Origin of the sequence: Pseudomonas sp. B21-059 (assembly GCF_026016285.1) — a bacterium.
GTDB classification, from domain to species: Bacteria; Pseudomonadota; Gammaproteobacteria; order Pseudomonadales; family Pseudomonadaceae; genus Aquipseudomonas; species Aquipseudomonas danubii.
Genome location: NZ_CP087201.1, coordinates 1949282 through 2410654 on the forward strand (window position 1 = coordinate 1949282; position 461373 = coordinate 2410654).

Here is a 461373-nt window from a genome sequence, read left to right on the forward strand (position 1 = left end):
CACGGTGATGAAGATCGGCGCGCCCTGCCAACTGCGGCCCAGGTAGTTGTTGGGCCCCATGATGATGCCCTTGCCACCGTGCACGTCCATGGCGTGGCTGATGCACTCGCGTCCGCGCTCAGTGAGGTGGTACTTGAGAATGGCCGACAGCACCGAGGGTTTCTCTCCCAGGTCCACGGCGTTGGCGGTCAGCATGCGCGCGCTGTCCATCAGCCAGGCATTGCCACCGAGGCGGGCCAGGGCCTCCTGAATCCCCTCGAAGGCGCTGAGGGGCACATTGAACTGCTCCCGTACCTGGGCGTACTGGCCCGTCACCAGGCTGGTGAACTTGGCGGCGCCGGTGCCCACCGCCGGTAGGGAGATCGAGCGTCCCACCGACAGGCAGTTCATCAGCATCATCCAGCCTTTGCCGAGCATTTCCCGGCCGCCGATCAGGTAGTCCAGGGGAATGAACACGTCCTTGCCGGAATTGGGGCCGTTCATGAAGGCCGCGCCCAGGGGCAGATGGCGGCGGCCGATCTCGACCCCCGGGGTATCGGTGGGGATCAGCGCCAGGCTGATGCCCAGGTCTTCCTCGTCCCCCAGCAGGTGATCCGGGTCGTGGGCCTTGAAGGCCAGCCCCAGCAGGGTGGCCACCGGGCCCAGGGTGATGTAGCGCTTTTCCCAGTTCAGGCGCAGGCCGAGGGTTTCCTCGCCTTGCCATTGGCCCTTGCAGATGATGCCGGTGTCGGGCATGGCTCCTGCGTCGGAGCCTGCCAATGGGCCGGTGAGGGCGAAGCAGGGGATGTCGTCACCACGAGCCAGGCGCGGCAGGTAGTGGTTGCGTTGTTCTTCGGTGCCGTAATGCAGCAGCAGTTCCGCCGGGCCCAGAGAGTTGGGGACCATGACCGTGGAGGCCAGGTCGCCGCTGCGGGTCGCCAGCTTCATCGCTACCTGAGAGTGGGCGTAGGCGGAAAAACCCTTGCCGCCGTACTCCTTGGGAATGATCAGGGCAAAGAAGCCATGTTCCTTGATATGGGTCCAGGCCGCGGGCGGCAGGTCCATGTGCTGGCCAATCTGCCAGTCACTGACCATGGCGCAGAGTTCCTCGGTGGGACCGTCGATAAAGGCTTGTTCTTCATCGGTCAACTGGGCCTTGGGGTAGGCCAGCAAGGTGTTCCAGTCCGGACGGCCGCTGAACAGCTCGCCGTCCCACCACACGGTGCCGGCGTCGATGGCGTCGCGCTCGGTCTGCGACATCGGCGGCAGGACTTTCTGGAACCAGGCGAACAGCGGTGCGCTGAAGTACTTGCGTCGCAGGTCCGGCAGCAGCAAAGGCGCGGCGACGGCCGCCAGCACTACCCAGAAAACCAGCAACAACCAGCCGGGTGCTCGGCTGAAGGCGCCCATGGCCAGCAGGAAAACGGCCACTGCGCCCAGGGCGGGCAGAGGGGCAGTGCGGCGGTGCGCCAGGTAGGCCACTCCAACCAGCAGAACCAGTATCCACAACAACAGCATATTCAATCCTCCATGAAACCAGGGGCCAAATCACCATCAGAGCTTAGTCGGCCTCCGACAAAGCGGGTGATCGGTGCGGTGCGAGTACAGCGGTCGACTTTGCCGTCGAGCCAAGGCTGGCAAACCCGGTCCGATTGGATCGAGCCGACCCTGACCTTTGGCCGAAACGTCGTTATCGCTGGGACGCACGCCTCGATAGACTCCAGGCTTCGCTCGGAGGTTTTGCCCATGCACGAGTACCTGCGTCCCAGCCGCTTCATCGATAGTGACCACCCTGCAGTGGTGGAGTTCGCCGAATCTCATCGCGGTGCCAGTGGTGATCCGCGACAGCAGGCGGTGAGCCTGTACTACGCCGTGCGTGAGGCCGTGCGCTACAACTTCTATTCCTTCAGCCGCGACCCCGAGACCTTGCGAGGCAGCCATGCCCTGGCCAGCGGCGAAAGCTATTGCGTGCCCAAGGCCACTTTGCTCGCCGGCTGCGCCCGGCATTGCGGGATTCCGGCGCGTATCGGTCTGGCGGATGTGCGCAATCATCTGTCGACGCCCCGTCTGCTGGAGTTGCTGCGCAGCGATGTGTTCGCCATGCACGGCTACACCGAGTTGTACCTGCACGGACGCTGGGTCAAGGCGACGCCGGCGTTCAATCAGAGTCTGTGCGAGTTGTTCGACGTGGCGCCGCTGGATTTTGACGGTGTGCAGGACAGTGTTTTCCACCCCTTCAACCGCCAGGGCGACCAATCCATGGAGTACCTGGTGGACCATGGGCGCTTCGCCGATGTGCCGCAGAGCCTGTTCTTTAGCCACCTGGAAAAGTGCTACCCCCATCTGTTCAATGAGCAGAACCCTGTGTCGCTGGGGGACATGCACGACGATTTGAGTCGCGGCTGATCAGGCGTAGACTGCCCCGGCATTCATTACTGAGGGATGGTCATGCTGAAGATCTGGGGTCGCAAGAACTCGTCGAATGTCAGGAAGGCGTTGTGGTGCGCTGAAGAATTGGCGCTGGCCTATGAGTCCCTGGATGCCGGCGGTGCCTTCGGCCTAGTGGACACCCCGGAATATCGGGCGCTGAACCCCAATGGGCGCATCCCAATGATTGAAGACGATGGCTTCGTGCTCTGGGAGTCCAACAGCATCGTGCGTTACCTGGCGGCCCGGCATGCCGCCAATAGCCACTGGTATCCGGCCGATGTGCAGGCCCGGGCCAGTGCCGAGAAGTGGATGGACTGGACCACCTCGACCTTCGCCGAACCGTTCCGGCAGTTGTTCTGGGGCGTGTTGCGTACCCCCGAGGCGCAGCAGGACTGGCAACAGATCAATGCCGCCAAGGCCACTTGCGCCGAGTTGCTGACCCGGGTCGATCAGGCGTTGGCTGGGCAGCCCTATCTGTCGGGAGAAGAAATCGGCGTGGGCGATATCCCGCTGGGCAGCTTCATCTATGCCTGGTTCGAGATGCCCATCGAGCGGCCTTCGATGCCCCATCTTGAGGCCTGGTACCAGCGCTTGAAGCAGCGTCCGGCCTATCGTCAGGCGGTGATGACCGCGTTGACTTAATACCCACTATCGATACGCGTGACTGTACTTGCGTGGCCTCGACCCGCAACATGGCGAGCGCCTGGCGTCGTTGCAATCCAGCCAGGCTGCCCTCACTTATACAATTCCCTCTTCTTGGTGCATGAATCCGATATGAGTTCCGCTCTGTCCATCCGGCAGCTAACCAAAACCTACGGCAACGGTTTCCAGGCCCTGAGTGGTATCGATCTGGATGTCGCCGAAGGTGACTTTTTCGCCCTGCTTGGTCCTAACGGGGCCGGTAAATCCACCACCATCGGCATTCTTTCGACCCTGGTGAACAAGACCAGCGGCACCGTGAATGTCTTCGGTCACGACCTGGATCGTGAGCCTGCGGCGCTCAAGCGCTGCATCGGCGTGGTGCCGCAGGAGTTCAACTTCAACCAGTTCGAGAAGACCTTCGACATCGTCGTCACTCAGGCCGGCTATTACGGCATTCCGGCGAAGATCGCCAAGGAGCGGGCCGAGCAGTACCTGACCCAGCTCGGCCTCTGGGACAAGCGCGATGTGCCTTCGCGTTCCCTGTCCGGCGGCATGAAGCGCCGCCTGATGATCGCTCGTGCGCTGGTGCATGAGCCGCGCCTGCTGATCCTCGACGAACCCACTGCCGGGGTCGATATCGAGCTGCGCCGTTCGATGTGGAGCTTCCTCACCGAGCTCAATCAGAAAGGCATCACCATCATCCTCACCACCCATTACCTGGAAGAGGCTGAGCAGCTGTGCCGCAACATCGGCATCATCGACCACGGCACCATCGTCGAGAACACCAGCATGCGGCAGTTGCTGGGCCAGTTGCATGTGGAAACCTTCCTTCTCGATCTCAAGCACGATCTCAGTGTGGCGCCGCAACTGGCGGGCTACCCGACCCGGCTGGTGGACAGCCACACCCTGGAAGTCCAGGTGGACAAGGCTGTGGGGATTACGGCGCTGTTCGGTCAACTGGCCCTGCAGAACATCGAGGTCTTGAGCCTGCGTAACAAAACCAACCGACTTGAGGAGTTGTTCGTGTCCTTGGTGGAGAAGAATCTGTCGAAGGTGGCGGTATGAGTTCCGAGTTGAAACCCAATCTGGTGGCGCTCAACACCATTGTCTATCGCGAGGTCCGACGCTTTACCCGGATCTGGCCACAGACCCTGCTGCCGCCGGCCATTACCATGGTTCTGTACTTCGTCATCTTCGGTAATCTGATCGGTCGGCAGATCGGCGACATGGGTGGTTTCACCTACATGGAGTACATCGTGCCGGGGCTGATCATGATGTCGGTGATCACCAACTCCTACGGCAACGTGGTGTCGAGCTTCTTCGGCAGCAAGTTCCAGCGCTCCATCGAGGAATTGATGGTGTCGCCGGTATCGCCCCACACCATTCTTATCGGCTACACCCTGGGTGGGGTCCTGCGGGGCTTGATGGTGGGAATCATCGTGACCCTGTTGTCGTTGTTCTTCACCAAGCTGCAGGTGCATCACTTGGGTGTGACAGTGCTGGTGGTGGTGCTGACGGCAACCATCTTCTCGCTGCTGGGCTTTATCAACGCGGTGTTTGCGCGCAACTTCGACGATATCTCGATTATCCCGACCTTCGTGCTGACGCCCCTGACCTACCTGGGCGGAGTGTTCTACTCGATCAATCTGCTGCCGCCGTTCTGGCAGACCGTGTCCCTGGCCAACCCGGTGCTGCACATGGTCAACGCCTTCCGTTTCGGCATTCTCGGGGTTTCGGACATCAAGATCAGTGTGGCCATCACCTTCATGCTGGTGGCCACCGTGGTGCTTTATATCGGTTGTGCCCGACTGCTGGTCAGCGGCCGCGGCATGCGTCAGTAAACGCCGTGATGGTGTACTGAAAACGGCCTCCTTTGGGAGGCCGTTTTCGTTTGTCATCGCCGCTGTTGCTTGCGTCTGTGCCATTGGCGGCCGACCCACCAGCGCCAGTAGAGCATGGTCAGGCAATAGGCCAGGGCTCCCAGCACCAATCCGGCCACCACCGAGCCGAGAAGGAAGGGTTGCCACAGGGTACTGAGCTGGCTGCTGATCCATTCCCAGGTCAGTTCGTCGGGCAAGGTGCGCGTCGGCACATTCATCAGCCAGGCGCCCAGTTGATAGGTGCAGAAGAACACCGGCGGCATGGTAATGGGGTTGGTCAGCCAGACCAGGCTGACGCTGATGGGCATGTTGCTCCGCAGCCAGATGGCCAGTACCGCGGCCAGCAGCATCTGCATCGGGATCGGGATAAAGGCGGCGAACAGGCCTACAGCCATGGCTCGGGCTACCGAGTGCCGATTGAGGTGCCAGAGGTTGGCGTCATGCAACAGGGTGCCAAGAAAGCGTAAGGACTTGTGTTCCCGGATGCTGACCGGATCTGGCATGTAACGTTTGAATAAGTGCCGGGGCATAAGGCTTCTCGGTCAGTTCAGGCGAGGATTATGACTGGATTCTAGCCAGCGCAAATTCAGACATTGTGACAAATGATAAAGCCGCGCCTGCGATCCTCGGCTAAGCCAAGACTAGGAACTGCCAAGGATGGGCTGATGGATGGTTACAGGGATGCTGGCACTGGCCGCAGGACTGCTGGCGCTGGGTTTCATGCCGGTGCTGCCGCCCGGCTGGTTGTTGCTGCTGATGGCGATAGGGGGGCTGATGTTGCTGCCTTTTCGTACACATCCGGTGGCATTTTTTTTGTTCGGTTTGGCCTGGGCCTGTGCATCCGGGCAATGGGCGCTGGATGATCGCCTGCCTCAGTCCCTGGATGGGCAAACCCGCTGGCTGGAAGGGCGGGTGGTCGGCTTGCCGGAACCGGGGGCGGGCGTGGTGCGCTTTGAGCTCAAGGATGCCCAGTCCCGACGAGAGCGCCTGCCGCAGCGAATTCGCCTGGCCTGGCACGGTGGGCCACTCGTCAATAGCGGCGAACGCTGGCGCCTGGCGGTCAAGCTGCGGCGTCCTGCCGGTCTGCTCAATCTTCACGGTTTCGATTACGAAGCCTGGCTGCTGGCCCGGCGCATTGGGGCCACCGGCACAGTCAAGGATGGGCAACTGCTGGCGCCGGCACGCCAAGCCTGGCGTGACGGTCTGCGCCAGCGTTTACTCGCGGTCGAGGCCCACGGCCGCGCCGCAGGCCTGGCGGCATTGGTGATGGGCGACGGTTCGGGGCTGACGCGGGAAGATTGGCAACTGTTGCAGGACACTGGCACGGTGCACCTGATGGTGATATCCGGACAGCACATCAGTCTGCTGGCCGCAGTGATCTACCTTGCAGTGGCAGCGCTGGCTCGTTACGGGCTTTGGCCCGCGCGTTGGCCCTGGCTGCCCTGGGCCTGCGCCCTGGCCTTTGTCGGGGCGCTGGGCTACGGCCTGCTGGCAGGGTTCGATGTGCCGGTGCAGAGGGCCTGCGTGATGGTTGCGCTGGTGCTGCTCTGGCGCTGGCGCTTTCGTCACCTGCGGGCTTGGTGGCCCTTGTTGCTGGCGTTGAATGCAGTGCTGTTGTTCGAGCCCCTGGCCAGCTTGCAGCCAGGGTTCTGGCTGTCCTATGCCGCGGTGGCGGTGCTCATCTTCACCTTTGCCGGGCGCCTGGGTTCCTGGCGTTGGTGGCAGAGTTGGACGCGCGCCCAGTGGTTGATGGGTATTGGCCTGTTGCCACCCTTGCTGGCCCTTGGCTTGCCCATCAGTCTCAGTGGTCCGCTGGCCAATCTGCTGGCGGTGCCCTGGATCAGTCTGCTGGTCCTGCCCCCGGCCTTGCTGGGCTGTCTGTTGTTGCCTGTGCCTTATGTGGGTGAAGGGCTGTTATGGCTGGCGGGTGGCCTGCTGGATGGGCTGTTCCGCTTACTGGGGGCGATGGCCGGATTATGGCCAGCCTGGGTGGCGCCGTTGATCCCCCTTTGGGTTTGGGGCCTGAGCAGCCTGGGCGCGCTGTTGTTGCTGTTGCCCAAGGGCGTGCCACTGCGGGTGCTGGGTTGGCCGTTGTTGCTGTTGGCCGTCTGGCCTCCCCAGGACCCTGTACCCGAGGGCGAGGTGGAGATCTGGCAGCTGGATGTGGGGCAGGGTTTGTCGTTCATCCTGCGTACCCGTGATCACGCGATGTTGTATGACGCCGGTGCGCGAGTCGCGGATTTCGACCTGGGGGAGCGAGTGGTGCTGCCGACGCTGCATAAACTTGGCATTCGACGGTTGGACTTGATGCTGCTCAGCCACGCCGATAACGATCATGCCGGAGGCGCCCTGGCAGTCCAGCGCGGGATACCGGTGAGCCAGGTGCGCAGCGGCGAGCCCGAGGCTTTGCCGGCTGCCCTGCAGTCGGCCCCCTGTGATAGCGGGCTGAGCTGGCACTGGAATGGCGCCCGCTTCACGCTGTGGCAGTGGACGGGGGCGGCAGACGGCAACCAGGCTTCCTGTGTGCTGCTGGTCGAGGCCGGCGGCGAACGCCTGCTGCTCACCGGCGATATTGATGTCCATGCTGAGCGGGCCTTGCTCGACAGTCCGCTGGCGGTTCGCATTCACTGGTTGCAGGCGCCCCATCATGGCAGCCGTACCTCATCGTCCATGGCCTTGCTCCGGCGGCTGGCGCCGAAGGCGGTGCTGATTTCCCGGGGGCGGGGCAATGCCTTTGGCCATCCTCATCCCCTGGTGGTGGCGCGCTACCGGCAATTGGGCATGGTGATTCATGACAGTGCCGAGCAAGGCGCACTGAAGCTGCGGCTGGGGACTTTCAGCCAGCCTGAAAGCCTGCGCCAACAGCGGCGCTTCTGGCGCGACTGGCCAGCAATGCCTTAAATAACCATGGGTTATTAAAGCCCCTGAGCATGCGACATCACGGTCTTCGGTGCGTCCAGCCCCTATGTTAGAGTGGCGCACTTTTTCGAGGGGACTGTCACTGTGTGGGAATTGGTCAAATCCGGCGGCTGGATGATGTTGCCGATCATTCTGAGTTCCATCGCGGCTGTGGGCATCATCGCCGAGCGTTTGTGGACCCTGCGGGCCAGCCGAGTCACCCCGCCCCATTTGCTGGGCCAGGTCTGGCGCTGGATCAAGGACAAGCAACTCAATAAGGAGAAACTCAAGGAATTGCGTGCCGATTCGCCCCTGGGAGAGATCCTGGCAGCGGGCCTGGCCAACTCCAAGCATGGTCGCGAGATCATGAAGGAATGCATCGAGGAAGCCGCCGCCCGGGTCATTCACGAACTGGAGCGCTACCTCAACGCCCTCGGCACCATCGCCGCCATGGCGCCCTTGCTGGGCCTGCTGGGTACGGTGCTGGGCATGATCGATATCTTCAGTTCGTTCATGGGATCGGGCATGACCAGCAACGCTGCAGTGCTTGCCGGTGGTATTTCCAAGGCACTGATCACTACTGCCGCCGGTTTGATGGTGGGCATTCCTTCGGTGTTCTTCCACCGTTTCCTGCAACGCCGGGTCGATGAGCTGGTGGTGGGCATGGAACAGGAAGCGATCAAGCTGGTGGAAGTGATCCAGGGCGACCGCGATGTCGACCTGGCTGAGGGCAAAGCGTGAAATTCCGTCGCAAACCCCGGGAAACCGTGGACATCAACCTTGCTTCGTTGATTGACGTGGTGTTCATCCTGCTGCTGTTTTTCGTTGTCACCACCACCTTTACCCGGGAGACCCAACTGCGGGTCGATCTGCCGGAGGCGGTCAGCGGCTCGCCCGCCGAAGACCAGCAGGTCAAGCAGCTGGATATCGCCATCAGCGCTGATGGCGTGTTCTCGGTCAACAATCAGGTGCTGCCGAAGAATGACCTGGCGACCCTGATGGACGCCTTGCAGAAGGAGTCGGCGGGAGACACCAACCTGCCGCTGTCCATCAGTGCCGACGGCAAGACACAACATCAAGCGGTGATCACTGCCATGGACGCGGCCGGCAAGCTCGGTTTCAGCCATTTGCGCATGACCACCGTCGAGGCGGCGCCGGCACCCTGATGGCACTTTCTGATCGTCTGCTCGCCGCCTGGTACAACGGCCATCCTGCGCTGAAACTGCTGCAGCCCCTGGAATGGCTGTACCGCCGCGTGGTGGTGGGCAAGCGCCAGCGTTTCCTGGCGGGTGAGGGGGCTATCTATCAACCGCCGGTGCCCTTGATCGTGGTGGGCAACATCACCGTCGGAGGCACTGGCAAGACGCCGTTGATCCTGTGGTTGGTGGAGCACTGCCAGCGCCTTGGCCTGCGGGTCGGGGTGGTCAGCCGTGGCTATGGCGCCAAGCCGCCGCAATTGCCCTGGCGAGTGACGGCCGACGACAGCGCCACCGTGGCTGGTGATGAACCGCTGCTGATCGTTCAGCGCTGTGGCGTGCCGCTGATGATCGACCCGGATCGTAGCCGCGCGGTGCAGGCCTTGCTGGCTGCCGAACCGCTGGATCTGATTCTTTCCGACGATGGCCTGCAGCATTACCGTCTGGCCCGTGATCTGGAGTTGGTGCTGATCGACGCGGCCCGCGGCCTGGGCAATCGTCGCTGTTTGCCGGCCGGCCCGCTGCGTGAGCCGGTGGAGCGTCTGCACAGTGTCGATGCCCTGCTCTACAACGGCGCTGCCGATGATCGCACCGACGGTTTTGCCTTCCATCTCAAGCCTTCGGCGCTGGTCAATCTGCAGAGCGGCGAGCGTCGCCCGGTGGAACACTTCGCGCCAGGGCAGGCGGTGCACGCGGTGGCCGGTATCGGCAACCCCCAGCGTTTCTTCAATACCCTTGAAACGCTACACTGGCGGCCTGTCCCCCATGCATTTGCCGATCACGCCCAATACAGTGCGCAGGCCTTGGCCTTCACCCCGTCATTGCCGCTGGTCATGACCGAAAAAGATGCGGTCAAGTGCCGTGACTTCGCGGCAGCCGACTGGTGGTACCTGGCGGTGGACGCCGTGCCGTCCGCGGCCTTCGTCGCCTGGTTCGATACCCAGCTGATGCGCCTGCTGCCTGATCGTCTGTTGCCTTAATCGCTTTTATCCAGGGAAACCTCATGGACACCAAACTGCTCGACATCCTGGCCTGCCCGATCTGCAAAGGCCCTCTCAAACTCAGCGCCGACAAGACCGAGCTGATCAGCAAGGGCGCCGGCCTGGCCTACCCGATTCGCGACGGCATCCCGGTGATGCTGGAAAGCGAGGCCCGTACCCTGACCACCGAAGAGCGTCTGGACAAATGAGCAGCGCTTTCACCGTGGTCATCCCGGCGCGTTTCGCCTCCACCCGTCTGCCAGGCAAACCCCTGCAACTGATCGCCGGCAAGCCGATGATCCAGTGGGTCTGGGAGCAGGCCTGCAAGAGCAGCGCCGAGCGAGTGGTGGTGGCCACCGATGATCAGCGTATCGTCGAGGCCTGCCAGGGCTTTGGCGCGCAAGCGCTGCTGACTCGGGAAGACCACAATTCGGGTACCGATCGTTTGGCGGAAGTCGCGGGCAAGCTCGGCCTGGCGGCGGATGCCATTGTGGTCAACGTCCAGGGTGATGAGCCGCTGATTCCGCCTTCGGTGATCGATCAGGTGGCGGCCAACCTGGCGGCTCATACCGAAGCGCGCATGGCTACCCTGGCCGAGCCGATCGAGGACGCACAGACTCTGTTCAATCCGAACGTGGTCAAGGTGGTTACTGACCTCAACGGCCTGGCCCTGACCTTCAGTCGCGCCACCTTGCCCTGGGCCCGGGATGCCTTTGCCAAGAGTCATGATCAGTTGCCGGAAGGCGTGCCTTATCGCCGGCACATCGGTATCTACGCCTACCGTGCAGGTTTTCTCCATGACTTCGTCAGTTGGGGGCCGTGCTGGCTGGAAAACACCGAGTCCCTGGAGCAGTTGCGTGCTCTGTGGCACGGCGTGCGCATCCACGTTGCCGATGCCCTGGAAGCACCTCCCACTGGCGTCGATACCGCCGAAGACCTTGAGCGCGTTCGGCGCCTGTTGGAGGCGTGATGCGGGTTCTGTTCGTCTGCCTGGGCAACATCTGCCGCTCGCCCACCGCCGAAGGCGTGCTGCGCCATAAGTTGAATGAAGCCGGCATGGGTCATCAGGTTCAGGTCGCGTCCGCCGGCACCAGCGACTGGCACGTTGGCAAGGCGCCGGACAAGCGCAGCCAGCAGGCGGCCTTGCGGCGTGGCTACGACCTTTCTGCGCAACGGGCGCAGCAGGTTGGCAGTGCCGATTTCGCCGTGTATGACCTGATTTTCGCCATGGATCAGAGCAACCTGCGCAACCTCAAGGCCTTGCAGCCGGCTTTGGGCAAGGCCGAGCTGGATCTGTTCCTGCGCCGCTACGAGGCGCCGCTGGATGAAGTGCCGGACCCGTATTACGACGGTGAGCAGGGCTTCGAGCAGGTGCTGGACCTGATCGAGGATGCCTGTGATCGGTTGGTGATCGAACTGAAGGGGCGGTTATGAGCCTGGACATTCAATCCGATGTGTCCCTCAAGCCGTTCAACAGTTTCGGGGTCGAGGTCAAGGCGCAGCGGTTCGCCCAGGCCCACAGCGATGACGACGTACGCGAGGCCCTGGCCTATTGCGCCGATCAGCAGTTGCCACTGCTGGTGATCGGCGGCGGCAGCAACCTGCTGCTGACGACGGATATCCAGGCACTGGTGTTGCGCATGGCCACCCGTGGGATTCGCTTGCTTAGCGATGATGGGCAGCGGGTGGTGGTGGAAGCCGAGGCTGGCGAAACCTGGCATCCCTTCGTGCAATGGACCCTGGACCAGGGCTTGTCCGGGCTGGAGAACCTCAGCCTGATTCCCGGCACCGTCGGCGCCGCGCCGATGCAGAACATCGGTGCCTATGGTGTCGAGATCAAGGACGTGTTCGTCGGTCTCACCGCCCTTGATCGGCAGACCGGCGAACTGCGGGACTTCGATCTGGATCAGTGCCAGTTCGCCTACCGCGACAGCCTGTTCAAGCATCAGGCCGGCCGCTGGCTGATTCTGCGGGTGCGTTTTGCCTTGAACCGTGTCGATCATTTGCATCTTGAATACGGTCCGGTGCGTCAGCGCTTGAGTGAGCAGGGCATCGAACAGCCGACCGCCAGGGATGTCAGCCGGGCGATTTGCAGTATCCGCAGCGAGAAACTTCCGGACCCGGCGGTGCTTGGCAATGCCGGCAGCTTTTTCAAGAACCCGGTGGTATCGGCGGTGCTGGCGGCGCAGATCAAGCAGTCGCATCCGGGGCTGGTGGGTTATCCCCAGGCCGACGGGCAGGTCAAGCTGGCGGCCGGCTGGCTGATCGAGCAGGCGGGCTGGAAAGGCTTTCGCGATGCCGATGCCGGCGTGCATCGCCTGCAATCCCTGGTGCTGGTGAATTACGGTACGGCCACAGGCTTGCAGCTGTTGGAGTTGGCCCGACGAATCCAGCGCGATATCGCCGAGCGCTTCGGTGTCGAGCTGGAGATGGAGCCGAATCTGTATTGAGGCAGCTCTTGAACTAAGCTCAGCGCTTGAGTCCAAAGCCTTGCACGGTTTACACCCTGCAAGGCTTTTTTATGCATGACGACTTAACTTAGCTTGCTAACAATGTGAGTATTTGTCGTCGCCAAAGGCCCGGTGAAGCCCCGTCTTCACAAGAGAGCCCGATTAGCCTGAGCCGATCTGCGCGCACCGCAGCCGCGCTGCTGCGTGGCAGATGGCTCGACCCCATCACCTCATAGAATGCGGGCGTGCCCATGATTACCCTGAAGCTCAACGGTCAAGATCATCCACTGGACGTCACCGAGGACATGCCACTGTTGTGGGCCATCCGCGATGTGGCGGGTTACAGCGGCACCAAATTCGGCTGCGGCATGGGCCTGTGCGGCGCCTGCACCGTTCATATCGACGGTGATCCGGCGCGCAGTTGCATCACCCCGGCCGGCTCGGTGCTGGGCAAGAACATCAGCACCATCGATAACCTGCACAACGATCCGGTCGGGCAGGTGGTGCAGCAGGCCTGGCTGGATACAGCGGTGGCCCAGTGCGGTTATTGCCAGGGCGGACAGATCATGTCCGCCACTGCATTGCTCAAGACCCATCCCAATCCCAGCGACGAGCAGATCGAGGAGGCGATGCTCGGCAATATCTGTCGCTGCGGTACCTACAACCGGATCAAGACCGCGATTCGCCAGGCAGCCAACCATCTGCAGGAGGCCAAGGCATGAACCACCTACCCAGTGATTTTGCCCTGAGCAACCTCAGCCGCCGGAGTTTTCTCAAGGGCGTGGGTGCAACCGGAGCCCTGGTGCTGGCGGCCAGTTGGGGCTGGCAGCAGGCGTTTGCCGAAGACCAGAAGTTCGGTGCCGATGGCATGCCCCATGGCTGGGTCGACGATCCCAAGGTCTATGTGAGCATCGCCAGTGACGGCAGCGTGACGGTGATCTGCAACCGTTCGGAGATGGGCCAGGGGGTGCGGACCAGCCTGAGCATGGTGGTGGCTGATGAGCTGGAGGCCGATTGGGCTCAGGTCAAGGTCAAGCAGGCGCCCGGGGACGAGGCGCGCTTTGGCAACCAGGACACCGACGGTTCGCGCAGCATGCGCCATTGGTACGAGCCCATGCGTCGTTGCGGCGCCGCTGCGCGAACCATGCTGGAACAGGCCGCCGCCGAGCAATGGCAAGTACCGCTGAGCGAGTGCCGGGCGCAGTTGCACAAAGTGGTTCACCAACCCAGCGGGCGCGAACTGGGCTATGGCGCTCTGGCCGCAGCGGCGGGGGCTCTGGCGGTGCCGGCCCGGGACAGCCTGCGGCTGAAGCAGGCGTCGGAGTTTCGCTATATCGGTAAAGAGGCGACCCGGGCCATTGACGGCGAGGACATCGTCAATGGTCGTGCGGTGTACGGCGCCGATGTGCACTTTGAAGGCATGCTGTTTGCGGCGGTGGCGCGGCCCCGAGTCTATGGCGGCAAGGTCAAGTCCGTGGATGACAGTGCAGCGCTGAAGGTGCCTGGGGTGATCAAGGTCATGCCCATCGATGGCCGTCCGTTGCCTTCCGAGTTCCAGCCCCTGGGCGGTGTGGCGGTGGTGGCGAGCAACACCTGGGCGGCGATCAAGGGCCGCGATGCCTTGAAGATCGATTGGGACGATGGAGTCAATGCCGGGTACAACTCCATCGAATATCGCAAGGAGTTGGAGGCGGCGGCGCAAAAGCCGGGCAAGGTGGTGCGCAGCACCGGCAACCTGGATGAAGCCCTGAGTGGTGCGCAGAGCAGCCTGGAAGCCACCTATTACCTGCCGCACCTGGCCCAGGCACCCATGGAGCCGATGGTGGCCGTGGCGCGCTTCGTGGATGGCCGTTGCGAGGCCTGGGCGCCGAGTCAGGCGCCTCAGGTGACCCGTGAGCGGATTGCCGAGCGCCTGGGCATCGGCTTTGACCAGGTCACGGTCAACGTCACCCTGCTGGGCGGCGGCTTCGGACGCAAATCCAAGCCGGACTTCATTCTTGAAGCGGCCATCCTGGCCAAGGCATTTCCCGGTAAGGCGGTGCGGGTGCAGTGGACCCGGGAGGATGATATCCACCACTCCTACTTCCATACGGTGTCGGCGGAGTACCTCAAGGCCGGGTTAAGCGAGGACGGCATGCCCGCCGCCTGGCTGCATCGCACCGTGGCGCCGAGCATTACCGCGTTGTTTGCCCCGGGGATGAACCATGAAGGCGCCTTCGAGCTGGGCATGGGCTTCACCAACATGGCCTATGCGATTCCCAATGTGCGCCTGGAAAACCCCGAAGCGGCGGCCCATACCCGGGTGGGTTGGTATCGCTCGGTCTCGAACATTCCCCACGGTTTTGCCATTCAGAGTTTTGTCGACGAACTGGCCCACAAGGCGGGCCAGGACCCACTGAAGTACCAGCTCAAGCTGTTGGGGCCGGACCGTCAGATCGATCCGCGAACCCTGAGCGAAGAATGGAATTACGGCGAGTCCCCTGAGCGTTACCCGATCGATACCGGGCGCATGCGCGCGGTGCTGGAAACCGCGGCCAAGGCCGCCGGGTGGGGGCGCTCGCTGCCCAAGGGGCGTGGCCTGGGGTTGGCGGTGCACTACAGCTTCGTGACCTATGTGGCAGCGGTGATCGAAGTGGAGGTCAAGGAGGATGGCACGCTGATTGTGCACAAGGCTGATATCGCCGTGGATTGCGGTCCGCAGATCAACCCCGAGCGCATTCGTTCGCAGTTCGAGGGGGCTTGTGTCATGGGCCTGGGCAATGCGGTGCTGGGGGAGATCAGCTTCAAGGATGGCAAGGTGCAGCAGGACAACTTCCATATGTATGAGGTGGCACGCATGTCCCTGGCGCCGAAAGAGGTGCAGGTGCATTTGCTGACTCCGCCGGGCGAGGTGCCGCTGGGAGGTGTTGGTGAACCGGGTGTACCGCCCATTGCGCCGGCCCTGTGCAACGCCATCTTCGCCGCCACCGGCAAGCGCATCCGCAATCTGCCCGTGCGCTACCAGCTGCAGGGTTGGCAGCAGGCGGGTGCCTGATGGACAGCGTCGACCTGAATGTCCTGCGCAGTGTTCTGGAGTGGCGTCGCGCCGGGCGCACGGTGGTGCTCTATAGCGTGGTGCAGACCTGGGGCAGTGCGCCCCGGTTGCCGGGTGCCATGTTGGCCTTGCGCGACGATGGGGTGGTGATTGGCTCGGTATCCGGTGGTTGTATCGAGGACGACTTGATCACGCGCCTGGCGGATGGGCGCTTGTCCCTGTCCGGGCCGCCGGTGCAGTTGCTGACCTATGGTGTGACCCTGGAGGAGGCGGCACGTTTCGGCCTGCCTTGTGGCGGCACCTTGCGCCTGACCGAGGAGCGGGTTGGCGATCCTTCCTGGGTCGCCGAGTTGCTGGAGCGCTGCGAGGCGCACCAGATCGTGGCTCGGGAATTGAACCTGAGCAGCGGCCAGGTGCTGCTCAAGGCGGCGAGCAAGACGGATGAGCTGGCGTTCGACGGGCTCACTCTGCGGGCGATCTATGGGCCGCGCTGGCGTCTGTTGCTGATCGGCGCCGGGCAGCTTTCCCGTTATGTGGCGCAAATGGCCCGTCTGCTGGACTTCGAGGTGCTGGTCTGTGATCCGCGCCAGGAGTTCGTGCAAGGGTGGGAGGATCAGGATGGGCGCTTTGTCGCCGGCATGCCCGACGATGCGGTGCTGAGTATTAAGCCCGATGAGCGCACGGCGGTGGTGGCGCTGACTCACGATCCGCGTCTGGATGACATGGCCCTGCTGACGGCGCTCGATTCCCCGGCGTTTTATGTCGGAGCCCTGGGGTCTCGGGTCAACAGCCAGAAACGTCGGGACAATCTGGCGCTCTTGGGATTGTCAGCGCCGGCCATCGAGCGTTTGCATGGCCCGGTGGGGTTGCACATCGGCAGTCATACGCCGGCGGAGATTGCCCTGTCGCTGATGGCGGAGATCGTGGCGATCAAGAATGGCATTGAGCCCTTGCAGAAGAAGCCGTTGGCCCGAGTGGCCGAGGCGACCACATGATTGCCCCGCCTTGCGCCGTCATCCTGGCGGCGGGGCAGGGCAGTCGTTATCGAGAGGTGGCAGGGAGCGATCAGGATAAGTTGCTGGCACCTTGCAGAGGTCGCGATGGTGTATTGCGACCGGTGCTGGAACAGGTGCTGGTCAACCTGTCGGTGGAAATGCCTAGGCGGGTACTGGTCACGACGCCGGGTCGGCCGCAGGTGGCGGAACTGGCGCAGGCTTATGGCTGCCAGGTGCTGTTGCTGGATTCCCTTGGCATGGGCCAGAGTCTGGCGGCGGCAGTGGCTGCTAGTGCCGATGCCGGTGGTTGGGTGATTTTGCTGGGGGATATGCCCTTTATCTTGCCTGGCACCATAACGCGGGTAATCGAGGCGTTGACCGAGGAGGGCATCAGCGTGCCTCGGCTGGGTGACGATCTGGGGCATCCGGTGGGGTTTGGTCGGGCTTATGGCGCTGCATTGCAAGGCTTGTCCGGTGATCGCGGTGCCAAGTGCCTGTTTACCTCGGGCAAGGTGGTCGAGGTGGCAGTGACCGACCCGGGAGTGGTATGGGATGTGGATCGACCCGAGGCGCTGGTCTATCGGGAACGCTGAATGGCAGGCATGAAAAAGCCCCGCTCGGTTAACCGGGCGGGGCTTTTTCATTGCCGATGGAGTCAGACGAGAGGTTTAGGCTCGTGCTGTTTCTCCTCGGTGTGGGCTACGTGCTCAACGGCGTGTTCGACGTTGTGCGGAGCCTCTTCCACGGCTGGGGCAGCTTGCTCGACCGCAGGTTCGGCGACAGGCGCAGGTGCTGCTTCGGCTGCTTCGACAGGCGCTGGAGCGGCCTCGACGACCACTGGCGCTTCTACCGGAGCGGGTTCGGCAGCGACCACGGCTTCAACCGGGGCAGCTGCGGCAGCCAGTTCGGCTTCCTTCTGCAGACGCTCGGCTTCACGCTTGCGACGACGCACTTCACGCGGATCGTTTGGTGCGCGACCGTTGCTGGTCAGGGCGCTGGCAGGAGCGGCCTCGATCACTGGAGCGGGTGCTTCGGCAACCACAGGGGCCGCAACCGGAGCAGGCTCTTCGGCCTGGGCTGGTTGCTGGGCAACCACTGGCTGTTCGACAGCTACAGGCTCAGTTGCAGGCACTGGAGTTTCCTGAGCCGGCTCGATGGCCTTTTCTTCAGTCACTGGCGCTGGGGCTACAGGTTCTGCCACAGGCTGCTGGGCAACCACTGGCTGTGCTTCCACAACCACGGCCGGTTCGGCAGCAACTTCAACCTGGGCGGGTTCTGCAACAACCGGAGCCGCTTCGGCTACTGGAGCAACTTCAACCGCTGGAGCTGCTGGAGCTTCCACTGCAGTGTTGGCTTCAACAACAGGCGCTTGCGGAGCCTTTTCTTCAACCGCGGCCGTAGCACGTTCGGCTTGCTGATGTGCTTCGGCTTCAGCGTTGGCGCTGATGGCGGTGCTGGCAACGGCAGCGGTAACCGCGAGGCCGGCAGCCAGGTCGGCGCTGCTCGGCTCTTCGCCGTTCTCTTCCGAGCCTTCGATCACATTGCCGTTGGCATCGCGCTGACGTTCACGACGATTGCTGCGACGACGCTGGCCGCGGGAGCGACGACGTGGACGTTCGCCTTCGGCGTTGTCCTGGCCCTCTTCCTGCAGTTGCTCTTCGTTAGGCAGCACTTCTTCTTCGCTGGCGGCAGCGGCTTGAGCCTGCTCGGCGCGTGGTTGGCGCTCTTCACGTGGTTGACGCGGCTGGCGCTCTTCACGTGGCTGGCGAGCTGGACGCTCTTCAGTCACAGCGGCTGCGGTAGCGGCGGCTGCAGCCGGAGCGGCATCCAGCGGTTCACGCAGTTCGCGAACACGCTCTTCACGTTCGCCACGTGGCTTGCGGTCCTCGCGAGGGGCGCGTGGTTGACGTTCTTCACGAGGTGCGCGTGGAGCGCGTTCTTCGCGGGCTACGCCTTGTACTTCTTCACGGGCTTCACGAACTTCCCGTGGCTGACGCTCTTCCCGTGGTGCGCGTTCTTCACGCGGAGCACGCTCTTCGCGCGGCTTGCGTTCTTCATCGCGGCGACCGTTACGGTTGCGGCTCTGTTGGCGGCCATTGCGACGTTGTTCTTCGTTGCTGCGCGCAGGACGTTCGGTCACTGGCTTCTCGACCACAACTGGAGCCGCTGGCTCTTCCTTGGTGGCGAACAGGCTGACCAGGGACTTCACCAGGCCTTTGAACAGGCTCGGCTCGGCAACAACCGGAGCTGGAGCGGCAACCGGGGCAGGGGCTTCGGTTGGCACTGGAGCGTTGGCGCGGGCCGGAGCGGTCTTCACCGCGGCTTCCTGGCGAACCAGGGTACGGGTGGCGGCGGTTGGCTGAACTTCTTCGGCTTCGGCAGCGGCAGCGGCGATTTCGTAGCTGGACTGGTTGGTGTTGGCTTCCGGGCTGTCATCGCGCAGGCGCTGAACTTCGAAGTGCGGCGTTTCGAGGTGATCGTTCGGCAGGATGACGATGCGGGCACGGGTACGCAGTTCGATCTTGGTGATCGAGTTGCGTTTTTCGTTGAGCAGGAAAGCCGCGACCGGAATCGGCACTTGGGCGCGAACTTCGGCGGTGCGGTCTTTCAGGGCTTCTTCTTCGATCAGGCGCAGGATCGCCAGGGACAGCGACTCAACGTCACGGATGATGCCGGTGCCGTTGCAGCGTGGGCAGACGATGCCGCTGCTTTCACCCAGGGATGGGCGCAGGCGCTGACGGGACATTTCCAGCAGGCCGAAGCGCGAGATGCGACCGATCTGCACGCGGGCGCGGTCGGCTTCCAGGCATTCGCGGACTTTCTCTTCCACTGCGCGCTGGTTCTTGGCCGGGGTCATGTCGATGAAGTCGATGACGATCAGGCCGCCGATGTCACGCAGGCGCAACTGGCGAGCGATTTCTTCCGCTGCTTCCAGGTTGGTCTGCAGGGCGGTTTCTTCGATGTCGCTGCCTTTGGTGGCGCGGGCCGAGTTGATGTCGATGGACACCAGGGCTTCGGTTGGGTCGATGACGATGGAGCCGCCGGAAGGCAGTTCAACCACACGCTGGAAGGCGGTCTCGATCTGGCTTTCGATCTGGAAACGGTTGAACAGCGGAACGCTGTCTTCGTACAGCTTGATCTTGCTGGCGTACTGCGGCATCACCTGGCGGATGAAGGTCAGGGCTTCGTCCTGGGCTTCAACGCTGTCGATCAGCACTTCGCCGATGTCCTGGCGCAGGTAGTCGCGAATCGCGCGGATGATCACGTTGCTTTCCTGGTAGATCAGGAATGGCGCGGAGCGATCCAGAGATGCTTCTTTGATGGCGGTCCAGAGTTGCAGCAGGTAGTCGAGGTCCCACTGCATCTCTTCGCTGCTGCGGCCCAGGCCGGCAGTGCGCACGATCAGGCCCATGTCGGCAGGAGCTACCAGGCCGTTCAACGCTTCACGCAGTTCGTTGCGTTCTTCGCCTTCGATGCGACGGGAGATGCCACCGGCACGTGGGTTGTTCGGCATCAGTACCAGGTAACGGCCCGCCAGGCTGATGAAGGTGGTCAGGGCGGCGCCCTTGTTGCCACGCTCTTCTTTTTCGACCTGGACGATGACTTCCTGGCCTTCGCTCAGGACGTCCTTGATGTTGACGCGGCCTTCAGGGGCTTTCTTGAAGTATTCGCGGGAGATTTCTTTGAGGGGCAGGAAGCCGTGGCGCTCAGAGCCGAAATCGACAAAGGCAGCCTCAAGGCTTGGTTCGATACGAGTGATGCGGCCTTTATAGATGTTGGCCTTTTTCTGCTCGCGTGCACCGGACTCGATGTCCAGATCGTAGAGGCGCTGGCCGTCTACCAGGGCAACACGCAACTCTTCGGGTTGAGTTGCGTTAATCAGCATTCTTTTCATGTAGTACCGTCGGTTTCCGGGCTGCCGGAAACGGCGTTCGGCACACACGACTTCTCACGGTCGGTGTCAGGTGCGTCAGGAGTGGTTGACCACTCGAGTGTCTAGCGAGGTTCGTCCGAATAACTAAGAACGAAGTCGCGACTCACGCGTCCTGCTTGCTGTGGTGACTAAGGCACCGCTTAAGCAAAAGTCTGTCAGGAGGAGGAATCAACCGGCGACTGTGGACGAGATGAAGCGTCTTGAATAAAGCCTAATGCTACACAGTCCGACGGTTGTGCATCTCCACCCTACACGTATCCCTGATAATTCGGGTGCTGCCGCGCGCAGAATCCGCAGCGGGTTGGCATTTACCGTGAACTCCGAAAGGGGAGGTCACGCATCATGGCTAAAGGCGTTGTTTCCGTAACCTTCGCTCGGGGTTGTCTGTCGCCGACTGCACTTTGTGAACTGGCCGTTAATCGCTGCGTAAAAGGCGAGTGATAACTCTGCTTTCTACGGGTTTCAGGCCTCATGTCACCTGCGCTTGTTACAACGTCAAACTCTTCCGGTATGTAGCGAGAGCTGCGTAGGACGGCCTTGCGTCCTTATGAATTGCGTTGGTCAGGGCCGGCTAGTTGCCGCTGTTCCGCTGTCCAGCCGCTTTTGGCGGCGTTCGCGACTATAGCAGCAATCATTAAGTGCTTCAAATCCATAAAAAATTGTTATCATTCGCGCCATGACGACTACTGCCCCCTCGACTCCAGGCGTTCAATTGCTTGAGGTCTCGCCGGAATATGCCGGCCAACGAATTGATAACTTCCTTCTTGCTCGGCTCAAAGGCGTGCCCAAGACCTTGATTTATCGCATTTTGCGCAAAGGCGAAGTGCGAGTGAACAAGGGGCGGATCAAGCCCGAATACAAGCTGCAGGCGGGTGATGTGGTGCGCGTGCCGCCGGTGCGCGTGCCTGAGCGCGACGAGCCGGTGCCGCTGGCGCAAGGTTTGCTGCAGCGTCTTGAGGCGTCGATCGTCTTCGAAGACAAGGCCCTGATTGTTATCAACAAGCCCGCAGGCATTGCTGTGCATGGCGGAAGCGGCCTGAATTTCGGGGTAATCGAAGCCTTTCGTCAGTTGCGCCCGGATGCCAAGGAACTGGAGCTGGTGCATCGCCTTGATCGCGATACTTCTGGCCTGTTGATGATCGCGAAGAAGCGCAGCATGTTGCGCCACCTGCATGCCGCTTTGCGCGGTGATGGTGTGGATAAGCGCTATATGGCGCTGGTTCGTGGTCACTGGGCTACTGCGCTGAAGCAGGTGCGGGCGCCGTTGCTCAAGAGCAATCTGCGCTCAGGCGAGCGCATGGTGGAAGTGAACGAGGAGGGCAAGGAGGCCTTGACGGTGTTCAAGGTGCTGCGCCGCTTCGGTGAGTTCGCCACTATGGTCGAGGCCAAGCCGGTCACCGGGCGTACGCATCAGATTCGTGTGCACACCCTGCACGCCGGGCACTGCATCGCCGGCGACAGCAAGTACGGCGACGATGATTTCACTCGTGAGATTCGCGAGTTGGGCGGTAAGCGCCTGTTTCTCCATGCCTATATGTTGACGGTGCCGCTGCCGGATGGTGGTGAGCTGAAGTTGCAGGCCCCAGTGGACGACATGTGGGCCAAAACCGTGGAGCGCTTGAGTGCACCCTGATTACCAACTGCTGATCTTCGATTGGGACGGCACTCTGGCTGACTCCATTGGTCGGATTGTTGAGTCGATGCACGTATCTGCCGATCGATCCGGTTTTCCTCGGCGTGATGATTTTGCCGTCAAGGGCATCATCGGGCTTGGGTTGCCGGAGGCGATTCGTACCTTGTATCCGGAAATCGACGACGGCCAGTTGGTCGCCTTTCGTCAGCATTACGCGGAACACTACATCGCGCTTGAGGCTGAGCCTTCACCGTTGTTTGCTGGAGTGGTGTCGTCTCTTGAGGCCTTTCGGGCTGAGGGTTATCGGTTGGCGGTCGCTACGGGCAAGGCGCGTCGGGGCTTGGATCGGGTGCTGAAGTCTCATGGCTGGGAAGAGTATTTCGATATCACCCGGGCCGCCGATGAGACTGCCAGCAAGCCCCATCCCTTGATGCTGGAGGAGATTCTTGCTCATTGCGGTGTTGGGCCTCGGCAGGCATTGATGGTCGGGGATTCGTCCTTCGATCTGTTGATGGCGCGTAATGCTGGCATGGATTCGGTGGCGGTTAGCTACGGTGCTCAGTCCATTGAGGCCTTGCAGGCGTTTGAGCCGCGCCTGTCCATCGATCGTTTTCCTGAGTTGCACACCTGGCTCAGTCAGGGTGTCGATTAAGTTTTCGTTGGGGTAGCAAGCATGTCTGATGAATGGAAGGCGCCAAGCAAGGCCGGCGCTGAAGGTGGTGACGATAAAAGCTGGCAGTTGTTGGAAAAGACCCTCCTGGCCAGTGTTCAGGAGCAGCGTCGTTCGCGGCGTTGGGGGATTTTCTTCAAGCTGCTGACCTTTGTGTACCTGTTTGTCGCGCTGGCGTTGTTTACTCCGTTGATGACCATGGAGAAGAGCGCCGCTCGTGGTGGTAGCTACACCGCAGTGATCGATGTCACGGGGGTGATTGCCGACAAGGAGTCTGCAAGTGCAGACAATATCGTCGGTAGCTTGCGCACGGCCTTTGATGATCCCAAGGTCAAGGGCATTGTTTTGCGTATCAACAGTCCTGGCGGCAGTCCGGTGCAGTCTGGCTATGTTTATGACGAGATTCGCCGTTTACGGGCTCTGCACAAGGACACCAAGGTTTATGCGGTGATTTCTGATCTCGGTGCTTCTGGCGCTTATTACATTGCCAGTGCTGCTGATCAGATCTATGCCGACAAGGCGAGTCTGGTGGGCTCCATTGGGGTTACGGCTGCCGGTTACGGTTTTGTCGGTGCCATGGAGAAGCTGGGGGTCGAGCGCCGTACCTACACCTCTGGCGAGCACAAGTCGTTCCTTGATCCGTTTCAGCCGCAAAAGCCTGAAGAGACCCAGTTCTGGCAAGGTGTGCTGGATACAACTCATCGTCAGTTCATCGCCAGCGTCAAGCAGGGGCGTGGCGAGCGTCTCAAGGACAAGGAGCATCCTGAGCTGTTCTCCGGGTTGGTCTGGTCTGGTGAGCAGGCACTGCAGTTGGGCTTGATTGACGGCCTGGGCAGCACCAGTTCGGTGGCGCGGGATGTGATCGGCGAGAAGGAAGTGGTGGATTTTACTGTTCAGGAATCGCCTTTCGATCGTTTCTCGAAGAAGCTGGGCGCCAGCGTGGCTGAGCAGATCGCCATGTGGATGGGTTTTCAGGGGCCAACCTTGCGTTGACTTCGAGTGTGAGTAAAAAGCCGGCCGCAGTGCCGGCTTTTTAGTGTCTGCTCAGGGCACTTCCACGCCTTCGGCCAGTAGCATGTCCACCAAGCGGATCAGTGGCAGTCCTATGAGGCTGGTGGCATCGCTGCCGGCGGTGCTCTGGAACAGGCTGACACCCAGGCCTTCGGCCTTGAAGCTGCCGGCGCAGTCGAAGGGCTGCTCTGCGTGCAGGTAGCGTTCGATGCGGGCGCTGTCGAGGTGGCGCATGTTGACCGTAAAGGGGATGCAGTCCACCTGGCATTGGCCGCTCTTGCTGTTGAGTAGGGCTAGGCCGGTGAGGAAGGTCACGCTCGCGCCGCTGGCGTCCAGCAACTGCTGGCGGGCCTTGTCGAAGGTGTGAGGCTTGCCGATGATGCGCTCTCCCAGTACCGCCACCTGATCCGAGCCGATGATCAGGTGTGCCGGGTGGGTGGTTGCCAGGGCGCGGGCTTTTTCCTCGGCCAGGCGCTTCACCAGCTCTATGGCGTGCTCGCCGGGGCGGTGGCTTTCGTCAATGTCAGGAGAGCTGCAAGTGAAGGGGAGTTGCAGGCGAGAGAGCAATTCTCGGCGGTACGCCGAGCTCGAAGCTAGTAATAAAGGCAGCATGTGCATCTCCTGGGGTGGGGCGGGAATTCTAGCGGGGCTCGCAAGTGACGGACAGGGCTGAATTTCCTTTGACATGGCCGGGGGCATCCCTATAATGCTGCGCCTATGTTGAATGACCCGATTCCACCTCACGTTGACCCGCGCAAATTGGCTGACCGTGGCACCACCCTTCAAGGTGAACTGCTGCTGGCCGATTTGGAGAGACTCTGCGACCCGCTTTCCGACAATGTCGGTACGGTGCAGGCTAAATTCGTTTTCGAGCGTGACGAGCGTAAAGCTGTAGTTATCCACAGCTCCATCGACGTCGAAGTCAAAATGGTTTGCCAGCGTTGTCTTGAGCTGGTCACCCTGCCGATCCACAGCGAGTGCAGTTATGCCGTGGTGAAGGAGGGTGCGAATACCCAGTCGTTGCCGAAAGGTTATGACGTGCTGGAACTGGGCGAAGATCCTTTGGATCTGCAGGCGTTGGTCGAGGAAGAGCTTTTGCTTGCCTTGCCCATCGTGCCTGCTCATCATCCGGAAGAATGCCAGCAGCCGGCGGGGCTCGATGAGCCCGAACCGAGCGAGGACGAGGTAACGCGGTCCAACCCGTTCAGTGTATTGGCGCAGTTAAAGCGTGACCCAAACGTTTAGGAGTTAATCAATTATGGCTGTTCAGCAGAACAAAAAATCCCGCTCTGCCCGTGACATGCGTCGCTCCCACGATGCTCTCGAGGCTAGCACCCTGTCCGTAGAAAAGACCACCGGTGAAGTTCACCTGCGTCACCACGTATCGCCAGAAGGCGTATACCGTGGTCGTAAAGTGATCGACAAGGGCGCTGACGAGTAATCCTTGTCCGCTCAAGTCATCGCGATTGACGCAATGGGCGGGGACTTCGGTCCCCGCAGCATTGTTCAGGCCAGTATTGCTTGCCTGTCTGCTACCCCCTCGCTGCATCTGACCCTGGTCGGTCAACCCTCCCTACTTGAAGAGCTGCTCTCCGGTCATTCGGCCGTGGATCGCGCGCGCCTGACGATTACTCCTGCAAGCGAAGTGATTGCCATGGACGAGAAGCCTGCCCAGGCATTGCGTGGCAAGCCTGATTCGTCGATGCGGGTGGCGCTCGAGTTGTTGCGGGATGAAAAGGTCCAGGCTTGTGTCAGTGCAGGTAATACCGGGGCGCTGATGGCTCTGTCGCGTTACGTACTCAAGACCCTGCCCGGCATCGATCGTCCGGCGATGGTGGCTGCCATTCCCACTCAGCGCGGCTATTGCCAGTTGCTGGACCTGGGGGCCAACGTCGATTGCAGTGCCGAGCACCTGTTGCAGTTCGCAATCATGGGGTCGGTTGCGGCACAAAGCCTGGGCATCGTGCGGCCAAGAGTGGCCTTGCTGAATATCGGTACCGAAGACATCAAGGGTAATCAGCAGGTCAAGCTGGCGGCGAGTCTGCTTCAGCAGGCGCGAGGGCTGAACTACGTAGGCTTCGTTGAAGGTGACGGGTTGTATCGCGGCGAGGCGGATGTGGTGGTGTGCGACGGTTTTGTCGGCAACATCCTGCTCAAGTCCAGCGAGGGGCTGGCCACCATGATTGCTGCTCGTATCGAGGCATTGTTCAGGCGCAATCTGCTATCCCGGGCCGTAGGTGTGCTGGCCTTGCCGCTGATGCGGCGATTACAGGCAGACCTGGCGCCGGCTCGGCACAATGGTGCGAGCTTTCTCGGGTTGCAGGGAATAGTGGTGAAAAGCCACGGTTCTGCGGGCGTTCAGGGGTTCCAGAGTGCGATTCAGCGTGCATTGATCGAAATCCAGGAAGACCTGCCGCGACGCCTGCATGGGCGCCTTGAAGATCTGTTGCTTTAGGCGTTTATCCTGTGGAGTGCTTAAATGTGACCGCTCAGTTCAATTGGCCATCCAACTGTCAGTTTCTTGCGTCCACCGCGGTGTGACGTCAATTCTCCGACGACAAGATCATTAGGGGCTTGTTACATGTCTGCATCCCTCGCATTCGTCTTTCCAGGACAGGGCTCGCAGTCCCTCGGCATGTTGGCCGAGTTGGGCGCGCAGTACCCACTGATCCTCGATACCTTCAAGGAAGCCTCCGATGCTCTGGGCTACGACCTCTGGGCGCTGACCCAGCAAGGTCCCGAAGAGCTGCTCAATCAAACCGACAAGACTCAACCGGCCATCCTCACCGCCTCCATCGCCCTGTGGCGTGTCTGGTTGGCTGAGGGTGGTGCGCGTCCGGCCTTCGTCGCGGGTCACAGTCTGGGTGAATACAGCGCCCTGGTGGCCGCTGGCAGTCTGACTCTGGCCGAAGCGGTCAAGCTGGTCGAGCGTCGTGGTCAGCTGATGCAGGAAGCCGTGCCGGCAGGTCAAGGCGGCATGGCGGCAATTCTTGGTCTGGACGACGCCGATGTCGTGGCGGCCTGTGCAGAAGCGGCGCAAGGTGAAGTGGTCAGTGCGGTGAACTACAACTCCCCGGGCCAGGTGGTGATCGCTGGTGCCAAGGCGGCGGTGGACCGTGCTATCGAGGGTTGCAAGGCGCGCGGAGCCAAGCGTGCCATGCCATTGCCGGTCAGCGTGCCGTCCCATTGCGAGCTGATGCGCCCTGCGGCTGAGCGTTTCGCTGAATCGATTGCTGCGATCAACTGGCAGGCACCGCAGATTCCGCTGGTACAGAATGTCAGCGCCGCCGTGGCGGCTGACCTCGATACTCTCAAGCGCGACTTGCTGGAACAGCTGTACAAGCCTGTGCGCTGGGTCGAGTCGGTGCAGACCCTGGCGAACCAGGGCGCCACCCAGCTGGTGGAATGCGGTCCGGGCAAGGTCCTGGCCGGTCTCAACAAGCGCTGCGCCGAAGGCGTGTCGACCTCTAACCTGAATACCCCAGATGCTTTCGCTGCCGCTCGTGCAGCGTTGGCCTGAACTAGGAGAAGCTTGCATGAGTCTGCAAGGTAAAGTTGCACTGGTGACCGGCGCCAGCCGTGGGATCGGCCAGGCCATCGCGCTTGAGCTGGGGCGTATGGGCGCCACCGTGGTGGGTACTGCCACTTCCGCTTCGGGGGCCGAGCGCATCGCGGCTACCCTCAAGGAAAACGGCATTCAAGGCACCGGCCTTGAGCTCAATGTCACCAGCGACGAGTCCGTGGCTGCGGTTCTGGCCAGCATCACCGAGCAGTTCGGTGCGCCGGCGATCCTGGTGAACAACGCCGGTATCACTCGCGACAACCTGATGATGCGCATGAAAGATGACGAGTGGTACGACGTGGTCGATACCAACTTGAACAGTCTGTATCGCCTGTCCAAGGGTGTTTTGCGTGGCATGACCAAGGCTCGTTGGGGTCGAATTATCAGTATTGGCTCGGTTGTGGGTGCCATGGGCAACGCAGGCCAAGTAAACTACGCCGCCGCCAAAGCCGGTCTGGAAGGTTTCAGCCGTGCCCTGGCGCGTGAAGTGGGTTCGCGGTCGATCACTGTGAACTCGGTTGCTCCAGGTTTTATCGATACCGATATGACCCGCGAGTTGCCGGAAGCACAGCGTGAAGCCCTGCTGACGCAAATTCCGCTGGGTCGTCTGGGTCAGGCTCAAGAGATCGCGCAAGTGGTCGCTTTTCTGGCATCCGACGGTGCGGCATACGTTACTGGGGCTACAATCCCGGTCAACGGCGGGATGTATATGTGAGTCAAATGTGACGGATTGCTTCAAAAAAATGTCATACGAGCTGTCTAAAATCCGTTATAAAGCTGCAATCAATTTATAGGCAGATGGCCAAAGGGTTTGAGGGATGAAGCTTTCAGTTGAAAAGCTGAAAAGCCTTTCTATACACTTACCCACTGGCCAGCTGCCTGAATTTGTCCATTAGGAGTGAAAACAAGGTATGAGCACCATCGAAGAGCGCGTCAAGAAAATCGTTGCTGAGCAACTGGGCGTTAAAGAAGAAGAAGTTGTGAACACCGCTTCCTTCGTTGAAGACCTGGGTGCCGACTCCCTTGACACCGTTGAGCTGGTGATGGCTCTGGAAGAGGAATTCGAGACCGAAATCCCTGACGAAGAAGCTGAAAAGATCACTACCGTTCAAGCAGCTATCGACTACGTTACTAGCCACCAGGCTTAATCGTTTGTAGTCGTCTTTTGCTGTCATGGAAAAACCGCACTGCCGTTACGGCGTGCGGTTTTTTCTTTAGGCCTGATACAAAGTGTCGTCATTAGAAAAAGGAGAGTGCTGTGTCGCGTAGACGCGTCGTAGTCACCGGTATGGGTATGTTGTCGCCACTGGGTACGGATGTACCGAGTAGCTGGCAGGGCATTCTGGCTGGCCAAAGTGGCATTGGTCTGATCGAACACACCGACCTTTCTGCCTATTCCACCCGTTTTGGCGGCTCGGTAAAGGGCTTCAATGTCGAGGAATACCTGTCGGCCAAAGAGGCCCGCAAACTCGACCTGTTCATTCAATACGGTCTGGCGGCCGGGTTTCAGGCGGTGCGTAACGCCGGCCTGGAAGTCACCGATGCCAACCGTGAGCGCATCGGCGTGGCCATGGGGTCGGGTATTGGCGGTTTGACCAATATCGAAGAAACCAGCCGTATCCTGCACGATTCCGGCCCACGGCGGATTTCTCCGTTCTTCGTGCCCGGTTCGATCATCAATATGATTTCCGGCTTCCTGTCCATCCATCTGGGTGCCCAGGGGCCGAACTATGCCATTTCTACTGCCTGTACCACTGGTACCCACTGCATCGGCATGGCCGCGCGCAACATTGCCTACGGCGAAGCCGACGTGATGATTGCCGGTGGCGCCGAAATGGCCGCCTGTGGCCTGGGTATGGGGGGCTTCGGTGCGTCCCGTGCGCTGTCGACTCGCAATGACGAGCCGACCCGTGCCAGCCGTCCGTGGGACAAGGGGCGTGATGGCTTCGTGCTGGCCGACGGTGCGGGTGCCCTGGTTCTTGAGGAACTGGAGCACGCCAAGGCTCGTGGCGCCACCATCTACGCTGAGCTGATCGGCTTCGGCATGAGCGGTGATGCCTATCACATGACGTCGCCACCCGCCGATGGCGCCGGTGCCGCTCGCTGCATCGCCAACGCCTTGCGTGACGCCAAGCTCAATGTCGATCAAGTGCAGTACATCAACGCCCATGGTACTTCGACTCCGGCCGGTGACCTGGCGGAAGCCGAAGCGATCAAGAGCGTGTTCGGCGACCATGCCTACAAGCTCGCGGTCAGTTCCACCAAGTCCATGACTGGTCACCTGCTGGGTGCCGCCGGGGCGATCGAGGCGATCTTCAGCGTACTGGCAATCAACAGTCAGGCCGCGCCGCCCACCATCAACCTGGATGAACCGGATGAGGGTTGCGACCTCGATTTCGTGCCGCACACTGCGCGCAGCATGGACATCGATGTGGTGCTGTCCAACTCCTTCGGCTTTGGTGGCACCAACGGCTCCCTGGTGTTCCGCCGGTTCTCCGAGTGATGCAAAGCTGGGTCGACGGTCGGCCAGCTGACGCGCTGTCGCTCAGGGACCGCGGCCTGGCCTATGGCGATGGTCTGTTCGAGACCATCGCTGTCCGATCCGGGCAACCGCAACTGCTGGAGCGGCACTTGCAGCGTCTGGCCGAAGGCTGCCGACGTCTGGCGCTGAGCGCGGATCAGGCGCTGATTCGCGACGAAGTGCTGGCCTATGCGGCGGCCCTGGGGGAGGGCGTGCTCAAGCTGATCCTGACCCGGGGCGACAGCCTGCGAGGATATGCCGCCGATCCTGCAGGCGCTGCGCGGCGGATTCTCCAGGGCGGGGCCTTGCCGGCTTATCCGGCGGCTCATGCCGATCAGGGGGTTGTGCTGTTCCCTTGCGTCACGCGTTTATCCGAGCAGCCGCTACTGGCTGGCCTCAAGCATCTCAATCGCCTTGAACAGGTTCTGGCTCGCGCTGAATGGCGCGACCCCGAGCACGCCGAAGGCTTGATGCTCGATGGTGCCGGACGGGTGATCGAAGGTGTATTCAGCAATCTGTTTCTGGTCAGTCAGGGGCGTCTCCTGACGGCTGATCTGAGTCGCTGCGGTGTGGCTGGAGTGATGCGCGCTGAAATTTTGTTTCAGGCCGAGTCACAAGGCATTCCCTTTGAAGTGGCGGATATCAGCCTTGATCAACTGCAACAGGCGGACGAGGTCTTCGTCTGCAACAGTGTCTACGGCATTTGGCCAGTGCTTGGCTGCGCCGGGATGAGCTGGTCGGCGGGTGCGCTCACCCGTAAACTGCAGGGCATTACCCGCGCACTACTGGATGCTTGATTCGTGAGACGTAAATTTCTGCTCCTGCTGGAAACCGGACTGGTCCTGGCAGGTCTGCTGCTGGGCGCGAGTGCCTGGAAACTGCACTCGGCCCTGGAACAACCGCTGAACCTGAGTCAGGAGCAACTGCTCGATGTTCCCGCCGGTTCTACGCCCACCGGAACCTTCAATCGTCTGCAGGCTGATGGCGTGATCCGGGACGCGTTCTGGCTGCGCCTTTACTGGCGCTTCAACTTGCCGGGGCAGCCTTTGCACAGCGGCGAGTACCGCATGACACCGGGCATGACTGCCGAAGGCCTGATCGGTCTCTGGCAGCGAGGCGAGGTGGTGCAGTACAGCCTGACCCTGGTGGAGGGCTGGACCTTCCGTCAGGTGCGCAGTGCCCTGGCCAAGAGCGACAAATTGCAACAGACCCTGACCGGTCTCAGCGACAGCCAGGTGATGGAGAAGCTCGGACACGGCGGTGTGTTCCCCGAGGGGCGCTTCTTCCCCGATACCTATCGTTTTGTGCGCGGTATGACCGATGCCGAACTTCTGGAAAAAGCCTACGACCGCCTGGACGATGTACTGGCCAAGGAGTGGAGCAGGCGGGCTGATGATGCGCCTTACAGTGATCCCTATCAGGCGCTGATCATGGCGTCGCTGGTGGAAAAGGAAACCGGCGTGCCCCATGAGCGTGGACAGATCGCGGGGGTCTTTGTACGGCGCATGCAGATCGGCATGCTGCTGCAGACTGATCCTACCGTGATCTATGGTCTGGGCGAGCGCTACACCGGCAAGCTGACCCGGGCGCATCTCAAGGAAGCCACGCCCTATAACACCTATGTGATTGCCGGGTTGCCACCCACGCCGATTGCCATGGTCGGGCGCGAGGCGATTCATGCCGCTCTCAATCCGGTGCCGGGCAAGAGCCTGTATTTTGTTGCCCGGGGTGACGGCAGCCATGTGTTCTCCGATGATCTGGATGCCCATAACAGCGCCGTGCGCGAGTTCCAGCTCAAGCGTCGCGCCGACTATCGTTCCAGCCCGGCGCCAGTAACTGCTCCGGCCGCTCCCGAAGCCGAGAGTTCGGCGCCGGCAGTTGCGCCTCAGGCGGCGCCGGACAGCTCGCCGCCAGCGTCACCCGCGCCGGCTGTGGCTCCGGTGGAGCCCGAACCCGCGCCGAAACGCCCGCAATGACTTTGATTAAGGACTGCCTGTGACTGGCTTGTTTATTACCCTGGAAGGCCCGGAAGGTGCCGGCAAAAGCACCAACCGCGAGTACCTCGCCGAGCGTTTGCGCGCTGCAGGCATCGAAGTGTTGTTGACCCGCGAGCCTGGTGGCACGCCCCTGGCTGAACGGATTCGCGAAGTGTTGCTGACTCCGGGGGAGGAAGTCATGAGCGCCGATACCGAGCTGCTGTTGGTGTTCGCGGCCCGCGCCCAGCACCTGGCCTCGGTGATTCGCCCGGCACTGGCCCGGGGCGCGGTAGTGTTGTGCGACCGCTTCACCGACTCGACCTACGCCTATCAGGGGGCTGGTCGTGGCCTGAGCCTTGCGCGCATCGCTGCCCTTGAGGATTTCGTCCAGGGCCAGCTGCGCCCGGACCTGACCCTGGTGTTTGACCTGCCAGTGGACGTTGGCCTGGCCCGGGCCAGTGCCCGTGGCCGGCTGGATCGCTTCGAGCAGGAAGGCCAGGCGTTTTTCCAGAAGGTCCGTGAGGCTTACCTTAAGCGTGCTGAAGCTGCTCCGCAGCGTTATTTCCTGGTGGATGCGGCGCAGCCACTGGCGCAGGTCCAGCAGTCCCTGGATGCCTTGCTGCCACAATTGCTGGAGCGCGCCCGTGGCTGAGGTCTTTCCCTGGCAGGACGGCCTCTGGCAACAGTTGGCGGGGCGCGCGCAGCATGCTCACGCCTACCTGCTGCACGGCCCGGCGGGAATTGGCAAGCGGGCCCTGGCTGAGCGCCTGATGGCGCGCCTGTTGTGCCAGCGCCCCGACGGGCTGGATGCCTGCGGTCAGTGCAAGTCTTGTCTGTTGTTGCAGGCGGGTAGTCATCCAGACAATTACGTGCTGGAACCCGAAGAAGCGGACAAGGCGATCAAGGTCGACCAGGTTCGCGAGCTGGTGAGTTTCGTGGTCCAGACTGCGCAGCTGGGCGGACGCAAGGTGGTGCTGATCGAGCCTGTGGAGTCGATGAACATCAACGCCTCCAACGCCCTGTTGAAAAGCCTTGAGGAGCCTTCAGGCGACACCGTGCTGTTGCTGGTGAGCCATCAGCCCAGCCGGCTGTTGCCCACCATCAAGAGCCGTTGTGTGCAGCAGGCGTGCCCATTGCCCAGCGCGGCAATGAGTCAGCAGTGGCTGTCCCAGGCCTTGCCTGAATGCACCGAGGAGGAGCGGTTGGAGCTGCTGACCCTCGCGGCGGGATCGCCGCTGGCTGCCGTCGGCTTGCAGGCCCAAGGGGTGCGTGAGCAGCGGGCGTTGGTGGTGGAGGGGGTGAAGAAGTTGCTCAAGCAGCAACAGTCGCCAACCCAGTTGGCCGAGGCCTGGAATGCCATCCCCTTGTTGCTGCTGTTCGATTGGTTCTGTGACTGGTCGAACCTGATCCTGCGCTACCAACTGACCCAGGACGAAGACGGACTGGGGTTGCAGGACATGCGCAAGGTGCTGCAGTACCTGGCGCAAAAGTCCGGCCAGGACAAGGTGCTGGCGATCCAGGACTGGATCCTGGCCCAGCGGCAAAAGGTTCTGAGCAAGGCCAACCTCAATCGCGTGTTGCTGCTGGAAGCGCTGTTGGTGCAATGGTCGGCGTTGCCTACCCAGCGCTGACAGGCAGCGCCTAGAATCAAGCCTGTATCCGGCCGGACTGTGCAGTCCGGCCCTTTCATTTATCGGATGTAGTTGCAGTCTCTTATGCTCGTAGATTCCCATTGCCACCTTGATCGTCTCGACCTTGCCGCCCACGACGGCTCACTGGATGCCGCGCTCGATGCCGCCCGTCAGCGCGGTGTCGGGCATTTTCTGTGCATTGGCGTCAGTGCCGACAACGCGGCGGACGTCAAAGCGCTGGCCGAGCGTTATGACGACGTCGATTGTTCGGTGGGGGTGCATCCGCTGGATGTGCAGCCGGGGGCGGCTCCGGCGCTGGACTGGTTGCTGGATGAATTGAACCACCCGCGGGTGGTGGCCATCGGCGAGACCGGCCTGGACTATCACTACGAGCCGGAAGCGGCCGAGTTGCAGCAGGAGTCCTTCCGTTTGCACCTGCAGGCCGCGCAGCAGACTGGCAAGCCGGTGGTCGTGCATACCCGCGGTGCCCGGGCCGATACGCTGGCGCTGTTGCGTGAAGCTGCATTGCCCAATGCCGGCGTGTTGCATTGCTTCACCGAGGACTGGGACATGGCCAAGGCTGCTCTGGACCTGGGGTTCTATATTTCTCTGTCGGGCATTGTCACCTTCCGCAATGCCGACGCTTTGCGCGATGTAGCGCGGCAGGTGCCTGCCGATCGCTTGTTGGTGGAAACCGATTCACCTTATCTGGCGCCTATCCCCTATCGCGGCAAGCCCAACCTGCCGCAGTACGTACGTGAAGTGGCGGAGTTCCTGGCGATGTTGCGGGGCGAAGCCTATGACGCCTTTGCCGAACAGACCACAGCCAACTTCAAACGTCTGTTTCCCCTGGCGCGAGTCAAGGGCGAGGCCTGAGTCGCCGGTGTGTGGAAGAGCAAATTTCAGGCAAAAAAAACCCGGGTTCTGGGGGGTGAATCCGGGTTAAGACCATTAGGAGTAAAACTAAGGCACGCGGTCCTTCGGTACCTTGATCGGCGTTTCACTTGGGGGAGATGTCCCGCCGACAGTTCAAGTATTGATCACTATTGCATTCAGTCCAGTTGCTCCTGCTCGTTTTTTAAACAAATTTGGAATACGAGCGCTTCGGTTGAGTTCTCATTTGCGGTGTTTTGGGGCTGATTTCGTTGAAAATCCCAAAAAAACAGTCTGTTTTCGCAAAATTTGCACGAATTCGACGATTTTCCCCCTTCGGTAAACACACAAGCTGTTGCAGTTTAGTTTCCCGAGAAGCCTGATCCCCATCAATGGTATCGATACATTCAGACCTTTCACCTGTCCTGGATGGAGCTTTCGAGGCTCATCGGTAATATTTCCTGATGCTGATAAAGGCAACACTCCTGCGAAGCAGTGAAGCAATTGCGACTCATTGCGGTATTTTCGTCGAGTGTGGGGCTGAGGCCGGTATCGAGACCCGATTACAGAAAAATCGAGACTTTACGGTCTGATACGAGGCTTTACAGCTGTCGATGTTTTCTATTTGAACCGCTTGCCGGGCCCGTATTCACTGGATTTTCCGGACGTTTGCGACTCATCTGTGTCTTTTCGTCTCGAGGGCTTTTACGTCAGAAACAGTGGCAACGACGGATGATCCGTGCATTTTGGCGCAAGTTAGGCATAATACGCGGCTTCGATTTTGACCCCGAACAGACCTTTTCTTATGCAAAAAGAACCTCGTAAGGTCCGTGAGTTTCGTCGCCGTGAGCAAGAAATTCTCGATACCGCGCTCAAGCTGTTCCTCGAACAAGGTGAAGACAGCGTCACCGTCGAGATGATTGCTGATGCCGTGGGTATCGGCAAAGGGACCATCTACAAGCATTTCAAGTCCAAGGCGGAGATCTACCTGCGCCTGATGCTCGACTATGAGCGGGATCTGAACGAGTTGCTGCACTCTGCCGATGTCGACAAGGACAAGGAGGCTCTGTCTCGGGCCTACTTCGAGTTCCGCATGCGCGATCCGCAGCGCTACCGGTTGTTCGACCGCCTGGAAGAGAAGGTGGTCAAGGGCAATCAGGTGCCGGAGATGGTCGAGGAGCTGCACAAGATCCGTGCTTCCAACTTCGAGCGCCTGACCCTGCTGATCAAGGGCCGCATCAGCGAAGGCAAGCTGGAAGACGTGCCGCCTTACTTCCACTACTGCGCTTCCTGGGCGCTGGTGCACGGTGCCGTGGCGCTCTATCACTCGCCATTCTGGAGCAATGTGCTCGAGGATCAGGAAGGTTTCTTCCAGTTCCTGATGGACATCGGCGTGCGCATGGGCAACAAGCGCAAGCGCGACCCCGACACTTCCAACAGCTGAGGCATTCGCCCGTTGTATTGCGCCATCGGGTAACTGTATGGCGCGGTGTCCGAGGAATATACTCAGGCATGGGACTTGCTAAAACCTGATTTTTGAGTCAGGTTTTGCCGGTTCTCCCTTCTTAGGCCGGAGTCATCCATGATCGTTGATCGTCAAGGCAGGCGCTTTCGCAACTTGCGGATCAGCCTGACGTCTGCCTGCAACTACGCCTGTACCTACTGCGTGCCCAACGGCAAGCGGCTGGTGGCTGCCCAGGATGAGTTGTCGGCCCAGGCGATGGCCCGGGGCGTGGCGTATCTGATCGAAGCGGCTGGCATCGAGCGTTTGCGCATCACCGGCGGTGAGCCCCTGGTCAGCCCCAAGCTGGAAGCTTTCATGGAGGCGGTGGGGCGCATGGATCTGGAAGACATCAGTCTGACCACCAACGGTCAGTTGCTGGCGCGCAAGCTGCCATTGTTGCTGGAAGCAGGGATCCGTCGAATCAACGTTTCTCTCGACACTCTGGATGCCAAGGCCTTTCGCAGCATCGCCCGCGGCGGGGATCTGGCCACTGTGCTCGATGGCATGCAGCAAGCCCGTGCCGCGGGGTTGAAGATCAAGGTCAACATGGTGCCGTTGCGCGGACAGAACCTGGACCAGGTCATGCCGTTGCTCGATTACTGTCTGCAGCAGGGCTATGAATTGCGTTTCATCGAGTTGATGCGCATGGGCCACCTGGCCAGCGACGGCAATGCTTTCCTGCAGCAGTTTGTCAGCCTGCAGCAGTTGCTGGACCTGATCGGCCAGCGCTACGACTACCTGCAGGCCGACGCGCCACTGGATGCCACGGCCGTACGCTACGAGATTCCCGGGCTTGGCCATTTCGGAGTGATTGCCAACGAGAGTGTACCGTTCTGCCGGACTTGCTCGCGCCTGCGACTGTCTTCCACTGGCTGGTTGCACGGCTGCCTGTCTTCGAGCAATCGTCACTATGTTGGCGATCTGCTGGACAAGCCGCGCCATCAAGCTTTGCCGGCCCTGCAGCGCCTGTTGGTCAAGGCCTTGGGAGACAAGCAGGATGTGGCCTTCTCCGGCGGAGCCACGGTGATGAAGATCATCGGTGGCTGATGCTGATTTTCCGTGAGTTTCCTTCAATCGCGTAGCTGGCGCGGAAGCTGCATCCCGTGGCCATTCGCCGGTTTTCCGTCACCGGATTTTGGAGGGTAGGATGCGTAGCCTGGTTTTGCTGCTGGCCTTTTTGGCACTTGGCGGCTGCATGAATGTCAGTGATATGGGCGAAGGGGTGCGTTATCACCTGAGTGACGCCGGGGTGCTCGACCACAGTGATACCCGCCGTACCAGCTCATTCCGCATTCAGCCGGATTCGTTCATTTTCATCGCCCAGGGGCCTTTCGCTCCTCCAGGCAGCGCGTACCCGCGGCCCAACGTGGTGGCGGAGGAAGCCTTCAACGGCTTTATCGAATATTTCCCCATGGTGCGTCGCGCCCGAGCAGCCGAAGGCCTCAACGAAGCCATGGCCGAAGCCCGGGAGCTAGGCGCGCACTATCTGCTTTACGCCCGTTTTGCCAAGGCGGATGACCGCATCGGCAACTCCGATGAGTGGCTGGATCAGGAAGCCGTGGACCGCCTGGGGGTCGATACCAGTACCATCCAGATCATGCTGATCGAAACCAGTACCCAGTATCTGATCGATTCGGCACGTATTCGCAGTCGTGGCGGTTTACTGACGTTCCACGACAACAAGCCCCAGGATCTGCTCGGCCCGCCCTTGCAGCAATACGCGCGCGGTTTGCTGGGCTTGAGTGACTGATTGATTGAGGAGAGCGGTATGAGTGGTCCAGGCAAGGCCAACGACCTGTTGGCGCAGATTCCCAAGGCTGAGAAGGGCCTGCCGCCGGTCCACTTGTGGAATCCCGATTTCTGCGGCGATATCGACATGCGCATCGCTCGTGACGGTACCTGGTATTACCTGGGCACACCCATCGGCCGCAAGCCCATGGTCAAGCTGTTCTCCACGATCATCCGCCGCGATGGCGACCAGTACTTTCTCATCACTCCGGTTGAGAAAGTGGGGATCAAGGTTGATGACGCACCTTTCGTTGCCGTGACCCTGGAGGTCGAAGGGCAGGGCGAAAACCAGGTGTTGCGCTTCACCACCCATGTCGATGAACAGGTGGTTGCCGGCGCTGAACATCCCCTGCGCGTGGTGATCGATCCTCAGACCCAGGAGCCTGCGCCCTATATCCTGGTTCGACACAATCTTGAGGCGCTGATCCATCGCAACGTCTTCTACCAACTGGTGGAACTGGCGCAGACCCGCACCCTTGAAGGCCAGAACTGGCTGGGAGTGTGGAGCGGCGGAACGTTTTTCCCCATAGGTCTTGAGCCTTAGACGGACGTTTCCAGCCGGTGTAAGAAGATATTTCTTGCTCTTGATCCGATCTTTCATGTATCAACCGGACATGATCAAACATGTCCGATTCGATAAGAAAACAAGAGTGGTCGACGAGCTGATCCGGCGCATTGAAAGCGGTCTCATGGAAGACGGCTTCCAGCTTCCGGGGGAGCATCAGTTGGCCGAGGAGTTCGGTGTCAGTCGCGGCACCTTGCGTGAGGCCCTGGCCGAGCTCAAGCGTCGCAACTACATCGCCACACAGAGCGGCGTCGGCTCCATTGTCACCTTCGATGGCGTGGCCCTGGACCAGCATCACGGTTGGGCCCAGGCGCTGGCCGACAGTGGAGCGCTGGTCAATACCGAGGTGTTGCGCCTGGAGGCGATCTGCCGTCCCGAGCTCAAGCACCGCCTGGGCACTGACCAATTCATTGCCCTGGACCGCCGTCGCCGCAGCACCGAGGGACGGGTGCTGTCTCTTGAGCGCTCCCTGATCCCTGCATCCGGCGAACTTGAAGGCCTGCCCCGGGTTGGCCTGATCGATGATTCCCTGACCATTACCCTGGCCGCCTACGGCTATATCGGCGAGCGTGGCGATCAGTGGATCGGCGCCGAACCCTTGAATGCCGAAGACGCCGAGCTGCTGGGCCGTGCTCCCGGAGAAGTGTTCCTCAAGGCCCTGCGCACTACCTATGACCGCCAGGGACGCTTCATGGAGCAGGTGGAGAGTCTGTTGGACCCGCAGCATTTTCGCCTGCACCTGCAATTTGGAGAGTCAGGGTGAGCCAGCTCCGGCGGGCGCTTGGCGCTTTTTATGGATTGGCCTTGGGCGACGCCCTGGGCATGCCGACCCAGTCCCTGAGTCGTGAACAGATCCAGCAGCGCTTCGGCGCTATCGCTACCCTGGAAGATGCCGGCCCGGATCAGCCGATCGCGGCGAACATGCCTGCCGGCTCCATTACCGACGACACCGAACAGGCGATCCTGGTGGGCCGCCTGCTGGTCCAGGGCCAAGGCCGTATCGCTCCGACCGCGCTGGCCAGCAGCCTGATTGAATGGGAGGCCGCGATGCAGGCCAAAGGCTCCCAGGACCTGCTCGGGCCTTCCACCAAACACGCGATTGAACTGATACTCGCCGGTCACTCGGTGGAAGAGGCCGGCCGCTACGGCACCACCAATGGCGCCGCGATGCGTATCACGCCAGTGGGCATCGCCAGCGATGTTGCCCACTCCGATCGTTTTATCCAGGCGGTGGTCCAGGCCTGCCAGGTCACCCACAACACCAGCCTGGGCATTGCCAGTGCGGCAGCGGTGGCGGCAGTCGTGTCCGCAGGTGTCAATGGCGCTTGCCTGGCGGACGCTTTGCCCCTTGGGAGGCAGGTTGCCTGGCAGGCACAGGCGCAAGGTTACTGGGTCGCCGGTGCCAGTATTGCCGCGCGCCTGGAGTGGGCTGCCACTCTGAGCGTGGATGGCGACAAGCAGGGGTTTGCCCGGATGCTCTATGAGCTGGTGGGGACCTCGGTGGCGTCCCAAGAGTCGGTGGTAACGAGCTTTGCCCTGGCCGGGCAAGTGGCGCTTGGTCATCTGGAAGCCTTCGAGGCCTTGTGCATGGCTGCCAGCCTGGGGGGCGATACCGACACTATCGCCGCGATTCTCGGGGCCATGCTCGGAGCCTGCCTTGGGCTCGAGGCGTGGCCCAGGGATTTGATCGACCGGGTGCAGCAGGTCAATGAACTGGATTTGCAGCCCCTGGTACAAGAGCTGCTGGCTCTGCGCTGAGCCATTTTGCTCTGAGAACACCTATGGCTATGGAAAGCTAAAAAACACGGCCAGGAATGCCGGGATGTTCAGCGACTTCCGAAATTGCCAATAACCACAACGATGGCAACAGGAGCCTTATTCATGAGTTCATCGACCGCCGGGTCAGGTGTCGGACAACTGGAAACCCGTGGCATCGAGCCGGTCCCGGAAGCGGAGTGCAACGGTCATCCTTTGCAGCTGTTCTGGGTCTGGTTTGCGGCCAATATCAGCATCCTCGGGTTGCCCCTGGGGGCGACCCTGGTGGCGTTTCGCGGCCTGTCGATCTGGCAGGTGCTGCTGGTGGCGGTCCTGGGCTCGGTGGGATCGTTCGCCGTGGTCGGGCTGATATCAGTGGCTGGCCGTCGTGGCCGGGCGCCGAGCCTGACCCTGTCTCGGGCCATTTTCGGTGTGCGCGGCAATATCGGCCCGACCCTGGTGTCCATGCTGTCGCGAGTCGGTTGGGAAACGGTTAATACCACCACCGCAGCCTTTGTTCTCCTGTCCTTGAGTTCGATCCTGTTCCACACCCCGGCCTCGGCCAAGGACGCGCCACTGTTGACCCTGCTGTTCATCGCTATCTTTGTGCTCATGACGCTGAGTGTGTCCGGTCTGGGCCACGCCACGTTGCTGGTGATCCAGAAGTGGGCCACCTACGGATTCGGCGCGCTGAACGTCCTGGTGGGCGGCTTTCTCTGTGCCACCATCGACTGGACCGCAGTGTTCAATGCCTCCCCCGCGCCCATGAGCGCGATGATCATCGGCGTCGGCACCATGGCCGCAGGCACCGGGATCGGCTGGGCCAGCTCTGGGGCGGACATGTCCCGTTATCAGCAACGTTCGGTCACCGCCGGACGCCTGGTGGCCTCGGCGGCCTTCGGTGCCGGTATTCCGCTGGTGCTGCTGATCACCCTGGGAGGCTTGCTGTCGGTCGGTAACGATCATCTGGCCTCAGCGGTGGACCCGATCATTGCGATCCGCGACATGCTGCCAACCTGGATGGCCGTGCCTTATCTGATCGCTGCCTTCGGCGGTCTGCTGTTGTCCAACAACCTGTCGGTGTATTCAGCCGGTCTCACCGCGCTGACCCTGGGCCTCAAGGTCAAGCGGGTCTACGCAGTACTGGTGGACATCGTGGCGATCTTCATGGGGTCGATCTACTTCATGTTGATCGCTGACAGTTTCTACGGCCCCTTCATCAGCTTCATTTCCCTGCTGGCGGTGCCGATCACGGCCTGGGTGGGAATCTTCGTGGTGGACTTGATCCATCGCCACTACTACAGCGCCGATGATTTATTGAATGTGGGCCCGAGCAGCGCCTACTGGTATCAGGGCGGCATCGAATGGCGGGCCTTTGGTGCCTGGGTGCTGGCCATCGTCCTTGGCTTCTGTTTCACCAGCATTGGCACCACGGTCGAGGACGTCTGGTTCACGGGACCATTGGCCGATTCCTGGCTGGGGCATAACGGCCTGGGCTGGATCATCACCTTCCTGGTGGCCGGCGGCGTCTATGGCGTGCTGGGCGGCGCCCGTGACCGGCGTCGGGCTTTTGTCGAGAATGCCAATGCCTAGATTGCTCCACAGTGGCCAGGTGATCGTCGATCTGGTGATGGCCGTTGATCGCCTGCCGGAGTCTGGCGGCGATGTGCTGGCGCAATCGGCCAGTTTCGAGGCGGGTGGCGGTTTCAATGTCATGGCGGCGGCCGCGCGCAATGGCCTGCCGGTGGTCTATCTCGGTCGTCACGGCCAGGGGCGCTTTGGTGATCTGGCACGGCAGGCGATGCAGGCCGAAAGCATTCAGATGAGCCTGGAACCCAGTCTTGGGTCCGACACGGGTCTATGCGTGGCCTTGACCGAAGCCTCTGCCGAACGCACTTTCATTTCCCATATAGGTGCCGAGGGCGAACTGACGGTCGAAGACTTGGCGCAGGTCGAGGTGAGAGCGGGGGATTACCTCTACGTCAGTGGCTACAGCCTGCTGCAGGCGAGCAAGGCCAAGGCCCTGGTCGACTGGGTGCTGGCGTTGCCAGCCTCGGTGCCCCTGATGTTCGATCCGGGGCCGCTGGTGGGCTCGTTGGATTCTCCCTTGATGGCGGCTTTGTTGCCACGTATCGACATCTGGAGCAGTAACCGGGTCGAGGCCCTGCGCTTGAGTGCCAGCTCGGAAATGGTCGAAGCCTTGCAGCGGCTGGGCTCAAGGTTGTCGTCCAAGGCCATGCTGGTACTGCGTGACGGTCCCCGAGGTTGCTGGATCAATCAAGAGGGGCGTGCTGTGCTGGTGCCGGGATTCAAGGTCGAGGCAGTGGACAGCAATGGTGCCGGCGATGCCCATGCCGGTGTCTTTGTCGCCGCGCTTGCTGCGGGTCATGAGCCGCAGGCAGCGGCCCGTCGGGCCAATGCGGCGGCGGCCATCGCGGTGACCCGCCGTGGCCCGGCCACCGCACCGTGCAGCGCGGAAGTGGACGCAATGTTGCGGGCCTGATGGACTGTCACCAGCCTTGCGCAGCACCAGCTGGATTGAGCCGGCGCCGGGTGTTACTGGCTGCTGCCCTCTGAGCCTGAGCCGCCGGTGGTGGTTTTCGATCCGCTACCGGTCTTGCCATTGTCCGGAGTCGTGGCATCCAGGGTGCCGGCGCCGCCCTGGCGGCCGTTGTCGTTGCCCTGGATTCTAGGGTCGGTGCCGGTGGCCGGCGGCAGCGAGCCTTCGTCCATGGCCGGCGGGTTGATGTTGATCTTCGGTGTGCTCTGGGGGGCAGGGGATTGCGGGCCTTCTACCGGATTGGTGGGGCCTGTGGTGCCCGCCAGGGCGGCGCTGGACAACAGTCCGGCCAGGGCCAGGGCTGAGAGTTGGACCTTGATCATGGTGTCGCCTCCATTGTTAGAGTCGTTACCTGATATTGGTCTGCCCTGGCGTGGGGTTGGTGCCGGATGATCGACGAACGGCGCTACGGGTTGTGGGCGATACGCAGTTGGAACGCTCGGCGCCAGCCCAGGCGGCCGAGGCTGATCAGCCAGTTCAGCAGAGCAATTGCCAGTACGGTGAACAGCAGCGCCTGCATGCCGGCCTCGACGATGATCCGCCCGGCCAGCCAGGGAAAGCCGTATACCCCGACAAAATAGGACAGGCTGAACAACAGCAGTGCCTGCGAGGTGCTGCCGGCAGGTGCTTCGTTGGCGGCCAGGCCGTTGATCACTGAATACGTCAGGCCATAGCCAATCCCCAGTATTACTGCGGCCAGCAGGTAGCTGGCGCTGCTGTCGACGACAAACAGAAACAGCAGGATCGACACCACCATCAGCCCCGATAGCAGGCAGGATGCGCGATAGGGGTCACGCTTGACCACGATGCCGGCGATCAGCATCCGGCTGGCGATGGCGGCGCTCATGAACCCGAGGAAGAACAGCGAGTAGTCCACGCCTCGGGATACACCGTAGCTGGTCTGGAAGCTCGACAGCCCGCCGAACACACAGCCACCCAGGCCCACCATCAGGATTGGCCACAGGGCCCTGGAAGACAGTACGCGTGCCGCTCCGCTCCAGGTGATTCGGGCTGCCGAAGTGCCCAAGTGATTGGGTTCGCGACTCAAGCGGGCGCCCAGTCGCCAAAAGATCAGCACCCCCACCAGGCTGGCCGCCGCTGCAATGAAAAAAGCGCTGGTCACGGGATAGCCCAGGGCGCTGGCCAGGCGACCCAGCAGCGGCCCGGAACCTATGCCGGTCATCATGCTGCCCGACAGCAGGGCGAAGTAACGGGCCCGTTGCGTGGGCTCCACCAGCATCGCCACGATGATTGGCCCCAGGGTGTAGAACACTCCCCAGCCCAGGCCCAGGGTCAGGCCGAAGAGCAGCAGGGCGTGGCCGAACCCGGGGGTCAGGGCAAAGCCCAGGCTGGCTAGGGCCAGCAGGCAGCCGAACAGCGCCACCGAACGTGCGGCGCCAAGCCAGTCCGATAGGTGCCCGGAACCGATCACCGCGACGAAGGTGCTGAGCATCGCTGCCGAAATCACGCTGCCGGCGTCGTGCTCATTGCCGCCGCGGCTGCTGATCAGCAAGGACAGGAGAAAGGTCGATCCGTAAGACAGTGACAACAGATAGCTGCCCAGACAGAACAACCCGAACAATGGCCCCGGCCCCCTGGATTCCTGCATAGCCCGCACGGACATGAAAACTCCTCTCTTATGCTTGTAGTCGTGGAGGGCTTTCTAGCATGGCCTTCTGCGCTGTTTGTTCTGATCCTGCAGGCCTCAGGGTTAGTCGACAGCGGAGTAAGCCGCGAGCCGCGGAATCAGCTTTGCGCGTAAATGGCCGTGCATGTATTTCGGCTGTCGTTCTAATATGGCCACCTGATTCCGCCTAGAGAACCGTCGATGACCGTCGTAATCCGTCCTGCACTGCCCAGCGATGCCCCACAGATTCTTGCTTTCATCACTGAGCTCGCCGACTACGAGCGGGCTCGTCACGAAGTGATTGCCGGCGTCGCCGATATCGAGCGCAGCTTGTTCAGTGAGGGGGCTACGGCCCACGGCCTGATCTGTCTGCGTGACGGCGTGCCAATTGGCTTTGCGGTGTTTTTCTTCAGTTATTCCACCTGGCTGGGCAGCAACTGTCTGTACCTGGAGGATCTCTACATCACCCCGGAACAACGCGGTGGCGGGGCGGGCAAGCAACTGTTGCGGCATCTGGCACAGATCGCCTGTGACAACGATTGCGGACGCTTCGAATGGAGTGTGCTGGAGTGGAATGAACCGGCGATCCAGTTCTACAAGTCCCTGGGCGCCCAGCCTCAGGAGGAGTGGGTCAAGTACCGCATGGACGGCGAAGTGCTGCGGGCGTTCGCCCGGGGCTGACGACAGCCCCCATGGGCTGGCGCCAGCTGGCCCATGCCGGAGCCGGCTTGTCGGCGAAGGCGTATTGCGTGGAGCGCCTCCTGGTGACAAGCCGGGCCGTCATGGCATCGAGATTCAGAGCTTCAAGGTCGCCATGTCGATCACGAAGCGATACTTCACATCCCCTTTGATCATGCGCTCATAGGCCTGGTTGATCTGGCGAATATCCAGCATCTCGATGTCGCAGGTGATGCCGTGCTCGGCGCAGAAATCCAGCACCTCCTGGGTCTCGGCAATGCCGCCGATCAGCGATCCGGCCAGTACGCGACGGCTCATCACCAGCTTGCCGGCGTGCAGTGCCGGGTCCACCGGCTCGATCAGGCCCACCAGGATGTGCACGCCGTCAAAGCGCAGGGTGTCGAGGTAGGGATTGAGGTCGTGGGGCACTGGGATGGTGTCCAGGAGGAAGTCGAAATGCCCGGCTACCGACTGCATCTGTGCCGCATCGGTGGATACGATCACATGGTCCGCGCCTTGGCGGCGGGCTTCTTCGGCCTTGCTTGCCGAGCGGGTGAACAGGGTCACTTCGGCCCCCAGGGCCTTGGCGAACTTGATGCCCATGTGGCCCAGGCCGCCCATGCCGAGAATCCCCACCTTGTCGCCAGCCTTGACGCCATAGTGCTTGAGGGGCGAGTAGGTGGTGATGCCGGCACAGAGAATCGGTGCTGCGCTGGCCAGGTCGAGTTTCTCCGGGATGCGCACGACAAAGTGCTCGCTGACCACGATGCTGTCGGAGTAGCCGCCCATGGTGTTGCTGCCATCGACCCGATCCGGGGTGGCGTAGGTCATGGTCGGACCTTCCAGGCAGTACTGTTCCAGGTTCGCAGCACAGGCTTCGCAATGGCGGCAGGAGTCCACCATGCAGCCGACGCCCACCAAGTCGCCGACCTTGTGCTTGCTGACGTTGGCGCCGACGGCGGTGACCTTGCCGACGATCTCGTGGCCCGGCATCAGCGGGTACACGGCGATGCCCCATTCGTTGCGGGCCTGGTGGATGTCAGAGTGGCAGACGCCACAGTAGAGGATCTCGATGGCGACGTCGTCCGCGCGTGGGCTGCGGCGCTGGAAGCTCATGGGGGCGAGGGGAGTGGTGGCCGATTGGGCGGCATAACCGATGGCGGTGTACATGAAGAACCTCGCAAAAGCGCTGACAAGTGAGGCGGTGCATTCTCGGCGTCGAGCCTGAGGGCGGCCATGGCGATTCCTCGGCATGTCATGCCTATTCCTCCGGTATTGGCGGTTTTTGCGCGGCATTGGCCAGCAGACCTGCGATGATGTTTTCATCCCTTTTTTCGTGAAGTTTTCTGCATGCTGCTGACCCGTCACCTTGACGCCAATGCCACCCTGGTTTCGCTGATCCAGCCCCTTGCCAGCCGAGATGGTTTTGTTGCCACCGCCTTGCCTGGGGTCCAGGTGCTGCGGGCCAGCTGTGATGTGGCGCGAGGTCCACAGATCTATGAACCGAGCCTGATGATCATTGTCCAGGGCAGCAAACTGGCCTACCTGGGCACGCGGACCCTGGAATACGGCGCCGGGCACTACCTGATCCAGGCCTTGTCGGTGCCCTTCGAGTGCGAAACCTTCGCCTTGCCCGATGCACCGCTGCTGGGGATTTCCATTGCCATCGACCGGGCAGTCCTGAGCGAGCTGGTGCTGGCCATGGGGATCGCCGAAGGCCGGGCGGCTTCGGCGCAAACCCTGGAATCGATGACCTCGGCGGTGCTCGACGACGTCATGCGTGGTTGCGTGGAGCGCCTGCTGCGTTGCCTGCACGATCCTCTGGAGTGCAAGGTAATGGGGGCGTCCAGGGTGCGCGAGCTGCTCTTTGCTGCCTTGCGCGGGCCTCAGGCCGATGCGCTGCGGGCGCTGGTGGAGCAGCAGGGGCAGTTCGCGCGGGTCGCGGCTTCGCTCAATCATCTGCACGAGCATTACACCGAGCCGTTGAACGTCGAGACCCTGGCCCGCTGCGCCAACATGAGCACTTCGACCTTCCACGAGCATTTCAAGCGCAGCACCCTGCTGTCGCCAGTGCAGTACCTCAAGCGCCTGCGGTTGCTCAAGGCCCAGCAGTTGCTGGTGGGAGAAGGGCTGGGTGTGGCCCAGGTAGCGCATCGGGTGGGTTACCAGAGCACCTCGCAATTCAGTCGCGAGTACAAGCGCTACTTTGAGCGTAATCCCGGGGATGAGCGGGCCGTTGCTCTGTAGGTGCTGTTCGTAGGCGCTGGCTTGCCAGCGACGACGCCTTTGGGCCGCTACAAGGCTTGAGGGGCTCTTCGCCGACAAGTCGGTTTCTACCGGAGACTGTGCCAGCAAATCCCGGGCATGAAAAAGGCCCCCATATAGGGGGCCTCTTGTGTACCGCGGCGACTTACATGTTCGGGTAAGTCGGGCCGCCGGCACCTTCCGGAGTGACCCAGGTGATGTTCTGGGCCGGGTCCTTGATATCGCAGGTCTTGCAGTGCACGCAGTTCTGGGCGTTGATCTGGAAGCGCTTCTCGCCGTCTTCCTGGGTGATCACTTCATACACGCCGGCCGGGCAGTAACGCTGAGCAGGCTCGTCGTACAGCGGCAGGTTGCGGCCCAGAGGGATGCTCGGGTCGGTCAGCTTGAGGTGGCAAGGCTGCTCTTCTTCATGGTTGGTACCGGAGATGAACACCGAGCTCAGTTTGTCGAAGCTGATTTTTCCGTCGGGTTTGGGGTAGTCGATCTTCGCGCAGTCCTTGGCCAGCTTCAGGCTGGCGTAGTCCGGCTTGGTGTCGTGCAGGGTGAAGGGCAGCTTGCCACCGAAGATGTTCTGATCCATCCAGTTGAAGCCGGCGCCGATGATCGGACCGAACTTGTGCATGGCCGGGCCGAAGTTGCGGCTAGCGAACAGCTCTTCATACAGCCAGCTGGATTTGAAGGAGTCGACGTAGCTCTTCAACTCGTCAGCCCCTTCGGAGCCGGCGAACAGCGAGTCGGCCACGGCATCGGCGGCGAGCATGCCGGACTTCATGGCGGTGTGGCTGCCCTTGATCTTGGCTACGTTCATGGTGCCCAGGTCGCAGCCGATCAGCGCGCCGCCCTTGAAGACCATCTTCGGCAGCGAATTGATACCGCCCTTGGCCAGTGCACGGGCGCCGTAGCTGATGCGTTTGCCGCCTTCCAGGTACTGCTTGAGCACCGGGTGATGCTTGAGGCGCTGGAATTCGTCGAACGGCGACAGGTAGGTGTTGGCATAGGACAGGTCGACGATCAGGCCCACCACGACCTGGTTGTTTTCCAGGTGATAGAGGAAGGAGCCGCCGGTGTTCTCGTTGCTCATGATGTCCAGCGGCCAGCCGGCGGTGTGGACCACCAGGCCCGGTTGGTGCTTGGCCGGATCGATTTCCCAGATTTCCTTGAGGCCGATGCCGTAGTGCTGGGCGTCGGCGTCGGTGTCCAGGTTGAAGCGCTTGATCAGTTGCTTGCCGATATGGCCGCGGCAGCCTTCGGCGAACAGGGTGTACTTGCCGCGCAGTTCCATGCCTGGGGTGTAGAGGCCATCTTTCGGCTGTCCTTCACGGTCGACACCCAGGTCACCGGTGATGATCCCGCGGACCACGCCGTTTTCGTCGATCAGGGCTTCCTGGGCGGCGAAGCCCGGGTAGATTTCCACGCCCAGGTTCTCGGCCTGCTGGGCCAGCCAGCGGCACAGGTTGCCCAGGGAAATGATGTAGTTGCCTTCGTTGTGCATGGTCTTGGGCACAAAGAAGTCTGGAACCTTGGTGGAAGTGTCGCCGCTACGCAGGACATAAATGTCGTCGCGGGTGACCGGGGTGTTGAGCGGGGCGCCCAGTTCCTTCCAGTCCGGGAACAGTTCATTCAGGGCCCGAGGCTCGAACACTGCACCGGAAAGGATGTGAGCACCGACTTCGGAGCCTTTTTCAACCACGCAGACGCTGATTTCCTTACCGGCTTCAGCGGCCTTCTGCTTAAGGCGGCAAGCGGCGGACAAGCCTGCGGGGCCGGCACCGACGATGACCACGTCGAATTCCATGTATTCGCGTTCCACTAGGCTATCTCCTACTCAAGGCTCAACGGTTTTTTCTAATTGGAGGTTTGGCGTTGCATCCGCGCTTTCTCCCATTACAAATGGGGGGAGAAGGGGAGGATGGCCGACCTTTCTCTCTGGGCGGCGCATTATATCTACACCACTCTTAGCGTCCAATACAAACGTTTGTTTGAATTTGCCGCAGCCCAGATAAATCAAAGAAGCGCGGCTTATAAACGGCTATTTTGCCGTATTGACCGGAAAAGGCGTTCCGGTCAAGATACGGTCGGTTTTGCGCTCGCCGTAGGCTGACTGTTGGTTTCAAGAGCACCTCTAAAGACAGGGCAAAGGCAATAAAGGTGACGCACCGCGCAGCTTGAAAGTGCGCAGTTTACACGCCGCGATAATGAATGACTCGTCGGTCACCACTGACGAACGGTCATCACCCCGTGAGCAAGGTCAACCTGATATGCGCCAGCGTTTTTGGAGGTGCCCTTGTGCCGATGAGCATCAACCGCCAGGTTCTCGCCTAGGCGACTTTCTTTTCACCGGAGAGTAACGAGGAATCCATGAAGGTTCTTGTAGCTGTCAAACGAGTGGTCGACTATAACGTCAAGGTTCGCGTCAAAGCGGACAACTCCGGCGTCGACCTCGCCAACGTCAAGATGTCGATGAACCCTTTCTGCGAAATCGCAGTGGAAGAAGCCGTACGCCTGAAAGAGAAAGGTGTAGCGACTGAAATCGTCGTCGTCTCCATCGGTCCTGCTACTGCTCAAGAGCAACTGCGTACCGCCCTGGCACTGGGTGCCGATCGCGCAATCCTCGTCGAGTCCGCTGAAGAGTTGAACTCCCTGGCTGTGGCCAAGCTGCTCAAGGCTGTGGTCGACAAGGAGCAGCCACAATTGGTGATCCTGGGCAAACAGGCCATCGATAGCGACAACAACCAGACCGGCCAGATGCTGGCGGCCCTGAGCGGTTACGCTCAAGGCACCTTCGCCTCCAAGGTCGAAGTGTCCGGCGACAAGGTCAACGTCACTCGCGAAATCGACGGCGGCCTGCAGACCGTTGCGCTGAACCTGCCAGCCATCGTCACCACCGACCTGCGTCTGAACGAGCCGCGCTATGCGTCTCTGCCAAACATCATGAAAGCCAAGAAGAAGCCGCTTGAAACGCTGACTCCTGATGCTTTGGGCGTTTCCACCGCCTCCACCAACAAGACCCTGAAAGTCGAAGCGCCGGCTGCACGCAGCGCAGGTATCAAGGTCAAGTCGGTGGCTGAACTGGTCGAGAAACTGAAAAACGAAGCGAAGGTAATCTGATCATGACTATCTTGGTAATCGCCGAACACGATAACAAGGCGCTGGCTCCGGCCACCCTGAACACCGTTGCCGCCGCCGCCAAAATCGGTGGTGACGTCCATGTACTGGTCGCCGGCCAGGGCGTTGGCGCTGTGGCTGAAGCCGCTGTAAAAATCGCTGGCGTGGCCAAAGTGCTGGTGGCAGACAATGCCGCCTACGCTCACCAACTGCCGGAAAACGTTGCGCCGCTGGTGGCCGAGCTGGGTGCTGGCTACAGCCACATCCTGGCTGCCGCTACCTCCAACGGTAAGAACATCCTGCCGCGGGTTGCCGCTCAGCTGGACGTTGACCAGATCTCCGAGATCATCTCGGTAGAAAGCGCTGACACCTTCAAGCGTCCGATCTATGCCGGTAACGCCATCGCTACCGTGCAGTCCTCGGCTGCCGTGAAAGTTATCACCGTGCGCGCTACCGGCTTCGACGCCGTTGCTGCTGAAGGTGGTTCGGCTGCGGTTGAAGCCGTTGGCGCCGCTCACGATGCCGGCAAGTCGAGCTTCGTTGGCGAAGAGCTGGCCAAGTCCGATCGTCCTGAACTGACCGCTGCCAAGATCGTCGTTTCCGGCGGCCGTGGCATGCAGAACGGTGACAACTTCAAGCACCTGTACGCCCTGGCCGACAAGCTTGGCGCAGCGGTCGGCGCCTCCCGCGCAGCCGTGGACGCAGGCTTCGTGCCCAACGACATGCAGGTCGGCCAGACCGGCAAGATCGTCGCGCCACAGCTGTACATCGCCGTCGGTATCTCCGGCGCGATCCAGCACCTGGCAGGCATGAAGGATTCCAAGGTGATCGTTGCGATCAACAAGGACGAAGAAGCTCCGATCTTCCAGGTGGCCGACTACGGTCTGGTGGCGGACTTGTTCGAAGCCGTACCTGAGTTGGAGAAGCTGGTCTAATCCGGCGGCTTCACTTATAAAGAGCCCGGCCCTTTGGCCGGGCTTTTTTTTGTCTGTTTTTTGTTGGGGAGAATTTCGCCATGGATCTGCGCCGCATGAGTGGCTGGTCAGCGCTGTTGGGCTTGGCGTTGTTGCCATCGCTGTCGATGGCTGCGGGTAAGTGCGAACGCCTGGTGGTCACCGGCAGCCCGGACGCACCGCCCTACCTGTGGCGCGATCCGCAGAACCCCAAGCACCTGATAGGGGCCAGCGCCGATCTGTTACAGCAAGTGGCGGGAGAGTTGGGACTCAAGATCGAGTTGCTGTACGCCGGCAAACGTTCCGAGGCCCTGGATGAAGTGCGCAGTGGGCGCATGGATCTGCTAGCCGACGCGCCCCTGACCTTGAACGAGCTGGAGTCCCTGGACTACATCCATCCGGCCCTGGTGCAGAACGACTATCTGGTGTGGACCCGCAAGGACTCCACTCTGAGTTATGCCCAGCCGTTGGATCTTGCCGGTCATCCCGGCGCGGTATCGGAAAAGGCCAGGCTGACCCAGCCCTTTCAGGCTATGGCCAAGGAGCATCTGCAACTCAAGCGTTTGCCGAATCTGACCCAAGTCTTCCAGACCTTGCTCCTGGGGGAAGTGGACTATGTTCTGGCGCCGCGTTACGCGGGCATGGCCATGGCCCAGTCCTTGGGGATGGCGGCGGATCTGGTGTCCTTTCCCCAGCCTGTCGACAAACCGGGGCTGTTCCTGGCCTTGTCCCACAACTCCGCCTGCAATGATCCATGGTTGCGCGGACAGTTGGCAAAAAAGATGACAGAATTGCCCGCGTCCGGTCTGACGGAGGCCTTGCTGCAGCGCAATCTGGAGCGCTGGAAGGCCCAGTTGCAGCAACCCGTCAGCAGCCCAAAACCGTAGGAATCACGTGTGACTATTCGACCTCTTTTCGCTGCCCTGGCCCTGTTGGCCTTGGCGGGTTGTGCAACCGATCCGGCGCCCAACGAGCAGATGCGCCTTACTGCCCAGGCCCTGGAACAAGCCAAGGCCGTGGGGGCTTCGGCCGAGGACATGCCTGAGTTGAAACTGGCCGAAGACAAGTTCGCCCGTGCCCAGGGCAATATGCAGGATGAGTCGTACAAGAAGGCGCGGATGCGCGCCGAGCAGGCCGAGCTGGATGCGCGTCTGGCAGAAGCCAAGGTCCTGACTCAGAAAAGCCAGGAGCAGGTGAATGTGCTCAATACCCGCATTACGCGCCTGCGCAAGCAGTTGGGAGACGCCCAATGAGCCTCTCTATCCGTATCTTCGGCGGCGCTGTGCTGTTGGCCTGCGCCGGTCTCTATGGCTGCGCCGGCCAGCACAGTGAGGAAGCCTTGCAGCAAGCCAGCAACGACTTCCAGAAGGTCAAGGAAGACTCCAATGTGCTGCGTATCGCGCCCAAGGACGTGATACGTGCGGGTGAGTCCCTGGCTCGCGCCGATCGTCTGTCGACCTACTGGGGCAGCGGCGGCGACGTGGAGCACTATGCCTACCTGAGCCGTCGTTACAGCGAAATCGCCCGTGAGCACACCGAACAGGCGCTGAATCAGGAGCGTGCGGCCAAGCTCGAGCTGGAGCGTCAACGTCTGCAACTGGCCCTGCGTGAGGCCAAGTTGCTGAGCGTGCAGCAGCAGGGCAAATGGCTCGAAGAGCAGATCATCAGCCTGGCCACCACCCAGACCGATCGTGGTCTGGTGATGACGCTGGGAGACGTGCTGTTCGACACCGGTGAAGCTGAGTTGAAGAGTTCGGCGAACCGCACGGTGCTCAAGGTGGTGCAGTTCCTCCAGCTGAACCCTAAGCGCGTGGTACGCATCGAGGGCTACACCGATAACACCGGGGAGCGTCAGAGCAACCTGCAGCTGTCTCGCGATCGTGCCCAGGCGGTGGCCGATGTGCTGGTGGACCTGGGAATCGACGAAAAGCGTGTCCATGTCCAGGGCTATGGTGACGAGTACCCAGTGGAAGCCAACGCCTCCGAGCGGGGCCGGGCGCAGAACCGTCGGGTGGAAATCGTCTTCTCCGACGACAAGGGCCAGCTCGGCGCTGCTCGCTGAAACACTGATCCCTTTGCCCCTGAAAAGCCCGACGCCTCGCAAGCGTTGGGTTTTTTTATGTCTGAGGGTGTCGCAAAAACCCGACAGTTCTACTTTTCACTGCCCTGTGTCCTCGACTATTGTAGAAACTGTCCCAGTACACTTCTAAACTGTGCCGGTATTGTTTCACACAAGAATAAAACGCCGTGAAATCGAGTGCTGCGCCATGACCAATCTCTTGCTCTATCAACGTATCGCTCAGCAACTGGCTGAGGATATTCGCCGTGGTGTCTACCAGCCGGGGGAGCGCGTACCGTCGGTGCGCAAGATGAGCTCGCAGCTCAATGTCAGCCACGCTACGGTGCTCCAGGCCTACGCCAATCTGGAAGATCAGGGACTGATCCGCGCGCGTCCCCAATCGGGTTACTACGTGCACCAGACCCCGGCTCTGACAGCGCCGACCCCGGATATTGCCCGGGTCGAACGTCCAGGACTGGTCACGCGCAGCAGCATTATTCAGCAGGTGCTGGTGGAGTCCCGTCGCGAGGGCGTGTTTCCCCTGGGTGCGGCAGTGCCCAGCGTTGACTATTTGCCGGTGCGTGCGCTGCACCAGCAATTGGCCAAGGTCACGCGTTTTCACAGTCCGCGGGCGTTCAGCTATATGTTCAGCCCGGGATTCGAGCCCTTGCGGCGTCAGGTGGCGATTCGCATGCGCGATGCCGGGGTCGTGGTCGACCCTTCGGAAGTGGTGATTACCCACGGATGCGTCGATGCCTTGCAGATGTCCCTACGGGTCCTGACCCGGCCGGGTGATCTGATCGCCGCGGAATCGCCGACCTATTACGGGCTGCTGCAACTGGCGGACCTGCTGGGGCTCAAGGTCATCGAGATTCCCAGCGACCCCTCTACGGGCATGAGCCTTGAGGCCCTGCAGCTGGCGGCCAACCAATGGTCGATCAAGGCCCTGGTACTGACTACGCGCCTGAGCAACCCCCTGGGTGGAACCATGCCGGAGGAGCGGCAGAAGCAACTGCTGCGCCTGGCTTCGGACTTCGATATCCAGGTGGTCGAGGACGATATCTACGGCGAGTTGATGTTCGAAGTGGGGCGCACCAAGGCCCTCAAGGCCTATGACCGCCTGGACCGGGTGATCTACTGCTCAAGCTTCTCCAAGACCCTATCGCCGGGAGTGCGTATCGGCTGGATGATTGCTGGCAAGTATCAGCAGGAGATCCAGCGCCTGCAGACCTTCAGTACCCATTCCGCATGCAGCGTGACGCAGATGGGGGTTGCGGCTTATCTGGAGAACGGTGGTTATGACCGTCATCTGCGCTACATCCGCCAGGAATACCGCAAGAACCTCAGCGCCTTTCAACTGGCGGTGCAGCAGCATTTTCCTGAAGGTACGCAGATTACCCGGCCCAACGGCGGGTTCATTCTCTGGGTCAGCCTGCCGGGACGGGTCAACACCCAGGAACTGCACGTGCGGGCTTTGCAGCAGGGCATCAGCATCGCTCCGGGGTTGATCTTCAGTAACACCGAACAGTTCAACCACTGCGTGCGCCTGAATTGCGGGACACCTTGGAACCGCGAGGCCGAGCGAGCCTTGATGACCCTGGGCATGCTCGCCAGTCAGTTATGCCAAGAAGCGGCCGGCGGATTCTAGACAGTGCGGTCCCATGCTTGTCATGGGGCTTGCAACAAGCGAGCATAGGGCACCTTTTGTCGATCTACCTGCCTTTATGAAAGCCTTTTTTCCTGCCATCTGGTTGAGTGCCTGCCTCTTGGGAGTCGTTGCGGCGCCTGTCCAGGCGGCCTCGACCCCGGATAAACCGGCTGCCAGCGTTACTCATTCAAGCAAGGCCTCCAGCACCAAGCAGGCTCCAGCGAGCAAGACCAAACCGTCCGCCAATGCCAGCAAAGCCCAGCCCAAGAAAAAGGCCAAGCCTGCGCCCAAGAAGGCCAAGTCCAAGTGGGCCTATCAAGATATCAACACACCTCTGGCCAGTCCCAAGCTCGACTTGAGCCTGCCACCGGAAATGGTCAAGCACTTGCAGCCTGTGGGAGCACTGCCGCTGCCCAAGCGCGAGCCTCTGCTGCCGCAGATGTTTGGCGAGAAGCCCAAGGACAGCAGTCCGTTCCAACTCAACGGTCGATTGCTCAGCAACGAAATGCAGTTGCAGTTACGCAACGAGGAGCGTCGGGATATCGAGGGCGCTGCCCTGGATTTCGAGTTCAAGCAGTAAATTCATCAACCTCTCTGTGACCGAGTTGACCGGCACTTTGTCGGAGACTGATCAGTCACGCACGGTTGTGCGTCAAATCCGTTCTTTGAGTAATTTTAAACGGCTGTTTTAGCGGTTACTCTTGTCCGGCCTCATTCAACACTATGCTTGTCGCGAGGAGCTTTTCGTCATGAACTGCCGTGAAGGTTGTGGCGCTTGCTGCATTGCCCCTTCTATCAGTACGCCGATTCCCGGAATGCCCAATGGCAAGCCGGCGGGAGAACGTTGCCTGCACCTTTCTGTCGAACACCTGTGCGGTCTTTTCGGCAGGCCGGAGCGGCCAGCGGTTTGTGGGGCATTTCAGGCGGATCCTGAGGTGTGTGGCGAAAGCCGAGAAGACGCCATCCGTTTGCTCGGTTGGTGGGAGCAAGTGACGGCTGCTTAGTTTTAATGAACGGAACTTCAACAATAAGGAATAAGACAATGGGTTCGCTGCATCGAATTGCTGTGCTCTGTGGTTTAACCGTGCTGCTGTCGGCAACGGCCCACGCCGAAGACTGGCAAACGGCCAAGGATGAAGACGGCATCAAGATTTCCTTGAGTGAAGTGGCCGGTTCCAAATACAAGGCCTATCGCGGCGTCACCACCATGAAGACCTCCATCGCCAAGCTTCGCGCGCTGCAGGAAGACGTGGCCGGTGCCTGCTCCTGGATTCATGAGTGCAAGAGCCAGAAGCTGCTCAAGCATGAGGGCGATCAAAGCTGGACCTACACTCAGTTCAATACCCCCTGGCCAGTGACTGCCCGTGACTCGGTGCTGCACATTACCTCCAGCGAGGCCGCCGATGGCAGCCTGATCCGTAAGCTGGAAGGCGTGCCCACCTACATTCCCGAAGAGAAAGGCTTCGTGCGTGTGTCCCAGGTTGAGGGTTACTGGAAGTTTGTGCCCAAAGGGGCCGATCAGGTGGAAGTGACCTACCAGGTGCATACCGAGCCGGGTGGCAGCGTGCCGTCCTGGCTGGCCAACAAGTTCGTGGTGGACGCGCCCTTCAACACTTTGAAGGCGCTCAAGGCCCGTGCCGAAAAGCCGTAATCGGCTGATTGTCCACGGGATTCATCAAGGCCGCCTCCGGGCGGTCTTTTTATTGGTTTGTCCCCGCCAGCACTGTGGAACGTTTGCCTCGCACTCAAGGTCGAGATGCTGTAGGTCCACTCATGGGGCTATCAAGGAGGCGTTGATGCAAAAGTGGCAAGTCACTTTCGTGGATGATCATGGCGTCCAGTCCGTCGAGCAGTTCGATTGCGAGCAGCAACCGACGTTGGAACGCGCCGCACAATTGGTCCGGGCCAGGTTGCTGCCAGTGAGTGCCGAACTGGATCTCAATGATCTGGATGGGCGCACCGATTCCCCCACCCTCAAGAGCTTGAAAGAGCAGAACAGCATTCAGATTCTCAGCATTACGCCGATGTAATGAGAGCAGAGAGGGCTCCGACAGCAATTTCTGGCGTCGTCCAGGTGTTGGCGCTAATCTGCAAACGAGATCAGCGAATTCTTCGCTAAGCTCTGATCTTGTCAGCTCCATGCTTGTTTCCTGACGACCCGCCCCGGGTCGTGATGTCGGTCACTTTTGGCCGGCGGGTCGGGAAGCACGGAAAGTCTATCCATCGGTTTGAGGAGGACGTTTCATGAGCACAGCCTTTCAAGAAGACCTCAGCAGCAGTGTGTTGCGCCGCATGAAAGAAGGCGGTTTTGACTTTTCACGATTCCATCCCATCGAGTTCTACGCCATTTTCCCGGATGAGGAGCGGGCACGCAGGGCGGCAGGACAGTTTCGCGGTGAATCCTTGAATGCCCAGGTCAGCGTGCGTGACGACGGCGCCTGGTATCTGGAGTTGAGCAAGGTGATGTACGCCACCCATGGCGGCATCGGGGATTTTGAACAGGACTTCGAGGCAGTGGTCGAACCCCTGGGCGGCATCATTGAAGGCTGGGGGGTGAAACAGGAGATCCGTGGGCGTCTGGTATAGCTAAGGTTGTGTGCATCGAGACTGACAATTGGCTGGCCTGCGGGTCGGCCAATTGTGTTTTCAGGGGCCGCAAAGGCAAAAAAAAGCCACCCGATAGGGTGGCTAAAAGGGAAGACCGGTCAGGAGAGGGAACCGGTCGGGAGAGCCCGGACCCGGTTGTCATCGGCGTCATCAAGGTTGCAGCAGCAACTTCATCAGGCTTGGTGAAGTGTTTGCTCGATGGGGCGATTATCCCCGTGTGTCCCCCAGCGGTGAAATCAACTCTGACTATGCTGGTGATAGCCAAAACCTGCGCCTGGCCATTACGTAAAAGGGAGCGGCAGCGGCTTCGCGCAGCGAGGGTAGGCACGCCAGGTTGCTGCTTGTCCTCGCCGATCGCGAAACCCGTGTGGTGTCCGGTGGTCTTACTCGTGTGGTCCTGCGTGAAGGCTCCCTGGTGGTGAACTCCTCCCAGGTTGGCGGCACCAAGGACACCTGGGTAGTGGAGGATTAAGGACGCCTGCCATGTTGAGTCGAACCGCTTCAGACCTGTACTGGATGTCCCGTTATCTGGAGCGCGCGGAAAACCTCGCGCGGATGCTCGACGTCAGCTATTCGCTGTCGCTGATGCCCCAGGATGGGCACGGTGACGGTCTGCATGAACTGGCCATGCCGCTGTTGATCACCGGCACCCTTGAGGACTACCGGGCTCGCCATGAGACTCTGCATGCCGAGCGGCTGTTGCAGTTCTTTGCCCTGGATGCCGCCAATCCGGCCAGCATTTATAGTTGCCTGGGTTCGGCCCGGGCCTGTGCCCACGCGGTACGCGGGCGGATCACCGCCGATATGTGGGAAAACGTCAACGCCACCTGGTTGGATATTCAACAGATTGCCCGCCAAGGTCTCAGTACCTACGGCATGAACCGCTTTTGCGAATGGATCAAGGAGCGCTCCCACCTGTTTCGCGGAGCCTCCTACGGCACCATCATGCGCAACGATGCCTTCCGGTTTATCCGCCTGGGCACCTTTATCGAACGGGCCGACAACACCCTGCGCCTGCTGGATGCCCGCTACGAGATGACTGGCGACCAGGTTGATGCGGTCGGTGACGGTACCGCCCGTGCGTATTACCAATGGAGCGCCTTGCTTCGCGCCCTGTCGTCCTTCGAGGCCTATACCGAGATCTACCGCGAAGCTCCCGGAGCCCGGCATGTCGCCCAGTTGCTGCTGTTGCATGCCGACGTGCCGCGCTCGTTGCGCGCCTGCACCGAAGAGATCGACCAGATCCTCGCCAGCCTGCCAGGGGACAACGGGCTTCCGGCCCAGCGTCTGGCGGCGCAGATGAATGCGCGTCTGCGCTGCATCGGCATTGATGAAATTCTCGACGAGGGCCTGCATGCCTGGCTGACCGACTTCATTCCCCTGGTGCGCCAGTTGGGCGATGCCATTCACCGTGCCTACCTGGAGGCTGCGTGAGACTCTCCATCAGCCACGCAACCGCCTATCGCTACCAGCACCAGCACCCGGTACGAACCAGCATCCACTACTTGAGCCTGACGCCCCACGACAGTGAGCGCCAGCAGGTGCTCGCCTGATCGAGGCTGATGAAGCGTTGCGTGAATTTGCCAGTCAGCAATGCGCAAGGCGCTGTGATCGCACCGCTCTGGTCGACCTGATGCAGGGCTTCACCAGCTCATGGCCTACACATTGAGGGCAACGGATGTGGCTACCAGCGCGGCCGAGGCTTTCGCCGGGGCGGTGCCGGCGAACAGATGCATACCAGGATTGTGCAAGCAGCAGTCACTTCTGCAAGCGCCGGCTCGTCGGCGAAAGGGACTCAAGGAATCTGCTTGCGCCCCGCCATATGCCGGAGGTACTCCAGCAACAATTCCAGCTCCCCATCCGGCAGGACACTGTTGCTGAACCCAGGCATTTTCGCCTGAGGCCAGCGCCTCAGGCTTTGCGGATCGCGGATATAGCGCTTGAGAAAATCACTGCCGAAATACTCGGTGGGGTTATAGGGAATGTTCAGGTCCGGTCCGAACTGAGAGTCGCCAGCGCCATTGAGTCGGTGGCAGGCCAGGCAGTTCTTCTGGAACAGGGCGAACCCCTGGTTGACTGGATCATCGACCGCCAGCTTCGGGTCCGGGCCCAGGGCCGGGAAACGCTCCGCCACCGGCGCCAGGCGCTGAATGCGCGCAACCTGGAACGGCCATTGCTCTGGGCTGATATGCCCGGCCGCAGGGTTGCTCCACACCAGGTAGAAAGGCCCGGCGCTGGGCTTGTCCGCTGCCAGTGACGGCCAGGGTTTGTCAGGGTCCTCAATGGCCAGCCAGGCCTGGGCGCCCTTGCGATTGAGCAGGGGCGCGGCATTCAACTCTGCGGCAAAGCCGTCCAGAGCCACGGCCTGCAGATGGTCCTCGGCCTTGAGGCCCTTGAGCAGGGCCGCCATGGGCACGGCTCGGTACTGCATCTCGCGCTTGTAGGACACATCGTCCTTGATGCGGATGTCCCGGGCTTCGGGGTGCTTGAGCAGTTCTTCGGTTTGCCAGGTGCTGCTGTCTGAGCCCAGGTCGATCAGCAGTTGCGCAGCGTATAGCGGACTGCTCGACAACAGAGCAGCGCAAAGGATGAGAGCTTTCAATTGATGTCCATCGGATCGTCGTCAGTGGGTTCGTCGCCGGGGAGTACATCCTCAGGTTGCGACACATGGTCGAACAGGGCAGCCCGGAGTTTTTCATGGTTACCGCCGTTGACGATACCGAAATGGCCGCGTTTGACCAGGGTCTCTTCGGCTTCCAGGGCATGCTGGCTAGCGTCGCTGTAGCTCACCACCGTGGCGTTGGGGGCCAGCACCACGTTGCGCAACTGTTGGGCCAGGCCCTCGGCACTGATGCCGATAACGTCCTCCAGTTCCTCGGGAAGACTGGCACGCAAAACTGTCCCCCGGTAGGAACCGGGGGGCGATTTTCTATCTCGTTGGTCGAGCAGCCACAGATCAGCCGATCACTTTGGTGAGGTTCGGCAAGATCAGCAGCAGTGTGGTTGCAAAGAGAATGAGCCCCGCCTGGCGTACTTTCGAATGTTTGAACATGGCTGAATGCCTTTTGTTGTTATTCCTGAGCATCTATGCACGCCGGTCGCTGTTTTTTTACGATGAGCCGGCTATGTGTCCTTTTTCTGATCTGTCCCGGCGCAGAATCCGTCTGGGACTTCCTACAGTTTCTACCTTAGGGGCCTTGAATCCTCTGGCTTAGATCCAATTCGTATGAAGTTATAGCTGCACTTCCTTAAAAAGCTATAAATCCGCCCGAATACCGGGTGGCCGCCCTTTGGCTAGACAGCTCGCGACACTTCATCGGTGGATCGCTTAGCTGCCTACCGTTCGTCTGAGCGTCACCGTCAAGGCGGCTGAGCGCATCGGTCATTGAATCCGTCGCTGCCGCGCCTAATGTGGGAGCTCGAAATTTCCCCCCCTGGATAGCGGTTCGAGGACGTCATGACCCAAGCTTTGATATTCGATGCGTTACGCACGCCCCGTGGCAAAGGCAAGGCTGATGGCGCCTTGCACAGTGTGAAACCGGTGAATCTGGTTGCCGGCCTGTTGCGGGCCCTGCAACAACGTTGCGAGCTGGACACCAGCCAGGTGGACGACGTGGTCCTGGGCTGCGTGACCCCCATCGGCGATCAAGGGGCCGATATCGCCAAGACCGCCGTCCAGGCAGCGGACTGGGATGTGAGCGTGGCGGGGGTGCAGATCAATCGCTTCTGCGCCTCGGGGCTGGAGGCGGTCAACCTGGGCGCGATGAAGGTGCTCTCGGGCTTTGAGGAACTGGTGGTGGTCGGTGGCGTCGAGTCCATGTCGCGGGTCCCCATGGGCAGTGATGGCGGCGCCTGGGTACTGGACCCTGAGACCAACATGCACAGTCATTTCACGCCCCAGGGGATAGGTGCCGACCTGATTGCGACCCTGGAAGGTTTCTCCCGCGAGGACGTCGACCGCTTTGCCCTGCAATCCCAGCAGAAGGCTGCCCGTGCGCGCTCCAGCGGTGCCTTCGGCAAGTCCCTGGTGCCGGTTCAGGACCAGAACGGCATCGTGCTGCTGGACCACGACGAATTCATTCGTGCCGATTCGACCCTGGAAGGCCTGGGCAACCTCAAGCCGAGTTTCGAGATGATGGGGCAGATGGGCTTCGACGCCACTGCGCTGCGGGTCTACAGCCATGTGGAACGCATCAACCATGTGCACACCCCGGGCAACAGCTCAGGAATCGTCGACGGTGCGGCGCTGATGCTCATCGGCTCGCAAGCCAAGGGCCGGGAGCTGGGACTCAAGCCCCGGGCGCGGATCGTTGCCACTGCGGTGACCAGCACCGATCCCACCATCATGCTTACCGGCCCGGCGCCGGCCACTCGCAAGGCCCTGGCCAAGGCCGGGCTGCGAGTCGAGGACATCGACCTGTTCGAGGTCAACGAAGCCTTTGCCTCGGTGGTGCTCAAGTTCATCAAGGACATGGCCATCGATCCGGCCAAGGTCAACGTCAACGGCGGCTCCATCGCCATGGGCCATCCACTGGGCGCCACCGGTTGCGCAATTCTCGGCACCTTGCTCGACGAGCTGGAAGTCCGGCGCCAGCGCTATGGCCTGGCCACCCTGTGTGTCGGCGGCGGTATGGGTATCGCCACCATCATCGAACGCCTCTGAGCCCCGACTTCAAGGAATTTCCTTCATGACCGATGCCATCCGTTACGAAAAGGGCCAGGACCAGATCGTCGTCCTGACCATCGATATGCCGGGCCAGAGCGCCAACACCATGAACGCGGTGTACCGCGATGCCATGGCCGCTGCAGTGGCCCGGCTGCAGGCCGAACAGGATTCCATTGCCGGGGTGATCATTACCTCGGCGAAAAAGACCTTCTTTGCCGGTGGTGACCTCAATGAGCTGATCAAGGTCGGCAAGCCGCAGGCCAAGGCTTTTTACGACATGGTGCTGACCCTCAAGGGCCAGTTGCGTGCCCTGGAGACCCTGGGCAAGCCCGTGGTAGCCGCGATCAACGGTGCCGCTCTGGGCGGTGGCTGGGAGATCTGTCTGGCCTGCCATCGCCGAATTGCACTGGACGACAAGTCGGTACAGATCGGTTTGCCGGAAGTGACTCTGGGCCTGCTGCCTGGTGGCGGTGGCGTGGTGCGCATGGTGCGCATGCTGGGCCTGGAGAAGGCCTTGCCTTATCTGCTGGAGGGCAAGAAAGTGCGTCCGCAGCAGGCGCTGCAGGCCGGCCTGATCGACGAACTGGCGACAGACCGCGACGACCTGCTGGCCAAGGCTCGGGCCTGGATTCAGGCCAACCCGGCAGCCAGGCAGCCTTGGGATGTGCGTGGCCATCTGATTCCCGGAGGCACGCCGGCGAACCCGAAAGTGGCGCAAATGCTGGCCATTGCCCCGTCGATCCTGCGGAACAAGACCCAGGGTTGTTTCCCGGCACCGGAGAAGATCCTCTGCGCCGCCGTTGAAGGCGCCCAGGTGGACTTCGACACCGCGCAACTGATCGAGACCCGCTACTTCACCGAGCTGACCACCGGCCAGGTGGCGAAGAACATGATCGGCACCTTCTGGTTCCAGCTCAACGAGATCAATGCCGGCGGTTCACGTCCTCAAGGCATAGCGCCGCAGACCACGAAAAAACTCGGGGTGCTCGGTGCCGGGATGATGGGTGCGGGGATTGCCTACGTCAGTGCCGTCGCAGGCATCGAGGTGGTGCTCAAGGATATAAGCCGCGAAGCGGCGGAGAAGGGCAAGGCCCACGCGGCAGCGCTGCTGGAGAAAAAAGTCGCGCGCGGACACATGAGCAACGAGCAGCGTGAGGCAATCTTGGCGCGGATTCTCACCACGGCTGAAGAGACCGACCTGGCCGGCTGCGACCTGATCATCGAAGCCGTGTTCGAGGATCGAGAACTCAAGGCCAAGGTGTCCAGGGCTGCCCAGCAGGTGGTCGGCGCGGACGCCGTGATTGCCTCCAACACCTCCACCTTGCCCATTACCGGGCTGGCCACCGCAGTACCCAATCCGGACAAGTTCATCGGTCTGCATTTCTTCAGCCCGGTGGAGAAAATGCCTCTGGTGGAAATCATCAAAGGGGCGAAGACCAGCGACGAAACCCTGGCTCGAGGTTTCGACTTTGTCCTGCAGATCAAGAAGACTCCGATTGTGGTCAATGACAGCCGCGGTTTCTTCACCTCCCGGGTGTTCGGTACGTTTACCAACGAAGGCATCGCCATGCTGGGCGAAGGCATCGCGGCACCGATGATCGAAGCCGAGGCGCGCAAGGCCGGGATGCCCGTCGGACCGCTGGCAATCTCCGATGAGGTTTCCCTGAGCCTGATGAGCCATATTCGCCAGCAGACCACCAAGGACTTGCAGGCCGAAGGCCGGCCTGCCATCGAGCATCCGGCATTTGCCGTGATCGATTTGTTGCTCAACGAATACAAGCGAGCGGGCAAGGCTGCCGGAGGCGGCTTCTACGACTACCCGGCCGGCGGCCAGAAGCACCTGTGGCCACAATTGCACACGCGCTTCTACAAGGCCGACGGGCAGATCTCGCCCCAGGATGTGCGCGACCGCCTGCTGTTTATCCAGGCCATCGAAACCGTGCGCTGTGTGGAGGAGGGCGTGTTGCAGTCCACCGCTGACGCCAATATCGGCTCGATCTTTGGTATCGGTTTTGCGGCCTGGAGCGGTGGCGCCCTGCAGTTCATCAACCAGTACGGGGTGCAGGATTTCGTCGCTCGCGCGCAGTATCTGGCGGAGCAGTATGGCGAGCGTTTCACCCCGCCGACGCTGCTCCTGGAAAAGGCCCGCCAGGGCCAGTTGTTCTGACACAAGCGGGCAGTAAATGAGCCGCCCCGGGGCTTGCCTTGCCGTGGTATTTCAAGGCAGGCTCTGGGGTGTTCATTATTGCCATCGCCTTGTCAGGAATTTTTTATGTCGCTACGCATCTGCATTCTTGAAACCGATATCCTGCGTCCCGAACTGGTCGATCAATATCAGGGTTACGGGCAGATGTTCCAGCGTCTGTTTTCCCAGCAGCCCATCGCCGCCCAGTTCAGTGTCTACAACGTGGTCCAGGGCGAGTATCCCGGCGATGAGCTGGAGTTCGATGCCTATCTGGTGACGGGCAGCAAGGCCGATTCCTTCGGTACCGATCCCTGGATCGAAACCCTCAGGACCTACCTTTTGGGTCGCTACGAGCGCGGCGACAAGCTGTTGGGCATCTGCTTTGGTCATCAGTTGCTGGCGTTGCTCCTGGGGGGCAAGAGCGAGCGGGCGAGTCAGGGCTGGGGCGTGGGAACCCACAGCTACAAGTTGGCGGCCAAGGCGCCGTGGATGAGCCCGGTGGTGGAGGAACTGACCCTGTTGATCAGCCATCAGGACCAGGTCACCGCGTTGCCGGAAAATGCCACGGTGATTGCCTCCAGTGATTTCTGCCCCTTCGCGGCCTACCACATCAACGACCAGGTGCTGTGCTTCCAGGGGCATCCCGAGTTCATCCACGATTACTCCCGGGCCCTGCTGGATCTGCGCCAGGAGTTTCTCGGCGAGCAGATCTACCAGAAAGGCGTGGCCAGCCTTGAGCACGATCATCACGGCACCACCGTTGCGGAGTGGATGATGCGCTTCGTCGCTCACAAGCCTGAAGCGGCCTGAGTGCGCCTGTGGCCCTGCCGCAAGGGTAGGGCCATCGTCCCTCAGAGCCAGCCTGAGCGCTTGAAACTGGCCCAGAGACCGACACAGCCCACACTGATGAAGCCCAACACCCCGAAGTAGCCGTAGTGCCAGCTCAGTTCCGGCATGTTCTGGAAGTTCATCCCGTAGATCCCTGCTACCGCTGTTGGAAACGCCAGGATCGCTGCCCAGGCGGCGAACTTGCGTTGCACGATGCTTTGCCGAGAAGCCTCCAGCAGCACGCCGATCTCGATGGTCTGGCTGGCGATGTCGCGCAGGGTCGACAGGTCTTCCATCTGCCGAGTGACATGAATCTGCACATCACGGAAGTACGGGCGCATGTTCTTGTCGATGAATGGAAAGCTGAGCTTCTGCAACTCCTCGCTGATCTCCACCATGGGCGCCACATAACGGCGCAGGCGCAGCACGTCGCGGCGCAGGCCGTGGAGGTTCTGGATATCCCGCTCGTTCAGTGAGTTGCTCAGCACATTGCGTTCCAGCTCGTCGATTTCCCCGTGGATAGCCTCGCTGACCGGCTGGTAGTTCTCGGTGACGAAGTCCAGCAAGGCATAGAGGACGAAGTCTTCGCCGTGCTCGAGCAACAGTGGGCGCGCCTCACAGCGCTGGCGGACATAGCCGTAGGAAGCCGATTGGCCGTTGCGGGCGGTGATGATGTAACCGTTGCCGGCAAAGATGTGGGTTTCGATGAACTCCAGCTTGCCTTCGGTCCGCACGGGGGAGTAGGTGACGATGAACAGTGCGTCGCCGAAGGTTTCCAGCTTGGGCCGACTGTGTTTCTCCAGAGCGTCCTCAATGGCCAGTTCGTGCAGGTTGAACTGGCGCTGCAGATTGGCCAGCTCGTGGGCATTGGGTTCTTCCAGACCGATCCAGACGAAGTGGCCGGGTTTCGCGGCCCAGGCAGCCCCTTCGTCGAGGCTGATATCAGCGACTTTCTTCCCGCCGCTATAAACGGCGGCAGCAACAACTCTACCCATGGTTGCGGTTCACTTCTTCTTATCAATGGTGGCGATGACAGATCAGCAGCAGCTTAGCCTGCAATGCAGCATCAGAGTCACTGGTGCAGCTTGAGTTCGGCGACAAATAAAAGCCCGCACGAGGCGGGCTTGGTGGCGTCACAGATGGGCCGGCAGCTTCAGGCCGCTTGCAGTTGGCGATCCATGTTGGCAATGCACTCGCGCATCTGCTCGCGGCACTGGGCAATCAGCAAGGGCATGTCGTCCATGGTCAGCCCGGCCGTGGGAATAGCCGGCAGCGAACGGATAAGGATCTTGCCACCGTTCCAGCGGTTCAGGTGCATGTGCTTGATGTAGCTGCTGACGCACACCGGCACGATCGGCACGCCGGCGGCGATGGCCATCTGGAAGGCGCCTTTCTTGAAGGGCAGCAGTTCTTCGCCGAAGTTGCGCGTGCCCTCCGGGAAGACCCAGATCGAGGTGTTCTTGTGCTGCAGGGTGTGGGTGGTGGTGAGCATCGAGCGTCGGGCCTTAAGCGGGTTGCCGCGATCGATCAGAACATTGCCCGCCAACCAGAACAGTTGGCCGAACAAAGGCACCCATTTCAGGCTCTTCTTGCCGATGCACACGGTGCGCCGTGGTACCACGTTGCCGAACACGAACAGGTCGTAGTTGGACTGGTGGTTAGCGATGATCACGCAGCTCTCGGGTTTGTCCATCAGTGGCCCGACTTCGGCTTTGACCCGCAGGCGCAGAATGCACATGGCCGGCCAGGCGTAGAGGCGGGCGCACAGGCGGCTGTTGTCGGGGTTGAACGGGCGGCACAGCCCCAGCAGCAGGCCCAGGCTGCCGGCCAGGATAAAGTGCAGGCCCATCAACGACATACGAAACAGATACAGCATCTAAACGGCTCACCGGGGACAAAAGGTGGCGCAGTGTACGGATGTGCACTGTTTTCGGCAATTACCGTTCTCAGCCGGGAGATGGGCGATGTTTAAGGGCATGTTTCCGGCTGCGATGGCCGGCAGCGGTCTAGAGCGGTTGGTGCTGGGTGTTCAGCCGAATGCAAAAAGCCCGACACGCAGGTCGGGCTGGATCGGGGACGGCAGGTGTTTTAGCCCAGGTGTTCCTGGTCCTGGATGATGGCGTTGTCCAAAGTCTCCAGCAGCGCCTTGCGCACTTTCAGCTTGGTGTTCTTGTGGGCCAGCATGTTGATTTTCTTCAGTTGACGCGCGGCAGCCAGGGCGGCGCCTTGCAGTTCCTCGGCGCTCACCACCTTGTCGAGGAAGCCGGCATCCACAGCACTCTGGGGATCGAACATCTCGCCATTGATCACCGAGCGATGAAAGGCCGAGCGCCGCAGACGGTCACGGGCCAGCTCGATCCCCGCGTGGTGCATGGTCATGCCGATCTGTACTTCATTGAGGCCGATGCTGAACGGCCCGTCGACGCCGATACGGTAGTCCGCCGACAGCAGCAGGAACGCGCCCTTGGCCACAGCATGGCCGGGGCAGGCGACGATCACCGGGAAGGGGTGGGACAGCAGGCGGCGAGCCAGGGTCGAACCCAGGGTCACCAGCGCCACGGCTTCTTTAGGGCCGGCAGTCATCACATTGAGGTCGTAGCCACCGGAAAGAATCCCTGGCTGACCGGTAATGATCACCACTGCGCGATCGGCCGTTGCTTGATCCAGCGCGGCATTGAAAGCGGCAATCACGTCCGGGGAGATGGCATTGACCTTGCCATTGCTCAAGGTCAGGGTCGCGATACCGTCTTCGAGATGGTAGGAAATCAACTCACTCATGACGCAATTCCTTGTATTGAAGTGCAGCAGAAGTTACCCACCACGATAGATCTGGTAAAGCGCCGTGACTGACTGGTGAGTCAGGCTTGGGACCTGACATCGGCCTGTATGGCGCTGCGGGTAACGGGTGGTTTCTTCTATATAGCTGTAGGCAAGGCTGGAGAATGGCCGGTTTGCCTTGTCGTCGATGGAGGGCGAATCCCCTTCAAGCAGGGATCGGCCTTAAGCGCATGAAAATTCTGAAAAAAAAGTTTGCCATCTGAAAAGCTATCGACTACATTAGCGCGCCTCGACAGACTGAATCGGTTTGAAGAGATACGGTGAAGTGTCCGAGTGGCTTAAGGAGCACGCCTGGAAAGTGTGTATACAGGAAACTGTATCGAGAGTTCGAATCTCTCCTTCACCGCCACATTCTACAAACACAAACCCCTGATTTTCCTAGAGAAAGTCGGGGGTTTGTGGTTTTTGGCGTCTGAAAAATGATCCCATGGGACCAATATGGGACTGGTGCTCCATTTTGGTGTGCGAAGAGGTGCCTCGTGAACATTTAGAGAACGCAGTTCTCAGATGGCCATCAAATGGAAGACGCAATCCGCCGCAGCGTAGAGCGGCAATTCCCCGAACTCACCGGTGGTTACCACCTGCCACGCTTCGGCCGTGTGGTCGCGGTACCGGATGCGCCGGCGGCGCCCGGGTTGTGCGACGACTTCCGGCCGCGCTATGGCGTGGACGTCCAGGTGGTGCTGCCCGATGGTGAACCCGACCCGGATCTGCCGATCCTGGCCGGCCTGCCGCTGCCGGCGCCCATGGGCGGCCAAGAGGCCGGCATGTTTGGCTTCCCCGAGGAAAACACCACAGTGGTGGTGTGCTTCGCCTACGGACTGCCGCACAAGCCGTTTATCCAGCAGATCCTGCCGCATGGCCTGAGCCTGCCCCGGGTGCCGAAAGGTGATCAGGTGTGGCAGCACAGCGAGGCCTGCCAGCAGCGGGTCGATGCCGACGGCAACTGGCTGCGCCAGACTGATAGAAAGATCCAGGACAAGGCAATCGAGCGCGAGGTGGAAGCCCTGGACAACGCCGAGCGCTTCCAGAATCACACCAGGACGGTGGACGACCATTCGACCGAGTCAGTGGGAGGGGTTAAGAAGATCGAGGCCATGGGCGCGCTCAAGCTGCTTTCCGGCGGGTCCGCCAGCCTGGCGGCCGTGGATGACCTGCACCAGGCCACTGGCCGCGACTTGAACCTGGTGGTGGGGCAGAAGCTCAACGCCACGGTGGGCGGCGACCTGCAGGAGCAGATCCAGGGACTGCGCAAGAGCGTGAGCGGGATCGGTCAGCGCCTGCAGGCGCCCAAGACCTGGTTAGGGTCGGAGGAGGTCAACGTACTGCAGGTGTTGTGTGACTTGCTCGACTTAGTGCAGCAGATGAACAGCCAGATTGCTGTTCATAATCATGGGGCGACGCCAATACCGTCTAATTCTAGTTTTTTGCATTAGCCGCTGCTAAATCGGAAGTGCTAAGTTTAGATGTGCAGAGTTTAACTCTTTGATATCTAGATGCCTAATGTAACTACCCTATGGCCTAATTTTTGTTTTTATACAGTCTATTTCTTCTCCAAGCTCCAAAATTATGAGTGAGAGTTTTTTTCTCATGTCGATAGTTAGCAATCTTATAGCGTCAGCATACTCGCCCATCCCTGTTTTTTTCGCTTCCCAATAAATATATTTCTCAAAAAAATCATCTAGGGGGGTGGAGATTCCTGTTGAAAAATCAACCTGATTTTTTACATATATCTCCATCAGTGCATCAAGTTTTTGTAGGCCTGCTTTTCGTGCGAGCTCTACGTTTTTATTGTTTTCCTCAATCATGGCGACCAGTCCTTTGATGCGCATGTACATTTCGACAATTCGGCTAGAAACGGCTGGTGATATTTCAGCTAGGCACTGGGGCATTGAGTTAAAGATAGTGAAGGTGTCTTTTCCAATTGGCCAGGTGACCAAGTATGGTTCGCCATCTTCTCCTTCTAATAGTTCGGATGCATATTCGAGGTTGTATATATTCCACGCAGTTTGTAACTCAACTTGAATAAGAGATAGTGAGTTTGCCGTAGCACTCAAGTTTTCAGATTTAGTGGACTCTCTACTTAAGTTGTGAGCGCGAACTGTTGCGTTTAGTGTGAACCAACCACCAGCCAGCGCTCCGATTAACGCAGTTGCTGCTGGGTTTTCGATAATTGATTTTATAGTGGTAGCTATGTCCAACATTGCACTCCTTGCTGTTTTAGTTTAATGGAGCTTTGGGGTTTCAATATTTATTTGTAGGCCTCTAAGTCGAGTGGTTATATCTAGTATGGTGTCAAAAAATAATTCTGTATGATTTCCTCTGACAAATAAAAACATATCTGGCACTAATGCTGGAGGGAAATCAATGGTGGACTCTAGCATTAAAGTAAAGTTCTCACAGGCAGCCAATGTTTGATGCGCGACAAAAGCGAGAGCTGGAACTAAAGGGGCTACGTCGTTTTCTTCAAGCTCATGATCATGCCAGATATTGATTTCGTTAAAAGGCCTGCTCTTTCTAGAAATGGATAATTTGCCATCCCCTACGAATATCGAGCTTATTTGCGAGCCGTGGTGGATAATGTTGTCTCGAAATGATCGTAGGGAAAGAAAAAAATCTAAATGACTTTCGTAAAACTCTGCCCAAGCCAAAGGTAAGTTGTATTTTTCCATCATGATTTTTGCATTCGATGGCTTGGTCTCATGCAGCATCAGCTTCGATAGCTTTGACGGAAGTTTTCGGCTGTTCTTTTCTCCATTAATTAGTATATTTTCCCACGTTGTTTTGTGGATCTCATAAAGCAGATCAAAAATGCTCCTGCAGACAGAAAATAGATACTCGACCTCAGTTACGACTATGCGAGACAAACCACTTTTTGAGGTTGAACTCATCTCTCGAAAAATTTCTAATTTTGCAAATGTGGCTGATAGGTTATAGAAATCATCCTGAAGACCATTTAATGGCTTCATCATTTGTGGAAAACTGGCGCGTTGCGCCATAAAGTTAAGGAAGTGTGAGGAGAAGTCTCCAGGAGCGGCCTGTTCTTTAGCAAAATAAAATGCCTCAGAGGGCCATGCTTTAACTTCGACTAACTTTTCTCCTGCTGCCAGCCATACACGCCATTCGCCGTTGTCATAGAAAGTCAGGCAGGTAAAAATGCGACCATCTATATTTTTAGTATCTAAGTATGGGATCTTCTCAAATTCACTCAAGCTTAAAGTCGTCACTTTTAAGTTCCTTTAAAATGTGGTCGCGAACTTGATTTGTTGGCAATCTGTTCTTTACAAGTTGATCTAGTCGATCCCATGAGATCAGCCGATCTTCGAGGAGTCGTCAAGATCAATATTAGACTCTTCAGCTCATGCCTCCCAAGCTTACCTAACAGGAAGGGCGTCAAGGTAATTCTTGAGATGCTGAGTTCATTGGGAAGGCTCATGGGGCAAAACGTGGTGGTAGGCGTCAAAGAGGATTGCAGAAGAAAAATTGTCGAAAAAAGCACTTATCCCCCTCCCGCCGACGGGCTCTGCTTCCCTTTTTTGTGCAAAGCCAGGTGGTGGTGCAAATCCTGCCCCCGCTCAGGCCCGCTGCGGGGTTTGTCGGGTGTTTGGTGATTGCACGGTGTGCAAGGTTTTGTGAAGGCGTGCAGCGGCCTTGCACAGTGGTCTGCGGTGCTGGCGAATTAGGCGGGGAGGGGAGATGCCCAGTTTACAAGGACGTTAGTTGCGAAAAGCCGCGGAAGGTTGGGTTTTCGTTTTTGGTGTCGTTCGCTCCAGGGGGGCATAAGTCACCGGCCAGCTTGTTATCAAATCAGCTGTGAGGCCCAGCCGGCGGGGCTATCTGATGTTCTGCCACATTGCACAGCATCGCCATGAGCGTGCTGCTTTTCAGGGCCTATATAGAAGACGTGAAAAAGCACCTGGACTGATGATTCAGGACTGTTTTTCAGATGCGGGCTGGGAAAAAGGTAATTTTGGTAATCGATGGGTCAAAACGGGCTGGAGCCCTTATATAACGTGGCTTTCAGGCATTACCTTGGAGGGTGATTTTAGGTAATAAGAAAGGTAATATTTTGTTAAAGCCCTTATTTTGCTGGGGTTTGGGGCTGTTAGGTATTACTCAGACTGAAGGTGATTTTCTAACCAATTACTGACCTTTTTATTACCTCTTGAAGGGGTCAATAAGTAACTGATTTTATTGTGTTTTCTTGGTTCTCTGACAGCGCGTTACCAAAATTACCTTTTTCCCAGGGCTCAACATAAATCGGGGGAAATGGCATTTGGGGCGCCTCGCAGCATCCTGGCTTACAAAGCCATGGGACTGGCGGACCTCGATTTTTACGAAAGCAATCAGGCGGCAGCCCTTGTAATCCGGGTGCTTGCATGATGGAAGTGGATTTGCGGGTAGTTTCGAATCTCTGCTTCAACGCCACATTCTACAAACACAAACCCCTGATTTTCCTAGAGAAAGTCGGGGGTTTGTGGTTTTTGGCGTCTAAAAAATGGCCCCCTGGGCCCAGCATGGGCCGGTGGGTGTTTTTCAGTGGCGTTGGGTGGATAACAACTGGTTAAGCGTTACCCCCTTTGCGCAGTGAATGAGCTGTATATATTTAGGCGAAATGGCCGAGGTCGAATTCGCCGAGCGATGTCCGCAGCAGCATACACATGGAAAGGTATTTTGTTGCTCTAGTCCCATTTTGAAGAGGCAACAAGGGTTGCCTCTAAACCAGAAGCAATTGTCTGCTGGCGAGGGCTATTGCCGGGTAAAAAGTATGAAGGCGTCTGTATCTTCGAAGTCGTGTGTGGCTGGGCTGACAGGCTCTGGTGCGTGCTGACCGCGTAAGTCGCGCACCAGGCCTGTCAGAATAGTTACCACTGACCGCTTATGAGACAGCCGACGATTTCCCAGCCGCTGTATTCCCACCAGGAATATCGATCATCGGAGCAACTACTGGCCAGGCTGGCCATCTGGATTTCGCCAGTTGTCTGATGGGGTCCGAAAGGAGTTTCAACAGAGGCTGTCATCTGATTGACGGTCTGGGGAGCCTTGATGGGGGCCTGATGCACGGAGGCGTTCGCGACAGTTGCAGTGAAAGCGAGCGTCGCGGAAACGGCCAGAACAGTTATGGATTTTTTCATGTTCGAATCCTTTCAGTTAGCTGATATGCGGCTTATGCATAGCCTGACCTGCCTTTATCAGTAATCCGAACAGATCGGGCACGCGCGTAATGTGACGCCATGAAAGCCTACCACCGCGCGACCTCCCGCTCAGTCGCTCAACAGCACTATTGACAAGCTGCTAATGGTCTGGGTTTTTTCATGGAAAGAGCTGCCCAAGGGTTCGAATTTGATGAGCCTGGTGTTAATGCTTTCCCTGAAAATGTCTCCATTCCTAGACATGTACAGCACCACTTCATAAGGCAATTGGATGCCAAGCCCCCGCTAATTTCTGAATGGACGTGCTGCCATATCAAGCGGTCGTCGGGTTCATGGGCCCGGAAATGTGCTCTGGATCATTTTTTCCTCTGATGCCTTGCCACTCGTCGGCACTTGTCTGGTTTGGACGGCAGGTCGACAAATGACTGGCTAGTCTGAAGTGCCGTGACGGTCAGTATTTTCCAGGCAATCAGGAGCTTGCCGGTACTGATCGGTTGTTGGAGGGAGCTGGAATATGAGGAGTCTTGCCTATATCGAAGACAACGGGGATGAGTTCCCAATCAACAACTTGGTGCGTTGCGGTCAGGCCGCATTTGAAGTCGAAGAACAATCCCGAGTCAGTAGCAGAAAGAAAACTGCGCCGCTGCCGGTAGCCAGTAGCACGATGTTCTTTCCCAAGGCAATGCCAAAGAGAAAGTAATCTTAAGTTTTGAGTGCCCCGTTAGATGCGGGGCTTTTTATTGTCCGTAAATCGTTAAGTTCGAATGTCTATCAGGATTGATAGTTGTAATTGGAAGAAATGAGTAGTTTGAGAAAAGGCCTGATGTTGCCAATAGTCCTGCTGGCAATAGAAATCCCTGTTTGCGCCGAGCGATGCATCTGTAATGGGGCTTTATCGTGCTGCCAAACGTGAAGGCTGGTCACGAAGTAGGCGGGTTCATTTTCGGTGGTTGGTTAGTGGCATAACGTTCTTGCCGTTGTTTGCGTATTATTTTTTTTCGATTTTTTTGGTAGTCGTATTAATAGTTTATCGCCAGTGAGAGGGGGTAATTGAAGAGGCATCCTTTGTGCTTTTAGGAATTTTCTTATCTCAATTGGCTATAACTGGCGATATGTTCCTTATCCCGATTCAAACGGGGCTGCGCATCCAGCGATGATGCCTTTATATGAAAAGCGATAAGGAAATAAACGTGAAAGCTATTTTCAAACTCCTCGCACTGTCCACTCTCGTAGCCGCAGCCACTGGTTGCACCAGCTACAACATCAGCCAGCCATCGTCGCCCATCGATAGCCAGGTCAAGGCTGACCTGAAAGCAGATGTAGCAGTGGGCGAGGCAATCTCGGGCCAGTCGTCGGTGAATATCCTCTTTGGTTTCCTGCAGTTTGGTGGCGATAACCAGTTTGCTGATGGCGTGACCTACGGCGGTGCTACCGGCGGCGGTCTGGGTGGTCTGGGTCTGGATCCAGTGAGTGCGGTCAAGTCGGCTGCTGCCTTCAAGGCAGTCAAGTCTTCCGGTGCCGACCTGATCGTGGCTCCACGCTATGAAGTCAGCGAAGAAAACTACTTCGTCTTCAAGAAAGTCTCGGTCACTGTCAAAGGCAACAAGGGCAGCATTCGCAGCATTCGCTGAGATCACTGTTGCCAGTGAGCGATCAGGCCGTTATCGAAGCAGTGGCGGGGTAGCCAACCAAGGGGCTGGCCTGTATTGATCGGCTTCGAGCATCTTCAGAAGGTGAACTGAAGATGTTGGCAGGATGGGAAATTGTGTGATCCGCGTCTGTTGCTCCCAGTCGCGGGTACTTTTCACAGAATCTTCACATCTGCCTGCGTACGCTCAAACCATCCGTTAAAAGCAGTACCCCTAGCCCGTTCCCCAGCGGGCTTTTTTTTGCGCGACGATAAAACTCTTTTAGAATCCGCGGTCCAACCCACCTGAGAGCAACCGGGTGTTGCCGTTACGCTCCGCAGCGGGTGGCGCGCGCTGGGCTTTTGTGTCAGTTCGACAGTCTTTTTTTGAGGTTCAAGTCATGCGTTCAACTTTACCTGCCCTGGTTGTAGGACTTCTGCTGGCTCAAGGTGCGATGGCTGGCGATGGCACTGCCGCCATTGGTGGTGGTCTCGGCGGTGCGCTGGGCAACGTGGTCGGGCAACAGCTCGGCGGCAGCACCGGGGCGGCTATTGGTGCGGGTGTGGCCGGGGCGGCCGGTAGTGCGGCGGGTGCGCGCAAGGGCAGCCGGACCAAGGCTGCGATTGGCGGTGGCCTGGGCTCGGCCGGTGGCTCGCTGATCGGCAATCGCCTGGGCGGCAGCACTGGGTCCACCGTGGGTGCCGGCATTGGTGGTGCGGCGGGCGGTGCCCTGGGGAGCAGCATGGGGCACAAGAAGCGTCATTGATTTAGGCTCTCGTTCAAAATAGCCCGGCCCCGCGCCGGGTTTTTTGTGCGCGTTGCCCAGGGCTTCGCCATACTTGATGCAGCCCGTCCCGCTGTTTAAGGAGAGGATCATGCCCCGTGAAATGCCCGCTAATGTCGAGCCAGGCCCAGCGTCACCGTTGGTGATCAACGACCCGGGGAATGAAGATCCCGGCTCCTTGATGGATGATGCGCTGGTGCCACTGCAGGAAGGGCCTGAAGAAGGAGAGGGCGAGCTCGATCCTGGCGACTGAAACTATCCCGCCTCTCGCACTCTGTACCTTGCCCCTCGGTTGCTCCTGACCCAGCCCCGCCGCTATGCTGCTGAATCCTTTAATTGACGCGTTGCCGAACATAACGGGCCGTACCTGAGCCGCTCCCTGGAATGTACTTTTGCTAACGGATCAGATGCGATGAATGCACAGTTGAATGATTTGGGGCCGATCAAGGCGATCATTTTCGATATGGACGGTCTGCTCCTGGATACCGAAGGTATCTACACCGAGATCACGCAGTTGATCGCCGAGCGTTATGGCCGCACCTACGATTGGACCATCAAGCAAAACATCATCGGACGTGGTGCCGCCGATCTGGCGCGTTACGTGGTCGAGGCCCTGGACCTGCCCATCAGCGCCGAAGAGTTCCTGGTCATGCGCGAGCCCTTGATGCGTGAGCGCTTTCCTCGAGCCGAGGCCATGCCGGGGGCTCAGCAACTGGTACGCCATTTGAAGCAGCACCAAGTGCCTATCGCAGTGGGCACCAGCTCGTCGCAGATGTCCTTCGGCGAGAAAATCACCCGCCATGGCGATTGGTTTGCGCTGTTCGACACCATTGTCACCGCCGATGACCCGGAAGTGACGGCGGCCAAGCCGGCGCCGGATATCTTCCTCACCGCGGCCCGGCGCCTGGGGGTAGCCCCAGGGGAGTGCCTGGTGTTCGAGGACTCGCCCTTCGGCGTGACGGCTGCCAAGGCCGCAGGGATGCGGGTGCTTGCGGTGCCCGATCCGGCCATGGCGGATAGCAAGTTCGCCCACGCTGACGGGATTCTGCGCTCGCTCAAGGGGTTTCAGCCCGCCGCCTGTGGTTTGCCGCATCTGGTGTGGGCCTGAGGTCGCAAGGAAACGGGTAGGGAGAAAGGAGGGCGTTGCCAGCCGGTTCGCCCCCTGCGGCAGCCGTTGGCGGATGCCGCGCAAGCAACCGGGCCACCTGCTACAGGTGGCCCGGTTTTTTTGCGTTGACGGATCAGGCGCTGAAACCGCCGTCGATGCTCAAGCTGGCGCCAGTGATGTAGGCCGCTTCGGGCCCGGCGAGATAGGCCACGAAGCCAGCGATTTCTTCGGCGCGGCCATAGCGACGCACGGCCATGAGATCCAGCAGGCTTTCGGCAAAGGCGCCGTCGGCCGGGTTCATGTCGGTGTCCACTGGGCCGGGCTGTACGTTGTTGATGGTGATGCCCCGTGGTCCCAGGTCCCGCGCCAGGCCTTTGGTCAGGCCTACCAGCGCGGCCTTGCTCATGGCGTAGGGACCGCCACCGGCGAAGGGCATGCGCTCGGCATTGGTGCTGCCGATATTGATGATGCGTCCGCCTTCGCCCATGTGCCGCGCAGCCTCCTGGGTGGCGATGAACACACTGCGTACGTTGATGGCCAGGGTCTGGTCAAAGTCTTCCAGCTTGAATTCGTCCAGCGGGGCCATTGCCAGGACCCCGGCATTGTTGACCAGGATGTCGAGGCGGCCGAAGGCCTGGGCGGTACGTTGCACGGCCTCTCGAATGGCGTCGGCGTCGGCGCTGTCGGCCTGAATGGCCAGGGCCTTGCCGCCCTTGGCGATGATGCTGTCCTGCAGGGCCTTGGCCTTGCTCGCGGAGCTGACATAGGTGAAGGCGACGCTGGCGCCTTCGGCGGCCAGGCGCTCGACGATGGCGGCGCCGATACCGCGGGAACCGCCTTGGATTAAGGCCACTTTGCCGCTGAGGTTGTGCTTGCTCATGTGTTTCTCCAGAGATTCAAGGTCGGGTTGCCTTGTGCTTGGCGTCGAGTATCGACTGCTGATTGGCCGCTGTGTAGCGGGTAATTCCTATACTCTGTGTAAACCAAAAGTATTGAATGGTCAGTGATGGAAGCTTTCGGCAGTATCGAATGTTTTGTCCGCAGCGCTGAAGTCGGCAGCTTTGCCGAGGCGGCGCGACGCCTGGGATTGACCCCGGCCGCGGTGGGAAAAAGCGTAGCCAAGCTGGAGGCGCGGGTGGGTGTGCGTCTATTCCAGCGCAGTACCCGGCGTTTGACCCTGACCGAGGCCGGACGCTTGTTCCTGGCAGAAGTCAGCGACAGCCTGCAGACCATCCAGAATGCCGTGAGCAGCCTGTCCACCGTCCAGGGGCGCCCGGCAGGCACGCTCAAGGTCAGCATGGGAACGGTATTTGGCTGTTTTTACATCGTGCCGATGCTCGCAAGCTTCCTGCAGCGTTACCCGGACATCCAGCCGGACTGGCATTTCGACAATCGCCAGGTGGACCTGATCGGCCAGGGCTTCGATGCCGCCATCGGTGGCGGTTTCGAACTGCCGCAAGGAGTGGTCGCCCGGCGCCTGGCACCGGCCCATCGGGTGCTGGTGGCCAGCCCGGCCTATCTCGCGGGGCGAGCGCCGATCCGTGATCCGGAGGACCTGCAGCATTGCCGGGGGATCCTGATCCGTTCTCCGCAGACCGGCCGCATCCGTCCCTGGCAACTGACTGGCCGCGCAGGCGGTGTGCGCCCGCTGGAGCTCAAGGCCAGCATGACCATGAGCGATTCCGAAGCCGCCTGCGTGGCGGCCGCCCAGGACCTGGGGTTGGCCCTGGTGAGCATGCCGTTTGCCGTCAACTACCTGCGTTCCGGCGCGCTGCAACGGGTCTTGCCGGATTGGTACGTCGACGACGGCTACACCTCGATCTACTACGCCGAGCACAAGATGCTCCCGGGCAAGACCCGGGCGTTCGTCGACTTCGTCATCGAGCAATTCGCCGAACAGGGCCTGGCGCAAACCTTCAGCGCCCTGTAGGCGCCGGCTTGCCGGCGAACCCGGCAGTTGCCTGACTCAGCGCCCTGAACGCAGCGGCCAGCCAAGCACCTTTTTTGGCCGTGGCGTCGCGTAGGTGCGCACCTTCGAGGTGGACAGCCCCAGGCGTACCAGCGATTCGGCAATGGTCACCGCCGCTGTGACCCCATCCACCACCGGCACCCCGGTGCGCTGGCGGATCTGTTCATCCAGCCCGGCCATGCCGCCACAGCCCAGGCAGATCACTTCAGCCTTGTCCTGGGTCACCGCCAGCTCGGCCTGGCGCACGATGGACTCCACCGCTCGCAGCGGGTCTTCCTCCAGTTCCAGCACCGCCAGGCCGCTGGCTCGTACCGAGGCGCAGCGCTCATAGAGGCCGGACAGCTTGAGCCGGTCCTCGATCAGCGGCACGGTGCGATCCAGGGTGGTCACCACCGAGTAGGCGTGGCCGAGGAACATCGCCGTGCTGGCGGCGGCGTCGGTGATGTCCACCACCGGCACATTCAGCAGCTCCTGCAGCCCCTCGCGGCCGTGCTCGCCGTAACCGGCCTGGATCACCGCGTCATAGGGCTGGTCGTAGGCCAGTACTCGATCCATGACGGCGATGGCCGCCAGGTAGCTTTCGAAGTTGCCTTCCACCGATTCGGCGCCGAAATAGGGAGTCAGGCCGACGATTTCCGTACCCGGCGCTGCCACGCTTTGTGCCTGGCGGGCGATGGCCTGGGTGATGCTGTCGGTGGTGTTGACGTTGACCACGAGAATGCGCATGGGGGCTCCTTGCAGGTTGGGCAGTTCAAGGCCCGGCGCACCGGGCCGTTCAGTTTCAATGACTGACGTTTTCCACGGCGATGGATTCGCCGCTGACGTCCGCGTAACCGGGCTGGCGCTTGGCGATGATCAGGTACAGCAGGCCGGCGATGCCGGCGCCGATCAGCCAGGAAAAGGGCGAGACGCTGGCAAAGCCCGGCACCAGGGCCAGTACGATGGCAATCAGCGCCGCGGGCACGAAGGCCGCCACCGCTCGCAGATTGACCCCGCGGCTGTAGAAGTACGCGCCCTGCGGGTCTTCGCTGTACAGCTGTGGCACGTGGATCTGGGCTTTGCGCAGGATCCAGTAGTCCACCATGATCACCCCGTACAACGGGCCTAGCAGGGCACCGAGGCCGGAGAGGAAGTACACGATCACCAGCGGGCTGTTGTACAGGTTCCACGGCAGGATCAGCACCGCCAGCGCCGCACTGATCAGCCCGGCGCGGCGGAAGGTCAGGTACTTGGGGGCCAGGTTGCTGAGGACGAAGGCCGGTGCGACGAAGTTGGCCATGATGTTCACCGCCACGGTGACGATCAGGAAGGCCAGGCAACCCAGGACCAGGAACAGGGTGTTGGGGATCGAGGCGATGATCTGGGTCGGACTTTCGATGACTTGGCCGTTGATCTGGAACTGTGCTCCGCACAGCAGCACGGTGATGGTGGCGAACACCAGGATGTTCACCGGCAGGCCCCAGAAGTTGCCGACCTTGATGGTCTTGCGGCACGGCGAGGAGCGGGCGAAGTCGCAGAAATTGAGGATCAGCGTGCCGTAGATCGCCAGCCACAAGGCGCCGCCGGCGAAGATCTGCCGCCACATTTCTGCGCCGGTCAAAGGTTCGCGGATCGACCAGGCAATCTGCCCGTCGGCCTGGGTGTACATCCACCCGGCGAGGCAGGCCACGGTCAGCAGAATGATCGGCCCGGCGAAGGCTTCGTAGCGGCGGATCATCTCCATGCCGTAGGCGAGGATCACCAACTGCACCAGCCAGATCAGCACGAAACAGGCCCAGCCCAGGCTCGAGAGGCCGAGGATCGAGTTGTGGTCGTAGTCGGCGAACCCCGGATGAATGGCCGTGAGCAACACACGAAATACCACCGAGGCCAGGTAGGTCTGGATGCCGAACCAGGCGATGGCGATCACCGCGCGGATCAGTGCCGGTATCTGTGCGCCATGGATGCCGAAGCTGATGCGGCTGATCACCGGGAACGGCACCCCGGTCTTCTGTCCCATGTAGCCGGACAGGTTCATGAAGAAGTACACCAGCGCCGCGCCTATTCCCAGCGACAGGAGGATCTGCCAGCCACCCAGGCCCAGGGCGTAGAGGCCGATGGCAAAGGAGTAGTTGGCGATGTTGTGCACATCGTTGGTCCACAGGGCAAAGATGCTGTAGCCACCCCAGCGCCGGCCTTCGACCTTGGTTGGCGCCAGGTCGCGGTTGTGCAGGCGCGGGCTGAGGATGACGCTGTCCGGGTCGGTTGTGGCGATGGGCTGTTGCAGGTGGTGCGAGTGCGGCGAGGAGGGCAGATCCAGTGCGATGTTGTTGGAAGGGCTGGTGTGCATTCCGGCGGCTCCTGATTCCGGCCCCGGATGACTGTGCTTGAGCGCAAGGCTCGACAATCTTCGTCGCAGGGGCGGAATCACTGGGTTCTGGGCATCTGCAGCTTGAGTCGTGGATCAGGCGTGCGGACGGTTAGTGTATGTATGTTTTGCTGTTTTTGTATACAAAACATAGGTCGACTAAAGCCACTTCTGTGCCAGTTTTGAAACTATGAAATCGGCTGCTGATTTCGTTTTGTTATGGATTGCTTCTAACTGTATGAAACAGATGGATTAAAAATTGACCGTTTGAACAGGTATTTATTTTTCGGCGGATGCGATTGGCTGTCGTATGAATGCTGACGGCAGAAAGGCCTGTCACTTTTTGGGGCGGAGGGTGCTGAAAGTGCACACATAAATGGCACCCTTGGTGACATTTATGTGTACAGGTTTTGCGGGTGCGTCGGTTGGCGTTCCGTTTGCCGGCGAACGCGTCCTCAGGGCGAGGGGCTTTCGCCGGCAAGCCGGTTCCAGGGGAGAAGGGGGAGGGTCAGGCTTTGCTGATGAGGTTGCCGGCGTGCAGGCCGCATTCCTTCTGGGTGGCTTCTTCCCACCACCAGCGGCCTTCGCGCTCGTGCTGGTTGGGCAGTACCGGGCGGGTGCAGGGCTCGCAGCCGATGCTGATGAAGCCGCGCTCATGCAGGCTGTTGTACGGCAGTTCCAGCATGCGGATGTAGCCCCAGATCTCTTCGCTGCTCATCTGCGCCAGCGGGTTGAACTTGTACAGGGGACGTTCCGGGGTGGAGAAGGCGCTGTCGATCTCCAGCACCGCCACCTGGCTGCGGGTGCCCGGGCTCTGGTCGCGGCGCTGGCCGGTGGCCCAGGCGCTGACGGTGGACAGTTTGCGTCGCAGCGGTTCGATCTTGCGGATGCCGCAGCATTCGCCGTGGCCGTCCTTGTAGAAGCTGAACAGGCCCTTTTCCTTGACGAAGGGTTCGAGCTTGCTGTGGTCCGGCGAGATCAGTTCGATGTCGATCTTGTAGTGTTCACGCACCTGATCGATGAAACGGTAGGTTTCCGGGTGCAGGCGCCCGGTGTCCAGGCTGAACACCTTGACGTTCTTGTTGAGCTTCCAGGCCATGTCCACCAGCACCACATCCTCGGCGCCGCTGAAGGAGATCCACAGGTCGTCACCGAACTGGGCGAAGGCCAGCTTGAGAATGTCCTGGGCGGATTTGTTGGCATAGGTCGCGGCGAGTTCAGCGACGTCGAACGATGGGGTCATCAGGGCGGTTTCCTACAGGTCGGTGGCGCTGTGCGCTCTATAGGGGGGCGATCTTAACAAAATCCACGCGGCCCTGGCGCGCTCCTCTGCGTTGCGCCTGCGCAGGCGAATCGCTAGAGTTCGGCAGTCCTTTTGCTCGCTCAACTTCAATAATCAGAACCAATGGGAGTGTCTTGTGGAAATTGCCTGTCTCGATCTGGAAGGTGTCTTGGTCCCGGAAATCTGGATCGCCTTTGCCGAAAAAACCGGGATTGAATCCCTCAAGGCAACCACCCGGGATATTCCCGACTACGACGTATTGATGAAGCAGCGCCTGCGGATTCTCGACGAGCACGGCCTGAAGCTGTCCGACATCCAGGAAGTGATCGCCACCCTCAAGCCCCTGGACGGCGCGGTGGAGTTCGTCAACTGGCTGCGCGAACGCTTCCAGGTGGTGATCCTCTCCGACACCTTCTATGAGTTTTCCCAGCCCCTGATGCGCCAACTGGGTTTCCCGACCTTGCTGTGTCACCGCCTGATCACCGATGACGGCGGTCGGGTCACCGGTTACCAGCTGCGCCAGAAGGATCCCAAGCGTCAATCGGTGCTGGCCTTCAAGAGCCTGTACTACCGGGTCATCGCTGCCGGGGATTCCTACAACGACACGACCATGCTCGGCGAGGCCGATGCCGGCATCCTGTTCCATGCCCCGGACAACGTGATCCGCGAGTTCCCGCAGTTCCCCGCGGTGCACAGTTTTGCCGAGCTGAAGCAGGAATTCATCAAGGCTTCCAACCGCACCTTGAGCCTGTAAGCAGCACCTGTAGTCACTGCCGCAGGCTGCGATCGACTCCGAAGCAGGCGTCGCTCTTGAGGTCTTGAAGCCCCTGCGGGGCTTGTCGCAGCCTGCGGCAGCGGCTACAGGGGTTCAGAGCTCCTGCAGCGTTTCCAGCAGCACCCGCACCTTGGTGATGGATTCCTGGTACTCCGCCTGCCAGTCCGAATCTGCGACGATTCCGCCACCGCCCCAGCAACAGATCTGCCCGTCCTTGGCCAACAGGCTGCGGATGGCGATCGAGCTGTCCATTTCCCCGCGCACGTCCAGGTACAGCAGCGAGCCGCAGTACAGCGCCCGTCGCGTGGGCTCCAGTTCGTCGATGATCTGCATCGAGCGGATCTTCGGCGCGCCGGTGATCGAGCCGCCGGGGAAGCTGCCGGCGATCAGGTCCAGGGCGTCCTTGTCGTGCGCCAGCTCGCCGGTCACGCTGCTCACCAGATGGTGCACGTTGGGGTAGCTTTCCAGGCTGAACAGCTCCGGCACGCGCACCGAGCCGGTGCGGCAAGTGCGCCCCAGGTCGTTGCGCAGCAGGTCGACGATCATCAGGTTTTCCGCGCGGTCCTTTGGGCTGGCCAGCAGCTCGGCGGCGTTGGCGGCGTCTTCTGCGGCGTCCCGGCCCCGGGGACGAGTGCCCTTGATCGGCCGGGTTTCCACCCGGCCCTGGCTGACATGAACGAAGCGCTCCGGCGACAGGCTGAGCACCGCGCCACCGTCCGGCAGGCGCTGAAAACCGGAGAAGGGCGTCGGACAGGCCGCGCGCAACGCGCAGTAGGCGACCCAGGGATCGCCCTGGTACTGGCCGCGAAAGCGCTGGGCGAAGTTCACCTGATAGCAGTCGCCGGCCTGGATGTAGTGCTGGATGCGCTGGAAGGCCTGGCGGTAATCCTCGGCGCTCAGATCAGGCTGCATGGCGCTGGTCAGCTTGAATGCCGACTGCGACGCGGGCAGTGGCTGGTTGAACAGCTGGATCAGGCGCTGGCGTTCGGCGGTGTCCAGGCTGGGGTGGAACAGCAGTTGGCTGGTGCCCGTCTGGTGGTCATTGATCAGCGCCCAGCCATACAGGCCAAAGCGCGCGTCCGGTAGGTGCAGGTCATCCTGGGCCAGGTTCGGCAGGCGTTCCAGGTGGCGGCCGAAGTCGTAGCTGAGGTAGCCGATCAGGCCGCCGGCGAAGGGCAGTTCATAGGGCGCCGGGACCTCGGCCGGGCCCAGTTGCTGCAGGTTGTGCCGCAGACGCTGGAGGAAGTCGCCGCCACGTTCGTCGGCGGCCACCGTCAGCTCGGCCAGCGGCCAGGCACTGAGCAGGTCATAGCGACCGCGCTCGGCAGCGGGCCGGCCGCTGTCCAGCAGCACGGCACCGGGGGCGTGTTCGATTGCCGCGAAATACTCGGCGGGGTTGGCGCGATAAGGAAGCGGGTGTACGGAACAGGTCAACATGCGGGGCAAATCAGCCATCGGAGCGCGGTTGGCGATTGTATGCCTGTGCAGGAATTGCTCCTAGAGGGTATGTCGGCGATTGCCTGATTCAGGGCGCATTCACCGACCTGTAGCCGCTGCCGCAGGCTGCGAAAATTGCCTTCGCACCCCGCGGCAGCCGTTATCAGCCTTCCACCGGCGGAATGTGGCCGAACAGCTCCTGGGCGAAGCGCACCCGCTCTTCGACGGCTTCCTCGATGCCCCGGGCCTTGAGTTGCTCAAGGTGGGCTTCAATAGCGTGGGTACGCTGGGTCAGGCCGCAGTCGTTGGCGATCTGGATATTCAGCCCGGGCCGGGCGTTGAGCTCGAGAATCAGCGGGCCCTTGTCCTGGTCCAGCACCATGTCCACGCCGATGTAGCCCAGGCCACAGAGCTCGTAGCAGCCGGCTGCCAGTTTCATGAAACCGTCCCAGTAGGGCAGTTGCACGCCGTCCACGGCGTTGGTGGTATCCGGGTGCTTGGTGATGATGTTGTTCAGCCAGGTGCCGCGCAGAGTCAGGCCGGTAGCCAGATCGACACCGACGCCAATGGCGCCCTGGTGCAGGTTGGCCTTGCCTCCGGACTGGCGGGTTGGCAGGCGCAGCATGGCCATCACCGGGTAGCCCATGAGCACGATGATGCGGATGTCCGGCACGCCTTCGTAGCTGATGCTCTTGAAGATCTGGTCCGGGGTCACCCGGTACTCGATCAGTGCCCGGTCGCGGTGGCCGCCCAGGGAATACAGGCCGGTGAGGATGCTGGAGATCTGATGCTCGATCTCCTCATGGCTGATGATCTTCCCGGACACCGTGCGATAGCGGCCTTCGAAGCGGTCGGCGATCACCAGGATGCCGTCACCACCGGCGCCTTGCGCCGGCTTGATCACGAAGTCGTTGCGCCCACCGATGATCTCGTCGAGCTTGTCGATTTCCTTCTCGGTGGAGATCACCCCGTACAGTTCCGGCACATGGATGCCGGCCTTGATCGCCCGCTCCTTGGTGATGATCTTGTCATCGACGATGGGGTACAGGCTGCGCTTGTTGTACTTGAGCACGTAGTCGGCATTACGCCGGTTGATGCCCATGATTCCCCGCGCTTCCAGGGCTTTCCAGGTTTTCCACAGGCCGAACATCAGGAGTCAGCCTTGACGAAGGCTTTGAAACGCACGAGCTCCGTCAGGCGGTAGCCGCGGTAGCGACCCATCGCCAGCATGAAGCCCACCAGGATCAGCAGCATCGCCGGGAAGGTGAAGACGAAGTACGTCAGCTCCGGCACGCTCATGATCAGGTGCGCCAGGGACGCGGCAAACAGGGTGCCAATGGCGACTTTCATCGCGTGGCCGCCGCCACGTTCTTCCCAGGTGATGGACAGGCGTTCGATGGTCATGGTCAGGATCACCATCGGGAACAGTGCCACCGACAGCCCGCGCTCCAGGCCCAGCTTGTGGCTGAACAGGCTGATGGCGGCGATCAGCACCACGACGAAGGTCAGCACCACCGACAGCCGCGGCAGCATCTGCAACTTCAAGTGTTCCAGGTACGAGCGCAAGGACAGGCCCAGCGCGGTAATCACCGTGAACAGCACGATACCGAAGCCCAACTGGGTCTCGCGGAATGCCAGGGCGATCAGCACCGGGGTGAAGGTGCCCAGGGTCTGCAGGCCGATCAGGTTGCGCAACACCAGGATCACCAGCACGCCGATGGGGATCATCACCATGATCATGAAGGTCTGCTGGGTCTGCAGCGGCAGGCCGTACAGCGAGTATTCGAGGAAGTTGGCGTCGGTGTTCTCGTCGGTCAGCTTGGCCAGGCGAATGGCGTTCATTTCGCTGTTGTTGAGGCTGAAGGTGACGTTGGCCTTCTTGCCGCCATCGACGGTGATCAGGTTGTCATCGCCGGTCCACCACAGCAGGCGGTCGCTGGGCATGCCCTGTTCGCCGGTTTCCGGGTTGAAGTACAGCCAGTCGGTGCCGTTGAAGCTGCGCAGCCAGAGTTCCGGGGTCTGCGGCTGATCGGCCACCAGGCGGATGGTGTGGACCTTCTCCATCGGCACGTGGGCGATGGACAGCAGCAGCTCGACGATCCTGGCCTTGTTGGCGCTGGAGGGGTCGCCGGCCAGCAGCAGCTTGGCGTTGTCGTCATTGGCGTTGTTGACGCGCTTGATGGCTTCGCTGATGAAGGTCTCGACGTCCGCCGAGTGCTGGCGGATTGGCGCCAGCAGGGCTTCGGCGGCGATCTTTTCCGCGCCTTCCACGGCCATGCTGTCGCGGAAGGTCGGGCCCTTGACCTTGGATTTCTCGGCGCTGTAGCGCTTGGTCAGCACCAGGCGGTAGTACAGGGTCTGGTTGCCCTTGGCCCGGCGTGCCGACCAGGTGACCTTGCGGTTGCCGTCGACGCGGTTGACCGCCACCCCGTAGTTGTTGGAAATGAAGCTCTCGTTGAGGCTCACGTAGTCGCGGCTCAGGGGCGGCACGAACATCTGGATCTTGATCGGGTCCTTGCCGTTGGCGACGAACTCGACCTTGGCGTCGATGTTCCACAGATCGTCGGTGGCGTCTTCGGTCACCGGAATGCCGAGCACGAAGATCTGATAGGCCGTGATCGAAATGCCCAGCACCACCAGGATGGCGATCAGGACTTTCAGATGAAGGGTAAGAGAGCGCATTGGAATTACTCTGCGGTATGAGCGTCGGTGGCGCAGGCGGGTTTGCCAGCAGCGTATTTAAGACTGGGGTCGACCAGCGCGTCGAAGCGTTTCAGCGCTTCGGAGCCAATCAGCAGCGGGTATTGGAAAGTGCTGCGGTCGGTCAGGTTCACTTCGATGCTGCGCAAGGCACTGCCCATGCAGACATCCAGAGCGATCACCGGACGCGCGGTGTAGTTCTTGTCCTCATCGGGATCATAGTCGCCGGCGCGGCGCTTGATCTTGCTGACCCGGGCCAGGGGCCGTTCGATGGGGTGGGAATGGGCGGTGTCGATGGCCAGATAGAAACGCACCCAGGACTCGCCATTGCGCTTGAAGCGCTTGATGTCGCGGGCACTTAAGGACGCAGTCTTGGCGCCGGTGTCGAGCTTGGCAGCAACTTCCAGGTCGATACCTGATAGATGCGCGTACTCGTTCAAACCGTAGACCGTCTTGCCGGCGGCGGCACTGAGACCGGGCAGGGCAGGCAGACAGAGGAGTAGGGGAAGGGCCTTGAGTCTCATAGATCCTGATGGGCTTGGGTTCTTCAGTTCAAGGCGACCGGCATTGCTGCGCAAGCTCCCTCGTATGCGTGTCATAAAAAGATGACAGGCCAATGCGGGCAGCATTCTAGCATGCTGGTTTTATGGCGCCAGCGTCGGGGGCGGGCCTTTTGTCTCGTTTGGGTGCAAAGGGTTATTAGACGATTGTCGACAATCTCAATTTTTCCTTTGACTGTTTAGGGGGTATTGGCTAGTTTTTGCCTCATTGATTTTAAAGGTGTCGACAATATGTTGGATCAACTGGAACATCCGCTGCCGACACAGGACGATTCTGAGACCCTGTCCGAAAACGTCTTCCGGCGCATCCAGGCCGCCATCGTCAAGGGCGAGATCGCCCCGGGCAGCAAGATCTCCGAGCCTGAGCTGGCCCGAACCTACGGCATCAGTCGCGGCCCGCTGCGCGAAGCCATCCACCGCCTGGAAGGCCAGCGCCTGTTGGTGCGGGTGCCTCATGTCGGGGCCCGGGTGGTATCCCTGAGCCACGCCGAGCTGATCGAACTCTACGAAATTCGCGAATCCCTGGAGGGCATGGCCTGTCGCCTGGCGGCGGAGCGCATGACCAGCGAGGAAATCGACGAATTGCGCCGGGTGCTCGATACCCATGAGCGCGATGCGGCGTTCCAGGCCGGGGTCGGTTACTACCAGCAGGAAGGGGATTTCGACTTCCACTACCGGATCATCCAGGGCGCGGGCAACCGTACCCTCACGCAAATGCTCTGTGGCGAGCTGTATCAATTGGTGCGCATGTATCGCATCCAGTTCTCCGCGACCCCCAACCGCCCGCACCAGGCCTTTGCCGAACACCACCGGATTCTCGACGCCATTGCCGATCGCGACGGCGAACTGGCCGAGCTACTGATGCGCCGCCACATCGGCGCCTCGAAACGCAACATCGCGCGTCACTACCAGGACAGCGCCCATCAGACAGCCACTCCACGAGGTGAGTCATGAGTTCCAACAAGAGCACTCCAGGCCAGCGTTTCCGCGATGCGGTCGCCAGCGAACAGCCATTGCAAGTGGTGGGCACGATCAACGCCAACCACGCCCTGCTGGCCAAGCGCGCCGGCTTCAAGGCGATCTACCTGTCTGGCGGCGGGGTCGCCGCCGGTTCCCTCGGGGTGCCTGACCTGGGCATCACCGGCCTCGACGACGTCCTTACCGACGTGCGCCGCATCACCGACGTCTGCGACCTGCCGCTGCTGGTGGACGTGGATACCGGTTTCGGTTCCTCGGCCTTCAACGTGGCCCGCACCGTCAAGTCGATGATCAAGTTCGGCGCGGCGGCGATCCACATCGAGGACCAGGTCGGCGCCAAGCGCTGCGGTCACCGCCCTAATAAAGAGATCGTGTCCCAGCAGGAAATGGTCGACCGCATCAAGGCCGCGGTGGATGCCCGCACCGACGACAGTTTCGTGATCATGGCGCGTACCGACGCCCTGGCGGTGGAAGGCCTGGAGTCGGCCCTGGAACGTGCCGCGGCGTGCATCGAGGCCGGTGCCGACATGGTGTTCCCGGAAGCCATCACCGAGCTTGAGATGTACAAGATCTTCGCCGACCGGGTGAAAGCGCCGATCCTGGCCAACATCACCGAATTCGGCGCGACTCCGCTGTACACCACCGAACAGTTGAAATCCGTGGATGTTTCCCTGGTGCTGTACCCGCTGTCGGCGTTCCGTGCCATGAACAAGGCGGCGGAAAACGTCTACACCGCGATCCGTCGCGATGGCACCCAGCAGAACGTGATCGACACCATGCAGACCCGCATGGAGCTCTACGAGCGCATCGACTACCACAGCTTCGAGCAGAAGCTCGACGCACTGTTCGCGCAGAAGAAAGGTTGATTCGCGAACCACGAACAAACCGTTGATGAAGTTGCCAAGTCCCTAACAAATTCAAGATTGGAGAGAGCAATGGCCGAAGCAAAAGTATTGAGTGGCGCAGGTCTGCGCGGACAGGTGGCCGGGCAAACCGCGCTGTCCACCGTGGGCCAGGCCGGTGCCGGGTTGACCTATCGCGGCTATGACGTGCGCGAACTGGCGGCCGATGCGCAGTTCGAGGAAGTGGCCTACCTGCTGTTGTACGGCGATCTGCCGACCCAGGAGCAACTGGCCGCTTACAGCGCCAAGCTGAGCAAGCTGCGGGACCTGCCTCAGGCGCTCAAGGAAGTGCTGGAGCGGATTCCGGCCCAGGCCCATCCGATGGACGTGATGCGTACGGGCTGCTCGTTCCTCGGCAATATCGAGCCGGAGGCGGACTTCTCCCAGCAGCATGACGTCACCGACCGTCTGCTGGCGGCTTTCCCGGCGATCATGTGCTACTGGTACCGCTTCAGCCACGAAGGCGTGCGCATCAGCTGTGTCAGCGACGAGCAGACCATCGGCGGCCACTTCCTGCACTTGTTGCACGGCAAGAAGCCCAGCGAGTTGCACGTCAAGGTGATGAACGTCTCGCTGATCCTTTACGCCGAGCACGAATTCAACGCTTCCACCTTCACCGCCCGGGTCTGTGCCTCGACCCTGTCGGACCTGTACTCGTGCATTACTGCAGCCATCGGTTCGCTGCGCGGCCCGCTGCACGGTGGTGCCAACGAGGCAGCCATGGAGCTGATCGAGCGCTTCCAGAGCCCCGAGGAGGCGACTGCCGAGTTGCTGCGGATGCTGGAGCGCAAGGACAAGATCATGGGCTTCGGTCACGCGATCTACAAAGACAACGACCCGCGCAACGAGGTGATCAAGGGCTGGTCGAAGAAGCTCGCCGACGAAGTGGGCGACAAGGTGCTGTTCCCGGTATCCGAAGCCATCGACAAGACCATGTGGGAGCAGAAGAAACTCTTCCCCAACGCCGACTTCTACCACGCCTCGGCGTACCACTTCATGGGCATCCCCACCAAGCTGTTCACGCCAATCTTCGTGTGTTCGCGCCTGACCGGCTGGGCTGCTCATGTGTTCGAACAGCGTGGCAACAACCGCATCATCCGTCCAAGCGCCGAGTACATCGGCGTTGAACAGCGCAAGTTCGTGCCAATCGAACGCCGCTGACCGGGAGGGTGTCGGCACTGTGGCTTGAATGAACCACAAACCTGTAGGAGCGAACTTGCTCGCCATAGCGATGGATCAGCCGACAGCCATGTCGGATCTGCTTCAGTCATCGCGAGCCAGGTCGCTCCGACAAGGGATAGATGTCCATTCAACACGGTGCCAGGCGCTCCCTTTGAAACTACCGTGATCGAGTCCCCTGACCATGAACACTGAATTTCGCAAGACGCTGCCCGGCAGCCAGCTGGACTACTTCGACGCCCGTGCGGCGGTCGATGCGCTTCAGCCAGGCGCTTACGACAGCCTGCCCTATACCTCCCGCGTGCTGGCGGAGAACCTGGTGCGTCGCTGTGATCCGGCGACCCTCGAGGCGTCCCTGGGCCAGTTGATCGAACGTCGTGACGACCTGGACTTTCCCTGGTTCCCAGCCCGCGTGGTGTGCCATGACATCCTTGGCCAGACTGCGTTGGTGGACCTGGCCGGCCTGCGCGACGCCATCGCCGACCAGGGCGGTGATCCGGCGCTGGTCAACCCGGTAGTGCCGACCCAGTTGATCGTCGACCACTCCCTGGCCGTGGAGTGCGGCGGCTTCGATCCGGACGCCTTCGACAAGAACCGGGCGATTGAAGACCGGCGCAACGAAGACCGTTTCCACTTCATCAACTGGACCAAAAAAGCCTTCAAGAACGTCGACGTGATCCCGCCGGGCAACGGCATCATGCACCAGATCAACCTGGAGAAAATGTCCCCGGTGATCCAGGTGCGCGACGGGGTGGCCTTCCCGGATACCTGCGTCGGCACCGACAGCCACACCCCGCACGTGGATGCCCTGGGTGTGATCGCCATCGGTGTGGGCGGCCTGGAAGCCGAGAACGTCATGCTCGGTCGCGCTTCGTGGATGCGCTTGCCGGAAATCATCGGTGTTGAGCTCACTGGCAAGTTGCAGCCCGGGATCACCGCCACCGACATGGTGCTGGCGCTGACCGAGTTCCTGCGCAAACAGAAAGTGGTGGGAGCCTGGCTGGAGTTCTTCGGCGCAGGCGCCGCGGCCCTGACCCTGGGCGACCGCGCCACCATCTCCAACATGGCCCCGGAATACGGTGCCACCGCGGCGATGTTCTACATCGACCAGCAGACCATCGATTACCTCAAGCTCACCGGTCGTGAAGACGAACAAGTGCGTCTGGTAGAGAGCTACGCCAAGCACACTGGCCTGTGGGCCGACAGCCTGAAGAGCGCGCGTTACGAGCGCGGCCTGCAGTTCGACCTGTCGTCGGTGGTGCGCAACATGGCCGGGCCGAGCAACCCCCACGCGCGGGTCGCCACCAGCGACCTGGCGGCCAAGGGCATCGCCGGGCATTGGTCCGAAGTGCCGGGGCAGATGCCCGACGGCGCGGTGATCATCGCCGCCATCACCAGTTGCACCAACACCAGCAACCCGCGCAACGTGATTGCTGCCGGCCTGCTGGCGCGCAATGCCAACAAGCTGGGGCTGACCCGCAAGCCGTGGGTCAAATCGTCCCTGGCTCCGGGTTCGAAAACCGTGGCCATGTACCTGGAAGAGGCCGGCCTGGGCCATGAGCTGGAGCAACTGGGCTTTGGCGTGGTGGCTTTTGCCTGCACCACTTGCAACGGCATGTCCGGCGCCCTGGACCCGGTGATCCAGAAAGAGATCATCGATCGCGACCTGTACGCCACCGCCGTGCTCTCGGGCAACCGCAACTTCGACGGGCGTATCCACCCCTATGCCAAGCAGGCGTTCCTGGCTTCGCCGCCGCTGGTGGTGGCCTACGCGATTGCCGGCACCATCCGCTTCGATATCGAGAAGGACGTGCTGGGCCTGGACGCCAACGGCCGGGAAATCCGCCTCAAGGACATCTGGCCGAGCGACGAAGAAATCGACGCCGTGGTCAAGGCCGCGGTGAAGCCGGAGCAGTTCCGCAAGGTCTACATTCCGATGTTCGCCATCCACGAGGACACCGGTCCGAAAGTCGAGCCGCTGTACGACTGGCGTCCGCAGAGCACTTACATCCGCCGTCCGCCTTACTGGGAAGGGGCCCTGGCCGGGGAGCGTAGCCTCAAGGGCATGCGCCCGCTGGCGGTGCTGCCGGATAACATCACCACCGACCACCTGTCGCCGTCCAACGCCATCATGCTCGACAGTGCGGCCGGTGAGTACCTGGCGAAAATGGGCCTGCCGGAAGAGGACTTCAACTCCTACGCGACCCACCGTGGCGACCACCTGACCGCTCAGCGCGCGACCTTTGCCAACCCGAAACTGTTCAACGAAATGGTCGAGGAAAACGGCAAGGTCAAGCAGGGTTCCCTGGCGCGCATCGAGCCGGAAGGCAAAGTGACGCGGATGTGGGAAGCCATCGAAACCTACATGCAGCGCAAGCAGCCGCTGATCATCATTGCCGGCGCCGACTATGGCCAGGGCTCGTCCCGCGACTGGGCGGCCAAGGGCGTGCGCCTGGCGGGTGTGGAGGCGATCGTCGCCGAAGGCTTCGAGCGCATCCACCGCACCAACCTGGTGGGCATGGGCGTGCTGCCCCTGGAGTTCCTGGCGGGCACCGACCGCAAGACCCTGGGCATCGACGGCACCGAAACCTACGACGTGATCGGCGAACGCACACCACGAGCGCAGTTGACCCTGGTGATCAACCGCCGCAACGGCGAGCGGTTGGAGGTGCCGGTAACCTGCCGCCTCGACACCGCCGAAGAGGTGTCGATCTACGAGGCGGGCGGGGTGCTGCAACGCTTCGCCCAGGACTTCCTGGAATCGGCAGTCGCCAGCTAAATGACGTACCGGGGGCGGGCCGCAAGGCGCCGCCCCCGGTCTTTATCAGGACCAGAAATCCATGGCATTTGTAGCGCAAATCAAGATTCCGGCCACCTACATGCGTGGCGGCACCAGCAAGGGTGTGTTCTTCAACCTCAAGGACCTGCCCGAGGCCGCGCAGTTGCCGGGCGCGGCCCGCGATGCCCTGCTGCTGCGGGTGATCGGCAGCCCCGATCCCTATGACAAGCAGATCGACGGCATGGGCGGTGCCACCTCCAGCACCAGCAAGACGGTGATTCTGTCCAAGAGCATCAAGGCCGATCACGACGTCGATTACCTGTTCGGCCAGGTGGCCATCGACAAGGCCTTCGTCGACTGGAGCGGCAACTGCGGCAACCTCTCGGCGGCGGTGGGCTCCTTCGCCATCAGCAGCGGCCTGGTGGACCCGGCGCGCATTCCGCAGAACGGCGTGGCGGTGGTGCGTATCTGGCAGGCCAATATCGGCAAGAGCATCATCGCCCACGTGCCGATCACCAACGGCGAGGTTCAGGAAACCGGTGATTTCGAGCTCGACGGCGTGACCTTCCCGGCGGCCGAAGTGCAGTTGGAATTCCTCGATCCGGCGGCCGAGGAAGAGGGCGCCGGTGGTTCGATGTTCCCCACCGGCAACCTGGTGGACGACTTGGAAGTCCCCGGTGTCGGCACCTTCAAGGCGACTTTGATCAATGCCGGGATTCCGACGATCTTCGTCAACGCGGCGGACATCGGTTATCGCGGCACCGAGCTGCAGGGCGACATCAATGGCGACCCCAAGGCCCTGGCGATGTTCGAGACCATCCGCGCCCACGGCGCCCTGCGCATGGGCCTGATTCAGCACCTGGACCAAGCCGCCCAGCGTCAGCACACGCCGAAAGTGGCCTTTGTGGCGCCGCCGGCGGATTACCAGGCTTCCAGCGGCAAGGCGATCAAGGCCGGTGACGTCGACCTGCTGGTGCGGGCCATGTCCATGGGCAAGCTGCATCACGCGATGATGGGCACCGCCGCGGTGGCCATCGGCACCGCCGCAGCGATTCCCGGGACCCTGGTCAATCTGGCGGCCGGTGGCGGCGCGCGCAGCGCGGTACGTTTTGGTCACCCTTCGGGCACCTTGCGCGTCGGCGCCGAAGCCACTCAAAGCGGCGGTGACTGGACGGTGGTCAAGGCCATCATGAGCCGCAGCGCCCGAGTACTGATGGAAGGCTGGGTGCGAGTGCCTGGCGACAGTTTCTAAGCAGAGCCACGCTGGCGTGGCGGTGGGGCTTGCTCCCTCGCCACCACCGCCAGTCGTGATGTTGTTATTGAATCGCTGAGCAGGCGCAGACCTGCGATGCCGTTATTGACCTGTACCTGAGGAATCACCGCTACCCACAACCTTGCAACAGGAGTGAAGCACTCATGAGCGCCAACGTTGACCTGAACAACCGTCCCGATTACGACCCGGTTTTGCAGGACATTGCCGACTATGTCCTGAACTACGTCATCGACTCCCGGGAAGCCCTCGATACCGCCCGCAATTGCCTGATGGATACCTTGGGCTGCGGCTTGCTGGCCCTGCGTTTCCCTGAATGCACCAAGCACCTGGGACCGATCGTCGAAGGCACGGTGGTGCCCTTCGGTGCCCGGGTTCCCGGCACCAGCTATCGCCTGGACCCGGTGAAGGCGGCCTGGGACATCGGCTGCATCGTGCGTTGGCTGGATTACAACGACACCTGGCTCGCGGCCGAATGGGGGCATCCCTCGGACAACCTCGGCGGCATTCTCGCGGTGGCCGACCATCTCTCGCAAAAGCGTGTGGCCAATGGTGAAGCGCCGTTGACCATGGGCGATGTGTTGCGATCGATGGTCATGGCCCATGAGATCCAGGGAGTGATGGCCCTGGAAAACTCCTTCAACCGGGTCGGTCTCGATCATGTGCTGTTGGTAAAGGTCGCCTCCACAGCGGTCTGCGCCAAGCTGATGGGTGCCAACCGCGAGCAGTTGCTGGCGGCGCTGTCCCATGCCTTTGTCGACGGCCAGGCGCTGCGGACCTATCGTCATGCCCCCAATGCCGGTTCGCGCAAATCCTGGGCGGCGGGCGATGCTTCAAGCCGTGGGGTGCGTCTGGCGGACATCGCCCTGCGTGGCGAGATGGGGATTCCCGGTGTCCTGACGGCGCCGCAATGGGGCTTCTATGACGTGCTGTTCAGTCACACCAACAAGGACCTGGCGTTGAAGCCCGAGGCGCAGCGCTGTTTCAGCCTGCCGCAGAAGTACACCAGTTACGTGATGGAAAACGTCCTGTTCAAGATCAGCTTCCCAGCGGAGTTCCACGCGCAGACCGCCTGTGAAGCGGCGGTGACTTTGCATCCCCTGGTGCGCAATCGCTTGCCCGAGATCGACCGGATCGTCATCACCACCCATGAATCGGCGATCCGCATCATTTCCAAGGTCGGCCCCTTGGCCAATGCCGCCGATCGTGATCATTGCCTGCAATACATGACCGCTGTGCCCCTGGCGTTCGGCACCTTGGTGGCCGAGCACTATGAAGATGATTTCCACGCAGCGCATCCGATCATCGATCAGTTGCGGGGCAAGATGGAGATCGTCGAAGACCCGCGTTACACCCGTGAATACCTGGAGGCCGACAAGCGCTCCATCGCCAATGCCGTGCAGGTGTTCTTCAAGGACGGCTCCAGTACCGAGCAGGTGGCGGTGGAATATCCCATCGGTCACCGTCGTCGCCGCGCCGAAGGCATTCCATTGCTGGAGGACAAGTTCAAGGCCAATCTGGCCACGCGCTTCACCGCCCAGCGTTCGACGCAGATTTTCCAACTGTGCAAGGACCCGGCGCGCCTGGAGGCGACACCGGTGCATAGGTTCGTCGATTTGCTGGTGATCTGAGGCAACCTTCTCCCTTTGTAGGGACGAGTTTGCTCGCGATGAATGTCAGTGATGACACCGGTTCGCCGGGCGAACCCGGCGTTCCGATGGGGTTGGTGAGCAAACTCGCCGCTACTGAGTTCCTTTAGTCTTGGGCAGGTGTTCTGGACAGCCATTTATCCAATGGCAATTTGGTGATGGCAAAGCCGCCGAGCAGGGTGGCGGAGTACAGCAGCAAGTCCCGGGACAGGCTCTGTCCTTCGTACCAGGCGCCGATGATCACCGCGAACACCGGGAAAATAATGAACACGAAGGACAGGATCACCGGGTTCAGTCGTTTGAGCAGGAAGAAGTAGACAATGAACCCGCCCACCGAAGCAGCCAGCCCCAGATACAGCAAGGCGCCCCAGGAACGCGGGCTGATGGCGGCAAAGTCCGGTTGCTCAATCCCCAGCCCCGCCAGGCACAGCAGCAAACCGGCGATGCCGATTGGCAAGGTGTTGTAGGTGATGACACTGATGGCGCTGCCGTGTTTCTTGGTGACCACGTAGCACAGTGCATGCAGCAGCGCCGCGCCGAGAATCGCCAGTACCCCCGACAGTTCGTTGTGATCGCTGAGCAGGCCCTGGCCGCGGATGATCTGGAACAGGCTGGCGAAGCCGACAGCGATGCCCAGCAGTTGTGCCAGATGAATCTTCTCGCGCAACAGCAAGGCGGAAAAAATCAGGATGAACACCGGCATGCAGCTGAACAGCAGCGCGGTCAGGCCCGAGGAGACGTGGACCTCGCCGTAGTTGAGCAAGGTGTAGGGCAGGCTGAAGTAGCACAAGGTGACGAACAGCAAGAAACCCCGGCTGCCTTTGGGAAACATCAGTGGTTCGCGGCGCAGCCAGGCAAAGCAGGCGAACAGCGGGAAGGCGATCAGAAAGCGCAGCCCGGCGGCGGTCAGCGGCGGCACGCTCTCCACGGCAATCTTGATGCCCAGCCAGGTGGTGCCCCAGCTCAGGCAGACAATCAGGAACAGGGTGCAGGTCACCAGCGTGGCGAGCCACTGGCGCGATGACACAGGCGTGGTAGGTGCTGCCGTGAGGGTGTTCACACTGACATTCCTTTCGTGATTGGCAATTGACCCCTATATTTGGCGAGTCATTTCCGGTGATTGAACCTGTAAAGCACGTTATTGGGGTAAATGATGGCTGTCAAAGTAAGTATTGACATGGTGTCAATGTTGCGTTCCGCGTTGCAGGAGGGCTCGGGGCCCAAGTACAAGCGGCTGGCAGAGGCCCTGGACCAGGGCATTGAGCAAAGCCTGCTGGCGCCCGGTAGCAAACTGTCTCCCCACCGGCTGCTGGCCGATCAACTGGGCGTGACCATCGGCACCATCAGCCGTGCCTATGCCGAGCTGGAGCGCCTGGGGCAGGTGGTGGCGCGGGTCGGTGATGGCACTTATGTGCGCCAGGACGGTTTGCAGCGTCAGCGTGATTCGGGGTTCCGCACTGTCGGAGACGAGTCGCCCGCGCTGTTCGACATGAGTCGCAATACCCATATCCCCGGTTCGGAGAGTCGTTACATCGCCCAGAGCCTGCGGGCGCTGGCGGAAGATCCCCAGGGGTTGCTGGAGGTGGCTCGCTACAGCCCGGAAGCCGGGCTGGCGCGCTATCGCGAGGCCGGCGCCCGCTGGCTGAGCCAAGAGGGATTGCAGGTTGATCCCCAGCAGGTCATTTGCGTCAACGGGGCGCAGCACGGCTTGCATGTCGCCTTGCTGGCGCTGCTCAAGGCCGGGGATACCCTGGCTACCGAACACCTGACCTATCCGGGTCTGATCAGCACTGCGCGGATGCTGGGGATCAAGTTGCTGGGGTTGCCCATGGATGAGCAGGGGCTGTTGCCCGAGGCGCTGGAGGAGGCGTGCCGGCATCACCGGCTGGCGGCCTTGTATTGCACGCCGACCTTGCAGAATCCCAGCACGGCGGTGCAGTCCCCGACGCGGCGGGAGGCCATTGCCGAGGTCTGTCGGCGACACAATCTGTTGATTCTTGAAGACGAAACCCATGCCGTGCTGATGGATCGGCGCCCGGCGCCGTTGGCGCATTTTGCCCCGGAGCGCACGGTGCTGATCAGCAGCCTGAGCAAGGCTGTGGCGGCTGGGTTGCGGGTCGGCTTCGTGCATGGGCCGCAGCCTCTGGTGGGACGATTGGCCGCAGCGCTGCGGGCAACCTGCTGGATGGCCACGCCGTTAGCCCTGGAGCTGGCTGCCGGGTGGATCGACGACGGCATTGCCGAACGCCTGCGTCAGCAGCAAATGGCCGAGATCACTCGTCGCAAGGGGCTGGTGGCGGGTTTGCTGCAAGGGTTGGAGTGGCGCAGTCCGCAGGCATGCCCGCATTTCTGGATTCAGGTTCCCGAGCCCTGGCGGGCCTCGGAGATCGAAGCGCATCTGAAGCAGCAGCACTATCTGGTGGCCACGGCCGAGGCCTTTGCCGTAGGCCAGGCAGGGGTGCCGCAGTTCATTCGTGCCAGTGTCTGCAATACCACTGCCGATGATCGGAAACTGACTGAGGGTTTTGCTGCGCTGGCTGCGGCGTTAAGCCAGGAGCCTGGATTGCCGGGGTGGTGAGACGCTGAAGGCGGTGTGGATGTGGCAAGGGCGCGTGCTTGCCACATCGGATCGGCTGAAGTGGCGTCGATGCTTACTTGAAGCGCCGTTCCACGCCTTTTTCCACGAGGATCTTGGCCGAGATCTCTTCCACCGAGAAATGCGTGGAGTTGATGTGGGGAATGTTTTCGCGGCGGAACAGGTTTTCCACCTCACGCACTTCGAACTCGCACTGGGCGTAGCTGGAATAGCGACTGTTGGGCTTACGCTCGTTGCGGATCGCGGTGAGGCGGTCCGGGTCGATGGTCAGGCCGAACAGCTTGTGCTTGTGGGCGCGCAGGGCGTTGGGCAGTTGCAGGCGCTCCATGTCTTCTTCGGTCAGCGGGTAGTTGGCCGCACGGATGCCGAATTGCATGGCCATGTACAGGCAGGTCGGGGTCTTGCCACAGCGCGACACGCCCACCAGGATCAGGTCGGCCTTGTCGTAATAGTGAGTGCGGGCACCGTCGTCGTTGTCCAGGGCGAAGTTCACCGCCTCGATCCGCTCCATGTAGTTGGAGTTGTGGCCAATGGAATGGGACTTGCCGACGGAGTAGGAAGAGTGCTCGCTGAGCTCCTGTTCCAGGGGGGCGAGGAAGGTCGAGAAGATGTCGATCATGAAACCATTGGAGGTGGCGAGGATCTCACGAATGTCCTGATTGACGATGGTGTCGAAGATAATCGGCCGATAGCCGTCTTTTTCGGCGGCTATATTGATTTGTTGTACCATGGCCCGCGCTTTTTCCATGCTGTCGATATACGGCCGCGTGAATTTGCTGAAGGTAACGTTTTCGAACTGCGCCAACAGGCTCTGGCCGAGGGTTTCCGCTGTGATGCCGGTACCGTCGGAGATAAAGAAAGCAGATCGTTTCATTTGCGGCTTGGGCCTTAAGCTAGTGACGATTCTTGGATATGATAGGCGCGATTTGTCGGCCGGGAATGGCCCGCATTCTCACTTATTTTCCAGGTCCAGGCCATATAGCGGGCAAACGCTCCAAAGAGCAGCCGGCTTCTGAGCTTTTCCAACACAGTTAGTGGAGAGATCACCTTGGTAGAGTACGTAGTTTCCCTCGATAAGCTCGGCAAACACGATGTTGAGCATGTGGGGGGCAAGAACGCATCCCTGGGCGAGATGATCAGCAACCTCGCAGGTGCGGGCGTATCGGTCCCTGGTGGCTTCGCCACGACAGCTCAGGCTTATCGTGATTTTCTTGAGTTGAGCGGTCTGAACGACCAGATCCATGCCGCCCTCGATGCGCTGGATGTCGATGACGTCAACGCCCTGGCCAAGACCGGTGCGCAGATCCGTCAATGGATCATGGAAGCCGAGTTTCCCGAGCGCCTGAACACCGAAATCCGCACCGCTTTCGCCGCTTTGTCGGCGGGCAACCCGGACATCGCCGTAGCCGTACGTTCCTCGGCTACCGCTGAAGACTTGCCGGACGCCTCCTTCGCCGGCCAGCAGGAAACCTTCCTCAACATCCGTGGCGTGGATAACGTGATTCGCGCGGCCAAGGAAGTGTTTGCTTCTCTGTTCAACGATCGCGCCATTTCTTACCGCGTGCACCAGGGTTTCGACCACAAGCTGGTGGCCTTGTCTGCGGGTGTGCAGCGCATGGTCCGTTCGGAAACCGGCACTGCCGGCGTGATGTTCACCCTCGACACCGAGTCAGGCTTCCGTGACGTGGTATTCATCACCGGCGCCTACGGCCTGGGTGAAACCGTGGTTCAGGGTGCGGTCAATCCGGACGAGTTCTACGTCCACAAGAACACCCTCGAAGCCGGTCGCCCGGCCATTCTGCGCCGCAACCTGGGCAGCAAGGCGATCAAGATGATTTACGGCGATGAAGCCAAGGCCGGGCGTTCGGTGAAGACCGTCGACGTGGACGCGGCCGATCGCGCGCGTTTCTGCCTGACCGATGCGGAAGTCAGCGAGCTGGCCAAGCAGGCGATGATCATCGAGAAGCACTACCAGTGTCCGATGGACATCGAATGGGCCAAGGACGGCGACGACGGCAAGCTGTACATCGTCCAGGCCCGTCCGGAAACCGTGAAGAGCCGCACCCAGGCCAATGTCATGGAGCGCTACCTGCTCAAGGAAACCGGCACCGTGCTGGTGGAAGGCCGTGCCATTGGCCAGCGCATCGGCGCCGGCAAGGTGCGGATCATCAAGGACGTTTCCGAGATGGACAAGGTCCAGCCAGGTGACGTGCTGGTCTCCGACATGACCGACCCGGACTGGGAACCGGTGATGAAGCGCGCCAGCGCCATTGTCACCAACCGTGGCGGCCGTACCTGCCACGCGGCAATCATCGCTCGCGAGCTGGGTATTCCTGCGGTGGTCGGTTGCGGCAACGCCACCGAGCTGCTGAAAGATGGCCAGGGCGTGACCGTTTCCTGCGCCGAGGGCGACACCGGTTTCATCTTTGAAGGCGAACTGGGCTTCGACATCAAGAAGAACTCGGTGGATGCCATGCCGGAGCTGCCGTTCAAGATCATGATGAACGTCGGTAACCCGGATCGCGCCTTCGACTTCGCCCAACTGCCCAATGCCGGCGTGGGCCTGGCTCGCCTGGAATTCATCATCAACCGCATGATCGGCGTGCACCCCAAGGCGCTGTTGAATTACGCCGGGCTGCCGCAGGAGATCAAGGACAGCGTCGACAAGCGCATCGCCGGTTACCACGATCCGGTGGACTTCTATGTCGACAAGCTGGTCGAGGGCATCAGCACCCTGGCGGCAGCGTTCACGCCGAAGAAGGTCATCGTGCGTCTGTCGGACTTCAAGTCCAACGAGTACGCGAACCTGATCGGCGGCAAGCTCTACGAGCCGGAAGAAGAAAACCCGATGCTGGGCTTCCGCGGTGCTTCGCGTTACATCAGCGAATCCTTCCGTGACTGCTTCGAGCTCGAGTGTCGCGCGCTGAAACGCGTGCGCAACGAGATGGGCCTGACCAACGTCGAAATCATGGTGCCGTTCGTGCGTACCTTGGGCGAAGCCAGCCAAGTGGTTGATCTGCTGGCTGAAAACGGCCTCAAGCGTGGCGAAAACGGCCTGCGCGTGATCATGATGTGCGAACTGCCGTCCAACGCCATCCTGGCTGACGAGTTCCTCGAGTACTTCGATGGCTTCTCCATCGGTTCCAACGACCTGACCCAGCTGACCCTGGGCCTGGACCGCGACTCCGGGATCATCGCCCACCTGTTCGACGAGCGTAATCCTGCGGTCAAGAAACTGCTGGCCAATGCCATTGCCGCCTGTAACAAGGCTGGCAAGTACATCGGCATTTGCGGCCAGGGGCCTTCGGACCATCCGGATCTGGCCAAGTGGCTGATGGAGCAGGGCATTGAAAGCGTTTCGTTGAACCCGGACTCGGTGCTGGAAACCTGGTTCTTCCTGGCTGAAGGCCAGGGCGCGGCGTAATCGGTGAACGAAGAGTCGGTCGCTCGTGAGGCTGGCCGGCTCTTGAAGATTCAAGCAGGGCGTGCTTCTTCTGGATGCCGCCCTTTTTTGTGCAAGAAGAATATGCAAAGCAGCAGCAATCTATTTCCCGTCGCCTTGATCAGTGCCGAGCGTCGAGGCGACCTCAGCGAAGATGTCTATCGCTTGAAACCCGGCAACAGTCCGGACAGCTCCGTAGAGCTGGCGGTGACCCGCCTGGGGCTGGCCGATGAGCCCGAGGCCCGGGGTGTGCCTGTGGTCTTGCTTCACGGCAGTTTTTCCAACCGGCGTTTCTGGTACTCGCCCAAGGGCATTGGCCTCGGGGCCTATCTGGCCCGAGCGGGCTTTGATGTGTGGATTCCCGAGATGCGCGGTCACGGTCTGTCGCGACGCAATGCCGATTACCGCAAGAATCGGGTGGCTGACTACGCGCGTTACGATCTGCCGGCGATTGCTGCCTTCGTTCGTGAGCAAAGTGCGCAAATACCGCATTGGATTGGCCATTCCCTGGGGGGTACCACCCTGGCGGCGGCTTTGGGTGGGCAGTATCTGGGGGATGCGGGGGTGGCTTCGGCGGCGTTTTTCGGCACCCAGGTCAGTCGCACCTACTGGCCGCTGAAAATTCCTATGGTGGAGTGGGGCGGGCGCCTGGTCATCAAGCGTTTTGCCCAACTCTCCGGTTCCCGGCTCAAGCGCGGTCCGGAAGACGAGCCCATTGGCCTGGCTTTGGAAAGCATGCGCTGGCATGGCCTGTTCGGTCGTTTTGGCGATGCTGATAAGGATTGGTGGGCAGGGCTAGCGGAGGTTTCAGTGCCGGTGCTGGCGGTCAGCGCAACTGGGGATCATCAGGACCCGACCTGGGCCTGTCGCAAGTTGTTCGATCAGTTGGCCAGCGAGCAGAAACAATTTGTCTGCCTGGGGCGTGAGCTAGGGTTCAGTAGCAATTTCGGTCATGTCGAGATGTTGGTGAGCAAGCCGGCGCAGACTGAGGTCTGGCCGTTAGTGGAGCGCTGGCTCAAGGATCAGCACACGCCGTTGCTGGTTTCAGCGCCCGAGCAGGTGGCTGCGGTCTGATGCGAGGGCTCTGAGAAGGGCATTTCGCTCGATAACGCTTGCGGCTAAGATATGACGCATTGTGCTGTTTTGGTCACATTCAGTTATTGGGTCGACTTTCCGTTCCAGTGAGGCGGCTGCAAAATACGCGACAGGCCGATCAGCTTCTCAGGCACTGTGGGTTAAACATCTGCCGCTTGAGCTCGTATTTCCAAGGCAGCCCCTGGAATTTGCCGATACCTTCGATCGTGTTCTTTCTGCTACAGGAGTTTCTCGATGAACCATTACCTCACTCCCGACCTGTGCGACGCCTACCCGGACCTGGTACAGGTGGTTGAGCCCATGTTCAGCAACTTTGGTGGTCGCGATTCCTTTGGTGGGGAAATCGTCACCATCAAGTGCTTCGAAGACAATTCGCTGGTCAAGGAGCAAGTCGAACTCAAGGGGCACGGCAAGGTACTGGTGGTTGATGGCGGTGGTTCCCTGCGTCGCGCGCTGCTGGGCGACCTGCTGGCCGAGAAGGCGGCGAAAAATGGCTGGGAAGGTCTGGTGATCTACGGTTGCATCCGCGATGTGGATGTCATCGCGCAGACTGACCTCGGTGTCCAGGCCCTGGCCAGCCACCCGATGAAGACCGACAAGCGTGGCATTGGTGATCTCAATGTGGCAGTGACCTTTGCCGGTGTGACTTTCCGTCCGGGCCAGTATGTCTACGCCGATAACAACGGCGTGATCGTGTCGCCGAGCCCGCTGAAAATGCCTGAATAAGTAGTTGGCCTGACAAGGGATGAGGATGTTCGAGGAAGAAAACGCGCAATGGGGGCTGGTGCATGCCCTGGTGCTGGATGGTGAAGGTGGTGCGCGTTCGATAGCCCGGACTGAGCTTGACGATCTGCAGCTACAGGCCCATGAAAGCCTGTGGCTGCATTGGGATCGCAGTCATCCGCAAACCCAGACCTGGTTGCGCCGCTCCAGCGGCTTGAGCGAATTCAGCTGTGATCTGCTGCTGGAGGAAAATACCCGGCCGCGCTTGCTGGCCTTGCCGGAGTCGGAACTGCTGCTGTTTCTGCGGGGCATCAATCTCAATCCGGGAGCCGAGCCTGAAGACATGGTCTCGGTGCGCATCTTTGCGTCCGCGCAGCGGGTGATTTCTCTGCGTTTGCGGCCTTTGCGGGCCACCGATGAGCTGTTGGTGCAACTGGCCGAGGGCAAGGGGCCGAAAACCGCCGCCGAGCTCCTCCTCTATATGGCCGAATACCTGACCCATAAAGTGCAGGATCTGGTCAGCGATCTCTCTGAAGTGGTCGATGCTGAGGAAGAAAAGCTAGATGCCGACGAACGGTATACCCCGGAGCATGGGAGTATTTTGCAGATCCGTCGCCGGGCTGCCGGACTGAAGCGTTTCCTGGCACCGCAGCGGGATATTTTCTCCCAACTGAGTCGGATAAAACTGCCCTGGTTCGCCGTCGATGATGGTGATTATTGGAATGAACTGCACAACAGCCTTACCCGTTACCTGGAAGAGCTGGAATTGACTCGAGAGCGCGTGGGGCTTGTGCTGGAGGCCGAAGACCGGCGCTTGAGCGTACGCATGAATCGAACCATGTATCGCTTCGGGATCATCACCGGGATCTTCCTGCCCATGAGTTTTCTCACCGGTCTTCTGGGGATCAACGTCGGCGGCATTCCGTTCTCCGCCAGCCCTTACGGATTCATCATTGCCTGCCTGCTGCTGGTGTCGGTGGCCCTGGGACAATGGTGGTTGTTTCGCCGTTTGCGCTGGGTGTGATGATGCGTCATGTGACCCGAATAAATCTGATCGCGTCTTTTCCAGACATCACCCGAGGTGCGTATGCACGATCCGTTTGAACAGTCTTTGCGTGACATGCTCAAAGCTTCGCCATCGAGCCGCGATGACGATGCCTGCCTGGGCCGCGTACTGAAAACCGCCAACCGCCAGGTTGGTGCGGGGGATCTGTTCAGCCTGCTGGGCCGCTGGCTGCCGGCGCTGATGATCGCCTTGAATAACGGATCGGCCCATATCGCGCCGGTTTCCCGTCGTAAATCTTCTGCTCGCACTGCTGATAAGGCTGATTGAATATGGAACTTGATCTCTGGACGCAGAGCCTCGTCACGGCGATGACTGCCTTGTGGACCAAGGTAGCGAACTTCATTCCGAACCTGTTCGGCGCGCTGGTGGTGCTGTTGCTGGGCTTCGTGGTGGCCAAGCTGCTGGATACCCTGTTGTCGAAATTGCTGGCCAAGCTGGGCCTGGATCGCCTGATGGGCGGTACCGGCTTGACCAAATTGCTGTCCCGCGCGGGCTTGCAAGTACCGATCTCGACCTTGATCGGCAAGATCGTCTATTGGTTCGTTCTGCTTATTTTTCTGGTTTCTGCTGCTGAATCCCTTGGCCTTGAGCGAGTTTCGGCTACGCTCGACATGCTTGCGCTGTATTTGCCGAAGGTTTTCGGTGCTGCGCTGGTGCTGTTGGTGGGGGTTCTGCTGGCACAATTGGCCAATGGTCTGGTGCGCGGAGCGGCGGAAGGTGTAGGCCTCGATTACGCCAGTGGCCTGGGACGGATTGCCCAGGGGCTGGTGATCATCATCAGTATTTCCGTTGCGATCAGTCAGTTGGAGGTCAAAACCGACCTGCTCAACCATGTGATCGTGATCGTATTGATTACCGTTGGTCTGGCCGTTGCGCTGGCGATGGGTTTGGGAAGCCGGGAAATTGCCGGACAGATTCTTGCGGGAATCTATGTGCGTGAGTTGTACCAGGTTGGGCAACAAGTACGTGTTGGTGAGGTCGAAGGCCAGATCGAAGAGATCGGCACGGTTAAAACTACATTGCTGACCGAGGAGGGTGAGCTAGTCTCTCTGTCCAATCGGATCCTGCTGGAGCAGCATGTAAGTAGCCGCTAACCCGGCAAACCCTGCTAATGTATGCCGCCGCAAAATGCCCTCATCGGGCTGCGGCGGACATTGACCTGACTGTCGGCACGACTCGTTTTGAATAAAACCCAATCGCTATCCACGCGCTATGACCCCCGTGAGCTCTCTGATGAGGAGTTGGTTGCGCGCTCACATACGGAGCTGTTTCACGTAACACGCGCCTATGAAGAGTTGATGCGACGCTATCAGCGGACCCTATTTAATGTTTGTGCGCGTTATCTAGGGAACGATCGTGATGCGGATGATGTCTGTCAGGAGGTGATGTTGAAGGTGCTGTATGGCCTTAAGAACTTTGAGGGCAAATCGAAGTTCAAGACATGGCTATATAGCATCACGTACAACGAATGCATCACGCAGTATCGCAAGGAGCGGCGCAAGCGTCGGTTGATGGACGCTTTAAGTCTTGACCCCCTCGAGGAGGCCTCTGAAGAGAAGGCGCCGAAACCTGAGGAGAAGGGCGGACTTGACCGATGGCTAGTGCATGTGAACCCGATTGATCGAGAAATTCTGGTGCTACGATTTGTCGCAGAACTGGAGTTTCAGGAGATCGCGGACATCATGCACATGGGGTTGAGTGCTACAAAAATGCGTTACAAACGTGCTCTTGATAAATTGCGTGAGAAATTTGCAGGCATTGCTGAAACTTAGTTCGGCGCAAATATCTCTTACGTCTAGGTGAGTTCTGATAGACTTACCGCCGAGTTGTCCCCCGGTATGTGGGACTGCTTTACAATCACCAGATGGGGATTTAACGGATGAAACTGAAAAACACCTTGGGCATTGCCATTGGTTCTATTGTTGCCGTGACTTCGTTCGGCGTTCTGGCGCAAGGCCAAGGCGCGGTCGAGGGTGAACTGTTTTACAAAAAACAGTACAACGACAGCGTTAATCACGTTGAAGACGGCTTCAACCCAGGCGCATCGATCGGTTACTTCCTGACCGACGATCTGTCGTTGAACGCCACCTACGACAAGACCAACCACACCCGTTCTAACGACGGTACTGGTAACCAGAAAATCAAAGGCGACAACTTCGGCCTGAACGCTCAGTACCACTTTGGTACCGTGGGTGACGCTCTGCGTCCATACGTTTCCGGCGGTGTTGCTCACAAGAGCATGACCAACGTGATCGCTGACGGTCACAGCGGCCGCGACCAGTCGACTTTCCTGACTGCAGGCGCTGGTGTTAAGTACTACTTCACCGACAACCTGTTCGCCCGTGCCGGCGTTGAAGCTGACTACAAGCTGGACAACGGCAAGTGGGACTACGCTCCTACTATCGGTCTGGGTGTGAACTTCGGTGGCAGCGGCGGCAAAGTTGCTCCAGCTCCAGTTGCTCCAGCTCCAGCTCCTGAGCCAGCTCCAGAAGCTCCAGTTGCTGAAGTTGTTCGTGTTGAGCTGGACGTTAAGTTCGACTTCGACAAGTCGGTCGTTAAGCCTAACAGCTACGCTGACATCAAGAACCTGGCTGATTTCATGAATCAGTACCCACAGACCACCACCGTTGTTGAAGGTCACACTGACTCCGTCGGTCCTGACGCTTACAACCAGAAGCTGTCTGAGCGTCGTGCAAACGCCGTTAAACAAGTTCTGGTCAACCAGTACGGCGTTGGCGCTAACCGCGTTCAATCCGTTGGTTACGGTGAGTCCCGCCCAGTTGCCGACAACGCAACTGAAGCTGGTCGCGCAGTTAACCGTCGCGTAGAAGCATCGGTTGAAGCTCAAGCTAAGTAATTAGCCTTGTAGCTTGGAAAAACCCGGCCTAGGCCGGGTTTTTCTTTGTCTGCGATTTACCTGGCCCAGAGGCGCGACTCAGGCTTGGCACGCAGAGGCTTGGACAGCGGACTCAGTGGCCGCTACTGCACCGATCACCAGGATCGCCGGGCTCTTCAACTCGAAGCGCAGGGCATCGCGCTCCATCCCCGCCAGATCGCTGCGGCATTCCCGCTGTTCAGGCAGCGAGGCATTTTCAATCATCGCCACCGGCGTATCGGCTGCCAGACCGCCGTCACGCAAGTGCCCGGCAATCTCCGCCAGCTTCGCCACCCCCATGTAGATCACCAGGGTCGTACCGCTTTGAGCCAGAGCCTGCCAGTTCAGGCTGCTGTCATCTTGAGTGTGGGCGGTCACCAGGGTCACGCCCCGAGCCACGCCTCGCAGGGTCAGGGGAATATCACAACGGGTTGCACCCGCCAGCCCGGCGGTGATGCCATTGACCAGCTCCACCTCGATCCCACGCTCCTTCAGCCACTGAGCTTCCTCGCCACCTCGCCCGAAAATGCATGGATCGCCACCCTTGAGGCGCACCACGCAGCGCCCTTGCCGGGCATAGCGCAGCATCAGGCGATGAATGAAGGCCTGGGGCGTGGAGCGACAGCCACCGCGCTTGCCCACCGGGATGACCCGCGCTGTGGGGCAATGGTCCAGCACCGCGCTGTTCACCAGATCATCGATCAACACCACATCGGCTTCGCCAAGGGCGCGTACGGCCTTGAGGGTCAACAGCTCGGGGTCTCCAGGCCCTGCACCTACCAGCCAGACTTTTGCGCTCATACGTTTTCCTCACACAGGGATGGCGGCGACAGGTTGCACCGGAGCCGCCAGCAGGCGCTTGATCTCCGGCACGCAGGAGCCACATTGGCTACCGCAACCCAGTTGTTGTTTCAGTTGGTCGAGATTCAGGCCTTCAGCGATACCGGCACAGACCGCCCGGTAGCTGACGTTCTTGCAGTTACACAGGGTCCGCTCCCGGTCCCCGCCCAGGCCGCTGGCCCCCGGCGGACTGCTCATCGGCGCCAGCAACCAGCGTCGTAGCTGCTCATCGGCGCGTCCCTCGAGCCACAGTTCGTGCAGCCAGTGCTGGGCCAGGGTTTCGCCGGCCAGGCGAATTGCGGTGATCCGCCCTTGTTCGATGCGCACCCGCTTGCCGATGGCCCGACGCGGATCGTCATAAGCCAGTACCGGCCCAGTTTCGAGCCCCAAGTGCTGATCGATGAGCTTGAGCAATGCCGGCTGCGGCGCCTCCTGGTGAGCGGCTCGAATCACCAGGGCCGGACGTTCGCGACCGGTCAGGCTCAGGCTGACATAGGCAAAGGCTTCGCACAGGGGGCGCAGAGCACTGAAGTGCGCCTGCACGTCGCCTTCGATCAGGGCAAACAATTGCCAAGGCAGTTGCACCGGCTCCAGGCGCACGCCGCTGTGTTTGAGTTCCGGTTGTTTGGACAGAGGGTCGAAGGCCGGCTGAGTGACGACATTGACCCCGCCCTTGAGGAAGCGATCCCCCCAGTGCATCGGCATAAAGGCCTGGCCGGGACGCACGCTGTCATCGCTGCTGACGGCGACGATCACACTGCCACGGCGACTTTTCAGGTTGACCAGATCTCCCTCCCTCAGCCGCTGGCGCCGCAGTTCGTCCGGATGCAGGCTCAGCAGTGCTTCGCTGACATGGCCGAACAGCTGCGCCGCGGTGCCGGTGCGGCTCATGCCGTGCCATTGGTCCCGCAGCCGACCGGTGATCAGGGTCAGGGGAAAGCGGGCATCGCGCTGTTCCTTGGCGGGCAGGTAAGGGGCGCAGACAAAGTGCGCACGGCCAGTGGCGGTGGGAAAACGCCCATCCTCATACAAGCGCGGTGTGCCCTGTGTCGCGCCGCTGGGGAAGGGCCACTGCTGTGGGCCGAGACGATCGATCAACTGGTGACTGAGGCCGGACAGGTCCAGATCGCGGTCCTGGGTCAGGCCTTTGTACTCATCGAACAGCTGGGCTGGGGAATCGAAGTCAAACAGGCTCGGCTGCCCGGGCCGCAGGCGTCGCTCCAGACGTTGGGCGAAATCCACGGTAATGGCCCAATCAGGCCGTGCCTCACCGGGTGCGATTACCGCCTGACGCACATGAGAAACCCGCCGTTCCGAGTTGGTCACCGTGCCTTCCTTCTCGCCCCAACTGGCGGCAGGTAGCAGCAGGTCGGCAAAGGCCGCGGTTTCCGTGGTGGCGAAGGCTTCTTGCAGGACCACGAACGGGCAGTGCTGCAGGGCCGCACGCACCGCGTTCTGGTCCGGCAGCGACTGCGCCGGGTTGGTACAGGCGATCCACAAGGCCTTGATGCGACCGCTTTGCAGCTGTTCAAACAATTCGATAGCGGTCAGTCCGGGGCTGGCTGGCAACTGCTCCACCCCCCAATAAGCGGCGACCTCCGCGCGATGTTGGGGATCGGCAGCTTCCCGGTGCCCGGGGAGCAGGTTGCTCAGACTGCCGGTTTCGCGCCCGCCCATGGCATTGGGCTGACCGGTGAGGGAGAAGGGCCCCGCACCCTTTCGGCCGATTTGCCCGGTGGCCAGGTGCAGATTGATCAGCGCACTGTTTTTTGCGCTGCCGGCGCTGGACTGATTCAAGCCCATGCACCACAACGACAGGAAACTGGGCGCCGTCCCTATCCATTGGGCGCACAGCTGCAGTTGCTCAAGACTGATACCGCAGAGTTGCGCCACCATCGCCGGGGTGTAGTCGCGGACCAGGAGCTTCAGCTCGGCCAGGCCCTCGGTGTGTTCGCGGATGAAGTCCCGATCGACCCAGTCCTCCCACAGCAACAGGTGGAGAATCCCGTGGAACAGTGCGACATCGGTGCCCGGCAGAATCGCCAGATGCAGGTCGGCCAGATCGCAGGTGTCGGTACGACGCGGGTCGATGACGATGAATTTCATGTCCGGACGCTGGCTTTTCGCGTGTTCCAGGCGCCGAAACAGCACGGGATGGGCGTAGGCCATGTTACTGCCGACGATCACCACGCAATCGCTGTGCTCCAGGTCCTCATAACTGCAAGGCGGCGCATCGGCCCCCAGGCTGCGTTTGTAGCCCACCACCGCCGACGACATGCACAGCCGTGAGTTGCTGTCGATATTGTTGGTGCCCACCAGGGCCCGGGCCAGCTTGTTGAAGGCGTAGTAGTCCTCGGTCAGCAGTTGCCCGGAGACATAGAACGCCACGCTGTCCGGGCCATGCTCGGCGATGGTCTGGGCGAACACCCCGGCGGCATGCTCCAGGGCGCTGTCCCAGTCGCAGCGGCTACGAGCCAGGTCCTTGCCCAGGCGCAGTTCCGGGTACAGGGCGCGAGCGTTGCGGTCGCCGGTCAAATGCAGGCTGGCGCCCTTGCTGCACAGCTTGCCGAAGTTGGCCGGGTGCGCCGGATCGCCGCTGACCCCGAGGATCTGCCGGCCGTCATGCTCGATCAGCACACCGCAGCCAACCCCGCAGTAGCAACAGGTCGAGGCCGTGCTCTGCGGCTTCATCAGCCGGCATCCCGCAGGGCCAACTGCACCCGGCCACTTGCCACCCGCGCCGGATGGTGATGGGCGCAGCCGGTGTCCGGGGCCTGGGCTTCGCCGGATTCCAGGTCGATCTGCCAGTTGTGCAGCGGGCAGGCCACGCGCTTGCCGTAGATCAATCCCTGGGACAGGGGGCCGCCCTTGTGCGGACAACGATCGTCGAGGGCGAAGACCTGATCGTCGCTGGTACGAAAAATCGCGATATCGCCCTTGGGGCCCTTGATGATGCGCGAGCCCAGGGCATTGATCTCTTCCAGGGCGCAGATATCCAGCCAGTTCATGCCGGCACCTCCAGTTGTTTCACGGGGATCGACTCGTACTCTTTTTTCAGCTGCGGCTCAGCCAGGCGCTGCTGCCACGGGTCTTGCTCGAAGGACAGGGAGAACTGCAGGCGCTCGTTCAGCGCCTTGCGCCGCTGCGGGTCTTCCAGCACGGCCTTTTTTACGTGCTCCAGGCCGACCCGTTGCAGGTAGTGCACCGTGCGTTCGAGGTAGAAGGCCTCTTCGCGGTACAGCTGGAGGAAGGCGCCGTTGTATTCGCGGACTTCTTCGGCGGTCTTGAGCTTGACGAAAAACTCCGCCACCTCGGTCTTGATCCCGCCGTTGCCGCCGATGTACATCTCCCAGCCCGAATCGACGCCGATGATGCCCACGTCCTTGATCCCGGCTTCCGAGCAGTTGCGCGGGCAACCGGAGACCGCCAGCTTGACCTTGTGCGGTGACCACATGTTGAACAGGTCGTGTTCCAGCTCGATTCCCAGCTGGGTGGAGTTCTGCGTGCCGAAGCGGCAGAACTCGCTGCCGACGCAGGTCTTCACCGTGCGGATGGATTTGCCGTAGGCGTGGCCGGAGGGCATGTCCAGGTCTTTCCAGACTCCGGGCAAGTCTTCCTTGCGGATGCCCAGCAGGTCGATGCGCTGGCCGCCGGTGACCTTGACCATGGGCACCTGGTACTTGTCGGCGACATCGGCGATACGTCGCAGCTCGGACGGATTGGTCACGCCGCCCCACATCCGCGGCACCACCGAGTAGGTCCCATCCTTCTGGATGTTGGCGTGGGCCCGTTCGTTGATCAGCCGCGATTGCGGATCGTCCCGGGCCTCCCCTGGCCAGGTGGAGATCAGGTAGTAGTTCAGCGCCGGGCGGCACGTGGCACAACCATTGGGGGTACGCCAGTTGAGGTAGCTCATGGTGCCGGCGATGGTCAGCAGATGCTGGTCGCGAATGGCCTGGCGGATCTGCCCGTGGTTCAGGTCGCTGCAGGCGCAGATGGCTTTTTCGCTTTTGGGCTTGACGTCCGCCGCGCCGCCCACGGTGTTGATCAGGATCTGCTCCACCAGGCCGGCGCAGGAACCGCAGGAGCTGGCGGCCTTGGTGTGCTTCTTGACCTCGTCGACGCTGAACAGCCCCTGTTCCTGGATGGCCTTGACGATGGTGCCCTTGCACACGCCGTTGCAGCCGCAGACTTCGGCGCTGTCGGCCATGCTCATGGCCTTGTCCTGGCCCTGGTGGCCGACATCCCCGAGGGCCTGCTCGCCGAACATCAGGTGATCGCGGATTTCGCCAATGCCGTGCTGTTCGCGGATCTGCCGGAAGTACCAGCCGCCGTCCGCCGTATCGCCGTACAGGCAGGCGCCCACCAGTATGTCGTCTTTGATCACCAGCTTCTTGTAGACCCCGCCAATGGGGTCAGAGAGGGTGATGGTCTCGGTGCCGTCGCCGCCCATGAAATCCCCGGCGGAAAACAGATCGATACCCGTGACCTTCAACTTGGTCGAGGTCACTGAGCCTTGGTAGCGGGCAAAGCCCAGTTGAGCCAGGTGGTTGGCGCAGACCTTGGCCTGTTCGAACAACGGCGCCACCAGGCCGTAGGCGATGCCACGGTGGCTGGCGCACTCACCGATGGCATAGATGCGCGGGTCGAAGGTTTGCAGGGTGTCGTTGACCAGAATCCCACGGTTGCAGGGCAGGCCGGCCCGTTCCGCCAGCTCGGTGTTGGGGCGGATGCCGGCGGCCATCACCACCAGATCGGCGGGGATGATCTCGCCATTCTTGAACTGCACCGAGCCGACCCGGCCATTGCCGGCATCGATCAGGGCCTGGGTCTGTTCACACAGGCGAAACTTCAGGCCACGGCTTTCCAGGGCGCCTTGCAGCAACTGGCCGCTGGTCTGGTCCAGTTGCCGTTCCAGCAGCCATTCGCCGATATGCACCACGGTCACGTCCATGCCCCGCAGCTTGAGGCCGTTGGCGGCTTCCAGGCCCAGCAGGCCGCCGCCGATCACCACCGCATGGGTGTGAGTCTTGGCCGTGTCGATCATCGCCTGGGTGTCGGCAATGTCGCGATAGCCGATCACCCCCTGCAGGTCCTTGCCGGGAATCGGCAGGATAAAGGGTGTGGAGCCGGTGGCGATCAGCAGGCGGTCGTACTCGGCTTCGCTGCCGTCCTCGGCGATCACTCGACGCTTGATCCGGTCGATTTCCACCACCTTGCGATTGAGCAGCAGCTTGATGTTGTGGTTCAGGTACCAGTCCAGGTCGTTGAGGACGATGTCCTCGAACGTCTGTTCTCCGGCCAGCACCGGCGAGAGCAGGATGCGGTTGTAGTTGGTGTGGGGTTCGGCACCGAACACGGTGATGTCGTACAGCTCGTCGCTCAGTTTGAGCAACTCTTCCAGGGTGCGGACCCCGGCCATGCCGTTGCCGATCATTACCAGTTTGAGTCTTTTCATGGGCTTCTCCGGAGCTCAGGCAGGTTCAGTGCGGCCTGGCTCGAAAAACTGCGCGCAAACAAAAAAGGCGTCCCGTCAGTGGCCTGACGAGGACGCCTTTGTCCGATCCCGTTCTCTCGGGAAGCCTGCCTTCGTCGTTGAAGGCCGGGCTTTATGTCTGTTGTCCGCTCTCATGCAGCGCTTGTGCCAAGTTGCCGAGGGCGCGGTTTTATGGGGCCTGGGTCAGGTTTCCGGGGATGTCGGGTGTGGCCGTTGCACCTGATTGAGGCGCTGCGCCCTGTTTCGGCGCTTGGGGGCTGTGGGGGGGGGGCGATGGGCGGTCTGGGGGGCGTCAAGCAAGGTCCTGCGGACCTTATCGCAGCCTCGACTATGGCTCGGCAGCGGCTACAGGCCCAAGGCAGCCGAGGGTTGTGTAGCCGCTGCCGCAGGCTGCGAACGGCCCGTAGGGACGCGGGGCGCTAACGATGCAGCAGTGCCAGCAGCAATATCAGGTTGAGCAGCAGGGCGAGCAGGGCGAGGCCGCGCCAGACCTTCAGCGGCTCCCGTTCCAGCAAGGGGCGTGGCCGCAGGCTCAGGCTGCGGCGTTCACCCTGTTCCAGCACCAACAGCCATTCTTCGGCGGTTTCATAGCGCTGGGCCGGGTCGGCACAGACCCCGCGTTCCAGGCTTTGCTCCAGCCATTGCGGCAGATCCGGGCGGTAGCGGCTGGGGGGAACAGCAGCGGTGAAGCGCGGGCGCTGGAAGGCTTCGATCTCGCCATGGGGGTAGTGCCCGGTCAGCAGGTAATACAGGCTGACACCCACCGCATAGAGATCCTGTTGCGGGCTGGGAGGTTCGCCGGCGAAGGCTTCCGGGGCGATATAGCTCGGGGTGCCGGGCAGCTGGTGCGCCAGGTCCGCCGACAAGCCCGGGCAGTAGGCCAGGCCGAAATCCAGAATCCGCAGTTCGCCGTCGTCCCCCAGCAACAGGTTGTCCGGCTTGATGTCGCGGTGCAGGATCTGCCGGCGGTGCAGCAGGCCAACGGCCCGCAGCAGGCGCTCGGCCAGGGACTGCCACTGGTCCAGGGGCAGGGGGCCGTTGTGGCGAAACAGCTGTTGCAGGGTGCGACCGGGGTATTCGCGCATCAGGTAATACAGATGCTGGCGCGCAGTGCCACCGTGCACCTGGGGAAAATACCGCCCGGCAACGCGGCGCAGCAGCCATTCCTCGGACAGCAGCCCCTGGCAGGCCGCCAGGTCGTTGTGCAGGGCCGCCGGCAGGGTTTTCAGCAGCCAGGCCTGGTGCTGTTCGTCACGCACGCGGTACAGCAGCGATTGCTGGCTCTGGCTGACCAGGCTCTCCAACTGCCAGCCTTCGAAGCGTTGCCCGGGTTTCAGCAACGGCGGCAGGGGCCATTGCCGCAGGTGCAGCAGCGCATCGCCGAGGCTGCTTTCGCCAAGCGCGTCGACCCGCACCAGCAGCGCGCTGGCGTTGTCCTGGCTGCCGGCCAGGTGCGCGGCGTTGACCAGGGTCTGTGTCGCGCTGTCCAGGTCGGGCTGGTCCCGCAGAATGGCGGCGATGGCGCTGTCGCCCAGGGTGGCCCAGACCCCGTCGCTGAGCATCAGGAAGCTTTCCCCCAGGCGCAGTTCGCCATCGAGGAAGTCCAGCACCAGATGCTGGTCCAGGCCCAGGGCGCGCTTGAGCACATGCTGCATGCCCGGCTGGTCCCAGACGTGGTCCTCGCTGATGCGTTGCAACTGCTGTTGGTGCCAACGGTAGACCCGGCAGTCGCCGACATGGGCCAGGGTAAAGCGCCGGCCCCGCAGTACCAGGGCGCTGAGAGTGGTGAGCAGGGGCTGGCCGCCGCCGTTGGCCTGGAGCCAGCGGTTCTGGGCGGTCAGCAGGCGTTCCAGGGCCTCGGCCACGGCCCAGGTTTCCGGGGTGGCGTAGTAATCCAGGGCCAGGGCCTGCAGGCTCGAACGCGCCGCCAGGCCGCCGTCGGCACACTGACTGACGCCGTCGGCGATGGCGAACAGCAGGCCCTTGCTCGCCGCCAGATCCGGCGCCGGGGTGACCCGGCGCAAGGCGTCCTGATTTTCCGTCCGCGGTCCGGTGGCGCTGGCCTCGGCATGGCTCAGTTGCAGGCCCATGGCGCGCTCAGACCCGTGCCGCAGTCACGGCGGCGGAGCCCCAGGTGGTTCTCCAGCGGCGCTTGACCCCGTGCAGGCCGAACCAGGCCAGGACCCCGAGACAGGCGAACAGCCACAGTGCCAGTTGATAGCTGCCGGTGCTCTGCTTGATCGCGCCCATGCCTGCCGCCAGGGCAAAACCGCCGATGCCTCCGGCCATGCCGATCAGCCCGGTCATGACCCCGATTTCCCGGCGAAAACGTTGCGGTACTAGCTGGAACACCGCGCCATTGCCGGCGCCGAGGCCCAGCATGGTGCAGACGAACAGGGCCAGGGCAGCGTAGGAACTGGGCAGGTTGAAACCCACGGCGGCGATGCAGACCACCGCCACGCTGTACATCGCCAGCAAAGTGCGGATACCGCCGAAACGGTCCGCCAGGGCGCCGCCCAGAGGGCGCATCAGGCTGCCGCCGAAGACACAGGCGGCGGTGTAGTAGCCAGCAGTCACCGGGCTCAGGCCGTACTGGTCATTGAAATAGCCGGGCAGGGCGCTGGCCAGGCCGATGAAACCGCCAAAGGTCACGCTGTAGAAGAACATGAACCACCAGCTGTCGCGGTCCCCCAGGGCCTTGAAGTAGTCGCCCATGGATTTGGCCCGCGGCCGCTCGGGGGCGTTCTTCGCCAGCCAGGCGAACAGCACCAGTGTCAGGAGCAGCGGGATCAGGGCGAAGCCGAAGACATTGCTCCAGCCGAAAGCCGCTGCCAGCACCGGAGCGAGCAGTGCGGCGAACACCGTGCCGGAGTTGCCGGCACCGGCGATGCCCATGGCCTTGCCCTGGTGTTGCGGCGGATACCATTGGGAGGCCAGGGGCAGGGCCACAGCGAAAGAGGCGCCGGCCATGCCGAGGAATACCCCCAGTAGCAAGGCTTGCTCATAGCTATGGATGCCTAGTTTCCAGGCGCCGAACAGAGCGCCGATGACAATCACCTGGCCGATCAGGCCGGCGGTCTTGGGCGACAGGCGATCGGCCAGCAGACCCATGATGAAGCGCAGCACTGCGCCGGCGAGGATCGGTGTGGCCACCATCAGCCCGCGTTGCTGGGGGCTCAGGTGCAGGTCGGCAGCAATCTGTACCGCCAGGGGGCCCAGCAGGTACCAGACCATGAAGCTCAGGTCGAAATACAGAAAGGCTGCGAACAGGGTCGGGGTGTGGCCGGATTTCCAGAAGCTTGAATTCATCGCGCACCTCAGCTGATAAGAGTCGTTGGAGTCGTCATGAGCTTGCAGGTGGAGCGCCGCCACGGCCGCGCCACCGACCCCGGTCAGTGGGGCCAAAACGAAAAAACGTCGGCATCCGGCTCGTTGTGGCAAGCAGGGTGCGCGACGTCTTTGTCGTAGGTGGGGCAACCGCCGTTGGTTACCGTTGTGGATTTGATAGCAAGAGCCGCGCCAACCGGCGGCCGATGCTGGCTCGCATGGGCAGGCTCGCTGTAGGAGCTGGCTTGCCAGCGAAGGCGCCCTCAACACTGGCACAAGGTTCAGAGGCCTGTTCGCCGGCAAGCCGGATCCTACGGGGTGCAGGTCAGCCGAGTAGTTCCTGCATGGCGATGATCTGTTCTGCGACCTGGATCAGCTTCTGCTGTTTGCCCATGGCCTGACGGCGCATCAGGGTGTAGGCCTGTTCTTCGTCGCAGTCTTTCATCTTCATCAACAGGCCCTTGGCCAGCTCGATGCGCTTGCGCTCGGCCAGTTGCTGGTCGCGGGCCTGGAGTTGCGCGCGCAGGGCCTGGTCGCTTTCGAAGCGCGCCATGGCCACGTCGAGGATCGGTTGCAGGCGCTGGACCTGGATGCCCTCGACGATGTAGGCGCTGACCCCGGACTTGATCGCCTGGCGCATCACCCCCGGATCGTGTTCATCGGTGAACATCACGATGGGCCGCGGTTGATCGCGGCTGACCAGCACCACTTGCTCCATCACATCACGGCTGGGTGACTCGGTATCGATCAGGATCACGTCCGGGCGCACCGTTTCGACGCGGCCCGGCAGGTCGATGGTCAGGCCGGATTCGTCAATCACCTCGAAACCGGCTTCGCTGAGTGCGGCCTTGAGCCTTCCGACTTTTTTTGCGGTGTCGTTGATCAGCAGGATACGCAGCATGTTCGCGGGCTCCGGTCAGCGCTGGGCAACAAGGGGAGGGGTGTCGTTCATCGCATGCAGGCGGAAGCTGCGGGCATAGGCGGCAGGCTCAGAGCCGTCCCACACCTTGCCATCGATCAACTGGCTGCTGCGCATGTCCTGGCCCCAGGCGGTGATGCCCAGCGCGCTGGCGGCGTCGCGATACAGTTCAAGCTGCTGCACGTGGCGAGCGACGCCCAGGTAGTCCGGGTCTTCCCGCAGCAGGCCCCAGCGCCGGAACTGGGTCATGAACCACATGCCGTCGGACAGATAAGGCAGGTTGACGGCGCCATGGTGGTGAAAGCGCAGCGCGTGGGGGTCCTGCCAGCGATTGCCCAGGCCGTCGGCGTAAGCCCCCAGCAGCCGTGGCTCGATGCAGTCCAGTGGTGCATTCAGGTAATCGGCAGCGCTCAGCAACTGGGCGGTGCTGCGGCGGTTTTCCGGGCTTTGTTCGATAAAGCGGCTGGCCTCGAGGATCGCCATGACCAGGACCCGGGCGGTGTTGGGGTATTGCTCGACGAAGGCGCGGGTGCAGCCGAGGACTTTTTCCGGGTGATCCGGCCAGATTGCCTGGCTGGTGGCCAGGGTGAAGCCCTGATCCTGCTGCACTGCACTGGCGCTCCAGGGTTCGCCGACGCAGAACCCGTCGATGCGCCCGGCCTGCAGGTGAGCCACCATCTGCGGCGGCGGCACCACTACGCTGTCGACATCCTGCAGCGGGTGGATGCCCTGGCTGGCCAGCCAGTAGTACAACCACATGGCGTGAGTACCGGTGGGGAAGGTCTGGGCGAAGGTCAGTCGCGCCCGGCTTTGGTGCACATGGCGGTCCAATGCTTCAGGGCTGGTCACTTTGAGGGCTTGCAGTTCCCGCGACAGGTTGATGCTCTGGCCATTCTGGTTCAGGCCCATGAGCACCGCCATGTCGCAGGGATGGGTCCCGCCGATGCCCAGGTGCACGGCGTAGATCAGGCCGTACAGGCTATGGGCGGCGTCCAGTTCGCCACTCACCAGCTTGTCCCGCAGCCCGGCCCAGGAACTCTGGCGCTTGAGGTTCAGGGTCAGGCCGTAGGGCTGGGCAAAGCCCTGGGTGGCGGCGACCACCACCGAGGCGCAGTCGGTCAGGGCCATGAAGCCCAGGTTGATGGCGGACTTTTCCGGGGCATCGCTGCCGTTGACCCAGGCCAGTGCGCAGTTGGGGTGTTCAGTCATGGCTTGGCACCTTGCATAAAAAAGCGTCGTACCCACTGGCCAGGCAAAGCCTGTGTGGGTGACGACGCCGTTGTCCTTGAACCTGGGCCGCCATTGGCCCAGGTCTGATGAGCAAGTGGGTGCAAGGCATATGCCATTGTCGGGGATTTCATTCTGCGCCTCGCCTGCAAGCCCTGGGCGCGGCTATAATCGGCGCCTTATTTCGCCGCCAACCGAGTTCATCCCGCCCATGTATACCCTGGCCCGCCAGCTGTTGTTCAAACTCTCCCCGGAAACCTCCCACGATCTGTCCCTGGACCTGATCGGTGCGGGCGGGCGTTTGGGCCTTAACGGTCTGTTGTGCAAGGCGCCGGCGCAGTTGCCGGTGCAGGTCATGGGCCTGGAGTTTCCGAACCCGGTGGGCCTGGCTGCCGGTCTGGACAAGAACGGCGCCGCCATCGATGGCTTCGCTCAACTGGGCTTCGGCTTTGTCGAGATCGGCACCGTCACCCCGCGTCCGCAGCCGGGCAACCCCAAGCCGCGCATCTTCCGGCTGCCTCAGGCCGAAGCCATCATCAACCGCATGGGCTTCAACAACCTGGGGGTCGACAACCTGCTGGCGCGTGTGGCCGCCTCCCAATACAAGGGCGTGCTGGGGATCAATATCGGCAAGAACTTCGACACCCCGGTGGAGCGGGCGGTGGACGACTACCTGATCTGCCTGGACAAGGTCTATGCCCATGCCAGTTATGTCACGGTCAATGTCAGCTCGCCCAATACCCCGGGCTTGCGCAGCCTGCAGTTTGGCGAGTCCCTCAAGCAGCTGCTGTCGGCTCTGAGCCAGCGTCAGCAGGAGCTGGCGAGCATTCATGGCAAACGCGTGCCCCTGGCGATCAAGATCGCGCCGGACATGAGCGATGAGGAAACCGTTGAAGTGGCTCGGGCCTTGCTGGAAACCGGCATGGACGCGGTGATCGCCACCAACACCACCTTGAGTCGCGAAGGCGTCGAAGGCATGGAACACGGCGATGAGGCAGGCGGCCTGTCCGGCGCGCCGGTGCGCGACAAGAGCACCCATACAGTCAAGGTCCTGGCCGCCGAACTGGCCGGTCGCTTGCCGATCATTGCCGTGGGCGGCATCACGGAAGGCAAGCACGCGGCTGAGAAGATCGCCGCGGGCGCCAGCCTGGTGCAGGTGTATTCGGGCTTCATTTATAAGGGGCCGGCGTTGATTCGCGAGTCAGTGGATGCCATCGCGGCCATGGGCCGATAAGAACGGGCGCCAGCGCGGGCATAAAAAAGGGCTCCTCTAAGGAGCCCCTGGGCCGAAGCCCGCCGCCCGGATGGGGCGTGCGTGGTTAAGTCGTCATCTATTCAAGTTGTAGGTGTCGGAATGTGCCCTGATCAGCCGACAGCGCGAAGTTCGTTGAGTCTGTGGATGCCCGCAGTGCCAGTCATACCGTCCCAGTTGTCGCCGCGTCCTTCTCGCCAGCCGTTAATCCAGGCTTGGCGTACCGACGGTAGAGTAAATGGGCAAAGCTCACGGGACTTGCCATTAACGCCATACTGATATCCGCGTAAAAATGCTCTTTCCAACGGATCACGCTTTAGTCTTCTCATAGGGTGTTTCCCTCACTTGTTGACTGTCTTATGTCCCGTCGACCTTCTTCTGAGGTCGGGCAGATTGTCTCTGCCGTTGGTGCTCGCTGCCGGCGTGGCGAGCCTTGATGTTGACGCCATTGCGGCGCCAACCTGTGTTGAGTTCTAACCAATAGGTCACAGCAAGTGAATGATCGTTTTGTCATAAGGACGTAACGATAATGCTGTCCAGGCCATAAGCCGGGACGGGTTTTTTAGCTTGTTTGCCAGGCAAAGCCCGCTGTGATCAGCCTCTCACTAGATGATGAGGTTAATGCTTTAGTGAGAATGTCGAACGGTTGCACTCAACTACTATTCGACGAAGGGTCGACTTATGTCATTTTGTTGCCCTGACTTTTTTATCTGTCCCGGCCTCTAAGCTTTTTTGCCCTGCAAGAAAGCCTGTCTGCCGGGGTGGGACGGCACAGTTTCGTGCCACACGAGCGCTCTTGAAGAAAAGCGCTTGATTGAAAACCGAACGGGCGATGCGTTGTCCGTTCACTTATTGCTAAAGGCCCTGGTACTCCCATGTCGGATCGTTACGAACTCTTCCTCACCTGTCCCAAAGGCCTTGAAGGCCTGCTGATCGAGGAAGCCGTCGGGCTTGGCCTTGAGCAAGCGCGTGAGCACACTTCTGCCGTGCGCGGCATGGCCGATATGGAGACGGCCTATCGGTTGTGTCTGTGGTCGCGCCTGGCCAACCGGGTGCTGCTGGTCCTCAAGCGCTTTCCAATGAAGGACGCCGAAGACCTCTACCACGGCGTGCTCGACGTCGACTGGCAGGACCACATGCTGGCCGATGGCACCCTGGCGGTGGAGTTCAGCGGTCACGGTTCGGGCATCGACAACACCCACTTTGGTGCCCTGAAGGTCAAGGACGCCATTGTCGACAAACTGCGTACACCTACCGGCGAGCGTCCTTCGGTGGACAAGCTCAATCCGGACCTGCGCATCCACCTGCGCCTGGATCGCGGCGAAGCCATCCTGTCCCTGGACCTGTCCGGCCACAGCCTGCACCAGCGCGGCTATCGCCTGCAGCAAGGCGCCGCGCCGCTCAAGGAAAACCTGGCGGCCGCGATCCTGATCCGTTCCGGCTGGCCGCGCATCGCCGCTGAAGGCGGGGCCCTGGCCGACCCAATGTGCGGTGTCGGCACCTTCCTGGTGGAAGCGGCGATGATTGCCGCGGACATCGCTCCCAACCTCAAGCGTGAGCAGTGGGGCTTTACCGCCTGGCTCGGCCATGTGCCGGCGCTGTGGCGCAAACTGCATGATGAAGCCCTGGCTCGGGCCCAGGCCGGACTGGCCAAGCCACCGCTGTGGATTCGCGGCTACGAGGCCGATCCACGATTGATCCAGCCGGGTCGCAACAACGTCGAGCGCGCGGGCTTGAGCGACTGGATCAAGATCTACCAGGGCGAAGTGGGGACTTTTGAACCGCGTCCGGACCAGAACCAGAAGGGCCTGGTGATCTGCAACCCGCCCTACGGCGAGCGCCTGGGTGACGAAGCCAGCCTGCTGTACCTCTATCAGAACCTCGGCGAGCGCCTGCGTCAGGCCTGCTTGAACTGGGAAGCGGCGGTGTTCACCGGCGCCCCGGACCTGGGCAAGCGCATGGGCATTCGCAGCCACAAGCAGTACTCGTTCTGGAACGGCGCCTTGCCGTGCAAGCTGCTGCTGATCAAGGTGCTGCCGGACCAGTTCGTCACCGGTGAGCGACGCACCGCCGAGCAGCGCCAGGTGGAACGCGAGCAGGCTCAGGCCGCTGCAGACGAGCCGCCAGTGCGCCAGTACAACAAGAATGGCAACCCGATCAAGCCGGCTCCTGCGCCGGCGCCGGTGGTCGAGCAGGCCCGTCTGAGCGAGGGCGGGCAGATGTTTGCCAACCGCCTGCAAAAGAACCTCAAGCTGCTGGGCAAATGGGCCAAGCGCGAAGGTGTCGAGTGCTATCGGGTCTATGACGCGGACATGCCGGAATACTCCCTGGCCATCGACCTGTACCAAGATTGGGTGCACGTCCAGGAATACGCGGCGCCCAAGTCGGTGGACCCGGAGAAGGCCCAGGCGCGTCTGTTCGATGCCCTGGCAGCGATTCCCCAGGCACTGAACGTGGATAAGAGCCGGGTGGTGATCAAGCGTCGCGAGCGCCAGAGCGGCACCAAGCAATACGAGCGCCAGAGCGCCCAGGGCCAGTTCACCGAAGTTCGCGAAGGCGGGGTCAAGCTGCTGGTGAACCTGACCGACTACCTGGACACCGGGCTGTTCCTCGATCATCGGCCGATGCGCATGCGCATCCAGAAAGAGGCGGCTGGCAAGCGTTTCCTCAACCTGTTCTGCTACACCGCCACCGCCAGTGTGCACGCGGCCAAGGGTGGAGCCCGCAGTACGACCAGCGTCGATTTGTCGAAAACCTACCTGGACTGGGCGCGACGCAACTTCTCCCTCAACGGTTTCTCCGACAAGAACCGTCTGGAGCAGGGTGATGTGATGGCCTGGCTGGACAGCTGCCGTGACGAGTTCGACCTGATCTTCATCGACCCGCCGACCTTCTCCAACTCCAAGCGCATGGAAGGGGTGTTCGACGTGCAGCGTGACCAGGTGCAGTTGCTGGACCTGGCCATGGCCCGTCTGGCGCCGGGTGGCGTGCTGTACTTCTCCAACAACTTCCGCAAGTTCCAGTTGGACGAGAACCTCGCCGCGCGCTATCAGGTCGAGGAGATCACGGCGAAAACCATCGACCCGGATTTTGCCCGTAACAGCAAAATTCACCGTGCTTGGAAAATCAGCGCCCGCTGATGGCCGGATAAGTCCCCAACGCCCGTTTTTTCGGGCTTTGGGGGCTGTTTAGCGCTGGTCAAATTAGTGGCTAATAGCTATAACTCACACCAAGTCCGGATGACACCCAAACTCGCTGGCGTGATGAGTTCTACTTATGCCGTTGCATGTGGTACGCCCGAAGATCCTGGGTTTCATTAGTGAAGAAGTCTCTGCCTGGCTAGTAGCTGTGCTGGTGTTGCTTGCGGGCGGCATTCTCACCGGGCTGCTGGCCTGGTCCACTTACAACTCGAACAAACAGCAACTGCGCCAGCGCTTCCAATTGCTCGCCAGTGAACGCTACAGCCGTATCGAAGAGCGCTTTCAAGACCAGGAGCAACGCCTGGACGGTCTGCGGCGTTTCTTTGTCAATTCCGACCTGGTGACCCGCCAGGACTTCGATGGTTACGCCAAGCCTCTGCTACGCCACACTCAGGCCTATGCCTGGGCGCCTCTGGTGAGTCGTGCCCAGCGTCCGGCGTTCGAACAGGCGGTGCGGGATCAGGGGGTGGCGGGGTTCACCATCCTGCAATTGAACGCCAGCGGCCAGATGGAGCCCGCTGGTGAGCAAGAAGACTTTGCGCCGATTCTGTACAGCCAGACTCAAAGCCCCCTGGGGTCGCCCCTGGGGCACGACTTGCTGGCCCAGCCTCAGCGCCGGGCTACTCTGGAGCGGGCCAGGGAGCTCAACGGCCTGGCGGTTTCGCCGCCTTTGCACCTGGTTGCCGTGGACCCGGCCTATGCCCGGGGCGTGCTGCTGGCGGCGCCGGTCAGGCGGCCCCAGGACAGCCCCTTGCCCGAGGCCAGGCCTTACGGTTATGTGCTGGCGGTGATCAGCCTGCGGCAACTGGTGGCGGACGGCTTGCCGGTGCCGGCCAGCGACAATTTGTCGGTGCGCATTCTCGATCTGTCCACCGAGGGCCAGCACGAGGTGCTCTATGAATCGAACAACCCGCCGATCGCCAGTCACCTGACGGCCAGCCGTTTGCTGCGCCTGGCGGACCGGGATTATCAGGTTGATATCCGCCCCAGCGCGGCGTTCCTGCACGCCAACCAATCTTCCCTGAGCAGCCTGGTGATTCTCGGTGGCTTGCTCAGTCTGCTGCTCAGCGCCTTGCTCTATGTGCTGGTGAGTCAGCGGCAACGGGCCTTGGCCCTGGTGGAGCAACGCACGGCGGAGCTGCGCAGTCGCGAGCAGGAATTGCGCGGCACTCACAGTCAGTTGCGCTGCGTGCTCAATGCCGCGACCCAGGTGGCGATCATCGCCACGGACCTGCGTGGTGTCATCAGTACCTTCAATGCCGGGGCCGAGCAGATGCTCGGCTACAGCAGCAGTGAAGCGGTAGGCCACCTGACCCTGGAAAGCCTGCACCTGCCCCGGGAGCTGGAAAGCTGGGCTCAGAGCCTTACCCAGCGCTATGGCAAGGCCATTCCAGTGTCCCGGGCCATGCTGGTGGAAGAAGGCCTGGCCGGTGGCCATGAGGCGCGGGAGTGGACGCTGGTCAGGCGTGACGGCAGCCACCTGCAAGTGAACATGCTGGCAACCCCGGTGCTGGATGATCAGGGGCTGTGGATCGGCCACCTGGCCATCTGCATCGACATCACCGAGCGCAAGCGGGTGCACGAGGCCCTGGCGGCCCGGGACCGCCTGTTGAAAAGGCTCAGTGCCCATGTTCCCGGAGGGATCTACCAGTTCAAGCTGGATGCCGAGGGACACGCGAGCTTCACCTATGCCAGCGATGGCATTCGCGAAATCTACGAGATCGAGCCGCAGGTGTTGCAGGAGGATGCCGAGGCAGTGTTCGAGCGTATCCATCCTGAGGATGTGCAGCGGGTACGCAAGTCGATCCAGGTTTCCGCCAAGCAGCTCAGTCCGTGGCGCGAGGAGTATCGGGTCTGCCTGCCGCAACGGGGGCTGCGCTGGATGCGTGGCGCGGCGACCCCGGAAAGCCTGCAGGGCGGCGGCGTGCTCTGGCACGGCTATATATCGGATATTTCCGACCTCAAGCGGGTCGAGGAAGAGTTGCGTGCGTTGTCAGTGACCGACTCCCTGACCGGCATTCACAACCGGCGCTATTTCCAGGAGCAGTTGCAGAGCGAAATGCAGCGTCTTGAACGTGTTGGAGGCGAGATGGCGGTGATCATGCTGGATATCGATCATTTCAAGCGGATCAACGACCAGTACGGACACGGGGTAGGGGATCAGGTATTGCGGGGGCTCTGTGTCCGCATTGGTGGGCGTCTGCGGCGTACCGATGTGTTCTGCCGTCTCGGCGGCGAGGAGTTCATGGTGCTGTGTCCGGGCACCAACGCCCAGCAGGCGCTGATCCTGGCTCAGGAACTGTGGCAGGGGCTGCGCAGTTCGCCGATCGAGCCGGTGGGCAGTGTCACCGCCAGTTTCGGCATTGCCAGCTGGCGCGAAGGCGAGGGGGCGGACGGTTTGTTGTTGCGGGCCGACTCCGGGGTCTATGCCGCCAAGCAGGCCGGACGCGATCGAGTCCAGCCAGAGCTGCCCTAATCGCTGACAGCGGCGGAGCGGGTCCGCCACTGTCGCAACAGCGAGTTAGAGAACGGATGCGCTGGTGGCCAGTTTTGGCTGCCGATACAGATCCAGCAGCACCTGATCCAGTACCGAAGAGGCGCCGAAGGGTCGTGGATCGTTGAGGATCGCCACCACCGCCCAGGTGTTGCCGTTGTCATCGCGGCTATAGCCGGCGATGGCGCGCACGGTGTTCAGAGTGCCGGTCTTGATGTGGGCCTCACCGGACATGGCGGTACGTTTCAGGCGCTTGCGCATGGTGCCGTCCATGCCGGCAATCGGCATGGAACTGATGAACTCGGCGGCGTAGGGGCTCTTCCAGGCAGCTTGCAGCAGACCGGCCAGTTCCCGGGCGCTGACCCGTTCGGCACGGGACAGGCCGGAGCCGTTTTCCATTACCAGATGCGGCGCGGTGATGCCTTTTTTCGCCAGCCACTGGCGCACCACACGCTGGGCCGCCTTGGCGTCATCGCCGTCGGCTTCATTGCGGTACTTGGCGCCCAGGCTCAGGAACAGCTGCTGGGCCATGGTGTTGTTACTGTATTTGTTGATGTCGCGGATGACCTCCGCGAGGTCCGGAGAGAAGGCACGGGCCAGAACCTTGGCATCCTTGGGAACTACCGCGAGGCGGTCCTTGCCCTGGATGCTGCCGCCCAGTTCGCTCCAGATCGCCCGCACCGCACCGGCGGTGTAGGTGGCGTGGTCCAGCAGCGACAGATAGGTCTGGGAACTGCAGCCATCACCCAACTGGCCGCCAACGGTGACGATCACGCTGCCATCGGCCTGGGGCACGGGGTTGTAGCGAACGTCGCCGGTGCACTGCTTGGTGTTGACTGCCTTGACCTGATTGTCGATGCGGATCTTGGCAATCGGCGGCTCTACCGAAACCAGTACCCGGCCGGAATCATTGCGGGCGACGAAGCGCAGGGCCTTGAGGTTGACCATCAGCGCGTCGGGCTTGACCAGGAACGGCTTGTTCTCGTCGTTGCCGTCGTCATTGAACTCAGGCAACTGCGGTTGCACGAAGTAGTTGCGGTCCAGTACCAGGTCGCCGGTGACTTGCTGCACGCCATTGGCCCGCAGGTCACGCATCAGCAGCCAGAGCTTCTCCATGTTCAGCTTGGGATCGCCGCCGCCCTTGAGATAGAGATTGCCGTTGAGAATGCCACCGCTGAGGGTGCCATCGGTGTAGAACTCGGTCTTCCACTGGTGGGTCGGGCCAAGCATTTCCAGGGCCGCGTAGGTGGTGACCAGCTTCATGGTGGAGGCCGGGTTGACCGAGACATCGGCGTTGAAAACCGTCGGCGTGCCAGGGCCGTTCAGGGGAATCATCACCAGCGACAGGGCGTTGTTCGGGAGCTTGCTGGCTTTGAGGGCTTGTTGAACCTTGGGGGTCAGGGTGGTGTTGACCGGAGCCGCAGAGACAGGAAATGCCAGGGGAAGAAAAACACTGGCAAGCAACAGAGGACGCAACGATTTGATCATATGAAGTGGAACCCTGCAGTCGAGGGGAAAAAAGGCGAGGGCATGCAGATAAAATCCCTCAGTGATCATGAAAGTGTCGGCATTATGCCCCAAGGTATAGCGGCTTGTGCCGTGCCACGGGCCGCCGTGGCGGTATTTTTTTTACCAATGGCGGTCCTGCATCCTCATAGAGTCAGGCAATCGCCCGCCTAAACTGGTAAAGTGCCGCCCGTTATTACTTATGAGGATTGTTCCATGGCCACTAACCGTTCCCGCCGTCTGCGCAAAAAACTCTGCGTAGATGAATTTCAGGAGCTGGGTTTTGAGCTGAACCTGGATTTCAAAGAAGATCTGGCTGAAGAAGCTATTGACGCTTTCCTCGACGCGTTCCTCAAAGAAGCGATGGAAGCCAACGGTCTGGGCTATGTTGGCGGCGATGACTTCGGTCTGGTTTGCCTGAGCAAGCGCGGTTCCGTCAGCGAAGCACAGCGTGCAGCTGTTGAAGCTTGGCTCAAAGGCCGTACCGAGCTGACCAGCGTTGAAGTCAGCCCGCTGCTGGACGTCTGGTACCCGGACAACGCGATCAACCCAGTCGCGTGATGTCATGTGTGAGCGGCCCGTCCGGGCCGCTCATGCGTTGCTGCCCTCCCTGGGCGGCCTTTCGAATTTCCCCCTTGTGTTCCTTGTCTCTGTGCGGGCTTGCCCGGGAGATGCTCGTGGGCGCCGTTCGCCGGCAAGTCGGCTCCTACAGTGGGTGCTGCCTTGGGTAGGAACAGGTATGCCGGCGAAGTTCTTCAGGCATTGCGCCCATTCAGAATCATCAAGGTCACGACCCCAGCGACAATTCCCCAGAACGCCGAGCCAATGGAAAACAGCGTCAGCCCCGAGGCCGTCACCATAAAGGTGATCAGCGCCGCTTCTCGCTCCTTCACTTCACTCATGGCGATGCTCAAGCCGTTGATGATCGAGCCGAACAGCGCCAGGGCGGCGATGGACAGCACCAGTTCCTTGGGCAAGGCCGCGAACAGCGCAGCCAGGGTGGCGCCGAAGACCCCGGCGATGCCATAGAAAACCCCGCACCACACTGCGGCGGTGTAACGCTTGCTGCGATCTTCGTGGGCGTGGGGGCCGGTGCAGATCGCAGCGCTGATGGCCGCCAGGTTGATGCCGTGGGAACCAAATGGCGCCAGCAGCAACGAAGCCAGTCCGGTGGCGGTGATCAGTGGCGAGGCCGGGACGTTGTAGCCGTCGGCGCGCAGCACCGCGATCCCGGGCATGTTCTGCGAGGTCATGGCGACCACAAACAGTGGAATACCGATGCTGATGGTGGCCGCCAGGGAAAAGTGCGGCGTGGTCCAGACCGGCGTCGCCACTTCCAGGTGGAAGCCACTGAAGTCCAGCAAGCCCATCAGCCCGGACAGTGCAGTGCCGATCAGCAGGGTCGCGAGAACGGCATAACGCGGCGACAGGCGCTTGACCACCAGGTAGGTGAAGAACATCCCCAGTACCAGACCGGTACGGTGTTGGGCCGCCACAAAGATTTCACTGCCGATCTTGAACAGGATTCCCGCCAGCAAGGCGGCTGCCAGGGATGCCGGGATCTTTTTCACCAGGCGCTCGAAGCTGCCGGTGAGTCCGCAAATGGTCACCAGGACCGCGCAAGTGATGTAGGCGCCAATGGCTTCGCCATAGGTCACCCCCGACAGGCTGGTGATCAGCAGGGCAGCGCCGGGTGTGGACCAGGCGATGGTGATGGGGGTGCGATAGCGCAGAGACAGGCCGATGCTGCACACCGCCATGCCAATGGAGATGGCCCAGATCCAGGAGGAGATCTGACCGCTGGTCAGGCCGGCGGCTTGCCCAGCCTGGAACATCAGCACCAGGGAACTGGTGTAGCCGGTCATCATGGCGATGAAGCCGGCAACGATGGCGGAGGGCGAAGTGTCCGCGAGGGGGCGTAATTGCGCGGGGGTGGCATCGGACATTACTGCTGTTCCTTGTTCTTGAAAGACGCAAAACCCATACCCGGCGAACGCTGCTTGCAGCCTGCGAAAGCAACGAGCCGGTAATAGGGTTCAAGGTTCAAGCCTAAACTTAAAAGCAACTTTGCATTGCAATACAGCCGTGACTACAAATAGCCGTACAGTCGTTGAATAAGTGGTGGGGCCGGTAACACTTTTTGCTAATGATCCCCAGCGGTTGTGTACAATGTGCCCCTGTTTTAACGCGATACTTGCCAGCGACCCACCGTGGCGTATTAAAGTCACGCCGAAATCGCCGCAGTCCTCCCGACCCGAGTGCCCATGAACGAACAGTTGCAACCTCTCAAGAAACAACCGCGAGCAGGCAAAGCCGGTCGCAGCGGAACCCAGGACGATATTGTCTACGCGCACATCTTTGAGGCCATCCTCGAGCAGCGCCTGGCGCCCGGCACCAAGTTGAGTGAAGAGGCGCTTGGGGAAATATTCGGAGTCAGTCGGACCATCATCCGTCGTGCATTGTCGCGGCTGGCCCATGAAGGCGTAGTCCTGTTGCGGCCCAATCGGGGGGCGGTGGTTGCCAGTCCGAGCGTCGAGGAAGCCCGTCAGGTCTTTCTCGCCCGGCGTCTGGTGGAGCGAGCCATTACCGAGCTGGCGGTCCAGCATGCCACCGCCGAACAGCTGCTGGAGTTGCGGCAGATGGTCAACGAGGAGCGCGACAGCTTTTCCCGAGGCGATCGTGGTGCCGGTATCCGCCTGTCCGGGGAGTTTCACCTGAAGCTGGCGGAAGCAGCGAAGAATGCACCGCTGATCAGCTTCCAGCGCAGCCTGGTGTCCCAGACGTCGCTGATCATTGCCCAGTATGAAAGCGGCAACCGCTCCCACTGCTCCTACGATGAGCACACCCAACTGATCGACGCCATCGAGGCCCGGGACGGCGAGCTGGCGGTGAACCTGATGATGCATCACATGGATCACATCGACAGCAAGCTCAATCTCGACGAGGAAAGCGCCTCGGACGACCTGCATGCGGTGTTCTCGCACCTGCTGCAGACCAAGAAGCCGGGGCGGCCGACGGCCAAGCTGTAAGCCTCGATCAGACTGAAAATCCCTCGCTGCGTAGCCCTATGCAGCGGGGGATTTTTGTTTGGCGGCGGGTCTGCCTGCTGATCAGGAAGATTGTTTTAAATTTCAATCAAGATTGTATACAGTGCCTGCTTCGAGGCTCACGGCCGGCAATCCGTGCGCCTCTGGTCCTGCGAAAGGAGCCCGCGGCATGATCGGCAGAACGCTACGCATTCATTCTTCCGCCATCCATTACTTCGATATGGTTCGTCGCTGTCATTCGATCCGCGAGGCTGCTCGGCGCTTGAATGTCGCGTCTTCGGCGGTGAACCGGCAGATCCTGAAGATCGAGGATGAAATCGGCGCGCCCTTGTTCGAACGCCTGCCGGGCGGCCTGCGCCTGACCCTGGCGGGAGAGGTCATGAGCCGTCATGTCAATCTGGTGCTGCAGGACCTGGAGCGGGTGCGCCTGGAGTTCGATGCTCTGCGTGGCCTCAAGAGCGGGCATGTGGAGATTGCCGCGGTGGAAGGCGCGACGGTGGATCTGCTGCCCTCGGTGCTCAAGCGCATGCGCGATCTGTATCCACAGGTGACCATCGGCGTCACGGTGCAGGGCTCGCAATCCATTCCCCAGGCCTTGATCAACAGTCGTGCGGACCTGGGCCTGGCGTTCGCCTTGCCCAGGGCGCCGGAGATCCGCCCCTTGAGCGTCGGTCATTTTCGCCTGGGGGCGCTGGTCAGTCCCGATCATCCCTTGGCCGAGCGGGGCAGCGTCAATTTCGCCACTTGCGCCGAGCACGGGCTGATCCTGGCCAAGAGCGAGCTGTCGATCCATCACTTGCTGGCGCCGTTGCACAAGCGCCTGGGGCTGTTGGACAAGCCGCCCTTGCAGAGCAACTCCATGGAGCTGGCGCGACAGATGGCCCGGCACAACATGGGGGTGGCCTTCCAGACCCGGGTCGGGGTCGAGGGCGACCTGAGCAAGGGGGAGCTGGTGCATATCCCGCTGAGCGATCAGGGGGGGATCTACAGCGACCTGGGGCTCTATGCCCGCAGCGGTCGTGATCTGCCCAGCGCGGTGGAGGCGCTGGCGCATCTGCTTGGCGAGGAGATCGCCATTCGCGAGCGGGCCGAGCGCGCTTTCGGCCAGCTAACGCTCTGAGTCCATGGCTGTGGGCGGCTGTTGCCGTTTTGGCAGCGCGCTGATCGATATTCTGTGCTTTGGGGCCTGTGGCGCTTGTGCCGATACTGCGTGCGGACGGCAGCCAGCGAAGCTGCCTTACGCCACACCGCCACAGGACATAATAAAAATGAAAAAGGCATTACAAGGCGCAACCCTGCTGATGACACTGATCGGAGCAGGGGAAGCAGCCGCCCTGGAGTGGATGAACAACAGCGTCGGCTTTCGGTACGGCAAGGAGTTCACCAACCCGAACAATCCGCACTACATCAGTAAGCGCATCTACAGTTTCACCCACGCCAGTGGCTACCAGTACGGCAGCAACTACCTGCACCTGGATCTGCTGCGCTCTCCGACAGCGACGATCCGCGCAAGGGCACCCACAAGGGCAGCAGCGAAGTCTATGGCGTCTATCGTCACCAGCTCTTCGCGTCCCGGGTGTTCGATACGCCCTTGGGCACCGGCCTCGTCAAGGACTACGCGCTGACCCTGGGCTTCGATGCCAGTCGCAACAACAACCTGGGCTCGGCCAAGAAACGCGCCCTGGTTTTCGGTCCGACCCTGAAATTCAACACCGTCGGGGTGCTGGACCTGAGCTTGCTGTACTACAAGGAAAACAACCATTCCGGCATCCCCGGAGCCAAGGACCCGGATCACACCTTCGACGATACTTACATGCTCAACCTGGCCTGGATGCGTCCGTTCGAAGTTGGCAGTCACGCCGCCAAGTTCCAGGGCTTCGTCAACTACACCGGGGAAAAGGGCCACGACTACAACTATCGTGACACCGCAGCGGAAACCCTGGTGCGGACGTCGCTGATGGTGGCCGTGTTGCCCGGCAAGAACGTCAAGCCCAACCTGTACCTGGGGGTTGGCTACGAGTACTGGCACAACAAGTTCGGGGTGGACGGTGGACGGGGTACGCGGACCACGGCGCCGACCTTGAACATGGAAGTGACGTTCTAGTCTGCACCTGATCGCCTGGGACTCAGGCATGAAAAATCCCCCGTTCGATGTTTCGCGAGCGGGGGATTTTTCGTTTGCGGGCTTAGCGCTGGTGGACTGGCTGGCCGGCGGCGTAGGTCTGCAGCACGGTGCGATCGTCCCCCAGGGTCATCAGTACAAACAGGGTTTCAGCGATGCTGTTGGCCTGCTTCAGGCGATAGCTGAGCAAGGGAGTGGCGTGGTAGTCGAGGACCACGAAGTCGGCGTCGGTGCCAGGGTGCAGAGTGCCGATCCGATCTTCCAGGCGCAGGGCGCGGGCGCCGCCCAGGGTTGCCAGGTACAGGGACTTGAACGGGCTCAGGCGTGCGCCCTGTAGCTGCATGACTTTGTAGGCTTCGTTCAGGGTCTGCAGCAGCGAGAAACTGGTGCCGCCACCGACGTCGGTGCCCAGGCCGACATTGAGTTTGTGTTTTTCCGCCATGGGCAGGTTGAACAGACCACTGCCGAGGAAGAAGTTCGAGGTTGGGCAGAAGGCCACGGCCGAACCGGTTTCCGCCAGGCGCGCACATTCGTCATCGCACAGGTGCACGCCGTGGGCGAACACCGAGCGTTCCCCCAGCAGTTGGTAGTGGTCATAAACGTCCAGGTAACCCTTGCGCTCCGGGAACAGTTCCTTGACCCATTCGATCTCCTGCAGGTTTTCACTGATGTGAGTCTGCATGTAGAGATCGGGGTACTCGGTCAGCAGTTTGCCGGCCAGGGTCAGTTGTTCCGGGGTGCTGGTTGGCGCGAAACGCGGGGTCACCGCGTAGTGCAGGCGGCCCTTGCCGTGCCAGCGCTCAATCAGCGCCTTGCTTTCCAGGTAGCCGGACTCTGCGGTGTCGGTCAGGTAGTCCGGAGCGTTGCGGTCCATCATCACCTTGCCGGCGATCATCCGCAGATCGAGTTTCTCGGCGGCGGCGAAGAAGGCATTGACCGACTGTGGGTGCACGCTGCCGAACACCAGCGCGGTGGTGGTGCCGTTGCGCAGCAACTCCTTGATGAAGATGTCCGCCACTTCATCGGCGTGGGCCTGATCGGCGAACTGGCGTTCACAGGGGAAGGTGTAGGTGTTCAGCCAGTCCAGCAACTGTTCGCCGTAGGCACCGACCATGCCGGTCTGGGGCAGGTGGATGTGGGTGTCGATGAAGCCCGGGGTGATCAGGGCGTCGGGGTAGTGATTGATCTCTACATCGGCGGGCAGGCCGGCAAGCAGTTCACTGGCGTGGCCGAGGGCGCTGATCCGGCCGTCCTCGACCACCAGCAGGCCGTCTTCGAAATACTCGTAGGAGGCTTCGATTCCGACTTCGGCCGGGTCGGCGATGCTGTGCAGGATGGCGGCACGGTAGGCTTTGCGAGTCAAAGGCATGGTCGTTCTCAGTGTGTGGCGTGTCAGTTCGAAGTCTGGCTGCGGCGCGAGGCCGGCAGCAGCTTGGCAATGGGTTCGGCGCTGGCGCTGGACTGGCCGAAATGGGCGTTGTAGGTAGCGATGATCTCACCGGCAATGGAGATGGCGATTTCCACGGGCAACTTGCCTTTGACTTCAGCGAGCCCCATCGGGCAACGCATGCGCTGCAAGGTGGTTGCGTCGAAACCGCGATCGCGCAAGCGGTGCTCGAACTTCACCCGCTTGGTCTTCGAGCCGATCAGGCCGAAATAGGCAAAGTCGTTGCGCTTGAGCAGGGCGGCGGTCAACTCCAGGTCCAGCTGGTGATTATGGGTCATGACGATGCAATAGCTGCCAGGCGGCAGGTTATCGATTTCCTCCACCGGTTCTTCGCTGACGATCTTGCTCACGCCCTGGGGAATCTGTTCGGGGAATTCCTGTTTCCGGGAATCGATCCAGCGTACCCGGCACGGCAGACTGGCCAGGAGTGGCACCAGGGCGCGGCCGACGTGCCCGGCACCGAACACGGCGATTTGCGCTTGCACCTGGCCCATGGGTTCGAACAGCAGCACGGTGGTGCCGCCGCAGCACTGGCCGAGGCTGGCACCGAGGCTGAAGCGCTCCAGGTGGGTGGCCTGCTGGCCGCTGGCGAGCAGGTTCCGGGCAATTTGCATGGCCTTGTATTCCAGGTGCCCGCCGCCGATGGTGTCGAAGGCCTGGGTGGCGCTGACGACCATTTTCGAACCGGCATTACGCGGCGTTGAGCCAAGCTCCTCGATGATGGTCACCAACACGCAGGGTTCACCCTGGTTCTGCAGGTCGGCGAGGGCGCTGATCCAGTTGTTCATGTTTACCTCGACATCTTGGTGGTCTGTTCGGGCTGCTTCGCCGGCAAGCCAGCTCCTACGGGCGCGGTGCAGGAGCGGGCTTGCCCGTGAAGGCCGTTACAGCGGCGCCAGCTCGACTTGCTGATCCGCGGCCCTGGTCACCTGCAAGCGACGCATCTGCTCGCAGCCCCACAACACTCGCTCCGGTGTTGCCGGGGCATCGATCTGCGGTTGATGGCGGTAGTCGCCCAGGCTCGCTACTGCGTCCTTGATGGCGCACCAGGCAGCGATGCCAAGCATGAACGGCGGCTCGCCCACGGCCTTGGAGTGGAACACCGTGTCTTCCGGGTTCTTGCGGTTCTCCACCAGCTTGACCCGCAGGTCCAGGGGCATGTCGGCCACCGCCGGGATCTTGTAGCTGGCGGGACCATTGGTCATCAGTTTGCCCTTGGCGTTCCACACCAGTTCCTCGGTGGTCAGCCAGCCCATGCCCTGGATGTAACCGCCTTCCACCTGGCCGATGTCGATGGCCGGGTTCAGCGAGGCACCGACGTCGTGCAGGATGTCGGTACGCAGCATCTTGTACTCGCCGGTCAGGGTATCGACTATCACCTCGGCGCAGGCTGCGCCAAAGGCGAAGTAGTAGAACGGCCGACCCCGAGCCTGGCTGCGGTCGTAGTAGATCTTCGGGGTCTTGTAGAAACCGGTGCTGGACAGCGACACCTGGGCGAAATACGCCTGCTGGATCAGTTCCTCGAAGGTCAGGATATGGTCGCGGACACGCACGTGGCCGTTGTGGAATTCCACATCCTCTTCGCTGACCTGGTACTTGCGCGCGGCAAACTCCACCAGGCGCGACTTGATGGTCTGCGCCGCGTTCTGCGCGGCCTTGCCGTTGAGGTCGGCGCCACTGGATGCCGCGGTCGGTGAGGTGTTGGGTACTTTGTCGGTGTTGGTGGCAGTGATCTGTACCCGCTCGATGTCCACCTGGAACACCTCGGCCACTACCTGGGCCACCTTGACGTTCAGGCCCTGGCCCATTTCGGTGCCGCCGTGGTTCAGGTGGATGCTGCCGTCGGTGTAGATGTGGATCAGCGCGCCGGCCTGGTTGAGGAAGCTGGCGGTGAAGGAGATGCCGAACTTCACCGGGGTCAGTGCCAGGCCCTTTTTCAGGATCGGGCTGTTGGCGTTGTACAGCCGGATGGCTTCGCGACGCTCGGCATACTGGCTGCTGGCTTCCAGTTCGGCCGTCATCTCTTCGAGCATGTTGTGCTCGACGGTCTGGTAGTAATGGGTGACGTTGCGTTCGGTCTTGCCGTAGTAGTTGGCCTTGCGCACCGCCAGCGGGTCCAGGTGCAGGTGGCGGGCGATGGCGTCCATCACCTCTTCAATAGCGACCATGCCTTGCGGGCCGCCGAAACCGCGGTAGGCGGTGTTGGAGGCGGTGTTGGTCTTGCAGCGGTGGCCGTTGATGGTGGCGTCGCCCAGGTAGTAGGCGTTGTCGGAGTGGAACATCGCCCGGTCGACGATGGACGCCGAGAGGTCCGGTGAGCAGCCGCAGTTGCCCGCCAGTTCCAGCTGGATGCCGTGCAGGCGGCCGTTGCTGTCGAAGCCCACGTCGTATTCGATGTAGAACGGGTGACGCTTGCCGGTCATGAGCATGTCTTCGACCCGGGGCAGGCGCATCTTGGTGGGCTGGCCGGTGAGGCGGGCAATCACCGCGCACAGGCAGGCAGGGCTGGCGGCCTGGGTTTCCTTGCCGCCGAAGCCGCCGCCCATGCGCCGCATGTCGACCACTATCTTGTTCATCGACACGTCGAGCACTTCCGCCACCAGTTTCTGCACTTCGGTGGGGTTCTGGGTCGAGCAGTAGACGATCATGCCGCCGTCCTCGGTGGGCATCACCGAGGAAATCTGGGTTTCCAGGTAGAAATGCTCCTGGCCGCCGATATGCAGCGTGCCCTGGATGCGGTGTTCGGCGCTGGCCAGGGCGCCGGCGGAATCGCCGCGCTGGTGAGTGTGGCTGTCCAGCACGAAGTGGCGCTTGCGCAGGGCTTCCACCACGTCCAGCACCGGCTCCAGGTCCTCGTACTCGATGATCGCGGCCATGGCCGCCTTGCGCGCGGTTTCCAGATCCTTGGCGGCCACCGCCAGCACCGGCTGGCCGACGAACTGCACGGTATCGATGGCCAGCAGCGGGTCGCCGGGCAGCAGCGGGCCGATGTCCTTCAAGCCGGGAATGTCTTCATGAGTAATGGCGATGCGCACGCCTTCGAAGGCGTAGCAGGGGCCGGTGTCAATGCTGATGACTTTGGCGTGGGCTCGGTCCGACAGTCGCGCGTAGACGTGCAACTGGTTGGGGAATTCCAGGCGGTCGTCGATGTACAGCGCCTCGCCGGACACGTGTTTGTCGGCGCTGTCGTGCTTGACGCTGCGGCCAACGCCCGTGGTCAGGTCCTGCTGAAACAGGGCCGTCAGTTCGGCTTGAGTCTTCTCGACTTTGTGATGATTAGACATAAGCGGTCACCCGGGTCTCGATGTGCGGTGTTTGCAGTTCGATGAAGTACTTGCGCAGCAGGTTCTGCGCACTCAGCAGGCGGTATTCCTTGCTCGCACGGAAATCCGAAAGCGGGGTGAAATCCTCCGCCAGGGCCGCGCAGGCACGCTCCACCGTGGACAGGTTCCAGGGCGCGCCGATCAGTGCGGTTTCACAGCTCTTGGCTCGTTTCGGGATTGCCGCCATACCGCCGAAGGCAATGCGCGCATCGCTGACCACGCCGTTTTCAATCTGCAGGTTGAAGGCCGCGCAGACCGCAGAGATATCGTCGTCCAGGCGCTTGGAGACCTTGTACGCACGGAACAGCCGTTCGGCGCTGGCCCGGGGCACGATGATCTTCTCGATGAACTCGCTGTCCTGGCGGGCCGTGACCCGGTAATCGATGAAATAGTCTTCCAGGGCCAGGGTGCGGCGTACTTCGCCCTTGCACAGTACGATCTGCGCACCCAGGGCGATCAGCAGGGGCGGTGAGTCGCCGATGGGCGAGGCGTTGCCGATATTGCCCCCCAGGGTGCCCTGGTTGCGGATCTGCAACGAGGCGAAGCGCTGCAGCAATTCGCCGAAGTCCGGGTACTCGGCGCGCAGTGCGTCGTAGCAGTCGGTGAGGGCCGTGGCCGCGCCGATCTCCAGGCGATCGTCGAAGCGTTCGACGCGCTTCATCTCGGCAATGTTACCGACGTAGATCATCACGGGCAGGGTGCGGTGGAACTGGGTGACTTCCAGGGCCAGGTCGGTGCCACCGGCCAGCAGCCGTGCCTGGGGGTAGGCGTCGTAGAGGTCGGCCAGGTCGGCCACGGTCAGCGGCACCAGGCAGCGCTTGTCGCCGCTGTTGAGTTCACCGGTGTCCTTGGGGGCGATGGCCTTGAGGCGACTGATGGTCTCGGTCTGGCGGGCGTCGAACTGATCGCTCTGCTGGCCGCAGCAGGCCTGCTCGGCAGCAGCGAGGATCGGCCGGTAGCCGGTGCAACGGCACAGGTTGCCGGCCAGGGCCTCATGGGCCTTGTGGGCGTCGGGTTCACTGCTGTTCTTTTGCAGGGCGAACAGCGACATGACGAATCCTGGGGTGCAAAAGCCGCATTGTGAACCGTGGCACTCGACCATGGCCTGCTGCACGCTGTGCAGTTGGCCCTGATGCTTGAGGCCTTCGACGCTGATCAGCTGTTTGCCGTGCAAGGAGGAGACGAAGGTCAGGCACGAGTTGAGGCTGCGATAGCGAATGGATTCGCCGCCCTGGGCATCCACCTGCAACTCGCCCACCACCACGGTGCAGGCGCCGCAGTCGCCGCTGGCGCAGCCTTCCTTGGTGCCGGGTTTGCCCAGGTGCTCGCGCAGATAGTTGAGCACGGTCAGGTTTGGGTCCAGGGCGTGCTCGCTACGGAGTTCCTGGTTGAGTAAAAACTGGATCACGGAAGGCCTCGCAGACTCTTTATTGTTGTTAAGCGAACTGAGCCGAATTTAGTCATGTCTGACTTTTCGGTCAATGATTTTCTGACCTTTGGGTCAGGAAATTTCTGTGCTCAACATTTCAAGTATGAACGGCATTTGAGAAACCCTTGAATCAACATCAATCTGCTTGTTTCATGCCAAATTCCCCTGTCGGAGCACTCCGCGATGGGGTAGCAATTGCGCTACACTGCGCCGCTTGTGCCGATTAAAGATTTTGAAGGAAAACCATGACGTTCAAGGCGCCGGACAGCCTCGCCGAGCAGATTGCTCACCACCTCGCCGAACGTATCATTCGCGGGGATCTCAAGCCTGGAGAGCGCATTCAGGAACAGAAGGTCACCTTGGCCCTCAATGTCAGTCGTGGTTCGGTCCGCGAGGCCTTGCTGATTCTTGAGCGCCGCCATCTGATTGCCATCCTGCCGCGCCGTGGTGCCCACGTGACCGAGCTCACCGAGCACAAGGTCCGCAGTCTTTGCACCCTGATGAGCGAGTTGTACATCCTGCTGGGCAACTGCGTGGCCAGCGGCTGGGTGCAGCAGAGCGACATGACGCCGTTCCTGCAGATCCAGCAGCGTCTGGAGGGTGCCTACGAGCGCCAGGACATCCGCGCCTTCGTCGAGGACAGCTTCAGCGTGATGCGCGCGGCCTATCCTTTTGCCAACAACCCTTACCTGCAGGAAACCGTCGAGAATCTGCAGCCGGCCATGAGCCGTGCCTATTACCTGGCACTGGAGCAGCGCAAGGCGTCGATGAGCGAGTACCTGGAGTTGTTCGAGCAGTTGCTGGCCGCGGTGCTGGCCCGTGATCTGGAGCAGATCCGCCAGGTGTTGACGGCCTACGCCCAGCGCAGCAGCGATCTGGTGGTGTCTGCGTTGGCGGATGCTTAAGCGTGCGACTCAAGTGCATCAAGCTGGCGGGGTTCAAGTCCTTCGTCGATCCGACCACGGTGAACTTCCCCAGTAACATGGCGGCGGTGGTGGGGCCCAATGGCTGCGGCAAGTCGAATATCATCGACGCCGTGCGCTGGGTGATGGGCGAAAGCTCGGCGAAAAACCTGCGTGGCGAGTCGATGACCGATGTCATCTTCAATGGCTCCACCAGTCGCAAGCCAGTGAGCCAGGCCAGTATCGAACTGGTGTTCGACAACTCCGACGGCACCCTGGTGGGCGAATACGCGGCCTACGCCGAGATCTCCATTCGCCGCAAGGTCACACGCGACAGCCAGAACAGCTATTTCCTCAACGGCGCCAAGTGCCGCCGACGCGATATCACCGACATCTTCCTTGGCACCGGCCTGGGGCCACGCAGCTACTCGATCATCGAGCAGGGCATGATCTCCAAGCTGATCGAGGCCAAGCCCGAGGACCTGCGCAACTTCATTGAAGAAGCCGCGGGCATTTCCAAGTACAAGGAGCGCCGGCGCGAGACGGAAAACCGCATCCGCCGCACCCATGAGAACCTCGCCCGCCTGACCGACCTGCGCGAAGAGCTGGAGCGTCAGCTGGAACGCCTGCATCGCCAGGCCCAGGCCGCCGAGAAGTACCAGGAATACAAGGCCGAGGAGCGCCAGCTCAAGGCGCAACTGTCGGCTCTGCGCTGGCAGGCATTGAATGAGCAAGTCGGCCAGCGCGAGTCGGTGATCGGTAGCCAGGAAGTCAGCTTCGAGGCCCTGGTGGCTGAGCAGCGCAATGCCGATGCTGCTATCGAACGCTTGCGTGACGGGCACCATGAATTGTCCGAGCGCTTCAATCTGGTGCAGGGGCGCTTCTATTCGGTGGGCGGCGACATTGCCCGGGTCGAGCAGAGCATCCAGCATGGCCAGCAGCGCCTGCGGCAATTGCAGGATGATCTCAAGGAAGCCGAACGTGCGCGCCTGGAAACCGAGTCGCACCTGGGGCACGACCGCACCTTGCTGGCAACCCTCGGGGAAGAGCTGGCCATGCTCGAACCCGAGCAGGAGGTCACTGCAGCCGCCGCCGAGGAAGCCGCCGCGACCCTGGAAGAAGCCGAAACCACCATGCACGGCTGGCAGGAGCAGTGGGACGCCTTCAACCTGAGTTCTGCCGAGCCGCGGCGCCAGGCGGAAGTGCAGCAGTCGCGCATCCAGCAGCTCGAAAGCAGCATGGAGCGGCTGGCCGAGCGTCAGCGACGCCTGGGGGAGGAGCGCGAATTGCTCTCGGCCGACCCGGAAGACGCGGCGATCCTCGAACTCAACGAACAATTGGCCGCCAGCGAAGCAACTCTGGAAGACCTGCAAGCCAGTGAGGAATCCCAGGTCGAGCGCCTGGAGCAACTGCGCCAGCAATTGCAGCAGGCGACCCAGGCCCAGCAGCAGGCCCAGGGTGAATTGCAGCGGCTCAATGGCCGCTTGGCGTCTCTGGAGGCCCTGCAGCAAGCCGCGTTGGACCCGGGCACCGGTACTGCACAGTGGCTGCGTGAACAGCAGTTGGCCGAGCGTCCGCGCCTGGCCGATGGCATGCACGTGGAAGCGGGCTGGGAGCTGGCGGTGGAAACCGTGCTCGGCGCCGATCTGCAAGCGGTGCTGGTGGATGATTTCACCGGTATCGATCTGGCCGGTTTCCAGCAAGGCGACCTGCGTCTGCTGAGCCTGCAAGGCGATGCGCTGCGCATGCCCGGCAGCTTGCTGGACAAGGTGGAATCCACGGTCGATCTGTCGCCCTGGCTGGGGCAGGTCAAACCGGTGGAAAACCTCGAACAGGCCCTGGCCTTGCGTGGGCAACTGGCAGCCGGGCAGAGCCTGATCAGTCGCGACGGCTACTGGGTCGGCCGGCATTTCCTGCGGGTGCGGCGGGCCAGCGAAGCGGAAAGCGGCGTGCTGGCGCGAGGCCAGGAAATCCAGCAACTGACCCTGGAGCGCGATGAGCGCGAAGCCAGTGTCGAAGCCCTGGAGAGTCAATTGCTCAACCTGCGGGCCCAGCAACGTCAGCAGGAGAACGGTCGCGAACACTTGCGTCGCCTGTTGCAGGACGAGGCTCGCCAGCAGGGAGAGTTGAAAGCCAAGCTGTCCGCCGGCAAGGCCAAGGCCGAGCAGTTGAATCTGCGTCGTACCCGCCTCGATGAGGAGCTGGTAGAGGTCGGCGAGCAGCGTGAGCTGGAGCATGAACAAGTGGGCGAGGCGCGTCTGCAATTGCAGGAGGCCCTCGACAGCATGGCCCTGGACACCGAGCAGCGTGAGCTGCTGTTGGCCCAGCGCGACAGCTTGCGCGAGCGCCTTGATCGCGTGCGCCAGGAAGCACGCCAGCACAAGGATCACGCTCATCAATTGGCGGTGCGCATGGGCTCTCTCAAGGCCCAGCACGATTCCACGCGTCAGGCCCTGGAGCGTCTGGAGCTGCAGTCCGAGCGCCTGACCGAGAAGCGCGAACAGCTCAGCCTCAACCTGGAGGAGGGCGAGGCACCGCTGGAAGAACTGCGCCTCAAGCTCGAAGAGCTGCTGGAAAAGCGCATGACCGTGGATGTCGAGCTCAAGACCGCGCAGATCGCCCTGGAAGATGCCGATCGCGAACTGCGCGATGCCGAGAAGCGCCGTAACCAGGCCGAGCAGCAATCCCAACTGATCCGCGGCCAGCTCGAACAGCAACGCATGGAATGGCAAGCCCTGACCGTGCGCCGCAAGACCTTGCAGGAGCAGTTGCTGGCCGATGGCTACGACCTGGACGGCGTGCTGGCGACCCTGACCGGGGAGGCCAGCGAGCAGGCCGCCGAAGAAGAGCTGGAGCGCATTGCGGCAAGAATTCAACGCTTGGGCGCAATCAACCTTGCGGCCATCGACGAGTATCAGCAGCAGTCCGAACGCAAGCGCTATCTGGATGCCCAGGACGCCGATCTGGTGGAGGCCCTGGAAACCCTGGAAAACGTGATTCGCAAGATCGACAAGGAAACCCGCAATCGATTCAAAGATACCTTTGATCAGATCAACGGCGGTTTGCAGGCACTCTTTCCAAAAGTTTTCGGTGGCGGCAGCGCTTATTTGGAACTGACGGGCGAAGATCTACTCGATACAGGGGTAACGATCATGGCGCGTCCTCCCGGGAAGAAGAACAGCACCATTCATTTGCTCTCGGGGGGCGAAAAGGCATTGACTGCCTTGGCCCTGGTATTCGCCATCTTCAAGTTGAATCCGGCGCCATTCTGCATGCTCGATGAAGTTGACGCGCCGCTGGATGACGCTAACGTTGGACGCTATGCAAGATTGGTTAAAGAGATGTCGCAGACTGTGCAGTTCATCTATATCACCCACAACAAGATCGCCATGGAAATGGCCGATCAGTTGATGGGGGTGACGATGCACGAACCCGGTTGTTCGCGCCTGGTAGCCGTGGATGTCGAGGAGGCGATGGCGATGGTGGACGCTTGAGTCCGGGCGACTAAGGCGACTATTGGACGGCAAGTCGGGGGATTTTTCCCATTACCAAGCTGGCCAATCGACATATTGGCCGTAACCGTTGCGACAGACGGTGTAAAGTTGCCTTTGGTCGTGCTAGTTTAATGTCAATTTTTCCTATGCGTGGGCAAAACGCCATTCAGAACATAGAGTTGGCGCCACGTTTTAAAGCGGTTTGCAGATTGTAAACCCCTTATTTTTCAGCATTTTTTATAGAGGCACGGGATTACATGGAAATCGGTCTGCGCGAGTGGCTGATCGTCATCGGCATTATTGTTATCGCCGGTATTCTTTTTGATGGCTGGCGGCGTATGCGCGGCGGCAAGGGGAAGTTGAAGTTCCGTCTTGATCGAAGTCTTTCCAATCTGCCGGACGATGAAGGCAGTGCCGAACTCCTGGGTCCGCCTCGGGTGCTGGATACTCATAAAGAACCGCAACTGGACGAGCACGATCTGCCGTCGGTGAGCATGCCTGCCCGCGAGCCTCGGGATAGTTCTTCGTCCAAGCGCGGCAAGCGTGGGGGCGAGCCTCATCAGGGTGACCTCAATCTGGACCTGGATCTGGATAGCGGCCCAAGCTTCAGTAGCCGCGACGATGACTTCCCGGCGGATGAAGGCAAGGCTGCCGGTCACAGCGACAAGGAACAGCCGCAGGCCGAAGAAGTGCTGGTGATCAGTGTGATCTGCCGCGACAGCGCTGGTTTCAAAGGCCCGGCACTGTTGCAGAACATCCTTGAAAGTGGCCTGCGTTTTGGCGAGATGGATATCTTCCACCGCCACGAAAGCATGGCGGGCAATGGCGAAGTGCTTTTCTCCATGGCCAATGCGGTCAAGCCCGGCGTGTTCGATCTGGATGATATCGATCACTTCAGCACTCCGGCAGTGAGCTTCTTCCTCGGCTTGCCTGGCCCGCGTCACCCGAAGCAAGCCTTCGACGTGATGGTGGCGGCGGCGCGCAAGCTGTCCCAGGAGCTCAATGGCGAACTCAAGGACGACCAGCGCAGCGTGCTGACTGCCCAGACCATCGAGCACTACCGCCAGCGTATCGTCGAATTCGAGCGCCGCGCTCTGACCCAGAAGCGCTAAGCTTCCACAGTCAGCTCCTCTCGCAGGAGCTGACTGTGCAGGAACTGGCTTGCCAGCGAAGCCCATGCCCCCATCTTCAGATCGAGCAGCCTAGGCTGCTCTTTTGCTTTATGAGAGAACCCCCATGACCGCCGCTGAAACCCGCATTCTTGAGCTGCGCGCCGAGCTGGACCAACACAACTACCGTTACCACGTACTGGACGAACCGAGCATTCCGGACGTCGAGTACGACCGCCTGTACCACGAACTCAAGGCCCTGGAGGCCGAGCACCCGGAGCTGGTCACCAGTGACTCTCCAACCCAGCGTGTGGGCAGCGCGGCGCTCTCGGCCTTCACCCAGGTGCGCCATGAAATCCCCATGCTCAGCCTGGGTAACGCCTTTGAAGAAGTCGACATGCGCGAGTTTGATCGCCGGGTCAACGAGGGCCTGGACCTGCCGGCGGGCGATCTGTTCGGTGGTGGCGCGGCGGTGGAGTACAGCTGCGAGCCCAAGCTCGACGGCCTGGCGGTCAGTCTGCTGTATCAGGACGGCGTGCTGGTCCGGGGCGCCACCCGTGGCGACGGCACCACCGGCGAAGACATCAGTGTCAACGTGCGTACCGTGCGCAACATTCCGCTCAAGCTGCAAGGCAGCGGCTGGCCGGCGACCCTGGAAGTGCGCGGCGAAGTCTTCATGTCCAAGGCCGGTTTCGAGCGCCTGAACGCGGCGCAACTGGAGTCGGGCGGCAAGACCTTCGCCAACCCGCGCAATGCGGCGGCGGGTAGCCTGCGCCAGCTGGACTCGAAGATCACTGCCAGCCGGCCGCTGGAGTTCTGCTGCTACGGCCTGGGCCAAGTCAGCGCCGACATTGCCGACACGCATATCGGCAACCTGGAGCAACTCAAGCAGTGGGGCATGCCCATCAGTCGTGAGCTGCGCCTGGCCAAAGGGGTTGATGAATGCCTGGACTATTACCGTGAGATCGGCGAGCGGCGCAATGCGCTGCCCTATGAGATCGACGGTGTGGTGTTCAAGGTCAACAGCATCGCCTCTCAGCGTGAACTGGGCTTCCGTGCCCGGGAGCCGCGTTGGGCCATTGCCCATAAATTCCCGGCCATGGAAGAACTCACCGAGTTGCTGGATGTGGAATTCCAGGTCGGCCGCACTGGCGCCGTGACGCCAGTGGCGCGCCTGAAGCCCGTCAAGGTGGCGGGAGTCACTGTGTCCAACGCTACCTTGCACAATATGGATGAGGTGGCGCGCCTGGGGCTGATGATCGGCGACACGGTGATCATCCGCCGCGCCGGTGACGTGATCCCGCAAGTGGTGCAGGTGGTCGTTGAGCGTCGACCTGAAAACGCCCGGCCGGTACAGATTCCGCAAAGCTGCCCAGTCTGTGGCTCTCATGTCGAACGCACGCAACTGGTCAAGCGCAGCAAGGGCCGGGAAACCGTCAGCGAAGGCGCGGTGTATCGTTGCGTCGGTCGCCTGGCCTGCGGTGCCCAGCTCAAGCAGGCGATCATCCACTTCGTTTCCCGTCGAGCCATGGACATCGAAGGCCTGGGGGACAAGACCATCGAGCAACTGGTGGACGAAAAGCTCATTGCTTCGCCTGCGGATCTCTATCAGCTCAAGTACGAACAGATCATCGATCTGGAAGGTTTTGCCGAGGTTTCCAGCAACAAGCTGCTCAAGGCCATCGAGGACAGCAAGCGTCCGGCCCTGGCTCGCTTCATCTATGCCTTGGGCATTCCTGATGTGGGTGAGGAAACCGCCAAGGTCCTGGCCCGTTCCCTGGGAACCCTGGAGCGGGTCCAGCAAGCTTTGCCCCAGGTGCTGACCTACCTGCCGGATGTGGGGCTGGAAGTGGCCCACGAGATTCACAGCTTCTTCGAAGACAGTCATAACCGGAGCGTGATTGGTGCCTTGCTGGCCGAGGATCAATGCGGCCTGGTGTTGCAGGATCAGGGCGAGCTGGGGGCAGAGTTTGCCGCCAGCACCACGTTGGGCGGCATGCTCGACAAGCTCAATATCCCCTCGGTGGGGCCGGGTGCGGCGCAGAAACTGGCAGACAAGTTCGGTTCCCTGCAGGGCGTGATTGCGGCTGACTGGCTGGATATGCGCCAGGCCCTGCCGGAGAAGCAGGCCAAGTCGGTGCGGGAGTTCTTCGACAACCCGGCCAATGCCCGGTTGGCCCAGGCCATCGAAGAGCAGCTCAAGGCCTTTGGCATGCATTGGCAGAGCGAAAAGAAGGTGGTCGAAGGCCTGCCGTTGGCTGGCAAGACCTGGGTGCTCACCGGCTCCCTGGAGTTGATGAGTCGCGATGTGGCCAAGGAAAAGCTGGAAAGCCTGGGGGCCAAGGTGGCGGGGTCCGTTTCGGCGAAAACCCACTGCGTCGTCGCCGGCCCCGGAGCCGGTTCCAAACTGGCCAAGGCCAATGAGCTGGGGCTCAAGGTCCTGGATGAAGCGGCCTTTGTCGCCTTTCTCGTCGACCACGGCATCCCCATCCCCGCGTGATCCTTGGGAGCCGGCTGGGCAGCGATGGTTTCGCCAGCAAGCCGGCTCCTGACAGGCCGAGGGAACGATGAGGCCGCCAGGATGATCTAGTCTTGGCAAGCCCCAGGGAGGATGCGTCATGTACCGTTTCTTCGAGCAGCTCAGTTCCCGGATCGCCGCGCCCTTCGTCGGTGACCGCTCACGCAACAGCAAACTCTGGTCATGCCGCTGTGGGCAGTCGCTGTTCTTTCGCAACAGCCAGTGCCTGGCGTGCTCTGCCTTGCTCGGTTATGCGCCGCAATCAGGCTGTCTGTCGTCCCTGCAGCCAGGGCCCGCCGCCGGGACCTGGGTGTTGGATGCCGAGCCTGATGCGGGGGCGTTCAAGCGCTGCGCCAACCTCGACACGCCCGCCGCTTGTAACTGGCTGTTGCCGGCCCACCTGACCGGCAATCTGTGCGTAGCCTGCAGCCTCAACCGCACCATCCCCGACTTGTCCGTCCCGGAGAATCCGGAGCGCTGGCGCAAAGTGGAAATCGCCAAGCGCCGCCTGGTCGCCCAACTGATCGCCCTCGGGCTGCAAGTGATCCCCAAGAGCGACGACGAAGCGCGGGGCCTGGCTTTCGACTTCCTTGGTGTTGATCTTGAGGGAAGGACGCCCATTACCGGACATGCCAATGGCCTGGTCACCCTGGATATCAAGGAAGCCGATGATGCCCATCGCGAGCGGGTGCGGGCGCAGATGCATGAACCTTACCGCACCCTGCTTGGGCACTTTCGCCATGAAGTGGGGCACTACTACTGGGATCGGCTGATTGCCAACAGCCCCTGGCTGGAGTCGTTTCGCAGCTTGTTCGGCGACGAGCGCTACAGCTACGCCGAGGCTCTGGAGCAGCACTATCAGCAGGGTGCGCCAAACGGCTGGCAGCAAAGCCACGTCAGCGCCTACGCCACCATGCACCCCTGGGAGGACTGGGCGGAAACCTGGGCTCACTACCTGCACATGATGGACGCGGTGGACACCGCCCTGGGCTTTGGCATGAGTGCCCGCGACGTCGATCTCGACTACCAGCCGTTTCCCCTGAGCAGCCTGTACGACCCGCAGCATCCTGGCGGACCGGCGTTCCTGGCCTTCATCAACGCTTGGATCGAATTGGCTGGCATGCTCAACGAACTGTCCCGCAGCATGGGCCAGCCGGATTTCTACCCCTTCATCCTGCCGCCGGCGGTGATTGCCAAGCTGCATTTCATTCATTTGGTGATCCAGCAAGAAGGCGGCCGTGCCGACGAAGTGCTGTCCCTGGACTGACTCCACCGTCCTTCAGGCGATGGGGGAAGACTTTCACCCAGGGGTGTATCCAAGTGCTTGAAGCTCATCGGATTTTTTAATCTGCAACGAGCGGTTGTAAGTTCAACTCAGATAGGTACAATGGCGCGGCTCGCCGTCAGGCGAACGTCGTTATGGTGACCCCATCGGTCCCCCCGCAACGATTACCCGTGAACCTGGTCAGAGCCGGAAGGCAGCAGCCACAGCGGGAACATTGTGTGCCGGGGTGTGGCTGGTGGGGTTGCCTCCAATCTTCAAATGATTCTCTTCTAGCTGTTTTTCACCCTTTGCCATGCGCTGGTGCAAGGCGTGATATATCCATATCGCTTCGATCCTACCTAACGTTGTACCGCCACTCGGCCTAAAGCTTCCGAATCGTGGTGCTGGATCTTATGCGTCCGTCGTTTTCTCAAGCATATCTTTTGCTCCTTGCCAGCTTGTGGCGAGCCTCAGGGGCTTATCCATCGGCAAGAGTTTTTGCTGTCAGTTCAAAAGCGCTGCGCTGCACGTCGGGCTTGAGCGGTCTACGCTGTTTCTCCGAAAGGGAAAGGACCTATAGCAGGTCTTCTGCTTTATCCAACGTAGCTTGAACAAGGAAGTCGATAAGATGGCGCGCCTCACGGATAAGGAATTCAATGCGGCTTTGCCCGTGATGCAAAAACTGTTGTGGGCTGACCAGCAGGACAGGGAGCGCTTGCAGGGGCATGGACTTAACTTGATTCCTGTGAACTTCTACTCGAACACGCCATCGATTTCCGAGACATTCAACTCCTATGAATACCGCGAAGCAGAGCCGCCGTATTTGCACTGTGGAATATTTGATCGGGACAAGCTGCGGGCAGAGCTTGTCGAGTTGATTCGATATGGGGTCGACTTCACTCCGGCGCAAACCGGGGATAAGGAAAACAGTCGTTCGTACTTCTGGAAAAACGGCCAGTTCACAGGCAGTGACGCCATGGCCTACTACGCCTACATACGGCGCATCCGTCCGAGGAACATTGTCGAGATCGGCAGTGGTTTTTCTTCGCTGATTGCCTTGGAGGCATTGTCCAGGAACGCGGTCGGGCGGTTGCATTGCATCGAGCCCTTCCCGCGGCCGTTCATTGCTGCGCTGGGGGCCGAGGGTGCACTTGAGTTGCAGGTAAGGCCGGCTCAGGAACTGACGGTCGAGTGCCTGAACGCCATTCTGCAAGATGGCGATATCCTTTTTATCGACTCCACGCATACGGTGAAGACCGGTAGCGACTGCCTGCACATTTACTTGCGCCTGCTGCCGAAAATAACCAAGAAGATCTTTGTCCATGTGCATGATGTCTTTCTTCCCTTTGCGCTGCCGCAGAGTTGGGTGATTGATCATCAGATCTATTGGACCGAGCAGTATCTTCTGCTTGCGTTGTTGATTGATAACCCGCGAACCCGGCTGTTGTATGGCAATGCCTATCACAAGCACTTCAATGACGACCTGTTGAGCGAATTCATGTACGGCCGATCCGTTAGTGGTGGCGCCAGTTTCTGGTTTGAGTTTGATGGGCGCAGGGAAGGCGCGTAGCGCCATCTACGGCCTCTTCAAAGACTGCTTCTGCGACCTGGAGGATTCCAAGGGGTGCCTATCGAAGTTAAGCTCTCGCGTTTTTTTGCTACCAGGGACGGAGTGCCAATGGCGCTGACCAGTAAAATCTGTGCGTATGACAATCACTGGCCTGCGGCCTTCGCTGCCGAGCAAGCGCGTATCGCCCAGGGCTTGGGCGTCGAGCTAGTGGATATTCAGCATGTGGGCAGCACGGCTGTTCCAGGGCTGGCGGCCAAGCCGGAAATCGATCTTTTGGCCGTGGTCGTGGAGCACCGGGATGAGGCTGCGCGCAATGCCTTCATGGCGACCCTGGGCTATGTCCGGGGCAGTGATCTGTCCCCGGGGCATCACTTTTACCGCCGCGATGTCGAGGGTGTGCGCACCCACAAAGTGCATGTCTGCATCTGTGGTCATGAGCAGATCGGGCGCATGCTGCGTTTTCGTGATCTGTTGCGTCAGGACAGCGGCATCCGTCAGCAATATCAGGATCTTAAGCTTCGGCTTGAAGCCGGCAATCGCGAGGGCATTGGCGAGTATCTCGCGCAAAAGGCGCCCTTCATCGATGCGGTGATGGATGGCCTGTCGCAGTGATGCGCGCTGGCTAGATAGCTGCCCGCAGTTCTCGGGGCGAAAGCCCGTAATGCTTGCGAAAGCGCACCGCAAAACGTGATGCCGAGGCGTAGCCGCTGGCTGCGGCGATTTCACCGATGGGGCGTGGCGTGGTTTGCAGCCACTGCAGGGCCAGGCCCAGCCTGACGTTCTCGAGGATGTTGCTGAAGCTGTCGTTCTCGTTCGCCAGCTGGCGACGCAATGTGGAAGCCCCAAGGTTCAGGCGCTCGGCGACGCAGGCTACTGTCCAGTCCCGCGCCGGGTTGCTCATGAGGATCTGTTGCACCCGTTCGCACAGTGGGTCGTGACGATCCAGCAGCAATGGGCCGGCCCAGCCGCCAAGGGCCAGGGCCAGCAGCACCGCTTCGCCGTAGTGGCTGCGCAGGGCGTCCGGTGCATCGCTGGCAATGCACTCCAGCAGGTTGTCCCAGGCCAGGGCGGTGTGCCGCTCCAGGGGGACGCAGAGCTCCGCGCCGCTGCGCCCGGGACGGGTAATGATCTGCTGGCGGTAGCGCAGGCTGAACGCCCGCAAGGCCGGGGCAGGAAAGGTCACGACATCGGCGATGTAGTGACCCTGCGCGCCCGGATAGTTGCTGATGCCCACTTCGCGTCCCGCCGGCAGCAGGATCAGGTGCTGGCCGCCCACGCGCATCTGGCGGTCGTCCCACTCCATGCGTTTCTCGCCCTGGCGCACCCGGCACAGAGCACTGACGAAAATCGGTACCCGTTGCAGGGCATGGGCTTGCCGGGCGCGGATGACGCAGGTGTCGATACGGCTTTCATGATGCTGCAGGCCAGCAGGGGCATTCATCGTTACTAGCGTCCGTAAGTAGCGGTCAGTGTGGTCTTGGCCAAGGCGTTGGCGTTGAGCATGTAGCCCACCAATGCACCGCTGGCCTGGGCATCGAGGGGCAGTTTATCCACCTTCAATGCCCAGACGGTGAACTGATAGCGATGCGGTTTATCGCCCACTGGCGGGCAGGCGCCGCCAAAGCCGGGTTGGCCGTAATCGGTACGCCCCTGAATGGCGCCGGGCGGCAGTTGCTCGCCGTTGGCGCTACCGGCACCTCTGGGCAATTGCTGGGTGGAAGTCGGGAGGTTGACCAGGGTCCAGTGCCACCAGCCGCTGCCGGTGGGGGCGTCCGGATCATAAACAGTGATGGCAAAGCTTTTGGTGCCCGGTGGGGCATTTTTCCAGGACAGTTCGGGAGAGGTGTTGCCGCCTTCGCAGCCAAAGCCCTGGAACACTTCACGAGGGCTCAAGGGGTGGCCGTCGCTGATGTCGTGGCTGCTGATGCTGAACTCGGCGGCTTGGGCGCCAAGGCTCAGACCCAAGGAAAGCACGCTGAGTAAAAGTCGGTTTTTCATGAGGGGCTCGTCTGGGTGTTGGTGATGAAAGACGAGTCTATTGGCAGGCTGAGTCCGTTGTTGTGCCGGGGCGCTCGTGCATTGTGCCGAAACGCTCGCCGGCTTGCCGGGAAAGGGCGTCATGCTCCCAGCTGTTCCCGCAACAACTGGGCAAACGCATCCCGTGCACTGTGGCGCTTCACGTCCTGGTGCCAGACAAAGCGGTTGTCCACCGGCAGCAGGTCGCTGAAACGCTGCACGTTCAGGGTCGCCGATTGTGAATAGCGTTCCAGCACACCTTCCGGTATCAGCGAGACGCCGGCACCGACACTGACGCAGCCGATAATGGTGCCCCAGCTGGCATACCCGGTAATGGGCAGGTTCAGGCCGTGCCTGGCCAGCCAGGTTTCCAGGGCGCGGCGATAGGGGCAGCCCGGTGGCCACATGAACAGATTCTGCCCCTGCAAATCGCTGGCGCTGCGGATGGGGGCGGTGCCTGCACTGGAAATCAGCACCAGTGGCTCGTGGTAGAGCACGGTTTGCTGAAGCTTGGGCGGCAAGGTATCGATGGCCACCAGGGCGCCGTCGATACGCTGGTGTTGCAGTTCTTCAAAGAGTTGCGACCAGGTGCCGGTTACCAGTTCCACGTTCACTTTGGGGTAGCGTCGGTGGTATTGCGCCAGCAGCGGTGGCAGGCGGCCGCCAGCGCAGGACTCGATCGAGCCCAGGCGCAGCAATCCGCTGGGCTCCGCCTGGCTGTCCACGGCGCGTTTGGCTTCGTCGACCAGAGCCAGGATTCGCTCGCTGTAGCCGAGGAATATTTCCCCGGCCGGGCTGATCTTCAGCCCGCGCCCGACCCGGGTAAACAGCGGGGTACCGAGTTCGCTCTCCAGCTGCTTGAGGCGGTTGGTGATATTAGAGGGCACGCAATGCAATTGCTCGGCCGCGCGGGCAATGCTGCCGGAGCGGGCCACGGCTTTCACCATCTTCAGTTGGGTCAGTTCCATTGCTCATTTCCAGTGAGGGGTAGCCTCAGTATCGGTTAGTTGTGGTGAGTTATGGGGGGCGAGAGACTGCGTTTCTTCTTATTGTCTGGATGCCTGTGCCGTGAAGCGCTTACCTGGGTTCAAGCTATTGCTGGCTACCGCTGCGGTCATTCTGTGCTGGGCCTATTCACCGGTGGGTATCCATATTGGCCTTGAGGGCTACAGTCCGGGGCATCTGGCGCTGCTGCGCTTCCTGATCGCTTCGCTGTTCATGGCGGCAATGGCAGTGGCGTTGAAAATATCCCTGCCGCGCTGGCGTGATCTGCCTTGGCTGCTGGTGCTGGGGTTCTTTGCCATCACCCTGCATCACGTCAGCCTCAATTATGGTCAGCAGGGCTTGAGTGCCGGCGCGTCGAGCGTGCTGGCGCAGTCGGCACCGATCTTCAGCACGCTGATCGCCTTTTTCTGGCTCAAGGAGCCGGTCAGTGGTTGGCGCTGGGGCTGCGTGGGGCTGGGTTTGCTTGGAGCGGTGCTGGTGGTGGCGGCCGACAAGGGGCTGGGCTCGGTCGAACCGCGCGGATTGCTGGTGTTGTTGGCGGCTTTTTCCTGGGGGTTGTACTTCGTTTTGCAACGGCGCTTTTCCGGGCACTACGGCGTGTTGACCACGGTGTGCTACATGGTTTGGGGCGGTACGTTGCTGTTGTCGGTGTACGCACCCGGGTTGCCCGAGGCGGTGGCACAGGCGTCGTGGCGGGTGAATCTGGCGGTGCTGTTGCTGGGGTTGTTTCCCAGTGCTTTGGCCTATCTGGCCTGGGCTTACGTATTGGAGCGGGTGGAGGTCAGTCGGGCGTCGATCGCCATGTATCTGATTCCACCGACGGCGATGCTGCTGGCTGCGATGGTCCTGGGAGAGCGGGTGCAATCTTCTGTGGTGCTGGGGGCGGCCGTGGTGCTGGGCAGTGTGATGGCCATGCAACTGGAAGGGCGTTGGCGGCTGCGGGCCTTGCCGGCGAAGGAGCGAGATGTGCAGGTAAAACAGGGTGGTTGATAAGCTGCAACGCCCCCTCATCATGCGGGGGCGTTGCACCTTGCAGTCAGCCTTTTTTCTTGAACAGCCGGCCGGCGAACGCGGCAAGTGCGAGCACGCCGATGACAATGAACTTCTTGCCGGCCAGGAGCAGTACCCCCAGCTTGGCGAACAAGCCAGCCTTGCTGGCCAGGCCTCCGGCCACCAGGGCGGCCAGGCCATAGGAGGCCAGTTTGTCGGTGCTGGGATTGTAGTCGGCGTAGCGGTTGCCATCGGTGAAGTTGGTGAAGGCCAGGACCTTGGGAATTTCGCGCTTGATAGTTGCCAGGTCGTCCATGGAGGCGACCGCGTTGAGTTCCAGCACGCCTTCGCGCCCCAGTACGCGGATGCTGTAGTTCAGGGTGTGGCTCTCGGCGCCTTCAGCCTTGAGTTCGCGGGCCCAGTACATTTTGTGGGATTGCGCGTCATAGCTTGGCTGTTCGGCCCAGCCCAGCAAGTGGATGGCGCCGTAGCCCTGTTCCTTGCGTTGCTTATTGTCTTCCTCGTCCGCTTCCTGCATTTGCTTGAGCAGGTCCTGATAATCGATTTTCGCCGCGTCGTCATCGGAAATGTGGCCGTCATTCTTGTAGCTGATGATCACGCCCCAGCCTTCGGCGGACAGCGGGCTGACTGCGCTGGGCACGATCATACCCAGGGTGGTGAAGCCGGGTGGGTTGCCCCAGCCCTCGGTCAGCAGCTTCTCGGTGTCCTTGGGGTTGAGGTAGTAGAACTCCTGGCTCAGGTCGAGGCTGGCGATATCACCGGGCAGCTTGACGTTGCCGTGGTGTGGGGAGAGCGAGGCGAGAAACTGTTCGGCGGTCTGGGGTTCGGCGTCCTTGCTCTCGTTCGGCGCGGCGGCAAAGGCAAGGAGGGGCGTGGCGCAGAGGACGGCCATCGCCATGAGGAGGCGCAGGTACTTCATCGTATTCCCTTACAAATTGTGACAAGTCGGCGGGGAGGATAGCGATGAGTGTTGGAGGGCTCAATGAGGTGTTTCTAGTAATCTCTCAGCGCTGGCGGGGAAGGCGCTGGTATAGCGCCTCTGTTGGGGCATGGATTCAGTCGACAGTGAGATAGAGCACGCGCAAGCGATGTCCGTCCGGATCAAGGGCGAGCAGGGTGTAGCCGAAGTCCATCTGGGTGGGGGGCTGGGCGATGGTCATGTCCAGCGCTTGCCAGTGGCGATGCAGTTCGTCCACGGCTTCTCGACTGTCCACGGCCCAGCCCAGTTCGCCGCCACCACCGGTTGATTGGGCGCTCGGTTCAACCGTGTGCCGGGACCAGAGGCCGAGCTTGATCCCCGAGTCGAGGATGAACAGGGCGAAGGATGGGGATGATTCCACCGGCTGTTTGTCCAGCAGGCGGCTGTAGAACTCTGCACTGAGGGGCGGGCTGTCCACATAAAGCAGGAAGTAGGTGTTACTGATCATGACGACTCCAGGGGCCTTTGGGCTGTGCTGTGGGCACAAGCTTATGGGCTGGGTCTGTCAGTTCCTGTCAGGAGTCGTGGATTAAAAAAGAGGCCAACTTATCAGGGGTGATAAGCGTGCCTCTTCTCGTTGATTTGTTGCGGGGCTCAAGGCTTGGACAAGGCCTGGTCTACCGCTGCTATCAGCTTTCCCAGATCCTTCGGGGTGGCTTTGTGAATGACACCGAACAAATAAGCCCGCTGTTCCTCTTCGTCGCCCAGATCGGCGAAGAAGGCTTTCAGCTTCACTCCCAGTACTTCGGCTAGCAGAAATAGAGCTTCAACGCTGGGGGTGTAGGTGCCGGTTTCGAAGCGGCTGATGGTTTTTGGGTCAAAACCGGTTTTTTCACCTAGTTCAGCCTGAGTAAGCCCCGCTACCTTTCGATAACGCTTGATGGCTGCACCCAAACTTGAAATTTGCATCGCTCAATTCCCATTTAGAATCAAGAACTTAACGATAAATATTGGCATTAGACAACACCATGATTCATCACCTTGCTTTGCAAAATGTGATGCATTTCGTAGAATCGGCGCTTCGGACAGGTATTTGGTGATCTAGTTTCAGAGGGCAGGTTTATGAAACAAGAAATCATTGCATTTCCCTTGTTCACCTAAACCGAGGACTTGGCAGAGGCTCGACCGTCTCGTAAATCCCGCCAACGCACCGTCCGCCGTCCCCCACCTGACGCCTTATCTGATCCTAGTTGATCTTCGTCGAATCGACGGTCAACTGCCGCGCAAACCGCTGTACGGCTGCAATCAGGGCGATCCTTTCGATTGAGTCGTACCGCCAGGAAAGTACATTTCGAATCAACCTGTTGCCGGCTTCCCGGTGCTGTTGATCGCAGGCTGTCTATGGAGTTCTAAAGTGCGTCTCAATTTGCCGGTCACCTCTGTTGAGCAGACCTTTCCCGACCAGCAGCGGCTCATATCCGCCACCGATACCAACAGCCACATCACCTACTGCAATGCCGAATTCGCCGCGATGAGTGGTTTCAGCCAGGCCGAGCTGATTGGCAGCACCCATAACCTGGTGCGTCACCCGGATATGCCGGCGGCGGTGTTCGAGTCGATGTGGGGGTATCTCAAGGCAGGGCAGAGCTGGATGGGCGTGGTGAAGAACCGCTGCAAAAACGGCAATTTCTACTGGGTCAGCGCCTATGTCACGCCCATCCTCGAAGAGGGTCGACTGGTGGGGTATGAGTCGGTGCGGGTCAAGCCGACCCGGGAGCAAGTGAACCGCGCTGAAATCCTCTATGCGCGACTGCGTGCTGACAAGGCACCGGTCTCGGCCTGGCGGCACCTGGAGGCAGCAGCCAGGCCATTGCTGTTGCCGGTAGCGGTAGCGGTGGGTTGCCTGGCGGCATTCACCTGGTTGCCGACGCTGCTGGCCCAGGTGCTGACGGTCACGGGGTTCGTGGGGGTCGGGCTGATGGCCCAGCGCCGTTTGGGGCAGCAGCTCAAGCAGATTGTCCGTAGCACTCCAAACACCTTTGCCGATCCGATCTGTGCCCTGGCTTACAGCGACGCGCTGGGGCCGGCGGCGCAGTTGCAACTGATCCTGGCCAGTGAAGAGGCGCGGCTGAAAACCGCCTTGACCCGACTCAGCGACCTGGCTCGACAGATGGCTACGGCGGCGGCCGACTCCAGTCAGTTGTCCAGCCGCACTGAGTCGGCGCTGCTGGAGCAGCGAGCGGAGACCGACATGACGGCCGCTGCCATGACCCAGATGGCCGCTTCGATCACCGAGGTTGCCGAACACGTACAGCACACCGCCAGTGAGGCTCACACTGCCAACCTGCTGGCCCAGCAAGGCAGCCAGGTGGCGGGCACTTCCCGTGACGCCATCCAGTTGCTGGCCCGCACTGTTACCCAGATCAATCAGGCGGTGGGTGACCTGGCCGGGCAGACCCAGGACATCATGGTGGCGGCGAGCATGATCCAGGCGATTGCCGACCAGACCAACCTGCTGGCCTTGAACGCAGCCATCGAAGCCGCTCGGGCCGGAGAGCAGGGGCGCGGGTTTGCCGTGGTGGCCGATGAGGTGCGCGCTCTGGCCGGTAAGACTCGTGAGTCCACCCAGCAGATCCAGGGCATCATCCAGAGCCTGCGGGCCGGTGCCGATGAGGCGGTGCAGATCGCCAGCCTGGGCATCGAGGAAGCCGAGCAAGGGGTGCAGCAGGTCTTGCAGGCGCAGCAAGCCTTGCAGGGCATAGGCGCCGCGGTGGAGCGTATCACTGACATGAGTCAGCAGATGGCTGCGGCGTCCCAGGAGCAGTCCCATGTAGCGGAATCGGTTTCCGAACAGATCAACAGTGTCGCCGCCACGGTGCAGCGCACTGCCGAGAATGCCAGCGCCGGAGTCGTTCGCGGCGCGGAGCTGGAAAACATCTCTTCCGGGCTGCGTGCCTTGGTCGAGCGGTTCAACCGCTAGCGACAGTGAGTTCGACTCATGGATGAGAAATACCGCAGGGCCGTCGATGCCGCCGCCATTTTCTCCGAGACAGACCTCGGCGGTTGCATCACCTATGTCAACGACCTGTTCTGCCAGATCTCGGGCTACAGCCGTGAAGAGCTGATCGGAGCCAACCACCGGATGCTCAGTTCGGGGCTGCATCCACCGGAGTTCTTTACCGAGCTGTGGCAGACCATCATCCAGGGGCGGGTGTGGAAAGGCGAGATCTGCAACCGTGCCAAGGACGGCAGCCTGTACTGGGTCGACAGCACCATGGTGCCCCTGGTGGATCAGCGCTCCGGCAAGGTGATGCGCTATGTATCGATCCGCTTCGATGTCAGCGAGAAGCGCCAGTTGCTGCATTCGCTGCAATGGCGGGTTGGGCATGACGTGCTCACTGGTCTGCCCAATCGGGCCTTCCTTTCCGATCTGTTGCACCAGGCGCTGGACTTTTCCCGCCAGGAGAATATTCCCCTGGCGGTATGCATGCTCGATCTGGACGGTTTCAAGGCGGTCAATGATGGCTACGGTCACGCCTGTGGTGACCTGCTGCTGGTGGAAGTGGCTGCGCGCCTGCGTTCGATCATCAGGGGTGAAGATGTGGTGGCACGCCTGGCCGGAGACGAGTTCGTGCTGATCCTGCGTTACGTCAGGGACATGCTGGAGCTACGGGCGGCACTGCAGCGGGTGTTGGCGACCATTTCCCAGCCGTATTCGATCCAGGGCAAGGACATCAATGTGTTTGCCAGCATTGGGGTGACCCTGTTTCCCACCGATAACCATGATGCCGATACCTTGCTGCGCCACGCCGACCAGGCGATGTACGTGGCCAAGCAAAGCGGACGCAATCGCTTCCACCTGTTCGATGTCCTGCGTGATCGCGAAGTGATGGTCACCTACCAGACGGTGGAGCACGTGCGCCAGGCGCTGAACAGCGGCGAGCTGCAGCTGTATTTCCAGCCCAAGGTCAACATGCGCAGCGGCGCGGTGGTGGGGTTTGAAGCCATGTTGCGCTGGCAGCACCCGCAGCGCGGGATGCTGGGTTCCCAGGATTTCCTGCCTCAGGTGGAAGAGACCGACCTCATCGTCGATATCGGCGAGTGGGTCATCGATCAGGTGATGAGTCAGCTGCAACGCTGGCAGGCGGCAGGCCATGTCTGGCCGGTGAGCCTGAACGTCGCGGCCCGGCATTTCCAGCGCACGGATTTTGTCGAGCGGCTCAAGGGGATGCTCGATCGCTACCCGGATGTGTCACCCGTCTTGCTGGATTTGGAGATCGTCGAGTCGGTGGCCATCGACAATATCCAGCGAGTCAGCGATTGCCTCGATGCCTGCCAGGGCTTTGGTGTGCAGTTTTCCCTGGGGGACTTCGGTACTGGGCATTCGTCCCTGAGCTACCTCAAACGTCTGCGTACCCAGACCATCAAGATCGATCGATTGTTTGTCCGCGACATGCTTCACGACCAGGATGACCAGGCCCTGATTCAGGCTCTGGTCGGACTGGCCCGGGCGTTTGGCCGCCAAGTTGTGGCCGAGGGCCTGGAAAGCCTGGCCCATGGTGAGCGATTGATGGCCCTCGGATGTGAGGTGGCCCAGGGTGAGTTCATTGCTGCGCCCATGCCCGCTGACGCCGTGCTGGAGTGGGTAAGCAACTTCGAGCCGCCGCTGCCGTGGCGGTGCGGCACGCTTCAGGGCGACACGGTGTCGGAGGCCTGAGCGCCGGTCTGCGGGTCGACGTAGCGCTGGACGATGGCATCGATCTCGCCGGACATCTTCATCTTCAGCAGGGTCCGCAGAATTCGCTGGGCCGGCACTGCCGGGTCATTGCGCACGTAGCAGCCCACGGCTTGCTCCTGCAGCAGCGCGACGCGGTGCAAGGGTTTGCCGGAGGACTGGGTCTTGTTGAACCAGTCCAGGGTCCACTGGCTGGCGATAGCGTACTGGTAGCGTCCTACCTGGAGCTTTTGCAGGACTTGCTCCTCGTTGCGGGCATCGTCACGAATCAGCTGGGCGCTCTCGAACAGGGGTTGCAGCGAGGTGTAGGTGTAGCTCAGTACGGTGCCGATGTGCTGAGTGGGCAACTGTTGCGGGTTGATCGGCTCATGATGGTAGCGGTTACTGACCAGCAGGTTGCGTTGCACGAACAGCGGTACGCTCCACAGGTAATCCCCGGACAGGTTCGGCAGCCAGGCTTGTGCGGCGAAGCAGCGCACGTCGACTTCGCCCTGGGCCATGGCGTTCTGCACCCGGGCGCGGGCCAGGACGTGGAACTCGGCACGGGTGCCCATATGCCGGGCGAGGCTGTTCATGGTGTCGTAAAGGATGCCGGCGGTGGGTTGCTCGCCATCGACCTCGATGGTCGGCATGGCCCAGCTGTCGGCGATGACAAAGCGTAAAGGCGCTTCGGCGGCTTCCAGGCTGGTGCTCAAGAGTAGCAGGGCGCCCCAGGTCAAATGCATACGGTCTCCCACGGTTCTAACGACCGAGCAATCCTTTGCGAAATGCAGCTTAGACAGATTAGACGAGCGCGCCGGATGCAATTTCGCCCTTGCTCCGCTAGCATTACCGGCTTCCGCTTTCCAGTTGCGACGGTTTTCGATGAGTTATCAGGTTCTTGCACGTAAATGGCGTCCGCGCTCGTTCCGCGAAATGGTCGGCCAGACCCATGTGCTCAAGGCTCTGATCAATGCCTTGGACAGCCAGCGGCTGCACCACGCTTATCTGTTTACTGGCACCCGCGGGGTGGGCAAGACCACCATCGCGCGGATCATTGCCAAATGTCTGAATTGTGAAACAGGCATCACTTCCACGCCGTGCGGCACCTGTTCGGTGTGCTGCGAGATCGACGAAGGACGCTTCGTCGACCTGATCGAGATCGACGCCGCGAGCCGGACCAAGGTCGAGGACACTCGTGAACTGCTGGATAACGTGCAATACGCGCCGAGCCGCGGGCGCTTCAAGGTCTACCTGATCGACGAAGTGCACATGCTTTCCAGTCACTCGTTCAACGCCTTGCTCAAGACCCTTGAAGAGCCGCCACCCTACGTCAAGTTCATCCTCGCAACCACCGACCCGCAGAAGCTGCCGGCGACCATTTTGTCCCGTTGCCTGCAGTTCTCCCTGAAGAACATGACCCCCGAACGGGTGGTCGAGCACCTGAGCCATGTGCTGGGTGTAGAGAACGTGCCGTTCGAAGACGACGCATTGTGGCTGCTGGGCCGCGCCGCCGACGGCTCGATGCGTGACGCCATGAGCCTGACCGATCAGGCCATCGCCTTCGGTGAAGGCAAGGTCATGGCCTCCGACGTGCGAGCGATGCTCGGCACCCTCGATCACGGCCAGGTCTATGACGTTCTCCATGCCCTGATCAATGGTGACGCCAAGGCGTTGCTGGAGGCTGTGCGCCATCTGGCGGAGCAGGGCCCGGACTGGAACGGCGTGCTCTCGGAAATTCTCAACGTGCTGCACCGGGTCGCGATTGCCCAGGCGTTGCCCGAAGGGGTCGACAACGGTCATGGCGATCGTGACCGGGTACTGGCTCTGGCCCAGGCGCTGCCGGCCGAAGACGTACAGTTTTATTACCAGATGGGCCTGATCGGCCGTCGTGATCTACCGTTGGCGCCGGACCCGCGAGGGGGCTTCGAAATGGTCTTGCTGCGGATGCTGGCCTTCCGCCCGGCGGACACCGCGGATGCACCGAGACAGCCGCTAAAGCCAGTGGGGATCAGCCAGGCCACAGTTGATTCCGCCCAAGCCGTGGCGGTACCAGCACCTGCTGTGCCTGTGGCTCCCGTTACTCCTATTGCTAGCGCGCCGGTCGCACCGGCTGCCGCTCCGGCTCCGATTCCAGCTCCGCCGGTCGCGCCTGTACCTGTCGCGCCGCCGGTTGCCGAAGCGCTTGCCGTCGAAGCGGTTGACGTCGAGCCTGGGCCGGAGGCCGCCGAGGAGGTGGTCGACCTGCCTTGGAACGATCCGGTAGCGCCGCAGATCGAGCAGCAACCAGCTGTTGAACCGGTGCTGGACGTGGTGGCCGAACAGCCCGAGCTGACGCCAATGCCAACTCCAACGCCCGACAGCGTGGTGCCGGATGCGCCGGAGTGGGTCAGTGCGCCGGTGCCCGAGCCGAGCGTGGCCGAGGTCGACGCTGCCACCCCGGGCATTGATCTGGACGACGAGCCGCCCCTGGACGAGGACTACATCGAGCCGGACATGGATTCGGCCTACAGCTACCTGGACGAGCTGGCCAGCGAGCACGCCGCCGATCCGGCCCCGGAGCCCGAGCCGGAACCTGCTGCCAAGCCGGCCACTGGCCTGGCTCTGGAGTGGCTGCAACTGTTCCCGAAACTGCCGATCTCCGGCATGACCGGCAGCATCGCCGCCAACTGCACCCTGATGGCCGTAGAGGGTGACAACTGGCTGTTGCACCTGGATCCGGCCCACAGCGCACTGTTCAACGCCACTCAACAGCGCCGGCTCAATGACGCGCTGAACCAGTACCACGGACGTACCCTGACCCTGACCATCGAGCTGATCAAGCCCGAGCAGGAAACCCCGGCCCAGGCCGCTTCGAGGCGTCGGGCCGACCGTCAGCGCGAGGCGGAGGACTCGATCCACGGCGATCCGTTCATCCAGCAGATGGTCCAGGAGTTCGGCGCCGTGGTGCGCCAGGATACTATTGAACCTGTCGAGGCCCTGGCCGCTCAGGGTTGATCACTTAAAGGGCGCCGGACCCTGGGTCGGGCGCTGTTTCAATCCCCGTACTTTGAGGTAATTCCCATGATGAAAGGTGGCATGGCCGGCCTGATGAAGCAGGCACAGCAAATGCAAGAAAAAATGGCCAAGATGCAGGAAGAACTGGCCAACGCTGAAGTCACCGGCAAGGCTGGCGGCGACATGGTCACTGTGGTCATGACCGGTCGTCACGACATCAAGCGTGTGAGCATCGACCCGAGCCTGCTGGAAGGCGTCAGCGAAGATGACCGTGAAGTGCTGGAAGACCTGTTCGCCGCTGCGGTCAATGATGCCGTGCGCAAGATCGAGTCCAACAGCCAGGAAAAAATGTCCGGCATGACTGCCGGCATGCAACTGCCTCCAGGCATGAAACTGCCGTTCTGAGTCGCCCAGGCGCTTCGGATGGACGCAAAAAGCCAGGCCTTGAGCCTGGCTTTTTTTATCCTGTCGATAAGCACTGCGCTGTTCGTGGGAGCTGGATTGCGGGCGAAGGCCGCCGCCGATCCGTCTGTAGAAACATCGAACGCCACGGCCCTCGTGGGGTCTGCACCCTATACAGTCCTTTCCAACCCTCGATACAGGAGTGTCTGTGATGTCGCAAACATTGACCCTCAACCAGCGTGTGGTGCTGGTCTCTCGTCCCCAGGGTGCACCGGTCCCTGAGAACTTCCGTCTGGAGCGGGTCGCCTTGCCGGAGCTGGCGGACGGCCAAGTCCTGCTGCAGACCCTCTACCTGTCCCTGGACCCCTACATGCGCGGCCGCATGAGTGACGCGCCGTCCTACGCCGCACCGGTGGAAATCAATGAAGTCATGACCGGTGGCGCGGTGAGTCGGGTCGAGCGTTCGCTGAATCCAAAGTTCCAGGAAGGCGATCTGGTCGTGGGGGCCACTGGCTGGCAGAGCCACTGCATCAGTGATGGTCGTAACCTGATTCCGGTGCCTTCCGGCCTGCCCAGCCCCTCCATGGCCTTGGGCGTGCTGGGCATGCCCGGGATGACTGCCTACATGGGGCTGATGGACATCGGTCAGCCCAAGGCCGGGGAAACCCTAGTGGTGGCTGCGGCGTCCGGCGCTGTGGGCTCGGTGGTAGGGCAGGTGGCCAAACTCAAGGGGCTGCGGGTGGTGGGTGTGGCCGGTGGCGCGGACAAGTGCCGCTACGTGGTCGAGGAACTGGGTTTCGACGCCTGCATCGATCACAAGGGCGCCGATTTTGCCGCTGAGCTGGCCCAGGCCTGCTTCAAGGGCGTGGACATCTATTTCGAGAACGTCGGTGGCAAGGTGTTCGATGCCGTGCTGCCCTTGCTCAATCCTAAGGCGCGCATTCCCCTGTGCGGGTTGATCGCTCAGTACAATGCTCAGGAACTGCCGCCAGGCCCGGACCGTCTGCCGCTGTTGCAGCGCGCCTTGTTGACCAAGCGGGTGCGGATCCAGGGCTTTATCGTCTTCGACGACTATGGTGACCGGCATCCAGAATTCATCAAGGCCATGGCGCCCTGGGTGCGCGAAGGCAAGGTCAAGTTCAAGGAAGATGTGGTCGAAGGCCTGGAGCAGGCGCCTGAAGCCTTCATCGGCCTGCTGGAGGGGCGCAACTTCGGCAAGCTGGTGGTCAAGGTTGCCGCGCACGCGAGTATTTGACGCTACCCTGAGGCGCGGGTATAAACCGCGTCTCGTCGTTTTGTCGGACCTTTGCCCATGAGCTTCAGCCCCCTGATTCGCCAACTGATCGATGCCCTGCGCACCTTGCCGGGCGTGGGTCAGAAAACCGCCCAGCGCATGGCCTTGCAGCTGCTTGAACGTGATCGCAGTGGTGGTTTGCGCCTGGCCCAGGCCTTGAGCCAGGCCATGGAAGGGGTGGGGCATTGCCGTCAATGCCGGACTCTGACTGAAGACGAGCTGTGCCCGCAGTGTGCCGACCCGCGTCGCGACGACAGCTTGCTCTGCGTGGTGGAAGGACCGATGGATGTGTACGCGGTGGAACAGACCGGCTATCGCGGTCGATATTTCGTGCTCAAGGGGCACTTGTCACCGCTGGACGGTCTAGGGCCCGAAGCGATCGGTATTCCGCAGTTGCTGGCACGGATCGAGGAGCAAGGCAGCTTCAGCGAAGTGATCCTGGCCACCAACCCGACCGTGGAAGGCGAGGCTACTGCGCACTACATCGCCCAGCTGCTGACCAACAAAGGCCTGATCACTTCGCGTATCGCCCACGGCGTGCCTCTGGGTGGCGAGCTGGAGCTGGTGGACGGCGGCACCCTGGCCCATTCCTTCGCCGGTCGCAAGCCCATAGCGCTTTAATGCGGTAGGAGCCGGCTTGCCGGCGAAAGACCCGCCACACATTTTCTTGAAAACCAAGCAAGCGCTTGGTAAGTTCCCTCGACCCTTCAGAGGAGCTTGCCGATGTCTGCCTGCCAGGAATACTTCGACCCCAGCCACCAGTTGGTCCGTGACAGCGTGCGACGTTTCGTCGAACGGGAAATTCTCCCCGAGATCGATCAGTGGGAGGAGGCTGAAAGCTTCCCCCGCGAGCTGTATCTCAAGGCCGGTGCGGCAGGGATTCTGGGGATCGGCTATCCCGAAGCCCTGGGGGGCAGTCACGAAGGTGACCTGTTCGCCAAGATCGCCGCCAGTGAAGAGCTGATGCGCAGCGGTTCCGGCGGGCTGGTGGCAGGGCTGGGCTCCCTGGATATCGGCCTGCCGCCCATCGTCAAATGGGCTCGATCCGAAGTGCGGGACCGAGTGGCGCCCCAAGTGCTGTGCGGCGAGAAAATCTGCGCTCTGGCGGTGACAGAGCCCAGTGGTGGCTCTGACGTGGCCAACCTGCAAACCCGCGCCGTGCGTGACGGCGATCATTATCGGGTCAGCGGCAGCAAGACCTTTATCACCAGCGGCGTACGCGCCGACTTCTACACCGTTGCGGTGCGTACCGGTGAGCCCGGTTACGGCGGCATCAGCTTGCTGCTGATCGAAAAGGGCACGCCGGGCTTCACCGTGGGGCGACAGCTGAAAAAGATGGGCTGGTGGGCCTCGGACACTGCCGAGCTGTTCTTTGACGATTGCCGGATACCGGTGGGCAATCTGATCGGTGCCGAGAACATGGGTTTTGCCTGCATCATGGGCAATTTCCAGAGCGAACGCCTGGCCCTGGCGCTGATGGCCAACATGACGGCGCAGATGGCCCTGGAGGAAAGCCTGAAGTGGGCTCGCGAGCGCGAGGCGTTCGGCAAGCCCATCGGCAAGTTCCAGGTGCTCAAGCATCGTCTGGCGGAGATGGCTACGGCTCTGGAAGTCTCGCGGGAGTTCACCTATCGCCAGGCGGCGAAGATGGCCGCGGGCAAGAGTGTGATCAAGGAGATTTCCATGGCCAAGAACGTTGCCACCGATACCGCCGACCGTATTACCCATGATGCGGTGCAGATACTCGGTGGCATGGGCTACATGCGCGAGAGCCTGGTGGAGCGCCTGTATCGCGACAACCGTATTCTCTCGATCGGCGGCGGCACTCGCGAGGTGATGAACGAAATCATCAGCAAGCAGATGGGCCTGTAGAAACCTGCTTGCTGGTGAATACGCGGGTAGACCCTAGCGCTCAGTCAGCGAGAACTGCGTCAGGCAGAAGGTTGGGATGCCCATGTCTTCCAGTTTCTGCGAGCCGCCCAGCTCCGGCAGGTCGATGATGGCGGCGGCCTCGTAGATCTTCGCCCCCATGCGCCGTACCAGATTGGCTGCGGCGATCAGGGTACCGCCGGTGGCGATCAGGTCATCGAACATCAGTACCGAATCGCCTTCGCACAGACTGTCGGCGTGGACTTCGAGAAAGGCTTCGCCGTATTCGGTCTGATAGCCCTCGGCGAGCACGTCCGCAGGCAGCTTGCCCTGTTTGCGAAACAGGATCAGCGGCTTATTCAGTTGGTAGGCGATGATCGAGCCGATCAGGAAGCCCCGGGCATCCATGGCACCGATGTGGCTGAAGTCTTCTTCGACATAACGCTGGGCGAAACTGTCGGCCACCAGGCGCAAGGCCCGGGGAGACTGGAACAGAGGGGTAATGTCGCGGAAGATCACGCCCGGTTTCGGGAAGTCGATGACAGGGCGGATCAGGGATTTGATGTCGAAGGAATCGAAGGCCATCTTCAGGTGTCCTGGCGGGCAAATAGGCCGCGCCAGTATACCCGCGACCGAGCGGCTTGGCTCAGTCGCAAGTGCTGCGGTTCAGCCGTCTACCGAGCCGCCGGCCAGGGCGCAGAGCTGGATCGGATCGAGGATGTGCACTTCCTTGCCTTCGGCGGCAATCAGTTCGTTCTGCTGGAAACGGGTGAACACCCGGGATACGGTTTCCACCGCCAGGCCCAGGTAGTTGCCAATTTCGTTGCGCGACATGCTCAAGCGGAACTGGTTGGCCGAGAAGCCCCGTGCGCGGAAACGTGCGGAGAGGTTGACCAGGAAGGTAGCGATGCGCTCGTCTGCGGTCTTTTTCGACAGCAGCAGCATCATCTGCTGATCGTCACGGATTTCACGGCTCATGACTCGCATTAACTGGCGGCGCAGTTGCGGCAGTTGCAGAGCCAGTTCGTCAAGGCGTTCGAAGGGAATCTCGCACACCGAGGTGGTTTCCAGGGCTTGTGCCGAAACCGGATGGCTTTCGGTATCCATGCCGGACAGCCCCACCAGCTCGCTGGGGAGGTGGAAGCCGGTGATCTGTTCTTCGCCACCGTCACTGAGGCTGAAGGTTTTCAGGGCACCTGAACGCACGGCATACACCGAGTCGAAGCCGTCACCCTGACGGAACAGGAATTCGCCTTTTTTCAATGGGCGGCCACGTTTGACGATTTCGTCCAGCGCGTCCATGTCTTCCAAATTCAAGGAAAGTGGCAGGCACAGAGGGGCCAGGCTGCAATCCTTGCAATGGGCCTGGTTATGAGCGCGCAGTTTAACTGGCTCGGACATTCTAGAATCCTTGTGGGAAAACACACATAAGCCGTAAGGGTAACTCACGGGAGGAGGTTCCGGCCAGTCCGTGCCGTATTGATTGTTAGTCGTAAAGCATTCCTTTTATGAGTCGATAACCAGTTAACAAAGTTAACTTGGAGAGCTGCAACTATGTCCTCTGTTGGCGGTATTACTAATGGCAGCAACAACTTGCAGCTACTTTCCGAGACCTCGAAAGGCCGTGATGACGATGAACTAAGGAACTCTCCATTAGTTGCTGAATCGGTGATCGGAGAGGGCGTCAAAGTGTCGCTGTCGGGTGTTGGATTGCAGAAATCCTCCAGTGCTGCGGGCGATGACCGTGACATCGAGGAAAGCGGACTGCCCGAAAATATTCAACAGCTCCTCAAAATGATCAGAAAATTGCAACAACAGATTGCCGAAAAGCTTGCCCGGCTTCAGGCAGTCATGGCCGACAAACACCTGAGCCCTGAAGAGGCCAAGGCGAAGGTTGGCAGCTTGCAGTCTGCCCTGGCGAGCCTGAATAGCGGTTTGCTGACTGCCAATGCCTCCCTGGCCAAGGCGATGAAAGAGGCAGGTCTGAGCCCCGAGCAGGTGATGAAGGCCGCTTCCCTGATCATGAAGTCCTAGATCACCCGGGAAAAACGCTGGCGATTCTGTTGGCCCAGGTATGCATCGAAGATCATGCACACCGAGCGCACCAACAGGCGTCCTGCTGGAAGTACGGTAATCGCCTCGGCGCTGAGTTGAATCAGGCCATCGTCGGCCATCTCCTGCAGATCCGGCCATAGTTCGTTGAAGTAGCCACGAAAGTCGATATTGAATGCCTTTTCTATATCTTCGAACTTAAGACTAAAGTTGCAGATCAGTTGTTGAATAACTTCACGGCGCAGACGGTCGTCGGTGTTGCATACCAAGCCACGACTAGTGGCCAGTTGTGCACCCGCCAAAGCATTTTGATACTGGGTCAAGTCACTGCTGTTCTGGCAGTAGAGATCCCCGATCTGACTGATGGCCGATACTCCCAGCCCAATCAAGTCGCAATGACCATGTGTGGTGTAACCCTGGAAGTTGCGTTGCAGGGTCGACTCCTCCTGGGCGATTGCCAGCTCGTCATCGGGCAAGGCGAAATGGTCCATGCCGATGTAGCGATAACCAGCTGCGGTCAATTGCTCGATGGTGCGTTGCAGCATTTCCAGTTTCTCTGCCGGAGCCGGCAGCTCATTGCCATTGATCCGCCGTTGCGGCATGAAGCGCTCGGGCAGATGGGCATAGTTGAAGACTGAGAGGCGATCCGGTTGCAGGCTGATCACTTCTTCCACGGTGCGGGCGAAGTGCTCTGGTGTCTGCTTGGGCAGGCCGTAGATCAGGTCGATGTTGATGGAGCGAAATTGCAGGGTGCGGGCCGCTTCGATCACGGCCCGTGTTTCCTCCAGGCTCTGCAGGCGATTGACCGCCCGTTGTACCGCCGGGTCCAGATCCTGCAGGCCAATGCTGACCCGATTGAAGCCCAGCTCCCGGAGCAGGCCCATGGTGGACCAGTCGGCTTCCCGGGGGTCGATCTCGATACCGTAGTCCCCGGAGTCATCGTCCAGCAGGTTGAAGTGCTTGCGCAGCAGCGCCATCAGTTGGCGCAGCTCATCATGATTGAGAAAGGTCGGGGTTCCGCCGCCGAAGTGCAACTGCTCGACCCGCTGGTTGGGCGCCAGGTGGCAGGCGATCAGTTGCATCTCCTGTTCCAGGCGTTGCAGGTAGGGCAGGGCGCGGCTGCGATCCTTGGTGATGACCTTGTTGCAGGCGCAGTAGTAGCAGATGTTGGCGCAGAACGGGATGTGCACGTACAGCGACAACGGACGCTGGGCCTTGCGGCTGTCGCGCAGGGCGTGCAGCAGATCGAAGGCGCCGACCTGGCTGTTGAATTGCACCGCGGTCGGGTATGAGGTGTAGCGTGGTCCCGCCAGGTCATAGCGGCGGATCAGATCTGTGTCCCAACGAATGGCGTCGAGCATGCGGGAATTCCCCCGGATAGGCTGGCAGTGTTCGCGAGTCTAGGGGGTTAGGGCTGCGGCCATCTTGATTTGTATCAAGGGTGTTCGGGAGCCGCTGAGGTAGCGCCGACGGGGCGTGCAAGCCCTGTAGCCGGGCACTTTCCTGGGATCAGTGGCCCATCAGCCAGTGTTGGTGAGGACCAGGCAGGGTCCAGATGCCGAACAGCATGACCAGCAGCCCTCCGGCCATGCGCACGCTGCGACGGCGCAGCAGGGCGGTAACCCGTTCTGCCGCGAGGCCCGTGGCCAATAGCACAGGCCAGGTGCCGAGGCCGAATGCCAGCATCAGCAGAGCGCTGTCCAGAGCGTTGCCCTGGCTCGCCGACCACAGCAGGGTGCTGTACACCAAGCCGCAAGGCAGCCAGCCCCAGAGCGCACCCAGGAGCAGTGCACGAGGCAGGCTGGAAACTGGCAGCAGGCGGTTGGCGACAGGCTGGATATGCCGCCACAGGCCCCGTCCAAGGCCTTCGATGCGGGTCAGGCCGCTCCACCAGCCGGCCAGGTACAGGCCCATGGCGATCAACAGCAAGCCAGCCAGTACCCGCATGAACAGCGCCACCGGGCTGCTGGCCACGGCCCAGCCAGCCAGGCCCAGCAGCAGGCCGGCCAGGGCATAACTGAGGATGCGCCCCAGGTTATAGGCCAGTAGCAGGCGGAAACGCCGGCTGCGTTGCTCCTGGGGAATGGCCAGGGTCAGAGCGCCCATCAGGCCGCCACACATGCCCAGGCAATGCCCTCCACCCAGCAAGCCAAGGATCACCGCCGAAACCAATAGGGGAGCCAGCTCAAGCATGAGGTGGTTCCGCTTTCTTGACCGGCTCGGCGTCGTTGCCTGGCTGGCCCTTGGCTTCGTCCACCGCTGCGGTGTGGCTAGGGTCTTGATCGTCGAACAGGATGCTGTGGGCCGGGCCGTCGAGGTCGTCGTACTGACCGCTGTCGACGGCCCAGAAGAAGATATAGATGGCGATGGCCACGATCAGCAGGGCGGCCGGAATCATCACATATAGAGCTGGCATCTGGACTCCAGGCCCGGCGGCTCAGGCCGGCAACAGGCGGGTTTCGGGGGCGCCGGCGCTGTCGGCTGACCGCGGCATGCGGGTCAGGCGCAGGGCATTGAGCACCACGGTCAGGGAACTGATGGACATGCCGATTGCAGCCCAGACCGGAGTGATCCAGCCCAGGGCAGCGAACGGCAGCATCAGGCCATTGTACAGCCCGGCCCAAAGCAGGTTCTCGATGATTACCCGGCGGGTCCGGCGGGCCAGGCTGAAGGCCTGCACCAGTGCGTCCAGGCGGTTGGACAGGAGCACTGCATCGGCGCTGGTCTTGGCCAGGTCGGTGGCCGAACCCATGGCCACGCTGATGTCGGCGGCGGCCAGCACCGGCACATCGTTGACCCCGTCGCCGAGCATCAGCACTTTGCGGCCCTGTTGATGCAGCTGTTGCAGTACCTGCAGCTTGTCATCCGGGCGCAGGCCACCACGGGCCTCGTCGATCTGCAGTTCGGCTGCGACGCTGGCCACCATCGGTGAGCTGTCCCCGGACAGTAGCAGGGTATGCCAGCCGCGAGCCTTGCAGGCGGCCAGGAGGGCTGGGGCGTCGCTGCGCAGCCGGTCATCGAGCACCAGCCAGGCGAGGGCGCCCTGGCTGTCACCCAACAACAGCCACTGGCCGGCTTCATCGGGCATCGCGGGCACCGGGCAACCGCTGAGTTCGCAGACGAATGCCGGCTGGCCGATGCGCAAGCGCTGTGTGCCCACCAGGCCTTCCAGGCCCAGCCCCGGGCTGCTGGTGACCTCTTCGGCCGCCACTGGAGCACGGCCAAAAGCCCGGGCAATAGGGTGCTCGGAGCGGTTCTCCAGGGCGGCCGCTAGGCTCAGGCAGTCATCGCTGGACAGCGGCCCCAAGGGGCGAATGGCGCGCAGTGCCAGGCGTCCTTCGGTGAGGGTGCCGGTCTTGTCGAAAATCACCGTGTCGATCTGGTTCAGGCCTTCGAGCACATGACCGCGGGTCAACAGCAGACCGAGCTTGTGCAGAGTGCCGGTGGCGGCGGTCAGGGCCGTTGGGGTGGCCAGGGACAGCGCGCAAGGGCAGGTGGCAACCAGCATGGCCAGGACGATCCAGAAGGCGCGCGAGGCATCCAGTTGCCACCACAGCAGGCCGATGGCCGCTGCAGCGATCAATGAAAACAGCAGGAACCACTGGGCCGCGCGGTCGGCGACCTCCGCGAGCCGCGGTTTCTCTGCCTGAGCCCGATCCAGCAGGCGGACGATGGCGGACAGCCGGGTGTCCTGGCCCAGGGCCTGAACCTCCACCGTCAGCGCGCCTTCGACGTTCAGGGTGCCGGCAGTGACGCTATCTCCCAGGCTGCGTGGTTGCGGGAGGTACTCGCCGGTGAGCAGGGATTCGTCGATGCTCGACTGGCCGTCGAGGATCTTGCCATCGGCCGGCAGCACCGCGCCGGGATGCACCAGTACCCGGTCGCCCAGGCGCAGTTCGGTGAGCAGGATGCGTTCACTCTGGCCGTCCTGGCCCAGGCGCAGGCAGGAGGCAGGCAACAGGTTGACCAACTGCGCTGTGGCCGCCGCGGTGCGTTCCCGGGCCCGACGTTCCAGGTAGCGGCCGGCGAGAAGGAACAGCGCGAACATGCCCACAGCGTCGAAGTACAGTTCGCCGACACCGCTGATGGCGGTCCAGATTCCCGCCAGGTAGGCCCCGCCAATGGCCAGGGACACCGAGACATCCATGGTCAGGTGACGGGTGCGCAAGTCGCGCATGGCGCCCTTGAAGAAAGGTGCGCAGCTGTAGAACACGATGGGAGTGGTGAGGAACAGTGCGACCCAGCGCAGGATGGTGTGCAACTCCGGGCTCAGGTCGATATTGAATTCCGGCCAGGTGGCCATGGTCGCCATCATGGCCTGGAACCACAGCAGTCCGGCGACCCCCAGCTGGCGCAGGGCCAGGCGGTTTTCGCTGGCCAGTTGCTCGGAGGCGCGGTCCGGCTGGTAGGGGTGGGCGGCGTAGCCGATGTGCCGCAGTTCGCTGAGAACCTGGCTCAGTGGCAGTTGGCTATCGGCCCAGCGCACATGCAGGCGGTGGTTGGAAAGGTTGAGGCGGGCCTCGACCACTGCTGGCAGGCTGCGCAGGTGTTTTTCGATCAGCCAGCCACAGGCGGCGCAACTGATGCCTTCCATGAGCAGTGTGGTTTCCGCCAGCTCGCCTTCGTGGCGGACAAAGGGCTGTTGCACGTCGGCACGATCGTACAGTGCCAATTCGTCCAGCAACTGCACAGGCAAGGCTTCGGGGTTGGCCGAGGCTTCACTGCGGTGGCTGTAGTAATGCTCCAGGCCGCCAGCAACAATGGCTTCGGCCACCGCCTGGCAGCCCGGGCAGCAGAACTCCCGAGGCTCGCCGAGCACGACGGCGGTGAACCGGCTGCCAGTGGGAACCGGCAGGGCGCAGTGGTAGCAGGGCAGTGGCGTGGTCATCGGCGGTCTTTGTGGTCGGGAAAAAACTCATCGCCGGCCAGTCGCCTGCAACCCGGGTGACGGGGAGGGCGGCGGGCCGGCGATGGACGACAGGTGTTGTTCAGTTCAGGTCTTCCGCCCCTTGCAGCGGCTCATCGCCCAGCAGCAGGTCCTTGTCGTGGCTGACTTGTTCCTCTTCGAACATGCGCCAGGTCTTGTCGCCTTCGACTCCCAGTAGCTCGACGAAGCGCCGGCCTTCGACCTGATCGCTCAGCTGGCCAATGTAGCGACCTTGTTCGGTTTCGCTGCGGGTGAGGGCGATCTTGCGGTCTTTCTCGGGCTGGGTCGGCGAGATCAGGTTCAGCTCCAGGGTCTTGGGCTGGCTGTTACCGCTCAGGCGCAGTTCCACTTCGCCGGTCAGTTCGTCGAGGTGCACGTTGGCGCGCATCTTCAGGGTCTGGGCCAGCAGTTCACGGTCCAGGGAGCGGTTGATGCCCTTGCCGGCCTCGTAGTAGTTGTCGTTGACCAGGTTGTCCGGGTTGTTCACGGCAATGGTCACCATGGACAGGGTCAGGGTCACCGAGCAGGCGAGGATGCCAATGATGATCCAGGGCCAGAGGTGTTTGTACCAGGGGCTGGTGGTGGTAGCTGCGGGCATGATCACTTCTCTTGGCTCTTAACGAATTTGTGGGCCGATGAACCGGCTCTTGGCTTCAACGTGGACGCTGTCATCGTCGGCATCCTTGAGGATGAACTTCACCTCGTTGGTGGTCGATGGCAGTTGCTCTGGAGCGATGGACAGTTCCACTGGCATGCTGACGATATCGCCGGCCTCCACGTGGATCTCACGCTTGCCTTGCAGTTTCAGGTCCGGCAGGCCAGCGGCATCGAGCACGTAGGTGTGGTCGCGCTGGTCTTTGTTCATGATCTTCAGGCTATAAACGTTTTCGATCCGGCCTTCTGAGTTTTCGCGGTACAGCACCCGGTCCTTGCTGACATCGAAGCCCACCAGCGAACGCATGAAGAACGCGGTGACCAGCAGGCTGATCATGGCCAGCAACACCAGGGCGTAACCGACCAGGCGCGGACGCAGTTTATGGGTTTTCTGTCCGGATAGGTTGTGTTCGGTGGTGTAGCTGATGAGTCCGCGTGGGTACTCCATCTTGTCCATGATGCTGTCGCAGGCGTCGATACAGGCGGCGCAGCCAATGCATTCGATCTGCAGGCCATCACGGATATCGATGCCGGTGGGGCAGACCTGGACGCACATGGTGCAATCGATGCAGTCGCCCAGACCCTGGGCCTTGTAGTCGGCGCCTTTCTTGCGTGGGCCACGGCTTTCGCCACGGCGCGGATCGTAGGACACGATCAGGGTGTCCTTGTCGAACATCACGCTCTGGAAGCGCGCATAGGGGCACATGTAGATGCACACTTGCTCGCGCAGCCAACCGGCGTTGCCGTAGGTGGCCAGGGTGAAGAAACCGACCCAGAAGTACGACCAGCCATCGGCCTGGCCCGTGAAGAACTCGATGACCAGTTCGCGGATGGGCGAGAAGTAGCCGACGAAGGTCATGCCGGTGACGAAGCCAATCAACAGCCAGAGGCTGTGCTTGCTGAGTTTGCGCAGGAACTTGTTGGCGCTCATGGGCGCCTTGTCCAGCTTGATGCGCTGATTGCGGTCGCCTTCGGTGACTTTCTCGCACCACATGAAAATCCAGGTCCAGACGCTCTGCGGGCAGGTGTAGCCGCACCAGACGCGTCCGGCATAGACGGTGATGAAGAACAGGCCGAAAGCGGCAATGATCAACAGGCCCGAGAGCAGGATGAAGTCCTGGGGCCAGAACGTGGCGCCAAAGATAAAGAATTTACGTTCCGGCAGGTTCCACCAGACAGCCTGGTGACCACCCCAGTTGAGCCACACGGTGCCGAAGTACAGCAGGAATAATCCGGCGCCGCCCAGCATGCGCAGATTGCGGAACAGGCCAGTGAAGGCGCGGGTGTAGATTTTTTCCCTGGAGGCGTAGAGGTCGACGCTGTTGGTCGCGTTTTTGGCAGGCGGGGTAACGTCTTGTACGGGAATCTGGTTGCTCATCATTGCATCCCACGGCAGTGGAAAAATGCCTCGGCCAGTACATGCCGGCCGGGGTCAAAAGGGGTGTTGCAGTGGCGCAATGATACGCCTGTAGCTCTAGCGCAAGGGTGCGACCTTTGGTCGCGTTGGGGGAAATCAACTGATGGTGTAATGACTTGAATCAATTGACTTATGAATTATGGACCTATTTGCAGGCGGCGCCGTTCAATTCTTCCAAGGAGTGATCAGGCGGACTCCGCAGGCCTCAAAGTCCTCCTTGTTCTAGAAATGTTGCTACTGGGTTGCCGGGAAGGGTGATCCACCGTCGAGCACCAGCTGATGCAAGGCGCAAACAAAACGGCCCCGTCAATTTTCATTGGCGGGGCCGTTGAGTGTTGCTTTCAGGCGTCGGTCTTACTCGGCGTCGGCCTGCTTGTTACCGTGGGACAGGCTGTAGACATAGGCCGCCAGCAGGTGAACCTTGTCATTGCCTTGCAGTTGTTCCTGAGCAGGCATCACGCCCTGACGGCCATGACGAATGGTCTGCTGCAGTTGGGCGAAGCTCGAGCCGTAGATGAAGGCTGCCGGGTGAGTCAGGTTCGGGGCGCCCATGGCTGGTGTGCCTTTGCCTTCCGGACCGTGGCAGACCGCGCAGTTGGCGGCGAACAGCTTCTGACCATTGACCGGGTCGGCCTTGATGCCTTCCGGCAACTTGCGGCCGTCGAGGTTGGTCAGGACATAAGCGGCAACGTCACTGACGCCCTGTTCCTTGATCACGTCCACCCAGGCTGGCATCACCGCGTGGCGACCGCCCATGATGGAGGCCTTGATGGTTTCCGGCTCGCCGCCCCAACGCCAGTCGGCGTCAGTCAGGTTAGGGAAGCCATAGGCGCCCTTGGCGTCGGAGCCGTGGCAGACCGAGCAGTTGGACGCGAACAAGCGACCGCCCATTTTCAGGGCTTGCGGGTCCTTGGCCACTTCTTCGATAGGCATGGCGGCGTACTTGGCGAAGATCGGACCGAACTTGGCATCCGACTTGGCCATTTCCTTTTCCCACTCATGCACACCGGTCCAGCCGGGCTGGCCGTTGGCAAACGGGGTCTGCTTCTCGTTATCGAGGTAGTTGTAGCCCGGCAGGACGCCTTTCCAGTTGCCCAGGCCCGGGTACAGCACCAGGTAACCCAGGGCGAAGACGATGGTGCCGACAAACAGCATGAACCACCACTGTGGCAGCGGGTTGTCGTACTCCTCGATCCCGTCGAAGGAGTGGCCGACCGTCTCGTCGGTCTGCTCAGTGCGCTGGCCCTTGCGGGTCGACAGCAGCAGCCAGGTCAGGGCGAAGATGGTACCCAGACTGAGGACTGTGACGTACAGACTCCAGAACGTAGTCATTCTTTGTTACTCCTAGAAGCTTGCTCGACGTGCTTGATGGCGTCGGGATCATCCGCGAACGGCAGCAAGGTCGCGTCTTCAAACTCGGACTTGCGCTTGGGGCTGAACACCCAGAGCGCCAAGCCGATGAAGGCCACCATCACAACAAGGGTGCCCAGGCCACGAATCATCCCGATATCCATCTAGATCACCGTTTGCTTTTGATGATGGTGCCCAGGCCTTGCAGATAGGCCACCAGCGCGTCCATTTCGGTTTTGCCCTTCACAGCATCCTGGGCGCCGGCGATGTCTTCGTCGGTGTAAGGGACGCCGAGTGTGCGCAAGACTTCCATTTTCTTCGCGGTGTCTTTGCCGTCGAGCTTGTTTTCTACGAGGAACGGATAAGCCGGCATCTTCGACTCGGGGACCACGTTGCGCGGGTTGTACAAGTGCGCACGCTGCCAGTCATCGGAGTAGCGGCCGCCGACACGGGCCAGGTCCGGGCCGGTACGCTTGGAACCCCACAGGAATGGGTGGTCCCAGACGCTTTCACCGGCCACCGAGTAGTGGCCATAGCGTTCGGTTTCAGCGCGGAACGGACGGATCATCTGCGAGTGGCAGCCGACACAGCCGTTGGCGATGTACACGTCGCGGCCTTCCAGTTCCAACGCTGTGCGCGGCTTCATGCCCTCCACCGGCTTGTTGGTAACGTCCTGGAAGAACAGCGGGACGATCTGGGTCAGGCCGCCGATGCTGACGGCGATGACCATGAAGAAGGCCAGCAGGCCAATGTTCTTCTCGACTACTTCGTGCTTCATCAGTGAGCTCCAACTACAGCGATCTGAGCGGCGGCTTCAGCTTCAGCCGGGTTCGAGGCGCGAACGGTGCGGAACACGTTGTACGCCATGATCAGCATGCCGGCGGCGAAGAACGCACCGCCCAGAGCGCGGACGATAAAGCCCGGGTGACTGGCTTGCAGCGCTTCGACGAAGGAGTAGGTGAGGGTGCCGTCATCGTTGATTGCACGCCACATCAGGCCCTGGGTAATGCCGTTGACCCACATCGAGGCGATGTAGAGCACGGTACCGATGGTGGCCAGCCAGAAGTGGGTGTTGATCAGGCCGGTGCTGTGCATCTGCTGACGACCGAAGACTTTCGGGATCAGGTGGTACAGGGCGCCGATGGAGATCATTGCTACCCAGCCCAGAGCGCCGGCGTGTACGTGGCCGATGGTCCAGTCGGTGTAGTGCGAGAGCGAGTTGACGGTCTTGATCGCCATCATCGGACCTTCGAAGGTCGACATGCCGTAGAACGCCAGGGACACCACCAAGAAGCGCAGGATCGGGTCGGTGCGCAGCTTATGCCAGGCACCCGACAGGGTCATCATGCCGTTGATCATGCCGCCCCAGCTGGGTGCCAGCAGGATGATCGACATGGCCATGCCCAGGGACTGGGCCCAATCCGGCAGTGCGGTGTAGTGCAGGTGGTGCGGACCGGCCCAGATGTACAGGGTGATCAGCGCCCAGAAGTGCACGATGGACAGGCGATAGGAGTAGATCGGACGCTCGGCCTGCTTGGGTACGAAGTAGTACATCATCCCCAGGAAGCCGGTGGTCAGGAAGAAGCCCACGGCGTTGTGGCCGTACCACCACTGGATCATGGCGTCAGTCGCACCGGCATAGGCCGAATAGGACTTGAAGAAGCTGACCGGCAGGGAGGCGTGGTTGACGATGTGCAGCATCGCGGTCACCACGATGAAGGCACCGTAGAACCAGTTACCGACGTAGATGTGCTTGGTCTTGCGCTTGGTGATGGTGCCAAAGAACACCAGGCCATAGGTGACCCAGACGATCGCCAGCAGGATAGCCAGGGGCCATTCCAGTTCGGCGTATTCCTTGGTGGTGGTGTAACCCAGTGGCAGGGTCACGATCGCGCCGACGATCACCGCTTGCCAACCCCAGAAGGTGAAGGCCGCAAGGCTGTCGGAAATCAGTCGCGTCTGGCAGGTTCGCTGCACGACATAGTAAGAGGTGGCAAACAATGCACATCCACCGAAGGCGAAGATCACCAGGTTGGTGTGCAGCGGGCGCAGGCGTCCAAAGGTCGTCCATGGCAGATCGAAGTTCAACTCCGGCCAGACCAGTTGCGAGGCGATGAAGACACCGAGCCCCATGCCAAGGATCCCCCAGACCACCGTCATGATGGCGAACTGGCGGACTACCTTATAGTTATAAGCAGTCGGACTGATTGCTGTGCTCATTCTAAGGTTCCACGGTTTGGGTGTTTTATTAGGGATAAAAATCGGCCGCAAGTATGGAGAAAGCAGGGGGTCATTGCAACGCGCCATGACCTGGGTCAATGCGTTCCATGCCTGATTCTGCGGCCTTTCCCTATGCCGAGTAGGGACAAAAATTGCCCTCGGACAAAATGTCGCAGTGGACAAAAAACTTGGGGTGTCAGGTCAGTTGTAACCGGGTGTGTGGAAGTCCGCGGATCAGCTGACAGGTGGTAAGCCAGTCGACAGCCGGTATAAACCAGCCTTTGCGGCCTGTCATCGAGCGAAAGCTTCGAACGTCAAGGATACCGATGGCCTGTGACCGGTCATTGCCAGTCCACTTCGGGGCAAGCTTAGACCTGATTCGGATCAGTGCAAAGGCGGTGGGGGAGAGGGGTGCGACACTTGGTCGCAAAGAGGCAGGAGGGAAAGCTTCAAGCGGCAAGCTGCAAGTGAAATCTCGCAGCTTGCCGTTGATCTTTTACTGGTCGCTTTCAGCTTGTGGCTTGTTGCTGTTGTGGTTGGAGAGGCTGTACACGTAGGCGGCCAGCAGTTGCACCTTGTCGTTGCCGAGCAGTTCGCTCTGCGCCGGCATGTGGCCCTGGCGACCGTGGCGGATGGTCTGCTGCAGTTGCGCCAGGCTGGTGCCGTAGATGAAACCGGCAGGCTGGGTCAGGTCGGGCGCGCCCATGATCTGAGTGCCCTTGCCGTCGGCGCCGTGACAGGCCACGCAGGTGGTGCTGAACGCTTGCTGCCCGGCCACCAGGTCGGCGTCGCTGTCCGCTGGCAGGGGCAGGCCGGCCAGTTCGTGACGGACATAAGCCGCTACGTTCTTCACGCCTGCTTCCTTGAGCACTTCACCCCAGGCCGGCATGGCCGCCATGCGGCCGCCCATGATGGTGGCCTTGATGGTGTCGGCGCTGCCGCCCCACCGCCAGTTGTCGTCCGCCAGGTTGGGGAAGCCGAAGGCACCCTTGGCGTCAGAGCCGTGGCACACCGAGCAGTTGGACGCGAACAGGCGTCCGCCCATCTTCAGTGCTTGTGGGTCCTTGGCCACTTCTTCCACGGGCATGGCTGCGAATTTGGCGAAGATCGGCCCAAATTTCACATCCGCCTTGGCCATTTCCTTTTCCCATTCCTTGGTCTGGGTCCAGCCGTCTTCATAGCCCGGCAGAATGCCTTTCCAGTTGCCCAGGCCCGGGTAGAGGATCAGGTAGCCCACGGAAAACACCAGGGTCCCGGCGAACAGCAGGAACCACCATTGCGGCAGGGGGTTGTCGTACTCCTCGATGCCATCGAAAGCGTGGCCCATGGTCTGGTCCACGCTGCCCTTGGTTTCACCCTTGCGGGTGCCGACCAGCAGCCAGGTCAGGCCGATCAGGCTGCCGATGGTCAGTACGCAGATCCACGTACTCCAGAAGGTGGTCATGGCCGAATGCTCCTTGTTACAGGCTCTTGAGGTTGAGCGTCATCAGTTGTATTACCGGCCGGTGCCGCACCCGGCATCGGGTCGTCGGCGAAGGGCAGCAGGCGTGCCTGGGCAAACTCGGGATTGCGTTTTGAGTTGAACACCCAGATCGATAGACCGACGAAGGCGATCATCACCACCAGGGTCCCGAGCCCGCGGATCATGCCGCTATCGAGTTCAAAACCCATGGCTCACCTCTTGCTCTTGATCGCAGTGCCAAGCACTTGCAGGTAGGACACCAGGGCGTCCATCTCGGTCTTGCCCTTGAGCGAGGCGGTGGCCCCGGCGATGTCGTCGTCGGTGTAGGGCACGCCGAGGGTGCGCATGACCTTGAGCTTGGTTTCGGTGTGGCTGCTGTCCACCGCTGCTGTCACCAGCCACGGGTAGGCCGGCATCTTCGACTCGGGCACAACGTTGCGCGGGTTGTACAAGTGCGCACGGTGCCAGTCATCGGAGTAGCGGCCGCCGACACGGGCCAGGTCCGGACCGGTACGCTTGGAGCCCCACAGGAACGGGTGGTCCCAGACGCTTTCACCAGCCACCGAGTAGTGACCGTAACGTTCGGTTTCAGCGCGGAACGGACGGATCATCTGCGAGTGGCACTGTACGCAGCCTTCGCGGATGTAGATGTCACGGCCTTCCAGTTGCAGAGCGGTGTAGGGCTTCATGCCTTCCACCGGCTTGTTGGTGACGTCCTGGAAGAACAGCGGGACGATCTGGGTCAGACCGCCGATGCTCACCGCGAAGACCATCAGCAGCATCAGCAGGCCGACGTTTTTTTCAATCGTTTCGTGTTTCATGGCGGACTCCTCAGGCCATCTGCGCAGCGGCGTTGACTTCGGCTGGCACGGCGGCACGCACGGTGCGCCAGGTGTTGTAAGCCATCAGGAACATGCCGCTGAGGAAGATCGCACCACCGACCAGTCGCACGATGAAACCTGGGTGGCTGGCCACCAGGGTTTCGACGAAGGAGTAGGTGAGGGTGCCGTCTTCGTTGACTGCACGCCACATCAGGCCCTGGGCGATACCGTTGACCCACATCGAGGCGATGTAGAGCACGGTACCGATGGTGGCCAGCCAGAAGTGGGTGTTGATCAGGCCGACGCTGTACATCTGCTCGCGACCGAAGACTTTCGGGATCAGGTGGTACAGCGCGCCGATGGAGATCATCGCTACCCAGCCCAGAGCGCCGGCGTGAACGTGGCCGATGGTCCAGTCGGTGTAGTGGGACAGGGCGTTGACGGTCTTGATCGCCATCATCGGACCTTCGAAGGTCGACATGCCGTAGAACGCCAGGGACACCACCAAGAAGCGCAGGATCGGGTCGCTACGCAACTTATGCCAGGCACCCGAGAGGGTCATCATCCCGTTGATCATGCCGCCCCAGCTTGGCGCCAGCAGTACCAGGGACATCACCATCCCCAGGGACTGAGCCCAGTCCGGCAGTGCGGTGTAGTGCAGGTGGTGCGGACCGGCCCAGATGTACAGGGTGATCAGTGCCCAGAAGTGCACGATGGACAAGCGATAGGAATACACCGGACGCTCGGCCTGCTTGGGTACGAAGTAGTACATCATCCCCAGGAAGCCCGCGGTCAGGAAGAAGCCCACAGCGTTGTGGCCGTACCACCACTGCACCATCGCATCGGTCGCACCGGCATATACCGAGTAGGACTTGGTGAAGCTGACCGGCAGTTCCAGGTTGTTGACGATGTGCAGGATGGCCACGGTGATGATGAAGGAGCCGAAGAACCAGTTACCCACATAGATGTGTTTGGTCTTGCGCTGCATCACGGTGCCGAAGAACACAATGGCGTAGGCCACCCAGACAATGGTGATCAGGATATCGATCGGCCATTCCAGTTCGGCGTATTCCTTGGAGCTGGTGTAGCCCAGTGGCAGGCTGATAGCTGCCAAGAGGATGACCAGCTGCCAGCCCCAGAAGCAGAACGCGGCGATTTTCGGCGCGAACAACTGAGTCTGACAGGTGCGTTGCACCGAGTAGAACGAGCTGGCAAACAGTGCGCAGCCGCCAAAGGCGAAGATCACCGCGTTGGTGTGCAACGGACGTAGACGGCCGAAGCTGGTCCACGGTAGGTCGAAGTTGAGTTCAGGCCAGACCAACTGGGCAGCGAGAAAAACCCCGAGCCCCATGCCGACGATGCCCCACACCACCGTCATAATGGCGAATTGGCGGACCACCTTGTAGTTGTAGGCGGTACTGATAGAAGTGTTCATGGTTCCCCATCCACGGTTCAGCTGAAGTGAAAGCGACTGCGCACGGCAAGGCGCGCTCACTTCGTCTGGAGTTATAGGCAGACTAAAAGCGAGGCAAGCATGAGCAATGAGCACAAGGCCAGTATTGACGGGGATCAATGGGCGCAGTGCGTGCGGAAACGGGGCTGGTTATGGGAGGTCGCCGCTGTTGCCAGCCCGTTGCAGGCTCCGACCCTGATCCTGGCCCATGGTGCCGGCGCGCCGATGGACAGCGGCTTCATGAACGACATCGCTGTACGCCTTGCCGGGCATGGGGTGAACGTCTTGCGCTTCGAGTTTCCCTACATGGCCCAGCGGCGCCTGGATGGCGGCAAGCGCCCGTCCAACCCGGCACCCAAACTCCTGGAGTGCTGGCGCGAGGTGCATGCCTTGGTGCGACCTTATGTCACTGGGGTTCTGGCGGTGGGCGGCAAGTCCATGGGCGGACGCATGGCCAGTTTGCTGGCCGATGAATTGGCTGCCGATGCCCTGGTGTGCCTGGGCTATCCCTTCTATGCCGTTGGCAAGCCGGAAAAACCGCGAGTGGCGCACCTGGCCGAACTGGCGACGCCGAGCCTGATCGTGCAGGGCGAGCGTGACGCCCTGGGCAATCGCCAGGCGGTCGAAGCCTACTCGCTGGCGCCGAGTATCGAGCTGTATTGGCTGACGGCCGCTGATCACGATCTCAAGCCCCTGAAGGCCTCCGGTTGCACCCATGAGCAGCACCTGGAGTCAGCGGCGGCCAAGGTCGCTGCGTTCCTGCAAACACTGGCCTGATCCTGTATCAAGCTTGCTCGCGAAGCGCTCACCCGGCCCTCGAATGGGTATCGCGGCGTAGATCTGTCGCGAGCAAGCTCGCTCCTGCGGCTGTTGGGCGAGTTCGCAGGCATAAAAAAACCGCAAGCCGGTGCTTGCGGTTTTTTTGTCGCCGGCCCGGGGGCTTAGCGGTTGAAACGCTCCACCAGCGAGTACTGGGTGTGGGCGGTGCGGGTCAGGGCTTCGCTGAGTTCGGCCGAGTGCTGGGCCTGCTCCGAAGTCTGGTCCGCCAGTTGCGCGATGGTGCTGATGTTGCGGCTAATCTCTTCGGCCACCGAGCTTTGCTCTTCGGTGGCGGCAGCGATCTGGGTGGTCATGTCGGTGATGTTGGCCACCGCTTCACTGATGCCCACCAGCGCCTGGTCGGCTTCCAGCACCCGCGCCACGCCTTCTTCGGCCTGACGGTGACCGGCGTCCATGGTTTGCACGGCGGTGGCGGCGGTTTGTTGCAGCTTGGCGATCAGGGTGTGGATCTGCCCGGTGGACTCGCTGGTGCGTTGCGCCAGCTGGCGCACTTCATCGGCGACCACGGCAAAGCCGCGGCCCATTTCCCCGGCGCGTGCCGCTTCGATGGCCGCGTTCAAGGCCAGCAGGTTGGTCTGGTCGGCGATGCCCTTGATCACATCCACCACGCCGCCGATCTCGTCGCTGTCCTTGGCCAGTTGGGTCACGGTCAGGCCGGTTTCGCCCACCACCACTGACAGGCGCTGGATGGCTTCGCGGGTTTCCCCGGCGATGTCCCGGCCACGGCCGGTAAGGCGATTGGCTTCCTGGGTGGCGTCGGCGGTGCGTTGTACGTGGCTGGCCACTTCCTGGGTAGTGGCGGCCATCTGGTTGACCGCGGTGGCCACCTGCTCGGTCTCGACCCGCTGACGCTCCAGGCCGCTGGAGCTGTTGTGGGCCAGGGTGTCGGACTGGCGAGCCTGCTCGTTGAGGTGCTCGGCCGTGTCCTGCAGGCGGGTCAGGCAGGTCTTCAGGCGTGCTTCCTGGCTCAGGATCGACATTTCCAGGCGTGCCTGGGCGCCGCGGCTGTCGGTGTACATCTGGGCGATCAGCGGGTCGGAGGTGGTCTGCTCGGCCAGGCGCAACAGGCGCTTGAGGCCGCGTTGCTGCCAGCTCAGGCCCAGCAGGCCCAGCGGCACCGAGAGCGCGGCAGCCAGGGCGAAGCCCCAATGGGAGTTGAGCCAGGCGCCGATCATGAAGCTCAGTTGGCTGACCAGAATGAAGGGCAGCCAGTCCTGCAGCACCGGTAGCCACTTGTCACGCTTGGGAATGGCCGACTTGCCGGAGTTGATACGCTGGTAAAGCGCTTCGGCGCGGCGCACTTGTTCGGCGGTGGGCTTGACCCGTACCGATTCGTAACCCACCACCTGGTTGCCTTCGAACACCGGAGTCACATAGGCGTTGACCCAGTAGTGGTCGCCGGTCTTGCAGCGGTTCTTGACGATGCCCATCCATGGCAAGCCTTGTTTCAAGGTGCCCCACATGTGCGCGAACACTGCCGCTGGGACATCAGGGTGACGGACCAGGTTGTGCGGCGCGCGGACCAGTTCTTCACGGGAGAACCCACTGATCTCGACAAAGGCATCGTTGCAGTAGGTGATCACGCCTTTGGCGTCGGTGGTGGAAATCAACCGTTGTTGAGCCGGGAAGGTACGTTCGCGCTGAGTGACAGGCTGGTTATTACGCATGGTTTTTCAATCCGCAAGGCTTTGATGGGTTGTCGGCCGCTTCAGCCGATTATTGAAATTATTTTTCAATAATCGGCGCTGGGTCTCATTAGGCAGAAGCTGTCGCTTGCAAAATGCGCCACCGCGGTTCCGATGGCTTTGGCGAGGCGTTAATCATTGACCTTCTTCCTTGATAGTCAATTGTCCTGAAGTACTGGTTTTGGCAACTTTTCGCTGGGCTATCCGGCGAGCATCGGATAGCTGAACAGGCCGAAATGCAGCAGATTGAGACCGAAGTGCGTAGCAATTGCCGCACCCAGGCCCCCAAAGCGATAGGCCAGACCGTAGCCGACCCCGGCGATGGTTGCCAGTAGGGTCCATTGCCAGCCAGCACCCAGGTGTACCAGGCCAAATAACAGGGCCGCACACAGCAGTGCCAGGTTCTCACCATAGGGAAGGGCCTTGAATTTCCGGCTCAGGCCGCCCTGGATGTAACCCCGGAACAGCGCTTCCTCCACCAGGGTGACCAGCAGCAGATTGTTCAGCACCCACAACCAGGCCTGATCCGGCCATTTCGGCGCCCAACTGATGATTCCCAGCAGCAATGCTCCGCCCAATGCGGCGATTGCGCACAACGTCAGGGCCAGAACCGTTGCGTAGAGCGACAGACGCAGCGAGCGCCGACCGACGATCCAGGGGCAGACCAAGAGCAGCCAGAAGCCGATCAGCGGTTTGTCCTGATTCAGGTACATGGAGAAGGGCACGGCGTCGTCGGTAAAGCGCTGCGGGTCGATGGCCCGGCCGTTGTAGAAGCCTGGCAGCCAGTGCATGGCCAGAGCCAGGGCGAGCACCACGAACAGGCCGTGGCCCAGGTATTGGCCGATGCGGCTGTGTTGCTGGCGTACGGCAAATCCGGCGCAGAGCAGCAGGAAGATCGAGAGGGCGGCTAGCAGCCCCAGTTGCCCGTAGCTCAGAGCCAGTGCGTAGCCGATAGAAAGGAGTGCCAGATACATCCATGGCAAAGTGGTCATGTGGAATCCTTGTTGCAAAAGAAAGAGGTATTGCAGAAACGTTGTTCAGCGGCGGATCTGTAGTCGCCATTGCGACCGGTGAGTCAGCTTTGGCGGGCGGCAAGTATAACCAGCTGAGTTTTGTTCGACAGGCCGACGAAAAACACCGCCCTGAGGCGGTGTTTTATTTCGTGGTGGATCAGGATGCAATCAGTTGGCGCAACACGTAGTGCAGGATTCCTCCGGACTTGAAGTACTCGACTTCGTTCAGCGTATCGATGCGGCACAGCACCTCGATTTTCTCCTGGCTGCCATCCTCACGGGTGATCACCAGGGGCAGGTTCATCCGCGGGGTCAGTTCCACGTCGCTCAGGCCGAGGATGTCCAGGGTCTCCTTGCCGGTGAGTTTCAGGCTCTTGCGGTTCTGGTCGAGCTTGAACTGCAAGGGCAAGACCCCCATGCCCACCAGATTGGAGCGGTGGATGCGCTCGAAGCTTTCGGCGATCACCGCCTTGACCCCCAGCAGGTTGGTGCCCTTGGCGGCCCAGTCACGGCTGGAACCGGTGCCGTATTCCTGACCGGCGATGACCACCAGCGGTGTGCCCGAGGCCTGATATTTCATGGCCGCGTCGTAGATCGGCATTTTCTCGCCACTGGGGATGTAGAGCGTATTACCGCCTTCTTCGCCGCCGAGCATTTCGTTGCGGATGCGGATGTTGGCGAAGGTGCCGCGCATCATCACTTGGTGATTGCCCCGACGCGAGCCGTAGGAGTTGAAGTCCCGGGGCTCCACGCCCTTGTCCCGCAGGTAGCGCCCGGCCGGGCTGTCGGCCTTGATATTGCCGGCGGGAGAGATGTGGTCGGTGGTCACCGAGTCCCCCAGCAGCGCCAGCACACGCGCACCGCTGACGTCCTTGATTTCCGGCAGGGGGCCGGCAATGTCGTCGAAGAAGGGAGGGTGCTGGATATAGGTGGAGTCGTCCTGCCAGACATAAGTGGCCGCCTGTGGCACTTCAATGGCTTGCCATTGGGCGTCACCGGCAAACACCTCGGCGTATTCCTTGTGGAACATCCGTGTGTTGACCTGGGCCACGGCCTCGGCGATTTCCTGGCTGCTGGGCCAGATGTCCCGCAGGTACACCGGCTGGCCATCCTTACCTTGACCCAGCGGTTCGCTGCTGATGTCGATACGTACCGTGCCGGCCAGGGCATAGGCCACCACCAGGGGCGGGGAAGCCAGCCAGTTGGTTTTGACCAGGGGATGCACCCGGCCTTCGAAGTTGCGGTTGCCCGACAGCACCGAAGCCACGGTGAGGTCGGCTTGCTGGATGGCTTTCTCGATCGGTTCCTGTAGCGGACCTGAGTTGCCGATGCAGGTGGTGCAGCCATAGCCCACCAGATCGAAGCCCAGTTGGTCCAGGTAAGGCGTAAGTCCGGCGGCTTTATAGTAGTCAGTCACCACCTTGGAGCCTGGAGCCAGCGAACTCTTGACCCAGGGTTTGCGCTGCAGGCCCTTTTCCACGGCTTTCTTGGCCACCAGGCCTGCCGCCATCATCACGCTAGGGTTGGAGGTATTGGTGCAGGAGGTGATGGCGGCAATCACCACCGCGCCGTTTTTCAGGCGATAGGTCTGGCCTGCGTCCTGGTAGTCGGCTTCGCCCACCAGGTCGGCATTGCCCACGGCGACACCGCCGCCGCCCTCGCTTTCCAGGCGACCTTCTTCCTTGCTGGTGGGTTTGAACTGCAGGTCGAGGAAGTCAGTGAAGGCTTGGGCCACATTGGGCAGCGCGACCCGGTCTTGTGGCCGTTTGGGTCCGGCGAGACTGGCCTCCACGGTGCCCATGTCCAAGGCCAGGCTGTCGGTAAATACCGGCTCCTTGCCCGGCAGGCGCCACAGGCCCTGGGCCTTGCTATAGGCCTCCACCAGTTTCACCAACTCGGCAGGGCGCCCGGACAGGCGCAGGTAATCCAGGGTGATGTCGTCCACCGGGAAGAAGCCGCAGGTGGCGCCATATTCCGGGGCCATGTTGGCAATGGTGGCGCGGTCCGCCAGGGGCAGGTCGGCCAGGCCATCGCCATAGAACTCGACGAACTTGCCCACTACGCCCTTCTTGCGCAGCATCTGGGTCACCGTCAGCACCAGATCGGTGGCGGTGATGCCTTCCTTGAGTTTGCCGGTGAGTTTGAAGCCGATGACTTCCGGAATCAGCATCGACACCGGCTGGCCCAGCATTGCCGCTTCTGCCTCGATCCCGCCCACGCCCCAGCCCAGCACGCCGAGGCCGTTGATCATGGTGGTGTGGGAGTCGGTGCCCACCAGGGTGTCGGGGAAGGCGTAGGTGCGGCCATCCTCGTCCTTGGTCCAGACCGTGCGCCCCAGGTATTCCAGGTTGACCTGGTGACAGATGCCTGTGCCCGGCGGCACCACGCTGAAGTTGTCGAAGGCGCTCTGGCCCCAGCGCAGGAAGGCATAGCGTTCGCCGTTGCGCTGCATTTCGATGTCGACGTTTTGCTCGAAGGCGCTACTGCTGGCGAACTTGTCCACCATCACCGAGTGGTCGATCACCAGATCCACCGGGGACAGCGGGTTGATCCGTTGTGGATCGCCACCGGCCTTGGCCATGGCAGCGCGCATGGCGGCCAGGTCGACCACGGCGGGCACACCGGTAAAGTCCTGCATCAGGACGCGAGCGGGTCGGTATTGGATCTCCCGGTCGGAGCGACGCTCCTTGAGCCAGGCGGCGAGGGCCTTGAGGTCGGCGCCGGTGACGGTCTTGTCGTCTTCCCAGCGCAGCAGGTTTTCCAGCAGGACTTTCAGCGACATGGGCAGGGCGTCGATATCGCCCAGGCTCTTGGCGGCGTCCGGCAGGCTGAAATAGTGATAAGTCTTGTCGTCGACTTTTAGGGTTTTAAGGGTTTTCAGGCTATCGAGGGATGGCATTGAATGACTCCTTGTGGCCCGCACGGCTACGGGCCTGTGATACGGACAGAGGGTTAACCTAGCTCTGTTTGGGGCTTATAGCTAATCACTGGACTCCTGGGTTCAGTCCAAGGTTCCGAACTCGGTTATGATGCGCCGGTTTTCGTGACAGGCTTTGCTACAGGGCAGGTTTGCGCATCGATTCGTCGCCATTTGCCCAGGAGATTCAATGAACACCCTGTTTATCCATTGCCGGCCCGGTTTCGAGGGCGAAGTCTGCTCCGAGATCGCCGACCACGCGGCTCGGCTGAATGTCGCCGGCTACGCCAAGGCCAAGCCCAGCACTGCCTGCGCCGAGTTCATCTGCACCGAGGACGACGGCGCCCAGCGCCTGATGCAGGGGCTGCGCTTTGCCGAACTGATCTTCCCCCGGCAGTGGGCCCGCGGCGGCTTCATCGAGTTGCCGGAAACCGACCGCATTAGCGTGATCCTGGCCTACCTGGCCGGCTTTCCCCAGTGCGGCAGCCTGTGGCTGGAGGTGGTGGATACCAATGACGGCAAGGAACTGTCGAACTTCTGCAAAAAGTTCGAAGGTCCGCTGCGCAAGGCCCTGAGCGCTGCCGGCAAGCTGGTGGAGGATGCCGCCAAGCCGCGCTTGCTGTTGACCTTCAAGAGTGGGCGTGAAGTCTTTGTCGGCCTGGCGGATGCCGGCAACTCGGCCATGTGGCCGATGGGCATTCCACGCTTGAAGTTCCCCCGGGAAGCGCCAAGCCGTTCGACCCTGAAACTGGAAGAGGCCTGGCACCACTTCATCCCCCGGGATCAGTGGGATGAGCGCCTGCATAGCGACATGACCGGGGTCGACCTGGGTGCGGCGCCAGGAGGCTGGACCTGGCAGTTGGTCAATCGCGGCATGCTGGTGACCGCCGTCGATAACGGCCCTATGGCTGAAAGCCTGATGGACACTGGCCTGGTGCAACACCTGATGGCGGACGGTTTTACCTTCAAGCCGCGACAGCCGGTGGACTGGATGGTCTGCGACATCGTCGAGAAGCCGGCGCGCAACGCCGCACTTCTGGAAACTTGGATCGGCGAGGGCCATTGCCGCGAGGCCGTGGTCAACCTGAAGCTGCCGATGAAGCAGCGTTACGCCGAAGTGAAGCGTTTGCTGGAGCGGATTGAAGAGGGCTTCAAGGCGCGGGGAGTTCGGGTGGCGATCGGCTGCAAGCAGCTGTATCACGACCGCGAGGAAGTGACCTGCCACCTGCGTCGCCTGGATGTGAAAAAGCCCAAGTCGGCGTAGTACCCGCAACACCGCCCGCTTCCAGGTAAGAGCCGGCTTGCCGGCGAAAAAGGCCCCGCAGCTGTGCAAGGCGTGAGGATGCCTTCGCTGGCAAGCCAGCTCCTACGGCAGGTCCGGGGCCGTGGAACGACGGCAACAGATGACCCTATGGCACCATTGCGCGACAATGGCCGCCTGTTTCAGGAGTGAACCATGAGTCAAATCATCGATACGCCGGTTGACGGCACCCTCGACGCCACCGGCCTTAATTGCCCCGAGCCGGTGATGATGCTGCACCAGCACATTCGCGATCTGCCCGCAGGCGGGCTGCTGAAAGTGATCGCCACCGACCCTTCCACCCGCCGCGACATTCCCAAGTTCTGCGTGTTCCTCGACCACGAACTGGTGGCGCAGCAGGAAGAGGCCGGCACCTACCTCTACTGGATTCGCAAGAAGCTCGATTAACCCGCCGAACGGCCGATGCGGATCTGCTTGCGCGCACTGCGTGTCAGGCGGATCAACAGCATCAGCGCGGCGCAGGTCAAGCCGGCAATCAACCCCTCCCACAGACCGCTCGGGCCCCGTGCCGCTCCGAACCAATCGGTCAGGCCCAGGGCGTAGCCCACCGGCAAACCAATCCCCCAGTAAGCGAACAGGGTCAGGATCATGGTCACCCGAGTGTCCTGATAGCCGCGCAGTGCGCCGGCGGCGGTGACCTGAATGCCATCGGAAAACTGGAACAATGCCGAGTACACGATGAGCATCGAGGCTACCTGGATCACCATCGGGTCGTTGGTGTAGATCGAGGCGATGGGTTCACGCAGCAGGTACATCAGGCTTGCCGACAGGCAGGCGTAGGCCAGTGCTGCGCCCATGCCGACTCCGGCGCTGAAGCGTGCGTCGCGCGGTTGCTGACGGCCCAGAGACTGGCCGACCCGCACCGTTACGGCCATGGCCAGGGAGTAGGGGATCATGAACATCAGGGCGCTGACGTTGAGGGCAATCTGGTGTCCGGCCACTACCGTGGCACCCAGGCTGCCGATCAACAGGGCGATGACCGCGAAGATGCTCGACTCGGCGAACACCGCGATGCCGATGGGCAGGCCGACACTCACCAGGCGCTTGATCACCGCCCATTGTGGCCAGTCGAACCGGCTGAACAGCTGGATCTTGCGATAGGCCGGTGCCCAGTGAACCCAGCCGGCCATGCCCAGCATCATGGCCCACATCACGATCGCCGTGGCCCAGCCACAGCCGACGCCGCCCATGGCCGGCACACCGAAGTGGCCATAAATGAAGATGTAGTTGATGGGGATGTTGAGGGCCAGGCCACAAAGCCCGATGACCATGCTCGGCACTGTGCGGCCCAGCCCGTCGCTCAAGCAGCGCAGCACGTAGTACAGCGCTACAGCCGGCAGGCCGCTGGCGATGCCGTGCAGATAACCCATGCAGGGCTTGATCAGTTCCGGATCAACCTTCATCAGGTGCAGTATCGGTTCGGCGCTGATCAATATCAGTGTGGCCGAGAGGCCCGTCACTACCGCCAGCCACAAGGCCTGGCGCACCACCGGACTGATCTCGTGCAGCTTGCCGGCACCAAAGCGCTGGGCCACTTTGGGTGTGGTGGCCAGCAGGGTGCCGGTCATCAGCAGGAACACTGGAATCCAGATTGAGTTGCCCAGGGCTACGGCCGCGAGATCCCGCGGACTGACCCGACCGGCCATGACGGCATCGACAAAGCCCATGGCGGTGGTGGCCACCTGGGCAATCATGATGGGCAGGGCCAGTCGCAGCAGGTCGCGCAGTTCGCGGCCAACCCGGGCAGGGCGGCTGGTGGCTGGGGTGATGGGAGTGTCGGTTACGGAATTCACGGGGCGTAGCGTCCATAGGCGTGTTGCGCGGGACGCGACAGTCTACGCGTTGACACTCTGGTCAGGAAAAAATCCAGTGTTGTGGATTTGTAATGGCCGGCCGCGGGGAAATGAGTGCTCGACCTCAAGCCGCGCTGGCTCGGCCTGTCATCTGCGCCTACACTGCGGCTCCGCACGAGGAGCCTGCCATGTTGATTGTTGCCGACGAAAATATTCCCCTGATCGAAGAGTTCTTTGCCGGCTTCGGCGAGATCCGGCGTTTCCCCGGGCGTGCCATTGATCGGGCGACCGTGGAGCAGGCGGATGTGTTGCTGGTGCGCTCGGTGACTCAAGTCGACCGCCAATTGCTGGAAGGCAGTCCGGTGCGGTTTGTCGGCACCTGCACCATCGGCACCGATCATCTGGACCTGGATTACTTCCAGCAGGCGGGTATCAGTTGGTCCAGTGCGCCGGGCTGCAATGCCCGTGGCGTGGTGGATTATGTACTGGGCAGCCTGTTGACCCTGGCCGAGATCGAAGGGGCGGACCTGGCTCAACGCTGTTACGGCGTGGTGGGGGCTGGTGAAGTCGGCGGACGCTTGATCAAGGTCTTGCGCGGTCTGGGTTGGCAAGTCCTGGTCTGTGATCCGCAGCGACAGGCGGCGGAAGGCGGCGACTACGTCAGCCTGGAGCAATTGATCGAACGTTGCGACGTCATCAGCCTGCATACGCCACTGGCTCGGCATGGCGAGCATTCCACCTGGCACCTGCTGGATCGCCAGCGCTTGAACCAGCTCAAGCAAGGTACCTGGCTGATCAATGCAGCCCGTGGCCCGGTGGTGGATAACCAGGCACTGCGTGAAGTGTTGCTGCAGCGTGAGGATTTGCAGGCGGTGCTGGATGTCTGGGAAGAGGAGCCGACAGTGGATCGCGAGCTGGCGGACCTGTGCGTGCTGGCCACGCCCCATATCGCCGGCTACAGCCTGGATGGCAAACAGCGTGGCACGGCGCAGATCTACCAGGCCTACTGCCGCTTCCTCGGTCAGGCCGAACAGGTCAGCCTGGCCACCTTGCTGCCGGCGCCGTGGGTGCCGCAAGTCAGCCTGAATGCCAATGCCGATCCGGCCTGGGCCCTGGCGATGATCTGCCGGGCGGTGTATGACCCGCGCCGTGATGATGCGGATTTTCGCCGTAGCCTGGCGGATGATGTCGCCCAGCAACGCAGCGCCTTCGACGGCCTGCGCAAGCATTATCCGGAGCGTCGCGAGATCGACGGGCTGCAGGTGCGGATTCAGGGTGATTCGCCAGCCCTGAGCCAGATCGTTCGGGCCCTGGGCGCCAGCGAAGTCTGAAGTCGTTCAGACAGTAAAGCGCGCCCATAAAAAACCCGGCCGCCAGGCCGGGTCAAGAGGACATGAGGCTGAGTGTCAATCTTGCCGAGCAGGCTTGACCAGTCGCTTTTCCAGTTCGCGGCAGGCGTTCTGGATCATTTCTTCAGTAATAGGTACTTCGCGACCCTGGGCGTCGATGATGGCACACCCCAGAGACTGGTTCGGCTGGGTACGGATTACTTGAATCTTGTCATTGCTGCTGTGTTGCAAGGACATGGCCTGTCTCCTCATCAGGTTGTGTGCTTACTCTAGAATGGCCGGGTGACCAAGCTGTTACAGACCGCCGCAAGGGCTGGCCCGGCGACTTCACTCCAACAGAAATGCCCGGGGAGTGCCAGCCACGGATTAGACCGATAATCTCTAGGCGCTAGTGTCAGCGGTCATAATCAACCTGACTCATTGTGATTTAGCAAAGTTCCTGCGAATTCCTCTCGTTGCCGCCGCTGCAACGGGTCAGTCGCCGGCGCGTCAATGGATGAACTGCATGCTCTCTTCTCGTCACCGCCGGGCGTTGCATCTGGCCAGCCGTTTTATCGCTCCCTACCGTTGGCAGGCGCTCGGCGCCCTGTTGGCATTGATTGTTACTGCGGGCATCACCTTGTCTATGGGGCAGGGGATTCGCCTGTTGGTGGACCAGGGTTTCATGACCCAGTCCCCGCATTTGCTGAACCAGTCCATTGGCCTGTTCCTGCTGCTGGTCCTGGCCCTGGCGGTAGGCACGTTCGTGCGTTTCTATCTGGTGTCCTGGATCGGCGAGCGCTGCGTGGCGGACATCCGGCGTCAGGTGTTCAATCACCTGATCTACCTGCATCCCGGCTTCTACGAGAACAATCGCAGCTCGGAGATCCAGTCGCGACTCACGGCGGACACCACCTTGCTGCAGTCGGTGATCGGTTCTTCGCTGTCGTTGTTCCTGCGGAATGCGCTGATGGTGTTGGGAGGGATCGTCCTGCTGTTCGTCACCAACCCCAAGCTCACCAGCATCGTGGTGGTGGCCTTGCCGCTGGTGCTGGTGCCGATCCTGATTTTCGGCCGCCGGGTGCGCAGCCTGTCGCGCTTGAGTCAGGACCGGATCGCCGATGTCGGCAGCTATGTGTCCGAGACGCTGGGGCAGATCAAGACGGTCCAGGCCTACAACCACCAGGCCCAGGACGAGCAGCGCTTTGCCGTGACGGTGGAGCAGGCCTTCGATACCGCGCGCAAGCGTATTGTCCAGCGCGCCTGGCTGATCACCCTGGTGATCGTCCTGGTCTTGGGCGCGGTGGGGGTGATGCTCTGGGTAGGAGGCATGGATGTGATCGCCGGGCGTATTTCCGGCGGTGAGCTGGCGGCTTTCGTGTTCTACAGCCTGATTGTCGGTAGCGCCTTTGGCACCTTGAGTGAGGTCATTGGCGAACTGCAGCGCGCTGCCGGAGCTGCGGAGCGGATCGCCGAACTGCTGCGGGCGGAGAACATTATCCAGGCGCCCAGTAGTGGTCTGGTGAGCTTGCCGGCACGTGTGCAGGGCAATCTGGAGTTGGACGGCCTGAGCTTTTCCTATCCGTCAAGGCCGGACCGCTACGCCGTCGATGGCCTGAGTCTGAAGGTTCAGGCCGGAGAAACCCTGGCGTTGGTCGGGCCGTCGGGGGCAGGCAAATCCACCCTCTACGATCTGCTGCTGCGTTTCTACGACCCGCAGCAGGGGCGGATATTGCTGGATGGCGTGCCCCTGACCCAGCTCGATCCGCTGGATCTGCGGCGCTGTTTTGCCCTGGTGTCGCAAAGCCCGGCGCTGTTCTACGGCAGCATCGAAGAGAACATCCGCTATGGCAATCCTGATGCCACCCAGGCCCAGGTCCAGGAGGCGGCGAAGATCGCCTATGCCCACGAGTTCATCGAGCAGATGCCAGAGGGGTATCAGACTCATCTGGGGGATGGCGGGCTGGGACTTTCTGGCGGACAGCGGCAACGCCTGGCAATTGCTCGCGCGTTGTTGGTGGATGCGCCGATCCTGTTACTGGACGAGGCCACCAGTGCCCTGGATGCGCAGAGTGAGCATCTGATTCAGCAAGCCTTGCCCAGCCTGATGAAGAACCGCACCACCTTGGTGATCGCCCATCGCCTGGCCACGGTGAAGAATGCCGACCGCATCGCGGTCATGGATCAGGGCAGGCTGGTGGCGGTGGGTACTCATCAGCAACTGATCGCCAACAGTCCGCTCTATGCGCGTCTGGCGGCGCTGCAGTTCAGCGAAGGCCCTCAGGCGCCTGTGTAGGGGCCGGCTTGCCGGCGAAAGCGGCCATCCGGCTGGCGCCGAGTCCGAAGGCCTCTTTGCCGGCATGCCAGCTCCCGCAATGGGTGGCCGCCCAATAAAAAGCCCGCATCGCTGCGGGCTTGTAGAAGGCTGGCTTCACTGGTCGTCGAAGTAGCGCTCATGCCAGTCCACCAGCGGCTGCGGTGAGTTGAGCTTCTGGCCATAGATCACCGAATAGGACAGCACGTTCTGCACATACTGGCGGGTTTCGTCGAAGGGAATGCTTTCCACCCACACGTCGAAACTCAGGTGGTCGGCGCCCTTGAGCCATTGCCGCACCCGTCCAGGACCCGCGTTATAGGCAGCAGATGCCAATACCCGGTTGCCGTTGAACTGGCTGTGGACCTGGCTCAGGTACGCCGCACCCAATTGGATGTTCTTGTCCGGGTCCAGCACTTGCTGGGGAGAGGCCAGGGGAATGCTGAACTTGCGCGCGGTTTCCTTGGCGGTACCAGGCATCAGTTGCATCAGGCCGCTGGCGCCCACGTGGGAACGGGCATCGTCCATGAAGGCGCTTTCCTGGCGGGTGATGGCGAACACCCAGCTGGAATGCAGGCCGCGGACCTTGGCTTCGCGCACCAGGGTGTCGCGGTGAGCCATGGGGAAGCGGATGTCCAGGTCATCCCAGTACTGGGCCTGGCTGATGGTGCGAATGGCCGGGAAGTACCATTTCAGGTCGTAGGCCAGCCTGGCCTGGGCCACCATTTCGTCACGGTTGAAGTGCCGGCTGACGTGGTACCACTCACGGCGACCATCGACGATCTGGCCCCGGGCATGGAATTCCAGGGCGCGACGCACGCCCGGAGTGTTGCGCACTTTGTTGATGACTGCCTGGCTCAGCATCAGCGGTTGGTTGTTCAACTGATAGGGGGCCTTGGCGTGATCCGCGGCGAGGAATCCGTAGAAATCACGCTCCCGGGCCAGGCCTTTGAACAGCGCCAGGGCCTGGGGGTTCTTCGGCTGGGCCAGCTCCAGGCTGCGCGCCTGCCAGTAGCGCCAGCGGTTGGTGCTGGCCAGGTCCTGAGGCAGCTTGCGGGTCAACTGGTAGGCATCTTCCCAGCGCGCCAGACGCAGTAGCAGGCGCAGGCGCCATTCGGAGACGGTGTTGTCCCGCAGCTCTGGGTCGTACTTGGTCATGACGTCCAGGGCGCGGCTGTCGAAGCGCCGGGCCAGGGTCAGGCCGATTTCGCGGGCAATGGCCACTTTTTCGTCACGTGAGAAGTGCATGCTGCTGGCATAGCCGTCCAGCAGGGCCATGGCCTTGTCCGGGTCCTGGCGAGCCAGTCGGCGCAAGCCGAGGCCGACCACGTCGGACATCGCCTCATCGGCGGGCTGGAAGCGCGAAGGCTGGCTCAGCAGCTCCGGCTTTTGCGCCACGTCCACCAGCAGACGACCCTGGGGCGCGAGGGTGGTCATGCTCTTTACCAGGCTGTTGGCCAAGGGGTAGTTGCGGGCTTCGGCCGCCAGCTTGGCCCGCTGCCAGCGCTTCTGTTCGGTCAGTTGGCCTTCAGCGGCCCATTGGGCGAACAGTGCGTCGCAAGCGGCGGGCTGGGATTTGCCGGTCAGCCAGAGTTTTTCGGTGGCGGCGTAGCCTTCGGCTTTGAGGTTGTGCCCCAGTTGGTACTGGCCATTGAGGCAGTCCAGCTCGGTGAAGTTGAGTTTCGGGTCGTAATACCGGGTGAAGGTGGCCCAGTCGCCGCGTTCCGCCAGCCAGCGCAACCAGCGCAGTTTCATCCAGTTAGCCTGGGGCAGATCGCCATGTTCGGCGAGGAATTTCTCGATCTCGGCGTTGCTGGCGCTCTTCAGGCGGGCTGTGAGTTCGTCATAGGCCAGGTACGGTTCCAGCGGGTAGTCGCGCAGGGCATCGGCATAACGGAAATAAGGGCCTGAATCGCCCTTGGCCAGAGCGCGTTTGGCCTCGTCGTAATACCGGCGTTGCTGGGTCAGGTCCGCCGCCTGGGCGGATTGGACGGCAGTGGCGGAAAGAAGCAGACAGGATAAAAGGCTGAAAAGGCGACTGCGCATGAGACATCCGGGCAGAGAAATCATGACAAGTGCCGACAAGGCCAACACTGATTGTTCACTAGCTTAGCCTTTTGCCAGCAACCGGTGAAAGCTTTGCCGAGCCCTTGGCATCAGTTGGCAACAAAAGTGCCTTCGGGGTTGCCGGTGGCGAAATAGCGGGCCTTCTGAGGGCGCAAGTCAGGTAGAATGCGCGCCCGGTTTTTGGAGAAGAACATGACCCTGCTCAAATTCAGCGATGTGTCCCTTGCTTTCGGCGCCATGCCGTTGTTGGACAAGGTGTCCTGGCAGATCGCCCGTGGTGAGCGGGTGTGCATCATCGGCCGTAACGGTACTGGCAAATCCAGCATGATGAAGCTGGTCAAGGGCGATCAGAAGCCCGACGACGGCTCCGTATGGCGCGCACCCGGTCTGAAGATCGGCGAATTGCCTCAGGAACTGCCTGTGGCCGACGAGCGGACCGTGTTCGACGTGGTTGCCCAGGGCCTGGACGGTGTCGGCGAGCTGCTGGCCCAGTACCACCACCTGAGCCAGAACATCGTCACCGACGCCGATCTGGAAAAACTGATGCACGTCCAGCACGACCTCGAAGCCCGTGACGGCTGGCGCCTGCAGCAACTGGTGGACAGCACCCTGAGCCGCCTGCAACTGCCAGCCGACAAGACCCTCGCCGAGTTGTCCGGTGGCTGGCGGCGTCGCGTGCTGTTGGCGCAGGCCCTGGTATCCGAGCCGGATCTGCTGCTCCTCGACGAGCCGACCAACCACCTGGATATCGGCGCCATTGCCTGGCTGGAAGAGGCGCTGAAGGATTTCCAGGGCGCGGTCCTCTTTATTACCCACGACCGTTCCTTCCTGCAGAACCTGGCCACCCGCATCCTCGAACTGGATCGTGGCGGCCTGATCGATTGGAACGGCGACTACGCCAGTTTCCTGGTGCACAAGGAAGCCATGCTGGCGGCGGAAGAAACCGCCAATGCGCTGTTCGACAAGCGCCTGGCCCAGGAAGAAGTGTGGATTCGCCAGGGCATCAAGGCCCGGCGTACCCGTAACGAAGGCCGCGTGCGTGCGCTCAAGGCGCTGCGCGTGGAGCGCAGTGAGCGTCGCGAGCGTACCGGCAAGGCCAACATTCAGCTGGAAACCGCCGACAAGTCTGGCAAGCAGGTAATGGTGCTGGAGAATGTCAGCTTCGCTCACCCGGACGGCCCGTTCCTGGTCAAGGACTTTTCCATGGTCCTGCAGCGTGGCGACCGCATTGGCCTTCTGGGCGCCAACGGCACCGGCAAGACCACCTTGCTCAAGCTGATGCTCGGCGGTCTGGTGCCGAGCAGCGGCAAGGTGGAAGAGGGCACGCGGATCGACGTGGCCTACTTCGACCAGTTGCGCCACCAGTTGGACCTGGAAAAGACCGTGATCGACAACGTTGCCGAAGGTCGCGACTTCATCGAGATCGATGGCCAGAGCCGTCACGTGCTGAGCTACCTCGGTGATTTCCTGTTCAGTCCGCAACGTGCCCGTACGCCAGTCAAGGCCCTGTCTGGCGGTGAGCGTGCCCGTCTGTTGCTGGCCAAGTTGTTCAGCAAACCGGCCAACCTGCTGGTGCTCGACGAGCCGACCAACGACCTCGATGTGGAAACCCTCGAGCTGCTGGAAGAAGTGTTGCTGACCTTCCAGGGCACCGTGCTGATGGTCAGCCACGACCGGGCCTTCCTCGACAACGTGGTGACCAGCACCCTGGTCTTTGAAGGCGAAGGCAAGGTTCGCGAGTACGTTGGCGGTTATCAGGACTGGTTGCGCCAGGGTGGCTCGCCGCGGCTGCTGGGGGTTACCGAGAACAAGTCCGGCAAGGCCGAACTGAATTCCGCCGTGGTTGCGCCGGTACAAGCCGCAGCGCCAGCCCCCGTGCAAGAGGCTCCGGCGAAGAAGAAGCTCAGCTACAAATTGCAGCGTGAGCTTGAGGCGCTGCCGGGGCAGATCGATGCGATGGAACAACAGATTGCCGGGGTCGAGGCGGAGATGGCCGATGCCGGTTTCTATCAGCGCCCGGCGGCTGAAACCGCTGCGGTCATTGCCCGGCTGGAGCAGTTGAATGCCGAGCTGGAGCAGATGGTCGAGCGCTGGGCCGAGCTGGATGCCTGAGTGACCGGTGTTTGATAAAAAAGCCCGACTTTAGCGTCGGGCTTTTTTTCGGAGCAGTGACCGGTCTGGTAACTGTCGGGTGAGGGCTTAGCGTTTGGCCAGGTGCACAGCCAGTACGTCACACGGTGCGCCGTGCAGGACGTCATTGGCGGTGGAGCCCAGCAGCAGGGCCAGGCCGTGACGGCCGTGGCTGCCCACCACGATCAGATCGCATTCCTGTTCCTTGGCCAGGTGATGTATTTCCTGGCGCGGTTGTCCATAGGTCAGGTGACTGTATTCCTTGGTCAGCTCCGGGTACTTGTGGATCAGCCGGTCCAGGCGTTCCCTGGCCTGATCGAACTGTTGCTGCTGCAGCTGCGAAAGATCCATGGGCACGTCACCGCCGAAGGCCATGGCCATGGGTTCGACGATGTGCACCAGGGACAGCTTGGCTCCATTGCTCACCGACAGCTCGCGAGCGCGGTGGATAACAGGATCGCACTCTTCGGTTAAATCTACGGCGACCAGAATATGGTGGTAGGACATGAGGCGCTCCTCCTGAGGATTGCAATAGCTTCAAGTATGGCTGGTTTCAAGCGGGTTGGTTCCACCCAGGCCCCGCTCATCTAAAAATCGAGAGTACTGATATGACGGTCTGGATAGTGGTGTCAATCCTTGCGGTGGTTCTGAGCCCGTTGGCGTGGCTGCGGCCCTCGCGCCGCCAGAGCGGCTTGATCGCCCTGCGCCTGGAGGCGCGGCGCATGGGGTTGGCCATGCAACTGGCGCCCCAGGAATGGCCGCACTGGTTGGGGCAGGAGCCGCCCAATCCTTGCCCGCAATACCACCGGCCGAGGCGCAGCGCACAATCGGCTTGCTGGAGTTACTGGCAGATAGCCCCTGGTAGCTGGGTCAACCAGTGGCGTGAACCCTGTGTCGATGAGGCGCTGCTCCAGCATCTGCAGACCTTGCCGCCAGGGGTCTTCAAGGTTGAAGCGGACAAGCAACTGATCGCCCTGTACTGGAGCGAGCGCGGCGAGGCCAGTGTCTTGCAGGATATCGCCTCGGTGCTCAAGGCCTTGGCCTGAAGTCATGGGGGAGGGCGCCCGCGGCAATCGTGGGCGTTTGGCAATAAAAAGCCCGACTCAGCATCGGGCGGGATGGCCAGGCAGGCCGGTAATCTCGTTTGAGCCACCCTGGGGTGGCTTCTTGCTGTCTGGGCTGTGCCCCTATTTGATAAAACTTTCTGGCCTTTTCTTCAGATATATCTCCAGCTTAGTCGCTATCGTTCCCTGTGGGCTGACGATTTAGGGCGATTTTTCTAAATATTGATCCTATGAATGGCGATGAATGCAGGGGTGTGTTGATCATCTGGGGAGCAGTGAAGTGACCGCAAAGTCGCGTTTCAAACAGCGTTTTGTACGATTGACAATTGCCGGATTTTCCCTGAATGTGGCGTACCCAAATCAAACGGGCGTATGAAATGAGCGTTTGTATCTCAGGCGGCTCTATACAGAATCCCGACTATCGCGTTGGCGGGTGTGCCTGGCGGATTGGCGTTAGCATCGACGGTGACGTTAGTGCCAAGCCAGAAGTCAGCGTCCGACGTGTACTGTTCAGCTTCCATATCGTGGAGATCAGTTGATGATTTACGAAGGTAAAGCCATCACGGTTAAGGCTCTTGAAAGTGGCATCGTCGAATTGAATTTCGACCTCAAGGGTGAGTCCGTCAACAAGTTCAACCGTCTAACCCTGAATGAATTGCGTCAGGCTGTTGACACCATCAAGGCAGATGCTTCGATCAAGGGCGTGATCGTCAGCAGTGGCAAGGACGTATTCATCGTCGGCGCCGACATCACCGAGTTTGTCGATAACTTCAAGCTGCCGGATGCCGAGCTGGTGGCAGGTAACCTCGAAGCCAACAAGATCTTCAGCGATTTCGAAGACCTCAACGTGCCGACCGTTGCCGCGATCAATGGCATCGCCCTGGGCGGCGGCCTGGAAATGTGCCTGGCGGCGGACTACCGCGTCATGGCGGCCAGCGCCAAGATCGGCCTGCCGGAAGTCAAGCTGGGCATCTACCCGGGCTTCGGCGGTACCGTGCGTCTGCCGCGCATCATCGGTGCCGACAACGCCATCGAGTGGATTGCCGCCGGCAAGGAAAACCGTGCTGAAGACGCGCTGAAAGTCGGTGCCGTCGATGCTGTGGTTGCTCCCGATAAACTCAAGGACGCCGCTCTGGCCCTGGTTAAGCGCGCTATTTCCGGCGAGTTCGACTACAAGGCCAAGCGTCAGCCGAAGCTGGAAAAACTCAAGCTCAACGCCATCGAGCAGATGATGGCTTTCGAAACCGCCAAAGGTTTCGTCGCCGGTCAGGCAGGCCCGAACTATCCGGCGCCTGTTGAAGCGATCAAGACCATCCAGAAGGCCGCTAACTTCGGCCGCGACAAGGCTCTGGAAGTGGAAGCCGCCGGCTTCGTCAAACTGGCCAAGACCTCTGCCGCACAAAGCCTGATCGGTCTGTTCCTGAATGATCAGGAACTGAAGAAAAAAGCCAAGGCCTACGATGAGATCGCCAAGGACGTGAAGCAGGCCGCAGTACTCGGCGCCGGCATCATGGGCGGTGGCATTGCCTACCAGTCGGCCTCTAAAGGCACGCCGATCCTGATGAAGGACATCAACGAACACGGTATCGAGCAGGGTTTGGCGGAAGCTGCGAAACTGCTGGTCGGTCGCGTTGATAAAGGCCGCATGACTGCCGCGAAAATGGCTGAAGTGCTCAACGGCATTCGTCCAACCCTGTCTTACGGGGACTTCGGTCACGTCGACCTGGTGGTCGAGGCGGTGGTCGAGAACCCTAAGGTCAAGCAAGCGGTATTGGCTGAAGTCGAAGGTCAGGTCAAAGAGGACACCATTCTGGCGTCCAACACTTCGACCATCTCCATCAGCCTGTTGGCCAAGGCCCTCAAGCGTCCGGAAAACTTCGTCGGCATGCACTTCTTCAACCCGGTGCACATGATGCCTCTGGTGGAAGTGATCCGTGGCGAGAAGTCCAGCGAGCTGGCCGTTGCCACCACCGTTGCCTACGCCAAGAAAATGGGCAAGAACCCGATCGTGGTCAACGACTGCCCGGGCTTTTTGGTCAACCGCGTTCTGTTCCCGTACTTCGGCGGTTTCGCCAAGCTGGTTAGCGCTGGTGTGGACTTCGTGCGCATCGACAAGATCATGGAAAAATTCGGCTGGCCAATGGGCCCGGCGTACCTGATGGACGTGGTCGGCATCGACACCGGTCACCACGGTCGTGACGTGATGGCTGAAGGCTTCCCGGATCGCATGAAGGACGATCGTCGTTCGGCCGTGGACGTACTCTACGAAGCCAAGCGCCTGGGCCAGAAGAACGGCAAGGGTTTCTACGCCTACGAAACCGACAAGAAGGGCAAGCAGAAGAAGGTCGCCGATCCGTCGGTGCTGGAAGTGCTCAAGCCAATCGTCTACGAGCAGCGTGAAGTCACTGACGAAGACATCATTAACTGGATGATGATCCCGCTGTGCCTGGAAACCGTTCGTTGCCTGGAAGACGGCATCGTCGAAACTGCTGCCGAAGCTGACATGGGCCTGGTCTACGGTATTGGTTTCCCTCCATTCCGTGGTGGTGCGCTGCGCTACATCGATTCCATCGGTGTTGCCCAGTTCGTTGCCCTGGCCGACCAGTACGCCGATCTGGGCGCGCTGTACCACCCGACCGCGAAGCTGCGTGAAATGGCCAAGAACGGCCAGAGCTTCTTCGGTTAAGCGCCCCACACTAGAGCGAGAGTGAACATATGAGCTTGAATCCTAGAGACGTCGTGATTGTCGACTTCGGTCGTACTCCGATGGGCCGCTCCAAGGGCGGCATGCACCGCAACACCCGCGCCGAAGACATGTCGGCGCACCTGATCAGCAAACTGCTGGAACGCAACACCAAGGTCGACCCGGCGGAAGTCGAGGACGTGATCTGGGGCTGCGTCAACCAGACCCTGGAACAGGGCTGGAACATCGCGCGCATGGCGTCGCTGATGACCCAGATCCCCCACACCTCGGCCGGCCAGACCGTCAGCCGCCTGTGCGGCTCCTCCATGAGTGCACTGCATACCGCTGCGCAAGCGATCATGACCGGTAACGGTGACGTGTTTGTGGTGGGCGGCGTCGAGCACATGGGGCACGTGAGCATGATGCACGGTGTCGATCCGAACCCGCACATGTCCCTGTACGCGGCGAAAGCCTCGGGCATGATGGGCCTGACCGCCGAGATGCTGGGCAAGATGCACGGCATCACCCGTGAGCAGCAGGACGCCTTTGGCGTGCGTTCCCACCAACTCGCCCACAAGGCGACCGTGGAAGGCAAGTTCAAGAACGAAATCATCCCGATGCAGGGCTATGACGAGAGCGGTTTCCTGAAACTGTTCGACTACGACGAAACCATTCGTCCCGAAACCACCCTGGAAAGCCTGGCGGCCTTGAAGCCGGCGTTCAACCCCAAGGGTGGCACCGTGACTGCCGGTACTTCGTCGCAGATCACCGACGGCGCTTCGTGCATGATCGTGATGTCGGCCCAGCGTGCCCAGGATCTGGGCATCCAGCCGCTGGCAGTGATCCGTTCCATGGCGGTGGCGGGTGTGGACCCGGCGATCATGGGCTATGGTCCAGTACCGGCCACGCAGAAAGCCTTGAAGCGCGCAGGCCTGGGCATCAACGACATCGACTTCTTCGAGCTCAACGAAGCTTTCGCTGCACAGGCCTTGCCAGTGCTGAAAGATCTGAAAGTGCTCGACAAGATGAATGAGAAGGTTAACCTGCACGGCGGCGCGATCGCCTTGGGTCACCCGTTCGGTTGCTCCGGTGCGCGTATCTCCGGGACCCTGCTCAACGTCATGAAGCAAAATGGCGGCACCTTTGGTGTGTCCACCATGTGCATCGGCCTTGGCCAGGGCATCTCGACCGTCTTCGAACGCGTTTAAGCGTTGGGTTGATGGAAGCCGGGGCCCTGTGCCCCGGTTTTTGTTTTTCTGAAGATTTATTTGTTTTTATTTTGAAAAAAATTGCACGAGGGCCAGAGCATGCAGTTACAACCCGGGCTCTATCAGCATTACAAGGGGCCGCAGTACCGCGTTTTCAGCGTGGCGCGGCACTCGGAAACGGAAGAAGAAGTAGTGTTTTACCAAGCCCTGTATGGGGATTACGGTTTTTGGGTGCGACCTTTGAGCATGTTCCTGGAGTCGGTCGAAGTTGACGGCGAGCAGGTCCCACGCTTTGCTTTGGTGCAGGCCGAACCCAGTCTTTTTTCACCGACGTAAGTGCAGGTCGCGCAGTACCCTGCGCTTGACCTCACCTTGTTGCCACTATATATAGCGGGGCCGCGTCAGGCGCCAACCGCCTTTCACTTCTCGAATTCAGGAATTTTCTGATCCATGGGCAAATCGCTGGTCATTGTGGAATCCCCGGCTAAGGCCAAGACCATCAACAAGTACTTGGGCAACCAATACGTGGTGAAGTCGAGTATCGGCCATATCCGAGACCTGCCCACCAGCGGTTCGGCGAGTGCCGCCAAAGAGCCAGCCGCCAAGCGTGGCAAGGCCGCTGCGGGCGAAGCCCCGGCCTTGTCGCCGAAGGAAAAAGCGCGCAAGCAGCTGGTTTCACGCATGGGCGTCGACCCCGAGCACGGCTGGAAGGCCAAGTACGAAATCCTTCCCGGCAAGGAAAAGGTCATTGAAGAGCTGCGCCGCCTTGCCAAGGATGCCGACACCATCTATCTCGCAACGGACTTGGACCGCGAAGGGGAAGCCATCGCCTGGCACCTGCGGGAAGCCATCGGCGGTGACGACAGCCGCTACAAGCGCGTGGTGTTCAACGAAATCACCAAGAAGGCGATCCAGGAAGCCTTCTCCCAGCCCGGCGAGCTGGATATTCATCGGGTCAACGCTCAGCAGGCCCGTCGCTTTCTTGATCGCGTGGTGGGCTACATGGTCTCGCCGCTGCTGTGGGCGAAGATTGCCCGTGGCCTGTCCGCCGGCCGCGTGCAGTCGGTTGCCGTGAAGCTGGTGGTGGAGCGCGAGCGCGAGATTCGTGCCTTCATCCCTGAAGAATACTGGGAAGTACACGCTGATCTGGGCACCGCCAAGGGTTCGAATGTGCGTTTTGAAGTGGCCCGTGAAAACGGCGAGGCCTTCAAGCCGCTCAATGAAACACAGGCCATGGCTGCCCTGGAGAAGCTCAAGGCTTCGGCCTACAGCGTCGCCAAGCGCGAAGACAAACCCACCAGCAGCAAGCCGTCGGCGCCATTTATTACCTCCACCCTGCAGCAGGCTGCGAGCAACCGCCTGGGCTTCGGGGTGAAGAAGACCATGATGATGGCCCAGCGTCTGTATGAAGCTGGCTACATCACCTATATGCGTACCGACTCCACCAACCTCTCGGCTGATGCCGTGGCGATGGCGCGGACCTATATCGAAGACGAGTTCGGCAACAAGTACCTGCCGGCCTCGCCCAACGTCTACAGCAGCAAGGAAGGGGCCCAAGAGGCGCACGAAGCGATTCGTCCGTCCGACGTGAACACCCATCCAAGCAAACTGTCGGGCATGGAACGTGACGCTGAGCGGCTCTACGAGCTGATCTGGCGCCAGTTCGTTGCTTGCCAGATGCTGCCGGCGCAATACCTGTCCACTACCGTCAGCGTGGCCGCTGGCGACTTCGAGCTGCGCGCCAAGGGCCGTATCCTCAAGTTCGACGGCTACACCCGGGTCATGCCGCAGATCAGCAAGCCAGGTGATGACGATGTGCTGCCGGACATGGCGCAGGGCGAAGTGCTGAAGTTGATCAAGCTCGACCCAAGCCAGCACTTCACCAAGCCGCCGGCGCGCTATTCCGAAGCCAGCCTGGTGAAGGAAATGGAAAAACGCGGCATCGGTCGTCCTTCGACCTATGCGGCGATCATTTCGACCATTCAGGATCGCGGCTACGTAACCCTGCACAACCGTCGGTTCTATTCGGAAAAGATGGGTGACATCGTCACTGAGCGTCTCTCCGAAAGCTTCTCCAACCTCATGGACTACGGCTTCACCGCCGGCATGGAAGAGAACCTCGATGACGTGGCCCAGGGCGAGCGCGACTGGAAGAACGTCCTTGACGAGTTCTACGGCGACTTCAAGAAGAAACTCGAAGTGGCCGAGGGCGCTGACACCGGCATGCGCGCCAACCAGCCGGTGATGACCGATATTCCGTGCCAGACCTGCGGTCGGCCGATGCAGATTCGTACCGCTTCCACCGGCGTGTTCCTGGGTTGCTCGGGCTATAGCCTGCCTCCGAAGGAGCGATGCAAGGCCACCGTCAACCTGGTGCCGGGCGATGAGATCGCTGCGGACGACGAGGGCGAGTCTGAATCCCTGGTACTGCGCGGCAAGCACCGTTGCCCGATCTGCAGCACGGCGATGGACGCTTACCTGCTGGATGAAAAGCGCAAGCTGCACATCTGCGGTAACAATCCGGATTGCGCCGGTTACGAGATCGAAGAGGGCAGCTACCGGATCAAGGGTTATGAAGGCCCGAGCCTGGAATGCGACAAGTGCGGGAGCGAGATGCAGCTCAAGACAGGTCGTTTCGGCAAGTTCTTCGGTTGCACCAATCCGACCTGCAAGAACACTCGCAAGCTGCTGAAAAGCGGCGACGCGGCGCCGCCGAAGATGGACCCGGTGAAGATGCCTGAGCTCAAATGCGAGAAGGTCAACGACACTTACATCCTGCGCGATGGTGCTTCGGGTCTGTTCCTGGCCGCCAGTCAGTTCCCGAAAAACCGTGAAACCCGCGCTCCGCTGGTGCTGGAGCTGATCCCGCACAAGGACGAAATTGATCCGAAGTACCACTTCCTTTGCGAAGCGCCGAAAAAGGACCCGGACGGTCGTCCGGCGGTGGTGCGCTATAGCCGCAAGACCAAGGAGCAGTACGTGCAGACCGAGGTTGATGGCAAGCCGACCGGCTGGCGTGCGTTCTACGACGGTGGTACCTGGAAGGTCGAAGACAAGCGCTAAGCACTGTTTGTGTCGAGGGGCTTGCTCCTCGATGTAGCGTTGTACAGGGCCGCATGATTCCGTTGGGAGTCATGCGGCCTTTCTTTTGCCTTGCGGTGCGCGGGAGTGATCCTTGAAACTGTGCCGTCCGCATCCGGTTCTCTTCTTGTAGTGGAGGCTGCCTACATGGCCCACGAGCTCTATACCCGTACCAATCAGAAAATCTACTTTGCCGGCCTGGCCCTCGAGTCCCTGGCCCGGGCCGAAGAGGGGCGGGCGATGAATGCCCAGGCACAGGTTCAGGCCGGGCGCGAATCGGTGCTGTTCCACCTGTACGGTGCCTTGCTGGGGCTATGCCACGAAATTGCAGGGTTCTACCGGCTGCCGCAGGCCAATGCTGCGCGGGTCGAGCAGATCCTTAGCCGTGAAGTGCTGGATAGCATTGCGATTCCCGAGCTGGCGGAGCTGGTGGAATTGGCGCAGAGCCCGCAGACCTGGTTGGCGCAACTGCTGTGCGCTTACAGCGAACTGTTTCAACCACCGCGAGCGCCGCACAAGCCCAAGGGTGATGTGACCCAGCCGCTGATCGTGGCGGTCAATCTGGATGAGGAAGAGTCGGAGCAGGAACTGAGCCGGGAAGAGCTGGAAAGTTGGCGGCAGAATCTCAAGGCCCTGGCCATTCGTTTTCGAGATGGCTTGAACGAGTGTTGAGCCTGAGCGTCGCTTGATACGCGATGCGTTTAATTGATCAAGGAAGATTTATGTTGTTCTTCTTGCGTGACCAAGCGCTAGTTCGCCTGCTGAGCGATTGCCAGATGCGAGTCATCAACGCTCAGTCCAAGGCGGATCTGCTGGAGGTGCTCGACCGGCTGGAGATATTCCCCGGTGGCCTGGAATTCGATCATATGCAGTCAATAACGCTCCTGGTGCTGGCGTTTGCCGCGCTCGCGGCTGGGTTGTTGATGGATGGCATGGGCGGGATGTTCTGGGTGTTTGTGGCTCTTTGTTTCTTCAGCTACCGGGTCAGCAAGGGCGTCTCTGGGGCGTTGACGGATCTGGCGGCGAGCATTACCCGCAAGTGCATGATGTTGGGCAACGACTTGAGCGAATTCGACAGCAGTGCCGACTGGCGTCTGAAGAGACTGGACAACGAGTTCACTGATTACCAGCGGGGCAGCGAGATTGAGCAGCGCCGTATCCTGGACTCGCTCCAGGGGGGGTATCGAGGAGAGCGGCATTCGCTGGCATTCGAGTATCACCATCTACGATATGTGATCTCCAGTCGCGAGCGTGAGGCCAGCGGAGGCTTCAGGACGGTTTACACGAACTACCACCGCTACAGTCTGGTGGTGGATTTCCCTTGGGTGAGAGAGATTGCGGTTCGATCCAGCCCCTTGGAAATACCGCTGTCTGGACAGCCCTTCAAGACCGACCGCGACGATTTCAATCAGACCTTTGTGCTGCGCGGCATTGACCCCGCCTGTTGCGAGCGCTTCGCCACGCCTGCGACGCTGGATCTGTTGATGGAGCTTTCGCGCCAGCTCCATGGGGTCAATCTGGAGTTCTCCAGCCAGGGACGGCTCTGCCTGAGCTTCAACAATGAAGACATCATGGCTTATGCCGATCCGGGGTTGCTGAGTGATCTGGCGGTCTTTCGTGAGCGGATCGAGGCTGGCATCGAGTTGCCGAAGTTGTATCCGTTGTTGGCGCAGATAGAGCGGTTGGCCCAGCAGCACGACGGTCATGTTGTTACTGCTGTCGTTCCACAGACTTCTGAATCCGGCGAATTGAGCAAGGAAGAATGATGCAGTTTCTCAAGCATGATGCCGAGCTGGTCCGCTTGTTGGCCAGCTGCGACGCGGAAGTCGCACGCGCCAGGTCAAACGAGGATTTGCTGAAGGTTATCGACAAGCTCCGCACCTTCAAAGGTGGGTTGAAATTCGATCATGCCCAGCCCCTGGTGCTGTTGATGCTGGCTATTGCTGCGGCCGTGCCTGCCATGGCTGGTGTGATCCCGATGGTGTTTGTCGCGGCGTGCCTGGGTTTTGCCAGTCTGTACATCTGGATGAGCCGTAAGGCGGCCTTTGACGAGCTACCGAAGAAGATAGCCCGTAAATGTTCGTTCCTCAGTAATGGTCTGTGGGACCCGGGTGGATCAGCTGATGAGCGTTTCAGGCAATTGAGCGGTGAGTTTGATGACTATGACCGTGGCAATGACAGTCGTCGTATCGAGGCTTCGGCCAAGGGGGTCTATCAGGGAGCTCGGCACGAGCTGTCTTTTGTCTTTCACCACCTGCGTTATGTGAACTCTCATATCAAGAAAAAAACCGATGGCGAGTCCGAGCGGGTGTATGAGAGCTTCGATCGCTTCAGCCTGGTGGTGGAGTTCCCCTGGGTGAGGGGCGTGGCAGTGCGCAGCAATCTCCCGGATAAAAAAATTACCAAGCGCAAGGTCTTCGAGACTACCTTCGATGACTTCAACAGGACTTTCATGTTTTGTGGCGAGAGTGAGCTGGCTTGCGCAAGGTTCGCAACGCCCACCACCCTGGTTTTCTTGCTGGGTCTTTGTCGGCGGCTGAAGAATGTGAATCTGGAGTTTTCCAGTCAGGGGCGCTTGTGTCTGAGCTTCGATGATGCCGAAGTCATGGCCTATCAGGACCCGGGAACCCTTGAGGACCTTCCGGGCTTCTACGCAAAGATCAAGCAGGGGCTTAAATTGCCGAACCTTTTTCCGGTTCTGGCTCTCGTGCATGAGTTGGCGGAGTTGCAGGACAACAATTTCGAGCTTCCGCTGACAGTCACCGATGATATGGAGCAGTAGGGTATGGAATTGTTGTTAGTGATTGCGATTGTCTTGGGTGTCCTTGCCTACGTGCACTACAACAAGATCGTCAGCGCTTATAACCGCGTGCAACGGGCCTGGTCGGATGTGCTCACCTACCAGAGGCAGAAGATCAAGGTGCTGGATGTGCTTGAGCCGCAAGTGGCCGGTTTTCAGGATTACGAAAGCCAGTTGCTGGAGAAAATAGTCGGACTCCGTAGCGCCATCACCAGCTTGCCATCTGTGGCGGATGGCGAGGCGTTGAAGTCGGTGGATCGCGGGACCAAGGCGTTGCTGGGAGGGTTGAACCTGGCGTTTGAAGCCTATCCCGAGCTCAAGTCTGCGGAGCTGATGAACAACCTGATGCGTGAGGTAGCCGAGCAGGAGGGCAATGTCAGCGGCGCCATTACCCTGTTCAATCTGAATGTGGAGCATTTCAATAACAGCATTCAGTTGTTTCCCGGCTCGCTGGTTAATCGGTTGACCCTGAAAAAGTCACTGGTCACGCCGTTTTCCGACAGCCAGGCGTCGGCGGGTTTTGAATACAAGCCGAATTTCTGAGGGGCTCTGCTGCGCCTCTGTGGCGGGTTCGGCTTAGGGGACATCGGGTGGAGAAGGGAAGGTGGCGCGTCGAGCAGTAGCTGCTGCCATGCAAGATCCTGAGCGAGGTGGGGGTTATGACTGATATAATCCCCGCCTTTCGTGGAGACCAGACTTTTATGCCAACGTCCTTTCTAGAAATTGTCGAATTGCCAGACGGTCGTATTGAGCTGCGCAGAGCTGAGGACGAGGGTTCTCTGGTTACTTTGGATTTTTCCGAGGATGCCAAAGTCTTTTTGCAAGGTCAGCATGTGGAAGTTGCCAAGGCCATGTTGAGCGTCGGCGTGCAGATGGCCGGACGCTTGGTTGAAGGTGAAATCGACAAGGAAGACGGTCCGCGGGTTCTCCACTAAACCCGTTTATCGGTTTTTTTCCGGTTATTCGTCATATTTGTTTCGGCTTCTCAATCCTGGAGAAGCCTCGCGTCATTCAAGCGCATTTACTGTGACTTCCCGGTATTTATCCCAGGCGAATATTCAGGCTTTGCGCATCACCCGTGCGTGCGGCACTGATCAATTGTTGTCGAGCACTGCCGCTTAGCGGGTTCAGCCAACTGACCACGGTATGGCTGCGGCCCAGTCTTAAGGCTTCACAAGCGAGCTGCTGCGGGCTTTGATTACCCCGTGGATGCAGCAGCAGGATGCGCTCGCGATTCAGTCCAGCCTCCCGCAACCAGCTTTGGGTCAGGCTGGATGGAGGGGCGATCAGGGTCAGCCAGCGGGCGTCCTGATCCTGACTCAGCTCCCTGAGGATGGGGGCCAGAAGGTTCAGGCAGTTCCCGGTGGCGCCGCGCAGCGACAGTTCACTGAAGGCTTCTGGATCGTTGTTCCAGGGCGATTCGACCGCTTCCTTGAGTACGGGCGCCAGTGGCTGGGCCAGGAACGCTTCGAACAGTGGTAGTTGTGCTTGCTGTGGTGTCTGGGGGAACTGCATGGAGCCTCCTTTAGCGGCGAATGACGCCGACACTCAAGCCTTCGATCACCAGTTCCTGATCTTTCAGGTTGACTTCGATAGGGGCAAATTCCGGATTCTCGGCGATCAGCCAGACCTTGCTGCCTTCGCGCTTGAAGCGCTTGACCGTGACTTCATCGCCGATGCGCGCGACTACAATCTGGCCATTACGAGCTTCGCGGGTGGTATGCACCGCGAGCAGGTCGCCGTCGAAGATGCCGATGTCCTTCATGCTCATGCCTTGGACCCGAAGCAAGTAGTCGGCGCGAGGATTAAAGAAGGTCGGGTTAATGTTGCAGGACTCTTCGATGTGCTGTTGGGCGAGAATGGGGGCGCCGGCGGCGACACGACCAATGATGGGTAGCGAGTCGTCGGTTTTGGCTTCAAAACCGGGGATGCGAATGCCGCGAGAGGCTCCCGGAGTCATCTCGATAGCGCCTTTGCGGGCCAGAGCCTTGAGGTGTTCTTCGGCGGCATTGGGTGACTTGAAGCCCAGCTCCTGGGCAATTTCGGCACGGGTGGGGGGATACCCGTTGTCTTCGAGGCAGCGTTTGATAAAAGCCAGAATCTCAGCTTGGCGTGGCGTCAGTTTTAGCATGTCGATCGCTCTGTCTTTTTATACAGTGACTGGGATTATATACAGTGAGTGTGACTTGGCAATCCTCCTTTTTCTGGGGGCTACCGGGCGGTCATCATCCTGATGCTGGAATCCGTTGCCGAAGGCTGGCTACAGAGGTCGGTAGGTATGATTAAATAGCGCGCCTGCCGGCCTCTGCAGAGGCCGGCAGGCTTGACATTGCAGAGCCTGAAACGTATGTTTCAAACAAGTGTTTGTCAGGCGGAGTAGCCATGGCCCAGTCGGAAACCGTTGAACGCATTCTCGATGCTGCCGAGCAGTTGTTCGCGGAAAAAGGTTTTGCCGAAACCTCGTTGCGGCTGATCACCAGCAAGGCCGGGGTCAACCTGGCGGCAGTCAACTATCATTTCGGTTCCAAGAAGGCGTTGATCCAGGCAGTGTTCTCGCGCTTCCTTGGACCTTTCTGCATCAGTCTTGATCGCGAGCTGGAGCGGCGGCAGTCAAAACCGGACAGCAAGCCGAGTCTTGAGGAACTGTTGGAAATCCTCGTCGAACAGGCGCTGGTGGTGCAGCCTCGTAGCGGTAACGACCTGTCGATCTTCATGCGTCTGCTGGGACTGGCCTTTAGTCAGAGCCAGGGCCATTTGCGGCGTTATCTGGAAGACATGTACGGCAAGGTATTCCGCCGTTATATGTTGCTGGTTAACGAAGCGGCGCCGCGTATTCCTCCCATCGAGTTGTTCTGGCGTGTGCACTTCATGCTGGGTGCTGCGGCCTTCAGCATGTCCGGGATCAAGGCGCTGCGTGCCATTGCCGAGACCGATTTCGGGGTCAATACCTCCATCGAGCAGGTGATGCGGCTGATGGTGCCGTTCCTCGCCGCCGGCATGCGTGCCGAAACCGGGGTCACGGACGAAGCCATGGCTAGCGCTCAGCTCAAGCCGCGTAGCAAGTCGGCCCCGGCAGTCGCCAAGGCTTGACCTCACGGGTGGGCGCGACAGCTTACATCCGCTAAGCTAGCCGCCCATGCCGATTCCCGTTCTTACCCCTGTGCTTTCCTCTCGTCGATGTCGATCGGCTCGGCTGTGTCCCTCGTGGATACGGCCTTGTCTGCGTCGCCAGGAAGCCATCGCTGATGGCGCGCGTATTTGTGATTAAGGAAATTTTATGACCGTTGGCCTGCAAGGCTCCTTGATGGTGGACGTCGCCGGTACTTGGCTGACGGCTGAAGATCGCCAACTCCTGCGCCAGCCGCAAGTGGGTGGATTGATCATCTTTGCTCGCAATATCGAGCATCCGCGCCAGGTGCGTGAGCTCAGTGCCGCGATCCGCGCCATCCGTCCTGATCTGCTATTGGCGGTGGATCAGGAAGGTGGCCGGGTACAGCGGCTACGCCAGGGCTTTGTTCGTCTGCCGGCCATGCGCGCCCTCGCGGATAACCCGAATGCCGAATACCTGGCTGAACAGTGTGGCTGGATGATGGCCACCGAAGTGCTGGCTGTGGGCCTGGATCTGAGTTTTGCTCCGGTCCTGGATCTTGATCACCAGCGCAGTGCGGTGGTGGGTAGCCGGGCTTTCGAGGGGAATCCGGAACGCGCGGCGCTGTTGGCCGGGGCCTTTATCCGCGGCATGAACAGCGCCGGGATGGCGGCCACGGGCAAGCATTTCCCCGGGCATGGCTGGGCCGAGGCCGATTCCCATGTCGCGATTCCCAACGACGAGCGCTGCCTGGATGAGATTCGTGCCAAGGACCTGCTGCCATTTGCGCGCCTGAGCAAGCAACTGGCGGCAGTGATGCCGGCTCATGTGATCTACCCGCAAGTCGACCCCCAGCCGGCCGGTTTCTCTCGGCGCTGGTTGCAGGACATCCTGCGTGGCGAACTGCAATTTGACGGGGTGATCTTCAGTGATGACTTGTCCATGGCCGGCGCTCACGTGGTGGGGGATGCCGCGAGCCGGATCGAAGCCGCTCTTGGTGCCGGTTGTGACATGGGCCTGGTATGCAATGACCGTGCTGCGGCCGAGCTGGCATTGAGCGCGGCGCAGCGCCTTAAAGTTCAGCCGTCGCCGCGCATTGCACGGATGCGTGGTCAGGCGTTTGCCAATGTCGAGTACAAGCAGGACTCTCGCTGGCTCAAGGCCCTGGAGGCGTTGAGGGCCGCCCAGCTGATTGACTGAGGAGGCCTGAGAATGGGCGCCAGGAGCAATTCCCGGGTGCCCATATAGGGTCAGCGGCCGGCTTTGTTGTCTGGCAACGGTGCGAACAGGGCTTCGATGTCTTCACTCTGCAGCTTCCAGTCGCCGGCCTTGCGCCCGTCCAGTACGCCTGCCGCCAGGTCCGACTTCTCTTGTTGCAGGAGCTGGATCTTCTCCTCCACGGTGCCCCGGGCAATCAGCTTGTAGACGAACACCGGCTTTTCCTGGCCGATGCGGTAGGCGCGATCGGTAGCCTGGCTCTCGGTCGCCGGGTTCCACCACGGATCGTAGTGGATCACGGTGTCGGCCTCGGTCAGATTCAGGCCCACGCCGCCAGCTTTGAGGCTGATCAAAAAAATCTGCAGCTTGCCGCTCTGGAAATCCCGCACCGGCGTGCGCCGGTCCCGGGTCTGGCCGGTGAGCAGGGCGTAGGCGATTTTGCGTCGTTTGAGCTCGGCTTCGATCAGGCTCAGCATCGAGGTGAACTGCGAAAACAGCAGAATGCGCCGGCCTTCTTCGAACAACTCCTCAAGCATCTCCATCAGGCTGTCGAGTTTGCCCGACGAGCTGCCCCGCGCCGGGGGCGAGTCGTTGACCAGACGCAGGTCGCAGCACACCTGGCGCAGCTTGAGCAGGGCTTCGAGGATGATGATCTGGCTGCGCGCCACGCCTTTGCGAGTGATCTCGTCGCGGACTTTCTTGTCCATGGCCAGGCGCATGGTTTCGTAGACGTCCCGTTGCGCCTCGTTGAGTTCGACCCAATGGATGATCTCGGTCTTGGGTGGCAGCTCAGTGGCCACTTGCTCCTTGGTGCGGCGTAGCAGGAAGGGTTTGATCCGGCCGTTGAGGTGCTGCAGGCGCACTTCGCTGGCGTGCTTTTCGATCGGCACCCGGTAGTCGCGGTTGAAGCTCCTGGCATCGCCAAGCCAGCCCGGCAACAGGAAGTGGAACAGCGACCAGAGTTCTCCAAGATGGTTTTCCAGGGGCGTGCCAGACAGGCACAGGCGCTGCCGGGCGTTGAGTTCGCGTGCGGCTTGGGCGGCCTTGCTCGACGGGTTCTTGATGTACTGCGCCTCGTCGAGGATCAGTACGTGCAAGGGCTGCGCGGCCAGCAGTTCAACATCCTTGGGCAGCAGTGCATAGGTGGTCAGCAGCAGGTCGTAGTCGGCCAGTTGCGCAAAGTGTTTCTTGCGTCCCGCGCCATACAGCGCCAGAACCTTGAGTTGCGGGGTGAAGTGCGCCGCTTCGTCCAGCCAGTTGGGAATCAGGCTGGTGGGCATGACCACCATGCAAGGGCGGTCCAGGCGGCCGGCGTTTTTCTCGCTGAGGATGTGCGCCAGGGTCTGCAGGGTTTTGCCCAGGCCCATGTCATCGGCGAGGATGCCGCCCACTTCCAGCTGGCGCAGAGACTGCATCCAGCTCAAGCCTTCCTGCTGATAGGGGCGCAGGGTGGCATTCAACCCTTCTGGCACCGGCGCCGAGTAGTCCTTGATGTCGCGCAGGCGCTGGGCAAAGGTGCGGATATGCTCGCCACCTTCCCAGAGCAGTGGCAGGTCCTGCAGTGGGTTCAGGCGTGTGGCATCGGCACTGCTCAGGCGCAGGGCGGTTTCCCCGGGCTCCTGCAGATAGAACTCCCCCAGGGTTGCCAGCACCGGTTTCAGGCGGCCGTAGGGCAGTGCCACTTGCAGCGGGCCGTGCAAGGAATTGGGTCGGTTGGGAATGTTCACCAGGATCAACTCATCGTCACGGCGCCTGACCAGGCGTTCCGGGTTGAGGAGTTCGGTGTGGGAGCGCATCAGGTTAAGTAGGATCGGCAGCAGGCTCAGGCGCTCGCCATTGACGATGATCCCCAGTTCCAGGTCGAACCAGTCGCGCCCTGGCGCTTCGTCGACGCTGGCGTACCAGTCGTCCACGGCTGTCAGGTCGAAGCCGAAGCCTTCGTCGATCTGCAGCTCCCAGCCCTGGTTGCGCAGCTTGGGCAGCTCATTGAGGGTGAAGGTCAGCCAGGCGCTGTCGTTGACCATCTCGAACAGCTCGCCGGCGCTTTCCGGTAATGCCTTGCTCTGCCGGGTGGCGATCTTGAAACCCAGGTTTCGCAGTTGCTCGCGCCAGCCTTGCTCACGCTCGGGGTGGCGCTTTATACGCAGGGTCTGATGTTCCTGGCGGATGATCACATCGGCATTCTTCTGGCCGCTGACGTGTTCGCCCATGTAGTTGAATGACAGTGCGGCGCGGTGCTGGATATAGCGCTGCATCTTGCCGTTGCGTGGTTCGAAAGCGCTGAATTCGATGCTTGCCAGCCACAGGCGCGGCACGGGTTGCACATCCTCCAGCAAGTGCTGTGGCAGCGCGGCGGGGCGGCGGCTGTCGAGTACCGCGGAGAGCTTTTCCAGCAGCTCGGCATCCTTGGCTGCGGCGGGATAGGCCAGGGTTTCTTCCACTTGCAACAGCACGGCGGCGATGTGTTTGCAGTTGCTGCGGACCGGGCAGGTGCAATGGGCGTCGATCAGCAGCAGGTTGCCCTTGCTCGATTCTCGCAGGCTGATGTGCTGCCGATAGACATTGCCTCCGGAGCCTTCGCAACTGGCAGTGATAGCGCTGTCTGCGGCAGTCACGATGCGTACACGTCTTTCCAGGGCGTAACGCCGGCCACGCTCCAAGGTTTGTTCCTTGAAGCGATTGACCCAGGACGGGGCCAGGGGTTTGGTCAGGGGCGGGGTCATAGGGACTTCGATCAGTCCGGTATTTCAGTTGGAGCAGGGCGCGGCGCCGGTGCGGTGAGCGAGGTGATCTTGATCAGCAGCGCCAGGTGGCCGTTGTCCAGGTAGTTGAGCTGACCGTTTTTGGTGTGGCTTTGCTGCTTCAGGCGTTCGCTGCGGGTGACCAGGCCATTGCTGTCGATCTGGTTGATCCAGAAGTCTGCGTCCACATCGGTGAAGCGCCCGAGCTTGAGGTTCAGGGTGCCTTCGATGGGGAACTGGCCGAACAGTTCCGGCCCGTCGCTGAGGGCCACCTTGACCGGGGTTTCCCCCAGGGTCTGCTGCCAGGCCTTGTGCAGCAGCACGCTGTAGTTGCCACTGGCATTGAGCTTCTCGACGATCCCGCCCAGGGCGGGCGTGCGCTGGCTGTCCGGGCTCAGGCGTTGAGCGCCGGCGGCCCAGTCTTCCGGAGCGGCGCGGCTTATGATCTGCGGCTCGGCGTTCTGCCGGACAAGGATCATTTCCACCTGGTACAGATCGTCGGCAAACGCCATGGGCGCGACCAGGGTCAGGAGCAGGGTCAGGGAGCGGAACAGGCGCATGGGGCGTCCTTCAAGCAGTTTTCGGGGTGAGGCGTTCAAACAGTGCCTCCAATGTATTAAAGCGCTCTTCCGGGCGCTCCATAGGCACCATGAACTTGAACAGGGTTGCGCCTTCGAATTTGTAGCGTTTGGGCTGGCTCTGAATCAGTTTGATCAGTGCCAATGGGTCCACCGGCGTATCCGCGGCAAACTCGATGCGCCCGCCTTGCGGGCCGCCGTCGACCTTCTTGATTCCCAGGGTTTCGGCCTGGAGTTTCAGCAGTGTCAGGCGGATCAGGTTCTTGGTCGGCTCGGGCAGCAGGCCGAAGCGGTCGATCATCTCCACTTGCAGGTCCTTCAAGCCGTCCTCGTCGGTTGCCGAGGCGATGCGCTTGTAGAGGATCAGGCGGGCGTGCACATCCGGCAGGTAGTCCTCGGGAATCAACGCCGGCAGGCGCAGGTTGATTTCCGGGCCGCCGCCCAGGGGCTGGTCGAGGTTCGGCTGTTCGCCCTTGCGGATTGCCTTCACCGCGCGCTCGAGCATCTCCATATAAAGAGTGAAGCCCACAGCCTGGATCTGCCCGCTCTGGCCGTCGCCCAGCAGCTCGCCGGCGCCGCGAATTTCCAGGTCGTTGGTGGCCAGCACGAAACCGGCCCCCAGGTCCTGGGTATTGGCGATGGCTTCCAGGCGCTTTTCAGCGTCCGGGGTGATCTGCTGACGCGGGGGTGTCAGCAGGTAGGCATAGGCCTGGTGGTGGCTGCGCCCGACCCGACCGCGCAACTGGTGCAACTGGGCCAGGCCGAACTTGTCGGCGCGCTCGATGATGATGGTGTTGGCGCTCGGCACGTCGATCCCGGTCTCGATGATGGTCGAGGCGATCAGCACGTTGAAGCGCTTGTGGTAGAAGTCGCTCATCACCTGTTCGAGTTCGCGTTCGCGCATCTGCCCATGGCCGATGCCGATCCGTGCTTCGGGCACCAGTTCGGCCAGGTCGGCGGCGCATTTCTCGATGGTTTTCACGTCGTTGTGCAGGTAGTACACCTGGCCGCCACGCAGCAGTTCACGCAGCAGGGCCTCTTTGACCGTGCTCTTGTTCTGCTCCATGACAAAGGTGCGCACCGACAGGCGTCGCGCCGGCGGCGTGGCGATGATCGACAAGTCGCGCATGCCCGAGACGGCCATGTTCAGGGTTCGCGGGATCGGCGTGGCGGTCAGGGTGAGGATGTCGACTTCACTGCGCAGGGCTTTGAGCTGTTCCTTCTGGCGCACTCCGAAGCGGTGTTCTTCGTCGATGATCACCAGCCCCAAGTTCTTGATCTTCACATCGTCCTGCAGCAGCTTGTGGGTGCCGATGACGATGTCGATCTTGCCTTCGGCCAGGTCCGCCACCGCGGCGTTCACTTCCTTGGCCGACTTGAAGCGGCTCATCACCTCCACGGTCACTGGCCAGTCGGCGAAGCGGTCGCGGAAGCTGTTGTAGTGCTGTTGGGCGAGCAGGGTGGTGGGCACCAGGATGGCCACTTGCTTGCCGCCGTGGACCGCAATGAAAGCGGCGCGCATGGCCACTTCGGTCTTGCCGAAGCCGACGTCGCCACAGACCAGGCGGTCCATCGGTTTGCCCGAGAGCATGTCCTCGCGCACCGCTTCGATGGTGCTCTGCTGGTCCGGGGTTTCCTCGAAGGGGAAGCCGGCGCTGAAGGTGGCGTAGTCGGCCTTCGGATCGGCGAAGGCATAGCCTTCCCGGGCGGCGCGCCGGGCATAGATGTCCAGCAGCTCGGCGGCCACATCGCGCACTTGCTCGGCGGCCTTGCGCTTGGCTTTCTGCCAGGCTTCCGAGCCCAGGCGGTGCAACGGCGCCAGGGCGTCGTCGCTGCCGGTGTAGCGGGCGATCAGGTGCAGGTTGGCCACTGGCACATAGAGCTTGGCGCCCTCTGCGTATTCCAGGGTCAGGAACTCGGCGGCCTGGTTGTCGATCTCCAGGGTCGCCAGACCCAGGTAGCGGCCGACACCGTGGTCGATGTGCACCACCGGCGCGCCTTCGCGCAGCTCGGTGAGGTTCTTGATCACTGCATCGTTATTGGCGTCGGCGCGTTTTTCCCGGCGCCGACGCTGCATCACCCGCTGACCAAACAGCGGGCTTTCCGCCACCAGGGCCAGGGCCGGGTCGTCCAATACCAGTCCCTCGTCCAGAGGGGCAATGGTGATTGCCAGGCGCTCCTTGCTGGCGACGAAATCCGGCCAGCTGTCGACGGTCTTCGGCCGCAGCTTGAGGCGTTCCAGCAGCTCCAGCAGCACTTCCCGGCGGCCGGCGGATTCGGCGGTGAACAACACCCGGCCGGGGAACTCGTCGAGGAAGCCCGAGAGCGCCGCCAGCGGCTGGTTGGCCTTGGCCTCGATGGCCAGGTTGGGCAATTCGTGGGCCGGGAAACGCTCGCGGCCGACGCCGGTTTCGATGTCCTGCTGGCTGGCCACCACCCGTGGCCAGTTTTTCAGGCGGGCGAAGCAGTCTTCCACCGGCAGGAACAGTTCCGCCGGAGGCAGGAGCGGGCGCGATGGATCGACGCGGCGCTCTTCATAGCGGTTGCGTACATCGTTCCAGAAGTTTTCCGCGGCCTGTTCGATGCCCGGCAGGGAGAACACTTGGGTGTCCTGGGGCAGGTAGTCGAACAGGGTCGAAGTCTCTTCGAAGAACAGCGGCAGGTAGTACTCGATACCGGCCGGGGTAATCCCGCTGCTCAGGTCCTGGAAGATCGGGCAGCGGCGGAAGTCCACGTCGAAGCGTTCGCGAAAGCGCGCCTTGAAGCGGGTCACCGCTTCTTTCTGCAGAGGGAATTCCTTGGCCGGCAGCAGGCGCACCGAGTCGACCTTGTCGATGGAGCGCTGGTTCTCCGGGTCGAAGGTGCGCAGGGTCTCGATTTCGTCGTCGAACAGGTCGATGCGGTAAGGCAACTTGCTGCCCATGGGGAACAGGTCGATCAAGGCGCCGCGCACGGTGAATTCGCCGTGCTCATAGACTGTATCGACGTAGCGATAGCCGCTGGCCTCCAGGCGCGTGCGCATCTGTTCCACATCGAGCTTCTGGCCAACGTCCAGTACCAGGCTGCTGCCCAGCAGGAACTGGGTCGGCGCCAGGCGGTGCAGGGCGGTGGTGATCGGCACTACCAGTACGCCGTGCTCCAGCTCCGGCAGCCGGTAGAGGCTGGCGATGCGCTGGGAAATGATGTCCTGGTGCGGCGAGAACAGGTCGTAGGGCAGGGTTTCCCAGTCGGGGAAATGCAGCACCGGCAGATCCGGGGCGAAGAAGCCCAGCTCCTGTTCCAGCCGGTCAGCGCTTTGGCTGTCGGCGGTCAGCAGGAGGGTAAAGCGCTTGGCGGCGCTGGCGGCTTCGGCGATGGCCAGGCTCAGGGCGGCACCGGGCAGGTTGCCCCAATGCTGTTTACCGGCGGCGGCAGGGAGTAGCGGTAGACGCAGGACGGGCACGGACGGTCAAGCTCCAAGCGTTGCGACGAAAGTCGGTAATTGTAACGGCCCCGGGTGGCCACTGTCAGTGGCTGATGCGTCTATTACGCCGGTCAGGGCAAATGTAGTGGCTATGACAACAAAATGTGCTTTTTTGGTGGAAATGTAGTGCCGAATTTGCTCGGTGTTACGGAGGGTTACATACAGGTTGCTTGGCTGTCCAAAAAATTGACGCGGCTGGAAGCCGCGGTTTTACTGGCCTCCAGCATAGTGGTGTTTTTTTGCAAGGGCTTTTTGTTACGTTCCGCACGACAGGCGCGCATTGCTACGAGAGGGACTCGGCGTCATAATGTAGCCCCTTTTTTCTGCCCCTACATGTGGAAGGTTCCCGTGACTCAGAAGCCCGACCAGTGTCTTGGTGAATGGATCGACCGTGAAGCACTCGCAGAAGCGATGATTCCGCTTATCGGTCAGCTCTACCGCAATAACAATGTGGTGAGCTCGATCTATGGCCGCAGCCTGATCAACCAGTCTGTCATCGCGATTCTCAAAGCTCATCGCTTTGCTCGCCATCGCTCCTCCGACGACAGCGAACTCTCCGTCCACGAAACATTCCCTCTGCTTAAAGCAATGAGCGAGCTCAAGCTCGGCGCAGCTTCGGTAGACCTGGGCAAGTTGGCGTTCAAATTCCGTAACGAAGGCAATGGCCGCAGCGCCGAGCAGTTCGTTCGCGAAGAAATGGCTGACGTGGTTGGCCAGCAAAACGCTTCGGCCCGCAAAGGCACTGACGTTGTCCTGTACGGCTTCGGTCGTATCGGCCGTCTGCTGGCGCGCATCCTGATCGAGAAAACCGGTGGTGGCGACGGCCTGCGTCTGCGCGCCATCGTGGTGCGCAAAGGCGCCGAAAACGACCTGACCAAGCGCGCCAGCCTGCTGCGTCGCGATTCGGTGCACGGTTCGTTCAACGGCACCATCACCATCGACGAAGAAAACAACACCATCACCGCCAACGGCAACCTGATCCAGGTGATCTACGCGAAGAACCCGACCGAGGTGGACTACACCCAGTACGGGATCAAGAACGCGCTGCTGGTGGACAACACCGGTGTATGGCGTGATGCCGACGGCCTGGGCCAGCACCTGACCTGCCCGGGTATCGACCGCGTGGTCCTGACCGCGCCTGGCAAAGGCAAGCTGAAGAACATCGTTCACGGTATCAACCACAACGAAATCACTGCTGACGACAAGATCGTGTCCGCCGCTTCCTGCACCACCAACGCCATCGTGCCGGTGCTCAAGGCTGTGAATGACAAGTTCGGCATCATCAACGGTCACGTTGAAACCGTTCACTCGTACACCAACGACCAGAATTTGATCGACAACTTCCACAAGGGCGATCGCCGTGGCCGTAGTGCCGCGCTGAACATGGTGATCACCGAGACGGGTGCTGCTACCGCTGCTGCCAAGGCCTTGCCTGAGCTGGCCGGCAAGCTGACCGGTAACGCGATCCGCGTTCCAACGCCAAACGTGTCGATGGCCATTCTCAACCTGAACCTTGAGAAAGCCGCCACCCGTGAAGAGATGAACGAGTACCTGCGCTACATGGCGCTGCACTCCGATCTGCATAAGCAAATCGACTTCGTCAATTCGCAGGAAGTGGTGTCCACCGACTTCGTGGGGTCGCGTCACGCCGGTGTTGTCGACGCTGAAGCGACCATCGTTCAGGACAACCGCGTTGTTCTGTACGTCTGGTATGACAACGAGTTCGGTTACAGCTGCCAGGTTGTGCGCGTAATGGAAGACATGGCCGGGGTCAACCCGCCAGCATTCCCACGCTAAGCGACTGCTGAAATGAAAACGCCCCGACTTGTCGGGGCGTTTTTGTTTGTGGCTTTCGCCTACGAGGCCGGCGTCATTTGTAGGTGCCAACTTGTCCGCGCTGTTGGCTGTCAGGCGCTGCCAGCCGCCTGCGCTGCACGCAGTTCGTGGCGGTTGCCACGGAACAGCACCAGTGTCGCAATCAGCCCCAGCACCGCCGCGCCGCTGAGCCAGATGCCCGGTGCGGCCTGGTTGCCCAGAACGTGGATCAGGTAGGTGCAGGCCGCCGGGGTAAAGCCGCCGAAGGTTGCGGTTGCCAGGCTGTAGGCCAGCGAGAAGCCGGTGGTGCGCACTTCCACCGGCATGATTTCAGTCAGGGCCACCACCATCGCGCCGTTGTACGAGCCATAGAGGAAGGACAGCCACAGCTCGACGATCAGCAGGTGGCTGAAGCTGGGGTTGGCTACCAGCCAGGACAGCGCCGGGTAAGCGGTGAAGATGGCCAGGATGGTGGCGCCCAGCAGCAGCGGTTTACGACCGATGCGGTCCGACAGCGAGCCCATGACCGGCAGCCAGAAGAAGTTCGACAGGCCGATGCACACAGTCACCAGCAGGGCGTCGAAGTCCGACAAGTGCAGCTCGGCCTTGCCAAAGGTCGGGGTGTAGGCGGTGATCAGGTAGAAGGACACGGTGGTCATCACCACCAAGGCCATGCCGGCAATGACGACTCCGAAGTTCTGACTGATGGAGCGGATGACTTCCTGCAGGGTGGGGCGATGTTTGCGGGCCTGGAACTCGGGTGTTTCCTCGAGAGAGCGGCGGATCATGAAGATGGCCGGAACAATCATGCAGCCCACCAGGAACGGCACGCGCCAGCCCCAGTCACCCATTTGTTGGGGGCTCAGCCAGTGGTTCAGACCCACCCCCAGTAAGCCGGCAAACACCACGGCCGCCTGTTGGCTTGCCGATTGCCAGCTGACGAAGAAGCCCTTGCGGCCCGGTGTCGAGATCTCGGCCAGGTACACCGACACGCCACCCAGTTCCACGCCAGCGGAGAAGCCCTGCAGCAAGCGACCCAGCAGCACCAGCAGCGGAGCGGCGACGCCGAGAGTGGCGTAGCCCGGCACGCAGGCAATCAGCACAGTGCCCGCGGCCATCAGCACCAGGGTAATGATCAGGCCCTGGCGGCGGCCGTGACGGTCGATGTAGGCGCCGAGGAAGATCGCTCCCAGTGGACGCATCAGGAAGCCGGCGCCGAAAGTGGCCAGGGACAGCATCAATGAAGCGAAGGCGCTGTCGGCCGGAAAGAAGGTCTTGGCGATTGCCGTGGCGTAGAAGCCATAGACCATGAAGTCGAACATCTCGAGAAAGTTGCCGCTGACAACGCGAAAGATCGCCTTGCCTTTGCCCGTGGTCGGGGACATTTTTTCACTCACTTTGGCTGTTTTGTTAGCAATCCCTGGTCAGTACTCGTCCTCACTGCAAAGGTGGGGCGCGAGGCGGCACGCTGAACAGTTTTGTAACAATATGTGTGCTGGTGGCGTCAGGCAACAAAAACTCTTGGGTGCTGCGCGATGGCTCTGGGTCAAGCTTCTGGTGCCGGCCAGGCTGGCAGGCCTGGCGCGCATGCCGCATCCGTCTGTCGCATAATGGCCATTCGCGTTGTCAGCTCGCCCTCTGGGGCAATTGATCTGGAGGGGAATCTTGTCGGGAAGGCGATGGTGGTGGAACGCATTGTGGGGCGCGATGGCGCTGTTGGCGGGCTGTGGTGGCGATCGCCTGCACAGCGTCTCCGGGCCGACCATGGGCAGCACTTACTCCGTTCAGTACGTGCAGCGCACCGGCGTGCCGGATGAGTCGCGGGTCAAGGCCGAGGTCGAGCAAATCCTGGCTGAGGTTGATCGGCAGATGTCCACCTACCGCAGTGACTCGGATATCGAGCGTTTCAACGCCTTGCCCGGCAACAGCTGCCAACCGATGCCTGAATCGGTGCTGCACTTGGTGCGAGTTGGCGAGCAGCTGTCCCGGGACAGTGGCGGCGCCTTTGATCTGACGGTGGAGCCGCTGCTCGACCTCTGGGGCTTTGGGCCTCAGGGGCGAGAGGAAAAAATTCCCAGCGCGTCAGCCCTGGCCGAGGTTCGGCAGCGGGTCGGACATGGGCACTTGCATATCGAAGGCCAGGAGCTGTGCAAGGATGCGCCGGTGGAAGTGGACTTCAACAGCCTTGCCGCCGGTTACGCAGTGGATCGCATTGCCGCGCGGCTTGCGCAGTTGGGGATCGACAGTTTTCTCGCTGAAGTCACTGGCGAGCTCAAGGCCGTGGGCCGCAAACCGGACGGCGCGCCCTGGCGTATCGCCCTGGAGGAACCGCGGGACGACCAGCAGGTGGCCCAGCGGGTGATCGCACTGGACGGCTATGGTGTATCCACGTCTGGCGACTACCGTAATTACTTCGAGCAGGACGGCCAGCGCTATTCCCATACCTTCGATGCCAGGCTTGGCAAGCCCATCACTCACAGGCTGGCGTCGGTGACCGTGATTCATCCTTCGGCACTCATGGCCGATGGCCTCTCTACGCTGTTACTGATTCTTGGTCCCGAAGCAGGCTGGGACTACGCACAAAAACACCGTATCGGCGCATTTTTTGTGATGCGTGCCGATAAAGGCTTCGTCACACGTAGCAACCCGGCGTTCGATGCGCTGTTGGCCGGACCAAAACAATAACCAGGCACGCTGTTGCGAATGCTGTAGTGCAGGCAAAAGTAGCCTACGACGCGACCAAGGGTTAATGTGCGCGGCGTTGACGCTTCTATAGACTGTGCCCGGGTTCGTAACCGAGCCAAATTGATCCTTCATGTCGCTGGCCGCGACATGATTTAGCCGGAGATGCCAGAAGGGCATCTCGGCCTGTTCTGAGGAGTACGCATGGCTGTCTACAACTACGACGTAGTGGTGCTGGGCTCGGGCCCCGCTGGAGAAGGTGCGGCAATGAACGCCGCGAAAGCAGGACGCAAAGTGGCGATGGTCGATAGCCGTCGCCAGGTCGGCGGCAACTGCACCCACCTGGGTACCATTCCGTCCAAGGCCCTGCGTCACTCGGTCCGGCAGATCATGCAGTTCAACACCAATCCGATGTTCCGGGCCATTGGCGAGCCGCGCTGGTTTTCCTTTCCGGACGTGCTCAAGAGCGCCGAGAAGGTGATTTCCAAGCAGGTGGCCTCGCGCACCGGCTACTACGCCCGCAATCGGGTCGATGTGTTCTTCGGCACTGGCAGCTTCGCCGACGAGCAGACCGTGGAAGTGGTTTGCGCCAATGGCGTGGTGGAAAAACTGGTAGCCAAGCACATCATCATCGCCACCGGTTCGCGTCCTTATCGCCCGGCGGACATCGATTTCGGCCATCCGCGTATCTACGATAGCGACACCATCCTCAGCCTCGGCCACACCCCACGCAAACTCATCGTTTACGGCGCCGGGGTCATCGGCTGCGAATACGCCTCGATCTTCAGTGGTCTTGGGGTGTTGGTGGAACTGGTGGATAACCGCGGCCAGTTGCTCAGCTTCCTGGACTCGGAGATTTCCCAGGCCTTGAGCTACCACTTCAGCAACAACAACATCACTGTGCGCCACAACGAGGAATACGACCGCGTTGAAGGTGTGGACAACGGGGTGATCCTGCACCTGAAATCCGGCAAAAAGATCAAGGCCGACGCCTTGCTCTGGTGCAACGGCCGTACCGGCAACACCGACAAGCTGGGCATGGAGAATATCGGGGTCAAGGTCAATAGTCGTGGCCAGATCGAAGTCGACGAGAACTACCGCACCTGCGTGCCGAACATCTACGGCGCCGGTGACGTGATCGGCTGGCCGAGTCTGGCCAGTGCCGCCCACGACCAGGGTCGTTCCGCCGCCGGCAGCATTGTCGACAACGGCAGCTGGCGCTTCGTCAACGATGTACCGACCGGGATCTACACCATTCCGGAGATCAGCTCGATCGGCAAGAACGAGCAGGAGCTGACCCAGGCCAAGGTGCCTTACGAAGTGGGCAAGGCGTTCTTCAAGGGCATGGCCCGTGCGCAGATCGCCGGCGAGCCGCAAGGCATGCTGAAGATCCTGTTCCATCGGGAAACCCTGGAGGTCCTCGGCGTGCATTGCTTCGGTTACCAGGCTTCGGAAATCGTCCACATTGGTCAGGCGATCATGAGCCAGCCGGGTGAGCACAACACCCTGAAGTACTTCGTCAACACCACCTTCAACTACCCGACCATGGCCGAAGCCTATCGGGTAGCGGCGTACGACGGCCTCAACCGGCTTTTTTGAGCGGCTCCGGCCGGTGGCCTGAGCCGGCCGGGGAGACCGATTTCAGTAATTCTCGAGGGTGGCGCTGGCCAAACCGGGAAAGTCTGTAATCAGGCTATCTACGCCGAAGTCGGCGAGCCTGCGCATCAGCGCGGGCTCGTTGACCGTCCACACTGACACATGCAAGCCCTGACGCTGCGCCCTTTGCAGTCGCTCCGGGGTGCACAGGGTCCAGTTCAGCGCAAGAATCTCGCAGCCATAGCTCTGGGCGACCTTCAATGGGTCGAGCCAGGCGTATTCGGCTACCAGTCCGCGAGACAGGTCCGGGGTCAGTTCGACCGCCGCTTTCAGCACTTCCCGCGAGCTTGAGGTCACGGTGACCTTGTCCAGCAGGCCGAAGCGTTGGGCCATTTCCCGAATCGCCAGCACCGTCGTAGCGGCGCGGGTGCGTGAGGCGCTCTTGACTTCCAGCTGCCAGTGCTCGAAATCGCATTTCTCGAACAGCTCTTCCAGGCGCGGAATAGGGCAGGGGCTGACCCAGCCCGGGCCGCCTTTGCGCGCGTCGTAGGTCACCAGTTCGGCGGCGGAATGCTCCACCACCTTGCCGCGCCGGTCAGTGGTGCGCTTGAGGGTCGGGTCGTGAATCACCATCAGCTCGCCGTCCATGGACAGGTGCAGGTCGAGCTCGCAGCGGCGCACGCCGTGCTTGAGACATTCCTGAAAGCTGGTCAGGGTGTTTTCCGGTGCTTCGCCTTTAGCGCCGCGATGGCCATAGATCAGGGTCACAATTGCTCCTTCACGGATGTTGTTCCTTAAGAGGGGGTCAGGCTTGCGGCTCAACCAGCGGCGGGGTCTGTCTGGTCCCGGGCCATGCGGCGTTGCTGAGCCTGTTTTTGCAGGATGTAGCGCGCCAGCAGTTGGCGCTGGGCATCGGTCAATGCTTCGAATTCGGTGCCGATCTCGAAGGTGCCGAAGCTCTGTGGCTCACAGTGGATGACCCGGGCTCGCAGCAGCAGGCCCAGGGCTTGCGGCATCAACAGCAGTTTCACCGCCAGGTGGCTGCCGCTGGGATAGCTCAGGTGGTGGTTGAACTCGATGCCGCCTTCGGAAAGGGTGACCCGCTGCGGCTCGCCGAACTTGCCGAACACGGTCTGCGCCACCACCTGGCTGAGCAGGTCGATGCGCTTGTTCATGGCCTTGAGGTAGCTGGCCAGGGTGCGATCGCGCTCGCTGACCTGGCGCAGCAGGTGCTGGGATTCGAATTCGCTGAGGTGCAGCTCGCTGAGCAAATTGAACAGCGGAGACTCATCCTGCAACACTTCCTTGCTCGCCGCGTCGTGGGCGGACAAGGGGCTAATTTCCAGTGCGATCGTGTCCTCGATACGGTAGTATTCGCGGCGATCTTCTTCATCTAATGTCGACATGGCGAACCCATGGTAGAGGCAGTGGTCTGAGTGTAAAGCTGCTTACCAGGCCCCGCCACAAGGACGTCTTCTTTTCCTCTGCACAAGCCCCGACATGTTCAGACCTCTGTTTGCTTTTATCGGCACGCGTTACACCCGTGCAAAGCGTCGCAATCATTTTGTGTCATTCATTTCCCTGACCTCGATGATCGGACTCGCCCTTGGCGTGATCGTGATGATCGTGGTGCTGTCGGTGATGAATGGCTTCGATCATGAAATGCGCACCCGCGTGCTGGGCATGGTGCCCCACGCCACCATCGAGTCCGGTGAACCCATCAGCGACTGGCAAAGCCTGGCCGACAAGGTCAAGCAGAACCCGAAAGTGCTGGCGGTGGCGCCATTCACCCAGATGCAGGGCCTGCTGACCAACAATGGCCAGGTGCAGAAGGTGCTGCTCAATGCCATAGATCCTGGAAAAGAGCGGCAGGTGTCGATCATCGACCACTTCATGCAGCAGGGGCAGCTGGATGCTCTGGCTCCCGGCAGCTTCGGCATCGTCATCGGCGACAAGGCGGCCGCCAAGCTGGGTGTTGGCCTGGGAGACAAGCTGACCTTCGTTGCCCCGGAAGTCACGGTGACCCCCGCTGGCATGTTCCCGCGGATGAAGCGTTTTACCGTGGTGGGCATCTTTCACGTTGGCGCCGGTGAGATCGACGGCTACCTGGGCTTGACCAACCTTGAAGACCTGGGCCGCTTGCACCGCTGGAAGCCGGATCAGGTCCAGGGCCTGCGGCTGAAGTTCGACGACCTGTTCCAGGCCCCGCGCACCGCTTGGGAAATCGCCCAGCAGTTGGGCGAGAACCATTTCTACGCCCGTGACTGGACCCGTACTCATGGCAACCTGTACCAGGCCATTCGCATGGAAAAAGCCATGATCGGCCTGCTCTTGCTGCTGATCGTCGCGGTGGCTGCGTTCAACATCATCTCGACCCTGGTGATGGTGGTGAACGACAAAAAGGGCGACATCGCTATTCTGCGCACCCTGGGCGCTACGCCGGGCACCATCATGGCGATCTTCATGGTCCAGGGCACGGTGATCGGTGTGGTCGGCACCCTGATCGGTGCGGCGCTGGGGATGCTCGCAGCCTTGAATGTCAGTGCTGCGATCTCCGCCCTCGAAGGCCTGATCGGCCATAAATTCCTGAATGCCGACGTGTACTTCATCGACTACCTGCCGTCGCAACTGATGGCCGAGGACGTGTTGATGGTCTGCGGCGCGGCATTGGTCCTGAGTTTCCTCGCCACCCTGTATCCAGCCTGGCGTGCGGCGCGCACCCAGCCTGCGGAGGCGCTACGTTATGAGTGAGTTGGGCATGAGTGAAAAAGCAATCCTGAGCTGCCGTGACCTGGGCAAGTCCTACGAGGAAGGTCCGGAATCGGTGGTGGTCCTGTCCGGCCTGCAACTGGAACTGCATCCGGGGGAGCGAGTGGCCATCGTCGGTACGTCGGGCTCCGGCAAGAGTACCTTGCTCAACTTGCTGGGCGGCCTGGATACGCCCTCCAAGGGCAGCGTCTGGCTGGCCGGCGAAGAACTCTCGGCGCTGGGTGAGAAGGCTCGCGGTCAATTGCGTAATCGCGCCCTGGGCTTCGTCTACCAGTTCCACCACCTGCTGCCAGAGTTCACCGCGCTGGAGAACGTCTGCATGCCGCTGCTGATCGGCCGTACACCGATTCCTGAAGCCCGTCAGCGTGCTACTGCGCTGCTGGAGCGGGTTGGCCTGGGTCATCGCCTGGAGCACAAACCGGCCGAACTGTCCGGCGGTGAGCGTCAGCGGGTAGCCATCGCCCGGGCCCTGGTGAACCAGCCGGGGCTGGTGATGCTCGACGAGCCCACTGGCAACCTCGACTCGCACACGGCCCAGGGCATTCAGGACCTGATGCTGGAACTCAGCACTTCGATGCGTACCGCCTTCCTGGTGGTGACACACGACATGAACCTGGCTCGGCAGATGGATCGCGTACTGCACCTGCAAGAAGGTCACCTGGTCGCCATCTGATGCGGCCGCACGCGGTGTCGGCGGCTGGCCCGTCGACACCGGGTCATTAATTTTTCCAGGGTGCCTTGCCCATGTTCAGACCCTTATCGATCTTTATCGGCACGCGCTACACCCGCGCCAAGCGGCGCAATCGTTTTGTCTCGTTCATTTCCATGACCTCGATGATCGGCCTCGCCCTGGGCGTTTTGGCGATGATCGTGGTGCTGTCGGTGATGAACGGCTTCCAGCGGGAAATGAGCTCGCGCATCCTCGGTATGGTGCCCCACGCCACCATCGTCGGGGTCAAGCCCATTGATGACTGGCAACCAGTGGCCGCAGCGGCCCTGAAGAACCCGGAAGTCACTGCTGCAGTGCCCTTCACCGAGATGGAAGGCATGCTCTCCTACAAGGGGGCGATGCAACCGATCCAGATCAGCGGTATCGACCCGGCCCAGGAGGGCAAGGTGTCCATCGTCGCCCAGCATATTGTCCAGGGCAGCCTGCAGGACCTGAAACCCGGCGAGTTCGGTGTGGTGGTCGGCGAGATCACCGCTCGGCGTTTCCGCTTGAATGTCGGCGACAAGCTGACCCTGATCGTGCCTGAAGTGAGTACGGCCCCAGGGGGTATCACCCCGCGTATGCAGCGCCTGAATGTGGTGGGGGTGTTCAAGGTGGGCGCCGAGCTGGATGGCTCCATGGGCCTGATCCATATGGCCGACGCCGCAGAGATGCAGCGCTGGCAGCCCAATCAGGTGCAGAGCGTGCGCCTGGCGGTCAAGGATCTGTATGCCGCGCCACAGGTGGCGGTGGATATCGCCAAGGGGCTGGGTGCGGACTTCCGCGCCGATGACTGGACCCACACCCAGGGCAGCCTGTTCAGCGCAATGAAGATGGAAAAGACCATGATCGGCCTTTTGCTGCTGATGATCGTCGCGGTGGCGGCGTTCAACATCATCGCCACCCTGATCATGGTGGTGAACGACAAGGGCGCGGACATCGCAATCCTGCGCACCATCGGCGCCACGCCGCGGCAGATCATGGCGATCTTCATGGTCCAGGGCACGGTGATCGGGATTGTCGGCACCCTGATCGGTGGGGTGCTAGGGGTCATTGCGGCGTTGAACGTGAGCGAGCTGGTGGGCTGGCTGGAGCGGATCAGCGGCCAGCAGATTTTCAGTTCGGATGTGTACTTTGTCAGCAACCTGCCTTCCGAACTGCAGGGCGGGGATGTGGCGCTGATTTGTAGCGCTGGGTTCATCCTCAGCTTCCTGGCCACTGTGTATCCGGCCTGGCGCGCGTCCAAGGTCGAGCCGGCTCACGCTTTGCGGTATTCCTGAGATCCGCTCTCGCCGGCAAGCCGGCTCCTGCCTGATTGGTGAAGGAGCCGGCTTGCCGGTGAACAGGCTCTCAACGCTTGCTCGGCAACTCGATCACGAAGCGTGTCCAGCCCGCTTCCGATTCGCAACGTATCTGTCCGCCATGGGCGCGAATGATCGACTGCGTGATCGCCAGTCCCAATCCCGCGTGTTCACTGCTGCCCTCGCGTCGCGCCGGATCTACCCGGTAGAAACGGTCGAATAACCGCGGCAGTACCTCCCTGGCGATACCCTCTCCGCTGTTTTCGATGCTCAGGTTCAAGACCTGTAAGCTGTCGCTGATCCGTACCTGGACCGATCCTCCAGGAGGTGTGAAGCGCAGGGCATTGTCCAGCAGGTTGGACAGCGCCCGACGCAGCATGCTGCGATCGCCGATAAAGCCGGCATGACCTTCACGGCTCAGGCTGACGTTCGCGTCTTCCGCCAGGGGGCCATAGAACTCCAACAGCATGTCGGTTTCCTCGGCCAGCTCCAGTGCTTCGCATTTCGGGGTCAGCAGCCCATGGTCGGCCTTGGCCAGGTACAGCATGTCGTTGACCAGTTGCGCCATCCATTGCAGTTCCTCGAGGTTGCTGTGCAGGGCTTCGCGGTAGTCCTCGATCGCTCTCGGGCGGGTCAGGGTGACTTGGGTGTGGGTCAGCAGGTTCGACAGGGGCGTGCGCAACTCGTGGGCAATATCAGCGGAAAAGGCCGAAAGGCGTTGGAAGGATTCCTCAAGGCGGCCGAGCATGGCGTTGAAGCTGCTGGCCAGGTCGGCCAGTTCGACGGGCATCTGTTCCTGGGGCAGGCGCTGGGTCAGGGAACTGGCGGAGACTCCTGCGGCCACTGCGCTCATGCGTCGCAAAGGTCGCAGGCCGCTGCGGGCGGCCCAGGCACCAAGCAGGGCAGTGGCCAGGGCCGAGAGCCCTACTGTGAACCAGATCAGGTGCTGCATGCGCTGCAGAAAGTGCTGGTGATGGGTGATATTCAGCAGCAGGGCCAGCTGTGGCGAGTCGGGTTGACCTGGCTTGAGCGGCGCGGAGTAGATCCGGTAGGCAGCACTGTTCAGATTCAGGTTGTGCAGGCCGGCTTCGCTGGGCAAGGAGGCGGGCAGGGCGGGGGCACTGTCGAACCAGAGTTGGCCGTCACTGCCGATAATCCGCAGGGCCAGGTCCGGTTGATGGCTCAGCTCGTCCTGCAGCCGTGCCTGATACCGGGCAAAATCTCGGGCCTCGGTCACATCCTGCAAGACGCTGCGCAGGGCGATCAGCTTGCCGTCCAGCAGTTGCTGGTCCAGTTCGATGAAGTGGGCTTCGCTGGCGCGACTGAACAGCACCCCTGCAAATAGCGAGACCACGGCGGTGCAGGCGGCGAACAGCAGCGCCAGGCGTGCGCTGAGTGACAGGCGGCGCATCAGGCCGGACGCTCTTCGAGCACATACCCCATGCCGCGTACGGTATGGATCAGCTTGTTCGGGTATTCGTCATCGATTTTCAGGCGCAGGCGGCGGATTGCCACTTCGATGACGTTGGTGTCGCTGTCGAAGTTCATGTCCCAGACCTGGGAGGCGATCAGCGATTTGGGCAGGACTTCTCCCTGGCGTCGCAGGAGCATTTCCAGCAAGGCGAACTCCTTGGCGGTCAGATCAATGCGCTGGCCGCTGCGTTCTACCCGGCGGCGGATCAGGTCCAGGCGCAGGTCAGCCAGTTGCAGGCTGGTTTCCTGGGTCATCACGCTACCCCGGCGCAGCAGGCTGCGAACCCGGGCCAGCAGTTCGGAGAAGGCAAAGGGCTTGACCAGATAGTCGTCGGCTCCCAGTTCCAGGCCGTGGACTCGGTCCTCTACGGCGTCTCTGGCGGTGAGGAACAACACAGGGATGTCCAGGCCGGCGCTGCGTACGGCCTGGAGGATCTGCCAACCGTCGCGCCCCGGGAGCATCACGTCGAGAATCAACAGGGCGTAGTCACCGGTCAGCGCCAGGTGCTGGCCGGTATTGCCATCCGCTACCAGCTCGGCATTGAAGCCGGCTTCGCTCAAGCCTTGGCGCAGGTACTGGCCGGTTTTCGGCTGGTCTTCGACGATCAACAGTTTCATGGTGGTACTCGTGGCTTGTGTAACCCGGGCTTTATACCTTGCCGGGGGGCAGGGCAGATCAAGCTGACAAAGTTGTAATCTAGCCGTCAGCTGGCTGGCAGCGCTGGGCCGTTAGAGTTTGCCACATGCTCAATCCTGATCTTGTTGGAGCCTGACGATGAATCTGCAAAACCTGTTGTTGCGATGCCGCTCGGCCCTGGGAGGCTGTCTGATGCTGTTGAGCGTACCGCTCTGGGCTTCACCGGCGGCCTCTTATGACTTCGGCCAGCCGGCCGCGGCCGCCAAGGCCACTCGGGTGGTCGAGGTGGTGATGGGCGATATGTCTTTCAATCCCAAGGTCCTGGAGATCAAGGCCGGCGAGACTGTGCGTTTTGTGTTGATCAACAAGGGGCAACTGCTCCACGAATTCAACCTGGGTAACGCGGCGATGCATGCCGAGCACCAGCAGGAAATGCTCAAGATGCAGCAAAGCGGGATGCTTACGCCCACCGCAATGAAAACCATGGATCACGCAGCCATGGGCCACGGCTCAATGGCGGGCATGGATCACGGCATGCAGCATGACGATCCCAACAGTGTGCTGGTGGAGCCTGGCAAGCAGGCCGACCTGACCTGGACCTTCAGCAAAAGCGGCAGCCTGGAGTTCGCCTGCAATGTTCCCGGGCACTACCAGGCCGGCATGGTCGGCAAGCTGACAGTCAGCCCGTAAGCGTTCGGGGCTCAAAGGCGGGAGCAAAGGCTGGTAGAATCCGCTGATTCTTCAGTCAGGTTTCCGCCATGCATCCCGCAGCCGAACATTCGCCGCTGGGCAAGTCCAGTGAATACGTTTCCACTTACACGCCATCCCTGCTGTTCCCGATTCCCCGGGCAGCAAAATGGGCCGAGCTGGGCTTGAGTGCCGATACCCTGCCGTATAAGGGAGTGGATTTCTGGAACTGCTTCGAATTGTCCTGGCTGCTGCCTTCAGGCAAGCCGGTGGTGGCCATTGGTGAATTCAGCATTCCTGCAGATTCGCCGAACATCATCGAGTCCAAGTCTTTCAAGCTGTACCTCAACTCGTTGAACCAGACCCCCTTCGCTGATCGAGCGACGCTTGAGGCGACTTTGCGTCAGGATCTCTCGGCCGCCGCAGGCAAGCCCGTAGGGGTGCGTATTCGCAGCCTTGGTGAGGTCGAGGCGCAAGGTGTGGTGGCATTGCCAGGTATCTGCATCGACGAGCTGGATATCAGTGTCGACAGCTATGAGCATCCGCGACCTGAGCTGCTGCGTTGCGATGATTCGCAAGTGGTGGAGGAAAGTGTGCACAGCCACTTGCTCAAATCCAATTGCCCTGTGACCAGCCAGCCGGACTGGGGCAGTGTCGTGGTGGAGTACCGTGGCGCGGCGCTGGATCACGCCAGCCTGCTGGCCTATCTGGTGAGTTTCCGTCAGCACTCGGACTTCCATGAGCAATGCGTGGAGCGGATTTTCCTTGATCTGCAGCGGTTGCTCAAACCCGAGAAACTCACCGTCTACGCTCGCTATGTGCGTCGCGGCGGGCTGGATATCAATCCGTACCGCAGTACCGAAACGGTTGAGTTCGCCAATCAGCGATTGGTTCGCCAGTAAGCAGAAGCCCCGCAAATGATGCGGGGCTTTGTTTTTATGGGACGGTGTTATCGGGCGCTATCAGATACCGATGTTGCCCAGGGTCTGGACGATATTGCGCAGGGTTCCGGCGATGGCCGGATGTTCCAGTTCGAAGCGTTCCACTGCCAGGTTGACGCCGTCGGCGAGGCTGGCGTCGTGGGTGCTGGTCTCCAGCTTGAGTTGCAGTTCGATCTGCTGCATCAGTTCCTGCAGATTGGCGCGCTCGGCTTCCGAAAGCGGTGGGTTCTGCTCCAATTGCTCGCGCAGGGTATCGAGTTGTTCTTGCAGTTCGCGGGCAGGCATGGCGTTCTCCCTTTATTGATAGGCACAGGGATGGACCGCGCGTTTGAGGCAAAGGTCCATGCCCACGGCTTAGAGTAATCCACTCCCGGGCACTGTGCATGATCCTGATCAACAGGCTTATGTCAGGGTTTTTCACCTTTGAGCCGGCGCAGTTCGATGTCCGCCAGGCAGGTGTTCAGGTCCCCCAGGTGGTCGATGACCGAGTGCACCCCCAGACCGAAGAGTTGCAGGGTGGCCTTGCCGCGCTTGAGTTCGCGCTCCTGCTGGCTCAGGGCCTGCCATTCACTTGGTGTCAGGCCGCACAGGGACCCACAGGAGGCCAGGCCTATGGTCCAGAGTCCGGCGTTGAGCCCTGACTGCAGAAGTTGCGGTTCACCGCTGACCAGTACACAACCCTCGAGGCGGGACACCTTGAGGGTCATCAGCGCCTGCCAGCAGGCGTCGGGAGCGGGCCAGGGAGCGGGGGCGGCGGGGGTGGGTTTGATCCAGTCGGGCAGGGCGGCGGCCAGGTGGCTGCTGCTGGCGCAGGGTAGTTGCTCGAGCCAGGCGCAGGGAATGCCCAGTTGTTGCAGATGACGCAAGGTGTCCAAAGCTCCTGGAGTGGTCCGGACCTGTTCCGGGCCAGGGCGCGTGGTGGTTTGCAGGCGCGTGCGCGCACCGAAGTCCACCAGGCAGCCACTGAGGCCGAAGAGCACCGCGGTCAATGGCGCTGCTGTCTGGGCTAAGGCATCGGCGTGGGGCATATCAACGTCCTTGAAATTCTTCTCGAGGCTAGCCGGGGAAGATGACATGCAGGTGACAGTGAGGTGAATGCGAACAGGATTGAGTGACTGATGCCTCCAGGCTGCTTGCAGTGATGCTGCCTAAACAGGCCTATCCGCTTTATACTCCTCGACCTAACCTCAGGGCATAGCCCCACGAGAGAACAATCCAAGGAGTTTCCTGCTATGCGCTGGAGCCGTTATCTAGTTCCGCTATGTATGAGTGCCGGTGTGACGCTGGCTCCCCTGGTCGCCCAGGCGGCCGAAGAGGACCCGTGGGAAAGCATCAACCGTCCCATCTTCACGTTCAACGATACCCTTGATACCTATGCCCTGAAGCCGCTGGCCCAAGGCTACCAGGCGGTGACGCCGCAGTTTCTGGAAGACGGTATCCACAACATGTTCCGCAACCTCGGTGACGTCGGCAACCTGGCCAACGACATCCTCCAGGCCAAGCCTCGTGCCGCCGGTGTGGATACTGCGCGCCTGCTGATGAACACCACGTTGGGGCTGGCGGGCTTCTTCGACGTCGGTACCCAGATGGGCCTGCAGCGCAATGACGAAGACTTTGGCCAGACCCTCGGCTATTGGGGCGTGGGCAGCGGTCCTTACGTGATGCTGCCGTTGCTGGGCCCTAGCACCCTGCGTGATGCGCCGGCCAAGTATGTAGACAGCTACACCTTGCCTTATCGCTACATGAACGACATCCCTGCGCGCAACATCACCATGGGCGTGAACGTGGTTGATACTCGTGCCAGCCTGCTGGCTGCGGACAAGCTGATTCGTGGTGATCGCTACACCTTTGTGCGCAATGCCTATCTGCAGAATCGTGAATTCAAGGTCAAGGATGGTCAGGTCGAAGACGACTTCTGATCGGGCGACTGTCTTGCAGAAACTGAAAAGGCGGCCATCAGGCCGCCTTTTTCATGGGAGTAAGTTTTACTTCATCTTAAGGATTGTAAGCCCAAGTTTCTGGCCTCCACCCTCCTGTGAGTTGACCCAGACCACTTCGGTCTCCGCTTCCAGGCCTCTGAGGGCTGCATGCTCCGAGTCGATACGCACACTCAGTAGGTCGCCGACCTGAAATGAACGGGGCGCCTGGACCTGCATGCCGCTGCTGGAAAGGTCAATGCAGACCGCTTCTATGACCTGTCCCTGGTGGATCAGCGTGACCTCGGCATCCACCCGCATACGGATGTAATCGCGCTTTTCACTGTAGTCACGCTGGTTTTGATTCATGGGTTCCATCCTGCGATTGAGTTGCGGTTTTAGCGGTTTTTATAACTCCCGGTGATTTGCGGTGTAAAGACGTCAGGCGACCATCGGCATGAGCTTGAAACGCCCCGCGGATGGGAGTACCGTCTGCGCCTTAGAAGGGCACCTCTGATGAGCGGGCGTGCAGGGCTGAAGGTCCTGGCTCCACTTCAGAGTGGCTAGAAAGCGAATCCAGTAGCGTGCGCCAGGCCTTGGGCCAAGCCACCTACGCCAACCTAATTCTGGCGCCGTTTGCCCACATGCAAAAAACCAGTGCCACGCTGCTGATAATCGATGACGACGAAGTAGTACGCGCGAGTCTCGCGGCCTATTTGGAAGACAGTGGCTTCAGCGTACTGCAGGCTGCTAACGGCCAGCAGGGTCTTCAGGTATTCCAGCGCGACAACCCCGATCTGGTGATCTGCGATCTGCGCATGCCGCAGATGGGCGGTCTCGAACTTATCCGTCAAGTGACCGAGTTGTCGCCGCAAACCCCGGTGATAGTGGTTTCGGGGGCGGGCGTGATGAACGACGCGGTTGAAGCGCTGCGCCTGGGTGCGGCGGACTACCTGATCAAGCCTCTGGAAGATCTGGCCGTGCTCGAGCACTCGGTGCGTCGAGCCCTGGATCGGGCGCGCTTGTTGCTGGAAAACCAGCGTTATCGAGAAAAGCTCGAAGCCGCCAACCGCGAACTCGAGGCCAGCCTCAATCTGCTTCAGGAAGATCAGAACGCCGGTCGCCAGGTGCAGATGAACATGCTGCCCACCAGCCCCTGGTCGATCGATGAGTTTAATTTCGCGCACCAGATCATCCCTTCGCTCTACCTGTCGGGGGATTTCGTCGACTACTTCCGCGTCGACGAGCGTCGGGTTGCCTTCTACCTGGCTGACGTTTCCGGCCATGGTGCGTCATCAGCCTTCGTCACCGTGCTGTTGAAGTTCATGACCACGCGCCTGCTGTTCGAATCCAAGCGCAACGGTACCTTGCCGGAATTCAAGCCTTCGGAAGTACTGGGCCATATCAACCGTGGCCTGATCAGTTGTAAGCTGGGCAAACACGTCACGATGGTCGGTGGAGTTATCGACGAGGAGACTGGTTTGTTGACCTATAGCATTGGCGGGCACTTGCCGTTGCCGGTGTTGTACACACCAGACAGTGTGCGTTATCTGGAAGGGCGTGGTTTGCCGGTAGGCCTGTTCAACGAGGCTACCTATGAAGACCACATTCTGGAACTGCCCCCGGTGTTCAGCTTGACGCTGATGTCCGATGGCATTCTGGACCTTTTGCCCGAACCTACACTCAAAGAAAAAGAAGCGGCCTTGCCTGAACGGGTGAGAGCTGCGGGCGGCAGCCTGGATGGCCTGCGGCAAGTTTTTGGATTGGCCACGCTAGGGGAGATGCCGGATGATATCGCCCTGTTAGTGTTGAGCAGGAACCTTTAATGAGTACCGGTAGAATCCAGTTCGCCGAGCAGGACGGCACTTTTGTCCTGAAGTTCATCGGTGAAGTGCGCCTGACCCTGTGTTCGGCGTTGGATGCGACTATTGAGCGGATTTTCACTGCGCTGAATTTCTCGGCGATCGTGATCGACCTCACTGAAACCCGCAGCATCGACAGCACTACTCTGGGCCTGCTGGCCAAGTTGTCGATCCTATCGCGGCAGAAGGTAGGTCTATTGCCCACCGTCGTCACCACCCACGAAGACATTACCCGGCTGTTGCAGTCCATGGGCTTCGATCAGGTGTTCAACATCGTCGATCGTCCGATTCCTTGCCCGGAATGCCTAGCCGACTTGCCTTCCCAGGACCAGTCGGAAGAAGTGGTGCGGATTAAGGTCCTGGAGGCTCACAAGATTCTGATGGGGCTCAACGACTCCAACCGCGAAGCCTTCCATGATCTGGTGAACGCTCTGGAGCGTCACTGATTCGCTGAAACGCACGGCATAAAAAAGGGCGAACCTGTGAGGGTTCGCCCTTTTTGCGTTGGTACTGAGCAATCAGAGCTTGGCAGCCAGCAGGGCTTCGAGTTTTTCCTGGTCACGGGCAAACTGACGAATGCCTTCGGCCAGTTTCTCAGTGGCCATGGCGTCTTCATTGGAGGCCCAGCGGAACTGCGATTCGTTCAGGCTCTGACGGGCTTCGCCGGTCTTGCCCGGGCTCAGCTTGCGCTCTAGCTGGCCAGTGTCGGCTGCCAGTTTCTCGATCAGGTCTGGGCTGATGGTAAGGCGGTCACAGCCGGCCAGTTGCTCGATCTGGTTCAGGTTGCGGAAGCTGGCACCCATGACCACGGTCTTGTAGTCGTTGGCCTTGTAGTAGTTGTAGATGCGTGTGACCGACTGTACGCCCGGATCATCGGCGCCGGTGTAGTCGCTGCCGTTGGCTTTTTTGTACCAATCGTAGATCCGACCCACAAATGGCGAGATCAGGAAGACTCCGGCCTCGGCGCAGGCCACGGCCTGAGCGAAGGAAAACAGCAGGGTCAGGTTGGTCTGGATGCCTTCACGCTCCAGCTTCTCGGCGGCACGAATGCCTTCCCAGGTGGAAGCGATTTTGATCAGCACTCGATCGCGTCCTACGCCAGCCTTTTCATAAAGTTCGACCAGGCGATGGGCGCGTTTGAGCATCGCGTCAGTGTCGAACGACAGCCGGGCGTCCACTTCAGTGGAAATACGACCGGGAATGACCTTGAGAATCTCTTGGCCGACAGCTACGCCAAAGCGATCGCTGGCCAGACCGACATCACCCTTGCAGTCGCTGACGCAAGCGTTCAACAGGTCGGCATAGCCAGGAATGGCGGCAGCCTTGAGCAGCAGCGAAGGGTTGGTGGTGGCATCCACCGGCTTGACCCGGGCGATAGCATCGAAGTCGCCGGTATCGGCTACCACGGTAGTGATTTTCTTCAGTTGTTCCAGCTTGGAAGTCATGAGCGTGCTCTGTCCTATGGGTCTGATGACATTACCCGAGCGCTGTCAGGCGCTCAAGGGCGCGGAAGGCTTACAACGGCCCCAAGGGCGGCGGCCTGAAAACAGGTGTTTGAATGCTGGGGCGTGATTCAGGTAATTGAGATACCAAAAGCCAGATCAGGTTCAACCCGGCTGATGGTTAACGCCCTTCAAGCAGTTGCCCGGCCTGATCCAGCAGGCCCAGTGGGTCCTTGGTCTTGTGAATATCCACCGACAACAACTGGCGAAACTTGCGAGCCCCAGGGAAGCCCGTCCCCAGTCCCAGCACATGGCGAGTGATGTGGTGCATCGCGCCGCCGCAAGCCAGATGCTCGGCAATATAAGGTCGCAGCTGCGCCAGGGCCTCGGCCCGGGAAATGACCGGTGCGGTGCTGCCGAACAGCTGTTGGTCCACCTCGGCCAGCAGATAGGGATTGTGATAGGCCTCACGACCCAACATCACCCCATCAAAGGTCTGCAGATGTTCATGGCAGGCCTCCAGGGTCTTGATTCCACCGTTAAGGATGACTTCCAGCTGCGGGAAATCCGCCTTCAACCGTGCCGCCACGTCATAGCGCAGCGGTGGAACATCCCGGTTCTCCTTGGGCGATAGCCCTTCGAGAATCGCGATCCGTGCATGCACGGTAAAACTGGTGCAGCCGGCATCCTGGACCTGGCCGACGAAATCACACAGTTCGGCATAACTGTCACGACCGTTGATCCCGATGCGATGCTTGACCGTCACCGGAATCGACACCGCATCGCGCATGGCCTTCACGCAATCGGCCACCAGCGCCGGATGCCCCATCAGGCAGGCGCCGATCATATTGTTCTGCACCCGATCGCTGGGGCAACCGACATTCAGGTTGACCTCGTCATAACCGTGCTCCTGGGCCATGCGCGCACAGGCCGCGAGGTCCGCTGGAGTACTGCCGCCCAGTTGCAGCGCCAGAGGATGTTCGGACTGGTGATAGCGCAGGAAGCGTTCATGATCACCGTTGAGAAGCGCACCGGTGGTAACCATCTCGGTGTAGAGCAGGGTGTGTTTGGACAGTAGACGCAGGAAGAATCGGCAGTGACGGTCAGTCCAATCCATCATCGGCGCCACTGAGAAACGACGGGAAAAGCTTTGCTGTAGGGAGGCTTCGTTGTTCAAGGACATGAGGTTCTGCTTTGAGACGTTACGGCGGCAAATGAAGCAAGCTTCTTCGCATCGTGAACAAAAGATCTGATAGCGCGGAGTTTATCAGGAAAGCGCAGGGGCAATTTGTTTGTCCCCGGGATGGACGGGGGACGATTGGTGAGTCATCGAGTTACGCCGATTATCTGCCTCAAGCGCACCGCAGAGTAGTACCCCACCATTGCGCCGAACCTCAGCCATACCCCCGCGCAAATGCACCAGGAAAGAACCTTCGGATAATCATCACGAAAGAACTTGCCATAGAAGCGGATCATGCCTCGATGTTTATGCCATTCGACGAACAACGGGCGTGAGCGGCTGCAGGCGCCCCAGGCGTGAAAGATTTTTGCTTGGGGCACGAAGCAGACTTTCCAGCCCTCATGGCGAAAACGCATGCACAGGTCCAGGTCTTCGCAGTGTAGGAAATAGCCTTCGTCCCAGCCGCCGACGCTGTCCAGGGCTTCGCGTTTGACCAGCATGCAGGCGCCGGAAATGGCTTCGACGTTGGTTGGTCGAGTCGGCAGGGGCTCGCGGTGCAGGAGAAAGTCGGAAAACAAGCGGGGTGACAGCCAGGCCAGACCCGAGAGGTTGAGGGCGCGAACCACCGCTCGGCGTGGGGTCGGAAAGACTCGGCGACCACCGGGCTGCTCGCTGCCGTCGAAATTGCACAGCAAGCCACCTGCCATGCCCAGGTCTTTGGAGTGGCACAAGGCGCCGATCAGTCCTTGGAGCGCCCCGGGTTGCAGCACGGTGTCGGGGTTCAGGAACAGGATATGGGGCTGCGTGCACTGTGTGGCGCCAAGGTTGCAGGCAGCGGCAAAGCCTGTGTTGCTCGGGTTGCGCAGGATACTCAGGCGTTTGTCGGCACCGTAGCGGGTCAGCACCCGTTGCAGGCTGTCGTCGTGGGAGGCGTTGTCCACCAATACCAGTCTGCCGACACCCTGTGCCAGCACTGAGGCGACGCACTCTTCCAACAAAAGGCCAGCGTTGTAGTTGACCACCACCACGTCACAGGATTGCGGCATGGGCCACCTCGAAACGTTTCGTCCAAGAGTTGGCCTCGCGGAACTGCAGGGTATTCGCCAGCGGCTCGCTGAACGCCAGGGCTTGGCGCATCACTTGGGGAATGTCCGCGGCGGTATCGCTGAGAAAAACTCCCGGTGTGTGACGGCGAACACTCATTTCGCCAAAGTCGGTGCTGACCACCGGCAGGCCCAGGGCCCGGTATTCGTAGAACTTGATCGGATCGACAAAACGGGTGATGTCGTTTCTCTTGAACGGAATCAGCCCGACGTCGAATTCGCTCATCGCCGCCAGTGCGGCTGGGTGCGACAGTGCCGGTAAGCAGCGGATGTTGGCGGCTAGGGCCGGAGGCGAGGTGCCGTGTTGCGGGCCTATCAAGCGCACCTCGGCTTCCGGGAAGGCATGGGCCAGGGCGAGGATGAAGTCCCAGTCGAACCACTTGGCGAGGGTGCCGATGTAGCCGAATACGGGGCGCGTGGCATGTGCTGTGGATCGGCACAGTGGCAGGGAGGGCAACCGTTCGCTGGCACAGCCATTGAGTAGCAGGCGTGCATTGACCTGCTGCTGCAACCAATAGTGCTGCAGGTTCGAGCAGGAGGTCAGGGCGGTGGTCACGGCTCTGGCCGTTTCGCGCTGGCGTTGCTGCATGGCGCGCCGGGACCAGCCGCTATAGAAAGCCGGCACGTTGTCCATCACGTCATAGAAACTGCCGACGAAGAGCGGCTCGCGCAGCAATTGCAGGGCCAGTCGCGAGGGCTTGCCGATGCCTAGCTGGGTCGGTCCCTGAGCGAAGTGCCTGACCTGCTGCATCAGGCGCCCCCAGAACAGTCGATTCAACCACCCCGAACCGGGCAAGGGCTCTATCGGCAGGGCTCGGGGACGGATCAGGGTCAACCAGTCGGGCACCGGTTCGCTGTGAGGGGCTGGGGAGTGCTGCAGCAGGTCGCGGGGCACCGGGAGGCGAGTGGGGTAGGGTTCGATCCACAGCACCGGAGCCCGGGTGCTGGCGTGGAACTGTCGAACCAGTTCCTGGGGCCGTTGGGCGAAACTGTGCCAACTGACAGGCGACAGATAGACCAGTTTCATGGCTCCTCCCTGGAGGTGTGCGGGACCCATGGGCGGTTCCATTTGGCTTCGTAGAAAGCCTTGTTGCGGTTGAACAGTTGCTGGCGCTGGCTTCCGGGCATCAGTTCGAAGGAGGCGGACAGGTGGTGATGAATGAACACGTCTTCGGCGAAGGCACAGGACAAGCCGGCTTGCTCGACACGGCGGCAGTAATCGTCGTCCTCGAAAAAGCCCAGCCCGAAGGCTTCGTCCAGGGGGCCTATGCGCTGATAGGTTGACCTGGACATCATCACCGCGAAGAAACCGAGGGTGGCGCAAGGCACACTCAGGCCGGCGTGGCGCCAGGTGTATTGGCGGGCACGGACGGCCATTTCCCGTGAGTCCTGATAGCGGATGTCGATCTTCGCTTCATTGCCGATGTTGTTGGTCACCGGTCCGATCAGACCGAGCCCCGGGTCGCGCTGCAGGTGGCGGCGTAGGGTTTGTGCCCAGCCGCTGGTGACCTGGGTGTCATTGTTGAGCAGTGCCAGGAACTCGCCCTTGGCCAGGGCCAGGCCCTGATTGTTGGCGGCGGCAAAACCCCGATTGCTGTTGTTGAGAATCAGCGAGTGTCCGCTGCTCGCTGACCAGCGCTGGAGGAACTCGACGCTGCCATCGGTGGAGGCGTTGTCCACGACGATGATTTCCAGTGGCTCGCTCAGGGAATCGGCAGCCAGGCTCGCCAGGCAGTCCCGAGTGAAGGCCAGGTTGTTGTAGGTCACCACTATCACGCTCACCAGCGGTTGAGAGGCAACATTCTCTGTCAGGTTAAGCAGGGCCTGTACCCGGTGTTGCCAGGTTTGCTGCGCGGCGAAGGCCTGGCGTTGGCGAGAAGCAGCGCTGCATCCAGGTTCCTGCAACGCCCGGGCGATGGCATTGATAAAAGCGGGCGTGTCCTCGGCGATGGCGACCTGTTGCTTGAATTCGTGCAATTCAGGGAGATCCACCGCCACCACCGGTTTACCGGCGCTCAGGTACTCGTAGACCTTGACCGGGTTGGTGGCCAGGGTTAGCGGTTCGATGCGGAACGGCAGGATGCAGACGTCGAAAGCCTGCAGGTAGGCGGACAGCTGCGCATAAGGAATCTCGCCCGTGAGCTTGATATTGGTGTGGCCCCTCAGCCGTGCGCCGATACGCGCGGTATCAGCGCCGATCAGCAGTACGGTGCAGTGGGCAAATGCTTCGGCTATGGCAGATACCAGGTCCACGTCGAACCAATGGGCTAATGCACCGTAGTAGCCGATCACGGGACGTTTTTGCGGATCTTGATAGCGGCGTTCCGTGGGTGTTGAGAAGTAGTCGAAGTCGGCGGCGTTGCGCAGAATCGCTCGCTGCTGTGCAGCTGTCCTTGGCCTTTGCGGGTGCCATTGTTGTTCAAGCCATGCCGAGGCAAACAGCACCACATCGGCTTCGCGGATCAGGCGGCACTCCAGTTGTTGCAACTGCGCGGCGTTGTTGCCAAATCCCTGATGGTGATCCATGCAGTCATAGACCACACGACTGTTGGGCAGCACTCCCGCCACGGGAGCCCAGAACGGGTGCTGGATCAGCGATACCACCTGGGGCGAATTCGCCCAACTCAGGAGTTCACCGATGCTGCGCCGTAACTGCCAGATCAAGGTTTCATCCGGTACTGCGTGGTAAATGATCGGCGCAGTGTGGGCAAAGAGCCGGACTTCGAACAGGCGCCCCGTTTCATCAAGAGGGCGCAGTGTAAAACCGTCGCGAGGGTCATCCTCCAGAGCGGCCGAGATGTAGAACACGCGGCGTCCGTCAAGGCTCAACTGCTCGGCCAGCTGTTGCGGGCGCTGGTGTCGAAAATCCCAGTCGATGACGCCCCAGAATACGTAGTCGGGCGCATTCTCCAGCGGCTCCTGCAAGTTGCAAAGTGGAGGTTGAAACAGACTGTCGGCTATTACGTCGCGGTGCAGGGCTCGTCGTACTGATGTCATTTGGCGATAAATTCGACCCAATAGGACGCGCAGAAGATTCGGCAGTGGCAGTCTCCGATAGGTGTTGCGCAGTTGCCTGAGTAGTGCTTTGGGGTCAGGCCGTGGCATTCCCGGTTTCCCTTAGGGCGATGACGCTTCCAGTCATGTTTGCGTACGGCTTAGTCATGAGGCCCTTCATAGTCATGCAGTGGAGTCTGGTCTGCGGCCGGCCACATCGAACTCAGAGAGCCGGTACGGTAGAAGGTCACGGTCATGCTGCGGCGCGAGGTCCGGCAGTTGTCCACTACCTGTGATACGGCGTGCCATGAATGCTCGGCACGCACCAGGACGGCAGAGTTACCGACCAGAGGCGGGATCACTGCTACCACATCTGTTGGATCCGCAGAGCGGAGGATGTTCAGGCAGCCACCCTCGTTGATGTTCCAGGATTTGTTGAAATACAGGATATGGGTCACCAGCTTGTCGCTGAGGTCGGGATGAGGGCCCAGGCAGGCCTGCGGCCCGTAGTGGAATACATTGATTTCCATGGGGGCTGTGCGCAGGTCCAGGTCGGTCAGTGTCGACATCGCCAGGCGATAGGCCGCAGAGCTCAGTTCTGTCGCGAGTGCCAGCCATACGGGGCTCAGGCCTTCGGGGTGGACGATGCGCCCAGTCCCCATTTCCACCAATTGCCGCGCCTGGTACTCATAGTCTTTTTCTCCGCCATATCCATACACTCGCTTGAAGGCGTCATGGGGGTAGGTCGCTGCCAACGCCGCGGCGTCTTGCGCTGTGTACAGGCCATCGATCTGGCCCCAGCGGAAAGGTTGGTTGTGCAGTGGCTGTTTGGTGAGCCTCGTCAGATCTAGCATCCTGTTCATCTTCCCAGTAGATGGTTGAAACGGCGTCGAAGGGAACGCAGTGGCGCAGTGATGCGAAAGGAGCTGGAGCGATACACCCGGTCGAGTTCGCCGCAGGCGTGTCCCATGAGTTCCTGTTGCTGCCGCTGTTGTTGTTTCAATTGCTCCATTTGCTTATGCAGTGCCTCCAGCTCAGCCTGTTTTTCCAGGCATTCCTCACGCCAGTCCAGGCGGGTTTCTTCCAGTAGTCCAGGTAGTGCTTGCCAGAGTCGGTCGATTGACTGGCGGGTGGGGCGGCGGCCCTGGCTGATGAGTTCGGCCACTCGATCCCAATGGCGCTGCAATTGCTCTCGGGCATCGATCAGGCGGGGGCAGGGCGTACGCCGCACCAGGCGCTCCAGGAACCACTGGGGATCTATCTCTCGAACAGCGTACAAGGGGTGGATTCCCCCGTAGTCCCGTAGGGCTGTGTACTTGCCCAGGTCCAGGTCGGCCGAACTGAAGATGGGCACACCGAAGGCCAGCGCTGTAATCGCCAGGTGGTAACTGTGGCCGATCACGCCTTGGGCGTGGCCGAGGATCTCGGCCAGCAGCAGCGGTGCTGGCCAGGTAGGCAGGCGTACGGCCCTTGGCAGGTCGTCGCCAAGAACCGATTCGTGATCTCCCAGTACCGGGCCGATGGGCAACAACAGCAACTGCCACTGGGCAAACAGTGGGTTGTGGGTTTTCCACAGTTGTAGGAACCCCTCCAGGCCGGCAATCGCATGCACCACCAGGTAGGGCCCGTTCAGTCCGGCCTGTTCACAGAGTTGGCGGTATTCCACAGAGGGCTGCTGCAGGTCGATCAGGTTGGGCAGGCCGAATGCGGTGTCCGGCAGCACCTCGACTCGGGCCCGATCGCTCAGCGCCGACAGGGTGTCTTGAGACAAGGTGTCCCGTACTTGCACGTGGGGGCTCAGCTCCAGGGCCAGTTTGACCAGAGGGACTGCCCAGGTCGGTACGTTGTTGCAGTGCATGCCCGGGGCATTCCAGATCAGCGGTACGTCATGCTGCAGGGCAATCAGTGCGGGGGACAGCCAATAACCCGTGGGATGGTGGATCTGCGGGTCTGGCGGGTAGTACCCCGGGGCCACCACTTTGTCGAAGCGGATGATGAAACCGCCTCCAATCAGTACCCCGTCCAGGGTCTCGATCAGCCGGGGCAGTTCGCTGACCGAGGTGACGTTGTACGGCCACTGTGGCGTCGTGCGGGTGTTATAAGAGAAGGCATGCAGGTGCACAGTGCCCAGGCGCGCCTGCAACTCGGCGGCGGCGATCAGGGGAAACAGCAGATCGCCGTAGTTGGCCACGTCAAAGGTACCGAAGATCGCTACCTGCCACTCCTTGTCCTTCATGAGTGTTCCTCGGTCGCCCTGGTTGTTTGTCCTTCACGGGTGGCGGGCTTGATGTGCAAATCGACGATTCCCAGGAAGTGCTTGTTGCCCGGCAGAATGTCGAAGGCCAGCAGGGCGACCTGCTTTTCAATCAGTTGTGAGGTTTCTTCGGTCTCGCCATCCATCAGCTTGAGGGTGATGTGGTAGCGCCCGGCAGCCAGGTTGGCCGCGAACTGCAGGCGGATCGAAGCGCGGCGCCAGCCATTCTCGGATGCGCCGCTTTGCAGGGACGCATTGACTCCGCTGATCACCAGCAGCCTGGCCTCCTGGATGGTCAGGCTGATGTTGGGGCGGGTGACGGCGTCGCTGACGAGCGTGTCGATGGCGATCTCGATGCTGTCGCCATGGACAAAGCTCGAGTACAGCGCTCCGGTGTTGCTGAAGACCGCCGAAGTGATGCGTCCTTCATCGGTGCCAAAAGCCATGCCGTGTTCCGGGTTGAGCGCTGTCTTGACCGTGACCTGGATGGCTCCGGCGCTGGCCCAGCGTCGCTGTTCGTCGCGCATGTCCAGCAGGTAGAGCTCGGCCATCGCTTCCGGCGCGCCGCTGGCGCGGATTTCGCCGTTACGCAGATACAGGGCGCGGTTGCAGAAGCGCTTGATCAGGCTCATGTCGTGAGACACGAACAGCAGGGTCATGCCTTGTCGTGTCAGGCGATCGAGTCGCTCCAGGCACTTGAACTGAAAGGAAGCGTCGCCCACGGCCAGGGCTTCATCGACAATCAGGATGTCCGGCTCCACGCATACCGAGACGGCAAAGGCCAGGCGTACCAGCATGCCGCTGGAATAGGTCCTGGTGGGCTGGTCGATGAACTCACCGATATTGGCGAACGCGGCGATTTCGTCGAAGCGCGCTTCGATTTCCGCGCGCTTGAGCCCCAGCACCGCACCGTTGAGGTAGACGTTCTCGCGGCCGGTGAACTGCGGATTGAATCCCGAACCCAGCTCCAGCAAGGCAGCGATCCGGCCGTGGCGGGTCAGGCTGCCGCAAGAGGCACCCGTGGTGCCGCAAATCAGTTGCAGCAAGGTCGATTTGCCGCTGCCGTTGCGTCCGATGATGCCCAGGGCTTCGCCTTTGCGAATCTCCAGGGAGACCTCTTTCAATGCCCAGAACTCGCGATAGCGCGGTTTACCGCGAGGCAGCAGCAATTGCAGCAAGCGATCCCGAGGCTGGTCGTAGATCTGATAGCACTTGCCCAGGCCCTGGGTCTTGATCACAGGATCAGAGCACATCGGCAAACCCCTGGCGGGTCTTCTCGAACCACACATGCCCGAGAAAAGCCACAGCGCTGGCACCCACCAGTTGGCCCAGCCATAGGCTGATATCGGGGACGACGCCCCAGATCAGCACGTCGCGGGATGACTCGATGACCAGGGTCAGGGGGTTCAGATAGAGCCAGTGCTGATAGGCAGTCGGCAGTGCGCTCACGGGATAGAACACTGCGGACAGCAGCATCAGGGCCGACATTAGCACTCCAATGACCTGGTCGATGTCCCGCAGGTAGACCCCCAGGGACGCCAGGAACCATGACAGCCCAAGCGTGAACAGCACCAGCGGCAGCAGTACCAGGGGAAACAGCAAGGTGGTGAACGGTGGCAGGCCGAAGACCAGTAGATGAAAGATCAGCCAGACGATGAAACTCACCAGGGTATGGAACAGCACGGCCCCGAGTATCACGCCGGGCAGGAGGTCCAGGGGGAACACGACTTTCTTCACGTAGTTGGCGTTGCTCGGGATCAGGCCCGGAGCACGGCTGATGCATTCTGAAAACAGGTTGAAGACCATCATGCCGGTGAATACCAGCAAGGCGAATTGGCTTTTCGAGTCGCTGCCGGTGTCCCAGCGCACCTTGAACACCACGCTGAAAACGAAGGTGTATACCAGCAGCATGAGCAGGGGGTTGAGGAAGGACCAGAGCAGACCGGCGATCGATCCGCGATAGCGGCCTGTGATTTCACGCTCGATTAGCGCCAATAGCAGTTCCCGATGGCGCCAGCGTATGAACGTGAAACGGTTAAGCGTGTTACCCCCAATCAACATCCACTCCTTGGTGATCAACTTCCAACACCGCCATACGCACGACCTGAAAGTACAGAGGAGCGGGACGGTGGTTTGCATCGAAGATTCTTATGAGTTGTGTATAGACCAAAAATGCATGGACCGACGGCGTTTTTGTGAGCTTTTTGATGATTCGTGCCGATCAGTGCAGGTCTGTTGATAAAAGGTGGCGAGGCGGTGGGAGTTTCGCCTGGGGAACTGTGGAAGGTTGCAGACCGGCGGAAACTGTCAGTCGCTCCACCGGTCTTTTTCGAGTACTAGGGGCGGCGCGCTGCCAGTTGCTCTGCCAGGCCGTGTGCCTGGCGCGCGGTCGCTTGCCGGGAGGCCTGGTCGATGTCTGGCCCGAGAATGGTTTTCTCCACCACCAGCGAGTGCTGGTCGGCAATGCCGATGAAGTTCAGCCAGGCCTCGATGTAGGGTTTCTGGAAATCGAACGCTTGGGCCGGAGTGTTCGACTGGGCTGAAAAATCCAGCCCGCGGGCGTAGCTCACCACCGCTGTCTTTTCGCGCAACAGGCCCTGCAGCCCGTGCTCGGGGTCGAAGCTGAAGAGGATTCCCTGGTGCGATACCAGGTCAATGAAATGCTTGAGCTTGTAGGGAATGCTGAAATTCCACAGCGGCACGGAGAGCACCAACAGGTCGGCCTGATGCAGGGGCGCGGCGAGTTCCTGGAGTCGGTCCCAGGCGCTTTGTTCGCCAGCGTTCAACGGCTGGCCACCGAGTCGGGCGTACTTAGCGTCCATTGCAGTCTGATCGAGCTCCGGCAGTTCCAGGCTCCAAAGGTCCAGGGTGCTGACTTGAGTGTCGGGAACCTGTTGTTGATAGCGCTGGATAAAACTGCGGGCGATTTCCAGGGAGGCGGAGCGACGTAAGCGAGGCGAGCATTGGATGTGCAGGAGCCGGGTCATGAACGAATCTCTTGGTGGACAGGGATGACCGCTATTGCAACATAGCTTATTTGTAAATATAAATTGTCGATCTAAGGCTTATTAATGGCGATATGAAATATGTTCGATGCCTTGCTGCTCCGTACCTTTGTCGCTGTTGTCGATGAACAGGGGTTCAGTCGTGCAGCACAAAAACTGCACTTGACCCAGTCGGCGGTCAGCGGCCATCTGCGGCGCCTGGAACAGCAGGTCGGCAAGCCGTTGCTGCAACGCACCACCCGCTCACAGCAACTGACAGCCGATGGCGAGCGGCTGATGGCCTACGCCCGAGCCATTCTGGCGTTGAATCGCGACGCCTGGACCGAGTTGACCCGGGTGCCGTTCCATGGGCGTGTGGGGATTGGATTGGCGGAGGATTTTGCCGAGCCCCGTCTGTTGCGCGCGCTACTGGATTTTGCCGGGCAGTTCCCGGGTATCCAGCTCGATGTGCAGGTGAGCATCCCCGGCACCCTCCTGGATCTTCTGGCTCAGGGCAGTTTGCAGCTGGTGGTGGGGTCCTTGTGCGAAACAGCAGCGCCAGGCCAGTTGCTCTGGTCCGAACCTCTGGTCTGGGCCGGGCTGCCACAATCAGTGGCACCCTTGCCCGAGCCTTTGCCCCTGGCGCTGTTTCCTGAGCCTTGTCCTTATCGGGCGGTGGCCCTGGGGCTGTTGGCCAAAGCCGGCATTGCTCAGCGTACGGCCATGCTCTGCAGCAGCAATGGGGCCTTGCGTGCCGCAGTGCTGTCGGGCTTCGCCGTGGCGCCCATGGCGGTCAGTCAGTTGGGAGCAGGGCTGTGTGCACTGGGGGCGGAATACGGTTTGCCGGAGTTGCCTCAGGCCCAGTTCCGGCTGTTTACTGCGTCCGACGCGGACCCGGCCGTTGTGGCGACACTGACTCAGGTCATCGTCGAATATTGTTCCAGCCGACGATCCGCGCTTTAGGCATCGTCCTCTGCGGCCGATAACCCCTGCAAGGGGCTAGATCGGATGCGGTTGCGAGCGGCCCCTGGCCTGTGTTTGAACGCCATGGAGCCGATGTTTTACAGGATGCTGGTCAGTGAACCGGTCTCGAAAACAACCAGGGATCTGCCGCGTAGTTCAGGCTTTTCCCGTCAGGACGCCCCTTTTGCCTGTCCCCATTTACGACGCTCAACACGCCCCGGGTGGCACCTTGAAACGCTTGCCGCTGCTCAAGGCCGCGGTGGCCTTTATCGCCACGGTGTTCCTGTGCCTGTGCGGTTTGCTTTACCTCCAGCTAGAGCAGTCCTGGCGCCATGACCTGGCGCAGGCAGAGGTCAACTCCACCAACCTGACTCGGGCCATTGCCCAGCAGGCGGAGGACACCTTCATGGAGGCCGACCTGGTGCTGATGAGCCTTTCCGAGTGGATCCAGGCCATCGGCGAGGGCCCCGTGCAGCGGCTGCGCCTGCAACAGATCTTTGCTCGACGGGTACAGGCCCTGGTGCAACTCAGCGGAGTGTTTCTCTATGACAAGCAAGGCCAGTGGGTGGTCAGTTCCTTTAACGATTCGCCTCATGGCAAGGACGTGGCAGATCGTGATTACTTCAGGTTCCACCAGCAGAACGCTTCGCTGCAGGCCCATATCAGTCCGGCGATTCGCAGTCGCGCCAACGGCGAGTGGATCATTCCCATTTCGCGGCGGATCAATGACCAGAACGGGAACTTCCAGGGCGTGCTGATGGCCGGCATCAAGCTGGCTTACTTCGATCAATTCTTCAAAAGCTTCAATATCGATGAGCAGGGCGTGATGTTTCTCGCCCTGTCCGATGGCACCCTGATCGCGCGGCGGCCATTCGAGGAGCGGCAAGTGGGGGCCTCCCTGTCCCGTGGCGAGATTTTCAGCAAGTACCTGCCTGAGGCCACCTCCGGCAACGCCATGATCACCTCGATCGTGGATGGGGTGACGCGTTTGTATGGCTATCGCCAGTTGCAGGCGTATCCCCTGGTGGTGGCGGCGGCCAACTCCAAGGACTCGATTCTCAAGGGCTGGTACGCCTCGGCCTATCAATCCACGGCCATCGTCGCCCTGGTGCTGCTGGGAGTGGGACTGTTCGGCTGGGTGTTTGTGAGCCAGGTGCGCAACAACGAGCGGATCGAAACCGATCTGCGCAAGGCCCAGGAGGCGTTGGAGGTGATTGCCACCCATGACAGCCTGACCGGTTTGGGCAATCGGCGGCTGTTCGAGCGCTCCCTGGAGATCGAGTTCGGTCGCGGGGCGCGGCAGAGCACGCCGCTGAGCCTGATCATTGCCGACATCGATTACTTCAAGCGTTACAACGATACCTACGGCCATGTGGCCGGCGATCATTGTCTGGCAGAGGTGGCCCAGGCCCTGAAAGGGTGTTGTCATCGCAAGACCGACCTGGCCGTGCGTTATGGCGGGGAAGAGTTCGCGGTGCTGCTACCCGATACCGATATCCACGGTGCCCTGGCCATGGCCGAGCAGATTCGCCAGAGCGTCATGGAGCGCAACATCAGCCATTCCGGTTCTCCAGTGGGACGCGTGACCATCAGTCTGGGCTGTTACTCCTTCGTTCCTACGGGGCGCGACAGCATCGAAGTCTTCATTGAACGGGCGGATGCAGCGCTGTATCAGGCCAAGGCCACGGGGCGCAATCGGGTGATGGCCCTGGCGGTGGAGAGCGCTGAGGATCTGCTGCAGCGCTCCGACCGTTGAGTCATTGTCAGGCTTTGTAGAAGATCTGATTGGCGTAGGTATTGCCACCAAGCTCATAGGTGGTGGTGCCTGCGGCGTCATATCCCTGGGCCCGGTAGAAGGCCCGTGCCGAATGATTTTTGAGCCACAGGCAGGACGCTCGCTGCGCCTGGGCGAGGCCGCTAGGGCGGTGGCTACTACAGAATCACCGTCAGCTCTTGGCAAGAGCCAATCCCGGGCCAATGCGATAAAAAATATCAGCCGAATCGATTGTTGGAATGCCCCGTTTCTGGCTTATACCTATCGTTGCCCTGGCAGGGACCGGTGCTGGACAAGCGGATCGGCACAAGAATCTCCGGAGCCCTGCGCGACACTCATTTCAAGGATTTGTGCATGAGCCAGCCGCACCTGATGAACATTGACCTCTATTTGCGCCGACTGGGTTACCACAGCGCGCCGCCGCCGACCCTGGAAACCCTGCGAGAACTGCAATGGCGACATGTCTGCGAGTTTGCCTTCGAAAGCCTTTCTACCTTGTTGCGCCTGCCGGTGCCCATCGACCTGGGCACGGTGGAACGCAAGATTCTGCAAGAGGGGCGCGGTGGCTATTGCTATGAACTCAATCAGACGTTCCTGGTGCTGTTGCAGCATCTGGGCTATGAGGCGCGTGGCATTACCGGGCGGGTGGTCATGGGAGGGCCGGAGGATGCGCTCACCGCTCGCAGTCACAGGTTGACGCTGTTGCACCTGGACGGGCAGCGCTACATCGCCGATGTCGGCTTCGGCGGCATGGTGCCCACTGCGCCCTTGCTGCTCGATACCGAAGCAGAGCAGGCAACACCCCACGAGCCCTATCGCATTACCGAGCGAGACGGTAGCTACACCCTGCGCGCCAAGGTCATGGATGAGTGGCGGGCCCTGTACGTCTTTGATCTGCAGATACAGGGCGATGTGGACTACGAAATGGGCAACTGGTACGTCTCGACTCACCGTGACTCGCCTTTCCTCGGTCAGTTGAAGGTGGCGCTGATAGGGCCGGGGGTGCGCCGAACCCTGAACAACGGCAGCTACGCTTTGCATCGCGTGGGGCAGCCCAGCGAGCGGCGGCAGATCACTAATGCGGGGGAGCTGATGCAGTTGTTGCAGGACGAGTTTGCCTTGCGTCTGCCGGAGCATCCCGAGTTGTCGAGAGTGCTCGAGCGCTTGCTGGAGGCCTGATCACCACCTGTCGCACCGGGAGCGGGAGCCGAATACGGAAGCACTTCCCGATTAAATTCCCAAGCTGGCGCTCCATAGAATCCACCGGCAAACCGGCAATTTTCTATGGAGAGAATCATGCAGAAAATACATCGATCCACGGTGTCCGGCAGTACCGCAACACCGCTGAGGCGTTTCAGGCAGGGGCTGTTCGCTGCGCTGCTGGCAGTGGTCAGCCTGTGTTCCACCAGCAGCTTCGCGGTCCCCAACCCCGACGGCAACTACAACCTGAGCATGGACGCCCGGGCCGGGTCGCCCTATCCACCGTCCGACAACTACAGTGCCGATCTCAAGACGTCCGGAGTCGGGCCGGCGTTCACGGTGCCGGTGAGTCGACACCACATCATTGCCTACAACCAATTGCGGGATTTCTACATGTCCGTGGTGCAGCGTGGGCACTTGAAGGAGCTGAAGGGTTTCTGGGACGGCTTTGGCGCACGTTTCCTCAGCTATGGCCAGGACAATCGAGTCAACGTCACTGCGCCGGTGGCGGCGGATTATGACCAGGCCAAGACGTTGCTCGAGGAGATCGGTCGGGGCGTGGTGCGGGCCAATGCGGGCGTGCCGCCAAGGCCCCTGGGTTGGGACACCTTTCATGGCTTCTACACCTGGATGCCCTGGAACCTGTTTCTCGGTCCGAACGGTCGCAATGATGATCCGGGTGAGCAATTCGAAACCAATGCCCAGTACATCATCAATAACAAGGACACCTGGAACACCATCATCAATGTGCGCGACAACATGCTCAGCTATCAGCGTGACGGCAACGTGAAGACCCTGGCCAACATCAACTCGCAGCTGTTGCGTTTGTCGGCGCGGACCCGGGTCTATCCGCTGGTCAGCGATCAGTGGATTCGTGTCGCCCCCAATGTGTACAAGATCCGCGTACCGGCCAACTGATTGGTCTTTTTGTGTGCAGCAAGGGCCGATCCAGCCAATGGATCGGCCTTTTTTTGCGTTGTGTTTCAGCGGGTGGGGTTGGGGCCGAGGATGTCGGCTTGCTGCACAGGTCCTGCCGGCCCGATGTGGGGCGGTGGCTCTGGGGCGGCCATTCAGGCTGGAAAAGGGTGATCCGTACGACCTGAGAGGGGCTTTTTATCGGTGAATCAGCAGGGGGAAGTGCCCGAAGATTGACCGATAAACTGTATACAATCATATGGACAGTTGTCTTTGTTGTTGCATACAGTGTGCGCATAACAAAAACAGGGAACCCCACACCATGAATACGCCCCAGGTTTCACAGCAACGTCCCGAAGATGAAAATTTGGGTATTGCCGCGAATATGGCTTATGGCCTGCAACACGTTCTGACCATGTATGGCGGTATCGTTGCGGTGCCACTGATCGTCGGCCAGGCGGCCGGTCTGTCGCCAGCGGAGATCGGCCTGCTGATCGCCGCTTCGTTGTTTGCAGGGGGGCTGGCAACCTTGCTGCAAACGCTCGGCGTGCCGTTTTTTCGGCTGCAAGCTGCCGTTGGTTCAAGGGGTGTCCTTTGCGGGCGTATCGACCATGGTGGCGATTGTCACCAGCAGCGGCGAGGGCGGCTTCCAGTCAATTCTGGGGGCGGTGATTGCAGCTTCGCTGATCGGCCTGCTGATTACGCCGGTGTTCTCTCGCATTACCAAGTTCTTTCCCCCGCTGGTCACCGGCATTGTCATCACCACCATCGGCTTGACGCTGATGCCTGTGGCGGCGCGCTGGGCCATGGGCGGTAACAGCCGGGCGGCGGATTTTGGCAGCATGTCGAACATCGGTCTGGCGGCCCTCACCCTGGTGCTGGTGCTGCTACTGAGCAAGATCGGCAGCGCGGCGATTTCCCGGCTGTCGATTCTCCTTGCCATGGTCATCGGTACGGTGATCGCGGTGTTCCTGGGCATGGCGGATTTTTCCGGTGTCACTCAGGGGCCGATGTTTGGCCTGCCCACGCCGTTCCACTTCGGGATGCCGACTTTCCATGTCGCAGCGATCCTGTCGATGTGCATCGTGGTCATGGTGACCCTGGTGGAAACCTCGGCGGACATCCTCGCGGTGGGTGAAATCATCCACACCAAGGTCGACTCCAAGCGCCTGGGGGATGGGCTGCGTGCCGATATGCTGTCGAGCATGATCGCGCCGATCTTCGGTTCCTTCACTCAGAGTGCTTTTGCCCAGAACGTCGGGCTGGTGGCAGTCACCGGGATCAAGAGCCGTTTTGTAGTGGCTACCGGCGGCGTGTTTCTGGTAGTCCTTGGCTTGCTGCCCTTCATGGGGCGGGTGATTGCGGCGGTGCCCACCTCGGTGCTGGGCGGTGCCGGTATCGTGCTGTTTGGCACCGTGGCGGCCAGTGGCATTCGTACCCTGTCCAAGGTCGACTACCGCAACAACATGAACCTGATCATCGTCGCGACCTCCATCGGCTTCGGCATGATCCCGATCGCTGCGCCGAGCTTCTACGATCACTTCCCCAGCTGGTTCGCGACGATCTTCCACTCGGGCATCAGCTCGTCGGCGATCATGGCGATCCTGCTGAACCTGGCGTTCAACCATTTCACCGCAGGCAACTCGGACCAGCAGTCGGTGTTCGTCGCTGGCACCGAGCGCAGCCTCCGTTTCCAGGACATTGCCGTACTGCGTGAGGGGGACTACTTCAGCGGTGGCAAGCTGCACGATGCCGAAGGCAATGAAGTGCCGCTGGTAGCTGAGGTTTCGGGGCAGTCGTCGAATCCGCTTGGGGACGGCTCGGCACCGAGCCATGCTCGAGGCAGTGCGCAAACCACGCACTGAGTGCAATCACTGCGACATAAAAAAACGGCGCCCTGAAGGCGCCGTTTTTTATGGGTGAGTCATTATTCGAGGTTGTCCAAGGGCTCCAGGGCTTGCAGGGCCTCGGGGTTGTCCTTGTACTGCCCGCGCAAGGTTGCGAGCTGGCGATCATGGCCAATACAGACGTCGTTAACGGCTTTCTCCAATTCGGCCCGACGCTCCTCGTCATACGCCTCCTCGCCGGCAAAGTGCTGGCAATCTTCGTGACGCTGGATAAAGGCCGTGACCTCGGCCGGCAGCTGTGGGCCGCCGTAGTGACCGCCCAGTTGCAGGCGTTTTTCCTCGACCCAGCCACTGTAGTCCTCACCGTTTTTGGCGATGTACATGACTTGGGCCCAGCCGCTGTCGCTGGAGGCGTACACGGTCAGGCCGTCGCCCGGAATCACATAGAGCTTCTGGTTCACGCAGGCGGCATTCGGCCCACTGTGAAAGTGCAACCGTCCTTGGCCTATGACCTTGGCTTCCAGGGGCGGCCGGTACTCGCCGGCTTCCAGGGAAGCGTTGTCGCTCAGGGTGGCGCAATCCACCGTGGAGGCGGCCAGGGCCTGTAGCGGTAACAGAGACAGCAGCCCCCACAGGGACAGGAGGCGCAGAGGTCGGTTCATTGCACAGTTTTCATCAGGGGATTCGGATGGCGCGATGGTAATGACAACGAGGCGGCCTGTGAATGTTTCCAGGCCGCCTCTTTGTGAAGCGTGAGTTACTCCGTGACCTTGCTGAACTGCCCCTGGCGCACCAGGGACAGAGCCATTACCACCACCACGGCGGCGGCCGCCGACAGGGTCAGGGGCAAGCCATAGCTGCCGCCGCTCATGGCGGCGCCACTGAGCAGTGGTCCCAGCAGGCTGCCGATGCCCCAGAGCAGACCGGCGCTGGCATTGGCGGTCACCAGATCCGCTCCGCTGAAGGATTGCCCGATCAGCACGATCGCCAGGGTGTAGATGCCGCCCGCCGCCGCACCGAGGATGACCAGGCTCGGCCAGAGCAGACCGGGGGATTGCATCAACAGTGGCAGGCACAGACCGATCAGCAGAGCGATGATGCCGCAGCCGAGGTAGATCCCCGGGCGCCCCAGCTTGTCCGAGAGCCAGCCCAGGGGGAACTGGAACGCCGTATCTCCCAGGAGAATGATGGTCACCATCAGTGCCGCCAGTTTGATGCTGTAGCCATGAGTGGCCGCGTACACCGGAAACAGCGACAGCACGACGCTGTCGAAGAAGGCGAAGAACAATATGCCCACACACAACGCCGGGGCGATGCGGATAAAGCCCAGCACCGAGAAGGTCCGGCTTTCCTCGTGAGGACTTGGGGAGTCTTCCTGGGGCAGAGTCAGCCAGACCACGGCGATCGCCACGGCATAACCGAGGCTGACAATGGTGAGTACGAGCGGCCCCTCGGTGCCCAGCAGTGATACCAGGCCAGGGCCCAGCAGTTGGAAAAAGGTGAAGCAGGTGGTGTAGACCGCCACCAAGCGGCCACGGCTGGCGTCTTCGGCCATTTCATTGACCCAGGTTTCCCCGAGAATGATGATCAGCCCGGCCCCAAGCCCCATGGCGACCCGGGCCAATCCCAGGCTGAAGAGGCTGGCGTCCGGCAGTTCCAGGGCTGCCACGCTCAGGGCGCAGAGGCTGAAACACAGCAGATAGATCTGGCGCCGGGTCAGACGCTGGCACAAGGCATTGACCAGGAATGCCGAAAGCATCATGCCCGCCGCAGGCAAGGCTGACATGATGCCAATCTGATTGTTCGACGCGCCGGCCTGGTACAGGCGCAGGGCAAGGATCGGCACTGTGGAGCCGATGCTCAGGCCGACAATGGAAATGCCCAGGATCAAGGCAGCTAACAAGGCTTTGTTCATGATCAAGACTCGCGCCTGAAGCGTCAGGCGCTGAAAAATGGAGATGTTGCGGACGCCGCGTGACAGCATCCGCCGAGATACGGGCGAGAGCCGGGCCTGTGCCCTCGGCGTAGGGGCCGGCTGCTGGCGAAGCGGTCATTGAATGGTGCGTTGCACTTCGAGACGTCTTCGCTGGCGAGCCAGCCTCTGCATCGGCGCCAAAGGTGGCGGGGCGGTGCCAGGCTCAATCGCGGTTAGCGACTGCCTTGGTGCGGGGAGAAGGTGAAGGCGAACAGGACGCTGCGGCGGCGACGGTTGATCGCGCAATCATGCTGGGCAACGGCCAGGGTTGCCGAAGGGCTCATCGAGGGGGAGAGGCACGGGGACTGTGCTGGCAGGAACATCGTTGTCTGACTGGCCGGAAAAATAAGCGCACAGCCTACGTCAGGCCATTGCGGCAAGGCAACCAGACCTTTGCCTGAGCCATTCGGCTCGCAAAGCACTTTATCCGCATGTCTGGCTGACATGCGGATCATGAAACTGATAGTGGTTTTTTTCTGCTGATTTGCCAAAAGAGCAGGGCGCTCTTGCTGTGTTTGAGGCAAATCAGTGTAGGAATATGGCTCCACGACCTGGACTCGAACCAGGGACCCAGTGATTAACAGTCACTTGCTCTACCAACTGAGCTATCGCGGAATGCGCCGTATCTTACTGATTCAGAAAGGGAAGTCAACAAGCTGTGAATGTTTTTTTCAGTGCAGCGAGGTTCGGAATGATCTGCTGACATTACTTCAAGGGTTTTATCGGCTAGCGGGCCTGTACGTGATCCGATAGGGGCTACCATGGCTCCCCGGAAGTGGTTTCACGCGCTGCCGGCCTCAAGCCGCAAAGGTACGTTTTTATGATGCGCTTCGATTTATCCCAGGTTCCCACTCATTTTTTTGCATCGCGATGCGAGGTGCTGTCATGAGCATCGAGCAGATCAACCTGCCCAAGGGAGTCGGGCCTCAGGCCGACAAGTTGTGGGATGCCATTACCCAGGCAGCGGCAGCGGCGGATCTGAACCGCGCGGCGGGCAAGGCCGAAGGTTTTGTCCTGGGGCTGGAGAGTGCCAAGGCCATCAAGAGCCAGGTCGCTGAGGCGTTGTACGTGGCCTTTGATGATGCCGCCAGTCAGCGAATGCGTGAACTGGCGGGTTGAGTCGGTTCAGCCGCCGAAGGTCAGGGTGCCCAGCATCAGCTTGGCCATCAGCGATGTGGCTGCCAGTTGCACCAGCCACAGGGCCAGACCACCGAGGAACACGCCGAGGGCTATTTGCAGTACCAGGCTCTTTTCGCGTTTCTGCGAGCGGGGCAAGTAGTGCTCCAGTTCGTCGCGGTCGGCCCGCAGGTCATCGTTTTTCATCTGGATTCTCGATCGGCAAGGGAGGCGTGGCCTCAGTCTAGAGGATGCAGGGGCTGGACTGGGTATTAGCTGAGCGCGCACAAAAAAGGGGAAGCACCCTGGCTTCCCCTTTTTGCGCGACGGCCGTGAATCAGATCACATGGAGGATGGCCTTGGTCACCACGTCGATGTTGTTCTGGTTCAGTGCGGCCACGCAGATGCGGCCGGTGTCCAGGGCGTAGATGCCGAATTCGTTGCGCAGGCGGGTCACTTGCTCAACGGTCAGGCCGGAGTAGGAGAACATGCCGCACTGGCGGCCGACAAAACTGAAGTCGTGCTCAGGGGCGCCTTTGGCCAGTAAGTCGACCATCTGGGTGCGCATGCCGCGAATGCGCAGGCGCATTTCCGCCAGTTCCTGCTCCCACTGGGCGCGCAGTTCCGGGTTGTTCAGCACCGCGGCAACGATGGTTGCGCCATGGGTTGGCGGGTTGGAGTAGTTGGTGCGGATCACGCGCTTGACCTGGGACAGCACGCGAGCGCTTTCTTCCTTCGAGCTGCTGACGATGGACAGAGCGCCAACGCGCTCGCCGTACAGCGAGAACGACTTGGAGAACGAGCTGGACACGAAGAAGGTCAGGCCCGACTCGGCGAACAGGCGCACTGCGGCAGCGTCTTCGTCGATGCCGTCGCCAAAGCCCTGGTAGGCCATGTCGAGGAATGGCACGAGGTTTTTCGCCTTGACCACTTCCAGGACGTTTTGCCAGTCCTGCGGAGTCAGGTCGACACCGGTCGGGTTGTGGCAGCAGGCATGCAGCACCACGATCGATTGGGCCGGCAGGGCGTTGAGGTCTTCCAGCAGGCCGGCACGGTTTACGTCGTGGGTGGCGGCGTCGTAGTAGCGGTAGTTCCGCACCGGAAAACCAGCGGTTTCGAACAGTGCGCGGTGGTTTTCCCAGCTTGGATCACTGATGGCAACCACAGCGTTGGGCAGCAGTTGCTTGAGGAAGTCGGCGCCGATCTTCAGTGCACCAGTACCGCCAACGGCCTGGGTGGTGACCACGCGGCCAGCGGCCAGCAGGGGCGAGTCGTTGCCGAACAGCAGTTTCTGTACCGCTTGGTCATAGGCGGCAATGCCGTCGATCGGCAGGTAACCACGGGAAGCGTGTTGAGCGGCGCGAATTGTCTCGGCTTCGACAACGGCGCGCAGGAGTGGAATGCGTCCCTCCTCGTTGCAGTACACGCCCACCCCAAGGTTGACCTTGTTGGTTCGGGTGTCGGCGTTGAATGCTTCGTTGAGGCCCAGGATTGGATCGCGTGGTGCCATTTCGACAGCGGAGAACAGGCTCATTTTTACGGCGGCTCTGAATGGAGTGTGGAGGGACGTGTCGCGCTCCAGCCGAATGCACTAGAGCGGTGCACAAACGGGGAGCTAGTATAGAGGCCATCATCGCGGTGGGCGACAGTCGATTGACCTTTTGCAGCAAGTTTTTCGCTTTATTTTTCGACCGTTAGTCTTATTGCAACATCCTGGGTGTTAGCGGGTGTCAGGCCTTTCCCTTGAAAGCCGTAGTATTTGGCTCCACATCTAGCACATTCCCGTTTTTTCCCCGGCGACATGGGTCGTACGCGGTCTTTCTCGTTCCTGTACGGTATGGCCGCGCACGAATGATCCCAGAGGTAGGTTATGTCCGAATTCCAGCTAGTCACCCGCTTCCAGCCCGCCGGCGACCAGCCGGAAGCCATCCGCCTGCTGGTCGAAGGCATCGAGGCTGGGCTGGCGCACCAGACCCTGCTCGGTGTGACCGGTTCGGGCAAGACTTTCAGCATTGCCAACGTGATCGCCCAGGTGCAGCGCCCAACCCTGGTGCTGGCGCCGAACAAGACCCTGGCGGCCCAGTTGTATGGCGAATTCAAGGCCTTCTTCCCGAACAACGCGGTGGAGTACTTCGTTTCCTATTACGACTACTACCAGCCCGAAGCCTATGTGCCTTCCTCGGATACCTTTATCGAGAAGGATGCCTCGATCAACGACCATATCGAGCAGATGCGCCTGTCGGCGACCAAGGCGCTGCTGGAGCGCAAGGACGCGATCATCGTGACCACGGTGTCCTGCATCTATGGTCTGGGCAGCCCGGAAACCTACCTGAAAATGGTTCTGCACGTGGACCGCGGCGACAAGCTCGACCAGCGTGCCTTGCTGCGGCGCCTGGCGGACCTGCAATACACCCGCAACGATATGGACTTCGCTCGCGCCACCTTCCGTGTGCGTGGCGACGTGATCGACATTTATCCGGCGGAATCCGACCTGGAAGCGATCCGCATCGAGCTGTTCGACGACGAAGTGGAAAGCATCAGCGCTTTCGACCCGTTGACCGGCGAAGTGATCCGCAAGCTGCCGCGTTTCACCTTCTACCCCAAGAGCCACTACGTGACCCCACGGGAAACCCTGCTGGACGCTATCGAGGGGATCAAGGTGGAACTGCAGGAACGCCTGGAATACCTGCGCTCCAACAACAAACTGGTGGAAGCCCAACGTCTGGAACAACGCACCCGTTTCGATCTGGAGATGATCCTCGAGCTGGGCTATTGCAACGGCATCGAGAACTACTCGCGCTACCTCTCCGGCCGTCCCGCTGGCGCCGCGCCACCCACCTTGTACGACTACCTGCCGGCGGATGCGCTGTTGGTGATCGACGAATCCCACGTCAGCGTGCCTCAGGTGGGCGCCATGTATAAGGGCGACCGTTCGCGCAAGGAGACTCTGGTGGAATATGGTTTTCGCCTGCCATCGGCGCTGGACAACCGGCCGATGCGTTTTGACGAGTGGGAAGGCGTCAGCCCGCAGACCATCTTCGTCTCTGCTACCCCGGGCAACTATGAGGCTGAGCACGCCGGGCGCATTGTGGAGCAGGTGGTGCGTCCCACCGGCCTGGTTGATCCCCAGGTGGAAGTACGCCCGGCCCTGACCCAGGTGGATGACCTGTTGTCGGAAATCACCAAGCGCGTGGCGGTGGAAGAACGAGTGCTGGTCACCACCCTGACCAAGCGCATGGCCGAGGACTTGACCGACTACCTGGCCGACCACGGCGTGCGCGTGCGTTATCTGCACTCGGACATCGACACCGTGGAGCGTGTGGAAATCATTCGCGACCTGCGCCTGGGCACCTTTGATGTGCTGGTGGGGATCAACCTGCTGCGTGAAGGCCTGGACATGCCGGAAGTGTCGCTGGTGGCGATTCTCGATGCCGACAAGGAAGGCTTCCTGCGTTCCGAGCGTTCGCTGATCCAGACCATCGGTCGTGCCGCGCGTAACCTCAATGGCCGGGCGATTCTCTATGCCGACCGCATCACCGGCTCCATGGAGCGGGCGATTGGCGAGACCGAACGGCGGCGTGACAAGCAGATTGCCTTCAACCTGGCCAACGGCATCACCCCCAAAGGGGTGTTCAAGGATGTCGCCGACATCATGGAAGGCGCCACCGTGCCGGGCTCGCGCAGCAAGAAGCGCAAGGGCATGGCCAAGGCCGCCGAAGAAAGTGCCCGCTACGAAAACGAACTGCGTTCGCCCAGCGAAATCACCAAGCGCATTCGCCAGCTCGAAGAAAAAATGTACCAACTGGCCCGGGACCTGGAGTTCGAGGCGGCGGCGCAGATGCGCGACGAAATCACCAAGCTGCGCGAGCGCTTGCTGACCGTCTAACGGCGTTCGATCCCTCTTCGCTGGCTGGCCGGCGAAGAGGGGCTCAAGTCCTGTGCGGTGCTCGAGGGGGGGGGGCTTCGCTGGCAAGCCAACTGCTGCAGGCATTTCGTGGGTCAGTGGGCTTCTCCTCCTTGGGCGATGCCGACAACCTGGAAGACGTCGTTGTGGGTCATGATCAGCGGCTGCCTCAGGGCGCGGATGATCTGGATCTGATTGCGCTGCGGCCCGGCGAGGTCCGGGTTGAGCACTCCGGAAGAGAGGCTCGCGAGCCCGAACAGGTCAAATCCCAGGGCGCACAGCCGCAATCAAAAAGTGTAAGAAAATTTATTAGCGGGTGAACCTGGCATATAGCCCGTGGGTGGTAAATGCCAGGCGCTGATACTTGACCATTCATGGGCTCTGCGGCGGCCTGTAGTCGCAACCTTGGCTTAAATGCCCTCCTTACTGGAGCCGGGCCGGGGTCGCCTGTTACCATTCGCCCCCCTGTTTTATTCCTCGTTTTTCTATCTTTTCGAGATATGCCATGACCACCGTCCGCACGCGCATCGCGCCATCGCCTACCGGGGACCCCCACGTAGGTACCGCTTACATCGCTTTGTTCAACTATTGCTTTGCCAAGCAGCATGGCGGTGAGTTCATCCTGCGTATCGAAGACACCGATCAGTTGCGTTCGACCCGCGAGTCCGAGCAGCAGATTTTCGATGCCTTGCGCTGGTTGGGCATCAACTGGAGCGAAGGGCCGGATGTGGGCGGTCCCCATGGTCCTTATCGCCAGAGCGAGCGCGGCGATATCTATCAGAAATATGCTCAGCAATTGGTGGACCTGGGACACGCGTTCCCATGCTTCTGCACGGCCGAAGAGCTGGACCAGATGCGCGCCGAGCAGATGGCTCGTGGCGAGACGCCGCGTTATGACGGCCGCGCCTTGCTGCTGTCCAAGGAAGAAGTGGCCCGGCGTCTGGCGGCCGGTGAGCCCCATGTGATTCGTATGAAGGTGCCGACCGAAGGCGTCTGTGTGGTGCCTGATCTGCTGCGTGGCGATGTCGAAATTCCGTGGGATCGCATGGACATGCAGGTCCTGATGAAGACCGATGGCCTGCCGACCTACTTCCTGGCCAACGTGGTCGATGACCACCTGATGGGCATCACCCATGTGCTGCGCGGTGAAGAGTGGCTGCCTTCGGCACCGAAGCTGATTCTGCTCTACGAGTACTTCGGTTGGGAGCAGCCTCAGCTTTGCTACATGCCGCTGCTGCGCAATCCGGACAAGAGCAAGCTGTCCAAGCGCAAGAATCCGACCTCTGTGACCTTTTATGAGCGCATGGGCTTCATGCCGGAAGCCATGCTCAATTATCTGGGGCGCATGGGCTGGTCGATGCCGGACGAGCGCGAGAAGTTCTCGTTGCAGGAAATGGTCGATAACTTTGACCTGTCGCGGGTATCCCTGGGTGGGCCGATCTTCGATATCGAGAAACTGTCCTGGCTCAACGGCCAGTGGTTGCGTGACCTGCCGGTGGAAGAGTTCGCCAGTCGCGTGCAGACCTGGGCGCTGAATCCTGAGTACCTGATGAAGATCGCGCCCCATGTGCAAGGCCGGGTGGAGACCTTCAGCCAGATCGCACCGTTGGCCGGCTTCTTCTTCGCCGGTGGCGTGACCCCGGACGCCAAGTTGTTCGAATCCAAGAAGCTTTCTGGCGATCAGGTGCGGCAAGTGATGCAGTTGATCCTGTGGAAGCTCGAGAGCCTGCGCCAGTGGGAGAAAGACAGCATCACCGCGACCATTCAGGCAGTGGTTGAATCCCTGGAGCTGAAACTGCGTGACGCCATGCCGCTGATGTTCGCTGCGATCACTGGCCAGGCCAGCTCGGTGTCGGTGCTCGATGCCATGGAGATCCTGGGGCCTGACCTTACTCGTTTCCGTCTGCGCCAGGCCATCGACCTGCTCGGTGGCGTGTCGAAGAAAGAGAACAAGGAGTGGGAAAAACTGCTGGGCGCCATCGGCTGACGGCGCTTCGCAGCAGGGGAGCTACAAGGCGCTGCGGGCTTTTCGACTACGCTTGATTCTCAGGCGCCAGGTCGATTGGTCGCTGGCCAAGTGGGTTCCAGGCGGCTCGCGGCCCCCCCGTTTATGGGAGTTGGCACGGGCCGCTAAGGCTGAAAAAGCCAGGGTTTTTGGGGCAGGGCGGTAAGTGGTTGTTATCCCGGCAAATTTTTTTTCAAAATACGGAAAAAAAATTGACAGCCTTCCGATCGCCCCTTAAGATTCGCCCCGTCCTCACCGACGAGGGGCTATAGCTCAGCTGGGAGAGCGCTTGCATGGCATGCAAGAGGTCGACGGTTCGATCCCGTCTAGCTCCACCAAATTTGCAGTTCAAGGTCTGGCCACACCGGCCTTGAATCGATCAGTACTCAGCACTGGTCAGTTGTATAGAAGGGTTTGCGTCCCCTTCGTCTAGTGGCCTAGGACACCGCCCTTTCACGGCGGTAACAGGGGTTCGAGTCCCCTAGGGGACGCCAGTTTTACACAAGCGATGTTGCAAGATTTCGCTGCGCCGCGAGGCGAAAATCCGGGGCTATAGCTCAGCTGGGAGAGCGCTTGCATGGCATGCAAGAGGTCGACGGTTCGATCCCGTCTAGCTCCACCAATTTACAGTTCAAGGCCTGGCCACACCGGCCTTGAATCGATCAGAGCTCAGCACTGATCAACTGTTAGAAGGGTATGTGTCCCCTTCGTCTAGTGGCCTAGGACACCGCCCTTTCACGGCGGTAACAGGGGTTCGAGTCCCCTAGGGGACGCCAGTTTTACACAAGTGATGTTGCAAGATATCGCTGCGCCGCGAGGCGAAAATCCGGGGCTATAGCTCAGCTGGGAGAGCGCTTGCATGGCATGCAAGAGGTCGACGGTTCGATCCCGTCTAGCTCCACCAATTTTACAGTTCAAGGCCTGGCCACACGGGTCTTGAATCGATCAGAACTCAGCACTGATCAACTGTTAGAAGGGTATGTGTCCCCTTCGTCTAGTGGCCTAGGACACCGCCCTTTCACGGCGGTAACAGGGGTTCGAGTCCCCTAGGGGACGCCACGTTTACCCGCTATGCGGGATTTTTAAGGGTCATTCAATTATTGAATGGCCCTTTTGTTTTTCTGGCGTCCGGCCAACTTTTACCCTCTTCCTCAGCCTGCACTTCTGACCGGCGGTCACACTGACGACTTGCGGAAAATTATTATGGGAATAATATTTTGTCCGTAATATTCGGAGGCAACGATGAACGATAAAAAAGCTCAAACCCGCGAACGTATTCTCCAGGCTGCCAGTTCGGCGCTGATCCAGCGAGGCCCGGCCGAACCGAGTGTGGGTGAGGTGATGGGGGCTGTCGGGCTGACGGTGGGGGGCTTCTATGCGCACTTCGAGAGCAAGGATGCGCTGATGCTTGAGGCGTTCACCCAACTGCTCGCCCACCGACGTGGCTTGCTCGACGAGATGGACGCAGGCTTGAGTGGTGAGGAGCGAAGGGCGCTGACGGCAGCGTTCTATCTGTCGCGCAAGCACCGCGACTCCACTGAGCAGGCCTGTCCGATTCCGGCATCGGTGGGTGAGCTGGGGCGGCTTCCAGAGAGTTTTCGCAAGGCTTTGAACGAGCATATGGAGCTGATGGTCGCGCAGTTGGCCGCAAGCCCCGAGGACACGGACAAGGCGTTGGCGGATATGGCGTTGATGGTTGGTGGGCTGTCCCTGGCGCGAGCTCTGGGGCCGGGTGAATTGTCCGATCGTCTACTGCGTGCCGCCAAGTCGGCGGTTCTATGACCTGAAGTTTGGTTGCGAGGTGTTGGGCGATGAGCGGATTGAGCTGGATTCGTGGTGTCAATGGCACTCTGGGCTGGGTGGCTCCTCAGTGGGCGGCGAATCGGATGCGCCAGTTGTTCATGACTCCCCGTGAGCTGCCGCCCCGAGAGTGGGAGCTGCCCCTGCTGGAGCGTGCTGAGCGTCTGACCTTGCGCTTTGGCCTCTCTGCCTTGCGTTGGGGGCAGGGGCCGACAGTGTTGCTGATGCATGGCTGGGAAGGGCGACCCACTCAATTTGCCAGCCTGATCGAGGCGCTGGTGGCGGCTGGCTATACCGCAGTGGCGCTGGACGGTCCCGCCCACGGCCGCTCTCCAGGGGAGGAGGCCAATGTGGTGCTCTTTGCCCGGGCGATGTTGGAGGCAGCAGCGGAATTGCCCCCCTTGCGCGCAGTGATTGGTCACTCCATGGGCGGTGCCAGCGCCATGCTCGCTGTGCAGTTGGGACTGCGCACCGAAACCCTGGTCAGTATCGCCGCGCCGGCTCGGATTCTTGGCGTGTTGCGAGGTTTTGCCCGCTACATGCGCTTGCCGCCCAGGGCGCGCTCGGCCTTTATCCGTCAAGTGGAGAAGGATGTGGGGATGCGTGCCGCGACTCTGGACGTGGCTCAGTATCAGTTGGAGATGCCTGGCCTGATCATTCATGCCGAAGATGATCGATTTGTACCGGTCAAGGAGTCGGAGTTGATCCACCAGGCCTGGTTCGACAGTCGCTTGCTGCGCTTGAGTGAAGGAGGTCATCAGCGAGTGTTGGCCGATCCCCGAGTGATCGACGCTGTGATCACTCTGGTCACCGGACGCCATCTGCCGGCGCGCCAATCTGCCTGAGCATCCGCTACACTGCCCCGGTCAAAAAATCTGACCGGGAGTTGGGCATGAGTTGGGATCTGGCAACGCCATTCGTTATCGATCTGCAGGTGGTGGCCGAGGATATCGATGGCTTGGGGCACGCCAACAATGCGGTCTACGTGACCTGGCTGGAGCGTTGCGCCTGGCGTCACTCGCAACGTCTGGGGCTGGATCTGGCCGAGTATCGTCGCCTGGATCGGGCGATGGCCGTGGTGCGGCACGAGATCGACTATCTGACCGCGGCTTATGAAGGCGATGAGCTGCAACTGGCCACCTGGATCGTCGATTGGGATCAGCGCCTGAAGATGACTCGACGTTTCCAGCTGGTCCGTCCGAGCGATGGCAGTACCTTGTTGCGGGCCCAGACCACTTTTGTCTGCATCGAGCTGTCCAGCGGCAAGCCCAAGCGTATGCCCGCCGAATTCCTTGAGGGCTACGGCCCAGCCCTGCAGGGCTCGTGATCACCTTGGCTCCTGTGTGGATACCGTCTTGCCAGCGAAGGCGTGTTCAAGGGCGCTGTCAGGCCGGAGAACCCATTTGTCGCTAAGCACAACGCCGCTCGGCCGTTCCTACAAAATTCCTGTTATCGGGTGAAACCCAGTAAACTGGCGGACTTTTTTTCGCCTGATTTTTCGTTGAGTGTGTTTCATGCAAATTGCCCTGGCGCCCATGGAGGGGTTGGTCGACAACATCCTGCGGGATGTGTTGACTCGTGTTGGCGGGATCGACTGGTGTGTCACCGAGTTCATTCGCGTCAATGACCGTCTACTGACGCCTGCCTATTTCCACAAGCTCGCTCCCGAGTTGCTGCAAGGCGCGCATACCGCTGCCGGCGTGCCATTGCGCGTGCAGTTGCTGGGGTCCGATCCGGTGTGCCTGGCTGAAAATGCCGCGCTGGCCTGCGAGCTTGGCAGCGAGGTGATCGACCTGAATTTTGGCTGTCCAGCCAAGACCGTCAACAAGTCCCGGGGTGGGGCGGTGCTGCTTAAGGAGCCTGAACTGCTGAATCAGATTGTCGAGCATGTGCGGCGAGCGGTGCCTGCGCATATCCCGGTCACGGCAAAAATGCGCCTGGGCTTCGATAGTCCGGACGGTTCGCTGGTGTGCGCTACGGCGCTGGCCGAGGGTGGCGCGGAACATATCGTGGTTCACGCACGGACCAAGGTCGATGGCTACAAGCCGCCCGCTCATTGGGAGTGGATTCCTCGGGTGCAGGATGTGGTCAAGGTGCCGGTGTTCGCCAACGGCGATATCTGGAGCGTCGAGGATTGGCGGCGCTGTCGGGAGATCAGTGGCGTGGAGGACATCATGCTCGGTCGTGGGCTGGTCTCGCGTCCGGACCTGGCCCGGCAGATCGCCGCCGCTCGCGCAGGGGAGGAGGTGGTGGAAATGTCCTGGGCCGATCTGCAGCCCATGCTTCAGGACTTCTGGGCCCAGGTGGTGGTGCAACTGACCCCCCGTTCAGCCCCGGGGCGTTTGAAGCAATGGCTGGCCATGCTGACCCGCAACTATCCGGAGGCGGTTGAGCTGTTTACCGCTCTGCGTCGGGAAACCGATCTGGATCAGGTGGGGCGGCTGCTGGGCATGCCCCGCAGCGAAGCGGCGTAAAAAATTCAAAAAAAGCCTCTTGAAATGTCAGGAGCGGTCCCTATCTCTTGGGTACGCGACGCCGAATTCGGGTCGCGGAGATAACCACTCGCTGAAAAATCAGGAGATAGACCCATGAGTACTGCATTTTCCCTGGCTCCACTGTTCCGTTCCTCTGTTGGCTTCGACCGTTTCAACGACCTGTTTGAATCGGCATTGCGCAACGAACCGAGCAGCAGCTATCCACCCTACAACGTTGAAAAACACGCCGACGACCAATACCGCATCGTTATCGCCGCTGCCGGCTTCCAGGATGAAGATCTGGAACTGCAAGTGGAGAAAGGTGTGTTGACCGTGAGCGGTGGCAAGCGCGACGCCAATGAAAGTGTCACCTACCTGCACCAGGGCATTGCCCAGCGTGCATTCAAGCTGTCCTTCCGCCTGGCCGACCATATCGAGGTCAAGGCCGCGGCCCTGAGCAACGGTCTGCTGAACATTGACCTGCTGCGGGTTGTACCGGAAGAGGCGAAGCCAAAGCGCATCCCGATCAACGGTGCGCAGCAGCCGGCTCTGCAACACTAAGACCGCTGTAAAAAAAGGGCGCCCTGGTGGCGCCCTTTTTCGTGCCTGTCATTTCAGCAGCTTCTTGAATTCGCTCAGGGGTAGTGGCTGGCTGTGCAGGTAGCCCTGGTACAGATGGCATTCCAGCCCCTGGAGGAATTCCAGTTGCTGTGGGGTTTCCACGCCTTCGGCGATGACCTTCAGGTTCAGGCTGCGGGCCATGGCGACGATGGCCCGGATGATTTCCGCATCGTTGGGGTCGTGGGTGGCATCGCGGACAAATGACTGGTCTATCTTCAGGGTGTCCACCGGCAGGCGTTTTAGGTACGTCAGGGAGGAGTAGCCGGTGCCGAAGTCGTCCATGGCAAAACTGACCCCAAGTTTTTTCAGTCGACGCATCTTGTTGATGGTGTCATCCAGGTTCTGGATCACGATGCCTTCGGTGATCTCCAGCTTCAGCAATGATGAGGGCAGGGCATAGGCAGTCAGGCTGTGTTCGATTCGTTCGACGAAGTCGTTCTGGCGAAATTGCCGAGGGCTGATGTTGACGCATAGGCTGAAGTGGTGCGGGTCCACCAGGCCTTGCTCGATCAGTTGGCTGAAGGCCAGGCAGGCTTCATCGAGAATCCAGGTGCCCACTTCAAGGATCAGTCCGCTGTCCTCCAGCACCTTGATGAACTCCGTCGGTGATTGCGCCCCCAGCTCCGGGTGCTGCCAACGCACCAGGGCCTCGGCGCCGACGATGCGGTTGTCGCGGGCATCCACCTGTGGCTGGTAGTGCACGCTGAATTCGCCGCGGGACAGGGCCAGGCGCAGGTCGGTTTCCATGCGCAGGCGTTCGCTGGCGGCCTTCTGCATGGTGTTGTGGTACATCTGCGTGGTGTTGCGCCCGGAGTCCTTGGCGCGGTAAAGGGCAATGTCGGCGCGCTTGAGCAGGTCGGTGGGGGTTGAGCCGTGATCGGGAATCAGCGCCACGCCGATGCTGGGGGTGACCTGCAGGCGCTGGCCGTCGAGGAACATCGGTTCCGAGAGCAGCTCGCGCAGGGTTCCTGCCAGTTGCCGCACTTGTTCACTGACCTCATTGCGCGAGCCTTCCAGGCCGCTGAGCAGCACCACGAATTCATCGCCGCCCAGGCGCGCGACGGTGTCCTCCATGCGCACGCTGGCTTCCAGTCTGGCGGTGATGATCTTCAGTACGGTATCGCCCACCGGGTGCCCCAGGGAGTCATTGATGTGCTTGAAGTGGTCCAGGTCGAGGAACAGCAGGGCGCCCCGCAGGTTGTGGCGCTTGAGCAGAGCGATCTGCTGGCTCAGGCGGTCCATCAGCAGGGCGCGGTTGGGCAGGTTGGTCAAGGGATCGTGGTAGGCCAGGTGGCGGATCTGCGCCTGGGCATTCTTCAGCAGGCTGACGTCCCGGGCCGTCAGTAGCAGGCACGGTGTTTCATTGAGGATGATCGGCTCCACCGAGACCTCTAGGGTGAGGATTTCCCCGCGCTTGTTACGCCCGAGCATTTCCAGGTGATGCACCCGGCCCTTGAGCCTGAGCTCCGCCAGCAGTGTGGCGAGCTGGGCTTCTTCGGCCCAGATGCCGACCTGGTACATGGTGCGGCCGAGCACTTCATCGGTGCGGTAGCCGGTCAGGCGGCAGAAGCCGTCGTTGACCTCCAGGTAGCGGCCGGTGTCGCGCTCGGTGATGGTGATGGCGTCAGGACTGGAGTGGAAGGCCTTGGCGAATTTCTCTTCGCTGGCCTTGAGTGCGGCCTCGGAACGCTGTTGCTGGGTGATATCCCGCAGCGTGGTGACGATGCACGGCTGCTTGTCGACGGTGATCAGGCGGCTGGAAATGATGCAGGTCAGTGCCTGGCCGTTCTTGTGGTTGACCACCACTGCCACGTTGTTCAGCGCCTGTTCGCGAATCACCTGTTCGATCCGCCGCAGACGCGGGGCGGGATCTGCCCAGAAGCCGATCTGTTCGGCGCTGCGGTTGATCACATCTTCCGGGGTCCAGCCGAAGGTCTGGGTGAAGCTTGAATTGATCTCGATGAACTGGCCGGTTTCCAGCAGGGTCAGGCAGATGGGGTCCGGGCTGACCTGGAACAGGCTGGCGAACTTCTCTTCCGAAGTGATCAGGCGCTGTTCGCGTTCCACCTGTTCGGTGATGTCCAGCAGCGTTCCGGCCATGCGCAGTGGATTGCCCTGCTCGTCGCGATAGAGGCGAGCGCGGCTTTCCAGGTAACGCGAGCTGCCGTCCGCCAGTTGCACCCGGTAAGTCAGCTGGTAGTTGCCCGCCGGGCCTTCCCGCAGGCTGCGATAGGCATCGCGCATGCTGTCGCGTTCTTCAGTGGGGACGCCCTCGAAAAAGGCTTCGAAGGATTCATGGAAGGGCGCCGGCTCCAGGCCGTGCAATTGTGCGGCCCGGGCCGAGCCATAGAGCATGCCGCTGGGAATGTGCCAATCCCAGGTGCCCAGTTGCGCCGAATCCAGGGCCAGGTCGAGGCGTTCCTGGCTGTCTTTGAGGGCCTGTTCGGCTCTTTTGCGTTCGCTGGTATCGAGAAAGGTGCTGAGCAGGTAGGGCTTGCCTTCCAGTTCGATTTTCTGCGCGCTGAGAATGCCGTCGTGGATCTGGCCGTTACTGGCGCGGAACTGGACTTCGAGGCTGGCGGCCTGGCCCTTTTTCTGCACGGCCTTGATCAGTTGGGCGCGCTGTTCGGGATTAACCCACAGGCCGATCTCCAGGGTAGTGCGGCCTATCACATGTTCGGCGGGCCAGCCGAACTGGCTTTCGAAGTATTGGTTGGCCTCGCTGATCAGGCCATCTTCCAGGCGGGTCAGCAGCACCATGTTGGGGCACAGGTGAAACAGGGTGGCGAAACGTTTTTCCGAGCTGCTGAGGGCTTCCTCCCGCTGGCGTTGGTGGGTGATCTCGCGGATCACCCCGATCATTCGGGGCTTGCCATGCTTGTCTGGTAGCACGCTGCCGTTGATCTCCAGCCAGTGCAGGCTGCCATCGGGCCAGCGAATGCGGTGGTGCATCGCGTGTTCCAGGGGCGCTCCCGCCAGCACCGAATGAAAAGCCCGCACGGTTCTGGCCCGGTCTTCAATGGGGAGCAGATCGAGGTATTCGAGGTTTTCCGGCAGGGGTTGGCGTGGATCGAAGCCAAACAGTGCCTGGGTGCCCCGGGACCAGCTGATCTGCCCGCTTTCAATATCCCAATACCAGGCTCCCAGCCGCGCGCCATTGAGAGCGGCGAGCAACTGCGGTGCGCTTTCCCAGCTTTGTTCCGACTCCCTGGGGTCGACAGCATGGATACGCGGCATGGGTGGAATACGGTCAGCGGGTTTTGGCATGGGTGTCAGGCCTTGAGCTGAGTCATTCGTTTGGCGCGGGATACTCATGACAGTTCGGCTTGGCACGGGCAATACCCGGAAGAGCTATGCCGGGTTCCCTGGCCAATCGACTTGTGCATCCAGTAAGGCCATGAAGGCCCGCGCAGCATTCGACAGCGTCCGTTCGGTATGCAGGATATAGCCTAGCTGGCGTCGCAGTTGTATGCCCGGTAAAGGAATGCGCGCCACTTGATCGTCGAGCATGGTGCGGGGCAGGACGCTCCAGGCCAGACCGATGGAAACCATCATCTTTATAGTTTCCAGATAGTTAGTGCTCATGGCGATGTTCGGCGTCAGGCCTTGGGCCTCGAACAAGCGTTGGACAATATGGTGGGTAAAGGTGTTGCCGCCGGGAAAAACTGCCGGATGCAGGGCAATATCCGCCAGGCTGACCTGGCCGTTGCTGACCAGCGGATGTTCCGGGGCGGCGACAAAGTCCAGCGGGTCGTCCCAGACCGCGGTGGCCTTGATCAGGCTGTGGGGCTCGGGTGCCAAGGTGATCACCGCCAGTTCGGCGCGGCCGTGGAGGATTTCCTCGTAGGCCACCTCGGAATCGAGGAATTGGATGTCCAGCGCCACTTGCGGGTAGCGCCGGGTAAAGGCCCGCAGCAGCGGCGGCAGGCGGTGCAGGCCGATGTGATGGCTGGTGGCCAGGGTCAGGCGGCCGCTGACTTCCCCGGTGAGGTTGGTCAGGGCGCGACGGGTGTCGTCCAGCACGTTGATGATCTGATACGCCCGGGGCAGCAGAGCGCGTCCGGCCTCGGTCAGGCCGACCTCGCGGCCCAGGCGGTCGAACAGGCGCACATTGAGCTGCTGCTCCAGGCCGGCGATACGTTTGCTGATAGCGGGCTGGGTCAGGTGCAGGCGTTCACCGGCGCCGGAAAAGCTGCCGGTCTCGGCGATGGCTATAAAGGCATTGAGGTTGGCCAGGTCCATGGTTGTATTCCAGCTGGTTATCCAAAGCATGAAAAATATGAATTTGAGTTATTTAATCTAACGCCATAGCATCAGCCTCACAAGCCAAGGGGTTATTGATCGGCCGACGGTCAGGGCCCGGGGCATAGAAACAAGCTGATGAGGAATGGTCCGATGGCCGGCAAGACGCTCTACGACAAGCTCTGGGATTCGCATTTGGTCAAGCAGCGCGACGATGGTTCGGCGCTGATCTATATCGATCGTCACATCATCCATGAAGTGACCTCGCCGCAAGCGTTCGAAGGCCTGCGTCTGGCCGGACGCAAGCCTTGGCGCATCGATGCCAACATCGCCACCCCGGACCACAACGTACCGACTACGCCTGAGCGCAAGGGCGGGATCGAAGCGATTGCCGATCAGGTCTCCCGGCTGCAGGTGCAGACCCTCGATGACAACTGTGACGAATACGGCATCGTCGAATTCAAGATGAACGATGTGCGTCAGGGCATCGTCCACGTGATCGGTCCGGAGCAGGGCGCCACCTTGCCGGGCATGACCGTGGTCTGCGGTGACTCCCACACCTCCACCCATGGCGCCTTTGGTGCCCTGGCCCATGGCATCGGCACTTCCGAGGTGGAGCATGTGCTCGCCACCCAGTGTCTGGTGGCCAAGAAGATGAAGAACATGCTGGTGCGCGTGGAAGGCACCTTGCCCTTTGGCGTGACCGCCAAGGACATCGTCCTCGCAGTGATCGGCAAGATCGGCACCGCCGGTGGCAACGGCCACGCCATCGAGTTCGCCGGCAGCGCGATTCGCGACCTTTCCGTTGAAGGCCGCATGACCATCTGCAACATGTCCATCGAAGCCGGTGCCCGTGTCGGACTGGTGGCGGCGGACGAAAAGACCGTGGCTTATGTCAAGGGTCGTCCGTTTGCACCCAAGGGCGCCGAATGGGACTTGGCGGTCGAGGCCTGGAAAGACCTGGTGTCCGATGCCGATGCCCAGTTCGACACCGTGGTCGAGCTCGATGCCGCGCAAATCAAGCCGCAAGTCAGCTGGGGCACTTCGCCGGAAATGGTTTTGGCCGTGGATCAGCGCGTGCCGGACCCGGCCAAGGAAATGGACCTGGTCAAGCGTGACTCCATCGTCCGAGCCTTGAAGTACATGGGTTTGAGCGCCAACCAGGCAATCACCGACATTCAATTGGATCGCGTGTTCATCGGTTCCTGCACCAACTCGCGGATCGAAGACCTGCGTGCCGCGGCGGTGATCGCCAAGGGCCGTAAAGTGGCCTCCACTATCAAGCAGGCGATCGTGGTTCCGGGTTCGGGGCTGGTGAAGGCCCAGGCTGAGTCGGAAGGCCTGGACCAGATCTTCCTCGAAGCCGGTTTCGAATGGCGTGAGCCGGGCTGCTCGATGTGCCTGGCGATGAACCCGGATCGCCTGGAGTCCGGTGAGCATTGCGCGTCGACGTCGAACCGCAACTTCGAAGGGCGCCAGGGTGCCGGTGGGCGTACCCATCTGGTCAGCCCGGCCATGGCCGCCGCCGCCGCTGTCAGCGGTCGTTTCGTCGACGTCCGTGAATTGATCTAAGGAGCGCAGCATGAAAGCTTTCACCCAGCACAATGGTTTGGTCGCGCCTTTGGATCGTGCCAACGTCGACACCGACCAGATCATCCCCAAGCAGTTCCTGAAGTCGATCAAGCGCACCGGCTTCGGTCCGAACCTGTTCGATGAGTGGCGCTACCTCGACGTGGGCCAGCCCTACCAGGACAACTCCAAGCGTCCGTTGAACAAGGATTTCGTCCTTAACGCCGAGCGTTACCAAGGGGCCAGCGTGTTGCTGGCGCGGGAGAACTTCGGCTGCGGCTCGAGCCGTGAGCACGCGCCCTGGGCCCTGGAAGAGTACGGTTTTCGCAGCATCATCGCGCCAAGCTATGCCGACATCTTCTTCAACAACAGCTTCAAGAACGGTTTGTTGCCGATCATCTTGAGCGATGCTGAAGTCGACGAGCTGTTCCAGCAGGTCGAAGCCACGCCGGGTTACCAGTTGCACATCGACCTTGAGGCGCAGACCGTGACCCGTCCCGACGGCAAGGTGTTGAAGTTCGAGATTGATGCCTTCCGCAAGCATTGCCTGCTCAACGGTCTGGACGACATCGGCCTGACCTTGCAGGACGCTGACGCCATTGCCGCCTTTGAGGCCAAGCATCGGGCCAGCCAGCCCTGGTTGTTCCGCGACGCCTGAACGCCGGCAGCCGGCTCCTGCGGATTTGTGTTGCAGGAGCTGGCTGGCCAGCGAACGCCGTTCCCCTGATCAAAAGGACCACAGCATGACCAGCAACGCCCATAGCCAGGTGGTACAGAAGCAATTCGGTGAACAGGCCTCGGCCTACCTGAGCAGTGCCGTACACGCTCAAGGCGCCGAATTCGCGCTGCTACAAGCCGAAGTGGCGGGCCAGGGTGCTGCCCGGGTCCTGGACCTGGGCTGTGGCGCCGGTCATGTCAGCTTCCACGTTGCGCCGCTGGTCAAGGAAGTGGTGGCTTACGACCTCTCCCAGCAGATGCTGGATGTAGTGTCGGGAGCCGCGCAGGAGCGTAATCTGCATAACGTCCGCACCGTTAAAGGCGCAGCCGAGCGCTTGCCGTTCGCCGACGGTGAGTTCGACTTCGTCTTCAGTCGCTACTCGGCTCACCATTGGAGCGACTTGGGCCTGGCCTTGAGAGAAGTACGCCGGGTGCTGAAGCCGGGTGGCGTGGCGGCGTTCATTGATGTCTTGTCGCCGGGCAGTCCACTGCTGGACACTTACCTGCAAAGCGTTGAAGTGCTGCGTGACACCAGTCATGTTCGTGACTATTCGGCTGGGGAGTGGCTGCGCCAAGTCAGCGAGGCGGGGTTGCATACCCGCAGTACCGCTCGTCAGCGTCTGCGCCTGGAGTACAGCTCCTGGGTCGAGCGCATGCGCACGCCCCAGGTGCTGCGGGCGGCAATTCGCGAGCTGCAGCAGGCAATGGGCAATGAAGTGCGCGAATATTTTGAGATTGAGGCCGATGGTTCGTTCAGTACAGATGTACTGGTGCTGTGGGCCGAGCGATAGAACTTTTCCGGGCGCGCCTGCGGGTGCGCCGACAGAGCAAATGAGGAACGCATGAGCAAGCAGATTCTGATTCTCCCAGGTGACGGTATTGGTCCGGAAATCATGGCCGAGGCGGTCAAGGTGCTGGAGTTGGCCAATGACAAGTACAGCCTGGGCTTCGAGCTGAGCCACGACGTCATCGGTGGTGCTGCCATCGACAAGCACGGTGTGCCCCTGGCCGATGAGACCCTGGATCGTGCTCGTGCCGCCGATGCTGTGCTGCTGGGTGCTGTGGGTGGTCCGAAGTGGGACAAGATCGAGCGTGATACTCGTCCTGAGCGCGGCTTGCTGAAGATTCGTGCGCAGTTGGGTCTGTTCGGCAACCTGCGCCCGGCGATCCTCTATCCGCAACTGGCCGATGCCTCGAGCCTGAAGCCGGAAATTGTCTCGGGCCTGGATATCCTCATCGTGCGCGAGTTGACCGGCGGCATCTACTTCGGTGCGCCTCGCGGCACCCGTGAGCTGGAAAATGGCGAGCGCCAGTCCTACGACACCCTGCCGTACAGCGAAAGTGAAATCCGTCGTATCGCCCGGGTCGGCTTTGACATGGCGCGGGTGCGTGGCAAGAAGCTCTGCTCGGTGGACAAGGCCAACGTTCTGGCCTCCAGCCAGCTGTGGCGTGAAGTGGTCGAACAAGTGGCTCTGGACTACCCGGATGTCGAGTTGAGCCACATGTATGTGGACAACGCCGCCATGCAACTGGTGCGTGCGCCGAAGCAGTTCGACGTGATCGTCACCGACAACATGTTCGGCGACATCCTCTCCGATGAGGCTTCGATGCTCACCGGTTCCATCGGCATGCTGCCGTCGGCTTCCCTGGATGCCAACAACAAGGGCATGTACGAGCCTTGCCACGGTTCGGCGCCGGACATCGCCGGCCAGGGTGTTGCCAACCCGCTGGCGACCATCCTCTCGGTGTCGATGATGCTGCGTTACAGCTTCAACCTGAATGACGCGGCAGATGCCATCGAGCAGGCGGTGAGCGGAGTGCTGGATCAGGGTTTGCGCACCGGTGACATCTGGTCGGCCGGTTGCACCAAAGTCGGTACGCAGGAAATGGGCGATGCAGTAGTCGCCGCGCTGCGGAATCTGTAATCTTTCGGGCCCACCGCACAGACGGTGGCCCACTTTTGTAAAGGTGTAGTTGCGATGAAACGTGTAGGTCTGATCGGTTGGCGCGGTATGGTCGGTTCCGTGCTCATGCAGCGGATGCTTGAAGAGCAGGACTTCGATCTTATTGAACCGGTGTTTTTCACCACTTCCAATGTCGGTGGCCAGGGGCCGTCGGTGGGCAAGGACATTGCTCCACTGAAGGACGCCTACAACATTGAAGAGTTGAAAACCCTCGACGTGATTCTGACCTGCCAGGGTGGCGACTACACCAGCGAAGTCTTCCCCAAGCTGCGTGAAGCCGGCTGGCAGGGTTACTGGATCGACGCTGCTTCCAGCCTGCGCATGCAGGATGATGCGGTGATCATTCTTGACCCGGTGAACCGCAAGGTCATCGACCAGCAACTGGATGCCGGGACCAAGAACTACATCGGTGGCAACTGCACCGTCAGCCTGATGCTGATGGGCCTGGGCGGCCTGTTCGAAGCCGGTCTGGTGGAGTGGATGAGCGCCATGACCTACCAGGCGGCCTCCGGCGCCGGCGCGCAGAACATGCGCGAGCTGATCAAGCAAATGGGCGCGACCCACGCGGCTGTCGCTGATGACCTGGCCAATCCGGCCAGCGCCATCCTCGACATCGACCGTAAAGTGGCTGAAGCCATGCGCAGCGATGCCTATCCGACCGAGAACTTCGGCGTGCCCCTGGCCGGCAGCCTGATCCCGTGGATCGACAAGGAACTGCCTAATGGCCAGAGCCGTGAAGAGTGGAAGGCCCAGGCCGAGACCAACAAGATCCTCGGTCGCTTCAAGAGCCCAATCCCGGTGGATGGTATCTGCGTGCGTATCGGTGCCATGCGCTGCCACAGCCAGGCGCTGACCATCAAGCTCAACAAGGATGTGCCGATCGCCGATATCGAAGGGCTGATCAGCCAGCACAATCCCTGGGTCAAACTGGTGCCGAACCAGCGCGACATCAGCATGCAGGAGCTGAGTCCGACCAAGGTCACCGGTACCTTGAACATCCCGGTTGGCCGTCTGCGCAAGCTGAACATGGGCTCGCAGTTCCTCGGTGCCTTCACCGTGGGCGACCAGTTGCTGTGGGGTGCAGCCGAACCGCTGCGCCGCATGCTGCGGATCTTGCTGGAGCGTTGATTCTCTAAGCGTTTGAAACAGCCCGCCCCTTGCACAAGGCGCGGGCTTTTTCATGCTCATGTAGCGGGCTCGCCCGCGAAGAGTGCTTTAGCCCAACCAGCACTTTCCCCCGCGAATTGCCTCGTCACCCCGTGCCGGGTAAAGTGCCGCTCCCCCCGTTCCGCCTGAGGTAGCACCATGACCCCGTCCTTTGATATTGCTGTTATCGGCGCCACCGGCACGGTTGGCGAAACCCTGGTGCAGATTCTCGAAGAGCGTGATTTCCCCGTTGCCAACCTGCACCTGCTCGCCAGCAGTGAGTCGGCTGGTCACTCGGTGCCGTTTCGCGGCAAGAATGTCCGTGTGCGAGAAGTCGACGAGTTCGACTTTGGCAAGGTTCAGTTGGCGTTTTTCGCCGCGGGCCCTGCGGTGACCCTGAGCTTCGCTCCTCGTGCCGCAGCGGCCAATTGCGCCGTGATCGACCTCTCCGGTGCCTTGCCGTCGGCCCAGGCACCCAATGTCGTGCCTGAGGCCAATGCCCAGGTGCTGGCTGGTCTAAAGAAGCCGGTGCAACTGAGCAGTCCCAGTGCTGCGGCCACGGCGCTGGCGGTGGCGCTGGCGCCATTGCAGGACGTGCTGGATATCCAGCGGGTCAACCTGACCGCCAGCCTGGCGATTTCCAGCCAGGGGCGTGAGGCCGTCAGCGAACTGGCCCGGCAAACCGCCGAACTGCTGAATGTGCGTCCGTTGGAACCGCGTTTCTTCGATCGCCAAGTAGCCTTCAATCTGCTGGCTCAGGTCGGTACGCCAGATGCCCAGGGACACACGCTGTTGGAAAAGCGTCTGGTGAGAGAGTTGCGGGAGGTGCTGGGGCAGCCTTTATTAAAGATTTCTGTCACTTGCATTCAAGCACCGGTGTTTTTTGGCGATAGCTATAGCGTGACTTTGCAGTCAGGTGCCGACGTCGATCTGGCGGCGGTGAATGCGGCGCTGGAGGCGGCTCCCGGCCTGGAACTGGTGGACGCCGGTGATTATCCCACCGCAGTGGGTGACGCCGTGGGCCAGGACGTAGTCTATGTGGGGCGGGTTCGTGGTGGCGTCGACGATTCGGCGGAACTGAATCTGTGGCTGACTTCGGACAACGTCCGCAAAGGTGCGGCCTTGAACGCTGTGCAGCTGGCTGAATTGTTGATAAAAGACCTGCTGTAAAAGATACTTGGCAACAATTTGCAGAATGAATCTAGCCGGGCGCTATGCTTGGCAAGTTGCTGGAGGTGAGTGGCCGTCAGGTGCTCCCGGGGCATGCAGTAAATAATCCCGCGTGGCGGTCGCTCATGATCCCGCGCAGTGCCTTATGGCAGCCGCTACAAAACCTTCTCGCTGGCCGAGGAATGTTCAAACAAAGGATGAGGCTATGGTTCAAGTTCGCAAACTGGTGTTAGCAATAGCGGCCGCCTCGGCGCTGTCCTCCGGTATGGCGCAGGCGCTTGGGCTCGGGGAGCTGACCCTGAAGTCGAGTCTGAACCAGCCTCTGGTAGCAGAAATCGAATTGCTCGATATCAAGGACCTTACTGCTGCGGAAGTGGTGCCCAGCCTGGCCCCGGCAGAAGAGTTCGCCAAGGCCGGCGTCGATCGTCAGGCCTTTCTCAATGACCTGAGTTTTACTCCTGTTCTCAATCCCGGCGGCAAGAGCGTACTGCGGGTGACCTCGAGCCAGCCGTTGTCGGAGCCGATGGTCAAGTTTCTGGTCCAGGTAATGTGGCCCAACGGTCGTCTGCTGCGCGATTACAGCGTGCTGCTGGACCCTTCGAAGTTTTCCCCGCAAGCCGCTGCTGCTGCACAGGCGGCACCGGTCAGTGGCCCGGCGGTGAATGCCCCGGTCACTCGTGCCAACAAAGTCAGCAAGCCTGAGCAATACACAACTGCGCCTCGTGACACGCTGTGGGAAATCGCCGCGAAGAATCGCAATGGCGCGTCGATCCAGCAAACCATGCTGGCGATCCAGGCGCTGAACCCGGATGCCTTTATCGACGGCAACATCAATCGATTGAAAGCTGGCAGGGTCCTGCGCCTGCCTGACGTGGTGCAGAGCACCGCGTTGCCGCAGCCCAAGGCCATTGCCGAAGTTGCTGCGCAGAATGCTGCCTGGCGTCAGGGGCGTCGCGCTGGTGCACGGAGCCAGCTGCAGGTGGATGCGACTCGTCGTGCGGGTGCCGAAAAGGCGCCCAAGCAGGTCAACACCAAGGACAACCTGAGCCTGGTTTCTGCGGACAGCGGCAAGGCTGGTGGCAAGGGCGTCGCGGGTGATAGCAAGGCCCTGAACAACAAGCTGGCGGTGACTCAGGAAAGCCTGGATGCAACCCGTCGTGATAATGCTGAACTCAAGGAACGCATGGCGGATCTGCAGAGTCAGCTGGACAAGCTGCAGCGCCTGATCGAATTGAAGAACAACCAGTTGGCCAAGTTGCAGGCTGAAGGTGCGGCCCCTGTCGCTCAGCCAACAGCGGTGATGCCTGCTGAACTGGTGGCCAAACCTGAGGCGCCTGCGGCGACGCCAGTGGTTGCGCAAGCTCCAGTCAGTGAACCGGCAGCCAATCCGGCTCCGGATGTGCCAGCGGCCCAGGCTGACGAAGACAAGTATGGCGACCTGCTGACCAATCCAATCCTCCTCGGGCTGGTAGGTGGCGGTGCGATAGTGGCGGTGTTGCTGCTGTTGCTGTTGCTGGCACGTCGTCGCAAGGCTCAGCAGGAAGCGGAAAAGCACCTGCGCATGGCTCGGGCGTTGTCCGAGGAAAATAGCGACTTCGCCGAGGAACTGGATCTTCCTGAAGGTAGCTTCGAAGGTCTTGAAGTCCCGCCACCAAGCGTCAAGCTCGCTCCAGCTCCAGCTCCAGCTCCAGCTCCAGCTCCAGCTCCGGTGGTGGCGCCAGTTCCGGCGGCGCCGGTTGAGCGAGCCACCGATGTGCTGGGGCAGGCGCAGAACCATATCGATGGTGGTCGCCTGAATCAGGCGGCAGCCATTCTTGAAGAGGCGGTCAAGCTCGAGCCGCAGCGCAGTGATCTGCGTCTGAAGCTGATGGAGGTGTATGCGCATCAGGGGGATCGCAGCGCCTTTGTCGCTCAGGAGCGGCAGCTGGTAGCCAATGGCGATAACCACGCTCAGGTCGAGCAGCTCAAGAGCCGTTTCCCGGCGATGGTGGCGGTGGCGGCGACAGCGGGGCTGGCTGCTGCGGCTGTGGCTGCGGAACTGGATGCTCAGTATGTCAAGGAGCTGCTGGATGAGCCTGAGCCCGCTGAGCCCGCGGCGCCTGTGGAAGGTCTGGACGCGGATTTCGATCTGAGCCTGGATGACCTCGAGGCAGCTTCGCCAGCGGTAGTGGCGTCTGAGCCTGAGGTTGAACTGGAGGAATTCCCTCTGGACGACGACCTGAGCTTTGGTTCGGTTCTTGAGCAGCAGACTGCGGCCCAGGAAAGCCTGGATGATCTGGGGGATTTCGACCTTGATCTCGGAGCGGACCTGCCGGCGTCGACCCAGAGTGACGACGACTTCCTGTTGAGCCTGGAAGACGATCTCAAGGATCTGCCGGCTGGCGATGTGCCTACCGTCACCGAGTCGACGCTGGATGACTTGGATCTGTCGGCGGACTTCGATCTGTCCCTGGCTGATGAAATGGATGCCGCGGCAGAGCCCAAGGACGCCTTTGCCTCCGAGCTGGATGATGTCAACGCCGAACTGGATCGTCTGGCCCAGAGTCTGGATCAGCCTGAGCCGGCTACGCCAAGCTTCACGGCTGAAGATGCTGCGGCTGCGCCTGAGGAAGCGGATTTCGACTTCCTCGCCGGCAGCGATGAAGTGGCCACCAAGCTGGATCTGGCTCAGGCCTATATCGATATGGGTGACAACGACGGCGCGCGGGATATTCTGGGCGAAGTGCTCAGCGAGGGTAATGAAGGGCAGAAGAGCGAAGCGCAGGAAATGCTCGCAAGACTGGCCTGAAACAACCCGATGCTTGAGCAGAACGGCAGCCGATAAGGCTGCCGTTTTTGTTGGTGGCGCTTTTGGCGGTCATTCAGACCAGCAGGTCTTCGTAGAAGGCGCCAAAGGGGCGAGTAGGGTGGGCGATCTGGATTTCCAGGATCCACAGGCCCACTTGTGGGCAGTCGGCGAAGTCCCCCAGGTCTCCAGCGCGATAGATGGCGTGGGGGAAGTCGCTGACCCGATGTCCCTTGATCTCCAGGTTGAGCATCCAGCCCATGGCGCGGGCCTGTTCTTCGGCATATTGGTACAGTTCGGGGCCGGCCACTTGATGGGTTTTCCAGTGATCGCGCACCTGATCGAACAGGCTCTTGGCAGCCGCGGCACAGGCGTGCATTTCCTCGTCGCAACCTACGACGTAAGTCGCTCCGCAATCGCCTTCGTGGCGATCCCAGACGACTCCCAGGTCAATGAAGAACAGATCGTTTTCATTCAGTTGGGGGTCGCTGTCGGAGCGTTGCTTGAAGGTCTTAAGGGTGTTGGCGCCAAAACGAATCAGCAGTGGGTGCCAAATACGTTCCATGCCCAGCTCCTGTAATACTTGCAGGCCCATCTCCCTGGCGGTGGATTCGTGCATGCCGGGCTTGATCCGCCTGGCCATTTGCGCGATGGCCTCCCAGGTCATGCGCTTGGCGTGGAGCATGCCTTCCAGGCTGTAGGCCAGGCCCACGGCTTCTTTGTTGGTTGCGATCATTCGTCGGCTCTCGGTCAAGGTGTTTGTTTTTCTACCGCTATGTAGGTTGCTATATAGCGATGACCTGACGGCTGATGCAATCGTTGTCGACGTGAAGCAATCTGCAACTAAACCGCGGCAGTGCATGGCGTCTGCTCCCGCCAGCCTTATAATGAGCGCCTTTGCGCATATCAGCAGGCTGTAAGTTCTTGGCAAATATAGATAACCCGGCCGCCGAAATGGCGGCCGCAGGCTTTTCCCGCATCGCTCTGGGTGTTGAATACAAGGGATCGCGCTATCGCGGTTGGCAGCGTCAGGCTTCTGGTGTGCCCAGCGTCCAGGAAACCCTGGAGAAGGCCTTGTCCAGGGTTGCGGACTCTCCCGTGGTGGTGGCTTGTGCGGGGCGTACCGATGCCGGTGTGCATGCCTGTGGTCAGGTGGTGCATTTCGATACCCAGGCCGTGCGCTCGATGAAGGCTTGGGTCATGGGGGCCAATATCAACCTGCCGCATGACATCAGTGTCAGTTGGGCTCGTGAGATGCCGGCGCATTTTCATGCTCGGTTCAAGGCGATTGCCCGGCGCTATCGCTATGTGATCTACAACGATCAGATTCGTCCGGCCCATCTCAATGAGGAGGTCACTTGGAATCACCGGCCGCTGGATATCGAGCGGATGGCCCAGGCTGCCGCGTTTCTGGTGGGGACCCATGATTTCAGTGCGTTCCGGGCTGGCCAGTGCCAGGCCAAGTCGCCGATCAAGGAGATTCACCACCTGCGGGTTACCCGGCACGGCAAGATGATTGTCCTGGACATTCGCGCCAGTGCCTTTCTGCATCACATGGTGCGCAATATTGCCGGGGTCTTGATGACCATCGGTGCGGGCGAGCGGCCGGTGGAGTGGGCGCGGGAGGTGTTGGAGAGCCGGATTCGCCGCACGGGCGGGGTCACCGCCCATCCTTTCGGCCTGTATCTGGTGCAGGTGGAATACAAGGATGAGTTCCAGTTGCCGGAGCGATACATCGGGCCACATTTCCTCACCGGTTGGTCTGAACTTGACGGCTGACGCCCGGAAAAGCATTTGCTACCATCCGGAACTTTCCGAATTTGCCCCCGAGGTTCAAACGACATGTCAGCTGTTCGCAGCAAGATTTGCGGGATTACCCGCATAGAAGATGCGTTGGCAGCGGTGGCGGCGGGGGCTGATGCCATCGGTCTGGTGTTCTATGCCAAGAGTCCCCGGGCGGTGAGTGTGCAGCAGGCGCGTGCGATCATCGCCGCCTTGCCGCCGTTCGTGACGACGGTCGGGCTGTTCGTCAATGCCAGTCGCTGCGAGTTGGGGGAGATCCTCGATGCCGTTCCGCTGGACCTGCTGCAGTTCCATGGCGATGAGTCGGCAGCGGATTGCGAGGGCTATCACCGTCCCTATATCAAGGCGCTGCGAGTCAAGGCCGGGGATGACGTTGCTGCTGCCTGCCTGGCTTATCCGCGCGCCAGCGGAATTCTGCTGGATACCTATGTCGAGGGTGTGCCGGGGGGAACTGGCGAGGCCTTTGACTGGTCCCTGGTTCCTCAGGGGCTGAGCAAGCCGATCATCCTGGCTGGCGGACTGTCAGCGCAGAACGTCGCCGAGGCCATTGCTCGGGTTCGCCCCTACGCGGTGGATGTCAGTGGCGGTGTGGAGCAGAGCAAAGGCATCAAGGATCCGGCAAAGATTCAGGCATTTATGCAGGCAGTGCGTCGCAGCAACGAGTCGATGTGACGGCTGGCAGTCTGCCGCCGTCCATAACACCACTGTACAAAACAGGCAGGCGCCGCCTTCAGGCGGGGTCGGAATCGAGTGGCAACCGCTCTATTGCGGGTTGTCGGGATGGCTGAGGGGCGCTTCATTGCAGGCAGGTCGAGCCCGGTGCTGACCGCGGTAGCGAAGTGATCATCGCCGCACACATGAATTTAGCTCAAGGGCATACGCGGGGTTGCGAACCAGAGCGTTCGGGCCGCCGGTACTGGAGAAAGAAAGCATGAGCAACTGGTTAGTAGACAAACTGATCCCTTCGATCATGCGTTCCGAGGTGAAGAAAAGCTCGGTGCCCGAAGGTCTTTGGCACAAGTGTCCGTCCTGCGAGGCGGTGCTTTATCGTCCGGAGCTGGAAAAGACCCTGGATGTTTGCCCCAAGTGCAATCACCACATGCGCATCGGTGCTCGCGCCCGGATCGATATTTTCCTCGACGCCGAAGGTCGTGCCGAGCTGGGTGCTGATCTGGAGCCGGTTGACCGTCTGAAATTTCGTGACGGCAAGAAGTACAAGGACCGTCTGACAGCAGCGCAGAAGCAGACGGGCGAGAAGGACGCTCTGATCTCCATGGGTGGCACTCTGCTGGGCATGCCGGTCGTGGTCTCGGCCTTTGAGTTCTCCTTCATGGGCGGGTCCATGGGCGCCATCGTTGGCGAACGCTTTGTCCGCGCGGCCAACTACGCTCTGGAAAACCGTTGCCCAATGATCTGCTTCTCCGCCTCCGGTGGTGCGCGGATGCAGGAGGCGCTGATCTCCCTGATGCAGATGGCCAAGACTTCCGCCGTGCTGGCGCGCCTGCGTGAAGAAGGTATTCCATTCGTCTCCGTGCTGACCGATCCGGTCTACGGTGGTGTTTCCGCCAGTCTGGCGATGTTGGGTGATGTAATCGTCGCCGAGCCTAAAGCCCTGGTGGGCTTCGCGGGGCCGCGAGTGATCGAGCAGACCGTGCGGGAAAAACTGCCGGAAGGCTTCCAGCGCAGCGAATTCCTCCTGGAGCATGGTGCCATCGACATGATCATCTCCCGTCAGGAGCTGCGTCCGCGCCTGGGTAATCTGCTGGCCCAGCTCATGGGGCTGCCGACGCCTGAATTCGTGGCCGCTCCCGTTGAACCGATCGTGGTTCCGCCGGCTCCAGCAAACCTATGACCCAGCGTACCCTGGGCGATTGGCTCGCCTACCTTGAGCAGTTGCACCCTTCGGCCATCGATATGGGGCTGGAGCGCTCGCAGCAGGTAGTGGCCCGGATGGGGCTGGGCAAGCCGGCGCCTCGGGTCATCACGGTCACTGGTACCAATGGCAAGGGCTCTACTTGTGCCTTTGTCGCTTCCCTGTTGCGGGCTCAGGGCCTGCAGGTTGGGGTCTACAGCTCGCCGCACCTGCTGCGCTACAACGAACGGGTGCAGATCAATGGCGTTGAGGCCACTGATCAGCAACTGTGCGAGGCCTTTGTTGCGGTAGAGGCGGGGCGTGGTGATGTTTCCCTGACCTATTTCGAGATGGGCACCCTGGCGGCCTTCTGGCTGTTCCAGCGCGCGGCCCTGGATGCCGTAGTCCTGGAAGTGGGGCTGGGTGGGCGTCTGGATGCGGTCAATCTGGTGGATGCCGACCTGGCATTGGTCACCAGCATTGGTGTCGATCATATCGAGTACCTGGGGGATTCCCGGGAGTCCGTGGCTTTCGAGAAGGCTGGAATCTTTCGTGCCGGCGCTCCAGCTCTGTGTGGCGACCTGAATCCGCCGCAGCCTTTGCTGGACAAGGCGCGAGAGCTGGGTTGTCCGCTTTTCCTCCGGGGGCGAGATTTCGACCTCGGGCTCACCGAAGAATATTGGCAATGGCGCGGTCTGGATGCCCAGGGTAATCAGGTTGAGTTGCGGGATCTGCCGCTGCTCGATTTGCCCATGGAAAACGCGGCGTTGGCGTTGCAGGCCTACCTGCTTACCGGGTTGCCCTGGCAGCCTGAGCTGATCGGTGCAGCTTTGCAGCGGACCCGGGTGACCGGCCGTCTGGATCGTCGGCAGATCGAGTGGCAGGGCAAGCGTCTGAACCTGCTGCTGGATGTGGGGCACAATCCCCATGCCGCGCAGTATCTGGCCGAGCGCCTGGCGCGTCGACCCGTAGCCGGCAAGCGCCTGGCGGTATTCGGCCTGCTGGCGGACAAGGATCTGTCGGGAGTTGTCGGCAGTTTGCAGTCCTCGGTCCAGCACTGGGCGGTGGCTCCACTGGATTCGCCTCGGGCGCGCCCTGTGGAGGATCTGCAGGCCGCCTTGGAGAACCTTGGTGCTTCGGTAGCGTCTTATGCCAGTGTCGCAGCGGCGTTGGACGCGCAATGTGCGCAAGCGACTGCAGATGACGAAATTCTGCTGTTCGGATCTTTTTATTGTGTTGCCGAGGCGCTTGAGTGGCTCGCCCGGCGCTCCACGGAGGAAGCTGCACATGGCAATGCTGGATAAGGTCTACAAGCAGCGAATGGTTGGAGCGCTGGTGTTGGTGGCTTTGGCGGTGATTTTTCTGCCGATGCTGTTCTCGCGAGAGGATGAGCAGCGCCACGTAACGGTTGAAGCGCCGCCGGCGCCACAGGCCTCGGTCATGCCTCAGGTTCAGGTTGAGCCGGTGGTAGTGCCTGAGCCCCAGGTATTGCCCCAGGAACCGGTGCCTGTCGAGGAGCCCGTGGTGCAGCAGGTTGCACCGTCGATGCCGATTGCTCCGAGTGCGCCAGCGGTTGCGCCAGCACCTGTAGTGGCCAGCAAGCCGGCGCCAGCGCCTAAGCCTGCCCCTGTGCCGGCCCCGGCCCAGCCGATTGCCGCAGCCAAGCCTGATACCAGTCAGAGTCGGATCGATGCCAATGGTCTGTCCATCAGCTGGTCGGTGCAGTTGGCCAGCCTGTCGAGCCGTGAAAGTGCGGAAAACCTGCAGAAAACCCTGCGCAGCCAGGGCTATAACGCATATATCCGTTCTGCTGAAGGCAAGAATCGGGTGTTTGTCGGGCCGTTGATCGAGCGTGCCGAGGCTGATCGCCTGCGTGACCTGTTGGGTCGTCAGCACAACCTCAAGGGTTTTGTGGTGCGCTTCCAGCCGGAGCGTGGCTGAGGCTATCTGGCTGATTTCAAAAGCACAGTGAATCGCAGCTTACCGACAGCCAAGCGCTCTGTTAAAATACGCCGCCTTATCCGTCTGTAGGCTGCACTGTGCCATTTACCTGGGTTGACTGGGCGATCGTTGCAATAATCGCCATCTCCGCTTTGATCAGCTTGAGCCGCGGTTTCGTCAAAGAAGCCTTGTCGTTGCTTACCTGGATCATCGCAGGAGTCGTTGCCTGGATGTTTGGTGGCTCACTGTCCGAGTACCTCGGCGGTTATATCGAAACTCCTTCGGCTCGCGTGATCGCGGGCTGCGCAATCATGTTTGTCGCCACCTTGCTGGTGGGGGCAATGGTCAACTATCTCATCGGCGAATTGATTCGTGTCACCGGTCTCTCCGGAACCGATCGATTTCTCGGCATGGCCTTCGGCGCGGCGCGTGGCGCGTTGCTGGTGGTCGTGGCCGTCGGGCTCTTGAGCCTGGGGCCGGTTCAGCAGGATTCCTGGTGGCAACAGTCGCGACTGGTGCCACAATTTCTATTGGTTGCAGACTGGTCCAAGAACCTCATTCTGGGGTGGAGCAGTCAGTGGCTGGCCAGCGGTATCAGCGTACCCGCTGAAATACCGTTCAAGGAGCACCTCTTACCGGCCAAAACGCCTCAGTAAGATGTGTTCAGTTCAGTTTCATTAAGTAGGGGTTGCGTCGCATGTGTGGCATCGTCGGTATCGTCGGTAAGTCGAACGTCAATCAGGCGCTGTATGACGCGCTAACCGTCCTCCAGCACCGCGGCCAGGACGCTGCCGGTATCGTGACCAGCCATGATGGCCGGTTATTCCTGCGCAAGGACAATGGCCTGGTTCGTGATGTGTTCCAGCAGCGGCATATGCAGCGTCTGGTCGGTCACATGGGTATTGGCCATGTGCGTTACCCGACTGCGGGCAGTTCGACTTCGGCCGAGGCTCAGCCGTTCTATGTCAACTCGCCGTACGGCATCACCCTGGCGCACAACGGCAACCTGACCAATGTCGAGCAGTTGGCCAAGGAGATCTATGAGTCCGATCTGCGCCACGTCAACACCAACTCCGACTCCGAAGTGCTGCTCAACGTGTTCGCTCACGAGCTGGCCCAGCGCGGCAAGCTGCAGCCTACCGAGGAAGACGTGTTTGCTGCGGTGACTGACGTGCACAACCGCTGTGTCGGTGGTTACGCAGTGGTGGCCATGATCACCGGTTACGGCATCGTCGGTTTCCGTGATCCACACGGTATCCGTCCGATTGTCTTCGGCCAGCGTCATACCGACGAAGGCGTGGAGTACATGATTGCCTCGGAAAGCGTTTCCCTGGACGTGCTGGGCTTCACTCTGATTCGCGACCTGGCTCCAGGCGAGGCGGTCTACATCACTGAAGAAGGCAAACTCTACACCCGGCAGTGCGCCACCAACCCGCAGCTGACTCCGTGCATCTTCGAGCACGTTTATCTGGCTCGTCCTGACTCGATCATTGATGGTGTCTCGGTGTACAAGGCGCGTCTGCGTATGGGCGAGAAGTTGGCCGAGAAGATCCTGCGCGAGCGTCCGGAGCACGATATTGATGTGGTGATCCCGATTCCGGACACCAGTCGTACCGCGGCGTTGGAGTTGGCCAACCATCTGGGCGTCAAGTTCCGCGAAGGTTTCGTCAAGAACCGCTACATCGGTCGCACCTTTATCATGCCGGGCCAGGCGGCGCGGAAGAAATCCGTGCGTCAGAAACTCAATGCAATTGAGCTGGAATTCCGCGGCAAGAACGTGATGCTGGTGGATGACTCCATCGTCCGTGGCACCACCTGCAAGCAGATCATCCAGATGGCCCGTGAAGCCGGCGCGAAAAACGTCTACTTCTGCTCGGCGGCCCCTGCTGTACGCTATCCGAACGTGTACGGCATCGACATGCCAAGCGCCCATGAACTGATTGCCCACAATCGTTCGACCCAGGATGTGGCGGACCTGATCGGTGCCGACTGGCTGATCTATCAGGACCTGCCAGACCTGATCGAAGCGGTCGGTGGTGGCAAGATCAAGATCGAGAGCTTCGATTGCGCCGTGTTTGATGGCAAGTACGTCACTGGCGATGTGGATGAGGCCTATCTGAACAAGATCGAGGACGCTCGTAATGATGCCTCCAAGGCCAAGACTCAGGCAGTCAGCGCCATCATCGATCTGTACAACAACTGATCCAGAGCATTTAAGAAGACATTAGGAGTAGGCGGCATGAGTCAGGATTGGGATGCCGGTCGGCTGGACAGCGACCTTGAAGGCGTAGCGTTCGATACCCTGGCGGTGCGCGCCGGCCAACACCGCTCGCCGGAAGGCGAGCACGGTGATCCAATGTTCTTTACCTCCAGCTATGTGTTCCGTACAGCCGCCGATGCGGCTGCGCGGTTCGCCGGCGAGGTTCCTGGTAACGTCTATTCGCGCTATACCAACCCGACGGTGCGCTCGTTCGAAGAACGAATCGCGGCGCTGGAGGGGGCGGAGCAGGCAGTCGCCACGGCTACTGGCATGGCGGCCATTCTTTCGGTGGTGATGAGTCTTTGCAGTGCTGGGGACCACGTGCTGGTGTCACGCAGTGTATTCGGCTCGACCATCAGCTTGTTCGAGAAGTACTTCAAGCGTTTTGGTGTTGAGGTTGATTACGTACCCCTGGCGGACCTGTCCGGCTGGGATGCGGCAATCAAGAGCAACACCAAATTGCTGTTTGTCGAGTCGCCATCCAATCCCTTGGCCGAGTTGGTGGACATCGCCGCACTGGCCGAGGTAGCGCATGCCAAGGGCGCGATGCTGGTGGTCGACAACTGTTTCTGTACCCCTGCGTTGCAGCAGCCGCTGAAGCTTGGCGCGGACGTGGTGGTGCATTCGGCGACCAAGTTCATTGACGGTCAGGGCCGTTGTATGGGCGGTGTGGTGGCCGGCCGCAGCGAACAAATGAAAGAAGTGGTGGGTTTCCTGCGTACTGCAGGGCCGACCCTGAGTCCGTTCAATGCTTGGATTTTCCTCAAGGGGTTGGAGACTCTGAGCTTGCGGATGCGTGCCCACTGCTCCAATGCCCTGGCCCTGGCGCAATGGCTGGAGCAGCAGGATGGTGTCGAGAAGGTGCACTACGCCGGTCTTGCCAGTCATCCGCAGCACGAGCTGGCGAAGCGCCAGCAGCGTGGTTTCGGTGCGGTGGTGAGCTTTGAGGTCAAGGGCGGTAAAGAGGGCGCCTGGCGCTTTATCGATGCCACTCGGCTGATTTCGATCACTGCCAACCTGGGCGACAGCAAAACCACTATTACCCATCCGAGCACCACTTCCCACGGGCGTCTGGCGCCTCAGGAGCGTGAGGCTGCCGGTATTCGTGACAGTCTGATCCGCATTGCGGTGGGGCTGGAGGATGTGGCTGACCTGCAGGCCGACCTGGCTCGCGGTCTGGCAGCCTTGTGATCGAGTTGTCCACGCCTCAGGGTGGCGTTAATGGTCGTGTTGCGCTGGTCACCGGCGCGGCGCGGGGCATTGGCCTGGGGATCGCTGCATGGCTGATCAGTGAAGGCTGGCAAGTGGTGCTGACCGATCTGGATCGGGAGCGCGGTTCCAAGGTTTCCAAGGTGCTGGGTGAGAATGCCTGGTTCATCACCATGGACGTGGCGGATGAGCAGCAGGTGGCTCAAGGGGTTGCCGAGGTGCTGGGGCAGTTTGGGCGCCTGGATGCCCTGGTCTGCAATGCTGCGGTGGCCGATCCGCACAACATCACCTTGGAAAGCCTGGACCTGGCCTACTGGAATCGGGTACTGGCGGTGAATCTTGGCGGCCCTATGCTGCTGGCCAAGCATTGCGCGCCTTATCTGCGTGCCCATGGCGGTTCTATCGTCAACCTGGCTTCTACTCGTGCTCGGCAATCGGAGCCCGACAGTGAGGCATATGCGGCGAGCAAGGGTGGTTTGCTGGCCTTGACTCACGCCCTGGCAATTAGCCTGGGGCCGGAAATTCGGGTCAACGCCGTGAGTCCTGGCTGGATCGACGCTCGTGATCCAGCGGTGCGACGCGCCGAGCCTTTGTCTGATGCTGATCACGCCCAGCATCCAGCGGGCAGGGTGGGGGCGGTGGAGGACGTGGCAGCGATGGTGGCTTGGCTGCTGTCGCGCAACTCGGGATTCGTTACTGGTCAAGAGTTCGTGGTGGACGGCGGCATGACCAAGAAAATGATTTATCAGGGATGATGCGGTCTTGGCTTTTGCCTGAGCCTCACAGTGTGTCGCTTGCAGCTGTTTCTGAAAAAAACTTCAAGCCTGCTATTGACTTAGCTTCGGTACCTGCGTAAATTTCGCGGCCTCAGCGAAGCAAAGGGTGATTAGCTCAGCCGGGAGAGCATCTGCCTTACAAGCAGAGGGTCGGCGGTTCGATCCCGTCATCACCCACCATTCCTGAGAGTCTTTCGAGAGAAAGGCGGAAGCTTCCAAGGAAGCCTCCAACCGACGCGCAGCGGTAGTTCAGTCGGTTAGAATACCGGCCTGTCACGCCGGGGGTCGCGGGTTCGAGTCCCGTCCGCTGCGCCATATTTTCCAGATCAGGTTGACCTGGTTTGAGATTGAAAAGTCAAAAAGCTTTTTAGTCAGACGATTTAAACGGTTCACATGGACGCAAGTCCAAGCGATACGCAGCGGTAGTTCAGTCGGTTAGAATACCGGCCTGTCACGCCGGGGGTCGCGGGTTCGAGTCCCGTCCGCTGCGCCATATCAGTTTCAAGGACCACTGAACGCCTTGAAGCAACGAAGAAAGCCAAAGGCTTGATTCGCATAGATAGCAAAGGCCCTGGTCGAAAGACCGGGGTTTTTTGTTTTTGCAATGAGCTTGGTGCAGTTGTGCAATTTGAGTGGAAATGTCCGAGCATAAAAAACCGCCTGTTGGGCGGTTTTTTTATGGTGGCAGAAAGGCCGTTTATCAGAGGCCGAACTTGTCTCGTAGACTGTAGTACCAGGCTCCTAGTGCAGTGAATGGAGTGCGCAGCAATTGGCCTCCAGGGAAAGGGTAGTGGGGTAGATCGGCGAAGGCGTCAAAACGCTCTGCCTGGCCTCTTAGGGCTTCTGCCAGGACCTTGCCCGCCAGGTGGGTATAGGTCACGCCGTGTCCACTGCAGCCCTGGGAGTAGTAGATGTTGTCTCCCAGACGACCAACCTGTGGCAGGCGCGACAGGGTTAGCAGGAAGTTGCCGGTCCAGGCGTAGTCGATCTTCACGTTTTGCAGCTGCGGGAAGGCCTTGAGCATCTTCGGCCGGATGATCGCTTCGATATTGGCCGGGTCACGGGCGCCATACACTACTCCGCCGCCGAAGATCAGGCGCTTGTCGCCGGAGAGGCGGTAATAGTCCAGCAGGTAGTTGCAGTCCTCGACGCAGTAGTCCTGGGGCAGCAGGCTGGCTGCCAGCTCATCGCCCAAGGGTTCGGTGGTGATCACCTGGGTGCCGCACGGCATGGATTTGGCTGCCAGCTCCGGAATCAGGTTGCCCAGGTAGGCGTTGCCGGCGACGATGATGAACTTGGCGCGGACTTTACCCTGCGGGGTATGTACCACGGGGCTGACGCCGCGCTCGATGCGTACCGCTGGGGATTGTTCGTAAATGGTCCCGCCCAGGGATTCCACGGCAGCCGCTTCACCCAGGGCCAGGTTCAGCGGGTGGATGTGGCCGCCACTCATATCGAGCATGCCGCCCTTGTACTGGTCGCAGGCTACGACTTCACGAATCCGCCGCTCGTCCAGTAACTCCAGCTGAGTGTGGCCGTAGCGCTCCCACAGACGCTTCTGCGACTCCAGGTGACCCATTTGCTTGCTGGTCAGTGCGGCAAACACGCCCCCGTCTTTCAGATCGCACTGGATCTGATACTTGGCGACGCGCTCGCGGATGATACGGCCGCCCTCGAATGCCATCTGGCCCAGCAGTTGTGCTTGCTTGGGGCCGACAGTGCGTTCGATTACATCGATGTCGCGACTGTAGCTGTTGACGATCTGCCCGCCATTGCGCCCGGATGCGCCGAAGCCGACCTTGGCGGCCTCGAGCACGGTCACCCGGAAGCCGTTTTCCAGAAGAAACAGGGCGCTGGACAGGCCGGTGTAACCTGCGCCTATCACGCAGACGTCGGTTTCAACCTCATCTTGCAATTGTGGGCGTTCCGGGGCCGCATTGGCGGAAGCAGCGTAATAAGACTGTGGGTAGGGAATGTTCGCCATCCTGCGACCTCATGTGTTTAATATATTTTACGAGTGCGTCGATGCTACCTGAGTTGAAAATCCGCTACCAGACAGGAAGAAAAACTTCTTCGTGGCCGCGAAATTAAAAAATTCGCATATTCATAGGCTTAGCTGCAAAAAAGGTGTTGACACCCCTTTGGAATTCCGTAGAATGCCGCCTCACAGCAGGCACGTAGCTCAGTTGGTTAGAGCACCACCTTGACATGGTGGGGGTCGTTGGTTCGAGTCCAATCGCGCCTACCAAACAAAATCCGCTCTGCTGGGCGGTCTAGAAGGGGTTCACCGAAAGGTGAGCCCCTTTTTGCTTTGGGCGTCTTAATTGTATTGCGAGGCGCTCTTCAGAACTTCGGTGCGATCACTGTTTTTCCGCATGGCGCTTCTTGTCCTGATGGCGGCCGGAGTGTGAGCGGGCCGCTTGGGGGTGTCGGGTCAGGGCGTTCGAACGAACTCCTGCCAGTGCGGAAACAACGCCGCGATATTGCTACTGGTCATCAGTGGCATTACCACTTTTAACTGGTCGTCGCTCCGGTGCCTCCACGGCATCGCCAGAAGCCTCTCGATGCTACGTTCGTCGAAGCGTTTACGGATCGTCTTCAAAGGACTGCCGCCGACGATTGCCTAAGGTTCGACATCTCGTGTCACCAGGGCGCGGGTGCCTATCACTGCACCGTCTCCGATTTTGATGCCGGGCATGACAACGGCTTCGGAACCCATCCAGACATCATTGCCAATCACCGTGTCCCCAGCGGCTTCGTAGCCGTTTTGTGCGCCTGTGAACGCAGGCTCTTCGGACATCCAATAGAAGGGAAGGTGCTGATCCGCGCATTCCTATGCCCTTGGTTGCCGGCCATTATGAATGCCGCTCCTGAGCCCATTGAGCAGAAGCTGCCGATAATCAGTTGGTCTGCGCCTTCATCATGAAGAAGGTCGTTTGCGCAGTCATTGAAGCTGTGATCGTGCTAGTAGCCGGAGTAGTAGCTGTAGCGGCCCACCTGGATATCCGGGTGGGTTACTTGCTGATCAAGGGGGATGCCTTTGAAGGGGCTTTAAAAATAGTTGTTCATCAAGGTTTTTACGCCGTGTCTTCAATTGTCCTGGTCGTTGCCGTCCACGGTTCTTGTTGTGGGTGGCGGTCCTGTTGGCGAGCGGGTTGAGGATTTTTTACGTGCGGTTCCCTGTTTTCGCAGGCGAAGCTCGCCAACTTCTGGTGCAGGGAGCCGTCGTGATGGCCGGCTCCCGTGGCCGGGGGTCAGTCTTGGGTTATGAACGCGTTGCCGTTGAAACTGCGTACCGGGTTGCCGCGCTCCACTCGGTGGTGGGCGTCGCGGCGTTGCAGACGCAGTGCTTCCTCGGATTGCTGTTGCCGATCCGCCAGACGCTGCAGGATCAGCAGGCGAGCAACGCGCTTGTTGTCGTGCTGACTGCGTTCGGACTGCACTTTCACGCTGATTCCAGTTGCCAGGTGCGTGGCACGCACGGCGGAGTCGGTGGTGTTCACGTGTTGTCCGCCCGGACCCGAGGCGCGCATGGCTTCAAAGCGGATTTCGCCGTCCATGCTGTCTTGTGGAGCCTTGAACAGTTGTCCGGCGAAATACCAGTTTTTGCGTTTGTGTCCAGGGCGACACGGGCTTTTGCAGGTCCAGAGCAGGGTGCCTGTCCAGCGTTCAGCCAGTCTTGCAGCCTGTTCGCCATCAAGGCTGATCAGGACCGACTTGTGGGTGTCCCGGGTTTGGCCGGGTACCTGTTCGACCAGGCTGGTACGTACGCCTTGTGCCTCGGCTTCGCGATACAGGAGGCGCAAGGCCTTGGTCACCGCCAGCTCGCACTCGGCAGGCCCCTGGGCAGAGGACAGCTGTAACAGCAGCATCAGCAGCACCCCCGGCGTTTGTAAGTCAGTACCGGCTTGAGCCGGGCGATGACCTTTACCAGGCCGGCGTCCCGCAGGCTGCCCACTACGCTGTCGATGCTCTTGTAGGCTTCGGGCGCTTCCTCGTACATCAATCCGCGGTCTTCGCAGATCACTCGGCTGCCCAGTTGCGTGCGCTTGAGCTGGTCGAAACTGAATCGGGTCGCCAGCCGGCCCTTGCAGTCGCTGCGCAGCCATTTGCGTCCGGCGCCGTGGGCCAGGGAGAACAGGCTGACAGGCGTCGGAGTGGGCTGTACCAGGTAGCTGTAGTCACCCCGGGAGCCCGGAATGACCACTGGGCCCTGGTCCGATGGTGTGGCGCCCTTGCGATGCAGCCAGCCCTCGACGCCATCGATATTCGCCGGGGACACCAGATTGTGGTTGATGTCCAGAGCGGCGTGCCCCCTGGCTCGCAGGTTGTGCAGCAGGCGTTCGGCAATCAGTCGTCGGTTGGCTTCGGCGAAGCGCAGGGCCTCATCATGCTCTTGCAAGTACTGGACGCCAGCGGCGCTGGTCATCTCCAGGCCGTTGTGCCCGTGCTGATCCACATGGCGCCGCAGTATGGCCTCTCCCAGGCCGCGAGAGCCGCTATGCACCAGCAGCAACAAGGCTTTCGGATTCAGTTCCAGAGCCAGCAGGGCTGCGGTGTCGTACACCTGATCGAGCTGCTGCAACTCGGCGAAGTGATTGCCGCCACCAATGGTGCCCAGTGAGTGCTCGTGACCGGTGAGGGGCAGGCCCAGCTGGGCACGTTCTTCATCCCACTGTTCATCCAGAGGGAGATCGATATTGCCGATTTTCTTTTCCAGCTTGTCGAGATTGAGGCGGCTGCTGGAGAGGTCTGTTTGCCACAGCGCCATGCCGCAGCCGATGTCGTTGCCCACCAGTGCCGGATAGGCCACCTCAGTGGAAAAAAATGCTGCACCCACCGGGTAGCCTCGGCCTGGGTGCAGGTCAGGCATGCCGACGACCTGGTGCATGCCGGGCAGTTGGGCGGTGGTGTGCAGTTGCTGGAGCGCTTTGTCTTCGATCCAGGTGGTGTCGGAGGCGATAAGAGAGACGCCATTCGACAAATGACGGATGCAAGTGTCCATGTCCAATTCCTGATTGGAAAAAAATATTCAGGTAGTGGCAGGACGGAGCGGGGTTAAGCGAAGGCGCTAACGGGTAGCGGATATAGCGTTTAAACCAGGCACGTCCTGCAAGGGGTGATCAGCTGTTGCATGGTGGATCTCCTTGGCAAAAGTGTGGGAAGGGGCGCGAAGGTTAATCCTTTGCCTGAGGCCTTGCAATGGGGTTTGTAAACAAAAGGCAATTGGCATCGCGGCTTTTTTTCTTCTGCTCAAACGCCTTTTCTCCGCCGTGTGAGCGATACTCTCGCGTTTTATGGACGAGGTGGCAGCATGCGGGTTTTGATGGCGGTGATGGTTGCGGTGTTGTTGGCCGGCTGTGCAAGTTCCACCATGGACGATGCCCGGACAAGAACGCCCAACAAGACCCTGACCTCGGCCAAGGCCGATCAACTGGTGGCGCAATGCGTACAGTTCGCCTGGCAGGATGAGGCGGTCTTTGGTGTGGATGCGGCTGCCTACCTGCAAGCTGGCAAGGTAGGCGGATATACGGTGTATACCCGTGCAGCTGAAGTCTTCGTGGATATCAAGGCCGAGCCCTCGGGCACCGCTGTCCACTATTACGCGATCGAGGACAGCTCTGTTTCGAAGCGTCGATTGGCCGCGTTGGCGACCTGTCTGTAAGCCCAGGCAGCGCTTCAGGTGTAGGCGCTCAGCCTTTCTGTCAGCAAACCCGGCAATCGCCGGGTTTTGTTGTTTCTGGGTGCCGTGTTTTCAACGCAAGTTGTATGGCTTGATATTTTCTCTCGGCAGAAAGTATGAGTTTTAGTGTAGAAAAGCGTGTAATACATTGACTCTTTAAAGTGTCAGTTCAAATAAAGAAGTCTAGTATTTAATAGGGCTGGCGCTGAATTGTGTAAATTGTTCTGGATGGTTAGTTTGTGACGTGGTGAAAAAAACGAGAAAAGTGCGCTAAGTTAAAGGTGCTCAACAAGGAGCAAGACTTACTTAATCAATGGAGTGAAAGATATGAACAAGCCACAAGCTCAAGTTAAACATGGTCGCGTTGTTTCGCCTTCCAGTCGTGGTGCGGTTGCAGTAGAGCTGGGATTGCTGGGAACCTGGCAGGTGAATGAAATGGAAGGCGGGAAAAACTTTCCGGCTCTGACCGCCGGGCCTTTCCCGAAACCTTACGACAGCGATGTCGGGAGCGCGGTACCTCCCGCAGATGGCCACATTCTCAGTGGTGGCAAGGTGGATGAGCGCGACTGCATCAACTTCACCAACGAGGAAATGTCGAAGAAAATCAATCGTGCCTTCAGCTGGCCGCTGCTCAATGTGGACCCCGGTCAGGTATTCCGGGTGCAATGGGAGTACACCGCGCCTCACGTCACTCGTGGCTACAGCTGGTTCATCACTAAAGATGGTTGGGACCCGAAGCAACGCATCAGCCGTGCACAACTGGAGCCTCAGGCTTTTTATCAGGATTTTTATACCGAAGTTCCATTCGACAAGTTTGGCTCGGTATTGAAGGCTAAGACTAATCATGAAGTTGTGCTGCCAAAAAACAAGAAAGGCCACCATGTTGTGGTGCTGGTGTGGGTTGTCGCCAATACCGGAAACGGGTTTTATCAGGCCTTCGATCTGGACTTCAAGTAAGTCTCGGTCGTGCAGCCCCCTTTAACAGTTCTGAAGGATTAGAGCGTGAATAAAATCGATTTTGCATTAAACAAGAGTCAAGCTGCCGATGCGGCCTCCATGATGCCGAGCATTGCCGGCAAGAAGATCCTCATGGGCTTCTGGCATAACTGGGCCGCCGGTTCTGCCGACGGTTATCAGCAGGGGCAATTTGCCAATCTGAGCCTGCTGGATGTCCCCAAGGAGTACAACGTGGTGGCGGTGGCCTTCATGAAGGGCAACGGCATTCCCACCTTCAAGCCCTACAACCTCTCGGACACCGAGTTCCGGCGTCAGGTCGGTGTGCTCAACAGCCAGGGGCGCGTCGTGCTGATTTCCCTGGGTGGTGCCGATGCGCATATCGAGTTGCGCAAGGGCGACGAGCAGCCTTTGGCCAACGAAATCATCCGTCTGGTGGAGACTTACGGCTTCGATGGCCTGGATATCGATCTGGAGCAGAGTGCAATCGACTATGCCGACAACAAGAGTGTGTTGCCGGCAGCCTTGAAGCTGGTGAAGGATCACTATGCCGGTCAGGGCAAGCATTTCATCATCAGCATGGCGCCGGAGTTTCCGTACCTGACCAGCAATGGTAAGTACGTGGCTTACCTGCAAGCCCTGGAGGGCTACTACGACTTTGTCGCGCCGCAATACTACAACCAGGGTGGCGATGGACTCTGGGTGCCGGAGGCCAATGGCGGGCAGGGCGCCTGGATTGCCCAGAACAATGATCAGATGAAGGAGGACTTCCTGTTCTACCTGACCGACAGCCTGGCTTCGGGCTCTCGCGGTTACACCCGGATTGCGGCGGACAAGCTGGCAATCGGCTTGCCCAGCAACGTCGATGCCGCGGCCACGGGCTATGTCATCGATCCCGCGGCTGTGAGTAATGCGTTCAAGCGGCTGCAGGATGCTGGTCATGCCATCAAGGGCTTGATGACCTGGTCGGTGAACTGGGATGCCGGAGTCAGTCGGCAAGGCGTGCCGTACAACTGGGAGTTCCGCAACCGTTATGCGCCGTTGATCCATGGCGATGGCGCAGAGCCCGAGCGTCCCGGGGCACCTGGCAACCTGCAGGTGCTGGGAGCTACTCGTAGCAGTGTCACCTTGAGCTGGGGCGCCTCCAGTGGTGTGCGTCCGGTGGAGTTCTACACCCTGTATCGCGATGGCAATGCGGTGGGCCAGTCGACTTCCCTGGGCTTTGAAGACAAGGGGCTGAGTGCCGATACCCAGTACAGTTACTTCGTTACGGCCACTGATACTCAGGGTCGTGAATCGTTGCCCAGTCGCAGCCTGAGTGTCAGGACTGCGGGTGGCGCCGTCGATCCGAGCTTTCCTGAGTGGAGTAGCAGTCAACGCTATCTCCGGGAGGACGGAGTGAGCTACGAGGGCAATCACTATCTCTGCCTTCAAGAGCACACTTCAAACCCGGCATGGACGCCCTCCGTGGCTTTCACCCTCTGGAGCAAGGTGTTGCTGGAGCGTCATGGCTGAACAGTGACGTCGTTGTTTTTCTCAGCGGCAAGGCGGCCCGCACGGATGTTGTCGATCCGAATGCGGGTCGCCTTTTTTTCCTGAAGGCTGTCCATGGATGATCGGCGGCAGGTGGATGGGCGTGGCGCCTGGTGTGGCATTGGCTCAGTTGTAATCATTGGTAAGCGGGGCTGCAATTGGGATCGGCTTGGGCGTAGTCTCGCGGCTCGATCAATGAGCAATGGACTTTTGCCATGTTTCAAATGAATAACCTGGTTCCGGAAATGCTGGTCACGGACCTGGAGCGCAGTCTGATTTTTTATCGCGATACCCTCGGTTTCAAGGTGGAGTATCAGCGTCCGGAACACTTCTTTGCCTTTCTCTCCCTCAACGGCGCTCAGTTGATGCTGGAGCAGGATGATCAGGAGGAATCAGAGTGGCGCGTCGGCCCCTTGCAGGCGCCTTTTGGCCGAGGCATGAACTTGTCCATCGAGTGCCCGGACATTCGCCAGATGGCTGCCGCTCTGGCGCATGCCGGTATCGTCCTGCGCAGGGAAATCCAGGAGTGCTGGTACCGGCATGATGAGTTGCTGCATGGTGAGTTGAACCTGCTGGTGCTTGATCCGGACGGCTACCTGCTGCGGTTCACTGAGGATTTGGGGTTCAAGCCAGCGGTCAGCGCCTGACCGCCGATCCCGGGTGCGACGCCTGTATTGCTGAGGCGCCGCGTACCGGGAGGCCGCGGTTGGTATTTGCCAGAAAAGGGCGATAGTCAGTGCTTGACGACAATCCAGTGGGCGGGAATCTGTTATAGCCGCAATCCGGTCAGAGCATGCAGGTGTTCTGTAGGAGAGGTTCAAGGCAAATAGGGCACGCGCCGCGCCAGCTGTTGGGCACAGGCAGGGAGCGGGTGCTCATTGGATTCATGGGGTTTCGCGTTTGTCCGGGGCGGTCAGTCCGGCTTGAATGCGTTGATAGATTTCCTCGCGGTGTACCGCGACGTCTTTTGGCGCGTTGATACCGATGCGGACCTGTTGGCCGCTGACGCCGAGAATGGTGATCGTAATGTCGTCACCGATGTTTATGCTTTCACCGACTTTGCGGGTGAGTATCAGCATGATCTTCTCCTTGATGGCTTTGTAGAGCACCAGATTCAAACAGTGCAGAGGTCGGTCTTAGGTATAGATTAGTGCGAAGTTCCACTGAGTGGGTGCCTCTTTCTGACGCGCAGACGATCTATTAATTCCCAAGTCGCAACTATACAGAGGCAATAAATATCATTCTTCCTGTTTCGGCCTGATTTTGTGACGAGGTCTCTTTTGTCTTGAGTGCTAAAATCGCCGCCTCAGACTTTCTAGGGGTAGGTTGTGCGCACAGTAGCGATGATGATGGCGGTGTTGGCGTTGGCCGGTTGCGGTGAAGGCAAGCCAGTCGAGGCGAACAAGAGCACTTTGGCGACGACGCAGGTTCAGCCGGTTCAGGCTTCTACCGCGCCGCAGTGGGATGTGTGGGTGGGCAGCGAACTGCCCCTGGCGGTCAGTGATCTCACAGGTTGGCTGATCGAGCACGGGATCATGTCCAATGTGGTGACCGTGGAAGGCAAGAAGCGGGTGCTGCTCGGGCCTTTTGCGTCCCAGGCCGAGGCCGAGGCAAAAAAGACCGAAGTGGTCGAGAAACTCATCAAGGCCAAGAAGCGTGACATCGATGTCACGGTTATCGAGCACCAGGCTGCACAGTAAGTAAGTCTGCTCCCGCCTTATCGAGAGGCGCCCATATCAAGGGGCGCCTCTGGGTCAGCCGCAGGCCTTGAGGTTGACGGTTCCGACAAACTCGTTTCCACGCCCCATCACGCAGGCCACGCTCTGATTGCGTTGGCGCTCCCAATCCTGCACCGGATAGGTTTTGTTCCAGGCTTCGAAGAGCTGTCGATCCTGTTTCGACAGGCGCAGACCGTATTGCTTGCTCATGTAGAAGTAGGTGCGGGCGATCATGCCGCGAATCGAGGGGCGGGGCATGACTTTCTTGGCCTTGAAGTCCACCTGGGTCAGGCATGAGCCATATTGCCCGGATTGCTCCGGCAGCCAGCCGAAACTGAAGTTGCTGCGGTCGCCATTCACTTCGCCAATGCTTGGTACCAGGTTATGCAAGTCCGCTTCGGCCCGCTGATAGACCGGGTCGGTACGGGTGCAATTCTTGCGCCCGCCTTGCTGCCAGCATTGGCGCTGATGACCGATCTGCCAGGCCGGCACTATGTGTTCCCATTCGATGCGCTCTGCGCGCTTGGCGTTCTTGCGCGGTATATAGCCGCAAGCGGCGAGGTTTATCCGGTTGCCGTTGTACTTGCAGCCGCAGTAGAACTCGGTTGATTGGGGGGCATAGAGTTTCCAGGCGACTTTCTTGGCTTCGCTGAAGGTGCGTGGGGCATCGGCTTGGGCGGTGAAGGTGACGAAAAACAGCAGTACGGCAAAACAACGGACACTCATCAACTCAGTCTTCCTTCGGTACGACCCAGAAAATTTGCACGCCACCATCGTCGCGATAGGCGAGGGTGACGTTGTCGTTCTCGGCGATTTCCTCCAGCAGGCGTTCCCACTCGTCCTGGGGCTCATCGGCGAGGCGGAAGATCAGGGCTGCCTTGGCTTTCTGTGCGGTAGGGGAGTTGATGATTTTCTGGATGCGTACACCCAGGCGTTCGTAGGAGCTGAGGGGCGTTTGGGTCGTGGCCACGGAACAATCCTTAATAAGCTGTACGTGTATACAGTATTTAACTGTAAGACATTTCGCAACTGCTTAAGATTCAAGAAGTTCCTCTGACCATGCTTTACGCATTTGTCTCACGGATGAGGGAGATTTTTTACGGGGGAGGGCGCGACGAGGCTGTTAGGCGGGGGGCGGAACCACTCGCCTGGATGGGCGAGTGGTTGAAGCCTGCTCGACCGGAGTCGGTCGAGCGGAGGGCTGTCAGTATTCCCAGAACATGCGTTGCAGTTCTTTGCTGTCCTGAGTCTTGGTCAGAGCGACCATGGCCAGGATGCGGGCTTTTTGCGGGTTCAGGTCGTGAGCCACGACCCAGTCGTTCTTGTCGTCAGGCTGTTCAGCGTTGCGCAGTACGAAGCCGCCAGCATTGACGTGGGAAGAACGAATGATCTGCACGCCGTTCTTGCGCAGCTCTTGCAAGGCTGGCACTACGCGGGAGGACACGGAGCCGTTGCCGGTACCGGCATGGATGATGGCTTTGGCACCACCTTGTGCCAGGGCCTTGTAAGCGGTGTCGCTGACGTTGCCGTAGCCGTAGGCGATTTCTACGTCAGGCAGGCTCTTGATGTTCTTGATGTCGAATTCCGAATCCATGGTGTGACGCTTGGCAGGCAGGCGGAACCAGTAGGATTTGCCTTCCACTACCATGCCCAGTGGGCCCCATGGGCTCTTGAAGGCTTCGGTCTTGATGTTGATCGTCTTGCTGACATCGCGACCGGACTGGATTTCATCGTTCATGGTGACCAGCACGCCTTTACCGCGGGCGTTCTTGCTGCCGGCTACGGCTACTGCGTTGTACAGGTTGAGCATGCCGTCAGCCGACATGGCGGTGCCTGGGCGCATGGAGCCGACGACCACGATCGGCTTGTCAGTCTTTTCCACCAGGTTGAGGAAGTAGGCGGTTTCTTCCAGGGTGTCGGTGCCGTGGGTGATGACGATGCCATCGACGTCTTTGCTGTCGGCCAGTTCAGCAACGCGGCGACCCAGTTGCAGCAGGTTTTCGTTGGTGATGCTTTCCGAAGCGATCTGCATGACTTGCTCGCCACGCACATTGGCCAGTTGGCTCAGCTCGGGGATGCCGGCGATCAGTTGTTCGATGCCGACTTTGGCTGCTTGGTAGGTGGCGCTGTTGGCGGCACTGGCGCCGGCGCCGGCGATGGTGCCACCGGTAGCAAGGACCACAACGTTGGCGAGTTTTTGTTGGGTTTCAGCTTCTTTGGCCTGCACAGCTGCAGGCAGAAGCAGGAGGAGGGCCAAAGCGCCCGGAACGAAGGTTTTGAAGGCAGATTTCATTATTTTCTCTCTAGTAGTGAGACGGTGCTGATGCAGGTTCATCTAGAAACACCCCGACCGCAGATCTGTATGCGGTGAGGCAGTGAGGGTTGAGCAGGATCTGTACCAGCGCTACCTTGGTCCGATAAGTATTTTAAGTTACTGATTTATATCAACTTTATTTATTTTTATGACGGCGATGGAGTGGTGTGTGTCCGGGTTTCCGAACGTTTGCGCGGGTAGGCGTTCGGCAATCCGAAAATGCCCGTCAGCGGTTTGGTACAAAGGGGCAGGGGCCGTTATTAAAGAATGTCGCGAGATGGTCGATGACCCGACAGGATCTTTTTTTCAGGAGTTCATATGTCTCTGTCAGTCGGATTTCCTGGCGCAGGAGCGATTTTGATCAATGGCAAGTCACCGGCGACCATTGATGCATTGAGTAACGCCGCTGCCGAGGAGGCGTCCACGGCGCTGGGCACCGATGAGTCGGACACCCTCCGGGTGGGGGCCGGCAAGCAGGCGGAAAAGTCCGAAGCCGCAGACTCGGGTGGAGACAATCAGAGCATCGTCGTCAAGATGCTGCTCAAGCGTATGCAAGAGTTGCAGGAGCAGCTCAAGCAGCAGCAACAGCAACTGGCTGCCGCCCAGGCCGCCGACTATCCGACCCCTGAAGCCAAGCAGACCGTGGTGATGGGCCTTCAAGGGCAGATCGCCCAGACCAACGGGGCCCTGGCCGAGGTATCGGGCAATCTGGTCCGTGAGCTGGCCAAGGACTCCTCCTCGGGCGGCCTGGTAAACACCACCGCATGACCCTCAGAGCCTGTTCGACGCTACGGTGCGGACAGGTTTCTCCTCTCCAGCAGTGGGGTTTTGCCCCCTGTCTGTCTGCTTTTTCCAGACACTGATCGGCGTTGACAAACTCTGGCTAGGTTCGCATAGTTCGTTTTACGCAAACGTTTGCGCGGCCTTTGGATAACGACAATCGTCTATCTTTCCAAAGTGCGGCACCGGCCTCCCATCCCTGCTGATGACGGCCTGCTCACCCTGCCGTGCGGACGCTGCTCACAATAATCATAAGATCGGAGTGAATTCATGAAGCTGCCCTTCGCTGGACGTCTACTCGCTGTCGCTGTTCTGGCTGCTGCATCCGCTGCCCTCCCTCTCTCTTCGGCCTATGCCGAGACCTCGCAGAAACCCAAGGTCGCCCTGGTCATGAAGTCCCTGGCCAACGAGTTCTTCCTGACCATGGAAGACGGCGCCAAGGCTTATCAGAAAGAGCATTCCGCCGATTTCGACCTGGTGTCCAACGGCATCAAGGACGAAACCGATACCGCCAACCAGATTCGCATCGTCGAGCAGATGATCGTCTCCAAGGTCAATGCCCTGGTGATTGCACCCGCCGACTCCAAGGCCATGGTGCCGGTGATCAAGAAGGCGGTGGATGCCGGGATCACCGTGATCAATATCGATAACCAACTCGATCCCGGTGTGCTGAAAAGCAAGAACATCAGCGTACCTTTCGTGGGGCCGGACAACCGCAAGGGGGCTCGCCTGGTGGGTGAGTACCTGGCCAAGCAACTGAAGGCCGGCGACGAAGTGGGGATCATCGAAGGGGTTTCCACCACCACCAACGCACAGCAGCGCACCGCTGGCTTCAAGGACGCGATGGACGCCGCGCAGATCAAGGTGGTCTCGCTGCAATCCGGCGACTGGGAAATCAACGCAGGCAACCGTGTGGCCTCGGCGATGCTCAGCGAGTACCCGAATCTCAAGGCATTGCTGGCCGGTAACGACAGCATGGCAGTGGGGGCGGTTTCCGCCGTGCGGGCTGCGGGCAAGGCCGGCAAGGTCCAGGTAGTGGGCTACGACAATATCAACGCCATCAAACCCATGCTCAAGGATGGCCGGGTCCTGGCCACTGCCGACCAGTTCGCTGCCAAGCAGGCGGTGTTCGGCATCGAGACCGCGCTGAAGATCCTCAAGGGCGAGAAAGTCGACAGCGGTGCCAACGGCGTGATCGAAACTCCAGTTGAGCTGGTCACCAAGTAGTCCTTCCGGCGGCACAACGGCGCTCGCCCGTTCGGGCGAGCGCATGGAGAGTTTCTTATGTCAGTTTCCGCTGCGAACGCTGTCCTCTCGGTCAGCGGTATCGGCAAGACCTATGCACAGCCGGTATTGACCGGCATCGACCTGACGCTGATGCGTGGGGAGGTGCTGGCCCTGACTGGTGAGAACGGCGCTGGCAAGAGCACCTTGTCGAAGATCATCGGTGGTCTGGTCAGCCCTACCACCGGCCACATGCAGTTCAACGGCCAGGACTATCGCCCCGGTAGCCGGACCCAGGCGGAAGAGGTGGGGGTTCGCATGGTCATGCAGGAGCTCAACCTACTGCCGACCCTGTCGGTGGCCGAGAACCTGTTTCTCGACAACCTGCCCACTACCGGTGGCTGGATCAGCCGCAAGCAATTGCGCAAGGCCGCGATCGAGGCCATGGCCCAGGTCGGCCTTGACGCCATCGATCCCGACACGCTGGTGGGTGAATTGGGCATCGGTCACCAGCAGATGGTGGAGATCGCCCGCAACCTGATCGGCGACTGTCATGTGCTGATTCTCGATGAGCCGACGGCCATGCTCACTTCCCGTGAGGTGGAGATGCTCTTCGAGCAGATCACTCGCCTGCAGGCTCGGGGCGTGTCCATCATCTATATCTCCCATCGCCTGGAAGAGCTGGCCCGGGTGGCCCAGCGCATTGCTGTGTTGCGTGACGGTTGCCTGGTGTGTGTCGAGCCCATGGCCAACTACAACAGCGAACAGTTGGTGAACCTGATGGTGGGGCGCGAGCTGGGCGAACACATTGACCTGGGCGAGCGCAAGATCGGTGCGCCGGCGCTGACGGTGAACAACCTCAGTCGTTCGGACAAGGTTTGTGATGTGTCCTTCGAGGTGCGCAGTGGCGAGATCTTCGGTATCTCTGGCCTGATCGGGGCAGGGCGTACCGAGTTGCTGCGGCTGATCTTTGGTGCCGATGTCGCCGACAGCGGCAGCATTGCCTTGGGCACACCAGCCCGGCCGGTGAGTATTCGCTCCCCGGTGGATGCGGTGGCCAACGGCATTGCGTTGATCACTGAGGATCGCAAGGGCGAAGGGCTGCTGCTGACCCAGTCCATCAGCGCCAATATCGCCCTGGGCAACATGCCGGCTATTTCCAGTGGCGGCCTGGTCAATGGCCAGGACGAAGAGCAACTGGCCCGGCGGCAGATCGATGCCATGCGCATTCGCAGTTCCAGTCCGGCGCAATTGGTGTCCGAATTGTCCGGCGGCAACCAGCAGAAAGTGGTGATCGGCCGTTGGCTGGAGCGTGACTGCTCGGTGTTGCTGTTCGACGAGCCCACTCGCGGTATCGATGTCGGCGCCAAGTTCGATATCTATGGCCTGCTGGGGGAGTTGACCCGCCAGGGCAAGGCCCTGGTGGTGGTGTCCAGCGACCTGCGTGAGTTGATGTTGATCTGTGATCGCATCGGCGTGCTCTCTGCCGGGCGCCTGATCGACACCTTCGAGCGTGACAGCTGGACCCAGGACGAATTGCTTGCCGCCGCCTTTGCCGGCTATCAAAAACGAGATGCGTTGCTCAGCGAAGCGACGCCTAGGAATGCATCATGAAAACTGCACCTGCAAGCGGCAAGCGAGGCGGCCATTACTACGGCCTCGGCACCTACCTGGGTCTGGCGGGGGCGTTGTTGGGGATGATCGTCCTGTTCTCCCTGCTCAGCAGCCACTTCCTTTCCTATGACACCTTCAGCACCCTGGCCAACCAGATTCCCGACCTTATGGTGCTGGCGGTGGGTATGACCTTCGTCCTGATCATCGGTGGCATCGATCTGTCCGTGGGGTCGGTGCTGGCCCTGGCGGCCTCGACAGTCAGCGTGGCGATTCTCGGCTGGGGCTGGAGCGTGGTACCTGCGGCATTGCTGGGCATGGCCTGTGCGGCGCTGGCGGGAACCATCACCGGCTCGATCACTGTGGCCTGGCGTATCCCGTCCTTCATTGTGTCCTTGGGGGTGCTGGAAATGGCCCGGGGTGTTGCCTATCAGATGACCGGCTCGCGCACGGCCTATATCGGTGATGCCTTCGCCTGGTTGTCGAATCCGATTGCCTTTGGCATTTCGCCGTCGTTTATCATTGCCCTGCTGATTATCTTCCTGGCCCAGGCGGTGCTGACGCGCACCGTGTTCGGTCGCTACCTGATCGGCATCGGTACCAACGAAGAGGCGGTGCGTCTGGCGGGGATCAATCCCAAACCCTACAAGATCCTGGTGTTCAGCCTGATGGGGTTGTTGGCGGGCATTGCAGCGCTGTTTCAAATTTCTCGCCTGGAAGCGGCAGACCCGAATGCGGGCTCCGGTCTGGAGTTGCAGGTCATCGCTGCGGTGGTGATTGGCGGCACCAGCCTGATGGGCGGACGCGGTTCGGTGATCAGTACCTTCTTCGGCGTCTTGATTATTTCCGTGCTGGCTGCAGGCCTGGCGCAAATCGGCGCATCAGAACCGACCAAGCGCATCATCACCGGTGCGGTCATTGTGATTGCCGTGGTGCTGGACACCTATCGCAGCCAGCGCGCCAATCGGCGGGTTTGATTCATGGCAACAATCAAGGATGTGGCAGCGCTGGCGGGGATTTCCTACACCACGGTGTCCCATGTGCTGAACAAGACGCGGCCGGTCAGTGAAGAGGTGCGGGTCAAGGTCGAGGCGGCGATCAAGCGCCTCGACTATGTGCCCAGTGCGGTGGCCCGCTCACTCAAGGCCAAGACCACCGCGACCATCGGCCTGCTGGTGCCCAACAGTCTCAACCCCTACTTCGCCGAACTGGCACGAGGGATTGAGGACTACTGCGAGCGCAACGGTTACTGCGTGATCCTCTGCAACTCCGACGATAACCCGGACAAGCAGCGCAACTATCTGCGTGTGCTTCTGGAAAAGCGCATCGACGGGCTGATTGTGACGTCCGCTGGTGGCGACAGTGGTCTGGCCCAGGGTCTGGCCGGGGTGCGCACGCCGATGGTGATTGTCGACCGTGGGCTGGAAGGGGTGGACGCCGATCTGGTGCGTATCGACCACCATTACGGTGCCTACTTGGCGACCCGGCACCTTCTGGAGCTGGGGCACCGGGACATCGCCTGTATCGGCGGGCCGGCCAACACCAGCGTGGCGCAGATGCGCCTGGCGGGGTTTCGCCAGGCGTTGCAGGAAGCCGGTGTCGAGGTGCCAGCAGGGCGCATCCTGGAAAGTGACTTCAGCAGCACTGGTGGTTATCGGGCTGCGGCGCAGTTGCTTGAGAGTCGCCCGCCAAGCGCCATTTTCGCCGCTAACGACATGATGGGCATCGGTGTGTTGCGGGCGGCGGCGGAGCGCAATATCCGTGTGCCCAGTGAGCTCTCGGTGATCGGCTTCGACGACATTCTCATGAGCCGTTATGTCTACCCGGCGCTGACCACGGTGGGTCAGTCGATCCTGCAACTGGGGGAGACCGCGGCAGAGTTGCTGCTGCGCCGGATCGCTGCGCGGGAGTTGCCGGTCGACCAGCGCATCGTTACGCCGAATATTGTCTTGCGGGAATCGACTGCGCCGCTCAGTAGCGCATTTGCCGAGTACCGCTGAATCCAAATGATTGAGTATCGATGTATGCCAGCAAAAGTAGTGGTAGTGGGAAGCCTCAATATGGATCTGGTGACCCGGGCCGAGCGCTTGCCGCGAGGAGGCGAGACGCTGATTGGCAAATCCTTTGCCACGGTGTCCGGAGGCAAGGGAGCCAATCAGGCAGTGGCGGCCGCCAGGCTGGGGGCGCAGGTGTCGATGGTCGGCTGTGTTGGCGATGATGCCTATGGCGAGCAATTGCGCAGTGCCTTGCTCGCCGAGCAGATCGATTGCCAAGCGGTGAGCGTGGTAGAGGGTTCCAGCGGCGTAGCCCTGATCGTGGTGGATGACAGTAGCCAGAATGCAATTGTCATCGTCGCCGGTGGCAACGGCCTGCTCAGCCCCGAGAAGGTTGCGGGGTTTGATCGGGTGTTGCAGGAGGCGGACGTGATCATCTGTCAGTTGGAAGTGCCTCTGGCAACGGTGGGGTACACCCTCAAGCGCGGGCGTGAGCTGGGCAAGACGGTGATTCTCAATCCGGCGCCGGCCAGCGGCCCGCTGCCAGAGCAGTGGTACGGCTCGATCGACTACCTGATTCCCAATGAAAGCGAGGCGTCCGCCCTCAGTGGCGTGGCGGTGGACTCGCTGGAGAGCGCCGAAGCTGCGGCCGGTCGCTTGATCGCCGCCGGTGCCGGCAAGGTCATCATCACCCTGGGGGCGCAAGGTTCGCTGTTTGCCAATGGCCGCAGTTTCGAGCATTTTCCGGCGCCCAAGGTCAAGGCCATCGACACCACGGCCGCGGGGGATACCTTCGTCGGTGGTTTTGCCGCCGCCCTGGCTGCCGGCAAGAGCGAGGCCGAGGCGATCCGCTTTGGTCAGGTCGCTGCGGCGCTTTCGGTGACGCGCGCCGGTGCACAACCTTCCATTCCCACACTGTCCGACGTACAGGCCTTTGTCCCTTCATGAAAAAGACACCTTTGCTCAATATTGCCCTGTCACGCTTGATTGCCTCTTTGGGCCACGGCGACATCGTGGTGATCGGTGATGCCGGTCTGCCGGTGCCAACTGGCGTCGAGTTGATCGATCTGGCCCTGACCCACGGCGTGCCCGATTTTCTCGGCACGCTCAAGGTGTTGCTCAGCGAGATGCAGGTGGAGAGTCATGTGCTGGCCGAGGAGATTCTGCTGAAGCGGCCGCAGCCTTTACTGGGGCTGGACGTGCTGAACCTCAGTGGCGAGCTGGGGGAGCGCAGACTGATGAGTCACGAAGATTTCAAGGTGCTCAGTCGCCAGGCTCGTGCAGTGATTCGCACGGGAGAGTGCCAGCCGTATTGCAACATCGCCCTGGTTGCCGGGGTGACCTTCTAGGCCGCTGTCCGGCTTTTCCTTACCTTGCACAAGGAGTGCGCCATGCACCGCTATGCTCTGCTGTTTCAACACTGGTTCCGGAGTCTGCTGCTCTTGTCTCTACTCACTGCTACCGGCGCTCAGGCGGCGGAAAAAATCGATCTGATCATCGACACCGACCCGGGGGCCGACGATGTGGTGGCTCTGTTGTTCGCCCTGGCATCGCCCGAGGAGCTGCATATTCGTGCCTTGACCACGGTGGCGGGCAACGTACGTCTGGACAAGACCTCGCGCAATGCTCGCCTGGCCCGTGAGTGGGCTGGTCGCGATGAAGTGCCGGTCTACGCCGGGGCGCCAAAACCGCTGCTGCGCACGCCGATCTATGCCGAGAATATCCACGGCAAGGAAGGCATTTCCGGGGTGACTGTGCATGAGCCCAAGGCGCCGCTGGCCAAGGGCAATGCGGTCAACTATCTGATCGATACATTGCGGGCGGCCAAGCCCCACAGCATCACCATCGCCATGCTGGGGCCGCAGACCAACCTGGCACTGGCATTGATCCAGGCGCCGGATATTACCCAGGGCATCAAGGAAGTGGTGGTCATGGGTGGCGCACACTTCAATGGCGGCAATATCACCCCGGTGGCCGAGTTCAACCTGTTCGCCGATCCTCAAGCGGCCGAAGTGGTGCTCAAGAGTGGCGTCAAGCTGACCTACCTGCCACTGGACGTCACCCATAAGGTGCTGACCAGCGAGGCGCGACTGCAGAAGATCGCCGCCTTGAACAACAATGCCAGCAAGGTGGTAGGGGATATCCTCAATGAGTACGTCAAAGGCGACATGGAGCACTACGGTATTCCCGGCGGCCCGGTGCATGATGCGACGGTGATCGCCTATCTGCTCAAGCCTGAGCTGTTCAGCGGGCGTCAGGCCAACATGGTTGTCGACAGTCGTGAAGGGCCGACGTTCGGCCAGACCATCGTCGACTGGTATGACGGCCTGAAGCAGGAAAAGAACGTGTTCTGGGTTGAGAACGGTGATGCTCAGGGCTTTTTCGACTTGCTCACCGAGCGTCTGGCTCGCCTCAAGTAAGCAGCACCTCCGCAGGCTCCTGCCTGCGGGGTTCTATTCCCGTTCCGGGTCCTGTGCGCCTGGGTGATCAGCAGGGTACTTCTCGAAAACCTGCTCAATGAACGCCCAGGCGGATTGGGTTCCCAGCTCCTTGACCAGCAGGTCTATGCCAATGATCGCCAACTCTTCCGGGCTCCCTGGGCTGTAGGAGCACTGGCCCTGGGGCCATTTGGCTTTGATGTCGGCGTCGATACTCACGGTGGCCATGAAAGTCTCACGAATTCGGATAAGGCGGGCGCCAGGGTCGGGCCTGGGCGGGTGTTTGCTGCGTCGCAGAGTTAACCATGTTGCCGGGCGTTTGGCACTCCGACTTAGGCATCAAGCGGGTGCTATGCGACACTGGCGCTTTTCCTGCGCTCAAGGAAGCTTCTGTGCAAATCGATTTGAATCAGCCTGATGCCCTGACCCTGGAGGCGGTGCGCCAGCTTCTGGCTTCGGCCAGTGACAACGTGCATACCCAGTTGCGTGTCACCAGGACCGGGATTGCCTACATCTCTTCGGGAGTGGTGGGAGGTGTCGACATCGAGGGTTTGTTGTTTCGCCTGGAAACCTGGGCAGCCGGATCCGGCTATGTCGGCAACGTGGCGGCCAGTGATGAGGTTTGGGTAATGCAGATCTTCAATGCACTCAAGCAGAACTGGCCGAAACCGGCGTTCGACTACATCGATATCTATTGAGTGCTGTTCATATTCAGTGACGATTGTCCTGTGAAAGTGTCGCGATGCCTGAGGCAGACTTACTCGCTGTCCGTGACATAGGGCAAAAGGCCATTTTGTTTTGAAACCAAAAGCCAAATCGGCTGTCGCACGATCTCTGCTTAATTTTGAAAAGGAGGCTTCATGCCTTGGAAGCTCGCTTCATTCGGAACCTTGTTGGCCGCTGTTGTCCTCAGTGGATGCAGCACCACCGGGTCGACAAAGGAACCTGTGGCCTCTGAATCCGGGCACACGCGTTGTGAAGCAACAGCTGCCGAATTTGCCGTCGGCAAGAAGGCTTCTCCCGAACTGCTGGAGCAGGCCCGTACTCGCGCAGGAGCGCAATATGCGCGTTTCCTCAAGCCTAATGACATGATTACTCTGGAGTACCGCTCCGACCGCCTGAACCTCAATACCGATGCCGGCCTGGTGGTTACTCGGGTCAACTGTGGTTGAGGCTTAGGTTTTTGGCCCGCGCATAAAAAACCCCGTCACATGGACGGGGTTTTTTTAGCTCGCTGAAAACTTACTCAGGGCGAACTTGTGCAGCTTGCATACCCTTTTGGCCTTTCTCAGCCACGAAGGAAACGGTTTGGCCTTCTTTCAGGCTTTTGAAACCGTCGCTTTCAATAGCTTTGAAGTGTACGAACAGGTCGTCACCGCCACCTTGAGGAGTGATGAAGCCGAAGCCTTTTTCATCGTTGAACCATTTTACGGTGCCGGTTTGGCGATTAGACATGGTGTATCTCCAAGAAACATATATTTTCAGTAGTGCTGTGCTGCTCAGGCCAACTGGGCACACCGAGCTATCATAGTCGAAATGTTCGGCTTGGGAGCCCCCTGTAGGTGCTCTTTGCCCGATGTGTCCGTGTATTTTGCCGTTCGATTTGCCTGTAGGCCCCGGTTTAAGGGGCTTTCGCGGAAAACAAACGGTGATAAAAAAACCCGTAAAAGCTGCGTAAATTGTGAAAAAAACCGCGTTTCAGGCCTGCTGACAGGCCTTGGTGCAGCCTGTTTCGTGCGGTGGTTGGTTATTTGACCACTCGGCAAGCAGCGATGGCGTCCAGGGCTCGGGTTCGCAGTTCTGCACTAGGTTGCTTGGATTTACTCATCAGCTCCTTGATTTCATCGGTGGTGAATTTTTCATTCAGCTTCTCTGCACCGCAGGCGCAATGTTTCTCGGCGCTTTTGGCGTCGATGCTTTGGCTGGCTGCTGCAGTGCAATCCTTCATATAGTCGGCACGAGCTCCGGCAGGCCATGCAGCTTGTGCGCTCAAGGGCAGGAGCAGGGCGAGTGGGGCGGCCAGGGTAAGCAATTGGGTAAGGCGCATGAGTCGAGTTCTCCTGAGGTCGATAGCAAGGACGACGATTCTCTTGGTATTTGAGGTTCGGCGTACATCGCAAGTTCACTTTCTTCAATAAAAGACCGGAAAGTATCTTTTGGGAAACTTGCTGCGCGGTGCTTGCGATTTATCTGTGCTAGCATGCCCGGCTTGGGTGTTTTCAAGCTTTGGGTGTTGCACTTCTCCCTCGCGGTCTATGCCTCATTAATTTTGATTTGAACCCCAGTCACTCTGGTTCGGTTTCCCGGTTGGCCGCAAGGCTCTTGCCACTGTGAGGCAGGCGTTTGTTACAGAACGGCCGGACTGAATCGCGTACTGGCTCATCCCAACCCACGTGACCTTTGGTAGGGGTCACCACTAGGAGAGGAGGCGCCATGCCCACCATTACTCTTCCCGACGGCAGTCAACGTTCATTCGATCATGCGGTATCCGTAGCCGAGGTCGCTGCATCTATTGGCGCAGGTTTGGCTAAGGCCACCCTGGCCGGCAAGGTCAATGGCAAGCTGGTCGACGCCTGCGATGTGATCGACAGCGACGCAACCCTGCAAATCATCACGCCAAAGGACGAAGAGGGGCTTGAGATCATTCGCCACTCTTGCGCTCACTTGGTAGGGCATGCGGTCAAGCAGTTGTATCCGACCGCCAAGATGGTCATCGGCCCGGTCATTGATGAAGGCTTCTATTACGACATCGCCTATGAGCGTCCCTTCACGCCCGAAGACATGGCGGCTATCGAGCAGCGCATGCAGCAGCTGATCGAGAAAGACTATGACGTGATCAAGAAGGTCACCCCGCGAGCCGAAGTGATTGAAGTGTTCAAGTCTCGTGGCGAGGACTACAAGTTGCGCCTGGTGGAGGACATGCCGAATGAGCAGGCAATGGGCCTCTACTATCACGAAGAATATGTCGACATGTGCCGCGGTCCGCACGTGCCGAACACGCGCTTCCTGAAGTCGTTCAAATTGACCAAGTTGTCTGGTGCCTACTGGCGCGGCGACGCCAAAAACGAGCAATTGCAGCGGGTTTACGGTACTGCGTGGGCGGATAAGAAGCAGCTCGCTGCCTATATCCAGCGTATCGAAGAGGCCGAAAAGCGCGACCATCGTAAGATCGGCAAGCGTTTGGGCCTGTTCCATACCCAGGAGGAAGCGCCGGGCATGGTGTTCTGGCACCCCAATGGTTGGACCTTGTACCAGGTGCTCGAGCAGTACATGCGCAAGGTGCAGCGTGAAAACGGCTATCTGGAGATCAAGACTCCGCAAGTGGTCGATCGCAGCCTTTGGGAAAAGTCCGGGCACTGGGCCAACTATTCCGAGAACATGTTCACCACCGAATCGGAAAGCCGCGACTACGCGATCAAACCCATGAACTGCCCGTGCCACGTGCAGGTGTTCAATCAGGGTTTGAAGAGCTACCGCGAACTGCCGATGCGCCTGGCCGAATTCGGTGCTTGCCACCGTAATGAGCCTTCGGGAGCGTTGCACGGCATCATGCGTGTACGTGGTTTCACTCAGGACGATGCTCACATCTTCTGTACTGAAGATCAGATGCAGGCCGAGTCCGCTGCGTTCATCAAGCTGACTATGGATGTCTATGCCGACTTCGGCTTCAAGGACATCGAGATGAAACTTTCCACTCGTCCTGAAAAACGTGTGGGTTCCGATGAGTTGTGGGACCGTGCGGAAAACGCACTGGCTGCGGCTTTGGACAGTGCCGGGTTGCCGTATGATCTGCAGCCGGGCGAGGGCGCGTTCTATGGTCCGAAGATCGAGTTCTCGTTGAAAGACTGCCTCGGGCGTGTATGGCAGTGTGGTACCTTGCAGCTGGATTTCAATCTGCCGATCCGTCTGGGTGCTGAATACGTATCCGAAGACAACAGCCGTAAGCATCCGGTGATGCTGCACCGGGCGATTCTCGGTTCCTTCGAGCGTTTTGTCGGGATTCTGATCGAGCATTACGAGGGCGCGTTCCCTGCGTGGCTGGCTCCGACTCAGGCCGTGGTGATGAATATCACTGATAAACAGGCAGATTTTGCCCTTGAAGTAGAAAAAACACTCAATCAAAGCGGATTTCGTGCCAAGTCCGACTTGAGAAATGAAAAGATCGGCTTTAAAATCCGCGAGCATACTTTGCTCAAGGTTCCCTATCTCTTGGTTATTGGAGATCGGGAGGTCGAGATGCAGACTGTCGCTGTGCGTACCCGTGAAGGTGAAGACCTGGGCTCGATGCCTGTGGACCAATTCTCGGCGTTCCTCGCACAAGCGGTTTCCCGGCGTGGTCGCCAAGATTCGGAGTAATTATTATTAAGCGTGATATGAGACAAGATAAACGAGCTGCACCGAAAGCCCCGATCAACGAGAATATCTCGGCACGCGAGGTTCGGTTAATTGGCGCTGACGGCGAGCAGATTGGCATCGTCTCGATTGATGAAGCGCTTCGTATAGCTGAAGAAGCCAAGCTGGATTTGGTGGAGATTTCCGCCGACGCAGTCCCACCTGTTTGCCGGGTGATGGATTACGGCAAATCGATCTTCGAAAAGAAGAAACAGATTGCTGCTGCGAAGAAGAACCAGAAGCAGATTCAGGTTAAAGAAATCAAGTTTCGTCCAGGGACGGAGGAAGGGGATTACCAGGTAAAACTGCGCAACCTGGTACGTTTCCTGAGTGACGGGGACAGGGCCAAGGTATCCTTGCGATTCCGCGGCCGTGAGATGGCCCACCAGGAGCTGGGGATGGAACTCCTCAAGCGGGTTGAAGCTGACCTGCAAGAGTACGGTTCTGTCGAACAGCATCCTAAGATGGAAGGACGCCAGCTGATCATGGTCATCGCCCCGAAAAAGAAGAAGTAATCAACAGGGCACGGCAGGCCTTCTGATTATGTTTATCAACTGAATGCGGAGTATCCGAACATGCCAAAGATGAAAACCAAAAGTGGTGCTGCTAAGCGGTTTCTGAAAACTGCTAACGGTATCAAGCACAAGCACGCTTTCAAGAGCCACATCCTGACCAAAATGTCGACCAAGCGTAAGCGTCAACTGCGCGGTAGCAGCTTGCTGCATCCGTCTGACGTGGCAAAAGTCGAGCGCATGCTGCGCCTTCGTTAATTTTTGGATCAAGAATAGAGGAAGTAACTCATGGCTCGTGTAAAGCGTGGCGTCATTGCCCGTAAACGTCACAAAAAAATTCTGAAACTTGCTAAAGGCTACTACGGCGCACGCTCGCGCGTATTCCGTGTTGCCAAGCAAGCGGTAATCAAGGCAGGCCAATACGCCTACCGCGACCGTCGTCAGAAAAAACGTCAGTTCCGCGCTCTGTGGATCGCTCGTATCAACGCTGGTGCTCGTACTAACGGTCTGTCTTACAGCCGTCTGATCGCTGGCCTGAAAAAGGCGTCCATCGAGATCGACCGTAAGGTTCTGGCTGATCTGGCAGTGAACGAAAAAGCGGCGTTTGCTGCGATTGTCGAGAAAGCTAAAGCCACCTTGGCTTAAGTACCCCCGACAGTCATCCGGGCTCACCTTTCGTGGGCTCTGGTGTTAAACGTCATAAATAGGGGAAGAGCCTTCAAGCTCTTCCCCTATTTTGTATCTGGAGTCTGTACATGGAAAACCTGGATGCGCTGGTTTCTCAAGCACTTGAGGCCGTGCAACACGCTGAAGACATCAATGCCCTGGAACAGATCCGGGTTCACTTCCTTGGCAAGAAGGGCGAGCTGACTCAGGTGATGAAGACCCTGGGCAACCTGCCTGCCGAAGAGCGCCCGCAAGTCGGAGCGCTGATCAACGTTGCCAAGGAGCGTGTAACAGAGGTTCTCAATGCGCGCAAAATTGCTTTCGAGGAGGCGGAACTCAGCGCCAAACTCGCTGCCGAGTGCATTGACGTAACTCTGCCGGGCCGTGGCCAGACCTCTGGCGGTCTGCACCCGATTACGCGGACCCTGGAGCGTATCGAGCAATTCTTTACCCACATTGGCTACGGCATCGCCGAAGGCCCTGAGGTCGAAGACGACTATCACAACTTCGAGGCGCTCAACATCCCAGGCCATCACCCGGCCCGGTCGATGCATGACACCTTCTATTTCAATGCGAACATGCTGTTGCGCACCCATACCTCGCCGGTACAGGTCCGCACCATGGAATCGCAGCAGCCGCCGATTCGCATCGTCTGCCCAGGCCGTGTGTATCGTAGCGACTCCGATATCACTCACTCGCCGATGTTCCATCAGGTCGAAGGCCTGCTGGTGGATCGCGACATCAATTTTGCCGACCTGAAAGGCACCATTGAAGAGTTCCTGCGGGTGTTCTTTGAAAAAGAGCTGGCCGTGCGTTTCCGACCTTCGTACTTCCCGTTCACCGAGCCATCCGCTGAAGTCGATATGGAATGCGTGATGTGCAGCGGTAAAGGTTGCCGCGTCTGCAAGCAGACCGGTTGGCTGGAAGTCATGGGCTGCGGCATGGTTCACCCAAATGTGCTGCGTATGTCCGGGATCGACCCGGAAGAGTTCCAGGGCTTTGCCTTCGGCATGGGCGCCGAGCGTTTGGCCATGCTGCGTTACGGTGTCAATGACTTGCGCCTGTTCTTCGACAACGACTTGCGGTTCCTTGCGCAATTTCGCTAGTCGCGCGTCCGTAACGAATCTATTAGGAGAGCAGGATGAAATTCAGTGAACAATGGCTGCGTGGCTGGGTTAGCCCGCAGGTGAGTCGTGACGAGCTAGTTGCTCGTCTGTCGATGGCCGGTCTTGAGGTTGACAGCGTAACGCCAGCCGCCGGTGATTTCAGTGGTGTAGTGGTGGGCGAGGTGCTGAGCACCGAGCAGCACCCAGATGCCGACAAGCTGCGCGTATGCCAGGTCAGTAACGGCGCGGAGACCTTCCAGGTGGTTTGCGGTGCACCTAACGTGCGTCCAGGCTTGAAGATCCCATTCGCGATGATTGGCGCCGAGCTGCCGGGCGACTTCAAGATCAAGAAAGCCAAGCTGCGTGGCGTTGAGTCCAACGGCATGCTGTGTTCCCAAGCCGAACTGCAGATTGGTGAAGGCAGTGATGGTCTGATGGAGCTGCCGGCCGATGCTCCGGTGGGGGAGGACGTTCGCGTCTATCTGAACCTGGACGATGCCAGTATTGAGGTCGATCTGACTCCAAACCGTGGTGACTGCCTGTCGCTTGCCGGTCTGGCCCGTGAGGTCGGTGCGCTCTATGCCGCTAAAGTGCAGCGCCCTGAAGTAAAAGTGGTTGCCGCAGCGCACGACGAAGTACGCCCTGTGGAAGTGCTTGCTCCGACGGCCTGCCCGCGCTATCTGGGTCGGGTTATTCGCAATGTCGATTTGTCCAAGCCGACCCCTCTGTGGATGGTTGAACGCTTGCGTCGTGCCGACGTGCGCAGTATCGATGCGGCGGTGGACATCACCAACTATGTGATGCTCGAACTGGGCCAGCCGCTGCATGCTTTCGATCTCGCCGAAATCAACGGCGGTATTCGAGTGCGCATGGCCGAAGAGGGCGAGAAACTGGTACTGCTCGACGGCCAGGAAGTTACTCTGCGTAGCGATACCCTGGTGATTGCTGACCACACCCGTGCTCTGGCAATCGCTGGCGTTATGGGCGGTGAGCACAGTGGCGTTACCGCAAACACCCGCGACGTGTTTTTGGAAAGCGCTTTCTTCGACCAGATTTCGGTTGCTGGCAAAGCCCGTTCCTATGGCCTGCATACCGATGCTTCTCATCGCTATGAGCGTGGTGTGGACTGGCAGCTGGCTCGCGAGGCCATGGAGCGTGCAACTGGCTTGTTGCTGGAGATCACTGGCGGCGAAGCTGGTCCGATCATCGAAGCTGTCAGCGAGCAGCACTTGCCATCTGTTGCACCTGTGACGCTGCGCGCTGAGCGCATCACCCAGATGCTGGGCATGGAAATCGACGGTCCCGAGGTCGAGCGTCTGCTCACGGCGTTGGGCCTGACAGTCACTGCTGATGGTGCAGACCAGTGGCGCGTTGAAGTGCCAAGCCACCGTTTCGATATCAGCCTTGAAGTCGACTTGATCGAAGAGTTGGCGCGTCTCTACGGTTACAACCGTTTGCCGGTTCGTTATCCGCAGGCTCGCCTGGCTCCTCAGGCTAAGGCGGAAGCGCAAGGTGATCTGCCTGCCCTGCGGCGTCTGCTGGTAGCCCGTGGTTATCAGGAAGCAATTACTTACAGCTTCATCGATCCGAAATTGTTTGAGCAGTTCAATCCAGGTGTTGAACCGCTGCTATTGGCCAACCCGATTTCGGCTGACATGGCGGCCATGCGCTCTTCTTTGTGGCCTGGCCTGGTCAAGGCACTTCAGCACAACCTGAACCGTCAGCAAGATCGCGTCCGCATGTTTGAAAGCGGCTTGCGCTTTATCGGTCAACTGGAAGGCTTGAAGCAGCAGCCAATGTTGGCCGGCGTCGTTTGCGGCAGTCGCTTGCCTGAAGGTTGGGCGCAAGGTCGCGACGGTGTCGATTTCTTTGACGTCAAGGCAGATGTCGAGGCAGTGCTGGGCCTTGCTGGCGCACTGGATGAATTCACTTTTGCTCCGGGCAAGCATCCTGCGCTGCATCCTGGCCAGACTGCACGTATCGAGCGTGATGGTCGTGAGGTCGGTTATCTGGGGGCTATTCACCCGGAACTGGCAAAAAACCTCGGCCTGGATCGTCCGGTTTACGTGTTTGAGCTGGTTCTGGGCGAGGTAGCTCAAGGTCGTCTTCCGAAGTTCCACGAGCTTTCGCGTTTCCCAGAAGTACGCCGTGACCTGGCATTGCTGGCGGATCGTGACGTGGCGGCGAGCGCAGTACTGGACGTAATTCGTGAAAATGCAGGCGAATGGCTGACAGACCTCAGGCTCTTTGACGTCTATCAGGGTAAAGGCATTGATCCGCATAGAAAAAGCCTTGCCGTCGGCTTGACCTGGCAGCATCCATCGCGCACTCTTAACGACGATGAGGTGAACTCCACGACACAAAACATCCTCACCTCGCTCGAACAAAGGTTGAACGCCACGTTAAGGAAGTGACGTATGGGGGCTCTGACGAAAGCTGAAATGGCCGAACGTCTCTACGAAGAGCTAGGCCTGAATAAACGCGAGGCCAAGGAATTGGTCGAGCTTTTCTTTGAAGAAATCAGGCACGCTCTCGAAGATAACGAACAGGTCAAATTGTCCGGTTTCGGTAACTTCGACCTTCGGGATAAACGCCAGCGTCCTGGCCGCAACCCGAAAACGGGTGAAGAAATCCCGATCACGGCTCGCCGTGTGGTCACCTTTCGTCCAGGGCAGAAGTTGAAGGCCCGAGTTGAGGCTTATGCTGGAACCAAGTCATAACGACGAGCTCCCGGTCATCCCGGGTAAACGCTACTTCACCATCGGTGAAGTCAGCGAGCTCTGTGCGGTAAAACCGCATGTGCTGCGTTATTGGGAGCAAGAGTTTCCTCAACTCAACCCTGTAAAACGCCGCGGAAATCGCCGGTATTATCAGCGCCAAGACGTGTTGATGATCCGGCAGATCCGCGCGTTGCTTTATGATCAGGGGTTTACCATCGGTGGAGCGCGCTTGCGCCTTTCCGGTGATGAGGCCAAAGACGACACCACCCAGTACAAGCAACTGATCCGTCAGATGATCTCTGAGCTGGAAGATGTGCTTGTGGTGCTCAAGAAGTAATTCATCGTATTAAATACTTCCACTTTTCAAAAGCTTGCGGTATATTCCTCAACGTTTCCTGAGAAGTGAAACAGGTTTCACGCCTAGTCGGGGCGTAGCGCAGTCCGGTAGCGCACTAGCATGGGGTGCTAGGGGTCGAGTGTTCGAATCACTCCGTCCCGACCATATTTTCTGATGAAAATCAGACACTTAAGCCGATCATCTAGATCGGCTTTTTTGTGCCTGCGCAAAACACGCGCAAAACTTGCGCAAAACTAACCGGTAATTTCGCTGATATTTAGGTCTGGAATTGCTTCTGACCAGACAATTTCGGCGTGGTCTTTCTGGTAGTTTTTGGTCATTGTCTCGCTGGCGTGGCCGGCGATCTTCTGACCATCCTTTCCGGCTTTCTGATAGAGGTGCAGTGACAGCGCCCGCACTTCGTGGAAGCCCGGCATTTCCTCCTCTTTCCATCCCTTGTAACAATCCGCCGCTTCCCGGGCTTCTTTGAAGGCTCGCGTCAGATATCGTTCTTCGACCTGTGTCCAGTGGTCCTTCGTCTGCGCCTGTTTCTGCTTCTTGCGGTCTGGCCGGCGATGGATCAGGTAAGGCGAGACGATGTCATCCCGGCACCGGCTGATAACGGCCTGTAGCTCTTCGGTCACCTTGAACCGAATCCATGCCGCATCGCTGGCCTTGGCCGTCTTCTGTTGCACCACATACAAATAACCTTCCCGAACACCATCGAATCGCATGTTCAAGATGTCCGTCCGGCGTTGCGCGGTGATCAACGCGAGGTCGATCGCGTTCTGCAGCCAGAACGGCGACTTCTCCCGGATGGCTTTCAGGCCTTCGACGGTGTGCCGCTTGCGTTGCTTCTTCTCGATTCGGTTGATGGTGCTGGCTGCTGGGTTGTCCGGGCACAGGCCTTTAGCCGCTGCGTGGTTGAAGATGTCGATCAGCAGTGCGCGGCACTGGTTTGCAGTCCGAGGCGTGAGGGCGTCCAGCATCTTTGCGATCATTCGGATCGTGATCTCGTCGAGGGCCTGGCCTTCGAAGTGCTTTCGAAAGCGGCGAAAGTGGACGGCATAAAGGCCCAGGGTGCCCTTGGCTAGCTCGCGCGGCGGCAGGACATCGCGCTCATAGATATCGAGGAAGCCGGCGAAAGATTCAGATGCGTTGCCCATTACCGTGCCCACCAGATCGGCTCCGCGCATGAACTCCAGGTTCAACTGCTTCGCGGCGTCGATGGCTTTTAGGCGATCGGATCCGAACGGGAAGAACTTCCCGTCGGCCGGCCTCCGGTAGCGATATGTCCCGCGCCGCGCATCGAAGTACAGATTCTGCGGAAGGCTCTTGTTCGCAGTTTTGCGCGGCCTTGGTGCCATCATGCAGCTCCTTTCAATACCATCGCGACGAGATCGTTACCGGCTGACTTGGTGAATGCAGCCCAGTCAACGTACCAGAGCTTGCCTATCTTCTCGCCGGGCACCTTGCCGTTGCGAATGTAGTTTCGGATTGCCTGGGGGCATGGTGGAGTGCCGTTTTTACCCCAGTGTCTGCGCTGAAATTCGCTTATTTTTATCAACTCTCGGTTCATTGGTTACGCCCGGTTGATAGGCGGTTGGAGTAGCGCACGGGAAAGGCTTCTCCCTCCCACCGGCCAGGCTTTCCGCGTATCGCGCCATATTGCTCGAAGCGTCGAGGGTTCTTGCTCGCGAATAGCTTCTCGCATGCCTCAAGCAGGGCTGTCTCATCCTCTATCGCCATCAACTCCTGGCCAGCAATCGAACCAACTTGAATCCATCCCGACTTGGCGCGTCCGTAGTTCTCCGTCTTGAATAGGCGGTAGCGATTCCGGTGCCCGGTATTGGGGGATGAGGTTTCAGAGTTCAGGTAGAAGGCGACACCCTTACCTCGCACCCGCAGGAGTGTTCTAGCCATTCTGGTGCTCTCCCTGCTCCGCAGTAGCTTTCAGTTTGAGGCTGATACCGCATGCTGCAGCCAGGGAGGTGAGCTCACCGACGGTTGTTGATGCTTCCTGTAGCGCTTGGCCGAAGCGAACCAGGCGAGCGCCAAGACTGGCGAATTCATTTCCATGAGAGGGGGTTGTAGTAACGGGCATGCTTTTCTCCAGGCAAGCCGAGGGCCTGCCGCGTTGTTGGCTTCGCAAAAAATGGATGGGGGGTAAACCAGCTCGCAGCTGGCGTTTAGCTAAATTAGCATAAAGTAATGTTTATGCAATGCATTTTGCTAAATTTCAGATTGCTAATTTTTGAGTAAGGCAGGGAAGGGCATTGCTAATCGTAGTGGCGAAGTAATGGTGCTAGATTCTGTATCAGGGTAGTTCTGGCTGGAGCTATGAATAGATTTTGGATCTGAGGGAAGCCTGCGTCTTGATAGGTGGAGTTTTCGTGCTGATCCTCCAGCGCTTCGGAAGTTTTATTGAATGACAAAGAAACAGCCAGCGGATGCCAAGACTGTGACTGCCGCTGATATCGAGCGGTCTATCCAGGCCCTCAACAAAATGGCTGAACGGCTTTGGGGGGATGGTAGGGAGGTCGAAGCAAAAGCCCTCCTAGACGCGCTAGATGGATTAAACAGGGCCTTAGATAGAATCAGAATCGGTGAAAGTCGCAGGGTTAGGACGCTTCATTGAGAAACGTGGCTGTGCTTGGTTAAAGGTACCGCGGCTGATCCCCATCTCTGAACGGAATCATCCGCCTCTATTAGGATTTACAATCACTATCGCGCATCATCTAAAAAGGAATTGAGATGACTGATATTCACGCTGAATTCCAGCAGAGTAAGTACTTCCATAGTTCCAGGATAGATAGACGCTCAGCTGACGCTCTCGTTGGTTTGGCGGCAGGCCTCGCCGCCGACGGCGTCGTGTCTACCGCTGAAGGCCTATTCCTCAACGACTGGCTTGAAACGAATCTCACTCACCTTGATGATCCTGTCATCAACCTGCTGTATTCGCGGCTCTCTAACATGCTCTTGGATGGGGTGCTAGACTCAGAGGAGTCTATTGAGCTTATCGGCTTGCTGCAGAACTTTTCGGGCCTGAGTGCCGAAAAGCCAAAGGCTAGCGATCAAACCTTCAGCACGCCCAACGACCTTCCCTTCAATCGTCCAGAACCAGATCTCACTTGGGACGGCAGATTGTTCGTTTTCACTGGAACCATGGCCTACGGACCTCGAAAAGCCTGTCAGGCCTTAGTAGAAGAGCGTGGCGGCATCATCGGTGGAGGGGTAAGTAAAAAAATTCACTACCTAGTGGTTGGCAGCATTGGAAATGACCAATGGCGCCACAGCTCCTATGGGACCAAAATAATGAAGGCGGTGGAGTTGAGAGAGGGTGGAACACCTATCGCCATCATCGGCGAGCAGCAATGGCAGCACGCGCTTTTTGGGTGAGTTGATGAGGTAGGGCTAATTCCTGATGGAGTTTCTAGAGTTTTTGGGAAATCTTTGCAGCTCACTCTGCAATTACCAACCCTATCAAAAACCTCGCCGCGTCTTCACACGTGGGTTTGTAGCTTTCTGTGTGATGGTTGTGGTGCTTGAGCTGATGACGTTGAGCCATTTCTATGGGCAACCAGGTTGGTGCTTGGGGCTGTATAGGGAAACTTGAGCCAGCGCGTGGTTTGGCGGAGTGGAATGCTGTAGGTTCGCTAGGAAAAGATAAAGTCTGAAAGAAGCGCCATGATTTAATGCATGGCGCTTTTTTTATGCTTGCATTTTTATGATGCCGCGCAGCATTATGCAAGCAATAATGTTTGAGGATGCTTGCATGCCTGAAAAGAATGAGTCAAAAGCTGCTGGCGGTAAAGCACGTGCTGCTGCCCTCCCAAAGAGCAAGAGAAGTGAGATTGCAAAGAAAGCTGCTTCTGCGCGCTGGGGTCTTAAGGCATCACACAAAGGCAACTTTTTGCAGGACTTTAGTGTAGATGCTGAGTGCTACGTGCTTGAAGATGCTAAAAAAACTGCAGTTATGACGCAACGCGGGATTGCCGCAGCCCTTGGCTTGAAAAACCCAGGTGGTAACGACTTTGAGCGCCTACTTGCGAGGAAAAGTCTGGCTCCATACGTTGGTGCTGACTTGCTCGAAAAAGTGTCACAACCTATTGAATTTAAATGGGTTTATCCTGGTGCCAAACAGGCCGAGATGACAATCCGCGGTTACAGCGCAGACATCCTGATCGACGTATGCAATGCCATCCTGGATGCTGATGCTGCCGGCAAGCTGACCAAGAGCCAGGCCCCACTTGCAATGCAGGCTAGGGTGATTGTCAACGCTTCGGCGAAAAATGGTATCACTAATCTTGTATACGCTCTGGCCGGCTACCAGCCAGAGGTCGATGAAGTAATCCAGGCATTCAAGGCCTTTGTACAAGAAGAGGCTCGAAAATATGAGCAAGAGTTTCCGAATGAGCTCTATTTGGCATGGCATCGTCTGTATCAAATCCCAGTACCTGCACGCGGCAAGCCTTGGAAGCTAATGCATCTAACCAGACGCCATATCTACTATCCACTGGCCAAAAGTAGCGGAAGGATTTTGGATTTACTGAGAGCGCTACGTGATAAGGACCCTAGTAAGAAAAAGCTCTTTCAATTCCTAAACGAAGTGGGGACGCGAGCAATGCGGATGCATATGGGGCGCGTGCTGGAAATGGCAGAGTCATCTGCATCCTCTAGGGAGTACGAAGAAAAATTCACCACTAGGTTTGGAGGGCAGCAAGAGATGGAGCTCATCCCAGCTGCCGACAAGGACTGATCAATCCAGCCCGGCCCAGTGCCGGGCTTCTTGTATCTGTAAGGCGCTCTTCACAGTGTTACGATTGCCGACCTCGATTGCCTGGACCTATTTCCAGTGACTCCCATCATCTGCGCCAATGAGCTCGACCTCTGCGTCTCCATGTCTGACTTCGTCACATGGGTAGAGGACGAGTGCATACCCAATGCTGATCTGGCAGCGGCCTTGAAGGCTATGGGTGTCACCCTCAATATCACCGAGCTCTACGACACCTATTTTGACGACACACCCGTTGGCGCTGGCGACGTGCACATTTATCCATCCGCTGAGAATAAAAGCTTCCTGGTCATCGATCTGTATCGAGAGCTAACCGATCAGCTTGATATCGTTACCGCCTCATTGAAAATTGAGTCAGAGCTACTCACATTAGTCCTGCCGCATCTGAGGCGTTTTTTTGATGCCGCCGAATGTCAGGTTGCATTTAGGCAATCCAGCCATTCACAACAGCTACGTTCACTGATCGAAGAAGGCAGGTACCCGGTCCTGATAGATGAGAGTGGATATCGGCAGCAGCTAATTGCCCATATCTGAAGTCTCTTACCCCCTGGCCTGAATTCGATCCGCCGCCACTGAGCGGGCTTTTTACTCTAGGTTGAGGGGAGAGCGGTAACCAGCTCCTCAAGGGAGATAATGTCTGTCTCCAGGTAGGAAGATCCGGCGTATGTCATAGCTAGCTGTTCGCCTCCAACCTCAACTATGTCGACAAGCCCGAACAGGGAGAGCAGCTCTAGTCCTTCGGCCTTACCTATCTCTGGTTCTTCAGAGTCATCCTCATCAGCGAACTGAGCAGCGAGGTGCTGTGCCTCCTTATGGGTCTCGAGCAGTTCTATTGCTGTGGGCGCCCAGTGCTTGGAGTGATCACAATAGGTGATGGTGTCTGGATGTCCTGAGCTCATGAGGTAGTAGGCGTATTTCCCAACGAGTGCTTTGCGGTCTGGGTGTTCTGGGCCGCGGCGAATAATCCAGGCTCCATTTGGTCCCCTGGTGCTGATGTGAGGGATCAGGACCAGTTGGCGGACATACGGTGAATATTCGAAGAAGTCGATGGGGAGGGCTGGGCGGCCGAGGTGTAGCTCAGAGCTACCACACCTAAACTTTGATCGATGACTGTCTGCAGAGGACCATGAACCGAATGGTTCCTGCTCCCTCATAAGTTTGATAATCGCTGGGATCAGATCCTGAGACTTGCGCCCCATCATCGGAGCGCAGCGTTTGAAATACGCTTCATCCTCTGCAACGGCGTCGCTTGGAAGTGGGGCAAGCATCTGCTTCCCGATCTCTACAAACTCCCACTCCCAGAGCCCATCACGCTGCATATCAACCGCGTCGTGATATTCATCATGGTAGGTGCGTAGTTGTTCATCCCGCAGCGGGATAGCGTCCGTTTCCCGAGCCGCTCTGCCAGCATGGATATCTGGCTTGATCGCTTCGATCGCTGCTTTCCAATCGCATCCTGGGCCTGACCAGATCAGAACCGCTTCTGGGAATGCCACGCCTGATGCGTTCTCGCTTGGATTGCCAGGGTAATAGCGCACGAGTGAAAGGGAGCCAAAGAAGGCTCTAGCCCACACCCGGGTTGAGGGCAAGGCACCTTCGCTTCGCAACCCTATTACCAGATCCAAATCTCCGCACTTCATCGCGCCGCGGGCATAGGACCCAACGGCCCAGATCGATTTGATTTCTATCTCGCAAGTAAATTCGCTATAGATGTCTTTATGCGCGATGGTGCGGATGGAGTGCTCATCAAGCCTCTGGCAGATCCGGATCAGCTTTTTGGTGAACGACTCACGGGGATGACGCTTTTCGAGTGCGGCCATGCTCTCATCTCTGCAGGGCGGGGCGAGGAGAACGACCGTATCATTCCGGACGTTTGTAACACCATTAGCAATGAGTACGGGGAGATAGTTTTCAGGCCGCATAAAAAAGCCCGGTCCTATAGCCGGGCTTTCTCAAGCTTCTTCTGTCACCGATTTAGGCACATTCAGGTGCACGTTGAACCTGCTGAGCAATTTCAGCACCATGGTCAATTTCTGCTTTTCGCAGGTCATAGGCGGACTGAAGATTCGCCCAGAACTGTGGGCTCGTATCAAAACAAGCAGCTAAGCGTAGAGCTACGTCTGCACTGATATTGCGACGACCACGTACAATGTCATTGACTGTAGGCGCAGATACATTCAACAGCTTCGCAAGAGCTGCTGGAGAAAGGTCCATGGGATGGAGATATTCTTCCCTGAGAATTTCGCCCGGATGTACAGGGCGCATACCATTAATAAACACGATTTCACCTCAGTGGTAGTCTACAATCGCAACGCTTTCTGGCCCATACGCACCCCAGATGAAGCAAATTCTGAACTGGTCATTAATTCGGATGCTGTGTTGACCCTTTCGGTTCCCTTGTAGCGCTTCCAGCCGATTGCCAGGCGGCGATTTCAGATCCTGAATGCTTGTTGCTGCATCGAGCATGGTCAGCTTTCTTTGTGCGACCGAAAGGATTCCCACCCATCTCCGGGAGGACCCTGTCTTGTAGAGACTTTCTGTCTCGCCGCAGCCAAAGCTAATGATCATTATTAACGCTTAACGTTATTCGTTAAGGGGAGTGTAGTGCCATCCAAAGCCGAATAGGGCTATTCCGATGAGTGGTTGACGTTGGCGTAGCCACCCAGCTCACCAATTTCGGCCTTCTTCGATCCCTCGCACTCCAGGCTACATTGGCGATGGGGAAGGGACGCCCTTATCCCCTTGCATCGAGGGTATGTAGAGCATCCATAGAATTTCCTACCGGCGTAGCGTCCCTTCCTAGCAGTCCTTTCAACGACGCTACTTCCACAAAGCGGGCAGAGTCCGAGTTGAACCCATTCTGATGCCGTTGGTTTGGTAGGAAGTGGAGCTTGCGCGGCCTCACGTTTTTTACGATCTCGAGTTTCAGACCGCCCCTTGAAGAAGGAATAAATAGCAACTCCGGCGCCGAAGATCAGTAAAAGTACAATTCCGCCGGCGCCTCGACCACCTCGGCCCCCACGTCCTCCGCGACCACCCCTCGCAAGCGTTGGGGGCGTGATTGCCAATACAGCGAGAGTCAGCAGTGCCCTGCGGGTCATATCCTTTTTACTCATGATGGCGTCCTGCCTTCGCAGATCTTTTTCGCGACTCTATCAACCTAGCGTGCCCAGCCCAACGCAGCATCCTGATTGTGTTCCTTGGTTGTACAGAGCTGGCTGTTACCTTTTGCTAACTGGCGATAGACTTAGTGCCATTGCTGGTTGGATAGCCAGTGGTAGGTATTGGGCTCAGTTTTGGAAGGAGGGCAGGAATTGGTGCGAGAGTACGTATCGTTGGACGTATCCTGCTCGGAGGTCAAGGGTAAGAGCTTGGCGGTGCTTGCATCCATTGCTGATCAGCTATCTTCAATTGTCCAGCCAGATGCTGAGTTCAATCCCGAAACTATCTATATCAAGGGAGAGAAAAACACTCTTCTGGGGATAGCGATTACTTACTCCGAGCTTTCTGAGTATTTTAGAAGAGCAACAGGTAGGCATGTGCCGGCATTATTTGAAACGCGGCAGAGTGCGGTTGATTCAAATAAGGTCATGGTCAATAGGGAGTGGCTTGAGCGGCAGGTGAGCGACGCCGAGAAGAGGGTTGCTCCACAGATCGGGGAGGTAACTCAAACTGATATTGATGAATCAAGCGGGGAGAGGTTTCAGGGGGGCAATCGTCTCGCCAGCGACCGCCCATCTGAGTTTAATAACAGTAAGGAGGTTGCGCGCTCTGCAGGGAATCGACTCGCCCTACAAGATATTCAGGTTCGTCTAGCTGAAGCAGAGTCATTAATTGTCGAGCTGAAAGCCAAAGAAAAAGCTTCAGCCGACGATAGTCGAAGTCTTTATAACGAGCTCCGAGCCAAGGATAGAAAAATCCAAGAAAAGGATGCGCAGATTGAGCTGTTGAGCGCGGAGCTCGATGTGTTTTTGAATTGCTTCAACCCTGAAAATCCGCTTCACCCGAAAGGGCTGTATGAGGCTTTCCAGTGCTGGCAAGCGGTCACTGATAATGGAACTCGCGATCCATCTGGTCCTGGGGGGAGAGGGGCTCAGAGTCTCGTTCTCGAATGGCTGAAATCTCGAGGGGAGCCTGATGTCGGTTCTATGAAGAAGTCTGGTTTACGGATAAAGCGTCTGGCAACCGTGATTGGCTGGCGCGGGAAGGGTAGCGGCGCAATCAGGTCAAAATAATAGGTCACCCATTCATGGGCCTTTATTTTTCTAGCTTTCGTCTTTTCACGCTGGCCGGCTTTGCTGAATAGGTGACCCATTAGTGTAGGAGAGGTGCTGGCCTGTGTATAACTTTTGAATCAAGCTATACCTCGTTGATTAAGCACGGGGCCAAAAATGCACTGCCATCACCAAAAGCTGGATGGATTGTCCATTTTTCAAACGTTATCGCTTGTAGGCGCCATCATTACTGATGCCCTTCAGAAGGCTCTCGTACGCGCCAGGTATTTCGGCTTCAAGCTCTTCCACAAGCGATGGGTCCTGATCGAGCTTCATCTTCATGCCCATTATAACTATCAACTGAACTGCCTGATCGAAGGCTATTTTCTTGGTCTCAGCAAACTCTTCAATTTTGGAGATCATTTCGTCAGACAAACTGAGCGTAATTTCTTTTTTGCCGGGCGGCTTGAGGTCGTCCTTATGAACGTCAAGCGCCTCCGCCAGCTTCATCAGGACTTTGAGACGAGGTTGGGCCAAGTCCGATTCGTATCTGGATATCTGCGACCAAGAAATTCCCGCCTTAGAAGCAAGATCACGTTGAGTCATCGCTTTCTCTGCTCTGAGGCGAGCCAGGCGCTTTCCAAAGCTCTCGTTCATCTTTGTCAATTTATGGCTAATTCATTGAAGTGAAATTACGCGGTGAGTGGCACAAACGCAACAAAGACAACAATAATGTTGACGAAAGCAACAAACGCAACGAAACTCAACAAACACAACAAGGTGCCGTGTGTGACATCTCGATGGAGGAAGCAATGAAAACAGAAGAAACCAAGGTCGTTGGGGTTCGACTAGAGATCCTGATGAGAAGTGCTCTAGCTGCTAAAGCCAAGGAAAATGACCGTAGCATGAGCAGGGAGATCGTCTATCGATTGAGGAAATCGTTGGAGCAGGAGGTGGCCCGTGGGTAGGGGATCCATAAAAAAACCTCAGCGCCGGCCAGCGCTGAGGTTTGGATAACGTCAATCTTCTAGGAAAAACGTCATGGTTAAGCATACCGAAGTAACCGAAAAACTCAATGCTGGCGCTAGCAAGGTGCCGGTAACCATTGAGCAGTCATTCACCCGTTGTAATAGCGAGCGCCAGGAGTTGTTTGCTGTTTGCTCAGGCATTTCTGTAATAGATGCGCTTGGTGAGGCGTCTTGCATCCTCAGCGAGCTCAAAGGACAACTGGAATTCATGGCAATGGGGGGAAATGCTATCCCATCCATCAATGCCTGGTCGTTTTTCCGGGCAGTAGATTCCGCTAAGGCTGTAATCGACTCAGTCCAAGCGGGCCTGGAGGAAGTGTAATGAATATCTCCTCCAATCCACATGGGCAGCCGTTGGGCATCACGACACATTTCCAGATTCAGCAGAATGTGTCGCAAGCCCGCATGTCTTCTCGCGAGATCGCCGATCTGGTTGGCTCTCGTCACGACAAGGTCAAACAATCCATCGAAAGGCTGGCGGAGCGTGGTGTGATTCAACTTCCCCCAATGGGGGATGTTAAAAATCACCAGGGTCAGACCGTTGCCGAGTATCAAATCTGCAAACGCGATACTTACATCATCGTCGCGCAGCTCTGCCCTGAGTTCACGGCTCGCTTGGTCGACCGCTGGCAAGAGTTGGAAGAACAGGTAGCCAAACCAGCCTTCGACTACGCCGCGGTACTCAGCGACCCTCGAACACTCTTGGCGCTGCTCACCGAAAACGTGACGAAGGTCGTTGCGTTGGAGGCTGACAACACTGAGCTGACCAAAGAGAACCATCTTCTGGAAGTGAAGGTCGAGCAGGACGCGCCAAAGGTGGCCTTCCACGACATGGTTGTGGTGTCACACAAGACGTACAACGCTGCTCAGGCCGCGAAGATCATTGGCACTGGCCGTACAAGGTTGCTGCAGTTCATGCGGCAGAAGGGTTGGGTGACCAGGACCAATGAACCGTACCAGGCGAAGATCGAGGCCGGCTTGCTCGATGTGAAGCTGGGTACCTTCGATCATCCGACCCAGGGCACGATCCCAACGTGCTCGACGTTGATCACCGGCAAGGGGCTGACCAAGCTGCAGGCCATGTGGCAGAGCAGGGAAGCGAACTTGCTTGAGCAGTAGAGAAGAGAGCTCGGCCTAGCGCCGGGCTCTTTGCTTTGTCCCAAAGCTGTATGGTTTAGGGCGGGGCTAGATGTTAGTTTTTGGAAAACGGATATCGAGTTCCCAATGACCCCTGAAGAAATAGATTTAGAAGAAGCGGCTTTTCAGTTCGCCATTGCACACCGTCGTCCTCTCGCAAAGAAAATTGTCGATACCGATGTTTTTATTCCTGAGCGTGCTCCGCTCACTGTCTTTATGGCGGGCTCACCTGGAGCAGGGAAAACAGAGGTTTCCAAGGCAATGGTGGAGGCTCTGGAGAAGGGGCGCCAGGAGGTTGGGGGGCGTCGTGTACTCCGAATTGATCCTGACGATTTCCGGGAGCTTATTCCGGGGTACTCAGGCGGAAACTCTTATCTTTTCCAGCGAGCTGTGACAAAGATCCTCGAAAAGGTCTTGGACAGGGCTTTTGAAAAGCGTGTTTCGTTCATCCTTGATGGGACGATGTCGAACCTTGGTGTAGCAAAGCGGAATATCGATAGGGTTCTGAATGGGAACCGAGCAGCCCAAGTAATGTACGTCTATCAGCGCCCAGAGCTCGCTTGGGAGTTCGTGAAGGCACGGGAAATAACCGAGGGAAGAAATATTCCCATGGAAAAATTTGCTCAACAGTACCTGGCGGTGCGGAAGAATATTGTTGAGCTGAGGCAGTCCTATGGGCAGGATCTTCAGATAGATTTGCTTGTAAAAAACACTGATAGCTCCGAGGAATTCTATGAGCCAAGGGTAACAGTGGAGCAGATTGACGCTCTAATACCTGAGACCTATGATTACCAGCAGCTCATTGAGCTTCTGACTGAGGCTGATCGTCATGCGTAAAACTGACACCGAAGACTCCAGCCTGTTGGCGGATTTCTTCAGTAACGCCTCCTATGAAACCAAACGTGAGGTTTTCAGGGAGGTGCTTCACAAGGCAAGCACCTCTCAGCGTGAGGTGGTTGCACACGCGGCAAAAATCAAATGCTCACTGTCCACTAGTGACTCTGGTAGTAACAAAAAGCCAGGCGGTTAGTTTTTGAGTGCCCATTAGAAGCTCAGCCCGCCCGCTGGGCTTTTTCGTTTCTCCCCACCTTAGAAGTAATCACACAGAATGAAAAATCCCGGCGGAAGTGCCGGGCTTCTTGCATCTGGCTCAAGGCTTTTCGGCGTTGGCTTTCTCAAGCAAACCAGCGATGCCTTCTAGCAACACCAGGTCGGATTCCTTGAGCTTTCCCTTGGCTGCGGATCTGGCCAGCTTTTCGATCACAGCTATCGCCCTGGGCGAGGCGGACTGCTGCAGGGCTTTGTAAGCAGGGGATGGCTGGTCTCGAACTTCGTGGCGTGTGAACTCGCCCTCGATGATGTTTGAGCCATAGCCTCCTGGATTGACGAGGACGCCTGGGGCGAGGCCGATCTTCTGCTCGAGGTTGAGCGCAGCCTTCTCTCCGAGCCCCCGATGCCCATTGAGAATCTGGGACAAATAGGACGCGTCCAGATCGTGCTGATCGGCGAAGTCTTTCTGGCTGAGTGGGCCGATCACGCGCCGCAGCGCTTCGACCCGAAGAGTTTTCATATCCATAGACGAATAGTGTCCCTGCGTTAGCAAACAGTAAATTATAAATTGCTATTGCTATGAAAATTAGCAAAGAGTAATCTTTGAGTCCTTAGGAGGATGACCATGACGCTAATCGAATTTATGCGCTCCCTGGACGCCGTTTCGCTGGATGCCTTGGCTAAGCGTTGCGATACCAGCGTGGGCCAGCTCAAGCAGGTTGCTTACAACGTACGTCGAGCCAACCCAGCTCTCGCTATCAAGCTTGAACGCGAGTCGGGGAGGGCGGTGACCTGTGAGGAGCTTAGACCTGATGTTGACTGGGCATATTTGCGGAACTCCTTGGCTGAGGCCAAGCAGTCAGCTGCCTGAAGTGGTCGGCAATAGCTCTGAAACACAATCTTTAAACTTGATTAAAAGTCTTCCTGCGGTTGTGAGCCCATTGTGCTCACCAAGCGAAAGCGCTGCCACGACAACCACGAAGAGGTTTCCCGAATGGAACAGGTACATCGCGCAATTCATGAGGCAGTGCTGGAAGCGGGGCCAAAGCAGTTGGCTCACCTGATGGGCATGAGCCACACCGCGCTGCTTAATCGCAGTAACCCGAACGACGACTCGCACCGGCTGAACCTGGAGCAGTTTCTACAGATTCTGGTGCACAGCAAGAACCCTGAGCCACTGCAGCTTTTGGCTGGCGCTCTGGGTTATGTCCTTGTTCCTCAACATAGGCCTGAAGGGGTCAGTCTGATTCAGGCGCTGGTGCACTTGGCTGCCGAGTCAGGTGATGTCTCTCGTGCTGTCCACGACGCCCTTGCGGATGGTCGTGTTACTCAAATCGAGAAGGCAGGTATCCAGAAAGAAATCGGCCATGTGCGGCAGAGTTTGCTGGTACTGGAGGAGTCGGTGAAGGCGGCTTGAGCAAGCCGAGTGCAGTCTTAAATGGGGCTGATACTCAACTGATTCAGCCAGTCAGCGACCATGAGGTTCCTCACATGGAACAGGCTGTCAGGGCATGACTTGCATTATTTCAAACGGGCGGATGATGAGATTCGCCCGGCTCAGAAAGCAACAAACCCGGCGGGAACCGGGCTCATTAAATCGTCCTGTGCAACCAGGACAACACATCTAACAGAGGCACCTAATCATGGCACACGCAATCCGCAGTGAACAAGTTCGTTCTCGTGTTGGCCTTTCAGCAATGCCACCTGCGCCACCTTATCCGCTTGAAGAGGTTGGCTTTGATATCGGATGCATTGGTTTCTGTGTGCAAGGGATCCATCGCGAGCGTGGCATTAGGCGTTTCCTGACTCACGAGATCGGTCGTTCCGATGCAAAAGTAGCTCTTGAGCTGCTTATTCCTGAAGTCCCAGAGGCCGAGTTGTCTCTTTCTGCAAAAGGCTTTTTCAGCCAGGAAGTACCTGAGTTTGAAAGAAAGGCCGCGATCATGAGCTCGATCATTCGAGCGTCGAAATTTGAAGCGCGTCCCGGCAGATTCATTTTAGAGGCGGTGGGTTGGTATGGGCCGGCGGCCAAAGCTCTGGCTGAACCAATCTGGATGCCGGTATGGAGGGCTGACCAATGAAATCGTCACTCATGCAGGTCCTTCAAACTTGCGCTCCAGAACAACACTTCATCAAACCCTCGCAGTTCTATTTGATAGAGGTTTTTGATGGCCGTGGTGCCTATGGATTCGGTTTTGGATTGACAGATGAGCGCGTGGCTCGCGAGTTACTCGAAATCTATGGCAGTGATCTCCTCGGTAGGATTACGAAGTTCTACACGCTAGATGAGCCCCCTGTAGAGGCGCAGGGTGACAAGCAGGCTCGTCGTTTCACTGCCCAGACTCATCGAATTAGCTCGTTGATTAAACGCTGCGTCCACGAGTCGTCGCCTGGGCGCGCCTTTCTGGTCGCGTTTGTTCAGCAGCATCGATCGACTATGCCGCTCAGCCACATTGCGTCCATGTTGGAGCACGCCAAGTACAAGCCTGACTTTGATGAGTTCACTTATATCCCTCTTCATCAGTCGGCGATCGGGAGGGCTTACCCATGAGCAGCGAGCTCGACTCAAAGGCGGTTTTGCCAGGCGCGACGGTTATCGACGAAGCCTACATGTGGCAGTTCACCAACGATCAGTTGGCCTACAAGGCCTGGATCGGCACGGACTTAGTGCAAGAGATTCTGTGGAGCGAGGAGGAGGGGGCACGGGACTGCATGCAAGACGCCAAGTTCGAAGCTTCCCACGCCTGCATGGCTCTCCGCGTGCTGGTGCGCCGTCTTACCGGTATGAACGCTGACATCTTCCGCCAAGCTGTGCAGCAGCGGCAGTTGGAGGTGCTGGTTCTGTGCCCCGAAGTTGATCAGTTTCCGGCAGGGGAGACCGTGCAATGAACACTCGTCTCCAAACGCAAACCGCAGAAAAAGGTCCGGTGTCGGTGATCGCTGGCCCCTGGCCTAGCTACGCGTCGTTCAGATCCCTCCCAGAGCGAGAGCGCTGGGTACTGTATGGCAGCGCCAAAGCGTACCGTGAGGCGTTGGAAGACCAAGGCCTGATCATGGCAGAGGGTTACGACGATTTCGTCCGTCGCGTGACCGGGGAGCTTGAGCTGTGAGCAGCACATACGGGTTCATCTACATCATGGGCAGCGAGGCGATGCCTGGGGTTTACAAAGTCGACATGACGGCCTACTCACCTCGACGCCGCGCTATTGAGTTGTCCCGCGGAACTGGAGTTCCTGCTGAGTATCAGGTGCTCTTTTATGGCGAACATGACAACGCTCTAGCCTGGGAGCAACTGGTACATACCGCGTTGGCTGATCGGCGCGTTTCTGAAAACCGGGAGTTTTTTCGGGGGCCGTTGGCCGATATTATTCGCACCATTTCCGGGGATGGCGAGTTGCTTTCCGAGTGGCTTTCGGATGAGTCGAAAGAGGCATTGGCGCCTGGCTGTATGAGTTCGCAGCAGCCGCTCTGGTTTGAACAGAACCTGCATAGCCCAGGTTACATCGAGCGGGCTCGGAGGGGGCGACTGTGAGCAATGCAGTCAATGTGGAAAAGGCCACGCCGACGATCTTCTATGCCAAGCAGGCGCCCTACAGCTCGGTCAGCAATGACGTTGTGGCCATGATCATCAATCCAGATGCCCTGGCTATTTGGACTTACCTGCAGACCCGCTCCAGTGACTGGAAGGTGATCGGATCGTACTTGCAGGACAGGTTCTCGATCGGTCGCGAGCGCTACTCGAAGGCCATGGCGTGCCTCAAGGACCTGGGGCTGGTTAGCCATGAAGTCGTGCGCGAGGAGGGTACCGGCAAGGTGCTTGGCCGCCGTGTAATCGTCCACTACGAACCGAACCTACAGGTTTCCGAATATTCGGTTAACCGAAGTGTGGGTTTGCCGAACTGTGGGGAAACCGACAACTACTTAATAAAGGATTCTATTACTCAATCAATAGAGAAAGAACCAACGGTCGCTAATGCTCCCTCGGCGTCGAGGAAGAAGGCTCAGAAGTTCGATCCCCTTACCGCCAAGCCGACCAACGTGAGCGAAAAGGTTTGGGCCGACTGGTGCCAGCACCGCAAGGAGATCCACAAACCGCTGACCGCCAAGAGCTGCGAGCAGCAGGCCGAGGCGCTTGCCAACCATCTAGCACCAGATGCGGTGATCAACCAGTCCATCAGCAATGGCTGGACCGGCCTTTTTCCGGACAAGGTGCTGGCTGGTGCTGGCGCCAAGACTGGTAATCCCTCCGCGTTCAACAACCTGCCCAACCACACCCCTGACATGTATCCGGAGGTGCCGAATGGCCAAGCTAATTTCTAATTTTTGTCGGCAGCCTCGAGTTCGTTTCTTTGATATCGAATGCACGATCCATGGCTCGGTGAATAGTTCTGAGACGGAGCAGTTCGATGGTTCTGTGCTTGCTCGGGGGTGCAAGCACTGTCACTGGGAGGCCCTGCATACAGCGCCCAAATCGAGTGCGGCGTATACCCAGGCGAGCAGTAGGAAGAAGGCTGAAGACCTCAATAGGTTGCTCGTAGGGGCTGGTATTGCACCACGGTTCCAAGGGTGCACATTCGACAGTTACAGGACCGCTGCAGGGGACGCAGGTATGGCCAAGGCCCTCAATGCATGCAAGGACTACGTTGCTCGGTTTTCCGATAACTACGCCGCCGGTCGATCGCTCGTCCTTTCCGGAAACGTTGGCAACGGAAAAACCCATCTTGCTTGTGCGTTGGTTCAGGCCGTTATTCGTGAGCATGGCGCCCAGGCTGTGATTACCACGGCAGCTGAGATCATTCGTGTTTTCAAAGGGGCGATGGATCGAGGTGCCGAGTATTCAGATCGCGATGTTCTCAGCGAGCTATCGGGTTTCGACTTGCTCGTGATTGATGAGCTTGGAGCCCAAAGCGGTAGTGCTTACGAACTGGGCGTTTTGCATGAGGTTATCGATCGCCGTTATCAGTATGTTTTGCCAACGGTGGTGGTGTCGAATCTGGCTACTGCAGATCTTGCTCGTTACATCGGAGATCGGGCGCTGGATCGCCTTCGCCAAGCTGGCGGCCAGGCAGTCGGGTTTACCTGGGCATCAGCGCGAGGTGCTGTATGACACGAGAACTGTTTAGCGATGAGGCAGAGCACGCTCTGTTGGGCGCCATGTTATTGGACTCCGACTTATTCGACTCCATCACCGCCCAAGTGCAGGTGTCGGACTTTCATGACCCTGAGAATGCTGCGCTGTTTCAGACCATGATCGGCTGTCACGCGGCAGGCTGTCCCGTTGACCCTGTAACGCTGCATGACTTCTCCGAGTACTTACCAAGCGGCACCCGCACCATGGCCTATGCGGGCGAGCTGGCGCGTAACACGCCAAGCACTGCTAACTGGAAGGCCTACGCCAAGGTCGTGACAGAACGCGCCGTTCTGCGCCGCCTGGTTGATGCTGCCGACGCAGTGCGCGAGCTAGCAACCGAGAACCGACCGGTCGCCGAGATCATTGCCAACGCCCAGCAGGCAATGGCGGATCTGCGAGACCTGCAAACCGGTGAACCGGACTACAAACGCATGGATGAGGTAGTGACGCGCAACATCGACATAATCGACTCCAAGTTCAACGGCGCGCTGCAATCTGGTTTGTCGACCGGGCTGGTGGATCTGGACAAGCTGATCCGCGGCCTACGGAAAAAGACAGTCACCATCGTGGCCGGGCTTCCGGGGAGTGGTAAAACCACGCTCGGCCTGCAAATTGCCCAGCACATCGCGTGCAGTGGCTCCGGCGTCGGTATGGTTTTCTCGTTGGAAATGCCGGAGGAAGAACTGGGCAACCGTGCGCTCGCTTCAATTGGCGGCATCGACCTGAGAAAACTTGATGACGGTCAGCTGCAGGATGATGACTGGCCACGACTGACTTCGGCCGTGAGCAAAATCCTCGATAAGCCTCTGTTCGTTTGCGACAGATCTGGACTGACCGTGGCGCGCATCCGCAGTATCGCCCGCCAGGTTCAGCGCGCCCAAGGTCTCGACGTGGTCGTGATCGATTACATCGGCCTGATCGGCTCCGAGGGCAAGTCGTTCAATCGGACCTCGGAGCTCGGCAAGATCTCCACCGGAATAGTGAACATCGCCAAGGAGCTGGAGGTGCCGGTGATCCTGCTGGCGCAACTCAACCGCGACTCAACGAAGCGCCCAGGTAAGAAGCCCATCGCTTCCGACCTTCGCGACTCAGGTCAAATCGAGGCGGACGCCCACTGTATCATCCTCGTCCATCGCGACAACGACTCGGAGGAGGGCCAGAACGGTGTTACCGAACTGATCATGCCTAAGTGCAGACATGCGCCGGTAGGATCTTGCCTAGTTCAGCAGCAGGGTCAGTTCGCCCGTTTCGTCAACTTCACCGGTAACCGCGGACCATCGAACGAGGAGGTTGAGATGGGTCGTGGATTTGTCAGTAAGTACAAGTCGTCAAACCATTCTCGGAGTGGTGAATGATGAGCAATGTAACGGCGGCACTACCGCGTAAGAGCCTGAGCTCAGTCGAGTGTAAGTTCCTGAAGGTCGGCAACCGGATGCTGCTGGAACAAACCAATGGCCGGATCGCTTCGGCGGCCCTGATGGATATCGTTGCCGATTGGCACAGTACCCGGGCGAACATCGGTTTCGAGCAGTTCGCCAAGAACTGGATCGCCGAGGGCAACGCCAAGAACAAACACGCCAACAAGCTACTGCGAGAGCTGTTCGGCCTTGATCAAGATCCGACCCCGCGGAGGGCTGCATGAAGAAGCGAACGTATATCGACAAGCCCTTGGGGGACACTGAGTACATGCTCGAACAATGGGGCTGGTGGCGAATGGATGGAATGGGTGTGCCGCGCTACACGTCGTCTTTGTATGCCCTGATGAGGGACAATGTGCCGTCGGAGGGGGGCGTGAAACAGTACGTGATCACCGACGACTTGGCTCTGGCCGTAGATGGTGCTGTTGGCAAGCTGAGCAAGCGTGACGAGCAGATGGGAGGATTTATCTGGCTGTACTACGGCGCGAAGTGGCCGGCACTCCGGGTCGGTCGTGAGAATGGGATTAGCGAGGCGAAGGCCAGGGAGGTTATCAAGGCCGGCGTAGCTTGGATCGATTGCGCGCTGGAGCAATTCCGAGATGCTGCGTAAAAAGTTCTTTCCTCGCGGATAAACACCTGTTTTCATGGCAGCGTGTTTAGCTTTTCAAGCGCGACACCAAACAGAAAGCCCGGCCCTTGAATCGGGCTTTTTTGTGTGGTTAATTTGGCGACCATTGACAAGCAAGGATAGGCACATGAGTCGCTTCGGAATGCTCGTTAGACAGTTTCGTGCTAGTGATAAGCGTCTTGCGGATCAGGCTGACTATTTAGTCCTTCATGCCGAAGAGCTGGCTGAAGACTTTGGCTTGTGGCTGTCTCAGACCGAGAGTGGCCAAACAGATCCACTTTGTCAGCCCATCGAGGTTAAGGCGGTAGGGCACTACCTGGATGATGAGGGCGAGCCTGCCTACAACGATAATCTCCTTACTGGAGAGATTGGCGACACCTTGAACTTCGCGCTTGAGTTCAAGTTGGCTGATGTCGAGATTTCGAAGGTTCCGAGCATCATTCGGCTGCCGCTCACGATGGTGGTAGCTGAGGACGGTGTAAAGGTGAGCGTCAGCGAAACAGCGCGAGAGTTTGGTTACAAGCGCACTAGAACGCCTGAGTTTTTGTTCGATGACCTGTATGCAATTTGCCAGAAAACGCTGGCTGTTTAAGTGAGCGCTTTCCAAAAGAGCCCCGCCAAGTGCGGGGCTTTTTGTTTTCGCTGGCATGTTGTATATGTGATGGCTCTTCAATGTCATCAAGGATAGACAGCATGTCGGACGCGCCTAAGCAACAGCTATCAAGGCAGGAAAAACTGAGTCGATCGCTGGCTGATTCGTTGTACGTGAAGCAAGAGTGGGAAGGCAGAAGTATTGATCCACTGCTTCAGTCCGTCGTTCACAACACAAATATCTATCAGTCAAACGAGCATGAGATCACGCTTACTGTTGGCGGAAATCTGATATCTGGGATTCTAATTTCAGGCAACGCTTTTATGGATCTCTGGGCGGACGAATTTGCCGCTGTTTTCACTAAAGAGAATGGGGTTGCTGATCAAGTTAGAGATCTGTACTTGAACTGGAGGGTTGATCCCGATGAGTTGCTTAGGGATCCGCAACCGCCTCAGTTCATTCATCTAAAGGCCGCTGAAATTTACTCTACAAACGGTCGGCCAATTCTCGCGGGCGGTTCGCTCTGGAGAGGCAAGCTATCTGGAGTGGACGGTTTTAACCTTGGTCGGTTGGTTTTTAATCTGTAAAGCACCGGCCCTATGCACCCATTGTAAGCCTCGGCAATCGCCGGGGCTTTTTCATTTGCGCTCCCCGAAAGGGAGGAATCGAGTATGTCCAACATGCCAGAAAAGAACCCCGACCTATGGGCGGCAGCGCTGGCATGGTTTGCGGCCCATCAGCCGCAAATCTATGCAGGTGGTACGGCCGCCATTGTTGCCGTATTCCGCGTGATCTATGGCGGTGGCAGCAGACGCAAGATGGTGCTGGAAGCTGTCATCTGCGGCCTGATCGGTTCCAGCCTTATTCCGCTGCTTGAGTACTTCACGCTCCCGGCCAACCTGGCCACCTTCGCTGGCTGCATGGTCGGCTTTGTTGGAGTAGAGAAGCTGAGGGACTACTCCGATCGGTTCATGAGCCGCAAGGCCGAGGGCTGATCCGCGCCACGTTTTCGAACGCGCCAAATCGTGGCGCGATAGCTCAGAAAATTGATGTTGTCTGTGGATAGTTCGAAGTATTTCCACCTTTTGATTGTGGCTAGAACCTAGGCACTTGACGGAGTGCATCCCAAACAAATGCCGATACGATCATTGACCCTACAGAAAGTACGAAAACCTTGGCAATTACCGACGACTTGTCTTTGAGCGTTTGAAATGTCCATGCGAGGTTAGCAGCGGCGAGAGCGACAGTTGCTCCAATCACAAAACAGCCAGCAATCGTTTTCGCAGCCGGAGGCAAGTAATAGGTCGCATCGTAGAGTCTTGGTATGCCGAGCAGCATTGCTATGCATATGCCCATATTTCTCAAGCTATCAAAGATAGTTTTTGTATCATCTGGCGTGCCGAAGACTCTTTGAATTATCGGTCGAGCTTTGCCATCCTGCGGCTTGGAGGGAGGGATGTCCGATGTGTTCTGTTTCGGTAAGGAGCGAGGATTTTTGACTGCCTCTAGAGGCTCATTTGCTGACATTCATGGGGCTCTTGTGGAATTGTTGATCGGTGCATGCATCCTGCGATTGCTGCTCTTGCCGCGACGATGTCATTGCTGAGAAACAGAAATCCACAGATAGCGGCACTATGGCATCATTTCAAGCTCAAGGTGACTCATGGACAGGCCATACCCTCCAGCGTCATTGCTTGAGCTATCCGACTTCGGTATGCGCCTGATACCAGCCCCCGAAGTGTGGGAATGGCTCCAAGCCGAGATCATCGCCGACACCGGCAGCATCCACAACGAAGACCATGCCCACCTACTGGATGCAGACATCCGGGTCATGTGGGCCTCGTCGAGCTTCGAGAAGCAGGGCCGCATAGTCCTCGGCCAGGCTGAGCAAGTAGCGTTCCGCGCTGGTGGTTGGCAGAAGGCCCGGATGGAGCAGCAGATGTGTGACTGGTTCGGCGATGTGCCGGCTTTCATCATCACCCTGGCTGCCGACTACTGCGCCCAGTGTTCCGACGCTGACTTCTGCGCCCTGGTTGAGCACGAGCTCTACCACATTGCCCAGGTGACCGATAAGTACGGCCAGCCAGCTTTCACTCAGGAAGGCGCACCCAAACTGAAGCTGCGCGGACACGATGTTGAAGAGTTCGTCGGAGTGGTCCGCCGCTATGGTGTGAGCCCTGACGTTCAGGCGCTGGTAGACGCTGCAAACAATCCTGCTGAGGTGGGGAAATTGAACATATCGAGGGCCTGCGGAACCTGTCTGCTCAAGTCGGCCTGATCCTTGACAGGACCTTGACGGAATAAACCCATATGGCAGCCCTGAAAGATGAGGTGAAGCGCTTCATTGTGCAGGCGTTGGCCTGCTTTGATACGCCCACGCAGGTAGTGCAAGCGGTCAAGGAAACCTTCGGGCTTGATGTAACCCGCCAGCAGTGCGAGTTGTACGACCCCACCAAGTATGCCGGACGTGATCTTGGAGTGAAGTGGCGGACGGTCTTTGAAGATACCCGCAAGCGCTTTCGAGAGGACACGGCTGATATTCCGATTGCCAACCGCGCGTTTCGCCTCCGTGGCTTGGCCCGGATGGCCGAGAAGGCCGAGAACATGCGCAACCTTGCCCTGACTGCCCAGCTTTACGAGCAGGCCGCCAGGGAGTGCGGCGATATGTACGTCAATCGCAAGATCGAACCCGATAAGCCCCTGGGCTCCCAGGCGGACCAACAGTACGCCGTTGCTGAGTACAAGCTGGAGCCAGACGAGAATGTCCCCGCTACCCCGCACCTATGAGGCGCCGGTAAGGCTGACGCCAAAACAGGCGAACATTTACGTGTGGGGCTTTCAGCGTAATGCGCGGTTCCGCGATGCCGTGTGTGGTCGCCGATTTGGTAAGACCTTCCTCGGCAAGGCAGAGATGCGCCGCGCGGCCCGTCTGGCTGCGGAGTGGGGCGTAAGCGTCGAGGATGAAATCTGGTACGCCGCCCCGACACAGAAACAGGCTCGCCGGGTCTTCTGGCGCCGGCTCAAGCAGGCTATCCCCCGTGAGTGGCGTGAGTGCAAGCCGAACGAGTCGGACATGCTGATCACGCTCAAGAGCGGGCACCTGATTCGCTGTGTCGGCTTGGAGAACTACGACGATCTGCGCGGTTCTGGTTTGTTCTTCGTCCTGGTAGACGAATGGGCGGACTGCAAATGGGCAGCGTGGGAAGAGGTCCTACGGCCAATGCTGTCGACCTGCGAGTACGTAATCCCAGGTGTCGGCAAGTGCAAGGGGGGCCACGCGCTACGCATTGGCACTCCGAAGGGATTCAACCACTGCTACGACACTTACCGCGACGGCCAGCAGGACGGCGAACCAGACCACAAAAGCTGGCTCTACACCTCGCTCCAGGGCGGCAACGTTCCGGCCGAGGAGTTGGATGCTGCGCGCCGCAAGATGGACCCTCGTACGTTCCGTCAGGAGTACGAGGCCAGCTTCGAGAACTATGCCGGGGTCGTGTACTACACGTTTAGCCGCAGCGAATGCCGCACCAGCGAGCGAATCAAGCCAGGTGAAGCCCTGCACATCGGCATGGACTTCAACGTCATGAAGATGGCTGCGGTTGTGTACGTGGTGCGCGATGACCTACCGCTGGCTCTGGATGAGTTCCACTCTGTGCGCGACACGCCGGAGATGATCGAGAAGATCAAGGCGCGCTTCCCTGGGCATGGCATTGCGGTCTACCCCGACGCCAGCGGCCAAAACACCAGCAGCAAAAATGCTAGTGAGTCGGACCTGTCCCTTTTGCGAAAGGCTGGGTTTACGGTCGTTGTGGACAGCCAGAACCCAAGCGTCAAAGACCGGGTGAACTCGGTCAATGCGATGTTCATGAACACGTACGGTGAGCGCCGGCTGATGATCAACATCGACCAGTGCCCACAGCTCACCCTCTGCCTCGAGCGGCAGACCTACAACGACAAGGGCGAGCCTGACAAAGATCCGAAGAAGGGGCACGACCACATGAACGATGCTGCTGGCTACTTCATTGCCAAGCGTTATCCGATCAAAGCGATCGTCACCTCTATCAAAATGGGATACGCCCGATGAGCAACGACGTCTCCTTCAAGCGGGCGGACTACATCGAGGCTCTGGGCCGCTGGGCGACAGTCCGCGATGTCTGTGCCGGCCAGCACCGGGTTGTCGACCGGCTGCCGTACATCAACGCGCATGACAAGTCGCCAGAGAACCAAGACCGTAACCGGGCCTACCGCGAGCGCGCAGTGTTCAAGAATGCCACCGGGCACACCCGAAACGGCTTGCTGGGCCTAGCGTTCCATAAAGACCCGACACTGGCGGTATCGAAAAAGCTGGAGTACCTGCAGGACAACGCCAACGGCTCCGGCGTGAGCATCTACCAGCACTCCCAGGGCACGCTTGAAAAGGTGCTGGAGGCTGGAAGGCACGGCCTCTATGTCGACTATCACCAGGACGACGGCATCGGTGGCCACTCGGTGATCCTGTCCTACTGCGCTGAAGACATCATCAACTGGCGTACCGGGATGGTGAATGGTCACAGCGTGTTGACCCTGGTGGTGCTGCGAGAGGCGCCGGAGGAGGCAGACGGCTTCGGCTTCAAGGTGATTGAGCAGTATCGAGAGCTGGCATTGGAGCCTGATGGCTTCGTCTGCCGAGTCTGGCGTCGATCTGGCCCGAAAGGCGGCGGCCCGCTGGCTGTCGTTGAGGAGTTCAGGCCTGAAGGCGGCGCCGGGCGCCTCAAAGAGATCCCGTTCACTTTCGTCGGCGCCCAGAACAACGACCCGACCATTGATGAGTCGCCGCTCTACGACATCGCCATGATCAACCTGGGCCACTACCGGAACAGTGCCGACTATGAAGACAGTGTCTTCTGGTGCGGCCAGGCCCAGCCGTGGATCTCCGGCTTGGATGAGCAGTGGCGCGATTGGATGGAAAAGAACGGCGTCTATGTCGGCTCCAGGGCGCCGATGATGCTGCCTGCTGGTGGTTCCTTCGGGTATGCGCAGCCCCTGCCCAACACGCTGGTGAAGGAGGCCATGGCCGACAAGAACCAGATGATGATCGAGCTGGGCGCTCGCATGGTCGTGGCGTCTCTATCGTCCAAGACGGCAACCGAGGCCCGCGGCGATCAGTCTGCATCGACTTCGGTCCTTGCCGGGTGTGTGGCCAACGTCAGTGAGGCCTACACCAGAGCGCTCATGTGGTGCTGCTCCTACATGGGCATCACTGACAAGAAGGTCACCTACCAGGTCAACCAAGAGTTTGTGGAGCTGACAGCTGATCCGCAGATGATCACCGCGCTCGTTGGGCTCTGGCAGAACGGTGGATTCGCGAAGGCTGACCTGCGGGCCTATTTGCGCAAGCTGGGGCTGATCGCTCCTGAGCGCACGGACCTGCAGATCGATGGCGAGCTGCAGGAGCAGGGCGACGGCCTGGGCCTGGACGACGAGGACGAGCCAAATGGCGGCAAATCAAGCAATCCTTGACGCCACGATCCGGCACGCGGTCTTTCTCGAGAAACTGAAGGCGGGGGAGGTGAGCAAGTTCGCTCCCTTCCTCAAGGAGATTGATCGTTCGATCCGGGATCGGCTCACCAGATCGGACATGACCGAGTACAGCGTCAAGCGCCTGGAAGCGCTGCTGAAGGAGGTCGATAGCCTGCTGCTGGGCATCTTCGACCGCTACAGCACGCAACTGAACCTCGACCTGGTCGACATCGCCAACTATGAGGCGGAGTTCGAAGCCGCCAGCCTTGCCCGGTCCGCGCCGGTTGGCGTATCGCTGGATGTGGCGGCGCCCACTGTTGCCGCTGTTCGTACTGCGGTCCTGACAAACCCGCTCAGCGTGCGCGGCACTGGTGGCGGGAAGCTGCTGAAGGCCTTCATCAAGGGCTGGACCACTGCCGAGCGCGAGCGCGTCACAGGCACGATCAGGCAGGGTTTCTTCGAAGGACAGACCAACTTCAAGATTATCCGCAACATCCGCGGTACCAAGGCGGCCGGCTACAAGGACGGCATCCTGGCCACGACCAGCCGCAATGCCAGTACAGTGGTGCACACCGCGATTCAGCATGTGTCGTCACAGGCGCGGATGGAGGTAGCCAAGGCCAACACGGACATTGTGTCCGAGGTCGAGATGGTCGCCACGCTGGACAGCAAGACCAGCCAGACCTGCCGATCGATGGATAAGCGACGGTTTCCGGTCGACTCCGGGCCCCGGCCGCCGTTTCACCCGAACTGCCGGACAACCTTCGTCCTCATCACCAAGCTGAGCGCGGCTTTCGCCAAGGGTGCTACCCGGGCCTCTGTCGGTGATGGCGGGCCCCAGCAGGTCAGTGCAAGCCTGGACTATTACCAGTGGCTTCAGCAGCAGCCGGCGGCGTTTCAGGACGTGGCAATCGGGCCTGTCCGGGGCAAATTGTTCCGGGAGGGCGGATTGACCGTGGAGCGGTTCGCAGAGCTGCAGCTTGATCGCAACTTTGCACCATTGACCTTGGCTCAAATGAAGGCGCTTGAACCGCTTGCGTTCGAACTTGCGGGGATCTGAGCTAGGATGCTCGCACTTATCAAGGAGCGATCATGGACCCAGCTATTCAGGTGAAAATTGAAGAGGCACTGAAGGGGTTGTTCTCCGCGGTATCCCTGCTCCAAGAGGCTTACCCGGGCAAGCCATTCACTCCTGATGGCCGGCTTGTTGGCGACATTGGCGAGGTTGTTGCCAGTCTGGCCTACGCCTTGACGCTAAATGAAGGCCTGACCAAGCATCACGATGCAATTACTGATGATGGTCGGAATGTTCAGATCAAAACCACCTTCGGCACCAGTCTTACATTCCCTGTGCATCATGTGCCTGACTACTACCTCGGTATTCGAATGAATCGAGATGGCACATTCGAGGAGATCTACAACGGACCGGGTCATATGATTGAGGCACAGCTGTCAGGACGAAAACCCACGAAAACTGGGTTGCATGGAGGTTTGATGGCGATGCTCAAGCGCATCAACCAGTTAGTTCCAGACTCTGAGCGAATACCCAAACGTTAAACGCTGAACAAAGCCCGGCCATGAGCCGGGTTTTTTTATGCCTGCAAAGCGGGCAACACATACCCAAGGGGTGCATCAACGTGGCAGAAGAAAACGAAATCGACCTGGAAAACCCCGCAGTCAAGGCCGCTATCGCGACTGCTGTTGAGGCATCCGTTTCTGGGTTGAAAACCAAGAACTCCGAGCTGCTGGGCAAGCTGAAGGAAACCACAGGCAAGCTGACCCAGTTCGAAACCCAGTTCGAAGGCATCGATATCGACGCCGTCAAAGGACTGCTGAGTCGTGCCGGCCAGGATGAAGAAACCAAGTTGCTGACTGAAGGCAAGGTGGACGAAGTCTTCAACCGCCGCACCGAGCGCCTGCGTGGCGACTACGACAAGCAACTGAAGACTGTCACCGCGCGCGCCGAGAAGGCCGAGGCATTCGCCGCTAAGTTCCAGGGCAAGGTCCTGGGCGATTCGGTACGCGGCGCGGCACTGAAGGCCGGCGCTCTCCCTGAAGCAACCGACGACATCATCCTGCGCGCCAAAGGCGTGTTCACCCTGAACGAAGAGGGCGAAGCCGTTGCCGTTGATGAATCTGGCGAGATCGTTCTCGGCAAGGACGGCAAGACCCCTCTGACACCGCTCGAATGGGCGGAGTCTCTGCGCGAAAGCGCACCTCACCTGTGGCCAAGGGCCTCAGGCACACAAGCCCCGGGCGGGGGTAGCGGCCAGGCTGCATTCAAGCGCTCCGAAATGACCGCCGAGCAGAAGCGCGACTACCAGCGCAAGCACGGCCAAACCGCGTACCTCGCATTGCCCAAGTAAGGGGATTCATCCATGCCAACCACTGTTAACAGCGACCTGATCATCTACAACGATGAGGCGCAGACCGCATACCTGGAGCGTGTCCAGGACAACCTAGACGTGTTCAACGCATCCTCCAATGGTGCAATTGTCCTCGACAACGAGCTGATCGAAGGTGACTTCCGCAAGCGCGCCTTCTACAAGATCGGCGGCTCGCTGGAACACCGCGACGTCAACTCCACCGGCAAGGTGACCGCCAAGAAAATCGGCGCCGGCGAGGCTGTTGGCGTCAAGGCTCCGTGGAAGTACGGCCCCTACCAGACCACCGAAGAGGCGTTCAAGCGTCGTGGCCGTCCGGTGGACGAGTTCTCCCAGATCATCGGCGCCGACGTGGCGGATGCGACCCTGGAAGGCTTCATCCAGTACGCCACCGCTGCGCTGCGGGCCTCGATTGGCTCCAACGCCGGCATGGTGGTCACCGCCAACATCGAAACTGACGGCAAAAAGACCCTGACCCGCGGTATGCGCAAGTTCGGCGACAAGTTCGGCCGCATTGCCTTGTGGGTCATGCACTCCAGCGCCTACTTCGACATCGTCGACGAGGCCATCACCAACAAGATCTACGAAGAAGCCGGCGTTGTGATCTACGGCGGCCTGCCGGGCACCCTTGGCAAGCCGGTACTGGTAACCGACACCGCGCCTGCGGACGTGATCTTCGGCCTGCTGCCGAATGCTGTGGTCATCACCGAGTCCCAGGCCCCGGGTTTCCGTTCGTACCCTGTGAACGATGAAGAGAACCTGGGCATCGGCTACCGCGCCGAGGGCACCGTGAACATCGATGTTCTGGGCTACAGCTGGAAGGAGTCTGCTGGTGGTGCCAACCCAACCCTGGCCGCCGTAGGCTCGGCTGCCAATTGGGCCAAGCACGCGGACAGTAACAAGGTCACCGCCGGCGTGATGATCACGCTGACCCCTACGCCACCGGCTGGTGGTTGATACCTACCCCTGGAAGCGGTCAGCAATGGCCGCTACGGAGATTTCCATGGAACTGATTTACACGAACCAGCTTGAAGGCTTCGATCCGGACAAGCGGTACCGGACTGCGAGCCTGTTTCGCGGCATCGAGCGCGATGCGACGGCGGTGGTGGTCGTTGGCGACTATCCGGAAATTGTCACTGCCTATGAGGCAGCGGGTGTTGATGTTTCGGTCGTAGAGGCCCCAGCCGTACCTGTCCCAAGCGCCAAGGAGCCTGCATCTGGTGAGCTGGCAGACGAAGTTGCAAAGCTGCGAGCTGAAAATGGCGCGGTCATTCTCCTGCTTGATGGTCTGGATGCTGGCGAAATCCAGCAACCTGGATCTGGCGAGCTGGCTACCCGCTTGTTTGAATCGCTGGGCATCATCCATGCCTCAGTCGGCGAGCTGACAGCTGAGCGCGATGGCTTGCTCCTGACTGTCGACGCACTGCGCGGCGAGGTCGAAGCTCTGAAGAAGGTCGCACCTGCGCCGCAAGCTGATGACGCTGGCGAAATCGCGGCGTTCAAGGCCAAGCTTGACGCAGCGAACGTGCAGTACCGGGCCAACGCCTCGAAGGAATCGCTTGAAAAGCTCATCGCTGAGCTGCCCAAGGCCTGATACTGCTGGCTGCCGGTGATCCGGCGGCCAATCCTCCACCCATTCCAGCGAGTTGACGCATGACACTCATCATCGAGGACAGCACCGGGAAGCCTGACGCCGAAAGCTACGCATCCGCCGAGGATCTGGCCCTGTACGCTGTGAAGTTCGGCGTCACCATCCCCGCTGAGGTGCCTGCCCAGGAAGCGCTGCTTCGCCGGGCTGCTCTGGCAATGGATGGCATGACCTGGAAAGGGCGCAAGACCAACGGCGAGCAGGCTCTGGCCTGGCCGCGCCGGGAAGTGCTGCTGGATCAGGAGATCAAGCCCAATAACTACCTGCCGGCGCGTATTCAGTACGGCCAGATGGCCCTAGCTGCGGAGATCCATCAGGACGATATCGACCCGATCGAGAAACGCAAAGGCGCGGTGACTCTGGAGCGTGTCGAAGGTGCGGTAACTCGTGAGTACGCCTCCATCCCGAACACCAGTGGCCGACTACTACCGGCGGCGCCGGACCGGCCGAGCGCGACACAGTTTGCCGACTACCTACAACGCCGCGGGTTATTTACGATGCGGGCCTAAATCAAATCTTCTCCATTTGCTGTGTTTTATAATGGATATAAACATTGGCTAAATCTCCGTCGCCGCTAGCGGACACGAGGTCAGTCAAAGTGGCAAGGTCCTTTAAGTCGGACGGAACGCAGTGTTGAGCAAGGTGGGCTATCAGTTCGTTGGTGAGTCCCTCTGCATCCGTTCCAGCCAATACGGTGCGAATTGCCTGTATTAGGGCAACTCTCGCTGGGCATTCGTCGACTCTACTGAAGTCTGCCAATGCATCGTTTAGGTTCTCGGCAGCCTCAATCAATAAAAATGCTTTTTCGCCATTAGTCATCAAAGGTCCTTTTGGGGTAGCCAAATGGCATTCTACGAAGAAATGGCCGTTACGGCTCTGGAGATGATCACAGCGTTCGGCCAAACCGTGATCATCCGCGACATCAAGCCCGGCGAGTACGATCCTGATACCGACTCGGCCGGCCCTGACACCATCATCGAGCAATCCGCTCAGGGCATCCTGCTCGACTTCACAGGCCTGGAGTTCCAGAACAACAGCCTCATCAAGCAGGGCGACAAGAAGCTCAAGGTCGCAGCCCAAGGGCTAGCGTGGGCGCCTGATCTGCTCAACAAGGTCATCATCCAGGGGCGCACCTGGTCCATCGTTCCGCCGCTGAAAGAGATCAACCCCGCCGGTACGCCGATTCTGTACGAGCTGCAGGTGCGGTCATGAACCGGCCCGAATGACGACGGCAGTTAAGATAAACCCTGGAGTTGCTTGTAAGGCGTAGGCTTCGAAAGGCGGCTTTCGCACTACCTGTATTGATGGGTGGACAACGACTCGATGCCGTAATAGCGTTGTGCCTTTATCTTCCGGCTGTGAGTAAAGTATATGGATATGCGCGGTATTGTATTTGCTGTTGGCGCGGCTGTTTTCTTTTCAGTTGCTGCACATGCAGAGACTGACGTCAAAAAAGAGATCATTGATCGCTGCAAATCACAGATGGATAAGTACGGATCAGTGATGGTGAAAGCCTGCGTTGACCAAGATCTAGAAGCGGTCGCAGGCCTTAAGCAAATCCCAGATGAGCATAAGAAGACCGTTGCACGCTGCATGAAGCAGATGCGTAAGTACGGTTACAGTATGGTGAAAGCATGCGTCGACCAGGACCTTGAGGCGGCGAAGGCCTTAGGTGAGTACTGAGTCGCTACTCTCTTATGCGATGACCTCCACTATTCGAAAGCCCGCCTCCAAGCGGGCTTTTTTACGCCTGATGATCAGGGAGGAGTTTAGTCATGTCTTCGCATTACACGGGCAGGAACGGCAGCTTCGCCGAGAACATCCGCCAGTTCGCCGAGCAGGCCCAGGCCGGCATTGACGCCACCTTTCGCGAGATCGTGATCGAGATCGGCAGCAGCGTGATTCGCATGTCTCCGGTGGGTAATCCGGAGATCTGGGCGGCCAACGTGGCACACCGCGCAACCAATACACGCGCAGCCGACGACTACGACTTCAAGGTCTCGGTGCGCAACACGCTGATCAACCTGGACGAAAGCAACTTCACCAAGGCCGGCAAGCTGCGCCGCGGTGTGAAGTACGCCAAGCCCCTGACCAAGACCGAGCGCGACCAGAACTTCAACGTGAACGGCCTGGTCGCCGGCAAGGACTATATCGGCGGCCGCTTCCGGGGGAACTGGCAGTTTTCGATCGATACGCCGGCCGACGGCACGCTGGATCAGATCGATCCTTCTGGTGGTGTGACTCTGGCCAAGCTGCGGCTGCAGATCGGGCAGCTGACCGTCGGCCAGACAGCCTACATCGTGAACAACCTGCCTTATGCGGTGCCGCTCGAGTACGGGCATTCCAAGCAGGCCCCCGGCGGCATGGTTCGAATCACGCTCGCCAGGTTCCAGCAGATCGTCGACGAAGCCATCAGGAACAACCAGGTATGAGCCATAACGTGATCGCCACGATCTACCAGGTCCGGGTTATCGCCTGGGCGAAAGCCAGGGTTCCGCCGCTGAAAGTGGTCGTCGAGAACGAGGCCTACACGCCAAAGGACGGAGAAACCTACCTCCGTGCCTACACGCTGCCGGCGGATACTGCGAGCAACACCCTGGGCGGCGATCACCGGCTGTACACCGGCGTCTTCCAGGCCAGCGTAGTAGTGCCATCGGGCAAGTACCGCGGTCCGGCCGGCGGCCTGGCTGACGAGATCAGCGCGCTGTTTCCGCTGTATGAGCGAAGCGAGAAGGGCGGCCTGACAGTGGTCACCATGACGCCACCAGACCAGGGCCCAGGCATTCAGGGAGATACCACCTACACCGTGCCCGTGTCCTTCCAGTACCGCGCCGATACCAACTGATCGTCATCACGCTAGAATCGCGTGCATGCAGATTGGGTGATCAGGGTTACGCCATGGATGAAGCAACAAAGGCACGCTTACAGTGGCTGGATGAGTCAGCCGATAACCACGGCTGGAACAATCGAGAGGAAATCAGTGCAAGTGAAAGATGCATCTGCAGCGCCTGTGGCCAGTGGTCTGTTCCAGCTCAAATAACGAGATGGTACGAAGACAAGCATGCTTGTTGCCCTCACTGTGGACTGGCCGGCGTTGTCGTTGGGTCCAAGTCTGGACTGCCACTTGAAGAGTACGAAGGCTGCCGATTTCCTGAGTAGCGCTTCTGCTCCATAAATCGCCCATCGGGCAACCTTACAAACCCGCCATTGAGCGGGTTTTGTCATTTCTGAAGAGAGGAAACACCCAATGGGCTACAAAATTCCCAATGGCGGCACCTTCCATCATGCCGCAACTTACGCAACTGCCCTGGCGTTCACTGCGATCACCAACGCCAGCGAGGCAGTGGCCACCGTGGCGAACGCTGATCTGGACGTCGGCGATATCGTGTTGCTGACCTCAGGCTGGAGCCGGCTGGACAACAAGGTGGTGCGAGTGAAGGCAGCCACAGAGTCGGCGATCACCCTGGAGGGTGTCGACACCAGCAACACGGAGCTTTTCCCTGCTGGCAACGGTGCGGGCACCATGAAAAAGGTTTTGACCTGGGTGCAGATCCCGCAGGTCACTGACATGAACTTCTCTGGCGGAGAGCAGAACTACCTCGATGTAGTGTTCCTGGAGGATGACCAGGGCAAGCAGATCCCGACCGACAAGTCAGCGGCGAGCATTGTGCTGACCATCGCTGACGATCCGGCCCAGCCGTTCAATGCGATTCTGATGGCGGCCGACGCCGGCAAGAAGGTGCAGGCTACGCGCCTCAACCTCCCGGACAATGACACGCTGCTGTACGGGGCTTACACCTCGTTCTCCAAGCAGCCGGCGGTGTCCCGCAACAACGTCCTAACTCGGACGGTCAACCTGGCGCTGCAGTCCGAGCCAACCCGCTATCTGACCTCGGTGTAACCCATGGCCAAGTTCTCGCTGATCCAGAACCCAACCTTCAGGGCCGACGTGCTGATCCCGCAGTTGGGCGGCGAGCCGGTGAAGGTGGGGTTCGAGTTCAAGTACCTGGACCGGACCGGCCTGGCCGAGCTCTACGCTGAGTGGGGCGAGCGCCACAAGGCCCTGGGGTTGAAGGCTGACGAGATGGACCTGAAAGCCTTCACTGCAGCTCAGATCGACCTGCAGGTGGATCAGGTGAAGGCAGTGGTGGCCGGCTGGGACTTCGAAGAAGAGTTCAACGACCAGAACATCCGCATCCTTGTCACCTCGATTGTCTCGATACCCAGCGCGGTATTGGCGGCCTATTCCGAAGCGTTCAACCAGGCCCGCCTGGGAAACTCCTAAACGCCGCGCGCGCACTCTACGAGCAAGGGCCTTCGGCTGAAGAGCTGAAGACCTTTGGCTTTCTGGTGGGCGATCTTACCGGCCAGGACTGCGAGGTCTGGCCAGACAACTGGCCGGCCTTCAGCGTCTTCGAGGCGATGAGCACTCAGTGGCGGGTCGGCGCGTGCGGCGCTACCGGCCTGGACTACGGCGTCCTGCCGAGCGTCATCCGAATGTGTGGCGTGCCGGCTGGCTCCAGGCAAAGCATTTTCAGTGACATCCGGCAGATGGAGGCCGAGGCCCTGGCCGTAATGGCTGAACAGAGAGACAACAAATGAGCACTACCTTCGCTTCGCTTGGCATTGCGGTTGAGTCGTCTCAGGCGGTCAAGGCTGCCGATGACCTGGATAAACTGGTCGACGCGGCCGAAGGGGCAGAGAAGGCCGTCGATGACCTTGGCAAGGCAGGGGAGGGCCTGGCCAACACCGGCAAGAAGATCAGCCAAGCTGAGGCTGAGGCCGCCCAGGGCATCGATAAAGCTACCAGCGCGAAGGAGCGCCAGGTCGACGCGAGCCGCAAGGCCGGGACAAGCGCCGCCAGCGAAATCGCCATCATCAGCCAGCTCGACAGGGCGATGACCGGCAACATCGATAGCATGGAGAAGCTGGTCCAGGCAGAGGGATTGCTTGAGCGGGCCCGCAAGGGCGGCCTGGTCACCATTGAGCAGCAAGAGGCCTATCAGGAGCGCCTCGGCAAATCCTTCGACAAGATCGAGAAAGCCGAAGCCAAGGAGACGGCGCAGAAGCAACGCCTGATCGACGCCGAGAACCGGCAGATCGAGGCACTGAAGCGCACGGTCAATAGCATCGATCCCCTGAATGTGAAGCTGGCCAAGTTGGAGGCGCAGGAAAAGGCGGCGCATGAAGCTTTCCGTCTTGGCGCAATCAACGCGGAGCGCTACAGCGAGGCTCTGGCGAAGGTCGGCAAGGATCGGGCCGGCATCACTGCTACAGAGGGCGCATTCGACAAGCTGAAGCTCGGTACCCGCCAGGCCCAAGAAAACGTAATGCAGCTGACCAACGCCCTGCAGTCTGGAGATTGGGGGAGTGGCGCACGGGCTGTTGCACAGCTTGGCGCCGGTGCCGGGGCCTCTGCGAGGGGGCTTGCGGCCGCCCTGATACCCGCGGGGCTGCTGGCGGGTGTCATTGGCGGTCTCGGGTATGCCTACTTCGATGCCATGAAGCAGGCGCGGGAGTTCAACAGCGTTATCAATGGCGGTTCCAACGATGCAGGGCAAAGTGTAGCCAGCCTCAAGTCCATGAGTGATTCGGCCGGCGTACTGACCGGCAACTTGGCCGGTGCACGAGAGGCTGTTGTTGCTCTGGCATCCGGTGCCGCAACCAGCGCAGTCCAGATGCAAAACCTGGCCGAGGCCGCAGCGGCGATTGGCGAGGTGACGGGTAAGGGGGCGGGAGATATTGCGATGTCACTGGCTAATGCCGGCGACACTGCAACGGAAGCGGCTTCGAAAATCAGCAAGCAATACGGGTTGCTGACTTATGAGCAGTACCAGGTCATCAAGGCCATCGACGAGCAAGGCGACCACCAGCGTGCGCTGGATACCCTAAGTGAACATCTGAATCAGTCCGCTCAGGAGCGACTGAAAAACTATCGTGGATCGCTGTCTGACATCGAACGTGACTGGGACAGCGTCAAGGAAGCTATCAAGGGTGCTTACGCGCAAATTCGATCCGAGATCTTCCCGGACTTGGCCAAGCAGATTGAGATCACTCAGCGGGTGCTGGATACCCGTAAGGGTGGTGGTGTCGCAGGCGCTGTATCGAATGGGCTTAGTTCTCTCAGCTCCTTCCTTGGGCTGGCTGACGGGGAGAACGACGAATCCACGCCTGCGCTGGAAGCAAAGCTTGCAGCGCTGAAGGCACGGCAGGCGGCCAGTCAGGGTAAGGCGGCGGCAACTGGCGAGGAAACGCGGGCGAATAAGGAGCTGATTGCGGTCCAGAAGGAGCTGGACAAGCAGATGGAGAATTTGAACCCGCTCGCCAAGCGGCAGGAGGCTTACAAAAAACTCGACGATCAGTTCACGACGCTTTTCCGGAGGAGCGAAGAGACAGGGAAAAAGGTTTCGCTATTGGATGGGGTTCAGTACGACGGTAAGAAGTTCTCCGGCGGAGCCTACGACCAGTTGCGGAAGGCGATCGACGAGCAGAAAAAGGACCCCAAATCTGCCGCCGGTGCGGTAGATCTGACGGCCTTCAACAACTCGAAAAACAACCTCACCGGCATCCTGTCCGAGTACAAAAACGCCCAGAAGGAACTGGACGCAGCGCAGAAGGCTGGGCTTGTGTCCCAGGCCGACTACCTGCTCAAGCGTGAGGCCTTGATCGGCAATGAGCGCGACGAGGTCACAGCGGCCTATGAGGCGGAAATTGCGGCACTTGAGGCCGCCAAGGGTAAGGCCAGTACCTCTGCCGCCCAGCGCATCCAGTTGGACCAGAAGATCGCCGATGCCCGAGCCGCCATGGTCAAGGCTCAGCGGAACGCTGACACCGAGCTGAGCGTGCTGGCTAAGAACGAAGAGGGCAGGCTGAAGAAGCAGGAGCTGGCGGTCAAGACCTACACCAGCGCTCTGCAGCAGCAAGTCGATACTCTGCGCGAGCAGGGCATGCGTGCTGCCGCGGGCCTTGGCCAGGGTGACCGCCAGCGAGACCTGACGAACCAGCAGAACGCGATCGACGACCGCATCAACCAGCAGAAGCTGGACCTGGCCAACCAGTACGGTGATGGCTCCCGGGGCATGAGCCTCGACGAGTACACGCAGAAGTTGCAGGCGCTGGAAGCCACCCAGCAGAAGCTGCACGACACCGTAGTCAGCAACTACGACGACATGAGCGCTGCCCAGGGCGACTGGACGAATGGGGCGTCCTCGGCCTGGCAGAACTACTTGGAGTCGGCGAGGGATGTGGCCGGCCAGACCAAGAGCCTGTTCACCAACGCCTTCGGCTCCATGGAAGATGCGATTGTGCAGTTCGCGATGACCGGAAAGCTGTCGTTTGCTGACTTCACGAAGTCGATCCTCGCAGATATGGCCAGGATCGCTGTTCGCCAGGCCAGCTCCTCGGCGCTCAGCTCGTTGTTCGGCATGGCTGCCTCTGCTGCCGCATCGTACTTCGGCGGTGGGGCGGCTTCGGCCGGCTCAACGCAGGCCGGGTATACCGGGGTCGACTTCTCCAGCTATCAGGCCAACGGCGGTGCCTGGGGCGCCGGCGTGCAGATGTTCGCCAATGGTGGTGCCTTCACGAACAGCGTGGTCAGCAAGCCAACTGCCTTCGGGATGGCTGGCGGCCAGACTGGAGTGATGGGCGAGGCCGGCCCCGAGGCGATTGTGCCGCTGGCCAGGACCTCCGGCGGCCAGTTGGGTATTCGAGCGTTGGGCGGTGATTCAAGCTCGAGCAATAACCAGATCGTGATTCAGCAGACCCTCAACATCCCTGAAGGGAGTGGCGGGGCCAGCGAAGCGGACGGCCAGGTTCTGGCCCAGGCCTATGCAAAATCCGCCAAGCAGGGCGCCCAGGAGCAGATCGCGAGGGACCTCCGGCCAGGAGGCCAGATCTACATGGCCATCAGGGGGCGTGGTTGATTGGCGTTGCCCGCTTCGGCGGGCTTTTTTATGCCTGGAGAAAATATGGCAACTGAAACCTTCACCTGGAAGCCGAACAACGATCCCGCGGCGACCATTGCGTTTCGAACCAAGTCGGCCAAGTTCGGCGACGGTTACGAACAGCGAGCTCAGGACGGAATTAACAACCGCTCGCAGTCCTGGCCCCTGACGTTCACGGGCCAGAAGGCGCGCATCAAGGAGATCATGGCGTTCCTCGACCGACATGCCGGCGCAACGCCATTTTTTTGGTCTGACCCGCTGGGCGAGCAAATGCTCTACCGGTGCTCCGAGTATCAACCCAAGGCGATGGGGGGCGATGCCTACACCCTGACCGCAACCTTCGAACAGGCATTCCACCCATGAGCATCGATCCCATCAACATCGGCGGGGCGCCCAACGATGGCAATGGCCAGAATCTGCGCTCGGGCGGCCAGATCATCAACGACAACTTCGCGGAGCTGGATACCCGCACTGCGGCAGCGCAGGTGAGGGCCGATCAGGGCGTTTCGGATGCTGCGGCGGCGCGGGATGCCGCTGCAGAAGCGAAAGCGATAGCCGACGCCGCAGTGCCTGCGACAGCCCTGGGTGACTCGGTTCCGCAGTTGATTAACGGGGTGGTGCCGGCCTCACAGCTCCCTAGCTTCGTCGATGATGTGCTCGAATATCCAACTCTGGAAGATTTTCCGGAAGCGGGCGAGACAGGGAAGATCTACATCGCGATCAACGATGGCGACAGCCCGACCAACCCGACGCGGCAGTACCGGTGGAGTGGCTCCGCGTTTGTGCTGATACCGTCCTCGCCTGGCTCAACTGACCAGGTGCCCGAAGGGCCGACAAACCAGTACTTCACGCAGTCCCGCGTGCGCTCAACGACTCTTTCTGGCCTGGGCGCCCTGGTCAATGCTGCGATCCTGGCAACCGACACGGTGCTGCAGGCTTTTGCAAAGCTTCAGGGCCAGCTCAACGCCAAGCTTGGCAAAAGCGATGTAGCTGCAGACTCCGACAAGCTCGGCGGTCAGCCTGCGTCGTACTACACGGCAACGATGGTGGGAGCCACTGCTTCCGCCGCTGGCGTCAAAGGACTTGTTCCGGCCCCGGCTATTGCAGACAAGGACCGGTTCCTCAAGGGTGACGGCAGCTACGGTGATGTTGGTGGCCTTCCTGTTGGCTCCCTGGTTCCGTGGCATGTGTCGGAGGCCTCGCTGCCGAGCGGATACATCCCGGCAAATGGCCAGCTTATTGATCGAGCTATGTTTCCTCAGTTGTGGGCGCTTGTTGCCCCTGTTGCCTCTACTGACGCCCAATGGCTTGGCGACGTACAGCGGCAGGCAGGCTGGTCGGACGGCAATGGCACTACCACATTCCGCATGCCCGACCTTAACGGCAAGGGGGCAAACAGCCAAACCGAGGCTTTGTTCCTGCGCGGTTACGGGCGCAATTCCTCTGGCTTGGCATCGAAGTATCAAGCTGACCAATTCCAGGGGCACACCATCAGCGCGACAAACGGTTGGGGGCTCTCAGAGTTCAGCACGTATGCAAGCGCGGGATCGTCGAATGCCAATATTCGAGGAGTCTTCTATACGACTACCGCTGCACCAGCAGTCGGTAACGTAATTGCTACGCCGCGCACCGACGGCACTAACGGGACGCCGCGTACCGGATCGGAAACGCGCCCCGCAAACGTCGCAGTTATCTGGTGCTTTATCGGTGGGACTGTAGCCACTAACCAGGGCACCGTAGATATCACTGCCACTGCAGCCCAGGTGACAGCCCAAGCTTCGCAGATCCAGAACCTTCAATCTGCAATGGTCAAGAGATGGAGCAGCGGGCCTATTTCATGGTCTGTTGCCGGAGTAATCAATCTGACGCACAACCTCGGATTTGAACCTGCCAATGTTGTTGTGAAGGGACGCTACAAAGCGGCGGTGAACGGTATGGCGATAGGGGAGAGTGAGTTCTCGGTCGGCATTCTCTATCAGTCTGCATTTCTTGGTGTCATTGCGAGAAAGCCGACAGCTACCACCCTGCAGATACAAGTGGCTCGTGACGGTTTGAGGCTTTCAAACGCTGCCGGTGAGCTTGTAGCGGTCACACCGGCTCAAGTCGATTTAGTGGTGGAGCTTTGGGCATGACTGAGGTTGATGAGAAGCGCATCGTGCTGATGCTATGCGTGTTTCCCGACGGTCGCATGGACGGTTGGTACGAAGTGCCGCCCGAGGGCAGCATTCCGGTCGATACGGCAAACGAGTTTTACGATCAGATCTGGCTCTTCCCTGGATGGAGCCCGAGCCCCTCCAATCTCCGTCGTATCGAGGACGATTGGCGCGAGTCCGAGTTGACGGTTATCGCCGGCCAACTTGATGCGCTGGAAGAAGCCGAAGTTGGAGATGCTCCAGCGGATTTGCTGACCGGAACTCGACCTCAGTGGCTGAAGTATCGGGGCCTGGTCCGCAACTGGGCCGAAGGGAAGGGCGACTATCCAGATATGACTAAGCGCCCGAAGCGGCCCTCCTGAATCACTGCTACCCGCCAGCGAGCGGGATTTTTTTTGCCTGAGGAAACACGATGCCAATTACGGCCGACATCCAGACCTTGGAGCCTGGCGCTTGGGTGGAGCTTTTCGAGCTCGACGCTACTGCACTGGGTGCCGAGCTGTACCGCTTTCACGGCTACCCGCAGCAGTCGTCGATCTACTGGCAGGGCGAGGAGTATTCGCCCTGGCCGATTCAGGCCGAGGGCTTCGAAATGACCGGGCAGGGCGCCCAGCCGATGCCGACCCTGTCCGTTGGCAACGTCGGCGGGTTCATCACAGCATTGGTGCTGTACTTCGAGGACATGGTGGGGGCGAAGCTGATCCGGCACCGGACCTTGGGCAAGTACCTGGACGGCCAGCCCGAGGCGGACCCTGACGAAGAGCTGCCGCCGGACATCTGGTATGTCGAGCGCAAGGCTGCCGAGAACAACGAAACGGTGCAGTTCGAGCTGGCCTCAGCCTTAGACTTCGCCGGGGTTCAACTGCCGCGCCGGCAGATCGTGGCCAACGTCTGCTGGTGGCTCAGCTGCGGCGGTTACCGCGGGCCCTACTGCGGCTACAACGGCGGGCCCGTGGCCGATGAGAACGACGTCATCGTCACCGATGCTTCCAAAGACAAATGCGGCGGGCGCTTGAGCAGTTGCAAACTGCGCTTCGGCCAGAACAACCCTCTGCCTTACGGCTCATTCCCGGCCGCCGGCCTGCTTCGGAGCTGATCATGAACAAGTCCACCCGCGCCGCGATCGAGCGGCATGCGCTGGCTGAGTACCCGCGTGAGTGCTGCGGCCTGGTGATTCGCGAAGGGCGAAAGGAGGTCTATGTGCCTTGCCGCAACACGGCTTCGACGCCCAGCGAGCATTTCCGCCTGGCGCCCGAGGACTTCGCCGCCGCCGAGGACCGCGGCCAGGTGCTGGCGGTCGTGCACAGCCACCCAGACCACCCAGCAGCGCCAAGTGAGGCAGATCGCGTCTCCTGTGAGGCCTCCGGGCTTCCCTGGCACATCCTTGAGGTCCGCAAGGGCGATGATGAGCAGGTGCGGCCCGGTGACCTGGTGAGCTTCACGCCGGAGGGCTACCAGGCCCCACTGATCGGCCGCAAGTTTGCCCACGGCGTGCACGACTGCCTGAGCATCATCCTCGACTTCTACTGTCGCGAAATGGGCATCGACCTGGGCCAGTACGAACGGGAGGATGGCTGGTGGGAGAAGGGCGGGAACCTTTACCTGGAGAACCTGCCCGCGGCCGGATTCAGCCAGGTCAGTGCGCCGCAGCACGGCGACATCGTGCTGATGCAGATCCGCTCGAAGGTGCCGAACCATGCCGGGGTCTACCTGGCCGATGGTGTGCTGAAGACCGAGCCTGAACACTTCCCGGCGCCCGGGTCGATTCTGCACCACCTCTACAACCGGGACAGCAAGCGCGACCCATACGGCGGCTACTGGCGAGAGGTGACCGTCAGCTACTGGCGGCACAAAGATGCAAGATAACCAACATGATGCGGCATGGCCGCAGGAGTTAAAAATGAACCAGACTTTTGGAATAGCTGAAGATGGGAAAGTGCGCATTGTAGGTGCTGTAATTCGCGACAATGCGCAGGTTAATTAAAGAGGCTTGGCCCCTACGCCGTTTTTGATAGCCTCTTGAACGTTGCTCAGGTCGCCACCAACGGCGTCGAGAGCAAGGTTGAATGCGCCAGAATCAGCCGATGGCTGGCGAGTGTTTTTGAAAAAGTTAACGTACTTTTGTAATTCGGCCGCGTCGTAGTCAGGACGCGAGCGCAGATAAAGCGATATCGCGCCGAACGCGGCGATGATCCCGGCCTCGGTAGAACTTATAGGTGTGGCACTCATTTTGATCTCCAGATCATTAATACGCCGAAATTGGCGCGCCCCGGTCCTTGGGCTTAGAGTCGAAGGACTGGGAAATCCTTGCGTGTTTACTACTTAAGGGAGTGCGAGTGTTACTGCGAACTCGTACGGTTATAAAAAGCCCGGCGCTAGGTCGGACTCTATTCGGATCAGGTTTCAGTCGGTCGTGTAATTACGCCACGGGATTGGGTTGGGATCTTTGGCTAGATAGTTGATCAAGTTTTCCCTTCCCCAGAATTTGGTTCGCCCATCTGGCATCGCTGTCGCAAGGACTATTGGAACTTGCGGGAAAAACCTCGCGAAGTAGGCAACTGCATCATTTATGGCCTTCTGGCTAGAGACCGCCTGCGGTTTGACTAGCGCTACTGCGAATGGCACGCCGCCAACTATGTAATATGCCCCACTGAAGTTACTCACGAACGCCTCCCATGGCTTGCCGCAAAGGGAAAAAACTACTATATCGGACCCAGTACCGGCTACTGGCATTCCATCCACACTGGATGATCGTTCAGGAACAGTTGTAGGATTTTTTACCGGTGCAATTTAGAGGCGTCGAAGCTTAGCCCCGCGCTGGGCTTTTTCGTTAACGACCCCTGGATGCTATCGTCTGCCGATCTCACAAGGAGCGGAAACATGCGGATTTTGATTGCGGGGGTGGCGTTGGCGCTGCTGGCCGGTTGCTCGAGCGTTGCTGAAATAAGGACAACGCGAGCGGTGCTTAGCCTTTCCAGTTCCAAGCAGGCTAAGGCCGTTGCCGAATGCATTCGGGATGGCTGGCAGGCTACATCTATCGTGGGTGGGAGTGTTGGCGGCATCCTCCAGCAGTCTGGGGAGGGGGTCTCTGTCATCGCACCTAACAGTGAGTCGCCTTGGCATGTTGCAGATGTTTCACCCGCTGCGGGTGGGTCAACTGTTCGATATCACTTCTACAGAACTTGGCAGTCACCATCTAATCAAGTCACAAGGGTGGTGAGTGATTGCACTAAATAGCTCATGCCTGACACCGGCCGCCTAAGGGCGGCTTTTTTATGCGCGGAGAAAATATGTCTTGTCCTGTTGAGAAAATGCAAACCGTTCTGCTGTCTGGGTCCCTGGCCCGCCATTTCGGTCGTCGACACCGAATCATCACCAGCGGAGGCTTTCGTGATGTGGTTGGTTACTTCAAGCAGTTTCCCGGCTTCGAGCGCTGCATGGCTGAAAGCCAAAGCAAGGGGATTCGGTATGCCATTTTCAATGGCAGGGAAAATATTGGTGCGGATGATCTTGGGAAGCCAACCGGCAAGGACGTTATTCGTTTCGTTCCTGTGATTGCTGGATCAAAGCGAGCAGGGATGCTGCAGACAGTGATTGGCGTAGTGATTCTCGCCCTTGCCTGGTGGAACCCGCTGGGATGGTCTGCTGCTGCCGTTTCGTTTGCAGGTGCAACAGGGGCGTCTATGGCTTTGGGCGGCGTGGTCATGATGCTGAGCCCTCAAGCAAAAGGACTGGGCTCTCAAGACAATCCAAACAACCGGCCCAGCTACAGCTTCAATGGTGCCGTGAACACCAGCGTCCAGGGCAACCCTGTCCCGCTTCTCTACGGCCGCATGATCGTCGGCAGCGCGGTGATCAGCGCCGGGATCTACTCCGAAGACCAGATGTAAACCGTTGACGGCCCGGCCCAGTTCCGTTAGTTTTCAGCTACGTTGAAGAAGTTGTAAGCAGGGCGCCCTTAAGGCGCTTTTTTTGTGTCCGCTCGAAACCCAGGCCATCCAGCTTGGGTTTTTTTGTTTGCGCGACACCTTCGCAAACCTTGCACGTTCCAGAAAGACAGTCCGCTGCTGGTCGAGAGTAAAAACCCTCACAGTAGCCGGGACAGCAAATAGTCGGGAAGCCGACACCCTGAACCGGAAATGATCATCAGGTCATCCGGGCAGTGAAAAGCCTCGGACGCGCTCTGCGCACCGGGGCTTTTTTGTGCCCAAAGATCCCGAAAGGGATACCCGTGCAGGCTAGGCTCGCTACCGAAAAGGGACGGTTTTGCTCCGCCTACGCCCCCGCCTGCACCCCTTTCCAAGGCGGAAGGAGCAATCTATGAACAACGTCATTCCTTTCAATTACGAAGGTCAGGCCATTCGCTTCAACAGTGATGGCTGGATCAATGCCACTGACGTGGCTAAGCGCTTTGATAAGCGACCAGGTGACTGGCTGAAGCAAGACGAAACCAAGCAATACTTGGGAGTGTTGGCTGATGCGCTTAATTGTGATCCTGAGTCCCTTTTAGAAACTCGCCGTGGTCGGTATCACAGCGGCACCTGGCTACATCCCAAGCTGGCTGTCGTGTTTGCCCGCTGGCTGGACGTCAAGTTTTCCGTTTGGTGCGATTTGCATATTGACGCGCTGTTGCGCGGAGAGCTCAACGAGAAGCAGCATTTCGACCGGGCCTGCCGCCTATTGGATGATGCCAAGCAGGTTGCCAGCTTAAGTGGCCGGGAACTGGCCCTCTGGCGAAGCAAGAAGCCAGGCTTGGAGTACCAGGTCGAATACTGGCGCGATCAGCTCCAGTTGACCCTGGGGCTTGATGCCGCCTGATTGAACCAATCACCAACGCGCCCGCCATGAGCGGGCTTTTTTTCGCCTGAAGGAAAGCCATGAACAACCAGATCATCACCGGCGCCAAGGGCGGCGAGTCGAAGCCGCGGCCGTCTGTCGAGGCTCCCGACAGCCTGCAAAGCACCGCCTATGCCCGCATCCTCGACCTTGTCAGCGAGGGCGAGATCCAGGGCCTAGTCGCCGGTGAGCGTTCGGTCTACCTGGACGAAACCCCGCTGGCCAATGCCGACGGCACTCGTAACTTCAGTGGTGTCACTCTGGACGCCCGCACCGGCAGCCAGGATCAGCTGCATATCCCGGGCTTTCCGGCGGTCGAGAGCGAGATCGCCGTGGGTGTTGAGCTGAAGTATGGCCAGCCCTGGGTTCGCGCTGTGCAGAACATGCAGCTGTCGGCCGTGCGCGTGCGCTTGTCCACCCCGCGCCTGGCGCAGACCAACACCAGCAACGGCGACACCAACGGCTACACCGTGCAGTACAAGATCGAGGTTTCCACCGACGGCGGGCCCTATGTGCAGGTGCTCGCCTCGGCGTTCAGCGGTAAGACCTCGACGAAGTACGAGCGCTCCCACCGGGTTGACCTGCCGCCGGCGAGCAGCAACTGGCAGATTCGCGTCACCCGCCTGACGCCGAACAGCACCAGCAGCGTGATCGCCGACACCACCAACATCGACGCCATTACCGAAATCATCGACGCCAAGCTGCGCTATCCGGGTTCCGCTGTCGTCGGCCTGCAGTTCGACGCCTCGCAGTTCCAGTCGATCCCGACCCGGTCCTTCGACCTACGCGGCCGCATCATTCGGGTGCCGAGCAACTACGACCCGGAAAGTCGGTTGTACTCCGGCGTCTGGGATGGCTCGTTCAAGACGGCTTGGACCGACAACCCGGCCTGGATCTTCTACGACCTGCTGCTGCACTTCCGTTACGGCCTGGGCCATCTGTTGAATGAGGGCCAGGTCGACCGCTGGGAGCTGTACCGCATTGGTCAGTATTGCGATCAACCGGTGCCGGACGGGAAGGGCGGCATGGAGCCGCGGTTCACCTGCAATCTGTTCCTGCAGACTCGCTCCAACGCCCTGGACGTGCTGCAGGACCTGGCCACGACCTTTCGAGGCATGTCGTACTGGGCTGCCGGCTCGGTGATGGCCATTGCCGATATCCCGGAAGACCCGGTGTACACCTACTCGAACGCCAACGTGATCGACGGCAAGTTCGGTTACTTCGGCTCGGCCAAGAAGACCCGTTACACCGTGGCCCTGGTGAGCTGGAACGACCCGGCCGACTTCTACCGGCAGAAAGTCGAGTACGTCGACGACCAGGCCGGGATCACCCGCTACGGCATCCAGCAGACCGAGATCACAGCCACCGGCTGTACCTCCCAGGCCCAGGCGCAGCGCATCGGCAAGTGGGCGCTGCTCACCAACCGCCTGGAAACCGAAAGTGTGGGGTTCTCTGTAGGCCTGGATGGCACCCTGGCGCGCCCCGGGCAGATCATCCGCATCGCGGACAACGATCGTGCAGGGCGGCGCATTGGTGGGCGCCTGCGCTCGTCCACGCTCGACACTCTGATGCTCGATGCAGACGTCAAGGCGTACCCAGGCGATACGATCACCGTGATCATGCCTACCGGCACGGCGGTATCACGCAAGATCAAGTCGGTCGGATATCCCCTGACCTGGGACCAGAATGGGATCACCTGGGACAACGGCCGGATTACGTTCGACACCACCGGCTTTCCGTCCGACGTCCAGCAGGTAGTGCTGGCACAGAACCTGGATGATCTGCCGCCTCAGCACTCGATGTGGGCAATTGACTCGACGACCCTGGCCACCCAGCTGTTTCGCGTGATGTCAGTTGCTGAAGACTTCTCAGACTCGGAGATCAAGTTCACGATCAGCGCGGTACGCCACAACGCCAGTAAATACGGCGCAATCGACAACGGCACGCGCATCGAGCGGCCGCCGGTGACCGTGATCCCGCCGAGCGTCCAGCGTCCCCCGTCGAACGTGACGGTGAGCAATGACCACTTCGTCGACCAGGGCAGCGCGGTCAGTGTCATGACGATTGAGTGGGAGAAGCCCGAGGCTGCGATCGCCTACGAGGTCTACTGGCGCAAGAACGACGGTGACTGGATCTTTGCCGGCCGCACGGGGACCACGTCCATCGATGTGAGCGGGATCTACGCGGGCCGGTATGTTGCCAAGGTGCGGGCCATCAACTCGCTGGACATCGGGTCGGTGTTCGCGACCTCTGTCGAGACCGTGCTGAACGGCAAGACCACGCCGCCGCCGGTGCCGTCGTCCTTCACCGCAGAGTCGATTGTGTTCGGCATCAAGTTGGCCTGGGGCATTCCGGCCGGAGTCACCACCGCGGACCTGCAGCGAACCGAGATCTGGTACAGCGAAACAAGCCAGGTGGCGACGGCGACCAAGTTCGGCGACTACGCCTATCCGCAAACCGATCTGACGATCATGGGCCTGGCCGCCGGCGTGCGGTTCTTCTTCTGGGCCCGTCTGGTGGACCGTATCGGCAATGTGGGGGCGTTCTACGGGCCTGTGATGGGTCAGTCCTCCGCCGATGCAGGTGTGATCCTCGAGTACCTGAACGATCAGATCACCGAGACGCAGTTGAGCCAGCACCTGCTTGAAAAGATCGACTCGGGTGGCGGTGCGCAGGTTGAGATCGAGACCCTGAAAAGCGAGCTCGCGGCCATGTACTCGATCAAGACCCAGCTCACGGTCGACAACAAGCCATACCTAGCCGGCATTGGTGTTGGCGTGGAGAACAACGAAGGGATCATCACCAGCCAGGTGCTGATCGCCGCAAGCCGATTTGCAATTGTCGACCCGAACGCTGCGGAGATTTATTACCCGTTCGTTGTTCAAAACAATGCTGCCTACATCGACACCGCGTTCATCAAGAACGGCTCAATCGACATGCTCAAGATCGGCAGTAACTTGCAATCTGAGAACTATGTCGCTGATGTCTCAGGCTGGGCATTTCGACCCGATGGAACGTTCCAGATGATGGGAAATACCCCTGGAGGCGCAAGGCTCATGATCAACAACAAAGGGCTGTATGTGTTCCATCCGAATGGCGTTAAAGCCATCGACTTGAGCGTGGATGCGACATGACGGTCGGTCTGATTACGCGCGACGCAAACAACAACATCACAACCAACATGACCAAGAAGCTGAGCCAGGGGGCTGGCTCGGTCATCACCAATCGCAGCAATGGGTCGATCCCCATTTCGCTCCCGGCCGGCAGGTCGTACTTCTACGTGGTTCAGCCGTTGGAAGACTCTCAGCGGACTGCGGGCAAGAAACCCGGCGTAACGATCACGCAAAGCCGGATCGAGTGGGCATACGTGATACCAGGCGGGTTCGCGATGAACTGCGAAATTTTCTACGGGTACTACTGATGAATACCGCACTCATAGTTCGCGACGAGAGCGGCAATGTTCTCTATGACACCTCGAAGTCGATCTACGGCTTGATAAAGAGCGGGCCCGTCACTTATCACGGTAGGTGGCAAAGGTTTCAATCAGGTGGAGGGGGTAGCGTTTACTACGACAACATCTACAAGTTCGAAGTTGAAGGCGCGGTCAGCCCGCTTGTATTCGTCACTGGCGCAAGCAACAAGCCGTTTCAGTCAAAGGAGGGCAACAAGACCGTGTTCTACTTTGCCGGCCAGGTCGACGGCATCAAGGTTTACTGCTTTGACATCATGCGGCCAATCTTTACTGGGCCGGCGCTCAAGACGCGAAAGGATGACGGAGGGTTCACGTTCAACAGTCTGCAACGGCCACTAAACATCATTGGAACGTCGACTCCGCCGGGCCCTGTGACATTTCCCAACGGAATGCAAACGCCGTTTGCTGGCGGGGCTGTTGGGGTGCTCATACCGCAGCCAACAGGATCGACGCTTGGTGGCGTGCTGTGGGGGTATTACACGGTTAACCTCAATCCAAGCAGGACATATGCCGCGCATATTCCATGGGACCGCGGCTGCGGCTTTGTCAGCCAGCTCGGCAGCAGCACTGTCTTCAGGGGCGCCGTTCACGAGGGCTGCTACGGACAGCAAGGGTCAATTGTGCACTGCATGTGGAACTCGCCGGAGACCACATATGACGGCGTTCACAGCACGACCCCCCAAGGGTTCATGTCGTTGCTTTCAGATCGCATGCCTTCTTGCTCGTACATAGACACTGCTGAATACCCGTACCCGTTCAATCCGCAGTTATAGCTGCAACGTTCGAATGTGCCCGCCAAGTGCGGGCTTTTTATTGCCTGGAGAAAATACAATGCCGATCACCGAGCAGCATTTGCTGCAGATTCTCCCGAACGCCCGCCCAGTCGCGGGCGTTTTTGTTCCTGCGCTCAACCGCGCCATGGCCCGCTGGAAGATCGACAGCCGCGTGCGCCAAGCTGCCTTCCTGGCCCAGGTCGGCCATGAGTCTGGCCAGTTGCGCTGCCTGGTGGAGAACTTGAACTATCGCGCCGACCGAATTCGACAGATCGGCCAGGCTTCCGCCGCCGGCAGCCGTTGGCGATCCCTGGTGTCGCGAGCGGACGAGCTGGGCGGCAAGCCCGAGAAGTTTGCCAATGCGGTCTATGGCGGTCGCATGGGCAATGGTCCGGAGTCCTCCGGTGACGGCTGGCGCTTCCGTGGTCGCGGCCTGATCCAGCTCACTGGCCGCTCGAACTACCGCGCCGCCGCCGACGGCCTGGGGCTGCCCCTGGAGACGCAGCCCGAGCTTCTGGAGCAGCCAGAGCAAGCCGCTCAGTCCGCCGCCTGGTGGTGGGCCGCTCATGGCCTGAACGAAATGGCCGACGCCGGCCGCAACCAGGACATCGGCAGTGTCATCAACACCGGACAGCCTGGCCGGGTGCCAAATGGTGCCGTGGAACGGAAAGCACTCTACGACCTGGCTTTGAAGGTGCTGGCGTGAGCGCCTGGCTGTTACGTGGCAGCCTGCTGGTACTGGTACTTGCCTCTTACTGGGGGATCTATCAGCACGGACGGTCGATCGAGAGCGCAGAGTGGCAGGCGCGCTGGAATGCGCGTGACGCCGGCGATAAGCAGGCTTGGGCCATCGATGAGCGCGCAGAGCGCGACAAAGAACAGGATCGGCAGAACTCAATCAACAAGGCGGTACAGGATGGACAACGGAAAATCGATAGTGCAGTCGCTGATGCTGTTACCGCTCGCGCTGCTGCTGGGAGCCTGCAGCGGACAGTCGACGATCTCACCGAGCGCCTCAAGCGTACGGCCAGCAGCAATTCCTGCACTGCCGCCGCAAGCCAGGCAGCAACCCGCACAGCCTTGGTGCTTGCCGAGCTGTTCAAGCGCGCTGACGACCGAGCGGGCCAGCTGGCAGCAGATGCTGATCAAAACCGGAGCAGGGGAGTGACTTGTGAGCAGGCTTATGAGGGGTTAACGAGGTGAGTTGATGCCTTTAAAATTGGTTAAGGCGAGATCATCGTGCGAGGGAAAAATTGCTATAACTAAAAGCTGTGATCAGCATTCGATGAGGTAGAGCTCATGAAGAATATGACTTTGTCGGATTGGCAAAATCTGCTTGTTGAGCAGATCAGCCCCGAGATGTGTCTCGATGAGCGCTACTGTGATTTGATTTGCGCCGCTAACGAAATGTTGCGCCTCGGGCTCGTTGACCGCAGGGAGTGGCATGCTCAGATTCAGCAGGCCGGAGATTGGTTGGTTGCCGCAATTGAGCAGGAGCAGGCAGGGAAATGAAAGAGCCCGCCGAAGCGGGCTAAAGCCGGTAGGGGGGACTTTGGCCCGGCCAGAGAATTGTAGAACAATCTCATTTTAGGGCAAGCCGGAAGTGGATCGGGTATGAGCAGTGTTTGACTATGGCGGTTTTTACCTGTCAGCAGTCAGCCGTTGTTCACCGCATCGCCACCGGCGGGTTTGATCGTGGGCTCGATCAGTTCCGCGCCTTGATTCCTGACATTGCCGACGGCGGCGCTAACTTTGAACCACTCGAAGGCCTCGGCGGCCTCTCCCTGGTGTAGGGCCATCTGTTCGGCGCGCTCTTTGGGCGTTGCCGGGTCGAGCCATTCCCGGGCCAGGTCCGGCGCCAGGATCACCGGCCGACGGTCGTGAATGTCGACCATGCCGCCGGCGCTGTCGGCGGTGATGATCACAAAGCCGTCGTGCTCGCCCTGGTCCGGGGCTGGAAGCTGTCCGATAGATGCGCAGAGGATGGGAGAGCCGTCGCGGTGCCGGATCAGGTAGGGCTGCTTCTTCGGGCCGCCTTCGTCCACCCATTCAAACCAGTTGTCTATTGGGCATATGGCCCGGTGTGGCCAGATCTGGCGGAAGAACGGCCCGTGGGCGACTTTCTCGACGCGTGCATTGATCGGCGCGGCGCGGTCGGCGGCCCAATGTGGCCGCCAACCCCAGCGCACGGCGTCAGCGTGTAACGTGTCGTCGGCGACGTGGAAGAGGGCGAGCTGCATCGTCGGCGCCGCGTTGTAGCGTCCCAGGGTCTGATCACCGACGTTATTTATCAGGGCCCCGGGCATGCTCAGGGCTGCGACGAAGTCGTGGATGCCGCGGTATTGCGAGAGTCTTCCGCACATGGCTGTGTCCTCGGTTGCTCTCAGCGTAGCTTTCCACGTGCGCCGGCGGGTATCTGTCGGCGCAGATCCTCGTTCGCCCGGTCCTTGCTCCGAACACTCAGCTCAAGGTCGCTGACTTGCTTTCGCAACAATGCAGCTTCTCCGGCCTTTTCACGCAGGCGGGCCAGGGCCTCGTCGCGGTCCCTCTCGGTCTGCGCCTGCATGTTGATCAGCTTATAGATGTTTTCCCGGGCTGCGCGCAGCTGCAGGTTCAGCTCTGCAACTTCATTTTCCAGCAGCAGGATGTGCTGCTTGCAGGTTTCCAGGGGCGTGGGGATGTCCAGCCAGTCGTCGGCTGTGTCGGTGTCTTCGGTGTGCACGGTACTACCTCGAATCCAGTGCTGTATACACATACAGTAATCGAGGTTTTGGTGGGGGGCGACTCGTGCCGACGAACTGTATCTTTTTGGGGGAGTGATTTCTGGTGGCAGAACGCCGGGAAGGAGGGGGATACTGTCGGAATATCCAACGCTAAGTTGTTGATTCTTATGGGGGTGTATTGTTTGTTTTTTGATTGGCTCAAATTGATATTTTTTCCTTTTAAGTTATGAGCTTGTGTTTGCTTTGTGGTCACCTTGACATGGCGGGCGCCTAAGCGCCCGCCGTTGGTGCAGACTACTGCGCAGTGTTCTTCAGATAGTACGAAATGTCTTCAGCGAGCTGAGCAAAGCTGTCCACATCATTCTCAAATGTCTTGGCATCGTTTTCCCGGTATTCAGACAAGCCCAGGACAATTGCCTCTCGGAAATTGTCGAAGGCAATCGGGGTTCCCAATTTGTCGAATGCGGACTTGAGTGCCTTATGAAAGCGCTGCTCATCCAGATCGTGGCCCGTGTGCCAGGTTTCCGGTGCAAGCCAAGGTTTGAGTGAGTTCTTCAGTTGCTCGATATCCATTGCATCCCCCTTGATCCGTTCCGAAATGGTCGGCAGCGCAAAGGTGCCTGCAGGGGAACTCAATGGCAAGAACGAGATGGTTCAAAGTTTTCATATCGCGCGCAAAACCTCCCCTAGAGGCCGCGTATTTCCGTTTGCATAAGCACAAAAATGATGGTGTTTTGTCTGTGCGGGGCAAGTATATTTTCTTTTTAAAACAATGATTTATGAAGCTATAGGCCCAAGCATGGGGTGCTAGGGGTCGAGTGTTCGAATCACTCCGTCCCGACCATATTTTTCAATGACTTAGCCCAATCTTCACAGGTTGGGCTTTTTCATGTCTGGAGAATACTCCTACATTTCCTCCCATATAGTTTTTCTTCGAGTTGCTGGTATACAGCTCTCTAATTAGGCGGGGCGGCTTGCTGTATTTCCTGCTCTTACTTCTGGTGGCTGCTCCAGCAACCGAGAAAGTTGAGGGCCGACTCACTGGGAAAAACGGCCTCAAGGATTGGAAGATCGTTGTTTATCGTGATAGCCCTTTGCTCGAGGATTGAATCGCCCCGAGTTTTGTAGACGCTTCTATGCCTTAGCCCGAGTGCGATGGCTTTCAGATTTGTCAGGGCTTCGGATAACTTCCTGGTAACAAGATGTTGTGATCAATTTGCTGTACATCGGTGTATCCGCAAAGTGCCAGGGTCAGGTCCATTTCTTTTGCAATGATCTCCAATGCCTTGGTCACTCCTGCTTCGCCCATTGCTCCCAGTCCATAAAGATGGGCACGTCCGAGCATGACGCCTTGAGCCCCCAGAGCCAGTGACTTGATCACGTCCTGGCCACTACGAATGCCACTGTCGAACCAGACGTTAATCTGCCCGCCGACTGCTTGAGCGATGGCCGGCAGCATGTTGATGCTGGAAGGAGCGCCATCGAGTTGACGCCCGCCGTGGTTGCTAACTATCAGTGCATCTGCGCCACTGGCAACGGCCAGGTGTGCGTCCTCAACATCGAGAATGCCTTTCAGAATCAGTGTTCCGCCCCAGCGATCCTTGATCCACTTGATGTCGTCCCAGCACAGCGTTGGGTCGAACTGCTCGTAGGTCCAATCGGCCAACTGACGCAAGTCATCCACGCCGGCAACGTGTCCCATGATGTTACCGAAGTAGTGACGGCGAGTGCTCAGCATGCCTTTGATCCAGCGTGGTTTAGTCAGGATGTTCAAGAGGCTGGCGGGAGTGAGGCGTGGCGGGGTACTCAGTCCGTTTTTCAGGTCTTTATGCCGTTGACCGCTCAATTGCAGGTCCAGAGTTAACACCAGGGCATCGCAGCCTGCGGCTTTAGCCCGGTCAATCAGGCGGCCCACAAACTCACGATCGCGCATCACATAGAGTTGAAACCAGAAAGGTGCCGCGATTGCGTCGGCGACGTCTTCCAGTGAGCAAATGCTGACCGTTGAGAGTGTGTAGCGAATACCGGCCGCAGTCGCAGCACGCGCCGCAAGGATTTCACCATCCGCATGGATCATCCCAGCCAATCCGGTAGGTGCTATGGCCAGCGGCATAGCCATATCAATGCCCAGTCGATTAGCTTTAAGCGATCGATTTTCGAGATTTCTTGCAACGCGCTGGCGCAGTTTGAACTTTGCAAAATCGTCCTGGTTAGCGTGGTAGGTACTTTCGGTCCAAGAGCCTCCATCGACGTAGTCATAGAACATGCGTGGTACGCGCTGCTGCGCCATTTTGCGCAGGTCTTCGATGCAAGTAACGATAGGCAATTGGACTGCTCCCGAGTGATGTTCAGAGTCAGCCTAACCGCCTGATGCATCATCAGCAGGGAAAAAATTTCGCATCTCGCGAGCCGGTTTTTCCTTAGTGCGGATCACTCAAGTAACGCTGCCCGTGCTCCACGGCCTCATGGCATATCTGTGTCAACCAGTGACTGAAGGCTTGTGCGGCCTCTGATCGCTGATGCATGTGCAGTTGGTAGTGGTAGGAAGGAACACTACGAACATTGCCGACCGCGACCAGTCGCCCACTTTCCAGCCAATCACGAGCCAGCGAGGGGCGCGCGAGGACGACCCCCTGAGCGTTGGCCGCAGCCTCTAGCATCATCCCCAGATCCAGTAAGGACGGTCCCTGGCCTGGCTCGCTCAAGGCCAGGTGCGCTTGTTGAAACCAGGGTTGCCAGGGCTCTAGCGGTGAGCGCATCAGCGGCAAGCAGGCGAACTCCTGCGGTAGCTGTATGTCTGGGTAACGGCTTAGCAGTTCTGGTGCAGCCAAGGGCTGCAAGAGCTCGTCGAGTAGCCTGTGTTGAGGCTCCACGGTGGCGCTGTCTCCAGATACCTGGATGTCTCGCAGCGGTGCTTCTGTACCAGACATGGGAGCGCTTAGTTGAATTTCCAGATCGATGTCCGGGTAATGTTGGCTATGTTCTGCAAGGCGGGGGATGAGGATCTGACGGGCAAACGTGGGTGGACAACTGAGTGTCAGGCGCTGCCTGCGTTGTGCCGGGCGTTGATGCACCGGTATGGCGATCAGTTGAGTCAGTACGGGGGTGAGTTGTTCCAGGTACATTTGCCCCTGCGCCGTCAGCGTGAGGGTTCCGCCTTGACGATCAAACAACACCAAGCCAAGCAGTTGCTCAAGGCCCGCTATACGTTTTCGTAGTGCGCTTGCGGTCAGCGACAGGGCTTCGGCTGCACGCTCAAAACTCTTCAACTGCGCGGCAGTCTGAAAGGCCAGCAGTGCATCGAGAGAGGGGAGTCGATAGTCGTTGCAGCTCTTCATTCTTCACGGCCTCCTAACGACCAGAGCTCGAACGATGGTTTTTGTTTAAGGTCTATTCGGGTTTCGATCTTACGGCCCCTGAGTGAGTTGAGTCGTTCTATCCGCACAGCGGCGGAGGAAAAAGATTCCCGCCGCTTGAGCCTTTTATTCCCGATAGCAGCTTGTCACCTTGGTTAGCATCCTCTTCGAGGTTTTTTAAACCAGAAAAAGGATGATCTGCCATGTTTAAAACTGCGATAGCCAGCCTGACCCTGGTCGCCCTAGGTACTTGCGCCCAAGCCGAGGTACTGACGGTCGTCTCCGTGGGTGGAATAAACAAAAAATCTCAGCAGGAGGCGTTCTACACGCCTTTTGAGAAGCAGCATTCTGTGGTCGTGCGAGCAGCGCAATACAACGGCGAAATCGGCATGATCAAAGCTCAGGTGGATACCCGAAGCGTTACCTGGGATGTGGTTGAAGTCGACCATGCCGAGTTGCAACGAGGATGTGAGGAGGGGCTGTTCGAGCGCTTGCCGGCGATTCCCGGAGTGCGCAAGGAGGACTTCGTCGAAGACGGGGTAAGCGAATGTGGGGTCGGTATTTTTATCTGGTCTACGGCTCTGGTTTATGACCCTAAAGCGGTGTCGAAAGCCCCAAAAGAATGGGCGGACCTCTGGGATCTGGAGAGCTTTCCTGGCAAGCGGGCTCTGCGCAAAGGCGCGAAGCTGACTCTGGAAATCGCCCTGATGGCCGACGGCGTACCACGTGATCAGGTTTATCAGGTGCTGCGACAACCCGGTGGCGTAGACCGGGCCTTTCGTAAACTGGACCAGATCAAAACACAGATACAGTGGTGGGAGTCAGGCGCTCAGCCGATGCAATGGCTGGCGGCTGGAGATGTCAGCATGACGTCTGTGTACATCACCCGGGCAATCAGTGCCCAAAAGGAGGGATACGACTTCCCGTTAGTGTGGAATGGCAGTCTCTATGACATGGATAGCTGGGCCATAGTCAAAGGCAGCCGGAACCAGGAAGCAGCGCTGAAATTCATAGCCTTCGCGAGCTTGCCGCAGCAGCAAAAGATATTCGCCGAAAAGATGTTCAACGGTCCCACTCATAAGCAGACCATGGAACTGATCGCTCCCGAAACGCGCAATAGTTTTCCGACCTCTGAGCAGAACATGACTCAGGCCCTGAAGGTTGATAGCGTCTTCTGGATTGATCACGGAACAGAGCTTGAAGAGCGCTTTAACGCTTGGGCTGCGCGGTAAAGCAGACTGCCCGGCACTGAAGTGTCGGGCAGAGGATACGCACACAGAACAGTAAACGGTGCGGACAGCTCATGCCCGAGAGCTGAGTTCCAGAGGGGATTTCCATGCTCACAGCTTTTCCGATTCAAAACGCCATGGGCGAGCATGTGTTCAAGCCCAACATGTCGTTCACCAACGAGCCAAATCCATCGCTGTATAACGAGGGCTTCGGTATCAAGTTAGGCGATACGCTGCTCTGAGTCTGGAGGGCTCAAGCAGCTTGTCCACGTTGGCGCCTGAGCTGAGGATCAGCGACCGGGAAACCGTCTGATGGATATCGTTTGCGCAGTATCCTGCGTCAGGGCAATGTCCTTGCCTCATTGTGGGGCGCCTGATCTTGGCGCCCCACAAAAAAATCAGCGCAAGGCGCTGTATTCGCCCTGATCATCCCAGCGATACATCACGAAGTCAGGCGTCGCCAGGTCTCCCTTGGCGTCCCAGCGCTTATTGCCAGCAACGGTTTTTACACTGTTGTCCCTTAGCCACTGTCCCAGTACCGCGCCGTCATGGGATTGGGTGGCTTGCATGGTCTGAGCAATGGCTTCAAGCGCCGCGTAGGCATACAGCGTGTATCCCAGAGGTTCGAATCCCTCCTTGCGCAACGCGGCTACTGCCATCTGGCTTTCACTATTTTGTCGTGCGTCTTGGCCGAAGACCATCAAGACCCCCTTGATGAACTGCCCACCACCGGCCGCAACCGGAAAGTCATCGGAGGCGATGCCATCGCCAGCCACAAAGGGAGCGTCGACCCCCGACTCGCGTATCTGTCGGACCAGGGTGCCAGCCTCCACGGCGACACCACCATAAAAGACCGCGTCCACTTGCAAGCCCTTGATCTTGGTGGCCAGGGCATTGAAATCCTTCTCGCCGCGTGTGAGGCCTTCGAACAGGACAGGTTTGATCCCCATTTCCCCCAGGCGCTGTTGTACGGCCAGGGCTACTCCCATGCCGTAGGAGTCCTTGTCATGCACGATGGCGATGCGTTTGGCCTGGAGTTGTTCATGTAGATAATTGGCAGCAACCTCACCTTGCTGGCTGTCGCGTCCGACCATTCGGGTCACGGTGTCCAGGCCACGTTCAGTGATGGTGTTGGCAGTAGACGCAGGAGTCATCATCAGGATGTTGGCGTCCGAGTAGATCTCCGAGGCGGGGAGGGTGGAGGAGGAACAGACGTGGCCGATGACGGCCTGTACATGGTCGGTATCGATCATCCGGTTGGCTACCGCCACCGCTTGCTTGGGTTCGCAGGCATCGTCTCCTTTGACCAGGACAATCAATTTGCCGTTAATGCCGCCCGCGGCGTTTATCTGTTTGGCCGCTGCGTTGGTGCCGTTCCAGACCTGCGCGCCCAGCCTGGAGTAGCTGCCGGTGAAGGGGCCGGCTACACCTATGCGGATCTCCTGATCGGCATAAGCCGCCAGTGATGAACTGAGCATCAATACCAGAGCCGTTGCTCCTGCCATCGATTTCATCGTCATGCTCCTTGCTTGATGTATGAACTCAATACGCAATCCAAGCCGACATTTATCGGCCGGATCAGGAGGACCAAGCTACGTAACTCGAAGGAATTAAAGAATGGCTCTTGTCTTACCTTCAGGTAACCAGAGGCTTACCTATCTAAGCCGTTTCTGATCTGTCTGCTGAAGCATGGCGACAAGGGCGGTGGCACCTCTATAGTGCCGGCTCGCTGGATGTTCTGAACCTTGTGGCTTGGCTGCGGAGGTCTCTTATGAGAGTGGGTCAGGTAAGTGACATCGATATTCGGTTGCTGCGGGTGTTTCGCGCGGTGGTTGAGTGCGGCGGATTTTCCGCTGCCGAGATAGAGCTGAATATCAGTCGTGCGGCTATCAGTTTGAGCATGGCCAATCTGGAAAGCCGTCTGGGTGTTTGTCTTTGCAAACGTGGGCGCAGTGGTTTCGCTTTGACGGTTGCCGGGCAGAGCATCTACGACGCGTCACTCCAGTTGTTCGCGGCCATAGGCAATTTTCGCACCCAGGTGAATTCCGCCACCACTCAACTGCGGGGGGAGCTCAACATTGGAATTACTGACAATCTGGTGACATCGCCTCACATGCGAATGACTGAGGCACTCAAGATTCTCAGGGCCAAAGGGCCCGATATTCAGGTCAATGTGCATATGACGACGCCAAGCAGCGTGGCCCGCGGCGTATTCGATGGTCATTTCCACATTGGCGCGATACCCACTACTCACAGAGTGAATGGCTTGGACTATCGACCCTTGTATGCCGAGGAGTCGCAGCTTTATTGCAGCCATGAACACCCTCTGTTCGGGGTTGAGGATGAAAGCTCGATCCTCGAACGCTTACCCCTTTGTGACGCGGTCACCATCGCTCAATCCCAGGAACCGGAGGTCATCAAGTACTCCAAGAAGCTGAAGGTAATGGCGACGTCCAGCGATCGCGAGGGGGTGGCGTTCTTGATTCTGAGTGGTGAATACATTGGCTATCTGCCCAGCCATTACGCTCAGCGTTGGGTCGATGCTGAACGCATGCGTGCTTTGTGTCCGGAGCACTACCGATACTGTACTCAGCTTTCGGTGATCACTCGCCCCGACCAAGCAGGAAACCTGCTGTTGGATCACTACCTGCAAGCCTTGGAAAGCATTGCCCCCTAGCGTTCTAGCCACGGTCAATTATCTGGTTACCTGAAGGTAAGCTCTGTGAAATCGAATTGTCAGCTGGAGCTTGGTAGCGTCCGTCCTTAGTGACTGGTCCGGCTGTGGCCGGTGGGTCCCTATGGAGAACATGTCTGGGTGGTCCGCTTTTCTTGATGTTGACGGATACCCTTAATGACTTGAACAAGGATGCTTCGATGAACACTGCTCACGCTGACGCGGTTCTGTATTTCGTCAATCCTGGGTATTTGCCTTCTGCTAGTCGTCGAACACGGGAAGTTTTCGATCCGGCGACGCTGGAGCGCATTGGAGTCATCCCGTTATGTGATAAAGCCGACGTCGACGCAGCTATCGCCGTCGCCGACGCTGCACGCATCGAGTGGCGAGCATTCGACGGCAGGGCGCGTGGCCGGTTACTGCATGAAGTCGCCGAGACCATCGAGCAGTCAGTTGAGCATGGCCTTGAGGTTGCTTGCCTGATGGGGGCGGAGACGGGAAGGTCATTTTCTGACGCTATGGCTGAGCTGGCCGGTTGTGCACGGGTTTTTCGACACTACGCCGAACTGGCCAGTGAAGAGTCCAATGACGTCCTCAGTAGTTTGCGGTCTCTGACGCTGCAACACAGGCACTATGAGCCTTATGGAATCAGTGTGCATATTCTCGGAGTCAGTCAGCCGCTGCTATTGATGTGCCGAACCGTAGCGGCGTCATTGGCCGCAGGTAACAGCTGCATAGTGAAACCTGCAGAGACCGCTGCACTCTGTACTTTGAAGTTCATGGAGTACTTCAGAGGATTGCCTTCGGGTTTGGTTTCCTGTCTTCCTGGGGATGGCTTAACGGCACAATTGCTGGTGCAGTCTGCTGCTACTCACGTTGTCGCCTTTAGTGGCGGTGCCGCAGCAGCTAGCGCCGTAGCCGTGACTTGTGCGGAGCTGATGAAACCTTGTGTGATCGAGATCGGATGCAGTGCTCCGGTGATCGTTTCGCGACACGCATTGCTGGATGTTGCAGCAGCCTGTGCGGTCACTGCCGCGTTTCGTCTGGGTGGACAGACCTGTACCTCGGCAAAACGATTCTTTGTCGTGGATGAAGTACACGACCCATTTGTCGAGAGGTTTGCAGAAGGTGTTCGTGCGCTGCGTACTGGTTACAGCCGTGGTTACTCGGAGATTGGACCGTTGGTAAGCGAGGAAGCACGAAAAAAAGTGATGGGCCTTGTGGAGGATGCATTGGCCAAAGGGGCGACACGAGTCTGTGGTGGACAGATACCCGCCGATCACCCTATTGGCTGGTTTTATGAACCAACCCTTCTTACCGAGCTCAGCGATGACATGGATATTTACCATGAGGAATGTTTTGGCCCAGTAGCCGCCGTTCGCCGTGTGCCGCACTTTGATGAAGCCCTGGAGCTGGCTAATAGTTCACCCTGCAAGCAGGGGCTGTATTGTTTTCCGGCGATTTGGCCGAAGCAATCACGGCCGCAGATCGGCTTGAGGCAGGTCTGATCTGGGTCAACAACCCTTTGATTTACAACGAGGCGTTGACGGTTGATGGATGGACGTTGTCGGGGCTCGGAAGCGACGTAGGTCTGTGCGGGCTCAACGCCTTTCGCCGATCAAAGACCGTGTTCATCAACCATCCTGCTCGAGAGTGGCAGTGCTGACCCCGTCAGCGTGTTGGCTATCACGCAACTCAGGCTGCTGGACCCGACAACGCAAGCTGTCGGGTCACGTCAGAGGTTTATGGGGGGGCTCAACGGTTCAAGGCTTTGCGTGCAATCCGGCACGCGGCCAGGTCCCACGCGGCTGCCATATCGACAAGAATCGCCAGGCGGCGGTGGTGATCGAGGTGCCGCAGCTGGCGGATTTCGACGAGTCGCTGTATCCGCTGCTTCGGGGGCACCCCGGAAGCGCTGTCCCTGGCGACGCTACAGGTTCTTGCCCACCCCCTGGAAACCGTCAGGGTCAGCCGTGACGACCTGTACCGCAGTTGGCAGGCACTGAACTCGGCCGATGATCGACAGGTGGACATCATCTCCCTGGGCAACCCGCATTTTTCCCTCGACGAGTTCAAGCGCCTGGCACAACTGTGCGCCGGTCAGCGCAAGCACCCGCAGGTCTCGATCATGGTTACCTGCGGCAGGACGGTGTTCGAGCAGGCCGAGGCGGCCGGTGCGATCGATGTCCTGGCAGCCTTCGGCGTGGAGTTCATGACCGACACTTGCTGGTGCATGATCGAAAAACCGCTGCTCAAGCCCAATGCCCGCTCCCTGATGACCAACTCCGGCAAGTACGCGCATTACGGTCCCGGTATTTCCGGCTTGGGCATTCACTATGCGGGGCTGGCGACCTGTGCCGAAACCGCACGTACCGGTCTGGCGCCGGCTGCAGCTCCCGCCTGGATTCGTCCGTAAGTTGATGCAGTCCGTGGCCGTATTCGTTGGGATGCGGCCATCGTCACGCAGGCCCGATCGCAGGGTCGCAGCGACCCAGAGGGTTGTGCTGCGCCAGGATGATCGTATTCGCCTGGGTCAATGCGTTTCATTTTCCGCTCAGCCGCGAGTGCCTAAACTAGGGTCATAGGTCTTTCCCGTGTTTACTCGACAGTATTCGTCGCTGCAGAGCCGAGGGGTGTTTCGTGAGCCAAATGCAAAGAGCTGCTGATGTTTTACGTAGGTCCAAGACAATCGTTTTTTTCTCGGGCGCTGGTATCTCGGCTGAGAGTGGAATACCGACGTTTCGCGACAAACTAACTGGGTTATGGGCGAAGCACGACCCTCAACGCCTGGAAACAGCGGACGCCTTTCGCGAGAACCCGGCTCTCGTATGGGGCTGGTACTTGTGGCGGCGGCACCAGGTCAGCGGGGCAAAGCCAAACGTGGCCCACCTGTGCATTCCCCGGTTTCAAGATGCCGGCTGGGAGGTGTCCGTCATTACCCAAAATATCGATGACCTGCATGAGCGGGCAGGTTCATTGGACGTGGTTCATGTTCATGGCAGCTTGATGGACGCGAAATGCTTTGCGTGTCACCGGCCAGGCGAATTAACACCTGACCAGCTGAGGGTTTCTGAGGAAGGACAGTGGATCGAGCCTCCTCGGTGTGAGCATTGCAACGAAAGGCTTCGGCCAGGGGTGGTCTGGTTCAAGGAGAAGATGCCCGAGGACGCCTGGCGGTCCGCAGTACGGCTCGTGAGAGATTGTGATGTGCTGATTTCAGTGGGGACTTCCGGCGTAGTCATGCCGGCAGCTGGCATTCCGGAAATGGCGCTCGCAGCCGGGGCTGCGGTGATCCATGTCAACCTTGAGGAGGTTGGATGGGTTGGCGCGGACGAGATAATGCTGAAAGGAAGTGCTGGTGTGGTATTGCCCGAGCTGCTCCTGGCGGTCGGGGGAGGCGACAACGTCACAGCTTGATGGATCTATCTAGGAAACCAGGCACGAGACGAGCATGAGGCTTTCCAAACTGAGCCGCTCCGCGCGGATTTATAGCCCTTCACCGCAGTTGTTTCTGCCATCGTGACTTTCCAAGTGACCCTGGCCTTCTTCCAGGCTGAGTCATTCATGTGGTGGAACGTCGTTTCATTCCCCTCGCCATCAGGCTTGCCAAGCGGGAACGCGTAGAGCGGATGCTTTCCGCGCTGCTTCTCGATTACCGACTTGGCCAACTCTCCGACCATGGCAAGGACGCTATAGAAGGGCATTCCAACTGGACGAGAAAGCCCTACGGAGTTTGAAAGACTGTCAAAGCATGGCACTCAGCACCCATCCGGCTACACCACCACCGATCACCACCAACCAGGGCGGTTGCTTCCAAAACATCAGCGCGACCAGGCACACCAATGCCAAACCGAAGTCCTGTGGCTTAAGAATCGCGCTCGTCCATACAGGCTGATAAAGCGCCGCTAGAAGCAAACCAACCACCGCCGCATTGATCCCAAGCAACGCTGCTTGGATATGTACGCTGCGCCGCAGTTGTTCCCAAAACGGTAACGTACCAACGATCAATAGAAACGACGGCAGAAAAATGGCTAGCAAACAAATGAACCCGCCGACCCAGCCAGAGGGTTCGACGCTCATCGAAGCACCTAGAAATGCCGAGAAGGTCAAAAGCGGCCCAGGAACAGCCTGCGTTGCACCATACCCGGCAAGAAAGGTTTCATTGCTGACCCAGCCTGAAGGCACTACTTCGGCCTGCAACAATGGCAACACCACATGACCACCACCAAACACCAGAGACCCGGAGCGATAAAATGCATCTACCATGGAGAGCGTCTGATTGAGTAGCATCTGGCTCATTATCGGTAAGCCGACCAGCAAAGCGAAGAACAGTGATAACCAGAACAAACCTGCTCGGTAACCGACCTTTATAGGCAGTGGATCATGTTCGGCGGCGCGAGCTGGTTTGAATAAAAGCACGCCGGCAAAAGCCGCGACAACAATTGAGCCGATCTGCCCCCATGCAGACGGAACCAACAGCACCACACACGTCGTAATCGCCATGATCGTGATACGCAACGCATCTGGGCATAGATTCCGTGCCATTCCCCATACGGCTTGAGCGACCACCGCAACGGCCACGACTTTCAGGCCGTGCAGTACGCCAGGCGCGATGATATCGCCATGGTTGGAAATACCTAACGCAAACAGGATCAGAAGGATGGCCGAGGGCAGCGTGAAACCTGCCCAGGCGGCCAGCGCCCCAGAGTAGCCCGAACGGGAGAGTCCCAGCGCCATACCAACCTGACTACTCGCGGGGCCTGGCAAGAACTGGCAAAGTGCGACCAGGTCAGCATAGCTACGCTCAGTCAGCCATTGCCGGCGCGTGACGAACTCATCGCGGAAATACCCCAAGTGTGCGATGGGGCCGCCAAATGAGGTCAGTCCCAAGCGCAAAAAGATGAGGAATATAAAGAACGGTCGACGGTCACCTTTGCTGTTTATGTTCATGCACACGTTTTCTGCATTTAATTAGACATTGATGACGATGAGGAAAAGAGGGCTGCAAACGGGTCTGCGTCTACGAAAGCTGGGGGCGGAAAAAAGGTCGTGAATCTTCATGTCGTGGTTTTTCCTTGCGATTTGCGCCGCGTAGACCAGGGGGCGGTAGAGATACACCTCGAATCTGAGCGCCACCATAGCGTTCGATTGAGGTGTCAAAACTCATTAAGCCAGTTCATACGAACTCGTTGTACCTTGAAAGTCTTACAGTGGCTGCCATGGCATGAAAACAGAAGAGGGTATTCCTCCTTCAACCGCCTTTGTGCTGATGATGCCTACGTGAACCCTGGACAGGGTGCGTAGGTGTGCCTCCCTGTCCGCCAATTTAGGGCAGGATGGTGACTCAAAACCTCATATCAGCTCCCTGTCTTAGTGCGCGGTTATTCGCATCTCCTCGGCCACTTCAGCCCAGAGGAGACACGCAACCATGCTGAAATCACTTCTAGTCATTGCTCTAGGCGCATCAGTGGGTGCTTGGTGGCGTTGGCTTTTGGGCATGAAGTTAAACGCCCTGTTTCCCTCGATTCCGCCAGGCACTGTGGTCGTGAACATGGTCGGTGGCGGCATCATTGGCCTGGCCATCGCGTTTTGGCCACATCCCCCTAAGCCCTGAATGGCGCCCGCTGATCATCACGGGCTTCTGTGGCGGCCTGACCACCTTTTCCACATTTTCCACCGAGACAGCTGCCCTGATTCAGGAGGGCAAATGGCTGTGTTCACTCGGCTCGGTTTCATTGCACGCCGCAGGACTTCTGTCCTACCAAATGACCGGTACGCGCTGAGGAAGTGAAAATGGAAGGTTTTCTGGTGATTTTCTTTACCCAACAGAAGCGTCGTTATCACAGACCACCCAAGGGGCAGCGCAAGTCCGCAACTTGGGTCAAAACCACATCAGCACTAACAGCCGGCTGCGATAGTGGCGGTTTTTTCGTTCATTGATCCGCTTCTCCCGTGATGGCCAGAACGCTGCACGGCACCTGATGCAGAACATGCTCCGTAGTACTGCCAATAAGCTTGTCCACCCCTTTGTGATGGGTATTTCCCATTACGAAGACATCTGCTCGAGTATGAGTGGCAAATTCGGCCATCGCTTTGGTTGGCGGCCCTGCAATGAAATGTCGCCGCTCAGGTGGCACGCCATGGCGTTCCGCCAAGGCAATGAAGCACTTTTCAAGTGACCGGCGCACGTCGTCGCTGAAGCCTGGCATCGTCACGGCGCCGGCACCCGCATCAGAGAAGTGTGTGTGTGTCAGTTCATAGGCATACAGCATGTGCAATTCAGCCTCACATTGCGTCGCCAGTTGGTTCGCCGCCTGAATGATGCTGTCGTTGATTCCGCTGATCTGACCCTCTGGATGCGATGGATCAACCGCCGCCACAATCATCCGAGGAAGCGGACACCTGACTTCGCTGACCAGATGTAAGGGGGTCGGACATTGACGCAACAACTGCCAATCCAAAGGTGTGACGAATACGCGTTTGAGCGCTGATTCATGATGTACGTCCTTGATAATCAGGTCCGGCTGCATTTCAGCCACATGCTCAAGGATTGCTTGCAGCGGGTCACGGGTCACTGCAACTTCGGTGGTCACGTTGATGCCCTGCCTGCGCATGAGTTCGGCCTCATCCGTCAACCACTGCAGGTTCTCCTGCCGGCAACTCTCACGAAGTTGTTCGCTGTTGCTCATTAACCGCATAAGGTCGAAGTCTTCGATGAACACTGCGATATGCAGCGCGGCGCCCGTAGCGTCGGCCAGGGCGATTGCTCGCTCCATCGCCGGCGAGTGACGCATGGTGGGACCTGCGATCAGAAAGAGTCGTTGATATTGCCTCATGTGACACCTCCAGCGTTTCGGGTTATCCGCTAGCGCCCCCAGCACTCTCGCTTGTCCCACCATTGGCGACCTTTTATCGCCTCAACTACTTGGATCGACACTATCAATATACGCCTGCATCAGCGGCTGACCAGTTGCCAAGACTGTCGAAGTGTCTAGCAGACCTTTGCAGGTGCATGCCTACAGCAGAGAGTTCGTGGGCAGCGACGTCAATGGCAACGATCTGCTCATCGCTGGAGGTGGGGCAGAGGCCCGGGTGGCATGCCGCTAGCGCCCACAGATTGCGGTTGCGCCTGGAGCAATTCGTCGAGCACCCCCATGAAGGCGTCCACCAGTTGGCTGCGCCCCTGCTTGCGGGTCAGTACCAGCAGTTGCGCCGTGGCGCCGGGGTCCGTCAGCGGTCGGTAGGTCACGCCTTTTTTGGCCAGGGTCTGGGTGCAGCGGGGCACCAGGGCAATGCCCCGGCCGGCGGCGACCAGGGCGATGATCGAGGTGATCTGCCGGCCGCTGGGGCCCGGTCGCAGGGGCAGGCCGTTGCGTCGGTAGAGTTGTTCGATCGCCTCGTTGAGCCCCGAGCCGTAGTCCGCCGGAAACAGGATCAACGGGTGTTCGCTGAGCTCGGCCAGGGTCACCTGATCCTGGGCGGCCAGGGGGCTGTCGCTGGAGATGGCCGCCACCAGGGGTTCGTCCCCCAGGGACAGGGCCTGGATTTCGCTCTGCTCGCTGGGTGGCTGCATCCGGCTCATGCCGATATCGATTCGCCCGTCGACGATCTGTGACCACTGGCTGACCGACGCGCCCTCGACTAGGGTCAGCTGTACGTCCGGGTAGCGCTGGGCGAAGGCCTGGATCGCCTGGCTGAACAGGTCCGACAGGGCGATCGAGCTGGCGTAGCCCAGGGCCAGTTGCCCGGCGCTGCCCTTGGCCAGCTTGCTGGCCATGACCTGGGTCAGGTCCACCTGTTCCAGCACGGCTCGGGCGTAAGGCAAAAAGTGCCGGCCCTGGGCGGTGAGGGAGACGGTGCGACTGGTGCGGTCGAACAGGCGAAACCCCAGTTCGGCTTCCAGTGCCGAAATCTGCCGGGTCAGCGGCGGTTGCGCGAGGTGCAGACGCAGGGCGGCACGGCCAAAGTGCAGCTCCTCGGCGACGGTCAGAAAGTAACGCAACTTGCGTAGATCGAGCATCCTGTTCCCTGGGTATTGATCGGTCGTAAATCGGTATTGGTCTTGGGGTCGCGGGGTATTTTATAAAGGCCTTTCGTCATAAAACGAGAGGTTTCATGAATCCGCGCCAGCATTGTGCTCGCATCGCCCTGTTTTTGTGCGGTTGTGCGGCCTTTCTCAACCTGTATGCAACCCAGGGCATTCTTCAGGAGTTCGCCCAGAGCTTTCAGGTGAGTATCAGGGACGCGGGCTGGAGCATCACCGTGACCACCCTGGCGGTGGCCATCACCGCACCTTTTGTCAGCCGTTTCACCGGCCGTTTCCAGCAGCGCTCGGTGATGGTCCTGGCGTCCCTGCTTTTGGCGCTGCCGGCGCTGCTGGCGGCCTGTGCCGGCAGCTTTGCCCAGTTGCTGTTCTGGCGTTTTATCGAAGGCATGCTGATCCCGGTGGTGTTCGCCACCAGCGTGGCCTACATCGGCGATCGCTGGAGCGGCGGCACCGTCACCGAAGTCACCAGTCTCTACGTGGCCGGCACCGTGCTGGGCGGTTTCGCCGGACGTTTCGTCACCGGCTTCATGACCGAGTACGTCGGCTGGCGCGAGGCCTTCGCGCTGTTGGCCGGCCTGAGTCTGCTGATCGGCGTGGCCATCCATTTCCTGCTGCCGGCCAATGCGCCTGTGGTCAGCCGCCGTGCACAGAACCGCATGCGGGATCTGCGCGAGCTGTGCAGCCGGCCCTTGCTGGCGGCCTATGGCGTGGGCTTCTGCGTGCTGTTCTCCCAGGTGGCCACCTTCACTTACGCCGGGCTCTACCTCAGCCTGCCGCCCTTCGACCTGGGCGCCGCGGCCCTGGGCGCCATCTACAGCGTATTCCTGCTGGCACTGGTGGTGATTCCCATCGCCGGCCGCCTGAGCAAATCCCGGCCCCAGGCCGAGTTGCTCAAGGTCGCGGCCCTGCTCGGGGTCGGCGGCTCGGCCCTGACCCTGTTGCCTTCGCTGTGGCTGATCGTGCTGGGCCTGGCCTTGAGTTCCACCGGGGTGTTTATGGCCCAGGCCGCCGCCAACTCCTTTACCACCGCCACCGCCCGCCACAACAAGGCCGGTGCGGTGGGGTTGTACCTGACGTTCTATTACCTGGGAGGCAGTTTCGGCGCTGTGGTCCCGGCACTGCTCTGGAGCCATTGGGGCTGGCAGGGCTGTGTGGCGCTGATCGTGGTCTTCCAACTGCTGTCGCTGCTGATTGCCTGGGGCGGCTGGAAGCCCCTCGAACCCGAAGCACCGGTCGCCGATCCCAGGCCGGTGAACCCCCTAGATGCATCATCCAACAAGGAATACGTGAGGTGACCATGAATAACGTACTGACCCGGCAGAGCCAGTTGTTGAAGATCGTCGAACCTGTGTTGAACGACATGCCGGCCAGTGTCTTGAAGCATGCGCTGTTCGAGGCGTTCTGGAGCGAAGAGAACGCCCTGGTGGACATCGAGAATGCCTTCGAGAAGCTCACCTCGCGCCGCCACGCGCCTGCCGTGCTGCGCAAGTTCTTTGCCAGCTGGTCGAAGACCAACAATTCCGCCACCAGCGTGTCCGGCCTGGCCAACCGCATCACCTTGCTGGCCCGCTCGGGTCAGGGCTCGGCAGCCGCCGACGGCCTCTATCGTGCCTGCGGCAGCCTGCAGCGCATTACCGATGAAGACCTGGGCGCTCTGGGCAACACCCTGCATTCAGACCTGTTCTACAACATGGCAACGCCCATTTGCGGCGACGATCAGTGGCTGCTCAAGGAAAACTGCCTGCCCTCGGCGCAAGGCTTCAAGGACTGGACCGACTTCCGCCGTCTGCGCGATCGCGATCTGCTCCAGGGCCTGCTGACCACCCTGATCCACGAGGTCTATACCCACGGTGAAGTGGAGTTCATCCACCCGCTGTACAAGCAATGGTTCGTGCGCGACATGGGCGTGCCGGCGGAAAAGGCCCGGACCACCGTGGCCTGGGTCACGGTGCACACCGGCGGCACCGAGAGCAACCACTTCGCCCATGCGGTGGCGGCGGTCGAGGAATTCGTCGATGCCATGCAGGTGCGTGTCGACCCCAACGTGGCGCGGGAAATCTTCTGCGAATACCTGCAGCGCAAGGCCCGGGTGATGCGCGACTGCACCCAACTGTTGCGCTGATGGCGTGCGGCCCGGCCCTGGCAACGGGGCTTGTGGCTGGCCCAGGCTTGCCTATCCTGTGACTGATTCCTATCCCTTCGACCTCGCAGCCCGCCCCCAAGATGAATGACCTGAAACACAGCGCCTCCCTGGAGGCCATGCCGGCCACCGACACTTCGGTACGCCGCCGGTCCCTGGTGGCCGGTTGCAGTGCTCATGCGGTACACGACGGTCTCACCGATGTGATCTACGTGCTGCTGCCGATCTGGCAGGCGCAGTTCGCCCTGAGCTATGCCCAAATCGGCCTGTTGCGCGGGGCCTATTCCGGGATGATGGCCGGGTTCCAACTGCTGGCCAGCCGTGCCGCCAAGCGCTGGGGCCGCGAGCGCCTGCTGGTGGGCGGCACGGCCCTGGCCGGGCTGGCCTACCTGCTGGCGGGGCAGGCCGGGGGCTTGAGCGTGTTGCTCCTGGCCCTGCTGCTGGGCGGCCTGGGGGCCAGTACCCAGCATCCGCTGGCGTCTTCCTTGATCACCGACACCCATGAAGCCGGAGGCGGGGTCAAGGAGGCCCTGTCCCAGTACAACTTTGCCGGGGACATCGGCAAGACCCTGATTCCCGGCCTGGTGGGCCTGTTGCTGACGGTGATCAGCTGGCGCGCCAGTGTCACCCTGATCGGCCTCCTGGGGCTGGCCGCCGCGCTGTTGCTGTGGTGGCTGATTCCCTCGCGGGCCGTCACCGCGGCCATGAGCGAGAAGGCGCCCAAGGCGGTCAAGGGCCAAGGCTCGGCCAGCGGAATGCGCGCGTTGATCCTCACCGGCACCCTGGACAGTGCGGTGCGCATGGGCTTTTTGACCTTCCTGCCGTTTTTGCTCAAGGCCAAGGGCGCCGGCACCGCCGGCATCGGCCTGGCCCTGACCCTGTTGTTTGTCGGCGGCGCCTTCGGCAAGTTGCTGTGCGGTTACCTGGGGGCGCGCATCGGCATGATGAAGACGGTGTGGATCACCGAATTCACCACCGCCAGCCTGATCGTGCTGGCGGTATTTCTGCCCTACAACGGCCTGATGCTGATGTTGCCCCTGCTGGGCCTGGCGCTGAACGGCACCTCCTCGGTGCTGTACGGCGCGGTGCCGGACCTGGCGGGGGCCGGCAAACGCGAGCATGCGTTCTCGTTGTTCTATACCGGCACCATCGGTGGCGGGGCGCTGGCCCCGGTGCTGTTCGGCAGCCTGGGGGACGTTACCGGGATACCCCTGGCGGTGATGGCCCTGGCCGCCACGCTGCTGCTGACGCTGCCGCTGTCCTGGTACGTGCAGCGCGGCCTGGACGCCGATGCTCGGGCATTGTCCAGCCCTGGCTGATGCTTGCTGTCGACCCTTGAATCATCAGGCCCGGGGCTGTTCTGCCCGGGCCTGATGCGTTCTGCGCCCGGGCTCGCGGCAGGGGCCTCGCGGCCATCAGATATTTCTTACTTTTGCAGTATCAATCACGACGCAAACGGTATTGGCCGGACATTCTGACTGTCATCAGAATGTAAGAAGACCTGGCTGGAGCCCCCATCCAGGTTGGCTGCGCAGGGTGTTTCCCGAATTCGGGGCGCCTTGTTTCCAGATCGTTTTCGCAGGTAAGAACATGAATAACAGCGAAGCCACTGCAAGCCGATTTTCCTTGTCCAAGCGTGCCCTGGGCCTCAGTGCCCCCGGTACGTCCAGCATGCGCAGCAAAGCCAACGCCCTGAAGGAAAGCGGGGTCAAGGTGATCAACTTCGCCGCCGGTGAATTGTCCTTCGACGCCTGCCAGGACATGCGCACCGGGGCCATCGACGCCATCGAAAACGCGCGCAATCGCTACACCCCGCCCATTGGCCTGCCGGCCCTGCGGGAAAAGCTCGCCCAGCAGGTCAGCCAGCGCACCGGCGTGACTTTTGCGGCCAATGAAGTGGCGGTGACTGCCGGGGCCAAGCAGGCCCTGTACAACGCCTGCATGGTGCTGCTCAACCCCGGTGACGAGGTGATCGTACCGACCCCGTACTGGGAAACCTTTCCCACCCAGATCCGCCTGGCGGGCGCCACGCCCGTGTTGGTCGAGACCCGGGGCGACGACTACCGGCTGACCCTTGAGGCGGTGCAGGGCGCGCTGAGCGAGCGCACCCGGATGATCGTCATCAACACCCCCAACAACCCCACGGGCACCGTCTATCAACGCCAGCAACTGCTGGCGATCGCTCAGTTGGCCTTCAACCAGGGGCTCTGGGTGATGTTCGACGAGTGCTATCGCGGCCTGGTGCGCGAGCCCCATGAGCATCACAACATCCTCTCGCTGTTCCCGGCGCTGAAACCGCAAACCGTGCTGATCGACTCCTTTTCCAAGAGCCAGGCAGTGACCGGCTGGCGGATCGGCTACGCCTGCGCCCCGGCGCCGGTGATCGCGGCCATGCACAACCTCCAGGGCCACACCACCTCCAACCCCAGCAGCCTGTCCCAATACGCCGCGCTCAACACCCTGAACGCCGATTCATCGCAGTTCGCCGACCAGGTCAATCCGTTCCTGCAACGGCAGCTGCACGCTGCCCGTACCTACCTGGATCGCCTGGAAGGCATCAGCTACGCACCACCGGAAGGGGCCTTCTATCTCTACCTGGATGTCTCCTCCCGCCTGGGGGGCTACTACCGCGGCGAGCAGGTGCGGGATGTCGAGCACCTGGCCGACCTGCTGCTGACCGAGGCGCATATCGCCGTGGTCCCGGGCTCGGGGTGTGGCGACCCGCATTGCATCCGGATTTCCTACGCCGTCGAGTACCAGGAGTTGATCGAGGGGCTGGGCCGTTTCAACCAGTTCATGTCGGCCATCGTCATGGACTGACGGCGCTTCAAGTCGCCCGCCGTTGCACCGTCATCACCGCTGTTCCCGCGCCCCTGTGGTGGCCCGGGTGGCGTCGCTCGTCTTGCTGTCCGTGAAGTGAACAATAAATACAGGAGAGAAACATGGAGAGTTCCCGCAAAGCGTTCATCGGCTACGTGCACCAGGCCCTGGTGGATGTCGAAGACCGGAATCTGGTGGAGGCCCTGCTGACCGGCTTTGAAAACCATCCCGACAAGCTGGACGGCTACTGCCAGACCTATCAGCGCATGACATCCAGCCGCTGGTCCGAGGATTCGCTGTGCACCTTTTTCTGCGGCTGGCGCAGCCCTGATGGCGCGGCTCACGCCGTGTCCAGCATCATCGTGCGGCTGTTGCAGGAGTCCGCGGACCTGCCCGGCGACGACAACAAACTCAAGCTGCTGGAGGCCGCCCGGCATTGCGGCGAGATCATCGTCGAAGATGTCGGCCTCGGCGAAATGCACGGCCATCCCCACCATTCCAAGCTGTACCACCGCATGGCCTCGGCCATCTGCGGCTCCGACAACTGGCGCCTGCAGGACAAGTACCTGAACCCCATCACCAAGGAGTTCTCCACCTGGGTCGGGGAGAAGCGCCCCCTGGCGCCGAACCTGGTGGAAGCCCTGGAGATGATGGCCCTGACCGAGCTGTTCAACACCGGCGAATACAACCTGATGACGCCGCTGTGGAAGAACTGGCTGCGCGAGTCCTGCGGTTATCCGGCGGGGGAGGCCAACCGCATCGCCGGTTTCCTCAGCGTTCATTGCGGTGCCGTCGAGGCCCGGCATTTCCGCCACGCCACCGACGCCCTGAAGCTCTACACCCAGGCCACCGGCCAGCAGATCGACTACCGGCGCATCGCCGCGCTCTCCGACGAGTACGTGGTGCGGGCCTGCGCGCACCTGGAAAAAATGGCCTCCGTGCTCAAGGCATAGGGCCCCTGCAAACCACGCCGGGCGCGGCGACGGCCCGGCCTCCCATGACTGACTGTGCTGCATAGCAAAGACTGGAGAACCATGAACATGCGTCTTGAATCCGACTCGATGGGTTCCATTTCCGTACCGTCCAACAGGTACTGGGGGGCTCAGACCGAGCGCTCCATCCTCAACTTCCCCATCGGCCGTTCGCGCTTCCAGTGGGGCGCGCCGATGATCCGTGCCATGGGCATCCTGAAAAAGGCCGCGGCCCTGGCCAACCTCAAGCTTGGCGAACTGCCCGAGGCCATCGCGCTGCCCATCGTCAAGGCGGCGGATGAAGTCATCAGCGGGCAGTTGGATGATCACTTCCCGCTGGTGGTGTTCCAGACCGGCTCCGGCACCCAGTCCAACATGAACGCCAACGAAGTGATCGCCAACCGGGCCATCGAGATGCTCGGCGGCGAGCTGGGCAGCAAGAAGCCCATCCACCCCAACGATCACGTCAACCGTGGGCAATCGTCCAACGACACCTTTCCCACGGCCATGTACATGGTGGTGGTAACGGAAATCTTCGAGACCCTGCTGCCCGGGGTGGCAACCCTGCGAGACACCCTGTTCGAAAAATCCCAGCAGTATCGCGACGTGGTCAAGGTCGGCCGGACCCACCTGCAGGACGCCACCCCGATCACCCTCGGCCAGGAAATCGGCGGCTGGGTCGAACAGATCGACTACGCCCTGGGGGCCATCGAACTCAACCTCGGCGGCCTCTACGACCTGGCCATCGGCGGCACGGCGGTGGGCACCGGGCTCAACTCCCACCCGCAGTTCGGCGACGAGTGCGCGCGAATCATCGCTGAGCTCACCGGCTACCCGTTCAAGTCCTGCGCCAACAAGTTCTTCGCCCTGTCGGCCCATGACGCGTTGATCAACACCTCGGCGGCGATCCGTACCCTGGCCATGGCCCTGATGAAGATCGCCAACGACGTGCGCTGGCTGGCCAGCGGCCCGCGCTGCGGCATCGGCGAGATCGACATTCCCGAGAACGAGCCGGGCTCTTCGATCATGCCGGGCAAGGTCAACCCGACCCAGTGCGAGGCGCTGACCATGGTCTGTGCCCAGGTCTTCGGCAACGACGCCAGCGTGGCCTTCGCCGGCAGCCAGGGCAATTTCCAGCTCAACGTCTACAAGCCGGTGATGGTGCACAACGTGCTGGAAAGCATCACCTTGCTGGCCGAGTCCTGCCGCGCCTTCAACGACCATTGCGCAGTGGGCATCGAGCCCAACCGGGCGCGGATCGAGGCCAACATCGAGAAGAACCTGATGCTGGTGACCGCCCTCAACCGGCACATCGGCTACGACAAGGCGGCCATCATCGCCAAGACCGCCCACCAGGAGGGCAAGTCCCTGCGGGAGGTGGCGCAACAGCTTGGCTACGTTTCGGCCGCGGATTTCGACCGCTATGTGGTGGCCCTGGACATGACCCATCCCTGAGCCCTGGCCGCCGCAGCCAACCCGCTGTTCCTACTCACAAGAGGCGCGTGAATCCCATGCAGGACGCTGATATTCGCCGAACCCACCTCAGCCAGTTGCTGCGCCGCAAGCGCTGTCTGCGGGTCCTTGAAGCCCACAGCCCGATCTCGGCGCTGCTGGCCGAACAATCCAGGCTGGAGCGCGGGCCCGGGCCCAGCCTGAGTTACGACGCCATCTGGTCCAGTTCCCTGACCGACTCGACCCACAAGGGCCTGCCGGACATCGAGATCCTCTCGCCCAGCAACCGCCTGCACGGCATTCGCGAGATCTTCGATGTCTGTTCGCTGCCGATGATTTTCGACGGCGACACCGGGGGCAAGGCCGAGCACTTCGCCATCCACGTGAAGATGCTGGACCGGGCCGGGGTCTCGGCGGTGGTCATCGAGGACAAGTGCGGGCTGAAGAAGAACTCCCTGTTCGGTACCGCCGTGAGCCAGGTCCAGGACAGCATCGAGGAGTTCTGCGAGAAGATCCGCGTGGGCTGCGCCAGCCGCAGCCATGCAGAACTGCTGATCATCGCGCGCTGTGAAAGCCTGATCCTCGACAAGGGCATGGACGACGCCATCGAGCGCTGCCTGGCCTATGTCGCCGCCGGCGCCGACGGGATCATGATCCACAGTCGGAAAAAGGACGGCCTGGAGATTCTCGAATTCGCCCGGCAGTTCCGTCGCCAATGCCCGCGGGTGCCGCTGATCTGCGTACCCACCAGTTATGCCCACTTGAGTTTCGACGAGCTGGAAGGAGCCGGCTTCAACGCGGTGATCTACGCCAACCACATGCTGCGCAGTGCCTACATGGCCATGCGTGATGTGGCGGTGGGCATTCTCGAACATGGCCGGACCCTGGAGGTGGAACCCCGTTGCCTGGGCATCGAGGAGATCCTTGATCTGGTGCCGGGCACCCGTTGACCGTGGGCGACAGCGGCGGTCCCGAGCATTCTTGGAAGATTCTGGTTTTATCCCCGTCGACTGCGCGACTGAGGATATGCAGGAATAAGAATTTTCTTACATACGTTGCCAGGACCGCCGCTTAGAATTGCCCCGTTCGCCCGGCCAGCCACCACAGGCTCCATGCCCAGTGGTGGTTTCTGGTCAGGGCGGGCTGCAACATCGCAATACCTGCCTGCCCGGTCCGTGTTCTGCCTACTGCCCTTGGCTGGCCGGGTCGGCACTTCAGGTTCGATGCGTTCAACATCCCCCGCTAGCCGCTACTTCCCCCTCCAACCTAGAACCTCAATTCGGACCTCAAGCCGAGGACCGCGTCAGGGTTGTGCCTGGGTGCCGGCCAGGCTCGGTGCTTCACTCCAGGCGCCCCCCAGGGCCCGGTACAGGTCGACCTCGGCCAGCAGCTGCGCCAGGTGGTCGTTGATCAGGCCCTGCTGGGCGCTGAACAGCGAGCGTTGGGCATCGAGGAACACCAGGTTGCTGTCCACGCCGATGCGATAGCGATGCTCGGCCAGGTTGTAGTAGTCCTGGCTGGCCTGCACCAGATTGCCCTGGGCCATCAATTGCTGCTGATAGGTCTGGCGAGCGGCCAGGCCGTCGGCCACTTCCTGGAAGGCGGTCTGAATCGCCTTTTCATACTGGGCGACGCTGATGTCCTTCTGCAGCCGGGCGTAGTCCAGGCTGGCGCGCAGGCTGCCGGCATTGAAGATCGGCAGGTTGATCTGCGGTTGAAAGGTCCAGCCGCCGGCCCCTCCCTTGAACAGCCCGGAAAGCTGCTTGCTGGAGCTGCCGGCATTGGCGGTCAGGCTGACGCTGGGGAAGAACGCCGCTCGGGCCGCGCCGATGTTGGCGTTGGCGGCCTGCAGTTGGTACTCGGCCTGGAGAATGTCCGGGCGTCGCTGCAACAGGCTCGAAGGCAGGCCTGCGGGCACCTGGGCCAGCATGCCTTCGGCCAGCCTGCGCTGGGGCAGGTCGGCGGGGAGGGGCGCCCCCACCAACAGGGTCAGGTTGTTCAGGTCCTGGGCCACCTGGCGCTGGTAGCGGGCCAGGTTGGCCCGGGCGCTGTCGACGCGGGTGCGGGCCTGGGCCACGTCCAGGGCCGAGATCTTCCCGGCATGGCCGTTGCGGGTGGTCAAACGCAGGCTCTGCTCATCCGCGGCCAGGGTCTTGCGGGTCAGCTCCAGCAGTTCCTGGTCGGCGCACCAGGTCAGGTAGGCGCTGGCGACATTGGCCACCAGGCTCAACTGCGCGCTGCGCCGGGCTTGCTCGCTGGACAGGTAGGTCATCAACGCCTGTTGGCTGAGGCTGCGGATGCGGCCGAAGAAATCCAGCTCGTAGGCGCTGATGCCCAGGTTCGCCCCATAGCTGGAATTGATCAGCGCCTTGCCACCGGTCATCTGCTCGGGCAGCCGCTGGCGCTTGCCGTTGACACTGGCCGACACCGCCGGCAGCAGGTCGGCGCGCTGGATGCGGTACTGGGCCTGATAAGCCGCGACGTTCAGCGCCGCCACCCGCAGGTCGCGGTTGTTGTCCAGGGCACTGTGGATCAACTGTTGCAGCAAGGGGTCCTGGAACAGGCCGGACCAGTCGGCTCCCGCGGTGCCGGCGGCCGAGGCGTAGGCCAGGCCTTGAGGGTAATGGGCAGCAACCGGCGGCGCTGGGCGTTGGTAGTCCGGGATCAGCGAGCAGCCGCCGAGGGCCAGGGCCAGGGCCGCCAGGATCGAAGGGGAGGTACGCATATCAGCCTCGTGACAAGGACATCCTGAGGGTGGACGACAGGGGCGCAGCAACCGCGCCTCAGGCGCCGACCATCCACTTGGCCAGGCCGTGGCGGCCACTGACCCCGAGCTTGGCGGCGGCACGCTTGAGGTAGGTTTCGATGGAGCTGTTCTTGACGCTCAGGCGCTGGGCCATTTCCGGCACCGTGCCCCCGGTCAACAGCCCCAGGCAGACTTCTTTTTCCCGGGCCGACAGGCTGATGTCCCCCAGGGACAGGCGTTCGTCGAACTCCCGTTGCAGGGGCGTCTGCTGACGCGCATCCAGGGGGCGGCTGCTCCAGCTGCGCAGGTTCTTCAGGGCCTGTTGCCGGTGCAGTTGGGCATGGCGCTCCAACAGCGGCAGCAGGGTCGCCGACAGGCTCTTGAGAAAGGACAGTTCGGCCAGGGAAAAACCGCCCTGGGAGGGTTCGCGGTAGAGGGCGATGACACAGCGGCGGTTGGCTTTGCGCGAGACCAGATGGCATTGGTGCGGGGTGTGGCGCGATGTTCCGCCCTGGGCCTGGGCATTCATCTGAATCAGCAGCGAGTCGTCCATTTCCAGCATCTTGTGCAGCAGCGGATCATGGCGTCGCGGGGGCTCCGGCAGAGGCAGGTCCTCCTGCAGCCCGGCCCGCCCCAGCAAGGTGATTGCCAGGGAGCTGGCCTGGCGTTCGTCGAGGGTCCACTCACTGAGCAGCAGTTGGCTGACCGGCACCAGCTTGTCCACCAGTTGCAGCATGTCCCTGGCGAATCCGCAATGGCCGGTACTGGAGATCAACTGCCCCAGTTCGAAGTAGAAGGGTGGAGTTTCCATGTTGGCGATACTGCTGGTCAGACCCATATCCTTATCATCCTTGATCGAGACAAATCGCTGATCGAAACGCGGTCGCCACGGTGGCCCGCAGCACAGTGTTCATGTACCTGATTTGGTCGGAAAAATCTGATTTAAGCCTAAGAATTTACTTCGCGTCTGTAGGGGTAAACCGGGACACGCAGGCCGCATCAGAGCGCTGCCGGGCTGTCCCCGTGGGCCGGCAACAGGCGCGCAATCCCCGCTGGCGTTCGTCCTCGCGGTTGTGCAAGGCGCTGCCGGCACAGGCTCATCAGGCCTTGGCGGCAAGGCAGGCGAGGCCAGGAGCCTCATGTACGGGTGGTCAATGTCCTACAGCTATTTCAGCCGATCCGCAGCAGCGTCCCGGCGTTGATGGTGCCTGCCCGGGGGCTTGCCTGGCGGCCTGCCAGAGCCGTTCTCAAGGCCTTGAGCCTGCTCCGACAGGGCCCAGGAATGTCCGGGTTTCGGGTGACATACAGGGTGTGGGGCCGATGCTTAAATCCGCGGACGCTGGTGCCCGGGCCCATCACATGAGAAGGATCTTATGATGCGTTTTTCTGCCTTTGCCGTGGCCGATCTGGTCGCGCCAATCACCCTTGTCATCCACGGTGCGCTGCCTGCTGGACGTTCAGCGCCGGTGATGGCATGAGCGCCGGGGCGGAGCAGGCCCAAGGCTTGCCGCTGACCACCGGGCAACGGGATATCTGGCTCGATCAACTGAGCCGCGGTGACTCGCCGCTGTACAACATCGGCGGCTATGCCGACCTCAAGGGACCGTTCCAGCCCGAGCTGATGCAGCGCACGGTGGAGGCGCTGGTGCGCAAGCATGATGTGCTGCGCACGGTGCTGTCCCTGGAGGGCAGCAGCGACGGCTTGCCGTTGCAGTACTTCGACCGCGACTGGCCGGTGCAGTTGGTATTTCACGACCTGTCCGCCGAGGCCGACCCGCTGGCCACTGCCCTGGCGCGGATTCACTGGCAGATGCAGCAGCCGTTCAAACTCAGTGGCGAACGCCTGTGCCGTTTCTCGCTGTTTCGCCTGAGCCCCGAGCATCACCTGATGCAAGCCGAGGCCCATCACCTGATCCTCGACGGTTGGGGCTTTGCCCAGTTGTCCCAGTCCTTGGGTAGCCTCTACAGCGCTTTGGCGCGGGGCGAACAGCCCGGCCCTGGCGCACCGTCCTTTGTCGATTTCATCGAGGACGACGCGCGCTACCAGCAGTCCAGCCGTTATGCCCGGGACCGTGACTACTGGCTGGCCAAGTATCAGAGCCTGCCGGAGCCGCTGTTGCGCCCGCGCCATCGTCCGGGCCAGGAAGCCGGGACGCCCGGGGCGACCCTGGTGCAGGCCTTTCCCGCGGCCCTGCATGAGCGGATGAAAGCCCTGGGCACAAGCACCGGGGCTTCGGCCTTCCACGTGCTGCTGGCGGCCTTGCATGTGTATTTCGCCCGCACCGGCCAGCGCGACCAGTGGGTCCTGGGCATGCCGGTGCTGAACCGGCCCAACGCCGCCTTCAAGGTGACCCTGGGCTGTTTCACCCAGGTCAGTGCGGTGCACATGGACTTCGGCCGCGAGCTGAGTTTCGAGGCGCTGGTGGCGGCGGTGCGGGACGTGCTCAAGCAGGATTATCGCCACCAGCGCTTTCCCCTGAGCGAGCTCAATCGCGCCCTCGGCCTGCTGCGTGAAGACCGCGGGCAATTGTTCGAACTGACCCTGTCCTATGAACTGGAGGACCTGCAATACCGCTACGGCGATGCCGTGGCCTCGTCGGTGAAAGTCTCCAATCGCCACGAGCCGACGCCCCTGGCCATTCACCTGCGCAGCAACCGTTTCGACGACAACGCCTGGATGCATTACGTCTACGACACGGGGTATTTCCAGCCCCATGAGATCGAGGCCCTGGCCGCTTGCCTGATCCATGTGCTGGAGCAGGGGTTGGCAAACGTGGCCTTGCCGGTGCAGCAGTTTTCGCTGCTGACTGCAGAGCAGGGCGCGCGTTTGCAAGGGTGGAACGCCACCCGCCAGCCGCTGGCTACCGAGCAGCGCATCCACAAGCGGGTCGAGGCCTGGGCCCAGCGCACTCCGGGCGCCGTGGCCCTGGTTGCCCAAGGCCAGCAGCTGAGCTACGACCAGCTCAACCGCCGGGCCAATGCCCTGGCCCAGCACCTGCAAGGGCTTGGGGTCGGTCCCGATCAGCGGGTGGCGATCCTGGCCCGACGCAGCCTGGAGACCCTGGTCGGCCTGCTGGCGATCCTCAAGGCCGGCGCTTGTTACGTGCCGCTGGACCCAGCGTATCCCCCTGAGCGACTGGCCTACCTGCTGGAGGACTGCGGGCCGGTGGCGCTGCTGACCCAGGCCGGTTTGCGCGAGCGCCTGCCGAGCCTCGCGGTGCCGCTGATCGAGCTGGACGATCAGCAATGGCAGTCAGGCTCGGCGCCTGGTCCCCAGGTGCCCGGGCTGACGGCGCAGCACCTGGCCTACGTGATCTACACCTCCGGCTCCAGCGGTTTGCCCAAGGGCGTGATGGTGGAGCACCAGAGCCTGTCCGCCCTGGTGGACTGGCATTGCCGGGCCTTCGAGCTGCAGGCCGGCAGCCACACCTCCTGCCTGGCCGGCTTCGGTTTCGATGCCATGGCCTGGGAAGTCTGGCCGGCCCTGTGCGCCGGGGCGACCCTGCACCTGGCCCCGGCCAGTGACGGCCCCGAAGACCTCAATGGGTTGCTCGCCTGGTGGCGGGCCCAGCCGCTGCAGGTGAGCTTCCTGCCCACGCCGGTGGCCGAGTACGCCTTGAGCCAGCGGCTCGGTCATCCGACCCTGCGCACCCTGTTGATCGGTGGCGATCGCCTGCGCCAGTTACCCGAGGCACAGCGCTTTGCCCTGATCAACAACTACGGCCCCACCGAAGCCACGGTGGTGGCCACCTCCGGGAGCATCGAGGCCGGGCAGCCGCTGCATATCGGCCGGCCCATCGCCAATACCCAGGTCTATCTGCTGGATGAGCGACAACGCCCGCTGCCCATCGGCATTGCCGGCGAACTCTATATCGGTGGCCACGGGGTGGCCCGGGGCTACCTCAATCGCGACGAGCTGACGGCCGAGCGTTTCCTCGACGATCCCTTTAGCGACCGGCCCGGTGCGCGCATGTACCGCACCGGCGATCTGGCTCGCTGGCTGGAGGACGGCCGCCTGGAGTACCTGGGGCGCAATGACGATCAGGTGAAGATCCGTGGCCAGCGCGTCGAGCTGGGAGAAATCGAAACCCGCCTGGGCGCCCATCCCGCGCTGCAGGAGGTGCTGGTCCAGGCCCGGGACGGCCAGTTGGTGGCCTGGTTCACCGCCCGCGAGGCCGTGCCGATCAGTGATCTGCGGGACTTCCTGCGCCGGCAGTTGCCCGACGCCCTGGTGCCCGTGGCCTATGTACGGCTCGAGGCATTGCCCCTCACCGCCAACGGCAAGCTGGACCGCCAGGCCTTGCCCGCCCCCGGGCCCGAGGCCCTGGTCAGCCGCGAGTACCAGGCCCCCCAGGGCCCACTGGAAACCACCCTGGCCCAGCTTTGGGCCCAGGTGCTGCAGGTGCAACAGGTGGGCCGCCACGACCATTTCTTTGAACTGGGCGGCCATTCGTTGCTGGCCCTGGAACTGATCCAGCGCATGCAGGAGCAGGGGCTGCATGCCGATGTGCGGGTGCTGTTCGGCCAGCCGACCCTGGCCAGCCTGGCGGCGGCGGTGGAGGGCCGGCAGGACGTGGAAATCCCGGCCAATGGCATACCTGCCGATTGCCGGCACATCACCCCGCAGATGCTGACCCTGGTGGACCTGGACCAGGAGAGCATCGACCGGGTACTGGCCACGGTTCCCGGCGGCGTGAGCAACGTGCAGGACATCTATTCCCTGGCGCCGCTGCAGGAGGGCTTGCTCTACCACCACATGACCTTTGCCGCGCATGACCCGTACCAGCAGCACGCGCTGCTGGCCTTTTCCCGTCGCGAGGACCTGGACGCCTTCGCCCAGGCCTTGCAGGCGGTGATCGAGCGCCATGACATTCTGCGCACCAGCCTGGTCTGGGAGGCGGCAGAGCAGCCGCTGCAGGTGGTCTGGCGCCAGGCCCGGTTGCCGGTGGAGCAGTGGCAGCCGACGGCCGAGGGCGGCTCGCTGGCGGAGCAGTTGCGCGAGCATTACCACCCGCGGCACAACCCGCTGGATATCCGCCAGGCACCGCTGCTGGCCCTGGCCTGGGCCGAGGACCGGCCGAACCAGCGCTGGCTCGCGCTGCTGCGCTTTCATCATCTGGTCAACGATGCCACGTCCACGGCCTTGCTGATGGCGGAAATCGCCGCCCACATGAACGGCCGGCAACAGCCACTGGCGCCGGCCTTTGCCTACCGCGACTACGTGGCCCGCACGCGGTTGGGGCAGGCCTCCCATGCTGCGTTCTTCCGTGAATACCTGGCCTCGGTGGACCAGCCGACCCTGGCCTTCGAGTGGCAGGAGCGTGCGGGCGAGCCGGTGGATCAGCAGCATGCCAGTGCTCTGCTGGATCACGACTTGAGCCTGCGCCTGCGTCATCAGGTGCGGCAGTTCGGGGTCAGTGCCGCCAGCCTGTTCCACCTGGCCTGGGGCCTGGTGCTGGGGCGCTCCAGCGGCCGCGAGGACCTGCTGTTCGGCACGGTGCTGCTGGGTCGCTTGCAGGCTGGTGCGGGAGCGGACCGGGCCCTGGGCATGTTCATCAACACCTTGCCGTTGCGTCTGGAACTGGCGGGGCTGACGGTGGCGGCCGGGTTGCGCCAGACCCAGGAACGCCTCAGCGCGCTGCTTGCCCATGAGCAGGGGCCCCTGTCCCTGGCTCAGCGTTGCAGCGGCGTGGCGGCGCCGACGCCGCTGTTCAATGCCTTGCTCAACTACCGGCACAACGTCGCCGCCGACGCCCAGGCCCTGTTGCAAGGGGTGCCGGGGGCGCAATGGCTGAGCAGCGAAGAAGTGCTCAGCTACCCCTTGATGCTGGCGGTGGACGACCTGGAACCGGGCTTTCGCCTGGGAGCCCGGGCGCCCCGGCGGATCGGCGCGCAGCGCCTGCTGGACTACCTGAGCTGCGCCCTGGAGGGGCTGGTCCAGGCCTTGGAACAGGCACCGCAGACCCTGCTGCAGAGCCTGTCCGTCCTGCCGGCGGCGGAGTATCGGCAGCAGATGCTGGCGTTCAACGCCACCGCGTCCGACTACCCCAGCGAGCTGACCCTGCACGGGCTGTTCGAAGCCCAGGTCCGCCGCACGCCCCAGGCGATTGCCCTGCAGGCCGGCGAGCAATGCCTGAGCTACGCCCAGCTCAACCAGCGGGCCAATCAGCTGGCCCATCACTTGCGCGAGCAAGGGGTGGGGCCGGACGTGCGGGTCGGGCTGTGCGTGGAGCGCGGCCTGGAAATGCTCATCGGCCTGCTGGGCATCCTCAAGGCCGGTGGCGCCTATGTGCCCCTGGACCCGGAGTACCCGCCGGAGCGGTTGAGCTTCCTGATCAATGACAGCCAGCCACTGGCCGTGCTGGTGCACCAGCCCACCCGGGCGCTGCTGCAGGCCCAGGCCGTGCCGCTGATCGATTTCGACCGCGACCACTGGCAGCACCCGGGCCAGGATGACCCTGTGGTGCCGGGGCTCGGGGTCAGGCACCTGGCCTATGTGATCTACACCTCGGGCTCCACCGGCAACCCCAAGGGGGTGATGGTGGAACACCGTGGCCTGGGCAACCTGATGCACTGGAGTTCGCGACTGTGTGGGCCATGCCCGGGCGGCACCTTGCTGCAAAAGGCCCCGTTCAGTTTCGACGGCTCGGTGTGGGAGCTGTTCTGGCCCCTGGTCAGCGGCATGCGCCTGCTCCTGGCGCGGCCCGACGGCCAGCGTGATCCGGGCTACCTGGCGCAGCTGGTGCAAGCGCAGCAGGTGACCATGATCAAGTTCGTGCCGGCGATGCTCCTGCAGTTCCTGCAACTGGAGGAGAGCGGACAGTGCCACAGCCTGACCGACGTCTTCTGCGGTGGTGGCGAGCTCACCGAGGCCATCGCCCGGCTGTTCCAGCGGCGCCTGCCCAAGGCTCGGTTGCACAACGTCTACGGTCCCACCGAGGCCACGGTGGACAGCAGTGCCTGGACCCTGGAACCCGGGGCCCCTGTACCGCCGGTGCAGTTGCCCATCGGCCGGGCCATTACCAATACCCGGCTGTATGTGCTCGATGCCCATGACCAGCCGGTGCCCCTGGGGGTCAGCGGCCAGTTGCATATTGGCGGCGTCGGCGTGGCCCGGGGCTACCTGGGCTTGCCGCAGTTGCAGGCCGAGCGCTTTATCGACAGCCCCTTCGTGGCCGGTGACCGCCTGTACCGCAGCGGCGATCTGGTGCGCTACAACGCTGACGGCGACCTGGAGTTCCTTGGCCGCAACGACTTCCAGGTCAAGCTGCGCGGGTTGCGCCTGGAACTGGGAGAGATCGAGGCACGGCTGGCGCAACACCCGGCCCTGCGCGAGGTGGCGGTGCTGATGCGCGATGAGCGCCTGGTGGCCTATTTCAGCCTGCACCCGGATCAGGCGCCGCCGGGTATCGAGGCACTGCGGGCCCATGTCCTGGAGCAGTTGCCGGAGTACATGGTGCCGGCTGCCTATGTGCGGCTGGCATCGCTGCCCCTGAGCGCCAACGGCAAGCTGGACCGCAAGGCGTTGCCGGAACCCGGGGTGGACGCGGTGCTGAGCCGCGAGTTCGAGGCGCCCCAGGGCGAGCTGGAAACGACCCTGGCGCGGCTCTGGGCCGAGGTGCTGCAGGTCGAGCGGGTGGGGCGCCATGACCATTTCTTCGAACTGGGCGGGCACTCCCTGCTGGCGGTCAGCCTGGTGGCGCGCATGCGCCAGGAGGGCCTGCATGCCGATGCCCGGCTGCTGTTCAGCCAGCCGACCCTGGCGGCCCTGGCGGCCCATACCCAGTACCAGTTGCAGCGCCTGGAGATTCCCGCCACCACCATTCCCCAGCTCAAGCGCCAGCGGCGTCTCTGAGCCCATCTTCGGCCTTGCAGGTGCGCCGGCCCCAGGGCCGGCGCTCGCCGTGGGCGCCACAGGACGGGGGCCGGGACAACGCCGGGGGCATGTCCCGGCTTCCCATGTCAGACACTCAAGGACGGATGTTTTAGCGTCTCCAGGCTGCCGGGAGCCCTGGCGGGATCAGTGTCTGCGGCGTTTGCCCGAGCCGCTGGCCGCTGAGCGCTCGGGCCCTGCGCCGCCTCTGAAAGGTTGCATCTGAAACAAGGACGTTCTCTTCAACCATTTCCGAATTCTCAGGCAGGTTACGACATGCAGTTCAGCGAATTGATGGCCGTTCTTTCGACCCTCGCGATCCGTCTTCAACGGGACGGCGAGGATCTGCTGGTGCAGGGCGATGACGAGGCCCTGGACGACGCACTCTGGGACAGCCTGATCCAGCACAAGGCGCAGCTTCTGCAGCAGGTGAGCGAACAGGGCGGCCACTGGCTGAGCCCGGCCTTCAGGATCACCCCGGACATGCTGCCCCTGGCGTCACTGGAGCAGCCGGCCATCGACCGCATCGTCGCCGGCGTGCCAGGGGGCGCCGCCAATGTGCAGGACATCTACCCCCTGGCGCCGCTGCAGGAAGGCATGCTCTATCACTACCTGTCCGCGCCCCAGGGCGATCCCTATGTGCTCCAGGCGCATTTCGCCTTTGCCGACCGGCAACGGCTGCAGGCCTTTGCCGAGGCCTTGCAATGGGTGATCGAGCGCCACGACATCCTGCGTACCGCGATCGTCTGGGAAAGCCTCGATGAACCGCTGCAGGTGGTCCTGCGCCAGGCGCCGCTGCAGTGTGAAGCCCTACCGCTGGACGCCGCCGGGGGCGATGCCCTGGCCCAGTTGCAGCAGCGCTACGATTCCCGGCATTTCCGCCTGGACCTGCGCCAGGCGCCGCTGTTGCGCCTGGTGCACGCCGAGGACCCGATCAACTCGCGTCAGGTGGCGTTGCTGCTGTTTCACCACATGGCCCTGGACCACGCCGCCCTGGATGTGGTGCGCCAGGAAATCCAGGCCTGTCTGCTGGGCCAGCGCGAGCAGTTGCCGCTGCCGGTGCCGTTTCGCAACCACCTGGCCCAGGCCCGCCTGGGGCAGAGCGAGGAGCGCCACGCAGCCTTCTTCCGCGACATGCTCGGGGATATCGATGAGCCGACCCTGCCGTTCGGCCTGGGGGATGTGCAGGGCGCAACCGGCCGCATTGAAGAACACCGGCTGCCTCTGGATCGCCAGCTCAGCCAGCGCCTGCGCAGCCAGGCCCGGCAACTGGGGGTGAGTGTGGCAAGCCTGATGCACCTGGCCCTGGGCCGGGTCCTGGGCCAGCTGTCCGGGCGCGAGGCGGTGGTGTTCGGCACCGTGCTGCTGGGGCGCATGGAAGTGGGCGAGGGCGGTGAGCGGGCCCTGGGCATGTTCATCAACACCCTGCCGCTGCGGGTGGATGTGGGAGCGCAAAGCGTGCGCGCCGGGGTGCTGGCGACCCATGCTCGGCTGAGCGCCTTGCTGGCCCATGAGCACGCCTCCCTGGCCCTGGCCCAGCGTTGCAGCGCAGTCAGTGCGCCGACCCCGCTGTTCAGCGCCATGCTCAACTACCGCCACAGCCACCGGGCCGATGGCGACCAGGTCCAGGAGCTGGTGCCGGGCATCCAGGTACTGGGTGCCCAGGAGCGCACCAACTACCCGCTGACCGTCAACATCGACGATCTGGGCGAGGACCTGCAGATCACCGCCCTGGTGGACGCCAGCCTGGGTGCCGAGCGCATCAGCGGCTACCTGCTGACCACCCTGGAAAGCCTGGCCCTGGCCCTGCAGGCAAACCCCGAGGCGCCGTTGTACAGCCTGGAAATGCTCCCGGCCAGCGAGCGGCGTTACCTGCTGCAGGGCCTGAACACGCCCCTGGGGCTGTACCCCGACAGCCCGCTGATCCATCAGCAGGTGGAGGCCCAGGCCCGGGTCCAGCCCGAGGCGCCGGCGCTGCTTTTCCAGGCACAGCGTCTGAGTTACGGCGAGCTCAACCGCCGCGCCAATCAGGTGGCCCATCGCTTGCTGGCGCTGGGGGTGCGTGCGGACCAGCGCGTGGCGATCTGCGTCGAGCGCGGCCTGGAAATGATCATCGGCCTGCTGGGCATCCTCAAGGCCGGTGGCGCCTACGTGCCCATCGACCCGGCCTATCCCCGGGAGCGCATCGCCTACACCCTGGAGGACAGCGCCCCGGTGGCGCTGCTGGTGCAGGCCGATACCCAGGCCCTGGTGGCCGACCTGCGGGTGCCGCTGATCGACCTCGACAGCCGCACCCTGGCCCACGAGTCCCCGGACAACCCCGACGTGCCGGGGCTGACCCCGGCCAACCTGGCCTATGTGATCTACACCTCCGGCTCCACCGGTCTGCCCAAGGGCGTGATGGTGGAACACCGCAACGTCGCCCGGCTGTTTTCCGCCACCCGCGACTGGTTCGATTTCAACTGGCGCGACGTCTGGGCGCTGTTCCATTCCTTCGCCTTCGACTTCTCGGTGTGGGAGATCTGGGGCGCCCTGATCCATGGCGGCCAGTTGCTGGTGGTGCCCCAGGTCGTCAGCCGCTCCCCGCAAGCTTGCTACGCACTGCTGTGCGAGGCCCGGGTGAGCATCCTCAACCAGACCCCCAGTGCCTTCCGCTCGCTGATTGCGGCCCAGGACCAGAGCGGGCTCAAGCATTCCCTGCGCCAGGTGATCTTCGGCGGCGAAGCCCTGGAGCCGGGAATGCTCAAGCCCTGGTACGCCCGGCTGGAGAACGTCGGCACGCAACTGGTGAACATGTACGGCATCACCGAAACCACGGTGCACGTGACCTACCGGCCGTTGCAGGCGGCGGACGCGCAATGGGTGGGCAGCAGCCCCATCGGCCGACGGATTCCCGACCTGCAACTTTATGTGCTGGACGCCCGCCGCGAGCCCTTGCCCACGGGGGTGGTGGGGGAACTGTATGTGGGGGGCGCCGGGGTGGCCCGGGGTTACCTCAACCGTGATCAACTCAACGCCGAGCGCTTCATCGCCGACCCCTTCAGCAATCGACCGGGGGCGCGGCTGTACAAGACCGGCGACCTGGCCCGCTGGCGCACCGATGGCAGCCTGGAGTACCTGGGGCGCAACGACGATCAGGTGAAGATTCGCGGTTTCCGCATCGAGCTGGGGGAGGTCCAGGCGCGGCTGGCGGCGTGCGACGGGGTGGGCGAGGCGGTGGTGATCGCCCGGGAACAGAGCCCGGGAGACAAGCGCCTGGTGGCCTATGTGATTCCCCGGCCGGGAGCGGCCCCGGGCGCCGCGCAACTGCGTGAGCAACTGCGCCAGAGCCTGGCGGAGTACATGCTGCCCAGCGCCTTCGTGCTGCTGCAGGCCTGGCCCCTGACCACCAACGGCAAGCTCGACCGCAAGGCCCTGCCGGCGCCGGACAGCGCCGCGCTGGCCCGACGCGACTATCAAGCGCCCCAGGGCGAGGTGGAGCAGGCCATCGCGAAGATCTGGCAGGAGCTGCTGCAAGTACCCCAGGTCGGGCGCCAGGACCATTTCTTCGAGCTGGGCGGCCATTCGCTGCTGGCGGTCAAACTGATGGAGCGCATGCGCCAGGTGGATCTGTGCGCCGATGTGCGGGTGCTGTTCGGCCAGCCGACCCTGGCCGCCCTGGCGGCCGCCGTGGGTGGGCAGCGCGAGGTGCAGGTGCCGGCCAACCGCATCGCAGCCGATTGCCGGCGCATCACGCCAGAGCTGCTGCCCCTGGCGGACCTCGATCAAGCGGCCATCGACCGGGTGCTGGCCCAGGTGCCCGGTGGCGCGGCCAACGTTCAGGACATCTATGCCCTGGCCCCCTTGCAGGCGGGCATCCTGTATCACCACCTGAGCAGCACCGAGGGCGATCCCTATGTGCTCCAGGTGCAGTTCGAGTTCGCCAGCGACGACGTCTTGCAGACCTTTACCCTGGCCTTGCAGCAGGTGATCCAGCGCCACGACATTTTGCGCACCAGCGTGGTCTGGGAGGGCCTCGACGCGGCGGTGCAGGTGGTCTGGCGCCAGGCTCCCCTGGAGCTGGAAGTGCTGGAGCTGGACCCCGCCCGGGGGACGATCCTCGGGCAACTGCAGGCCGGTTTCGACCCTCGTCACTATCGCCTCGACCTGGGCCGGGCACCTTTGCTGCGCCTGGTCTGTGCCCGGGACGCTGACCCGCAGCGCTGGCTGGGCATCCTGTTGCTGCATCACCTGGCCCTGGACCACAGCTCCCTTGAGGTGCTGGTGCAAGAGATCAGTGCCGTGCTGCAAGGCCACGGCGCGCAGCTGCCGCCTGCCGTGCCTTACCGCAACTATGTGGCCCAGGCGCGCCTGGGGCTTGGCGAACCGGAACATCAGGCGTTCTTTCGCCAGATGCTGGGGGACATCGACGAGCCGACCCTGGCGTTCGGCCTGCAGGACGTCAATCGCGACGGCAGCGGCATCCGCGAGCAGCAACTGCGGCTGGAACCGGCACTGTGCCGGCGTTTGCGCCAGCAGGCGCGCAGCCTTGGCGTCAGTGTCGCCAGCCTGATGCACCTGGCCTGGGGCCGGGTCCTGGGGCCGCTGTCCGGCCGCGACGACGTGGTGTTCGGCACCGTGCTGCTGGGCCGCATGCACGGCGGGGCGGGGGCCGACCGCGCCCTGGGCATGTTCATCAACACCTTGCCACTGCGGATCGGCCTGGGCCCCCAGGGCGTGGCAGAGGCCCTGGGCCATACCCATCAGCAACTGGCGCAACTGCTGGGGCATGAGCACGCCTCCCTGGCCCTGGCCCAGCGTTGCAGTGGCGTACCGGCGGCGCAGCCGCTGTTCAACAGCCTGCTCAACTACCGTCACAGCCCCCAGCAAGCCGCTGGGGACCAGGGTCCGGCGGCCTGGGACGGCATTCGCGTGCTGGCGTCCGAAGAGCGCAGCAACTACCCGCTGGCGCTGAACATCGACGATGACGGCGAGGGCTTGCGCCTGACCCTGCAGGCGGTGGCCCAGGTCAATGGCGAGCGGGTCTGCCGCTACATGGAATGCGTCCTGGAGCACCTGGCCCAGGCCCTGGAGCAGACGCCGGACATGGCCCTGCAACAGATCCCGCTGCTGCCCGCGGCCGAACGCCGGCAACTGCTGGTGGAGTTCAATGCCACGGCCCGTGACTATCCGCGCCGACAGACCCTGCACCAACTGTTCGAAGCCCAGGCCCAGGCCCATCCGCAGCGGGTGGCGGCGGTGGAGGGCGATGCGCTGCTCAGCTACGCCGAACTCAATACCCGGGCCAACCAGCTGGCCCACCATCTGCTGGAGCTGGGGGTACAGCCCGGGGATCACCTGGCGATTCTGTTGCCACGCTCCCTGGACCTGTTGCTGAGCCAGTTGGCCATCAGCAAGTGCGCCGCGGCCTATGTGCCCCTGGACATCCATGCCCCGGCCCAGCGCCAGGGTTTCATGGTCAGCGACAGCCGCAGCGTGGTCTTGCTGACCCGCAGCGACGAGGTGCTGGATTGCCCGGCCCGGCGCGTGGACCTGGATCGCCTGCGGCTGAATGCCTTGCCCACCCACAACCCGGACCTGCCCCAGTCCTCCGAGAGCGTGGCGTACATCATGTACACCTCCGGCTCCACCGGCACGCCCAAGGGGGTACGGGTGCCGCACCGGGCCATCAGCCGCTTGGTGATCAACAACGGCTACGCCGATTTCAATCCCGAGGATCGGGTGATCTTCGCCTCCAATCCGGCCTTCGACGCCAGCACCATGGACGTCTGGGGGGCCTTGCTCAACGGCGGGCGGGTGCTGGTCATCGATCACCACACCCTGTTGGACCCGGTGCGCTTCGGCCAGGCCCTGAGCACCTTGGGGGCCACGGTGCTGTTCGTCACCACGGCGCTGTTCAACCAGTATGTGCAGCTGATTCCCGAGGCCCTCAAGGGCTTGCGGATTCTCCTCTGCGGCGGCGAGCGTGCCGACCCGGCGGCCTTCCGCCGGCTCTTGGCGCACGCGCCGCAACTGCGCCTGGTGCACTGCTATGGCCCCACCGAAACCACCACCTACGCCACCACCCATGAGGTCCGGCAATTGGCGGTCGAGGCCGAGCACGTGGCCATCGGCCGGCCGATCTCCAATACCCGGGTGTATGTCCTGGATCAGCACCAGCAACCAGTGCCCCTGGGGGCCCAGGGCGAGATCGTCATTGGTGGCGATGGCGTGGCCCTGGGTTACCTCAACCGTCCCGAACTGAGCGCCGAGAAGTTCATCCGCGACCCTTTCAGCGACCAGCCGCAGGCGCTGCTGTACCGCACCGGGGACCTGGGTCGCTGGCTGGACAACGGTGTGCTGGAGTGCCTGGGTCGCAACGACGATCAGGTGAAGATTCGCGGCCTGCGCATCGAACCGGGCGAGATCGAGGCGCGCTTGCTGAGCTGTCCCGGGGTCAAGGAAGGCGTGGTCCTGGCCCGCGAGGATGAGCCCGGGGACAAGCGCCTGGTGGCCTACTACAGCGTGCAGGCCGACACCCCGGAGCCGTCCGCCGAATCCCTGCGCCAGGCGCTGCAACAGCAACTGCCGGACTACATGGTGCCCCTGGCCTATGTGCGCCTCGATGCATTGCCCCTGACCAACAACGGCAAGCTGGACCGCAAGGCCCTGCCGGCGCCGGATCAGTCGGCCCTGCTCAGCCGTGGCTTCGTCGCTCCCGAGGGCGAGGTGGAGACGGCCCTGGCACGGATCTGGAGCGAACTGCTCAAGGTCGAGCGGGTCGGGCGTCACGATCATTTCTTCGAGCTGGGCGGGCACTCGCTGCTGGCGGTGAGCCTGATCGAGCGCATGCGCCAGATCGGCCTCAGCGCCGATGTGCGGGTGCTGTTTGGCCAGCCGACCCTGGCGGCCCTGGCCGCCGCGGTGGGCAGCGGTCGCGAGGTGCAGGTGCCGGCCAATCTGATCGGCGCCGATTGCCAGGGCATCACACCAGAGCTGCTGCCGCTGATCGAACTGGACCAGCAAGCCATCGATCGGGTGGTGGCCAGCGTCCCCGGGGGCGTGGCCAATGTGCAGGACATCTACCCCCTGGCGCCGCTGCAGGAGGGCATTCTCTATCACCACCTGAGTGCCGAACAGGGCGATCCCTACCTGCTGCAATCGCGCCTGGCCTTCGACAGCCTGGAGCGTTTGCAGCGCTTTGCCGGGGCCATGCAACAGGTCATCCAGCGTCACGACATCCTGCGCACCGCGGTGCTCTGGGAGGGCTTGCCGCAGCCGCTGCAGGTGGTCTGGCGGCAGGCCGAACTGCAGGTTCTGGAGCAGGTCCTGGACCCGGCCGACGGCGATCTGCTCGAACAACTGCAGCAACGTTTCGACGCCCGCCATTGGCGCCTGGACCTGACCCGCGCGCCGCTGATCCGCCTGGTCTATGCCCGGGTCCCGGGGCAGTCGCGGGTGCTGGCGATCCTGCTGTTCCACCACCTGGCCCTGGATCACACCGCCATGGAGGTGATCGGCGAGGAAATGCGTGCGCTGCTGTTCAACCACCACGAGCGCCTGGGCACCCCGATGCCTTATCGCAACTACGTGGCCCAGGCTCGGCTGGGGGCCGGTCAGGCGGAGCACGAGGGGTTCTTCCGGCAGATGCTCGGTGATATCGACGAGCCGACCCTGGCCTTTGCCGTGGAGGATGTGCAGGGCGATGGCCGGGATATCGAAGAGGCCCGGGTGCCTGTGCCCGACGCCCTGAGCCTGCGCCTGCGCGAGCAGGCGCGGCAGTTGGGGGTCAGTGCCGCGGCGCTGATGCACCTGGCCTGGGGCCTGGTCCTGGGGCAGGTGTCCAATCGCCGGCAGGTGGTGTTCGGCACCGTGCTGATGGGGCGGATGCAGGGCGGTGAGGGCGCCGACCGGGCCCTGGGGGTGTTTATCAATACCTTGCCGCTGCGGGTGGATGTGGACGCCGGCAGCGTGCGGGCCGGGGTCCGTGCGACCCATGCCCGGCTCAGCGCCCTGCTGGCTCATGAACATGCGTCCCTGGCCCTGGCCCAGCTTTGCAGCGGGGTGCCGGCCAGCTCGCCGCTGTTCAGTGCCTTGCTCAACTACCGGCACAGCGTGGCGTACGCCGGACGCGGCGCTGGCCTGGATATCTGGCAGGGGATTGAGCTGCTGGGGGGCGAGGAGCGCAGCAACTATCCGCTGAGCCTGAGCGTCGACGACCTGGGCCAGGGCTTCAGCCTGTCGCTGCTGGCGCTGCCGGCGATTGGCGCACAGCGCATGGCCGGCTACATGCTCCAGGTGCTGGAGCAACTGGCCGATGCCCTGGAATGGAGTCCGGACCTGGACCTAGTGCAGCTCTCGGTACTGCCGACGGCGGAGCGCCAGCAGTTGCTGGAAGGCTTCAACGCCAGCGCCGCCGACTATCCCCGTGGACAGACCCTGCACGGCCTGTTCGAGGCCCGGGTGCAGGCCGCGCCCGAGGCCGTGGCCCTGGTGCAAGGGCCATTGCGCCTGAGCTACCGGCAACTGAATCAGCGGGCCAATCAACTGGCCCGGCAACTGCTGGAGCTGGGGGCCGGCCCCGACGAGCGCGTGGCGCTGTGCCTGCCGCGGGGGCCGCAACTGCTGACGGCCATGCTGGCGATTCTCAAGGCCGGAGCCAGCTATGTGCCCATCGACCCGAGCCATCCGCCGGAGCGCATCGCCTACCTGTTGCAGGACAGCGCACCGCTGGCGGTGCTGGTGCAGGGTGCTACCTGTGAGTTGCCGGAGATGCCCGGCCTGGTGCGGATCGACCTCGACGGCTGCGTCTGGCAGCAGGCGCCCCTGGACAATCCCCAGGTGCCGGGGCTGACCCCGGCGCACCTGGCCTATGTGATCTACACCTCCGGTTCCACCGGCCAGCCCAAGGGCGTGATGGTGGAGCACCAGAGCCTGGAGAACCTGGTGCAGTGGCACTGCGCGACCTTCGACCTGGGGCCGGGGCGCCACAGTTCCAGCGTCGCCGGCCTGGGTTTTGACGCCATGGCCTGGGAGGTCTGGCCGACCCTGTGCAGCGGCGCCACCTTGCACCTGCCACCGGCCGAGGTCGGCAGCCAGGACCTTGACGCCTTGCTCGGCTGGTGGCGGGCCCAGCCCCTGGATATCAGCTTCCTGCCGACGCCGGTGGCCGAGTACGCCTTCAGCCAGGGCCAGGGTCACCCGACCCTGAGCACCTTGCTGATCGGCGGCGACCGCCTGCGCCAGTTCCCGGCCGACCCGGGGTTTGCCGTGATCAACAACTACGGGCCCACCGAAGCCACGGTGGTGGCCACGTCCGGCCCAATAGCAGTGGGCGGCTCCTTGCACATCGGCCGGCCCATGGCCAATGCGCGGATCTACCTGCTGGACGAACTGCAGCGCCCGGTGCCCCTGGGGGTAATCGGTGAGCTCTACGTAGGTGGCGCCGGGGTGGCCCGGGGTTACCTCAATCGCGACGCGCTGACGGCCGAGCGTTTCCTCGACGACCCGTTCTGCGCCGAGCCCCAGGCGCGCCTGTATCGCACGGGCGACCTGGCCCGCTGGCGTGCCGACGGCAGCCTCGACTACCTGGGGCGCAACGACGATCAGGTCAAGGTCCGTGGCATGCGCATCGAGCCGGGCGAAATCGAGGCGGCGCTGCTGAGCCATCCGGCCCTCAAGGAAGCCCTGGTGCTGGTGCGCGAAGGGCGTTTGCTGGCGTACTTCACCGAGCATGCCGAGGTTTCCAACCAGGAGCTGGATCTCCAGGATTTGCGCGACCACCTGCAAGGCCGGCTGCCGGACTACATGCTGCCGGTGGCCTATGTGCGCTTGCTGGCGCTGCCCCTGACCGCCAACGGCAAGCTCGATCGCAAGGCGTTGCCACAACCGGATCAGGACGCCTGGCTGAGCCGCGAATTCGAAGCGCCCCAGGGCGAGGTGGAAAACGCCCTGGCGCAGATCTGGAGCGAGCTGCTGCAGGTGCAGCAGGTCGGGCGCCATGATCACTTCTTCGAGCTGGGCGGGCACTCGCTGCTGGCGGTGAGCCTGATCGAGCGCATGCGCCAGATCGGCCTTGGCGCCGATGTGCGAGTGCTGTTCAACCAGCCGACCCTGGCGGCCCTGGCCGCTGCGGTGGGCAGCGGTCGCGAGGTGCAGGTGCCGGCCAATCTGATCGGCGCCGATTGCCAGCGCATCACCCCCGAGCTGTTGCCGCTGATCGAACTGGACCAGGACGCCATCGAACGCATCGTCGCCACGGTGCCGGGCGGGGTGGCCAACGTGCAGGACATCTACCCCCTGGCGCCATTGCAGGAGGGCATCCTCTATCACCACCTGAGCGCCCGCCAGGGTGATCCTTACCTGCTGCAATCCCATCTGGCCTTCGCCGACCGGCAGCGCCTGGAAGACTTCACCCAGGCCTTGCAGCGCGTGGGCGAGCGCCACGACATCCTGCGCACCGCAGTGCTCTGGGAGGGCCTGAAACAGCCACTGCAGGTGGTCTGGCGCCGGGCCCGGGTGGCGGTGGAGGAGGTCATCCTCGACCCGGCCGAGGGCGACATCCTTGAGCAGTTGCAGGCACGCTTCGATGCCCGGCATTGGCGCCTGGAGCTGACCCAGGCGCCGTTGATGCGCCTGGTCCATGCCCAGGACCCGGTCCGGCAACGCACGGTGGCGATCCTGCTGTTCCATCACATCGTCCTGGACCACACCGCCCTGGAGGTGGTCCGCGAGGAAATCCAGGCCTGTCTGTTGGGGCAGGAGCCTGCCGGCACGGCGATTCCCTATCGCAACTATGTGGCCCAGGCTCGCCTGGGGGGCAGTCGCGAGGAGCATGAGGCGTTCTTCCGCGAGATGCTCGGGGACATCGACGAACCGACCCTGCCGTTCGGCCTGCAGGACGTGCAGGGCGATGGTGAGGCCATTGAAGAGTTGCAGCGGGCGCTGGACGCCGACCTGAGTGCGCGCCTGCGGGCCCAGGCTCGGCTGCTGGGGGTCAGTGCCGCGAGCCTGTTCCACCTGGCCTGGGCCCGGGTCCTGAGCGTCACCTCGGGCCAGGAGCGGGTGGTGTTCGGCACCGTGCTGCTGGGACGCCTGCAAGGCGGACTGGGGGCCGACCGGGCCCTGGGCATGTTCATCAACACCTTGCCGTTGCGGGTCGACCTGGACCACAGCGGCACCCGGGCGGCAGTCAAGGCGACCCATGCCCGGCTCAGCGCCTTGCTGGGGCACGAGCATGCTTCCCTGGCCCTGGCCCAGCGTTGCAGCGCCGTGGCCGCGCCGCTGCCGCTGTTCAGCGCCATGCTCAACTACCGCCACGGCAGCGACGCAGCGCCGAGCCCAGCCATGCAACAGGCCTGGCAAGGCATCCAGACCCTGCGCAGCGAAGAGCGCACCAACTACCCCCTGAGCCTCAACGTCGATGACCTGGGCCAGGGCTTCCGGCTGACCGCCATGACCCTGGCGCGGATCGGTGCCGAGCGCATCTGCGGCTACATGGAGCAGGCCCTGCACGCCCTGGTGGACACCCTGGAACAGGCACCCCAGCGCCCCTTGCGCCAGGTGCCGATCCTGCCGCCGGAGGAGCGCCGGCAGTTGCTGCACGCCTGCAATGCCACGACCCGGGACTATCCGCTGGAGCAGACCCTGCACGGCTTGTTCGAGGCCCAGGTACTGCGCACTCCCGAGGCATTGGCGGTGCAGGCCGGTGAGCAGCGCCTGAGCTATCACCAGCTCAACCAGCGGGCCAACCAGTTGGCCGGGCATTTGCTGCAACTGGGGGTGGGGCCCGATACCCGGGTGGCGATCTGCGTCGAGCGCGGCCTGGAAATGGTCATCGGCCTGCTGGCGATTCTCAAGGCCGGCGGCGCCTATGTGCCCATCGACCCGGCGTACCCCGCAGAACGCATCGCCTACATGCTTGAGGACAGCGCGCCCCTGGCGGTGCTGGTGCAGGCTGGCGGCCGGCCCCTTCCGGGCGAGCTGAAAGCGCCTCTGGTGGAACTCGACCGCTGGGTCTGGAGCGAGGCGCCCCAGGCCAATCCGCAACACTCTGGACTGAGCCCGAGCCATCTGGCCTATGTGATCTACACCTCCGGTTCCACCGGCCAGCCCAAGGGCGTGATGAACGAGCACCGGGCGGTGGTCAACCGCCTGCTGTGGATGCAGGAGCAGTACCGCCTGACGGCCGATGACGCGGTGCTGCAAAAGACCCCCTTCAGCTTCGACGTTTCGGTCTGGGAGTTCTTCTGGCCGCTGTTCACTGGCGCACGGCTGGTGATGGCCCGCCCCGAAGGGCACAAGGACCCGGCCTACCTGCGCCAGGTGATCCGTGATGAAGGCATCAGTACCCTGCACTTCGTGCCGTCGATGCTCGATGTGTTCCTGGCCCATGGTCAGGAAGTGGAGGACCTCGGCCTGCGCCAGGTGATGTGCAGCGGCGAGGCCTTGCCGGGCAGCCTGGTGCGGCGCTTCAAACAGCAGATGCCGCAGGTCGGGCTGCACAACCTCTACGGCCCCACCGAAGCGGCGGTGGACGTCACTGCCTGGGATTGCGCCGGGCCGTTGCACAGCACCCCGGACAACACCCCCATCGGCAAGCCCATCGCCAACACCCGCATCTACCTGCTGGACGGGCACATGCAGCCAGTGCCTCGGGGAGTGGTGGGCGAGTTGTACATCGGCGGGGTGCAGGTGGCCCGGGGTTACCTTAACCGTGAACAACTGACCGCCGAGCGCTTCCTCAAGGACCCGTTCAGTGAGGCGCCTGGAGCGCGCCTGTACCGCACTGGCGACCTGGGTCGCTATCGGGCCGACGGCGCTATCGAGTACCTGGGGCGCAACGACGATCAGGTGAAGATCCGCGGCCTGCGCATCGAGCTGGGGGAAATTCAGGCCCGCCTGACCCAGCTGGACGGGGTCAAGGAAGCGGTGGTGCTGGCCCGGGAAGATGTGCCCGGGGATCTGCGTCTGGTGGCCTACTACACCCGCCACGAAACGCACGGCCAACTGCCCATCGACAGCCTGCGGGCGCAGTTGCGCGAGCACCTGCCGGACTACATGGTGCCGGCGCTGTTCGTGCACCTGGAGGCGCTGCCCTTGAGCCCCAACGGCAAGCTGGCGCGCAAGGACCTGCCGGTTCCGGGGCGCGACGCGGCCCTGGTGCGCGAATACGAGGCGCCCATCGGAGACACGGAGATCACCCTGGCCCGGCTCTGGGCCGAGTTGCTCAATGTGGAGCGGGTGGGGCGCCACGATCACTTCTTTGAACTGGGCGGGCATTCGCTGCTGGCCGTGAGCCTGATCAGCCGGATGCGCGAAGAAGGCATGGAAGCCGATGTCAGGACGCTGTTCGAACAACCGACCCTGGCGGGCTACGCGGCAATGACCGAACGAATGGAGATCGTCCTGTGAGCGTGACCGAACTGTTGGCGACACTGAAGGAAAAAGACGTGCAACTGGTGCTCAAGGGCGAGCAACTGGTGGTCCAGGGCAACAAGCAGGCCTTGAGCGAACCGGCCCTGCTGGCCCAGCTGCGGGAATACAAACCGCAACTGATCGAGCTGATCAAGGCCGGGAAATACTCGGCCACCAAGGCCGGGCAGGTCCAGGTGCCGGCCAACGGCATCACCCCGGCGACCCGCCACATCACCCCGGACTTGCTGCCCCTGGCCGACCTCAGCCAGGAGGCCATCGAGCGCATTGTCGCCACGGTGCCGGGCGGGGTGGCCAACGTGCAGGACATCTACCCTCTGGCGCCGCTGCAGGAGGGGATTCTCTATCACCATGTCAGTGCCGTGCAGGGCGATCCCTATGTCATGCAGGCGCATTTTGCCTTCGCCAGCCGCGAGCGCCTGGAGGCCTTTGCCGAGGCCTTGCGCGGGGTCATTGCGCGCCACGATATCCTGCGCACCGCGGTGCTCTGGGATGGCCTGGAGCAGCCGATGCAGGTGGTCTGGCGCGAAGCCGCGCTGGTGCTCCAGGAGGTCGAGACCGACCCGGGCGCGGGCGACGTCATGGCCCAGTTGCATGGCCGTTTCGACGCCCGCCACTTTCGCCTGGACATCAGCCAAGCGCCGATGCTGCGCCTGGTGCATGCCTGGGACGCCGCCGGGCAGCGGATTGTCGCCATGTTGCTGTTCCATCACATGGCCCTGGATCACAGCGCCCTGGATGTGGTGCGCCATGAAATGCAGGCGTTGCTCATGGGCCAGGGCGAGCGCCTGGGGCCGGCCCTGGCGTTTCGCAACTACGTGGCCCAGGCCCGGCTGGGCACCCGCGAAGAGGAGCACGAGGCCTTCTTCCGGCAGATGCTCGGCGATATCGACGAACCGACCCTGGCGTTCGGCCTGCAGGATGTGCAGGGCGATGGGCGAGCCATCGAGGAAGCCAGCCTGACCCTGCCGGAGCCGTTGAGCCAGCACCTGCGGGCCCGGGCGCGGCAGGCCGGGGTCAGCGCCGCGAGCCTGTTCCACCTGGCCTGGGGCCGGGTGCTGGCGACCCTGGCGGGCAAGCGCAAGGTGGTGTTCGGCACGGTGCTGATGGGGCGCATGCAGGGCGCCGAGGCCACCGACCGGGCCCTGGGGATCTTCATCAACACCTTGCCGTTTCGCCTGGATGTGGACGAACGCCCCCTGGATGAGGCCCTCAAGGCCACCCATGCGCGCCTGACCACCTTGCTGCGCCATGAACACGCGGCCCTGGCCCTGGCCCAGCGCTGCAGTGGCGTGAGCGCGCCGACCCCGCTGTTCAGTGCCTTGCTCAATTACCGCCACAGCGGCGCCGCCGTCAGCACCGAGGCCCAGGCCGCCTGGGCCGGGATCAGCACCCTGCACTCCGAGGAGCGCACCAACTACCCCCTGACCCTGAGTGTCGACGACCTCGGCGCGGGCTTTGGCCTGACCTTGCTGGCCAGCACCCAGGTCGATCCGCGACCGATCCTCGACTACCTGCTGTGCACCCTGGAACACCTGGCCCAGGCTCTGGAACAGACGCCCGGGCTGGCCCTGGAACAACTGCCGATCCTGTCCCGGGACCAGCGCCAGCAGTTGCTCGAAGGCTTCAACCACAGCGCCGTGGATTACCCCCGGGGCCAGACCATCCATGAGCGCATCCAGGCCCAGGCGGCCCGTACCCCTGAAGCGGTGGCCGCCTGGTACCAGGGCTGCGCCCTGAGCTACGCCCAGCTCAACCAGCAGGCCAATGTGCTGGCCCGGCAATTGCGCGAGCTGGGCGTGCAGCCCGACGACCGGGTGGCCATCGTTGCCCGGCGCGGCCTGGAGACCCTGGTGGGCTTGCTGGCCATCCTCAAGTCCGGGGCCTGCTATGTGCCGATCGATCCGACTCATCCCGCCGAGCGCCTGGACTACCTGCTGCAGGACAGCGGCCCGCGGGCGGTGCTGACCCAGGCCGATCTGCTGGGGCGCCTGCCGCGCGTGTCGGTGCCGGTGATCGAGCTCGACCCGCGTCTCTGGCAGGACTCGGCACAGGACAACCTTGAAGTGGCGGGGCTGACCCCGGCCCATCTGGCCTATGTGATCTACACCTCCGGCTCCACCGGCCTGCCCAAGGGGGTGATGGTGGAACACCGGACCCTGTGCAACCTGGTGGACTGGCACTGCCAGGCCTTCGACCTGCACGCCGGCAGCCACACGTCGAGCCTTGCCGGGTTCGGCTTCGACGCCATGGCCTGGGAGGTCTGGCCGGCCTTGTGCGTCGGCGCCACCCTGCACCTGGCACCGGCCCATGAGGGTAGCGAGGACGTGGATGCCTTGCTCGCCTGGTGGCGTTCCCAGCCCCTGGAGGTGAGCTTCCTGCCAACCCCGGTGGCCGAGTACGCCTTCAGCCAGGAACTGCAACACCCGACCCTGCGCAGCCTGTTGATCGGTGGTGACCGCCTGCGCCAGTTCAGTCATCAGCAGCCCTTTGCCCTGATCAACAACTACGGCCCCACCGAAGCCACGGTGGTGGCAACGTCCGGCCCGATAGCGGCGGGCGGCTCCCTGGACATCGGCCGGCCCATCGCCAACGCGCGGATCTACCTGCTCGATGAGTTGCAGCGGCCGGTGCCCATCGGCGTGGCCGGCGAACTCTATGTGGGCGGCGCCGGGGTGGCCCGGGGTTACCTCAATCGCAACGAGCTGACGGCCGAGCGCTTCCTCGACGATCCCTTCAGCGACCAGCCCGGGGCGCGCATGTACCGCAGCGGTGACCTGGCCCGCTGGCTGGCGGACGGGCGCATCGAGTACCTGGGGCGCAATGACGACCAGGTGAAAATCCGTGGCGTGCGCATCGAACTGGGGGAAATCGAGAGCCGCCTCAACCCGTTCCCCGGGATCAAGGAAGCGGTGGTGCTGGTCCGCGAAGACCAGCCGGGCAACCCGCGGCTGGTGGCCTATTTCACTGCGCACGAGGGGGCTGCTGCGCTGTCGGTGGCGGACCTGCGGGCCCACTTGCTGGCGCAACTGCCGGACTCCATGGTGCCGATGGCCTATGTGCAGCTCGACGCCTTGCCCCTGACCGCCAACGGCAAGCTGGACCGCAAGGCGCTGCCGGCGCCGGATCAGGCGGCCTTGATCAGCCGCGAGTACCAGGCCCCTCGGGGGCCCACCGAAACCACCCTGGCGGATATCTGGCAAGAAGTGCTGCACTTGCCGCGAGTCGGGCGCCACGACCACTTTTTCGAACTGGGCGGCCACTCTCTGCTGGCCATGCGCATGGTGTCCCAGGTGCGTCAGCGCCTGGGGGTGGAGCTGGCCCTGGGCGAGCTGTTTGCCAATGCCGAACTCTGCGCGGTGGCGGCGGTGCTCGACCGGGCCGGACGCAGCCAGTTGCCGGAGATCTTCCCGGCGTCCCAGGACCATGACCTGCCACTGTCCTTTGCCCAGCAACGCCTGTGGTTCCTGGCGCAGATGGACGGTGCCGGCAGTGCCTACAACATCCCCATCGGCCTGGGCCTGCGCGGGCGCCTGGATCGCCCGGCGCTGCAACAGGCGCTGCAGGCCATCGTCGCTCGGCACGCCACCTTGCGCAGCCGCTTTGTCCTGGGTGAAGACCAACCCCAGGTGCTGATCGGTGCCATCGAAGAGGCCCTGGAACTGGGGTTCGAAGACCTGCGGGACGCCCCCCGGAACCTGGCCGAACGGGTACGGGCCGAGGCGGCCCTGGCCTTCGACCTGGAACGCGGGCCAGTGATCCGCGGGCGCTTGCTGGCCCTGGCGGACGATCATCATGTGCTGCTGCTGACCCTGCACCACATCGTCGCCGACGGCTGGTCCATGGGGGTGCTGACCCGGGAACTGGTGGCCCTGTACCAAGCCTTCAGCCAGGGCCGCCCGGACCCGCTGCCGCCGCTGGCGGTGCAGTACAGCGACTTTGCCCTGTGGCAGCGCCGCTGGCTCAGTGGCGAGGTGCTGCAGCAGCAGGGCGACTACTGGCGCCAGACCCTGGCCGATGCCCCGACCTTGCTGACGCTGCCCTACGACCGGCCACGGCCGCCGCACCAGGACTTCAGCGGTGGCAGCGTCGAGATCCTCCTCGATGGGCCGCTGAGCGCCCAGCTCAAGCGCCTCAGCCAGCGCCATGGCTGCACCCTGTACACGACCCTGCTGGCGGCCTGGGGCTTGCTGTTGGGGCGCCTCTCGGGACAGACCGATCTGCTGATCGGCATTCCGGTGGCCAACCGCATGCGCGCCGAGGTGGAAGGGCTGATCGGCCTGTTCGTCAACACCCTGGCCCTGCGCCTGGACCTGGACGCCGAGCAGAGCGTTGCCGCCTTACTGGCCCAGGTCCGCGCCCGCAGCTTCGCCGCCCAGGCTCACCAGGACCTGCCCTTCGAACAGGTGGTGGAGATCGTCCGGCCCCAGCGCAGCCTGTCCCACAGCCCGCTGTTCCAGGTGGTGCTGACCTGGCTCGACGATTTCGCCCAGGACCTGGTGCTCGATGAGCTGACGCTCGAAGGCGTGGCCGGGGCCACTCAGGTGGCCAAGTTCGACCTGACCCTGAGCCTGGGAGAAAGCCAGGGGCAGATCCGTGGCGCCCTGGACTACGCCACCGCCTTGTTCGATGCAGCGACCGTGCAGCGTTACGTCGGCTATCTGGTGCAGGTACTGCAGGCCATGGTGGCGGACGATCAGCAACGGCTGGCCCAGGTGCAACTGCTGGAGGAGGGCGAGCGTCGACAACTGCTGGAGGCCTTCAACGCCAGTACGCAGGACTACCCCAGGGGCATGACCCTGCACCAGCGCTTCGAGGTACATGCCAGGCAGCAAGCTGATGCCACGGCGCTGCAGGCCGGTGAGCAGAGCCTGAGCTACCAGCAGTTGAATACCCGGGCCAATCAACTGGCCCACCATCTGCGCGGGCTGGGTGTGGGCCCGGATAGCCGGGTGGCGATCTGTGCACCGCGAGGCCTGGAGCTGGCCGTCGGTCTACTGGCAATCGTCAAGGCCGGTGGCGCCTATGTGCCCATCGATCCGAGCCATCCGCCGGAGCGTATCGCCTACCTGTTGCAGGACAGCGCACCGCTGGCCGTGCTGGTGCAGGGGGCAACCCGCGCCCTGGTGGGCGATCCGTCGGTTGCGGTGATCGATCTGCAGCAGCCGGACTGGCAACAGCAGTCCTTGGCCAACCCCCAGGTGCCCGGGCTGTGCAGCGAGCATCTGGCCTATGTGATCTACACCTCCGGTTCCAGCGGATTGCCCAAGGGGGTGATGGTGGCACACGGCACCCTGGAGAACCTGGTGGACTGGCACTGCCAGGCGTTCGACCTGGGACCGGGGCGCCATGCTTCCTGTGTCGCCGGCCTGAGCTTCGATGCCATGGCCTGGGAGTTCTGGCCGACCCTGTGCGCGGGCGCGACCCTGCACCTGCCGCCGGCCAGCATCGGCCACCAGGACCTCGACCAACTGCTGCAGTGGTGGCGCGCCCAGCCCCTGGACCTGAGCTTCCTGCCCACGCCCGTGGCGGAATACGCCTTCAGCCAGTCGCTCGGGCATCCGACGCTGCGCACCCTGTTGATCGGTGGCGACCGCCTGCGGCAGTTCAGCCAGCCGCAGAGTTTTGCCGTGATCAACAACTACGGCCCCACCGAAGCCACGGTGGTGGCGACTTCCGGGCTGATGGAAGCCGGCGGGCCCCTGGACATCGGCCGACCCATCGCCAACGCGCGGATCTACCTGCTCGATGAGTTGCAGCGGCCGGTGCCCATCGGCGTGGCCGGTGAACTCTATGTGGGCGGCGCCGGGGTGGCCCGGGGCTACTTCAATCGCCACGAGCTGACGGCCGAGCGTTTCCTCGACGATCCCTTCAGCGACCAGCCCGGGGCACGCATGTACCGCAGCGGCGATCTGGCTCGCTGGCGGGCGGACGGGCACATCGAGTACCTGGGGCGCAACGATGACCAGGTGAAGATCCGTGGCGTGCGCATCGAACTGGGGGAGATCGAGAGCTGCCTCAAGCGGCTGCCCGGGATCAAGGAAGCGCTGGTGCTGGCCCGGGAGGATCGACCGGGACAGACCCGCCTGGTGGCCTATTTCACCGCGACCGGCGCCGTGGCATTGACCCCGGCGGCGTTGCGCAGCCAATTGCTCGGGCACTTGCCCGAGTACATGGTGCCGGCAGCCTACGTGGGCCTGGAGGCGCTGCCGTTGACCGCCAACGGCAAGCTGGATCGGCGGGCGCTGCCCCGGCCCGAGCTCGATGCACTGCTGACCCAGGACTACGTGGCTCCCCAGGGCGCCAGCGAGATCGCCCTGGCCGAGATCTGGAGCGAGCTGCTGCAGGTGCAGCAGGTGGGACGCCACGACCACTTCTTCGAACTGGGCGGGCATTCGCTGCTGGCCATGCGCATGCTGTCCCAGGTGCGCCAGCGCCTGGGGGTGGAGCTGGCCCTGGCCGAGCTGTTCGCCAATGCCCGGCTCAGCGCCGTGGCCGAGGCCCTGGAACGGGCCGAGCGCAGCAGCCTGCCGGACCTGTTGCCGGCGCCGCGCAATCAGCCGTTGCCCTTGTCCTTCGCCCAGCAGCGCCTGTGGTTCCTGGCGCAGATGGAGGGGGCCAACACCGCCTACAACATTCCCATTGGCTTGCGCTTGCGCGGGCAGTTGGATGGCGATGCCCTGCAACGGGCCCTGGAGCGTATCGTCGCGCGCCATGAAACCCTGCGCAGCCGCTTTGCTCAGTACGCTGATGAAGCCGAGGTGCTGATCGCGCCCGTGGAGGCGGGGCTGGGCCTGCTGCTGGAAAACCTGCGGGGCCATCCTCAGGCCGACCAAGCCTTGCAGGCCCTGGTGCAAGGAGAAGCCTCGGCGCCCTTCGACCTGCAGCGCGGGCCGCTGATCCGTGGGCGCCTGATCAGCCTGGCGGATGATCATCACGTGTTGCTGCTGACCCTGCACCATATCGTCAGCGATGGCTGGTCCATGGGGGTGCTGACCCGGGAACTGGTGGCGCTGTACGCCGCCTTCAGCCGCGGCCTGCCCGATCCGCTGCCGCCCTTGGCGGTGCAATACAGCGACTTCGCCCACTGGCAGCGACGCTGGCTCAGCGGCGCGGTGCTGGAGCAGCAGGCGCAGTACTGGCGCCAGGCCCTGGAGGGCGCGCCGCCCTTGCTGATGCTGCCCGGCGACCGACCACGGCCGGCCCGCCAGGACTACGCCGGCAGCAGCGTCGAAGTCCGCCTCGATGCTGCCCTGACGGCCGGGCTGCGGGCCCTGAGCCAGCGCCATGGCACCACCTTGTACATGACCCTGATGGCGGCCTGGGGACTGCTGCTGGGGCGGCTGTCCGGGCAGGCCGAAGTGGTGATCGGCACCCCGGTGGCCAACCGCATGCGCGCCGAAGTCGAAGGGCTGATCGGCCTGTTCGTCAACACCCTGGCCCTGCGCCTGGACCTGGGCGCCGCGCCACGAGTGGAGGCCTTGCTGGCCCAGGTCAAGGCCCGGACCCTGGAGGCCCAGGCCCATCAGCACCTGCCGTTCGAGCAGGTGGTGGAAATCCTGCGTCCGGTGCGCAGCCTGTCCCACAGCCCGCTGTTCCAGACCCTGCTGACCTGGCAGAACGGCGACGGGCCGCAACTGGTGCTCGGGGACCTGCGCCTGGAAGCCATTCACGAGGCCAGCCACTTCGCCAAGTTCGACCTGTCCCTGAGCCTGGGGGAGGTGCAGGACCGGATCGAAGGCAGCCTGGAGTACGCCACGGCGCTGTTCGATGGGTCGACCATGAGGCGGTATGTCGGTTACCTGAAGCGGGTGTTGCAGGCCATGGTGGCGGACGACCAGATGCTGCTGGAGCAGGTGCCGCTGCTGGACGCCGCCGAACGTCGGCAACTGCTGCACGGCGTCAACGCCACCGCTCGCGACTACCCCCTGGAGCAGACCCTGCACGGCTTGTTCGAGGCCCAGGTACTGCGCACCCCCGAGGCATTGGCGGTGCAGGCCGGTGAGCAGCGCCTGAGCTATCACCAGCTCAACCAGCGGGCCAACCAGTTGGCCGGGCATTTGCTGCAACTGGGGGTGGGGCCGGACAGTCGGGTGGCGATCTGTGTCGAGCGCGGGCTGGAAATGGTCATCGGCCTGCTGGCGATCCTCAAGGCTGGCGGCGCCTATGTGCCCATCGATCCGGCATACCCCGCAGAACGCATCGCCTACATGCTTGAGGACAGCGCGCCCCAGGCGCTGCTGGTGCAGGGTGCCACCCGGGCACTGTCGGGCAGCCCGACCGTGCCCCGGGTGGACCTGGACCAGCCACTCTGGGCGCGCCAGCCCCGGGTCAATCCCCGGGTCAACGGGCTGACCCCCGGGCACCTGGCCTATGTGATCTACACCTCCGGTTCCACCGGCCAACCCAAGGGCGCGATGAACGAGCACCGGGCGGTGGTCAACCGCCTGCTGTGGATGCAGGAGCAGTACCGCCTGACGGCCGATGACGCGGTGCTGCAGAAGACCCCCTTCAGCTTCGACGTTTCGGTCTGGGAGTTCTTCTGGCCGCTGTTCACTGGCGCACGGCTGGTGATGGCCCGTCCCGAAGGGCACAAGGACCCGGCCTACCTGCGCCAGGTGATCCGTGATGAAGGCATCAGCACCCTGCACTTTGTGCCGTCGATGCTCGATGTGTTCCTGGCCTATGGCGATACCCGGGATTGCAGCGGCCTGCGTCAGGTGATGTGCAGCGGCGAGGCCCTGCCGGGCAGCCTGGTGCGGCGCTTCAAGCAGCAGCTGCCCCAGGTCGGCCTGTACAACCTCTACGGCCCCACCGAAGCGGCGGTAGACGTCACTGCCTGGGATTGCGCCGGCCCGCTGCAGAACACCCCGGACAACACCCCCATCGGCAAGCCCATTGCCAACACCCGCATCTACCTGCTGGACGGGCAGATGCAGCCAGTGCCTCGGGGAGTGGTGGGCGAGTTGTACATCGGTGGGGTGCAGGTGGCCCGGGGTTACCTCAACCGTGAACAACTGACCGCCGAGCGCTTCCTCAAGGACCCGTTCAGCGAGGCACCCGGGGCGCGCCTGTACCGCACCGGCGACCTGGGTCGCTATCGGGCCGACGGCGCTATCGAGTACCTGGGGCGCAACGACGATCAGGTGAAGATCCGCGGCCTGCGCATCGAGCTGGGGGAAATCCAGGCTCGCCTGACCCAGCTGGACGGGGTCAAGGAAGCGGTGGTGCTGGCCCGGGAGGACGTGCCCGGGGATCTGCGTCTGGTGGCCTACTACACCGGCGCCGTCGGGCGTCCGGCCCTGGCGGTGGAACAGCTGCGCCAGGCGCTGCTGGAACACCTGCCGGACTACATGGTGCCGGCCTTGTTCGTGCACCTGGAGGCGCTGCCCTTGAGCCCCAACGGCAAGTTGGCGCGCAAGGACCTGCCGGCCCCTGGGCTGGCGGCGGCCAGTGTGCGCGAGTACGAGGCGCCGGTGGGTGAGGTGGAGATCCTCCTGGCCGGGCTCTGGGCCGAGCTGCTCAATGTCGAGCGGGTGGGGCGCCAGGATCACTTCTTCGAACTGGGCGGGCATTCGTTGCTGGCGGTGAGCCTGATCGGCCGCATGCGTCGGGCCGGGCTCTCGGCGGATGTGCGGGTGCTGTTCGGCCAGCCGACCCTGGCGGCCCTGGCTGCCGCCGTGGGGCGTGGCCGTGAAGCGCAGGTGCCGGACAACCTGATCTACCGCGACTGCCCGCGCATCACCCCCGAGCTGCTGCCGTTGCTGACGCTGGATCAGGCGGCCATTGACCGGGTGGTGGCCACGGTGCCGGGCGGCACCGCCAACGTCCAGGACATCTACCCCCTGGCGCCGTTGCAGGCCGGCATCCTGTTTCACCATCTGGCCGCCGGCCAGGGCGATCCCTATGTGTTGCAGGCGCAGTTTGCCTTCGACACGGCCCAGCGCTTGCAGACCTTCGTCCGGGCCTTGCAGGGGGTGATCGAACGCAACGACATCCTGCGCAGTGCCGTGCTCTGGGAAGGGCTGGACGAGCCGCTGCAAGTGGTCTGGCGCCAGGCGCCCCTGGAGGGCGATGAAATCGTCCTCGACCCGGGCCAGGGCGACATCCTCGGCCAGTTGCAGGCGCGCTTCGACAGTACGCGCTATCGCCTGGACATTGCCCGGGCGCCGCTGTTGCGCCTGGTCTACGCCCGGGACCCGGTCAACCAGCGGCTGGTGGCGCTGTTGCTGTTCCATCACCTGGTGATGGACCACGTGGCCCTGGAAGTGCTGCAGCATGAACTGCAGGCCTTCCTCCTTGGCCAGCAGCAACGGCTGGGTGACCCCGTGCCCTATCGCAACTACGTGGCCCAGGCCCGACTGGGCATCGGTGAGGCCGAACATGAAGCCTTCTTCCGCGAGATGCTCGGCGATATCCGGCAACCGACCCTGCCCCTGGGCTTGCAGGACGTGCAGGGCGCCAGCGCGTCGCTCAACGAGGCGCGCCAACCCTTGGACCGCCTGCTGAGCCGGCGCCTGCGCTTGCAGGCGCGGCAACTGGGGGTCAGCGCCGCGAGCCTGATGCACCTGGCCTGGGGCCGGGTCCTGGGCTGCCTGGCCAACCAGCAGCAGGTGGTGTTCGGCACCGTGCTGCTGGGACGGATGCAAGGCGGCGAGGGCGCCGAACGGGCCCTGGGGGTGTTCATCAACACCTTGCCGCTGCGGGTGGACCTGGGGGACCTGCCGGTGCGTCATGCGCTGCTGGCCACCCATGAACGCCTGGCGCAACTGCTGGGCCATGAACAGGCGCCCCTGGCCCTGGTGCAGCGTTGCAGCGCGGTGGAGGCGGGTACGCCGCTGTTCAGCAGCTTGCTCAACTACCGCCACAGCGCGCCGTCGGCCGGGCTGCCTGGGCAAGCCGACGCTGCCTGGGAGGGCATGCAGTTGCTCAATGCCCAGGAGCGCAGCAACTACCCCCTGACCCTGAGCATCGACGACCTGGGGGATGGCTTCATGCTCACCGCCGTGGTGGCGGGCATCGATGCCCAGCGCATTTGCCACTACCTGCACGAGGCCCTGGACAACCTGTTGCAGGCCCTGGAGCAGACGCCCGATCTGGCCATCGGCCAAGTGCCGGTGTTGCCGGCTGCCGAGCGCCAGCAGGTGCTGGTGAACTTCAACGCCACCGCCCGCGACTATCCACGCCAGCAGACCCTGGATCAGCGTTTCGAGGAACAGGTGCAGGCCCGTCCCCAGCAGGTGGCGGCGGTCCATGGCGAGCAAGTGCTCAGCTACGCCCGGCTCAATACCCGGGCCAATCAGCTGGCCCATCACTTGCTGGGGCTGGGGGTGCAGCCCGGGGACAGGGTGGCGCTGCTGTTGCCACGCTCCCTGGATCTTTTGCTGGCGCAGTTGGCGGCCAGCAAGTGCGGCGCGGCCTACGTGCCGCTGGACATCAACGCCCCCGCCGAACGCCAGGTGTTCATGCTCCAGGACAGCGGCGCCAGGGTGCTGCTGGCGCACTCGGCGCAGGCCCTGGACGGGGCGCTGCCGGGGGCACAGTTGCTGCGGGTGGACCTGGATCGCCTGCGCCTGGACCGGCTGCCGGGGCACAACCCGGCCCTGGCCCAGTCCTCCGAGGCGGTGGCCTACATCATGTACACCTCCGGCTCCACGGGCGTGCCCAAGGGCGTACTGGTGCCGCACCGGGCCATCACCCGGTTGGTGATCAACAACGGCTACGCCGATTTCAACCCCGGGGACCGGGTGGCCTTTGCCTCCAACCCGGCCTTCGACGCCAGCACCCTGGACGTCTGGGGGCCCTTGCTCAACGGCGGCCGGGTCGTGGTGGTGGACCAGCAGACGCTGCTGGACCCCGAGGCCTTCGCCGAGTTGCTGAAGGCCTCGGGAGCCACGCTGCTGTTTCTCACCACCAGCCTGTTCAACCAGTACGTGCAGCTGATGCCCCAGGCGTTCAGCGGCCTGCGCATGCTCCTGTGCGGCGGTGAACGGGCCGACCCGGTGGCCTTCCGGCGGATGCAGGCCGAGGTGCCCGGCCTGCGTCTGGTCAATGGCTACGGACCGACGGAAACCACCACCTTTGCCGTGACCCATGAGCCCGAGGCACTGGCGGCCGACGCCGACAGCGTGCCCATCGGCCGGCCGCTGTCCAACACCTGCGTGTACATCCTCGATGCCCAGGGCCAGCCGCTGCCCATCGGCGTAGTGGGGGAGATCTACATCGGCGGCCAGGGCGTGGCCAAGGGCTACTTGAATCGCCCTGAACTGAGCGCCGAGAAGTTCCTCCCCGATCCCTTCTGCAGCGCGGCCGCCAACCCTGGCTCCAAACCCCTGATGTACCGCACCGGCGACCTTGGGCGCTGGCAGGAGAACGGCCTGCTGGAGTACCTGGGGCGCAACGACCAGCAGGTGAAGATCCGTGGCTTTCGTATCGAACCGGGGGAAATCGAGGTGCGGCTGGCGAGCTTCCCCGGACTGCGCGATGGCGTGGTCCTGGTGCGCGAGGAGGCGCCCGGGGACTTGCGCCTGGTGGCCTACTACACCCTGCAGCCACAGGCGCCGGAGCCGGCCGTCGAAGCCTTGCGCAACCACCTGCTGGCGCAACTGCCGGAGTACATGGTGCCTCAGGCTTACGTGCGTCTGCCGGCACTGCCCCTGACCAACAACGGCAAGCTGGACCGCAACGCGCTGCCGGCGCCGACCCCCGCGGCGCAGGTCATCGCCTGTTTTGAAGCGGCGCAGACGCCCCTGGAGCAGACCCTGGCGGCCCATTGGGCGCAGGTGCTGAAACAGGAGCAAGTGGGGCGCCATGAGCATTTCTTCGAACACGGCGGGCATTCGCTGCTGGCGATCCAGTTGGTCAACCGCCTGCAACAGGCCGGGCTCGACGTGAGCCTGGCGCAGTTGTTCCAGCACCCCAGCGTGGCCGCCATGGCGCGTTTGCTGGAGGCGCGCCCGGCGACCCCGCAACAGGCCCCCGAGTGGGTCACGGTGCGCAGCGGCAGTGGCCCGGCGCTGTTCCTGGTGCACGAGTTCACCGGCCTGGATGCCTACTTCCCGGCGCTGGGGCAGCACCTGGAAGGGGATTTCCCCATCTATGGCCTGCCGGGCGTGGCCCTCGGCCAGCCGCAGTTGCGCACCCTGGAGTGCCTGGCCACCCGCTTGCTGGAGGTCATGCGCCGGGTCCAGCCCGAAGGGCCGTATCGCCTGGCGGGCTGGTCCTTCGGTGGGGTGCTGGCCTATGAGATCGCCCAGCAGTTGCTGGGGCAGGATCAGCAGGTGGCGTTCCTCGGCTTGATCGACAGCTACGTGCCGCGCCTGACCGACCAGGGCAAGGCGCGCTGGTCCGCAAGCGATCCCCGCAAGCAGCACCTGCTGTTGCAGTGCAGCGCCTACTGGAGCGCCCAGGGCCCGGCGGGCGTGCAACCGCTGGCGCTCGTCGAACAGCTGCGCCAGGCCCTGGATCGCCTGGACTTCCCCGAGCTGCTGCAACGCTGCCGGGAACAGGGGCTGCTGTTCGAGCAACTGGCAAGCGCGGCGCCCGAGGCGCTGGGGCATTACCTGGACCGTGAGGTGGCTCACGGCCATGCACTGGCCCATTACCGCCTGCACCCGATCAGTGTGCCGGTGCACCTGTTCTGCGCCGCCCAGCGGCCCAGCGCATTGTCCCGGCGCAGCCCGACCCTGGGCTGGGGCGAGGTGCTGCCGGGGCCATGCCTGCACTGCATCAGCGTGCCCGGGGATCACCTGAGCATGATGAAGGCGCCGCATATCCATGAACTGGGCCAGGCCATGAGCCAGGCCATCGAGCAGGCCGGGGTCGCTGCCAGCACCGGAGCAACGCCCCACCAGCCCTTGCTGCGGATTCAGAGCGGGCGCTGCGGGCAGACGCCGATCTTCTGTGTGCCGGGGGCCGGCGACAGCGTTACCGGCTTTATCGGCCTGACCGAAGCCCTGGGGCCGGACTGGCCGATCTTCGGCCTGCAGGCCCGGGGCCTGGATGGCCAGGGCGTGCCCCACACCCAGGTGGAGGCGGCGGCGCGCTACTACCTGCAAGCCATCGAGCAGGAGTACCCCCACGGGCCGTTGCACGTGATCGGCCACTCCTTCGGCGGCTGGGTTGCCTTCGAAATGGCCGGGGCCCTGCAGGCCGCGGGGCGCGAAGTGGCGTCCCTGACCCTGATCGACAGCGAGGCCCCGGGCGGCCACGGCCTGGTGGGGCGGCCCTACACCAGCACGGCCGCGCTGTTGCGGCTGATCGAGTCCATGCAACTGGCGTGCGGCCAGAGCCTGGGCATCGATCCGCAGCTGTTTGCCGCCGAGGACGACGCCATGCAGATGCACCTGCTGCATGCCGGCATGGTCCGGGTCGGCCTGCTGTCCCAGCGTGCCGATCCTCGGGCGATGCAGGGGCCGGCGCGAACCTTCGCCAGTGCCCTGCGTACCCGCTACCAGCCGCAACGCCCTTACCGGGGACCGGTGCGCCTGGTGCTGGCGGACGATCCGCGCCTGGACGCCGCCGGCAACCTGCGCGAGCAGGAGGCGATGGTCCAGGGCTGGCGTGGGCAGGTGACGGAACTGGGGCTGTGGCAGGGGCCGGGCAACCACTTCAGCCTGCTCAAGGCACCCCACGTCCAGCATCTGGCGGCCTGGTGGCGTGACGGGCTGGCGCTGCCCCAGGGGGAGGCTGTGTCATGAGCCTGGATGCGGCGGCGGGCCGGGTGCCCGCCGCTGGCTGACAGCCTTTCATTCATCTGGAACACCGCTCACTACGGCAGCACGGTGTTCTGTAAGGGGGCTCGCCGCTGGCCGGTGGAGCCCGCCCTCAACGCACTTGTGGTCATCTATGGAAAAGTCGAAGTTTCGCAAAATCGGTATGGGGCTGTTGCTGGTGGTTGTGGCTGGATTGATTTTCTATACGGTGCGGGCGCCGGCAGAGCCGCCGCAGTACCTGACCGCCCGGGTCGAGCGGGGAGACATCGAGAACGCGGTCCTGGCCTCGGGCCTGCTGGAGGGCATCAAGCAGGTGGACGTCGGGGCCCAGGTTTCCGGGCAGTTGAAGTCGCTCAAGGTCAAGGTCGGGGACAAGGTGAAGAAGGGCCAGTGGCTGGCGGAAATCGATCCCCTGGTGTTGCGCAACACCCTGCGCCAGGCCCAGGTGGACGAGGAAAACCTGCAAGCCAAGCGCCGTGCCACCGCGGCCCAGCTCAAGGAAACCAAGGCCATCTACGAGCGCTACCGCGACCTGCAGTCGGACGCGTCGATTTCCCAGCAGGACTTCGAGACCGCCGAGTCCAACTACGAGGTGCAGCGCGCCAACCTGCTGTCCCTGGACGCGCAGATCAAGAGCGCGCATATCCAGATCGACACCGCCAAGGTCAACCTGGCCTACACCCGCATCGTCGCGCCGATTGACGGTGATGTGGTGGGGGTGGTGACCCAGGAAGGCCAGACGGTGATCGCCAACCAGCTGGCGCCGGTGCTGCTGAAACTCGCGGACCTGGACACCATGACCGTCAAGGCCCAGGTCTCGGAGGCCGACGTGATCCATATCGCTCCCGGCCAGCAGGTGTACTTCACCATCCTCGGCGAGGCCGACAGGCGCTATTACGCCAAGCTGCGGGGCACTGAGCCGGCACCGCAGAACTTCCTCGAAACCCAGACCGCCGGCACCCCCAAGCAGAACACCGCGGTGTTCTACAACGCCCTGTTCGACGTGCCCAACCCGGACCACCGGCTGCGCATCTCGATGACCGCCCAGGTGCGCATCGTCCTCGACACCGCCAAGGATGTGCTGATGGTGCCGGTGGCCGCCCTGGGTCCGCGCAACGCCGATGGCAGCTTCGCGGTGCGGGTGCTGGACGCCAAGGGCCATGCCCAGGCGCGCAACGTCAGCACCGGGATCAACAACAACGTCAAGGTGCAGATCAAGGACGGCCTGGCGGAGGGCGATCAGGTGGTGATCGGTGATCCGCTGCCCGGCACGGCAGGGGCCTGACCATGACCCAGCCATTGTTGGAGCTTAAGGGCATCAGCCGCAGCTTCACCGCCGGGGAGCGGGAGTTCCTGGCCCTGAAACACATCGACCTGAGCATCCAGGCCGGGGAAATGGTGGCGATCACCGGGGCCTCGGGCTCGGGCAAGTCGACCCTGATGAACCTCCTCGGTTGCCTCGACTACGCCACGGCCGGCAGCTACAAGGTCAACGGCCAGGAAACCCGCGACCTGGACGATCAGGCCCTGGCGGAGCTGCGCCGGGACTATTTCGGTTTCATCTTCCAGCGTTATCACTTGCTGCCGCACTTGAGTGCCCTGCACAACGTCGAGATGCCGGCGATCTACGCCGGCACCCCGCAAGTCAAGCGCCATGGCCGGGCCCGGGAGCTGCTGGCGCGCCTGGGGCTGTCCGGGCACCTGGCGAACCGACCCAACCAGTTGTCCGGCGGCCAGCAACAGCGGGTGAGCATCGCCCGGGCCCTGATGAACGGCGGCGAAGTGATCCTCGCCGACGAACCCACCGGGGCCCTGGACAGCCACAGCGGCAAGGAGGTGATGGGCATTCTCCAGGAACTGCATGCCTTGGGGCATACGGTGATCATCGTCACCCACGACCCTCAGGTGGCGGCCAACGCCGAGCGCATCATCGAAGTGCGCGACGGCGAGATCGTCAGCGACCGGGTCAATGCGCGCGGGGTGGACGAGGAGCCGGCGCAAACCCCGGTGAGCACCCGGCCGGGCGGAGCACGACGCCTGGTGGCCAGCCTCGGGCTGTTCAAGGAAGCCTTCGTCATGGCTTGGGTGGCGCTGGTTTCGCACCGCATGCGCACCTTGCTGACCATGCTCGGGATCGTCATCGGCATCACCTCGGTGGTGTCCATCGTGGCCATTGGCGAGGGTGCCAAGCGCTACGTGCTCAAGGACATCCAGGCCATCGGCAGCAACACCATCGACATCTTCCCCGGGGCCAGTTTCGGCGACAGCCGGGCAGCGGCGATCCAGACCCTGATGCCCGCCGACGTGACGGCCCTGAACCAGCTGTACTACGTCGACAGCGCCACGCCGATGGTGGGCCGCAGCCTGTTGCTGCGCTACGGCAATATCGACCTCAATGCCACGGTCAACGGTGTCAGCCACCTGTACTTCAAGGTTCGCGATCTCAAGCTGGCGGCGGGCATCGCCTTCAGCGAGAACGATGCCCGGCGCCAGGCCCAGGTGGTGGTGATCGACCACAACACGCGCAACCGCCTGTTCGGTCCCGATGTGGACCCCCTGGGGCAGGTGATCCTGGTGGGCAACCTGCCGTGCACGGTGATCGGGGTCACGGCCGAGAACAAGAACATGTTCGCCGCCAGCAACCTGCTCAACGTCTGGCTGCCTTACGAGACGGCGGCGGGGCGGGTACTGGGCCAGCGCCACCTGGACAGCATCAGCGTGAAGATCAAGGACGGCCAGCCGAGCAAAGTGGTGGAGGAGCATGTGAAGAAGCTCATGGAACAGCGCCACGGCACCAAGGACTTCTTCACCAACAACCTCGACAGCATCATGCAGACGGTGCAGCGCACCAGCCGCTCCCTGGCCTTGCTGTTGTCGCTGATCGCGGTGATTTCCCTGGTGGTCGGCGGCATCGGGGTGATGAACATCATGTTGGTGTCGGTGACCGAACGTACCCGCGAAATCGGCATTCGCATGGCGGTGGGGGCGCGGCAGTCGGACATCCGCCAGCAGTTCCTGGTGGAGGCGGTGATGGTCTGCCTGATTGGCGGGGCCATCGGCATCGCCCTGTCGTTTGCCATCGGCTACCTGTTCACCCTGTTCATCAAGGAATGGGAGATGGTGTTTTCCATGGGCTCGATCGTCACCGCGTTCGCCTGTTCGACCCTGATCGGCATCGTCTTCGGCTTCGTTCCGGCGCGCAACGCCGCCCGGCTGGACCCGATCGAGGCCCTGGCCCGGGATTGAGCGGCCCACAGACAGAACCGCCGGCTCAGGGGCCGGCGGGGGCGGGGTTACGGGATCAAGGCCAATGGCGGATCAGGCCGGCGCGTCATCGCGGGTGCCTGGCGCCTGTGCCTGGGGCGAGTACATCCAGCGCAGCAGGGAGTGGCGACCACTGATGCCGAGCTTGATGGCGGCGCGCTTCAAGTAGCTTTCGACGGTATTGACCTTGAGCTTGAGCTGCTCGGCCAACTGCGGTGCGGTGCGCCCGGCCAGCAGCCCGACACAGACTTCCAGCTCGCGGTTGGACAGGCGCAGCCCGGACTGCTCCAGGCGCTCGGCAAAGCGCAGGCGCACGGTCGCCAGGCCCTCGATGGCGGCGCGGTCCTGCTCGGCAGAGTCGCTGCGCGGCTGCAGGGCGCTGATGTGGTTTTCCACCATGGGCAGCAGCAGCGGCGAGATGTCCTCCAGCAGCAGGCGTTCCTGGGGGGAAAAGCTCTGCTCCTGGCTGCTGCGGTACACCGACAGCACGAAGTGGTACGAATCCTTGCGACCGGTCAGGTGCAGTTGCGCCGGGTCCGCGTTGCCCCGGTGCCGCAGCAGTGGCGGGCTGCCGCAGGGCTCGTCGGGCTGCTCGGGAAAGCCTGTGTGCAGCAGCGGGTCATTGCTGGCATGCAGATCGCTGTACAGCGGGTGACGGCTCTGCATCAGGGTATTGCCGGTTCTGCCAGTGGCTGGTTCCGGGGCGGTGCGCAGTTGGGTGATGTGAGTGGCGTCCACAGCCAGTTGGGTGAGTATCAGGTCATGCAGCATGCGCGGGAAACTGCGGCTGCCGGTGCTGGCGATGACCTTGCCAATATGTGGGAACAGTACTTGTGAGTTCATCATTTCATCCATGAATGTGAAGGTGTGGAAGGACTGCCTTATAACAACGAGTTTGGGTCGCGCGTGATTTACCTCCTGTTTGCGCTGACCGACAAAGGGTCGCCTCGTATCCTAGTACAGGGTGGCGACTGCTGTTTGATGAAGTGCGCAAAAACTTGCACCGCAGGCGCGCAGGCGCTCGGGCCTGTGGACGAACTGCCATGGCAAAGCCCTTACCGGCCTTGCCCGGAGTTTTTTTGGATGGCTGTTCCCTGCTTGCCAGAACCGCCATGACCGCCGCCGCGCCTGGGGTTGGCGCGGTGGCGGCTGGCACAGGTTACAGGCGCGGTTGCTCCTGGGGCATGCCCAGCAACTGGTGCAGGGTGTTGATCAGCGCCTGCTGGCGCAGGCGGTCTTGCTGGTGCCGGGCCTCGGCTGCGGCGACATCGGCGTGGCAGTGGGGGCAGGTGCTTTCATGGGCGTGGATGTACTCCAGGCAACTGCGGCACAGGGCCAGGCGCGGCGGGATGCGGCCTTCTTCGGGGGAGGCGTGGCCCTGGTTGGCCCAGGCCAGCTTGATCACCTGGCCGCTGTCGCTGACGCTGGAGACCGCCTCGCCGGTGTCGATGCGCTCGGTGATCAGGTCGAAGCGGCCCACCGAAAAAGAGGCGGGGCCGGCGTCTTCGAGTTTGACGATGCGCTCGCGCAGGCCTTTTTTCTGCAGGTCCAGGGTTCGGTAATGGCAGTAGGGGTTGTTCCCCGGCTTGCCCAGCAGCGAATGCGAGGTCCAGGTGCAGCCACCGCGGCACACGTCGTTGTAGTAGCAGGTGCGGCAGTAGCCCCACAGATCGTCCACCGAGCGCAGGCGGCCGAAGTGCATGCCTTCGCTGTAGTGCCAGATGTCGTGCAGGCTCATGCTGCGCACATTGCCGCCGGAGAATCCGACGGTGGCCAGGGACGGACAGCCCTTGACCGTGCCGTCGGCTTCCAGGGCCAGCACTGTCTGCCCGGCAGCGCAGCCGCTCCAGTGCACGCGGTCGTCGCCAAAACCGCGCCACATGTGTTCGTAGGGGCCGTAGTAGCCGATGTTGTTGCCCACATTCATCAGCAAGCCGCGCTCTTCGCCTTCGCGATACAAGCGGGCCAGCAGCGGCATCACTTCCAGCAGTTGATAGGGTTGCAACAGCAGCTCGGGGTGATCCACGGCGTTGCCCATGGCCACCGTCAGTTGGATCTGCCAGTGGCTGGCGCCGGCGTCGATGATCAGCTCCATCAGGGCCGGCAGGTCGGGCAGGGTGGCGGCGCCGATCTGGGTGTTGACGCTGACCTTGAGCCCGGCCTGCTTGGCCCGGCGCAGGGTGTCCAGGGCCTTGTCGAACGAGCCGGGCACATTGCGCACCGCGTCGTGCAGCGGCGCCAGGCCGTCCAGGGACACGCCGACGCCATTGAGCCCGGCGTCCACCGCGGCCTGCATCTTGGCGGGGGTCAGGTTGCGTCCGCCGGTCTGGATCGCCACGTACATGCCGTGGTCGTGGATGGCCTGGATCAGCCGCGTCCAGTCCTTGCGCAAATAGGCTTCGCCGCCGATCAGGGTGACCTCCCGAGTGCCCAGGGCGGCTATGGAGTCGATCACCGACAGGCATTCCTGGGTGGTCAATTCGCCGGGGCGCCGATGCCCGGCCCGAGAGCCGCAATGCAGGCACTTGAGGTCGCAGGCGAGGGTGATTTCCCAGACCACGTGCACCGGCACATAGCGCTTGAGGTCGGTTTCGCTGAGGTAGCGGGCGGGGAGACTGTCTGACATGAAAGATCCTTGCGCACCCAGCGGTGCGCGGCACCAACCCATCGAAATAGGCGCGCCTTCCTTGTGCGGCAATGGCGCGATCGGTTTACCGCAACCCTGGGGCCGACCTTTGTCGGCCGGCCCCGGGTGCCTGGACTCAGCGACGTTCCAGGCGGCTGATTTCCGCCTGCAATTGCTGCACTGCCTGGCTCAGGTTGTCACTGTTGGCCAGTTGCTGCTCGCCCTGAGCCACCAGCGCCTTGAGCCGCGTCAGATCGCCGCTGCTCTGGGCTTGTTGCAGCGCCACGGCATACAGCGGCTGCGGATACAGATGCCGTTGATCGTCCTTGGGCGCCAGATCGGCGTTGGCCGCTTGATCCACCGGCGCCTGGCTCACGGCGGCATGCTGAACCACATGCCAATGGCCCTGGTACTGGTAGCGATAGCTGGCGAAACCGCTGGCCCAGTCGAGGCCGAGAATGCCCTGCAGATGGAAGGTTTCGGCAATCTGGCTGGTGGGGCCGCTGGGGTTGCCGGTCAGGCTGAGGATGATATGGCCTTCACTGGAGGGGTCCAGTTTGACCTGGGAGTAGTCGCCCCAGACATCCGCGAGGAAGTGCATCGGTGGCGAGGTGCTCTGAGTCACCCGGGCCACGCCGCTGACTTTCTTCTGCGGCGTGTTGACCAGCAGATCGAGGGTCAGCACCGGCCCTCCGATCACAGGGTTGGCGACGATGAGGCGGGTATGGAACAGTCCGATTGTCATGCTGCAACTCCTTATCTTGTGGAAGACATCAGGTTCGCTGGACGGTCGCCAGTCAGCGCCGCTCGTGCTTGCTGATCTCGGCCTTGGCCGCCTCCAGCGCCGTGCGGATCAACGGCAGCTGCTCCAGTTGCTGGGTGGCCACCTTGTGCAGGCTCTTCATCTGCGACAGGTCGCCGCTGGCGATGGCGCCGTGGATCGGTGCCGCGTACAGCGCCGAGATCGGCGGCAGCGGACGGTTGGGCTGGCCATGGTGGGGGGCCGAGAGGGTGCTCGACTGCACGGGTTCCTGCAGATGGGCGGGGACCTGATTGACCGTTACCCAGCTGTGTCCGTTGTAGTACTGGTAGTTGGCCACGCCTTCCTTCCAGTCATCGCTGACCACCAGATGCAGCTTGAAGTTGATGATGGAGTTGGAACCGGGTCCGCCCTGATTGCCCTGGGCGGTGATGAGGATCTTGCTGGAGCTCGGTGGCATGACCGTCAGGTAGGTGTACTGACCCCAGACATCGCTGTGCAGGTCCAGGGGCGGATTGACCGCCTGAGTGATGGACGAAGTGCCGCGCACGCTGTGCTCGGGGGTGTAGACCAGCAGATTGAGAATCAGGGTCGGGGCCCCGGGTTGCGAGGTACCGATGCGGTAGCTCAGGGGGAACAGGCCTTCTTGGGAGATAGAACCAGACATTTGTTTTGCCTCCATTCAATGACGGGGAAACAGCGATTAGTGCTGTTCCAGGCGGGCGACTTCCTTGGCCAGTTTTTCGTAGGCGGCTTTCAGATCCTTGGGCTCGTCGTGCTTCGGATCGCGCTTGGCCAGCAGGGCTTTCATCTGGGGTAGCTGGCCTTCGGCGATGGCCGACTGGATCGCGACTCCGTAGGGGACAACCGTGTGTTGCGAGGTGGGGCTCATGGTGTGTGCCTTCCTTGGGGGTTAGGGGGGCTGCGGTACTTGGCAGCTTTTGCAGTTAAGCAGCGCGGGGGGAATTGGCGGGGTAATGGCACATTGATTTTGTGGGTTTCCGACAGGTGGATTCACGGGGGTAAGGGGGGGATTTTTGGGGTATTCCATGGAGCGATATGGAGGGGTGGGGGTGATTGCGGATGGCGATAGAGGGGGTGTTTTTTTCGTGGCAGGTGGGGGGAGTAGGTGTTGCAGGGGGGCGGTTTGGGGGCGTTTTTATAGCGGGTTTGGGGTACGTATCTATTTCTGCGGGTGTGGCGGCTGGTGGTTTCGCTTTTACAGCGGGGGGTGGGGTACATATCCATTCCTGCGGTAACGGCCGCTTAGGGTTTCGCCCTTACGGCGAGTCCCTTTTTTTCAAACGCCAAAAAAAGGAACCAAAAAACGCTTGCCCCTCCATGGGCCCCTCGCTGGGGCTCGGGGTTCCCTCGCTTCGGCATTGCTCCGGGGGCCCGCCGCCAACCGGCCATCCATGGCCGGGTGGCGGCTAGCTCGGCATCCATGCCGAGCTGCCCCCTACGCAACGCCTACGCTCGGCCGGCTGGGAAGGGGCCTGAAGATCAAGATCAAGATCAAGATCGAAAGCCAAAGCCAAGGTGCGCAGGCCGGCTCTTTGTAGCCGCTGCCGAAGGCTGCGAAACCAGGCGACGCGGTATATCAGGAAAATTGGGGAGGCAGGTTTAGCGTCTCCTGCGGAGCCGGTCGCAGCCTTCGGCAGCGGCTACATTAACGCGAACGGCAATGAAACAGGCCGGCCGGCAGGCCGCCGTCAGATTTTGATCTTGCTCTGGCTTTTGATCTTGATCTGTTAGCCCCGTTAACCACGATGGCCGAACGCAGGCATTGAGCCGTGGGTAACCCGGCAGGGATGCCGGGTTAGCCGCCACCCGGCCATGGATGGCCGGTGGCGGCGGCCCACGGATCAATGCCGGAGTGAGGGCATGCCGAGCCTAGGCGAGGCACCGAGTGGAGGGGCAGAGCGTTTTGCTTACTTTTGCGCTCTTCAAAAGTGAGCCGCTGTAAGAGCGGAACCGCCAGCGGCCGCACCCGCAAGAACGGATATGTACCCAAAGCCGCTGTAAGAGCGGAACCGCCAGCGGCCGCACCCGCAAGAACGGATATGTACCCAAAGCCGCTGTAAGAGCGGAACCGCCAGTAGCCACACCCGCAGCACCGGATATGTCCCCCTCCCCAAAAAAAGCCCCAGGACTCAAACCACCCCCAACTCCCCCAACTGCCTCCGCGTCTCCCCCGCGGCCACATGATGAATCGCCCGCCACCCCAACGCTCTGGCCGCGACGATGTTCGGCGCATGATCATCAATGAACACCAACTCCTCAGGCGCCACCCCCGGCAAATGCGCACGAATGCGCCCCAAGGCCGTGTGATAGATCTCGGCATCCGGCTTGATCTGTCGCTCCTGCCCCGACACCACAATGTCGCGAAACTTCTGCAAAAACGGGTAATTCTCCCAGGCATAGGGAAAGGTTTCCTGGGACCAGTTGGTCAACCCGAACAGCGGCATCTGCGCCTGGTGCAGGTCCTCCAGCAGGGCCACGCCGTCTTCCAGCGGTCCCTTGAGCATCTCCGGCCAGCGCCCGTAATAGGCTTCGATCAGCGGCGCATGCTCGGGATGCTCGGCCACCAGGCTGCGGGTCGCTTCGGCCAGGGGCCGGCCGGCGTCTTGCTGGGTGTTCCAGGCCTGGGTGCAGACGGTGTCGAGGAACCACTGGCGACGGGTGTCGTCAGGGATCAGCTGGCGGTACAGGTGGTGCGGGCTCCAGTCGAACAGCACGCCACCAAAATCGAAAACCACGGCACGAATTGTCATCAACACTTCCTTTTGAGCGGTTGTGGGCCAGGGCGTCATCCTGCGACGCTGCGCAGCGCAATGCAATTTGCCGGTGGCCATTGGTCCGTTTGCCGGCACCCTCGGAGCAGATCGCAATCCAAAGGCTGTACCCGCCCTGTTGCGGGCTAGCACAGGAGCTGACCATGGCTGCCAAGAACCCCACGGGGCCGCGCTCGTCCGAGCACGCCTCGAATCCCCATGACCCGGGTTTCGACCCCGATTCGCCGGACCTCGCCGACCCCCAGGTCGATCCGGTGGGCCCGGCCAGGGCGCCCCTGGATCAGCCCGAACCCGAGCACCAGCGCAAGCGTTCGCGCGCCTACGACCCTCTGGCCAACCTGAGGAAATGACCGAGCGCCGACATGCGGCCGTCGCCGGATCGTTCTGCGGGTGTAAGGTAAAACGGCCAAGCCCCAGGCACGCTGACAAAAAGGAGGTGTCCATGAGTACGCCACTGTTGAACAAGTTGCAGATCAACGGTTATCAGGTATTGAGCGTCAACCACGGCCCCTGGAAGGTCTGCACCCCGGGTGACCGGCTCGCCACTTTTGGCACCCGGGAAGAAGCCCTGGCCTTTGCTGCCACCTTGCCGCTGCGCAGGGAAGCACCGGCCACCAAGCTTCGATAGCACCCGGCAGAAAAAAGCCCCGATCGGTTCGGGGCTTTTTTGTGTCCGGGCTGCTGCAAGCGCCGGGTCAGTCGACAATCACAGGCTCGTTCGGATCATCGCTCAGGCACACGGTCAATTGCTCCCCGGCCTTGTTGAACGCGCAGCGGGGCAGGGATTGCTGCTTGATGAAGCTCAGCGGCGGCAGGATGAACGCCGCCGCCAGCACCAGCGCCCACAGGGTCTGCAGAAACAGCACATCGGCGCTGTGGGCGGCGGGCCGTGAGACGAGGCGGCGGCGCCAGTACAGGTACAGGCCGCTGATGAAGAGCACGCCGACGACGCCCATCATGTAGTCCAGCTCCCAGGCCTGGGGGCTGAACGCGCGGCTGCCATCCTCATCATCCGGGTAGGTGAGCCGCCACCACACCCCCAGCAGCAACGGCACCAGCCCGGCCATCAGCCACGCCATGCGCGCGCCGGGCATCCGGGTCAGCAGGGCCAGGGCCAGGCCGATCAGGCACAGCACCCAGGCAAACAGGTACAGCTGAAAACCCATGGCGCCGCCGAACAGCGTGCCGCTGACATCCCGCGGTTGCATCATTTGCACGTCGCACAACAGCATCACCGACAGCGGGATGGCGACGACGATCCAGCACAGGGGGCGGTACAGCCACAACCACAGGGTAAACAGGCGAGACATGGTCACACTCATCAAGGTAGAGAACAGGTAGAAAGAAGCCGGGGTGACGCTCAGTCGACAATCACTCGGGTGTCCGGACCCAGGCACACGCTCAACTGATTGCCGGCTCGGTCGAAGGCGCAATAGGGCAGGGGTTTGCGGGTGATGGCCAGCAGCGGTGGGAGCATGAAGGTCGCCGCCAGCAACAGGGCCCACAGGGTGCGCAGCGCGAGCAGATTGCCAGTGGCGGGTGGACGCGGCTTGAGCCGCTGCTGACGCAACAAGTAGACGCCGCTGTAGACCAGGGCGAAGCCGAAGACCATCACATAGTCCAGCTCCCGGGGCTGGATGCTGAAGAGCAGGTTGCCGTCGAAATCATCCGGGTAGTTGATCCGCCACCACAGGCCCAGCAGCCCTTGCACCAGCCCGGCGACGATCAAGGCCAGGCGCGCGCCGGGCACCCGGGTCAGCAGCGCCAGCACCAGGCCCAGGACGCTGAGGGCCCAGCCGCCCAGGTACATCACAAAGCCCATGGAGCCGCCGAACAGGGTGCCGCCGACCTCCCGGGGCACGATCAGGTTCAGGTTGCAATGGATCATGCTGGCCAGGGGCGCGGCGACGGCGATCCAGCACAGCGGGTAGTAGAGCCGGGACCAGAGGGTGTACAGGCGGGACATGAAGGAACTCGAGAGTAACAGGGACGATGAGGGAGGGCGGCTCAGGTTCAAACCAACAGCAAACCGCAGGCAGCCGCGAACAGCACCAGGGCGAGGCTGATGCCCACCAGGGGAATGCGGAACCAGTAACGGATCGCCAGCACCCACAGGCTGGCAAGAAACCCCAGGCCGATCAGCAGCAAGCCGCGGGCCTCCAGCAGCAGGGCCGGGTGCAGCCAGGCGAGGTAGCCATAGACCAGGCCAAACAGCATGGCGCCCAGGCTGTGGCTGGCATTGAAGCCGACCCAGGCCCGCCACAGGCTGGTCTGACGGGTCATGCGTTCGGCCAGGGCCGGATCACGGGGCTGGAATTTGTCGCTGGCGAAGGTGTAGATCAGGTGCAAGGTGCCGAGCAGCAGCACGATGGCTGAGCTGGCGATGATCAGGGCGGGGGCCAACACGTTTCTTCCTTGGGCGGTGCTCGGGTGCGCGGAGTATGCAGCGGCGCCCGAGGTTTTGCACCTGCGGGCGCGGCTTTTTTACCGGCACTGGGCAGGGCGGCGGGCGCCCTGCCCAGGCCCTCAGAAGTGCTCGGCGTCGAGGCCGAACAGCGAGTCACTGCCGGCGCGGATACTCTGCTCCAGGCTGAGGATGCGCGGCAGCAGGCGGCTGAAGTAGAAGCGCGCGGTGGCCAGCTTGGCGCCGTAGAAACCGTCGTCCTCGGAGCGCTTGTGCTCGGCCACCTGGGCCATGCGCGCCCACAGATAGGCATAGGCCACGTAACCGAACAGCTGCAGGTATTCGACGCAGGCGCTGCCCACCGCGTGGGGGTTGTGCGCCGCCTGTTCGCGCAGCCAGTCGCTGAGGTCTTCCAGGCGCTGCACCGCATCCAGCAACTCGGCGGCGTAGGCGGCGCCGGGCAGGTAGGCGTAGTCGCGGATCTCGCCGGTGAACAGGCGCAGGGCCACACCGCCATTGCCCACCACCTTGCGCCCCAACAGGTCCAGGGCCTGGATGCCATTGGTGCCTTCGTAGATCTGGGCGATGCGCACATCACGCACCAATTGCTCCTGGCCCCACTCGCGGATGTAGCCGTGGCCGCCGAAGACCTGCTGGCCGAGCACGCAGCTGTCCAGCCCGGTGTCGGTGAAGAAGGCCTTGGCCACCGGGGTCAGCAGCGCCACCAGGGCCTCGGCGTTCTGGCGCTCAACGGGCTGGTCGGCGAACTTGGCCAGGTCCAGCTGCTGGCCGACGTAGCTGGCAAAGGCCCGGCCGCCTTCGGTCATGGCTTTCATCGACAGCAGCATGCGCCGCACATCGGGGTGGACGATGATCGGGTCGGCGATCTTGTCCTTGGCCACCGGGCCGGCCGGGGAGCGGCTCTGGATGCGTTCGCGGGCGTAGGTGCGGGCGTTCTGGTAGGAGTTCTCGGCGCAGCCGATGCCCTGGATGCCGATGGACAGGCGCTCGTAGTTCATCATGGTGAACATTGCCGCCAGGCCCTTGTTGGCCTCGCCGATCAGCCAGCCGCTGGCGCCGTCGAAGTTCAGCACGCAGGTGGCCGAGGCCTTGATGCCCATCTTGTGTTCGATGGAGCCGCAGCTCACCGCGTTGGCCGCGCCGAGGTTGCCGTTGGCGTCCACATGGATCTTCGGCACCAGGAACAGCGAGATGCCCTTGGGCCCGGCCGGGGCGTCCGGCAGCTTGGCCAGCACCAGGTGGATGATGTTCTCGGTCAGGTCCTGCTCGCCGCCGGTGATGAAGATCTTGCTGCCGCTGATGCGGTAGCTGCCGTCGGCCTGGGGTTCGGCGCGGGTGCGGATGATCCCCAGGTCGGTGCCGGCGTGGGCCTCGGTCAGGCACATGGAGCCGGCCCAGCGGCCTTCGTACATCGGCGGCAGGTACAGCTGCTTGAGCGTTTCGCTGGCGTGGGCGTCGATGGCCAGGCAGGCCCCGGAGCTCAGGGCCGAGTACAGGGCGAAGCTGGAGTTGGCGGCGTAGAGCATCTCTTCGAACTGCACCGCGAGCATCTTCGGCATGCCCATGCCGCCGTAGGCCGGGTTGCCGCTCAGGCCGACCCAGCCGCCCTGGATATAGGTGCTGTAGGCCTCCTTGAAACCGGCCGGGGTGCGTACCTGCCCGGCGTGCCAGCTGGCGCCTTCCTCGTCGCCGCTGCGGTTGAGCGGGGCGATCAGATTGCCGGTGACCTTGGCCGCTTCTTCGAGAATGGCGTCGGCGGTGTCGCCGTCCACGGTATCGGCCAGGGCCGGCAGACGGGCCCAGAGCTTGGGCGCATTGAACACTTCATGCAGGACAAAGCGCATATCGCGCAGCGGAGCATTGAATTCGGGCATTGCAGGAACCTCGGGCAAAAGGGGAGGTTGAGCGGCCATGGCCGCATGAATCACTAACGAAAATCCCACCATCTTGTAGGAGCCGGCTTGCCGGCGAAGAGGCCCGCGAGCCATGGCCGACGCCTTCGCTGGCAAGCGGAGCGCCGCCCGGCCAGCTCCTACAGGGGCTGGGTCGGTGTATTCAGGCTAGAGGTTTTTCGCCAGGTCGCGCAGGACGAACTTCTGGATCTTGCCGGTGGAGGTCTTGGGCAATGTGCTGAAGACCACGGTGCGCGGCACCTTGAAGCCCGCCAGGTGTTCGCGGCAGAAGGCGATGATCTCGGCTTCGCTCACGTCCTGGTGATCGGCCTTGAGGGTGATGAAGGCGCAGGGGGTTTCGCCCCATTTTTCGTCGGGCCGGGCCACCACCGCCGCTTCCAGCACCGCCGGGTGGCGATAGAGCACGCCTTCCAGCTCGATGGTGGAGATGTTCTCGCCGCCGGAAATGATGATGTCCTTGAGTCGGTCGCGAATTTCGATGTAGCCGTCGGGGTGGGTCACCCCCAGGTCGCCGGTGTGGAACCAGCCGCCCTCGAAGGCTTCGGCGGTGGCCGTGGGGTTCTTCAGGTAGCCCTTCATCACGGTATTGCCGCGCATGAAGATCTCACCGATGGTCTGGCCGTCCCGGGGCATGGGTTCGAGGGTCTTCGGATCGGCCACCATCACCCCTTCCAGGGTCGGGTAGCGCACGCCCTGGCGCGACTTGATCTGCGCCCGCTGCTCCAGCGGCAGCTCGTCCCAGGCCGCGTGCCAGGCACACAGGGTCACCGGGCCGTAGACCTCGGTCAGGCCGTAGACGTGGGTCACCTTGATGCCCATCTCCTCCACGGCGCCGATCACCTTGGCCGGTGGCGCGGCCCCGGCCACCATGGCGTTGACCGGGTGGTCGATGGCCGCCTTGGCCGAGTCCGGCATGTTCACCAGGGCATTGAGCACGATGGGCGCGCCGCACAGGTGGGTGACCTGATGCTCGCGGATCAGGTTGAGGATCTTCTGCGGGTCGACCCGGCGCAAAAACACATGCACCCCGGCCAGGGCGGTGACGGTCCAGGGGTAGCACCAGCCATTGCAGTGGAACATCGGCAGGGTCCACAGGTACACCGGGTGGTTGCCCATGGCCCAGGTCATCTGGTTGCCCAGGGCATTGAGGTAGGCGCCGCGGTGGTGATAGACCACGCCCTTGGGGTTGCCGGTGGTGCCCGAGGTGTAGTTGAGGGCGATGGCCTGCCACTCGTCATCCGGCCACTGCCAGGCAAACTCCGGATCGCCCTCGGCAAGAAAGGCCTCGTAGTCCAGATCGCTGACCGGCTGGCCTTCGCCGTACTCGGGGTCGTCAAGGTCGATCACCAGGGGCGGGTGGTCGAGCATGGCCACGGCGGCGTGGATCACCTCATGGAACTCGCGGTCGGCGATCAGCACCTTGGCTTCGCCGTGGGCCAGCATGAAGGCGATGGCCTCGGCGTCCAGGCGTACGTTGAGGGCATTGAGCACGGCGCCGATCATCGGCACGCCAAAATGCGCTTCAAGCATCGCCGGGATGTTCGGCAGCATCACCGCCACCGTGTCGTTCTTGCCGATACCACGCCCGGCCAGGGCCGAGGCCAGACGCCGGCAGCGGCTGTAGGTCTGGGCCCAGGTGCGGCGGATCGAACCGTGGATCACCGCCGGATAATCGGGGTAAACCGCAGCGGTGCGTTCGATGAAGCTCAAGGGGGAGAGGGCGATATGGTTGACGGCAGACGGCGCCAGGCCTTGCTCGTAGATGGACATGGTTCGGGTACCCGGTGGCTGATTATTAGCTCTATTGGCCGAGGCTTTTTGCAGGCGCTCGGTGACTTATCCGGGGTCTTTTATATACTGTTTGTCGATTGATATGGAAGTACTACCTGAGTTGTATAGTAGTTGTACTATATTTAATCTTTGCTGTTGCCACCCACAGGTTGATCGACCATGCCCACCTCCACCCACCTGAGCCGCTGGCTGCAGCTCCAGCGTGAAGGCCGCTTGCCGGACTCGCCCTGGCTCGGCCACGACCCGCAACCGAGCCTGCTGCTGGACGCCCGGGCGCAGCCGCTGGACCTCAACCCGGCGCTGCGCCAGTGGCTGGACGATGCGGCCACTGGCGATCTCGCGGCCCTGCTGCCGATCAACCACCCGGCCCTGGTGCGGGCCTGCCTGGAGCAGCAGCGCGCCATCGAACAGGTGGAGGCCCAGTGGGGCGAACGCATCCTGCTCTGGAGCTTTATCCCTGACCCGCACCGGCAGCGGGTATTGGCCCGCTGCCAAGAGGCCACGACCCAGGTCCAGGCCGAGCGCGAGTCGGCCCGGGCCCGGCGCCTGTACCGGCTGATCACCGAGAACACCACCGACCTGATTTCCCGGCACACCCCGGACGGCACCTTCCTCGACGCCTCGCCGGCGTCCTGGACCCTGTTGGGCTACTGGCCCGAACAACTGCGCGGCCTGCTGGCCCGCAGCCTGTTCCACAGTCAGGATCTGGCTGGGCTGATGCAGCGCACTCAGGACGCCCTGGAGCAGGACGGCTACCACACCATGACCTACCGCATCCGCCATCGCGACGGTCATTACCTGTGGTTCGAAACCGCCTGCCGCGGCATCCGCGACACCTACACCGGGACCGTGGTGGAAGTGGTGGCGGTGTCCCGGGACATCACCGCCAGGGTCCAGGCCGAAGAGAACAAGCGGCGCCTGGCGGAAGTGGTAGAGGCCAACCCCGACCCGGTGCTGTTCATCCAGCCCGGCGGCGCGGTGACCTACCTCAACCCGGCCGCGCGGCGCACCCTGGGGCTTGCCGCCGGGCAGGCGATGCCGGAGCTGGCGGCGATCCTCAGCCAGGAAGTGCTGCAGAGCCTGCAACAGGAAGGCTGGAGCTGTGCCGAGCGCAGCGGCCGCTGGAGCGTCGAGACGCGCCTGCAACCCCCGGCCGGCGGCGGTTCGGTGCCGGTGTCGCTGATGCTCCTGGCCCATCGCGCCGCCAGCGGCGAGCGTTTCTATTCCCTGGTGGCCCACGATCAGAGCGAGCGCGAACTGCGCGAGGCCCAGCAGCGCCATCACCAGGACGAGCTGGCCCACACGGCGCGCCTGGTGACCCTGGGCGAACTGGCCTCGGGCATCGCCCACGAGATCAACCAGCCCCTGGCGGCGGTGGTCAATTACGCCAACGCCAGCCAACGTTATTTGCAGGCCCTGGACACCCAGCCCGACGCCGCCCGCAAGGTCGCCCAGGGCCTGGAGCGGATCGCCGAACAGGCGACCCACGCCGCCGAAGTGATCAAGCGCCTGCGGGCCTTTCTGAGCAAGGGCGGGCGCCGGGTGCAGGCCCTGGACCTCGCCGAAGTGGCCCGGGAAACCGTGCGCCTGTGCGCCTGGGAAGCCCAGGCCAGCCAGGTGACGATCGACTTGCAGCTGGCGGATAATCTGCCGCCGGTGTATGCCGACCGGGTGCTGCTGGAACAGGTGCTGCTGAACTTGTTGCGCAACGCCATCGAGGCCAATCGCGAGGTGCATCCACAGCAAGGCTCGCACATTGTGCTGGGCGCCGAAGCGGCGGCCGAAGGCGGGGTGCGGATCAGCGTCAGCGACCAGGGCCCCGGGGTGTCTGCCGAGCAGTTGCCCCAGCTGTTCACCCCGTTCTACACCAGCAAGGCCAACGGCCTGGGGCTCGGACTGTCCATGAGCCGCAGCATCGTCGAAGGCTTTGGTGGCGACTTGCAGGCTCAGCTCCAGGAGCGTGGCTTGACGATGTGCTGCCACCTGCCGGCCACGGCCCCGGCCGATCCCGATGCAACTTCCCACCCGACAACAGGAGCAAGGCAATGACAAGTGAGGCGCAGCAGCTGGTGTACGTGGTCGACGACGACCCGGGCATGCTCGACTCCACCGTCTGGCTCCTGGAGTCGGTGGGCCTCAAGGCGCTGCCGTTCACCAGCGGCCGCGAGTTTCTCGAACACTGCGACCCCAGCCTCAATGCCTGCGTGCTGCTGGATGTGCGCATGCCCGGCATGGGCGGGCTGAATGTCCAGGAAGAGTTGCGCCAGCGCGATATCCACCTGCCGCTGATCTTTGTCAGCGGCCACGCCGACGTGCCCATCGTGGTCCGCGCCTTCAAGGCCGGGGCGGTGGATTTCATCGAGAAGCCCTACAACGAACAGCTGCTGCTGGACAGCGTGCAGCAGGCCCTGAGCCGCGCCGACCGCCATCAGCACCAGAGCGCCGGGCAGGCCCGGGTGCAAGGTTTGCTGGAGAGCCTGACGCCACGGGAGAAGGACGTACTGCTGCCGCTGGTGCAGGGCTATAGCAACCGCGAGATCGCCGAGCAACTGGGGGTCAGCATCAAGACCATCGACCTGTACCGCTCACGGGTGATGAAGCGCATGCAGGCCGAGCACCTGCCGCAGCTGGTGGGCATGGCGATTGCCGCCGGGCTGGTGGACCCGCTGCAACTGCGCTGAGGCTGAGGCTCAGGCCACCGCGCTGTGCAGCGGCGCGCCCCCCAGCAGGCGCTCGATGGCGCCGCTGAGCAGGTTTTCCAGCAGGGCTTCGCGTTCACGCTCGGCCAGCGGTTGCTCGCTGAACCAGCTGGGGGCGCTGTTCAGCAGGTTGGCCAGGGCATGGGCGGCGGCGCGCTGGGCTTGCGGACCTAGGCCGGGCGGGGTACCCAGCAGTTGCAGCAGCTGTTGCTCGTAACGCTCGCGCAATTGCCCGACCCGCAACTGCTGGTCGGGATTGAGGCAGCCGCTGTCACGCTCCACCAAGCGGAAATGCCGCGGCAATTCCCGGTGCAGCTTCAAGTGGGCGCGGATCAGCGCCGGCAGGCAGTCACCCTGCAACTTGCGCCGTTGCAGGCGCTTGAGGGTGCTGTGCAGCTCATCGAAGAACTCTTCGATCAGGTCCAGCAGCAGGTGCTGCTTGCTCGGGTAATGGTGGTACAGCGAGCCCGGGGTCAGCCCCAGATGGCTTGCCAGCTCACGCATGCCGACCTGGCCGAAGCCCTTGCTGGCGAACAGCTCCAGGGCCTTGTCGCGGCTGTCGGCAAAGCGTGAGCAGCGCTCAGCCATAGGTATGGAAACCCCGACCGGTCTTGCGCCCCAGGTAGCCGGCGGCAACCATTTCCTTGAGCAGCGGCGCGGGGCGGTACTTGCTGTCGTTGAAGCCGTCGTAGAAGGCTTCAAGGATCGCCAGCAGGGTGTCCAGGCCGATCAGGTCGGCCAGGGCCAGCGGGCCGATGGGCTGGTTGCAGCCCAGGCGCATGCCGGCGTCGATGTCCTCGGCGCTGGCCAGGCCTTCCTGGAACACCAGGATCGCCTCGTTGATCATCGGCACCAGGATGCGGTTGACCACAAACCCCGGGCGGTTGCCGGCGGTGATCGCGGTCTTGCCCAGGCGCTCGGCCATGTTCATGGCCAGGGCGTGGGTCGCATCGCTGGTCTGCAGGCCGCGGATCACCTCGATCAGGCCCATCACCGGCACCGGGTTGAAAAAATGCAGGCCGATAAAGCGCTCCGGCGCGCTGACGCTGGCCGCCAGTTGGGTGATCGACAGCGACGAGGTGTTGGAGGCAATCACGCACTCGGCGCTGACCTGGGCGGCGATCTGCTGCAGCACCTTGAGCTTGAGGTCGAGGTTCTCGGTGGCGGCTTCGATCACCAGTTGCGCGTCCTTGAGCACGCTGTAGTCGGTGCTGATGCGGATCTTGTCCAGGGCGGCGCGCTTGTCGTCTTCGCTCAAGGTGCCTTTGCTCACCTGACGGTCGAGGTTCTTGCCGATGGTGGCCAGGGCTTTTTCCAGGGCGCCCTGGGCGATGTCCAGCAGGGTCACGTCGAAGCCCGCCTGGGCGCAGACCTGGGCGATGCCGTTGCCCATGGTGCCGGCGCCGATCACCCCGATATTTGCAAGATTCATCTTCAGCTCTTCCTTTGTTCATGGCCTTCGCGGAGCATGGCGCGGTTGCCTTGCCCTGCGGGTTATCCAGCGCGAGTCTAGAGCCGCACACGGTGGCCGGCCTATGCCGAAAGCGGTCAAGGGTGCTGGCGTTTTTTGCCATAGGTCCAGCTACGGGAGCACAGCCTCTACATGCGTGAAACGGATTCGGTCGCGGTCTATTTTGTCCGGGTGATGACCCACGCCCTGCGCCAGCAGCCGGCGCGGCTGGCGGCGGTACTGAGGGAGGCCGGCATCGACCCGGCGCTGCTCGACCAGCCCCGGGCGCGGGTGCCCGGCAGCGCCTTTGCCGCGTTGTGGCTGATCCAGATCCGCGAGTTGCAGGACGAATTCTTCCAGCTCGACTCCCGGGGCATGCCGCCGGGGGCTTTCGCCCTGATCTGCCGCGGGCTGATCCAGGAGCCCAACCTGGAAAAGGCCTTGCGCCAGTGCCTGAACAACTTTGGCCTGTTTTTACGCGACGTCGGCGCCAGCCTCAGCTTGCGGGGCAAGCGCGCGGTGATCAGCCTGGACAGCCGCTGCGACGATCCGCTGCGTAGCCATTACGCCGAGGAAACCCTGCTGGTGCTGATCATCAGCCTGTTGTGCTGGCTCGGCGGGCGGCGGATTCCCATCGACCGCGCTGATTTTCGTCATTCACGCCTGAGCCTCAGCGACGACCCGCTGCTGTGGGGCAGCAACCTGACCTGGAACGCCGGGCGCACCGAGATCGAATTTGCCAGCCGCTTTTTGCGCCTGCCGGTGGTCCAGGATTTGGCCTCGCTCAAGGTGTTCCTGCGCAGCGCCCCGCAGTGGCTGGTGATCCGCTTTCGCAACCAGCACGGCCTGACCCGCCAGGTGCACCAACGCCTGCGCAGCAGTCACTACAGCCAGTGGCCGACCCTGGAAGCCTTCGCCCGCGAAGTGCAGATGAGCGCCAGCACCCTGCGCCGGCGCCTGGAGCGCGAGGGCGGCTCCTATCAAGAGATCAAGGACGAAGTACGCCGCGGCGTGGCCGTCGAACTGCTACGCCGCACCAGCGTCAGCATCAGCGAGATTGCCGAACTGACCGGCTTCCAAGAGCCCAGCGCCTTCCACCGCGCGTTCAAGAAATGGACCGGCGAAAGCCCCGGGCGCTACCGCGCCCGCCTCAACCCAACCCTGTAGCCGCTGCCGCAGGCTGCGCACGGCTGTGCAGGAGACGCGGGGATTTTGAAGGCGCTGAAGATTCGGCGGGAGATCGCCAAGCAAGGCCCTGCGGGCCTTTGCGCAGCTTCGCAGGCTCAGCAGCGGCTACAGGTTTTCATTGGGGTTAGACCGGGCTGCGGCCGGGCATCTGGATGCCGTGCTGTTGCACGCGGCGGTACAGGGTGGCGCGGGAGATGCCCAGGGCCTTGGCAGCTGCGACGGGTTTCCAGCGGTGGCGCACCAGGGCGTCGAGCAGGGCCTGGCGCTCGGGGCTGGTGGCGGTTTCCAGGGCGGGCAGGGCGCCGTCGGCTGCTGTGCCGCGCAGTTGTTCGGGCAAGTCATGCAGTTGGATCAGCGGCCCTTCGCATACGGCGCAGGCGTAGCGCAGCACGTGGCGCAATTGCCGCACGTTGCCCGGCCAGCGGTAGCCCAGCAGGCATTCCAACGCCGCATTGCCCAGTTGCACCGGCGCGCCGCAGCGCTTGGATTCTTCTTCGACAATCTGTGTGATCAGTGCCAGCCGGTCGCTGCGTTCGCGCAGCGGCGGCAGCTGAAAGCGCGCGCCACCGAGGCGGAAATACAGGTCTTCGCGAAAGCTGCCCTCGGCCACCAGCGCTTCCAGG

General features: G+C 61.0%; 410 protein-coding genes, 13 tRNA genes, 1 other RNA gene, 8 pseudogenes and 1 riboswitch (2 of these 433 only partly in view). Of the genes and pseudogenes, 281 read left to right on the top strand and 151 right to left on the bottom strand.

All coding sequences use genetic code 11. The features are described 5' to 3' along the window. Positions 1-1497 carry the 5' portion of an acyl-CoA dehydrogenase gene (locus LOY69_RS08875; RefSeq protein ID WP_253084465.1) on the bottom strand. It extends 951 nt beyond the left edge of the window, so 1497 of the gene's 2448 nt are visible here — the first part of the coding sequence; its start codon is at positions 1495-1497; its stop codon lies beyond the left edge, outside the window. 228 nt (positions 1498-1725) lie between these two features. On the opposite strand from LOY69_RS08875, the gene LOY69_RS08880 reads away from it, so the two are divergent. From LOY69_RS08880 to LOY69_RS08895, 4 genes are all read left to right on the top strand, one after another. Then, complete coding sequence (locus LOY69_RS08880; RefSeq protein WP_170003437.1) at positions 1726-2385, top strand: transglutaminase-like domain-containing protein; 660 nt, start codon at positions 1726-1728, stop codon at positions 2383-2385. A gap of 42 nt (positions 2386-2427) precedes the next feature. Then, positions 2428-3051: a glutathione S-transferase family protein gene (locus tag LOY69_RS08885; RefSeq protein ID WP_110652138.1), complete on the top strand. Its 624-nt coding sequence runs from the start codon at positions 2428-2430 to the stop codon at positions 3049-3051. Positions 3052-3183: 132 nt separating this feature from the next. After that, positions 3184-4116, top strand: coding sequence for an ABC transporter ATP-binding protein (locus LOY69_RS08890; RefSeq protein WP_102863931.1), 933 nt, complete (start codon positions 3184-3186; stop codon positions 4114-4116). After that, positions 4113-4892 (top strand): ABC transporter permease, encoded by a 780-nt coding sequence (locus tag LOY69_RS08895; protein ID WP_102863930.1) that lies wholly within the window; start codon positions 4113-4115, stop codon positions 4890-4892. The genes LOY69_RS08890 and LOY69_RS08895 overlap by 4 nt, the downstream gene beginning before the upstream one ends. A 53-nt stretch (positions 4893-4945) precedes the next feature. On the opposite strand, the gene LOY69_RS08900 is transcribed toward LOY69_RS08895, so the two are convergent. Continuing rightward, positions 4946-5461, bottom strand: coding sequence for a DUF2062 domain-containing protein (locus tag LOY69_RS08900; RefSeq protein ID WP_102863929.1), 516 nt, complete (start codon positions 5459-5461; stop codon positions 4946-4948). Between the two features lie 139 nt (positions 5462-5600). Here LOY69_RS08900 and LOY69_RS08905 point away from each other — a divergent pair, with 139 nt between their 5' ends. The 12 genes from LOY69_RS08905 to LOY69_RS08960 all read left to right on the top strand — a co-directional run bounded on the left by LOY69_RS08905 (position 5601) and on the right by LOY69_RS08960 (position 17077). Beyond that, a complete protein-coding gene (locus LOY69_RS08905) occupies positions 5601-7832 on the top strand; it encodes a DNA internalization-related competence protein ComEC/Rec2 (RefSeq protein ID WP_265074389.1) in 2232 nt (743 codons plus the stop codon). A 102-nt stretch (positions 7833-7934) separates the two neighbouring features. Then, the gene (locus tag LOY69_RS08910) at positions 7935-8570 is read left to right on the top strand and encodes a MotA/TolQ/ExbB proton channel family protein (protein WP_162884118.1); all 636 of its coding nucleotides are present in this window, start codon (positions 7935-7937) and stop codon (positions 8568-8570) included. After that, complete coding sequence (locus LOY69_RS08915) at positions 8567-8995, top strand: ExbD/TolR family protein (protein WP_102863926.1); 429 nt, start codon at positions 8567-8569, stop codon at positions 8993-8995. Before LOY69_RS08910 ends, LOY69_RS08915 begins: the two co-directional genes overlap by 4 nt. After that, positions 8995-10005, top strand: a complete 1011-nt coding sequence (gene lpxK, locus LOY69_RS08920; protein ID WP_110595196.1) for a tetraacyldisaccharide 4'-kinase — start codon at positions 8995-8997, stop codon at positions 10003-10005. The genes LOY69_RS08915 and lpxK overlap by 1 nt, the downstream gene beginning before the upstream one ends. Positions 10006-10028: 23 nt before the next feature. Further along, complete coding sequence (locus tag LOY69_RS08925) at positions 10029-10214, top strand: Trm112 family protein (RefSeq protein WP_011060103.1); 186 nt, start codon at positions 10029-10031, stop codon at positions 10212-10214. Beyond that, entirely contained in the window at positions 10211-10975 is a 765-nt protein-coding gene (kdsB, locus tag LOY69_RS08930) for a 3-deoxy-manno-octulosonate cytidylyltransferase (RefSeq protein WP_110595197.1), read from the top strand. The genes LOY69_RS08925 and kdsB overlap by 4 nt, the downstream gene beginning before the upstream one ends. Further along, on the top strand, positions 10975-11439 hold the full coding sequence (locus tag LOY69_RS08935) for a low molecular weight protein-tyrosine-phosphatase (protein WP_110595198.1): 465 nt from the start codon (positions 10975-10977) through the stop codon (positions 11437-11439). The genes kdsB and LOY69_RS08935 overlap by 1 nt, the downstream gene beginning before the upstream one ends. After that, a complete protein-coding gene (gene murB / locus LOY69_RS08940) occupies positions 11436-12455 on the top strand; it encodes a UDP-N-acetylmuramate dehydrogenase (RefSeq protein WP_102878923.1) in 1020 nt (339 codons plus the stop codon). Before LOY69_RS08935 ends, murB begins: the two co-directional genes overlap by 4 nt. Before the next feature lie 251 nt (positions 12456-12706). After that, on the top strand, positions 12707-13177 hold the full coding sequence (locus LOY69_RS08945) for a (2Fe-2S)-binding protein (protein ID WP_102878924.1): 471 nt from the start codon (positions 12707-12709) through the stop codon (positions 13175-13177). Further along, the gene (locus LOY69_RS08950; protein ID WP_265074390.1) at positions 13174-15489 is read left to right on the top strand and encodes a xanthine dehydrogenase family protein molybdopterin-binding subunit; all 2316 of its coding nucleotides are present in this window, start codon (positions 13174-13176) and stop codon (positions 15487-15489) included. The genes LOY69_RS08945 and LOY69_RS08950 overlap by 4 nt, the downstream gene beginning before the upstream one ends. Further along, positions 15489-16484, top strand: coding sequence for an XdhC family protein (locus LOY69_RS08955; RefSeq protein ID WP_102863919.1), 996 nt, complete (start codon positions 15489-15491; stop codon positions 16482-16484). Before LOY69_RS08950 ends, LOY69_RS08955 begins: the two co-directional genes overlap by 1 nt. Then, on the top strand, positions 16481-17077 hold the full coding sequence (locus LOY69_RS08960; protein ID WP_265074391.1) for an NTP transferase domain-containing protein: 597 nt from the start codon (positions 16481-16483) through the stop codon (positions 17075-17077). The genes LOY69_RS08955 and LOY69_RS08960 overlap by 4 nt, the downstream gene beginning before the upstream one ends. A 62-nt stretch (positions 17078-17139) precedes the next feature. On the opposite strand, the gene rne is transcribed toward LOY69_RS08960, so the two are convergent. Next, entirely contained in the window at positions 17140-20379 is a 3240-nt protein-coding gene (gene rne / locus LOY69_RS08965) for a ribonuclease E (RefSeq protein ID WP_265074392.1), read from the bottom strand. A 715-nt stretch (positions 20380-21094) separates the two neighbouring features. Here rne and rluC point away from each other — a divergent pair. From rluC to sppA, 3 genes are read left to right on the top strand one after another with little or no spacing between them, the layout of a single operon-like run. Further along, a complete protein-coding gene (gene rluC, locus LOY69_RS08970; protein ID WP_102878928.1) occupies positions 21095-22051 on the top strand; it encodes a 23S rRNA pseudouridine(955/2504/2580) synthase RluC in 957 nt (318 codons plus the stop codon). Further along, positions 22041-22703 (top strand): HAD-IA family hydrolase, encoded by a 663-nt coding sequence (locus LOY69_RS08975; protein WP_110652130.1) that lies wholly within the window; start codon positions 22041-22043, stop codon positions 22701-22703. Before rluC ends, LOY69_RS08975 begins: the two co-directional genes overlap by 11 nt. 21 nt (positions 22704-22724) lie before the next feature. Next, positions 22725-23714 carry a signal peptide peptidase SppA gene (sppA, locus tag LOY69_RS08980; protein ID WP_102863914.1) on the top strand — a complete coding sequence of 330 codons (990 nt, stop codon included), beginning with the start codon at positions 22725-22727 and terminating at the stop codon, positions 23712-23714. A gap of 51 nt (positions 23715-23765) precedes the next feature. On the opposite strand, the gene LOY69_RS08985 is transcribed toward sppA, so the two are convergent. Beyond that, positions 23766-24344, bottom strand: a complete 579-nt coding sequence (locus LOY69_RS08985; RefSeq protein WP_265074393.1) for a Maf family protein — start codon at positions 24342-24344, stop codon at positions 23766-23768. Between the two features lie 105 nt (positions 24345-24449). Between LOY69_RS08985 and LOY69_RS08990 the strand changes: the two genes are divergently transcribed. The 20 genes from LOY69_RS08990 to LOY69_RS09085 all read left to right on the top strand — a co-directional run bounded on the left by LOY69_RS08990 (position 24450) and on the right by LOY69_RS09085 (position 42410). Then, positions 24450-24977, top strand: a complete 528-nt coding sequence (locus LOY69_RS08990) for a YceD family protein (protein ID WP_011060115.1) — start codon at positions 24450-24452, stop codon at positions 24975-24977. Positions 24978-24990: 13 nt separating this feature from the next. Continuing rightward, positions 24991-25173 carry a 50S ribosomal protein L32 gene (gene rpmF / locus LOY69_RS08995; RefSeq protein WP_003179396.1) on the top strand — a complete coding sequence of 61 codons (183 nt, stop codon included), beginning with the start codon at positions 24991-24993 and terminating at the stop codon, positions 25171-25173. A gap of 3 nt (positions 25174-25176) precedes the next feature. After that, positions 25177-26187, top strand: a complete 1011-nt coding sequence (gene plsX, locus LOY69_RS09000) for a phosphate acyltransferase PlsX (protein ID WP_265074394.1) — start codon at positions 25177-25179, stop codon at positions 26185-26187. Between the two features lie 126 nt (positions 26188-26313). Further along, positions 26314-27252, top strand: a complete 939-nt coding sequence (gene fabD / locus LOY69_RS09005) for an ACP S-malonyltransferase (protein ID WP_102863911.1) — start codon at positions 26314-26316, stop codon at positions 27250-27252. Between the two features lie 16 nt (positions 27253-27268). Continuing rightward, the gene (gene fabG, locus LOY69_RS09010) at positions 27269-28009 is read left to right on the top strand and encodes a 3-oxoacyl-ACP reductase FabG (protein WP_011060118.1); all 741 of its coding nucleotides are present in this window, start codon (positions 27269-27271) and stop codon (positions 28007-28009) included. Positions 28010-28205: 196 nt separating this feature from the next. Next, entirely contained in the window at positions 28206-28442 is a 237-nt protein-coding gene (acpP, locus tag LOY69_RS09015; protein ID WP_003175607.1) for an acyl carrier protein, read from the top strand. A gap of 110 nt (positions 28443-28552) precedes the next feature. Further along, entirely contained in the window at positions 28553-29797 is a 1245-nt protein-coding gene (fabF, locus tag LOY69_RS09020) for a beta-ketoacyl-ACP synthase II (protein WP_102863910.1), read from the top strand. After that, positions 29797-30612 carry an aminodeoxychorismate lyase gene (pabC, locus tag LOY69_RS09025; protein ID WP_110652127.1) on the top strand — a complete coding sequence of 272 codons (816 nt, stop codon included), beginning with the start codon at positions 29797-29799 and terminating at the stop codon, positions 30610-30612. The genes fabF and pabC overlap by 1 nt, the downstream gene beginning before the upstream one ends. A 3-nt stretch (positions 30613-30615) precedes the next feature. After that, entirely contained in the window at positions 30616-31791 is a 1176-nt protein-coding gene (mltG, locus tag LOY69_RS09030; protein WP_265074395.1) for an endolytic transglycosylase MltG, read from the top strand. A 19-nt stretch (positions 31792-31810) separates the two neighbouring features. Continuing rightward, positions 31811-32443 (top strand): dTMP kinase, encoded by a 633-nt coding sequence (tmk, locus tag LOY69_RS09035; protein WP_102863907.1) that lies wholly within the window; start codon positions 31811-31813, stop codon positions 32441-32443. After that, entirely contained in the window at positions 32436-33422 is a 987-nt protein-coding gene (locus LOY69_RS09040) for a DNA polymerase III subunit delta' (RefSeq protein WP_102878935.1), read from the top strand. The genes tmk and LOY69_RS09040 overlap by 8 nt, the downstream gene beginning before the upstream one ends. Positions 33423-33506: 84 nt before the next feature. Beyond that, positions 33507-34298 carry a TatD family hydrolase gene (locus LOY69_RS09045; protein ID WP_102878936.1) on the top strand — a complete coding sequence of 264 codons (792 nt, stop codon included), beginning with the start codon at positions 33507-33509 and terminating at the stop codon, positions 34296-34298. 802 nt (positions 34299-35100) lie between these two features. Further along, a complete protein-coding gene (locus LOY69_RS09050; protein WP_011060125.1) occupies positions 35101-35739 on the top strand; it encodes a TetR/AcrR family transcriptional regulator in 639 nt (212 codons plus the stop codon). Positions 35740-35877: 138 nt separating this feature from the next. Beyond that, positions 35878-36846, top strand: coding sequence for a GTP 3',8-cyclase MoaA (locus LOY69_RS09055; RefSeq protein ID WP_102878937.1), 969 nt, complete (start codon positions 35878-35880; stop codon positions 36844-36846). Between the two features lie 100 nt (positions 36847-36946). Then, positions 36947-37549, top strand: coding sequence for a DUF4823 domain-containing protein (locus LOY69_RS09060; RefSeq protein ID WP_102863903.1), 603 nt, complete (start codon positions 36947-36949; stop codon positions 37547-37549). A gap of 18 nt (positions 37550-37567) precedes the next feature. Beyond that, on the top strand, positions 37568-38131 hold the full coding sequence (locus tag LOY69_RS09065) for a DUF1285 domain-containing protein (protein ID WP_102878938.1): 564 nt from the start codon (positions 37568-37570) through the stop codon (positions 38129-38131). A 70-nt stretch (positions 38132-38201) separates the two neighbouring features. Next, entirely contained in the window at positions 38202-38915 is a 714-nt protein-coding gene (locus tag LOY69_RS09070; protein ID WP_102864106.1) for a GntR family transcriptional regulator, read from the top strand. Beyond that, the gene (locus LOY69_RS09075; protein ID WP_253084477.1) at positions 38912-39910 is read left to right on the top strand and encodes an ADP-ribosylglycohydrolase family protein; all 999 of its coding nucleotides are present in this window, start codon (positions 38912-38914) and stop codon (positions 39908-39910) included. The genes LOY69_RS09070 and LOY69_RS09075 overlap by 4 nt, the downstream gene beginning before the upstream one ends. 123 nt (positions 39911-40033) lie before the next feature. Next, the gene (locus tag LOY69_RS09080) at positions 40034-41500 is read left to right on the top strand and encodes a purine-cytosine permease family protein (RefSeq protein WP_265074396.1); all 1467 of its coding nucleotides are present in this window, start codon (positions 40034-40036) and stop codon (positions 41498-41500) included. Then, positions 41493-42410, top strand: coding sequence for a PfkB family carbohydrate kinase (locus LOY69_RS09085; RefSeq protein WP_265074397.1), 918 nt, complete (start codon positions 41493-41495; stop codon positions 42408-42410). The genes LOY69_RS09080 and LOY69_RS09085 overlap by 8 nt, the downstream gene beginning before the upstream one ends. 53 nt (positions 42411-42463) lie before the next feature. On the opposite strand, the gene LOY69_RS09090 is transcribed toward LOY69_RS09085, so the two are convergent. Beyond that, positions 42464-42790, bottom strand: coding sequence for a hypothetical protein (locus LOY69_RS09090; protein ID WP_102863898.1), 327 nt, complete (start codon positions 42788-42790; stop codon positions 42464-42466). An 83-nt stretch (positions 42791-42873) separates the two neighbouring features. Continuing rightward, positions 42874-44091, bottom strand: a complete 1218-nt coding sequence (locus LOY69_RS09095; RefSeq protein ID WP_265074398.1) for an MFS transporter — start codon at positions 44089-44091, stop codon at positions 42874-42876. 204 nt (positions 44092-44295) lie between these two features. On the opposite strand from LOY69_RS09095, the gene LOY69_RS09100 reads away from it, so the two are divergent. Next, positions 44296-44775: a GNAT family N-acetyltransferase gene (locus LOY69_RS09100; RefSeq protein ID WP_102863896.1), complete on the top strand. Its 480-nt coding sequence runs from the start codon at positions 44296-44298 to the stop codon at positions 44773-44775. A 114-nt stretch (positions 44776-44889) separates the two neighbouring features. Here LOY69_RS09100 and LOY69_RS09105 read toward each other — a convergent pair whose 3' ends face one another. Further along, entirely contained in the window at positions 44890-45942 is a 1053-nt protein-coding gene (locus LOY69_RS09105) for an NAD(P)-dependent alcohol dehydrogenase (protein WP_102878942.1), read from the bottom strand. A gap of 180 nt (positions 45943-46122) precedes the next feature. Here LOY69_RS09105 and LOY69_RS09110 point away from each other — a divergent pair, with 180 nt between their 5' ends. Next, positions 46123-47019 carry an AraC family transcriptional regulator gene (locus tag LOY69_RS09110; RefSeq protein WP_102878943.1) on the top strand — a complete coding sequence of 299 codons (897 nt, stop codon included), beginning with the start codon at positions 46123-46125 and terminating at the stop codon, positions 47017-47019. Positions 47020-47182: 163 nt separating this feature from the next. On the opposite strand, the gene LOY69_RS09115 is transcribed toward LOY69_RS09110, so the two are convergent. Then, entirely contained in the window at positions 47183-48847 is a 1665-nt protein-coding gene (locus LOY69_RS09115; protein WP_110652122.1) for an electron transfer flavoprotein-ubiquinone oxidoreductase, read from the bottom strand. A 99-nt stretch (positions 48848-48946) separates the two neighbouring features. Here LOY69_RS09115 and LOY69_RS09120 point away from each other — a divergent pair, with 99 nt between their 5' ends. From LOY69_RS09120 to LOY69_RS09190, 15 genes and pseudogenes are all read left to right on the top strand, one after another. Continuing rightward, positions 48947-49138, top strand: a complete 192-nt coding sequence (locus LOY69_RS09120; protein ID WP_102863892.1) for a hypothetical protein — start codon at positions 48947-48949, stop codon at positions 49136-49138. 257 nt (positions 49139-49395) lie between these two features. Further along, positions 49396-50145 carry an electron transfer flavoprotein subunit beta/FixA family protein gene (locus tag LOY69_RS09125; RefSeq protein WP_015634720.1) on the top strand — a complete coding sequence of 250 codons (750 nt, stop codon included), beginning with the start codon at positions 49396-49398 and terminating at the stop codon, positions 50143-50145. A 2-nt stretch (positions 50146-50147) separates the two neighbouring features. Further along, positions 50148-51077: an electron transfer flavoprotein subunit alpha/FixB family protein gene (locus LOY69_RS09130; protein WP_265074399.1), complete on the top strand. Its 930-nt coding sequence runs from the start codon at positions 50148-50150 to the stop codon at positions 51075-51077. An 80-nt stretch (positions 51078-51157) separates the two neighbouring features. Next, complete coding sequence (locus LOY69_RS09135) at positions 51158-51982, top strand: substrate-binding periplasmic protein (protein WP_102878945.1); 825 nt, start codon at positions 51158-51160, stop codon at positions 51980-51982. Positions 51983-51991: 9 nt separating this feature from the next. Further along, positions 51992-52348 carry a DUF4398 domain-containing protein gene (locus LOY69_RS09140; RefSeq protein WP_102863889.1) on the top strand — a complete coding sequence of 119 codons (357 nt, stop codon included), beginning with the start codon at positions 51992-51994 and terminating at the stop codon, positions 52346-52348. Beyond that, on the top strand, positions 52345-53157 hold the full coding sequence (locus LOY69_RS09145; protein ID WP_265074400.1) for an OmpA family protein: 813 nt from the start codon (positions 52345-52347) through the stop codon (positions 53155-53157). Before LOY69_RS09140 ends, LOY69_RS09145 begins: the two co-directional genes overlap by 4 nt. A gap of 205 nt (positions 53158-53362) precedes the next feature. After that, a complete protein-coding gene (locus LOY69_RS09150; RefSeq protein WP_110652120.1) occupies positions 53363-54802 on the top strand; it encodes a PLP-dependent aminotransferase family protein in 1440 nt (479 codons plus the stop codon). 76 nt (positions 54803-54878) lie between these two features. Then, entirely contained in the window at positions 54879-55382 is a 504-nt protein-coding gene (locus LOY69_RS09155) for a translation initiation factor 2 (protein ID WP_102878948.1), read from the top strand. Positions 55383-55551: 169 nt separating this feature from the next. Then, complete coding sequence (locus LOY69_RS09160) at positions 55552-55806, top strand: YkgJ family cysteine cluster protein (protein ID WP_102863885.1); 255 nt, start codon at positions 55552-55554, stop codon at positions 55804-55806. A gap of 38 nt (positions 55807-55844) precedes the next feature. Then, positions 55845-56453 carry an START domain-containing protein gene (locus tag LOY69_RS09165; protein WP_170003419.1) on the top strand — a complete coding sequence of 203 codons (609 nt, stop codon included), beginning with the start codon at positions 55845-55847 and terminating at the stop codon, positions 56451-56453. Positions 56454-56598: 145 nt separating this feature from the next. Continuing rightward, on the top strand, positions 56599-56832 hold the full coding sequence (locus LOY69_RS09170; protein ID WP_102878949.1) for a hypothetical protein: 234 nt from the start codon (positions 56599-56601) through the stop codon (positions 56830-56832). Between the two features lie 214 nt (positions 56833-57046). Next, positions 57047-57388: a ribonuclease E inhibitor RraB gene (locus LOY69_RS09175; protein WP_102878950.1), complete on the top strand. Its 342-nt coding sequence runs from the start codon at positions 57047-57049 to the stop codon at positions 57386-57388. Positions 57389-57773: 385 nt separating this feature from the next. Beyond that, positions 57774-57881, top strand: a pseudogene (locus LOY69_RS09180) (hypothetical protein); the annotation flags it as partial. 11 nt (positions 57882-57892) lie between these two features. Then, on the top strand, positions 57893-58843 hold the full coding sequence (locus tag LOY69_RS09185) for an alpha-E domain-containing protein (protein WP_123392214.1): 951 nt from the start codon (positions 57893-57895) through the stop codon (positions 58841-58843). Next, positions 58840-59122, top strand: a pseudogene (locus LOY69_RS09190) (hypothetical protein); the annotation flags it as partial. The gene LOY69_RS09185 and the pseudogene LOY69_RS09190, both read left to right, overlap by 4 nt. A gap of 82 nt (positions 59123-59204) precedes the next feature. Here LOY69_RS09190 and LOY69_RS09195 read toward each other — a convergent pair. Both LOY69_RS09195 and LOY69_RS09200 read right to left on the bottom strand, forming a co-directional pair. Further along, complete coding sequence (locus tag LOY69_RS09195) at positions 59205-60011, bottom strand: c-type cytochrome (protein ID WP_265074401.1); 807 nt, start codon at positions 60009-60011, stop codon at positions 59205-59207. Then, a complete protein-coding gene (locus LOY69_RS09200) occupies positions 60008-60304 on the bottom strand; it encodes a hypothetical protein (protein ID WP_265074402.1) in 297 nt (98 codons plus the stop codon). The genes LOY69_RS09195 and LOY69_RS09200 overlap by 4 nt, the downstream gene beginning before the upstream one ends. Before the next feature lie 562 nt (positions 60305-60866). Here LOY69_RS09200 and LOY69_RS09205 point away from each other — a divergent pair. From LOY69_RS09205 to LOY69_RS09215, 3 genes are all read left to right on the top strand, one after another. Beyond that, a complete protein-coding gene (locus LOY69_RS09205) occupies positions 60867-62072 on the top strand; it encodes an acetyl-CoA C-acetyltransferase (protein WP_102863878.1) in 1206 nt (401 codons plus the stop codon). Positions 62073-62097: 25 nt separating this feature from the next. Further along, positions 62098-64242 carry a 3-hydroxyacyl-CoA dehydrogenase NAD-binding domain-containing protein gene (locus LOY69_RS09210; protein ID WP_265074403.1) on the top strand — a complete coding sequence of 715 codons (2145 nt, stop codon included), beginning with the start codon at positions 62098-62100 and terminating at the stop codon, positions 64240-64242. Positions 64243-64347: 105 nt separating this feature from the next. Next, the gene (locus LOY69_RS09215; RefSeq protein WP_102878953.1) at positions 64348-65070 is read left to right on the top strand and encodes an amidotransferase; all 723 of its coding nucleotides are present in this window, start codon (positions 64348-64350) and stop codon (positions 65068-65070) included. Between the two features lie 41 nt (positions 65071-65111). Here LOY69_RS09215 and LOY69_RS09220 read toward each other — a convergent pair whose 3' ends face one another. From LOY69_RS09220 to LOY69_RS09230, 3 genes are all read right to left on the bottom strand, one after another. Further along, positions 65112-66083, bottom strand: coding sequence for a magnesium and cobalt transport protein CorA (locus tag LOY69_RS09220; RefSeq protein ID WP_102878954.1), 972 nt, complete (start codon positions 66081-66083; stop codon positions 65112-65114). Positions 66084-66241: 158 nt separating this feature from the next. Beyond that, positions 66242-66964 (bottom strand): lysophospholipid acyltransferase family protein, encoded by a 723-nt coding sequence (locus tag LOY69_RS09225; protein ID WP_110652116.1) that lies wholly within the window; start codon positions 66962-66964, stop codon positions 66242-66244. Positions 66965-67176: 212 nt separating this feature from the next. Next, positions 67177-67866 carry a crotonase/enoyl-CoA hydratase family protein gene (locus tag LOY69_RS09230; protein ID WP_265074404.1) on the bottom strand — a complete coding sequence of 230 codons (690 nt, stop codon included), beginning with the start codon at positions 67864-67866 and terminating at the stop codon, positions 67177-67179. Positions 67867-68185: 319 nt separating this feature from the next. Here LOY69_RS09230 and LOY69_RS09235 point away from each other — a divergent pair. After that, a tRNA-Ser gene (locus LOY69_RS09235) sits at positions 68186-68275 on the top strand. Positions 68276-68444: 169 nt separating this feature from the next. Next, a pseudogene (locus tag LOY69_RS09240) lies at positions 68445-69415 on the top strand (hypothetical protein). Between the two features lie 25 nt (positions 69416-69440). Here the strand turns inward: LOY69_RS09240 and LOY69_RS09245 are convergent. From LOY69_RS09245 to LOY69_RS09255, 3 genes are all read right to left on the bottom strand, one after another. After that, positions 69441-70130 (bottom strand): hypothetical protein, encoded by a 690-nt coding sequence (locus LOY69_RS09245; RefSeq protein ID WP_265074405.1) that lies wholly within the window; start codon positions 70128-70130, stop codon positions 69441-69443. A gap of 21 nt (positions 70131-70151) precedes the next feature. Further along, entirely contained in the window at positions 70152-71153 is a 1002-nt protein-coding gene (locus LOY69_RS09250; RefSeq protein ID WP_265074406.1) for a hypothetical protein, read from the bottom strand. A gap of 1638 nt (positions 71154-72791) precedes the next feature. Next, complete coding sequence (locus LOY69_RS09255; RefSeq protein ID WP_265074407.1) at positions 72792-73061, bottom strand: hypothetical protein; 270 nt, start codon at positions 73059-73061, stop codon at positions 72792-72794. Positions 73062-74245: 1184 nt separating this feature from the next. Between LOY69_RS09255 and LOY69_RS09260 the strand changes: the two genes are divergently transcribed. The 4 genes from LOY69_RS09260 (at position 74246) to LOY69_RS09275 (ending at position 76599) form a co-directional block, all read left to right on the top strand. Next, on the top strand, positions 74246-74710 hold the full coding sequence (locus LOY69_RS09260) for a hypothetical protein (protein ID WP_249735499.1): 465 nt from the start codon (positions 74246-74248) through the stop codon (positions 74708-74710). A gap of 397 nt (positions 74711-75107) precedes the next feature. Continuing rightward, positions 75108-75473 carry a glycine zipper domain-containing protein gene (locus LOY69_RS09265; protein WP_102863869.1) on the top strand — a complete coding sequence of 122 codons (366 nt, stop codon included), beginning with the start codon at positions 75108-75110 and terminating at the stop codon, positions 75471-75473. Between the two features lie 109 nt (positions 75474-75582). After that, entirely contained in the window at positions 75583-75744 is a 162-nt protein-coding gene (locus LOY69_RS09270; RefSeq protein WP_213664974.1) for a hypothetical protein, read from the top strand. 159 nt (positions 75745-75903) lie between these two features. Beyond that, complete coding sequence (locus LOY69_RS09275; protein WP_213664975.1) at positions 75904-76599, top strand: HAD-IA family hydrolase; 696 nt, start codon at positions 75904-75906, stop codon at positions 76597-76599. A 133-nt stretch (positions 76600-76732) separates the two neighbouring features. On the opposite strand, the gene LOY69_RS09280 is transcribed toward LOY69_RS09275, so the two are convergent. Further along, the gene (locus LOY69_RS09280; protein WP_110595223.1) at positions 76733-77479 is read right to left on the bottom strand and encodes a 3-oxoacyl-ACP reductase family protein; all 747 of its coding nucleotides are present in this window, start codon (positions 77477-77479) and stop codon (positions 76733-76735) included. 126 nt (positions 77480-77605) lie between these two features. On the opposite strand from LOY69_RS09280, the gene LOY69_RS09285 reads away from it, so the two are divergent. Beyond that, the gene (locus LOY69_RS09285) at positions 77606-78529 is read left to right on the top strand and encodes a LysR family transcriptional regulator (protein WP_110595224.1); all 924 of its coding nucleotides are present in this window, start codon (positions 77606-77608) and stop codon (positions 78527-78529) included. Between the two features lie 36 nt (positions 78530-78565). On the opposite strand, the gene LOY69_RS09290 is transcribed toward LOY69_RS09285, so the two are convergent. The 3 genes from LOY69_RS09290 to LOY69_RS09300 all read right to left on the bottom strand — a co-directional run bounded on the left by LOY69_RS09290 (position 78566) and on the right by LOY69_RS09300 (position 82158). Next, positions 78566-79294, bottom strand: coding sequence for an aspartate/glutamate racemase family protein (locus tag LOY69_RS09290; protein WP_016964340.1), 729 nt, complete (start codon positions 79292-79294; stop codon positions 78566-78568). Positions 79295-79349: 55 nt separating this feature from the next. Next, a complete protein-coding gene (locus LOY69_RS09295; protein ID WP_265074408.1) occupies positions 79350-80897 on the bottom strand; it encodes an NCS1 family nucleobase:cation symporter-1 in 1548 nt (515 codons plus the stop codon). Between the two features lie 526 nt (positions 80898-81423). Next, on the bottom strand, positions 81424-82158 hold the full coding sequence (locus LOY69_RS09300; protein ID WP_102863863.1) for a phosphoadenylyl-sulfate reductase: 735 nt from the start codon (positions 82156-82158) through the stop codon (positions 81424-81426). 175 nt (positions 82159-82333) lie between these two features. On the opposite strand from LOY69_RS09300, the gene thrH reads away from it, so the two are divergent. Further along, positions 82334-82951, top strand: a complete 618-nt coding sequence (gene thrH, locus LOY69_RS09305) for a bifunctional phosphoserine phosphatase/homoserine phosphotransferase ThrH (protein WP_015634738.1) — start codon at positions 82334-82336, stop codon at positions 82949-82951. A gap of 114 nt (positions 82952-83065) precedes the next feature. Here thrH and pabB read toward each other — a convergent pair whose 3' ends face one another. From pabB to LOY69_RS09325, 4 genes are all read right to left on the bottom strand, one after another. Continuing rightward, complete coding sequence (gene pabB / locus LOY69_RS09310; protein WP_265074409.1) at positions 83066-84409, bottom strand: aminodeoxychorismate synthase component I; 1344 nt, start codon at positions 84407-84409, stop codon at positions 83066-83068. 163 nt (positions 84410-84572) lie between these two features. Beyond that, positions 84573-85559 (bottom strand): alpha-L-glutamate ligase-like protein, encoded by a 987-nt coding sequence (locus tag LOY69_RS09315; RefSeq protein WP_265074410.1) that lies wholly within the window; start codon positions 85557-85559, stop codon positions 84573-84575. Then, a complete protein-coding gene (locus tag LOY69_RS09320) occupies positions 85559-87091 on the bottom strand; it encodes an inactive transglutaminase family protein (RefSeq protein ID WP_102863860.1) in 1533 nt (510 codons plus the stop codon). The genes LOY69_RS09315 and LOY69_RS09320 overlap by 1 nt, the downstream gene beginning before the upstream one ends. Before the next feature lie 5 nt (positions 87092-87096). Beyond that, on the bottom strand, positions 87097-87633 hold the full coding sequence (locus LOY69_RS09325; RefSeq protein WP_102863859.1) for an ATP-dependent zinc protease: 537 nt from the start codon (positions 87631-87633) through the stop codon (positions 87097-87099). 267 nt (positions 87634-87900) lie between these two features. On the opposite strand from LOY69_RS09325, the gene LOY69_RS09330 reads away from it, so the two are divergent. From LOY69_RS09330 to prpD, 6 genes are all read left to right on the top strand, one after another. Then, the gene (locus tag LOY69_RS09330; protein WP_102863858.1) at positions 87901-88623 is read left to right on the top strand and encodes a GntR family transcriptional regulator; all 723 of its coding nucleotides are present in this window, start codon (positions 87901-87903) and stop codon (positions 88621-88623) included. Continuing rightward, entirely contained in the window at positions 88620-89513 is an 894-nt protein-coding gene (gene prpB, locus LOY69_RS09335) for a methylisocitrate lyase (RefSeq protein WP_102863857.1), read from the top strand. Before LOY69_RS09330 ends, prpB begins: the two co-directional genes overlap by 4 nt. A gap of 69 nt (positions 89514-89582) precedes the next feature. Beyond that, positions 89583-90710: a 2-methylcitrate synthase gene (gene prpC, locus LOY69_RS09340; protein WP_102878965.1), complete on the top strand. Its 1128-nt coding sequence runs from the start codon at positions 89583-89585 to the stop codon at positions 90708-90710. A gap of 202 nt (positions 90711-90912) precedes the next feature. Then, the gene (gene acnD / locus LOY69_RS09345; RefSeq protein ID WP_265074411.1) at positions 90913-93507 is read left to right on the top strand and encodes a Fe/S-dependent 2-methylisocitrate dehydratase AcnD; all 2595 of its coding nucleotides are present in this window, start codon (positions 90913-90915) and stop codon (positions 93505-93507) included. A 61-nt stretch (positions 93508-93568) separates the two neighbouring features. Beyond that, positions 93569-94759 (top strand): 2-methylaconitate cis-trans isomerase PrpF, encoded by a 1191-nt coding sequence (prpF, locus tag LOY69_RS09350; protein ID WP_123392274.1) that lies wholly within the window; start codon positions 93569-93571, stop codon positions 94757-94759. Between the two features lie 164 nt (positions 94760-94923). Continuing rightward, entirely contained in the window at positions 94924-96408 is a 1485-nt protein-coding gene (prpD, locus tag LOY69_RS09355) for a 2-methylcitrate dehydratase (protein ID WP_265074412.1), read from the top strand. Between the two features lie 124 nt (positions 96409-96532). On the opposite strand, the gene LOY69_RS09360 is transcribed toward prpD, so the two are convergent. Then, a complete protein-coding gene (locus tag LOY69_RS09360; protein ID WP_170003335.1) occupies positions 96533-97486 on the bottom strand; it encodes a DMT family transporter in 954 nt (317 codons plus the stop codon). 93 nt (positions 97487-97579) lie between these two features. Between LOY69_RS09360 and LOY69_RS09365 the strand changes: the two genes are divergently transcribed. After that, on the top strand, positions 97580-99004 hold the full coding sequence (locus tag LOY69_RS09365; protein WP_110595251.1) for a PLP-dependent aminotransferase family protein: 1425 nt from the start codon (positions 97580-97582) through the stop codon (positions 99002-99004). A 73-nt stretch (positions 99005-99077) separates the two neighbouring features. On the opposite strand, the gene LOY69_RS09370 is transcribed toward LOY69_RS09365, so the two are convergent. After that, the gene (locus LOY69_RS09370) at positions 99078-99896 is read right to left on the bottom strand and encodes a pyruvate, water dikinase regulatory protein (protein ID WP_102863851.1); all 819 of its coding nucleotides are present in this window, start codon (positions 99894-99896) and stop codon (positions 99078-99080) included. Positions 99897-100070: 174 nt separating this feature from the next. Here LOY69_RS09370 and ppsA point away from each other — a divergent pair, with 174 nt between their 5' ends. The 8 genes from ppsA to LOY69_RS09410 all read left to right on the top strand — a co-directional run bounded on the left by ppsA (position 100071) and on the right by LOY69_RS09410 (position 108205). Next, positions 100071-102446 (top strand): phosphoenolpyruvate synthase, encoded by a 2376-nt coding sequence (gene ppsA / locus LOY69_RS09375; RefSeq protein WP_102878970.1) that lies wholly within the window; start codon positions 100071-100073, stop codon positions 102444-102446. A 102-nt stretch (positions 102447-102548) separates the two neighbouring features. Beyond that, the gene (locus LOY69_RS09380; protein WP_102878971.1) at positions 102549-103538 is read left to right on the top strand and encodes an alpha/beta fold hydrolase; all 990 of its coding nucleotides are present in this window, start codon (positions 102549-102551) and stop codon (positions 103536-103538) included. Positions 103539-103793: 255 nt separating this feature from the next. Then, a complete protein-coding gene (gene rraA, locus LOY69_RS09385; protein ID WP_102863848.1) occupies positions 103794-104285 on the top strand; it encodes a ribonuclease E activity regulator RraA in 492 nt (163 codons plus the stop codon). Between the two features lie 25 nt (positions 104286-104310). Next, positions 104311-105306, top strand: coding sequence for a zinc transporter ZntB (locus LOY69_RS09390; protein ID WP_102863847.1), 996 nt, complete (start codon positions 104311-104313; stop codon positions 105304-105306). 63 nt (positions 105307-105369) lie between these two features. Further along, positions 105370-105615, top strand: a complete 246-nt coding sequence (locus tag LOY69_RS09395) for a hypothetical protein (RefSeq protein ID WP_011060193.1) — start codon at positions 105370-105372, stop codon at positions 105613-105615. Between the two features lie 2 nt (positions 105616-105617). After that, entirely contained in the window at positions 105618-106442 is an 825-nt protein-coding gene (locus LOY69_RS09400) for a mechanosensitive ion channel family protein (RefSeq protein ID WP_016964357.1), read from the top strand. 87 nt (positions 106443-106529) lie between these two features. Further along, the gene (gene sigX, locus LOY69_RS09405) at positions 106530-107120 is read left to right on the top strand and encodes an RNA polymerase sigma factor SigX (protein WP_011060195.1); all 591 of its coding nucleotides are present in this window, start codon (positions 106530-106532) and stop codon (positions 107118-107120) included. A 107-nt stretch (positions 107121-107227) separates the two neighbouring features. Next, entirely contained in the window at positions 107228-108205 is a 978-nt protein-coding gene (locus LOY69_RS09410; RefSeq protein ID WP_025128772.1) for an OmpA family protein, read from the top strand. Between the two features lie 78 nt (positions 108206-108283). On the opposite strand, the gene cobA is transcribed toward LOY69_RS09410, so the two are convergent. From cobA to LOY69_RS09450, 8 genes are all read right to left on the bottom strand, one after another. After that, positions 108284-109024 (bottom strand): uroporphyrinogen-III C-methyltransferase, encoded by a 741-nt coding sequence (gene cobA / locus LOY69_RS09415; protein ID WP_110595229.1) that lies wholly within the window; start codon positions 109022-109024, stop codon positions 108284-108286. 9 nt (positions 109025-109033) lie between these two features. Then, positions 109034-111754, bottom strand: coding sequence for a nitrate reductase (locus LOY69_RS09420; RefSeq protein WP_265074413.1), 2721 nt, complete (start codon positions 111752-111754; stop codon positions 109034-109036). Beyond that, positions 111754-112071, bottom strand: coding sequence for a nitrite reductase small subunit NirD (nirD, locus tag LOY69_RS09425; protein ID WP_102863844.1), 318 nt, complete (start codon positions 112069-112071; stop codon positions 111754-111756). Before nirD ends, LOY69_RS09420 begins: the two co-directional genes overlap by 1 nt. Continuing rightward, entirely contained in the window at positions 112068-114521 is a 2454-nt protein-coding gene (nirB, locus tag LOY69_RS09430; protein WP_265074414.1) for a nitrite reductase large subunit NirB, read from the bottom strand. The genes nirD and nirB overlap by 4 nt, the downstream gene beginning before the upstream one ends. A gap of 458 nt (positions 114522-114979) precedes the next feature. Next, a complete protein-coding gene (locus tag LOY69_RS09435) occupies positions 114980-116650 on the bottom strand; it encodes a bifunctional protein-serine/threonine kinase/phosphatase (RefSeq protein ID WP_265074415.1) in 1671 nt (556 codons plus the stop codon). Between the two features lie 7 nt (positions 116651-116657). Continuing rightward, positions 116658-117869, bottom strand: a complete 1212-nt coding sequence (locus LOY69_RS09440) for a nitrate/nitrite transporter (RefSeq protein WP_265074416.1) — start codon at positions 117867-117869, stop codon at positions 116658-116660. Between the two features lie 343 nt (positions 117870-118212). Then, a complete protein-coding gene (locus tag LOY69_RS09445; protein WP_102863840.1) occupies positions 118213-118788 on the bottom strand; it encodes an ANTAR domain-containing response regulator in 576 nt (191 codons plus the stop codon). Between the two features lie 15 nt (positions 118789-118803). Next, positions 118804-120015, bottom strand: coding sequence for a CmpA/NrtA family ABC transporter substrate-binding protein (locus LOY69_RS09450; protein ID WP_265074417.1), 1212 nt, complete (start codon positions 120013-120015; stop codon positions 118804-118806). A gap of 229 nt (positions 120016-120244) precedes the next feature. Here LOY69_RS09450 and LOY69_RS09455 point away from each other — a divergent pair, with 229 nt between their 5' ends. After that, complete coding sequence (locus LOY69_RS09455) at positions 120245-121267, top strand: quinone-dependent dihydroorotate dehydrogenase (RefSeq protein ID WP_265074418.1); 1023 nt, start codon at positions 120245-120247, stop codon at positions 121265-121267. Positions 121268-121398: 131 nt separating this feature from the next. Here the strand turns inward: LOY69_RS09455 and rmf are convergent, their stop codons facing one another. Then, positions 121399-121614, bottom strand: coding sequence for a ribosome modulation factor (gene rmf / locus LOY69_RS09460; protein ID WP_016965693.1), 216 nt, complete (start codon positions 121612-121614; stop codon positions 121399-121401). A gap of 546 nt (positions 121615-122160) precedes the next feature. Between rmf and rlmKL the strand changes: the two genes are divergently transcribed. Together rlmKL and LOY69_RS09470 are read left to right on the top strand one after the other, a co-directional pair. Beyond that, on the top strand, positions 122161-124425 hold the full coding sequence (gene rlmKL / locus LOY69_RS09465; protein WP_102878978.1) for a bifunctional 23S rRNA (guanine(2069)-N(7))-methyltransferase RlmK/23S rRNA (guanine(2445)-N(2))-methyltransferase RlmL: 2265 nt from the start codon (positions 122161-122163) through the stop codon (positions 124423-124425). A gap of 136 nt (positions 124426-124561) precedes the next feature. Further along, on the top strand, positions 124562-126961 hold the full coding sequence (locus tag LOY69_RS09470; RefSeq protein ID WP_265074419.1) for a diguanylate cyclase: 2400 nt from the start codon (positions 124562-124564) through the stop codon (positions 126959-126961). Between the two features lie 45 nt (positions 126962-127006). Here the strand turns inward: LOY69_RS09470 and dacB are convergent, their stop codons facing one another. Then, a complete protein-coding gene (dacB, locus tag LOY69_RS09475; RefSeq protein WP_102863835.1) occupies positions 127007-128467 on the bottom strand; it encodes a D-alanyl-D-alanine carboxypeptidase/D-alanyl-D-alanine-endopeptidase in 1461 nt (486 codons plus the stop codon). Positions 128468-128701: 234 nt separating this feature from the next. Here dacB and LOY69_RS09480 point away from each other — a divergent pair, with 234 nt between their 5' ends. Continuing rightward, positions 128702-129046: a YggL family protein gene (locus tag LOY69_RS09480; protein ID WP_102863834.1), complete on the top strand. Its 345-nt coding sequence runs from the start codon at positions 128702-128704 to the stop codon at positions 129044-129046. Between the two features lie 194 nt (positions 129047-129240). On the opposite strand, the gene LOY69_RS09485 is transcribed toward LOY69_RS09480, so the two are convergent. Next, positions 129241-130431, bottom strand: coding sequence for a benzoate/H(+) symporter BenE family transporter (locus LOY69_RS09485; protein WP_265074420.1), 1191 nt, complete (start codon positions 130429-130431; stop codon positions 129241-129243). A gap of 318 nt (positions 130432-130749) precedes the next feature. Here LOY69_RS09485 and LOY69_RS09490 point away from each other — a divergent pair, with 318 nt between their 5' ends. The 3 genes and pseudogenes from LOY69_RS09490 (at position 130750) to LOY69_RS09500 (ending at position 133636) form a co-directional block, all read left to right on the top strand. Beyond that, positions 130750-131514 carry a GntR family transcriptional regulator gene (locus tag LOY69_RS09490; protein ID WP_025128787.1) on the top strand — a complete coding sequence of 255 codons (765 nt, stop codon included), beginning with the start codon at positions 130750-130752 and terminating at the stop codon, positions 131512-131514. Positions 131515-131701: 187 nt separating this feature from the next. Further along, entirely contained in the window at positions 131702-132652 is a 951-nt protein-coding gene (locus tag LOY69_RS09495) for a LysR family transcriptional regulator (protein WP_102863832.1), read from the top strand. A gap of 148 nt (positions 132653-132800) precedes the next feature. Next, positions 132801-133636, top strand: a pseudogene (locus tag LOY69_RS09500) (nucleoside-binding protein). An 82-nt stretch (positions 133637-133718) separates the two neighbouring features. On the opposite strand, the gene guaD reads toward LOY69_RS09500, so the two are convergent. The 4 genes from guaD to xdhA all read right to left on the bottom strand — a co-directional run bounded on the left by guaD (position 133719) and on the right by xdhA (position 139832). Beyond that, on the bottom strand, positions 133719-135023 hold the full coding sequence (gene guaD, locus LOY69_RS09505; protein ID WP_102878983.1) for a guanine deaminase: 1305 nt from the start codon (positions 135021-135023) through the stop codon (positions 133719-133721). 23 nt (positions 135024-135046) lie between these two features. Further along, on the bottom strand, positions 135047-135889 hold the full coding sequence (gene xdhC, locus LOY69_RS09510) for a xanthine dehydrogenase accessory protein XdhC (RefSeq protein ID WP_265074421.1): 843 nt from the start codon (positions 135887-135889) through the stop codon (positions 135047-135049). A 96-nt stretch (positions 135890-135985) separates the two neighbouring features. Beyond that, positions 135986-138385: a xanthine dehydrogenase molybdopterin binding subunit gene (xdhB, locus tag LOY69_RS09515; protein WP_265074422.1), complete on the bottom strand. Its 2400-nt coding sequence runs from the start codon at positions 138383-138385 to the stop codon at positions 135986-135988. Further along, a complete protein-coding gene (xdhA, locus tag LOY69_RS09520) occupies positions 138378-139832 on the bottom strand; it encodes a xanthine dehydrogenase small subunit (protein WP_102863828.1) in 1455 nt (484 codons plus the stop codon). Before xdhA ends, xdhB begins: the two co-directional genes overlap by 8 nt. 266 nt (positions 139833-140098) lie before the next feature. Between xdhA and LOY69_RS09525 the strand changes: the two genes are divergently transcribed. The 8 genes from LOY69_RS09525 to LOY69_RS09560 all read left to right on the top strand — a co-directional run bounded on the left by LOY69_RS09525 (position 140099) and on the right by LOY69_RS09560 (position 151322). Further along, on the top strand, positions 140099-140758 hold the full coding sequence (locus LOY69_RS09525; protein ID WP_102863827.1) for a GntR family transcriptional regulator: 660 nt from the start codon (positions 140099-140101) through the stop codon (positions 140756-140758). Between the two features lie 2 nt (positions 140759-140760). Beyond that, positions 140761-144249 (top strand): chromosome segregation protein SMC, encoded by a 3489-nt coding sequence (smc, locus tag LOY69_RS09530; RefSeq protein WP_110596957.1) that lies wholly within the window; start codon positions 140761-140763, stop codon positions 144247-144249. Between the two features lie 257 nt (positions 144250-144506). After that, complete coding sequence (gene zipA, locus LOY69_RS09535) at positions 144507-145361, top strand: cell division protein ZipA (RefSeq protein ID WP_102878987.1); 855 nt, start codon at positions 144507-144509, stop codon at positions 145359-145361. A gap of 124 nt (positions 145362-145485) precedes the next feature. Then, the gene (gene ligA / locus LOY69_RS09540) at positions 145486-147858 is read left to right on the top strand and encodes an NAD-dependent DNA ligase LigA (RefSeq protein WP_123392352.1); all 2373 of its coding nucleotides are present in this window, start codon (positions 145486-145488) and stop codon (positions 147856-147858) included. A 118-nt stretch (positions 147859-147976) separates the two neighbouring features. After that, complete coding sequence (locus tag LOY69_RS09545) at positions 147977-149143, top strand: putative zinc-binding metallopeptidase (protein WP_265074423.1); 1167 nt, start codon at positions 147977-147979, stop codon at positions 149141-149143. A 162-nt stretch (positions 149144-149305) separates the two neighbouring features. Then, positions 149306-149402: signal recognition particle sRNA small type (gene ffs, locus LOY69_RS09550), an RNA gene on the top strand. A 366-nt stretch (positions 149403-149768) separates the two neighbouring features. Then, positions 149769-150710 carry a class I SAM-dependent methyltransferase gene (locus tag LOY69_RS09555; RefSeq protein WP_110652555.1) on the top strand — a complete coding sequence of 314 codons (942 nt, stop codon included), beginning with the start codon at positions 149769-149771 and terminating at the stop codon, positions 150708-150710. Between the two features lie 108 nt (positions 150711-150818). Next, complete coding sequence (locus LOY69_RS09560; RefSeq protein ID WP_265074424.1) at positions 150819-151322, top strand: GrpB family protein; 504 nt, start codon at positions 150819-150821, stop codon at positions 151320-151322. A 10-nt stretch (positions 151323-151332) separates the two neighbouring features. On the opposite strand, the gene LOY69_RS09565 is transcribed toward LOY69_RS09560, so the two are convergent. The 3 genes from LOY69_RS09565 to LOY69_RS09575 all read right to left on the bottom strand — a co-directional run bounded on the left by LOY69_RS09565 (position 151333) and on the right by LOY69_RS09575 (position 153694). Further along, on the bottom strand, positions 151333-152151 hold the full coding sequence (locus tag LOY69_RS09565; protein ID WP_102878992.1) for a helix-turn-helix transcriptional regulator: 819 nt from the start codon (positions 152149-152151) through the stop codon (positions 151333-151335). Positions 152152-152156: 5 nt separating this feature from the next. Then, positions 152157-152708: a kinase inhibitor gene (locus tag LOY69_RS09570; RefSeq protein ID WP_110652557.1), complete on the bottom strand. Its 552-nt coding sequence runs from the start codon at positions 152706-152708 to the stop codon at positions 152157-152159. A gap of 119 nt (positions 152709-152827) precedes the next feature. Then, a complete protein-coding gene (locus tag LOY69_RS09575; RefSeq protein ID WP_102878994.1) occupies positions 152828-153694 on the bottom strand; it encodes a LysR family transcriptional regulator in 867 nt (288 codons plus the stop codon). A gap of 100 nt (positions 153695-153794) precedes the next feature. Between LOY69_RS09575 and LOY69_RS09580 the strand changes: the two genes are divergently transcribed. Further along, positions 153795-154721: a DMT family transporter gene (locus LOY69_RS09580; RefSeq protein WP_170004302.1), complete on the top strand. Its 927-nt coding sequence runs from the start codon at positions 153795-153797 to the stop codon at positions 154719-154721. A 46-nt stretch (positions 154722-154767) separates the two neighbouring features. Here LOY69_RS09580 and LOY69_RS09585 read toward each other — a convergent pair whose 3' ends face one another. The 3 genes from LOY69_RS09585 to LOY69_RS09595 form a co-directional block, all read right to left on the bottom strand. After that, positions 154768-155661, bottom strand: a complete 894-nt coding sequence (locus tag LOY69_RS09585; RefSeq protein WP_265074425.1) for a DUF2167 domain-containing protein — start codon at positions 155659-155661, stop codon at positions 154768-154770. 136 nt (positions 155662-155797) lie between these two features. Next, a complete protein-coding gene (locus tag LOY69_RS09590; RefSeq protein ID WP_102878997.1) occupies positions 155798-156169 on the bottom strand; it encodes a VOC family protein in 372 nt (123 codons plus the stop codon). A 146-nt stretch (positions 156170-156315) separates the two neighbouring features. Further along, positions 156316-156630, bottom strand: a complete 315-nt coding sequence (locus tag LOY69_RS09595) for a helix-turn-helix domain-containing protein (RefSeq protein ID WP_011060220.1) — start codon at positions 156628-156630, stop codon at positions 156316-156318. A 445-nt stretch (positions 156631-157075) separates the two neighbouring features. On the opposite strand from LOY69_RS09595, the gene LOY69_RS09600 reads away from it, so the two are divergent. Beyond that, a complete protein-coding gene (locus LOY69_RS09600) occupies positions 157076-158641 on the top strand; it encodes a methyl-accepting chemotaxis protein (protein ID WP_265074426.1) in 1566 nt (521 codons plus the stop codon). Between the two features lie 18 nt (positions 158642-158659). Then, entirely contained in the window at positions 158660-160378 is a 1719-nt protein-coding gene (locus tag LOY69_RS09605) for a putative bifunctional diguanylate cyclase/phosphodiesterase (RefSeq protein ID WP_110596947.1), read from the top strand. On the opposite strand, the gene LOY69_RS09610 is transcribed toward LOY69_RS09605, so the two are convergent. Next, on the bottom strand, positions 160351-161121 hold the full coding sequence (locus LOY69_RS09610) for a substrate-binding periplasmic protein (protein WP_110652561.1): 771 nt from the start codon (positions 161119-161121) through the stop codon (positions 160351-160353). The genes LOY69_RS09605 and LOY69_RS09610 overlap by 28 nt on opposite strands. Before the next feature lie 139 nt (positions 161122-161260). Between LOY69_RS09610 and dnaX the strand changes: the two genes are divergently transcribed. From dnaX to LOY69_RS09635, 5 genes are all read left to right on the top strand, one after another. Further along, entirely contained in the window at positions 161261-163372 is a 2112-nt protein-coding gene (gene dnaX, locus LOY69_RS09615; RefSeq protein WP_265074427.1) for a DNA polymerase III subunit gamma/tau, read from the top strand. A 66-nt stretch (positions 163373-163438) separates the two neighbouring features. Continuing rightward, positions 163439-163777: a YbaB/EbfC family nucleoid-associated protein gene (locus tag LOY69_RS09620; protein WP_015634779.1), complete on the top strand. Its 339-nt coding sequence runs from the start codon at positions 163439-163441 to the stop codon at positions 163775-163777. Between the two features lie 208 nt (positions 163778-163985). Further along, positions 163986-165029 carry an NADP-dependent oxidoreductase gene (locus tag LOY69_RS09625; protein ID WP_265074428.1) on the top strand — a complete coding sequence of 348 codons (1044 nt, stop codon included), beginning with the start codon at positions 163986-163988 and terminating at the stop codon, positions 165027-165029. A gap of 57 nt (positions 165030-165086) precedes the next feature. After that, positions 165087-165689, top strand: a complete 603-nt coding sequence (recR, locus tag LOY69_RS09630) for a recombination mediator RecR (protein WP_102863810.1) — start codon at positions 165087-165089, stop codon at positions 165687-165689. A gap of 102 nt (positions 165690-165791) precedes the next feature. Further along, on the top strand, positions 165792-166940 hold the full coding sequence (locus tag LOY69_RS09635; RefSeq protein ID WP_265074429.1) for an acyl-CoA dehydrogenase family protein: 1149 nt from the start codon (positions 165792-165794) through the stop codon (positions 166938-166940). Positions 166941-166973: 33 nt separating this feature from the next. On the opposite strand, the gene LOY69_RS09640 is transcribed toward LOY69_RS09635, so the two are convergent. Both LOY69_RS09640 and fnr read right to left on the bottom strand, forming a co-directional pair. Continuing rightward, entirely contained in the window at positions 166974-167522 is a 549-nt protein-coding gene (locus LOY69_RS09640) for an adenine phosphoribosyltransferase (RefSeq protein WP_102863808.1), read from the bottom strand. Between the two features lie 81 nt (positions 167523-167603). Beyond that, positions 167604-168338 (bottom strand): fumarate/nitrate reduction transcriptional regulator Fnr, encoded by a 735-nt coding sequence (gene fnr, locus LOY69_RS09645; RefSeq protein ID WP_102863807.1) that lies wholly within the window; start codon positions 168336-168338, stop codon positions 167604-167606. Positions 168339-168491: 153 nt separating this feature from the next. On the opposite strand from fnr, the gene LOY69_RS09650 reads away from it, so the two are divergent. Next, positions 168492-168971, top strand: a complete 480-nt coding sequence (locus LOY69_RS09650; RefSeq protein WP_102879003.1) for a hypothetical protein — start codon at positions 168492-168494, stop codon at positions 168969-168971. Here the strand turns inward: LOY69_RS09650 and hemN are convergent. The 14 genes from hemN to ccoN (LOY69_RS09720) all read right to left on the bottom strand — a co-directional run bounded on the left by hemN (position 168968) and on the right by ccoN (LOY69_RS09720) (position 183275). Next, positions 168968-170350: an oxygen-independent coproporphyrinogen III oxidase gene (gene hemN / locus LOY69_RS09655; RefSeq protein ID WP_102879004.1), complete on the bottom strand. Its 1383-nt coding sequence runs from the start codon at positions 170348-170350 to the stop codon at positions 168968-168970. The two genes, LOY69_RS09650 and hemN, sit on opposite strands and share 4 nt — an antisense overlap. A 148-nt stretch (positions 170351-170498) precedes the next feature. Next, positions 170499-171182, bottom strand: coding sequence for a sulfite exporter TauE/SafE family protein (locus tag LOY69_RS09660; RefSeq protein ID WP_102863804.1), 684 nt, complete (start codon positions 171180-171182; stop codon positions 170499-170501). Next, positions 171175-171405, bottom strand: coding sequence for a cbb3-type cytochrome oxidase assembly protein CcoS (gene ccoS, locus LOY69_RS09665; protein WP_102863803.1), 231 nt, complete (start codon positions 171403-171405; stop codon positions 171175-171177). The genes LOY69_RS09660 and ccoS overlap by 8 nt, the downstream gene beginning before the upstream one ends. A 21-nt stretch (positions 171406-171426) precedes the next feature. Next, positions 171427-173877: a heavy metal translocating P-type ATPase gene (locus LOY69_RS09670; protein WP_102879005.1), complete on the bottom strand. Its 2451-nt coding sequence runs from the start codon at positions 173875-173877 to the stop codon at positions 171427-171429. Positions 173878-173977: 100 nt separating this feature from the next. Next, positions 173978-174514 carry a FixH family protein gene (locus tag LOY69_RS09675; protein ID WP_102863801.1) on the bottom strand — a complete coding sequence of 179 codons (537 nt, stop codon included), beginning with the start codon at positions 174512-174514 and terminating at the stop codon, positions 173978-173980. A gap of 18 nt (positions 174515-174532) precedes the next feature. Further along, positions 174533-175948: a cytochrome c oxidase accessory protein CcoG gene (ccoG, locus tag LOY69_RS09680; RefSeq protein ID WP_123392371.1), complete on the bottom strand. Its 1416-nt coding sequence runs from the start codon at positions 175946-175948 to the stop codon at positions 174533-174535. 393 nt (positions 175949-176341) lie between these two features. Next, positions 176342-177319, bottom strand: a complete 978-nt coding sequence (gene ccoP / locus LOY69_RS09685; protein WP_102863799.1) for a cytochrome-c oxidase, cbb3-type subunit III — start codon at positions 177317-177319, stop codon at positions 176342-176344. Continuing rightward, complete coding sequence (locus tag LOY69_RS09690; RefSeq protein WP_011060239.1) at positions 177316-177501, bottom strand: CcoQ/FixQ family Cbb3-type cytochrome c oxidase assembly chaperone; 186 nt, start codon at positions 177499-177501, stop codon at positions 177316-177318. Before LOY69_RS09690 ends, ccoP (LOY69_RS09685) begins: the two co-directional genes overlap by 4 nt. A gap of 5 nt (positions 177502-177506) precedes the next feature. Further along, positions 177507-178115, bottom strand: a complete 609-nt coding sequence (ccoO, locus tag LOY69_RS09695) for a cytochrome-c oxidase, cbb3-type subunit II (protein WP_102863798.1) — start codon at positions 178113-178115, stop codon at positions 177507-177509. Then, the gene (gene ccoN, locus LOY69_RS09700) at positions 178115-179557 is read right to left on the bottom strand and encodes a cytochrome-c oxidase, cbb3-type subunit I (RefSeq protein ID WP_102863797.1); all 1443 of its coding nucleotides are present in this window, start codon (positions 179555-179557) and stop codon (positions 178115-178117) included. Before ccoN (LOY69_RS09700) ends, ccoO (LOY69_RS09695) begins: the two co-directional genes overlap by 1 nt. 496 nt (positions 179558-180053) lie before the next feature. Next, a complete protein-coding gene (gene ccoP, locus LOY69_RS09705; RefSeq protein WP_110596941.1) occupies positions 180054-181001 on the bottom strand; it encodes a cytochrome-c oxidase, cbb3-type subunit III in 948 nt (315 codons plus the stop codon). Further along, positions 180998-181228, bottom strand: coding sequence for a cbb3-type cytochrome oxidase subunit 3 (locus LOY69_RS09710; RefSeq protein WP_102879007.1), 231 nt, complete (start codon positions 181226-181228; stop codon positions 180998-181000). The genes ccoP (LOY69_RS09705) and LOY69_RS09710 overlap by 4 nt, the downstream gene beginning before the upstream one ends. Before the next feature lie 3 nt (positions 181229-181231). Next, positions 181232-181840: a cytochrome-c oxidase, cbb3-type subunit II gene (gene ccoO, locus LOY69_RS09715; RefSeq protein WP_102863795.1), complete on the bottom strand. Its 609-nt coding sequence runs from the start codon at positions 181838-181840 to the stop codon at positions 181232-181234. A 10-nt stretch (positions 181841-181850) separates the two neighbouring features. Continuing rightward, the gene (gene ccoN / locus LOY69_RS09720; protein WP_110596940.1) at positions 181851-183275 is read right to left on the bottom strand and encodes a cytochrome-c oxidase, cbb3-type subunit I; all 1425 of its coding nucleotides are present in this window, start codon (positions 183273-183275) and stop codon (positions 181851-181853) included. A gap of 99 nt (positions 183276-183374) precedes the next feature. On the opposite strand from ccoN (LOY69_RS09720), the gene LOY69_RS09725 reads away from it, so the two are divergent. Then, positions 183375-184070, top strand: a complete 696-nt coding sequence (locus tag LOY69_RS09725; RefSeq protein WP_265074430.1) for an alpha/beta family hydrolase — start codon at positions 183375-183377, stop codon at positions 184068-184070. A 164-nt stretch (positions 184071-184234) separates the two neighbouring features. Here the strand turns inward: LOY69_RS09725 and LOY69_RS09730 are convergent, their stop codons facing one another. Beyond that, a complete protein-coding gene (locus tag LOY69_RS09730) occupies positions 184235-185800 on the bottom strand; it encodes a methyl-accepting chemotaxis protein (protein WP_102863792.1) in 1566 nt (521 codons plus the stop codon). Between the two features lie 218 nt (positions 185801-186018). Next, positions 186019-186810, bottom strand: a complete 792-nt coding sequence (locus LOY69_RS09735; RefSeq protein WP_170002197.1) for a CPBP family intramembrane glutamic endopeptidase — start codon at positions 186808-186810, stop codon at positions 186019-186021. Between LOY69_RS09735 and LOY69_RS09740 the strand changes: the two genes are divergently transcribed. Then, positions 186795-187019, top strand: a complete 225-nt coding sequence (locus LOY69_RS09740) for a hypothetical protein (RefSeq protein WP_265074431.1) — start codon at positions 186795-186797, stop codon at positions 187017-187019. The genes LOY69_RS09735 and LOY69_RS09740 overlap by 16 nt on opposite strands. Here the strand turns inward: LOY69_RS09740 and acnA are convergent. Further along, positions 186989-189730 carry an aconitate hydratase AcnA gene (gene acnA, locus LOY69_RS09745; RefSeq protein WP_213665001.1) on the bottom strand — a complete coding sequence of 914 codons (2742 nt, stop codon included), beginning with the start codon at positions 189728-189730 and terminating at the stop codon, positions 186989-186991. The two genes, LOY69_RS09740 and acnA, sit on opposite strands and share 31 nt — an antisense overlap. Positions 189731-189938: 208 nt before the next feature. Between acnA and rlmM the strand changes: the two genes are divergently transcribed. Together rlmM and tusA are read left to right on the top strand one after the other, a co-directional pair. Then, positions 189939-191012 (top strand): 23S rRNA (cytidine(2498)-2'-O)-methyltransferase RlmM, encoded by a 1074-nt coding sequence (gene rlmM / locus LOY69_RS09750; protein WP_265074432.1) that lies wholly within the window; start codon positions 189939-189941, stop codon positions 191010-191012. A gap of 192 nt (positions 191013-191204) precedes the next feature. Next, positions 191205-191456, top strand: a complete 252-nt coding sequence (gene tusA / locus LOY69_RS09755) for a sulfurtransferase TusA (RefSeq protein WP_047302965.1) — start codon at positions 191205-191207, stop codon at positions 191454-191456. Here the strand turns inward: tusA and LOY69_RS09760 are convergent. Beyond that, complete coding sequence (locus LOY69_RS09760; RefSeq protein WP_102879011.1) at positions 191453-192862, bottom strand: MATE family efflux transporter; 1410 nt, start codon at positions 192860-192862, stop codon at positions 191453-191455. The two genes, tusA and LOY69_RS09760, sit on opposite strands and share 4 nt — an antisense overlap. Positions 192863-193050: 188 nt before the next feature. On the opposite strand from LOY69_RS09760, the gene pdxB reads away from it, so the two are divergent. After that, entirely contained in the window at positions 193051-194193 is a 1143-nt protein-coding gene (pdxB, locus tag LOY69_RS09765) for a 4-phosphoerythronate dehydrogenase PdxB (RefSeq protein ID WP_110596937.1), read from the top strand. A gap of 75 nt (positions 194194-194268) precedes the next feature. Here the strand turns inward: pdxB and LOY69_RS09770 are convergent, their stop codons facing one another. Further along, positions 194269-194448, bottom strand: a complete 180-nt coding sequence (locus tag LOY69_RS09770) for a PA1571 family protein (RefSeq protein WP_102863786.1) — start codon at positions 194446-194448, stop codon at positions 194269-194271. 259 nt (positions 194449-194707) lie between these two features. On the opposite strand from LOY69_RS09770, the gene LOY69_RS09775 reads away from it, so the two are divergent. Then, the gene (locus LOY69_RS09775; RefSeq protein WP_265074433.1) at positions 194708-196486 is read left to right on the top strand and encodes an ABC transporter transmembrane domain-containing protein; all 1779 of its coding nucleotides are present in this window, start codon (positions 194708-194710) and stop codon (positions 196484-196486) included. A gap of 135 nt (positions 196487-196621) precedes the next feature. Here the strand turns inward: LOY69_RS09775 and LOY69_RS09780 are convergent, their stop codons facing one another. Next, positions 196622-198550 carry a transglycosylase SLT domain-containing protein gene (locus LOY69_RS09780; RefSeq protein WP_102879014.1) on the bottom strand — a complete coding sequence of 643 codons (1929 nt, stop codon included), beginning with the start codon at positions 198548-198550 and terminating at the stop codon, positions 196622-196624. 213 nt (positions 198551-198763) lie between these two features. Between LOY69_RS09780 and LOY69_RS09785 the strand changes: the two genes are divergently transcribed. Continuing rightward, a complete protein-coding gene (locus LOY69_RS09785) occupies positions 198764-200683 on the top strand; it encodes an ATP-binding cassette domain-containing protein (protein WP_102863783.1) in 1920 nt (639 codons plus the stop codon). Between the two features lie 87 nt (positions 200684-200770). Here LOY69_RS09785 and LOY69_RS09790 read toward each other — a convergent pair whose 3' ends face one another. Next, the gene (locus LOY69_RS09790; RefSeq protein WP_047302975.1) at positions 200771-201208 is read right to left on the bottom strand and encodes a universal stress protein; all 438 of its coding nucleotides are present in this window, start codon (positions 201206-201208) and stop codon (positions 200771-200773) included. 101 nt (positions 201209-201309) lie between these two features. Between LOY69_RS09790 and LOY69_RS09795 the strand changes: the two genes are divergently transcribed. The 10 genes from LOY69_RS09795 (at position 201310) to LOY69_RS09840 (ending at position 212472) form a co-directional block, all read left to right on the top strand. Continuing rightward, the gene (locus tag LOY69_RS09795; protein WP_102879015.1) at positions 201310-201747 is read left to right on the top strand and encodes a hypothetical protein; all 438 of its coding nucleotides are present in this window, start codon (positions 201310-201312) and stop codon (positions 201745-201747) included. Between the two features lie 556 nt (positions 201748-202303). Further along, complete coding sequence (fadB, locus tag LOY69_RS09800; RefSeq protein ID WP_102863780.1) at positions 202304-204451, top strand: fatty acid oxidation complex subunit alpha FadB; 2148 nt, start codon at positions 202304-202306, stop codon at positions 204449-204451. Between the two features lie 29 nt (positions 204452-204480). Then, positions 204481-205656, top strand: coding sequence for an acetyl-CoA C-acyltransferase FadA (fadA, locus tag LOY69_RS09805; RefSeq protein WP_265074434.1), 1176 nt, complete (start codon positions 204481-204483; stop codon positions 205654-205656). Positions 205657-205755: 99 nt separating this feature from the next. Continuing rightward, on the top strand, positions 205756-205992 hold the full coding sequence (locus LOY69_RS09810; protein WP_102864102.1) for a DUF1653 domain-containing protein: 237 nt from the start codon (positions 205756-205758) through the stop codon (positions 205990-205992). A gap of 114 nt (positions 205993-206106) precedes the next feature. Next, positions 206107-208719 (top strand): type I DNA topoisomerase, encoded by a 2613-nt coding sequence (gene topA / locus LOY69_RS09815; protein ID WP_102863778.1) that lies wholly within the window; start codon positions 206107-206109, stop codon positions 208717-208719. Positions 208720-208884: 165 nt separating this feature from the next. After that, positions 208885-209409, top strand: coding sequence for a DUF6586 family protein (locus LOY69_RS09820; RefSeq protein ID WP_221808806.1), 525 nt, complete (start codon positions 208885-208887; stop codon positions 209407-209409). 50 nt (positions 209410-209459) lie between these two features. Next, positions 209460-210503, top strand: coding sequence for a hypothetical protein (locus tag LOY69_RS09825; protein WP_110596932.1), 1044 nt, complete (start codon positions 209460-209462; stop codon positions 210501-210503). After that, positions 210503-211519, top strand: a complete 1017-nt coding sequence (locus LOY69_RS09830) for a hypothetical protein (protein ID WP_265074435.1) — start codon at positions 210503-210505, stop codon at positions 211517-211519. Before LOY69_RS09825 ends, LOY69_RS09830 begins: the two co-directional genes overlap by 1 nt. A gap of 3 nt (positions 211520-211522) precedes the next feature. Then, positions 211523-212080: a LemA family protein gene (locus LOY69_RS09835; protein ID WP_102879021.1), complete on the top strand. Its 558-nt coding sequence runs from the start codon at positions 211523-211525 to the stop codon at positions 212078-212080. A gap of 158 nt (positions 212081-212238) precedes the next feature. After that, positions 212239-212472: a hypothetical protein gene (locus tag LOY69_RS09840; protein WP_102864101.1), complete on the top strand. Its 234-nt coding sequence runs from the start codon at positions 212239-212241 to the stop codon at positions 212470-212472. Positions 212473-212578: 106 nt separating this feature from the next. Here the strand turns inward: LOY69_RS09840 and sulA are convergent, their stop codons facing one another. Both sulA and lexA read right to left on the bottom strand, forming a co-directional pair. Beyond that, positions 212579-213052, bottom strand: a complete 474-nt coding sequence (gene sulA, locus LOY69_RS09845) for an SOS-induced cell division inhibitor SulA (protein ID WP_102863773.1) — start codon at positions 213050-213052, stop codon at positions 212579-212581. A gap of 10 nt (positions 213053-213062) precedes the next feature. Then, the gene (lexA, locus tag LOY69_RS09850; RefSeq protein WP_102863772.1) at positions 213063-213668 is read right to left on the bottom strand and encodes a transcriptional repressor LexA; all 606 of its coding nucleotides are present in this window, start codon (positions 213666-213668) and stop codon (positions 213063-213065) included. A 251-nt stretch (positions 213669-213919) separates the two neighbouring features. On the opposite strand from lexA, the gene LOY69_RS09855 reads away from it, so the two are divergent. Further along, positions 213920-214627, top strand: coding sequence for a TetR/AcrR family transcriptional regulator (locus tag LOY69_RS09855; protein WP_016967101.1), 708 nt, complete (start codon positions 213920-213922; stop codon positions 214625-214627). Between the two features lie 199 nt (positions 214628-214826). Then, complete coding sequence (nagZ, locus tag LOY69_RS09860; RefSeq protein WP_265074881.1) at positions 214827-215825, top strand: beta-N-acetylhexosaminidase; 999 nt, start codon at positions 214827-214829, stop codon at positions 215823-215825. Positions 215826-215875: 50 nt separating this feature from the next. Here the strand turns inward: nagZ and LOY69_RS09865 are convergent, their stop codons facing one another. From LOY69_RS09865 to mfd, 3 genes are read right to left on the bottom strand one after another with little or no spacing between them, the layout of a single operon-like run. Beyond that, positions 215876-218566: a DEAD/DEAH box helicase gene (locus tag LOY69_RS09865; protein WP_265074436.1), complete on the bottom strand. Its 2691-nt coding sequence runs from the start codon at positions 218564-218566 to the stop codon at positions 215876-215878. 11 nt (positions 218567-218577) lie between these two features. Further along, complete coding sequence (locus LOY69_RS09870) at positions 218578-219144, bottom strand: peptidoglycan binding protein CsiV (RefSeq protein WP_265074437.1); 567 nt, start codon at positions 219142-219144, stop codon at positions 218578-218580. A 10-nt stretch (positions 219145-219154) separates the two neighbouring features. Next, the gene (gene mfd / locus LOY69_RS09875; protein WP_102879025.1) at positions 219155-222604 is read right to left on the bottom strand and encodes a transcription-repair coupling factor; all 3450 of its coding nucleotides are present in this window, start codon (positions 222602-222604) and stop codon (positions 219155-219157) included. Positions 222605-222958: 354 nt separating this feature from the next. Here mfd and LOY69_RS09880 point away from each other — a divergent pair, with 354 nt between their 5' ends. Further along, positions 222959-224422 (top strand): glyceraldehyde-3-phosphate dehydrogenase, encoded by a 1464-nt coding sequence (locus LOY69_RS09880; RefSeq protein ID WP_102863767.1) that lies wholly within the window; start codon positions 222959-222961, stop codon positions 224420-224422. A 110-nt stretch (positions 224423-224532) separates the two neighbouring features. Here LOY69_RS09880 and LOY69_RS09885 read toward each other — a convergent pair whose 3' ends face one another. Beyond that, on the bottom strand, positions 224533-225825 hold the full coding sequence (locus LOY69_RS09885; RefSeq protein WP_265074438.1) for an MFS transporter: 1293 nt from the start codon (positions 225823-225825) through the stop codon (positions 224533-224535). Positions 225826-226147: 322 nt separating this feature from the next. Here LOY69_RS09885 and LOY69_RS09890 point away from each other — a divergent pair, with 322 nt between their 5' ends. After that, the gene (locus LOY69_RS09890) at positions 226148-227125 is read left to right on the top strand and encodes an FAD:protein FMN transferase (RefSeq protein WP_110652575.1); all 978 of its coding nucleotides are present in this window, start codon (positions 226148-226150) and stop codon (positions 227123-227125) included. A gap of 201 nt (positions 227126-227326) precedes the next feature. Further along, positions 227327-228721 carry a Si-specific NAD(P)(+) transhydrogenase gene (sthA, locus tag LOY69_RS09895; RefSeq protein WP_199010419.1) on the top strand — a complete coding sequence of 465 codons (1395 nt, stop codon included), beginning with the start codon at positions 227327-227329 and terminating at the stop codon, positions 228719-228721. A 42-nt stretch (positions 228722-228763) separates the two neighbouring features. Here the strand turns inward: sthA and LOY69_RS09900 are convergent, their stop codons facing one another. Together LOY69_RS09900 and LOY69_RS09905 are read right to left on the bottom strand one after the other, a co-directional pair. After that, positions 228764-229486, bottom strand: coding sequence for a glycerophosphodiester phosphodiesterase (locus LOY69_RS09900; protein WP_016967735.1), 723 nt, complete (start codon positions 229484-229486; stop codon positions 228764-228766). A gap of 50 nt (positions 229487-229536) precedes the next feature. Next, entirely contained in the window at positions 229537-230124 is a 588-nt protein-coding gene (locus LOY69_RS09905; protein ID WP_102863764.1) for a PilZ domain-containing protein, read from the bottom strand. 94 nt (positions 230125-230218) lie between these two features. Here LOY69_RS09905 and LOY69_RS09910 point away from each other — a divergent pair, with 94 nt between their 5' ends. The 3 genes from LOY69_RS09910 (at position 230219) to LOY69_RS09920 (ending at position 233476) form a co-directional block, all read left to right on the top strand. After that, positions 230219-231469: a lipoprotein-releasing ABC transporter permease subunit gene (locus LOY69_RS09910; RefSeq protein ID WP_265074439.1), complete on the top strand. Its 1251-nt coding sequence runs from the start codon at positions 230219-230221 to the stop codon at positions 231467-231469. Positions 231470-231476: 7 nt separating this feature from the next. Beyond that, complete coding sequence (lolD, locus tag LOY69_RS09915; RefSeq protein WP_162884123.1) at positions 231477-232160, top strand: lipoprotein-releasing ABC transporter ATP-binding protein LolD; 684 nt, start codon at positions 231477-231479, stop codon at positions 232158-232160. Between the two features lie 71 nt (positions 232161-232231). Then, positions 232232-233476: a lipoprotein-releasing ABC transporter permease subunit gene (locus LOY69_RS09920; RefSeq protein ID WP_265074440.1), complete on the top strand. Its 1245-nt coding sequence runs from the start codon at positions 232232-232234 to the stop codon at positions 233474-233476. Positions 233477-233546: 70 nt separating this feature from the next. Here LOY69_RS09920 and LOY69_RS09925 read toward each other — a convergent pair whose 3' ends face one another. Together LOY69_RS09925 and LOY69_RS09930 are read right to left on the bottom strand one after the other, a co-directional pair. After that, positions 233547-234908, bottom strand: a complete 1362-nt coding sequence (locus LOY69_RS09925; protein WP_170002217.1) for a heavy metal sensor histidine kinase — start codon at positions 234906-234908, stop codon at positions 233547-233549. Further along, positions 234908-235588, bottom strand: a complete 681-nt coding sequence (locus LOY69_RS09930; protein WP_102879031.1) for a heavy metal response regulator transcription factor — start codon at positions 235586-235588, stop codon at positions 234908-234910. The genes LOY69_RS09925 and LOY69_RS09930 overlap by 1 nt, the downstream gene beginning before the upstream one ends. A 157-nt stretch (positions 235589-235745) precedes the next feature. Between LOY69_RS09930 and LOY69_RS09935 the strand changes: the two genes are divergently transcribed. Together LOY69_RS09935 and queF are read left to right on the top strand one after the other, a co-directional pair. Continuing rightward, positions 235746-236297 carry a plastocyanin/azurin family copper-binding protein gene (locus LOY69_RS09935; RefSeq protein ID WP_170002219.1) on the top strand — a complete coding sequence of 184 codons (552 nt, stop codon included), beginning with the start codon at positions 235746-235748 and terminating at the stop codon, positions 236295-236297. 68 nt (positions 236298-236365) lie between these two features. Then, the gene (queF, locus tag LOY69_RS09940) at positions 236366-237196 is read left to right on the top strand and encodes an NADPH-dependent 7-cyano-7-deazaguanine reductase QueF (RefSeq protein WP_123392475.1); all 831 of its coding nucleotides are present in this window, start codon (positions 236366-236368) and stop codon (positions 237194-237196) included. 60 nt (positions 237197-237256) lie between these two features. Here the strand turns inward: queF and LOY69_RS09945 are convergent, their stop codons facing one another. After that, positions 237257-237520, bottom strand: a complete 264-nt coding sequence (locus tag LOY69_RS09945; RefSeq protein WP_102863756.1) for a DUF4404 family protein — start codon at positions 237518-237520, stop codon at positions 237257-237259. A 122-nt stretch (positions 237521-237642) separates the two neighbouring features. Then, positions 237643-238263 carry a phosphatase gene (locus tag LOY69_RS09950; protein ID WP_102879032.1) on the bottom strand — a complete coding sequence of 207 codons (621 nt, stop codon included), beginning with the start codon at positions 238261-238263 and terminating at the stop codon, positions 237643-237645. 204 nt (positions 238264-238467) lie between these two features. Between LOY69_RS09950 and LOY69_RS09955 the strand changes: the two genes are divergently transcribed. Next, the gene (locus LOY69_RS09955; RefSeq protein WP_102879033.1) at positions 238468-239154 is read left to right on the top strand and encodes a VacJ family lipoprotein; all 687 of its coding nucleotides are present in this window, start codon (positions 238468-238470) and stop codon (positions 239152-239154) included. A 66-nt stretch (positions 239155-239220) separates the two neighbouring features. Here LOY69_RS09955 and LOY69_RS09960 read toward each other — a convergent pair whose 3' ends face one another. Then, positions 239221-239520 (bottom strand): PilZ domain-containing protein, encoded by a 300-nt coding sequence (locus tag LOY69_RS09960; RefSeq protein ID WP_102863753.1) that lies wholly within the window; start codon positions 239518-239520, stop codon positions 239221-239223. A 275-nt stretch (positions 239521-239795) separates the two neighbouring features. Between LOY69_RS09960 and rssB the strand changes: the two genes are divergently transcribed. Together rssB and rssC are read left to right on the top strand one after the other, a co-directional pair. After that, on the top strand, positions 239796-240977 hold the full coding sequence (gene rssB, locus LOY69_RS09965; protein ID WP_102864100.1) for a two-component system response regulator RssB: 1182 nt from the start codon (positions 239796-239798) through the stop codon (positions 240975-240977). Beyond that, positions 240977-241459, top strand: a complete 483-nt coding sequence (gene rssC / locus LOY69_RS09970) for an anti-sigma factor antagonist RssC (protein WP_102863752.1) — start codon at positions 240977-240979, stop codon at positions 241457-241459. The genes rssB and rssC overlap by 1 nt, the downstream gene beginning before the upstream one ends. 72 nt (positions 241460-241531) lie before the next feature. Here rssC and tal read toward each other — a convergent pair whose 3' ends face one another. The 10 genes from tal to LOY69_RS10020 all read right to left on the bottom strand — a co-directional run bounded on the left by tal (position 241532) and on the right by LOY69_RS10020 (position 252973). Next, positions 241532-242458: a transaldolase gene (gene tal / locus LOY69_RS09975; RefSeq protein WP_102863751.1), complete on the bottom strand. Its 927-nt coding sequence runs from the start codon at positions 242456-242458 to the stop codon at positions 241532-241534. A gap of 178 nt (positions 242459-242636) precedes the next feature. Next, positions 242637-243638: a tRNA dihydrouridine(20/20a) synthase DusA gene (gene dusA / locus LOY69_RS09980; protein ID WP_265074441.1), complete on the bottom strand. Its 1002-nt coding sequence runs from the start codon at positions 243636-243638 to the stop codon at positions 242637-242639. 143 nt (positions 243639-243781) lie between these two features. Further along, a complete protein-coding gene (locus LOY69_RS09985) occupies positions 243782-244681 on the bottom strand; it encodes a glycosyltransferase family 2 protein (protein WP_265074442.1) in 900 nt (299 codons plus the stop codon). Next, positions 244665-245765, bottom strand: a complete 1101-nt coding sequence (locus tag LOY69_RS09990; RefSeq protein ID WP_170002225.1) for a hypothetical protein — start codon at positions 245763-245765, stop codon at positions 244665-244667. The genes LOY69_RS09985 and LOY69_RS09990 overlap by 17 nt, the downstream gene beginning before the upstream one ends. Next, positions 245762-247735 (bottom strand): glycosyltransferase, encoded by a 1974-nt coding sequence (locus LOY69_RS09995; RefSeq protein WP_265074443.1) that lies wholly within the window; start codon positions 247733-247735, stop codon positions 245762-245764. Before LOY69_RS09995 ends, LOY69_RS09990 begins: the two co-directional genes overlap by 4 nt. Positions 247736-247893: 158 nt before the next feature. Then, a complete protein-coding gene (locus LOY69_RS10000; RefSeq protein WP_265074444.1) occupies positions 247894-248586 on the bottom strand; it encodes a 2OG-Fe(II) oxygenase family protein in 693 nt (230 codons plus the stop codon). 5 nt (positions 248587-248591) lie between these two features. Next, a complete protein-coding gene (locus LOY69_RS10005) occupies positions 248592-249968 on the bottom strand; it encodes a polysaccharide pyruvyl transferase family protein (RefSeq protein ID WP_265074445.1) in 1377 nt (458 codons plus the stop codon). Beyond that, positions 249965-251239: an ABC transporter ATP-binding protein gene (locus LOY69_RS10010; RefSeq protein WP_102882522.1), complete on the bottom strand. Its 1275-nt coding sequence runs from the start codon at positions 251237-251239 to the stop codon at positions 249965-249967. The genes LOY69_RS10005 and LOY69_RS10010 overlap by 4 nt, the downstream gene beginning before the upstream one ends. Further along, positions 251229-252044: an ABC transporter permease gene (locus LOY69_RS10015; RefSeq protein WP_265074882.1), complete on the bottom strand. Its 816-nt coding sequence runs from the start codon at positions 252042-252044 to the stop codon at positions 251229-251231. Before LOY69_RS10015 ends, LOY69_RS10010 begins: the two co-directional genes overlap by 11 nt. Positions 252045-252322: 278 nt before the next feature. Then, a complete protein-coding gene (locus LOY69_RS10020; RefSeq protein ID WP_102882521.1) occupies positions 252323-252973 on the bottom strand; it encodes an FMN-dependent NADH-azoreductase in 651 nt (216 codons plus the stop codon). 99 nt (positions 252974-253072) lie between these two features. Between LOY69_RS10020 and LOY69_RS10025 the strand changes: the two genes are divergently transcribed. The 5 genes and pseudogenes from LOY69_RS10025 to LOY69_RS10045 all read left to right on the top strand — a co-directional run bounded on the left by LOY69_RS10025 (position 253073) and on the right by LOY69_RS10045 (position 259687). Then, positions 253073-253933: a LysR family transcriptional regulator gene (locus LOY69_RS10025; RefSeq protein ID WP_213665013.1), complete on the top strand. Its 861-nt coding sequence runs from the start codon at positions 253073-253075 to the stop codon at positions 253931-253933. A gap of 184 nt (positions 253934-254117) precedes the next feature. Further along, entirely contained in the window at positions 254118-255689 is a 1572-nt protein-coding gene (locus LOY69_RS10030; protein ID WP_102863697.1) for a GGDEF domain-containing protein, read from the top strand. A gap of 372 nt (positions 255690-256061) precedes the next feature. Continuing rightward, positions 256062-256886 (top strand): arylamine N-acetyltransferase family protein, encoded by an 825-nt coding sequence (locus LOY69_RS10035; protein WP_102882519.1) that lies wholly within the window; start codon positions 256062-256064, stop codon positions 256884-256886. A gap of 117 nt (positions 256887-257003) precedes the next feature. Beyond that, complete coding sequence (locus tag LOY69_RS10040) at positions 257004-257825, top strand: hypothetical protein (protein ID WP_170002237.1); 822 nt, start codon at positions 257004-257006, stop codon at positions 257823-257825. A 319-nt stretch (positions 257826-258144) separates the two neighbouring features. Beyond that, positions 258145-259687 (top strand): annotated as a pseudogene (locus LOY69_RS10045) (nucleobase:cation symporter-2 family protein). 62 nt (positions 259688-259749) lie between these two features. On the opposite strand, the gene LOY69_RS10050 reads toward LOY69_RS10045, so the two are convergent. The 4 genes from LOY69_RS10050 to LOY69_RS10065 all read right to left on the bottom strand — a co-directional run bounded on the left by LOY69_RS10050 (position 259750) and on the right by LOY69_RS10065 (position 262259). After that, entirely contained in the window at positions 259750-260331 is a 582-nt protein-coding gene (locus LOY69_RS10050) for an SH3 domain-containing protein (RefSeq protein WP_110652589.1), read from the bottom strand. A gap of 95 nt (positions 260332-260426) precedes the next feature. Further along, positions 260427-261584: an MFS transporter gene (locus tag LOY69_RS10055; RefSeq protein ID WP_265074446.1), complete on the bottom strand. Its 1158-nt coding sequence runs from the start codon at positions 261582-261584 to the stop codon at positions 260427-260429. Between the two features lie 233 nt (positions 261585-261817). Next, positions 261818-262192 (bottom strand): hypothetical protein, encoded by a 375-nt coding sequence (locus LOY69_RS10060; RefSeq protein WP_265074447.1) that lies wholly within the window; start codon positions 262190-262192, stop codon positions 261818-261820. Further along, a tRNA-Asn gene (locus LOY69_RS10065) sits at positions 262184-262259 on the bottom strand. Before LOY69_RS10065 ends, LOY69_RS10060 begins: the two co-directional genes overlap by 9 nt. A 270-nt stretch (positions 262260-262529) precedes the next feature. Between LOY69_RS10065 and LOY69_RS10070 the strand changes: the two genes are divergently transcribed. Next, entirely contained in the window at positions 262530-262763 is a 234-nt protein-coding gene (locus tag LOY69_RS10070) for a hypothetical protein (protein WP_102863689.1), read from the top strand. Positions 262764-262769: 6 nt separating this feature from the next. Here LOY69_RS10070 and LOY69_RS10075 read toward each other — a convergent pair whose 3' ends face one another. Then, positions 262770-262967 carry a hypothetical protein gene (locus LOY69_RS10075; RefSeq protein WP_011060362.1) on the bottom strand — a complete coding sequence of 66 codons (198 nt, stop codon included), beginning with the start codon at positions 262965-262967 and terminating at the stop codon, positions 262770-262772. Positions 262968-263097: 130 nt separating this feature from the next. Then, positions 263098-264294 (bottom strand): amino acid aminotransferase, encoded by a 1197-nt coding sequence (locus LOY69_RS10080; protein ID WP_265074448.1) that lies wholly within the window; start codon positions 264292-264294, stop codon positions 263098-263100. Positions 264295-264630: 336 nt separating this feature from the next. Here LOY69_RS10080 and uvrB point away from each other — a divergent pair, with 336 nt between their 5' ends. Then, positions 264631-266646 (top strand): excinuclease ABC subunit UvrB, encoded by a 2016-nt coding sequence (gene uvrB, locus LOY69_RS10085; RefSeq protein ID WP_102863684.1) that lies wholly within the window; start codon positions 264631-264633, stop codon positions 266644-266646. Between the two features lie 170 nt (positions 266647-266816). Here uvrB and LOY69_RS10090 read toward each other — a convergent pair. Further along, positions 266817-266945: pseudogene (locus tag LOY69_RS10090) on the bottom strand (hypothetical protein); the annotation flags it as partial. A gap of 224 nt (positions 266946-267169) precedes the next feature. Here LOY69_RS10090 and gltX point away from each other — a divergent pair. The 12 genes from gltX (at position 267170) to LOY69_RS10150 (ending at position 273504) form a co-directional block, all read left to right on the top strand. Beyond that, a complete protein-coding gene (gene gltX / locus LOY69_RS10095; RefSeq protein WP_102882514.1) occupies positions 267170-268651 on the top strand; it encodes a glutamate--tRNA ligase in 1482 nt (493 codons plus the stop codon). Between the two features lie 280 nt (positions 268652-268931). Further along, positions 268932-269007: transfer RNA gene (locus LOY69_RS10100), tRNA-Ala, on the top strand. Between the two features lie 80 nt (positions 269008-269087). Then, a tRNA-Glu gene (locus LOY69_RS10105) sits at positions 269088-269163 on the top strand. Between the two features lie 52 nt (positions 269164-269215). After that, positions 269216-269291, top strand: a tRNA-Ala gene (locus tag LOY69_RS10110). Between the two features lie 78 nt (positions 269292-269369). Continuing rightward, a tRNA-Glu gene (locus LOY69_RS10115) sits at positions 269370-269445 on the top strand. Between the two features lie 52 nt (positions 269446-269497). Then, positions 269498-269573: transfer RNA gene (locus LOY69_RS10120), tRNA-Ala, on the top strand. Between the two features lie 79 nt (positions 269574-269652). Beyond that, positions 269653-269728: transfer RNA gene (locus tag LOY69_RS10125), tRNA-Glu, on the top strand. A gap of 183 nt (positions 269729-269911) precedes the next feature. Continuing rightward, the gene (locus LOY69_RS10130; RefSeq protein ID WP_265074449.1) at positions 269912-270451 is read left to right on the top strand and encodes a TetR/AcrR family transcriptional regulator; all 540 of its coding nucleotides are present in this window, start codon (positions 269912-269914) and stop codon (positions 270449-270451) included. A 29-nt stretch (positions 270452-270480) separates the two neighbouring features. Next, positions 270481-271314, top strand: coding sequence for an alpha/beta fold hydrolase (locus LOY69_RS10135; RefSeq protein ID WP_115581979.1), 834 nt, complete (start codon positions 270481-270483; stop codon positions 271312-271314). A gap of 47 nt (positions 271315-271361) precedes the next feature. Beyond that, positions 271362-271796, top strand: a complete 435-nt coding sequence (locus tag LOY69_RS10140) for an acyl-CoA thioesterase (protein ID WP_213665016.1) — start codon at positions 271362-271364, stop codon at positions 271794-271796. 187 nt (positions 271797-271983) lie between these two features. Continuing rightward, entirely contained in the window at positions 271984-272943 is a 960-nt protein-coding gene (locus LOY69_RS10145; protein ID WP_102863678.1) for a tRNA dihydrouridine synthase, read from the top strand. Between the two features lie 114 nt (positions 272944-273057). Next, positions 273058-273504: an Hsp20 family protein gene (locus tag LOY69_RS10150; protein ID WP_102882511.1), complete on the top strand. Its 447-nt coding sequence runs from the start codon at positions 273058-273060 to the stop codon at positions 273502-273504. A gap of 48 nt (positions 273505-273552) precedes the next feature. Here the strand turns inward: LOY69_RS10150 and LOY69_RS10155 are convergent, their stop codons facing one another. Together LOY69_RS10155 and LOY69_RS10160 are read right to left on the bottom strand one after the other, a co-directional pair. Beyond that, positions 273553-276831 carry an EAL domain-containing protein gene (locus LOY69_RS10155; RefSeq protein ID WP_102882510.1) on the bottom strand — a complete coding sequence of 1093 codons (3279 nt, stop codon included), beginning with the start codon at positions 276829-276831 and terminating at the stop codon, positions 273553-273555. A gap of 84 nt (positions 276832-276915) precedes the next feature. Then, complete coding sequence (locus tag LOY69_RS10160) at positions 276916-277806, bottom strand: LysR family transcriptional regulator (RefSeq protein WP_102863672.1); 891 nt, start codon at positions 277804-277806, stop codon at positions 276916-276918. 153 nt (positions 277807-277959) lie between these two features. Between LOY69_RS10160 and leuC the strand changes: the two genes are divergently transcribed. From leuC to LOY69_RS10195, 7 genes are all read left to right on the top strand, one after another. Then, positions 277960-279378, top strand: coding sequence for a 3-isopropylmalate dehydratase large subunit (leuC, locus tag LOY69_RS10165; RefSeq protein WP_102882509.1), 1419 nt, complete (start codon positions 277960-277962; stop codon positions 279376-279378). A gap of 10 nt (positions 279379-279388) precedes the next feature. Then, a complete protein-coding gene (gene leuD / locus LOY69_RS10170; RefSeq protein WP_102882508.1) occupies positions 279389-280033 on the top strand; it encodes a 3-isopropylmalate dehydratase small subunit in 645 nt (214 codons plus the stop codon). Positions 280034-280118: 85 nt separating this feature from the next. Then, complete coding sequence (locus tag LOY69_RS10175; RefSeq protein ID WP_110596799.1) at positions 280119-280883, top strand: class I SAM-dependent methyltransferase; 765 nt, start codon at positions 280119-280121, stop codon at positions 280881-280883. 51 nt (positions 280884-280934) lie between these two features. Then, entirely contained in the window at positions 280935-282017 is a 1083-nt protein-coding gene (gene leuB, locus LOY69_RS10180; RefSeq protein ID WP_265074450.1) for a 3-isopropylmalate dehydrogenase, read from the top strand. 54 nt (positions 282018-282071) lie between these two features. After that, positions 282072-283184 carry an aspartate-semialdehyde dehydrogenase gene (gene asd / locus LOY69_RS10185; protein ID WP_102863663.1) on the top strand — a complete coding sequence of 371 codons (1113 nt, stop codon included), beginning with the start codon at positions 282072-282074 and terminating at the stop codon, positions 283182-283184. 177 nt (positions 283185-283361) lie between these two features. After that, positions 283362-284372, top strand: a complete 1011-nt coding sequence (locus LOY69_RS10190) for an aspartate-semialdehyde dehydrogenase (protein WP_102882506.1) — start codon at positions 283362-283364, stop codon at positions 284370-284372. 205 nt (positions 284373-284577) lie between these two features. After that, positions 284578-287160 carry a FimV/HubP family polar landmark protein gene (locus LOY69_RS10195; protein WP_253084545.1) on the top strand — a complete coding sequence of 861 codons (2583 nt, stop codon included), beginning with the start codon at positions 284578-284580 and terminating at the stop codon, positions 287158-287160. 73 nt (positions 287161-287233) lie between these two features. On the opposite strand, the gene LOY69_RS10200 is transcribed toward LOY69_RS10195, so the two are convergent. Then, positions 287234-287893: an aminopeptidase P family protein gene (locus LOY69_RS10200; RefSeq protein WP_265074451.1), complete on the bottom strand. Its 660-nt coding sequence runs from the start codon at positions 287891-287893 to the stop codon at positions 287234-287236. 218 nt (positions 287894-288111) lie between these two features. On the opposite strand from LOY69_RS10200, the gene truA reads away from it, so the two are divergent. The 12 genes from truA to LOY69_RS10260 all read left to right on the top strand — a co-directional run bounded on the left by truA (position 288112) and on the right by LOY69_RS10260 (position 297491). Then, complete coding sequence (gene truA, locus LOY69_RS10205) at positions 288112-288936, top strand: tRNA pseudouridine(38-40) synthase TruA (RefSeq protein WP_102863657.1); 825 nt, start codon at positions 288112-288114, stop codon at positions 288934-288936. A gap of 63 nt (positions 288937-288999) precedes the next feature. Further along, positions 289000-289632 (top strand): phosphoribosylanthranilate isomerase, encoded by a 633-nt coding sequence (locus LOY69_RS10210; RefSeq protein ID WP_102882503.1) that lies wholly within the window; start codon positions 289000-289002, stop codon positions 289630-289632. Positions 289633-289891: 259 nt separating this feature from the next. Further along, positions 289892-290812 carry an acetyl-CoA carboxylase, carboxyltransferase subunit beta gene (accD, locus tag LOY69_RS10215; protein WP_265074452.1) on the top strand — a complete coding sequence of 307 codons (921 nt, stop codon included), beginning with the start codon at positions 289892-289894 and terminating at the stop codon, positions 290810-290812. Next, entirely contained in the window at positions 290809-292116 is a 1308-nt protein-coding gene (gene folC / locus LOY69_RS10220) for a bifunctional tetrahydrofolate synthase/dihydrofolate synthase (protein WP_265074453.1), read from the top strand. The genes accD and folC overlap by 4 nt, the downstream gene beginning before the upstream one ends. After that, on the top strand, positions 292100-292753 hold the full coding sequence (locus LOY69_RS10225; RefSeq protein WP_110652594.1) for an SPOR domain-containing protein: 654 nt from the start codon (positions 292100-292102) through the stop codon (positions 292751-292753). Before folC ends, LOY69_RS10225 begins: the two co-directional genes overlap by 17 nt. Positions 292754-292851: 98 nt before the next feature. After that, positions 292852-293409 carry a CvpA family protein gene (locus LOY69_RS10230; RefSeq protein ID WP_016968003.1) on the top strand — a complete coding sequence of 186 codons (558 nt, stop codon included), beginning with the start codon at positions 292852-292854 and terminating at the stop codon, positions 293407-293409. A 41-nt stretch (positions 293410-293450) separates the two neighbouring features. After that, entirely contained in the window at positions 293451-294956 is a 1506-nt protein-coding gene (purF, locus tag LOY69_RS10235; RefSeq protein ID WP_102863649.1) for an amidophosphoribosyltransferase, read from the top strand. Positions 294957-294992: 36 nt separating this feature from the next. Then, positions 294993-296204 (top strand): O-succinylhomoserine sulfhydrylase, encoded by a 1212-nt coding sequence (locus LOY69_RS10240; protein ID WP_102882499.1) that lies wholly within the window; start codon positions 294993-294995, stop codon positions 296202-296204. Further along, complete coding sequence (locus LOY69_RS10245; protein WP_102882498.1) at positions 296201-296977, top strand: SDR family oxidoreductase; 777 nt, start codon at positions 296201-296203, stop codon at positions 296975-296977. The genes LOY69_RS10240 and LOY69_RS10245 overlap by 4 nt, the downstream gene beginning before the upstream one ends. Before the next feature lie 125 nt (positions 296978-297102). Then, positions 297103-297178 (top strand) — tRNA-Val (locus LOY69_RS10250). Between the two features lie 58 nt (positions 297179-297236). Further along, positions 297237-297313, top strand: a tRNA-Asp gene (locus LOY69_RS10255). A 101-nt stretch (positions 297314-297414) separates the two neighbouring features. Next, a tRNA-Asp gene (locus LOY69_RS10260) sits at positions 297415-297491 on the top strand. Positions 297492-297698: 207 nt separating this feature from the next. Here the strand turns inward: LOY69_RS10260 and LOY69_RS10265 are convergent. Beyond that, a complete protein-coding gene (locus LOY69_RS10265) occupies positions 297699-298982 on the bottom strand; it encodes an NAD(P)/FAD-dependent oxidoreductase (protein ID WP_170002263.1) in 1284 nt (427 codons plus the stop codon). Positions 298983-299169: 187 nt separating this feature from the next. On the opposite strand from LOY69_RS10265, the gene LOY69_RS10270 reads away from it, so the two are divergent. Then, positions 299170-299246 (top strand) — tRNA-Val (locus tag LOY69_RS10270). A gap of 186 nt (positions 299247-299432) precedes the next feature. Here the strand turns inward: LOY69_RS10270 and LOY69_RS10275 are convergent. The 3 genes and pseudogenes from LOY69_RS10275 to LOY69_RS10285 all read right to left on the bottom strand — a co-directional run bounded on the left by LOY69_RS10275 (position 299433) and on the right by LOY69_RS10285 (position 302003). After that, positions 299433-300034 (bottom strand): annotated as a pseudogene (locus LOY69_RS10275) (CatB-related O-acetyltransferase). Positions 300035-300252: 218 nt separating this feature from the next. Next, positions 300253-300870 carry a peptide chain release factor H gene (gene prfH, locus LOY69_RS10280; RefSeq protein WP_265074454.1) on the bottom strand — a complete coding sequence of 206 codons (618 nt, stop codon included), beginning with the start codon at positions 300868-300870 and terminating at the stop codon, positions 300253-300255. Then, the gene (locus LOY69_RS10285; protein WP_265074455.1) at positions 300870-302003 is read right to left on the bottom strand and encodes an RNA ligase RtcB family protein; all 1134 of its coding nucleotides are present in this window, start codon (positions 302001-302003) and stop codon (positions 300870-300872) included. Before LOY69_RS10285 ends, prfH begins: the two co-directional genes overlap by 1 nt. Positions 302004-302312: 309 nt before the next feature. On the opposite strand from LOY69_RS10285, the gene LOY69_RS10290 reads away from it, so the two are divergent. The 4 genes from LOY69_RS10290 (at position 302313) to LOY69_RS10305 (ending at position 305815) form a co-directional block, all read left to right on the top strand. Further along, on the top strand, positions 302313-302663 hold the full coding sequence (locus LOY69_RS10290) for a hypothetical protein (protein WP_102882495.1): 351 nt from the start codon (positions 302313-302315) through the stop codon (positions 302661-302663). A gap of 345 nt (positions 302664-303008) precedes the next feature. Continuing rightward, positions 303009-303638: a lytic polysaccharide monooxygenase auxiliary activity family 9 protein gene (locus tag LOY69_RS10295; protein WP_102863640.1), complete on the top strand. Its 630-nt coding sequence runs from the start codon at positions 303009-303011 to the stop codon at positions 303636-303638. A gap of 45 nt (positions 303639-303683) precedes the next feature. Beyond that, positions 303684-305150: a carbohydrate-binding protein gene (locus LOY69_RS10300; protein ID WP_413787141.1), complete on the top strand. Its 1467-nt coding sequence runs from the start codon at positions 303684-303686 to the stop codon at positions 305148-305150. A gap of 233 nt (positions 305151-305383) precedes the next feature. After that, complete coding sequence (locus LOY69_RS10305; RefSeq protein WP_110596809.1) at positions 305384-305815, top strand: VOC family protein; 432 nt, start codon at positions 305384-305386, stop codon at positions 305813-305815. A 237-nt stretch (positions 305816-306052) separates the two neighbouring features. On the opposite strand, the gene csrA is transcribed toward LOY69_RS10305, so the two are convergent. Beyond that, a complete protein-coding gene (gene csrA / locus LOY69_RS10310; protein ID WP_007920550.1) occupies positions 306053-306247 on the bottom strand; it encodes a carbon storage regulator CsrA in 195 nt (64 codons plus the stop codon). Positions 306248-306511: 264 nt separating this feature from the next. Between csrA and LOY69_RS10315 the strand changes: the two genes are divergently transcribed. Further along, complete coding sequence (locus tag LOY69_RS10315; RefSeq protein WP_102882493.1) at positions 306512-306868, top strand: penicillin-binding protein activator LpoB; 357 nt, start codon at positions 306512-306514, stop codon at positions 306866-306868. A gap of 54 nt (positions 306869-306922) precedes the next feature. Here the strand turns inward: LOY69_RS10315 and LOY69_RS10320 are convergent, their stop codons facing one another. The 3 genes from LOY69_RS10320 to LOY69_RS10330 form a co-directional block, all read right to left on the bottom strand. After that, positions 306923-307612, bottom strand: coding sequence for an endonuclease (locus LOY69_RS10320; protein WP_102864090.1), 690 nt, complete (start codon positions 307610-307612; stop codon positions 306923-306925). Positions 307613-307616: 4 nt separating this feature from the next. Continuing rightward, entirely contained in the window at positions 307617-307886 is a 270-nt protein-coding gene (locus LOY69_RS10325) for a DUF1654 domain-containing protein (protein WP_102863635.1), read from the bottom strand. Positions 307887-308090: 204 nt separating this feature from the next. Further along, positions 308091-309179, bottom strand: a complete 1089-nt coding sequence (locus LOY69_RS10330; RefSeq protein ID WP_102882492.1) for an asparaginase — start codon at positions 309177-309179, stop codon at positions 308091-308093. Positions 309180-309518: 339 nt separating this feature from the next. Here LOY69_RS10330 and LOY69_RS10335 point away from each other — a divergent pair, with 339 nt between their 5' ends. The 8 genes from LOY69_RS10335 (at position 309519) to LOY69_RS10370 (ending at position 317229) form a co-directional block, all read left to right on the top strand. Beyond that, positions 309519-309968: a hypothetical protein gene (locus LOY69_RS10335; protein WP_110652600.1), complete on the top strand. Its 450-nt coding sequence runs from the start codon at positions 309519-309521 to the stop codon at positions 309966-309968. 282 nt (positions 309969-310250) lie between these two features. After that, positions 310251-311207, top strand: a complete 957-nt coding sequence (locus LOY69_RS10340) for a sugar ABC transporter substrate-binding protein (protein ID WP_102882490.1) — start codon at positions 310251-310253, stop codon at positions 311205-311207. A gap of 57 nt (positions 311208-311264) precedes the next feature. Beyond that, complete coding sequence (locus LOY69_RS10345; RefSeq protein WP_265074456.1) at positions 311265-312818, top strand: sugar ABC transporter ATP-binding protein; 1554 nt, start codon at positions 311265-311267, stop codon at positions 312816-312818. Further along, positions 312815-313792, top strand: a complete 978-nt coding sequence (locus LOY69_RS10350; RefSeq protein WP_102863626.1) for an ABC transporter permease — start codon at positions 312815-312817, stop codon at positions 313790-313792. The genes LOY69_RS10345 and LOY69_RS10350 overlap by 4 nt, the downstream gene beginning before the upstream one ends. Positions 313793-313795: 3 nt before the next feature. Continuing rightward, entirely contained in the window at positions 313796-314815 is a 1020-nt protein-coding gene (locus LOY69_RS10355; RefSeq protein WP_110596813.1) for a LacI family DNA-binding transcriptional regulator, read from the top strand. A 24-nt stretch (positions 314816-314839) separates the two neighbouring features. After that, entirely contained in the window at positions 314840-315757 is a 918-nt protein-coding gene (gene rbsK / locus LOY69_RS10360) for a ribokinase (protein ID WP_102882487.1), read from the top strand. Beyond that, on the top strand, positions 315754-316158 hold the full coding sequence (gene rbsD / locus LOY69_RS10365) for a D-ribose pyranase (RefSeq protein WP_102882486.1): 405 nt from the start codon (positions 315754-315756) through the stop codon (positions 316156-316158). Before rbsK ends, rbsD begins: the two co-directional genes overlap by 4 nt. 42 nt (positions 316159-316200) lie before the next feature. Continuing rightward, the gene (locus LOY69_RS10370; protein WP_102863619.1) at positions 316201-317229 is read left to right on the top strand and encodes a nucleoside hydrolase; all 1029 of its coding nucleotides are present in this window, start codon (positions 316201-316203) and stop codon (positions 317227-317229) included. A 33-nt stretch (positions 317230-317262) separates the two neighbouring features. On the opposite strand, the gene LOY69_RS10375 is transcribed toward LOY69_RS10370, so the two are convergent. Further along, entirely contained in the window at positions 317263-317475 is a 213-nt protein-coding gene (locus LOY69_RS10375) for a hypothetical protein (RefSeq protein ID WP_102882485.1), read from the bottom strand. 164 nt (positions 317476-317639) lie between these two features. Here LOY69_RS10375 and LOY69_RS10380 point away from each other — a divergent pair, with 164 nt between their 5' ends. Together LOY69_RS10380 and LOY69_RS10385 are read left to right on the top strand one after the other, a co-directional pair. After that, entirely contained in the window at positions 317640-317945 is a 306-nt protein-coding gene (locus LOY69_RS10380) for a hypothetical protein (protein ID WP_102863615.1), read from the top strand. A 162-nt stretch (positions 317946-318107) separates the two neighbouring features. Beyond that, positions 318108-318419 carry an I78 family peptidase inhibitor gene (locus LOY69_RS10385; protein ID WP_102863613.1) on the top strand — a complete coding sequence of 104 codons (312 nt, stop codon included), beginning with the start codon at positions 318108-318110 and terminating at the stop codon, positions 318417-318419. 70 nt (positions 318420-318489) lie between these two features. On the opposite strand, the gene LOY69_RS10390 is transcribed toward LOY69_RS10385, so the two are convergent. Then, positions 318490-318702, bottom strand: coding sequence for a cold-shock protein (locus LOY69_RS10390; RefSeq protein ID WP_003179963.1), 213 nt, complete (start codon positions 318700-318702; stop codon positions 318490-318492). 292 nt (positions 318703-318994) lie between these two features. Beyond that, positions 318995-319294 (bottom strand): hypothetical protein, encoded by a 300-nt coding sequence (locus LOY69_RS10395; protein ID WP_102882483.1) that lies wholly within the window; start codon positions 319292-319294, stop codon positions 318995-318997. A 386-nt stretch (positions 319295-319680) separates the two neighbouring features. Here LOY69_RS10395 and thrS point away from each other — a divergent pair, with 386 nt between their 5' ends. The 9 genes from thrS to LOY69_RS10440 all read left to right on the top strand — a co-directional run bounded on the left by thrS (position 319681) and on the right by LOY69_RS10440 (position 327145). Continuing rightward, positions 319681-321603 carry a threonine--tRNA ligase gene (gene thrS / locus LOY69_RS10400; protein WP_102863610.1) on the top strand — a complete coding sequence of 641 codons (1923 nt, stop codon included), beginning with the start codon at positions 319681-319683 and terminating at the stop codon, positions 321601-321603. Next, complete coding sequence (gene infC / locus LOY69_RS10405) at positions 321603-322154, top strand: translation initiation factor IF-3 (protein WP_169893379.1); 552 nt, start codon at positions 321603-321605, stop codon at positions 322152-322154. The genes thrS and infC overlap by 1 nt, the downstream gene beginning before the upstream one ends. Before the next feature lie 60 nt (positions 322155-322214). Then, positions 322215-322409: a 50S ribosomal protein L35 gene (rpmI, locus tag LOY69_RS10410; protein ID WP_002553160.1), complete on the top strand. Its 195-nt coding sequence runs from the start codon at positions 322215-322217 to the stop codon at positions 322407-322409. 30 nt (positions 322410-322439) lie between these two features. Further along, positions 322440-322796 (top strand): 50S ribosomal protein L20, encoded by a 357-nt coding sequence (gene rplT / locus LOY69_RS10415; protein WP_016963673.1) that lies wholly within the window; start codon positions 322440-322442, stop codon positions 322794-322796. A gap of 110 nt (positions 322797-322906) precedes the next feature. After that, positions 322907-323923, top strand: a complete 1017-nt coding sequence (gene pheS, locus LOY69_RS10420) for a phenylalanine--tRNA ligase subunit alpha (protein WP_170002273.1) — start codon at positions 322907-322909, stop codon at positions 323921-323923. Between the two features lie 35 nt (positions 323924-323958). Next, positions 323959-326337 carry a phenylalanine--tRNA ligase subunit beta gene (gene pheT, locus LOY69_RS10425; protein WP_265074457.1) on the top strand — a complete coding sequence of 793 codons (2379 nt, stop codon included), beginning with the start codon at positions 323959-323961 and terminating at the stop codon, positions 326335-326337. A 3-nt stretch (positions 326338-326340) separates the two neighbouring features. Further along, positions 326341-326643, top strand: a complete 303-nt coding sequence (gene ihfA / locus LOY69_RS10430; protein ID WP_002553164.1) for an integration host factor subunit alpha — start codon at positions 326341-326343, stop codon at positions 326641-326643. Beyond that, entirely contained in the window at positions 326624-326980 is a 357-nt protein-coding gene (locus LOY69_RS10435; RefSeq protein ID WP_007920509.1) for a MerR family transcriptional regulator, read from the top strand. Before ihfA ends, LOY69_RS10435 begins: the two co-directional genes overlap by 20 nt. A gap of 88 nt (positions 326981-327068) precedes the next feature. Then, positions 327069-327145, top strand: a tRNA-Pro gene (locus tag LOY69_RS10440). Between the two features lie 89 nt (positions 327146-327234). On the opposite strand, the gene LOY69_RS10445 is transcribed toward LOY69_RS10440, so the two are convergent. Continuing rightward, the gene (locus tag LOY69_RS10445; RefSeq protein WP_265074883.1) at positions 327235-328347 is read right to left on the bottom strand and encodes a phage integrase Arm DNA-binding domain-containing protein; all 1113 of its coding nucleotides are present in this window, start codon (positions 328345-328347) and stop codon (positions 327235-327237) included. Continuing rightward, on the bottom strand, positions 328347-328559 hold the full coding sequence (locus LOY69_RS10450) for a hypothetical protein (protein ID WP_265074458.1): 213 nt from the start codon (positions 328557-328559) through the stop codon (positions 328347-328349). The genes LOY69_RS10445 and LOY69_RS10450 overlap by 1 nt, the downstream gene beginning before the upstream one ends. Before the next feature lie 849 nt (positions 328560-329408). Here LOY69_RS10450 and LOY69_RS10455 point away from each other — a divergent pair. The 4 genes from LOY69_RS10455 (at position 329409) to LOY69_RS10470 (ending at position 332309) form a co-directional block, all read left to right on the top strand. After that, the gene (locus LOY69_RS10455) at positions 329409-329618 is read left to right on the top strand and encodes a hypothetical protein (protein ID WP_265074459.1); all 210 of its coding nucleotides are present in this window, start codon (positions 329409-329411) and stop codon (positions 329616-329618) included. A 116-nt stretch (positions 329619-329734) separates the two neighbouring features. Then, positions 329735-330379: an NAD-dependent DNA ligase gene (locus LOY69_RS10460; protein ID WP_265074460.1), complete on the top strand. Its 645-nt coding sequence runs from the start codon at positions 329735-329737 to the stop codon at positions 330377-330379. A 376-nt stretch (positions 330380-330755) separates the two neighbouring features. Then, positions 330756-331739, top strand: a complete 984-nt coding sequence (locus LOY69_RS10465; protein ID WP_265074461.1) for a P63C domain-containing protein — start codon at positions 330756-330758, stop codon at positions 331737-331739. Between the two features lie 96 nt (positions 331740-331835). Beyond that, positions 331836-332309 carry a hypothetical protein gene (locus LOY69_RS10470; RefSeq protein WP_265074462.1) on the top strand — a complete coding sequence of 158 codons (474 nt, stop codon included), beginning with the start codon at positions 331836-331838 and terminating at the stop codon, positions 332307-332309. Between the two features lie 56 nt (positions 332310-332365). On the opposite strand, the gene LOY69_RS10475 is transcribed toward LOY69_RS10470, so the two are convergent. The 4 genes from LOY69_RS10475 to LOY69_RS30380 all read right to left on the bottom strand — a co-directional run bounded on the left by LOY69_RS10475 (position 332366) and on the right by LOY69_RS30380 (position 334891). Then, on the bottom strand, positions 332366-333595 hold the full coding sequence (locus tag LOY69_RS10475; protein ID WP_265074463.1) for a hypothetical protein: 1230 nt from the start codon (positions 333593-333595) through the stop codon (positions 332366-332368). Between the two features lie 154 nt (positions 333596-333749). Continuing rightward, the gene (locus LOY69_RS10480; protein ID WP_413787145.1) at positions 333750-334040 is read right to left on the bottom strand and encodes a HigA family addiction module antitoxin; all 291 of its coding nucleotides are present in this window, start codon (positions 334038-334040) and stop codon (positions 333750-333752) included. Between the two features lie 24 nt (positions 334041-334064). Continuing rightward, positions 334065-334343, bottom strand: a complete 279-nt coding sequence (locus tag LOY69_RS10485; RefSeq protein WP_265074465.1) for a type II toxin-antitoxin system RelE/ParE family toxin — start codon at positions 334341-334343, stop codon at positions 334065-334067. A gap of 59 nt (positions 334344-334402) precedes the next feature. Next, positions 334403-334891, bottom strand: a complete 489-nt coding sequence (locus LOY69_RS30380) for a topoisomerase DNA-binding C4 zinc finger domain-containing protein (protein WP_320110046.1) — start codon at positions 334889-334891, stop codon at positions 334403-334405. A gap of 261 nt (positions 334892-335152) precedes the next feature. On the opposite strand from LOY69_RS30380, the gene LOY69_RS10490 reads away from it, so the two are divergent. Beyond that, the gene (locus tag LOY69_RS10490; RefSeq protein WP_265074466.1) at positions 335153-336010 is read left to right on the top strand and encodes a hypothetical protein; all 858 of its coding nucleotides are present in this window, start codon (positions 335153-335155) and stop codon (positions 336008-336010) included. 204 nt (positions 336011-336214) lie between these two features. On the opposite strand, the gene LOY69_RS10495 is transcribed toward LOY69_RS10490, so the two are convergent. Beyond that, complete coding sequence (locus LOY69_RS10495; protein WP_265074467.1) at positions 336215-336646, bottom strand: helix-turn-helix domain-containing protein; 432 nt, start codon at positions 336644-336646, stop codon at positions 336215-336217. 29 nt (positions 336647-336675) lie between these two features. Here LOY69_RS10495 and LOY69_RS10500 point away from each other — a divergent pair, with 29 nt between their 5' ends. From LOY69_RS10500 to LOY69_RS10515, 4 genes are all read left to right on the top strand, one after another. Continuing rightward, positions 336676-336957 (top strand): Arc family DNA-binding protein, encoded by a 282-nt coding sequence (locus LOY69_RS10500; RefSeq protein WP_265074468.1) that lies wholly within the window; start codon positions 336676-336678, stop codon positions 336955-336957. A gap of 73 nt (positions 336958-337030) precedes the next feature. Next, a complete protein-coding gene (locus LOY69_RS10505; protein ID WP_265074469.1) occupies positions 337031-337339 on the top strand; it encodes a DUF3077 domain-containing protein in 309 nt (102 codons plus the stop codon). Then, positions 337339-338136, top strand: coding sequence for a phage antirepressor KilAC domain-containing protein (locus LOY69_RS10510; RefSeq protein ID WP_265074470.1), 798 nt, complete (start codon positions 337339-337341; stop codon positions 338134-338136). Before LOY69_RS10505 ends, LOY69_RS10510 begins: the two co-directional genes overlap by 1 nt. 105 nt (positions 338137-338241) lie before the next feature. Then, on the top strand, positions 338242-338991 hold the full coding sequence (locus LOY69_RS10515; protein ID WP_265074471.1) for a zeta toxin family protein: 750 nt from the start codon (positions 338242-338244) through the stop codon (positions 338989-338991). Positions 338992-339304: 313 nt separating this feature from the next. Here the strand turns inward: LOY69_RS10515 and LOY69_RS10520 are convergent, their stop codons facing one another. After that, positions 339305-339730, bottom strand: a complete 426-nt coding sequence (locus LOY69_RS10520) for a hypothetical protein (protein ID WP_265074472.1) — start codon at positions 339728-339730, stop codon at positions 339305-339307. 99 nt (positions 339731-339829) lie between these two features. On the opposite strand from LOY69_RS10520, the gene LOY69_RS10525 reads away from it, so the two are divergent. From LOY69_RS10525 to LOY69_RS10595, 15 genes are all read left to right on the top strand, one after another. Next, positions 339830-340075 (top strand): transcriptional regulator, encoded by a 246-nt coding sequence (locus LOY69_RS10525; protein WP_016704879.1) that lies wholly within the window; start codon positions 339830-339832, stop codon positions 340073-340075. Positions 340076-340198: 123 nt separating this feature from the next. Then, entirely contained in the window at positions 340199-340621 is a 423-nt protein-coding gene (locus tag LOY69_RS10530) for a phage regulatory CII family protein (protein WP_265074473.1), read from the top strand. 226 nt (positions 340622-340847) lie between these two features. Next, positions 340848-341285 (top strand): hypothetical protein, encoded by a 438-nt coding sequence (locus LOY69_RS10535; RefSeq protein ID WP_265074474.1) that lies wholly within the window; start codon positions 340848-340850, stop codon positions 341283-341285. Continuing rightward, positions 341282-341755: a hypothetical protein gene (locus tag LOY69_RS10540; protein WP_265074475.1), complete on the top strand. Its 474-nt coding sequence runs from the start codon at positions 341282-341284 to the stop codon at positions 341753-341755. The genes LOY69_RS10535 and LOY69_RS10540 overlap by 4 nt, the downstream gene beginning before the upstream one ends. Then, on the top strand, positions 341752-342093 hold the full coding sequence (locus LOY69_RS10545) for a hypothetical protein (protein WP_265074476.1): 342 nt from the start codon (positions 341752-341754) through the stop codon (positions 342091-342093). Before LOY69_RS10540 ends, LOY69_RS10545 begins: the two co-directional genes overlap by 4 nt. After that, on the top strand, positions 342090-342314 hold the full coding sequence (locus LOY69_RS10550; RefSeq protein ID WP_265074477.1) for a hypothetical protein: 225 nt from the start codon (positions 342090-342092) through the stop codon (positions 342312-342314). The genes LOY69_RS10545 and LOY69_RS10550 overlap by 4 nt, the downstream gene beginning before the upstream one ends. Beyond that, the gene (locus LOY69_RS10555) at positions 342311-342736 is read left to right on the top strand and encodes a GIY-YIG nuclease family protein (RefSeq protein ID WP_265074478.1); all 426 of its coding nucleotides are present in this window, start codon (positions 342311-342313) and stop codon (positions 342734-342736) included. The genes LOY69_RS10550 and LOY69_RS10555 overlap by 4 nt, the downstream gene beginning before the upstream one ends. Beyond that, positions 342733-343524, top strand: a complete 792-nt coding sequence (locus tag LOY69_RS10560) for a DNA-binding domain-containing protein (protein WP_265074479.1) — start codon at positions 342733-342735, stop codon at positions 343522-343524. The genes LOY69_RS10555 and LOY69_RS10560 overlap by 4 nt, the downstream gene beginning before the upstream one ends. Positions 343525-343813: 289 nt before the next feature. Next, on the top strand, positions 343814-344311 hold the full coding sequence (locus LOY69_RS30385) for an ATP-binding protein (RefSeq protein WP_320110047.1): 498 nt from the start codon (positions 343814-343816) through the stop codon (positions 344309-344311). Continuing rightward, positions 344308-345690 (top strand): replicative DNA helicase, encoded by a 1383-nt coding sequence (locus LOY69_RS10570; protein WP_265074481.1) that lies wholly within the window; start codon positions 344308-344310, stop codon positions 345688-345690. The genes LOY69_RS30385 and LOY69_RS10570 overlap by 4 nt, the downstream gene beginning before the upstream one ends. Next, positions 345690-345977, top strand: coding sequence for a hypothetical protein (locus LOY69_RS10575; protein WP_265074884.1), 288 nt, complete (start codon positions 345690-345692; stop codon positions 345975-345977). The genes LOY69_RS10570 and LOY69_RS10575 overlap by 1 nt, the downstream gene beginning before the upstream one ends. Continuing rightward, on the top strand, positions 345974-346363 hold the full coding sequence (locus LOY69_RS10580) for an antiterminator Q family protein (protein WP_265074482.1): 390 nt from the start codon (positions 345974-345976) through the stop codon (positions 346361-346363). The genes LOY69_RS10575 and LOY69_RS10580 overlap by 4 nt, the downstream gene beginning before the upstream one ends. Positions 346364-346508: 145 nt before the next feature. Further along, a complete protein-coding gene (locus LOY69_RS10585; protein WP_265074483.1) occupies positions 346509-346973 on the top strand; it encodes a hypothetical protein in 465 nt (154 codons plus the stop codon). Between the two features lie 101 nt (positions 346974-347074). After that, on the top strand, positions 347075-347560 hold the full coding sequence (locus LOY69_RS10590) for a gas vesicle protein (protein WP_265074484.1): 486 nt from the start codon (positions 347075-347077) through the stop codon (positions 347558-347560). A gap of 84 nt (positions 347561-347644) precedes the next feature. Further along, positions 347645-347968: a phage holin, lambda family gene (locus LOY69_RS10595; protein WP_265074485.1), complete on the top strand. Its 324-nt coding sequence runs from the start codon at positions 347645-347647 to the stop codon at positions 347966-347968. A gap of 100 nt (positions 347969-348068) precedes the next feature. Here LOY69_RS10595 and LOY69_RS10600 read toward each other — a convergent pair whose 3' ends face one another. Further along, a complete protein-coding gene (locus LOY69_RS10600) occupies positions 348069-348500 on the bottom strand; it encodes a hypothetical protein (protein ID WP_265074486.1) in 432 nt (143 codons plus the stop codon). 136 nt (positions 348501-348636) lie between these two features. On the opposite strand from LOY69_RS10600, the gene LOY69_RS10605 reads away from it, so the two are divergent. From LOY69_RS10605 to LOY69_RS10650, 10 genes are all read left to right on the top strand, one after another. Continuing rightward, entirely contained in the window at positions 348637-349251 is a 615-nt protein-coding gene (locus LOY69_RS10605; RefSeq protein WP_265074487.1) for a putative metallopeptidase, read from the top strand. 32 nt (positions 349252-349283) lie between these two features. Further along, positions 349284-349760, top strand: coding sequence for a DUF2280 domain-containing protein (locus tag LOY69_RS10610; RefSeq protein ID WP_265074488.1), 477 nt, complete (start codon positions 349284-349286; stop codon positions 349758-349760). Continuing rightward, entirely contained in the window at positions 349735-351057 is a 1323-nt protein-coding gene (locus tag LOY69_RS10615; RefSeq protein WP_103407590.1) for a terminase, read from the top strand. The genes LOY69_RS10610 and LOY69_RS10615 overlap by 26 nt, the downstream gene beginning before the upstream one ends. Further along, positions 351054-352472, top strand: a complete 1419-nt coding sequence (locus LOY69_RS10620) for a DUF4055 domain-containing protein (RefSeq protein ID WP_265074489.1) — start codon at positions 351054-351056, stop codon at positions 352470-352472. Before LOY69_RS10615 ends, LOY69_RS10620 begins: the two co-directional genes overlap by 4 nt. After that, entirely contained in the window at positions 352447-353532 is a 1086-nt protein-coding gene (locus tag LOY69_RS10625) for a phage head morphogenesis protein (protein WP_265074490.1), read from the top strand. The genes LOY69_RS10620 and LOY69_RS10625 overlap by 26 nt, the downstream gene beginning before the upstream one ends. A 32-nt stretch (positions 353533-353564) precedes the next feature. Beyond that, positions 353565-354029, top strand: a complete 465-nt coding sequence (locus tag LOY69_RS10630) for a DUF6998 domain-containing protein (protein WP_265074491.1) — start codon at positions 353565-353567, stop codon at positions 354027-354029. Between the two features lie 80 nt (positions 354030-354109). After that, complete coding sequence (locus LOY69_RS10635) at positions 354110-354838, top strand: hypothetical protein (RefSeq protein ID WP_159892779.1); 729 nt, start codon at positions 354110-354112, stop codon at positions 354836-354838. A gap of 12 nt (positions 354839-354850) precedes the next feature. Then, entirely contained in the window at positions 354851-355813 is a 963-nt protein-coding gene (locus LOY69_RS10640) for a major capsid protein (protein WP_053152060.1), read from the top strand. Positions 355814-355859: 46 nt separating this feature from the next. Then, positions 355860-356450 carry a hypothetical protein gene (locus LOY69_RS10645; protein ID WP_103407627.1) on the top strand — a complete coding sequence of 197 codons (591 nt, stop codon included), beginning with the start codon at positions 355860-355862 and terminating at the stop codon, positions 356448-356450. Between the two features lie 59 nt (positions 356451-356509). Next, complete coding sequence (locus LOY69_RS10650; RefSeq protein WP_265074492.1) at positions 356510-357013, top strand: DnaT-like ssDNA-binding protein; 504 nt, start codon at positions 356510-356512, stop codon at positions 357011-357013. A gap of 1 nt (position 357014) precedes the next feature. Here the strand turns inward: LOY69_RS10650 and LOY69_RS10655 are convergent, their stop codons facing one another. Next, entirely contained in the window at positions 357015-357323 is a 309-nt protein-coding gene (locus LOY69_RS10655; protein ID WP_103407596.1) for a hypothetical protein, read from the bottom strand. A 24-nt stretch (positions 357324-357347) separates the two neighbouring features. Here LOY69_RS10655 and LOY69_RS10660 point away from each other — a divergent pair, with 24 nt between their 5' ends. The 14 genes from LOY69_RS10660 (at position 357348) to LOY69_RS10725 (ending at position 368584) form a co-directional block, all read left to right on the top strand. Next, positions 357348-357716, top strand: coding sequence for a hypothetical protein (locus LOY69_RS10660; RefSeq protein ID WP_103407597.1), 369 nt, complete (start codon positions 357348-357350; stop codon positions 357714-357716). 159 nt (positions 357717-357875) lie between these two features. After that, positions 357876-358187, top strand: a complete 312-nt coding sequence (locus LOY69_RS10665) for a hypothetical protein (protein ID WP_181003062.1) — start codon at positions 357876-357878, stop codon at positions 358185-358187. Positions 358188-358279: 92 nt separating this feature from the next. Continuing rightward, a complete protein-coding gene (locus LOY69_RS10670) occupies positions 358280-358936 on the top strand; it encodes a hypothetical protein (RefSeq protein ID WP_265074493.1) in 657 nt (218 codons plus the stop codon). Then, positions 358933-359349 carry a DUF4128 domain-containing protein gene (locus LOY69_RS10675; RefSeq protein WP_265074494.1) on the top strand — a complete coding sequence of 139 codons (417 nt, stop codon included), beginning with the start codon at positions 358933-358935 and terminating at the stop codon, positions 359347-359349. Before LOY69_RS10670 ends, LOY69_RS10675 begins: the two co-directional genes overlap by 4 nt. Before the next feature lie 402 nt (positions 359350-359751). After that, on the top strand, positions 359752-360405 hold the full coding sequence (locus LOY69_RS10680) for a phage tail protein (protein ID WP_265074495.1): 654 nt from the start codon (positions 359752-359754) through the stop codon (positions 360403-360405). A 3-nt stretch (positions 360406-360408) separates the two neighbouring features. Beyond that, entirely contained in the window at positions 360409-360789 is a 381-nt protein-coding gene (locus LOY69_RS10685) for a phage tail assembly chaperone (protein ID WP_011062036.1), read from the top strand. A 65-nt stretch (positions 360790-360854) separates the two neighbouring features. Beyond that, the gene (locus LOY69_RS10690; protein WP_041118570.1) at positions 360855-361106 is read left to right on the top strand and encodes a DUF1799 domain-containing protein; all 252 of its coding nucleotides are present in this window, start codon (positions 360855-360857) and stop codon (positions 361104-361106) included. After that, the gene (locus LOY69_RS10695; RefSeq protein WP_265074496.1) at positions 361103-364426 is read left to right on the top strand and encodes a phage tail tape measure protein; all 3324 of its coding nucleotides are present in this window, start codon (positions 361103-361105) and stop codon (positions 364424-364426) included. Before LOY69_RS10690 ends, LOY69_RS10695 begins: the two co-directional genes overlap by 4 nt. A gap of 45 nt (positions 364427-364471) precedes the next feature. Beyond that, positions 364472-364810, top strand: a complete 339-nt coding sequence (locus LOY69_RS10700; RefSeq protein WP_102881642.1) for a phage tail protein — start codon at positions 364472-364474, stop codon at positions 364808-364810. Further along, positions 364807-366579 (top strand): phage tail protein, encoded by a 1773-nt coding sequence (locus LOY69_RS10705; protein ID WP_265074497.1) that lies wholly within the window; start codon positions 364807-364809, stop codon positions 366577-366579. The genes LOY69_RS10700 and LOY69_RS10705 overlap by 4 nt, the downstream gene beginning before the upstream one ends. Further along, positions 366576-366962: a hypothetical protein gene (locus tag LOY69_RS10710; RefSeq protein ID WP_265074498.1), complete on the top strand. Its 387-nt coding sequence runs from the start codon at positions 366576-366578 to the stop codon at positions 366960-366962. The genes LOY69_RS10705 and LOY69_RS10710 overlap by 4 nt, the downstream gene beginning before the upstream one ends. Before the next feature lie 50 nt (positions 366963-367012). Beyond that, on the top strand, positions 367013-367696 hold the full coding sequence (locus tag LOY69_RS10715; protein ID WP_265074499.1) for a phage minor tail protein L: 684 nt from the start codon (positions 367013-367015) through the stop codon (positions 367694-367696). Positions 367697-367698: 2 nt separating this feature from the next. Then, entirely contained in the window at positions 367699-368466 is a 768-nt protein-coding gene (locus LOY69_RS10720) for a C40 family peptidase (protein ID WP_265074500.1), read from the top strand. Continuing rightward, a complete protein-coding gene (locus tag LOY69_RS10725) occupies positions 368456-368584 on the top strand; it encodes a hypothetical protein (RefSeq protein ID WP_265074501.1) in 129 nt (42 codons plus the stop codon). Before LOY69_RS10720 ends, LOY69_RS10725 begins: the two co-directional genes overlap by 11 nt. On the opposite strand, the gene LOY69_RS10730 is transcribed toward LOY69_RS10725, so the two are convergent. Continuing rightward, the gene (locus LOY69_RS10730) at positions 368581-368829 is read right to left on the bottom strand and encodes a hypothetical protein (protein ID WP_265074502.1); all 249 of its coding nucleotides are present in this window, start codon (positions 368827-368829) and stop codon (positions 368581-368583) included. The genes LOY69_RS10725 and LOY69_RS10730 overlap by 4 nt on opposite strands. 1061 nt (positions 368830-369890) lie before the next feature. Here LOY69_RS10730 and LOY69_RS10735 point away from each other — a divergent pair. From LOY69_RS10735 to LOY69_RS10770, 8 genes are all read left to right on the top strand, one after another. Next, on the top strand, positions 369891-370490 hold the full coding sequence (locus LOY69_RS10735) for a tail assembly protein (protein ID WP_265074503.1): 600 nt from the start codon (positions 369891-369893) through the stop codon (positions 370488-370490). A gap of 430 nt (positions 370491-370920) precedes the next feature. Then, positions 370921-371418 (top strand): KilA-N domain-containing protein, encoded by a 498-nt coding sequence (locus LOY69_RS10740; protein WP_265074504.1) that lies wholly within the window; start codon positions 370921-370923, stop codon positions 371416-371418. 59 nt (positions 371419-371477) lie between these two features. Further along, positions 371478-374570 (top strand): host specificity protein J, encoded by a 3093-nt coding sequence (locus LOY69_RS10745; RefSeq protein ID WP_265074505.1) that lies wholly within the window; start codon positions 371478-371480, stop codon positions 374568-374570. Next, on the top strand, positions 374567-374857 hold the full coding sequence (locus tag LOY69_RS10750) for a hypothetical protein (protein ID WP_102882440.1): 291 nt from the start codon (positions 374567-374569) through the stop codon (positions 374855-374857). The genes LOY69_RS10745 and LOY69_RS10750 overlap by 4 nt, the downstream gene beginning before the upstream one ends. Continuing rightward, positions 374857-375681 carry a hypothetical protein gene (locus LOY69_RS10755; RefSeq protein ID WP_265074506.1) on the top strand — a complete coding sequence of 275 codons (825 nt, stop codon included), beginning with the start codon at positions 374857-374859 and terminating at the stop codon, positions 375679-375681. The genes LOY69_RS10750 and LOY69_RS10755 overlap by 1 nt, the downstream gene beginning before the upstream one ends. Positions 375682-375739: 58 nt before the next feature. After that, positions 375740-376387, top strand: coding sequence for a glycoside hydrolase family 19 protein (locus LOY69_RS10760; protein WP_265074507.1), 648 nt, complete (start codon positions 375740-375742; stop codon positions 376385-376387). After that, positions 376384-376884, top strand: coding sequence for a DUF2514 domain-containing protein (locus tag LOY69_RS10765; protein ID WP_265074508.1), 501 nt, complete (start codon positions 376384-376386; stop codon positions 376882-376884). The genes LOY69_RS10760 and LOY69_RS10765 overlap by 4 nt, the downstream gene beginning before the upstream one ends. Before the next feature lie 96 nt (positions 376885-376980). Continuing rightward, positions 376981-377193, top strand: coding sequence for a hypothetical protein (locus LOY69_RS10770; RefSeq protein WP_265074509.1), 213 nt, complete (start codon positions 376981-376983; stop codon positions 377191-377193). A 143-nt stretch (positions 377194-377336) separates the two neighbouring features. Here the strand turns inward: LOY69_RS10770 and LOY69_RS10775 are convergent, their stop codons facing one another. From LOY69_RS10775 to LOY69_RS10795, 5 genes are all read right to left on the bottom strand, one after another. Then, the gene (locus LOY69_RS10775; protein WP_265074510.1) at positions 377337-378044 is read right to left on the bottom strand and encodes an SOS response-associated peptidase family protein; all 708 of its coding nucleotides are present in this window, start codon (positions 378042-378044) and stop codon (positions 377337-377339) included. A gap of 20 nt (positions 378045-378064) precedes the next feature. Further along, positions 378065-378403: a hypothetical protein gene (locus LOY69_RS10780; RefSeq protein ID WP_265074511.1), complete on the bottom strand. Its 339-nt coding sequence runs from the start codon at positions 378401-378403 to the stop codon at positions 378065-378067. A 295-nt stretch (positions 378404-378698) separates the two neighbouring features. Further along, positions 378699-378977, bottom strand: coding sequence for a hypothetical protein (locus tag LOY69_RS10785; RefSeq protein WP_265074512.1), 279 nt, complete (start codon positions 378975-378977; stop codon positions 378699-378701). A gap of 598 nt (positions 378978-379575) precedes the next feature. Then, positions 379576-380730: an alpha-hydroxy acid oxidase gene (locus tag LOY69_RS10790; RefSeq protein WP_265074513.1), complete on the bottom strand. Its 1155-nt coding sequence runs from the start codon at positions 380728-380730 to the stop codon at positions 379576-379578. A 94-nt stretch (positions 380731-380824) separates the two neighbouring features. Then, positions 380825-381742 (bottom strand): LysR family transcriptional regulator, encoded by a 918-nt coding sequence (locus LOY69_RS10795; protein WP_265074514.1) that lies wholly within the window; start codon positions 381740-381742, stop codon positions 380825-380827. A 221-nt stretch (positions 381743-381963) separates the two neighbouring features. Here LOY69_RS10795 and LOY69_RS10800 point away from each other — a divergent pair, with 221 nt between their 5' ends. After that, positions 381964-382992 (top strand): ABC transporter substrate-binding protein, encoded by a 1029-nt coding sequence (locus LOY69_RS10800; protein WP_265074515.1) that lies wholly within the window; start codon positions 381964-381966, stop codon positions 382990-382992. A gap of 104 nt (positions 382993-383096) precedes the next feature. Beyond that, on the top strand, positions 383097-383231 hold the full coding sequence (locus tag LOY69_RS10805) for a hypothetical protein (protein ID WP_258379457.1): 135 nt from the start codon (positions 383097-383099) through the stop codon (positions 383229-383231). Between the two features lie 156 nt (positions 383232-383387). Here the strand turns inward: LOY69_RS10805 and LOY69_RS10810 are convergent, their stop codons facing one another. Next, positions 383388-384503, bottom strand: coding sequence for a branched-chain amino acid ABC transporter substrate-binding protein (locus LOY69_RS10810; protein ID WP_265074516.1), 1116 nt, complete (start codon positions 384501-384503; stop codon positions 383388-383390). Positions 384504-384760: 257 nt separating this feature from the next. Between LOY69_RS10810 and LOY69_RS10815 the strand changes: the two genes are divergently transcribed. The 5 genes from LOY69_RS10815 to LOY69_RS10835 all read left to right on the top strand — a co-directional run bounded on the left by LOY69_RS10815 (position 384761) and on the right by LOY69_RS10835 (position 389080). Beyond that, a complete protein-coding gene (locus LOY69_RS10815; protein WP_110596821.1) occupies positions 384761-385666 on the top strand; it encodes a LysR family transcriptional regulator in 906 nt (301 codons plus the stop codon). 197 nt (positions 385667-385863) lie between these two features. Beyond that, positions 385864-387171 carry an aldehyde dehydrogenase family protein gene (locus LOY69_RS10820; RefSeq protein ID WP_265074517.1) on the top strand — a complete coding sequence of 436 codons (1308 nt, stop codon included), beginning with the start codon at positions 385864-385866 and terminating at the stop codon, positions 387169-387171. Then, positions 387126-387329 carry an aldehyde dehydrogenase family protein gene (locus LOY69_RS10825; protein WP_265074518.1) on the top strand — a complete coding sequence of 68 codons (204 nt, stop codon included), beginning with the start codon at positions 387126-387128 and terminating at the stop codon, positions 387327-387329. The genes LOY69_RS10820 and LOY69_RS10825 overlap by 46 nt, the downstream gene beginning before the upstream one ends. A 219-nt stretch (positions 387330-387548) precedes the next feature. Beyond that, positions 387549-388079, top strand: a complete 531-nt coding sequence (locus tag LOY69_RS10830) for an aconitase X catalytic domain-containing protein (protein ID WP_265074885.1) — start codon at positions 387549-387551, stop codon at positions 388077-388079. A 224-nt stretch (positions 388080-388303) separates the two neighbouring features. Next, complete coding sequence (locus tag LOY69_RS10835) at positions 388304-389080, top strand: NAD-dependent deacylase (RefSeq protein ID WP_320110048.1); 777 nt, start codon at positions 388304-388306, stop codon at positions 389078-389080. A gap of 327 nt (positions 389081-389407) precedes the next feature. Here LOY69_RS10835 and chrA read toward each other — a convergent pair whose 3' ends face one another. Continuing rightward, positions 389408-390613: a chromate efflux transporter gene (chrA, locus tag LOY69_RS10840; protein ID WP_265074519.1), complete on the bottom strand. Its 1206-nt coding sequence runs from the start codon at positions 390611-390613 to the stop codon at positions 389408-389410. Between the two features lie 274 nt (positions 390614-390887). Beyond that, positions 390888-390949: riboswitch (Fluoride riboswitch) on the top strand. Positions 390950-391091: 142 nt separating this feature from the next. Between chrA and crcB the strand changes: the two are divergent. Further along, positions 391092-391446 (top strand): annotated as a pseudogene (gene crcB, locus LOY69_RS10845) (fluoride efflux transporter CrcB). A gap of 10 nt (positions 391447-391456) precedes the next feature. Next, complete coding sequence (locus LOY69_RS10850) at positions 391457-391603, top strand: hypothetical protein (protein ID WP_170002285.1); 147 nt, start codon at positions 391457-391459, stop codon at positions 391601-391603. On the opposite strand, the gene LOY69_RS10855 is transcribed toward LOY69_RS10850, so the two are convergent. Beyond that, the gene (locus LOY69_RS10855) at positions 391597-392499 is read right to left on the bottom strand and encodes a universal stress protein (RefSeq protein ID WP_110596825.1); all 903 of its coding nucleotides are present in this window, start codon (positions 392497-392499) and stop codon (positions 391597-391599) included. The two genes, LOY69_RS10850 and LOY69_RS10855, sit on opposite strands and share 7 nt — an antisense overlap. 227 nt (positions 392500-392726) lie before the next feature. Continuing rightward, positions 392727-393683, bottom strand: a complete 957-nt coding sequence (locus tag LOY69_RS10860; RefSeq protein ID WP_102863606.1) for a LysR family transcriptional regulator — start codon at positions 393681-393683, stop codon at positions 392727-392729. A 95-nt stretch (positions 393684-393778) separates the two neighbouring features. On the opposite strand from LOY69_RS10860, the gene LOY69_RS10865 reads away from it, so the two are divergent. The 7 genes from LOY69_RS10865 to aepX all read left to right on the top strand — a co-directional run bounded on the left by LOY69_RS10865 (position 393779) and on the right by aepX (position 402043). Beyond that, complete coding sequence (locus LOY69_RS10865) at positions 393779-395005, top strand: MFS transporter (protein ID WP_102882426.1); 1227 nt, start codon at positions 393779-393781, stop codon at positions 395003-395005. Between the two features lie 2 nt (positions 395006-395007). Further along, positions 395008-395832 carry a hypothetical protein gene (locus LOY69_RS10870; RefSeq protein ID WP_102882425.1) on the top strand — a complete coding sequence of 275 codons (825 nt, stop codon included), beginning with the start codon at positions 395008-395010 and terminating at the stop codon, positions 395830-395832. Positions 395833-395933: 101 nt separating this feature from the next. After that, the gene (locus tag LOY69_RS10875; RefSeq protein ID WP_102882424.1) at positions 395934-397169 is read left to right on the top strand and encodes an MFS transporter; all 1236 of its coding nucleotides are present in this window, start codon (positions 395934-395936) and stop codon (positions 397167-397169) included. 271 nt (positions 397170-397440) lie between these two features. Beyond that, a complete protein-coding gene (locus tag LOY69_RS10880) occupies positions 397441-398670 on the top strand; it encodes a pyridoxal phosphate-dependent aminotransferase (protein WP_265074520.1) in 1230 nt (409 codons plus the stop codon). 122 nt (positions 398671-398792) lie between these two features. Next, on the top strand, positions 398793-399623 hold the full coding sequence (locus LOY69_RS10885; RefSeq protein WP_102882422.1) for a hypothetical protein: 831 nt from the start codon (positions 398793-398795) through the stop codon (positions 399621-399623). Between the two features lie 87 nt (positions 399624-399710). Next, positions 399711-401096: a class II fumarate hydratase gene (fumC, locus tag LOY69_RS10890; RefSeq protein ID WP_110596843.1), complete on the top strand. Its 1386-nt coding sequence runs from the start codon at positions 399711-399713 to the stop codon at positions 401094-401096. Between the two features lie 56 nt (positions 401097-401152). After that, complete coding sequence (gene aepX, locus LOY69_RS10895; RefSeq protein WP_110652615.1) at positions 401153-402043, top strand: phosphoenolpyruvate mutase; 891 nt, start codon at positions 401153-401155, stop codon at positions 402041-402043. Positions 402044-402396: 353 nt separating this feature from the next. Here aepX and LOY69_RS10900 read toward each other — a convergent pair whose 3' ends face one another. Then, the gene (locus tag LOY69_RS10900; RefSeq protein WP_265074521.1) at positions 402397-403818 is read right to left on the bottom strand and encodes an efflux transporter outer membrane subunit; all 1422 of its coding nucleotides are present in this window, start codon (positions 403816-403818) and stop codon (positions 402397-402399) included. A gap of 58 nt (positions 403819-403876) precedes the next feature. Continuing rightward, entirely contained in the window at positions 403877-404677 is an 801-nt protein-coding gene (locus LOY69_RS10905; protein WP_102882419.1) for a helix-turn-helix transcriptional regulator, read from the bottom strand. 636 nt (positions 404678-405313) lie between these two features. Between LOY69_RS10905 and LOY69_RS10910 the strand changes: the two genes are divergently transcribed. The 5 genes from LOY69_RS10910 to LOY69_RS10930 all read left to right on the top strand — a co-directional run bounded on the left by LOY69_RS10910 (position 405314) and on the right by LOY69_RS10930 (position 443085). Beyond that, positions 405314-411694, top strand: coding sequence for a non-ribosomal peptide synthetase (locus LOY69_RS10910; protein WP_265074522.1), 6381 nt, complete (start codon positions 405314-405316; stop codon positions 411692-411694). Positions 411695-411988: 294 nt separating this feature from the next. Next, entirely contained in the window at positions 411989-425104 is a 13116-nt protein-coding gene (locus LOY69_RS10915; protein WP_265074523.1) for a non-ribosomal peptide synthetase, read from the top strand. Next, positions 425101-439824 (top strand): non-ribosomal peptide synthetase, encoded by a 14724-nt coding sequence (locus tag LOY69_RS10920; protein WP_265074524.1) that lies wholly within the window; start codon positions 425101-425103, stop codon positions 439822-439824. Before LOY69_RS10915 ends, LOY69_RS10920 begins: the two co-directional genes overlap by 4 nt. 148 nt (positions 439825-439972) lie before the next feature. Continuing rightward, positions 439973-441124, top strand: coding sequence for a macrolide transporter subunit MacA (gene macA, locus LOY69_RS10925; protein ID WP_102882415.1), 1152 nt, complete (start codon positions 439973-439975; stop codon positions 441122-441124). A 2-nt stretch (positions 441125-441126) separates the two neighbouring features. Further along, positions 441127-443085 carry a MacB family efflux pump subunit gene (locus tag LOY69_RS10930; protein WP_265074525.1) on the top strand — a complete coding sequence of 653 codons (1959 nt, stop codon included), beginning with the start codon at positions 441127-441129 and terminating at the stop codon, positions 443083-443085. A gap of 72 nt (positions 443086-443157) precedes the next feature. On the opposite strand, the gene LOY69_RS10935 is transcribed toward LOY69_RS10930, so the two are convergent. The 6 genes from LOY69_RS10935 to LOY69_RS10960 all read right to left on the bottom strand — a co-directional run bounded on the left by LOY69_RS10935 (position 443158) and on the right by LOY69_RS10960 (position 449263). Beyond that, positions 443158-443946 carry a helix-turn-helix transcriptional regulator gene (locus tag LOY69_RS10935; RefSeq protein WP_265074526.1) on the bottom strand — a complete coding sequence of 263 codons (789 nt, stop codon included), beginning with the start codon at positions 443944-443946 and terminating at the stop codon, positions 443158-443160. Positions 443947-444262: 316 nt separating this feature from the next. Next, entirely contained in the window at positions 444263-445729 is a 1467-nt protein-coding gene (locus LOY69_RS10940; protein WP_265074527.1) for a GDL motif peptide-associated radical SAM/SPASM maturase, read from the bottom strand. Positions 445730-445865: 136 nt separating this feature from the next. Continuing rightward, positions 445866-446474: a DUF1842 domain-containing protein gene (locus tag LOY69_RS10945; protein ID WP_110597252.1), complete on the bottom strand. Its 609-nt coding sequence runs from the start codon at positions 446472-446474 to the stop codon at positions 445866-445868. 52 nt (positions 446475-446526) lie between these two features. Next, entirely contained in the window at positions 446527-447156 is a 630-nt protein-coding gene (locus LOY69_RS10950) for a DUF1842 domain-containing protein (protein ID WP_102882411.1), read from the bottom strand. Positions 447157-447192: 36 nt separating this feature from the next. Continuing rightward, a complete protein-coding gene (locus LOY69_RS10955) occupies positions 447193-447381 on the bottom strand; it encodes a DUF1843 domain-containing protein (RefSeq protein WP_102863589.1) in 189 nt (62 codons plus the stop codon). A 1261-nt stretch (positions 447382-448642) separates the two neighbouring features. Then, positions 448643-449263: an HAD family hydrolase gene (locus LOY69_RS10960; protein WP_213666002.1), complete on the bottom strand. Its 621-nt coding sequence runs from the start codon at positions 449261-449263 to the stop codon at positions 448643-448645. A 164-nt stretch (positions 449264-449427) separates the two neighbouring features. Here LOY69_RS10960 and LOY69_RS10965 point away from each other — a divergent pair, with 164 nt between their 5' ends. Both LOY69_RS10965 and LOY69_RS10970 read left to right on the top strand, forming a co-directional pair. Then, entirely contained in the window at positions 449428-449634 is a 207-nt protein-coding gene (locus LOY69_RS10965) for a DUF6021 family protein (RefSeq protein ID WP_102880259.1), read from the top strand. Positions 449635-449726: 92 nt separating this feature from the next. After that, complete coding sequence (locus LOY69_RS10970) at positions 449727-449912, top strand: DUF2188 domain-containing protein (protein ID WP_102880260.1); 186 nt, start codon at positions 449727-449729, stop codon at positions 449910-449912. 67 nt (positions 449913-449979) lie between these two features. Here LOY69_RS10970 and LOY69_RS10975 read toward each other — a convergent pair whose 3' ends face one another. The 5 genes from LOY69_RS10975 to LOY69_RS10995 form a co-directional block, all read right to left on the bottom strand. Further along, positions 449980-450594 carry a hypothetical protein gene (locus tag LOY69_RS10975; protein WP_102880261.1) on the bottom strand — a complete coding sequence of 205 codons (615 nt, stop codon included), beginning with the start codon at positions 450592-450594 and terminating at the stop codon, positions 449980-449982. A 50-nt stretch (positions 450595-450644) separates the two neighbouring features. Continuing rightward, a complete protein-coding gene (locus LOY69_RS10980; RefSeq protein WP_265074528.1) occupies positions 450645-451250 on the bottom strand; it encodes a hypothetical protein in 606 nt (201 codons plus the stop codon). Between the two features lie 47 nt (positions 451251-451297). Then, complete coding sequence (locus tag LOY69_RS10985; protein ID WP_265074529.1) at positions 451298-451690, bottom strand: LIC_13387 family protein; 393 nt, start codon at positions 451688-451690, stop codon at positions 451298-451300. A 120-nt stretch (positions 451691-451810) separates the two neighbouring features. Next, positions 451811-453583, bottom strand: coding sequence for an acyl-CoA dehydrogenase C-terminal domain-containing protein (locus LOY69_RS10990; RefSeq protein WP_123392682.1), 1773 nt, complete (start codon positions 453581-453583; stop codon positions 451811-451813). 186 nt (positions 453584-453769) lie between these two features. Further along, the gene (locus LOY69_RS10995; protein WP_102880266.1) at positions 453770-455392 is read right to left on the bottom strand and encodes an acyl-CoA synthetase; all 1623 of its coding nucleotides are present in this window, start codon (positions 455390-455392) and stop codon (positions 453770-453772) included. Positions 455393-455572: 180 nt separating this feature from the next. Between LOY69_RS10995 and LOY69_RS11000 the strand changes: the two genes are divergently transcribed. Together LOY69_RS11000 and LOY69_RS11005 are read left to right on the top strand one after the other, a co-directional pair. Continuing rightward, positions 455573-457462, top strand: coding sequence for a PAS domain S-box protein (locus tag LOY69_RS11000; protein ID WP_265074530.1), 1890 nt, complete (start codon positions 455573-455575; stop codon positions 457460-457462). After that, on the top strand, positions 457459-458094 hold the full coding sequence (locus tag LOY69_RS11005; protein WP_102880268.1) for a response regulator transcription factor: 636 nt from the start codon (positions 457459-457461) through the stop codon (positions 458092-458094). Before LOY69_RS11000 ends, LOY69_RS11005 begins: the two co-directional genes overlap by 4 nt. Positions 458095-458103: 9 nt before the next feature. Here the strand turns inward: LOY69_RS11005 and LOY69_RS11010 are convergent, their stop codons facing one another. Both LOY69_RS11010 and LOY69_RS11015 read right to left on the bottom strand, forming a co-directional pair. Further along, entirely contained in the window at positions 458104-458700 is a 597-nt protein-coding gene (locus LOY69_RS11010; protein WP_102880269.1) for a TetR/AcrR family transcriptional regulator, read from the bottom strand. Next, complete coding sequence (locus LOY69_RS11015) at positions 458693-459544, bottom strand: 3-hydroxybutyryl-CoA dehydrogenase (RefSeq protein ID WP_110597085.1); 852 nt, start codon at positions 459542-459544, stop codon at positions 458693-458695. The genes LOY69_RS11010 and LOY69_RS11015 overlap by 8 nt, the downstream gene beginning before the upstream one ends. Positions 459545-459715: 171 nt before the next feature. Between LOY69_RS11015 and LOY69_RS11020 the strand changes: the two genes are divergently transcribed. Continuing rightward, positions 459716-460729, top strand: a complete 1014-nt coding sequence (locus LOY69_RS11020; protein ID WP_110597086.1) for an AraC family transcriptional regulator — start codon at positions 459716-459718, stop codon at positions 460727-460729. Positions 460730-460874: 145 nt separating this feature from the next. Here LOY69_RS11020 and LOY69_RS11025 read toward each other — a convergent pair whose 3' ends face one another. Continuing rightward, positions 460875-461373 carry the 3' end of a sigma-54-dependent Fis family transcriptional regulator gene (locus tag LOY69_RS11025; protein ID WP_265074531.1) on the bottom strand. It continues 1370 nt past the right edge of the window, so the window shows 499 of its 1869 coding nt (coding positions 1371-1869); its start codon lies beyond the right edge, outside the window — the gene reads right to left on this strand; it ends in the stop codon at positions 460875-460877.

Coding starts and splice junctions, on each gene's coding strand:
- LOY69_RS09055 (WP_102878937.1), top strand. CDS start 35,878: ATGATCGTTGATCGTCAAGGCAGGCGCTTTCGCAACTTGCGGATCAGC.
- LOY69_RS09225 (WP_110652116.1), bottom strand. CDS start 66,964: ATGCTGTATCTGTTTCGTATGTCGTTGATGGGCCTGCACTTTATCCTG.
- LOY69_RS10620 (WP_265074489.1), top strand. CDS start 351,054: ATGAGCAACGACGTCTCCTTCAAGCGGGCGGACTACATCGAGGCTCTG.
- LOY69_RS09330 (WP_102863858.1), top strand. CDS start 87,901: ATGTTGGATCAACTGGAACATCCGCTGCCGACACAGGACGATTCTGAG.
- LOY69_RS09155 (WP_102878948.1), top strand. CDS start 54,879: ATGAAAGCCTTTTTTCCTGCCATCTGGTTGAGTGCCTGCCTCTTGGGA.
- LOY69_RS09085 (WP_265074397.1), top strand. CDS start 41,493: ATGCCTAGATTGCTCCACAGTGGCCAGGTGATCGTCGATCTGGTGATG.
- LOY69_RS10700 (WP_102881642.1), top strand. CDS start 364,472: ATGGCAACTGAAACCTTCACCTGGAAGCCGAACAACGATCCCGCGGCG.
- LOY69_RS10695 (WP_265074496.1), top strand. CDS start 361,103: ATGAGCACTACCTTCGCTTCGCTTGGCATTGCGGTTGAGTCGTCTCAG.
- LOY69_RS09725 (WP_265074430.1), top strand. CDS start 183,375: ATGAGCAATGAGCACAAGGCCAGTATTGACGGGGATCAATGGGCGCAG.
- LOY69_RS11000 (WP_265074530.1), top strand. CDS start 455,573: ATGCCCACCTCCACCCACCTGAGCCGCTGGCTGCAGCTCCAGCGTGAA.
- LOY69_RS10645 (WP_103407627.1), top strand. CDS start 355,860: ATGGAACTGATTTACACGAACCAGCTTGAAGGCTTCGATCCGGACAAG.
- uvrB (WP_102863684.1), top strand. CDS start 264,631: ATGTCCGAATTCCAGCTAGTCACCCGCTTCCAGCCCGCCGGCGACCAG.
- LOY69_RS11015 (WP_110597085.1), bottom strand. CDS start 459,544: ATGAATCTTGCAAATATCGGGGTGATCGGCGCCGGCACCATGGGCAAC.
- LOY69_RS30380 (WP_320110046.1), bottom strand. CDS start 334,891: ATGAGTAAAAAGGATATGACCCGCAGGGCACTGCTGACTCTCGCTGTA.
- hemN (WP_102879004.1), bottom strand. CDS start 170,350: ATGCTCGACGCCATTCGTTGGGACACAGATCTGATCCGCCGCTATGAC.
- LOY69_RS10455 (WP_265074459.1), top strand. CDS start 329,409: ATGACAAAGAAACAGCCAGCGGATGCCAAGACTGTGACTGCCGCTGAT.
- LOY69_RS10795 (WP_265074514.1), bottom strand. CDS start 381,742: ATGAAGAGCTGCAACGACTATCGACTCCCCTCTCTCGATGCACTGCTG.
- dacB (WP_102863835.1), bottom strand. CDS start 128,467: ATGATCAAATCGTTGCGTCCTCTGTTGCTTGCCAGTGTTTTTCTTCCC.
- LOY69_RS09835 (WP_102879021.1), top strand. CDS start 211,523: ATGGAATTGTTGTTAGTGATTGCGATTGTCTTGGGTGTCCTTGCCTAC.
- LOY69_RS10745 (WP_265074505.1), top strand. CDS start 371,478: ATGAACAACCAGATCATCACCGGCGCCAAGGGCGGCGAGTCGAAGCCG.
- rlmM (WP_265074432.1), top strand. CDS start 189,939: ATGAACACCCTGTTTATCCATTGCCGGCCCGGTTTCGAGGGCGAAGTC.
- LOY69_RS09095 (WP_265074398.1), bottom strand. CDS start 44,091: ATGTCCGTGCGGGCTATGCAGGAATCCAGGGGGCCGGGGCCATTGTTC.
- LOY69_RS10965 (WP_102880259.1), top strand. CDS start 449,428: ATGGCTGCCAAGAACCCCACGGGGCCGCGCTCGTCCGAGCACGCCTCG.
- LOY69_RS09590 (WP_102878997.1), bottom strand. CDS start 156,169: ATGATCAGTAACACCTACTTCCTGCTTTATGTGGACAGCCCGCCCCTC.
- LOY69_RS10375 (WP_102882485.1), bottom strand. CDS start 317,475: ATGGCCACCGTGAGTATCGACGCCGACATCAAAGCCAAATGGCCCCAG.
- LOY69_RS09740 (WP_265074431.1), top strand. CDS start 186,795: ATGGCAAAGTGGTCATGTGGAATCCTTGTTGCAAAAGAAAGAGGTATT.
- LOY69_RS08895 (WP_102863930.1), top strand. CDS start 4,113: ATGAGTTCCGAGTTGAAACCCAATCTGGTGGCGCTCAACACCATTGTC.
- LOY69_RS10960 (WP_213666002.1), bottom strand. CDS start 449,263: ATGACAATTCGTGCCGTGGTTTTCGATTTTGGTGGCGTGCTGTTCGAC.
- LOY69_RS10355 (WP_110596813.1), top strand. CDS start 313,796: ATGGCAACAATCAAGGATGTGGCAGCGCTGGCGGGGATTTCCTACACC.
- LOY69_RS10195 (WP_253084545.1), top strand. CDS start 284,578: ATGGTTCAAGTTCGCAAACTGGTGTTAGCAATAGCGGCCGCCTCGGCG.
- LOY69_RS10530 (WP_265074473.1), top strand. CDS start 340,199: ATGGAACAGGTACATCGCGCAATTCATGAGGCAGTGCTGGAAGCGGGG.
- LOY69_RS10550 (WP_265074477.1), top strand. CDS start 342,090: ATGAACACTCGTCTCCAAACGCAAACCGCAGAAAAAGGTCCGGTGTCG.
- LOY69_RS10155 (WP_102882510.1), bottom strand. CDS start 276,831: ATGCCAAAACCCGCTGACCGTATTCCACCCATGCCGCGTATCCATGCT.
- LOY69_RS09885 (WP_265074438.1), bottom strand. CDS start 225,825: ATGTCCCCGACCACGGGCAAAGGCAAGGCGATCTTTCGCGTTGTCAGC.
- LOY69_RS10915 (WP_265074523.1), top strand. CDS start 411,989: ATGCAGTTCAGCGAATTGATGGCCGTTCTTTCGACCCTCGCGATCCGT.
- LOY69_RS10040 (WP_170002237.1), top strand. CDS start 257,004: ATGCAGAAAATACATCGATCCACGGTGTCCGGCAGTACCGCAACACCG.
- LOY69_RS09810 (WP_102864102.1), top strand. CDS start 205,756: ATGCAGTTACAACCCGGGCTCTATCAGCATTACAAGGGGCCGCAGTAC.
- LOY69_RS10740 (WP_265074504.1), top strand. CDS start 370,921: ATGAACAACGTCATTCCTTTCAATTACGAAGGTCAGGCCATTCGCTTC.
- LOY69_RS09365 (WP_110595251.1), top strand. CDS start 97,580: ATGGCTGTCAAAGTAAGTATTGACATGGTGTCAATGTTGCGTTCCGCG.
- LOY69_RS10935 (WP_265074526.1), bottom strand. CDS start 443,946: ATGAACTCACAAGTACTGTTCCCACATATTGGCAAGGTCATCGCCAGC.
- LOY69_RS10670 (WP_265074493.1), top strand. CDS start 358,280: ATGTCTTCGCATTACACGGGCAGGAACGGCAGCTTCGCCGAGAACATC.
- ccoN (WP_110596940.1), bottom strand. CDS start 183,275: ATGAACACTTCTATCAGTACCGCCTACAACTACAAGGTGGTCCGCCAA.
- LOY69_RS09395 (WP_011060193.1), top strand. CDS start 105,370: ATGCACGATCCGTTTGAACAGTCTTTGCGTGACATGCTCAAAGCTTCG.
- prpD (WP_265074412.1), top strand. CDS start 94,924: ATGAGCGCCAACGTTGACCTGAACAACCGTCCCGATTACGACCCGGTT.
- LOY69_RS09160 (WP_102863885.1), top strand. CDS start 55,552: ATGAACTGCCGTGAAGGTTGTGGCGCTTGCTGCATTGCCCCTTCTATC.
- LOY69_RS09290 (WP_016964340.1), bottom strand. CDS start 79,294: ATGCGCATTCTCGTGGTCAACGTCAACACCACCGACAGCATCACCCAG.
- fabG (WP_011060118.1), top strand. CDS start 27,269: ATGAGTCTGCAAGGTAAAGTTGCACTGGTGACCGGCGCCAGCCGTGGG.
- LOY69_RS10865 (WP_102882426.1), top strand. CDS start 393,779: ATGAATCCGCGCCAGCATTGTGCTCGCATCGCCCTGTTTTTGTGCGGT.
- asd (WP_102863663.1), top strand. CDS start 282,072: ATGAAACGTGTAGGTCTGATCGGTTGGCGCGGTATGGTCGGTTCCGTG.
- LOY69_RS09935 (WP_170002219.1), top strand. CDS start 235,746: ATGAATCTGCAAAACCTGTTGTTGCGATGCCGCTCGGCCCTGGGAGGC.
- LOY69_RS10320 (WP_102864090.1), bottom strand. CDS start 307,612: ATGAGTGTCCGTTGTTTTGCCGTACTGCTGTTTTTCGTCACCTTCACC.
- LOY69_RS09045 (WP_102878936.1), top strand. CDS start 33,507: ATGCTCGTAGATTCCCATTGCCACCTTGATCGTCTCGACCTTGCCGCC.
- LOY69_RS09320 (WP_102863860.1), bottom strand. CDS start 87,091: ATGCGCTCTCTTACCCTTCATCTGAAAGTCCTGATCGCCATCCTGGTG.
- LOY69_RS09620 (WP_015634779.1), top strand. CDS start 163,439: ATGATGAAAGGTGGCATGGCCGGCCTGATGAAGCAGGCACAGCAAATG.
- cobA (WP_110595229.1), bottom strand. CDS start 109,024: ATGAGCGCAAAAGTCTGGCTGGTAGGTGCAGGGCCTGGAGACCCCGAG.
- LOY69_RS10465 (WP_265074461.1), top strand. CDS start 330,756: ATGCCTGAAAAGAATGAGTCAAAAGCTGCTGGCGGTAAAGCACGTGCT.
- LOY69_RS10240 (WP_102882499.1), top strand. CDS start 294,993: ATGAGTCAGGATTGGGATGCCGGTCGGCTGGACAGCGACCTTGAAGGC.
- LOY69_RS09735 (WP_170002197.1), bottom strand. CDS start 186,810: ATGACCACTTTGCCATGGATGTATCTGGCACTCCTTTCTATCGGCTAC.
- LOY69_RS10725 (WP_265074501.1), top strand. CDS start 368,456: ATGCAAGATAACCAACATGATGCGGCATGGCCGCAGGAGTTAAAAATG.
- fadB (WP_102863780.1), top strand. CDS start 202,304: ATGATTTACGAAGGTAAAGCCATCACGGTTAAGGCTCTTGAAAGTGGC.
- LOY69_RS11005 (WP_102880268.1), top strand. CDS start 457,459: ATGACAAGTGAGGCGCAGCAGCTGGTGTACGTGGTCGACGACGACCCG.
- LOY69_RS10630 (WP_265074491.1), top strand. CDS start 353,565: ATGGACCCAGCTATTCAGGTGAAAATTGAAGAGGCACTGAAGGGGTTG.
- LOY69_RS10600 (WP_265074486.1), bottom strand. CDS start 348,500: ATGTCAGCAAATGAGCCTCTAGAGGCAGTCAAAAATCCTCGCTCCTTA.
- LOY69_RS09820 (WP_221808806.1), top strand. CDS start 208,885: ATGGCCCACGAGCTCTATACCCGTACCAATCAGAAAATCTACTTTGCC.
- LOY69_RS10210 (WP_102882503.1), top strand. CDS start 289,000: ATGTCAGCTGTTCGCAGCAAGATTTGCGGGATTACCCGCATAGAAGAT.
- LOY69_RS09165 (WP_170003419.1), top strand. CDS start 55,845: ATGGGTTCGCTGCATCGAATTGCTGTGCTCTGTGGTTTAACCGTGCTG.
- LOY69_RS10675 (WP_265074494.1), top strand. CDS start 358,933: ATGAGCCATAACGTGATCGCCACGATCTACCAGGTCCGGGTTATCGCC.
- LOY69_RS10515 (WP_265074471.1), top strand. CDS start 338,242: ATGACCCCTGAAGAAATAGATTTAGAAGAAGCGGCTTTTCAGTTCGCC.
- LOY69_RS09990 (WP_170002225.1), bottom strand. CDS start 245,765: ATGAAACTGGTCTATCTGTCGCCTGTCAGTTGGCACAGTTTCGCCCAA.
- LOY69_RS09080 (WP_265074396.1), top strand. CDS start 40,034: ATGAGTTCATCGACCGCCGGGTCAGGTGTCGGACAACTGGAAACCCGT.
- LOY69_RS10720 (WP_265074500.1), top strand. CDS start 367,699: ATGAACAAGTCCACCCGCGCCGCGATCGAGCGGCATGCGCTGGCTGAG.
- acpP (WP_003175607.1), top strand. CDS start 28,206: ATGAGCACCATCGAAGAGCGCGTCAAGAAAATCGTTGCTGAGCAACTG.
- LOY69_RS10330 (WP_102882492.1), bottom strand. CDS start 309,179: ATGAAATCTGCCTTCAAAACCTTCGTTCCGGGCGCTTTGGCCCTCCTC.
- LOY69_RS10385 (WP_102863613.1), top strand. CDS start 318,108: ATGCCTTGGAAGCTCGCTTCATTCGGAACCTTGTTGGCCGCTGTTGTC.
- LOY69_RS09905 (WP_102863764.1), bottom strand. CDS start 230,124: ATGTCGACATTAGATGAAGAAGATCGCCGCGAATACTACCGTATCGAG.
- LOY69_RS08900 (WP_102863929.1), bottom strand. CDS start 5,461: ATGCCCCGGCACTTATTCAAACGTTACATGCCAGATCCGGTCAGCATC.
- LOY69_RS08885 (WP_110652138.1), top strand. CDS start 2,428: ATGCTGAAGATCTGGGGTCGCAAGAACTCGTCGAATGTCAGGAAGGCG.
- LOY69_RS09985 (WP_265074442.1), bottom strand. CDS start 244,681: ATGCCGCAATCCTGTGACGTGGTGGTGGTCAACTACAACGCTGGCCTT.
- lexA (WP_102863772.1), bottom strand. CDS start 213,668: ATGCTAAAACTGACGCCACGCCAAGCTGAGATTCTGGCTTTTATCAAA.
- LOY69_RS10020 (WP_102882521.1), bottom strand. CDS start 252,973: ATGACCCGGCTCCTGCACATCCAATGCTCGCCTCGCTTACGTCGCTCC.
- chrA (WP_265074519.1), bottom strand. CDS start 390,613: ATGAACATAAACAGCAAAGGTGACCGTCGACCGTTCTTTATATTCCTC.
- rraA (WP_102863848.1), top strand. CDS start 103,794: ATGAACCATTACCTCACTCCCGACCTGTGCGACGCCTACCCGGACCTG.
- LOY69_RS10815 (WP_110596821.1), top strand. CDS start 384,761: ATGAGAGTGGGTCAGGTAAGTGACATCGATATTCGGTTGCTGCGGGTG.
- LOY69_RS09490 (WP_025128787.1), top strand. CDS start 130,750: ATGAACGAACAGTTGCAACCTCTCAAGAAACAACCGCGAGCAGGCAAA.
- LOY69_RS10855 (WP_110596825.1), bottom strand. CDS start 392,499: ATGAGGCAATATCAACGACTCTTTCTGATCGCAGGTCCCACCATGCGT.
- LOY69_RS08880 (WP_170003437.1), top strand. CDS start 1,726: ATGCACGAGTACCTGCGTCCCAGCCGCTTCATCGATAGTGACCACCCT.
- LOY69_RS09060 (WP_102863903.1), top strand. CDS start 36,947: ATGCGTAGCCTGGTTTTGCTGCTGGCCTTTTTGGCACTTGGCGGCTGC.
- kdsB (WP_110595197.1), top strand. CDS start 10,211: ATGAGCAGCGCTTTCACCGTGGTCATCCCGGCGCGTTTCGCCTCCACC.
- LOY69_RS30385 (WP_320110047.1), top strand. CDS start 343,814: ATGGCCAAGGCCCTCAATGCATGCAAGGACTACGTTGCTCGGTTTTCC.
- fumC (WP_110596843.1), top strand. CDS start 399,711: ATGCGTCTTGAATCCGACTCGATGGGTTCCATTTCCGTACCGTCCAAC.
- LOY69_RS08905 (WP_265074389.1), top strand. CDS start 5,601: ATGGTTACAGGGATGCTGGCACTGGCCGCAGGACTGCTGGCGCTGGGT.
- LOY69_RS10340 (WP_102882490.1), top strand. CDS start 310,251: ATGAAGCTGCCCTTCGCTGGACGTCTACTCGCTGTCGCTGTTCTGGCT.
- xdhC (WP_265074421.1), bottom strand. CDS start 135,889: ATGAACAACTGGATCAGCGCCCTCGCCGACCTGCAGAACCAGGGTGAA.
- LOY69_RS09275 (WP_213664975.1), top strand. CDS start 75,904: ATGAATGCACAGTTGAATGATTTGGGGCCGATCAAGGCGATCATTTTC.
- LOY69_RS10050 (WP_110652589.1), bottom strand. CDS start 260,331: ATGAACCGACCTCTGCGCCTCCTGTCCCTGTGGGGGCTGCTGTCTCTG.
- LOY69_RS09545 (WP_265074423.1), top strand. CDS start 147,977: ATGTACCGTTTCTTCGAGCAGCTCAGTTCCCGGATCGCCGCGCCCTTC.
- folC (WP_265074453.1), top strand. CDS start 290,809: ATGACCCAGCGTACCCTGGGCGATTGGCTCGCCTACCTTGAGCAGTTG.
- zipA (WP_102878987.1), top strand. CDS start 144,507: ATGGAAATCGGTCTGCGCGAGTGGCTGATCGTCATCGGCATTATTGTT.
- acnD (WP_265074411.1), top strand. CDS start 90,913: ATGAACACTGAATTTCGCAAGACGCTGCCCGGCAGCCAGCTGGACTAC.
- ccoG (WP_123392371.1), bottom strand. CDS start 175,948: ATGAGCAACCAGATTCCCGTACAAGACGTTACCCCGCCTGCCAAAAAC.
- prpB (WP_102863857.1), top strand. CDS start 88,620: ATGAGTTCCAACAAGAGCACTCCAGGCCAGCGTTTCCGCGATGCGGTC.
- rlmKL (WP_102878978.1), top strand. CDS start 122,161: ATGTCGGATCGTTACGAACTCTTCCTCACCTGTCCCAAAGGCCTTGAA.
- LOY69_RS09485 (WP_265074420.1), bottom strand. CDS start 130,431: ATGTCCGATGCCACCCCCGCGCAATTACGCCCCCTCGCGGACACTTCG.
- LOY69_RS09400 (WP_016964357.1), top strand. CDS start 105,618: ATGGAACTTGATCTCTGGACGCAGAGCCTCGTCACGGCGATGACTGCC.
- LOY69_RS09125 (WP_015634720.1), top strand. CDS start 49,396: ATGAAGGTTCTTGTAGCTGTCAAACGAGTGGTCGACTATAACGTCAAG.
- LOY69_RS10585 (WP_265074483.1), top strand. CDS start 346,509: ATGAGTCGCTTCGGAATGCTCGTTAGACAGTTTCGTGCTAGTGATAAG.
- LOY69_RS10390 (WP_003179963.1), bottom strand. CDS start 318,702: ATGTCTAATCGCCAAACCGGCACCGTAAAATGGTTCAACGATGAAAAA.
- LOY69_RS09925 (WP_170002217.1), bottom strand. CDS start 234,908: ATGCGCCGCCTGTCACTCAGCGCACGCCTGGCGCTGCTGTTCGCCGCC.
- LOY69_RS09795 (WP_102879015.1), top strand. CDS start 201,310: ATGACGGTCTGGATAGTGGTGTCAATCCTTGCGGTGGTTCTGAGCCCG.
- LOY69_RS10710 (WP_265074498.1), top strand. CDS start 366,576: ATGACTGAGGTTGATGAGAAGCGCATCGTGCTGATGCTATGCGTGTTT.
- purF (WP_102863649.1), top strand. CDS start 293,451: ATGTGTGGCATCGTCGGTATCGTCGGTAAGTCGAACGTCAATCAGGCG.
- LOY69_RS10290 (WP_102882495.1), top strand. CDS start 302,313: ATGCGGGTTTTGATGGCGGTGATGGTTGCGGTGTTGTTGGCCGGCTGT.
- LOY69_RS09605 (WP_110596947.1), top strand. CDS start 158,660: ATGGATGAGAAATACCGCAGGGCCGTCGATGCCGCCGCCATTTTCTCC.
- LOY69_RS10000 (WP_265074444.1), bottom strand. CDS start 248,586: ATGCTAGATCTGACGAGGCTCACCAAACAGCCACTGCACAACCAACCT.
- LOY69_RS10590 (WP_265074484.1), top strand. CDS start 347,075: ATGTCGGACGCGCCTAAGCAACAGCTATCAAGGCAGGAAAAACTGAGT.
- LOY69_RS09660 (WP_102863804.1), bottom strand. CDS start 171,182: ATGCTTGAGCTGGCTCCCCTATTGGTTTCGGCGGTGATCCTTGGCTTG.
- LOY69_RS10485 (WP_265074465.1), bottom strand. CDS start 334,343: ATGATCATTAGCTTTGGCTGCGGCGAGACAGAAAGTCTCTACAAGACA.
- LOY69_RS09780 (WP_102879014.1), bottom strand. CDS start 198,550: ATGCGCAGTCGCCTTTTCAGCCTTTTATCCTGTCTGCTTCTTTCCGCC.
- LOY69_RS09090 (WP_102863898.1), bottom strand. CDS start 42,790: ATGATCAAGGTCCAACTCTCAGCCCTGGCCCTGGCCGGACTGTTGTCC.
- LOY69_RS10785 (WP_265074512.1), bottom strand. CDS start 378,977: ATGGATATCGAGCAACTGAAGAACTCACTCAAACCTTGGCTTGCACCG.
- LOY69_RS10175 (WP_110596799.1), top strand. CDS start 280,119: ATGACCAGCAACGCCCATAGCCAGGTGGTACAGAAGCAATTCGGTGAA.
- LOY69_RS10075 (WP_011060362.1), bottom strand. CDS start 262,967: ATGAAAAACGATGACCTGCGGGCCGACCGCGACGAACTGGAGCACTAC.
- tal (WP_102863751.1), bottom strand. CDS start 242,458: ATGACTTCCAAGCTGGAACAACTGAAGAAAATCACTACCGTGGTAGCC.
- rluC (WP_102878928.1), top strand. CDS start 21,095: ATGACGACTACTGCCCCCTCGACTCCAGGCGTTCAATTGCTTGAGGTC.
- LOY69_RS08950 (WP_265074390.1), top strand. CDS start 13,174: ATGAACCACCTACCCAGTGATTTTGCCCTGAGCAACCTCAGCCGCCGG.
- fabD (WP_102863911.1), top strand. CDS start 26,314: ATGTCTGCATCCCTCGCATTCGTCTTTCCAGGACAGGGCTCGCAGTCC.
- LOY69_RS10570 (WP_265074481.1), top strand. CDS start 344,308: ATGACACGAGAACTGTTTAGCGATGAGGCAGAGCACGCTCTGTTGGGC.
- LOY69_RS09300 (WP_102863863.1), bottom strand. CDS start 82,158: ATGACCCCATCGTTCGACGTCGCTGAACTCGCCGCGACCTATGCCAAC.
- LOY69_RS10395 (WP_102882483.1), bottom strand. CDS start 319,294: ATGCGCCTTACCCAATTGCTTACCCTGGCCGCCCCACTCGCCCTGCTC.
- LOY69_RS10225 (WP_110652594.1), top strand. CDS start 292,100: ATGGCAATGCTGGATAAGGTCTACAAGCAGCGAATGGTTGGAGCGCTG.
- LOY69_RS10760 (WP_265074507.1), top strand. CDS start 375,740: ATGCCGATCACCGAGCAGCATTTGCTGCAGATTCTCCCGAACGCCCGC.
- LOY69_RS09210 (WP_265074403.1), top strand. CDS start 62,098: ATGACCGATGCCATCCGTTACGAAAAGGGCCAGGACCAGATCGTCGTC.
- acnA (WP_213665001.1), bottom strand. CDS start 189,730: ATGCCATCCCTCGATAGCCTGAAAACCCTTAAAACCCTAAAAGTCGAC.
- guaD (WP_102878983.1), bottom strand. CDS start 135,023: ATGCCTTTGACTCGCAAAGCCTACCGTGCCGCCATCCTGCACAGCATC.
- LOY69_RS10955 (WP_102863589.1), bottom strand. CDS start 447,381: ATGAGCCCCACCTCGCAACACACGGTTGTCCCCTACGGAGTCGCGATC.
- LOY69_RS10005 (WP_265074445.1), bottom strand. CDS start 249,968: ATGAAGGACAAGGAGTGGCAGGTAGCGATCTTCGGTACCTTTGACGTG.
- LOY69_RS10730 (WP_265074502.1), bottom strand. CDS start 368,829: ATGAGTGCCACACCTATAAGTTCTACCGAGGCCGGGATCATCGCCGCG.
- LOY69_RS10905 (WP_102882419.1), bottom strand. CDS start 404,677: ATGGGTCTGACCAGCAGTATCGCCAACATGGAAACTCCACCCTTCTAC.
- LOY69_RS09825 (WP_110596932.1), top strand. CDS start 209,460: ATGTTGTTCTTCTTGCGTGACCAAGCGCTAGTTCGCCTGCTGAGCGAT.
- LOY69_RS10875 (WP_102882424.1), top strand. CDS start 395,934: ATGAATGACCTGAAACACAGCGCCTCCCTGGAGGCCATGCCGGCCACC.
- leuD (WP_102882508.1), top strand. CDS start 279,389: ATGAAAGCTTTCACCCAGCACAATGGTTTGGTCGCGCCTTTGGATCGT.
- LOY69_RS10535 (WP_265074474.1), top strand. CDS start 340,848: ATGGCACACGCAATCCGCAGTGAACAAGTTCGTTCTCGTGTTGGCCTT.
- LOY69_RS08955 (WP_102863919.1), top strand. CDS start 15,489: ATGGACAGCGTCGACCTGAATGTCCTGCGCAGTGTTCTGGAGTGGCGT.
- rssB (WP_102864100.1), top strand. CDS start 239,796: ATGCAAAAAACCAGTGCCACGCTGCTGATAATCGATGACGACGAAGTA.
- LOY69_RS09790 (WP_047302975.1), bottom strand. CDS start 201,208: ATGTCCTACCACCATATTCTGGTCGCCGTAGATTTAACCGAAGAGTGC.
- rne (WP_265074392.1), bottom strand. CDS start 20,379: ATGAAAAGAATGCTGATTAACGCAACTCAACCCGAAGAGTTGCGTGTT.
- truA (WP_102863657.1), top strand. CDS start 288,112: ATGGCGGCCGCAGGCTTTTCCCGCATCGCTCTGGGTGTTGAATACAAG.
- dusA (WP_265074441.1), bottom strand. CDS start 243,638: ATGTCCTTGAACAACGAAGCCTCCCTACAGCAAAGCTTTTCCCGTCGT.
- LOY69_RS10975 (WP_102880261.1), bottom strand. CDS start 450,594: ATGTCTCGCCTGTTTACCCTGTGGTTGTGGCTGTACCGCCCCCTGTGC.
- LOY69_RS09070 (WP_102864106.1), top strand. CDS start 38,202: ATGATCAAACATGTCCGATTCGATAAGAAAACAAGAGTGGTCGACGAG.
- LOY69_RS09185 (WP_123392214.1), top strand. CDS start 57,893: ATGTTGAGTCGAACCGCTTCAGACCTGTACTGGATGTCCCGTTATCTG.
- LOY69_RS10910 (WP_265074522.1), top strand. CDS start 405,314: ATGAGCGCCGGGGCGGAGCAGGCCCAAGGCTTGCCGCTGACCACCGGG.
- rpmI (WP_002553160.1), top strand. CDS start 322,215: ATGCCAAAGATGAAAACCAAAAGTGGTGCTGCTAAGCGGTTTCTGAAA.
- LOY69_RS09260 (WP_249735499.1), top strand. CDS start 74,246: ATGAAAAGCGATAAGGAAATAAACGTGAAAGCTATTTTCAAACTCCTC.
- LOY69_RS09150 (WP_110652120.1), top strand. CDS start 53,363: ATGACCAATCTCTTGCTCTATCAACGTATCGCTCAGCAACTGGCTGAG.
- gltX (WP_102882514.1), top strand. CDS start 267,170: ATGACCACCGTCCGCACGCGCATCGCGCCATCGCCTACCGGGGACCCC.
- LOY69_RS09960 (WP_102863753.1), bottom strand. CDS start 239,520: ATGAATCAAAACCAGCGTGACTACAGTGAAAAGCGCGATTACATCCGT.
- LOY69_RS09450 (WP_265074417.1), bottom strand. CDS start 120,015: ATGACTGAACACCCCAACTGCGCACTGGCCTGGGTCAACGGCAGCGAT.
- rbsD (WP_102882486.1), top strand. CDS start 315,754: ATGAAAAAGACACCTTTGCTCAATATTGCCCTGTCACGCTTGATTGCC.
- LOY69_RS09175 (WP_102878950.1), top strand. CDS start 57,047: ATGAGCACAGCCTTTCAAGAAGACCTCAGCAGCAGTGTGTTGCGCCGC.
- LOY69_RS10900 (WP_265074521.1), bottom strand. CDS start 403,818: ATGCGTACCTCCCCTTCGATCCTGGCGGCCCTGGCCCTGGCCCTCGGC.
- LOY69_RS09420 (WP_265074413.1), bottom strand. CDS start 111,754: ATGAAGCCGCAGAGCACGGCCTCGACCTGTTGCTACTGCGGGGTTGGC.
- LOY69_RS10885 (WP_102882422.1), top strand. CDS start 398,793: ATGGAGAGTTCCCGCAAAGCGTTCATCGGCTACGTGCACCAGGCCCTG.
- LOY69_RS09525 (WP_102863827.1), top strand. CDS start 140,099: ATGACGTTCAAGGCGCCGGACAGCCTCGCCGAGCAGATTGCTCACCAC.
- LOY69_RS08935 (WP_110595198.1), top strand. CDS start 10,975: ATGCGGGTTCTGTTCGTCTGCCTGGGCAACATCTGCCGCTCGCCCACC.
- LOY69_RS09265 (WP_102863869.1), top strand. CDS start 75,108: ATGCGTTCAACTTTACCTGCCCTGGTTGTAGGACTTCTGCTGGCTCAA.
- LOY69_RS10880 (WP_265074520.1), top strand. CDS start 397,441: ATGAATAACAGCGAAGCCACTGCAAGCCGATTTTCCTTGTCCAAGCGT.
- LOY69_RS10525 (WP_016704879.1), top strand. CDS start 339,830: ATGACGCTAATCGAATTTATGCGCTCCCTGGACGCCGTTTCGCTGGAT.
- dnaX (WP_265074427.1), top strand. CDS start 161,261: ATGAGTTATCAGGTTCTTGCACGTAAATGGCGTCCGCGCTCGTTCCGC.
- LOY69_RS09100 (WP_102863896.1), top strand. CDS start 44,296: ATGACCGTCGTAATCCGTCCTGCACTGCCCAGCGATGCCCCACAGATT.
- LOY69_RS10480 (WP_413787145.1), bottom strand. CDS start 334,040: ATGCGCCCTGTACATCCGGGCGAAATTCTCAGGGAAGAATATCTCCAT.
- ccoS (WP_102863803.1), bottom strand. CDS start 171,405: ATGCCAGCTCTATATGTGATGATTCCGGCCGCCCTGCTGATCGTGGCC.
- LOY69_RS09730 (WP_102863792.1), bottom strand. CDS start 185,800: ATGCGTAATAACCAGCCTGTCACTCAGCGCGAACGTACCTTCCCGGCT.
- ihfA (WP_002553164.1), top strand. CDS start 326,341: ATGGGGGCTCTGACGAAAGCTGAAATGGCCGAACGTCTCTACGAAGAG.
- ccoN (WP_102863797.1), bottom strand. CDS start 179,557: ATGAGCACAGCAATCAGTCCGACTGCTTATAACTATAAGGTAGTCCGC.
- pdxB (WP_110596937.1), top strand. CDS start 193,051: ATGTTGATTGTTGCCGACGAAAATATTCCCCTGATCGAAGAGTTCTTT.
- LOY69_RS09710 (WP_102879007.1), bottom strand. CDS start 181,228: ATGGGTTTTGAACTCGATAGCGGCATGATCCGCGGGCTCGGGACCCTG.
- accD (WP_265074452.1), top strand. CDS start 289,892: ATGAGCAACTGGTTAGTAGACAAACTGATCCCTTCGATCATGCGTTCC.
- LOY69_RS10820 (WP_265074517.1), top strand. CDS start 385,864: ATGAACACTGCTCACGCTGACGCGGTTCTGTATTTCGTCAATCCTGGG.
- sthA (WP_199010419.1), top strand. CDS start 227,327: ATGGCTGTCTACAACTACGACGTAGTGGTGCTGGGCTCGGGCCCCGCT.
- LOY69_RS09785 (WP_102863783.1), top strand. CDS start 198,764: ATGACCCTGCTCAAATTCAGCGATGTGTCCCTTGCTTTCGGCGCCATG.
- LOY69_RS10150 (WP_102882511.1), top strand. CDS start 273,058: ATGAGTACTGCATTTTCCCTGGCTCCACTGTTCCGTTCCTCTGTTGGC.
- LOY69_RS09625 (WP_265074428.1), top strand. CDS start 163,986: ATGTCGCAAACATTGACCCTCAACCAGCGTGTGGTGCTGGTCTCTCGT.
- LOY69_RS10800 (WP_265074515.1), top strand. CDS start 381,964: ATGTTTAAAACTGCGATAGCCAGCCTGACCCTGGTCGCCCTAGGTACT.
- LOY69_RS08960 (WP_265074391.1), top strand. CDS start 16,481: ATGATTGCCCCGCCTTGCGCCGTCATCCTGGCGGCGGGGCAGGGCAGT.
- LOY69_RS09205 (WP_102863878.1), top strand. CDS start 60,867: ATGACCCAAGCTTTGATATTCGATGCGTTACGCACGCCCCGTGGCAAA.
- LOY69_RS09595 (WP_011060220.1), bottom strand. CDS start 156,630: ATGCAAATTTCAAGTTTGGGTGCAGCCATCAAGCGTTATCGAAAGGTA.
- LOY69_RS08945 (WP_102878924.1), top strand. CDS start 12,707: ATGATTACCCTGAAGCTCAACGGTCAAGATCATCCACTGGACGTCACC.
- tusA (WP_047302965.1), top strand. CDS start 191,205: ATGAGTCAAATCATCGATACGCCGGTTGACGGCACCCTCGACGCCACC.
- LOY69_RS09770 (WP_102863786.1), bottom strand. CDS start 194,448: ATGTCCTTGCAACACAGCAGCAATGACAAGATTCAAGTAATCCGTACC.
- LOY69_RS09145 (WP_265074400.1), top strand. CDS start 52,345: ATGAGCCTCTCTATCCGTATCTTCGGCGGCGCTGTGCTGTTGGCCTGC.
- LOY69_RS10315 (WP_102882493.1), top strand. CDS start 306,512: ATGATGATGGCGGTGTTGGCGTTGGCCGGTTGCGGTGAAGGCAAGCCA.
- LOY69_RS10335 (WP_110652600.1), top strand. CDS start 309,519: ATGTCTCTGTCAGTCGGATTTCCTGGCGCAGGAGCGATTTTGATCAAT.
- LOY69_RS10650 (WP_265074492.1), top strand. CDS start 356,510: ATGACACTCATCATCGAGGACAGCACCGGGAAGCCTGACGCCGAAAGC.
- LOY69_RS09255 (WP_265074407.1), bottom strand. CDS start 73,061: ATGAAAAAATCCATAACTGTTCTGGCCGTTTCCGCGACGCTCGCTTTC.
- csrA (WP_007920550.1), bottom strand. CDS start 306,247: ATGCTGATACTCACCCGCAAAGTCGGTGAAAGCATAAACATCGGTGAC.
- LOY69_RS09435 (WP_265074415.1), bottom strand. CDS start 116,650: ATGGGCCTGCAACTGAGCCATGCCGAGGCCAGCGCCACCGGACCGCGG.
- LOY69_RS10805 (WP_258379457.1), top strand. CDS start 383,097: ATGCTCACAGCTTTTCCGATTCAAAACGCCATGGGCGAGCATGTGTTC.
- LOY69_RS08985 (WP_265074393.1), bottom strand. CDS start 24,344: ATGCTGCCTTTATTACTAGCTTCGAGCTCGGCGTACCGCCGAGAATTG.
- pheS (WP_170002273.1), top strand. CDS start 322,907: ATGGAAAACCTGGATGCGCTGGTTTCTCAAGCACTTGAGGCCGTGCAA.
- LOY69_RS09640 (WP_102863808.1), bottom strand. CDS start 167,522: ATGGCCTTCGATTCCTTCGACATCAAATCCCTGATCCGCCCTGTCATC.
- LOY69_RS09870 (WP_265074437.1), bottom strand. CDS start 219,144: ATGCGCCTGTTCCGCTCCCTGACCCTGCTCCTGACCCTGGTCGCGCCC.
- LOY69_RS09410 (WP_025128772.1), top strand. CDS start 107,228: ATGAAACTGAAAAACACCTTGGGCATTGCCATTGGTTCTATTGTTGCC.
- rpmF (WP_003179396.1), top strand. CDS start 24,991: ATGGCTGTTCAGCAGAACAAAAAATCCCGCTCTGCCCGTGACATGCGT.
- ccoO (WP_102863798.1), bottom strand. CDS start 178,115: ATGAAGCACGAAGTAGTCGAGAAGAACATTGGCCTGCTGGCCTTCTTC.
- LOY69_RS09445 (WP_102863840.1), bottom strand. CDS start 118,788: ATGCTGCGTATCCTGCTGATCAACGACACCGCAAAAAAAGTCGGAAGG.
- LOY69_RS10940 (WP_265074527.1), bottom strand. CDS start 445,729: ATGTCAGACAGTCTCCCCGCCCGCTACCTCAGCGAAACCGACCTCAAG.
- lpxK (WP_110595196.1), top strand. CDS start 8,995: ATGGCACTTTCTGATCGTCTGCTCGCCGCCTGGTACAACGGCCATCCT.
- LOY69_RS09215 (WP_102878953.1), top strand. CDS start 64,348: ATGTCGCTACGCATCTGCATTCTTGAAACCGATATCCTGCGTCCCGAA.
- macA (WP_102882415.1), top strand. CDS start 439,973: ATGGAAAAGTCGAAGTTTCGCAAAATCGGTATGGGGCTGTTGCTGGTG.
- LOY69_RS09670 (WP_102879005.1), bottom strand. CDS start 173,877: ATGACCACGCCACTGCCCTGCTACCACTGCGCCCTGCCGGTTCCCACT.
- sulA (WP_102863773.1), bottom strand. CDS start 213,052: ATGCAGTTCCCCCAGACACCACAGCAAGCACAACTACCACTGTTCGAA.
- LOY69_RS10615 (WP_103407590.1), top strand. CDS start 349,735: ATGTCCCCGCTACCCCGCACCTATGAGGCGCCGGTAAGGCTGACGCCA.
- LOY69_RS10775 (WP_265074510.1), bottom strand. CDS start 378,044: ATGTGCGGAAGACTCTCGCAATACCGCGGCATCCACGACTTCGTCGCA.
- LOY69_RS10080 (WP_265074448.1), bottom strand. CDS start 264,294: ATGAGCCTGTTCTCCGCTGTCGAAATGGCACCACGCGATCCAATCCTG.
- LOY69_RS10705 (WP_265074497.1), top strand. CDS start 364,807: ATGAGCATCGATCCCATCAACATCGGCGGGGCGCCCAACGATGGCAAT.
- LOY69_RS09585 (WP_265074425.1), bottom strand. CDS start 155,661: ATGAAGTACCTGCGCCTCCTCATGGCGATGGCCGTCCTCTGCGCCACG.
- LOY69_RS10370 (WP_102863619.1), top strand. CDS start 316,201: ATGCACCGCTATGCTCTGCTGTTTCAACACTGGTTCCGGAGTCTGCTG.
- LOY69_RS09105 (WP_102878942.1), bottom strand. CDS start 45,942: ATGTACACCGCCATCGGTTATGCCGCCCAATCGGCCACCACTCCCCTC.
- LOY69_RS09380 (WP_102878971.1), top strand. CDS start 102,549: ATGCAAAGCAGCAGCAATCTATTTCCCGTCGCCTTGATCAGTGCCGAG.
- LOY69_RS10160 (WP_102863672.1), bottom strand. CDS start 277,806: ATGGACCTGGCCAACCTCAATGCCTTTATAGCCATCGCCGAGACCGGC.
- LOY69_RS10990 (WP_123392682.1), bottom strand. CDS start 453,583: ATGCCCGAATTCAATGCTCCGCTGCGCGATATGCGCTTTGTCCTGCAT.
- LOY69_RS09170 (WP_102878949.1), top strand. CDS start 56,599: ATGCAAAAGTGGCAAGTCACTTTCGTGGATGATCATGGCGTCCAGTCC.
- LOY69_RS10950 (WP_102882411.1), bottom strand. CDS start 447,156: ATGTCTGGTTCTATCTCCCAAGAAGGCCTGTTCCCCCTGAGCTACCGC.
- LOY69_RS09295 (WP_265074408.1), bottom strand. CDS start 80,897: ATGCACACCAGCCCTTCCAACAACATCGCACTGGATCTGCCCTCCTCG.
- aepX (WP_110652615.1), top strand. CDS start 401,153: ATGCAGGACGCTGATATTCGCCGAACCCACCTCAGCCAGTTGCTGCGC.
- LOY69_RS10295 (WP_102863640.1), top strand. CDS start 303,009: ATGAACAAGCCACAAGCTCAAGTTAAACATGGTCGCGTTGTTTCGCCT.
- recR (WP_102863810.1), top strand. CDS start 165,087: ATGAGCTTCAGCCCCCTGATTCGCCAACTGATCGATGCCCTGCGCACC.
- LOY69_RS10140 (WP_213665016.1), top strand. CDS start 271,362: ATGAGTTGGGATCTGGCAACGCCATTCGTTATCGATCTGCAGGTGGTG.
- LOY69_RS10870 (WP_102882425.1), top strand. CDS start 395,008: ATGAATAACGTACTGACCCGGCAGAGCCAGTTGTTGAAGATCGTCGAA.
- LOY69_RS10715 (WP_265074499.1), top strand. CDS start 367,013: ATGCCAATTACGGCCGACATCCAGACCTTGGAGCCTGGCGCTTGGGTG.
- LOY69_RS09855 (WP_016967101.1), top strand. CDS start 213,920: ATGGCCCAGTCGGAAACCGTTGAACGCATTCTCGATGCTGCCGAGCAG.
- LOY69_RS10445 (WP_265074883.1), bottom strand. CDS start 328,347: ATGGCACCAAGGCCGCGCAAAACTGCGAACAAGAGCCTTCCGCAGAAT.
- ccoO (WP_102863795.1), bottom strand. CDS start 181,840: ATGAAACACGAAACGATTGAAAAAAACGTCGGCCTGCTGATGCTGCTG.
- LOY69_RS09865 (WP_265074436.1), bottom strand. CDS start 218,566: ATGACCCCGCCCCTGACCAAACCCCTGGCCCCGTCCTGGGTCAATCGC.
- sppA (WP_102863914.1), top strand. CDS start 22,725: ATGTCTGATGAATGGAAGGCGCCAAGCAAGGCCGGCGCTGAAGGTGGT.
- LOY69_RS10540 (WP_265074475.1), top strand. CDS start 341,282: ATGAAATCGTCACTCATGCAGGTCCTTCAAACTTGCGCTCCAGAACAA.
- LOY69_RS11020 (WP_110597086.1), top strand. CDS start 459,716: ATGCGTGAAACGGATTCGGTCGCGGTCTATTTTGTCCGGGTGATGACC.
- LOY69_RS10750 (WP_102882440.1), top strand. CDS start 374,567: ATGACGGTCGGTCTGATTACGCGCGACGCAAACAACAACATCACAACC.
- leuB (WP_265074450.1), top strand. CDS start 280,935: ATGAGCAAGCAGATTCTGATTCTCCCAGGTGACGGTATTGGTCCGGAA.
- LOY69_RS10735 (WP_265074503.1), top strand. CDS start 369,891: ATGTCTTGTCCTGTTGAGAAAATGCAAACCGTTCTGCTGTCTGGGTCC.
- LOY69_RS09775 (WP_265074433.1), top strand. CDS start 194,708: ATGAACTGCATGCTCTCTTCTCGTCACCGCCGGGCGTTGCATCTGGCC.
- LOY69_RS09920 (WP_265074440.1), top strand. CDS start 232,232: ATGTTCAGACCCTTATCGATCTTTATCGGCACGCGCTACACCCGCGCC.
- nirB (WP_265074414.1), bottom strand. CDS start 114,521: ATGAAAAGACTCAAACTGGTAATGATCGGCAACGGCATGGCCGGGGTC.
- nirD (WP_102863844.1), bottom strand. CDS start 112,071: ATGAACTGGCTGGATATCTGCGCCCTGGAAGAGATCAATGCCCTGGGC.
- LOY69_RS09995 (WP_265074443.1), bottom strand. CDS start 247,735: ATGACATCAGTACGACGAGCCCTGCACCGCGACGTAATAGCCGACAGT.
- LOY69_RS09675 (WP_102863801.1), bottom strand. CDS start 174,514: ATGCCCGCAGCTACCACCACCAGCCCCTGGTACAAACACCTCTGGCCC.
- LOY69_RS09840 (WP_102864101.1), top strand. CDS start 212,239: ATGCCAACGTCCTTTCTAGAAATTGTCGAATTGCCAGACGGTCGTATT.
- LOY69_RS10640 (WP_053152060.1), top strand. CDS start 354,851: ATGCCAACCACTGTTAACAGCGACCTGATCATCTACAACGATGAGGCG.
- rbsK (WP_102882487.1), top strand. CDS start 314,840: ATGCCAGCAAAAGTAGTGGTAGTGGGAAGCCTCAATATGGATCTGGTG.
- prpF (WP_123392274.1), top strand. CDS start 93,569: ATGGCATTTGTAGCGCAAATCAAGATTCCGGCCACCTACATGCGTGGC.
- LOY69_RS10285 (WP_265074455.1), bottom strand. CDS start 302,003: ATGGACACTTGCATCCGTCATTTGTCGAATGGCGTCTCTCTTATCGCC.
- LOY69_RS09945 (WP_102863756.1), bottom strand. CDS start 237,520: ATGCCTGCCCGCGAACTGCAAGAACAACTCGATACCCTGCGCGAGCAA.
- LOY69_RS10980 (WP_265074528.1), bottom strand. CDS start 451,250: ATGTCCCGCCTGTACACCCTCTGGTCCCGGCTCTACTACCCGCTGTGC.
- murB (WP_102878923.1), top strand. CDS start 11,436: ATGAGCCTGGACATTCAATCCGATGTGTCCCTCAAGCCGTTCAACAGT.
- LOY69_RS09370 (WP_102863851.1), bottom strand. CDS start 99,896: ATGAAACGATCTGCTTTCTTTATCTCCGACGGTACCGGCATCACAGCG.
- LOY69_RS09650 (WP_102879003.1), top strand. CDS start 168,492: ATGTCCTCTGTTGGCGGTATTACTAATGGCAGCAACAACTTGCAGCTA.
- LOY69_RS10200 (WP_265074451.1), bottom strand. CDS start 287,893: ATGATCGCAACCAACAAAGAAGCCGTGGGCCTGGCCTACAGCCTGGAA.
- LOY69_RS09050 (WP_011060125.1), top strand. CDS start 35,101: ATGCAAAAAGAACCTCGTAAGGTCCGTGAGTTTCGTCGCCGTGAGCAA.
- LOY69_RS09555 (WP_110652555.1), top strand. CDS start 149,769: ATGGCGCGCCTCACGGATAAGGAATTCAATGCGGCTTTGCCCGTGATG.
- LOY69_RS11010 (WP_102880269.1), bottom strand. CDS start 458,700: ATGGCTGAGCGCTGCTCACGCTTTGCCGACAGCCGCGACAAGGCCCTG.
- LOY69_RS10580 (WP_265074482.1), top strand. CDS start 345,974: ATGAAGAAGCGAACGTATATCGACAAGCCCTTGGGGGACACTGAGTAC.
- topA (WP_102863778.1), top strand. CDS start 206,107: ATGGGCAAATCGCTGGTCATTGTGGAATCCCCGGCTAAGGCCAAGACC.
- LOY69_RS10995 (WP_102880266.1), bottom strand. CDS start 455,392: ATGTCCATCTACGAGCAAGGCCTGGCGCCGTCTGCCGTCAACCATATC.
- pabB (WP_265074409.1), bottom strand. CDS start 84,409: ATGTTGACCTGTTCCGTACACCCGCTTCCTTATCGCGCCAACCCCGCC.
- LOY69_RS09130 (WP_265074399.1), top strand. CDS start 50,148: ATGACTATCTTGGTAATCGCCGAACACGATAACAAGGCGCTGGCTCCG.
- LOY69_RS10495 (WP_265074467.1), bottom strand. CDS start 336,646: ATGAACGAGAGCTTTGGAAAGCGCCTGGCTCGCCTCAGAGCAGAGAAA.
- LOY69_RS09270 (WP_213664974.1), top strand. CDS start 75,583: ATGCCCCGTGAAATGCCCGCTAATGTCGAGCCAGGCCCAGCGTCACCG.
- fadA (WP_265074434.1), top strand. CDS start 204,481: ATGAGCTTGAATCCTAGAGACGTCGTGATTGTCGACTTCGGTCGTACT.
- LOY69_RS10345 (WP_265074456.1), top strand. CDS start 311,265: ATGTCAGTTTCCGCTGCGAACGCTGTCCTCTCGGTCAGCGGTATCGGC.
- LOY69_RS10510 (WP_265074470.1), top strand. CDS start 337,339: ATGAATATCTCCTCCAATCCACATGGGCAGCCGTTGGGCATCACGACA.
- LOY69_RS09470 (WP_265074419.1), top strand. CDS start 124,562: ATGCCGTTGCATGTGGTACGCCCGAAGATCCTGGGTTTCATTAGTGAA.
- LOY69_RS10655 (WP_103407596.1), bottom strand. CDS start 357,323: ATGACTAATGGCGAAAAAGCATTTTTATTGATTGAGGCTGCCGAGAAC.
- pabC (WP_110652127.1), top strand. CDS start 29,797: ATGCAAAGCTGGGTCGACGGTCGGCCAGCTGACGCGCTGTCGCTCAGG.
- LOY69_RS10850 (WP_170002285.1), top strand. CDS start 391,457: ATGGAAGGTTTTCTGGTGATTTTCTTTACCCAACAGAAGCGTCGTTAT.
- LOY69_RS10460 (WP_265074460.1), top strand. CDS start 329,735: ATGACTGATATTCACGCTGAATTCCAGCAGAGTAAGTACTTCCATAGT.
- LOY69_RS10265 (WP_170002263.1), bottom strand. CDS start 298,982: ATGGCGAACATTCCCTACCCACAGTCTTATTACGCTGCTTCCGCCAAT.
- rplT (WP_016963673.1), top strand. CDS start 322,440: ATGGCTCGTGTAAAGCGTGGCGTCATTGCCCGTAAACGTCACAAAAAA.
- LOY69_RS09220 (WP_102878954.1), bottom strand. CDS start 66,083: ATGGGTAGAGTTGTTGCTGCCGCCGTTTATAGCGGCGGGAAGAAAGTC.
- LOY69_RS10450 (WP_265074458.1), bottom strand. CDS start 328,559: ATGAACCGAGAGTTGATAAAAATAAGCGAATTTCAGCGCAGACACTGG.
- LOY69_RS09440 (WP_265074416.1), bottom strand. CDS start 117,869: ATGAATTCAAGCTTCTGGAAATCCGGCCACACCCCGACCCTGTTCGCA.
- LOY69_RS10025 (WP_213665013.1), top strand. CDS start 253,073: ATGTTCGATGCCTTGCTGCTCCGTACCTTTGTCGCTGTTGTCGATGAA.
- LOY69_RS09910 (WP_265074439.1), top strand. CDS start 230,219: ATGTTCAGACCTCTGTTTGCTTTTATCGGCACGCGTTACACCCGTGCA.
- leuC (WP_102882509.1), top strand. CDS start 277,960: ATGGCCGGCAAGACGCTCTACGACAAGCTCTGGGATTCGCATTTGGTC.
- LOY69_RS09280 (WP_110595223.1), bottom strand. CDS start 77,479: ATGAGCAAGCACAACCTCAGCGGCAAAGTGGCCTTAATCCAAGGCGGT.
- LOY69_RS09560 (WP_265074424.1), top strand. CDS start 150,819: ATGGCGCTGACCAGTAAAATCTGTGCGTATGACAATCACTGGCCTGCG.
- thrS (WP_102863610.1), top strand. CDS start 319,681: ATGCCCACCATTACTCTTCCCGACGGCAGTCAACGTTCATTCGATCAT.
- LOY69_RS09245 (WP_265074405.1), bottom strand. CDS start 70,130: ATGTTGGACATAGCTACCACTATAAAATCAATTATCGAAAACCCAGCA.
- LOY69_RS09495 (WP_102863832.1), top strand. CDS start 131,702: ATGATCGGCAGAACGCTACGCATTCATTCTTCCGCCATCCATTACTTC.
- prfH (WP_265074454.1), bottom strand. CDS start 300,870: ATGCTGCTGTTACAGCTGTCCTCTGCCCAGGGGCCTGCCGAGTGCGAG.
- LOY69_RS10350 (WP_102863626.1), top strand. CDS start 312,815: ATGAAAACTGCACCTGCAAGCGGCAAGCGAGGCGGCCATTACTACGGC.
- LOY69_RS09690 (WP_011060239.1), bottom strand. CDS start 177,501: ATGGATATCGGGATGATTCGTGGCCTGGGCACCCTTGTTGTGATGGTG.
- LOY69_RS09570 (WP_110652557.1), bottom strand. CDS start 152,708: ATGAAAAACCGACTTTTACTCAGCGTGCTTTCCTTGGGTCTGAGCCTT.
- LOY69_RS09110 (WP_102878943.1), top strand. CDS start 46,123: ATGCTGCTGACCCGTCACCTTGACGCCAATGCCACCCTGGTTTCGCTG.
- LOY69_RS10755 (WP_265074506.1), top strand. CDS start 374,857: ATGAATACCGCACTCATAGTTCGCGACGAGAGCGGCAATGTTCTCTAT.
- LOY69_RS09135 (WP_102878945.1), top strand. CDS start 51,158: ATGGATCTGCGCCGCATGAGTGGCTGGTCAGCGCTGTTGGGCTTGGCG.
- LOY69_RS10190 (WP_102882506.1), top strand. CDS start 283,362: ATGACCCCGTCCTTTGATATTGCTGTTATCGGCGCCACCGGCACGGTT.
- LOY69_RS10575 (WP_265074884.1), top strand. CDS start 345,690: ATGAGCAATGTAACGGCGGCACTACCGCGTAAGAGCCTGAGCTCAGTC.
- LOY69_RS09065 (WP_102878938.1), top strand. CDS start 37,568: ATGAGTGGTCCAGGCAAGGCCAACGACCTGTTGGCGCAGATTCCCAAG.
- LOY69_RS10810 (WP_265074516.1), bottom strand. CDS start 384,503: ATGAAATCGATGGCAGGAGCAACGGCTCTGGTATTGATGCTCAGTTCA.
- LOY69_RS09230 (WP_265074404.1), bottom strand. CDS start 67,866: ATGAGTGAGTTGATTTCCTACCATCTCGAAGACGGTATCGCGACCCTG.
- LOY69_RS08990 (WP_011060115.1), top strand. CDS start 24,450: ATGTTGAATGACCCGATTCCACCTCACGTTGACCCGCGCAAATTGGCT.
- LOY69_RS10660 (WP_103407597.1), top strand. CDS start 357,348: ATGGCATTCTACGAAGAAATGGCCGTTACGGCTCTGGAGATGATCACA.
- LOY69_RS10860 (WP_102863606.1), bottom strand. CDS start 393,683: ATGCTCGATCTACGCAAGTTGCGTTACTTTCTGACCGTCGCCGAGGAG.
- LOY69_RS10945 (WP_110597252.1), bottom strand. CDS start 446,474: ATGACAATCGGACTGTTCCATACCCGCCTCATCGTCGCCAACCCTGTG.
- queF (WP_123392475.1), top strand. CDS start 236,366: ATGCATCCCGCAGCCGAACATTCGCCGCTGGGCAAGTCCAGTGAATAC.
- LOY69_RS10055 (WP_265074446.1), bottom strand. CDS start 261,584: ATGAACAAAGCCTTGTTAGCTGCCTTGATCCTGGGCATTTCCATTGTC.
- LOY69_RS10010 (WP_102882522.1), bottom strand. CDS start 251,239: ATGTGCTCTGATCCTGTGATCAAGACCCAGGGCCTGGGCAAGTGCTAT.
- ccoP (WP_102863799.1), bottom strand. CDS start 177,319: ATGACTACGTTCTGGAGTCTGTACGTCACAGTCCTCAGTCTGGGTACC.
- LOY69_RS09390 (WP_102863847.1), top strand. CDS start 104,311: ATGTTCGAGGAAGAAAACGCGCAATGGGGGCTGGTGCATGCCCTGGTG.
- rmf (WP_016965693.1), bottom strand. CDS start 121,614: ATGAGAAGACTAAAGCGTGATCCGTTGGAAAGAGCATTTTTACGCGGA.
- LOY69_RS08925 (WP_011060103.1), top strand. CDS start 10,029: ATGGACACCAAACTGCTCGACATCCTGGCCTGCCCGATCTGCAAAGGC.
- LOY69_RS10070 (WP_102863689.1), top strand. CDS start 262,530: ATGAGCATCGAGCAGATCAACCTGCCCAAGGGAGTCGGGCCTCAGGCC.
- LOY69_RS09575 (WP_102878994.1), bottom strand. CDS start 153,694: ATGGAACTGACCCAACTGAAGATGGTGAAAGCCGTGGCCCGCTCCGGC.
- fnr (WP_102863807.1), bottom strand. CDS start 168,338: ATGTCCGAGCCAGTTAAACTGCGCGCTCATAACCAGGCCCATTGCAAG.
- LOY69_RS08890 (WP_102863931.1), top strand. CDS start 3,184: ATGAGTTCCGCTCTGTCCATCCGGCAGCTAACCAAAACCTACGGCAAC.
- LOY69_RS10135 (WP_115581979.1), top strand. CDS start 270,481: ATGAGCGGATTGAGCTGGATTCGTGGTGTCAATGGCACTCTGGGCTGG.
- LOY69_RS10770 (WP_265074509.1), top strand. CDS start 376,981: ATGAAGAATATGACTTTGTCGGATTGGCAAAATCTGCTTGTTGAGCAG.
- LOY69_RS10145 (WP_102863678.1), top strand. CDS start 271,984: ATGCAAATTGCCCTGGCGCCCATGGAGGGGTTGGTCGACAACATCCTG.
- ligA (WP_123392352.1), top strand. CDS start 145,486: ATGACCGCCGCTGAAACCCGCATTCTTGAGCTGCGCGCCGAGCTGGAC.
- LOY69_RS09315 (WP_265074410.1), bottom strand. CDS start 85,559: ATGTTCGGCCTGTGGAAAACCTGGAAAGCCCTGGAAGCGCGGGGAATC.
- LOY69_RS10680 (WP_265074495.1), top strand. CDS start 359,752: ATGGGCTACAAAATTCCCAATGGCGGCACCTTCCATCATGCCGCAACT.
- rssC (WP_102863752.1), top strand. CDS start 240,977: ATGAGTACCGGTAGAATCCAGTTCGCCGAGCAGGACGGCACTTTTGTC.
- LOY69_RS09285 (WP_110595224.1), top strand. CDS start 77,606: ATGGAAGCTTTCGGCAGTATCGAATGTTTTGTCCGCAGCGCTGAAGTC.
- LOY69_RS10545 (WP_265074476.1), top strand. CDS start 341,752: ATGAGCAGCGAGCTCGACTCAAAGGCGGTTTTGCCAGGCGCGACGGTT.
- LOY69_RS10685 (WP_011062036.1), top strand. CDS start 360,409: ATGGCCAAGTTCTCGCTGATCCAGAACCCAACCTTCAGGGCCGACGTG.
- lolD (WP_162884123.1), top strand. CDS start 231,477: ATGAGTGAAAAAGCAATCCTGAGCTGCCGTGACCTGGGCAAGTCCTAC.
- xdhB (WP_265074422.1), bottom strand. CDS start 138,385: ATGTCTAATCATCACAAAGTCGAGAAGACTCAAGCCGAACTGACGGCC.
- LOY69_RS10505 (WP_265074469.1), top strand. CDS start 337,031: ATGGTTAAGCATACCGAAGTAACCGAAAAACTCAATGCTGGCGCTAGC.
- LOY69_RS09565 (WP_102878992.1), bottom strand. CDS start 152,151: ATGAATGCCCCTGCTGGCCTGCAGCATCATGAAAGCCGTATCGACACC.
- LOY69_RS10970 (WP_102880260.1), top strand. CDS start 449,727: ATGAGTACGCCACTGTTGAACAAGTTGCAGATCAACGGTTATCAGGTA.
- LOY69_RS09325 (WP_102863859.1), bottom strand. CDS start 87,633: ATGAGACTCAAGGCCCTTCCCCTACTCCTCTGTCTGCCTGCCCTGCCC.
- LOY69_RS09955 (WP_102879033.1), top strand. CDS start 238,468: ATGCGCTGGAGCCGTTATCTAGTTCCGCTATGTATGAGTGCCGGTGTG.
- LOY69_RS10435 (WP_007920509.1), top strand. CDS start 326,624: ATGCTGGAACCAAGTCATAACGACGAGCTCCCGGTCATCCCGGGTAAA.
- LOY69_RS10930 (WP_265074525.1), top strand. CDS start 441,127: ATGACCCAGCCATTGTTGGAGCTTAAGGGCATCAGCCGCAGCTTCACC.
- LOY69_RS09880 (WP_102863767.1), top strand. CDS start 222,959: ATGTGGAAGGTTCCCGTGACTCAGAAGCCCGACCAGTGTCTTGGTGAA.
- LOY69_RS09120 (WP_102863892.1), top strand. CDS start 48,947: ATGGCCGACCTTTCTCTCTGGGCGGCGCATTATATCTACACCACTCTT.
- LOY69_RS10475 (WP_265074463.1), bottom strand. CDS start 333,595: ATGGCCGCACTCGAAAAGCGTCATCCCCGTGAGTCGTTCACCAAAAAG.
- LOY69_RS09635 (WP_265074429.1), top strand. CDS start 165,792: ATGTCTGCCTGCCAGGAATACTTCGACCCCAGCCACCAGTTGGTCCGT.
- LOY69_RS09890 (WP_110652575.1), top strand. CDS start 226,148: ATGGCGCTGTTGGCGGGCTGTGGTGGCGATCGCCTGCACAGCGTCTCC.
- prpC (WP_102878965.1), top strand. CDS start 89,583: ATGGCCGAAGCAAAAGTATTGAGTGGCGCAGGTCTGCGCGGACAGGTG.
- LOY69_RS10595 (WP_265074485.1), top strand. CDS start 347,645: ATGTCCAACATGCCAGAAAAGAACCCCGACCTATGGGCGGCAGCGCTG.
- ccoP (WP_110596941.1), bottom strand. CDS start 181,001: ATGACCACCTTCTGGAGTACGTGGATCTGCGTACTGACCATCGGCAGC.
- LOY69_RS09950 (WP_102879032.1), bottom strand. CDS start 238,263: ATGCCCCACGCCGATGCCTTAGCCCAGACAGCAGCGCCATTGACCGCG.
- LOY69_RS09610 (WP_110652561.1), bottom strand. CDS start 161,121: ATGCATTTGACCTGGGGCGCCCTGCTACTCTTGAGCACCAGCCTGGAA.
- LOY69_RS10610 (WP_265074488.1), top strand. CDS start 349,284: ATGGCAGCCCTGAAAGATGAGGTGAAGCGCTTCATTGTGCAGGCGTTG.
- LOY69_RS10130 (WP_265074449.1), top strand. CDS start 269,912: ATGAACGATAAAAAAGCTCAAACCCGCGAACGTATTCTCCAGGCTGCC.
- LOY69_RS10520 (WP_265074472.1), bottom strand. CDS start 339,730: ATGGATATGAAAACTCTTCGGGTCGAAGCGCTGCGGCGCGTGATCGGC.
- LOY69_RS09480 (WP_102863834.1), top strand. CDS start 128,702: ATGGCCACTAACCGTTCCCGCCGTCTGCGCAAAAAACTCTGCGTAGAT.
- LOY69_RS09830 (WP_265074435.1), top strand. CDS start 210,503: ATGCAGTTTCTCAAGCATGATGCCGAGCTGGTCCGCTTGTTGGCCAGC.
- LOY69_RS09455 (WP_265074418.1), top strand. CDS start 120,245: ATGTATACCCTGGCCCGCCAGCTGTTGTTCAAACTCTCCCCGGAAACC.
- pheT (WP_265074457.1), top strand. CDS start 323,959: ATGAAATTCAGTGAACAATGGCTGCGTGGCTGGGTTAGCCCGCAGGTG.
- LOY69_RS10605 (WP_265074487.1), top strand. CDS start 348,637: ATGGACAGGCCATACCCTCCAGCGTCATTGCTTGAGCTATCCGACTTC.
- LOY69_RS09930 (WP_102879031.1), bottom strand. CDS start 235,588: ATGAAACTGTTGATCGTCGAAGACCAGCCGAAAACCGGCCAGTACCTG.
- LOY69_RS10035 (WP_102882519.1), top strand. CDS start 256,062: ATGAGCCAGCCGCACCTGATGAACATTGACCTCTATTTGCGCCGACTG.
- LOY69_RS10665 (WP_181003062.1), top strand. CDS start 357,876: ATGGATATGCGCGGTATTGTATTTGCTGTTGGCGCGGCTGTTTTCTTT.
- LOY69_RS10305 (WP_110596809.1), top strand. CDS start 305,384: ATGTTTCAAATGAATAACCTGGTTCCGGAAATGCTGGTCACGGACCTG.
- LOY69_RS10625 (WP_265074490.1), top strand. CDS start 352,447: ATGGCGGCAAATCAAGCAATCCTTGACGCCACGATCCGGCACGCGGTC.